The following is a 452,956-nucleotide window of genomic DNA, read 5'->3' on the forward strand; positions in this document are numbered from 1 at the left end:
CTGACGGTGACCGGCCTGACGACTGCGCCCCAGAGCTTCACCGCCAAGGCGTTGTATGCGCCGGGGGCGACCTCGGCCGCGCGGACCTTCAGTGTGGTCATTAAAGCAGCATTCCTAGAAGTCCGTTTAGGCAACCGAAATCCCAACGGGCAGTTGTTAAGTTCAGGTGCCAGGATTTCGTCAACTACAACTATTACTTTTTATTTAAAGGACGTTCCTACTAGTCATAAATATTCTCGGATATGGAGTTCATGGTTTCCCGATGGTAGCAACAATACTGATATTGAGATTAAAGATCGGAACTTGGGGGATCCTCCGGCTAGTCCTCACAGTAGGGGCGTCCCGAGCAATGGCAATCCTTCGTACTACTGGGCTGATACCTCGGACAAATTTAGTGACGATGGCCCTGCTCCAGAGTTTGTTTATGGTGGAGAGTTTGTTATCTACTGGATTTAGAACAAAGAGTAAAAGTAAAGGGAAAAGGGATAGAAATGGGGACGCATTTATTTTCCTGTCCCCCTGAAAAGCCGCCCTCCCTTCAACCGGGAGGGCGGCTTTTGTCGTTTCGGGTCAAGCCAAGGCACTTGTTGAATAGTGTTGAAGGTTATGTCCGCAAAGCCACGCAACCTTGCGCCATTGCCTACGCATCCGCCAGAATCCGCCGGCTTGTGCGCCTTGGGGGCGGGTTCTATTGTTTGGCGGTCGCTGACTTTTCAGTGATCGGGTTTAGCAGCTCGGCAATTCTCAGGGCACGCGGGTCTCGCTATTACGTTATGGCGGCTTTGCGTGGGGCACTTCGGTGCGCCGGGATCCTTGAGCCTGGTCTGCTAACCCGCGTACAGCCGCCACCTCCTCGTTTAGCAGCGATGGTTGACGGCTCCATTTCTCAAGGAGCTTTACCATGATCAAACCAACGCCAAACCCGCCCGAAGTCGATTCGACTTCCCCCTACGAAACCCTCGACTCCAAGAAATTCCACGAAGCCGCCGAGCGCGCCCTCGATCATTACCTCAATCCCCTCCTCCCCCGAAAACCGCTGCTCAAACCCAACACCCGCTACCTCATCGCCCCCGGCATCGACAGCGAAGAACTGCTGGCCGACGCCTGCGAAACCCTGACCTCGGCCAAGGTCATGGCCAATGACTTCGCCGGGCTGGTGGACGGCTCGCAGCGGCATGTGCTTTTGGGGATTGCGCAGTTGATCATGCTGGGGGAACTGGCGGTGAATCGGGTGCTGGATAATCTGGAGTTGAAGGCTGAGGCGTCCGCTGTAGCCTGAGCAAAGAAAAACCCGCCGCCTGATCGTTCCCACGCTCTGCGTGGGAATGCAGCCCGGGACGCTCCGCGTCCCAAAGAGCGGACGCAGAGCGTCCATTGAGGCATTCCCACGCGGACGGTTCGACGCCTCGACGTGGGAACGATCAAGTGTTTCGAGGTGGGGGCGATCGACGCGCAAAAAAACCCGCCGTCCCGTTTGATCGGGGCGGCGGGTTTTGTCGTTTCAGCGTTCAGATCAAACCGTATCCACCTTCAACGAATGATCATTGAGCATGCCGTTGATGATGGTCGCCGTGTCGTGCCCGCTGGCAATCAGACCACCCGCCCCCGGTGTCACCCCGTAGTGGCTGGCCAGGTTGACGCCGGCCAGGTCGATGGTCTGGTTCGGCGTGGCGCCGGCCATGGCGCTGACGTCGATGCTGGTCATGAGCGAGGCGCCGCTGCCGGTGACGGTGAAGTGCAGGTAGTCATCCAGTGACGCCGACGTGCCGTTTTCACCTTGCAGCAGTTGCGACAGGTCGAGCTTGTCGGTGCCGGGGGTGAAGTCGGTGACGAGGTCGTGACCGCTGTTGCCCTTGAGCCACTGGAAGGTGTCAGCGCCCGGCCCGCCGGTGAGGGTGTTGTTGCCCATCCCGCCGATCAGCAGGTCATCGCCCCCGCCGCCATTGAGGATGTCGTTGCCCAGGCCGCCGTTGATCACGTTGTTATTGTTGTCGCCGGTGAGGGTGTCGTTGAAGTTCGAGCCGACGAGGTTTTCGATGCCGGTCAGGGTGTCCGTCCCGGCGCCAAGGGTGTTTTGCGCACCGAGCAGGCCGAGGTTGACCGTCACTCCAGCGGTCGCGTGGGCGTAGCTGGCGGTGTCGATGCCAGTGCCACCGTCGAGCAGGTCGTTGCCCGGGCCGCTGTAGAGCAAGTCGTTGCCAGCGCCGCCGTGCAGTTCGTTGTTGCCGGAGCCTGCGGTCAGCACGTCGTTGCCGTCGCCGGCGTTGATGATGTTGTCGCCGGTGCCGGCCACCAGTACGTCATCGCCCGAGGTGCCGGTGAGGGTGTGGCCGTCCTGATAGCTGATGGTCACGTTCGCCGTGTCGCTGCCGCCGTGGTTGTCGTTGGCGGTGTAGGTGCCGTGGTAGTCCGGGGTGATGTCGTGGGCCCCGGCGTAGTTGAGGGTCATGGTCAGCTGGTAGTTTTCCGCCGCGTTGACGTTGTTGCCCGTGGTGTTGCTGATGTTGGTGATGTGGATCTGGTAGACGCCGTCGGACGTCGCTGTCAGGGTCTGGCCGTCCGCGAGGGCGATGTACGCGCCGCCGTTGATCGAGTACTCCATGGTGATGTGACCGGCCGCCAGGTTGTGGTCCAGGTTGAGGGTTTCGCCCTGGCGCAGGTTGACGGTGATGCGGTCTTCATCGTTGGCGTTGGTGTTGGTCACCGCACCGAGGTAACCGCTGACCACCAGCACGGCGGTCATGGTCGCGGCGTTGGCGCTGAACGAATTACGCACGTTGGCCAGGTTCTGGTTGGCGGCGGTGTTGGCGTTGGTGCCGGTGAAGCTGATCGCGCCGGTGCCGGTGAAGTCTGCCGATCTGGAGATCCAGCCGGTGTTGAACGAGGTCGGCGTGGCGTTGAGGGTGTCGCCGTTCGGGTCGGTGTCGTTGGCCAGCAACAGTTCGCCCGGCACCACGATGTTGCCCGACAGCACGTTGGTGATGATGTGGTCGTCCGCCGCCACCGGAGGCGCGTTGGGGATCACTTTCACGGTAAGGGTCGAACTGGCGAGGTCGCCATCGTTGTCGCTGAGGGTGAAGCCAATGTTCTCGGTGATCACCACAGCGGTGGTTTTCTGCGAGGTGTAGCTGTAGTCACCGGTGTCGAGGTTGACCACCAGGGTGCCGCTATTGTTGGTGGCGATACTCAGAGTGTTGTTCACCGTGTTGAACGTGCCGTGGTTGGCGCCACCGCTGGCGACCAGTGAACCCTGGCCGCCGTTGGCTTTCGGGTCATAGGTGTAGGTGGTGCCGTCGACCACGATGGATTTGATGAACCCGCCATCGGCGCCGAACGTACCGCCCTCGCCGATCATCGAACCGGTGACCGGCGCGCCCTCTACGGTGCCGGACAGCACCGAATTGAGTTGATTAAGGTCGGTGACCACCACCGCGTTGGTGTTGGTGTGCGTGATGCCGTCATACGCCAGCGGATCGAGGTTGGCGTTGCTCACGCCGCTGCCCAGGCCGATCGCGTAGTTCTTGATGTTGTTGGCATCGAGGAACGCCTTGAGCGTCGCTTCGTCGGCGGTGCCGATGTCACCCTCGTTGGGTTTGCCGTCGGAGAAGAAGTAGCCGACGTTTTGCGCCCCGGTGAGTTTGCCCGAGGTGTTGAACGCGTTGTACATGGTCGCCACGGCCGCATCGTAGTTGGTGCCGCCGCCCGCGCTGAGCCCGGCCAGAAGGGTCTTGGCCGTCGCGACATCGACCCACACCGAAGTGCGGTCGGTGGCGTTGCTGCTGAAGGTGACGAGCTGCACTTTCACATCGCCCAGATCGTCGTACTTGTCGAGCAAGGCACCGATCGCCTGCTTGGCCAGCTCCAGCCGCGACAGGCCCGGCACGCCAGAGGCGTCGGCCATGCTGCCGGAGATGTCGAGGACGATGAGGATGTTGGAGTCAATCTCCACCGCCGCCACCGAACGATCCGACGCTACCGCTTTTGGCACGTCGTCGACGATGTTGACCACGATGGTGCTGGTGGTGCTGTTGCCCAGCGCATCGGTGGCTTTGTAGGTAAAGCTTTCGCTCAGGGTGTTCGGTCCGTCGTTGGCGTTCGGCGTGGTTTTCGGCGCCGAGGTCAGGGTGTAGGTGTAGGTGCCGTCGGCGTTGAGCTGGATCTGCCCGTAAGTGCCGGTGGCGCTGCCGACGAGGGTGTAGGTGATCGCCCCGCTGCCGCCGCTGACCGAACCGACCAGCGTGCCGGTCGCGGTTTCGCCGGTGTTGCTTGGGGCGCTGCCGGTGACCGTGCCGGGGGCCAGGTCTTGCCCGTCCTTGGTCAGGTCGAGGGCTTTTTCGTAGACGGTCACGTCCTGATCGGTCGAGGCCACGAGTTTGCTGTCGGCGACGTTGACGGTGATGGTGGTGGTGCTTTCGTCGCCGTCACTGTCGCGGATGGTGTAGGTGAAGGTGTCGGTGGCGCCCGGCGGGCTCACCGAGTTCGGGTTGCTGTGATAGACCGCGTTGCCGGCCGCATCGAGGGTCAGGTAACCGTAGTTGCCGTTGATGTTGCTGTTGAGGCCGCCGATGGCCGAGGTCGCGGTGTTGCCGCCGGCGCGCACGCCGACCACGATCGCCGCGCCATCTGCGCCGCTGATGTCATTGCCCAGCACGCTGATGTTGACCGTGCCGCCCTCCGCCACCGAGCCGGTGTCGGGTTTGGCAGTCGGCAGGTCGTCGATGATGTTGACGTTGATCTGCCCGGTCGCAGTGCTGCCGTCGGTGTCGGTCGCCACCACGTTGAAGTTCTCGGTGATGCTGTTGGCGCCGTTGGCGTTCGGGTGGGTTTCGTTATCCACCAGGGTGTAGCTGTAACTCACCACGCCGGTGGTCGGGTTGTAACCGGTGATGGTCAGCGTGCTGCCCAGCGGGGTGACGGTCGATTGCGGGAAGCCGGCGGCCACGCCGTTGGTCATCACGGCGATGCCGCCCACGGTCAGGGTTTGCAGACCGTCGAGCGCGGTGACGGTGAAGGTGCCGCTCTGGGTCAGCGCCGGGGTGTCGGGACTGGTGCCGTCGCTGAGGTTTTTCTCGTAAACGGTCAGCTCGCCGCCATACACGTCGAGACCGTTGAGGACCACCGGATCGTCGTTATTGTGAATGTTCAGCACCAGGTTGGCGGTGCTGGTGTCGCCATCGGCATCGGTCAGGGTGTAGGTGAAGGTCTCGGTGCCGTTGCCACCGCCGTGCAGATTCTTGAAGTCTGCATCGTTGGTGTTCAGCGTGTAGGTGTAGGTGCCGTTGGCATTGAGCACCAGGGTGCCGTAAGTGCCGGTGAAGGTGCCGGGGGTGATCGGGCCGGCATTCGGACCGGTTGCCACCACGTCGGCGCCCTGCACGTCGTTGGTCAGCACGTTGCCGTTGAGGGTCAACTGGGTTTCCGACGCGGTGCTGGCGTTGCTGTCGTTGATCGCCTTCGGCACGTCATCGACGATGCTGACCACGAGGGTGCTGGTGACGACGTTGCCCAGCGAATCGGTGGCCTGGTAGGTGAAGGTTTCGGTCAGGGTGTTGGCGCCGTCGTCGGCGTGCGGGGTGGTGCTGGCCGGTGAGGTCAGGGTGTAGGTGTACGTGCCGTTGGGGTTGAGCACGATCTGCCCGTAGTTGCCGGTGGCGCTGCCGACCAGCGCATAGCTGATCGCACCGACCGCGCCGGTGACCGAGCCGACCAGCGTGCCGGACGCGGTTTCCCCGGTGCTGGTCGGATCGCTGCCGGTGACCGTGCCAGGAGCCAGATCCTGGCCGTCCTTGGTCAGATCGAGGGCTTTTTCGTAGACGGTGACGTCGGTGTCGCTGACCGCGCACAGTTTGCTGTTGTAGACGTCGATGGTAATGGTGGTGGTGCTTTCGTCACCGTCGGAATCGCGCACGGTGTAGGTGAACACATCCACCGCGCCGGGGCCGCTGACGGCATTCGGGTTGCTGTGATAGACCGCGTTGCCGTTGGCGTCGAGGGTCAGGTAGCCGTAGGTGCCGTTGATGTTGCTGTTGAGGCCGCCGATGGCAGAGGTCGAGGTGTCGGAACCGGCGCGCACGCCCACTACTGCGCCACTGGCTGCCGGGCCGTCGGCGCCGCCGATGTCGTTGTCCAGCACGTTGCCGCTGACGGTGCCGCCCTCCTGCACCGACGTCGCGTCGGGTTTGGCGGTCGGCAGGTCGTCGATGATGTTGACGTTGATTTGCCCGGTGGCGGTGCTGCCGTCGGTGTCCGTCGCCACCACGTTGAAGTTCTCGGTGATGCTGTTGGCGCCGTTGGCGGTCGGATGGGTTTCGTTATCCACCAGGGTGTAGCTGTAGCTGACAACGCCCGTGGCCGGGTTGTAACCGGTGATGGTCAGCGTGCTGCCCAGCGGAGTGACGGTTGATTGCGGAAAGCCGGCCGCGACGCCATTGGTGATCACGGCAATGCCACCCACGGTCAGGGTTTGCAGACCGTCGAGGGCGGTGACGGTGAAGGTGCCGCTCTGGGTCAGCGCCGGGGTGTTGGGGCTGGTGCCGTCGCTGAGGTTTTTTTCGTAGACGGTGAGTTCGCCGCCGTTAACGTCGAGGCCGTTGAGGTACACCTGATCGTCGTTGTTGTGGATGTTCAACACGAGGTTGGCGGTGCTGGTGTCGCCGTCGGCATCGGTGATGGTGTAGGTGAAGGTTTCAGTGCCGTTGCCGCCGCCGTGCAGGTTTTTGAAATCCGCATCGTTGGTGTTCAGCGTGTAGGTGTAAGTGCCGTTGGCGTTCAATACCAGGGTGCCGTAAGTCCCGGTGAAGGTGCCGGCGGTGATCGGGCCGGCATTCGGGCCGGTTGGTACACGGTCAGCACCTTGCACGTCGTTGGTCAGGACGTTGCCGCTCAAGGTGAGGTTGGTTTCCGACGCGGTGCCGGCGTTGCTGTCGTCCACGCCTTTTGGCAGGTCGTCGACGATGTTCACGTCCAGTGTCGCGTTGGCGGTGGTGCCGTTGTCATCGACCACGGTCACGGCGAATTGCTCGTTGAGCACATTCGCGCCGTTGGCATTCGGGTGCGCTTCGTTGTCGACCAGGGTGTAGCTGTAGCTGACGACGCCGGTGGCGGCGTTGAAGCCGGTGATGGTCAGCGTGCTGCCCAGTGGCGTGGTCACCGATTGTGGGAAGCCAGCCGCCACGCCATTGGTGACTACGGCAATGCCGCCGATGGTCAGCGTGGTGACGCCATCCAGCGCGGTGATGGTGAAGGTGCCGCTTTGGGTCAGGGCTGGCGCATCGGGGCTGCTGCCGTCGCCGAGGTTTTTTTCGTAGACGGTGAGTTCACCGCCATTCACGTCGAGGCCGTTGATGATTACCGGGTCGTCGTTGTTGTGGATCTGCAGCACGAGGTTGGCGGTGCTGGTGTCGCCGTCAGCATCGGTGATGGTGTAGGTGAAGGTTTCAGTGCCGTTGCCGCCGCCGTGCAGCGCTTTGAAATCGGCGTCGCTGGTATTCAGCGTGTAGGTGTAAGTGCCGTTGGCGTTCAGCACCAACGTCCCGTAAGTCCCGGTGAAAGTGCCCGCCGTGATCGGGCCGGCGTTGTCGCCGACAGGCACGCGGTCGGCGCCCTGCACGTCGTTGGTCAGGACGTTACCGCTCAACGTGAGGTTGGTTTCCGAAGCGGTGCCGGCGTTGCTGTCGTCCACGCCTTTTGGCAGGTCATCGACGATGTTCACGTCCAGCGTGCCGTTGGCGGTGGTGCCGTTGTCATCGACCACGGTCACGGCGAATTGCTCGTTGAGCACATTCGCGCCGTTGGCATTCGGGTGCGCTTCGTTGTCGACCAGGGTGTAGCTGTAGCTGACGACGCCGGTGGCGGCGTTGAAACCGGTGATGGTCAGTGTGCTGCCCAGTGGCGTAGTCACCGATTGTGGGAAGCCTGCGGCTACACCGTTGGTGACCACGGCAATGCCACCGATGGTCAGCGTGGTGACGCCGTCCAGCGCGGTGATGGTGAAGGTGCCGGTCTGGGTCAGGGCTCCCGAATCCGGGGCGCTACCGTCGCCGAGGTTTTTCTCGTAAACGGTGAGTTCACCACCCTCGACGTTCAACCCGTTGATGACCACAGGATCGTCGTTGTTGTGGATCTGCAGCACGAGGTTGGCGGTGCTGGTGTCGCCGTCGGCATCGGTCAGGGTGTAAGTGAACGTCTCGGTGCCATTGCCACCGCCATGCAGATTCTTGAAGTCCGCATCACTGGTATTCAGCGTGTAGGTGTAGGTGCCGTTGGCATTCAGCACCAACGTGCCGTAAGTGCCGATGAAGGTCCCGGGGGTGATCGGGCCGGCGTTTTCGCCGACAGGTACGCGGTCGGCGCCCTGCACGTCGTTGGTCAGGACGTTGCCGGTCAGGGTCAGTTGGGTCTCTGATGCCGTGCCATTGTTGTCATCGAACGCTTTCGGCACGTCGTCGGTGATGTTGACGTCCAGCGTGCCGGTGGCGGTGTCGCCATTGCTGTCGCCGGCGATCACGGTGAATTGCTCGCTGAGGTTATTGGCACCGTCGCCCGCCGCGTGGGTTTCGTTGCCGTTGAGGGTGTAGCTGTAACTGACCGTGCCGGTGGCCGGGTTGTAGCCGGTGATGGTCAGGGTGTTGCCCAGTTGCGTGGTGATCGATTGCGGGAAACCGATCGGCACGCCTCCGACGATCACATTGATGCCGCCGATGCTCAGGCTGCTCAGACCGTCCGGCGCCGACACCGTGAAGCTGCCGGTCTGGGTCAGCGCGCCAGGGTTGGCGGCGGAACCGTCGGGCAGATTGGCTTCGTTGAGATTCAATTCGCCACCGGCAACAGACAGCCCGGTGAGTGTGACCGGATTGTTGACTGGCGGTGGTGGTGGAGCGATCGGCGCGGTGTCGTCACCGTTGTTGATCACCGCGTTGTGGCGTTCTTCGGGAAACTCGGGAATGCCATTGAAACCGGCGGTGGGGAAACCGATGACCGGATCGACCCGGCCCGCCACTTCAGTCAACAACACGAAACTGTGGCCGCCACCCAGCGCGCCCGGCGCACCACCGGTGGCTCCGGGGCCCGCCGCCGTCGCTTCGGCGGTTTGGGTCGGGTCATCGCCAGCGGCAATGGCTTTCTGGATCTGTTCGACGTCGGTCAGTTGCGACTCGCTCGGGGTCACCGCTTCCGGTGCATTGACGTGGGCCGCCTGATCGGCGAGCAACTGGCCGGTCATGGTCAGGCTGCTGTCGCGGCCGAGGGTCAGTTCCTGGCCGTTTTGCAGATGAACGGCAACCGCCCCCTGCGCCCCGGTGATCAATTGATCCCCTGCAAACAGCCGATCGCCTTCGACCAGTGCGCGACGAGAGCCGTCCGCCGACTGAGCGAAAACCTGACCAATGACTTTAGTGACGATCCCGATGAGCGTTGCCATGTGCATTCCTCCGCTGCCGACCACCGTCGGCGCTGGTTCGCGAAGCAGCCCATGGCTCAAGCGGGTTGTCGGGGCGACGCTCGCACCTCGACAGTTCGTTTCGCAGGTTGCGCAAATCCAGAAATGCCAGCGCCATCAGGCACTTGGAATCTCTGTTCACTGCAGCAGGCCCACTAGCGCTACGTAACGGTGGTGAATCACCCGAGTGACAAAAATCTGTCGCTCATCAGCCGCTACGCGTCCCTCCCCTTTAGCAGTACTTCGCCGTATGTCGCAAAGTGAGTGGAACTTTCCTCAAGCCTTTCTGTGCTCCCTAAAGCGCATAAAACAAAGGCTTTCGAGTGGAACAATGTGCTGGATTTGGCGAAGCGCATAAGTTTTTTTTGGCATAACCCTTATGAAAATTTTTTCTTAGCTACGCTTCAGGATGTTCTTAGCTCTGTTGTTACAGGCATGAAACGCTTTTTACTAAAAATATCGTCAATAAATTGGCGACAGCGAAACACCATCAGGACTCAGGGAGATGCACCCATGCGCGTACTAACCCCCCTCTGCAGCGCGGTTTTGCTGGCCATGGCTTGCACTTCTCAAGCCCAGGCCATGAACCTCACCGAGGCGATTCAGAGCACCATCGCCACCCACCCCGAACTGGCCTCGCGCGTGGATGCGCGCCTGTCGGCTGATGAACAGGTGAAGGTCGCCAAGGGCGGCTTCTATCCGTCGGTGGATCTGAACGCTGCTTACGGGCGCGGCTACAGCGACAACACCAACACCCGGGCCTTCGGTAACCACCACACCGAAATCCTCAATTACACCCAGTCCGAGCTGCGGCTGCGGCAGATGCTGTTCGACGGTTTCAACACCGCCAACGAAGTCGAGCGCACCAAGGGCGTTTCCAACTCGCGCGCCTATTACGCGCAAGGCACCGCCCAGGATCTGGCCCTGCGCACCATCGAGGTCTACCTTGAAGTGCTCAAGCGTCGCGAACTGGTGACCCTGGCCAAGAACAACCTGCAGGCGCACTTGCGGGTCAACGACCAGATCGGCCTGCGCACCGAGCGCGGGGTGGGCAGCACCGCCGACTCCGATCAATCGGTGGCCCGTAAGGCGCTGGCGCAGAACAACCTCGACACCGCCGAAGTCGATCTGGCGGATGCCGAGTCGAACTTCTACAGCGTGGTCGGGCGCATGCCGGATGAGCTGGAAACCCCGGCCTCGACCCGCGGCGAATTGCCCGCCACCTTGCCTGAAGCCCAACAGAGCATGGTCGAGAACAACCCGTACCTGAAATCTGCCCAGGCCGACGTGCAATCGGCCGAGAGCCAGTACGAAGTCGCCAAGTCGCCGTTCTATCCACGCTTCGACGCAGAAGCCGCCGTCGGCGCCAACAACAACGTGCAGGGTGACGAGGGCCACGACAACGAATGGCGGGTCGGTGTGGTGATGAACTACAACCTGTTCCGTGGCGGCAGCGACAAGGCGCGACTGGCCTCCGACGCGCACCAGATCAACCAGGCGATGGACATCCGCAACAACGCCCTGCGCCAGCTCAACGAGAACATTCACCTGGCCTGGAACGCCATGCTCAACGCCAGGAAACAGACCCCGACCGCCCGCGAATACGCCGAGACCACCAAGCGTGTGCGCGCTGCGTATCAGGATCAGTTCGGCCTCGGCCAGCGCACCCTGCTGGACGTGCTCGACAGTGAAAACGAGCTGTACAACGCCAACCGTCGTTACACCGAAATCCGCTACACCGAGGAATACTCGATGTACCGCGTGCTGGCGAACATGGGCCAGTTGTTGAGCAAGCAACGGGTGGTGCTGCCGGCCGATGCGATTGCCGCGACCGAGGTGAAAAACGAAGCGCGCTTGCCCGAGCTGAAATAACCACACTGCCGAAGGCTGTGTTTTTGATCGTTCCCACGCTCTGCGTGGGAATGCAGCCCGTGACGCTCCGCGTCACTGGACGCAGAGCGTCCCTAGAGGCATTCCCACGCAGAGCGTGGGAACGATCAGTACGGTTCGACGCTTCGACGTGGGAACGATCAACACAGGGTTGATGTGGATAGCCGAGCCAGTTCAACGGGAGCGATCAATATGACCAGCATGCAACCCGGTAACACCGGGATCGATCCGCGGCTGAGCTTCGATGACCCGTTGCTCGATGGTCTGTTGATCCTCTGCAAACTGCATGGCGCGACGGTCAGTCGCGCCAGCCTGAGCGCCGGGCTGCCCCTGGACAAACAACGCCTGAGCCTGGACCTGCTGCCCCGCGCCGCAGCCCGGGCCGGGTTGCAGGCGCGTTTGCTGCGCCGGGAACTCAAGGACATTTCACCGCTGAACCTGCCGGTGCTGTTGTTGCTGGGCAACGGTCGCACGGCAGTGCTGCGGCGTTTTAGCGAAGACGGCAAGGCGCTGATCCTACCCAGCGAAGCCGACGGCGGCGAGCAATGGGTCAGCCGTGAAGAGCTCACCGAACACTACAGCGGCCAGGCCTTGTTCGCCCGGCCACGGCATGAACTGGAAGACCTGCGTTCACCGCTGGTGCCACGGGTGCAGGCGTGGTTTCGCGACACCCTGAAGCTGTCGAAATGGCTGTACAGCGACGCAATCCTCGCCAGTTTCCTGATCAACCTGCTGGGCCTGATGGTGCCGCTGTTCGTCATGCAGACCTACGATCGCGTGGTGCCAAACCAGGCCACGTCGACCCTGTGGGTGCTGGCCATCGGGCTGCTGATCGGCACCGGTTTCGAACTGGTGCTGCGGGTGGTGCGCGCGCACCTGCTGGACACCGCCGGCAAGAAAACCGACGTGATCCTTTCTGCGACTTTATTCGAACGCATCACCGGCATGGCGATGAAGGCCCGGCCGGCGACCATCGGCGGCTTCGCCCAGAGCATTCATGATTTTCAGGGCCTGCGCGAATTTCTCACCGCCGTGACCCTGACCAGCCTGATCGACCTGCCCTTCGTGGTGTTGATGCTGGTGGTGATCGGCCTGCTCGGCGGCTGGCTGGTGGTGATTCCACTGCTGGCGTTTCCGATCACGATCGTGTTCGCGATGATCATTCAGGTCCGCCTGCGCGACACCGTGCAGAAAAGCCTGAGCCTCGGCGCCGAGCGTCAGGCGTTGCTGATCGAAACCCTCGGTGGCCTGGAAACCCTCAAGGCGTGCAGCGCCGAAAGCGAGCGCCAGCACAAATGGGAAAGCACCCACGGCGCCCTCACCCGCCTCGACAGCCACGCCCGTAATCTCTCGGCGCTGGCCACCAACGGCACGCTGTTCATCCAGCAGTTTTCGGGGATGGCGACAATTGTGGCCGGGGTTTACAGCATCATCGCCGGCAACCTCAGCGTCGGCGCGCTGGTGGCGACTTACATGCTCGGCAGCCGCGTGCTCGCGCCGCTGGGCCAGATCGCCGGGCTGATCACCCGCTACCAGCAAGCGCAACTGACCATGAAAAGCACCGACGCGCTGATGTCCCTGCCTCAGGAACGCGACGGCAAACAGCGGCCGCTGGAGCGCACGCAACTGCAAGGTGCGCTGGACGCCAACGCGGTGACCTTCCACTACAACGGTCAGAACGCCCCGGCCCTGAGCAACGTCAGTTTCAGCGTCAGACCCGGCGAACGGATCGGCATCATCGGCCGCAGCGGCTCGGGCAAAAGCACCCTGGCGCGACTGGTGATGGGCTTCTACGAACCGGACGAAGGCCAGTTGCTGCTCGACGGCCTCGACCTGCGGCAACTGGATGTCGCCGACCTGCGCCAGCAGATCGGCTACGTCGCCCATGACCTGCCGCTGCTGGCCGGCAGCCTGCGCGACAACCTGACCCTCGGCGCCCGCTACATCAGCGATTCACGGATGCTCGAAGTGGCCGAACTGACCGGCGTCACCGAGCTCGCCCGCCAGCACCCGCAAGGCTTCGACCGGCCTGTGGGCGAGCGCGGGCAATTGCTCTCCGGCGGCCAGCGCCAGGCAGTGTTGCTGGCGCGGGCGCTGTTGCTCGACCCGCCGATCATGCTGCTCGACGAACCCACCAGCGCCATGGACAACAGCAGCGAAGACGTCCTGCGCCAGAAGCTGCACGGCTGGGTGCAGGGCAAAACCTTGTTGCTGGTCACCCACCGCACTTCAATGCTGAGCCTGGTGGACCGGTTGCTGGTGCTGGACAACGGCCGGATCGTCGCCGACGGTCCGAAAGAAGCGGTCATCGATGCGTTGCGCAAGGGCCGGGTCGGCTCGGCAGCGGTCTAGGAGTTACCCCATGTCTGCTTCCTCACCTTCAAAACCCCGCGGTTATTTCGACAGCTTCGGTAAAAGCGCCGAAGCCGAATTCATGCCGGAAACCGCCGGTGCCTCGCTGCAGGATTCGCCACGCTGGTCGCGCATCACCGTGTGGCTGGCGGCGGCGCTGCTGATCAGTGCGCTGGTCTGGGCCAAGTTCGCGGTGTTGCAGGAAGTGACCATGGGCGAAGGCAAGGCGATTCCGTCGAGCAAGGTCCAGGTGATCCAGAACCTGGAGGGCGGGATCGTCACCGAGATCTTCGTGCGCGAAGGACAAATGGTCGACAAGGGCGACAAACTGCTGCGCCTGGACGACACGCGGTTTCTGTCGAACAAGGGTGAGAGCGAGGCCGATCGTTATGCCTTGACCGCGCAGGTCGAACGCTTGTCCGCCGAAGCAGAGGGCCGGCCGTTCAAGCTGTCGGACGAAGTGATCGCCAAGGCGCCGCAAGTGGCCGAGGACGAGCGTTCGCTGTATGAACAACGGCAGCGGCGGCTGGCCAGCGAACAGAGAACCCTCAGCGAACAACTGCGGCAGAAGACTCAGGAACTGGCGGAGTTTCGCTCGAAACAGGGGCAATACAGTTCGAGCCTGGCGCTGGTCAATCAGGAAATGAACATGTCCGAACCGCTGGTCAAGACCGGTGCCGTGTCGCCGGTGGAGATCTTGCGGCTCAAGCGCAGTGCCGTGGAAATCCGCGGTTCCCTGAACGCCACGACCCTGGCCATTCCCCGCGCCGAATCGGCCATCGCCGAGATCCGCAGCAAGATCGACGAATCGGAACAGACCTTCCGCTCCGAAGCGGCCAAGGAGCTCAACGAGAAACGCACCGACCTGTCGAAAATCACCGCGTCGAGCATCGCCATCGACGACCGCGTCAGCCGCACCACCGTGACCTCGCCGGTGCATGGGGTGATCAAGCAGATGAAGGTCAACACCATCGGCGGCGTGGTGCAGCCGGGCAGCGACATGGTGGAAATCGTGCCGTTGGAAGACAACCTGCTGATCGAAGCCAAGGTCCGCCCTCAGGACGTGGCGTTCCTGCATCCGGGCCAGAAAGCCATGGTCAAGTTCAGCGCCTACGACTACACGATCTACGGCGGGCTCAGCGCCAAGCTTGAGCTGATCGGCGCCGACACCATCACTGATGACAAGGGCAACAGCTTCTACCTGATTCAGGTGCGCACCGACAAAAACCATTTGGGCGGGGATGTGAAACCGTTGCTGATCATTCCGGGGATGGTCGCGACGGTGGACATCATTACCGGGGAGAAAAGCGTGCTGGATTACCTGCTGAAACCGGTGCTGAAAGCCCGGACCGAGGCGATGCGCGAGCGGTAGTGATTGATCGCTCTCACGTTGATCGTTCCCACGCTCTGCGTGGGAATGCATCCAGTGACGCTCTGCGTCACCGTCTCGAAGGGACGCGGAGCGTCCCGGGCGGCATTCCCACGCGGAGCGTGGGAACGATCAGGCGATCAGTATCCGTCCGATCAGCCTCCGTGATTCTTCTGGAAAGTCTCCTCCCCCATCGCCGCAATCTGCCCCTCGATCAGCGCCTCAAACGGCTTGAGCAACGGCTCGAAAGACGCCGGCGCTTCCAGCGTCTGCAACGCCTGAACAATCGCCTCGATCGTCGACAACGCTCCCGGCCCCGGTGCCTTGCGCAGTCGATACCGGGAAACCCCGCCTTCGGCCAGCGTCACCCGCGGCAACGCCGCCAGCAACGGATTGAGGTGCAACATCTTGCGCGCCTTGCGCCACGTGCCGTCCGGCACCACCAGCAACAGCGGTTCATCGCAAGCCGCGTAAGCCTGCATCGGCTGCGCATCCTCCGCCGGGAACAACAACCGTGCCCGATACCCCGGCCGATTCAGCAGCGCGGGCAAATCCTCGAATACCTCACCGACGATCAGCTCGGCATTGTTCAACCCGAGCGCCGCCAGCCGTGCGGTGTTGAGCGCGTGATTGACCTCGCTCGGGTGCTGCAACAGCAACACCCGGGTGCGGCTGTCGAGGCTGGGGATCAGCGGACACAGGCAATGGGTTTGTGGGCGCAGGCAGCGCGGGCATTGGGGTCTGGACATGTTCTTATGCCTGATTGAGCTGCGCTTTGAGCAGATCGCGGAAAGTCTGGATCAGCGGCTCGCGGCTGCGGCCACGGCGCATGATCATGGAAAACGGTGCCTGATAACCGAAGGTGGCCGGCAGCAGCACCCGCAGGTCGCCCTTGTCGGCCCAAGCCTGGGCGTAGTGCTCCGGCAGGTAACCGATGTAGGCGCCGGACAGCACCAGAATCAGCTGCGCCTCCATACTTTCCACGGTCGCGGCGCTGTGTTTGAAACCGTGGCGCGCCAGTTCGGCCTGGCTCCAGTAACCGCGCCCGACCATGCGTTGCTGGGTGATGACCTGCTCGGGAATCCGCCGTTCGTTGAACAGCGGGTGCCGGTTGCTGCAATACAGCCAGTGCTGCTCGCGATACAGCGGCATGTACACCAGACCGCTCATGCGCGTGGAAAACGCGCCAATGGCCAGATCGAGACGATTGTCCTGCACGCCGAGTTGCAGCTCATACGGGCTCATCACCGACAAATGCAGATGCACCGCCGGGTGTTCCTGGCTGTAGGCGCCGATGGCTTCGGCGAACGGCAAGGCCTTGTCGCTGACCGTGGAGTCGATCACCCCGAGGTTGAGCGTGCCGCGCAACTCGCCCTTGAGCGCCGCGGCGTATTGCTCGAAACCTTCAAGCTCCGCGAGCAGGCGCAGGGTTTCCTGATGGAACAGCTCGCCCTTGCTGGTCAGGCTGAAACCACCGCGCCCGCGATGGCACAGCACCAGACCCAGCGCGGCTTCGAGCTGACTCATGTAGGTGCTGATCGCCGAGGTCGACAGGTTGAGTTCCTGCTGCGCGTTGGCAAACCCCTGATGACGCACGACGCTGACGAAGATGCGCAAAAGTTTCAGGTCGGGTAAAGCGTTGGCCATGTCTACTCCAAGGATCGTTCCCCATAGATCGTTCCCACGCTCTGCGTGGGAATGCCGCCTTGGACGCTCTGCGTCCGCTTCACGGCTGTGACGCGGAGCGTCACGGGATGCATTCCCACGCCGAGCGTGGGAACGATCAGCGAGAAGTCTATCCATCTCCCTCGCATTAGTTTAGAAATTTCTGAACTAAGTATTTGCCCGTAGCGATTCTTCCGCCTCACTACATTTCGCAGAATCGGCCCACAGCGGTGCCCGTGACCTTGCGAATACGGCGTGCCGACATAAATAAAACAAAGACGATGAGGCCCTACCCGTGGACAAGATTCTTCACCAACCACTGGGCGGCAACGAAATGCCGCGCTTCGGCGGCATCGCCACCATGCTCCGACTCCCCCATGTACCGACCGCTGCCGGTCTGGACGCTGCCTTCGTTGGCGTGCCGCTGGACATCGGTACTTCGCTGCGCCCCGGCACCCGCTTCGGGCCGCGCGACATCCGCACCGAATCGGTGATGATCCGCCCGTACAACATGGCCACCGGCGCTGCGCCGTTCGACTCGCTGTCGGTTGCCGACATCGGTGACGTGGCGATCAACACCTTCAACCTGCTCGACGCCGTGCGCATCATCGAAGAAGCCTACGACAACATCCTCGAGCACAACGTGATCCCGATGACCCTGGGTGGCGACCACACCATCACCCTGCCAATCCTGCGTGCCATCCACAAAAAGCACGGCAAGGTCGGTCTGGTGCATATCGATGCCCACGCTGACGTCAACGATCACATGTTCGGCGAGAAAATCGCCCACGGTACGACCTTCCGTCGTGCGGTCGAAGAAGGTCTTCTGGACTGCGACCGCGTGGTGCAGATCGGTCTGCGGGCGCAGGGTTACACCGCCGACGACTTCAACTGGAGCCGCGATCAGGGCTTCCGCGTCGTTCAGGCCGAAGAGTGCTGGCACAAGTCGCTGGCGCCGCTGATGGCCGAAGTGCGCGAGAAAGTCGGTGGCGGCCCGGTGTACCTGAGCTTTGACATCGACGGCATCGACCCGGCCTGGGCGCCTGGCACCGGCACCCCGGAAATCGGTGGTCTGACGACCATTCAGGCGATTGAAATCGTTCGCGGCTGTCAGGGCCTCGACCTGATCGGCTGCGATCTGGTAGAAGTCTCGCCCGCTTATGACACCACCGGCAACACCTCGCTGCTGGCCGCCAACCTGCTGTACGAAATGCTCTGCGTACTGCCGGGCGTGGTCCACCGCTGAGGGTCGGGTCATGAACGAACGTGATCAGGTTCTGAAAGCGGCCGCCGCTCTGGTGTCCGCCTTCGCCCGCAACGATCGCGAAGCCTACTTCGGCGCGTTCAGCGCCGATGCGAGCTTTGTGTTCTACACCCTCGAACAGCCCCTGCTGTCGCGCGATGCCTATCAGGCGTTGTGGGACAACTGGCGCGCCGAGGATGGCTTCGAGGTGCTGTCCTGCACCTCGAGCAACGCCTTCGTCAGCCTGCAGGGTGACGTGGCGATTTTCATCCATGACGTGGCCACCGAGCTGCGCATGCAAGGGGAGCAACACTTCAGCCAGGAGCGCGAGACGATTGTTTTCAGAAAACAAGCGTCGAGCCTAGAACAACAAGGCCTTTGGCTGGCCTGTCACGAACATTTGTCCGCAATGCCGGAAGGGCTGCCATCCCCTTAGCCAAACAGGTGACGCCTCACACACGATGAGGCGCGCCTTTATGATCGGAGCAGATCATGAATAACAACAACAACGATCAAAGCCTTACGCAGATTGAAACCCACGGGGTCGAACAGATCCCGGACAACGAACGCACCGCCGGTCCCGTGGACTTGTTCCGCATGATCTTCGGCGGCGCGAATACCTTTGCCACCGCCGTGCTCGGCAGTTTCCCGGTGCTGTTCGGCCTGTCCTTTCAGGCGGGCGTCTGGGCGATTGTCTCGGGCGTGCTGCTTGGCTCGCTGATCCTTGCACCGATGGGCCTGTTCGGCCCGCTCAACGGCACCAACAATGCCGTGTCGTCCGGTGCGCACTTCGGCGTGCACGGGCGGATCGTCGGTTCGTTCCTGTCGCTGCTGACCGCCATCGCCTTCTTCTCGCTCTCGGTGTGGAGTTCGGGGGATGCGCTGATCGGTGGTGCAAAACGCCTGATCGGCCTGCCGGAAACCGACCTGACCCTGGGCCTGGCCTACGGTCTGTTCGCGATTCTGGTCCTGACCGTGTGCATCTACGGCTTCCGCTTCCTGCTGTGGGTGAACAAGGTCGCGGTGTGGAGCGCGAGCCTGCTGTTCCTGCTGGGCATCTTCGCTTTCGCCGGCCCGTTCGATTCGCACTACGCCGGCACCGTCAGCCTCGGCCAGCCGGGCTTCTGGGCCGCGTTCATCGGCGCCGCGCTGGTGGCCATGAGCAACCCGATTTCCTTCGGCGCGTTCCTCGGCGACTGGGCCCGCTACATCCCGCGTGAAACTTCGCGTCAGCGGATCATGGCGGCGGTGGTGCTCTCGCAGATCGCCACCTTCATCCCGTTCCTGTTCGGCCTGACCACCGCGACCATTGTGGCGATCCAGGCGCCGGACTACATCGCGGCCAACAACTACGTCGGCGGTCTGCTGGCGGTGTCACCGAGCTGGTTCTTCCTGCCGGTGTGCCTGATTGCGGTGATCGGCGGCATGTCCACCGGCACCACCTCGCTGTATGGCACCGGGCTGGACATGTCGAGCGTGTTCCCGCGTCTGCTTTCACGGGTCAAGGCGACGTTGCTGATCGGCGTGCTGTCGATTGCCTTCATCTTCATCGGGCGCTTTGCGGCGAATCTGGTGCAGAGCGTGTCGACCTTCGCCGTGCTGATCATCACCTGCACCACTCCGTGGATGGTGATCATGATCATCGGCCTGGTGGTGCGTCGCGGCTTCTATTGCCCGGACGACCTGCAAGTGTTCACTCGCGGTGAGCAAGGCGGGCGCTACTGGTTCAGCCACGGCTGGAACTGGCGCGGCCTGGGCGCGTGGATCCCGAGCGCGGCGGTCGGCCTGTGCTTCGTCAACCTGCCGGGGCAGTTCGTGGGTCCGCTGGGTGAGCTGGCCGGCGGCATCGACATCAGCCTGCTGGTGACCCTCGGGCTGGCCTCGGTGATGTACCTGATGCTGCTGAGCCTGTTCCCGGAGCCGGCGCTGGTCTACGGCCCGAAGGATCCCCGCAGCAAAGGCGCGCATGCGCCGGCTGAAGCGGCGCTGCGTCAGGCTGCCTGATCAACCTTGTGGGAGCGGGCTTGCTCCCACAAGGGCAGCCTCATAGAACCAATTTTGTTTCACCATAAAAAAGACAATCGGAGACACGCCATCATGGCTTTGGATTTATTCGTCGTCCTCATCTACGCCGCCGGCATGCTCTTGCTCGGCTACTTTGGCATGCGCAAGGCCAAGACCAACGAGGACTTCCTGGTCGCCGGGCGTAACCTAGGCCCGAGCCTGTACATGGGCACCATGGCTGCGACCGTTCTCGGCGGCGCGTCCACCGTCGGCACCGTGCGCCTGGGCTACGTGCACGGCATCTCCGGTTTCTGGCTGTGCGCGGCACTGGGTTGCGGCATCGTGGCGCTGAACCTGTTCCTCGCCAAGCCGCTGCTGAAACTGAAGATCTACACCGTTACCCAGGTGCTGGAAAAACGCTACAACCCGATGGCCCGCTCGGCGAGCGCGGCAATCATGCTGGCCTACGCGCTGATGATCGGCGTGACCTCGATCCTCGCCATCGGCACCGTGCTGCAAGTGCTGTTCGGGCTGCCGTTCTGGATCTCGGTACTGCTCGGCGGTGGCGTGGTGGTGATCTACTCGGCCATCGGCGGCATGTGGTCGCTGACCCTGACCGACATCGTCCAGTTCATCATCAAGACCGTCGGCCTGATGTTCATCCTCCTGCCAATCTGCCTGTACCGCGTCGGCGGCTGGGACGAACTGGTGCTGAAACTGCCGGCCACCGCCTTCAGCTTCACCACCATCGGCTGGGACACGATCATCACCTACTTCATGATCTACTTCTTCGGCATCCTGATCGGTCAGGACATCTGGCAACGGGTGTTCACCGTCAAGAACGAAAAAGTGGCTCAGTACGCCGGTAGCTTCGCGGGCATCTACTGCATCCTTTACGGTCTGGCCTGTGCTCTGATCGGCATGGCGGCGCACGTGCTGATCCCGGATCTGGACAACGTCAACAACGCCTTCGCCGCCATCGTCAAACTGTCGCTCCCGGATGGCATCCGTGGCCTGGTGATCGCCGCTGCCCTGGCCGCGATGATGTCCACCGCCAGCGCCGGTCTGCTCGCCGCTGCCACCACCCTGACCGAAGACCTGCTGCCGAAACTGCGTGGCGGCAAACAGTCGAGCCTGGGGGTAAACCGCCTGTTCACCCTGCTGACCGGTGTCGTGGTGCTGGGCATCGCGCTGGTGGTCAACGACGTGATCAGCGCCCTGACCCTCGCGTACAACCTGTTGGTGGGCGGCATGCTGATCCCGCTGATCGGTGCGATCTTCTGGAAACGCGCCACCACCGCCGGCGCCATCGCCAGCATGGGCCTGGGCTTCGCCACCGCCCTGCTGTTCATGTTCAAGGATGGTCTGGATGCCAACACGCCGATCTACTACAGCCTGGCTGTGGGGCTGGTGAGTTTTGTGGTGGTCAGCCTGATGTCCCGTCGCCCAAACGTGGTGGCCAGCGCGATCTAAGCTGAAGCGGTAGCAACAACTTTCTTCGGCGGGTGTGGCGTCGGTTGCCACACCCGTTTTTTTCGTCTCAAGGAAAGTGCTTATGAAGATTGTTTCTCGCGATCAGTGGTTCGAAGTGCAGCACCTTAGCGACGGCATTCGGCTGATTCACGAGCCGTTCATCCGCCCGTTCTATCGCTGCAACCTGTGGCACGTTCAGGGCCGGGACAAGGATCTGTTGCTCGACAGCGGTTCCGGGCTGGTCAGCCTGCGCGAACAACTGCCGTGGCTGACCGAACGGCCGCTGGTGGCGGTGGCCAGTCATTGCCATTTCGACCACATCGCCGGGCATCACGAATTTACCGAACGGCTGGTGCACCCGGCCGAGGCGGACATTCTGGCGGCGCCGGATGGCGAGAACGATCTGAGCCGGGCCTTCGTCGGCGACGACATGTTCGACGCGCACCCGGATTGCCCGTTGTGCTACGCCGAATATCGGGTCAAGGCGGCGCCGGCCACTGGTTTTGTCGAGGACGGCGATGTGCTGGACCTGGGCAATCGCACGCTGCAGGTGCTGCACACGCCGGGGCATTCACCGGGCGGGATCAGCCTCTACGAAGCGGCCAGCGAAACCCTGTTCAGCGGCGACATCATTTACGACGGGCCGTTGATCGAGGACGCCTACCATTCCAACCTCGACGACTACGCCGCCAGCCTGCGGCGCTTGCAGGGGTTGAAGATCCGCACGGTGCATGGCGGGCACTTCGGCAGTTTTTCCGGAGAGCACCTGCGCGGGATGATTGACGAATGGTTGCGCCGGCACGCTTGAGGCCTGCTGTACTTCAGTCAGATCAACCACAATAAAAATCTGCCATGAGAAGAGCTGCCGTGCGTGCTGCCGTGCACCGCTTCATCCTGCGCCTGCTGGAAAATCGTGAATTCGACGACCACACCAGCCTTGCGCAACTGGGGCTGGAAAAAGCGGATATCGAGGATCTGATCTTCCATCTGGAAGATGAATTCGGACTGACGGCCTTCACCGCCGAAGAGGACCGGATGCTCAAGACTGCGAAAACCGTGAATGACCTGAGCCGGTTTCTGATGGAAATCGGGCGTCACTGAAAACAAAAGATCGCACCCGGCCGCCACTCCATGGAGCGACGGCCGGATGCGATCTTTTGTTGTTTAAATCCTTTGATCCTTCAAAGCGGGGCATTACCGCCGACGTGGCTGACGCCGACGCTGTTCGTCATCGGTGCGAATCGGGACCGGTTGCAGAGGCGGTTCGATCAAGCCGAGGGCAACACCCAAATCGTGCAGCCAGTTTTGAATTTTCTCTTTCATCGTCATGCCCCCTTCAGGGTGGTGCTGAGCGTCCGGAATTCTGAGGCCGCTTCGCACTGATAATAGTCCGAAGTCCTACGCAATGCTCGGCCAAATCCGCAATGATCTGTTACTGAATTGATCCAAATCCCTGACCGTTCGTTCAAGCCGTTTCCCGCACGTCCTCGCCAGCCACGGGATAGAGCGCCTGCTGCTGTTCAATCCACGCGTTGAGGTTGGCACCGACCATGCCCCGGCGCCACATGAGCCATGTTGTCGCACTGGCAAAAGGTTCGGCCAGCGGATGCACCGCCACGCTTTCGCGCCCCGGCAGGCTGGCGAGCATCGACTCCGACATCAGCGCCACACCGCTGCCGGCAATCACGCAGGCGAGCATGCCCTGATAGGACTCGATTTCCATCGCCCGGCCCATCGCCGCCTGGTAGTGGGCGAACCACGCTTCCAGCCGTGCGCGATAGGCGCAGCCATGACGAAAGGTGAACACTGCGCGCCCTTCGACATCCTTGGCGCTGCGCACCGGCGGGTGATCGGCCTCGCTGATCAGCACCAGTCGCTCGTTGCACAACGGCACACCGTCGATCCCGGCCAGTTGCGGCGGGCCGTCCACCAGCGCGGCGTCGAGGCGCCCGGTGAGCAGGCCTTCGAGCAACTCGCCACTGGGCCCGGACTGCACCTGAAGATTCACCGCCGGATATTGCTTGTGATAGCGCGCCAGCAGCGCCGGCAAATGGATCGCCGCCGTGCTGTACAGCGTACCGAGCACGAAATCCCCCGCCGGCTGCCCGCCCATCACCGCCGCGCAGGCCTGATCGCGCAAGGCGAACAGTTTGCCGGTGTAGTCCAGCAGGACTTTTCCCGCAGGCGACAACTGCAAACGCTGACGCTCACGGACGAACAGTTCGACGCCCAGTTGCTCCTCCAGCTGTTTAAGCCGGGTCGACAGGTTCGACGGCACGCGGTGCAAACGTTCGGCGGCGCGGGTGATCGAGCCCTCTTCCGCAACGGCCTGGAAGATCCGCAATTGGCTGAACTCCACAACCTTTCTCCTGAACAGAACAAGTTTCTCACTATTATTCAATTTTAAAGAAAGTCAATCAGTCCTAGCCTGACGGTCATTGAACCTCCAACGGAATTCAGACCATGTCACCGCTGATTCGCTTATCCGCCTGTTTCATTGCCCTGATGATGGCCATGGGCATCGGGCGTTTCGCCCTCACCCCGCAACTGCCGCACCTGCTCAGTGAAGGGCAGATCGACCTGACCGCCGCCGGTCTGATTGCGGCGGCTAACTACCTCGGCTATCTGCTCGGTGCGGTGGACGCGATGTTTTCCCGCCGGCCCGAGCAGGTGCAGCGGCGCCTGCATGGTGGCTTGTGGTTGTGTGTGTTGCTGACACTGGCGTCGTTCTGGGCCAACGGCTTCTGGTCGCATCTGTTGCTGCGGTTCGGCACCGGAGTGGCCAGCGCCTGGGTGCTGGTGATGATTACTGCATTGAGTCAGCCGCTGGCTGCGGCGGCGGGTCGTCCACGGTTGGGGGCGCTGGTGTTTGCCGGGCCAGGGTTGGGGATTTTTCTGACTGGGCTGTTGGCGCTGTTCTCACATCTGGCGCAGCAGACTTCCGCCACCCTGTGGCTGATCTACGCCGCCGTGGCGCTGGTGACGCTGCTGGGGATCGTGCGGATCCTGCCACAACCGGGTGTCGGCGTGCCGGCCGCGCCGACTGCGGTCGGTTCGTCAAATCGTGGCATTGGACGTTTGGCGGTGGTGTATGCCTTGTACGGCGTGGGCTACATCATTCCGGCCACGTTCCTGTCGCAAATGGCCAACGCGCAGTTTCACGGGCAATGGCAGGCGGATCTGTTCTGGCCGTGCTTCGGCCTTGGCGCTGCGATTGGTGTGCTGCTGGTGAGTTTGCGTCGGCACGATCCGGAAACCACCCGGCACTGGTTGATGGCGACGTTGTGGCTGCAGGCTGTCGGGGTGTTCGCTTGTCTGCTGGGCAGTGGCCTTGGTCTGGCGCTGGGCGTGATCCTGTGCGGCACGCCGTTCCTGGCCTGCATGCAACTGGTGATGCAACGCTCCCGGGAACTGGCGCCCCACGCCACCCAGCGCAACGCCGGCCTGCTCACTGCGTGCTTCGCCGTCGGCCAGCTCAGCGGGCCGTTGCTGGCGGCGGTCAGCAGCCATTTCAGCGGCGGCCTGCAACCGGCGCTGGTGATCGCCGGCAGCGGCCTGCTGATTGCCGGCGGTCTGGCGTGCAAATCCGTTACGGCTGGCCGAGGGCTTTGCGCAAACGCCGACGCACCCACTGTTCCGCGCTGACGAAGGTGATGCCGAGTAACACCAGCACGGCACCGACGATGAAGTTCAGGCTGAGTTCTTCGCCGAGCAGCACCACGCCAAAGGTCACGCCGAACAATGGCGTCATGAAGGAAAACACCGCGAGGTTGGCCGCCAGATAACGGCGCAGCAGCCAGAACCAGGTCAGGTAACTGAAGAACGACACCACCAGCCCCTGAAACAACACGCTGCCCACCGCTACGACGGTCAGGCTGACGTGGGTGATCTGGCCGCTGAGCAACGCGATCAGCAGCAGGCCGATGAAGCCGACGATCAGTTGATAGAACAGGGTCAGGGTCACCGGCGCTTCCGACAGACGCGAGGCGCGCACCACCACGGTGGTCGCGCCCCAACTGGCACCGGCCAGCACGCCGAGGGCATCGCCCATCAACATGCGGCGGTCGAGGTTGTCCCACGACACACCGCCGGCAAACGCCACGGCAATCCCGACGAACGCCATGAAGATCCCCAGCCATTGCACCGGTCTTAGACGCTCGCTCGGCAACAGGAAATGCACACCCAGCGCGGTGAAGATTGGTGCGGTGTAAAGGAACACCGACATGTGCGCCGCCGTGGTCAACTGCAAGCCTTCGGAGATGAACAGGAACTCCAGACCGAACAAGGCACCGGCCAGCAAGCCTCCGCGCCAGGTAGCACCGACCTGATCCCAGCCGCCCTTCCAGCAGATGAGCAGTCCTACCAGCAACGCGGAAATTCCCGACCGCCCCGCCGCCTGCATCACCGGCGCAATGTCGGTCGCCGCCCATTTGATCATCACCTGCTGCACGCCCCAGATCAGGCACAGGCCGATCATCACTTGCAGGGCAAACCCGTCGGCACTGCGCCGACTGACGCTCACCTCGACACCTCGAACACACACGACATGGCAGTTTTTCCAATGGTCAAACAAAGCCCCGGCTCTTTGTCCGGGGCTAAAAAGGATGGCAGGGATTATCAACCAGTCGGACAGAAATTGCCGCCCGGCAAAGACATGCAATTGCCCTGTTGCGTCATGCCCGCCGTCAGCCTCGGCGAGCGGCCCAAAACCCGACCGTACAGGCCAGCGCCGTGGCAAACGTCCCCCAGGCCCAATCAATCAGCGACACCTGCATCGACCAGCCGCGCAAGGTCGCCCAATTGGTCAGGTCATAGGTGCCATAAGCCACCAACCCGAGCAGCGCGCCCATGCGGGCGGCGCGTTGCCAGGTCAGCGACGGCAGCACCACAAACACCACACAGCCGAAAACGTACAGGCAATAAAAAATCGCTGCTGGTACCAGCAACGGTTTTTCGAGCATCAGCGAACCGAGCAGTTCACGATAGGTCGGCGCCATCAGCACGCCGAGCCAGAGCCCGTCGAGCAGAAGAAACGCCAGCAGTGTGGCAACGTAGGCAATCAACGCTTTTTTCATCTGCCGATCTCAAGTAAGCCCATGCAACATGGGCCACGCAAGACTCAGGTTAGTTCAATGCGATCGGCATGAATGACGATCTGACCGTTCTTGTACAACGAACCGATGGCCTTCTTGAAATTGCCCTTGCTGACACCGAACAGGCTGCTGATCAGTGCCGGATCGCTCTTGTCGCTGACGGCCAGGGTGCCATCGTTCTCGCGCAACTTGGCGAGGATCTTCGAGTTCAGGCTGCTGGCCGCTTCCTGCCCCACCGGTTGCAGGCTCAGGCTGATCTTGCCGTCGGCGCGCACTTCCTTGATGAAGCCTTTCTCGCGCATGCCGGCCCGCATGAACTTGAAGATTTCATTCTTGTGAATCAAACCCCAGTGCTTGTTGTTGATGATCGCCTTGAAGCCCATGTCGGTGGCTTCGGCGACCAGCAGATCAACTTCCTGCCCAGCGCTATAGTTGGCCGGGGTCTTGTCCAGATAACGATCCAGGCGCGCGGTGGCGGTGATGCGGCGGGTGTGCTTGTCGAGGTAGACATGCACCACGCAGTACTCGCCGGCGGTCAACTGGCGTTTTTCTTCGGAGTAAGGCAGCAGCAGATCCTTCGGCAGGCCCCAATCAAGGAACACGCCGATGCTGTTGACTTCAACAACTTTCAAACTGGCAAATTCACCGACCTGAACTTTTGGTTTTTCAGTGGTGGCAATAAGTTTGTCATCACTGTCCAGATAAATGAAAACATTGAGCCAGTCTTCATCTTCGCTGGGAATATCTTTGGGGATATAACGGTTGGGCAAAAGGATTTCGCCGTCGGCACCGCCGTCCAGATATAAACCGAAGTTAGTGTGTTTAACCACTTGCAAACTGTTGTAACGCCCGACTAAAGCCATTTCCAATACCCTCATTGCGTGGGCGGCATTCTACCCGGTTTTGCCGTGCTGGTTGGCCGTCCGATCGGCCGGCCGCGCGAAAATCTGTGGGAGGCCTTGATTTTCCTGGATTTCGGGTTGGATGGACGCCGCTCGTCAGGCCAGCGTGACGGCTATCACGCGTTCCCGACAGCGCCGAACATCATGGAATCGCCTAAATGTTGTTATTTAAAACAGCAGGTTAGCGGGATATTTCGAATAATTAATCACGAATAATCCACCTGCACGGTGGGTTATTCCGGGGGATATTTACCAAGCAATTGTCAAGTTATTCCTGTACGATGCCTGGCCGAGTTACTTTTCTACAGGTTAATGGCCGCCATGCGTGTAAAAGCATCCTCCAGCAAAGCAAAGCCAGCTCCAGCCGTTGAAACCAGCGAATCGATCAACGATCAGATCGCGGCATTCCTCAAGTCCGGCGGCGAAATCCAGCAAATTGCCAAGGGCGTCAGCGGCCAGACGTTCGGCCCGTCCAAGCAGATCAGCCTGGGCAAGAAGTAACACCCCGCAGCACACCAGTCCAAAGGCGCTTTGAGCTTCGAAGCGTCTGGACCGGATCCCTCGCAAGACCTCTCTCGCGTTTAATCAAACCTGTAAAACAGCAGAAATCGACGAACGGCCCTCGATGCCGATCATTCGCCGGTATCCTTGCACGCGTCTGGATCAAGCGTTTCAGCAGGCTTTATCGCCCTGCGCTCGCTGCTCAAGGAGTGACGCATGCTCAAATCATCCTGTTTATTGCTTGTAGGCCTGCTGGCGAGCACGGCCGCGCACGCGCAGATTTTCCAGCGTGAACTCGGTGACTTCGACCTCAAGCTCGGCACCACGCCCAGCCGCAGCATGGCTCAAGGGCTGGTCAAACCTTCGGCAGTCGGCTCGTTCCACGGCGGTCTGGATCTTAGCCATGACAGCGGCCTGTATGTCGGCCAGTACGCCCCGAGCATGGGCCTCACGCCGGGGAAGAATCTCGAAATCGACTCCTACGTCGGCTTTAAACAACCTTTCGATCAGACCCTCGGTTACGAAGTCGGGATGATCCATTACAGCTATCCCAAGGTCGACACTCTCGACAGCCAGGAACTGTTCGGAGGCCTGACCCTGCTCGGCAGCCGGATCGGCATCGCCCTGAGCAACGATCCGGACAAACAGAACAACACCCTGTTTGCCGACCTGGGCGGCAATCAGCCGTTCGGTATCGGGATCAGCATGAAATACACCACCCATCAACTCAACACGCCGGTCTCGGTGGACGGGGGTTATGTCAGCAGTTTTACCGATTGGTCGGTGAAACTTTCCCGGCCGTTCATGGGCATCGACCTCGACCTGATCTACAGCAATTCGAGCCTCAGCGGCAGCGATTGCTCGGCCTATTCCGGGCATAACAGTCAGTGCGACGGGCTGGTCACGCTCAAGGCCGAACGCCCGTTCTTTTGATGGGCTGAACTGCCGGGGCCATCCTGTGTTCACATGAGAATCAGACCCTCAAGGCTGGCTTTCGCAAGGACTCGCCCATGTCTAGCTGGTTCAAACGCATCGCAGTTCTAATGATCCTGACCCTCGCCCTCGGCGCCTGCAGCCGTGTTGGCCTGGCCTATCGCAATCTTGACGTGATCATTCCGTGGACGCTCAGCGACTACCTGGACATGAACGGCGAGCAGAAGGACTGGTTCAACGAGCGACTCAGGGAACACTTGAACTGGCATTGCACCACGCAATTGCCGGGTTATCTCGATTGGCTGGATCGCCTGCAAACCATGGTCGAGACCAATCAGGTCACCGACGCAGCGCTCCAGGCCCGCACCGCAGAAGCCAAGCAGGCGATCGCCGAAACCGCCCGGGAAATCACCCCGTCGGCGATTGAATTGCTGCAAGGGCTGGATGATCGGCAGGTCGCTGAAATGAACGACGCGTTTGCCAAGGATCTGCAAAAGCGCCAGCAGGAATACCTCAAGCCACCACTGGCGCAGCAGATTGCCGAACGAGGCGCGCGCATGGACAAGCGTCTCAACGATTGGCTCGGCCCGTTGAGCGCCAAACAGGAACAGCGGGTGATGGCCTGGTCAACCGCCCTGGGCGATCAGAACACCCAGTGGATCGCCAACCGTGCGCATTGGCAGAAGCAGTTCAGCGCGGCGGTGGCGCAACGCAAAAGTCCTGAATTCCCACAACGGATCGAGACACTTCTGGTCAATCGGGAGCGTTTATGGACCCCGGATTACCAAAAGGCCTACGCCAATACCGAGGCGCAGGCTCGTTCGCTGTTCGTCGACCTGATGGCAGAGAGCACGCCGCAGCAAAGGCAGCGCCTGTTGAAAAAAATCGAAGGGGTGCGCAAGGACTTCAATGACTTGAAGTGCCTGAAGGCCGCACAAAAAAGCTGAGATCACTGAAAAACCCATGTGGGAGCGAGCAAAATCGCTCCCACGGTTTTTCGTGCAACGCCTCAGGCAATCTGCGCCTTAGAGGCCACCTCATCGAATGTCAGCTCATCCAGCGCATCTTCCTGCTCATCGAGCACCTGACGCGGATGATCGTTGCCGGGAATGCTGCTGTCGATCAGGCTCAACAGGCTGGAGCCACGCGGGGTCAGGCTGAAGTTGTTGCCGGTACTGCCTTCATCTTCGCCACGGGGCTCGATGTAGCCGCGCTCCAGCAGCAGCTTTTCGTAGTCGCAGGCGAGCGTTTTCAGGTGATCCAGATTCTCGATCGGCTCGCCCGCCGCCGCTTTTTCCGCCGCATAGTCTTCGGCAAAAGACCGTGGCGCAAAGCTGTGGCCCGCGCCGTTCTGCACTTCATGCAGCAGGCGCTCAATCAAATCCCAGTTATAAGTCGTCATCCTGATTCAACCTCCGGTGCGCGTGATTTTTTGGCGCGTTCACAGGTTGTGACCGGAGCGCTGCGTCACCGTTCAGGATTATTCGGCGCCCCGACCGACCGGCGGTCTGTCGATTTCCCGGGTGGTTGAACGACTAGTCTGAGACAGACGGTTTCAACCCCCGCAGGAGAAATCATCATGAACGTTGAGAATCATCCGGTGGTGTCGCGCGAAGCATGGCTCGCCGCCCGCAAGCAGCATCTGGCCGATGAAAAGGCCTTCACCAGGGAACGCGACCGCCTCAGCGCCAAACGCCGCGCCCTGCCCTGGGTGAAGGTCGACAAGGATTACCGCTTCATGGGGCCGAACGGCGAATTGAAACTTGCCGACCTGTTCGGCAAACACAGCCAGCTCGTCGTTTACCACTTCATGTTCGCCAAGGGCTGGGAGGAAGGCTGCCCGGGCTGTTCATTCCTCAGCGACCACATCGACGGCGCCAACCAACACCTGTCCCATCACGACATTGCGCTGGTGGCGGTGTCCCACGCACCGATCGCCGAATTCCAGGCCTTCAAGCGGCGGATGGGCTGGACATTCGACTGGGTGTCGTCGGACGGCTGCGATTTCAACTACGACTTTGGCGTGTGCGCCCGCGCTGAAGATGTCGAGGCAGGCAAGGCTACGTACAACTACGAAAAGACCGACAGCGTCGAGGAAGAAATGCCCGGGCTCAGCGTGTTTTATCGCGCCGACAACGGCGACATTTTCCACACTTACTCAACCTATGCCCGCGGCCTCGACCTGTTGGTCGGCGCCTACAACTACCTCGACCTCACGCCCAAGGGCCGGAACGAGGACGAGATCATGGAATGGGTGCGGCATCATGACCGGTATGAGGGAGAAACGAAATCCAGTTGCTGCCACGCGACCTGATCGCCACTTGATTGCGATGAAGCGAGACAGATTGTTCGACCTTTTGAATCTGTCTCTGCTTCAAATACGGTAAAGCGACGCCAGTCGCTAAGGATGCTTTGCGTCAGTCAGTCTGCAGATAAAGCGTCTCGTCATACCTGAAGTCGATTTTCAACTTGCCGCCCACAATGTCCATGGCAATCTCACAGGCGTTCCACGCGGGTAGTCCGGCCGTAAGGTTTTGCGCTCTGTGCAACTTTCTAAGGGCAACCAGGCTGTTCATGACAATGCGGTCAGCCTCACCACTGCTCGGACTGAACCAGTCCCGCTCGCCTTTTCCGTCGACATAATCAAACAGCAACTGACAGTGATCGTCCTCAGGCGAAAGCTCCACATCAACGATCACTCTCATCGCTGACTCAGGCGCCTCATCGACCAACAGCTGTCCGAGCCTTTGGTAAATCTTATCTTCGGTCATCGCGTGTCCTTCCTGGGTTCACAACGGCAAAGGGGCGGATCACCCAGCACGTCCGCCTTGAATTCGTTACCCGAGAACATCACTCGACCCGCAAGTATTCGTAACCGCGAACCATGGGCTTACCCTCCTCCGGTTTGCGCAACCGGATCAGTTCCATCATGTTTTCCTGCGTGTATTCGACGAAGTACTCTTTGCCCGCCTCGACGGGCAGGTTCAGGAAGACATTGCCGGGGTTCGGGCGCTGCCCTGCGGAAACCTTGTGCAAACCAGGGCTGACATACACCCACGAATAGTTTTTGCTGCCGAGTGCCACGACCGCACTGTCATTGATGCTGAAAATGCTGTCGTAGAAACTGCCCTGAATCACCTGCGAACGCATCATGTAGACCAGCGCCTTGCCCTGCGGTGGCTGGGGCGGCTCGAAGTACGGTTGAGCAGTTTGATGGTGGCTGCACCCGCTCAGCATCAGCAGGAACAACAGGGCCGAGAGACGCTGGATAAACGGGCTCATTGTTTTTGCCCCAACAGCTGGTTGAACACCGGCGCCATTTTTTCCTCGACCGAGGCCAGTTTCGACAAATCGAAACCGCCCTCGTTTGTCAGGTTGTAATGGGCAAAACCGATTTGCTGCTCGCCCTTGTAAAGTCGAACGGTGGCATCGGACAAGTACATGGAGAGATCCCAGGAGCGGATGGCGGTGTAGTTCAAGCGATATTCACAGTTGGCAGGAACCGGAGCGGTATACACCTGGCTGTCGATGCCGTGGCGACGCAACACTGTTTGAACGCCAGCAACGAAGTCGCCCACGACCACTTTCGGATTTTCCTCGATGCACAGTGTCGAGATCTTGTATTGAGGAGCCACCGGCTCGACCTTGACGTTGGTGCAACCGGCCAGCGCCAGCAGCAGGCCCGCGGTGACAACTCTAGAAAGCATGTTCGATCCTTCAGTGCCAGTTGATATCAATATGGTGGCGCATCCTAGTGGAGCCCCCGAAAACGGTCAATTACAGGGCAAACCTTCAATACAGAAACTGAACTTTCGCTCGGCCAAAACCCTCAACCGGTTAACCCGCCTTAACCGGAACTGAGGCCTGCCCCCATGAAAACCCTGCTCAAGCTCACCCTCGCCGCCACGCTTGCCTGCGCCCTGCCCGTCTGGGCCTGTACGCCGGAAGAAGCCACCGCCAAACGCGAGCAACTGGCCAAGGAAGTCGCGAAGCTCACCGAGCAAAACCCGACCAAGGCCAAAGAGATCAACGCCGAGTTGCAGAAAATGGACTTGGGCACTGCCTCCGCCGATCTGCCGGACAAATGCCAGTTGATCGATCAGCGCTTGAAGGAACTGGGTTCGGCCGAGAAGAAAACCGAGGGATAGCACCCGCGCAGACAACGGCAGGCTTTGGTATCGATCCGGCTGGATCGATACCAAGGCCTGCTTTCTTTTGTCCTTAAATTTGCATTGGTGCATTTTGTTATTTGCACAAATGCATATTCACACCTAGGGTTACCCCGAGCCTGATCGGAACCGGCCATCGGAGATGGCAACCCTTTAGCACCGATCGCTCGGCAATAGCGTTATCCCGCAAACGCGGAACGTTTGTTTTCATTCATGGAGGATTGAAAAATGTTAACCACTGAGACAACGGCATTCACTGGCAACACCCTGCCCGAATGTCTGATCAGCCATCTGCTCGACCCGCAACTGGTCGAGGTCGAGGCAGCTGTTCAACAACGCGCCCTCGCGGCCGCCAGCCTGAACTTCATCATGCAGCAACAGACCCAGACCAACTGGTGCTGGGCCGCCGCTTCCGCCTCGGTCGGCAATTATTACGGCACCGGGTCCTGGACCCAATGCGCCGTTGCCAGTGCCGCGCTGGATCGCAATTGCTGCAATCAACCGGGGCCGTGCAACGTGTACGGCTATCTGGACGTAGCGCTGAAGATCACCCGCAGTTTCAACGGCATGAATTCGGGCTCGCTACAGATGTCGGCCATCCAGAACCAGATCAACATGGGTCGCCCGATCGGCCTGCGCTGTGCCTGGTACGGTGGCGGTGCGCACTTCCTGGCGATCTATGGCACCAACGGCAATTACGTGCTGGTCGCGGACTCGATCTACGGCTATTCGACCCGCGCGCTGAGTGCCTTCCCCGGCTCCTACAACGGCGGCGGTAACTGGACCCACACCTACTTCACGGCGAAAAACCAGGGGGCGGCATCATGAAACTGACTTATCCAAAAGCGCCTTCCAACGGCGTCCAGACCTTGCGTCCGGCCCTGCAGGCCGCGTTGCAGACCCAGGGTTTCGGCGTCAATCGCCAGTTCGCCAGCGCCGCGCCCACCGGGATCAGCCTCAGCGAGGCCTATCGCGGCTACTCGCTCAGTCTGGACGACTTGAGCCAGGGCAAAGGCCTGAAAAACGCCCGAGTCGGCGACTGGCATTACCTGGTGTTTTCTGGCGGGGTATCAATTGCCGATGCGCAATTGGCCGAAGTACGCGGTCACGTCGAGTTCGCCTCGCTGAACCACGGCAACCTGGCGGCCGCCACGGTCGGTGCGCTGAAACTGGCGGAGCAATCGCCGCAGCTGAAGGGCAAAACCGTTGAGCTGCGGATGCTGTTTGTGTCGTCGCTGCACTTCGTGGCGATCTGGCTGCATGCGGCGGACGAAGACGTGCTGATCCCGATCGAGCCAACGCCAAAAGAGCTGGCACTGACCGGGCTGTACAGCGAGGCTGCCCTGCTCGCACAGCTCAAACCGGCGGCCGATCAGGCCAAGCGGCGTTTTGACGCCGACACCACTGGCCTGCTGGGCAGTTGATAAACCCAGGCAATAAAAAACCCGGACCGTGTCCGGGTTTTTTATTGGTTGCCTGAAACGGTTTATTCCACCGCTGGCGCTGCCGGCTTGCGGCGTTTCAGCGGGGCCATGCCGTCGCTGCTCACCAGAGCGTCCGGTTTCGGACGGTTGGCGCTCTTGCGCTTGGTCGGGGTCTTGGCGGCGGTTTTCTTCTTGTCGCCCTTGGCGTCGGTCTTTTTCTTCTTCACACCGACGGCCTTGCCCGAGGCCTTGACCTTTTTCGGTCCGCCGTAGGTGCCTTTGACTTCCTTGATGGTACGGCGCTCGAAGCTCTGCTTCAGATAGCGCTCGATGCTCGACATCAGGTTCCAGTCGCCGTGGCAGATCAGCGAGATCGCCAGACCGTCGTTGCCGGCACGGCCGGTACGACCGATGCGGTGCACGTATTCGTCGCCGCTGCGTGGCATGTCGAAGTTGATCACCAGATCCAGGCCGTCAACGTCCAGACCACGGGCCGCCACGTCGGTAGCCACCAGGATTTTCACGCCGCCCTGCTTCAGACGGTCGATCGCCAGTTTGCGATCCTTCTGGTCTTTCTCGCCGTGCAGCACGAACGCCTTGTATTCCTGAGCGACGAGGCGACCGTAGATGCGGTCGGCCATGGCCCGAGTGTTGGTGAAGACGATGGCCTTCTGGTAGGTCTCGTTGGCCAGCAGCCAGTTGACGATCTGTTCTTTGTGCTGGTTGTGGTCGGCGGTGATGATCTGCTGACGGGTGGTGTCGTTCAGTTGGCTGACCGCGTTCAGCTGCAGGTGCTCGGGGTTGTTCAGCACCTTGGCGATCATCTCGCGCAGGCCGGAACCGCCGGTGGTGGCGGAGAACAGCATGGTCTGCTGACGGTTCGGGCATTCGTCGACCAGACGCTGCACGTCTTCGGCGAAACCCATGTCGAGCATGCGGTCGGCTTCGTCGAGCACCAGCACTTCGACTTCTTTCAGGTCGAGGTTGCCGGCGTTCAGTTGCTCGATCATCCGGCCCGGGGTGCCGATCAGGATGTCCGGCACCTTGCGCAACATGGCGGCCTGGACCTTGAAGTCTTCACCGCCGGTGATCAGGCCGGACTTGATGAAAGTGAACTGCGAAAAGCGCTCGACTTCCTTAAGGGTCTGCTGGGCCAGCTCGCGGGTCGGCAGCAGGATCAGGGTCTTGATGCTGACGCGAACCTTGGCCGGGCCGATCAGGCGGTTGAGGATCGGCAGGACAAAAGCGGCGGTCTTGCCGCTACCGGTTTGCGCCGTCACCCGCAGGTCACGCCCCTGAAGCGCCAGCGGAATGGCCGCGGCTTGCACAGGCGTTGGCTCGACAAATTTCAGCTCGGCCACGGCTTTGAGCAGGCGTTCGTGCAGGGCGAATTGGGAAAACACGGGTGCTACCTCGAAGATATGCAAAAAATCAGCTGCATAGGTTACCGGTTTCGAGCGCTCAGGCCGAGTTTCTTTGTGAAATCCACGGTAATCAGTGGCTTTTTTGTTGCTCGATTTGTCTCCAACGGTAATACACAGCGTCTTAAATGCTCTAATCGCCCGTCGCGTCTTACAGAAGAATCGTCTCGCTCATGGATTTCAAACAGCTCTGGCTCAATGCCCAAGACCTCTGGGGTGCCCTCGAACAGCACCCGCTCCTGCACGCCGGCCTGGCGCTGCTCCTGTTGTTGGTGATCGCGCTGGTGCTCGGACGAGTGGCGCGCTACCTGATCCTGCATGCCAGCCGCATGCTCGGTCGCCAGCCCGCCCTGCACTGGATCAACGACTTTCGCCATAACAAGGTGTTTCAGCGTCTGGCGCAGATGACGCCGTCGCTGGTGATCCAGTTCGGCCTGCACCTGGTGCCGGAACTGAGCAAGACCGCCATGGTGTTCCTCGGCAACGTGGCGCTGGCGTTCACCATTCTGTTCCTGCTGCTGTCGGTCAGCGCCCTGCTCAATGCACTGCTGGACATCTACGCCCGCACCGAACACGCTCGCACCCGCTCGATCAAGGGTTATGTGCAACTGGCGAAAATGGTCCTTTACGTGTTCGGCGCGATCATCATCGTCGCCACCCTGATTGACCGTTCGCCGCTGTTGCTGCTGTCGGGTCTGGGTGCGATGTCGGCGGTGATCCTGTTGGTCTACAAGGACACCCTGCTGTCGTTCGTTGCCAGCGTGCAACTGACCAGCAACGACATGCTGCGGGTCGGCGACTGGATCGAGATGCCGCAAGTCGGCGCCGATGGCGACGTGGTCGACATCACCCTGCACACGGTCAAGGTGCAGAACTTCGACAAGACGATCGTCTCGATCCCGACCTGGCGCCTGATGTCCGAGTCGTTCCGCAACTGGCGCGGCATGCAGCAGTCCGGCGGGCGACGGATCAAGCGCAGTCTGTTCATCGACGCCAGCGGAGTGCGCTTCATCCGCGACGATGAAGAGGAGAAACTCTCCCAGGTGCACCTGCTGACCGCCTACATGGGCCGCAAGAAAGCCGAGCTCAAGGCCTGGAACGAGGCGCAGGGCAATGTCGCGGCGATGTCGGCCAACCGTCGGCGCATGACCAACATCGGTACGTTCCGCGCCTATGCCTTGGCTTACTTGAAGAGCCACCCGGAGATCCAGCCGAACATGACCTGCATGGTCCGCCAGATGCAGACCACCGCCCAGGGCATTCCGCTGGAAATCTATTGCTTTACCACGACCACGGTGTGGGCTGATTACGAGCGGATTCAGGGGGATATTTTCGATTACCTGCTGGCGGTGCTGCCGGAGTTTGGGCTGAGCCTGTATCAGCAGCCGAGTGGTGGGGATTTGCGTTCCGGGATATTGCCGGCAGTCCTTGGCGCGAGCCATATTCCGGAAGCCGAAAAACATTTGATGTAACGCTTTCTTCAAACGCAAAAAAAAGACGCAACCCCGGTTGCGTCTTTTTTTGTCCCGCCGATTTATCAAGCCTGCCGCTGCGGCGCCTTGTGCACCATGGTGTAGGCGTAGTCGACGCCCATGCCGTACGCACCGCTGTGTTCCAGCACCAGGTCCATTACCGCCTGATAAGTGTCTTTGTGCGCCCAATCACGCTGGTACTCGAGCAGCACCTGTTGCCAGGTCACCGGCACCGCACCGGCCTGAATCATCCGCTGTACCGACATGTCGTGGGCTTCCTTGGTGGTGCCGCCGGACGCGTCGGTGACGATGTACACCTCGTAACCTTCAGCCAGGGCTTCCAGAGCCGGGAAGGTCAGGCAGACCTCGGTCCACAGCGCGGCGATGATCAACTTCTTGCGCCCGGTGGCCTTCACGGCGTCAACCAGCGCCTTGTCTTCCCAGGAGTTCATCGAGGTGCGCTCGATCGGCTTCTGCTCAGGGTGTACCGCCAGCAGTTCCGGCCAGATGTAGCCGCTGAAGCTTTCGGTTTCGACCGAGGTGTAAATGGTCGGTACGTTGAAGATCTTGGCAGCCTTGGCCAGGCCGACGGTGTTGTTCTTCAGGGTCTGACGGTCGATCGACTGTACGCCGAAAGCCATTTGCGGCTGGTGGTCGATCAGGATCAGGGCGGAGTTGGTTGGGTTCAGCAGTTCACGGATAGACATGGCGCGTTCCTTTTGATGTCGATTCAGAGTTTCGATTGGGTAATGGGTGAGTCGAGTGGCTTGCCGTCTTCGGCGTTGTTGTCTCGGCTTGGATGTCACTTTAGGGGCTAGCCGATAAAGGGACAATTCCCTAAAATCGAGAATCATTGATTCTAAAATAGGGACAATCATGGATCGCATCGAATGCATGCGCGCCTTCGTGGTGACGGTCGGCGAGAACGGCTTCGCAGCCGCCGCCCGGGCCATGGACGTGCCCCGCTCGAAAGTCAGCAAACAGATTCAGGCGCTGGAAGAAGCCATCGGCGTGCAACTGCTGCAACGCACCACCCGCAGCCTGCACCTCACCGAGGCCGGTGCCGAGTATTTCGAAGCGGCGCGGGAAGTGATTGCGGCACTGGACGAGGCCGAGCAGCGGGCGCGAGACGGGGTGGGTGAATTGCGCGGGGTGTTGCGGGTCAACGCACCGATGTCGTTCGGCCTGCGGCGCTTGGGCAAGCTGATTCCGCTGTTCCACGAGCAGCACCCGAACATCGAGCTGCAACTGGTGCTCAGCGACCAGCAGGTCGATCCGGTGCGCGGCGGGTTCGACGTGACCATCCGCATCGCCAGCCTGCCCGACTCGACCATGATCGCCCGGCAACTGGCGCCAGCGCCGCGCATCATGGTCGCCTCCCCCGCTTATCTCGAACGGGCGGGCACGCCGCAGACTCCGCAGGATCTGCGCTCACATCAATGCTTGAACTACGGCTATCTGCAGAGTGGCGTCAGCCTGCAACTGTGCAACGGCAAGGAGACCCAGCGCGTCAACGTCACCGGGCCGTTGCACGCCAACAATGGTGACTTGCTGGCGCAAGCGGCCGAGGCCGGGATGGGCATTGCGCTGCTGCCGGACTTCATCGTCGAAGAGGCGCTGGCGGCCGGGCGGCTGGTGCCGGTGCTGTGCGAATGGCAAGCCCCGGCGATCACCATCAACGCGGTGTATTCGTCAGCGCGGCGGGTGCCGCAGAAGACCCGGGCGTTTATCGCGTTTCTGGTGGAGCAACTGGCGCCGACTGGCGAATCCCCAACCGGCTGATCCACACCGCGGCCAGAATCACGCTGCCACCGAGGAACAACCGCCCGAGCTCTTCATGCTGATTCCAGATCAGCAGGTTCAGCAGCAGGCCCACCGGCACGTGCAGGTTGTTCATCACCGCCAGGGTGCCGCCGTTGACCAGGCACGCGCCTTTGTTCCACCAGTACAAACCGAGTGCGGTGGAGACCAGACCAAGGAACACCAGCACGCCCCATTGCAGCGGTGCTTCGGGCAGGAAATTGGATTTGCCGAACAGCAGGAACGCCGGCAGCGCCACCGCCAGTGCGCCGAGGTAGAAGAAACCAAAGCGCCGGTAGTGCGGCAGATCGCTCGGGTGTTTCGCCACCAGATGCTTGTACAGCACTTGCCCGGCGGCGTAGGTGAAGTTGGCCAGTTGCAGCAGCAAAAAGCCCATGAAGAAATCCGGGTTGATCCGGTCGTAGCGGATCACGGCCGCGCCTGCGACCGCCACCAGTGCGGCGATCAGCGCCCACGGATTGAAGCGTCGGTTGAGTGCGTCTTCGATCAGCGTTACGTGCAATGGTGTGAGGATGGTGAACAGCAGCACTTCCGGCACCGTCAGCACGCGGAAACTCAAGTACAGGCAGACGTAGGTCACGCCGAACTGCAACGCGCCGATCAGCAGCATGCCGCGCATGAACGCCGGTTCCACCGAGCGCCAGCGGGTCAGCGGGATAAACACCAGCCCGGCCAGCACCACCCGCACCAGCACCGCAAAGTAGCTGTCGACATGACCGGCCAGGTATTCGCCGATCAGACTGAAGGAAAACGCCTGGATCAGCGTGACAAAAAGTAGATAGCCCATGCTCGCCTCGATTTCGAATGGCGGCGACGATAGCGGTTTTTGCCAGCCATCGCTAAATCCCGGGCAAAAAAAAGCCCGATCTCGCTAAAGCGTTCAATCGGGCTACAGCACTCAGGAGCAACAAGTGCAAAGGGAGGTTCGATGCGCGTAGAGCCTTGAAGGGGTTGCGCCAGGTCACTAGAACAATCGGCGATTATCTGGCGATTAACATATCAGGCGACCTGGGACAGTTTGGCGTTGGCCTGGTTGAGGCCTTTCTCCTGGAAGTCGCCGCCCAGATTCATGCCTTCAGCGTGGATGAAGGTCACGTCGTTAATGCCGATGAAGCCCATCACCTGACGCAGGTACGGTTCCTGATGATCCGCCGGGCCGCCGGCGTAGATCCCGCCGCGAGCGGTCAGCACGTAGGCACGCTTGCCGCTGAGCAGGCCTTGCGGGCCGGTTTCGGTGTATTTGAAGGTCACGCCGGCACGCAAGACGTGGTCGAGCCAGGCTTTCAGGGTGCTCGGGATGGCGAAGTTGTACATCGGCGCCGCCATCACCAGCACGTCGGCGGCCAGCAATTCATCGGTCAATTCGTTGGAACGGTCCAGCGAGGCCTGCTCGCTGTCGTTGCGCTGCTCGGCGGATTTCATCCAGCCGCCCAGCAGGTTGATGTCCAGATGCGGTACCGGGTTCACGGCGAGGTCACGCACGGTGATCTGATCGGCCGGATGCGCCGCTTTCCACTGACTGATGAAGGTCTGGGTCAGTTGACGGGAAACCGAGTCTTGCTGGCGGGCGCTGCTTTCGATGATCAGAACGCGGGACATGTTGTGTAGCCTCCATCCGAGAATGTTGTAAGTCGATGGAGTGAAGGTTAAACAGTGCCGTATCGATGAAAAAGCGCAAATAATTGCTGCAAAGCATCGAAAAATTCGTTTAGATGCAAGCCGTAGCCTGTGGAAGCCCGCTCCCACAGGCCCGTGACGCTATTTCGGGGTGCAGCTCAGCTTTATGCGCAGCTTGATGATGGTCCGGGTGAACTTGGCCGTGGCGTTTTTATGCTTGCCCGCCGCCACCTCGATATTGCGCGTGCGCGGCGCTTCCGGGCCGTTGGTGAATACCACCTTGCAGGTCGCGTCGACGTCACCGTAGTTGTTGACCTGGATGGAGCCGATGTCGTTATCGGTGTCGAACGCGTTGTAGTCGATCTTCAGGCCGTTGAGGTCCTTTTCCACATCGATCGGGTAGGCGAACGCAGTCAGCGGAAGCAGCGCCAGCAACACACAACAGAATTTTTTCATTCGGCAGTCTCCATGAGGGACCGCCAGCTTAGGACAAGAGGAGCTATTGATGAAAGCGCCCCGCGTGACCCTTGATCAATGGCGAACGTTGCAGGCCGTGGTCGACCACGGCGGATTCGCCCAGGCCGCCGAGGCCCTGCACCGTTCGCAATCGTCGGTGAGCTATACCGTCGCCCGCATGCAGGATCAGCTCGGCGTGCCGCTGTTGCGCATCGACGGCCGCAAGGCCGTGCTGACTGAAGCCGGCGGCGTCCTGCTGCGCCGCTCGCGGCAATTGGTGAAACAGGCCAGCCAGCTGGAAGACCTTGCCCATCACATGGAGCAGGGCTGGGAAGCCGAAGTACGGCTGGTGGTCGACGCCGCCTACCCGAGCGCCCGTATCGTGCGCGCATTGACCGCGTTCATGCCGCAGAGCCGTGGCTGCCGGGTGCGTCTGCGTGAGGAAGTGTTGTCGGGCGTCGAAGAAGTGCTGCTCGAAGGCGTGGCCGACCTGGCCATCACCGGGCTGAGCATCCCCGGTTACCTTGGCGCGGAATTGAGCGATGTCGAATTTGTCGCCGTCGCCCATCCTGATCATGCGCTGCATCGGCTCAACCGCGAGCTGAGCTTTCAAGACCTGGAAACCCAGATGCAAGTGGTCATCCGCGACTCCGGCCGCCAGCAACCTCGGGACGTCGGCTGGCTCGGCGCCGAGCAGCGCTGGACCGTCGGCAGTCTCGCCACGGCTGCGACGTTCGTCAGCAGTGGCCTGGGATTCGCCTGGCTGCCACGCCACATGATCGAGCGGGAACTGAAAGACGGCTCGCTCAAGCTGCTACCGTTGGACAGAGGCGGCAACCGCAACTCCAGTTTCTATCTCTATTCGAACAAGGACAAACCCTTGGGCCCAGCGACGCAAATCCTCATCGAACTGCTGCGCACCTTCGACACCCTGCCGCTGGACGCACCGTTCGCCGCCCCCGAACAAGCCTGACACGGAGTTCACCGATGGCGTATTTCGAGCATGAAGGTTGCAACCTGCACTACGAGGAATATGGCCACGGCGATCCGTTGCTGCTGGTTCACGGTCTGGGCTCCAGCACTCTGGACTGGGAAATGCAGATTCCGGCGCTGGCCGCGCATTACCGGGTGATCGTCCCGGACGTGCGCGGTCACGGCCGCTCCGACAAACCCCGCGAGCGCTACAGCATCGCCGGCTTCAGCGCCGACATCGTCGCCCTGATCGAGCACCTGAAGCTCGGCCCGGTGCACTACGCCGGGCTGTCCATGGGGGGCATGATCGGCTTTCAGCTCGCCGTCGATCAGCCGCGGATGCTCAAGAGCCTGACCATCGTCAACAGCGCGCCCGAGGTCAAGGTGCGTACCCGCGACGATTACTGGCAGTGGTTCAAGCGCTGGAGCCTGATGCGTGTGCTCAGCCTCGCCACCATCGGCAAGGCCCTTGGCGCCAAGCTGTTCCCCAAACCGGAGCAGGCAGATTTGCGTCAGAAGATGGCAGAGCGCTGGGCAAAAAACGACAAACGTGCTTATCTCGCCAGCTTCGATGCGATTGTTGGCTGGGGGGTCCAGGAACGACTTTCCCGGGTCACCTGTCCAACCCTCGTCGTCAGCGCCGACCGGGACTACACCCCCGTTTCGCTGAAAGAAACCTATGTCAGACTGCTGCCCGATGCGCGGCTGGTGGTAATCGCCGATTCGCGCCACGCCACCCCGCTCGACCAGCCCGAACGCTTCAATCAAACGCTGCTGGAGTTCCTCGCCACAGCCGATAATCACCCTCAGGATCACTGACCCATGCTGAAAAAACTCGCCCTCGCCGCCGGCACCCTGCTGTTCGCTGCCAACCTGATGGCTGCCACGCCGGCAAAAGCACCGCACGTGCTGCTGGACACCACCAACGGCCAGATCGAAATCGAGCTGGACCCGGTCAAGGCGCCGATCAGTACCAAGAATTTCCTCGAGTACGTCGACAGCGGCTTTTACAACAACACGATTTTTCACCGCGTGATCCCGGGCTTCATGGCCCAGGGTGGCGGCTTCACCCAGCAGATGCAGCAAAAAGACACCAAGGCCCCGATCAAGAACGAAGCCAGCAACGGCCTGCATAACGTTCGTGGCACCCTGTCGATGGCGCGTACCTCCAATCCGGATTCGGCCACCAGCCAGTTCTTCATCAACGTCGCCGACAACGCCTTCCTCGATCCGGGCCGTGACGCCGGTTACGCGGTGTTCGCCAAAGTGGTCAAGGGCATGGACGTGGTCGACATCATCGTCAACTCCCAGACCACCACCAAACAGGGCATGCAAAACGTGCCGGTCGACCCTGTGATCATCAAGTCGGCCAAGCGCATCGACTAAGCTTTACAGGGCATATCGAGCGGCGCTGACCTGATGTCACGCCGCTCACACTGATAAAAGGAGAGCCCGTGCTCCGGGCGGTTATCTGATGCTCTATCGCCGTTTCGAACAACTGATCGACATATTCCGCGACGCCCCGACGGCGTCTCCGCCGGACCGCGTTCTGCCCTTCTATACCTATTACCTGAAGCAGGTCTGGCCGAGCTTCGTCGCCCTGCTGATCGTCGGCCTGTTCGGTGCACTGATCGAAGTGGCACTGTTCAGCTACCTGAGCCGCATCATCGACCTCGCCCAGGGCACGCCGAACGTCGACTTCTTCAAGGTGCACGGCGTCGAACTGGCGTGGATGGCGGTGGTAGCGTTACTGCTGCGCCCGCTGTTCCTGGCGCTGCACGACATGCTGGTGCACCAGACCCTGAGCCCGAGCATGACCAGCCTGATCCGCTGGCAGAACCACAGTTACGTGCTCAAGCAGAGCCTGAATTTCTTCCAGAACGACTTCGCCGGGCGCATTGCCCAGCGCATCATGCAGACCGGCAACTCGCTGCGCGATTCCGCCGTGCAAGCGGTGGATGCGTTGTGGCACGTGCTGATCTACGCGATCAGTTCGCTGGTGCTGTTCGCCGAGGCCGACTGGCGCCTGATGATCCCGCTGCTGACGTGGATCGCGGCCTACGTCGGCGCACTCTATTACTTCGTGCCACGGGTCAAGGACCGCTCGGTGGAAGCCTCCGATGCGCGCTCGAAGCTGATGGGCCGGATCGTCGACGGCTACACCAACATCGCCACCCTGAAGCTGTTCGCCCACACCAACTTCGAACAGCATTACGCCCGAGAGGCGATCCAGGAGCAGACCGAAAAAGCCCAGCTGGCCGGCCGCGTGGTCACCAGCATGGACGTGGCCATCACCACCATGAACGGCCTGCTGATCGTCGGCACCACGGCGCTGGCGCTGTGGCTGTGGACGCAATCGCTGATCAGTGTCGGCGCGATCGCCCTGGCCACCGGCCTTGTCATCCGCATCGTCAACATGTCCGGCTGGATCATGTGGGTGGTCACCGGCATCTTCGAAAACATCGGCATGGTCCAGGATGGTCTGCAGACCATCTCGCAACCGGTCAGCGTCACCGACCGGGAGCAGGCCAAACCGCTGGCCGTGGCCCGTGGTGAAGTGCGTTTCGAGCACGTGGATTTTCACTACGGCAAGAAGAAAGGCATCATCGGCGACCTCAACCTGACCATCAAACCCGGCGAGAAAATCGGTCTGATCGGCCCGTCCGGCGCCGGCAAATCAACCCTGGTCAACCTGCTGTTGCGCCTGTACGACGTCGAGGGTGGGCGGATTCTGATCGATGGCCAGAACATCGCCGAAGTCGGCCAGGAAAGCCTGCGTGCTCGGATTGGCATGATCACCCAGGACACCTCGCTGCTGCACCGCTCGATCCGCGACAACTTGCTGTACGGCAAGCCCGACGCCACCGACGCCGAACTCTGGGAAGCGGTGCGCAAGGCCCGTGCCGATGAGTTCATTCCGCTGCTGTCGGACGCCGAGGGGCGCACAGGATTCGATGCGCATGTCGGCGAACGCGGGGTGAAGCTGTCCGGTGGTCAGCGTCAGCGGATCGCGATCGCGCGGGTGCTGCTCAAGGACGCGCCAATCCTGATCATGGACGAAGCGACCTCGGCGCTGGACTCGGAAGTGGAAGCGGCGATCCAGGAAAGCCTGGAAACCCTGATGCAGGGCAAGACCGTGATCGCCATCGCCCACCGCCTTTCGACCATTGCCCGCATGGACCGGCTGGTGGTGCTGGAAAACGGCAAGATCGCCGAAAGCGGCAACCATGCCGAACTGCTGGCCCATGGCGGGTTGTATGCGCGGTTGTGGGCGCACCAGACCGGAGGGTTTGTCGGCATCGACTGAACCGCGCTTCTGATCGTTCCCACGCTCCGCGTGGGAATGCAGCCCATGACGCTCTGCGTCACTGGACGCGGAGCGTCCCCTGAGGCATTCCCACGCAGAGTGTGGGAACGATCAACAGGAAGAAAAAAACCGCCAGAGCCCTTTAACTATGGGCTCTGGCGGTTTTTTATCGCCTGCTGGAAATTCGCATGAACCCTGCTGTACTGACCCAAGGCTCCGGAACGGAACCTGTCGTAAATCTGCAAGGAAGCACCACTCGATCCAGTCTCGATAGTACGTCTATCAAGGACACTCTCATGTCTCTGTTCAAACGTTCAGTCACTGAGTTGTTGGGTACGTTCTGGTTGGTGTTGGGCGGTTGCGGCAGTGCGGTCATTGCCGCGTCTTCACCCTTGGGAATCGGTGTGCTGGGGGTGGCCCTGGCCTTTGGTCTGACGGTGCTGACCATGGCGTTTGCCATCGGCCACATCAGCGGCTGTCATCTCAACCCGGCCGTGTCGGTCGGTCTGGTCGTCGGCGGTCGGTTCCCGGCCAAAGAGCTGCCGGCTTATATCATTGCCCAAGTGGTCGGGGCGATCCTCGCGGCGGCGCTGATCGTCTACATCGGCAGCGGCAAGGAAGGCTTCGACATCGCTGCCGGCCTGGCCTCAAACGGTTATGGCGAGCACTCGCCGGGCAAATACTCGATGGCGTCCGGCTTCGTCACCGAGCTGGTGATGACCGCCATGTTCGTGGTGATCATCCTCGGCGCCACCGACAAACGCGCTCCGGCGGGACTGGCACCGATCGCCATCGGCCTGGCCCTGACGCTGATTCACCTGATCTCGATCCCGGTCACCAATACCTCGGTCAACCCCGCCCGCAGCACCGGCCCGGCGCTGATGGTCGGCGGCTGGGCCATCGCCCAGTTGTGGATGTTCTGGGTCGCGCCGTTGCTGGGTGCGGTGGTCGGCGGCGTGCTCTATCGCTGGCTGGGCAAGGAAGACAGCTGAGGGTGTCGGCGAGGATCAGGCTTGCCGATACGGCAAGGCGCTCCTCGCCTCTTCCGCATAAGCCAGTACACCGGCGCGTTCCTGGTGCAGGAAGTCTTTGACCGCGGCTTTCAAACCGGGATGGCGCAGGTAATGCCAGGAATGGGTGATCACCGGTTCAAAGCCACGAATCAGCTTGTGCTCGCCCTGGGCACCGGCATCGAAGCGCTGAAAACCCTGGGCAATCGCATAGTCCATGCCCTGATAGAAACAGGTCTCGAAGTGCAGCCGGTCGAACTCGGCAAGGCATCCCCAATAACGCCCGTAAAAGCTGTCGCCGCCCACCAGACTGAACGCCATCGCCACCGGCCGTGAGCCCTGCCGGGCCAGGACCACGCGGATTGATTCCGGCATGCGCTCGGCCAGCAGGCTGAAGAATTCCCGGGTCAGGTAAGGTGCCTGCCGGCGTACCGCGTAGGTGTTGGCGTAACAGGCGTAGACAAAATCCCACTGCGTCTCGTCCAGTTCGCGGCCTTCCAGCCATTCGAACTCGAAGCCCTGTCCCGCCACTTGCTCGCGCTCCTTGCGCATCTGCTTGCGCTTGCGCGAGGCGAGCACGTCGAGAAAGTCCTGAAAGTCGCGGTAGCCGCGATTCTGCCAGTGGTACTGACAGCCGATGCGTTGCAGCCAGCCCGGCTGCTCGGCCATGGCGGCATCGGTAAACGCGTCGGTGAAGTTGATGTGGGCGCTGGAGAGTTCTTCGATTTCCAGATACCCCGGCAGGCTCTTGAGCAGCTCGAATCCGTCCTCGACATTCGCTGCCAACAACCGTGGGCCGCTGACCGGACTGAATGGCACCGCGCTCAAAAACTTGGGGTAGTAATCAATGCCGGCCCGAGCGCAGGCATCGGCCCAGCCGTGATCGAACACATATTCGCCGTAGGAGTGCCACTTACGATAACCGGGCAACGCGGCGATCACGCGCCCCGCTTCGACGTGCAGCAAATGCTCCGCTTGCCAGCCGGTGTGCGGGCCGACGCTGCCGCTGTCCTCCAGCGAAGCCAGGAAGGCGTGGCGCAGAAACGGCTGGTTTTGCGGGATCAGAACATCCCAGTCGGACGCTGGAATTTCCGACAGTTTATGCAGACGTTGCAGCGGCATTTTCCTCTCCACTTTCGGGCGTGAACGCCCGGCGAGTATCGCTGATCGGCGGGGCGTTGCCCACGTCCGATTACGCGACAGCGCTCTAAATCAATAGTTCACGGCAGCTTTGTATCGTCATCAACCTGCCATCATCGTGCCACTGCTCTGTCATAAACCATCGCGATACTGGCGCCTGTTTTTAGAGCGCCGGGTTCTACCCCCGGACACTGTTTTCCGACCGTCAAACCGTCGGTTGTGCCCAGGATGGTTCAGCCATCCCCTTCATCTTCGGAGATTGCTATGCGTCTTGCTTCCACGAAAACTGCGGCGGCCCTGTGCGGTGGCCTGTTGCTGGCCATGAGTGTTCCGGCCAGTGCCGCAGTCGACGCCAAACTGCTCGACATGCTCAAGGCTAACGGTTCGATTTCCCAGGCGCAGTACGTAGAACTGCAAACCGAACTGGCCAAGGATCAGAAGGCCCAGCAAATCGCGCAGCAGGCGCAGCAGGAGACCAACGAGCAAATCGCGGCGACCGCGAAGAAAACCAACGAACTCAGCAGTTTCGACCAGAAACTGGCCTGGGCCGCCAAGACCCAGTTCAAGGGCGACGTGCGTATCCGTCAGGAAACCATCAAGATCGATGGCGAGCCGAACAACGGCGGCCGCGACAAGAATCGCCAGCGCATCCGTGCCCGTCTGGGTGCGTACACCGAGATCAACCCGCAAGTCGACACCGGCATCCGTATCGCCACCGGCGGCGGCGACGACGCCCGTTCGACCAACCAGGACCAGGACAATTACTTCGACAAGAAGCAAATCTGGCTCGACCTGGGCTACATCGACTACCACCCGGATCAGATCAAGAACCTGCACATCATCGGCGGCAAAATGCTGCAACCGTGGGTGAGCATGGGCGACGTGATCTGGGACAGCGACATCAACCCGGAAGGTCTGGCCGTTACCTACAAGTATCCGTTGGGCAGCAGCGTCGAGCTGTTCGGCAGCCTGGGCAACTACAACCTCAAGGACAACGTCGATGGCGACGGCGTGCAATTCCGTCACGACCTGCGCCTGACCGCCGGCCAGTTGGGCAGCCGCTTCGCCATCACCGACAACCTGAAACTGACCCTGGGCGGCAGCGTCTACGCCTACCAGAACGACGAAGACAGCCGTTGCACCGGCACTTCCACGCCGTGCGCCCTGGCCGTCAACGGTAACTCGGCAGACAACGAATTCCGTCTGTACGAAGGCTTCAGCCAGGTCGACATCGGCGGCCTGCCAATGCCGCTGTCGTTCTACGGTCAGTACGTGAAGAACAACGATGCAGTGACCGATCAGGACACCGCGTGGCTGGTAGGTGCCAAGTCGAAAGTCTTCGGCCTGAACCTCGACTACAACTATCGTGACGTGCAGCGCAACGCGGTGGTCGGTGCCTTCACCGATTCGGACTTCGCCAACGGCACCACCGGTTCCCGTGGCCACAAGTTCAAGGTCGGCTACGACATCGACAAGAACTTCGCCATCGGTGCGACTTACTTCCTGACCAAGGCCGACTTCTCCAGCCGTACCCAGCGTGATGCAGACACCAACACCCTGCAGCTGGACGCGGAAGCGAAGTTCTAAGCAACCCGGCAACAGACTTCAAACGATGGGTTGTACATCCGGTTCCATCGTTTGAAGCGGCTTCAACAGACTGGCGCGGCCGCAGCGATCCCCATCATCCGTTCGCTGCGGTCGCGCCAGGCTGTGTTTTCAGGGACTGTCCTTGCGCCGCAGCGCTGCCAGCTGCTCTGCCAACGCGTCCACGCCCTCTTCAGGCTTTTGCGGCATCGCTCGCAACGTCGCCTGCATCAAACGCATCTGGCGAATGAACCGCCGGCAATTGCGGCAGAACATCAGGTGATGACGCACCATCAACTTCTCGCGAAAGCTCAACTGGCCATCGAGATAATCGCTGGATCGCGCCACTTGCTCCTTGCAGGTCAACATTCTCCCGTCTCCTCAAAATGCTCCACGGTCGCGAAGACCTTCAAGCGTGCCCTGTGCAGCAACACGCGGACATTGGAGAGCGAGATCTCCAGAAGATTACAGATTTCCTCCAGCTCCAGACCCTGACGCTCGCGCAGCGTGAGCACACTGCTCTGAAGTTCGGAGAGACTGAGCAACGTATGCTCCAGACATTCACGCAGCTCGCCTTCGGTCAGCAATGCCTCGGGGGTGTCCTGGTGCCAGGCGAACGGTGCGACCAGCCAGTGGCCGTCGCCGGGAGAAAAGCGATCGTCGTCGATGGTTCCGTGGGGGGACGGCAGATCATCCAGCAACACTTCGCGACGATTGAGTTTGTAGCGGCTCTTGGCCGAGTTGGCGGTGACGGTCAGCAGCCATGTCTTGAGACTGGAGCGCCCCTCGAAACGGCCGATATTGCGCACCACCGACAGCCAGGCATCCTGCACCACTTCCTCGACATGGCGCTGGCCGACAATCGCGTAGGCCACCGCGCGCATGGGGCTTTGATAGGTGCTGACCAGTTCCTTGAAGGCTTTCTGTTCGCCTGCCAACAACCGCTCGAGCAGTTGTGTGTCGTCAACCGCCATCCATCAATCCCCTCTTCCTGACTCCGAAAATGATAGCGGCAGGATCTCTCCTGCCGCCAGTTTCGAAAATTACAGCGTTCGCGCCGATTCGGATGTAGGAAACGTCAGCGCGATTAAGAGGAAATGAACTCGCTCTTAGCGTTTACGCAGAATCACGCTACCAATCGAGTAACCGGCACCGAACGAACTCAGCACCGCCAGCGAACCGGCCGCCAGATCGTCCTGATATTTGTGGAACGCGATCACGGAACCGGCGGAGCTGGTGTTGGCGTAGGTGTCGAGAATCACCGGGGCTTCTTCTTCGGTGGCTTCGCGGCCCAGCAACTTGCGCACGATCAGGTGGTTCATGCTCAGGTTGGCCTGGTGCAGCCAGAAGCGCTTCACGTCACCGACGTTGAGCTTGTTCTCTTCCAGATGTTCGCCGATCAGTTCGGCGACCATCGGGCAGACATCCTTGAACACCTTGCGGCCTTCCTGCACGAACAGTTTGTCGCGGGCGCCGATGCCCTCTTCCGCCGCGCGATTGAGGAAGCCGAAGTTGTTGCGGATGTTGTTGGAAAACTTGGTCAGCAGTTTGGTGCTGACCACGTCGAATTGGTGCTTGGAGGTGGCCAGATCGGCGCGCTCGATAATCACGGCGGTGGCCGCGTCACCGAAGATGAAGTGGCTGTCGCGGTCACGGAAATTCAGGTGACCGGTGCAGACTTCCGGGTTGACCATCAGGATCGCCCGGGCCTGACCCAGTTGTACGGTGTTGGCCGCTTGCTGGATGCCGAAGGTCGCCGACGAGCAGGCCACGTTCATGTCGAAACCGAAACCCTGGATGCCCAGCGCTTCCTGGACTTCGATGGCGATGGCCGGGTAGGCGCGTTGCAGGTTGGAGCAGGCGACGATTACAGCGTCGATGTCGGCGGCAGTCTTGCCGGCACGCTGCAGGGCTTGCTCGGCAGCGCCGATGGCCATCTGGCAGAGCACCGACCATTCGTCGTTGGAACGCTCCGGCAGGCGTGGCGCCATGCGCGCAGGGTCGAGGATGCCGTCCTTGTCCATGACAAAGCGGCTCTTGATGCCGGAAGCTTTTTCGATGAACGCGGCGCTGGACTCGGTCAGGGCCTGGACTTCGCCGTTGGCGATGGCTTCGGCGTTGTCCGCATTGAACTGGGCGACGTAGGTATTGAAAGACTGCACCAGCTCTTCGTTGGAGATGCTGTTGGCCGGGGTGTACAGGCCGGTGCCGCTGATGACGACGTTATGCATGGTCGTTTCTCTAATCTGTTCAGGCAGAAAGTGCTGGCACCGACGTGCCAACACGCAAAGGGTCCATTCCCGTCTAAGGGACGCAAAAACCTGGCATCGCTTTATTCCGACCTCGCCCGCAGTTGAGAAGGCTCAAAACCGCGGGGCCGGCGTTTATAGGCGCGAAGTTTGCCATAAACCTTGGCTTTTGGCGCCTTTTGCTGATCGTTCCCACGCTCCGCGTGGGAATGCAGCCAGGGACGCTCCGCGTCCCAAAAACGGACGCAGAGCGTCCGGGGAAGCGCTACCACGCAGAGCGTGGGAGCGATCAGGCACTCGCTAGGGTTCGACCTGCGTCCATTGCTTGTTGAGCCGCTTGTCGGAGATCGGTACTTTCGTCCCCAACTGCTGGGCGAACAGCGAAACCCGGTACTCCTCCAGCCACCAGCGATACAGCTCGAGCTGCGGATCGCGTTTGCCTTCCTGCGCATGCTTGGCCGCGCGGGTCTGGTATTGCGTCCAGAGGCCGGCGAGTTCGCCGCTCCAGACCCGATCCTTCTGCACCTGCGCGCCCAGCTTCTCGAAACGCTGCTCGACCGCTTTCAGGTAACGCGGCAACTCCTTGAGCCACAGCATCGGCGTTTCCCGGACGAAGCCCGGATACACCAGATGGCTGAGCTGCTGCTTGATGTCGTTGAGCGCCACGGCCTGAGCCAGATCGATCTTGCCCTTGAAGCGTTTTTGCAGACCGTGCCAGAGCTTGAGGATTTCCAGCGTCAGGCGTGCCACGCGCTCGGCGTGTTCGGTCCAGCTGCCGCGCTTGCGCTCGGCCAGTGCCGCCAGACCTGCGCCATCACGCGGCAACGGGTCTTCGCCCTCGAGAATGCAGCTGTCGAGGCTGGCCAACAGAATGTCTTCCACCAGCGCATCGACCCGCCCCAGTTCGCGGTACAGCAGGCCCAGTTCGGTCAGGCCCGGCAACTTGCCGCGCAGGAACTTCGCCGGTTCCGCCAGTTGCTGCATCAGCAGGCGCTGCAAGGCGCGACGGTGCTGGAACTCGGCTTCGGCCGGTGTCGAGAAACGACCTTCCTTGACCGTGCCGCCCTCCTCCACCAGCGCCGGATAGACCGTCATCGACAGCCCGGCAATCTTCTGCTGAGTCTTTTCCGCCACCGGCGCGAAGACCTTGGCCTCCACCGGTTGCTGGCTTTTCGCACTTTGCGGCACCGCTAGTGCGGCCTGGCTGGCTTCGGCGAAACGTGCAGTGAGTTCGGCCAGATCCCGGCCTTCGCCAAGGAACTTGCCCTGGCCGTCGACGATTTCCAGGTTCATCCGCAGGTGGCTTTCGACCTGCTGCGCCGCTTCGGCCCAGGCTTCATCGCTGACCCGCGCGCCGGTCATGCGCAGCAGTTCGCGACCCAGCGCTTGCGGCAACGAACCTTCGGCGAAGGTCATGCGTTGCAGCGCGGCCTTGATGAAGTCCGGCACCGGCACGAAGTTCTTGCGCAAGGCCTTGGGCAGGTTGCGCACCAGCGCGATGCACTTGGCCTCGATCAGTCCCGGCACCAGCCATTCCAGGCGCTCCGGCGGCAGCATCGGCAACAGCGGCGCCGGCACTCGCAGGGTCACACCGTCGCGCGGGTGATTCGGTTCGAAGTGGTAACTCAGGGCCAGTTCCAGATCGCCGATGTGCAGCGTGTCCGGGTAATGCTGCGCGGTGACTTCACTGGCCTCGCGAGCCAGCACGTCTTCCTCGCGCATGATCAGCAGTTGCGGGTCTTTCTGGCTGTTGACGCGGTACCAGCTGTCGAACGTCGCGGTCTGGTGGATCTCCGCCGGCAGTCGCGCGTCGTAGAACGCGTAGAGGGTTTCCTCGTCGGCCAGAATGTCCCGACGACGAGCCTTGGCTTCCAGTTCGTCGAGTTGTTCGAGCAATTGCTTGTTGGCAGTCAGGCATTTGGCCCGGGACTGAATCTCGCCGCGCACCAGGCCTTCGCGGATGAACAGTTCTCGCGAGACCACCGGGTCCACCGGCCCGTAATGCACCGGCCGGCGACCGACCACGATCAGGCCGAACAGGGTGATCTGTTCGAACGCCACAACCTGCCCGCGCTTCTTCTCCCAGTGCGGTTCGAAGTGGTTTTTCTTGATCAGGTGCCCGGCCAGCGGCTCGATCCAGTCGGCGTCGATCTTCGCCACCATCCGCGCATAAAGCTTGGTGGTTTCCACCAGTTCGGCGGTCATCACCCACTGCGGGCGTTTCTTGCCGATGCCCGACGACGGGTGAATCCAGAACCGCCGCTGACGGGCGCCAAGATAGTCGCCGTCCTCGGTTTTCTGGCCGATCTGGCTGAGCAGGCCGACCAGCACCGCTTTGTGCAATTTCGGATAATCCGCCGGTTCTTTGTTCAGGCTCAGCTGCAAGTCGCGGCAGATCAGGCTCAACTGACGGTGGGAATCGCGCCACTCGCGCAGCCGAAGGTAGTTGAGGAAATTCTTGCGGCACCAGTTGCGCAGCGGGCTGGCGGTCAGCGCCTGGCGCTGCTCTTCAAAACCGCGCCACAGATTGACCAGCCCGGCGAAGTCCGAATCGGCGTCCTTCCACTGAGCGTGGGCCTGGTCAGCGGCCTGCTGACGCTCCGGCGGACGCTCGCGCGGATCCTGAATCGACATGGCGCTGGCGACGATCAGCACTTCCTGCAGGCTGCCGAGTTTGGCCGCTTCCAGCAGCATGCGGCCCATGCGCGGGTCCACCGGCAGACGCGCCAGCTGACGGCCGAGCGGGGTCAGCTGACTGTTGCGATCCACCGCCGACAGTTCTTGCAGCAGGTTGAATCCATCGCTGATCGCCTTGCCGTCCGGCGGCTCGATGAACGGGAAATCGGTGATCTCGCCGAGACGCAGATGGAGCATCTGCAGGATTACCGCCGCAAGGTTGGTGCGCAGGATTTCCGGATCGGTAAACTCCGGGCGACCGAGGAAATCCTCTTCGCTGTACAAGCGCACGCAGATACCCGGCTCGACCCGGCCGCAGCGACCTTTACGCTGGTTGGCGCTGGCCTGGGAAATCGCTTCGATCGGCAGCCGCTGGACCTTGGCGCGATAGCTGTAACGGCTGATGCGCGCGGTGCCGCTGTCGATCACGTAACGGATGCCCGGCACGGTCAGCGAGGTTTCCGCGACGTTGGTTGCCAGCACCACACGACGGCCCGGGTGGGACTGGAAAATCCGCTGCTGCTCGGCCGGCGACAGGCGCGCGTACAACGGCAGGATTTCGGTGTGTTTGAGCTGGGCCTTGCGCAGCATGTCGGCGGCGTCGCGGATCTCGCGCTCGCCGGGCAGGAACACCAGCACATCACCGGGACTGCGGCGCTCGCTGCGCTCATAGGCGGCGATTTCGTCGAGGGTGGCGAGGATCGCCTGATCGACAGTCAGGTCGTCCTCGACGCGGTTGCCTTCTTCGTCCTGCTCGAGCGTCAGCGGGCGATACCAGGTTTCAACCGGGAAGGTGCGGCCGGACACTTCGACAATCGGCGCATCGTCGAAATGCTTGGAGAAGCGCTCCAGATCGATGGTCGCCGAAGTGATGATGACTTTCATGTCCGGACGACGCGGCAGCAGGGTTTTCAGGTAACCGAGCAGGAAGTCGATGTTGAGGCTGCGTTCGTGGGCTTCGTCGACGATGATCGTGTCGTAGCGTTCGAGGTAGCGATCGTTCTGGGTTTCCGCCAGCAGGATGCCGTCGGTCATCAGTTTGATCAGGGTGTTGGAATCGCTCTGATCCTCGAAGCGCACCTGATAGCCGACCAGCGCGCCCAGCAGCGTGCCGAGTTCTTCAGCGACCCGGCTGGCCACGCTGCGCGCTGCGATCCGCCGAGGCTGGGTGTGGCCGATCAAACCGTGCTGGCCGCGACCGATTTCCAGGCAGATTTTCGGCAACTGGGTGGTTTTGCCCGAGCCGGTTTCACCGGCGATGATCAGCACCTGATGCTTTTCCAGGGCCTTCTTGATTTCGTCACGCTTGGCCGCAATCGGCAGGCTGTCGTCGTAACGGATCACCGGCAGGCTGGCCTTGCGCGCCAGCACCTGATCGCAGGACGCCTGCATGCGCGCCACCCACTGGGCCAGCTTGGCCTCGTCGGGTTTCTTGCGCAGCTCAAGCAACTGCCGCCGCAGCCGGTGGCGGTCGGCGAGCATGGCGTGATCGAGGTTTTTCAGCAGTTTGTCGATGGAGGGCGATTCGTCGGTCATCGGGTACGCAATTCGGTCGTCTAGTGGCGCAAGGACGCGATTGTCGCAGAAAAGCAGCTACAAGCGGCAAGCTACAAGCCGCAAGTTGAATGCGGTCTTTGACTTGAGGCTTGTAGCTTGCGGCTCGCGGCTGCTTTATTCGTTATCAAGGCCCTTGCGCCGATATGGAAAGACATCGATGACTTTCCCCGCCCGAATCGCCTCCTGCAATCCCTTCCAGTAATCGGCGTTGTACAACTCGCCATGCAACTGATCGAACAGCTTGCGCTGCGCTGCATCGGCAAACAGGAACGGCGGAAATTCCTCGGGAAACACATCCAGAGGCCCGATCGAATACCAAGGCTCGGAGGCCATTTCGTCCTCCGGCGTGCGCGGTGCCGGGATGTGGCGAAAGTTGGCTTCGGTGAGGAAGCAGATCTCGTCATAGTCGTAAAACACCACCCGTCCATGGCGGGTGACGCCGAAGTTCTTCAGCAGCATGTCGCCGGGGAAAATGTTGGCCGCCGCCAGTTGCTTGATCGCCAACCCGTAATCCTCCAGCGCTTCGCGCACCTGGGCCTCGTTGGCGTTATCCAGATAGAGATTGAGCGGGGTCATCCGGCGCTCGGTCCAGCAGTGGCGGATCAGCACGGTTTCACCTTCCAGCGACACCGTGGACGGCGCGACTTCCAGCAGCTCCGCCAGGCACGCCGGCTCGAATTTGCTCAGGGGAAAACGGAAGTCGGCGAATTCCTGGGTATCGGCCATGCGCCCTACCCGGTCGACGCTTTTCACCAATCGATACTTCTCGATCACCGTGGCGCGGTCGACGTTTTTCGACGGCGAGAACCTGTCCTTGATGATCTTGAACACGGTGTTGAAGCCCGGCAGCGTGAACACGCTCATGACCATGCCGCGCACGCCCGGCGCCATGATGAACTGGTCATCGGTGTTGGCCAGGTGGTTGATCAGGGCGCGGTAGAACTCGGATTTGCCGTGCTTGTAGAAACCGATCGAGGTGTACAGCTCGGCGATGTGCTTGCCCGGCAGGATGCGTTTGAGGAAGCCAATGAACTCCGCCGGCACCGGCACATCCACCATGAAATACGAACGGGTGAAGGAGAAGATGATCGACACCTCCGCTTCGTCGGTGATCAATGCGTCGATCTGAATCCCGCGCCCTTCGCGGTGCAGCAGCGGAATCACCAGCGGCCACTGATCGTCGTTGGTGTAGATGCGCCCCACCAGGTACGCGCCCTTGTTGCGGTACAGCACCGAGGAAAACAGCTCGACGCTCAGCTCCGGGTCCTTGCACACCCAGTCCGGCAGGTTTTCGCGCAGCTGCGCTTCCAGACGCAGCAAGTCGCCGGGCAAATCGGCGTAGGCCTCGCTGAAGCGATAATCGGCAAAGATGCTCGCAAGCATGCCCGAGATCTGCCCTTGGGGCTTGTAGGTGCGGGTTTGTGCGGCCCTTGCGCGGCGCAGGCTCGGGCGCGTGGTGTGGATGAACATGCAGCCGTCGCTGATCAGGTCGTGGCTGAACAGGCCGCAGAAAATCGAGTTGTACCAGGTCTCGGACAGTTCATCGTCGAAGCGCAGGTCGATGATGCTGATGTAGGCGCTTTTCACCAGCGGCCAGCAGGTGACGTCCATCAAGGTGTCCGGCTCGAAGTACTCGCGCAGACGGGCGACGGTTTCACCGACCTTTTCTTCGTAGAGGTTGATCCGCGCCGCCGACGCCGTTTGCGTGTCCTGCCAGCGGGCCTGCTCGAAGCGCTCCCGGGCGCCGTCGGTGATCCGCCGGAAATGCTCGCGGTAATCGTCAAAGCCATCGAGGATCAGACGGGCGATGTCGGTGGCTGGCCATTGCTGCGGCATAGATGAGACCTCTGCGGGAATTGGAGAATCTGTGCTCGAAGGCCTGAGCTTAGCCACGGAAGCGGGCGCAGGAGAAGCGCAATTTCTGCCAAATGCTCTTGCGGGTTGTACAGCGACACAGTTTTTATCAAAGTTTTTTTTAATCGACCGTTCGGTCAATAAATACCCACTTCGGTTCCCCCCACCACTGGGCGCCAGCCCGCGTCTTCTCTGGGTTTCGGATCCAATTCAGCGGCGACATCTCTAGCTCGCACTTTTGCCCGGCTTGTTCATGCCTGTCCATTCCCGTCAGCGACTGGCCTTACCAAGATAGTGGCACTTTGATATACAACCCGCCATCACCCGCCTCACAACAAGATCCTCGGCCCACGAGGACGACCTCTCCCCCAATCCCCAAGGAGCACATTGATGTCTATCCGGAATCTGCGCATCGGTTTGCGCGCCAGTTTGTGTTTTGCCGTTCTGGCCTGTCTGCTGCTGGTGGTCGGCCTGTTCGGTCTGGGCCAGATGAAAACCTTGCGCGAGAGCGCGGCGGTGATCGAGGAATCGTGGATGCCCAGCATCGAAAGCATCCATGACGCAGCGGCGAACATTGCCAGTATTCGTCTCGAATCCCTGCGCCTGATCACCAGCACTCAGGCTGCCGTTCGCGAGCGCAGCAAGGGCCTTCTCACGGCGCAACGTCAGGAATTGCTCAAGCGCCTCGACGATCACAAGGCCCTGATTGCCAACGATCAGGAACGGGCGATGCTGGAAGGCTTGGGCGCCGACACCGCCAAGTACCTGAGCATCCTCGACCAGATCATCAAACAGCTTGATGCCGGACAAAACGAACAAGCCTACGCGCGCCTGACCACTGAACTGGCGCCCCAGGGCACGGTGCTCGACAAGACGCTGGAGCAAATGATCAGCCTCAATCAGCAAGGTGCGGATGCCGCCGCCAAGTCCGCGGCGGCGATGTACCAGCAGGCGCTGTGGATCGTCGCCACGATCATCGTTATCGCCCTGATTGCCACGTTGTTGCTGGCCTGGTTGCTGACACGCAGCATCACCACGCCGATCAATCAGGCGCTGAACGTCGCACGGCGGATTGCTTCGGGAGACCTCAGCGGTCGCATCGACAGCGACGGTCGTGATGAAGCGGCGCAGTTGCTCACGGCTCTGGCCGAGATGCAGGGCAATCTGCGTTCGACCATTCGCGGCATCAGCGAGTCGGCCCAGCAACTGGCCTCCGCCGCCGAGGAAATGAGTTCGGTGATGGAACAGAGCACCCGCGGCCTGCAACAGCAAAATGACCAGATCGAGCAGGCCGCCACGGCGGTCACCGAGATGAGCACGGCGGTGGATGAAGTGGCCGCCAATGCGGTGTCCAGTGCCCAGGCCTCCGAAGCGTCGAACGAGGACAGCAAGCACGGGCATGTGCAGGTCAGCGAGACCATCAGCTCGATTCAGGAACTGGTCAGCGCGGTGCTCGGCGCATCCGAACAGGCCGAGGGCCTTGCGACTCAGGCTCAAGACATCAGCAAGGTGCTGGAGGTGATTCGCGGCATCGCCGGGCAGACCAACCTGCTGGCTCTGAACGCTGCGATTGAAGCCGCGCGCGCCGGCGAGGCCGGACGTGGCTTCGCAGTGGTTGCCGATGAAGTCCGTTCGCTGGCCCAGCGCACGCAGAACTCCACCGAAGAAATCGAGCTGATGATCAGCAGCATTCAGCAAGGCACCAGTGCCACCGTCGGCGCCTTGCAAAACAGCGCCGAGCAGGCCAGCCACACCCTGCGCCGGGCCAACAGCGCCGGCCAGGCTCTGGAGAAAATCACCGCGTCGATTTCGCAGATCAACCAGCGCAACCTGGTGATCGCCAGCGCCGCCGAGCAACAGGCGCTGGTGGCCCGGGAAGTCGACGAAAACCTGGTGACCATCCGCGATCTGTCGACCCAGACTGCTGCCGGCGCCACCCAGACGTCTGCCGCCAGTCAGGAACTGTCGCGCCTGGCCGTCGACCTGAACGCACTGGTCACGCGCTTCGTGATCTGATCAGACAATTAAATGCCCGATTAGCGGTTGCCATCGCCGGGGCCCTCGGCAACACTCTCGTCCCGATCAAGGAAGGAGTGGCCCGTGAGCCCTGTCGATATTTTCCGCATGTTGTCGCTGGCTGCCATCTGGGGCGCGAGCTTCCTGTTCATGCGCATCATCGCTCCCGCGATCGGTACGGTTCCGACCGGATTCTTCCGAGTTTCAATCGCCGCCGTCGGCTTGCTGGTCATCCTCGGGCTGATGCGCATCAGCTGGGATTTCAAAGGCAAGCTCAAGACTGTGATGTTGCTCGGCGTGATCAACTCCGGCGTGCCGGCGACGCTGTATTCGGTCGCCGCCCAGGTGCTTCCGGCCGGGTACTCCGCAATCTTCAATGCCACCACGCCGTTGATGGGCGTGTTGATCGGCGGGTTGTTCTTCAGTGAAAAACTCACGCTGGCCAAACTCGCCGGGGTGTTCCTCGGCCTGCTCGGGGTGGGCGTGCTGACCCGCGCCGGCCCGGTCGCGTTCGATCTGCACCTGCTGATGGGCGCGGTCGCCTGCCTGCTCGCGACCACCTGCTACGGCTTCGCCGGGTTTCTCGCCCGACGCTGGCTGGATCAGGCCGGCGGGCTCGACAGTCGTCTGTCGGCGCTGGGCAGCATGCTCGGTGCGACCCTGTTTCTGTTGCCGCTGTTCGGTTACAGCGTCATCACTGCGCCGCCGGTGAGCTGGGGTGGCTGGAATGTCTGGCTGTCGCTGTTGGGCCTTGGGCTGGGCTGCACTGCGTTTGCCTACATCATTTACTTCCGCCTGCTGAGTTCCATCGGGCCGGTGAAATCGATGACCGTGACCTTCATGATTCCGCCATTCGGCGTATTGTGGGGGGCGCTGTTTCTCGATGAGCCGCTGTCGATGGCCCACTTGTATGGCGGGGTATTGATCGCCATTGCGCTGTGGCTGGTGCTGAAACCCGCTGTGGTGAAACCGGCAGAAATCGCCACTCGCTGATTCACAGATGCACAAAGGCCCGGGAGTTTCCTCCCGGGCCTTTTTCATGCGCGGCTATTAGGCCGATTTACGGAACACGAACACCAGACCGACGATGATCAACAGCATCCCCAGCACGCTCAACGCCGCCAGGCGATTGCCGAAGATCAGGTAGTCCATCACCGCCGTCACGGCCGGTACCAGATAGAACAGGCTGGTGACATTCACCAGATTGCCCCGGGCGATCAGTCGATACAGCAGCAACGTCGCCAGCACGGACACCACCAGTCCCATCCACAACACCGGCACGATGAAACCGGCGCTGTGCTCGAAGTGAAACGGCTGGAACGGCACGAAAATCCCGCACAGCAGCAGCCCCGCCAGATACTGCACCGGCAGCGTGCCGAGGGGATTGTCAGTGATGCGCTTCTGCATGATCGAGCCGAAGGTCATGCTCGCCAGCGCCAGCAGCCCGAACAGCATTCCCGCCAGCGACATCCCGGCCAGACCGATGCCCTGGTAAACCACCATGATCAACCCGGCCAATCCCAACGCCAGCCCAAACATCCGGCTCGCCGAGCGCTGCCGCTCCATGATCACCACCGTGAGAATCGGCTGCACGCCCATGATGGTCGCCATCACTCCGGGCGTGACTTTTAGATCCAGCGCCAGCAGATAGAAGATCTGATAAGCCCCCAACAGCACCACCCCGGTGGCCATCGCATACAGCATCGGCTTGCCGCCCTTGGGCAGTTTCAACTTGAGCAACGGTGCCAGCAGCACCAACCCGCACAGTGCAATCACAAAACGGATCAGCAGAAAGGCAAAAGGCGAAGCGTGGGCCAGCCCCCACTTGGAGAAGATCGCCCCGCTGCTCCACAGCAGAACGAACAGGCTCGTGGACGCCGCCGCGAGCGCGGACTTTTTCGAAAGGACAAACATGAATACCACCTGTAGTCAGGCAAATAGCCAACTCAGCCGAAGCTGAAATTCAGTAGGTTTTTTCAGGCGGGCACAGGGGTCAGCAGCAAACGCTGATCAGCCCGAAACACCAACGCCCGGCGGTGATACGACTGCGCACACCGGCGTGCTACTGACAGGTGGAGGGTAATGACTGATCTGCACAGGCTGCTGATTCCCGCACGGCACGACGCCAGCGTTAAGCGCTGAATCGACTACCGCGTTGATGAGGGATGCAGGCATCTGGGCTGATCTTTTTTGAAGGGTTGAAAGGTGAGTCATACGACTCACGAGCGCCGACTATAACCAGCCCGCGACATGGATTGCAACGACTTGGACAAAGGGCCAGTAGCGACAGGCAGGAGGCAGGCGCATAGGCTCGTTTGCAATTGCAACGACCATTGATGGGGGACATGGAATGCGCGAGATCATATGCCAAGGGAACGGAATCATCTGCGGTATCAGTTGTACAAATCGCAAGCCAGGAAGCTTGCCCGCCTTGCCACGACTCAACTCCAGATTGATCTGGAGATGGCCGGTCCCACAACGCTTGACCTTTCGAAAGTACGTTTCGAACCCATCGACTCGTTGGCGCTGAGTGCTTTTGAGTGTTGGGAGAGCCCACATTTTTCATGGGAAGAAGTCATTGGATGGAAAGCGCGCGAACCTCTCGCTCTCGACATCGCAATCTGGTTTGAATCTGAACTGTGCGGACTTTGCTTCGCCAACCCGAATAAAAGTCGACAACGCATCCGAATCGTACGACTGGAGGGGCGGCCAAGAGAAACACATCCATTGAAAAACCGTGTTGCACCGCTATCCGTTCTGGCAATTGAGCAATACGCCCGCATCATTGGCAGTAGCTTGATCGAGGCTCAAGAACCATTCCAGGGAGCAATACCAATTTACGAACAACTCGGCTTCGGTTTGGATAACGAGGGTCGCCTTGTCAAAACAGTAGGGAGCCTAGTATTGTGAAAAACGCTCAAATATTGATCAACCACGGTGTGAATATGCGCAAAGAAATAAAAAAATCCCCCAGAAAGAAAAAAGCGCATGCAATAAGGGGTGAATCTGATCCGGCGGTTCTGACAGCCAGTCAAAGACGGCTCTTACAGATCATTGCAACCGGCACCGCTATCGATGAACCAAGCTTACTTGCTGGCCGTCCCTGATTCCGAAAACAAAAAACCGCTCAAACGAGCGGTTTTTTATGCTTTTAATTCCAGCCTCAACCAAACAGCCAATACCCCAGCAACGTCAGCACCACCACCGCCAGCACCGGCCGCATTACGCGGTAGGCCTTTGGATTGCGGCGTTTCCACTGTTTGACCTTACCGCTGAACTTGTCGCTGAAGTTCTTGCTCCACGCATAAGCCTGGTTGATCCCGCCAACACGCTCGTCGTCGAGGTTCTGCGGTGCCGTGGCACGGCCCAGCCAGGCGCTGATGAAGCGGTTGATGCGGGTCATCAGGCGGCTGCTCAGCGGCCGCTCGATGTCGCAGAACAGGATGACGCGGGTCTGTTCGGTTTCGTTCTTGACCCAATGCACGTAGGTCTCGTCGAACATCACGTCTTCACCGTCGCGCCAGGCGTAGACCTGCCCGTCGACGAAGATTCGGCAATCGTCGGAGTTTGGCGTTGACAGACCAAGGTGATAACGCAGGGAACCGGCGAACGGATCGCGGTGCGGGTTCAAATGGCTGCCGCCCGGCAACAGCGCGAACATCGCGCCTTTGACGTTGGGGATGGCACTGACCAGCGCCACGGTTTTCGGGCACAGGGTTTCGGCCGATGGCAGAGGTTTGTCGTACCACTTGAGGTAGAAACGCTTCCAGCCTTTCTTGAAGAACGAGCCGAAACCGGCGTCGTTGTTCTTCTCGGCGGCGCGAATATAACCCTCGTCGAACAGGTGCATCGCTTCGTCGCGAATGGTTTCCCAGTTATCACGCAACACGTCCAGCTCCGGAAACTTGCTGCGATCCAGATATGGTTTGGACGGCACACCCGAGAACAGATACATCAGGGCGTTATAGGGGGCGAACAGCGCCGAGTGGTTGACGAACTGCCGCAGCACCGGCAAACGCGCCTTGCCGCGCAAATGCACGTAGAGGATGCTGCCCACAAACAGCAGCAACACCGACACCTTGGCGGCTAACGAAAAGGTCATCAACAACTCCTTGAAATAAGACAACGCCACGCCATGTCATTTACCCGAGATGGCGGCCGGCCATGATAAACACTACCGGCTCCGGGAAAAACCCGCCCGACTCAAGATTCAGTGTTAAGAATTGCGCAACAAAGCACTTATTAACATAACGATCCTGAACCCTGGCTGACCTGAATCAACGCACCCCTTACTGCTGGTTCTCCTGATCGGTGAACAGATCACTGAACAGCATGCTCGACAGATAACGCTCACCGGAGTCGGGCAGCACCACCACAATGGTCTTGCCCTGCATTTCCGGAGTTTCCGCCAGGCGCACCGCCACCGACATGGCCGCACCACAGGAAATCCCGCACAGGATCCCTTCCTCCTGCATCAGGCGCAGGGCCATGGCTTTGGACTCGTCATCCGTCACCAGCTCGACCCGGTCAACCATCGACAGATCAAGGTTCTTCGGCACAAAACCGGCGCCGATGCCCTGAATCTTGTGCGGGCTCGGCTTGATTTCTTGACCTGCCAGCGCCTGGGTAATCACCGGCGAAGACACCGGCTCCACCGCCACCGACAGAATCGGTTTGCCTGCCGTATTCTTGATATACCGCGACACGCCGGTGATGGTTCCGCCGGTGCCGACGCCCGCCACCAGCACATCGATGGCGCCGTCGGTGTCATTCCAGATTTCCGGGCCGGTGGTCTTTTCATGAATGGCCGGGTTGGCCGGGTTATCGAACTGGGCCGGCATGAAATATTTGCCCGCGTCACTGGCTACGATCTCGTTGGCCTTTTCGATAGCGCCTTTCATGCCCTTGGCTGGCTCGGTCAGCACCAGCTCTGCGCCCAGCGCCTTGAGCACTTTGCGCCGCTCGATGCTCATCGAGGCCGGCATGGTCAGCAGCAATTTGTAACCGCGCGCGGCCGCCACGAAGGCCAGGCCGATGCCGGTGTTGCCGGAGGTCGGCTCGACGATGGTCATGCCCGGCTTGAGTTTGCCGCTGCTTTCGGCGTCCCAGATCATGTTGGCGCCAATCCGGCACTTGACCGAGTAGCCCGGGTTGCGACCTTCGATCTTGGCCAGAATGGTCACGCCACGGGGCGCGATGCGGTTGATCTGCACCAGCGGCGTGTTGCCGATGGAATGGGCGTTGTCAGCAAAAATACGGCTCATGGCTGGGTCCTTGTGCAGCGTTGAATTCAGCCTTCCAAGGTAAGCCTGTTGCCCGTGTCAGTCCAGTCGGGCCGAACGTCTGCGGCAGGCGGCAGTCAATCGCTTTACATCGTTCGGAATTTGCTGCCATGAAGCGTCGCTACCGTTGGCCATTGTGGATTTTCGCCACTGTTGTGGTGTTGCTGGTCGCCCTGCACATCGCCCTGCCCTACCTCGTGCGCGACTATCTGAATGACAAGCTGGCCAATATGGGCGACTACCGCGGCCAGATCACCGACGTGGACCTGGCGCTCTGGCGCGGGGCCTACAAGATCAATGGCCTGAAAATCGTCAAGGCCGACGGCAAGGTGCCGGTGCCATTCGTCGATGCGCCGGTTATCGACCTGTCTGTCAGTTGGCACTCGCTTTGGTACGACCATGCTGTCGTGGCGCAGGTGAAATTCTTTAAACCTCAGGTGAACTTCGTCGATGGTGGTGCCAACAGGCAGAACTCCCAGACCGGTCAGGGCACCGACTGGCGTGAGCAACTGGGCAAACTGTTGCCTATCACGCTCGACGAAGTGCAGATCAGCGATGGGCGGATCAGCTTTCGCAACTTCAACTCCAAACCACCGGTAAACATGAATGCAACCAACGTCGACGCCAGCATTTACAACCTGACCAACGTGGTCGACAAAGAAGGCAAACGCGATGCTCGCTTCGAAGGCAAGGCTCTGCTGCTGGGGCATGCCCCGCTGGAAACCACAGCCACCTTCGACCCCTTGAGCAATTTCGAAGACTTCGAATTTCGCCTGCGGGCCCGCGACATCGAACTCAAGCGCATGAACGACTTCGCCTCGGCCTACGGCAAATTCGACTTCAACGCCGGCCACGGCGATGTGGTCATCGAAGCCGCCGCCAACAAGGGCCAGCTCAAGGGCTACATCAAACCGCTGCTGCGCGACGTGGACGTGTTCAACTGGCAGCAGGATGTCGAGAACAAGAACAAGGGAATCTTCCGCTCGATCTGGGAAGCACTGGTCGGCGGCACGGAAACCGTGCTGAAAAACCAGGGCAAAAACCAGTTTGCCACCCGAGTCGAACTCAGTGGCAGCGTGCATCAGCAAGATATCAGCGCGTTCGAAGCTTTTTTGCAGATTTTGCGCAACGGATTCATCCAGGCCTTCAATGCCCGGTATGAACGGCCGAAGCCGGATGCGGGCTAAGTTTTACGGTTGACGATGTAGCGCCCGGTATCCTCTGCCGCGATCAGTGCAGGTTTCTCCTGCAACGAATCCCAACCCAGACAGGCCAGGGCCAATGATCGCGGCACCGCTTCCCGACCATTACTGTAGCGACTGATGCTGCGGGCACTGACACCCAACGCTTCGGCTGCCTCATTCAACGGTAAACCGGTGCGAGCGCGCCAATCCATGAAAATCCGTGTGTTTTCGTCCGGCGCATTTTGCGCGAGCGCGTCCCGATACAAGGTATCGGCACCAATCTGGATATCCGGTTCCGGCCACTCCACGCTCCAGCCGTCGTCACCCAACTCAGCGGTTGCGAACACTTCAGCGTCCAGTAGCGGAGCGAGCCCCGGGTAAGTTTGCAGATCGCAGCTCAAGTCCAGGTTCAGCTGTTGGCCGTCAATAAAGGTCAGTGACAGACAAGCATCGCCAAGAGCCTGCACTGCCGCCAACCGTGGCCGCTTCATGGGTAACATCGTTTCCAGTCCTCCAGCAATTGCGTCTGATGGGACAAAACCCACGCCAGCGCTTCCTTGACGATCAGTGGCGGTGCCTTGCCCATCATGACCTCGACGGTTTCCAGGCTCAGCATCACATCCACTCCGCCACCGGTCAGGTGAACATGGGGTGGTGGGTGATCCTTCTCGCGCAACTGAATGCGGTATTTTTCGCGAAATCGGTATTTGGTAGTCATGCCCGAAGGCTATCGCCAAATCGGCGATACCAGGAATACTGGCCTCGTGCCGAAACTGAGTCAACATGTGACGCCCCATTCAGAGACTGAATAAGCCGTCTGCGTTCACAGTCGACCGGGCCGCGCGTTATAGTCGGGCATCCGATTATTTCGCCCCCGCCCTGCCCGTTCAGGTCGGCGTTACCGTTCGAGGATTAGCAGATGAAGTTCGAAGGCACCCAGGCCTACGTCGCCACCGATGACCTGAAGCTGGCGGTCAACGCCGCCATCACCCTGGAGCGGCCGCTGCTGGTCAAGGGCGAACCGGGCACCGGCAAGACCATGCTCGCCGAGCAACTGGCCGAATCGTTCGGCGCCAAGCTGATCACCTGGCACATCAAGTCCACCACCAAGGCCCATCAGGGCCTGTACGAGTACGACGCGGTCAGCCGTTTGCGCGACTCGCAACTGGGCAATGAAAAAGTCCACGACGTACGCAACTACCTGAAGAAGGGCAAACTCTGGGAAGCGTTCGAGTCCGAAGAGCGCGTCATCCTGCTGATCGACGAAATCGACAAGGCCGACATCGAGTTTCCCAACGACCTGCTGCAAGAACTCGACAAGATGGAGTTCTACGTTTACGAGATCGACGAGACCATCAAGGCCAAGAAGCGTCCGATCATCATCATTACCTCCAACAACGAGAAAGAGCTGCCGGACGCGTTCCTGCGCCGCTGCTTCTTCCATTACATCGCCTTCCCCGACCGAACCACCCTGCAGAAAATCGTCGATGTTCACTACCCGGACATCAAGAAGGATCTGGTCAGCGAAGCGCTGGACGTGTTCTTCGACGTGCGCAAGGTGCCGGGCCTGAAGAAGAAGCCGTCGACCTCGGAACTGGTGGACTGGCTGAAACTGCTGATGGCCGACAACATCGGCGAAGCCGTGCTGCGCGAACGCGATCCGACCAAAGCCATCCCGCCGCTGGCCGGTGCGCTGGTGAAGAACGAACAGGACGTGCAACTGCTTGAGCGCCTGGCGTTCATGAGCCGTCGCGGCACCCGCTAAGAGGCTGATGCCATGTTGCTCAACCTGTTCAATGAAATGCGTGCAGCCAAGGTGCCGGTCTCGGTGCGCGAGCTGCTCGACCTGATCAACGCGCTGAAACAGCGCGTCACCTTCGCCGACATGGACGAGTTCTACTACTTGTCGCGGGCGATTCTGGTGAAGGACGAACGGCATTTCGACAAGTTCGACCGTGCGTTCGGCGCCTACTTCAATGGCCTGGAAAAGCTCGACGATCACTTGCAGGCGCTGATCCCCGAAGACTGGTTGCGCAAGGAATTCGAGCGTTCGCTGAGCGACGAGGAACGCGCGCAGATCCAGTCCCTCGGCGGCCTGGACAAGCTGATCGAAGAGTTCAAGAAACGTCTGGAAGAACAGAAGGAACGCCACGCCGGCGGCAACAAATGGATCGGCACCGGCGGCACCAGCCCGTTCGGCTCCGGCGGTTTCAACCCGGAAGGCATCCGGGTCGGCGATGCCGGCAAGCGCCAGGGCAAAGCGGTGAAAGTCTGGGATCAGCGCGAGTACAAGAACCTCGACGATTCCGTGGAACTGGGCACCCGTAACATCAAGGTCGCCCTGCGTCGCCTGCGCAAATTCGCTCGTCAGGGCGCGGCGGAAGAGCTGGACATCGACGGCACCATCGACCACACCGCCAAGGATGCCGGCCTGCTGAACATCCAGATGCGCCCGGAACGGCGCAACACGGTGAAGCTGTTGCTGCTGTTCGACATCGGCGGCTCGATGGACGCCCACGTGAAGATCTGCGAGGAATTGTTCTCGGCCTGCAAGACCGAGTTCAAGCATCTGGAGTACTTCTACTTCCACAACTTCATTTATGAATCGGTGTGGAAGAACAACATGCGCCGCACTTCCGAGCGCACGTCGACCCAGGACCTGCTGCACAAGTACGGCGCCGACTACAAAGTGATCTTCATCGGTGACGCCGCGATGGCGCCTTATGAAATCACCCAGGCTGGCGGCAGCGTCGAGCACTGGAACGAAGAGCCGGGTTACGTGTGGATGCAGCGCTTCATGGAGAAGTACAAGAAGCTCATCTGGATCAATCCGTATCCGAAAGATACGTGGGGCTATACATCGTCGACCAATATCGTGCGGGACTTGATCGAGGATCAGATGTATCCGCTGACGTTGCGCGGGCTGGAAGAAGGGATGCGGTTTCTGTCCAAGTAAGCGGATGGTTCCCATGTCGAGGCGTCGAACCGTCTGCGTGGGAATGCATCAAGTGACGCTCTGCGTCACTGGGACGCGGAGCGTCCCGGGCGGCATTCCCACGCGGAGCGTGGGAACGATCAAACGCAGACGCGTTCGACGTGGGAACGATCAAGTAAAGCGCTGTAGATATTCGAGGTGTTCCCGGTGTGCGACGTCCTGCACCACCGGGCGCAATCTGACCTTCGCCCCCGGCAGACACTGTGCCAGTCGAGCCAGCGCCAGCGGCGTCAAGGCACCCAATCGCGGATAGCCGCCAATGGTCTGCCGATCATTGAGCAACACGATCGGCTGCCCGTCCGGCGGCACCTGCACCGCGCCCAGCGGAATGCCCTCGGAAATCATCGGTTTGCCCTGATACTGCAACGCCGTGCCCAACAGACGAATACCCATGCGATCGGCGCGACTGTCCAGCGTCCAGGCACGGTTGAAGGCATCGAACAGGCTCTGCCCGCTGAACTGACCGATCTGCGCGCCCAGCACCAGATCCAGTGGCGCGTCGAGGCGCAGGTCCGGTCGATGCTCCGCCGGAACCTCACACATCAACAGGGTTTCGCCCTGATAACTCAGCGAAGCGCCCTTGGCCAGCGGCAATCCAAAACCATCAAGACCGCCAAGCTCCTCACGCACCACCGTGGCACTGCTGCCCAGCACTTTCGGCGCACTGAAACCGCCGGGCGCCGCTAGATAGGCCCGAGCCCCCAGCAACGGTTGGGTGAACTTCAAGGTCTGCCCTTTGCGCAGTTTGAAACTGCGCCACGGCGCCAACCCCTCACCGTCGATCTGCGCGCCAAGATCCGCGCCAGCCATTGCCAGCAGACAATCCTCTTGCGCCACCACCGTAAACCCGCCGAGGGTGATTTCGATCACCGGCAAGTCCAGGCCATTGCCCAGCAGCCAGTTGGCCCAGGCCATCGACCGCCAGTCCGCCGCGCCGCCCTGAGTCACGCCCAGATGGCGCACGCCAAACCGCCCGGCATCCTGCAACAGGCACAGCGGCGTACTCGCTTCAATCGTCAGTCGGCTCATGCCAGGGCCTCCAGAGGCGTGTCGTCACCACCGAGGCGGATGAATTCGGCGTGGCTCACCGCTTCAAAACGCACGGTATCCCCGGGCTGCATGAGGCTGTAGCCATCGCGTTCACGGTCGAACAGTTTTGCCGGCGTGCGACCGATCAGGTTCCAGCCACCGGGAGACACCACCGGATACGCGGCCGTCTGCCGCTCGGCGATGCCGACGCTGCCGGCGGCGACTTTCTTGCGTGGGGTATTCAGACGTGGTGCCGCGAGAACTTCTTCCACCAGCCCCATGAACGCGAAACCCGGCGCAAAGCCTAGGGCGAACACCTGATATTCACGAGCACTGTGACGGCGGATCACTTCTTCCACCGCCAAACCGCTGCGTTGTGACAGCAGACTCAATTCCGGTCCGACGCTCAGGTCGTACCACACCGGTAGCACATGACACTGGCCGCCGGTGCGCGCGTTCGGCGACAGGTCGATCAAGGCTTCGGCGATCAATTCGCGAGCCTGACCCGGATTCAATTCGGTCAGGTCGTAATGCACCATCAACGTGGTGTACGACGGCACCAGATCGATCAAATGCTCGCCGAACACCGCGCGCAGCCGCTCACTGGCGGCGAGCATCCACGGCATGTTGGCTTCGGCAATTTCATCGAACAGGCGCAGCATCAGGCAATCCAGCGCCACCACTTCCACCCGCGGATTCATGGCGCGCTCTGCTCGTTCAGGGCCTGACGAATGCGCTGCACGGCAGCCACTGAACTGGCGTTGTCACCGTGCACGCACAGCGTGTTGGCTTGCAGGTGCAGCGCACTGCCGTCGCTGGCGGTGAGGTTGTCGCCACGGGCGATGGTCAGCGCTTGCCCGATGATGGTTTCGGAATCGTGGTGCACCGCGCCCGGCAGTTGTCGCGAGACCAGTCGGCCGACGCTGTCGTAGGCGCGGTCGGCGAAGGCTTCGAACCACAGGGTCACGCCGTATTCGTCGCCGAGCTGTTGCGCGGCCGTGTTATCGCGGGTGGCCATCAGCATCAGTGGCAGGCTGCGATCGTAAGCCGCGACGGCCTGAATCACCGCCCGCAACTGCGCCGGGTTGGCCATCATGTCGTTGTACATCGCGCCGTGGGGTTTGACGTAACTGACTTTGCCACCTTGGGCACGGCAAATGCCGTCGAGGGCGCCGATCTGGTAATGCAGGATGTCTTGCAGTTCCTGGGCGGTGTAGGCCATGGAGCGGCGGCCGAACCCCACCAGATCCTGATAGGCCGGATGCGCACCGATCTGCACGCCGTGGCTCAGGGCCAGGCTGACGGTCTTGCGCATGATGCTCGGGTCGCCGGCGTGAAAGCCGCAGGCAATGTTGGCGCAGTCGATGAAGGGCATGACTTCCGCGTCCAGACCCATGGTCCAGCTGCCGAAGCTCTCGCCGATGTCACAGTTCAATAGCAGGCGGCTCACGGTGAACACTCCTGTAGTTCTTTTCTTTTTTTGCTGTGGGACAGACAGTGTCCCGCAGGTTATCAGTTACTGCGCGTCCAGTTGCTTGCCACGGGTTTCCGGCAGGCTCAACGCCGCGAGAATCACCACCCCGTAGGACACCGCCGCAAAGGCACCGATGCCTACACTCAGCGGCACTTTCTGGCTGAGCAACCCGATCAACAGCGGGAACAACGCCGCCAGTGCCCGGCCGATGTTGTAGCAGAAGCCCTGCCCCGAGCCGCGAATCCGGGTTGGAAACAGCTCGGTGAGAAACGCGCCCATGCCACTGAAAATCCCCGAGGCGAAGAAGCCCAGCGGGAAACCCAACCACAGCATCACGCCATTGCTGACCGGTAATTGGGTGTAGAGCAGAACGATGGTGAACGAGCCGACCGCGAACAGGATGAAGTTCTTCTTGCGGCCCAGCAGGTCGGTCAAATAGGCGCTGATCACATAACCGACGTAGGAACCGATGATCACCATCGCCAGATAACCGCCGGTGCCGAGTACGCTCAAGCCGCGTTCGTTCTTCAGAAAAGTCGGCAGCCAGGAGGTGATCGCGTAATAACCGCCGAGGGCGCCAGTGGTCAGCAATGAGGCGCGAATGGTGGTGAAGAGCATGCCGGGGGCGAAGATCTCGTAGAACTTCGAAGGGCTGTCCAGAGTTTGCTTGGCTTTGGCTTCGCGGTAGATCTCCGGGTCTTTCACCAGACGCCGGACAAAAATCACGAACACCGCCGGCACGATGCCGAGGATGAACAGTGCGCGCCAGGCGTCTTCCGGTGGCAGCACCGAGAACAGCAGCGCGTACAGAATCGCCGTCAGCCCCCAACCCAGCGCCCAGCCGGATTGCACCATGCCCACCGCCTTGCCGCGATCCTTGGCGCGGATCACTTCACCGATCAGCACCGCGCCGGCGGTCCATTCACCGCCGAAACCGAAGCCCATCAGGGTTCGGGCGATCAGCAGTTGTTCGTAGTTTTGGGCGAAGCCGCAAAGGAAAGTGAAGAAGGCGAACCACAGCACCGTCAGTTGCAGGGTGCGCACGCGGCCGATGCGGTCGGAGAGAATCCCCGCCACCCAACCGCCAATGGCCGAAGCGATCAGAGTACTGGTGTGGATCAGCCCGGCCTCGCCAGTGGTGATGCCCCACATCGCGATCAGGGTCGGCACCACGAAGCTGAGCATCTGGGTGTCCATGCCGTCCAGACCGTAGCCGATCTTGCAACTCCAGAAGGTCCGGCGCTCCTGCTGATTGATGTTGCGATACCAGTCGAACGGGCCGGGACGGGCCGCAGTCTTGGGGAGGTCGAGGGTGTCGGGCGCACTCATGGCATGTCTCCGCAGGCTTTTATTAGTCTTGTTCGAAGCTCCGACGACGCCTATCGTGGGAACCGGATGCGTCGATTCTTGGGTGCGTCACCCGGTCGCGTCCAACGAATAAAAACCCGCCCAAGACATAAGAAAAATTTGTTGCCATGAACCTGAAGTTTCTCGAAACCTTCGTCTGGGTCGCCCGGCTGAAAAGTTTTCGCCTGACCGCCGACAAGCTGTTCACCACCCAGGCTTCGATTTCCAGCCGGATTGCAGTACTCGAAGGCGAGCTCGGGGTGAAGCTGTTCCTGCGTGACTCACGCGGCGTTAGTCTGACGCCCGAAGGTTTGAAAGTGCTGGATTATGCCGAGCAGATGCTCGACACGATGCAGGCGCTGAAGCAGTCGATCGAGACCCGATCGAGCAAGGTCGGCCGGGTGCGCATCGGGGTGATGGACACGGTGATCCACACCTGGCTCAGCCCGTTGGTGGCGCAGATGACCGATCTGTACCCTCGAGTGGAAATCGAGCTGGTGGCGGATACCTCGCTGAACCTCTGCGATCAGCTGCAAAAAGGCTTTCTCGACTTGATCCTGCAAACCGATCTGGTACGTCAGGAAAGCGTGCGCAGCCTCGAACTGGCCAGCCACCCGATCGGCTGGATCGTCGCCAGCCAATCAATCTACAACCGCGACTACCAAAACCTCGCCGACCTGGCGCAGGAACGGATCATCACCTACTCGAAAAACTCCCGGCCGCATCAGGACATCCTGGCGCTGATGCAGGCCCAGGGCGTGCTGGCGCCACGGTTGAACTGTGTGAATTCAGTGTCGGCGATCACCCGTCTGTTGCGCGACGGATTCGGTATTGGCGCGTTGCCGCCGGTACTGGTGGCCGAGGAACTGGCGCGAGGGGAATTGACCCTGCTTGACATCGAACAGCGTCCGCCGAACCTGCAGGTGGTGGTGTCGTGGCGGGTCGGTGTGGAATGGGTCGAGGAGATTGTGACGCTGTGTCAGCAGGTGCTGGAGGAATATGCGCGCAAGGTAGGTACGGATTACATCGTTCTAAGTTGATCGTTCCCACGCTCTGCGTGGGAATGCCTAAACGGACGCTCCGCGTTCGGCTTTGGAAGGGACGCGGAGCGTCCCGGGCTGCATTCCCACGCGGAGCGTGGGAACGATCTTCATAAGTCTTACAGCCCGCGCACATCCCGGTCTTCGATCGGCCGGCTCTGGCGCAGGCGCTTGCCGCCCAGCACCACCCAGTCGATCAGACGGAACAGGCATTCAAGGCCGAACGACAGCAACATCGCGCCGCTCATGCCCCAGATCATCGCTTCCGGCGTCAGCAGGATCTGGTAGCTGTAGCCGTTCCAGGTTTCCTTGCGGATGTCCGGGTCGGCGGCCAGCACCACTTGCAGGAAGCGGATGTACCACGGGCCCTGCATCGCCTGGAATTGCTTGTCCAGCGCCAGCTGACGGTTGAGCAAGGTGCTCAGGCTGTCGGCATCGCTGCGAAACACCGGGTCTTCGCTGGCACGGTAATGGGCGACCAGTGCCTGGATATCACCCTTGAAAAACTGCTCGGCGGTGCCCTGGAAGCCGCGTAGACCAGTCTGCGCCTCGATCAGGTGCGCTTCGACCCGCTTGGCGTAATCGTTGATGAAGCCCGGCACCTGGACACCGATCAACAGGCCCGCCGCAAACAACACCAGCCGTAGATAACTGAGCAACATGGGGGTGCAATCCTTATTCGGTCGTGCCCTGGCTGACGCATTCGCCGCGTCGCCACAGGCTCCATTGGCCCGGTTCGTAGCGGGTCCAGGTTTCGTTTTCAGTCAAGGGTTCGGTGGCAATCACCGTGACCACGTCGTTGGGCGTGGTTTCGGCCTGGAAGTCGACAATCACATCGACATCCTTGAGCCGCGCCGGGCCAAACGGTGCGCGTCGGGTGATCTGCGCCAGTTTGGTCGAGCAATAGCAGAACAGCCAGTCGCCGTCGCTGAGCAGGCAGTTGAACACGCCTTTGCTGCGATATTCGGCGCAGGCCGCGACCAGATCCGGCAGCAGCACTTCTATATCGACCGGTTCCGGAAACGCTGCACGTACCCGGTTGAGCAAATCGCAGAACGCCGCTTCGCTGTCGGTATCGCCGACCGGGCGGTAGAAACTCTTGATCGGGGTGAAATCGGCGAGCTGACCGTTGTGCGCGAAGCACCAGTTGCGCCCCCACAGTTCGCGGACGAACGGGTGGGTGTTGGACAGACAGACCTTGCCGACGTTGGCCTGACGGATATGCCCGATGACCACTTCGCTCTTGATCGGATAACGCTGCACCAGATTGGCCACTTCCGACTCGCTGCTGGCCGCCGGATCCTGGAACAGGCGCAGCCCACGACCTTCGTAGAAGGCGATGCCCCAGCCGTCGCGATGTGGCCCGGTGCGACCGCCGCGCTGCATCAGCCCGGTGAAGCTGAACACGATGTCGGTCGGCACGTTGGCACTCATGCCCAGTAATTCACACATGTGCGGACTCTCGTGATTACAGACGCGGCTCGACCCGCATGCGCTGCGGATTGCTCGGCACCGGCGGGCGACCATAGCGGTCATCGCCGGCACCGCCGAACGGTTGATCGGCGTCACGCTCGTCATCGGCACGGGCCGCTGCGCGGGCGGCTTCAGCCTGCTCCCGGCGGGCCTTGGAGGCGCGTTCGATCGGCAGGCGGATCAGCACAAAAATCAGATACAGACCGAACGCGATCATGGCGTACATGAGCAGTTCGGAAATGGCACGCCAGGCGTTATTGCCGACCTTGAACGCCAGATCCAGCACGGTGATGGCGATGGCCGGGGCAAATTTTTCCTTCACCGGGTCAATGATGGTCGGGCTGAACAGCAACACCGCCATCAGCACACGCAGCGGCTCGCGCAGCCAACGCCACATCCAGCGGGTCATGCGCATCCACACCAGCAGGCAGCCCACGGCGGCAAAGGCGTAAAGGCCCCAGGCGATCAGATAGTCGTTCTCGGTCATGGTGTCCATGGCAAGGCAGGCAAAGAGGCGCTTATAGTAACGACTTTTCGCACGTCAGGCTTCCCCGCCGTCCGTGCTGCCCTTATTTGTCATGTCCGAGAGCTTTCCATGCCCGTATCCGCCAACGTCATCAGCGCCCCGATTGCCCACAAGGCCGCCGGTCACGACCCGTACGCCTGGCTGCAGGAACGCGACACCGACGCGGTGCTCGACTACCTCAAGGCTGAAAACGACTATCAGCAGGCACAGACCGCCGATCAGGCTGAGCTGCGCGAAACCCTGTTCGAAGAGATCAAGGGCCGGATCCTCGAAACCGACCTGTCCCTCCCCTCGCCATGGGGCCCGTACCTGTATTACACCCGCACCACCGCAGGCGACGAATACGCCCGCCACTACCGCTGCCCGCGCCCGGTCGATGACAGCCTGACCCTCGACGAAAGCCGCGAACAACTGCTGCTCGATCCGAACGCACTGGCCAACGGCGGCTTTTTCTCCCTCGGCGCCTTCAGCATCAGCCCGGATCACCAGCGTCTGGCCTACAGCGTCGACGCCTCGGGCGATGAGATTTACACGCTGTTCGTGAAGGAATTGTCCAGCGAGCGCGTCAGCGAACTGGAATTCCAGGACTGCGACGGCAGCATGACCTGGGCCAATGACAGCCTCACGCTGTTCTTCGGCGTACTCGACGACACCCATCGCCCGCACAAGCTGTTCCGCTATCGCCTCGACGGCACGGCCGCCGAAGAGGTGTTCCACGAACCGGACGGGCGTTTCTTCCTGCACTGCTACCGCGCCAGCTCCGAGCAGCAATTGCTGTTGTCGCTGAGCAGCAAGACCACCAGCGAAGTCTGGGCGCTGGATGCCCATCAGCCGCAGCAGCCGTTCACCTGCCTGGCGCCACGGGTCGAGGATCACGAATACGACGTCGACCACGGCAAGCTCGATGGTGAGTGGACCTGGTTCATCCGCACCAACCGCGACGGCATCAACTTCGCCCTGTATCAGGCGCCGGACACCGGCATCGCACCGAGCGAAGCCGACTGGCAGAACCTGATCCCGCACAGCGATTCGGTGATGCTCGATGGCGTGACCCTCAACGCCGAAGCCCTGACCCTGAGCCTGCGCGAAGGTGGGCTGCCGATCATCGAAGTTCGCCCACACGGTCTGGCGCCTTATCGCGTGCAATTGCCGGACGCGGCCTACAGCCTCTACGTGCAAAACAGCCTGGAATTCGAAAGCGACCGCATCCGCCTGCGCTACGAGGCGTTGAATCGTCCGGCTCAGGTTCGGCAACTGATCCTCGCCACCGGCGAGCAGACTGTCCTCAAGGAAACCCCGGTGCTCGGCCCGTTCGACGCCGACGCCTACGTCAGCCAGCGCCTGTGGGCGACCGCGCCGGACGGCACCCAGGTGCCGATCAGCCTGGTGATGAAACGGGAAATGGTTGGCAAACCCGTGCCGTTGTACCTGTACGGTTACGGCGCCTACGGTTCAAGCCTCGACCCGTGGTTCTCCCACGCCCGCCTGAGTCTGCTGGATCGCGGCATGGCGTTCGCCATCGCCCACGTGCGCGGCGGCGGTGAGCTGGGCGAAGCGTGGTACCGCGCTGGCAAGCAGGAGCACAAGCACAACACCTTCAGCGACTTCATCGCCTGCGCCGAATTCCTGATCCTCAACGGCATCACCACCGCGCCACAACTGGCGATCAGCGGTGGCAGCGCCGGTGGCCTGCTGATCGGTGCTGTGCTCAACCAGCGTCCGGATCTGTTCGGTGTGGCGATTGCCGAAGTGCCGTTCGTCGACGTGCTCAACACCATGCTCGACCCGGACCTGCCGCTGACCGTCACTGAATACGACGAGTGGGGCAATCCCGAAGAGCCGGACGTTTACGAGCGGATCAAGGCCTATGCGCCGTACGAAAACGTCACTGCACAGGCGTATCCCGCAACACTGGTGATCGCCGGCTATAACGACAGCCGCGTGCAGTATTGGGAAGCGGCCAAGTGGGTGGCGAAATTGCGCGCGACCAAGACCGATGACAATCCATTGCTGCTCAAGACCGAACTGGGTGCCGGCCACGGCGGCATGAGCGGGCGTTATCAGGGATTACGTGACGTAGCGCTCGAATATGCATTTGTTTTCAAGGTTCTGGGCATTGCCTGAGGAACTCCGCCGGTCACTTGGGTCTTAATTCCAGACCCGATAGGCCGATAGCACATCAATCCCCTGTGGGAGCGAGCCTGCTCCGGGCGGCGATCCGACGATAGCAATCTGTCAGTCATGTTGATGTTGGCTGACACTCCGCCATCGCGAGCAGGCTCGCTCCCACAGGAGTTCTGTGCAACGCCTTGAAACAGTGAAAACAAAAAAAGACCGCACGACATGTCAGAACCCACTCTACTGAACAACGAAATCCGCGACTGGCTGATGGACTGCGGCCTGTTCGATCAATTGCAACTGGCGGATTTCGCCGCCGCCTCGGGTTACTTCAGCATCAGCACCGTGGCTGAAGGCGAAGCGATCTTTCGCGAAGGCGATGCCGGCAGTTTCATGTGCATCATCCACACCGGCCAGGTGGCCGTGCAGAAAACCGGTGGCGACGGTCAGGTCGTTACCATGGCTACCCTGCGCAGCGGTCGGGCATTCGGTGAAATGGCCGTGCTCGACGGCGAACGCCGTTCGGCGACTTGTGTGGCGGCGAGCGACTGCCAGTTGCTCAACCTCGGCAAGGACTCGCTGGAAAAAATGCTCAACGACGCGCCGAAGATCGCCGCCAAGATCATCCGCGCCCTCGCCGTCTCCCTGTCCAAACGCCTGCGCATGGCCGACGGCCAGCTCGCCGCCCAGCAGATCTAGCCCCCCGGGGATTTGGGCTTGCTGTCGTTCTGTTCCAGGCCCGGCAATGGCTGATCCTTGGACGGCGGGCTGGGCATTTCGATCGGCACCAGCGGCGGGCCGCCACTGCCGGGGCCGGCCTTGGGAATCGGCACCGGACTGATCTGCGGATACGGGGTTGGCGTCGCCGTGCCGGGCGAGCCCGGTTGCGGTGTCGGGCTGACGGGAATCGTCTGTTGCGCCTGTACGGCAGTTATCGAGAGCGCGGCCAGGGTAATGACCGTTAGAATGGTGCGCTTCATCAAGGGCTCCGTTGGCCTGAAGTCTGCCTTCAGGCTACTCCCAACGCGCCGGCTTGCCTTCCCCCCTGTAGAGATTTCCATGAAACGTTTCGTTCTGCTCGACACCACGCCGATCCCTGACAACGGCGGCGCCCTGTGCCTGCTCGAGTATGGCGAGGACTTCGTCATCAAGATCCAGGGTGGCGACGGCGGCCAATTGATGAACACCCGCATGCACGGCTCCGAAGATGCGCTGGCCGAGATCCCGTGCCGCAAGGTCGCCGGCCGGCCGAACTCGCGGGTGCTGATCGGCGGTCTGGGCATGGGCTTCACCCTTGCCTCCGCGCTCAAGCACCTGGGCAAAGGTGCCGAAGTGGTGGTCGCCGAACTGGTGCCCGGCGTGGTCGAGTGGAACCGTGGCCCGCTCGGTGAAAAGTCCGGGCGCCCGCTGCTCGATCCGCGCACGGTGATCCGTCAGGAAGACGTGGCCAAGGTGCTGCAAAGTGAGCCGAACGGTTTCGACGCAATCATGCTCGACGTCGACAACGGCCCCGAAGGCCTGACCCAGAAGGCCAACAGCTGGCTGTATTCCGCCGCAGGCCTGGCCGCCTGCGCCAAAGCGATGCGGCCCAAAGGCGTGCTGGCGGTGTGGTCGGCCAGCGCCGACCGGCAGTTTTCCGACAAATTGAAGAAGGCCGGTTTCAAGGCCGAGGAAGTCCAGGTCTTCGCCCACGGCAACAAGGGCACGCGCCACACGATCTGGATTGCCGAGAAGCTCAAGGGCTGAGCTAAACTTGCGTCATAACCGTCATTAGTCTTCTGCAAAGGTGAACCCATGAGTTCGTCCACCCCGACCAACACCTCGAAGCTGGATCGCATCCTCGCCGACAACCAGCGCGACAAGGAAATGGGCTACCGCGACAAGGCCCTGAAGATGTACCCGCATGTGTGCGGCCGCTGCGCCCGTGAGTTTTCCGGCAAGCGCCTGAGCGAACTGACCGTGCACCACCGCGACCACAACCACGACAACAACCCGCAGGACGGTTCCAACTGGGAACTGCTGTGCCTGTACTGCCACGACAACGAACACTCGCGCTACACCGATCAGCAGTATTTCGGCGAAGGCTCGCTGAGCACGCCGAAAATCGCCAAGGCCACGCACAATCCGTTTGCGGCACTGGCCGGTCTCATGAAAAAAGAAGACTGAGTTCCCCAACTCTGATGTGATCGTTCCCACGCTCTGCGTGGGAATGCCTCAATGGACGCTCTGCGTCCGCTTTGGGACGCGGAGCGTCCCGGGCTGCATTCCCACGCGGAGCGTGGGAACGATCAACAGCGTGGGAACGATCTGTCCTGAATCTGCCCGCCCTCCCCCAATCCCCGTATAATCGCCCTCTTTTTCCCGAAGGCACCCCGCTCGTGGCAGACAAACGGTACAGCTGCATTGGTTTGTATAACCCCAAATCACCGGAAAACGTCGGTTCGGTGATGCGCGCCGCAGGCTGCTACGGCGTGTCGACCGTGTTCTACACCGGCAAGCGCTATGAGCGCGCCGCCGATTTCGTCACTGATACCAAGCGCGTGCACTACGACATCCCGCTGATCGGCATCGACGACCTGAAAAAGATCCTGCCGCTCAATTGCGTCCCGGTTGCCGTGGAACTGGTTGACGGCGCCCGCCCGCTGCCGGAATACACTCATCCGGATCGCGCCCTGTACATCTTCGGCCCCGAAGACGGCTCGCTGGATCAGGAGATCCGCGACTGGTGCGAAGACGTCGTGTACATCCCGACCACCGGTTGCATGAACCTCGCCGCCACGGTCAACGTCGTGCTCTACGACCGCATGGCCAAAGGCCTGAACACCCGCTCCGGACCGAAATTCCGCTGAAACGCCGCACATCCGATGGAACGAGCTGACCGCCTGCGCAGTCAGCTTGTTTATCCATTACTCATTGCCTGGAGAAAGATCATGACCGAGCTCAAACGCGTCGAACGTATCGAATCCACCCCGTTTCAGAGCCGTCCTGAGCAGAACGTCGAAGGCTGGGAGCGCATCGGCTCGCTGGCCGGCGGCGTGATCATGGTCGGCAAGGGCCTGCGCCGTGGCGGCGTATTCGGGCTGATTCAGGTGGCGATTGGCGGCGTGGCCATGGCCCGCGGCATCACCGGCCACAGTTCGGTGAAAAGCCTGCTGGAGAAAAGCCGTCAGGACATGAACAACGTGCGGGCGAAGATCGAGCGGGCCGGTGAAGAGCTGAGCAAGCTCAAGGCCAATGCCGAGGCGGCGACCAACACCGCCACCGTGACCGGCAATGACTCGGTGAAATCGCCGAAAGCCGGGGTTTGACCACTACCGAAGCAACCCGCTATCAAGGACTTTGGACGACTCGCCGAGAATGCTTTCGGCGAGTTGCACGAACTCTTTGGTGTTCACCGTCCCCAGATGCATCGCCCCGCGCAGCATGTCGTCCAGCGAGCGCTTGTTGCGGGTCTTCAGGCGAATCTCGCCGTCCAGTTCCTGCAACAACAGCACCGCTTTCGACAGCTGCGCGGGGCTGATCTGCTCGCCGCGCAGGGTCGTGACTTTCTGACTGTCCTTCGCGAGTTTCGCCTGCAAGCTCTGATAACGCTCGTCACTCATGCCGCCGGCACGGCGCACCAGTTCGATGGCGTAATACTCGGCAAACCCTTCGCTGATCCAGTCGCTGCGCTGTTCGTCGTTGATCCGCCCGAACACCTGTGCCAGTTCGCGCACCAAAGCACTGCTGCCGCTTTCGCTGACCAGCGGCAAGCGCGTGTTGAGGTAGATCGACTCCCGCGCCGCCAGGCTGCCACGCCACATCGGGTCATTGGCGCCGACGATCAGCAGTTTGCTCGGGTGGCGCGGAAACACCGCCTGCACCTGCGGCCAGACAAACGTCAGCAGCGTCAGCACGTCCATCCGTCGCATGCCCTGCCCTTGGGGCGAGGCCACGGTGACTTCGGTTTCCCCCAACCGCGTGCGGCGGCTGCCGAGGTGGCCGGCGAGCATCCAGCCGGTCGGGCGGTCGAACAGGCGTGACGGATTGTCGATACGGAATTGGTTCTTGCCGATGCGCGGCCAGGCGGTTTCGACGCTTTTCCAGCCGTCGGGCAATTCGAAGTGCAGGCGCGCGACCAGCTCGATGCCATCCTGCTGATCAAGCTTGGCCGGCGGCACCAGTTCATCGCCACGCATCAACGCCCAGGTCGGGGTCATGCGCGTGTCGAAGCTGCCGTTCTTGCGGCCGTGGCTGATGCGCACGCGGTAGGTCAGACTGGCCTTGTCCGCCGTCGGGCGCCAGACCCCGCGCGCCGGTTTGCCCGGCGTCAGTTGCCATAGGCCGTCAGCCTTGAAGTCGCTGTAGTGGCTGCCATCGCCCAGGTCGAAATCCAGACTGCGCACCGCTTCGCCTTTGGCGAGGGTCAGGCGCACTTCGGCCTGATCGCTCTGCAGCAGCAGGCGTACCTGATAATCCAGATCGACTTTCTTCGCCGCCCACACCGGCGCACTCAGCGCCAGCAGCGTGACGATCAGCGCCCGGCGCAATCCCGTCGCCATACCTGCTCCTTGGTCAATCGTCAGCCTGCGCGAAAAATCAGGTGATCTTCCCAGTCGTCTTCCGGCACGCTGCCTTCGGCCAGCATGCGCCCGGACTGGGAAATCCGTTCGTGGTGCACCGCATCGCGATCACCGCAGACCAAGTGATGCCACAGCGGCAGATCCTTGCCTTCGCTGACCAACCGATAACCGCAGGTCGGCGGCAGCCATTTGAATTCTTCGGCCTGGCCCGGGGTGAGCTGGATGCAGTCCGGGACAAACTTCATGCGGTTCGGGTAATCGCTGCACTGGCAGGTTTTCAGGTCCAGCAGTTTGCAGGCGATGCGCGTGTAATAGACGCTGTTGTCTTCTTCATCCTCGAGCTTTTGCAGGCAGCACAGGCCGCAACCGTCGCACAGCGATTCCCACTCCTCGTGATCGAGTTGATCGAGGGTTTTGCGTATCCAGAACGGTTCGACTTTGGCGGCCATGGCTCAAGCATCAACATCAGGTGGTGAAAAGGCCGCCAGTCTAGTGCCCAAGGCCCCGTGGGCCAAGCGCTGGCGACTGCCGGTTGTGCGGGGCTTGTCAGTTTTTGCACGGCCAAGTAGCTTTGCCGGTCACACCAGGCCTTTGCCGGATGCCATTAACACTCGACCGCGTCGCATCCGGTGAACTGCAGGCTTGCGCCACAACCCCATCGTTCAGCCCAACTGATCCCGCCGGGTTTCACTTCCAACCTGTCCTCAAACGTAGCAAGGAATCTTTCGATGAGTGCCAACCCTCGCGTTGCCGAATACGCCATTCACCCGCAGTTCACCGATCGCTGGTCGCCCCGCGCCTTCACCGGCGAAGCGATCCCGGAAGAAACCCTGCTGAGCTTCTTCGAAGCCGCGCGCTGGGCGCCATCGGCGTACAACTCGCAGCCGTGGCGTTTTCTCTACGCCCGTCGCGACACGCCGAACTGGGAGCGTTACCTGGGCCTGCTCAATGAATTCAACCGCAGCTGGGCACAGCACGCTTCGGCGCTGGTGATCGTGATTTCGAAAACCACCTTCACCGCACCGGGCGCCACCGAAGAAACGCCAGCGCTGTGGCACACCTTCGACACTGGTTCCGCGTGGGGCCATCTGGCGCTGCAAGCGAGCCTGAGCGGCTGGCACACCCACGGCATGGCCGGTTTCGATCAGGAGCTGACCCGCAAGGAGCTGAACATTCCGCAAGGTTACGCGCTGCATGCCGCCGTGGCGGTGGGCAAGCTGGGTGACAAGGCAACCCTGGCCGAATACCTGCAAGCACGGGAAGTCCCGAGCCCGCGTCGTCCGCTGAGCGAACTGGCGGCTGAAGGCGATTTCACCCTTTAAAGCTTCACCACATGATCGTTCCCACGCTCTGCGTGGGAATGCCTCAAGGGACGCTCCGCGTCCAGTGACGCGGAGCGTCACGGGCTGCATTCCCACGCGGACGGTTCGACGCCTCGACGTGGGAACGATCTCTAGTCAGTAACCGCGTGCGAAATCCACTTCCCCGCGCAACGCCTCTCCCGCCTGATACGCCCGCAAGTTATCCAGAAACAACTGCACCATCATCGGCGGCGAAGTCGGCGCCGAGCTGTGCCCGGTCAACAACAAGCCCCAGGCGGTCCAGAATGGATGCCGCTGCGGCAGCGGTTCCTGACGGCAAACGTCGATTACCGCGCCGGCCAGATGGCCTTCCTTCAATGCTTCGACCAGATCTGCATCGACTACCGCCACACCGCGTCCGGCGTTGATGAACAAACCGGTCGGCTTGAATTGCTTGAACAGCGCAGCGTCGTAGATATCGTGGGTGTGCTCGGTGTTGGGCAGCAGATTGACCACGTAATCCACCTCGCCGACCAGACGCGGCAAGTCCGCCATCGAACCGACTTCGACAAACGGCGCCTGCTCGCGGGCGCTGCTGGCGATGCCGTACAACTCGACGCCGAACGGCAGCAGGAACTGCGCCACACTCTGGCCGATGTCACCGGTGCCGACGATCAGCACCTTGCGTCCGACCAGACTCTGGCCGGTGCGGTTGTCCCACTTGCGCTCGACCTGGCTGACCAGCCGCGCCAGCACTTCGCGCTCGTGGCCGAGCATGTAGGTCAGCACGTACTCGGCCATCACCTGACCGAAAATGCCGACCGCCCGGGTCAGGCGGTAATCCCGGCGCAAGCCGTCGGCCAGCAGCGGCGTGATGCCGGCCCAGGTCGATTGCAGCCATTGTGGCTGGTGGCCCTGACGCAACAGGGTCGCCAACAGATCCGGCTGGCCCAGCCACACCGGGCAATCAGCAGCCTGGCGGGCCAGTTCGGCGGAGTCGCCACTGGTCAGCACTTCAAGCTCCGGGGCCGCCTGACGCAGCAGTCGGGCGTATATCGCGTGGTCGTGTTCAGCAATCAGAACGCGCATCTTCAAACCTTTCGCAAACCGTGCAGGCGGCCGTCCACTTCGTGGCAGCCGTCGCCGTAAAAACCGTTCCAGGGGTTACCAGAGGCCCAGGACAGGGCCTCGCGGATCAGACCGGGTCGTTGCGTCGCAGCAACTCTTCGGGCAAGTGTTCGATGTACTCTTCCTCGGCCGGTGGCATCTGCAGGTGATAGCCCTGCTTTTCGAGGTTTTCCAGGACCACGGCGATGTCTTCGCTGGCCAGCTTGCGCTCGGGGGTCAGCACCAGATCGAAGGAATGCCTGGCCTTGCCGAACGCCGCCATCAGGCCTTCCGGCACGCGCTCCAGCGCATCGCTCTTGAGCACGTACAGGTACATGCCGCTTTTCTTCGAACTTTGATAAATGGAACAAATACGTTTCAAGGCTGTTCTCCGGCGGTGGCCAGGCTGTCGAGCAGCTTCTGGCCCATCAATTCGCGGCGCCAGCCACGCAGCGAATCAGGCAATTGGTAAGGGCCCTCGGGGAAGCCGCTTTTGACCAGCGCTTCGAGGGTTTTCTTGCGCAGCATCAGTTCCGGCGCGATGCCCAGACGCTCAGCTTCGGCCTGACCGAGCGCCCGCAGCTGTTTGATCAGCGCGGCAGCTTCGATCGGCAGCGGCTCCGGCACGGCTGGCGGCCATTGATCAGGCCCCACACTGCCAGAGCGCTTGATCAGATCAAGCAGAAACTCGCCGTCCTGACGCACGGTACGCGGGTGCATGTCTTCGATCTTGCCCAGCGCGCTGAGGTTGTCCGGTTGGGTCCGGGCCAGTGGCCACAGCGAGTGTTCACGCACGATACGATTGCGCGGCAGATCGCGGGCACGGGCTTCGCGCTCGCGCCAGGCACACAGTTCGCGCAGCACGGCCAGTTGGGCGCGGGACAGTTTCCACGCCAGTTTGGCCTCGCGATACACCTCGTACGGATCGGTCTCGCGGCGCAGGTTGGCAACCAGTTCGGCGCCGTCCTCCAGCACCCAGGCGAATTTGTCGTCAGACAGTTTCGGACGCAGTTGCACGAAAACCTCCGCCAGATGCACGGCGTCTTCGGCGGCATAGCTGATTTGCGTGTCGGACAACGGACGCTGCAGCCAGTCGGAACGGGTTTCGCCCTTCGGCAGTTCGATGCCGAGCACTTCCTGCACCAGACGCGAATAGCCCATCGAGAACCCGAGGTTCAGGTAGGCAGCGGCCAGTTGGGTGTCGAACAGCGGCGCCGGCAGGCTGCCGGTCAGGCGCAGCAGGACTTCGAGGTCTTCGCTGCAGGCATGCAGGACTTTGAGCACCGCCGGGTTTTCCAGCAACGCGGCCAAGGGTTGCCAGGCGTTGATGGTCAGCGGGTCGATCAGGTAGGCGCGTTTGCCGTCGCCGACCTGCAACAGCCCGGCAATCGGGTAGAAGGTGTCGACCCGCATGAATTCGGTGTCGAGGGCAACGAACGGCAGCTGCTGCCACTCGGCGCAAAACTGCGCGAGGCTATCGTTGTCGCGAATCCAGTGAATATCGATGGCCACACGGCTCTCCCTTCAAGAATGGCGCGCAGTATATATCGCCACCGGCGCTTTCCGCGCCTCTACAGGGCAAGAGCTTGATGAAATCTCCTGCCTGAGGGAAAGAATAGTCTTACAGAGTGAGTCTGCCGGCTCAGTCCTTGGCCAACACCCCGTCGATCACCGCGCCCCGGCAACCGGCAAACATGTCGAGATCCTGCTGGTAGACCTTGCTCTGCACCTCCAGCAGCCCGAGCATCGAGTGGAACAGGTTGTCCTGGCTCAGCGGCTTGTCACGGCTCATTTGCAGGCAATGGGTGTCGACCGAGTAGGACTTCTGATAGCTGTCGGAGAACCACGCCAGCATCGCCACGTGTTTCTGTTGCTCCGGCGCCAGCATGTACGGCGTGCCGTGGAGGAACAGGTTGTACTCGCCCAGGGATTCGCCGTGGTCGGACAGGTACAGCATGGCGGTATCGACCTTGTCCTGATTGCTGCGCAGTACGTCGATCAGGCTCGACAGCACATGGTCGGTGTACACCAGCGTATTGTCGTAGCCGTTGACGATGCTCTCGCGGCTGCAATTGTTCAGCGCGTTGCTTTCACATACCGGGGTGAAGTGCTCGTATTCCTTCGGATAGCGCTTGAAATATTCAGGGCCGTGGCTGCCCATCTGATGCAGGACCAGCACGGTGTCCTTGTCCAGGTGGTCGATGAAGCTTTGCAGGCCTTGCAAGAGAATTTCGTCGCGGCATTCGCTGTTGGCGCACAGCGCCGGATCCTTGAGGTTGCTGACGTCCTGCAGGGTGACGCGATCGCAGGTGCCTTTGCAGCCGGACTGGTTGTCGCGCCAGATCACGTCGATCCCGGCCCGTTTCAGCACGTCCAGCAGCCCTTCCTCATTCTTCGCCTTGCTGGCGTCGTAATCCTTGCGGCCCATGTTGGAGAACATGCACGGCACCGACACGGCGGTTTCCGTGCCGCAGGAATGCACGTCGGTGAAGGCGATCAGGCCGGCTTCCTTGTCCAGTTTCGGCGTGGTGTCGCGGTTATAACCGAGGATGCCGAAGTTTTCCGCCCGGGCACTTTCCCCCACCACCAGCACCGTCAGGGATTTGCGCGGATGATTTTGCACGGCGGCATTGCGCTGGGCGTCTTCGCCAATCGTGACGAACGGTTGCTGCGCCGAAGCCACCTGCTCACGCAGATAACCGGCCGAGGCGCCGATGTAGTTGCTCGGCACCAGCATCAAGCGAATTTCGTGGTGATTGCGAAACAGCGACGACAGCCCTTGATAATTGGCCAGCGCAACGCCGCCAATGAGCGCGACCGACGCGACACTAACCACAACTTTGCTTAATAACTCGCGATGCCAGCGACGATAGTTGACTGGAACTTTCCACAACAACCAGGACGGCAAGACACCCAGAAACACGATATAAGCCAGCAACTTCAAAGACAGCAGATCGCGCACTTCAGTGGCATTGGTTTCAGCAAAGTTACGAAACATGCCGGCATCGATCATGACCCCGTATTGGCTCATGAAATAAGCCACGCCGGCACTGACCATAAACAACAACGTCAACACGGGTTTCAACACGGGTCGAAACGCCAGCAACGTCAGCACGATGTTATACGCCGCGAAGATCATCACCCCGAACGCAATGCGCATGGCAATGCCTTTGCCGTCCGCAGCGGTGATATCGAACAGGTGCTGCCAGAGAACGAAATTGAATCCGGCCAAAAGAAAGGCGCTGGCAAACAACGTCACCCATTCCGGGCGCACGGCTTTTAACTTGAACATGGCGAGTGGCGATTTCCTTGGAATAAGTGCCGTCGTCAATTGTGAAAATTTCATTGACTCAGACCACACAAACTTTATGCAGGCAACCATCAATTTTTTGTGAAAAAGAAGCCAACGATTAGTTGGCACATGAAATAACCATGAAACTTGCAGAGTATTTGAGAATGATTCAGCTGTGGTTCAGTCGCGGGCAACGAAAACGCCGTATCGAATTTCTCGATAGCGCTCCTGACTTTCTGATTTGCCGCCCTGCTCGCCTGCCCGCCTAATCGACCGCCTACGGTTCAAAGGTCTGAAGATGGAAAACGTTCGCGCCACTGCCCGCCCCGCTGTCTGGCTGATGCCCGGCATCATCCTGGTCGCCCTCAATCTGCGTCCGTCGATGGCGGCGGTGGGGCCTTTGCTCTCGGCCATTCGCGGCGATGTGCCGCTGAGTTTCAGCCTTGCAGCGTTACTGACCCTGCTGCCGGTGATGGCGATGGGGCTGGCGATGTTTTTCGGCATGGCGGTCAGCCAGCGCCTCGGTGAACAGCGCACGGTGCTGCTGTCGTTGCTGATCATTGGCGTGGCAACGCTGTCGCGGTTGTTCCTCGACTCGGCGGGGGGATTGATCGCCAGCGCCGTGCTGGCCGGGATCGGCATTGCACTGATCCAGGCCTTGATGCCAGCGCTGATCAAATCGCGGTTTCCCGACAACGTGGCGCTGTGCATGGGGCTTTACGTCACTTCGATCATGGGCGGCGCGGCGCTGGCCGCATCGTTCGCACCGTGGGTGATGGTGGAGACCGGCAATTGGCGGGCAGGTCTGGCGGTCTGGGCGGTTTTGGCACTGCTCGCCATTCCTGTGTGGTGGACAACCCGCGCCACGTCACCGGACACCATCCGGACCGTCGTCAGAAAAGAATTTTTCTTCACGAATTCCCGCGCCTGGTTGCTCGCGATCTTCTTCGGTCTGGGCACCGCGTCCTACACCTGCGTGCTCGCCTGGTTGGCGCCGTACTACGTGGAAAAAGGCTGGAGCGAACAAAACGCCGGCCTGATGCTGGGTTTTCTGACGGCCATGGAGGTGATTTCCGGGCTGGTGGTGCCCGCCATCGCCAATCGCAGCCGTGACCGACGCCTGGTGCTTGGCGCCCTGCTCGGCCTGATCATCGCCGGATTCCTGGGTCTGATCCTCAGCCCGCTGCACCTGAGTCTGCTGTGGCCCTGCCTGCTCGGGTTAGGCATCGGCGGACTGTTCCCGATGAGCCTGATCGTGTCCCTAGATCACCTCGACGAACCGCAACGTGCCGGCGGGCTGACCGCATTTGTACAAGGCATCGGTTACCTGATTGCCGCACTGTCGCCGCTGATGGCCGGCGTGGTTCGCGATCGACTGGGCAGCTTCGAGTGGGCGTGGTGGTCACTGACAGCAGTGATGGCGCTCATGCTGCTGATGGTGCTGCGTTTCAATCCACGGCATTACGCACGGCACATGGCTAATCTGACCGACCCGTCTGGATAAAGGCTTCTGGCCATCTTTGCCGGGTTTGATTGGGCACGTCGTGTTACTAAAACTTTCTGTCCCACAACTGACCGTGAAACGTCCTACAGGGCTTTCTCCTGGCACCATCGTTCCGTTACGATCAAGCGCACACGTTTGCGCGGATTCGGCGCAAGGAGCACAGCGAGACAGAACGGATGCTGAACAGTAACTTGCTTAGAAAGCTCGACATGCAGGATCTCATGGTGTTTGTCGCCGTGTATGAGCAAAGCAGCGTCACCGATGTCTCGGAGGCGCTGTTTGTCAGTCAGTCCACCGTCAGTTACTGCCTGAAAAAACTGCGCACCAGCTTCGAAGACGAATTGTTCGTCAACACCCGCACAGGCATGCGTCCGACCTACAAGGCCAGCAGCATGTACGGCCATGTGCAGAAAATCCTCGAAAGCATCAACCTGTGCCACGCCGGCGCCCCGACCTTCGACCCGATGGCGCAACCGGTGACCTTCAACATCTGCGCACCGGAATACTTCGAGCAACTGATCCTGCCGCGAATGTTGAAACGCTTCGACTTCGATGATTTGCCGGTGATGGTCAACATGCACAAGTTCGAGACCGACGTGCCGGTCGAAGAATTGCGCGACGGCAGTCTCGATCTGGTGATCTGTTTCGGTCCGAACTTCCATCGCAGTCACGCCGACCTGAAATCACGCATGCTGCTGGAAGATGACCTGGTCTGCGTCTTCGACAAACGCGCCACGCCGCTGGAACCGCGCCTGAGCCTGCAAGCCTTCACCGAACGCCGGCATGTGTTCCCGACACCGTGGACGTCGACCACCAACATGGTCGATGGCTGGCTGGCACGGCAGGCGCAGAAACGCCAGATCGTCGCCCGTTCCAACAGTTACAGCGCGGCGCTGAAGATGATCACCGGCACCGACTTCATCCTGACCCTGCCCCGGCGCATTCAGCGTTTGCTGACCAACGACGCGGTGTTCCAGCACTGCGAGGCGCCCAATGGTCTGCCGGGCTTCACCCTCGACATGCAGTGGAGCCACAACGTCGATCAGGACAGCGCCAACCTCTGGTTGCGCGAGCAGGTCATCAAGACCTGCGCGGAGCTGGAAGCCGCCTGAGTCCTACACGCCAATGGCGGTCTTGCTGTAGGACCCACGGTCGATGTCGAGCAGTTCCACGCTCAACTGCACCTCGACCCCGACCGGCCATTCGCACAGTTCCTGCAACACCGCCAGCAGGCTCTGCGAAAGTTGCGTCTTGATCTCCGAGGAACGACCGCTGAGCAGCGCCAGCCTTACCGCCACAAAGGCGCGCTCGTTCATGGCGGTGCCGACCTTGAAGGTTTCAACCTTGGTGGCACGACTCTTGATATCGAACTCCGCCGCGAATTGACCGGAACCCACCAGCGTGTTGTTGAGCCGGATCAACGCCACGTCGGCGTTCAGTTGCGGCAGGTTGGCGGTGTATTCCAGGTGCAGATGTGGCATCTCGGTGCTCCAGCGGTTCGGCAGAAAGGTCGTACATATAACACAGCATCGTCTGACTCACTCCAGCGATGACATCACCGGACGCTCACTCATGAACTGCTCCAGCCGCGAGCGCAACCAGCGCTCGGCCGGGTCGCTGTCAACGTGGCTGAGCCAGACCATCGACAGGTCGAGGGTCGGGGTCTTGAACGGGAACGGCTCCTTGAACAGCAGCCCGGATGCGGCCATGGCATCGGCGGTGTAGTCCGGCAGGCTGGCGATCAGATCGGTGCCGGCCAGCAGCGCCGGCAACGAACTGTACTGCGGCACCGACAGCACCACCTGACGGGTGCGGCCGATGTCCGCCAGCCACTCATCGGCGTAGCCGCTGACATTCGCGGTGTGGGAAACCAGCACGTGCGGTCGTGCGCAATATTCATCGAGGGTCAGTGGCGTGTCGGACTTGTCGGCACGCAGGATGCTCGGCTGAATGTGCCGCAACAATTTGCGCTTGGCATTGGCCGGAAGGCCGCGGGTCTGGCTGATGCCGACGGTGATATCGCCCGCGGCCAGCAGATCGGGAATCCGCCAGTAATCGACGTGCTGCACCACGAACACCACGCTCGGCGCCTCTTGGCGCAAGGCGCGCAACAACGGTGGCAGCAGACCGAATTCGACGTCATCCGACAGACCGATGCGAAAGGTCATGGTGCTGACGGCGGGATCGAAATCCCGGGTCAGGCTCAGCGCCACCGACAGCGAGTCGAGCGCAGGCTTGAGATGGCGATAAATGTCTTCGGCACGGGCGGTCGGCTCCATGCGATGGCCGACGCGAATGAACAACGGATCGTTAAGCAGGGTGCGCAGACGGTTGAGCGCCGAACTGATGGTCGGCTGGCCGAGAAACAGTTTCTCGGCGGCCCGGGTCACGTTGCGTTCGAGCATCAAGGTCTCGAACACCACCATCAGGTTGATGTCGGCCTTGCGAAGTTCATTGCGGTTCATCCATTGCCCCCCCGATTCCCAGATGGCGGCAGTGTAGAAAGGCCGTGAGGGCGGCGTCCATCGAAACGCGGCGTCATTGCACCGTCAACGTCTTCAGCCCCAGGCCCATGACCCGTGAATCGTCGTTGATATCCAGTTGTCGGGGACTGATGGCATCCGGCAGCTGCAATTCGATATCGAGCCGGTCATCGCTCCCGAGGCGCTGGCTGAGCTGGGCGCTGATCGGGATTTCCAGGCGATTATCTTGAAACTGCGTCAAACGGGTCTCCAGTACCTGTTGGCCGTTCAGACTGACTATCACCCGCTGGCCGGGGTGCCGGGGCTGGATGAATGCCAATGCGTCGATCACGATCGAGCGTGTCGGAGGGAGCACCCGCAATTGGATTTTCGCCTGTCGCCCTTCCGTCCACGTCCCCCAGCTTTCCGGCGTCGACCAGCCGCTGACCAGTTGTCGGTTTCGATAATTGAAGGTGAGCGTTTGTCCCGGGCGAGTGAGGGGGATCAGTGACATCCGCCGCCCCTCATCCTCCACGGACGGGCACTGCACACAGCGTTTCCAGCCCGGCGCCAGCACCGCAACCCCATCCACGCGCGTCAGCAGATCGGTTTCACTGTTGATGGTTCTGGCGGCATCGACCAGCGCATCGTCGTCCAGCAGGTACAGAGAATCCGCGTCGTATTGCCCCGAGTCAAGCATCGCGCGTGCTTTCTGCTGTGCCCGCGCCAGCGCCGAAGTGCTCATGCGTCCCAGATAGACCGCGTCGGTTTTCATCCCGTGGGTCGCTGCGAAACCGGCAATCATCTGCCAGCGCTCACCCTGATTCCGTGGCATCAGGCTGCGGACATTGGCATAACGCGCTGCGGCACTCGTCCAGAAAGGATCCGTCATCGGGCTGGCCCAGACCGACGAAGGCGCCACCCATTTTCCCTGCCGCAGCCCCATCCAGCCGTTGCGGCTGTCGGCGACCTGGATCAGCAGCGCCACCGCAAGCAGACCAATGGCGATACGCGGTCGATAACCGCGCACCACCAGAAAAATCGCAGCCAGGATGCAGACGTACAGAACCGGCCAGAACATCCGGCCCGAGGCACGAAAGATATTGGCCAGCGCGACAAGACTTTTCGGCAGCGGATAACCGAAGTTCCACGCCCCGATGCCGATCTGATTCGACAGCGCGAACAGCCATAAACCCAACAACGCCATCAACAGCCATGGACGTGCGCGCACCTGATGGTTCAGCGATTGGTGGTTGCGAAACCAGGCCATCAGCGCCAGCGGCATCAACAAGAGAACGCCCAGGCCAAGGTAGTTGAAACCTTCGTAATCCCCGTCAGCCTTTGGCAGGTCAGGCAGGATCAATGACCAGCCAGCCGGGTCGACGGGCGACAACAGATTCATCCTGTACAAACCAAAACCGCCGGAGGCCGCACCATCGGCAATGCTGAAGTAACCGGCCTGCCAGCAACACACGCTCACCAGGGCGAAAAGCATGCCCCCTTCGATCACACTCTGACGCCGGCTCAAAGACTGATTGAATGTCTTGCCCAGCAGATCCGCCACCCAGATCAGCGCAACCATCGCCAGCAGATAGGCGTGCACCCATGCCGTCACCGCCAGCAAGGCTCCCCAGGCGAGGCGCCGTCGGCGCAGATTTGGCAGCAGCGCCAGGTACAGCGAGGCCAGGATCAGGAAATGGCCGGCCAGTGAAAGATGCCCGCCCATGCGCAAGAACATCGCTGGCGAGAACACCAGCAGCCCGGCACCCAGTAGTCGAATCACGGGATTGGCCGTCATCAGCCCCATCAGTTTCCAGCCAAACCAGGCCTGCAGGACACAGCAGGCCAGCAGCCACAATCCGAAATACTGAAAGGTGTCCGGCAACCAGGCATTGAATGGTTTGAACAGCAGCGCCAGCAAAGGATTGGAGTCGGAAAAAATGATCGCACTGCCCAGTTCCAACCCGTAAGAAGGATTGAGCCCGAGCGGAAAAACCCACGGCGAATGCCGGAAAAACGCCCAGCCCAGATAATGCGTTGCAGGATCGCCCTGCTGCAGCCAGGCAATGTTCTGCGGGTTCAGCGCCTGCGGCCCGACTACCAGAAAAAACACCAGAACACCCAATAACACGGGCAATAGAAATAGAGCCGGATGCTCGCGTGAATCCTTCATCGATACGTCCAGAAGTTATGCAGTACAAACGTGAACGCCGGAATCGTCAGCGCCACTGCACCGATACCCGCCAGATAATGCAGCCCGGCCATCTGCGCCGCCCAGGCCACGAACATCGCCAACAGAAAGCCACCCGCCGAAACCATCAGAAAACGCAGCAGGGTCTTGCCGTGCAACCGGGCGGAAAAACTCCAGGTGGTGTTGATGATGTAGGACACCACCGTCGCCACGATAAAGGCCACACCATTGGCCAACGGAGGCAGGGGGCTGACGAAGTTGATGAACAGCACCGCCACCAGCGCGTGCAGCGCCGTGACAAACAGACCGGTCACGGCGAAGCGCAAGCCGCGCTGGATCAAGGCGGATCTTTCAGTGGGTGTCACGGCTTGCGCGCCAGCACGAAGACACTCAGACCAGCGAGGCGATTGATACCCATCAACGGCAGCTCAAGACTGCACAGGGTTTTCAGCAGCATATTGACCAACGGATGGTGTTTTTTCAGCTGTGAACGCGGTGCCGAACCCCGAGTGCCGCCGGGCATCAGGCGCGACGCCAGCGCAAGCGGGAACACCGCTCCGAAATAATAGGCGCCCCGCTCCACCGTCAATCCGGCGTTGCCCGCCAGAGCCTCGAATTGCCCCAGGGTGTAGCGACGCTTGTGTTCGAGGAAATCATCGTGCCCGCTCCACATGAACTGGAACGCCGGCACGGTCATCAGAAAGCGACTGCCGGACGGCACTTTGTCGACGTAGGACTTGAGCAGGCCGAGGTCGTCTTCGACGTGTTCCAGTACATCCATCAGTAACACCAGATCAGCGTCGACGTTGTCGATCGAGCGACGGTAATGCACCGGTTTGCCGGCGGTGGTGGCGCTTGAATCGGCCGGGTAGCTGATGTCCACGCACCACGCTTCGCGCGCCGCCGTGCGGGTCAACAAATGATGGGAGAAGAATCCTGAACCGGCGCCGACGTCGAGAATTCGTTTGATCGGCGCCTCACCCAGCAGGCGGCGGGTGGCGGCCGCTTTGGAGCAGTAATACCAATGCTCGCCGATGCTGTCGCCGAGGATGTCGGTTTCCTTGAGATCCATGCTTCAGTCCTTGGATTCGTAAATGCGGCGCACCAGGAAAACCGGCCGGCGCTTCGCTTCGATATAAGTGCGGCCCAGGTACTCGCCGAGCACGCCGATGCCGATCAACTGCAAGCCGCCGAGAAACGTCACAGCAACCATCAGCGAGGCGTAACCGGGCAAGTCAACGCCATGAATGAGCGTGCGCAGCACAATGAACATCGCAAAGGCGAACGACACCAGAGAGACCAGCGCCCCCAGATACGTCCAGATCCGCAACGGTTCGGTGCTGAAACTGGTGATGCCCTCCAGGGCAAAATTCCACAGCCGCCAGCCATTGAACTTGCTATGCCCCGCCGCCCGCTCCGGGCGTTCGTACTCGACCTGGGTGGTGCGAAATCCGACCCAGGCGAACAGGCCTTTCATGAAGCGCCGGGATTCGGGCAGCGTCAGTAGCGCGTCGACCACGCAGCGATCCATCAGCCGGAAATCACCGACGTTTTCCGGCAATGACTGTTCGGCAATTTTGTTGTGCAGGCGATAGAACCAACTGGCGGAAGTTTGCTTGGCCCAAGTATCGTTGCGCCGGCTAAGGCGATGGCCGAGCACCACCTCGAAGCCTTCACGCCAACGCTCGATCATTTGCAAAATGACCTCGGGCGGATCCTGCAGATCAACGTCGATCGGCACCACGATCTGTCCCGTTGCGACCTGCAATCCGGCGGACAACGCCGCTTCCTTGCCGAAATTGCGGCTCAGATCGACAATTCGGATGCGCGAATCGCTCTGCTGGCAATGCAGCAAGCGTTCCAGCGTCGTATCGGAACTGCCGTCATTGACGAACACCAGTTCCAGCTGGACGAGCGCCTCTTGCTCGAAAACCTGATGAATGCGCAGGAGAAAGCCGTCGAGGCTGTCCTCTTCATTGAATACGGGCACTACCAGCGACAACGTCACCGGGCCCGCGTGCTGCGTTCCATTCGAGTGGGTCAATGGACTGCTCTTTTTTATAGTGATTGTCGGTCGCCGAACGCTGTTCGACGCCATGAGCCGCACCGTATTAAGCAGCAGCCCTGAATGTCATGCAAGGGTGAAACGAGGGCGTTCCGGCCAATCCGGAGGACGATCCCTGCGCTCTGGCCCGTGCCTTTCAGAAACATTCACGAACGATTGGAAACAAATCCTCGATAGCCAAAAAACCGCGCTCCGCTAGGCTTGCGTCGAAGCGACAGGTTGTCGCACAAACGCATCGCATGGAGCGAACTGAATGTATTTCGAGATTTACAGGCAATCCAAAGGCACCCCGAGCACCGGTAAAGGCCAATGGCGCTGGAGATTAAGGGCGGGGAATCACGAGACGGTCGCCAGTGGCGAATCGTATGTGAACAAGGCGGATTGTCTGCATGTGATCGAGTTGATCAAAGGTGTGAAGGGTGAGACACCGGTCAAGGAGATCTGAGGAAAACCCAAGACGCCGAGCTGCCTGTATTGGCAGCTCCGGCGACTTGACGAATGCGGTTTCAGAACCTCTCGGGAATGTGCCTGAACGGATAATCCGACTCTTTGTATCCCCCCGGTTTCTGCCGCTTGGGCAATGTCACCTTCTCTCGCGGCACCTCTTTGTAGGGGATGCGACTGAGCAGGTCGGAGATGATATTGAGCCGCGCCCGACGTTTGTCGTTCGAGTTGGCCACAAGCCACGGTGCGTAATCGGTGTCGGTCGCTTCAATCATGTCGTCCCGCGCCCGGGAGTAGTCATACCAGCGGCTGTAGGACTTGAGGTCCATCGGCGACAGCTTCCAGATCTTGCGACCGTCGACAATGCGCGCCTCCAGGCGCCGGGTCTGTTCTTCCTGACTGACATTCAACCAGTACTTGAGCAGGATCACCCCCGAACCGACAACGGCGCGCTCCACCAGCGGCACGGTCTTGAGAAACTTGTCGACCTGTTTGTCCGTGCAAAAGCCCATCACCCGCTCGACGCCGGCGCGGTTGTACCAACTGCGATCAAAGATCACCACTTCGCCGGCCGCCGGCAAATGTGGCAGATAGCGCTGCATGTACATCTGACTCTTCTCGCGATCGGTCGGGGCCGGTAACGCGATCACGCGAAAGACTCGCGGGCTGACCCGCTCGGTCAGCGCCTTGATGGTGCCGCCCTTGCCTGCACCGTCGCGGCCTTCGAAGATGATGCAGATCTTGATGCCTTCGGCCTTCACCCACTCCTGCATTTTCACCAGTTCGATATGCAGGCGGCGCAACTCGGCAAGGTAGTCCTTGTTCGACAGTTTTGTATGTTCGTCAGGTTTTTCTCGGGGCGAGTCTTTCTTCTTTCCCTTTGCCATGACCAGACCTCTCGGGTTGGAACGACAGCCAGGCTCGTTGGCAATGCATGACCTGGAACCGGAAAGTTTAGTCATTTATCGCAAAACGCAAGGAAACGTGCAGTAAGTCACAGACAACGTGCTTATTTCGAAAAAGCCTGTGCAGTTTTTGACGGAACGCCAATCGCCAACCATCCTCCATCACGGCGCAGCGTCCGATGTTGGCCGTGGATGTCTCGCTGGATGCAAACCTGCCATTTGGATGTGGGGAAGAGGTCATGCACAGTTCGCTCTTGCGTGCCGCGTCGCTCCTGCTCGCCTTGAGCACTGCACCGCTCTTGTTGCAGGCCGCCGATGCGCCTGCGGCCCCGGCAGCTGCCAGCGCTGCGACCAAAGATGCCGTGTTTACCACGGAACAGCTCGATCAGATGCTCGCGTCGATTGCCCTGTATCCCGATCCACTGCTCGCTCAAGTGCTGATGGCCGCCACCTATCCGGGAGAGGTCGCCGAAGCCGTGACCTGGTCCAAGGCCCACCCGGACGCCAAGGGCGATGATGCGGTCAAGCAAGTGGCCAGCCAGACGTGGGATCCGAGCGTGCAGGCCTTGGTGGCGTTTCCGCAGGTTTTGGCGACGCTGGGGCAGGATCCGGTCTGGGTGCAACGTCTGGGGGATGCCTTCCTGGCCCAGCCTGACGAACTCATGGCCGGCGTTCAGCGCTTGCGGCGTCAGGCCCAGACGGCGGGCAATCTACAGAGCAATCAATATCAGAATGTGACGGTGCAGAACGTAACGCCGCCCATCTCTTCCGGGTCAACCAAGCCGGCCGACAACACGACCATCATCATTCAGCCCGCCGATCCGCAGGTGGTCTACGTTCCGACCTATAACCCGACTACTACTTACGGCACCTGGCCTTATCCGGCCTCGCCGCCGGTGTATTACCCGCCGCCGCCCGCTTACTATCCGGGTCAGGCACTGGTGGCCGGGCTGGCCTTCGGTACGGGCGTGGCGGTCGTCGCGTCGTTGTGGGGCGACTGCGACTGGGGCAATAACGACATCGACATCGATGTGAACCGTTACAACAACATCAACGCCAACAACCGGATCACCAACAACCAGAACAAATGGCAGCACAACACCGTGCATCGCGATGGCGTGCCCTACCGTGACAACCGCAGCCGCGCGCAGTATGGCCGGCAGCTGGACGGTGCGGCTCAGCGTGACGTCTATCGCGGCGACAACGCGCAGCGGGCGCAGGCTCGGGAACGGGCCCGCAGTTCGATGGACAGGGCCGGCATCGAACGTCCCGCCACCAGCAATCGCGAAGCCCGCAATCAAGTCCGCGAAGCGCAATCTGCCAATGTCGGCAACCGCATGCAAGGCGGCGCGGACAGGCCCAGAGCCGCCGACCGCGCTCAGGGCAACACGCGGGAGGCGCGCCAGCCGGGCGTCAATCAACGTGACAACCGTGCGTCCCAAGCCCGACCCGCCGCGGGCAGTGCGCGGAACAACGCTTTCGCCGGCGCGCGCTCCCCGTCTCAGACCCGAGTCCAGGCTGATCGCGGCCGGGCCAGCCAGATTTCCGCGCAACGTCCCAATACCTCCCGCGCCGCCGGACATCAGATCAGCCGGCCATCCGGCGGGGGCATGCGTCAGAGAGGAGGTGGCCGTCGATGAACATCCATTCTCTGGTCAAAAACTGCCTGACCCTCGCGGCCGGCCTCGCATTGTCGAGCTTCGCCTCGGCCCAGCAGGTATTTCCAACCCCGGAAAAAGCCGCGGACGCCTTCGTCGAAGCCCTCGGCACGCAACACGCCGACCAAAAACGCCTGACCGAACTGCTGGGCGAGGAATGGCACAGTTTCATCCCCCGTGAAGGCGTGCAGCGCAGCGATGTCGATGCCTTCCTGCAGCAATATCGCGAACAGCACACTCTGGAAAAGACCGGCGACAGCAAGGCGGTGCTTTCCGTAGGGCCCGATCACTGGACGCTGCCCATCCCGCTCATCAAAGACAAAACCGGCTGGCGCTTCGACATGAAAGCCGCGCAGGTCGAAATCCGCGCCCGCCGCATCGGCCGTAACGAACTGGCGGCGGTGCAATCGGCGCTGGCCTATCACGACGCGCAAATGGACTACGCCTCGGAAGACCGCGACGGCGACGGCGCCCTCGAATACGCACAGAAAATCTTCAGCTCCCCCGGCAAACACGACGGCCTCTATTGGCCAGAAGACGACAGCGGCCAGATCAGCCCCCTCGGCCCCGCCTTCGGCCAGGCCATCAACGACGAAGACTGGCACGGCTACCACTTCCGCATCCTCGACGCCCAAGGCCCGTCAGCCCCGGGCGGCGCTTACAGCTATCTGATTGGAGACAAGATGAGTCGCGGGTTCGCCTTGATCGCGTGGCCAGCGAAATACAACGACACCGGGGTGATGAGCTTCATGATCAGCCATGAAGGCCAGGTGTTTCAGAAGGACCTCGGACCGGATGGGGAGAAGGTGGCGAAGGCGATGAAGCGGTTTGATCCGGATGATAGTTGGGAGGTGGTGGATTTGGGGCAGAAGTAGTTGGGGTAACGAATTGCGCTGGATCGGAAACGAAAAAGCCCCGCAGCTTCTCAGCTACGGGGCTTTTTCTATGTATGGCGGAGAGATAGGGATTCGAACCCTAGGTACCGGTGAAGGTACAACGGATTTCGAATCCGTCCCATTCGGCCACTCTGGCATCTCTCCAACGGCGCGCATCATAACAACACTTTCGCTGAATGGGAAACCCCCAGACGAAATTTTTTCCGTGCTATCAGATGCTTGCGTCGATTAAAGCGGTACGCCCAGACGGTTGGCGACTTCTTCGTAGGCTTCGATGACGTCACCGAGGCCCTGGCGGAAGCGGTCCTTGTCCATCTTCTTCTTGGTGTCCTTGTCCCACAGACGGCAGCCGTCCGGGCTGAATTCGTCGCCCAGGACGATGGAGCCGTCGCTGAACACGCCGAATTCCAGCTTGAAGTCCACCAGCAGCAGACCTGCGTCGTCGAACAGTTTGCTCAGGACTTCGTTGACCTTGAGCGACAGTTCTTTCATGCGCGCCAGTTGCTCGGCGGTGCCCCAGCCGAAGGCCACGACGTGGGATTCGTTGATGAACGGGTCGCCCTTGGCGTCGTCCTTCAGGAACAGTTCGAAGGTGTACGGGTTGAGCTTCATGCCCTCCTCGACGCCCAGACGCTTGACCAGGCTGCCGGCGGCGTAGTTACGCACGACGCACTCGACCGGGATCATGTCGAGTTTTTTCACCAGCACTTCGTTGTCGGCCAGCAGTTTGTCGAATTGGGTCGGAATACCGGCCGCTTCGAGTTTCTGCATGATGAAGGCGTTGAACTTGTTGTTCACCATGCCTTTGCGGTCGAGCTGCTCGATGCGCTTGCCGTCGAACGCCGAAGTGTCGTTGCGAAACAGCAGGATCAAGCGGTCAGCGTCGTCGGTCTTGTAAACCGATTTGGCTTTGCCGCGGTAGAGTTCTTCACGTTTTTCCATGATGGGCTCCGCTTGCTAAGTAGATGGGCTAGGCGATGTGGCGCCAGTCGAGCCCTGAATCTTGATCGGCCAGTTGCAGCCAGTCCGGGTCGCACCCGAGGGTGTCGACAAAACATTGCCGGGCCAGCTGCGGCAGGTTGTTCTTGCTGCTCAGATGGGCCAGGACCAGGTGTTGCAAGCCTTGCCAGCCCAACTCGGCCACCAGGAATGCCGCCTGATGGTTGTTCAAATGTCCCAGCTCGCCACCCACCCGCTGCTTGAGAAAGTACGGGTAATGACCACGGGCCAGCATGTCGCGACAATGGTTGGACTCGATCATCAACGCATCGAGGTCCCGATAGCCGTCCAGCACCCGCTCACAGTATGAACCCAGGTCGGTCAGCAGGCCGAAGCGCCGCTGCTCTTGATCGCTGAATACGTACTGGGTCGGTTCCTGCGCATCATGGGCCACGGCAATGACCCCGATGTTCAGAGCACCGATCTGCAGTTGCTCGCCACCGGTCACGAAACCGGCAGGTTCAATCGGTTTGCGCATCCCGCGCAGTGTGCCGCGACTGAGGTAGACAGGCAGATTGTAGCGCCGAGACAGCAAACCCACGCCATGCACGTGGTCGGCATGTTCGTGGGTTACGAGTATCGCGCTCAGTTGCGCCGGGTTCACACCCAGGCGCAACAGGCGTTTTTCGGTTTCCCGCAGGGAAAAACCACAATCCACCAGCACATACGTATCAGCACTGGCGATCAGCGTGCCGTTCCCTTGGCTACCGCTGCCGAGAACGGCAAAACGCATTGGATCAGCCCAGGTTGTCCTGAATCACGCTCAACACTTTGCGGGCCACATCGGCCGGCGCAACGGTGTTGATGTTTTTCTCGACGGTCACCTGAACGTTCTCGCCGACCTTGCTCAGGCGAACCTGATAACGCTCGGCGCGGGCTTCAACTTCTTCCTTGGTCGGCGCGCTGCCGAACAGGCTGCTGAAGAAACCAGGCTTCTCGTCTTTCTTCTCGGCCTTTTCGGACAAGTTGATGTAGTAGAGACCGAGGCTACGGTTGATGTCTTCAACGCGCCACTCGCCCTGTTCCAGCGCACGACCGACGCTCGACCAGGCACGATCCAGGTCCGTACCGACGTTGAGTACCGGGTTGCCGCTGCCGTCTTCGCTCAGGCTGACACGGCTCGGGGTATCGAAATCACGCGAAGCCAGCATCGACACCGAACCACCCTTCTCGGAGGTTCGGCTCATGCTCGCGAGCATGTCGTCGACCAGCGCAGCGTCGAGGCCGGTGTTGACCGAACGGTTGGTGAAATCGACACTGGCGGTGCTGCCGGCAGGACGCTCGGCGCTGACCACATAGACTTCACTGGTGTTGCGCTGCACGCCCGGTTCGATGCGCACCCGCACGCGGGTTTCGCTGTCGGTGCTGACGCCGGCGGCGCTCAGGCGCTTGGCCATGGCGGCGGACAGTTCGTCGGAATGCTGCCAGGTGGTGGTGAATTCGCCGGTTTGCGGGCGCTGTTCATCCAGACGGAAACCGTTGTCCTGAAAGTACTGCACCGCCACTGGCCAGACTTCGGCCGGTGGATGCTGGGCCATGACCCAACGCGAATCACCGCTCTTCTGCAGCGAGTAGTCGCTAGCGTCGGCCACGGTCGACAGTGGTTGAGGGCGCGGAACGATGTACTCACCCTTGGCGGTGTCGTCGGCCACGTTGCGCGGGATCGGCAGCAGCGGATCCAGACGCTTGGAGGTGCTGACGTCCGGTGGCAGTTGCATCGGTGCAGTCTGTTGCGCTTCCAGGTAATCGCTACCACGGTCACGGAAATAACCTTCCGGGCCCCAGATCCATCCGCAGCCACTGGTGCTGGAGATAATCAAGGCAAGTGCGGAAAGTCCGGCCATTCGCTTCATGCGTTGTACTTCCTCAATTAAACCAGGACGTTGCACTGGCGCAGGGCCGAGCGCAGCGTTTCATGACAAGGAGCGCTCAGCCAGGTCAGCGGCAGGCGGATGCCTTGGTGCATCAGGCCCATTTCGACCAAAGCCCACTTCACCGGAATCGGGTTGGCTTCGATGAACAGGTCCTTGTGCAGCGGCATCAGTTTTTCGTTGATGGCCCGTGCGGTCTCGGCGTCGCCCTTGAGCGCGGCCTCGCACAGGTCGGCCATTTCGCGCGGGGCGACGTTGGCGGTGACGGAGATGTTGCCCTTGCCGCCCAGCAGGATCAGCTCGACTGCGGTCGGATCATCGCCGGACAGCACGATGAAGTCCTTGCTCACGCCGTCGATGATCGCCTTGGCGCGTTTCAGGTCGCCGGTCGCTTCCTTGATGCCGATGATGTTCGGCACGGTGGACAGGCGGATCACGGTCTCGGCCTGCATGTCGCAGGAGGTGCGGCCAGGAACGTTGTAGAGAATCTGTGGGATGTCGACCGCTTCGGCGATGTGTTTGAAGTGCTGGTACAGGCCTTCCTGAGTCGGCTTGTTGTAGTACGGGACGACCAGCAGGCAGGCATCGGCGCCGGCTTCTTTGGCGTTGCGGGTCAGCTCGACCGCTTCGCGGGTCGAGTTGGCGCCAGTACCGGCGATCACCGGAATACGACCGGCAACCTGTTTGACCACGGCTTTGATGACGGCGATGTGTTCTTCTACATCAAGGGTTGCCGACTCGCCGGTGGTGCCGACCGCGACAATGGCATGGGTGCCGTTCTTGAGATGGAAGTCCACGAGTTTGCTGAGGCTGTCCCAGTCAAGACGCCCTTGTGCATCCATGGGTGTGACCAGTGCCACCATACTGCCCGCAATCATGAAACCGCTCCTGCCGGAAAAAGAGAGCGGTAATGGTACTGGCGCCAAGATGCTTGCACAAGCGAAGTACTGTGCCGCCATTCCCCTTGGCGCCGCTTTTCGCTACCCTTCAGACTTTGATCGGTACTGATCAGCTTGTACGCCGGGTTCCAGTCTCCCGTTTCGGCCTCCCAGGCCCCGTTCCAGTGTCGTTGCCGTACGCTTGCTTGTTCATGGAGCCGTAGCGCCACACGAATCGGGTCTTCCGGACAGGCATTGCCCCGGCAATCAACGCCCTCTCGCTACCGACCGCTCATCGCTTTAGGAATGCTGCATGTCCACCCCCACAGTTCGCGAACAATTCCTTGTCATCAGTGCCCTCGGCGCCAATCCCATGGAGCTGACCAACGTCCTGTGCCGCGCCAGCCATGAAAACCGCTGCGCGGTCGTCACCTCGCGCCTGACCCGTCACGGCGAGTGCAGCGCGCTGGTGCTCGAAGTCTCCGGCAGCTGGGACGCCCTGGCACGCCTTGAAGGCAGCCTGCCGGTGCTGGCCAAGCGTCATGCGTTCACCGTCAACGTGGTGCGCAGCGCCGCCCTGGAAAACCGTCCGCAAGCCCTGCCGTACGTGGCTTACGTGTCTTCGGCGTACCGTCCGGACATCATCAACGAGCTGTGCCAGTTCTTCATGGATCACAACGTCGAGCTGGAAAACCTGACCTGCGATACCTATCAGGCACCGCAGACCGGCGGCACCATGCTCAACGCCACGTTCACCGTGACCCTGCCCGCCGGCACCCAGATCAGTTGGCTGCGCGACCAGTTCCTGGATTTCGCCGACGCCATGAACCTGGATGCACTGATCGAACCGTGGCGCCCACAGAACCCAATGTAAGGAAGCTTTCATGGCCGTTGTCATCGACCAACCGGTTACGGATTTCGAAGCACCTGCCACCAGCGGGCAGACTGTCAGCCTGTCGGCCCTCAAGGGCAAGCAAGTGGTGATCTACTTCTATCCGAAGGACAGCACCCCGGGCTGCACCACCGAAGGCCAGGGCTTTCGCGATCAATACGCGGCATTCAAGGCTGCCAACACGGAAATCTTCGGGATTTCCCGCGACAGCCTGAAGTCCCACGAGAACTTCAAGTGCAAGCAGGAGTTTCCGTTCGAGCTGATCAGCGACAAGGACGAAGCCGTCTGCCAGCTGTTTGACGTGATCAAGCTGAAGAAACTCTACGGCAAGGAATACCTGGGTGTTGATCGCAGCACCTTCCTGATCGACAAGAACGGCGTACTGCGTCAGGAATGGCGCGGCGTGAAAGTGCCAGGACACGTGGATGCAGTACTGGCTGCTGCTCAGGCGCTGAACAAGGCCTGATGCTGTCGGCGCCCTTGCGGGCGCCGCTTCATTTTCAAAGCAGCGGAGCTACAACTGGCTCCTTGCGCGGCCAGGCATCCAGCACAGCCTTGAACAACGTCGCCAGCGGAATCGCGAAGAACACGCCCCAGAATCCCCACAACCCGCCGAACAACAGCACCGCGCAGATGATTGCCACCGGGTGCAGGTTGACCGCCTCGGAAAACAGCAACGGCACCAGCACGTTGCCGTCCAGCGTCTGAATGATTCCGTAGACCGCCATCAAGTAGATGAACTGATCGCTCCATCCCCACTGGAACAGCGCAATCAGCAGCACCGGCACGGTCACCACCACGGCCCCGACATACGGCACCACCACCGACACGCCGACCAACAGGGCCAGCAGCGCCGCGTAGTTGAGGCCCAGTGCGACGAAAGCGATATAGGTCACGCCGCCACAGATCACGATTTCGATAACCTTGCCGCGAATGTAGTTGGCGATCTGCCGGTTCATTTCCTCGGCGACCCGGGTGATCAGTGCCCGCTCACGCGGCAAATAGCCGCGCACCCACTCGCCGATCATCGCCCGGTCCTTGAGGAAGAAGAACACCAGGATCGGCACCAGCACCAGATAGATCATGATGTTCACCAGCAGCGGCAGGCTCGACAACGAGAACGTCAGCGCCCACTGGCCAAACTTGCCGATCTCGCCTCGCGCCGCTTCGATGGCTTGCAGCACCTGCTCATCGGAGACCAGATGCGGATAGCGCTCGGGCAGCAACAACAGCAGCGATTGCCACTTGGCGAGCATCCCCGGCAATTCGTTGAACAGCGTGATCAACTGATGCCAGAGCAGCGGCAGCACCACGACGATGAACACCATCAGCACGCCCATGAACAGCGCAAATACCAGACCGACCGCCGCCCCACCGGGCACGCGCAGACGTTCGAGCGTGAGTACCAGCCCCTGCATCAGATACGCCAGCACCATCCCGGCCAGCACCGGCGCAAGCATTCCGCCAAGCGTCAGCACCGCGGTGAAGGCGAGAAACAGCAAAACCGCCAGCACCACGGCTTCTTCATCGGAGAAGTAGCGCTGAATCCAGTCGCGCAACACTTTGAACATCAATTTTCCTTAGGTCATTTACGCGGTCGGTTTCAGGCTTTTTTCAGCCAGTAACGGTAGACACCCGCCTCGTCCTCTTCACGCAGCAGCGTATGACCGGCCAATTTGGCAAAGGTGCGAAAGTCGCGTTGCGAGCCAGCATCCGTGGCAATCACCTTGAGTACTGCGCCACTGGGCAGCTTGTTCAGCTCCATTTTGGCCTTGAGCAACGGCAACGGACAATTCAGGCCACTGGCGTCCAGTTCACAGTCATGGGCTACAGCGTCGGTCATGCGTCACTCCGGATCAGGTAGTCAGGCTGCCTAGAATATCTGGTCGCAAGCCCGGTGTCCGGCTACAGTAAGGTCTTTGTCGACTAAGGCTTTGTGCATGACATTTCTGCGCCCTACCCTGCTGACGCTCGCTTGCCTGCTCGCCTCACCGGGCTTCGCCGACGACCTGCCGTCACTCGGTGACGCCAGCTCTGCCATCGTCTCACCACAACAGGAATATCAACTGGGTCGCGCCTGGCTGGCATTGCTGCGCAGCCAGGTTTCGCAGCTCAACGATCCACAACTCAAGGACTACGTCGAGTCCAGTGTCTATAAGCTGGTGGAAACCAGCCAGGTCAATGACCGACGCCTGGAATTCATCCTGATCAACAGCCCGCAGCTCAACGCCTTTGCGGCACCGGGCGGGATTGTCGGGGTCAACGGCGGCCTGTTCCTCAATGCCCAGACCGAGGGCGAATATGCCTCGGTACTGGCTCACGAACTGGCTCACTTGTCCCAACGCCACTTCGCTCGTGGCGTCGAGGCCTCGCAGCGGATGCAGGTGCCGATGATGGCGGCGCTGCTGGCCGGCATCGTGATCGCCGCTGCCGGCGCGGGCGACGCTGGCATCGCGGCGATTGCCGGCACCCAAGCGGCGGCGATCCAGGAACAACGGCGTTTCTCGCGCCAGAACGAACAGGAAGCCGACCGCATCGGCATTCTCAACCTGGAAAAGGCCGGCTACGATCCGCGCTCGATGCCGACCATGTTCGAGCGTTTGATGCGCCAGTATCGCTTTGATGCCAAACCGCCGGAGTTCCTGCTGACGCACCCGGTCACCGAATCGCGGATCGCCGACACCCGCAACCGCGCCGAGCAGGCAAAACCCGGCGGTATCGAAGACAGCAAGCGCTATCAACTGATCCGCGCGCGGGTGCAGTTGACCTACGAAGAAACGCCGGGCCTTGGTGCCAAGCGCTTTCGCGCGCAACTGGACGATAATCCGAATAACGATGTGGCCCGTTACGGATTGGCGATCGCCCAGATCAAGGGCGGTCAGCTGAACGAGGCACGAGAGAATCTCAAGCAACTGCTGGCCAAATCGCCGAACGAGATCATCTACAACCTGGCGCAGATCGATCTGGACATCACCAACAACAAGCTGGCCGATGCCCAGTCCCGGGTTGACCGGATGCTCAGTCAGTACCCGGGCAACTATCCGCTGAACCAGGTACGCGTCGATCTGCTGCTGAAACAAAACCGTACCGCCGATGCGGAGAAGGCGCTGGAAGGTTTGTTGAAATCGCGTCCGGACGATCCGGACGTGTGGTATCAGGTCGCCGAGACTCGTGGTCTGTCCGGCAACATCATTGGCCTGCATCAGGCGCGTGCCGAATATTTCGCCTTGGTCGGCGATTATCGTCAGGCCATCCAGCAACTGGACTTCGCCAAGCGCAAGGCCGGCAGCAACTTCCCGCTGTCGTCGCGTATCGATGCCCGCCAGCGCGAGCTGATGGAACAGGAGCGCATGGTCAAGGACATGATGGGTTAAACCCGCGCCAAGACAAATTCCGGACACAAAAAAACCGCCTCTTTCGAGGCGGTTTCTTTTACTTCTTCGATAACTGGATCATTCAGCCAGTTTGAAGGTGATGAAGCTGGCACGACCCTGACGCAGAACGCGCATCGACACCGAACGGTTTTTCGGCAGCGCCTTGGCGATCTCGGCGAACTCCTTCGAAGAGCCAATGGCCTGGTTGTTCAGGTGCGTGATGATGTCGCCCGGTTGCAGACCGATCAGCGCCGCAGGACCGTCCTGCACTTCCTTGATCACCACACCGCCCTTCAGGTCATAGGTTTTCTTCTGCTCGGCGCTCAGTTCGGCAACCGAAACACCCAGACGATTGCTGTTGGTCTCGGCACCGGATTTCGGCAGGGCATCCAGTTCCTTGTCTTCATCAGGAATGGCGCCGACAGTCAGCTCGATATTCTTGCGTTTGCCGTCACGAATCACTTCGAGATTGGCTTTGGCGCCGGCCTTCAACGCACCCACCAGATGTGGCAGGTCAGCGGACATGACGATCGGTTGACCGTTCATGCTCAGGATCACGTCACCCACTTGCAGGCCGCCCTTGGCAGCCGGGCCGTCATCCTGAATCTGTGCAACCAGCGCACCGGCCGGTTTGTCCAGACCGAACGACTCGGCCAGATCCTTGTTCACTTCCTGGATGACGACGCCCAACCAGCCACGACTGACCTTGCCACCGCTTTTCAGCTGGTTGGAAACGTCCATGGCCACGTCGATCGGAATGGCGAACGACACGCCCATGAAGCCACCGGAACGGGTGTAGATCTGCGAGTTGATCCCGACCACTTCACCGTTCAGGTTGAACAGCGGGCCACCGGAGTTACCCGGGTTGATCGGCACGTCGGTCTGGATGAAAGGCACGTAGTTTTCATTCGGCAGGCTGCGGCCGACGGCACTGACGATGCCCTGGGTTACGGTGTGGTCAAAGCCGAATGGCGAACCGATTGCCACGACCCACTGGCCCGCCTTCAGGTCCTGGGATTTGCCAAGCTTCAGCACTGGCAGATCCTTGCCTTCGATCTTCAGCAGCGCGACGTCGGAACGTGGGTCGGTGCCGATCAGCTTGGCTTTCATTTCACTGCGATCAGCCAGACGCACGAGGATTTCGTCGGCATCGGCGATCACGTGGTTGTTGGTCAGAATGTAGCCATCCGGCGAAATGATGAAGCCCGAACCCAACGATTGCGCCTCACGCTGGCGATCACCACGCGGAGAACGCTGTTGTGGCGGCATGCCGCGTTCGAAGAACTCGCGCAGCATCGGTGGCAAGCCTTCAAGGTCAGGCATCTGCTGGTTAACTTTGCGATCCGGCAGCTTTTGTGTGGTACTGATGTTCACCACCGCAGGCGAGGCCTGTTCGACCAGTTGGGTGAAATCAGGCAGGCTGGCCGGGCTGACCGCTTCAGCCGCCATGGCTGCAGGAACAGCCTGACCGAGCACCAGCACCGTGGCGAAAATGGAGAGATAAGACTTCAAGCTTGGTATCGACATACAGCTCCCGTTACGACGAGCAGGGTTAAGCGATATGGAGCAAGGAACACCGGAAACCACAGGCCGGCATTTTTGTTCCGGGAACAACAAACAAGGCCAGAGCCGAGAGGCTCTGACCTATAAAAAATTTTCGGGTGTTTTGCAAATGAAAATGCTCAGCAAACATTTCACGTCTCGACGACGAAGTGGAGATAGCTGGAATCAGCTCACTGCTTGCTGGTTGCAGCGCCATCATTGCGCATCGACAGGGCAATCCGTTCGGCGGTTCCGATTGGAATCTCGCCAACCACCGTCACCATCATTTCGCCTTGAGGCGTTGTCAGACGGCGGGATACGGCAACGGTCGGGCCCAGTTGAGTCCGGGTATCGGTGACGGTTGCGCCGTTCAGCGGCTCCAGGAAGACAGAAAATCGTGCAAGACCATCGTCATACATCAGGCTGTTGACCTGGGTCTTGGTTTCCGGATCCTTGTGCGAGGAGCTGCTGGTAAGTTCGAAGCCAGGAGGCAACCAGTCGGAACGCCATACCTGAGCGGTCTTGACCGCAGAAGCCTTGTCGCTGTCGAGGGTGACTGTCTTGCAATCGGAATTGGCTTGCAGATCTTTGTCGGATGGAATTTCAGAGGTATCCAGTCGCGTAAACTGGAATCTCTCGAGTAACTGCCCCTTGTCGTTCAACAGCAGCGACTTGAGCGGCAGACCCGTTTCCTTGTCCAAGTGCAGTTCGAAACCGTAGCGGTGCTGATCACGCGGCGTCAGCGATACGATCACCGCTTCACGCCCGGCCACACGCGACTTGCCAATGACGGCAAGCTCATACCAGTTCTTCAGCTTCTGAGGATCGAGAGGGCGAGCGGCGGAATTGGGAGAATCTCCCAGACCCGCAATCAGGGTGCCGCTAACGCATTGAGTATGCCCATCAATGCGCACGACTTCCTGAGCCGAACCGTCGAGCTGAAGCAAACGCTCGCGAACCTGACCATTCTGGACTCGATGCCAGATGTTGTGGGTAGAAAAGCTACCGTTACGCTCGTAAACGAATGTGCCGTGAAAGCTTTGCTGCTGCTCGGCCTGGCCCAGGCGGGTCAACCAGTCCTGAGCCTCGTCGGCGTGGGCTGGAACAATGAACCAGCCGCTGAGCAGAAGCGAAAGTAGAGGTATGGCGCGCATGATCCCCCTTAACGGTTTTCCAGGCTTGCTGCACGTGCATAAGGCAGCGCGCTCTCGGTGCCTTTCAAGGCAGCCTGTTGAGCGTGTTGACGCAGGTAACCTGGCAGACGCTGATCGTGCCAGCCTGGCTGACCTTGCAATACGCCATTGGCCATTGGGCCAGTAGCTTCCGAACTCTCACTATAACCTGCCAATACCGCCGGGCCTTTGACCTGAGGAGTGGCCAACACTGGCTGATTGGATTGCTGAGCGAGTTCGACGCCGGCGATTTCGTCCTGGTTGTACAGGCGAACACCCGCCAGAACGGCAACAGTCACCGAAGCGGCTACGGCCAGACGACCGAGGCTGCGCCATGGGCCACGAGACACTTTGGCAGGAGTCGCTTCATCTTCCAGTGCAGCAGAAACCGCCGCAGCGAGATCCAGACGTGGAAGCAACAGATCCTTGTGCATGGCTGCCCGAGCGATCTGGTAACGAGCCCAGGTTTCACGGGTTTCAACATCGTCCAGCGCATTGAGCACTCGACGCAGTTCCAGTTCGTCCGCTTCGTTATCCATCACTGCGGACAGCGATTCCTGCAGGGCTTCACGACTCATGGCGTTCCTCTCTTGGCTGTCGCCGCTGTCTTTAGTTTTCCTGCAGCAACGGCTGCAGGGCTTTATCGATGGCCTCCCGGGCGCGGAAAATCCGGGAGCGCACGGTACCAACCGGACATTGCATGACGCTCGCGATGTCCTCGTAACTCAGACCATCGAATTCGCGCAAAGTTAACGCCGTGCGCAAATCCTCTGGCAATTGCTGAATGGTTCGATGGACGGTGCCTTCGATCTCATCCCGCAGCAATGCCCGCTCTGGAGACTCGAGATCTTTCAGGCCGTGATCGCCATCATAGAACTCTGCGTCCTCGGAACTTACATCGCTATCCGGCGGCCGACGGCCGCGTGAAACCAGATAGTTCTTCGCCGTGTTAATGGCGATGCGGTACAGCCACGTATAAAACGCACTGTCGCCGCGGAAATTTCCAAGCGCTCGATACGCCTTGATAAAGGCTTCTTGTGCGACGTCCTGGGCTTCATGGGTGTCGTGCACAAAACGCACGATCAACCCGAGAATTTTGTGCTGATACTTCAGCACCAGCAGATCGAAAGCTCGCTTGTCGCCACGCTGAACGCGTTCGACCAGCTGCTGATCCTCTTCCTGGGTTAGCATGAACACTCCTCGATAAACTCGAAGGAGGCTTGCATGACCAAACGACCGGACTTGCAAACATAGACTCGGGCTTTTCGCAAAAGTTCTCCCCCTCCAAGCAAGTTTCCTGCGGGCTCTGATTTGGCACGCACGAAAAACGCAGCGCGGGATGAACCGGCTGCGCGAATAATCTTGTCATCGGCTCGCCGGCAAGAACCCAACCGCAGGTTCCGCATTGAAGCCGACACTGTCCCTTGTTTCGGGCAACTGTCTATTGATCTTGGGCCTTTGGCAAAAGTTCCAAATATTTATAGACGTGCCGCGCCGACATTGTGCAACCGTGAGCTGAAAAAGCGTGTTTCATCTGCGATACAGTCGCTTTTTCCTAAAACCGATGAAAAAACTTCCCGACAAAGCGTCCGTATTTTTTCGTCACGGTAGTTTCACAATGCCATATCGGCCCGACTATTGTGCCGCCCAACCCCTCTATATACTAGTGGGCTGTGTGGCTGTCTCGACTCGCCCATCCGCCTGTCCTGCGCCAACCCCGACCCGGGTCGCTTTGAGCGGAATCCTGAAATGAGCCAACAGTTTCAACACGATGTTCTGGTGATTGGCAGCGGCGCTGCCGGTCTGAGTCTGGCGCTGACCCTGCCCGGTCATTTGCGCATCGCCGTATTGAGCAAAGGCGACCTCGCCAACGGCTCGACCTATTGGGCCCAGGGTGGCGTCGCGGCCGTACTGGACGACACCGACACCATCGAATCCCATGTCGATGACACCCTGAATGCCGGCGGCGGCCTCTGCCATGAAGACGCGGTGCGTTTCACCGTGGAGCACAGTAAAGAAGCGATCCAGTGGCTGATCTATCAGGGCGTACCCTTCACTCGCGACGATCAGTCCGGGACTGAAGACGGCGGCTTCGAATTTCACCTCACCCGCGAAGGCGGCCACAGCCATCGCCGCATCATCCACGCCGCCGACGCCACCGGCGCCGCGATTTTCACGACCCTGCTGGCCCAGGCCAAAGAACGCCCGAACATCGAGTTGCTCGAACAGCGCGTAGCAGTCGATCTGATTACCGAGCGCCGGCTGGGGCTGGAGGGCGAACGTTGCCTGGGCGCCTACGTGCTCAACCGCAAAACCGGCGAAGTCGATACCTTCGGCGCACGCTTCGTGATCCTGGCGTCCGGCGGCGCCGCCAAAGTCTATCTATATACAAGCAACCCCGACGGAGCCTGCGGTGATGGCATCGCCATGGCCTGGCGTTCGGGTTGCCGGGTGGCGAACCTGGAGTTCAACCAGTTCCACCCCACCTGCCTCTATCATCCGCAAGCCAAGAGTTTCCTGGTAACCGAGGCCCTGCGCGGCGAAGGGGCTCATTTGAAGTTGCCGAACGGCGAGCGCTTCATGCAGCGCTTCGACTCACGTGCAGAACTGGCGCCACGGGACATCGTCGCCCGCGCCATTGACCACGAGATGAAGCGCCTGGGTGTCGATTGCGTCTACCTCGACATCAGCCACAAGCCGGAAGCTTTCATCAAATCGCACTTCCCGACCGTCTACGAGCGCTGCCTCGGCTTCGGCATCGACATCACCAAACAACCGATCCCGGTCGTGCCGGCGGCGCATTACACCTGCGGCGGCGTGATGGTCGATCAACAGGGCCGCACCGACGTCCCCGGTCTGTACGCCATCGGCGAAACCAGCTTCACCGGCCTGCACGGCGCCAACCGCATGGCCAGCAACTCGCTGCTCGAATGCTTCGTCTACGCCCGATCGGCAGCGGCGGACATTCTCGAGCAACTGCCCGACGTCGCCATCCCGCACGCCCTGCCCGCCTGGGACGCCAGCCAGGTGACCGACTCCGACGAAGACGTGATCATCGCCCACAACTGGGACGAATTGCGGCGCTTCATGTGGGACTACGTGGGCATCGTGCGTACCAACAAGCGCTTGCAACGGGCTCAGCATCGGGTGCGTCTGCTGCTGGACGAAATCGACGAGTTCTACAGCAACTATAAAGTCAGTCGCGATCTGATCGAGCTGCGCAACCTGGCGCAAGTGGCGGAACTGATGATCCGTTCCGCCATGGAACGCAAGGAAAGCCGAGGCCTGCATTACACCCTCGACTATCCGGACCTGCTGCCCGAAGCACTCGACACTATTCTGGTGCCGCCCACCTACGCCGGCTGAACTTCAGGCGAACCCGCAGGCGCCGGTGCAGATCCGCCGCCTGCGCATCCCGCGGCACGCAGATCGATCTGACTCGCCGCTCACCACGCAATCGAAAGCGCAGCACCACGATCAGCGGCAGCGCCAGGCTGTCCGGGCGCAATTGCACCGCCTGCCAGCCATCGGCCCGATTCCACAATTGCCAGCCATCGACGTCACGACGCAATCCGCAAAATGCCTTGGGATGACTCAGCAGAATCTGCCGCGGCAACACCCGCGCAGCATGGCCGAGACACGCGAAAGCCCCGAGCAACCCAGCCCAGAATGGAATCGATAACAGAAACAGAGAACCCAGCGCGAATGCCTGGGCCAACAGATACGCCGCCAGCAACTGCCGTGAGGCATGCCAGCGGCATTCAAACGTGTTACTTGGGCTGGACACGATCCAGAATCATGCGAACCATGCGTTGCAGCTCGGGATCTTCCGATTCGCTGCGCTCCATGAACCAGCCGAACATGTCCTGATCCTCGCACTCGAGCAGGCGGACATACAGCGCGCGATCCACCTCGTTCAGATTGGCGTAGACCTCTTTCACGAACGGCACCAGCAACACGTCGAGTTCCAGCATGCCGCGACGGCTGTGCCAAAAGAGGCGATTCAGTTCAACTTGTTCGACCATGGAGCCCTCCTCAAATAGGCCGCAAGTATACAGGCCCGAAGCGGCCCGAACAGTCGGCTTTGGTCGGGCACCATCGATCCTTTATGAACTACCCATTTCAACACCGCCCCCTTATGATGTGCCCCAGTCTATTTACCCTGCGATGACCCATGGCCGATTCTGCTTTTTTCTGCACCCTGTCTCATGAAGGCGTTCTCGCGGTTCGCGGCGCGGATGCCGGCAAATTCCTGCAAGGCCAGCTGACCTGCAACATCAATTATCTGAGCGAAACCCAGGCCAGCCTCGGCGCCCGCTGCACGCAGAAAGGCCGGATGCAGTCGAGTTTCCGCATCGTGCTGGAAGGCGACGGCGTGCTGCTGGCGATGGCCGGCGAGCTGCTGGAGCCGCAACTGGCGGACCTGAAAAAGTACGCAGTGTTCTCCAAATCGAAACTGACCGACGAAAGCGCCTCCTGGGTGCGCTTCGGCCTCGATGATGGCGATGCGGTCCTGAGCAGTCTGGGCCTGGAACTGCCGGCAGACACCGACAGCGTGGCCCGCAACGAAGGGCTGATCGCTATTCGCGTCTCCCCTAATCGTGCCGAACTCTGGGTGCCCGCCGATCAGGCCGACACCATCAAAGGCAAGCTGTCCGCGCAATTGACCGAAGCCGAACTCAATCAATGGCTGCTGGGCCAGATCCGTGCCGGGATCGGCCAGGTCATGCCGAGCACCCGCGAGTTGTTCATCCCGCAGATGCTCAATCTGCAAGCCGTCGGCGGCGTGAGTTTCAAGAAAGGCTGCTACACCGGCCAGGAAATCGTCGCGCGCATGCAGTACCTGGGCAAACTCAAGCGTCGCCTGTACCGCGTGCAACTGGACGCCGCTGAGCTGCCGGAGCCCGGCACCCCGCTGTTCGCCCCGAGCCACGGCAGTTCGATCGGCGAAGTGGTGCTGGCCGCCCGTACCGAAAAGAATATTGAACTGCTGGCGGTGTTGCAGGCCGAAGCTGCCGAAGCGGGCGACTTGCATCTGGGCTCGGCCGAAGGTCCGGCGCTGCACTTGCTCGACCTGCCATACGAACTGGATCGCGACCGCGAAATCCAGCGTTGATCGCAGCATTTGTTGCAACACCCTAGAGAAACGACATGAGTGAGCTGGCGGATAAGGTCCAACAGGATTTGGTTGAGGCCATCGATAACGATGACCTGGTTCTGCCAACGTTACCGGAAGTGGCCCTGCAGATTCGCAAGGCCGCCGAAGACCCGGACATCAGCGTCAGCGACCTGAGCAAAGTGATTGGCCGCGACACGGCGCTGTCGGCGCGTCTGATCAAAGTGGTCAATAGCCCGCTGCTGCGCGCCACCCAGGAAGTGACCGACCTGCACACCGCCATCACCCGGCTCGGCGTCAACTACAGCAGCAACCTGGCGATCGGTCTGGTGATGGAGCAGATCTTCCACGCCCGCTCCGACGTGGTCGAACAGAAGATGCGCGAAGTCTGGCGCAAGAGCCTGGAAATCGCCGGCGTCAGCTACGCCCTGTGCCGCCGTTATACCCAGCTCAAGCCCGACCAGGCCGCGCTCGGTGGACTGGTTCATCAGATCGGCGTGCTGCCGATCCTGACGTATGCCGAAGACCACTACGAATTGCTGTCCGATCCGGTCAGCCTCAACCATGTGATCGATCACATTCACCCGTTGCTCGGCGACAAATTGCTGCGGGTCTGGGAGTTTCCGGAGCGCCTGGTGGAGCTGCCGGGGCTGTATCAGGACCTCAAGCGCGAATCGCAGCAGATCGATTACGTCGACATCGTGCAAGTGGCCAGCCTGTATTGCCACAAGGACACCGACCATCCGCTGGCCCGCATCGATCCGTTCAGCGTGCCGGCATTCCGCAAGCTTGGCATCGATCCGGAAAACAAGGCGCTGTGCGCCGATCTGGAAGAATCGCGGTCGATGTTCTACTGATCAACCGGCGACAAAACTCACCCGCACTTTCAAACCTGCCTGCTCGCCATCGTGCAGACTGATCTGCGCCAGATGCGCGCGGCAGATTTCCCCGACAATCGCCAACCCCAGCCCGGAACCGGCCACCTGCTGGTTGCGCCGGTAAAAACGTTCGAACACCCGGTCCCGCTCTTCCAGCGGAATGCCCGGCCCATCGTCTTCAACCTCCAGCACCGCCGGCGCCGTGACCCGCAGAATCACGTTGCCGCCCGGCGGCGTGTGCGCCAGCGCGTTATCCACCAGATTGCTCAGCAACTCGTTGAGCAATGTCGGCTCGCCGCGCAGCCACACCGGCTCGTCCGCTTCCAGCGCCAAGGCAACGCCGCGAGCATGGGCCAGCGGCGCCATGGCCATGCCCAGTTCCCGCGCCAACTGACTCAGATCGAGCAACTGCGCACCGCCCTCGGCAATCGCCCGGGCGCCGTTTTCCACCCGAGCCAGCGACAGCAACTGATTGGCCAGATGGGTCAGGCGATCTGTGCTTTGCGCCGATGATTCCAGCGTTTCGCGCCAGGTCTGCGGCTCGTTCGAGCGCAAGCCCAGTTCAAGCCGCGCTTTGAGAGCCGCCAGTGGCGTGCGCAGTTCATGGGCCGCATCGGCGATGAATTGCGCTTGGCGCTCGAACTGCCCGCGCAGGCGTTCGGTAAAGTGATTGAGCGCCCGCACCAGCGGCCACAATTCGTGCTGCACTTCTACCAACGGCAACGGCCGCAAGTCATCGGGCTGGCGCTCTTCCACTGCCGTACGCAAACGTTCGATCGGCCGCAGCGCCGCACTCACCGCAAACCACACCAGCAACAACGCGCCAATCGCCAGCATCCCGAGCCGAAGCAAGGTATCGGCCGCAAGACTGCGGGCCATGCTGACGCGCGCTTCGTCGGTTTCGGCAACGCGGATTTCCGCCATACCGTTCATATTCGGCTCGCTGACCGCTTTGAGCAGGCTGACCACACGTACGTTCTGCCCCTGATATTTCGCGTCGTAAAAACGCGCGAGGGCGGGATAGCTGTCGGTTCTCGGGGTGCCCGGTGGTGGGCCGGGCAGATTTTCATAGCCGGAAATCAACTTCTGGTTGATGTCGTTGACCTGGTAATAGATGCGACCCGCACTGTCGTAGGCAAAGGTATCGAGCGCCACATACGGCACGTCGGCACTGAGACTGCCATCACGCTGCGACAGACCGGCAGCAATGGTCCGCGCCGAGGCCAGCAGCGTGCGGTCGTAGGCGGTGTCGGCAGCTTCGCGACCGTTCCAGTACGCACTCAATCCGCTGGCGAGCATCAACACCACCAGCAGCAGTGCGAGGTTCCACAGCAACCGCCAGCGCAGGCTGCTGGGCTTATGCATCGCGGCTTTCCAGCAAATAGCCCAGACCGCGGAAGGTCACGATGGCCACCGAATGGCCGTCGAGCTTCTTGCGCAGGCGGTGCACGTAGATTTCGATGGCATCGGGGCTGGCCTCTTCGTCGAGACCGAACACCTGCGCAGCCAGTTGCTCCTTGCTCATCACCCGACCCGGACGGGCAATCAGCGCTTCGAGCACTGCCTGTTCGCGGGAGGTCAGCGTCAGCAATTCATCGCCGAGGGTGAAGCGCCGAGTGTCGAGGTCATAGGCCAGCACACCGCAGCGCTGCTGGCGTTCGCCGCCAAGCACACTGCGGCGCAGCAACGCCTTGACCCGTGCTTCGAGCTCGGTGAGTTCGAACGGCTTGGCCAGGTAGTCATCGGCGCCGAGATTGAGCCCATGGACCCGATCCTTGACGTCACTACGGGCCGTCAGCATCAGCACCGGCAGGTTCTTGCCCCGGGCCCGCAGGCGCGCCAGCACCTCAAAACCGTCCATGCGCGGCAGGCCGACATCAAGGATCGCCACCGCGTATTCCTCGCTGCCCAGGGCCAGGTCAGCGGCCACGCCATCGTGCAAGACATCCACGGTCAGACCGGTGCTCTTGAGCGCCTGGGCAACGCTTTCGGCCAGCGGCAAATGGTCTTCGACGAGCAGGACACGCATGGATCTCTACCTCATTCAGGGATGGCGACGCCATTCTTTGCGGCGGAGTTTACAGCCGCAACCGCCACTGTGAAGCCTGAAAACACGCGAAAGAATACTGAAAGGTTAGCGAAAGGTTGGGCCGTTAGAGTCGCTTTACCGAAGGTCCCGACTGCCGACCTTCGCCGTTTTGCCTGTTCATACACCGTAGCTTCAAACCGTAGCTCTCGAAAAACGCCTCGATGCGTTTTCGCCAATAAGAACAATAACGAGGTACTGCACCATGCTGTCCACACAGCTTCAGGTTGACCCGTTTCATTCTTCCTCTCGAATTTCCCCGTTTTCGCTTGTCAGCGCCGTCGTCGGCTGCGCGGCGTTCAACCCGTCCGGGTCTGAGCCTGTTAGCCTGCGCGCGCGAAACCGCCGCACCTGAAACATCCCCAAAAACAACAACTCCCGTGGAGACACTCATGAACCGATCCCTGCGCCGTTTCGCCCTCGCTGCCGGTTGCGTGCTGTTCGCCGGCCAACTGATGGCCGAACCGAAACGCCCCGAATGCATTGCCCCCGCCTCCCCCGGCGGCGGTTTCGACCTGACCTGCAAACTGGCGCAAAGCGCGCTGGTCAACGAAAAACTGCTGACCAAACCGATGCGCGTGACTTACATGCCCGGCGGCGTCGGCGCGGTGGCGTACAACGCCGTTGTGGCGCAGCGTCCGGCCGATGCCGGCACGCTGGTGGCGTGGTCCAGCGGATCGCTGTTGAACCTGGCCCAGGGCAAGTTTGGTCGGTTCGATGAAACCAACGTGCGCTGGCTGGCGGCGGTCGGCACCAGCTACGGCGCCATCGCGGTGAAAAGCGATTCGCCCTACAAAACCCTCGATGATCTCGTGCAGGCGCTGAAGAAAGATCCGAGTTCCGTGGTCATTGGCTCCGGCGGTACCGTCGGCAGCCAGGACTGGATGCAGACCGCACTGATCGCAAAAGCCGCCGGGATCAACCCGCGCGACCTGCGTTACGTCGCCCTCGAAGGGGGCGGCGAGATCGCCACCGCCCTGCTTGGCGGTCATATCCAGGTCGGCAGTACCGACATTTCCGACTCCATGCCGCACATTCAGAGCGGTGACATGCGCCTGCTGGCCGTGTTTGCCGAGAAACGCCTGGACGAGCCGGAAATGAAGGACATTCCTACCGCGCGCGAACAAGGCTACGACATCGTCTGGCCGGTGGTGCGCGGTTTCTACCTCGGGCCGAAAGTCAGCGATGAAGACTACGCCTGGTGGAAAGACTCCTTCGACAAACTGCTGGCCTCCGACGACTTCGCCAAGCTGCGCGATCAGCGTGAACTGTTCCCGTTCGCCATGACCGGTCCCGAGCTGGACACCTACGTCAAGAAGCAAGTGGCGGACTACAAGGTGCTGGCCAAAGAGTTCGGCCTGATTCAGTGATCGTCTCTGTCTAGCGTCCATGGCCCTCTCACCGGGGCCATGGCAGGAGTTCCCTCATGCTTATTCAACGCATTTTTGCCTCGGTGCTGTTGCTGGCCTGTGCCGGCCTGGCACTGATGGCGTGGCCGTATCAGGCGGCTTTTTCCTACGAACCGGTCGGTCCTCGGGCATTCCCTCTGTTGATGCTGGGTCTGATGAGCCTGGCGCTGCTGTACATGGTGTTCCGCCCGGCGCCGATCAAACACAGCGAGGACGAACCGCCGCTGGATCGCGAAACCCTGACCAAGATCGCGATCTGCGTCGCCCTGCTGCTGGTGTTCGCCGGTTTGTTCGAACCGCTGGGCTTCATCCTCAGCAGCATTCTGATCGGCATCCCGATGGCGCGCCTGTATGGCGGGCGCTGGGTGCCCAGCGTCATTGTCACGACGCTGATGGCGATTGGTTTGTACGTGTTGTTCGACCGCGTGATGGACGTACCGCTGCCCCTCGGCCTGCTCGACGTTCTGGAGAACTGATATGGATACTCTCGGTTATTTGGGTCAGGGCTTCGGCGTCGCGCTGAGTCCATACAACCTGGTCACGGCCCTGACCGGCACGTTGATCGGCACCGTGGTCGGCTTGTTGCCGGGCCTGGGCCCGATCAATGGCGTGGCGTTGCTGATCCCGATTGCATTCGCCCTCGGGCTGCCGCCGGAATCGGCACTGATCCTGCTGGCAGCGGTTTATCTGGGTTGCGAATACGGCGGCCGGATCAGCTCGATCCTGCTGAACATTCCGGGCGAAGCCTCCACCGTAATGACTACCCTCGACGGTTACCCGATGGCCCGCAAAGGCCTGGCTGGCGTGGCGCTGTCGTTGTCGGCATGGAGTTCGTTCATCGGCGCCTTCATCGCCACCTGCGGCATGGTGCTGTTCGCCCCGCTGCTGGCGAAATGGGCGATTGCCTTCGGTCCGGCGGAATACTTCGTGTTGATGGTGTTCGCGATTGTCTGTCTCGGCGGCATGGCCGGTGACCGACCGCTGAAGACTTTCATTGCGGCGTTGATCGGCCTGTTCCTGTCCAGCGTCGGCATCGACGCCAACAGCGGCGTTTACCGTTTCACCGGCGACAACATTCACCTGACTGACGGCATTCAGTTCGTGGTGCTGGTACTGGGCCTGTTCTCGGTCAGCGAAATCCTCCTGCTGCTGGAAAAAACCCATCGCGGCCAGGAAGCGGTGAAAGCCACCGGGCGGATGATGTTCAACTTCAAGGAAGCGGCGTCGGTGTTCGTGGTGAACATCCGTTGCGGCCTGCTCGGTTTCATCATGGGCGTGTTGCCGGGTGCCGGTGCGACCCTCGCCAGCGCCGTGGCCTACATGACCGAGAAACGCATCGCCGGCGCCAGCGGCAAGTTTGGCCAGGGCGACGCCCGCGGCCTCGCCGCACCGGAAACCGCCATCGGTGCCTCCGCTTGCGGCGCGCTGGTGCCGATGCTGACCCTCGGCGTTCCGGGTTCGGGCACCACGGCGGTGATGATCGGCGCCCTGTCGCTGTACAACATCACTCCCGGCCCGCTGCTGTTCCAGCAACAACCGGACATCGTCTGGGGCCTGATCGCCTCGCTGTTCATCGCCAACATCATGCTGGTGATCCTGAACATCCCGATGATCCGCATCTTCACCCGTATCCTCGCCGTGCCGAACTGGGCTCTGGTGCCGGTGATCGCGATCATCACCGGGATCGGTGTGTACGCCGTACACGCGACCACATTCGACCTGTTCCTGATGGTCGGCATCGGCATCTTCGGCTACATCCTGCGCAAACTGGACTTCCCGCTGTCGCCAGTGCTGCTGGGGTTCATCCTCGGCGGGCTGATGGAGCAGAACCTGCGCCGGGCGCTGTCGATTTCCAACGGTGCGCTGGAAATCCTCTGGTCGAGCCCGATCACCTTCGGCGTCTGGGTGTTGACTGCCATCATGTTGCTGATGCCGCTGCTGCGCATCTGGCGCAAACGCTCGGCCGCGCAACGCGCCGTTGCCGATGTCTGATCGGCTCTCCCTCAAAACCTGGTGGGGAACCCCGCTGGTCGGTCTGCTTGGCGGTTACATCGCCAGCCAGATCGGCTGGCCGCTGCCGTGGATGGTCGGCTCGTTGCTGGCGATCATCCTGGTGCGCTGCCTGACCCCGTGGCAATTGACCGAAATCCCTGGCGGCCGCAAGTGCGGCCAGTGGATCGTCGGGATCGGCATCGGCCTGCATTTCACCCCGCTGGTGATGGAACAGGTGCTCGGCCACTTCGGCCTGATCTTCTTCGGCGCGCTGGTCACCAGCCTCTCGGCGGTGGTCGGCGTGTGGCTGATGCGCCGCACCGGCGAGGATCGCGCCACAGCGTTTTTCTCCAGCATGCCCGGCGGCTCCGGGGAGATGGTCAACCTCGGCGCCCGCAACGGCGCGCTGCTCAGCCATGTCGCGGCCGGGCAGAGTCTGCGGGTGTTGGTGGTAGTGTTGTGTGTTCCGGCGGCGTTCAAGTATCTGCTGGGTGACGGCAATCCGATTTCACACGCCGGCAGCGTCGATTGGCGCTGGCTGGCGATTCTTTTTCCGGCGGGCGGCCTGCTCGCCTGGCTCTGGCAACGTCTGCGTCAACCCAACCCTTGGTTGTTCGGCCCGCTGCTGGTCAGTGCGGCAGTGAGCATCGGCTGGGATCTGCACATCGGCCTGCCCAATGGCGGCAGCCAGATCGGCCAGTGGTTGATCGGCAGTGGGCTGGGTTGCCACTTCAACCGCCAGTTCTTCCGCCGCGCGCCATCGTTCATGGGGCGCACGTTGATCGGCACGGCACTCACCATGTTGATCGCGACACTGGCGGCGTTGGGATTGAGTGCGCTGACCCATCTGGATCTACGATCGCTGACCCTGGGCATGATGCCCGGCGGGATCGCCGAGATGAGCCTGACGGCAGAAACCCTGCAACTGTCGGTGCCGCTGGTGACCGCAATGCAGGTGATGCGGCTGCTGTTCGTGTTGTTTCTGGCGGAACCGTTGTTCAAATACTGGAACCGTAATCCCGAAGCCTGAGCCGGTTTTTGATCGTTCCCACGCTCTGCGTGGGAATGCAGCCCGGGACGCTCCGCGTCCCAAAGCGGACGCAGAGCGTCCATTGAGGCATTCCCACGCGGACGGTTCGACGCCTCGACGTGGGAACGAAATTAGCCGCCAGCCCCTGAGCATCAGACCACCGACGGCAGGCGCCACTCGATCGGCGCTTCGCCATTCTGCTCCAGGAATTTATTGGTGCGGCTGAAATGCCCGCAACCGAGGAAGCCGCGATAGGCCGACAGCGGCGACGGGTGCACCGAGGTCAGTACCAGATGTTTGGTGGCATCGATCAGCTTCTGCTTGCTCTGCGCATGGGCGCCCCAGAGCATGAACACCAGATGCGGCTGTTTCTGGCTGACCACTTCAATGATCCGATCCGTGAAGAACTGCCAGCCCTTGTCCTTGTGCGCATTGGCGTTGGCGCGCTCGACGGTCATGGTGGTGTTGAGCATCAGCACACCCTGATCGGCCCAGCTCTGCAGATAGCCGTGGTTGGGGATGTCGATGTTCAGGTCGCGCTTCAACTCTTTATAGATGTTGACCAGCGATGGCGGCGCCGGCACGCCCGGTTGCACCGAAAAGCACAAGCCGTGGGCCTGGCCCGGGCCGTGGTACGGATCCTGGCCGAGGATGACCACTTTCACCTTGTCCAGCGGCGTCGAGTTCAGCGCGTTGAAGATCATCGGGCCCGGCGGATAGATTTCCTTGCCGGCCGCCCGCTCCTGCTGCAGAAAAGTGCGCAACTCTGCCATGTAGGGCTGGTCGAATTCGGCACGCAGTGCCTCCTTCCAGCTCGGTTCGAGTTTGATACGGTCGTCAGCAGTCATGGTCATACCCGGCAAAAACAATGGGGCGAACCCTAGGAAAGCCGACCACGCTTGTCAATTGATCTGACGCAGATCCGGCACTTTCCCACACAGCGATCATACTGATCGTTCAAATTCCCGATCGAGGTCACGATGAATCTGCACTTCGAAGAACTCACCGGCACCGACGGCGCGCGCATCGGCGTGGCCACGCTGGATGCCGAAAAGTCGCTCAATGCGCTGTCCCTGCCGATGATCCACGCCCTGAGCGACAGACTGAACGCCTGGGCAAAGGATCCGCAAATCGTCTGCGTGCTAATGCGCGGCAACGGCGCCAAGGCGTTCTGCGCCGGCGGCGAAGTCCGCAGCCTGGTGGAAGCCTGCCGGGCCCATCCCGGTGAGGTGCCGCCGCTGGCCGCCCAGTTTTTCAACGCTGAATACCACCTGGACTACAGCCTGCATACCTATCCGAAACCGGTGATCTGCTGGGGACACGGATATGTGCTGGGCGGTGGCATGGGCCTCTTGCAAGGCGCGAGCATCCGGATCGTCACGCCGAGCAGTCGTCTGGCAATGCCGGAAATCAGCATCGGCCTGTACCCGGATGTCGGCGCCAGTTGGTTTCTGTCGCGGCTGCCGGGCAAGCTCGGTTTGTTCCTTGGCTTGACCGGCGCGCACATGAACGGTCGCGATGCGATCGATCTGGATCTGGCCGACCGTTTCCTGCTCGACGAACAGCAGCAGGAACTGATCGACGGTTTGTTGCAGTTGAACTGGCAGGAACAGACCGCCATGCAACTCAACAGCCTGCTCAAGGCGTTACAGCAGGAAGCCGTGGCGCAGATGCCTGAGGCGCAATGGCTGCCGCGTCGACAGCAGATCGATGAATGGCTGGATGTCAGCGACGTGGTCTGTGCCTGGAAAGCCATCAGCCTGCATCGCGACAGCAACGACCTGTTGATTGCCCGTGCGGCGAAAACCATGAGTGAAGGTTCGCCGCTTACCGCGCATCTGGTCTGGGAACAGATCATCCGCGCCCGCCACATGTCGCTGGCCGAAGTCTTTCAGATGGAATACACCCTGAGCCTCAATTGCTGCCGGCATCCGGAATTCAGCGAAGGTGTCCGGGCGCGACTGATCGACAAGGATCACAAACCGCACTGGCACTGGCCGGACATCGCCCGGGTGCCGGACGCGGTGGTCGAGGCGCACTTTCATAAGGTGTGGGAGGGGCGGCATCCGCTGGCGGATCTGTCGCAATACTAAAACCGATCATTGCCCGCGATGGCAGTCTCCTAAGCTCTGTCGCGGGAAGTTTGAGCCCGTTGCGAAACTATCTGCGATCAAACATTCAACTCGTAAAACGCGATTATTTCCTTCATTGCCCGCAACGCCTCCTCATCATTTCTCGGCAAGATGTCCTCTACGTCCCGTAACGGAGGTAGAGGGTGCAAAAGCTCAGCGAGTTGGTTCGCCGTGTAACTTTTAACAGCGCCCTCTTCTCCTTGAACGCTGATGAAGCTGATAGCGGCATCGTCTCCTGAAAAGTGTTCGGAGACACGTATCTTTGGAGACATGCCATAACTCACTACGATGACGAGATCATCCCGTTCACGGTGAAACTTGAGTTGATCAATCGACAGTCCGACCTCCGAAAAGTCTATACCGTCGGTTCCGCCACCGGCATTGACTACCAGATCTCGTCCGAGACCATCATATTTATAAACATCATTGCCCCCGCCACCGGACAAGGTGTCATTGCCCGGCCCACCGTAAAGCACGTCATCGCCTGAACCACCGCCGAGCAGATCATCTCCTTGCATCCCTCTTATTTCACCAGCGCCGCTGAGGGTGTCATTACCGCGACCGCCCACGAGCGGTAGAAAACGGTTGTCTCGAAAAGACTTAACCTGAGTAGCGTACTGAACGGTGATGCCATGATGATAAGTATCGGGGGCAATGCCTAAGCGGCTAACGACGTCTTTAAAATTGATGCTCGAGCCATCAGCAAACCTCACCCTTTCAATTCCGGAACCACTGAGATCGTTCGGATTGGGCAAAACGATTCGTACTTTTTGAGTTCCGCCCCATTCAATATCGAGTGTGGTGTACAGCATCTTGGCTCGAGGCGGTTGACGATGAGCGCCACGCAGTGGGGCCGGTGAGAGTTCAATATTTACCGTCTCAACCAACACAGCGCCCCAGGTTAGCTTCAACTTATCTGGTTTCGCCTCTTCCGGAAGAACGACTGTATCAACATCAAGCCCCGCAAACTCTTCATGCCACCCAGAGACTCCAACCTCGGGACGCAAAAAAACAGGGTTAAGCACGTCGGCAATAATGGTGGTTGCGCCATCATGCGCTTCAACTATGTAAGTGTCGGGACCGTTTTCACCGTAAAGCCAATCTTCTCCCGGTCCACTGATCAAATAATCGGCACCCTGTTTGCCCGAAGCCAAATCCGAATAGGAAAAGGTCTGGACAGTATTTCGACCGAACGATCCATTGGTTCGGGCAATCAGCCGGGCCAGCATTTCCGAGCGATCAGCAAGCCACTGCTCAGTGATGAAACCCTCCCCCGTTTCGGGATCGTAAAGCTCCAGTTCGCGTCCGGAAAAACCGTCGGCCCGCTCAATCACGATTTCGCTTAGTTGCTTGAGGGAATTGCGTAACGCGGCGCCGATTGGCGTTGCCTGACTGGCCAACGTTGCCCAGTCCTTGGCACTGCCATACTCGCCAATGGTTCTGGTAACGATGCTTTGCGATTGAGACGGAGAAAGTGCGGAGAAAAATGTGTAGGCATTGGAGGCGAAGGTTTCGTCGGTGGTAGGCGTGGCGGCCGAGTTTCCGTCGTAGGTTCGCCTGAGCATGTCAAAGAAATCATTCAGGTTATATCGCAATATCAGGCTGACAATAGGTGAGATGGGCGTACCTTTCACCACATGCTGAATCAGCGGATTGATGTTGCCACTGGCAAGAGCGATGTTTATCTGTTCGGGCAGGACTGAAAACAGGCTTTCAACCATATTCGACCCGAAGTTTTTAATCACTGCCTGCAATGCAGCACTGTGTGAGTCCACGGCAAACAGAATATTCTTTAGATCGTCCAGCCTATTGAACTTGGCGAGGTCATGATTACCTTTGATGTGGGAGTCCGGATCACCCGCGGAGATCAATCGCCAGGTTTCATAGGGTCTTTCTCCACCCAGCAGACTAAAGCCGATTGTTCCAGACCATCCCGCATTACGACTGGTAGCTGTATCAATGTCACCAACATCTTCACGAAATAATACTTTACCAATAGCGCTCGCATCGATTGCTGCAATTTGGCTTATGGAGGGCACAGCCCATGGCGCCAAATCATGTTCAACGGACCCTTTTATCAGCGCATTCATGAAATTGACAGCCACCTGATTAGATGACTCTTGCATCTTGAAATCGCTAAACTTTTTATTTAGCCTCAACTCCCCCTGCCGCAGGGTGTAGGCTCGGATCAATGTAGAGTAAGCGCCCACCCCGCCATTCGCATCAATTGCTACATCGAGCCAGAGTTTGGCATTTTTAAAAATACCCATTACGTTCTCATCGAACGCAGAACAATCTAAAAATTTTTCACCCAAAATATTTGACAATACGCGGTAAAGTACAGCACAGCTTCGCCCCTCTACCGCCACAGCACGATACTCTTGCCGCTCGACATTGAACTCCATCCCATCACAAACATTTGCAGCCTGCAAAATTGCCGTCTTTTCCAAATCGCTGAATATATAAGTCATATTTACTTCCCTGTAATAATTGAACGTGAAAGATAGTCACTAACAGACTTAAGCGCTTCAGGAGCGCCCCGTAATCCTTCTGTACCCAAATGTATACGGCCATCCCCACCTGTAAAGTCAAAACTATGCAACTCGACCGTACAGTACGCACGCAAACTACCAAACTCCAAATTCTCCAGCTGCTCCTTACTCATTTTCAGAAGATATGCTTTACTCAAACCACTGGCCGAAGCTTTAGATTCTGGCGAATTCAAACCATCACAATTTATCGTCCGTGGTGCTCCATCACGCCGGCGCCAGTCGTGCATAACAAACGTTCGAACAGAGAATTCATTTTTGATACTGGGTGGTGATGCGGTAAGCCAAAGTTCCAGGCCTGGATAATTTTTCAGCTTAACAATCAGTTCATCCGGCCAATTCACATGCCGCCCGCCCATGTTGTGCGGTGCCGTGGTATCCCTTCTTGTGAAAAGCCTGGCGGTAACGTGGAAATGCGTCCAGCTGGTGGGTGGTTCTACCCCAAGAGTTTCATACACAGGAACCAGTTCTTTTCCCGTCCACCAGAATGCCCCATCAAGAAGATCTGCAATACAGGACCCGTCGCTCCTTAATGTCGATCCAAAATGGAACCCGGGAATCCTTGTCCGATCCAGCAGGCTGCCGCCCAGTATCGGGACCTGCTCCATACCCGCCAGCTTCCTGCTGCATTCCCCTTGTTTCTTCTGATAAATCTCCCGCGCTTCTGCGGCCTCCTCCCATCGGATACAGAAATCAACGACCCAATAACAGATCGCTAGTAACACTCCATATTTAATTCCCCTTCTGCACTGGCGGAAAACTTCCTTGCGAGACATCTTAAGCATTTCAAATCTCCATTTTAAAATGACCAATCACATCACTCGAAACAACTCACCCCATCAACTCCTTAAATACTTCAAAGTAACCGCTTACTCCTTTAACCACATCGAATTCGCTTGCCTTCAACCTCGCCGCATCCTTCATAGACTCAAAACCACCGAAAGACTTTAAAACCCTGCACACTGCCGTGGCGATTTCTTCAGCGTCAAAAAAATCAACAAGTATCCCGCTGATTCCATCTTCGATAACTTCCTGCACGGGAGCGGTATTTGAACCTACGACAACACAGCCAGATGCCATTGCTTCCAACAAAGACCAAGACAAAACAAACGGATATGTCAAATACACGTGAGCCTTTGAAAGACTCAGAACCGACCTGTATGTTTGATAAGGCAACTTCCCAACAAAGTGAACATTGGAAATATCAACATCCACCTCGGCGACCATCTTGCTTCGCCAGTTCGGGTATCCAATGGGCATCCGCCCATAACTGACATCATCCCCACCCACTACAATGACCTGCGCGCTCGGGCACTTTTCCTGAATATAGGGAATGGATCTCATAAAACTATGAAAGCCTCGGTAAGGTTCCAGGTTTCTGGCGACATAAGTCAAGATAGGCTGACCTGCTCTTATCACGCGCCCACTCGGCAGCGTTACAGATTCGACCTTTTCTGATTCGGCAAATTGAACAATGCCTTCGTGAATGACGCGGATTTTAGACTGATATGTATTAGGAAAAAGACCGCGCTGCCATTGTGTAGGTGCAATCCCGGCATCACACTGTTCAACATTCAGGAGATGCATCGAATTCAAGACTCTAAGCCTTGAAGTCGCGTCCATCGCACAGGGAAATTCAGGATCAAAACCAGAGTCGGCCCCGTGCGCTCGGTAATAGTACTCACAGAAATGAACCAGAGGCACGTCGGGGTACACATCTTTGACGAATAGCGATTCACCCCACCCAGGATGAGCGAGAACTACATCAGGCCGAAAGCCTGCATGGCTGAGCTTCTTCAATATTCGTTGAACTTGTTGCCCGTCCGAAACAGCCTCTTGATATCTATGCAAATAGTCGTGAGCGCCATTGGTCATCTTCCTTGATGGTCGATATCGAAATAACTTTACCCCGGCAATACCTGGCGCTGTATCGCGTCCAATTGCAATGACGCCCAGACGCCTGCGCAATGCTTCCAACGCCACATGACGAAATTGACCGGGAAAATTCTGATGAATGATAAGAAGATTCATATCCGAGCAATATCCCGCGCTTATACACCTCCATGAAATTGAAGTTTTTCAACATCAACATGTGCATACAAACGCTAACAAATGCCCAGAAATAAAACTGTAGGAGGGTTCCGAGAACCTCCTAGGAGATGGTGCGATACACGCATTGCAAAAAAACAGGCACAAAAAAAGCGGCGCTCAATGCGCCGCTTTTTTGCGGGGGGTTACCAGCGGTTGCCGTGTCGGTTGTAGTCGCCACGTCCACTGTGACGGTCGTAGTTGCCACGACCCCGGCGGTCATCCCAGCCACCGCGACGGTGGTCGTCCCAGCGTCCGCGATCATGACCGTGCCAGCGACGGTTCTCGTAGTAGCGCGGGGCCGGTTGGTAGTAACGAGGCGCCGAGTAATAGCGTGGAGCCGGTTGGTAATAGCGCGGTGCTGGCTGGTAGTAGCGCGGCGCCGAGTAGTACGTGCTGCCGCCGCTGTAATAAGTGCCACCGCTGTAATACGAAGGTGCCTGCGATGTGTAGACCTCTGAGCTGTAGTAGCCATCTCCGTAGGAATAAGGGACGCATCCGCCAAGGGAAAAAAGCATCACGGTAAACAGAAGAATTCGGCGATACATGGCGGCCTCCTGGACCGCGGGTAGCCACACCAGCGACGCTGGCAGGCGTCAGTCTTTCATTCGGCGACTGACGAAATATCTGACAGCGATTTCGGCATCCGGTGCGTTTCTGCAACAACTTGAAACAAGTGATTGATGAAACCTTGTTCATACAGAAACGCCGTCATTCAGCCGCTGATTAGTGGTGCCCACCGTGGTATCCGCCGCCGTGATAACCCCGTCCGTAGCCGCCGCGATAGCCATGGCCGCCGTAGTAATAGCGAGCGCCACCGTAGTAACGCGGACCGTAATATCCACCGTAGTAATAGGGCGAGTAATAGCCGGGATAGTAGTAGGGCGTGGAGTAAACATCGTAACCGCCGGCGTAGTAGTAACAGCCGGACAGCCCTAGACCGAGCACTGCTCCCAGCAGCACCCGACGCAGCAATTTTGAAATACGCATGGCGGCCTCCTGAAAGACCTGTGACAGCAGTCGGCACAGACCGGCTGACACCAGATTTGACTGGCTGACCGGCAGCGAGTGCCCAACCCTCTCGGGCATCGGATCAGCGGCTATCGCGCTGCATCACGGTGCAAGCGCGCACCAACACAAAGCGTCGCCCGCATCTGCGAACTGAGCCCCTCCACCCACAACCCACATAGCAGACGGCTCGCCGCAACTTGGCACGCCTCTCGCTTTAGCAAACCCGTGCAGGAGTCATCACAGGTTCGCGGCACCACAATTTGCAATGGCTGACTAGGGTTCCGGCTCGCATCTGCGAGTGACTGGTCCGAGAGTTGGCGACCTCCAGTTGAGGTTACACGGCGGGACAAAAGCCCGGGAGACAAGCCACCGTTCGCGGTGCCGCGTTGCCTTCCTGTCCGCCCTCGATCAACTGGAGAAGCCACCATGTCCCGACTACGTTTGCCCGCCCTGCTCGCCGCCGCGTTCGCCGCGTTCATCAGCACTCAATCCCCCGCCGCGCAGAAAGACCACTTCAGCGTCTGCTGGACGATCTACGCCGGCTGGATGCCATGGGAATACGCCGGCAGCCAGGGCATCGTCGACAAATGGGCGAAGAAGTACGGGATCAAGATTGATGTCGTGCAACTCAACGATTACGTCGAGTCGATCAATCAATACACCGCCGGCCAGTTCGATGGCTGCACCATGACCAACATGGATGCCCTCACCATTCCGGCCGCTGGCGGCGTCGACAGCACCGCGCTGATCGTCAGCGATTTTTCCAACGGCAACGACGGCATCGTCCTCAAGGGTGACGGCAAGAAAGTCGCCGACCTCAAGGGCATGGACGTCAACCTGGTCGAACTGTCGGTCTCGCATTACCTGCTGGCCCGCGCACTGGACTCGGTCGATCTGACCGAAAAAGACCTGAAAGTGGTCAACACCTCCGACGCCGACATTTCCGCCGCCTTCAACACCGAACAGGTCAACGCCGTCACCACCTGGAACCCGATGCTTTCGGACATCAAGGCCAAACCGGGCGTGACCGAAGTCTTCAACTCCAGCCAGATCCCCGGCGAAATCATGGACATGATGGTGGTCAACAGCGCCACCCTCAAAGACAACCCGGCGCTGGGCAAGGCACTGACCGGTGCCTGGTTCGAAGTGGTCGAGTTGATGAACGCGAAAAACGCTGCGAGCAAAGCCGCGCTGGAGCACATGGCCAAGGCCTCGGGCACCGACCTGGCCGGATTCCAGGCGCAACTGGACACCACCAAACTGTTCGCCACACCGAAAGAAGCCCTGGCGTTTGCCACCAGCAAGCAACTGCCGGAAACCATGCGCAGGGTCGCCGAGTTCTCGTTCCAGCACGGTTTGCTCGGTGAAGGCGCGAAAGACACCAGCGCGGTCGGCATGGCGTTCGCCAACGGCGTGACCAGCGGCGACACCGGCAACCTCAAGCTGCGTTTCGATCCGACCTACGTGCAGATGGCCGCTGACGCCAAGCTGTAAGCCACGGAGGATTTGGCCATGCGCCTGATCAATCGCCACCCGGATCGCCCGAGTCGCCTGTTGCTGGTGATCCTGCCGTTCGCCCTGGTGCTGTTCGCCTATTTCATGGGCTCGGCCGAGCGCCTGGCGGACAATCCCAACGACAAGCTGCTGCCCAGTGCGGTGCAGATGACCGACGCGGTGAAACGCCTGGCCTTCAACGCCGACAGCCGTACCGGTGAATACCTGCTCTGGCAAGACACCGCGTCGAGCCTGCGACGCCTGGCCATCGGCCTCGGCATCGCGGCACTGGCCGGGTTATGCCTGGGCATGGCCGCCGGCACCCTGCCGCTGTTCGGCGCACCGCTCTCGCCATTGCTGACGGTGCTGTCGATGGTGCCACCGCTGGCGATTCTGCCGATTCTGTTCATCGTCTTCGGCCTCGGCGAGCTGTCGAAAGTGATGCTGATCGTGATCGGAATTACCCCGGCCCTCGCCCGTGATCTGGAACAGCGCGCCCGGGACATCCCCGTCGAACTGCTGATCAAGGCCCAGACCCTCGGCGCCTCGACCTGGACATTGATGCTGCGTGTGGTGCTGCCGCAACTGTTGCCGCGTCTGCTGATCTCGCTGCGGCTGATGCTCGGTTCGGCGTGGCTGTTCCTGATCGCCGCCGAAGCCATCGCCTCCACCGACGGTCTGGGCTACCGGATTTTCCTGGTGCGCCGTTACCTGGCGATGGACGTGATTCTGCCGTACGTGGTGTGGATCACCCTGCTCGCCTGGCTGATGGATTGGGGCCTCAAATACCTGACCCGTCGGGCATTCCCCTGGTATGAGGGGGCGGCCAAATGAGCTTCATCACGGTGAAAAACGTCTGGCAGCAATACGCCGACCAAGTGGTGCTCGAAGGCTTGAACCTCAACGTCAATGAGGGCGAGTTCTGCACGCTGGTGGGTGCTTCGGGCTGCGGCAAGTCGACCTTCCTGCGCCTGCTGCTCGGTCAGGAAACCGCCAGTCGCGGCGAGATTCTGCTCGACGGCCAGCCACTGGCGCGCGAGCCGGATGCGAGCCGTGGCGTGGTGTTCCAGCGCTACTCGGTGTTCCCGCATCTGAGCGTGCTGGACAACGTTGCGATCGGCCTGGAATTGCCGCGCGCGCCGCTGCTCGGACGCTTGTTCGGCAGCGCGAAAAAAGACGCCCGCGAGCAGGCTTCGGCGCTGCTGCACAAAGTCGGCCTCGGCCATGCGCTGGACAAGTACCCCGCGCAGCTCTCCGGCGGCATGCAACAGCGGCTGGCGATCGCCCAGGCGCTGATCATGAAACCGCGGGTTTTGCTGCTCGACGAACCGTTCGGCGCGCTCGATCCGGGCATTCGCAAGGACATGCACGCGCTGCTGCTGGAGCTGTGGCGCGAAACGCAACTGACCGTGTTCATGGTCACCCACGACCTGTCCGAAGGCTTCAGCCTCGGCACTCGCCTGCTGGTGTTCGACAAGGTCCGCCTCGACCCGCACGCCCCCGGCGCCTATGGCGCCCGCATCACCTACGACATCCCTTTGAACAGCGACCGTCGCGCCCAACGCGCCGCCGTCGACGCCCTGCCCGCCGCGTTGGCCGGCACGCTTCGTATTGCCTGAGAGGACTGCTCCCATGACTGATTCGACCCAACTGTTTCCACCCTTCGCCGAAGAAACCCTGCCCGGCGGCGGCCACCGCTCCTTCGTCTTGAAGCGCGGGCAACTGCTGCGTCTGACCGACCTGCGCGGTGGGGCCAACGTCAGCCTGACCTTGCTCAACGCCAACGAAAAAACCGAACGCCTGAACCTGCCCGACAGCCTCAAATGCCAACACACCGCCAAGCTGACCACCGGCCATTGCCTGTACTCGGACATGGGCCGCGTGCTGGCCGCAATCACCGCCGACACCTGCGGCTGGAGCGACAGCCTCGGCGGTGTGCTGTGCGCTGAAGAGGTCGCGGAAAAATACGGCCAGGGCCGCTATCAGGAACTGCGCAACGGCTTCTTTCGCAACGGCACCGACAACCTGCTGGTGGAACTGGGCAAGTGGGGCCTGGGCCTGTCCGACCTGCTGATGACCCTCAACCTGTTCAGCCGGGTCAACGTCGATGAAGCCGGGCGCTTCCATTTCGTCGAAGGCCATTCGAAGGCCGGCGATTACATCGAGCTGTATGCACCGATGGACACCCTCGTCGTCCTCACTGCCCTGCAACACCCGATGGACCCGTCGCCCGACTACGCGCCAAAACCACTGAAGCTGAGCTGGATGAACGCCGACGCCAGCGTCGCCGAGCACTGCCGTACCTCGCGCCCGGAGAACGAGCGCGGCTTTATCAACACCGACCGTTTGTTCGCCTGAGGATCATCGCCATGTCAGTTGCTATCGCCACTTCGCAAAAACAACCCGACGCTGCGGTGTACCGCGCCACCATCCCGGCCGGCGAACCCTGGCTGATGGAGGTCAAGGCCGGCCAGACCCTGCGCATCCTCGACCTTGAGGGCAACCAGGCGGTCGATACGCTGTTCTACAGCCTCGCCAATCCCCGCGAGCGCTACGACGTGCAACGCACTTTGCGCCGGCAGAACAGCGTGTACCTGAGTACCGGCAGCGTTTTGTATTCCAACCTTGGCAAACCGATGCTGACCATCATCGCCGACACCTGCGGCCGCCACGACACCCTCGGCGGCGCCTGCGCGCAAGAGAGCAACACCGTGCGTTACGCCCTGGAAAAACGCTACATGCACAGCTGCCGCGACAACTACCTGCGCGCCTGCGCCCATGACGGTCGGCTGGGCAAAGGTGACATCGGGCCGAACATCAATTTCTTCATGAACGTGCCCGTGACCGCCGACGGCGGCCTGACCTTCGAGGACGGCATTTCCGCGCCGGGCAAGTACGTCGACCTGCGCGCCGAGATGGACGTGATCGTGCTGATCTCCAACTGCCCGCAACTGAACAACCCGTGCAACGCCTACAACCCGACGCCTGCGGAGCTGCTGGTATGGAACTGACATTCGCCCGTCTGCGCCGTTGGCTTTTCGCCCTGTGCCAGGCGCGCTCGGGCCAGTGCCTGAAAAAGTGAAGTGATTTCGCCGTCGGGGACGACCCTGGCGCCTGAACAAAAACGGCGGGACGGCCCGCCTCCCAGTCGAGCCCGCACCCAGCGCGGACTCCGGGGGTTTTGCCATGTTCGAAAAAGTCCTGATTGCCAACCGTGGCGCGATTGCCTGCCGCATTCTGCGCACCTTGCGTGAACTGCACGTCGAAGGCGTCGCGGTGTACTCCGAAGCCGATGCCGCCAGCCTGCACATCCTGCAAGCGGACGAAGCCCACAGCCTCGGTGAAGGCGCAGCGGCCGGCACTTATCTGGCCGTCGAAAAGATCCTCGCCATCGCCAAAGCCACTGGTGCCACAGCGATCCATCCCGGCTACGGCTTCCTCTCGGAAAACGCCGCATTCGCCGAAGCCTGCGCCAACCAGGGCATTGCCTTCATCGGCCCGACTCCGGAACAGCTGCGGGTGTTTGGCCTCAAGCACACCGCCCGCGCGCTGGCCAAACAGCACGGCGTGCCGATGCTCGAAGGCACCGAACTGCTCGACAGCCTCGACGCCGCGCTGATTGCCGGCGCAGAGGTCGGTTATCCGGTGATGCTCAAAAGCACCGCTGGCGGTGGCGGCATCGGCATGCGCGTGTGCCGCAACGCCAGCGAACTGAGCGAGTCGTTCGAGGCGGTGAAGCGCCTCGGCCAGAACAACTTCAGCGATGCCGGAGTGTTCATCGAGAAGTACATCCAGCGTGCACGGCATCTGGAAGTCCAGGTGTTCGGCGATGGCCATGGCGAAGTGATCGCCCTTGGCGTGCGCGACTGCTCGGTGCAGCGGCGCAACCAGAAAGTCCTCGAGGAAACCCCGGCACCGAACCTGCCCGACGGCATGGCGGATGAGTTGTGCGCGGCGGCGATCAAACTGGCCAAAGCGGTGAATTACCGCAGCGCCGGCACCGTCGAATTCGTTTTCGACAGCGATGCGCAGCGCTTCTATTTTCTGGAAGTGAACACCCGGTTGCAGGTCGAACACGGCGTCACCGAACAGGTGTGGGGCGTTGATCTGGTGCGCTGGATGGTCGAGTTGGCGGCCGGTGACTTGCCGCCGCTGGCCGAGTTATTTGAAGGCCTGAAACCGCAAGGCCACGCGATTCAGGCACGGCTGTATGCGGAGGATCCGGGGCGAGATTTCCAGCCGAGTCCGGGGCTGTTGACCGCTGTGGAGTTTCCTGCGGCCAACGGCATTCAACTGCGCATCGACACCTGGGTCGAGGCCGGTTGCGAGATCCCGCCCTACTTCGATCCGATGATCGCCAAAGTCATCAGCTGGGCGCCAACCCGCGAACAGGCCCGCGCCGATCTGCATCAGGCCCTCGGCGACAGCCTGCTGTACGGCGTGGAAACCAACCGCGACTACTTGCGGCAGATTCTGCTCGATACACCGTTCGCCAGCGGTCAGCCCTGGACCCGTTGCCTGGAAGGTCTGGTGTACCAGGCCAACACCTTCGAAGTGCTGAGCGCCGGCACCCAGACCAGCGTCCAGGACTACCCCGGTCGCCTCGGTTACTGGGCGGTCGGCGTGCCACCTTCGGGGCCGATGGACAGCCGCGCGTTGCGCCTGGGCAATCGCTTGCTGGGCAATGACGAAGGCGCGGCGGCACTGGAAATCACCATGAACGGGCCGCTGCTGCGCTTCAATTGCGACGCGGTGGTGGCGGTGACCGGGGCACCGTTGGCGCTGGCCCTCGACGGCGAAGCGGTGCCGATGAACACCGTGCTGTTGATTGAAGCAGGCAGCCAGTTACATCTCGGCGGTTTGCTCGACGCTGGCGCCCGCAGCTACCTGTGCCTGCGCGGCGGCCTGCAGGTGCCGGATTATCTGGGCAGCAAAAGCACCTTCACCCTCGGTCAGTTCGGCGGTCATGGCGGGCGCGCTCTGCGCGCCGGGGACGTGTTGCACCTGGCCCCACTGAGCGACCGCAGCGTCGGGCAGACCCTGGCACCCCATCACGTCAGCGAATTGCCCGCCGTGCGCCGGATCCGGGTGATCTACGGCCCCCACGGCGCGCCGGAATATTTCACCGAACACTACATCGACACGTTCTTCGCCACGCAATGGGAAGTGCATTTCAACTCCAGCCGCACCGGCGTGCGCCTGATCGGGCCGAAACCAGAGTGGGTGCGCGCCGACGGCGGTGAAGCCGGGCTGCATCCATCGAACATTCACGACAACCCCTATGCCATCGGTGCGGTGGACTTCACCGGCGACATGCCAGTGATCCTCGGTCCGGACGGCCCGAGCCTTGGCGGTTTCGTGTGCCCGGTGACCGTGATCGAAGCGGATCTCTGGCAGCTCGGGCAACTGAAGGCCGGGGACAAGGTGCAGTTTGAGCCGGTCGATCTCAAGACTGCCCGCGATCTCGCCCTGAAATGGGATGCCTCCGGGAGCTGGCCTGCCAGCGATGAAGTTGACGCGGTGTCTGCTCGGGCCCCATCGCTGGCAAGCCAGTTCCCACAGGGTCTGGTTTCGCCTGTGGTTCTGGAGTTGGGTCAGGACGACAAGCGGCTGGTGGGGCGTGTATCCGGCGATACCCATCTGCTGCTGGAAATCGGCGCGCCGGAACTGGATCTGGTTCTGCGCTTTCGCGCCCATGCCCTGATGCAGGCGCTGGAAGGCAAAAACCTGCACGGCGTGATCGACCTGACACCGGGCATTCGTTCGCTGCAGATCCACTACCAGCCCGAACAATTGCCGCTGGCCGATCTGCTCGGCATCGTCGCCGGTGAATGGGATGCGGTGTGCGCCGCCCAGGACTTGCAAGTACCGTCGCGCATCGTCCATCTGCCGCTGTCCTGGGACGATCCGGCCTGCCAGTTGGCGATTGAGAAATACATGACCACCGTGCGCAAGGACGCGCCGTGGTGCCCGAGCAACCTGGAGTTCATTCGCCGCATCAACGACCTGCCGAACCTCGATGAAGTGCAGCGCACGGTGTTCGACGCGAGCTATCTGGTGATGGGCCTCGGTGATGTCTACCTTGGTGCGCCGGTCGCCACGCCGCTCGACCCGCGCCATCGGCTGGTGACCACCAAGTACAACCCGGCACGCACCTGGACCGCCGAGAACTCGGTGGGCATCGGCGGCGCCTACATGTGCGTGTACGGCATGGAAGGGCCCGGCGGTTACCAGTTTGTCGGGCGCACCTTGCAGATGTGGAACCGCTATCGCGAAGTCGCCGCGTTCGACGGCAAACCGTGGCTGCTGCGGTTTTTCGATCAGATCCGTTTCTACCCGGTCAGCGCCGAAGAACTGCTGCGCATCCGCCGCGACTTTCCCCTCGGGCGCTTCGATCTCGACATCGAACATAGCCAGCTCAACCTCGCCGACTACCAGGCCTTTCTGCAACGCGAAGCCGAGAGCATCGACGCTTTCCGGATGCAGCAACAGGGCGCCTTCCAGGCGGAGCGCGAACGTTGGATCGCCAGTGGCCAGGCGCACTTCGACAGCGAAGAAGCCGTGCCGGACAGCAGCGAAGACACACCGCTGACCAGCGGCCAGCAAAGTATCGACAGCCACATTGCCGGCAACCTCTGGCAGGTGCAGGTCGAGGTCGGCAGCCGCGTGGCGGCCGGTGATGTGCTGGTGATTCTGGAGTCGATGAAGATGGAAATCCCCGTGCTCGCGCCCATGGCCGGGGTGGTGCAGGACATTCGCGTGCAGCCGGGATCGGCGGTGCGTGCCGGACAACGGGTCGTGGTGCTGGAACTCGACTGAAACCATTTGCCAAAGGATCAACCCATGAATCTGCAACTCGATGCCCTGCGCCAGGCCTACCGCAATGGCGACACCACACCGCGGCAATTGCTGCTGGCGCTGCGGGACAAAGCGGCGGCGCTGAACCCGGACTACCACCTGTTCATCCACTTGCTCAGCGTCGAAGAACTGGAACCGTATCTGGCCGCCCTCGACGGTCGCGACCTCGACAGCCTGCCGTTGTATGGCGTGCCGTTCGCGATCAAGGACAACATCGACCTCGCCGGCATTCCCACCACCGCCGCGTGCCCGGCGTTCGCCTATGTGCCGGAGCGTTCGGCGACCATCGTCGAGCAACTGCTGGCGCTGGGGGCGATCCCGCTGGGCAAGACCAATCTCGACCAGTTCGCCACCGGCCTCAACGGCAGCCGTTCGCCCTATGGCGCTTGCCCGAACAGCGTGTTGCCGGAGTATCCGTCGGGCGGCTCCAGCGCCGGTTCGTCACTGGCCGTGGCGCTCGGTGTAGCCAGTTTCGCGTTGGGCACCGACACCGCCGGCTCCGGCCGGGTGCCGGCGGCGTTGAACAATCTGGTTGGACTGAAGGCCAGCAAAGGCCTGATCTCCACCGCCGGCGTGCTGCCGGCCTGTCGCACGCTCGATTGCGTCACCACGTTCACCGCAACGGCGCGGGAAGCCAGTCAGCTACTGGCGCTGACCGCGCGCCTCGATCCACGGGACGAATACAGCCGCAGCAATCCGTCATGGAACGACGGCTCCGCGTTCGGTGTGCCACGGCCGTTTCGCTTCGGTGTACCGCGTGCGCAAGACCTGGAATTTTTCGGCTGTGAGGAAGGCCCGCGGCTGTTCGGCGATGCCATCGACCGTCTGAAAGCTCTGGGCGGTGAAGCGGTCGAGCTGGACTTGTCGCCGTTCCTCGAAGCGGCGCGGTTACTTTATGAAGGGCCCTGGGTGGCCGAGCGCTACAGCGTGGCCGGCGAGTTGATGGAAGAAAATCCCGAAGCAGTGCTGCCGGTGATCCGCGCGGTGCTGGCCAAAGCACCGGCCGTCAGCGGCGTGCAGACGTTCCGTGCGCAATACCGCCTGCAAGCGCTGAAAGCCGTTTGCGATAAAGCGCTGGAAGGACTCGACTGCGTGCTCACGCCCACTATCGGTCGTCCGGTGACGCTGGCGGAACTCGACGCCGAACCGGTGCTGCGCAATTCCGAACTGGGCTACTACACCAACTTCATGAACCTGCTCGATTACGCCGCCGTCGCCGTGCCCAGCGGTTTCATGGCCAACGGGCTGCCGTGGGGTGTGACGCTGTTTGGCCGGGCGTTCACCGATCAGTACTTGCTGGGTGTCGCCGATGCCCTGCAGCGCCAGCAGAATCCCGGGCTGCCGACGCCAACCAACCCGGCGCGCCATGACCGTGCACGATTGGTGGTCTGCGGTGCGCATCTGGACGGTTTGGCCCTGAACTGGCAGTTGCGGCAACGCGGCGCACGCCTGATCGAGGCCACTTACAGCTCGAAGGACTACAAACTCTATGCCCTGGCCGGTGGCCCGCCGTTGCGCCCCGGCATGCTGCGCGTGGCCGAAGGTGGCGTGGCCATCGAGGTGGAAGTCTGGGAATTGCCGAGCCGTGAGCTGGGCTCGTTCCTGACCGGCATCCCGGCGCCGCTGGGCCTGGGCAAGGTGCAACTGGCGGATGGCCGCTGGGAGAGCGGTTTCATCTGCGAACCCTACGGCCTGGAAGGTGCAATCGATATCAGCCACTTGGGTGGGTGGCGCGCGTATCTGCAAACCGGAAACTGATTCGAAAACCGGCCTCCTTTCGTTCCGGGAGGGGGCTGGATGAGCGAGCCATTCTCCAGACACCCCTGCCCGGCTGATCCCCCCGCATTTCAGGCACAAATCCCGCAGTCTTTTCCCCGCCGTGCCACTAGAATGCTGCCCATCGGGTCACTGTCAACGGAATTGCCAATGCCGCTCAGATCTGCGTTTCACTCCCAACGTTCGCTGGTCCTGACCCTGGTCGCCCTGCTCGGCGCAGGTTTCCTCGCCACCTCGCTGCTCAGCTACTACGCCTCACGGGCGTCGATCCGCGACAACATCGTCAACACCGAACTGCCGCTGACATCCGACACGGTGTACTCGGAAATCCAGAAAGACCTCGTCAGACCGATCCTGATTTCCTCGATGATGTCCCGCGACACCTTCATGCGCGACTGGGTGGTGAACGGCGAGAAAGACAGCGACCAGATGACCCGCTACCTCGACGAGGTCATGACCCACTACGGCGCCTACACCGCGTTCTTCGTGTCCAACAGCACCCACACTTACTACCACGCCAAGGGCGTGCTCAAGCAGGTGAAAATCGACGAGCCGCGCGACGCCTGGTACTTCCGGGTGCGCGACATGAAGGATCCGTACGAGATCAACGTCGACCCGGACCTGGCCAACAAAGACAACATGACCTTCTTCATCAACTACAAGGTCTACGACTACAACAATCGCTTCATCGGCGCCGCTGGCGTGGGGCTGACGGTGGATGCGGTGATCAAGCTGATCGACAAGTACCAGCAGCGCTATCAACGCAGTGTGTACTTCGTCGACACCTTCGGCCGACTGGTGCTGACCGGCGCCGAGGGCGGGCCGGAAAGTGCGCGGGTCGGGAAAAGCCTGACCGACCTCGACAGCATGAAAGGCCTGGTCAGCCAATTGCCCAAACCCCACAGCGGCAGCTATGAATATTCCACCCATGGCCAGGGGCATTTCCTCAACGTGCGGTTCATTCCGGAGCTGAACTGGTACCTGTTTGTCGATAAACGCGAAGACGGCGCGCTGAGCGAAATCCGCCAGTCGCTGTACCTCAACCTGCTGATCTGCCTGCTGGTGACGTTGATCGTGCTGGCCCTGGTCAACCGCTTGATCCGCCGCTATCAGGAAAAAATCCACGCCCAGGCCACCCTCGACAGCCTCACCGAACTGCCCAACCGCCGCGGCTTCGACCTGCTCGCCGTGCAAGCGCTGCACGAAGCGCACCGTGAGCCGAAACCGCTGACCGCGCTGCTGCTGGATCTGGACCACTTCAAGGTTTTGAACGACACCTACGGGCACATGGCCGGCGATCAGGTGCTGATCGGGTTCGCCCGGGACCTGCAAAGTTGCCTGCGGCATTCCGACATCGTCTGCCGTTGGGGCGGTGAGGAATTTATCGTTCTGTTGAAAGACACCGACGGCGAGACCGGTCAGAAGATTGCCGAGAAGATCCGCCAGCACGTCGAACAGCATGAATATGCCTACAACGGTCACAGCCTGAATCTGACGGTCAGCATCGGCGCCACCACCCTGCAACCGGATGACACCTTGCACAGTCTGCTGTCCCGGGCCGATCATGCGATGTACCGGGCCAAACAGACCGGCCGTAACCGCACCTGCGTGGAAATGCCTCACTCGACCTATGCCTGACACTCATGAACAAACCTGACCTCTGCCCGGCCTGCGGCGCGCGCAACGACTGCACCCTGGCCGACCCGCGCACCGCCGACCGCGCCTGCTGGTGCTACGGCGTTTCCATCGATCCGGCAGTGCTCGAAGCCCTGCCGGCGGAACTGCGCGACCAATCCTGCCTGTGCCCGCGTTGCGCCCAGGTCGAGGCGCAACTGCAAGCGGCCAAGCCGTCGATCCCGTAAGATGCGCGCCCCGCTTCCTGCCGATTCCTGATCATGCGCGTCGACCGTTTCCTCAGTAACCTGCCCCGCTACAACCGTAAGCAGGTTCGCCTGTTGCTGGTGGAAAAGCGCGTGCGCATTGACGGAAAAGTCGTCAGCGATCCCCACAGCGAAGTCCTTGAGTTCAGCCGCGTGGAGGTCGACGACGAAGTGCTGCAACCCGGCAAACCGGCGCGCTACTTCATGCTGTACAAACCGCAGGGCTGCGTCAGCGCCACCCGCGATCCCGAGCATCCGACCGTGCTCGACCTGATCCACGAGCCGGACAAAGACGACCTGCACATCGCCGGGCGTCTGGATTTCAACACCACCGGGCTGATGCTGATCACCAACGACGGCAGCTGGTCGCGGCGCCTGACCCAGCCACAGACCAAACTGCCGAAGGTCTATTACGTCGAGACCGAACAGGAGATCGGCCCGGAATATGCGATCAAGTTCGCCGAGGGGATCTACTTCGCCTTTGAGGACCTGACCACCCAACCGGCGCAGCTGCAAGTGCTCGGCCCGCGAACCGCGCGGTTGAGCATCGTCGAAGGTCGTTACCATCAGGTGAAGCGCATGTTCGGCCACTTCAATAACAAAGTGCTGCGCCTGCACCGCGAATCCATGGGCCCGCTGGCGCTGGACAACGCGCTAAAACCGGGCGAGTACCGCGCTTTGCGCACCGAAGAGATTCATTTGTTCTAAGCAGCCGACCGCTCAGCAGAAGTTGTCGAACAATTTACCAACGGCACTTGCGCGATCCGGATCCCCCTGCTTGAATCAGGTCGTCGGCCAAATTGTGACCGATGAGTCACACATAACATCCAAGAAACTTTTTGTCGGTAGACAGCCCTCAAGGGCTGCGCCTCAGCCGACAGACTGCCCGCCAATAACAACACCCGTCGACCTGCCGTACCGGATCGACATGGGCCACAAAATTCCAGGCATATGCCTACCTGTCACAAAGCTCGTGCAATCTCATTTGCGCGCATACCCGCTTGCTTGCCAGGAGTCTTATGACATGAGGCCAGAAATCGCTGTGCTGGATATACAGGGTCAGTATCGGGTTTACACGGAGTTCTATCGCGCAGACGCCGCAGAAAAGACCATCATCCTGGTCAACGGCTCGATGGCCACGACTGCGTCGTTTGCACAAACCGTGAAAAATCTGCACCCGCAATTCAACGTGGTCTGCTACGACCAGCCCTACGCGGGCAAGTCGAAAGTCCACAACCGCCACGAGAAACATCTGACGAAAGAAGTCGAAGGTCTGATCCTGCTGGAGCTGATCGATCACTTCGCGGCCGAACACGTGCTGTCGTTCTCCTGGGGCGGCGCTGCGACCATGGTCGCCCTCGCGCATCAGCCTCGGCGCATTGAAAAAGCCGTGATCAGCTCGTTCTCGCCAGTAATCAACGCGCACATGCTTGATTACCTCGAACGCGGCGTCGAATGCCTCGGCAAACGCGACGGCGACCGAGTCGGGCACCTCGTCAACGACACCATCGGCAAACACCTGCCGTCGCTGTTCAAGCGCTTCAACTATCGCCACGTCAGCAGCCTGGCCGAGCACGAATACGGGCAGATGCATTTCCACATCAACGACGTGCTGCACAGCGACCGTCAGTGCTATTTGAACGCGGCGAAGAAAATCAACGTACCGGTGCTGTTCCTGAACGGCGAATGGGACGAATACACCGCCGCCGAAGACGCCCGACTGTTCGGCAACCATGTCGCGCAGAGCACCTTCACTACCCTGCAGGCCACCGGGCACTTCCTCGACATGGAACACAAATCCGCCTGCCGGGACAGCCAGAACGCCCTGCTCGGTTTCCTGAAACCGGCGCAACAGGCCAGCCGAACGCGTTACCAGTTTGTCCAGGATCACCATGCATTGGCCATTTGAAACAGTGTCGTCGCGAGCAAGCCTGCGAGGCTGAGATTCAGCCGTCCTCCAGCCCGCAGCGCTTGCCCGCGATTGACCGATTTCGGCTCTGTTTCAAGACTTTCCGTAGTTCGCGTGCAAAGAAAACTTCAAATCCGTGGCCGAGTCTGGTACAAAGTCAGCCGCTCTGAGCGGGTGTCGTATAATGGCATTACTCCAGCTTCCCAAGCTGATAACGAGGGTTCGATTCCCTTCACCCGCTCCAATCGAATTTATGTCCTGCGTCGTGGTTTGACGGGGGATGAAAAAAAACCGGCCTTGATGGCCGGTTTTTTTGTGTCTGGGATTTGAGTTTTCAGTGGCAAATCCAAAGATCACTACCGTCGAAACAACCCTGCCCCCTACTGCTCCATCGTGATCAGCTTATCGCTGCAAATTCCCCATACGTATGATCCTTCTCCGACGGCGAAGTCAGGATTAAACCCTCATAAGCAACGTTCCGTATTCAGGCCAAAGAACCTGGTAACCAACCGGCACAGGGATCGACAATGAACGACACCGCTATTCCCGAGGGCTTCACTCCGCTGACCCGCAGCAGTCCGCTGCTTGACTTGCTTGGCCCGATCTATACCAGAGGCAGTGGCCTGCAACTTGAAATCGGTCTGCGGACAGACTCACGACATGCCAATGGACGTGGCACGTTGCATGGCGGTGTATTGGCGACTTTGGCGGATGTCGGCATGGGTTACGCCATGGCATTCTCCAGCGACCCTCCCCTGCCATTGATCACGGCGAGTATGACCCTGGACTATCTCAGCGCGGTGCAGATCAATGAGTGGCTTGAGGTACGCGTTGAGCACTCCAAAAAAGGACGGCAGCTGGCGTTTGCCACTGTTGGGTTGCATGTCGGTGATCGAATGGTAGCCCGTGCCAGTGCGGTGTTCGCGGTGCCGCAGTAGTATCCCCCCTGCATCCAACCGGTCTTGATGACCGGTTTTTTGTGTCTGGGATCTGGAGCAAGCCGAATGAATCAGAACACACTCAACAATGGTGCACGCGTAACCTCAACTGCAGCTAACTCCATTTAATTGTGAGTTATCCCGACTAAACCGAGATAAGCCCCAAACTGTTGGAGTTAGAAGCAGCCAGCGGTTTCCACTTTCACGCGGGATCAGTCGCGCATTCTGGTCTCAGTCTCGCGTCTGAGACCGGTTCATCCTTGTCGACGCATATATTCCGCAAAAAGTGGGACGGTGAAATTCAAGTAGCCGTGATCTGTGCTGTAGATCATTCCTTTAGAGATTATGTTGGCACGAGTCGGACCAAGCGATGACTGTGTACGCCCCATCGCTTTCGCAATATCGGCCATTGCATAGGGGCCATCCCCGAGCTCCGACATCGTCTTCACGAACTGCACTTCCGACTTTGTCAGTCGATCAATGCGCACCCTGAAAAAGCCCGCATCAAGAGAAGCCAACGTCTCCGCGTATGAATGGTCCACATCTTCGACTGTGATTTCAGGTCCTTCAGCGTTGTTCCAAGCAGTGGATGCCCACTCTTGAAGGAAGAAAGGATACCCTCTCGTCCGATCAACAATATTGCCAAGTGCTGCGAGTTCGATCGAAGCCTCCTCATCCGCGATTGGCTTCTGAACTGCTTGAATTGCAGATACTTGATCAAGCGCATCAACCGCAGGGTATAGAAAAAGCCGCTCTGCGTAGGATTTTGCTTCGCCTGCCAAACGAGCAACCTGGGGAAGACCAGCACCGACGAGAAGTACCGGCAGCCCTTCTTGAGACATGTGATGGATCGACACAATAAGCGCAGATAAATCTGCTTCGGAAAGGTACTGAACTTCATCAATCAGAAGAATCCAGCCTTTGCCTGCAGCTTGCGCAGCTTGACCTATCACGGCAAAAAGGTCTGGAAGATCGTATTGAAGATCCCCGCTGTCAGCGAATCCTGGCTCCGGTTCGACACCAATCTCCACGCCTGCGATATCGATCTTGAAAATAGAGGCGAAACCGCGCAAACCATTCAGTCCACGGGTCGCAATTTGCTTGGCAGCTTCTACTGCAGAAAGTGAGCGCATGACTTTCCGCATTTCAGGAAAGAGAAGGCGTGCAAGACTTTCACGCTCCGGAGCCTCTACTTTTGAAACGAGAAGTCCCTCTTCCCTCGCAATTTTTCCAATCTCGTTCAGCAGTACCGTTTTACCCGTGCCTCTCAATCCAAGAAGCATGATGGATCGGGCGCTTCGTCCGTTGATGGCTCGCCCACATGAAATCCTGGCTGCCTCAAGGATTGTGTCGCGTCCTGCCAACTCAGGCGGTCTGCTGCCTGCGCCTGGAGCGAATGGATTACGGTATGGATCCATGAAAGCCTCACAAATGCTTGTCTCTACACGAATATATCGTTGTATAGCAGATATCCCTATACACCCTTAGATTTCACTATATTTTGCTATTTATTGGGCTGAACTCTGTCACCCACACAAGCATTGCGTCTGAAATACTGACTCGAATACTCGCCCGATACGGACTTCGACAACACTCGACGCTTTGCAGCCAGGTTGAAATGAAACTAAAAACCGGTCGCGTGACCGGTTTTTTATGCCTGCCAAAACAGCTGCAATTCAGTCCTTCACCTCAACATGATCCAGCGCCTGATTCACCGCCAATTCCCCCAGCATCACAAACTGCGCAATGCCTATCGCGGTTCTGCGGTAGGCGGGGTCGAGGGTGGCGGCGAAGTTGTTGAGCATCTCGGATGCCGAGCCCAGTGATTCGCTGGCGTTGGCCAGCAGGGATTCGGTGTCGTAGGCCGGGTTGGCGAAGTACATCGGGTCGGGTTGGTTGTTCGTGCCCATGACATGGGCGCCGGGGCAGAGGTAATGATCGAGGGCGCGGTTGGCGGCGTCGTGGAGTTTTCTGCAGTCGATCGAGACGTACGGGGACGTTGGGTCGGTTTCGACTTCGGGGGGATTCGGGGTTGGCTTCTTCATAATGGCTTCTTTCTGGTCGATAGGTGGAGCTGACCTACTCGGTTCCAATCGAAGAGGTGGCAGCTGTACGCGAGTTGGAACCCGGGCGAAAAAAGCCAAAAGCCCGACAGACTCGAAGTCTCTCGCGCACAGCCGCCATAACAGAGTGCACACCATGAAGGCGGGCAAGCATACGTCATGAAAGCTGCTTTTGCTTTTTTGGGAAGTCGCCGGGGTTCCAATCCCGATCGCCGATTCATCAGCGACCCTCACAGGCTAGAGCCCGCACTTCCGACGGACAACCTGAAAACCTTGTGGGAAGGTTCAGTAAACAGGGCCAACTCTTTAAACATCCTGAATCGAAAAACCACATTTACAGATCCCCAACACTCCCCCGGTTCTCACACTCGCCACGACCCGCTAGCATTTCCCCATCACCCACCACCCTCCCCCTGCGCGGCCATCGACGAATACGCGCCATCACGTTTCGAGGGATTCAAAACCGTGGCCTGCGAGCCACCCAAATCAAATTCAAAAGAGCAGCAAATCCATGACCCAGAACATCTACGACGACCCCGAATTTTTCCACGGCTACAGCCAGATGAACCGCTCCATCGGCGGCCTCGATGCTGCGCCGGAATGGCCGGCGCTGAAAGCCTTGTTGCCCTCCCTGCACGGTTTACAGGTGGTGGATCTGGGCTGCGGCTACGGCTGGTTCTGCCGCTGGGCCAGCGAACACGGCGCTGCCCAAGTGCTGGGGCTGGATGTCTCGGAGAAAATGCTCGAGCGGGCGAAGGAAACTACTTCGGCCGCGAACATCCGCTACGAACGTGCCGACCTGGAACACCTCGATTTGCCTGCGTGCACTTACGATCTGGCCTACAGCTCACTGGCCCTGCACTACATCAAGGATCTCTCTGGGCTGTTTGCCAAACTGCATACGGCACTTAAACCCGGCGCGCATTTTGTGTTTTCCATCGAGCACCCGATCTTCATGGCGCCGCGCAATCCGGGCTGGCTGATCGACAGCGAGGGCAACAAGCGCTGGCCGCTGGACAGTTATCAGATGGAAGGCGAGCGGGTGACCAACTGGCTGGCCGACGGGGTGATCAAGCAGCACCGCACGGTCGGGACGCTGCTTAATGCATTGATCGACGCCGGGTTCACGATTCAACACGTCAATGAATGGGGCCCGAGCGATGAGGAAGTGGCTGCGCAACCGGCCCTCGCTGAAGAGCGCGAGCGGCCGATGATGATGCTGGTCGCTGTACAGCGCTGACCGTAAAGAAAGGGCCGATCAAATCGGCCCTATTTCGTATCAACGTGTGGCGACAATGAACAACCGCGGAAACGGCAACAACACCGAACCGTCCGCCAGCGCCGGATACGCCTTCGCGACCTCCGCCAGATAGTGCGCCAGATAGTCCGCCCGCTCCGCTTCCGTCAGCGGACTGAGGAACGGAATCAAACCGCTGCCCTTGAACCACTCGACAACGCCTGAAGCCCCGCCCGCCAGCTGATGGTGATACGTGGTGCGCCACACATCGACCCGTGCGCAATGCGGCCGCAGCATCGAGAAATAGGCACTGGCATCCGCCATCTCGGTCCGCTGCCCCGCCGCGCCCGCCAGTTTGCTGGCCCACGACCCGTTGGCAGCCACTTCGCGCATCAACCGATGGGACGGCTCGTTGAGGTTGTCCGGCATCTGAATCGCCAGGCTGCCACCCTGCGCCAACTTGCCCGCCAGCGCCGGCAGCAACGTCGCGTGATCCGGCACCCACTGCAAAACGGCGTTGGCAAAGATCACATCGAATGGCCCTGCATCCGCCCATTTATCGATGTCCGCCACCGCGAACTGCAACTGCGGCAGACGCTTGCGCGCGGCATCGATCATGTCCGGCGAACTGTCGAGCCCCTGCACCTTCGCGCCCGGAAAACGCTCCACCAACAACTCGGTCGAGTTGCCCGGACCACACCCGATATCCACCACGGAACGCGCCTCGGGCGTGGGAATTGCCGCCAGCAAGTCGCGGGCCGGGCGGGTGCGTTCATCTTCGAAAGTGACGTATTGCTTGGCGGACCAGGTCATTGCGTTCTCCTATCAGGACTTTTGCAGTGGTTCGCTACGATACATTGACTCCCTGCGCATTCCCTATCCGACTTAAGACGTGACGGCAGCACGCGACTTTTTTCGCGGACTTCGCTTGCATAAAAAAACCGGCCGATGGCCGGTTTTTTGGAAAGTCCCGCACTAGTCGTAATAGCCCACGGTCTTTTTCAACTGATCTGAATACTCGTAGATATCATCCACGGAGTTAATGGGATGGCGGGTTTCGTTTTTCTCCTCGTCGAAAATGCCGATGTACTTCTGCGAACGGTTGAAATGCAGGCGGCAAATCGGCTTTCGGTTGTTATCGTCCAGCAGGATGCCAAAGTAGCTCTGTGTATCGCGCTGAACGATTCGTTTGGCATCGACCACAGATCGAACCAATGCACGAACAATGTGATACCCCTCCAGTTCCTCCAGAGTGGTCAAAACCTTATCGTCGGACTCGTCACGGGGATCCACCGGATCCGTCCCTCCAGACGCGGCCGGAATAGACGCTAGCGCCGGCTGGATCGCACCACTCATGGCCGACTTGAGGCGGTCATTGATCTGGTCATTGAGAAATTGAACGACCGCTTTTCTCGTCAGTTCGTGAAACTGATCCCGCACCTTCTGCGTGATGACTCCGTCGTAGACTCGCGAAGCAAACACTTTGACGAAATCGTCATCCGGCTTGCTGACTTGCGAGGCGATAACTTTTTTGATCTGGCTTACGTACTTCAGCTCACCCGCCGCGTTGATGATCGAATCAACGTCGAACGCAGACTTGGTGAGCTTTATAAGTTCTGGCACCGAATATTCATCAATGTCCAGAAGGTCCAGTTCAAGGAAGGGTTTTTCATCCATCTTGTTCGGCGCATCCAGGTCAGTGAAGAACTTGTAGACCTGGCCGTTGGTGAGGATGGAGATTCGAGCGCTGGTTACGTGGAAATAACGGAACAGCTGCGAGGCGTGATTGATGTGCAGTGGCTCGCCGATTTTCTTGCACTCGATGAGGATCTGCACTTCGCCCTCTTTCATGATGGCGTAATCGATTTTTTCGCCCTTCTTCGTGCCGATATCGCAAACAAATTCCGGCGTCACCTCTGTCGGGTCGAACACGTCGTAACCCAGAACAGTACTGATGAAAGGCATGACAAACGCATTTTTTGTCGCTTCTTCCGTCTGGATTGCAGCGCTCTGCAACCGGACTTTGGCGGCAAGACTGGCTAACTTTTCGAAGAATTCCATGAGCGTCCTCTGACTGGGTTTCTATCCGTGCACTCGCATGCTGGCAAATTGACTGCCATTTCATCCTAGACGCAAACCCATACAAAGAAAGTTCCCACTTCCAAAAGTGTTCAAAACCGGGACCTGGAACAGTCAAGTTTCAAAGACAGCACGTCTCTGTAAGTAGAATTTTCCGCCCCCCTCCGATGTCTGAATTTCAAGCGCCCCCCACAAGGAACACAACCATGAAATTCGCAAAGATCTCCCAGCAGCTCGCACTCTGGGCCGGCAGCCCCAAGACGTTCATGGGGGCGTTGATTCTGATCGGGCTCTGGGGGTTGAGCGGGCCGATTTTCGATTACAACGACACCTGGCAACTGATCATCAACACCTCGACCACGATCATCACGTTCCTGATGGTGTTCCTGATCCAGAACACCCAGAACCGCGATACCGACATCCTGCATTTGAAACTCGATGAACTGCTGCGGGTGAACAAGGAAGCGCAGAACGCGATGCTCGGGCTGGAGTCGCTGGATCTCAAGCAGCTGGAGGCACTGCGTCGGCATTACCGGGCGATGGGTGAGAATGAGGTGTTTGACCTGGAAGGTCTGGGGGACAAGAGCAAGCCGAAGCAGGATCTGAATGAATGCTGAAAGGCAAAAAAAACGGCGCTAAAAAAGCGCCGTTTTCATTGCTGCGGATTCAGCGACTAGCCTGAAGGGCTCGGGCCATTTCCAGATGACTCTGCAGTTTTGGCAGGGTCTCGTCGGCAAACGCCTTGATCTCCGGCACGTCGGTGGTCTGGGCTTCCTGCTGGATCTGCTGAATGGCCTCTTCCGTGGCTTTGACCTGGCTGGCGGCGTAGGCCTGATCGAAGCTGGCGCCTTCTTTGACTTCGGGCATCAGCGCTTTGGCCTTGTCGGCAACTTCTTCGCGGGGCGCCACCGGCAGGTCCAGTTTCTTGGCGATTTTCGCCAGATGCTGGTTGGCGGTGGTGCGGTCGTTGATGACGACGATGGTGTAATCCTTGACCTCTTTGGACTCGGCCTTGCTGTGCGCCAGACGACTGGCCTCGATGTCGGCCATGCCTTTGGCCGAGGCCTCATTGATGAAGTCGGCAGGCGACTGGGCAAACGCGCTGCTGGCGAACAACCCCAGCAGGCTGACAAAACTGATGTGGCGTACTCGGGTGGCCATCCGGCTCATGGTCGCGCCCTCCTTCTTTGCAGATTCAAGCGGGAGCTTGCGCCCCCGCCTCTCAATCAAAACAACCTTCACCGACTACTTCGACTTTTGAGCAGGCTTGCGGCCCATCTCGGTTTTAGGCTCTTTGTCGACCGTCGTGGTGGTGGTTTTCCCACCTTTGCGACCGGCTTCAGACGCCTTGGTCTTATCGTTGGCGAAGTTTCCCGAGTTCGAGTTTCTTGAATTAGGCATGATTCTCTACCCCTTGGTATTTGATCGCGGCGAGCAGGTGCCCGCCTAGATTGAGAATTTCCTGACCGCCAAAGGTTTAGAAAAGTTGCCGTCGCCGCGACGAACGGTGAGCTGCCAGTCAGTGGTCCAGCGCCCGATGATTCAAACGTTTGGCGGCGTACATGGCCTGGTCGGCGTGGCGGAACAGTTGCTGTTCCTCACGTCCGTGCTCGGGATACCGCGCCACACCGATGCTCGGTTCGATACTCAGGTTGTGCCCGTCCAGGCGCAGGGGTTGCACCAATACCTGTCGGATTTTTTCCGCCACGCTGTCGGCATCGTCGGCGGCGTGGACGCTGTGCAGCAGCACCACAAACTCGTCGCCACCGATCCGCGCCACGGTGTCGGTCTCGCGCACGCAGCCCTTGAGCCGGTTGGCCACCGCCTGCAAGAGCATGTCGCCCACCGCATGGCCAAAGGTGTCGTTGACTTGTTTGAAGCGATCCAGATCGACGTACAGCAGCGCCATGTGCCCGGACTGTTCCCGCGCATGGTTCAGAGCAGCCTTGAGGCGTTCGCGCAGCAGTTCGCGGTTGGGCAACTGGGTCAATTGATCGTATTGCGCCATGCGCCGCAGGCGGGCGTGCAGTTGTTGGCGTTCAATGGCGGTGGCGACCTGGGCACAGACGTATTGCAGCAGTTCCTTGTCGCGTTCGGTGTAGCGCTCGCCACCGGGCAGGCTTTTGACGATCAGCGCGCCGATGGTGCGGTCTTTCGAGCTCAGCGGTACGCCGAGCCAGCACGGCGATTGCTGCCCGGCCACCAGCGCGGCGAACTCCGGTGGCGCGTGGGGGCAATCCGGGGTCAAAAGGATTGGCTGGCGGCTGCGGATCACCTCCGCGCACAGACGCCCGGTGACGGTGCCGGGTTGTTCCGGTTGCAACTCGTCATCGTCGACGTGATAGGGAAAATTCAGTTGCGCACAGTGTTCGTCGTACAGCGCCACGGAGAAATTCAGCGCCGGCAGCCACTCGCCGATGATCAGGTGGATGCGCTTGAACAGCGCCAGCAGATCCTCCGCCGCATGGGCCGCTTCGGAAATGGCGTACAGCGCCGCCTGCCGAGATTCGGCGAGTTTGCGCTCGGTGATGTCCCGGGCCACGGCGATGCGCAATTGGTCGACCTCCGACCAACGCGCCGACCACAGGATATGCACGACGCTGCCGTCCTTGCGCACATAACGGTTTTCAAAATTGTGCTTGGGCTCGCCGCCCATGATGTCGCTCGCGGCAGCCAGGGTGCGCTCACGGTCGGCCGGGTAGACGTAGTCGATCATCGACTGGCCGATCAGCTCGTCAGGCGTGTAGCCGAGAATCCGCTCGCAGGCTGCGCTGACAAAAACGAAACGGCCCTGCTTGTCCACGGCACAGACGGCGTCCAGCAACAGATCGATGTAACTCGCCAACGGCGCGGAATTTCGGCTTTCCATGGTTCAGAAAAGGTGTCCGGACAATGCAGCGCTGATCCACCGTCCCTGACCCCGACCTCGCATCCTGCGATCGATTTCAAGCCTTGTTCGGCATCAACCCCGGCAGTGCATGCACCAGCGCGTTGATGGCAAAACCGATGAACATGATCCCGCACAACCGGGTGATCGCCAGTTCATGACGCTGGTACAACGTACGCACCTGCCGCGCCCCGACGATGCCAATGAGGATAGCGTAGGCGAGCAATCCGCCGAGGAAGCTCAAGGCGATCAGCATCGGCAGCATCGACCAGTTGAGCAGTTCGGCGCGGCTCGACAGCAGCGCGGTGAAGGTTGCCACCGCCACCGGGTAGGCCTTGGGGTTGGTCAGGCCGAACAGGATGCCGTGCCAGAACGGCTGACGCGCCGCGCCCTGCGGTTGATCGCCGTTGCTGCGCTTGGCCCGTACCGCACGCCAGCCGAGCCAGAACAGGTACAGGCCGCTGAGTACGCCGAGTACATCGAACGCGGTGCTGCCGATTTCCCGGGCGCCGACAATCGCGATCAGCGCGGTGCTGCACCAGATCACGTCGCCCAGCAGATGCCCGCACAAGAACCCCGCCCCAGCCCGCCGCCCACGTGCGGCGCCGATACCGAACACCGCCAGCACACCCGGCCCCGGCGTGATGCCGTAAATGAAACCCGAAGCCAGCACGGCCATTAGCAACGATGGAGTCATGGAAAACCTGCAAGTCCCGGAAAACGTGGCCGCCAGTCTATCCCAGCAGTTTGTGAATATTCACGACTCGTTGAAAAAACCCATGCCCGCGTAGGGCTTTTGCCGACACGCGGCCAGTCGCGAGGCCAGGTCGCCGACGTGGGCTTCGAGTTTGTGCCCGTCCGGGTCGAGGAAGTAGAACGACGCGCCTTCGCTGCGGTTGTCGCGCCATTCCCCCACGTTGGCGGCGCGAAGCTGCTGTACGAACAGCGGGAAATCCGCAGTGCCAATGCTGAAAGCGTAGTGGGTGTAGTCGGCGGCGGGTTCGGGATGGCGCTTCGGATCGAGGGACAGGCATAACCACAGGCCCGGGAGCGACAGATAGGCACCGGCGTCCCAAGTGGCCTCGACTTGCAGCTTCAGCACGTCACGGTAGAACGCGAGGCTGCGGTCCAGGTCGGTGACGGCGAGGGTCAGGTGGTTGAGGCCGGTGAGCATCGGTCAGTAACCTCTGAGGTCTTCGGGGATGGTGTATTGCTTGCCGTCGTAGGTCAGGGTGATTTGGGTTTTCTTCAGTGGGGAATCCTGGGAAACGCACTCCTTGCCGGCCTTGACGGTTTTCATCGCCGTGCCGCTTGAGGTGACGATCAGGTCGGAATAACCATTGTGGCTGGTCGGGCCGATTTCCACGGTTCGGCGAATTTGCTGACCTTCACCCACACAGTTTTCCAGCCACTCACCGTTGTTCTTGTAGACCACCAGGCCATCAAGTACCGGGCGCAGTTTATTACCCTCGCGCACATAAAGTGTCAGGTCGGTTTTTTCGTAGGGAATGGCGCTTGAATTGTGCGAGAACTTTGACCGCAGCCCGAACGCGCGAACATCCGGGGCCAGCCGATAGCGAGCGGTATCGACCAGCAGATCGGTGAAACGAATGGCATCGGAATTGTAGGCACCGGGTTTCGCATACGTCGCCAGCGTCTTCCAGTTGCTGGTGTCGATGATCGCCAGATCCAGATCAAAGACACCGGCATCGTCACTACCAGCATCCGGCACGTAGGTGGATTTGAGGGCAATCGCCTGATCCTTGAACGCCGGCCATGCCTTGCAGCGGGCCAATGACTGGTCGTCGTAATCCTTGGTGACGCAGGAAACCTGGGCCTGGGCTGGAGCGGTGATGGCCAGCAAGCCGAGGGCGATGAAAAGTCGGGTTGGGGTGAGCATTGTTCTTCCTTGAATTAAGTCGCGTTGGCTCTGTATCACTCGGTGGCTTTGAAACCTTTAGGCAAAACGTATGATTTTCCGTCGTAGCGAAGGGTTGTCAGTTCAGGGCTGCTGACACTGATCTTATCTTCACAAGTGTCGCCTTCGACGACATTGGTCGTCCCTGTCGTCTTGGTTTTGATGATCAGATCGGCATAACCATGGGAGCTGGTCTTGGCGATTTCTACCGTTCTGGTCGTCTCATATCGCTCGCCGGCGCAATCACCGTCCCATTCACCGCCGTACTCATAAACCACTAATTGACTTAGCACGGGACGTAACTTATCGCCCTCTCTCACATAAAGAGAGAGGTGCGTTTCTTCAAGCGGGTTGAGGCGAGAGGCATTGGTGAATTGCACGCGAACGCCAAACGCCCGTACTTCTGGGGTTAGTTTGTAGCGTGCGGTATCAAGCGAGATATCTCGCAATGCCACCCCACCCGAGAAGAAAGCGGAGGCCTGGTGATAAGTGGCAACCGGTTTCGTTTGGTCGCTTTTCAAGACCGATAAATTGAAATCATAGGTGCCGCTCGTGTCGGTGCTCTCCGGCACGGAGCTGCGCTCAAATTTCGCATTCGCGCTGATGATCAACCCCGGATACGCCGGCCACTCCTTGCACACGGAGAAATCCAGATCACCCGCCACCGGCGCAGGCACACAATCAGCCAACACCTGCCCCGCCATCAGCGCCCCACAAAGCGCCAGCCCCACAACAACCCCAGACTTCACTGTCACGCCCCGCTCCTTGATGTTTTTCAGCCGCGCACTATCCCCTGCTCAATCCGTCGATTCAACCAGTTCAACGCCTGATCCCCACCCCGCCGCTTGTGCCATGCCGATACAAACGTGAACGGCGCAATTTCGAACGGAGGCGGCACGACGATCAGCGATTCTTCATCCACCTCATTCAACGCCCGCGAAGCCACGGTCAGGATCAGATCCGTGCCGCTGATAAACCGCGGCGCGGCGCTCCAGTGCGGCAGGCTGATGGCGACGCGGCGGCGTTCGCGCAGGGCGGTCAGGGTGCGTTCGATTTCCGGGGTGCCGCTGCCGCGCATTTCCAGCAGTACGTGCGGGCGTGACAGGTAGGTGGGCAGGTCGAGCTGGCCGTCGGCCGGCAGGCTGTGGCGATCGAGCAAACACACGTAGCGTTCCTCGAACAGCGGCGTGCTGCGCAGTTCGCCGGGCAATTCGGGGAGTACGCCGGCGGCGAGGTCGATGTCGCCGTTGAGCAGGCCTTCGACCATGCCTTCGCGGCTGGCATGGCTGATTTGCAGGTCAATGCCCGGCGCTTCAGCGCGCAGAGTGCGAATCAGCCCGGGCAGGATGAGCGCCGCGCCGTAGTCCGACATCGCGAGGCGAAAGGTCCGGCGCGCGCTGGCCGGATCAAAGGTGTTCGGAGCCAGCAGCGATTGCACCTGAGCCAAGGTTTCCGCCAGCGGCGCCGCCAGCTCCAGCGCCCGCGCGGTGGGCATCAGCCCCGAACCGGCACGCACCAACAATGGATCACCGAGCAAGTCGCGCAGACGCGCCAATGCGTGGCTGACCGCCGGTTGACTCAGGTGCAGACGCTCGGCGGCGCGGGTCACGTGTTGCTCGCCGAGCAAGGCGTCAAGGATTACCAGCAGGTTGAGGTCGATGCGGCGCAGATCATTCATTCGATGCATGTTCCGGATACCAAAACAGAATTTAAATCTGCGCGACGAATACCCTAGAGTCCAGCAAAACCTTGCCGGAGAACGATCATGGGAACGATGCAGTGGGTCGGATTGCTGCTGTTGGCGGTATTCGCCGGGGCGGTGGTGCCGTTTCAGAGTGCGATCAATATCAATCTGGCGCGGGGGTTGGGGCATCCGCTGTGGGCGACTTTCACCTCGCTGGTGGTGAGCGTGCTGGTGTTGTTGCCGGTGATTGTCGTCCTGCGCTTGCCACTGCCGTCGTTGGCCCCGCTCGGCAAGCTGCCGCTGTGGATGTGGACCGGCGGGGCGTTCGGGGTGTGCTTCGTCGCACTGGCGGTGGTGTTGCTGCCAAAGCTGGGGGCCTCGGGATTTCTGGCGCTGGCCCTGGCCGGGCAAATGATCACGTCAATCGTGCTGGATCACTTCGGCCTGTTCGGGCTGGTGGAGAAGCACCTGACATTGCCGCGCCTGTTCGGCGCGCTGTTGTTGGTGGCGGGAGTATTGTTGATTCAGTTCTCCCCAGTGCTGGAAAAGAGCGCCACAGCCGTTGGATAAGGGTTCGGGCGTAGGCACTGACGCGCCGGGTTTGTCGTTTTTTTCATCGTCTCACAGCCCGGCAAGGCTTCGCCCTACAAGCAAATCTCCAACAGCCGTCAATGCTATCGGACGCGGCCGATTCTGACCCTGCATAGCTCTCTGTAAAGTCTGGCAACACACACAATTTGCAACACCCCATGGATTGCCCTGCTCAAGGAGAGCTGCCTATGAATCACCTGTCGGAATCCGCCAACACTTTCTCCAATTACCGCAAGGTCATCGCTTTGGCAGACCACGATTGGGAGGCTGCGGAAGCTGGAAAAATCGCCGCCCTCAACGTCGAGGTCAAAGGCTGTAATCACTTGCTCGATCAGCACGGGCGCCAGTTCCATCATTTCTGCACCACCTCCTATCTGGGTCTCGATCACCACCCCGCGCTGCTTGAGGGGGCCATCACGGCGCTGCGTGAAACCGGTACGTTGCGCGTTGCCAACTCGAAAAACCGCTGCAAACTGGCGCTGCTCGAGCAATACGAAAGCGAGTTGTCGCAATTGTTTGGCGCGGTGTGTCTGACCACTCTGTCCTGCAGCGCCGCGAGCGCCGGTATCCTGCCGCTGCTGGCCAGTGGCGTGTTCACCCAGAACCGCCCGCCGGTGATGGTGTTTGATCGCCTGGCCCATTACTCGATGAATCACCTGAAGGCCAGTTGCGCCGACGAGACCCAGGTATTGACCAGCCCCCACAACGACATGGATTTTCTCGAATCGGTGTGCCAGCGCCATTCCACCGTCGCCTACATCGCCGACGGCGCCTACAGCATGGGGGGCGTCGCCAATCTGGACGGTCTGTTGTATCTGAAGGAGCGTTACGGCCTGTTTCTTTATCTCGATGACTCCCACGCGTTGTCGGCAGTCGGCAGCAACGGTGCCGGTCTGGTACGGCCGAGAATGCCGGCGCTGGAAGAGGACTGTCTGATCGTCGCATCTCTGGCCAAATCATTCGGGGCCAGCGGCGGCCTGGTGATGCTCGGGAATGATCGGCAGAAGAAATTGATCCAGCGTTACGGCGGGCCGAGCAACTGGTCGCAGAGCCTCAATTGCGCGGCCATTGGTGCGGGCCTCGCGTCGATCGAGCTGCATCGCAGTGCAGAACTGAGGGCCTTGCAGGTTCGGCTCCAGGCCAATATTCGCCTGTTCGACAGCCTCTTGAGCACCGAACAGCACGGCAGCTCCATGGCCATCCGCTTGATCAACTGTGGCGACGCCGCCCTGGCCAATCGAATCGCCATTGAACTGGCCGAACACGGCTTTTTCACCAGCGCCGTGTTTTTCCCGGTAGTGGCCCGAGGTAAAGCCGCGATCCGCGTGACCCTGCGCGCCGACATGGAATCGACCCTGATCCACCGCTTTTGTGATTTGATCACCGGTCTGTTAATGACGCGCGGTCACCCTCGCCACCGCTGAACCTTCACGGACGACTTATGAACCCCAGCCTCATCCTGCTCATCACCTGTTCCACCGTGTTCCTCGCCCAACTGGGCATGAGCATTTATCTGCCGGCGCTGCCACAGATCGCCGGGCATTTGCAGGTCGATGCACCGCAGGTGGCCTGGGGCTTGTCGCTGTACCTGGTCGGCATGGCGCTGCCGATGCTGCTGTGGGGCAGTCTGGCCCAGCGCATCGGCCGCAAACCGGTGCTGCTCGCGGCGCTGGGGATTTATGGGCTGGCGAACCTGGCGTTGCCGCTGGGTGCGACGCTGGAATCGTTCCTGTTGCTGCGACTGCTTCAGGGGATCGGCGCCAGCGGCATTTCGGTGATGGCGCGGGTGCTGATTCGAGACAGCTTTCGGGGGGATCTGCTGGCGAAGGCGTTGTCGTGGATTTCGATTTCGTTCGTTGTCGCGCTCGGCATCGGGCAATACGCCGGCTCGCTCATTCAGGTGACGCTGGGCTGGCAGGCGATCTTTTATCTGCTGGGCGCGGTCAGTCTGTTGATGGCCGCGATAGTCTCGCGCCTGAACTTTCCAACACTTGTCGAAGCGCCCGCAACCGCTTCGCCGTGGGCGGTCTATCGAACGATCCTGATCCATCGGGCGTTTCTGCTGCCGGCGCTTGCGGGCGGTCTGGGTTATGGCGTGATCATCGCGTTCAACAGCGCTGCGCCAGTGATTCTGCAAGGCCCGTTCAATTGGTCGGCGACGGAATACGGGTTGCTGGGCTGGCCGATCAGCGCCGCATATTTTCTGGGGGCGCTGGCGGTCAATCGCTTTGTGCTGCGTACCGGTCAGCACCGACTGATGACACTGGGGGTCAGCCTGGTGATGGCCGGCACTGGCGTGATGCTGGCTGGCAGTCTGTTGGCCAGCTCGATGGCCTGGTTGCTTTGGCTGCCCTATTGCGTCGCCGTGTTCGGCCAGTCGCTGAACTATCCGATCAGCCTGTCACGGGCCAACGATGGCGCGCCGATTGCCGGCGCTTACGCGATGGCCCTGAGCGGTTTCATCCACCAATTGATGGCTGCACTGATCGGCGCGGTGGCCAGCCTGTTCGCTAGTCCGCAGGCGTGGCCGCTATCGATGCTGTGCTGCGTTCTGGCATTTGGCGCGGTGCTCTGCACGAGGTTAACGCCCGATCGTCAGCCCGCTTAAAACGCGCTGCGGAAAATCTCCTCGATCTGCCGCTGATCCGCCGCCCGCGGATTGGTGAAGCCGCAGGCGTCTTTCAGGGCGTTGGCGGCGAGCACCGGGATGTCGGTGCATTTGGCGCCCAGATCACGCAGGCCACCGGGAATCTCCACGTCCCTGGCCAGGCAACGAATCGCATCGATCGCGGCTTTTGCGCCCTCTTCAGGACTGAAACCACGAATGTCGGCGCCCATGGCGTGGGCCACGTCGGTCAGACGATCGGCGCAGACCTGCGCGTTGAATGTCTGCACATGCGGCAGCAATACCGCGTTGCACACCCCGTGAGGCAGATCATAGAAACCGCCCAACTGGTGCGCCATCGCATGCACGTAGCCGAGGGACGCATTGTTGAACGCCATGCCCGCGAGGAACTGCGCGTAGGCCATGTTTTCCCGCGCGGCCAGGTCGCTGCCGTCGCGCACGGCCAGGCGCAGGTTGTTGCTGATCAGGGTCATCGCCTTCAGCGCGCAGGCGTCGGTGATCGGGTTGGCAGCGGTGGAGACGTAGGCTTCGATCGCGTGGGTCAGTGCGTCCATGCCGGTGGCGGCGGTCAGGCTTTTCGGCATGGCGACCATCAGCGCCGGGTCGTTGACCGACAGCAGCGGCGTGACGTTGCGGTCGACGATGGCCATTTTCACGTGGCGGGTTTCGTCGGTGATGATGCAGAACCGGGTCATCTCGCTGGCGGTGCCGGCGGTGGTGTTGATGGCGATCAGCGGCAGTTGTGGCTTGGTCGATTGATCGACGCCTTCGTAGTCGCGGATCTGCCCGCCGTTGGTGGCACACAACGCAATGCCCTTGGCGCAGTCGTGGGGCGAACCGCCGCCCAACGACACCACGAAGTCGCAGCGACTCTCCTTGAGCAGCGCCAGTCCTGACTCAACGTTGGCGATGCTCGGGTTGGGCTTGGCGCCGTCGAAGATCACCGAGTCGATGTCCTGCATCGCCAGTTTTTCGGCAATCATCGTCGCAACGCCGGCCTTGGCCAGCCCGGCGTCGGTGACGATCAGCGCTTTGCGAAAACCGTAGTTGCGGATCGCGTTCATGGCGTCGTCAAGGCAGCCGCTGCCCATGATGTTTACGGCGGGAATGAAAAAGGTGCTGCTCATGGCGCGTCTCCTGACTGGGGCCGAATCGACTCGTGCAATTCGGCAGATGCACACAGGATCGACCGATCGGTCACGGCGGATGTTGATCTGGCTCAATGCCCGCTCGTGATAAAGTCGCCGTCCATCTGCCCTTTGTTTTGAGACGTGCCCTGCAATGACCGATTTTCTGGATGTCGACGCCACCCTCGAAGACTGGAACGCGTTGCGCGCCACCACCGACTTCAGCGGCCTGCTGCTGGGCAACGGCGCCAGTCGCGCGGTGTGGGACGATTTCGGCTACGACTCGCTGTTCGAAAACGCACGCACGGTGGAAGAAAAACCGTTGACCCCGTCGGAACTGAGCGTGTTCGACGCCCTGCAAACGCGCAGCTTCGAGCAGGTGCTCGGCGCGCTGAAAACCACCAGCCGGGTCAACAAGGCGCTGGCCGTCAGTTCGGCCGCACCGCGCAACCGCTACTACGCGATCAAGGAAGCGCTGATCAACACGGTGCACGCGGTGCACATCCCGTGGCGGCTGATCGAAGCCTCAACCCTGACGACCCTGAACAGCGAACTGGCGCGTTATCGCACGGTGTTCACCACCAATTACGATTTGCTCAATTACTGGGCTCTGCAACATCAGGGCGAGGCGATCGACGACCTGTTCAACGGCCCGGATGCGAGTTTCGATCTGTGCGACAGCAACACTGAAAAACCGCGTCTGCTGTACCTGCACGGTGGCCTGCATCTGGTGCGCAACCAGGACGGCACCGCGCGCAAACTGACCGCGACCGAGGGCACGCTGCTCGGCAGTTTCGCGATCAACAACACGATCAAGACGCTGGACGACGTGCCGCTGTTCGTCAATGAAGGGCCGAGCGCGGACAAGCTCAAGACCATCCGCAGTTCCGATTACCTGTCGTTCTGCTACGACCAGTTACTCAAACACGGCGACAATCTGTGCATCTTCGGCCACGCCCTCGGCGAGCAGGACAGCCACCTCGTGCGCGCCCTGCGTCTGGCGAAACCGAAGACCGTGGCGATCTCGATCTACCCGCGCAGCGCGGCGTTCATCCAGCATCAGAAGCGTCACTACGCCAAGGTGTTCGAGGGCACGGGTGTCGAGTTGCGCTTCTTTGATTCCAAGAGCCATACGCTGGGCCATCCGAAGCTGTCGGTGCCGGTCGAGGTCTGATCACTCCTCGCTGCTGTGCACCACCACCAGCAACTGCGCCTGCACCTCGCCCACTGAGCGGATGCGGTGGGGTTTCTGCGCATTGAAGTGCAGCGCATCGCCCCGCTCCAGCAGCACCCGTTCGTTCACGAAGTCCACTTCGACCTGGCCTTCGTGGACGAACAGAAATTCCTCGCCCAAGTGCTCCTTGAAAGTCTTGTCGGTGAATTCGCTCGGCGGATAAATGATGAACGGCAACAGGCTGCGCTCGCTGACCTGATGGGCCAGCACTGCGTAGCCGGGGCTGTGGTCGTTGGCCGCCAGCGACTGGCGCTCATGGCTGCGCACCAGGCTGTAGCTGTCGAGGCTGACGTTGTCTTCGGAGAACAGCTCCTCGACTTTCACGTTCAGCGCCTTGGCCAGTTTCAGCGCAGCGGCAATCGACGGCGTGTTCAATCCGCGCTCGACCTTCGACAGGTAACTCTTGGTCATGCCGGATTTCTCGGCCAGCGCCTCAAGGGTTACGCCAAGTTTTTTTCTCAATAATTTCAAACGGATAGACATGCGAAGCGATTAATCCAGCAAAGGAAAGACGATTTGTCCTTGCCAATGACACAAAGTGTCATATAGCCTCGTAAGTGTCATACATGGCAACCACCACAGGACACGGATATGGCGAAGACATTAGCACTACCCAAAGACGAACTGGTCAAGCAAGCGCTGACCCAGATGCAAAAAACCCTGGCGGATAATACGTGGACAGACCGGCAAAAGCTGGCCCTGACCTGCCGGATCCTGTTCGAAAACGGCCACGATTCGGGCCTCGCCGGGCAGATCACCGCCCGTGGCCCGCAACCGGGCACTTACTACACTCAGCAACTGGGCCTGGGTTTCGATGAAATCACCGCGAGCAATCTGCTGCTGGTCAACGAAGACCTCGAAGTACTCGAAGGCCACGGCATGGCCAACCCGGCCAACCGTTTCCACAGCTGGGTGTACCGCGCCCGACCGGACGTGAACTGCATCATCCACACCCACCCGACACACATTGCCGCACTGTCGATGCTGGAAGTGCCGCTGCAGATTTCCCACATGGACCTGTGCCCGCTGTACGACGATTGCGCGTTCCTTGAAGGCTGGCCGGGTGTGCCGGTGGGTAACGAAGAAGGCGAACTGATTGCCGGCGCGTTGGGCGACAAACGGGCGATCCTGCTTTCCCACCACGGGCAACTGTCGACCGGCACGACCATCGAGGAAGCCTGTGTCATCGCGCAATTGATCGAGCGCGCCGCCAAACTGCAATTGCTGGCGATGGCCGCCGGGACGATCAAGCCGATCATTCCCGAGCTCGGCCGCGAGGCCCATGACTGGGTCTCGAAACCCAAACGCCACGCCGCGGCCTTCAACTACTACGCCCGGCAGAACCTGCGGCAGCACGCCGATTGCCTGAACTGAACACCTCATCCTTGCGGAGCACTCTCATGTCCAACATTCACGGCATCATCGGCTACACCATCACCCCGTTCGGCGCCAATGGCGAAGGCGTCGACCTGCCGGCCCTCGGCCGCTCCATCGACCGGCTGATCGCCGGCGGCGTCCACGCCATCGCGCCATTGGGCAGCACCGGCGAAGGTGCCTACCTGAGCGATGCGGAGTGGGACCAGGTCGCCGAATTCAGCATCAAGCACGTCGCCAAACGCGTGCCGACCGTGGTCAGCGTGTCCGACCTGACCACCGCCAAAGCGGTGCGCCGCGCACGCTTCGCCGAAGCCCATGGCGCCGACGTGGTGATGGTGCTGCCGACGTCCTACTGGAAACTCACCGAGGCGGAAATCCTCGCCCACTACCGCGCCATCGGCGACAGCATCGGCGTGCCGATCATGCTCTACAACAACCCGGCCACCAGCGGCACCGACATGTCGGTGGAGCTGATCCTGCGCATCGTCAACGGCGTGGAAAACGTGACCATGGTCAAGGAGAGCACCGGCGACATCCAGCGCATGCACAAGCTGCAACTGCTGGGCGAAGGCCGGGTGCCGTTCTACAACGGCTGCAACCCGCTGGCGCTGGAAGCCTTCGCTGCAGGGGCCAAAGGCTGGTGCACGGCGGCACCGAACCTGATCCCGCAGCTCAACCTGGATTTGTACGAAGCCACACTGGCAGGGGATCTCGGCAAGGCGCGAGAGCTGTTCTACCGCCAGTTGCCGCTGCTGGACTTCATCCTCAAGGGCGGCCTGCCGGCGACGATCAAGGCCGGTCTGCGCCTGAACGGTCTGGAAGTCGGCGATCCGCGTTTGCCGGTGTTCCCGCTGGCTGAGGCCGGGCGTACGCAATTGCAGGCCTTGCTGAACACCTTGCGCTGAACGAAAAAAATCCCGCCCGGTTTACGCCGGGCGGGATTTTTTGTGGCCGTCGATCAGAGGCTGGCGGCGCGTTTCATGGCTTCGCGGTGGAACGGCTGATCCTTGAGAATCTGCGCGATGAACGTGTCGCTGATCAAGCGCATGTGTTCGAACTGACCGCCCGAGGCGTTGAATGCGCCGCGCCAGGATTCGGTGTGGTTGTTCACGGTGTAGACGCCCAGTATCTGCTTGCCATGGCTGAGGCTGAACACCACCGTGCTGTCGAAACTCACTGGCACCGGCACCAGAAACAGGGTGAAGGCGCTCAGAAGCATCTGCGGCTGAATCCCGCCGACATCGCTGTTGGCAATCACCAAAACGTTGTAGCCGTCTTCGCTGCGGCCGGCCTTCACTTCTTCAAAGGTGCCACGCCGACGCAATTCGTCACGCAGCATCCAGCTCGGCATGCCGATCACACTGACGTTGATGGCCGGCAATTGCTGGCTGCTGTAATCGACATCCGGCGCTTTCAGCGAATGAGTGGCCTGGCAGCCACCGAGCAGCAGAAGCAAGCCCAGAAGCAGACGTTTGATGAGCATTAGAATTTCCCCGAGAGCATGGCTTTGTAGACGGAGGCGCTGGTGCCGTTCTCTTCACGAATAAACGGTGTGGCGGTGTACAGGTTCGGCATGTCCAGTCGTTGCAGGCCGGGTACTTGCGGATACCTGGCGCGGACCAGCGCGGCGTCGCGTTCGAGATGATCGCTGTGCAGAAACAGGCAGGTGCTGTCGCTGGGGGACACGCAGCCGGCACGGAAGTCACCGATGTAGTAAGCCTTGCCCGCTTCAAGCTGCATGCCGATGGTGAAGTCCTCACGGCTCCAGGACACCGATCTGCCGCGATCGAATCGCACGTTGTAGATCTCGTAGCGACCGGGTTTGAGCGGCATCACGAACAGCGTGCCGATACCACGACCGGTCTCGCGCACGTCTCGTGCGGTACGAGCATAGAACTCGTTGTGCAGGCGCGCGCTGGCGAATTCGTCACTGCCACGTTTGCGGATCAGCAGCATCTGTTCCTGGGCCGCATAGGATGCTTTTGGCCAGATGCCGACCACGCCCACCAGATACGCGGTGCCGGAATCGGCACTCGGTGCGAGTTCATCATCGATTTGGGTCGGGGACAGGCTATAGCAGCCGCTCAAGCCGAGCAGCAGGGTCAGGACAGCGAAAAGGCGGATCATCAGTGGGAAAACTCTGGCGGCAGTTGTTCAAAAATTCCGCGAAAGAGTCATCTCGGCGCCCCTTCCATGGATTGGCGGCGGAGGATAAGCGAAATGATGGCACATAGCCAGAATTCAGTCGCCAAGGATTTGGCGACTGAACGTCATGGGTGGTTCAAAGCACCGGCAGGGTTTTGTCCTTGATCACCTTGGACGGCCCGTTGGCCTTGACGCTGGCGATGCCTTTGGCACACGCCGCGTCCGATGAATAGGATTCGCTGCTGCCGATGATCTGGTGATTGGCCGCCTTGAGGTTGAAGTAGGGGTGACCGTCCTTCGTCGATTTTTTCTCGTAGCGTTCGTCCAGCGGGCTGTTGGCCTGCACCGAGGCGATGCCGTTTTCGGCGGCCGTGCGGCTGGTGTACAGCTCGCTGGTCAGAATGGTTTCGGCGTTCGCCGCTTTCAGTACGAACCTGTACTGGCCGTTGCTGCTTTTGCTCAACTCATACCATCCGGACATGGTGTTTCTCCTTTTCGATGTGTCACAGGGTGATTTTGGTTCCAAGCAACCCGAGGAACCCGGCCAGCCATTTCGGGTGCGCCGGCCAGGCAGGCGCAGTGGCCAGGTTGCCCTGGACATGGCCGTCCGTGACCGGGATGTCGATGTAGGTGCCGCCGGCCAGGCGCACTTCCGGGGCACAGGCCGGATAAGCACTGCACTCGCGACCTTCGAGAATCCCCGCCGCCGCCAGCAGTTGCGCGCCGTGACAGACGGCGGCAATCGGCTTGCCGGCCTTGTCGAAAGCACGCACCAGTTCGAGGACTTTTTCGTTCAGCCGCAGGTATTCCGGCGCACGCCCGCCGGGCACCAGCAAGGCGTCGTAATCCTTGGCATCGACCTTGGCGAAATCGAAGTTCAGGGCGAACTGGTGACCGGGTTTCTCGCTGTAGGTCTGGTCGCCTTCAAAGTCATGGATCGCGGTGCGCACGGTCTTGCCGGCGGCCTTGTCCGGGCACACGGCATGCACGGTGTGACCGACCATTTGCAGGGCCTGGAACGGCACCATCACTTCGTAGTCTTCGACGTAATCGCCGACCAGCATCAGTATCTTTTTCGCGGCCATGGGCAGGACTCCTCTGGTGAATGCGCAGGAATATTCACAGTAGCCCAAGGACCGCGATGGCGTTCGCAAACTGTATGGATAACTCTGCGCTCAGCTGTAACAGCCCGATTGCCGTGGTTTGTGGCTAGATGAAGACACCTTCCCGTTACCTTCGAATCGAGTTGCCCTCAATGTCTTCGCGCGAAAACACCGGCATGGCCCTCGGCCTGCTCGGCGTGGTGATTTTCAGCCTTACCCTGCCCTTCACCCGCATCGTGGTGCAGGAACTGCATCCGCTGCTCAACGGCCTCGGCCGCGCGTTGTTCGCGGCAATGCCGGCAGCAGCGCTGTTGATGTGGCGACGGGAAAAGTGGCCGACCTGGAAGCAGGTCAAAGGCCTGAGCCTGGTGATCGCCGGGGTGATTCTCGGTTTCCCGGTGCTGTCGGCGTGGGCCATGCAGACCTTGCCGGCCTCCCATGGCGCGCTGGTCAACGGTTTGCAGCCGTTGTGCGTGGCGCTTTATGCCGCGTGGTTGTCCCATGAACGTCCTTCAAAAGCCTTCTGGGCCTGCGCCGCACTGGGCAGTGCGCTGGTGCTGGGATACGCGTTGTACACCGGTGCCGGCAGCATTCAGGCCGGGGATTTGTTGATGTTGGGTGCGATTGCGGTGGGTGGTCTGGGTTATGCCGAGGGCGGGCGCCTGGCCCGGGAGATGGGCGGCTGGCAGGTGATCTGCTGGGCGCTGGTGCTGTCCACGCCGTTGCTGATCGGCCCGGTGCTCTATCTGGCTTTCCAGCATCAGGGCGCGGTGTCGGCGAAAACCTGGTGGGCCTTCGGCTACGTCGCGCTGTTTTCGCAGTTCCTGGGTTTCTTCGCCTGGTACGCCGGGCTGGCCATGGGGGGCATTGCCCGGGTCAGTCAGATCCAGTTGTTGCAGATCTTCTTCACCATCGCGTTTTCCGCGCTGTTCTTTGGGGAACACGTGGAGCCGATCACCTGGTTGTTCGCCTGCGGGGTGATCGCGACGGTGATGCTCGGGCGCAAGACCGCGGTGCGCCCGGCTCAACCGGGCACATTACCGGCCGGGGTTCAGCTCAAGCCTTGAGCTTCAGCAGGCCGTCAGCGAGCAGCAGGGTTTCGAGGCAGTGCTCGCTGATCTGGTAGAACGCCTTCAACTCCTGAATCTTCACCAGCAACTGAGTCGGGTCCACCGGCTCGGCGCGCTTCACGGCGAGGATCATCTTGTTCTTGTTGGTGTGGTCCAGCGAGATGAACTCGAACACCTTGGTCTCGTAACCGCAGGCTTCAAGGAACAGCGCACGCAAGCTGTCGGTGACCATTTCCGCCTGCTGGCCCAGGTGCAGGCCGTATTGCAGCATCGGCTTGAGCAGCGCCGGGCTCTGGATCTGCAAGCGGATCTGTTTGTGGCAGCACGGCGAACACATGATGATCGAGGCGCCGGAGCGGATGCCGGTGTGGATCGCGTAGTCGGTGGCGATGTCGCAGGCATGCAGGGCGATCATCACGTCCAGCTCGCTCGGCGCCACGCTGCGCACATCACCGCATTTGAACACCAGCCCCGGGTGTTCGAGTTTCTGCGCGGCGCTGTTGCACAGGTTGACCATTTCTTCACGCAACTCGACGCCGGTGACTTCGCCTTCGGCCTTCAGGGTGTTGCGCAAATAGTCATGAATGGCGAACGTCAGATACCCCTTGCCCGAACCGAAATCCGCCACCCGCACCGGTTTGTCCATGGCCAGCGGCGACGAGGTCAGCGCGTGGCTGAAGACTTCGATGAACTTGTTGATCTGCTTCCACTTGCGCGACATCGCCGGGATCAGCTCATGCTGGGCGTTGGTCACGCCCAGATCCTTGAGGAACGGTCGGTTCAGATCGAGGAAGCGGTTTTTCTCGCGGTTGTGCTCGGCGGACGGCACTTCACGCAATTGCTGAGGTTTGCTCATGAACAGCGAGCTCTTGCCCTTTTTGCTGTATTCGAGCTGGGCTTCGTCAGTCAGGGCCAGCAAATGCGCATTTTTGAACGCCGCCGGCAGCAGCCCGGCAATCGTCGCCACCGCTTCGTCCAGCGGCAGGTTCTTGGTGATGTCGCGGGTCTTGTAGCGGTAAACGAACGACAGGCACGGCTGCGCCTTGACCGTCACCGGTTTGATGATGATCCGCTGCAGATCCGCTTCTTCACCGACGTACTTGGCCAGCACCAGTTTGATGAAGCCGTTCTGTTCGAGGCTGGTTTGCAGCAGCTCGATGAACCGGGTGTGGTGATCGGGCGCCGGTTTGGCGGATGCGGAGGGAGCGGTAACGGACATGGGAAAAAGCGGCCTCGGACGGGCAAATCGGGAATGGGCGCTAGTTTAGGGGGGATGGCGTTCGAGGGCACGGCTAATTTCCCGAACGGCTTATCCCAACACCACCAACCGATTCGGCAACTCATTCCTGACCTGCGTCACCGGCACATGCACCTTCAGCAACTCGCCGCACGCCTCGATACAAGTGACGAAGCCCTGCAGCGTCTGCCCCTGCCTTACCTGCTCGGTAAACGCCGCGACAATCGAGTCCCAGCTCTTGTTATCCAGCTTTTTGGAAATCCCTTCATCCACCAGAATTTCCACGTACCGCTCCGCCTCGCAGACAAAAATCAGCATGCCGGTGCTGCCCACCGTGTGATGCAGGTTCTGTTCGAGAAACTGCCGCCGCGCCAGGTTCGAGGCGCGCCAGTGCCGGACGTGGCGCGGGATCAGATGAGTGGTGACCCTGGGCAGGCGAAACACCAGGCACAGCACGACAAAACTGACCCACTGCACCAGCAACAGACTGTGCATGGTCAGCCAGCCGGTCAGGTAATGCACGATCCCCGGCACCACCAGCGCCAGCAGGCTGGCCCACAGCAGCGGGATGTACGCGTAGTCGTCGGCGCGGGCTGCGAGCACCGTCACCAGTTCGGCGTCGGTGTCGCGCTCGACTCGGGCGATGGCCTCGGCGACCTTGCGTTGTTCGTGTTCAGTCAGTAATGCCATGTCGTGAAGTGCCTGCTCATTATTGTTATCACCAGCCGCCGGAGGAACCGCCCCCGCCGAAACTGCCACCGCCGCCGCTGAAGCCCCCGCCTCCACCGCCGCCGCCAAAACCACCGCCACCGAAGCCGCCCCCTCCTCCGGAGCCGCCCCGGCCGGCGGGAAGGATACCGAGCATCTGGCAGACAAAAACAGTCAGGATGAACAACATCACCAGAAATACGAACAATGCCGGGTGCCGCGAGACAAAATCATCCGCAGGATCGCCGGCCGATTCATACACCGTGGACGGCTCGTCCAGCGGATTGCCGCCGAGCACCACCAGCATCGCCGCCACACCGTCGCTGATGCCCTTGCTGAAATTGCCGGCCTTGAACGACGGCGTGATCACCTGATGGATGATCACCGAGCTCTGGGCGTCGGTCAGCCGGTCCTCCAGCCCGTAGCCGACTTCGATGCGCAATTTGCGCTCGTCCCGGGCGACGATCAACAGGGCGCCGTTGTTCTTGTCCTTCTGGCCGATGCCCCAATGCCGGCCGAGTTCGACGCCATAGTCCTCAATGGTGGCGCCTTGCAGATTCGGTAACGTCACCACCACCAACTGTTCGCCGGTCGCCTGCTCGTGGGCCTGCAACTGCTGGCTCAGTTGCGTGCGCACCGACGGCTCGATCATCTGCGCCTCGTCCACCACCCGCCCGGTCAGCGCCGGAAAGGTCAACTCGGCCCGGGCGCTGACGGCAAACAGCCACAGCATCAGCACCAGGCCCATCTTCAACACACGCATGGGCATCCCCGGCTCAGAACTTCACTTCCGGGGCCTTGTCCGCGCCGGGGCTGGTGGCTTCGAAGGTCTCGCGGATCGGCAAATTGCTGTACATCACGCTGTGCCACAGACGACCGGGAAAGGTGCGGATCTCGGTGTTGTATTTCTGCACCGCCAGAATGAAATCCCGACGCGCCACGGCGATGCGGTTTTCCGTGCCCTCAAGTTGCGATTGCAGGGCGAGGAAGTTCTGGTTGGCTTTCAGGTCCGGATAGCGTTCGGACACCACCATCAACCGGCTCAAGGCACCGGTCAGCTGATCCTGGGCCTGCTGGAACTGCTTGAGTTTTTCCGGATTGTCGAGAGTGCTGGCATCGACCTGGATCGACGTCGCCTTGGCCCGCGCCTCGATAACCGCCGTCAGGGTTGCTTCCTCGTGTTTGGCATAGCCCTTCACGGTTTCCACCAGATTGGGGATCAGGTCGGCGCGCCGCTGGTACTGGTTCTGCACCTGGCCCCAGGCAGCCTTGGCCTGTTCGTCGAGGGTGGGGATGTTGTTGATGCCGCAGGCGGTCAACAACGTGGCCAGCACCAGCAGGGTGACGACCTGCAAACGCGAGCGGTAGACAGGACTGACATTCATCGGACGGGTGCTCCCTTGCACATTTCATGAATAATGAATCGCGAAACATTCTCAGCCGACGGTTGGGGCATAATCGCCCCCGCCACTGGATTGCGGCGGGCCGATGGGCTAAAAAGAGGCCCTGCGCGATCACGTCGCCGAAACGTTCGACGTACATTCGGCTGTCGTTTTCTGAATCAGCACCCGAACAACAATAGTCGCTCCCTACATTTTGGCTGGCCGGTGTTGTAACGCCGTTTAGGCCCTTGAGAAAACTATTCATGAAGAAGCTGTGTTTGCTGGGCCTGTTCGTCAGCCTGGCCAGTCATCAAGTACTGGCCGCCACGACCCCGGTCCCCCTGGAAAACAAGGATGCGTTCATCAGTAATCTGATGAAACAGATGACCCTCGACGAGAAAATCGGCCAGTTGCGCCTGATCAGCATCGGCCCGGAAATGCCCCGCGAGCTGATTCGTAAAGAGATCGCCGCCGGCAACATCGGCGGCACGTTCAACTCGATCACCCGCCCGGAAAACCGTCCGATGCAGGACGCTGCCATGCGTAGCCGTCTTAAGATCCCGATGTTTTTCGCGTACGACGTGATCCACGGTCACCGTACGATTTTCCCGATTCCGCTGGCCCTGGCGTCGAGCTGGGACATGGACGCCATCGGCCAGTCCGGGCGCGTTGCCGCCAAGGAAGCCGCCGCCGACAGCCTCGACATCACCTTCGCGCCAATGGTCGACATCTCCCGCGACCCGCGCTGGGGCCGCAGCTCCGAAGGTTTCGGTGAAGACACCTACCTGACCTCACGCATCGCCAAAGTCATGGTCAAGGCCTATCAGGGCGAGACCCCGAGCGCGGCCGACAGCATCATGGCCAGCGTCAAGCACTTCGCCCTGTACGGCGCGGTCGAGGGCGGTCGCGACTACAACACCGTCGACATGAGCCCGGTGAAGATGTACCAGGACTATCTGCCACCGTACCGCGCAGCCATCGACGCTGGCGCCGGCGGCGTGATGGTGGCGTTGAACTCGATCAACGGCATCCCGGCCACCGCCAACACCTGGCTGATGAACGACTTGCTGCGCAAGGACTGGGGCTTCAAGGGCCTGGCGGTCAGCGACCACGGCGCGATCTTCGAGCTGATCAAGCACGGCGTGGCCCGCGACGGTCGTGAAGCGGCGAAGCTGGCGATAAAGGCCGGCATCGACATGAGCATGAACGACACCCTGTACGGCAAAGAGCTGCCGGGGCTGCTCAAGTCCGGCGAGATCGAACAGAAAGACATCGACAACGCGGTGCGTGAAGTGCTCGCCGCCAAGTACGACATGGGCCTGTTCAAGGATCCGTACCTGCGCATCGGCAAGGCTGAAGACGATCCGGCCGACACCTACGCCGAAAGTCGCCTGCACCGCGCCGACGCCCGTGAAGTGGCGCGTCGCAGCCTGGTGCTGCTGAAAAACCAGAACGAAACCCTGCCGCTGAAGAAAACCGCCAAAGTTGCGCTGGTCGGCCCGCTGGCCAAGGCCCCGATCGACATGATGGGCAGTTGGGCCGCCGCCGGTCGTCCGGCGCAATCGGTGACCCTGTTCGACGGCATGAGCAATGTGATCGGCGACAAGGCGAACCTGATCTACGCCCGTGGCGCCAACATCACCAGCGACAAGAAGGTGCTCGACTACCTGAACTTCCTCAACTTCGACGCCCCGGAAGTGGTCGATGACCCACGCCCGGCCAACGTGTTGATCGACGAGGCGGTGAAAGCCGCCAAGAATGCTGACGTGGTGGTCGCGGCCGTGGGCGAGTCCCGTGGCATGTCCCACGAATCGTCGAGCCGCACCGACCTGAACATCCCGGAAAACCAGCGCGAGCTGATCCGTGCCCTGAAAGCCACCGGCAAGCCGTTGGTGCTGGTGCTGATGAACGGCCGTCCGCTGACCATCCTCGAGGAGAAGGAACAGGCCGACGCGATTCTGGAAACCTGGTTCAGCGGCACCGAGGGCGGCAACGCCATCGCCGACGTGCTGTTCGGCGACTACAACCCGTCGGGCAAACTGCCGGTGACCTTCCCGCGCTCCGTGGGCCAGATCCCGACCTACTACAACCACCTGAGCATTGGCCGGCCGTTCACGCCGGGCAAACCGGGCAACTACACCTCGCAGTATTTCGATGACACCACCGGGCCGCTGTTCCCGTTCGGTTTCGGCCTGAGCTACACCAACTTCAGTCTGACTGACATGGCGCTGTCCTCGACCACCCTGAACGCCACTGGCAAGCTCGACGCCAGTGTCATGGTCAAGAACACCGGCAAGCGTGACGGCGAAACCGTGGTGCAGCTGTATATCCAGGACGTCACCGGGTCGATGATCCGTCCGGTCAAGGAGCTGAAGAACTTCCAGAAAATCATGCTTAAGGCCGGCGAGCAGAAAGTCGTGCACTTCACCATCACCGAAGATGACCTGAAGTTCTACAACGCCCAGCTCAAGTACGCGGCCGAGCCTGGCAAGTTCAACGTGCAGATCGGCCTGGATTCCCAGGACGTGACGCAGCAGAGCTTTGAACTGCTGTAATTAGCCAAGCGCTGCAAAACCTGTAACCGATCGTTCCCACGCTCCGCGTGGGAATGCCTCAATGGACGCTCTGCGTCCGCTTTGGGACGCGGAGCGTCCCGGGCTGCATTCCCACGCGGAGCGTGGGAACGATCAACGCTCTGCGTGGGAACGATCAATTGCGCTTAGCCGCGTCTGTCGAGCAAGTTGACCACCACCCGATCCACCCAGCCCCAGATCCGCTGCTTCACCCGCCGCCACAGTGGCCGTTTCCGCCATTCCTCCAGGCTCACCTGCTGACTCAGGCCGAAGTCCTTCTCGAAACTCGCCGCCACCGCTGCCGTCAGTGACGGGTCCAGCGCTTCCAGATTTGCCTCAAGATTGAAGCGCAGATTCCAGTGATCGAAATTGCACGAGCCGATGCTGACCCAGTCGTCCACCAGCACCATTTTCAGGTGCAGGAAACACGGCTGGTACTCGTAGATTTTCACCCCGGCCTTGAGCAGGCGCGGGTAGTAGCGATGCCCCGCATAACGCACCGACGGATGATCGGTACGCGGCCCGGTCAGCAGCAGACGTACATCGAGGCCACGGGCGGCAGCCTTGCGCAGGGAGCGGCGGATTTTCCAGGTCGGCAGAAAGTACGGTGTGGCCAGCCAGATCCGCTGCTGGCCGCTGTTCAGCGCGCGGAACAGCGATTGCAGAATGTCGCGATGCTGGCGGGCGTCGGCGTAGGCCACGCGGCCCATGCCCTCGCCCGTGTCCGGCACGCGGGGCAGCCGTGGCAGGCCGAAATGCGCGTTGGGCCTCCAGGCCCGGCGATGGCGGTTGGCGATCCATTGACGGTCGAACAGCAGTTGCCAGTCGAGCACCAGCGGGCCGGTGATCTGCACCATGACCTCGTGCCATTCGCTGGTGTCGTGGCCCGGCGTCCAGAACTCGTCGGTGACCCCGGTGCCACCGACCACCGCCAGACGCTGGTCGACCAACAACAGCTTGCGGTGATCGCGATAGAAATTGCCGACCCAGCGCCGCCAGTTCAGCCGATTGTAAAAACGCAGCTCGACCCCGGCCCCGGTCAGCCGCCGGCGCAGCGTGAGAGTGAAGGCGAGGCTGCCGTAATCATCGAACAGGCAACGCACCCGCACGCCCCGCTCCGCCGCCAGTACCAGCGCCTGCACGATGGTTTCGGCACAGGCACCGGCCTCCACCAGATACAGCTCCAGTTCGACCTGCTCGCGGGCGCGGGCAATCTCGTCGAGCATGCGCGGGAAGAATTGCGGGCCGTCGATCAACAGCTCGAAGCGGTTGCCATTACGCCACGGAAACACCGCGCCGCGCATGTCAGCGCGCCGTGAAGATCAGCACCGCACCCACCGGCACCGACAGACTGATGGCCGACAGGCCGGCCATGTTGCGCAGGCTTTCCAGGCCCGGCAGCAGATCGAAATCCTCGGCGCTGATCACCAGCGGCTCCAGGGTCACCACCTGAAAGCGTCGGTCATCGAGGCGCGTGGCGAGCAGCTCGGCGGGGTATTCATGCTGTTTGCCGTGCAGGTTGACGGTCAGCGGCAGGCGCAATTCAAGCTGCGCGCCGGGGGCCAGATCGTTGATCGGGCGCAGGTCGATCTGGGTGGTGATGGTCGCTTCGGGGAATTGTTCGATCTGGAACAACTCCTTGCGCATGCGCTCGTCGCGCAGGGGGATGCCGCTGTTGATCGAGTCCAGCTCGACCTCGACCACGGCGCGCCCGTCGGGATCGACCTTGCCGTGCAGCACCAGAAAGCGCTGCACTTCGGATACGTTGGCGTTTTTCGTGCTGACGAACGACAGCCGCGACGACTCGCCGTCCAGATACCAATTGGCCTGGGCCGGCAGCACAGCTGCGCCCAGCAGCAGGCCGGCGAAGGCGTTGCACAGAGAACGGTTGAACATTGAAAACTCGTGGGGCCGATAAACGTGCACGAACCTTAACTGGCCTTGGCGTTATTGCAAACTGTCAGTCTGTGCAAACACTCAGGCCAATGCCTGCTGCACCTCGCCGATGGTCGACGCGAGGCTGTTGAGGTGCAGGCTCAGCACCCGTTCCACCGGCGCCTGATCCATCGGCCAGTGCAGCGCCATGCTGCCGACCAGCCGCCCTTGCGCACAAATCGGCAACGCCACCGCGCGAATCAGGAACGGCAGGCGCACCGGGTATTCCCAATAACCTTCGGTGCGCTGGCCGAAACCCTGATGCAAGGCTTGTTCGGTGGCCTGCAACACTCCGTCATCCGCTAACTGTTCGCGTTCGGCCAAGCGCTTTACGTCCTGGCTGTCGAGCTCGCCAAGGCAGGCGCGGCCCATCGCCGAATGAAACAGGCTGGCGTGATGGCCGACGATCTGGCAGTTGGTTGGATAGCGCTTGCGCAACACCTGCGGGATCGCACTTTCCATCACTTCAACCCGTTCGCCGTCGAAGCACGACAGATCCGCCACCAGCCCGGTGCGCTCGCTGAGCTCCAGCAGCATCGGCGCGGCGCTTTCCACCAGGTGGCGTTTGAAACGTTGCTGACGATCACCGAACAGCCGTTTGGCGCACAACCGGTAGCGGCGGTCGCTGAGGCCGCGATAGATCCAGCCCTGCTCCTGCAAGGTCGCGAGCATCCGCGACACCGTGGCCTTGGGCAGGGTTGTCAGGTAGTGCAACTCTTCCAGCCCCAACGCCTGATGCTCGCCAAGCAACTCGACGATGGCCAGCGCCCGTTCGACCGAGCGCACGCTGCCGGTGTCTGCCTTGCTGCCCATGTGTTCGACCTCCATGGATACGGATGAAAGATCACTTCGTGCAGCAAGATGCGGGCCGCTCAGGCCGATTGCAGGCATGCCGGCGGTCGCCGTTCGACCCAGCGGGTCAGTTGTTCATGAGCGTAGGCCAGTTGCAGCACCGCCCGATCCGCCTGGGCCGGGCCGATGATTTGCAGGCCCATCGGCAACCCGGCCGGGTTGAAACCCACCGGCACGCTGATGCTCGGCAACCCCGCCAACGTCGGGCCTATTACCACTTCCATCCAGCGGTGATAGGTGTCCATGGTCTGCCCGCCGACGACTCGCGGCCACGCTTGCTGTGCATCAAAAGGGAACACCTGGGCGGTGGGCAGCAGCAGGAAATCGTAACGCTCGAACAACTCGCTCAACGCGCGATACCACTCGCTGCGCGCGACCGACGCCTGATAGACCTCGGCAGCGGTCAGACGCAGACCGCCCTCGATTTCCCATTGCGCTTCGGGTTTGAGCAATGACCGTTTTTGCGGATCGGCATACGCCGCGCCGAGGCTGCCCTGCACCAGAAAATGCCGGTGGGTGAGCCAGGTCTGCCACAGGCGCTCCATGGAAAAGTCCGGCTGGCAGGCCTCGACCTGACAGCCCAGCGCACTGAAATCCGCCAGCGCCGACTCGCACAGGCTCAACACGCCATCGTCCATCGGCAGATAGCCGTTGTAATCGCCGAGCCAGCCGAGGCGCAGGCCGTTGCAGTCCTGTTGCAGATCCAGGCTGAAGTCCCGTGGTTCATCGGCCAGCGATAGCGGCACGCGCGGATCGTAGCCGGCCTGGGTCGAGAGCAATCGCGCGACGTCGGTGACCGTGCGCCCCATCGGCCCTTCGGTGGCCAGTTGCTGGACGAACACTTCCGGCATCGGCCCATGGGGCACACGCCCTTGGGACGGGCGGAAGCCGAACACGTTGTTGAACGCCGCCGGGTTACGCAGCGAGCCCATCATGTCACTGCCGTCGGCCACCGGCAGCAGGCGCAGGGCCAGTGCCACCGCTGCCCCGCCGCTGCTGCCGCCGGCGATCAGGCCCGGATCGTAGGCGTTGGTGGTGGTGCCGAACACGCTGTTGTAGGTCTGCGAACCGAGACCGAACTCCGGGACGTTGCTTTTGCCGATGATGATCGCGCCACAGTCGCGCACCCGCGCCACACTGATCGCATCGTGCTGCGGCACTTGCTCGGCGAACAGCGGCGAGCCGAGGGTCGTGCGCAATCCGGCGGTGGCCGCCAGATCCTTGATCGCCTGGGGCATGCCGTGCATCCAGCCTCGGGACTCGCCGCGATCCAGTTGCCGGTCACACTCATCGGCCTCGCTTAACAACACGTCCTGAGGGCGCAGCGAGACCAGCGCGTTGACCGCCGGATTGAAACGGTCGATGTGCGTCAGATACGCCTGCATCACCTCGCGGCACGACACCTTGCGGGCATGGATCGCCCGGGACAGCGCATCGGCGTCGAGGGCGACAATCGGATCAATGGCCAACGGACTCACGGCTTCACTCCCAGGTTGAGCGCAACGGATTTCTTCGCGCGTGGAGCCTCCTGCAAACAGTAAGTACCGAGCAGGGTCAGCAGGCAAGCGAACAAGACATAGAACGACGGCGCCACCGGGGTGTTCAGAACTTTACTCAGCCAGGTGACGATCAGCGGCGCAAAACCACCGAACACCATCACCGCCACGTTGTAGGCCACCGACACGCCGGTGGAGCGCACCTCAATCGGAAACTGCTCGGCCAGCGCCGTCGGAGCCGGGCCGAAGAACCCGCCAATCGCTGCGCACAGCAGCAGTTGCATCACCAGCAAGCGCTCGATCGAAGGCGCTGCCGCGACCCACACATACAGCGGATAAACCATGACGAAGAACGCCAGGGTGAAGGCCATCAGCACCGGCCGCCGACCGAGGCGATCCGACAGCGCGCCGGACAATGGAATCACCACGGTCATCAACCCCACCGCCAGCATCTGCACCAGCAACACCTGATCCAACGGCAGGCCGAGGTTCTTGTGGGCGAAGGTCGGCATGTTCACCAGCACTACGTAAAACGATACCGTCGCGCCGCACGCCAGGCCCATCGACACCAACAGGCTGCGGCGATGTTCGCGCAGCACCTGCCACAGGCCCGGTGCTGCGCCTTTGGCTTTCTTGCGCGCTTCGAGAAATTCTTCCGGTTCTTCCATGTGCTTGCGAATCCACAAGCCCACCGGGCCGATCAACAGGCCGAGCACGAACGGAATCCGCCAGCCCCAACTGTCCAGCGCCTCGGGGGAAAACAGGTGCGTGACCAGCGCCACCATCGCCGCGCCGCTGAACACCGCCAGGCATTGCCCGACCAGTTGCCACGAGCCGTACAAACCCTTGCGATGGGCCGGTGCGCTCTCCACCAGAAACGCCGTGGCGCTCGCATATTCACCGCCCGTGGCAAAGCCCTGAAGCATTCGCGCCACCACGATCAGCAGCGGCGCGCCCATGCCGATGGCGGCGTAGTTCGGCGCGAACGCGATCAGGGCGATGGACACGGTCATCAGGCGGATGATCATCTGCATCGCGGCTTTGCGACCTTTGCGGTCGGAATAGATGCCGAGCAGGATGCCGCCCACCGGGCGCATGAAAAAGCCGACGCCGAAAGTCGCCAGCGCCATCAGCAGCGAGGCGTAGTCGTCGTCGGACGGGAAAAACTGCCGGGCGATGATGCTCGCCAGAAAGCCGTAAACGATGAAGTCGTACCATTCCAGGGCGTTGCCGATGACGGCGGCGACCACTTGCCGGGTGCGCGAAACGCCTGCGTTCGAAGTCTGCATGGGGATTCTCCAGAAGCTGTGGGTTGACCACGCAGGCACGTGCGCACCTGCGTTCCAGCGGCAGCAAAAAGTGAAGAAATCAGGCCGGCTCGAGCCAGCTCTCGGTGAGCGCGCCCCAATACGCCGCGCCGGTCAGCAGAATGTCATCGTTAAAATCGTACGCCGGGTTATGCACCATCGGCCGCGCCACGCCGTTGCCGATGAACAGGTACGCGCCGGGGCAGCGCTGGAGCATCCAGGCGAAGTCTTCGCTGCCCATCAGTTTCGGAGTGTTGCCATCGACGGCATCGGCGCCCACCAGTTCGACGCCGACCTGACGAGCGAACTCGGTTTCGGCGGCGTGGTTGACCAGCACCGGGTAGGCCGGGCGGTGTTCGATGGTCGAGGTGCAGCCGAAGCTTTCGGCCTGGGACTCGATGATCGAGCGCACGCGGTCCAGTGTCTGAACGCGGACTTCGGCGTTCAGTGCACGCAGGCTCAGGCGCAGGATCGCCTGTTGCGGAATCACGTTCGCCGCCTCGCCGGCTTGCAACGCACCGACCGTCACCACCGCCGCCTGCTGCGCATCGATGTTGCGCGCGACCACGGTTTGCAAAGCCATCACCACACTGGCTGCGGCCACCAACGGATCCACCGCCAGATGCGGCATCGAACCGTGGCCGCCGACGCCTTCGATGGTCACGGTGAGCAAGTCCTGCGAAGCCATCATCGGCCCTTCGCGAAAGCCCAGATGCCCCGCCGGCAGGCCCGGCATGTTGTGCATGCCGAACAGCGCATCGCACGGGAAGCGTTCGAGCAGGCCATCGGCGAGCATCGCTTCGGCGCCGCCCTGGCCCTCTTCAGCCGGCTGAAAAATCAGCGTCAGGGTGCCGTCGAACTGGCGGGTCGCCGCCAGATAACGCGCCGCACCGAGCAACATCGCGGTGTGCCCGTCGTGGCCGCAGGCGTGCATGCAGCCTTGATGCCGGCTGCTGTAGGCGACGCCGGTGTTCTCGATGATCGGCAGCGCATCCATGTCGGCCCGCAGCCCGAGCTTGCGTGTGCTGCTGCCGTTGCGCAGCACGCCGACCACGCCGGTCTTGCCGACCCCGGTGTGAACTTCATATCCCCACTCTTCCAGCGACCTGGCGACCAGCGCCGAGGTGCGGCTTTCTTCGAAACCGAGTTCAGGGTGGGCGTGAATGTCCTGGCGGGTGGCGTGCAGGTCGCCGGCCACGTCGTTGAGCCAGGCCAGAATGTGCTGATGTCGGGGCATGACGGATCTCCTCGCGCGGGTGTTCCCGGTCTTTTTGTTCGGTGTTGTTTCACGACACGTGAACGGCAGGTCGTGCTCACCGCCAGATAACCGCGAGACACGCGAGAGGACAATCGAATGTGGTTCCACAGGGTGGAACCGGATCAGGGTTTCAGGCGACAGCCCTGGCGTTCGCCTTGCCATTGGGCGCTGTTGCTGCGTCCCAGGCCGCTGGCGGTGACGATCTTTTGTGTGCGGTCATCGGTCAGTTCACTGGGCAGCCACTGCTTCACGTAGCCCCGGCAATATTCGGCGTCGTTGTTCATCACGTAGCGGCACGAACAATATTCCTTGGCGGTGTAGGCGCTGATGATGTCCGGGAAGGCCCACAGGTTTTCGCGCTCGTGCCAGCCCCAGCCCAGCAGCACGATTAACAGAACCAGCAGAACACGTCTGAACAGTTTCATGGCCGCACCGCCCCGAGCACGCGCTTGAGCAATTCGTTGTGGCGATAGCTGCCGTCGCGGTCATCGGCGTAGCGCACGATCAGCAGTTTTTCGCTCGGAATCACGTACAGCGCCTGGCCCCAGTGGCCGAGGGCGGCGAAGGTGTCGGGCGGTGCGTCGGGCCATGGCGTCGGCGCGCCGTCTGCCGGGCGATTGAGCCACCACTGGCCGCCGGGCACGGCTTCATCCTGATGGGCCTTGTAGCCGGCGAAGGGTTGGCGGTTGAAGGCGACCCAATCCTTGGGCAACAACTGCCGGTCGTTCCAGCGTCCGTCCCGTTCCATCAGCAGGCCGATTCGCGCCAGATCCCGGGCGGTCATATAAGCGTAGGAAGAGGCGACGAAGGTGCCGGTGGCGTCGGTTTCCCACGTGGCATGGCGGATGCCCAAGGGATCGAAAAGCGCTGTCCACGGATAGTCGGGATAACGCTGTGGGCCGACGATGGTTTTCAGCGCCGCCGCCAACAGATTGCTGTCGCCGCTGGAATAACGGAACGCCTGGCCCGCTGGCGCGTAGCTGTCGTGATCGGCGGTGAAGGCGGCCATGTCGCGGTGGCCACGGGTGTAGAGCATCGCCACCACCGAGGATTTCAGCGGGGCGTATTCGTAGTCTTCCTGCCAGTCGATACCCGAGGCCCAGTGCAGCAGATCCTTGAGGGTGATGGCCGGGTGTTTTTCCAGCGTCGGGTAGAACTTCGCGACGGGATCATCGAGCTTGAACAGGCCTTCGCCGTACGCCACGCCGAGCACCGTGGCCATCAGGCTTTTGCTGATCGACCAGGTCAGGTGCGGGGTGTCGGCGGTGGTCGCGGCGGCGTAGCGTTCGTAGATGAGCTGACCGTCGCGGATCACCAGCAAGGCGTCGGTGCGGATGCCTTGGCGGGTGTTGTCATCGCGGGTCGGGAAGGCATAGGCCTCCAGTGCCTCGACGGCTGGGCCGGTGAGTTTCGCGCCGGTCGGCCATTGCTCGCCCGGCCATTGTTCGGCCTGAACCGTGAAGCTGATCAGCAGCAGAAACAGGGACAGGCCTTTGAACATGGTGAGGGCTCTGGGGATGAACCTGAGAAGACTAGCCGGCGTTCATGACAGATGTGTTTTGGTTTGCCGCCAACGCCTTGGCCAGACGCTTGGCCCGCGCGCCTGCCGCCAGTTGCATGACTGATTGATCGCGCTGCCACATCGCCGCCCATTCGGGATTGCCGTCGCGCAGTGCCTGATCAACCTCCGGTTTGAGCCCGTCGAACTGCGCAAACAATCCGCCGAGCAACACATGCCCCGCCGGATTGTTCGGCGGCTGCCGACTGACTTCCGCACATCCGGCCAACAGCGCCAGCAAGCGCAATTGCAGCGGCTGCGGCCAGCCGCTGTCCTGACCGACGCCGCACAACCACGCGGTCATTGCACTCAACACGTAAACGTCTTCAAGGGTGCGGAACGGTTTGACATAAGCATCCCAACCGTCCCCGGCGAGCAACTCGCACAACGCATCGTCGAGATGCAACCGGCCATGGCTGATATCCGGCATCAACGGCAGCGCCGGGAGTTTTTCCACCCGCACGCCGGGTTCGCCGGGGTACACCACCGCCAGGCTCAGGCGCGGTGATTCGCCGGGTTGTTCACTGCGCGCGGCGATCAGCAGCCAGTCCGCCGCATCGCCGGCGGTGACGAAATCCTTTTGCCCGGTGAGGCGCAGATCCGTGAGCCGGGTCTGCATGTCCGCCGGGCGCAGGCTGCGCTGCTCGGTCGCGCACATCGCACCGAGGCTCGGCGGCGCGCTCGGCCAGAGCATGCGCAGCGCCGCCTGATAACCCACCAGAAACGCCAGCCCCGGCGTCGCCATCCGCCGCCCTCCCGCCACCGCCAGTTCGAACGGCGTCACGCTGCCCAGTTGATGCAGCAACGTGGCGAAACCCTCCGCCAGGTCGGCAACGGCGGGCAGGCGTTCGCGGCATTCCAGCAGGGTCGACCAGGTCATCAGAGGCTCCTTGTGGGCTGTCATATAAGCATCACCAAACATTCATGGCGATGACACCGGGGCTACATAGCCTGACTTTGCACAACACGGCTGCATAAAGAAAGTCGATCGGCTGCAACCCATGACGGGTTCAAGGCCCGTACGGAGATTCACATGACTCAGATCGCCCGCATCAGCGACACCGGCAATGAACGCCGCCTGCAAGCCGAACGCCTGATCGGCGCCGAGGCTTTGCAGCAAGCCCAGGCCTTGCGCTTCAACGTGTTCAGCGGCGAGTTCAACGCCAAGCTGAATGGCGCGGAGCTAGGTCTGGACATGGATGACTATGATGTTCACTGCAGCCACATCGGCGTGCGTGACCTGAACACCGGCCGCCTGGTGGCGACCACCCGTTTGCTCGATCACACCGCCGCCAGCAGCCTGGGCAAGTTCTACAGCGAAGAAGAATTCAGCCTGCACGGCCTCGCCGGTCTGCAAGGCCCGATCCTGGAAATCGGCCGCACCTGCGTCGACCCGGCCTACCGCAACGGCGGCACCATCGCTGTGCTTTGGGGCGAACTGGCCGAAGTCCTCAATCAGGGCGGCTACAGCTACCTGATGGGTTGCGCGAGCATCCCGATGCAGGACGGCGGCGTGCAGGCCCACGCGATCATGCAGCGCCTGCGCGAGCGTTATCTGTGCACCGAACACCTGCGCGCCGAACCGAAGAATCCGCTGCCAAGCCTCGACATTCCGTCGAACGTGATCGCCGAAATGCCGCCGCTGCTCAAGGCCTACATGCGCCTGGGTGCGAAGATCTGCGGCGAGCCGTGCTGGGACGAAGACTTCCAGGTCGCCGACGTGTTCATCCTGCTCAAGCGCGACGAACTCTGCCCGCGCTACGCCAAGCACTTCAAGGCGGCCGTGTAATGAGCCGGCTGCGGGTGTACGCGCGGATCGCGCGAGTGCTGCTGGTGGTGACACTGGGGTTGAGCATGGCCAGTGTCTTCGGATTATTCGAACGTCTGGGGCTGGCCCATTCGATGGAGCGTCGGCAGCGCTGGTCGCGGTTTTTCATGGCGCGTTTGAGCAATGCCCTGCCCTTTCGCGTGACCGTGCATGGTGAGCTGCCGAAGCAGCCGATGCTGTGGGTCAGCAACCATGTTTCGTGGACCGACATTCCGCTGCTCGGGATGCTCACGCCGCTGTCGTTTCTGTCCAAGGCCGAAGTACGCACCTGGCCGGTGGCCGGTTGGCTCGCGGCGAAGGCCGGCAGCCTGTTCATCCGTCGCGGATCGGGCGACAGCCAGTTGATCCGCAAGCAGATGACCCGTCACCTGCAAACCGCTCATCCGCTGCTGATGTTCCCGGAAGGCACCACCACCGATGGCCGTTCGCTGCGCACCTTTCATGGTCGCCTGTTGTCGGCGGCGATTGATTCCGAGGTGATGCTGCAACCAGTGGCGATCCGTTACCTGCGCGACGGCAAGATCGATTCGCTGGCGCCGTTCATTGGTGACGATGATCTGCTGTCGCACCTGATGCGCCTGTTCAGCAACGACTGCGGCGATGTCGAAATCCATCTGCTCAAGCCGATTGCCTGCCACGGTCGGGAGCGCGCGGCATTGGCGTACGAGGCCCAGCAAGCGGTGCAGAAAGCCTTGTTCGGTGATGTGCTCAAACCGGTCGAAGCACAACATGCCCGCGATCTGATAGCGGCCTGATCGGCGACATCTATCTACAGCTGCCGGCCGGCAAAGTCCTGCAGCTGTGGGTAGAACAAACGAAAGTCCTCGCTCAACGGCTCATACAACCGCCGCAACTCCTCCATCGCCCCCGCCAGCTCTTCGGGTCGGGTCAGGCGCCGGGAGATTCCACGCAACACCTGCTCCAGCACTTCGAACTCCTGATACGAGCCCAACCAGTCATTGGCGACCATGTGCGGGGCGATCTTCGCCAGGCGCTCGGGCAATTGCCGCTCGCTGGACAGCACGCGGTAAACGTCGGTGGTGAATTGGCCCAACGGACGGTCGGCGTACTGCGTCCAGTCCCGCGCCAGGCAATGGTCGAAAAACACGTCGAGAACGATGCCCGCGTAACGGCGGCGAGTCGTCGAAAACCGCGCCAGTGAAGCGTCCACCAATGGATGGCGATCAGTGAACACGTCGATCTGTCGATGCAGGGCAATCGCCGCTTCGATCTCCGGCTCGAACTGCCCTTGCAGCCGCCCTTTGACGAAATCGCCATACAGACTGCCGAGCAGTTGACCGGGGCGCTGGCCACCGAGGTGTAAATGTGCGAGATAGTTCATGGGCGCAGCTTAGCACCGCGCCCGCAATTGTTTACACCTCACATATCGTTATAACCCGATATACCGATTTATGCGGTCATCAGATCAAATTCATATTGGTGTATCGCGAAGTACCGATATAAAGTTCGCCTCATCGCGATATAGCGCTACACACATCACGAGCACCCAGCCATGAACATTGACCTCGACGAAATAATAAAAGCCCTGGCACACCCAGTACGGCGAGACATCCTCAACTGGCTGAAAGACCCGAAAGCCCAGTTTCCGGAACAGATCCACAACCACGAGTACGGCATCTGCGCCGGGCAGATCGATCAACGCTGCGGCCTGTCGCAGTCGACCGTCTCCGCCCACCTGGCCACCCTGCAACGGGCCGGGCTGATCAGCAGCCAGAAGGCCGGCCAGTGGCACTTTTTCAAACGCAACGAGGACGTGATCCAGGCGTTCCTCAGCACCCTCAGCAAAGAGCTCTGACCCTTAACGTCAGCCAGCCAAAAGGATTAAACGATGCCCCTCTCGCTACTCATACTCGCCTTGAGCGCCTTCGCCATCGGCACCACCGAGTTCGTCATCATGGGCCTGCTGCCCAATGTGGCGGCTGACCTCGGCGTGTCGATTCCCGGTGCCGGCTGGCTGGTGACCGGCTACGCCCTGGGCGTGGCGATTGGTGCACCGTTCATGGCAATGGCCACTGCAAAACTGCCGCGCAAGGCTGCACTGGTAACGCTGATGGGCATCTTCATTATCGGCAACCTGCTCTGCGCCATCGCCACTGATTACAACGTGCTGATGTTCGCCCGAGTGGTTACCGCCCTCTGCCACGGTGCGTTCTTCGGCATCGGCTCGGTGGTGGCGGCCAACCTGGTGGCACCGAACAAGCGCGCCTCGGCCGTGGCCCTGATGTTCACCGGCCTGACCCTGGCCAACGTGCTGGGTGTACCGCTGGGCACCGCCCTCGGTCAGGAAGCCGGCTGGCGCTCAACCTTCTGGGCAGTGACCGTGATCGGGGTGATCGCGCTGATCGGCCTGATCCGCTTCCTGCCGGCCAAGCGTGACGAAGAAAAACTCGACATGCGTGCCGAACTGGCCGCCCTCAAGGGCGCCGGCATCTGGCTGTCGCTGAGCATGACCGCGCTGTTCGCCGCCTCGGTATTCACCCTGTTCACTTACGTCGCTCCATTGCTGGGCGATGTCACCGGCGTCTCGCCCCGTGGCGTGACCTGGACCCTGATGCTCATCGGCCTGGGCCTGACCGTCGGCAACATCATCGGCGGCAAACTGGCCGACAAGGGCCTCGCCGCGACGCTGATCGGCGTGTTCATCGCCATGGCCGTGACCTCCACCGTCCTGACCTGGACCAGCATCGCCCTGATCCCCACCGAAATCACCCTGTTCCTCTGGGCTACCGCGTGTTTCGCCGCCGTGCCGGCTCTGCAAGTGAACGTCGTGACCTACGGCCAGGCCGCACCGAACCTGGTGTCGACCCTGAACATCGGCGCCTTCAACGTCGGCAACGCCCTCGGTGCCTGGGTCGGCGGCAGCGTCATCGCCCACGGCTACGGCCTGACCAGCGTGCCTCTCGCCGCTGCTGCGCTGGCGGTCCTCGCGCTGCTGGTGACCCTGATCACATTCCGCCAGAACGGCAATCCCGAGCTGGCCACCGCTAACTGATTCACTCACTTACCTCACGAGGGTTGTATCTCATGGCAACAATTTTCGATCCGATCAAACTGGGCGACCTCGAGCTGTCCAACCGCATCATCATGGCGCCGCTGACCCGCTGCCGCGCCGACGAAGGCCGCGTACCGAACGCGCTGATGGCCGAGTATTACGTACAACGCGCCTCGGCCGGCCTGATCCTCAGCGAAGCCACTTCGGTGACCCCGATGGGCGTCGGCTACCCGGACACCCCGGGCATCTGGTCCAACGACCAGGTGCGCGGCTGGACCAACGTGACCAAGGCCGTTCACGCCGCCGGCGGCAAGATCGTCCTGCAACTGTGGCACGTCGGCCGGATCTCCCACCCGTCGTACCTGAACGGCGAAACACCGGTTGCACCGAGCGCCATCCAGCCTAAAGGCCATGTAAGTCTGGTTCGCCCTCTGGCCGATTACCCAACCCCGCGTGCGCTGGAAACCGCTGAAATCGCCGACATCGTCGACGCCTACCGCGTCGGCGCGGAAAACGCCAAGGCGGCGGGTTTCGACGGCGTGGAAATCCACGGCGCCAACGGCTACCTGCTCGACCAGTTCCTGCAAAGCAGCACCAACCAGCGCACCGACAACTACGGCGGCTCCCTGGAAAACCGTGCCCGCCTGCTACTGGAAGTGACCGACGCGGCGATCGAAGTCTGGGGCGCCGGTCGTGTCGGCGTACACCTGGCACCGCGTGCCGACTCCCATGACATGGGCGACGACAACCTGGCCGAGACCTTCACCTACGTCGCTCGCGAACTGGGCAAGCGTGGCATCGCCTTCATCTGCTCCCGCGAGAAAGAAGGTGCCGACAGCCTCGGCCCACAACTGAAGGAAGCCTTCGGCGGCGCCTACATTGCCAATGAGCGCTTCACCAAGGACAGCGCCAACGCATGGCTGGCCGAGGGCAAGGCTGACGCCGTGGCATTCGGCATCCCGTTCATTGCCAACCCGGATCTGCCGGCCCGTCTGAAGGCCGATGCTCCGCTGAACGAACCGCGGCCAGAGCTGTTCTACGGCAAGGGCCCGGTCGGCTACATCGACTACCCAACGTTGTAATCACTACGCCTTGCAATTTAAAAGCCCCGGACTCGCAAGAGCCGGGGCTTTTTGTTTATCAGGAGGGCGACTACTTGCGAAATAAACCATTACATAGATCGCATGCACTTCGACTTTGGTACTGTTATTTTCGCATCCTCCAACTAAACAAAAAGAGAAACCGTCATGAATGACACAACAAACGACACCATTTCAAAAGACGAAAACAACCATGAAGAAACTCAAATCAAAACATTTGAAAACACTATTTTAACTTCCATTTTATCAAGCTCAACCTATTTAATTAATCCAGTCGCCGCCAGTATTTTAAGCACTGTACTTTCCAACATCACCGACGACGAACACAACAAGACTACTACTCACTTAGAACTTGAAGACGAATTTCAAACCGTTATCAAAAAAGCTCAACAACAGGAAGAAAAAACCTGGAATACGATTAAACACGAAGGCAATAACAGTATTCTAATCAATATTTACAATGGAACTTCGGAAACATTTTCACTCACTCAATGCAGCTGGGATACCAGTGGACTCCAAGGAGAGGATCTGGTCATCCACCCTTGGCAATACATGCAGTTCATACTACGCAGTACGCCTCCAGCGCTTTCTGGTGGGGCGAAACGGCGAAGATCAACTCCCGTCGGACATGCGTTTACTTGCTCCGGTGAAAAGCAAGCCTTTCATTTCACAACCTCAGTAAAGTTAACGGCTCCCTATGAACCGTTCGCCTTTGACACGAAAATAATCCCCAACCGCGAACATAACGTTCGTTCTATTGGTAAAGAACCACTCACCGTCAAATCTCATATAACCCGGCACCAGTCCGCTCGTCCTTACAGCTATGCCATAGTGATCAACTTAGGTTAAGCACGACCGCCCGTATAACCAATTATTGGGCTGTTGTGAACCGAGATTACTTAGTTCGCAACCATTCAAGTAAAAAGATCCCTTTGATCGTAAAGCGGTATGCACTCAAGGATGCTCCACGGTCGGCCACATCGACTACCGACAGTATTCGTCAATTACAGAAATACGAAAAAAGCCCTGGACTCAAAAGAGTCGGGGCTTTTTTGTTTATCGTAGGCCTGACGCAGCTCCAATAGGGGATCACGTCAGGATTGATTGTCTGGCACTTACCCTCTCTCACATTCCAGACACAAAATTCCTACAAAATACTGAGCTAGCAATCTGTCAATCAAGTGAACGTGCGTATATAAAAGCAGCCCATTACCGCACCGTGCGTGAAGCACCGTTCATTTTCAACATCACGGTTGACACCCACGGACCAATAACGAATTTTGTTTCATTTGCGCAGGCTGGGGCTCCAGCGCAGCATGTCCAGCCCGGTATCGACCCAACGCTCCGCCTCGGCGTACAGATCGAAGCTGTCCGGCGCCAGGAGCCATCCATAAAGGAGGCCGTCGATATAGGCGTGAATGCTGATGGCTGCCCGGGCGGTGTCGAGGTCCGCCGGCAACTGCCCACGATTGACCGCATTACTCAATGTCAGCGCGATCCGCACATTGCAATCGAGGCTGGCGGTCCGGCGCTGCTGACGCAGATCGCACATTTCATCGGTGAACTCGCACTTATGAAACAGAATTTCGTTGATACGCCGGGTCTTCGGATCCAGTGCAACTTTATGAAACAAATGAATCAGCAATTGGCGCATGCAGCCCAGTGGATCAGGTTCGTCCTCGCTTTCGCTGGCCTTGGCCAGTTCGTCCAGCGGCTCATGCAGAGTATCGAGCATGGCTTGCAACAGATCTGCCTTGTTGCTGAAGTGCCAGTAGATGGCACCTCGCGTCACCCCCGCCAGGGTCGCGATATCCGACAACGTCGTGCGCGCCACGCCCCGCTCATAGAAGGCTTTCTCGGCCGCTTCGAGAATCTGGCTGCGCGTTTCCTGAGCTTCCTCTTTGGTACGACGGACCATGGCAGTAAAACCTCAAACAGGATGTTTCAGGGATGGCTGAATATCCGCTGAATAAAAAAGGGTCGATCTCTCGCGGATCGGCTCCCCGGCCTACAATTTCAGACCTTGCGACGACTTTTGTAACAGGGTGGATACGACGCCAAGGTGTTTACAAACAACCATGAACGTAAGTATATTCATTAGCAAGCTACTTATCCACCCGGTAACCCTTTTTTACCCTTCCACACTTCTTGTGCGCTTTTCGCGCGCCTGACCCGAGGATCTTCATGCAATTCAAGCCAGCTGTTACCGCTCTGGTCACTGCCGTCGCCCTGGCATCGCTGCTCAGCGGATGTAAAAAGGAAGAGGCGGCTCCCGCCGCACCACCTCCTCAGGTCGGCGTCGTCACCCTGCAACCACAAGCCTTTACCCTGACTTCCGAACTGCCGGGCCGCACCAGCGCGTTCCGAATTGCCGAAGTTCGTCCACAGGTAAACGGCATCATTCTCAAGCGTCTGTTCAAGGAAGGCGGCGATGTCAAAGCCGGCCAGCAGCTGTATCAGATCGATCCGTCGGTCTATGAAGCGACCCTGAAAAGCGCCGAAGCCAACCTGCGTTCGACCAAGTCGATCTCCGACCGCTACAAGCAACTGGTCGACGAACAGGCTGTCAGCCGTCAGGAATACGACACCGCCGTGGCCAACCGCCTGCAATCGGAAGCGTCGCTGCAGAGCGCGCAGATCAACGTGCGTTACACCAAGGTCTACGCACCGATCTCCGGTCGTATCGGCCGCTCTTCGGTGACCGAAGGCGCGCTGGTCAGCAGCGGCCAGACCGATGCGATGGCCGTGATCCAGCAACTGGATCCGATCTACGTCGACGTCACCCAGTCCTCGGTGGAACTACTGGAACTGCGCCGCGAACTGGAAAGCGGTCGTCTGCAGAAGGCCGGCGACAACGCCGCTGCGGTCAAGCTGACCCTCGAAGACGGCAGCCAGTACAAACTCGACGGTAAGCTTGAATTCTCCGAAGTGTCGGTCGACCAGACCACCGGTTCCGTGACCCTGCGCGCCGTGTTCCCGAACCCCGACCACACTTTGCTGCCGGGCATGTTCGTCCACGCGCAGTTGCAGGCCGGTGTGAACAGCGCCGCGATCCTCGCACCGCAGCAAGGCGTGACCCGCGACCTCAAGGGCACCCCGACTGCGCTGGTCGTCGGTCCGGACAACAAGGTCGAGCTGCGTCAGCTCAAGGCCAGCCGCACCGTCGGCAGCCAGTGGCTGATCGAAGACGGCCTGAAGGCCGGAGATCGTCTGATCACCGAAGGGCTGCAATTCGTCAAACCGGGTGTTGAGGTCAAACCGACCGAAGCGACCAACGTCGGCAAGAAGAACCCGGCCCCCGCTCAGGCAGCTGACAAAGCCGCCGGCGGCAAAGGGGAGTAATCCATGTCAAAATTTTTCATCGACCGTCCGATTTTCGCCTGGGTAATTGCCCTGGTGATCATGCTGGTCGGGGCACTTTCGATCCTGAAACTGCCAATCAACCAGTACCCGAGCATTGCGCCACCGGCCATTGCAATCTCCGTGACCTACCCGGGTGCTTCGGCACAGACGGTTCAGGACACCGTGGTGCAAGTGATCGAGCAGCAGCTCAACGGTATCGACAACCTGCGTTATGTGTCCTCGGAAAGTAACTCCGACGGCAGCATGACCATCACCGCGACCTTCGAGCAAGGCACCAACTCCGACACCGCGCAGGTCCAGGTCCAGAACAAGCTGAACCTGGCCACCCCGCTGCTGCCGCAAGAAGTGCAGCAACAGGGTATCCGCGTGACCAAGGCAGTGAAGAACTTCCTGCTGGTGATCGGCGTGGTGTCGCGTGACGGCAGCATGACCAAGGACGACCTGTCCAACTACATCGTGTCGAACATGCAGGACCCGATCTCGCGGACCGCCGGTGTCGGTGACTTCCAGGTCTTCGGTGCCCAGTACGCAATGCGCATCTGGCTCGACCCGGCCAAGTTGAACAACTTCAACCTGACCCCGGTCGACGTGAAAACCGCGATTGCGGCGCAGAACGTCCAGGTGTCGTCCGGTCAGCTCGGTGGCTTGCCTGCCGTGCAGGGCCAGCAGCTGAACGCCACGATCATCGGCAAGACCCGTCTGCAGACCGCCGAGCAGTTCAAAGAGATTCTGCTCAAGGTCAACAAGGATGGCTCTCAGGTCCGTCTGAAAGACGTCGCCGACGTCGGCCTGGGTGGCGAGAACTATGCGATCAGCGCCCAGTTCAACGGCAGCCCGGCGTCCGGTCTGGCGGTAAAACTGGCCAACGGCGCCAACGCCCTCGACACCGCCAAGGCACTGCGCAAGACGATTGACGACCTCAAGCCGTTCTTCCCGCAAGGCATGGAAGTGGTGTTCCCGTACGACACCACCCCGGTGGTGACCGAGTCGATCAAAGGCGTGGTTCACACCCTGGTCGAAGCGATTGCGCTGGTGTTCCTGGTGATGTTCCTGTTCCTGCAGAACTTCCGCGCCACCGTCATCACCACGATGACCGTGCCGGTGGTATTGCTCGGTACGTTCGGCATCCTCGCAGCGGCCGGTTTCAGCATCAACACCCTGACCATGTTCGGCATGGTGCTGGCCATCGGCTTGCTGGTGGACGACGCCATTGTCGTGGTGGAAAACGTCGAGCGGGTGATGAGCGAAGAAGGCTTGTCACCGAAGGAAGCGACCAAAAAATCCATGGGCCAGATCCAGGGCGCCCTGGTCGGTATCGCCCTGGTGCTGTCGGCGGTGTTGCTGCCGATGGCATTCTTCAGCGGCTCCACCGGTGTGATCTACAAGCAGTTCTCGATCACCATCGTGTCGGCCATGGCGCTGTCGGTACTGGTCGCGCTGATCTTCACCCCGGCGCTGTGCGCCACCATGCTCAAGGCGATTCCGCACGGTGAGCACGGCACGCCGAAAAAAGGTTTCTTCGGCTGGTTCAACCGCAACTTCGACCGTGGCGTCAACAGCTACGAGCGCGGTGTTGGCAACATGTTGTCGCGCAAGGCGCCGTATCTGCTGGCGTACCTGCTGATCGTGGTCGGCATGATCTGGCTGTTCACCCGCATCCCGACCGCGTTCCTGCCGGAAGAAGACCAAGGCGTTCTGTTCGCCCAGGTGCAGACACCAGCCGGTTCCAGTGCCCAGCGTACTCAGGTGGTGGTGGATGAAATGCGTGAATTCCTGCTGCGTCCGACCAAGGACGGCGGTGAAGGCGACGCAGTAGCCTCGGTGTTCACCGTGACCGGCTTCAACTTCGCCGGCCGTGGCCAGAGCTCGGGTATGGCGTTCATCATGCTCAAGCCGTGGGACGAACGTAACGCCGACAACAGCGTGTTCAAACTCGCCGCCCGCGCCCAGCAGCACTTCTTCAGCTTCCGCGATGCGATGGTGTTCGCCTTCGCCCCGCCGGCAGTACTGGAGCTGGGTAACGCCACCGGTTTCGACGTGTTCCTGCAGGACCGCGCCGGTATCGGTCACGAGAAGTTGATGGCTGCACGCAACCAGTTCCTCGGCATGGCCGCGCAGAGCAAGGTGCTCACGCAGGTCCGTCCGAACGGTCTGAACGATGAACCGCAGTTCCAGCTGGAAATCGATGACGAGAAGGCCAGTGCCCTGGGCATCACCATCTCCGACATCAACAACACCCTGTCGATTGCGCTGGGCAGTAGCTACGTCAACGACTTCATCGACCGCGGTCGGGTGAAGAAGGTGTACGTGCAGGGCCGGCCAGACTCGCGAATGAGCCCGGAAGACCTGAAGAAGTGGTACGTACGCAACGCCGCCGGCACCATGGTTCCGTTCTCCGCGTTCGCCAAGGGCGAGTGGATCTACGGTTCGCCGAAGCTGGCGCGTTACAACGGCGTTGAAGCGGTCGAGATCCTCGGTGCCCCGGCGCCGGGTTACTCCACCGGTGAAGCGATGGCCGAAGTCGAGGCGATTGCCAAGAAACTGCCGGCCGGTGTGGGTATCTCGTGGACCGGTCTGTCGTACGAAGAACGACTGTCCGGTTCGCAGGCTCCGGCGCTGTACGCCCTGTCGCTGCTGATGGTGTTCCTGTGTCTGGCGGCGCTGTATGAAAGCTGGTCGATTCCGATCGCGGTCATGCTCGTGGTTCCGCTGGGGATCATCGGTGCGCTGATGGCCACCAGCCTGCGCGGTCTGTCGAACGACGTGTACTTCCAGGTGGGTCTGTTGACGACCATCGGTCTGGCGGCTAAAAACGCCATTCTGATCGTCGAGTTCGCCAAGGAATTGCACGAGCAGGGACGCAGTCTGCGCGATGCGGCGATTGAAGCCTGCCGCATGCGTCTGCGACCGATCATCATGACGTCGCTGGCCTTCGTCCTCGGTGTTGTACCGTTGGCTATCTCCACCGGCGCAGGCTCGGGCAGTCAACACGCGATCGGTACCGGCGTGATTGGCGGTATGCTCACCGCGACGATCCTGGCGATATTCTGGGTTCCACTGTTCTTCGTCACTGTGTCGTCCATGGGTCAGCGCAAAAACGCCGGCAAGGATGACGCCATAGAAACTCCTAAAGAGGCTGGCCAATGAGCAAGTCGCTACTCTCCATCGCAGTCGCCGCCTTCGTGCTGAGCGGTTGCTCGCTGATACCGGATTATCAGCAGCCGCAAGCACCGGTGGCGGGCCAATACCCGCAGGGCCCGGCGTACTCGCCGGCCCAGGCACCGGCGCAGGCCGCTGCCGAACAGGGTTGGAAGCAGTTTTTCCATGACCCGGCCCTGCAGCAGCTGATCCAGGTCGCCCTGGAAAACAACCGCGACCTGCGTGTCGCGGCGCTGAACATCGACGCCTACGCGGCTCAATACCGCATCCAGCGCGCCGACCTGTTCCCGGCCGTGTCGGCCAACGCCAGCGGCAGTCGTCAGCGGGTTCCGGCCCGTGCGTCGCAGACTGGTGAAGCGGCCATCAGCAGTTCCTACTCCGCTACCGTCGGCATCAGCGCCTACGAACTCGACCTGTTCGGTCGGGTTCGCAGCTTGAGCGAACAAGCGCTGCAACAATACTTCGCCACCGAAGAAGCGCGCCGCAGCACCCAGATCAGCCTGGTGGCCAGCGTGGCCAACGCCTACCTGACCTGGCAGGCCGACAAGGAACTGCTGAAGCTGACGCAGGACACCCTCGGTGCCTTCGAGGAAAGCTACAAGCTGACCAGTCGCAGCAACGAAGTCGGTGTGGCCTCGGCGCTGGACCTGGCGCAGTCACGCACCTCGGTGGAAAACGCCCGGGCACAACTGGCGCGTTACACCCGCCAGGTCGCCCAGGACGAAAACAGCCTGACCCTGCTGCTCGGCACCGGCATACCGGCCAACCTGCAAGCGGCCAAGCCGCTGTCGGATGACCTGCTGGCCGACGTACCGGCCGGTCTGCCGTCGGATCTGCTGCAACGTCGTCCGGACATCCTGCAGGCCGAGTACAACCTGAAGGCCGCCAACGCCAACATCGGCGCGGCCCGTGCAGCGTTCTTCCCGAGCATCAGCCTGACCGCCAACGCGGGCAGCCTGAGCCCGGACCTGTCCGGCCTGTTCAAGGGTGGTTCGGGCACGTGGCTGTTCCAGCCGCAGATCAACCTGCCGATCTTCAACGCCGGCAGCCTGCGCGCCAGCCTCGACTACGCCAAGATCCAGAAGGACATTGGCGTGGCGAACTACGAGAAGTCCATTCAAACGGCCTTCCAGGAAGTCGCCGACGGCCTGGCCGCGCGCCAGACCTACACCGAGCAGTTGCAGGCCCAGCGGGACTTCGTTCAGGCGAACCAGGATTACTACCGCCTCGCCGAGCGTCGCTATCGTATTGGCGTCGACAGCAACCTGACCTTCCTCGATGCCCAGCGTCAGCTGTTCAGCGCGCAACAATCGCTGATCACCGACCGCCTCGCGCAGCTGACCAGTGCGGTCAACCTGTACAAGGCCTTGGGCGGTGGCTGGAATGCGCAGACCGCGCAGAACGAGCCGCTCAAAGAAGAAGCGCCGAAGATGAAGTTGTTCTGATCATCTGCTGAATACAAAAAGCCCACCGTTTGGTGGGCTTTTTGTTGCCCGCAAATCTTGCGTTCGATAATCGCCCAAATTTCACTTTCGCCGATTGAATCGCCTCGCCCGCGCCCCGCACCATTCGAGCCACAAAACCAATAACAACAGGTTCGACACCATGCTCCCGCGCCCTGCTCCTCCCGGCTGATCGCCGCCGCTTCGCCTCTGAATCCATCGAATGTCTGCGCCTTGAAAAACGGCCGCAGCGCCCCCGTTTGCCCCAAAAAAACAAGAGAGACCCGAGCCCATGACAACCTCCCCTGCGCCCTACGCACTTCCCGGTCTGATCGCCCTCGCCCTGGCCGGCATCGCGCTGCCCGCTGCGGCTGAAGAAGCCGGTTTTATCGACGGGGCCAAGGTCAACCTGAACCTGCGCAACTTCTACATCAACCGCAACTTCACCAACCCGACCAAGGCTCAGGGCAAGGCTGAAGAGTGGACGCAGAACTTCATCCTCGACGCCAAATCCGGTTTCACCCAGGGCACCGTCGGGTTCGGTCTGGATGTGCTGGGGTTGTACTCGGTGAAGCTCGATGGCGGCAAAGGCACCGGCGGCACGCAACTGTTGCCGCTGGATCATGACGGACGCCCGGCGGACAACTTCGGCCGCACCAACGTCGCGTTCAAAGCCAAGCTGTCGCAAACCGAAGTGAAGGTCGGCGAGTGGATGCCGGTGCTGCCGATCCTGCGTTCGGACGACGGCCGCTCGCTGCCGCAGACCTTTCGCGGCGGCCAGATCACCTCGAAGGAAATCGACGGCCTGACCCTCTACGGCGGCCAGTTCCGCGCCAACAGCCCGCGCGACGACAGCAGCATGAGCGACATGTCGATGACCGGCAAAGCCGCGTTCACTTCCGATCGCTTCAACTTTCAGGGCGGCGAATACGTGTTCAACGACAAGCGCACCCAGATCGGCCTGTGGAACGCTGAACTCAAAGACATCTACAGCCAGCAATACGTCAACTTGATCCACAGCCAGCCGCTCGGCGACTGGACCCTGGGGGCCAACCTCGGTTTCTTCTATGGCAAGGACGACGGCAGTGCCCGCGCCGGCGAACTCGACAACAAGACCTGGTCAGGCCTGTTCTCCGCAAAATACGGTGGCCACACCTTCTACGTCGGCCTGCAGAAACTCACCGGCGACAGCGCCTGGATGCGCGTCAACGGCACCAGCGGCGGCACCCTGGCCAACGACAGCTACAACGCCAGCTACGACAACGCTCAGGAACGCTCCTGGCAGGTCCGCCACGACTACAACTTCGTTGCCCTGGGCATCCCTGGCCTGACCCTGATGAACCGTTACATCAGCGGCGACAACGTGCACACAGGAACCATTACCGACGGCAAGGAATGGGGCCGCGAATCGGAACTGGGCTACACCGTGCAGAGCGGCGCGCTGAAGAACCTGAACGTCAGATGGCGCAACTCGACCATGCGCCGCGACTTCAGCAACAACGAGTTCGACGAGAACCGCCTGATTATCAGTTATCCGATCAGTTTGCTGTGACTGTGAAAACGGCGCTCCCGACGAGCGCCGTCTTTGACCGCTGGTCATTTGAGTCTGGCAAGCCACCAAGACCCGGTTACATTTAAGCGGTACTTTTTATTCTCCAGCCTGCAGTAGGAGTCATTTACCTTCCGTTATCTCCGGATGCCGTACGCGAAGCACACCTTGACCATGGAGGTCAGGTATGAAAAAGCGAATAGTGATCGTCGGTGGCGGTGTAGGCGGAACCATGCTGGCCAATCAACTGGTCGGCAAGCTGTATCCCGAAATCCTGCGCGACGAAGTCTCGATCATCCTCCTGTCGGAATCCCCCGATCATTACTACAAACCTGCGTTCATGTACGTGGCGTTCAACCTGTTCTTCAAAGAAGAACTCAAACGCCCGGAACGCTCGTTGTTGCGACCTGAAATCGACTTTCAGGTTGAAAAGGTCATACGGTTCGACTTCAACAACCAACGCCTCAAAACCCATAGCGGCAAGTTTTTTGCCTACGACTTTCTGGTCATCGCCACCGGTTGTGTGCCCGCTCCGGAACGCATCGAAGGGTTGAAAGAGGCCGGCGACCATTTCTATCAATACGAACCGGCGCGCCAACTGGCGCAACGTCTGAGCACGATTGAAAAAGGTCGGATTTTCATTACCGTGTCTTTTCCGCAGACTCCCAATGTGCCGCACCAATGCGGTATTGCTCCGGTAGAAACGACACTCATGCTGCATGATTTTCTGTGCCGTCGTGGTGTTCGCAAGAACGTGGAGATCATCTACACCTACCCGACTACCGCCCAGCTGTTGCGCAACTGTCTGTTCCTGCAACGCCCGACCGGAGAGATCCTGCCGGGCATTTTCGACAAAGCGGGCATCCAGTATCGGCGCGGTTTCACTCTGAGCAAAGTCGATCCCGACGCAAAAATCGCCTACTCCCATGAAGGCGCGGACGAACCGTTCGACATCCTGATGGCAACCCCGCCGATCCGCGCCGTGGATGCGGTGCTGGAGTCCGGAATTTCCCAGGCACCCAACAACGAAGGCTGGTTGCCGACCAACCACGAAACCCTGCAAGTCTATGGACTGAAAGGGGTCTACGTGATCGGCGACACCGTTGACCTGCCGGTGAGCAAGGCCGGTGGAGCCTGCCATAACCAGGCACCGGTGATCGCCAACAACATCGCCGCCGAAATCCGTCTGGGGCACCCCATCAGTGCCTATGACGGTCGCGTTCAGGCCGTTGCGCAAATGGGCCTGAATGCCGGAATGCCGCTTTGGTACGACTACAGCCGTGACGTACTGCCGACGCCACCGACCAAACTCGGGGGTCTGCTGCGCAACAGCTTCAATCGCGGTCTGTACTGGGCGGTGGCCCGTGGAATGCTTTGACCCTGCACAGGGAGGAGTGATTGCTGATGAAAGAGTCTGAAGCCCTGTCGGCCACACCCGGCTACACCGCCCTGATGGCCAGACTGGAACCGTTGATCGACGGTGGACGGCTGGAAAACATTGTCGACCTGCTGTCCCTGCTGTCGGATCTGGTCGACCTGTTGGACGAAGCCATGGTGGAGAAGCTGTCCTTGCTGGTCGAACAGGCGGCAGCCGGCAGTTGGGAGATGGCCAATGCTCTGCGTCTGGCGAAGGCTGAAGTCGCGGCGCACCACCAGGCACCAAGCGCCGTTGCACTGCTCAAACTGTTGAACGACAGCGATACACGCAAAGGAGTAGCCGTTGTCCTGAAAGCGCTCAACGTCATCGGAAGACAACTTTAACTCGCCAGAGAGGATCACCTCATGAGCGTAAAACTCGAAACGCCGGGCAAGCCCTGCTCTGACTGGGATGCCCGGGCGTACCAGCAGTTTTCCCGTCTCAGGCAACAACCGGTCGATGAATTGCTCGGCCGCGTAGACCTGGACAATCCTCAGCGCATTTATGACCTCGGTTGCGGCACCGGGATTGCCACCAAGGTTCTGGCCGATCGCTGGCCGCAGGCAGATATCAAAGGCATCGACAGTTCGAAAGACATGCTTGAGGTCGCCCGTTGCCTGCCGATCAAGGCGCGCTGGCAACACGCCGAACTGCAGCACTGGAAACCCCGCAAGCCGGCCGACCTGTTGTTCGCCGCCGCCGTGCTGCATTTCATCGATGACCATCAAACGCTGTTGCCGGGACTGCTTCGCCACCTCAACCCCGGCGGTTGTCTGGCCGCGCACATGCCGGACTGGCGTGATGCGCTGTGGTATCAGCTGATGCTCGACACTCTCAACGACGCCGGTCCCTGCGGTCGCCCCATCGGCACTGCACAATTGCGCCAGCGCATGGCCGCGCGGCCGTTGTTGTCGCTGGAGGATTACTACCGGTTGCTGGCCCCGCTGACCCAGTCACTGGATATTTGGGAAACCGAGCAGTTGCAGGTGGTCGACGGTAAATCGCCGGTTTATGACTGGGTGAAGGTGTCGGCGCTGCGGCCGGTGATGCAGGGGCTGACGTCAGAGGAACAGGCGCGCTTCATTTATCACTACCTGATGCGGGTGCATACGCACTATCCGCAGGAGGAAAATGGCCATACGTTGTTTGCGTTCAAGCGGATTTTCATTGTCGCCAAGGTGTGATTTTCAAAGGATCGCAGCCAGTTGAAGACTGCGATCCCTTGAGTTCAACGATCACTCGCGGGATTCGGTACCCAGCTCATCCCACACCGACTCGGCCAGATGAAAGGTCGCATTCGCCGCCGGAATCCCGCAGTAGATCGCGCTCTGCATGATCACTTCCTTGATCTCGCCGCGACTTACGCCATTGTTTGCCGCCGCCCGCAGATGCAACTTCAGTTCACCTTCGCGGTTCATGCCGATCAGCATGGCGATGGTGATCAGGCTGCGGGTGTGGCGTGGCAGGCCCGGGCGGGTCCAGATGTCGCCCCAGGCGTGACGGGTGATCATCTCCTGGAACTCCGAGTTGAACTCGGTCAGCGTGGTCAGGCTGCGATCGACATGAGCGTCGCCAAGCACCGCGCGGCGCACTTGCATGCCGTCGTCGTAACGTTGTTTCTCGTCCACGAAAATCCTCCTTCAGTCAGCCAGCAGGAATGTCAGCACACGGTCGCTGAACGCGTCGCCGGCCTGAACGTTGGAAAGGTGCGCCGCATAAAACTCGGCGTACTCGGCATCGCGCACATGCTCCTGGATGAAGTGCCCGCCGGACGGTGGCGTCACCGCATCTTCGGTACCGGCGATTACCAGCAGCGGCACCGTGATCGACGCCAACTGCTCGCGGAAATCCGCATCGCGCACCGCTGCGCAGTTGGCGGCGTAACCTTCAGGATGGGTCGCGGCCAGCATGTCGGTGATCTGCTTCGCGGCTGCCGGGTTGGCTGCCGAAAAGTCCGGAGTAAACCAGCGGGCAATCGATGCATCACGCAACGCGACCATCGCCGCCGGGCCGTCACGCAGCACGGTTTCGATGCGCGGGTTCCACACCGACGGATCGCCGATTTTTGCCGCGGTGTTGCAAACGATCAGTTTGTTCAGCCGCTGGCCGGCGTTGATCCCCAGCCACTGGCCGATCAGGCCGCCCATCGACAGACCGCAGAAATGCGCGCGTTCAATGTGCAGCGCATCCAGCAACGCCAGCACGTCGCGGCCCAGTTGCTCGATGCTGTAAGGGCCCGGCGTCACCAGCGACTGGCCGTGCCCGCGAGTATCGAAACGCAGCACGCGAAAATGTTCGGTGAAGGCCGGCATCTGCACGTCCCACATGTGCAGGTCGGTGCCCAGCGAGTTCGAGAGCACCAGCACCGGCGCATCGACCGGGCCTTCCAATGTGTAATGCAGTTCGCCATTGGCGAGTTGAACGAAAGCCACAGCCCTCTCCTTTCAGTCAGACAATGCGTTGTGTTCGGCCACTGCCCGCTCGACCCAGACTTGCGCCTGACCGAGGTAATGGGCGGGATCGAGCAGATGATCCAGTTCGGTTGCGCTCAGTTCGGCGGTCACCTGCGGTTCGTCACCGAGGACCGCTCGCAGATGGCGCTGTTCGGCCACCGCTCGTTTGCAGCATTGTTCGATCAGATGATGCGCAGTGTCGCGGCCGACCCGTTGCGCGAGCACGATGCTCACCGCTTCGGCCAGCACCAGGCCTTGAGTCAGTTCCAGGTTGCGGGCCATGCGCGCGGCATCGACCTCCAGACCGTCGGCCAGCAGCCGCGCCTGTTGCAGCGCGCCCGACACCAGGCAGCAGATTTCCGGCAGGGTTTCCCATTCGGCGTGCCACAAACCGAGGCTGCGTTCGTGTTCCTGGGGCATGGCGCTGAACAGCGTCGAGACCAGCCCCGGCACGCGGGTCGCCGCACCGATCAACACCGCCGCGCCCACCGGATTACGTTTGTGCGGCATGGTCGAGGAACCGCCCTTGCCCGGCGCCGACGGCTCAAACACTTCCGCCGCTTCGGTCTGCATCAACAGGCTGATGTCGCGGCCGAATTTGCCGAGGCTGCCGGCGATCAGACCGAGCACCGCGCCGAACTCGACGATGCGATCGCGCTGGGTGTGCCAGGGTTGTTCCGGCAGGGTCAGATTCAGTTCTTCGGCCAGCGCCCGGGCGATCGGCAACGCCTGTTCGCCGAGCGCCGCGAGGGTGCCGGACGCGCCGCCGAATTGCAGCACCAGCAGTCGCGGTTTGAGCTCGCGCAGACGCTGACGGCTGCGCGTGATCGCACCGAGCCAACCGGCGATCTTCATGCCGAGCGTCACCGGCGTCGCATGTTGCAGCCAGGTACGTCCGGCCAGCGGCGTCGCGGCGTGGCGCGGCGCCTGAGTGGCGAGGGAGTCAGCCAGTTGCGCCAGCTCCCTTTCAATCAATTCCAGCGCCTGACGCAATTGCAGCACCAACCCGGAATCCATCACGTCCTGGCTGGTGGCGCCCAGATGCACGTAGCGCTCGGCTTCGGCATCGGTCGCGGCGATCTGTTTGCCCAAGGCCTTGACCAGCGGAATCGCCGAATTGCCGGCCGTGGCAATCGCCTCGCCCAGTGCTGCGAAATCAAACAGCCCGGCGCGGCAGGCGTTTTCGATCGACGCGACAGCACCCGCCGGAATCAACCCGACGCGTGCTTCGGCCCGGGCCAGTGCCGCTTCGAAGTCGAGCATCGCCTGCACCCGGCCCTGATCGCAGAACACGTCGCGCATATCGCGGGCAGTAAAGTAGGCATCGAACAACTGATTGCCCGGTCGCTGAGTCATAAACAGTCCTTGCCGGCGCGGGCCGTTATGGCCCGCGCGCATCGGTTTAAAGATCGTGGTGCAAATACTTCGCTTCTTTGGGCAGGCGCAGGCTGAACAGGAACGCCACGGCCATCATGATCGTGACATACCAGTAGAACGCGTTTTCCATTCCGCCAGCCTTGAGGCTCAGGGCCACGTATTCTGCCGAACCGCCGAAAATCGCGTTGGCCACCGCATAGGCCAGGCCGACGCCGAGGGCGCGGACTTCCGGCGGGAACATCTCGGCTTTCACCAGACCGCTGATCGAGGTGTAGAAACTGACGATCGCCAGCGCCACGGTAATCAGCACAAAGGCCAGGAACGGGCTGCCGACACTTTTCAGGCTGAGCAGGATCGGCACTGTGAACAACGTGCCGAGGCCGCCGAACCAGAGCATTGAGTTACGCCGGCCGATCTTGTCGGCGAGCATGCCGAACAGCGGCTGCATGCACATGTACAGGAACAGCGCGCCGGTCATGATGTAGCTGGCGGTCTTGGCGTGCATGCCGGCGGTGTTCACCAGGTACTTCTGCATGTACGTGGTGAAGGTGTAGAAAATCAGCGAGCCGCCAGCGGTGTAGCCGAGCACGGTGATGAACGCAGCCTTGTGGTCGCGGAACAGTGCACGGATGCTGCCGGCGTCCTTGTTCTCGCGCATTTCCTTGCTGGTGGTTTCTTTCAGGGAGCGGCGCAGGAACAGCGAAATCAGCGCGGCGGCCGCACCGACCACGAACGGAATCCGCCAGCCGTAGGCACGCAACTCTTCTTCGGACAGAAACTGTTGCAGGATCACCACCAGCAGCACCGCCAGCAGTTGCCCGCCGATCAGGGTCACGTACTGGAACGAGGCGAAGAATCCGCGCTGGCCCTTGAGCGCGACTTCGCTCATGTAGGTCGCGGTGGTGCCGTACTCACCGCCCACCGACAGGCCTTGCAACAGACGCGCGAACAACAGCAGCAGCGGCGCCCAGACGCCGATGTCCTTGTAGGTCGGCAGACAGGCGATCAGCAACGAGCCGAAGCACATCATCAGGATCGAGATCAGCATCGAGTTCTTGCGCCCGTGCTTGTCCGCGACCCGGCCGAAAATCCAGCCGCCGATCGGTCGCATCAGGAACCCGGCGGCGAATACGCCTGCCGTGTTGACCAACTGCACCGTGGGGTTGTCGGAGGGGAAAAACGCCGGGGCGAAATAGATCGCGCAGAAGGCGTAGACGTAGAAGTCGAACCATTCGACGAGGTTGCCGGACGACGCGCCGACAATGGCAAAGATGCGCTTGCTGCGCTCTTCACCGGTGTAATGGGAGGTGAGGGTTGTCATTGTTTTTCACTCGATAGGGACAGTGAGAGTCTAGACACACTTCGCAACAGTCCCGTTCCGCATTGGATCACCAACCAGACCCGATCTCTGATCGTTCCCACGCTCCGCGTGGGAACGATCAGTATCCGGTTCAGTAATCGAAGAACACCGTCTCGGCATCAGTGCCCTGCAGGATCACATTCCACTGATAGACACCCGCCGCGTCCGGCTTCGCCAGCAACGTATCGCGGCGTTCGGCCGGTACGCATTCGAGCAGCGGATCATTGACGTTCGCCGGATCGCCCTCGAAGTAAATCCGCGTCAGCAAGTGCTTCACCAACCCGCGCGCAAACACCAACACCACCAGATGCGGCGCCTGGGTCGAGCCTTTCAGGCCTTCGACCGTGCCCGGCTTGATGGTGGTGAAACGAAAGCGCCCTTCCGCATCCACCGGCACCCGGCCGAAGCCTTCGAAATTCGGGTCGAGCGGTTTGGCCTGCTCGTCTTCCGGGTGGTCATATTTGCCGGCGGCGTTGGCCTGCCAGACTTCGAGCATGGCGTCGTTGACGACATCGCCGTTGCCGTCCACCACTTGCCCGGTGATCGCCACGCGCTGGCCGAGGGTCAGTTCGTTGGCGAGGTTTTCACGGTTCAGCCAGGTCAGGCCGATGTGGTAATACGGCCCGACGGTGTGGGACGTGGTCGCAGTCAGGGTCATCTCATTTCTCCATCGGCGTGGCTTCGCGGCCGCGCAGCACGATGTCCCAGCGATAAGCGAGGGCGTAGGACGGAATGGTTTTTTCCAGATCGAAAGCGGCGATCAGGCGTTCCTTGGCCGAGGTGTCCGGCACGCAGTTGTAAATCGGGTCGTAGGCCAGCAGCGGGTCGCCGGGGAAATACATTTGCGTGACCAGGCGCGTCAGGATGCTCGGCCCGAACAGCGAGAAATGCACATGGGCCGGACGCCAGGCATTGTGGTGGTTGCCCCACGGATAGGCGCCGGGCTTGATGGTCTGGAACTGATACCAGCCGTCGGCGTCGGTCACGGTGCGGCCGGTGCCGGTGAAGTTCGGATCCAGCGGTGCGTCGTGCAGGTCACGGGCATGGTTGTAGCGACCGGCGGCGTTGGCCTGCCAGATCTCCACCAGAATCCCCGGCACCGGCAGACCGTCTTCGTCGAGCACACGCCCGTGAATGATGATCCGCTCACCGAGCGGTTCGCCCTGATGCTGGGCGGTCAAATCGTTGTCGGTATCGGCCACACGCTCGGCGCCGATGGTCGGGCCGGTGATTTCCGACAGCGAATGCGGCAGAAACACCAACGGCTTGGACGGCGAGCGCAGATTGGTGGATTGATAGGTCGGGTGCAGGTACGGCGGCTGGGTGCCTTCCTGCGGGCGGCGGTAACCAGGCTTGTCAGTCATTTCGCTTTCCTCTGTTCTTTTTCGTCACGGCTTGCGTCAGACGCGTTCGATGGCCAGGGCCAGACCCTGGCCGACACCGACGCACATGGTCGCCAGACCTTTCTTGCCACCGGTCTTTTCCAGCTGATGCAGGGCGGTCAGCACCAGACGCGCGCCGCTCATGCCCAACGGGTGGCCCAAGGCAATCGCGCCACCGTTCGGGTTGACCTGGGCCGCGTCGTCCGCCAGCCCCAGTTCGCGCAGCACCACCAGACCCTGGCTGGCAAACGCTTCGTTGAGTTCGATCACATCGAAATCGCTGACCGCCACGCCGAGGCGTTCGGTGAGTTTGCGCACCGCCGGCACCGGGCCGATGCCCATCACCCGTGGCGCGACTCCGGCACTGGCCATGCCCAGCACTTTGGCGCGGGCGGTCAGGCCGTGTTTTTTCACCGCTTCGGCCGAGGCCAGAATCAGCGCGGCGGCACCATCGTTGACGCCTGAAGCGTTGCCGGCGGTGACGGTCTTGTCCGGGCCGTTGACCGGTTTCAGTTTAGTCAGGGCTTCAAGCGTGGTGTCGGCGCGAGGGTGTTCGTCCTGGCTGACCACGGTTTCGCCCTTCTTGTGGGCGATCCGCACTTCAACGATTTCCTCGGCGAAGTAGCCGGCAGCCTGGGCCGCGGCAGTACGTTGCTGACTGCGCAGGGCGAAAGCGTCCTGATCCTCGCGGGAAACTTCGTAGTCGTCGGCGACGTTGTCGGCGGTCTGCGGCATCGCATCAACGCCATACTGGGCCTTCATCAACGGGTTGATGAAACGCCAGCCGATGGTGGTGTCTTCCAGCTTCATATTGCGCGAGAACGCCGCATCAGCCTTGCCCATCACGAACGGTGCGCGGGACATCGACTCGACGCCACCGGCAATCGCCAGCTCCATTTCACCGCTGGCAATGGCGCGGAACGCCGTGCCGATGGCATCCATGCCCGACGCGCAAAGGCGATTGAGGGTGACGCCCGGAACGCTGTCCGGCAGACCGGCCAGCAACAGCGCCATGCGCGCCACGTTGCGGTTGTCTTCGCCGGCCTGGTTGGCGCAGCCGAGGAATACTTCGTCGATGGCGCTCCAGTCCACCGACGGATTGCGTTCCATCAGGGCCTTGATCGGCACGGCGGCCAGGTCGTCGGCGCGAACCGCCGCCAGACCGCCACCGAAACGGCCGATGGGGGTACGAATCGCATCGCAGATATAAACGTCGCGCATCATGCTTCTCCCGGTGCCTGGCCGTGGGCAGCGGCCGTGCGCGCTTCGAGATCGCGCAGCGCAGTCAGTTCGACTTCTGTCGGTTCAGCGGTGGTTGCCACGCTGTCGGCAAAACGGATCGGCCAACCGGTGGCGGCGACCACTTGCTCGCGAGTCACGCCCGGGTGCAGCGCGGTGACCACGAATTCGTGGGTGCCCTCTTCCGGCTCCATGATGCACAGGTCGGTGATGATACCGACCGGGCCGGCGCCCGGCAGGCCCAGACGTTTGCGCGAATCACCACCCTCACCATGGCCGACCGAGGTGATGAAATCGAGCTTGTCGACAAACGAACGCGCCGACTGCTTGAGGATGATCAGCACGCTTTTGGCAGAGCCGGCGATCTCCGGTGCGCCACCGGCACCCGGCAGACGCACTTTCGGCTGGTGATAATCGCCGACCACGGTGGTGTTGATGTTGCCGAAACGGTCGACCTGGGCTGCGCCGAGGAAACCGACGTCGATGCGCCCGCCCTGCAGCCAGTAGCGAAAAATCTCACCGGTCGGCACAACAGTGTCGGCGGTTTCTGCCAGTTCGCCGTCACCGATCGATAGTGGCAATACGCTGGGTTTGGCGCCAATCGGACCGGATTCGTAGATCAACACCACGTCCGGCGACGAGGTCAGGCGCGCCAGGTTGGCGGCTTTCGACGGCAGGCCGATGCCGACGAAGCACACCGAGCCGTTCTTCAGGCGACGGGCTGCGGCGACAGTCATCATTTCATTGGTGGTGTAAGTCATTACTTGGCCTCCGAAGCAGCGGCCAACTTGGCCTGGAACTCGCTGAAGTCAGCGCAGCCATGGATGTATTCGTTGATCCACGCGGTAAACGTCTCACGGTCGCGGGCGATCGGATCCCACGCCTGATAGAAGCGGTTGTCACGTTCGGTGTAACCGTGGGCGTAGGACGGATGCGCGCCACCGGGTACATGGCAGACCGCGCTCAAGGCCCAGGTCGGCAGCACGCAGGCGTTCATCGGGGCGTTGAGGTTGTCGACGATTTCTTCGACCGTGACGATGCAACGCTTGGCGGCCAGTGCGGCTTCTTTCTGCACACCGAGAATGCCCCACAGCAGCACGTTGCCCTGACGGTCGGCTTTCTGGGCGTGGATCACGGTCACGTCCGGACGCACCGACGGCACCGCCGCCAGCACTTCGCCGGTGAACGGGCAAGTCACGGATTTGATCAGCGGGTTGACCTTCGGCAGGTCGGAACCGGCGTAGGCCCGCAGTACCGCGAACGGTAGGCCGGAAGCGCCGGCGACGTAGGCATTGGCCAGGTCGGCGTGGCTGTGTTCTTCGATTTCCAGCGCGTGCGGCCATTGCTTCTCGACCGCGTCGCGCAGACGGTGCAGCGAACCCACGCCAGGGTTGCCGCCCCAGGAGAAGATCAGCTTGCGTGCACAGCCGGCGCCGATCAGTTGGTCGTAGATCAGGTCAGGCGTCATCCGCACCAGGGTCAGATCTTTCTTGCCCTGACGAATGATTTCATGACCCGCCGCCGTAGGGATCAGGTGAGTGAAGCCTTCGAGCGCGACGGTATCGCCGTCGTTGACGAATTGCTTCACCGCGTCGTGCAGCGAAAGGATCTCAGCCATGGAGCGGGCTCCCGTTTTTGTAATGAATCGCCAGTGAATAAAAAGGCGCGAGGTTCTGCGCCGGAGTCACTGAAGATTAAGCCGCTGATTTTCGCCAAACAATCCGATAATCGACTGAGTGTTCGTTTATCGAACAGATTGTTATCTGCCTATCATTCCGTCACTGATCGTTCCCACGCTCTGCGTGGGAATGCAGCCCGGGACGCTCCGCGTCCCTTCCGAAACCGAACGCGGAGCATTCTCTGCGGCCAATTCGACGCGGGAACGATCCTGCAATGAAACTCAGGTCGCGTCCGCGTGACTGACCAGCCCCTTGATCACCACCGCTGCCGTGGCCAGGCCCGCCGGAATCACCAGCGCCGTCAGCACTTGCTCGAAATTCCAGCCCAGGCCCAATAGGGTCGCGCCCATCCACGCCCCGAGAATCGCGCCGAAGCGGCCGATCCCGAGCATCCACGACACACCGGTCGCCCGGCCCTGCGTCGGATAAAACCGCGCCGCGAGCGACGGCATCGCCGACTGCGCGCCGTTGACGCACATGCCCGCCACCAGCACCAGCGTCGCCAGCAGCGTGATGTTGCCCAGACTCTGCCCGACCGCGTAGGCAAACACCCCGGCCAGCAGGTAGAAAATGCCGATCACCTTGTGCGGATTGAACCGGTCCATCGCCCAGCCTACGCCCACCGCACTCAGCACCCCACCGAACTGGAACAACGCGCCGATGAAGGCAGCCTGCTCCATGCTCGCGCCGCTGTCGCGCATCAGGGTCGGCAGCCAACTGGTCAGCAGGTACACGATCACCAGACCCATGAAATAGGTCAGCCACAGCAGCAACGTGCCAACGCTGTAGGTGCCGGAAAAAATCACCGCAAACACGTTGCGCGCTTTCACGGTTTTCTGTTCCGGCACGCTGAAACTCGCGGCCTGAGCGACGATGGCCGGATCAATGGGTGCGAGGGTCTTGCGCACCTTGTCGGTGCCACGATTGCGCACCACCAGATAGCGCGCCGATTCCGGCAGCCAGAGCAGCAACACCACGGTGAGGATCAGCGGCAGGATCCCGCCGATCAGCAACAGACTGTGCCAGCCAAACGCAGGAATCAGCTTGGCCGAGATGAATCCACCGCCGGCCATGCCCAGGTTGAAGCCGCAGAACATGCTGGTCACCAACAGGGACTTCTTGCGCTCCGGGGTGTATTCCGACAATAGCGTGGTGGCGTTCGGCATTCCGGCGCCCAGTCCCAGACCAGTGAGGAAACGCAGCACCAGCAACTGATCGACATTGGTGGCGTAGGCCGACGCCAGGCTGAAAGCACCGAACAGAAAAACCGCGCCGACCAGTACGACTTTTCGCCCGAAGCGGTCAGCCAGCGGCCCGGAGCCCAGCGCACCGAAGACCATTCCGATCAGCGCGGCACTCATCACCGGGCCGAGGCTGGCGCGGTCGATGCCCCAGTCCTGGGACAGGGCCGGCGCGATAAAACCCATGGCCGCGGTGTCGAGGCCATCGAGGAATACAATCAGGAAACACAGGATCACGACGCGCCACTGATAGCGCGAGATCGGTTGGGCATTGATGAAGGACTGCACGTCGAGGCAGTGACCTACAGCGGACTGAGGCTGGTTCATTATTTTTATTCCACGCAAGAAAACGCAGTCGAACGGCGGCCGGCCAGAGAGCGGCACGGTCACAACTATATAAGGAAGAAATCAGGCGTTGCGCTAATACCGGCAACAGGAACGGGGGCGGCGACAGTCGGGGAACGTGCGCATGGGAGGTTGCCTCTTGTCATTATTATGGGAGTCGACGATCCGGCGGGCTCATTCACATTCGCGCCGGATGACGCTGCCGCGACATTAATGATCCGGGGGTTTTAGCGTCAATTCGATAAACGCAACTCTGTGCGTTTATCGAACAGCTTCATCAGGCAAACAATTGCGCACTGAGGTCGCGGCTGGCGCTCAACAAGCCCGGCAGAAAGCGCTGCTCGAGCTCGGTACGACTGACCCGACCGGCGTGGGTGCTGACATTGAGCGCGGCCACCACCTGGCCGGAAGCGTCATACACCGGCACGGCAATCGAACGCAGACCTTGTTCCAGTTCCTGATCGACGATGCACCAGCCCTGCTGCCGGACTTCCTGCAGACATTCGAGCAAGGCGTCGGGGGTGTGAATCGTGCGGCTGGTTTTGGCCACCAGTTCGGCGTGGTCGAGATATTCGCGCAGCGAGGTGTCGTCCAGCGCCGCCAGCAGGATTCGCCCCATAGACGTGCAGTACGCCGGCAAGCGCCCGCCCACCGACAGGTCCACCGAAATCAGACGCTGGGTGGTGGCCGAACGGGCAATGTAGAGAATGTCGTCGCCTTCCAGCGTGGCCATGTTGCAGGCCTCGTGCAGTTGCTCGCTCATGCGGTCGAGATACGGCTGGGCCGAGACCGCCAGCGGCGTCGACGACAGATAGGCGTGACCGAGGGTCAGCACTTTCGGCAGAAGCGAATAAGTGCGCCCATCGGTGGTGGCGTAGCCGAGCTTGATCAGTGTGTGCAGGCAACGGCGCACGGCGGCGCGGGGAATTTCCGTGCGATGGCTGATCTGGGCGATGGTCAGGTGGCGCTTGCGCTCCTGAAACGCCTGCACCACCGCCAGGCCACGGGCCAGGGAGGTCATGAAATCCGGGTCGCCGGTCAGGGCCTGGATACGCTTGGCCGGCGAAGCGACGATCGGCGGCGCTACCGAGGTGAAGGAATTGCGCATTTGATCGTTCATGTCGGGTCCTTTTTTCTTGTTCGGATCAACGGCTATACAAGCGGCTCGCTGGCAGATACACAAGCGACAGACCGCCAACACCGGGCGATTATCGAACCGTCGACCGATAATCGCAATCGCCCTCACCTACTCGTTTGGGTTGTGCGGAACAGATTTGAACTTGGAACGCCGGTGTGGTTTAAGCGCCTTAGTTGTCCGACTAAATGGCGCCAGAAATCAAACACTGCGCAACGGCGATGCAACTATTGATGAAAGTTGCACGTCACAAAACAATCACACATCCAGAACCGTTTTTAACTTGGCAAAGATAGGCAATCCCGATTCGCCCGCTATAATGCACCTCAGTGGCACCGCGCTCTTATTTGCCGACGGTGCCACCCGCTGGCGCGATGTCCATCGCTGCCGGCCCCGGCCAGCGCCTGACGCTCATTACTCATGCACCGCCAGCGCGCTCGCTGAAACAGGAAACTGATGCTGCGTCAGTTTTAATCTGGTGCCGTAGCCGCCTGCAACATGGAAGTCCTGACCGTCTTCCCGACAACACCGCTGCCTGTCCGGGCAAGCGCTTGTTGATGAACCGGTTAAATGATTCGTTGCAGTGCGTTTCACCAGACATTTATCTCAACTCATACAGGTAGCACTGTGACGAAAGACGAACTGCGCGCGGAACTTGAGCGCCAGGAACAACGTTACAAGGAAGTTTACGGCGGGGAAGTCACCACCTACGCCGCCCAGCCCGAACCAGAACGCAAAGCCTGGCGTAAACGCCCTACCGTTCAGGATCAGGTCTTTCAGCAAGAACTGAAAAAAATGGAAGAGGAACTCAAAGCCGAAGAGCCTTGAAGCCGTCCTTTGCACCTTCCGAAGGTAAGCGTACTCACCGGGCTACAAGCACGGTGGACTGACGATGCCTTGCGCGCCCGCTACCCGCGGGCAGCGGCCAACTCCCCTGTATTGCACAGGTCTGGAGCATGTCAGACGCATTTCTCAGATATTTCACACAAGTTTCAGTCCCCTCCCGACAACTGGCGAATCCGCCGGCGTCTCAAATTTTTATCAACCAAATCAACACCTTGCAAAACCCTGCAAAAAGCTTGGGTAATGCCCCCTGACACAAATTAATTCGTTGAAGAATGTTACCGATGAGCAGGTAGGGGATCGATTTCCAGTCTTTTCTGGCATAATCGCGCCCCCTTATGACCGGGTCAGAAAACCTTCATGATCGATTTATTCAGCGGACTGGATGCCTGGGTGCTTGTGAGCCTCCTGCTCGCCCTGACATTTGTCCTCGCCTTCGAGTTCATCAATGGATTTCATGACACCGCTAACGCGGTAGCCACTGTTATCTACACCAAAGCGATGCCGCCTCATCTGGCGGTGTTCTTCTCGGGCGTGTTCAACTTCCTCGGCGTACTGCTGGGCGGCGTTGGCGTGGCGTATGCCATCGTGCACCTGCTGCCGGTAGAACTGCTGATCAACGTGAACACCGGCCATGGTCTGGCAATGGTGTTCTCGCTGCTCGCCGCCGCGATCGCCTGGAACCTGGGCACCTGGTACTTCGGTATCCCGGCCTCCAGTTCGCACACGCTGATCGGTTCGATCCTCGGTGTCGGCCTGGCCAACGCCCTGATCAACGAAATTCCACTGGCTGACGGCGTCAACTGGCAGAAAGCGATCGATATCGGCGCCTCGCTGGTGTTCTCGCCGATGGCCGGCTTCCTGATCGCCGCGCTGGTGCTGATCGGCCTGAAGTGGTGGCGTCCGCTGTCGAAGATGCACAAGACGCCGGAACAGCGCCGCAAGATCGACGACAAGAAGCACCCACCGTTCTGGAACCGCCTGGTCCTGGTGATCTCGGCCATGGCCGTGAGCTTCGTGCACGGTTCCAACGACGGCCAGAAAGGCATCGGCCTGATCATGCTGGTACTGATCGGTATCGTGCCTGCGCAGTTCGTACTCGACCTGAACAGCACCACCTACCAGATCGAACGCACTCGCGATGCGACCCTGCACCTGAGCCAGTTCTACAAGCGCAACGCCGACACCCTGGGTGAATTCCTGGCCCTGGGCAAAAGCGTGGAAGGCGACCTGCCGGAGAAATTCCGTTGCAACCCGCAACAGACCGAACCGACCATCGCCGCCCTGCTCGACACCCTCAAAGGCGTAGCCGACTACCACTCGCTGTCCGCGGAGAGCCGCATCGAAGTGCGTCGTTACCTGCTCTGCCTGGACGACACCGCGAAGAAAGTCAGCAAACTGCCAGGCCTCGCCCCGCGTGAAAAGGCTGACCTGGACAAACTGCGCAAAGACCTGACCACCACCACCGAATACGCCCCGTTCTGGGTAATTCTGGCGGTCGCCCTGGCCTTGGGCCTGGGCACCATGGTCGGCTGGAAACGCGTGGTACTGACCATCGGCGAGAAGATCGGCAAGCAAGGCATGACCTACTCGCAAGGCATGTCGGCCCAGATCACCACCGCCAGCCTGATCGGCATGGCCAACATCTTCAGCCTGCCGGTGTCCACCACCCACGTCCTCTCCTCGGGCGTGGCCGGCACCATGGTCGCCAACAAAAGCGGCCTGCAAGGCGGCACGGTGAAAACCATCCTGCTGGCCTGGGTCCTGACCCTGCCAGCCACCGTGGCCCTGTCGGCCGGCCTGTTCTGGCTGGCATCGAAGGCGCTGGGCAGCTGATAGACCGCTGTAATGAAAAAGGCGTGATTCGAGAGGATCACGCCTTTTTTGTTGCTTCCAGAAATGGGACGCAGAGCGTCCCGGGCTGCATTCCCACGCGGAGCGTGGGAACGATCAAAGCAAAAGCAAAAGCAGTCGCTTTTCGCCTCTAACCACTCAACACGATGAGCGTTAGCTCGAGTACCGCTCTTGACGTGCCGGCCCCATCGGAAGGCTGAGTGGAGGGATTTATCCGGGGGTGGGAGCGCAGCGACCGTTTGGCGGAGCCAAACACATCGAGAGGAGGTGCAGCGAAGCAAACCGTAGGCGATGCCCCCGGATGAATCCCGGAACGAAGGAACGCCGAGCCTCAGCGAGGCGCCGAACGCAGGGGCCCAGCCTTTTGCTTACTTTTCGGCGTTTGGAAAAGTGAGCCGCTGTAAGAGCGGAACCGCCAGCGGCAACACCCACAAAAACGGATATTCACAAAAAACACCCAAAGCATGGTCGGCCCAAAGGCCGCCAAGACACAAAAAAAAGGGCAACCGAAGTTGCCCAAAATGCCTTGCGTGCTCATCAAACCCGGAAGAATCAAGGCTTCTTGCGCTTGTTCGCATCCTTCCAGATAAAAAATCCAAACCCTGCAAAAAACAGAACCATCAGCCCCACAGTCAGGACCCCGGCAAACACCACGTTATCGAAAAACATGACTGGCCTCCTGGCCCCTGCTTTGCTGCGATGGAACTAAGTTAACCAATCAGGCAGGCGCAGGAATTGACCGGGATCAATGCCGGTCACAGAGAGGAGGAAAGGAAGGGAAATAACTGACCTGCATCAACGGATGCAGGGGAGATCAACGCTTTTTCGGTTTGTTTTTCGGCTTTTTCTTGGGTTTACCCAACGGCATGGCCTGCTCGAAAGCCTGGCGCACTTCATTCAGGCGCTTCTCGTTGAGGTCATGAACCCGCTTGGCGCGTTCGGTGTTGAGGTCGATCAGCTTGTCGTCTTGGCTCATGGCGTTCGGTGCATCGCTTGGACTGAATCACAACTGCCGCTTCAACGGCAGGACTGCGCCAATAATGCGGCCTGGCGCGAACGCTGACCAGCCACTCACCTGAACCCTCTACAACATTTCATGTACCGCCCACCGGATTTGCTTGCACAATCGGCGCCTCGCCCTGAACCCGAAGGATCTGCGCCGTGCCCCTGCATCAGGACCTGCCACCGCTGATGGCCTTGCGTGCCTTTGAGGCCGTGGCCCGTCATTTGAGTTTCATCAAGGCTGCCGATGAGCTGTCGGTGACCCAAAGCGCGATCAGCCATCAGGTACACAAACTCGAAGAATTCCTCGATCAGCGACTGTTCGTGCGCCGCACCCGGGCGATCGATCTGACGGCCGCCGGCGAACATTACTATCGGCAGATCGAGCCGGCCCTCGCCGCGATTGCCGCCGCCACCCACGACCTGCGCGGCGAGCGCCCCACCACCTTGCGCATCGGCCTGCTCGCCTCCTTCGCCACCTTGTGGCTGGCGCCGCGTCTGGCGGACTTCAACGCGAAATACCCGAACATCCATGTCGAACTGCTGCCCGCCGTGCAACTGGCCGACGTCGATGCCGGCGAGGTGGATCTGGCGATCCGCTACGGCAAGGGCGGTTGGCCGAAAGTCCAGGCGCACCGGTTCATGGGCGAGACCCTGACGCCGGTGTGCAGCCCGGCTTTCAAAGCCAGGGGCGTGAGCAACGGGCCGTTGCTGATGGCCAAGTCGCACCAGCCGTTCGAATGGATCGACTGGCAGCAACACAGCGGCATCGATCTGGCTCATGTGCCCAGCGTCATGCTCCACGATTACAACATCGTCGTCGAAGCGGCGGTTGCCGGCCAGGGCATTGCCATGGGCCGCCAGCGAATGATCGAACGGCGGATCAAGGAAGGCGCGCTGGTACCGGCCTTCGACACCCCGCCGATGCTCGGCGAGATCGGTTATTGGCTGGTCACGCCGCAACGCCCGCCCACGCCGGCGGCGCAGAGTTTCTGCGAATGGCTGGAGGAAACCGCGAACGCATGAGTTTTTTGGATGCGTCGGATTAAATCTATCCGTTTGTCGCCCTTCGCTCGCCCCAACATGCTGAAGCCCTCACTCAGGAGGACTTCCCATGACCGATTCCCTCAGCCAACGCGTGCAACAACTCGGCCTGCGCCTGCCCGAGCCGAGCCAGCCGATCGCCAATTACGTCAACCACGTGGTCAGCCAGAACCAGTTGTTCATCTCCGGGCAGATTCCATTGCTCGACGGCAAACCTGCGTTCATCGGACGACTGGGCGAAGCGATCTCCGACGAAGAAGGCGCCAACGCCGCTGAACTGGCTGCCTTGGGCCTGCTCGCCCAGTTGAGCCATGCGCTGGGCGATGACCTGTCGAAGCTGGTGCGCATCCTGCGCCTCGGGGTTTTCGTGGCCGCCACGCCGGACTTCAAGGCTCAGGGCGTGGTCGCCAACGGCGCCTCGAATCTGCTGGTCAACGCCCTCGGCGACAAGGGCCGACACGTGCGCACCGCGGTCGGCGTGGCGAGCCTGCCGGCCGGCGTCGCGGTGGAAATCGACGCGATCTTCGAGCTCAAGCCGTGAACATCGACGACATCTTGCGTCTGCGCGCCGCCACGCCCGGCTGCGCCCAGGTGATCCACTTCAACCACGCCGGCGCCTCGCTGCCAAGCCAGGCCACCCTCGATGCGGTGATCGAACAGCTGCAACGCGAAGCACTCGGCGGGCCGATGGAGTCGGCGGACAACCGGGTCCAGGAACGCGCGCGCAATGCGGCCGCCGCCCTGCTCAACGCCCAGCCCGAAGACATCGCCTTCGCCAGCAGCGGCTCGGCGGCCTGGAGCCAGGCGTTCAACGCGCTGGGGCCGTGGCAGCCCGGCGAACGGATTCTGGTGGGTCGCCATGAATGGGCCGGCAACCTGGCGTGCATGGCCGAAGCGGTGAAGGCCGGCGCGCGGCTCGAAGTGATTCCTTGTGACGCCCACGGCGCGGTCGACCCGCAAGCCCTGGCGCAGATGATCGACGGCCAGGTACGCCTGATCGCCCTGACCTGGCTGCCGGCCAACGGCGGTCTGATCAACCCCGCCGCGCAGATCGGCAATGTCGCGCGGCGCCACGGCATCCCTTATTTCGTCGACGCCGGCCAGGCACTGGGACAGTTGCCCTGCGATGTCCAGGCCTTGCAGTGCGACGTGCTCAAGGGTGCCGGACGCAAGTTCCTGCGCGGGCCGCGCGGCACGGCGTTGATGTACATTCGGCCGCAATTTCTGCAACGGCTGCTCCCCGTGCAACGCGATGTATTGTCGGCGCCGTGGGACGGCAAGCGATTTACCCTGCGTGACGACGCGCGCCGCTTTGAAACCAGCGAGGTGTCGCTGGCCCTGCTGGCGGGGTTGACCAATGCGCTGGAGGAGCACAACCGCCTCGGCGCGATCGCCATCCGCCAACGCATCGAACAGCTGAGCAGTGAATTGCGCCAACGCCTGAAGGCGATTCCCGGACTGACGCTACGGGACCTCGGCGCGGCCAATCAACAATCCGGGCTGATCGCCTTCACGCTCGAAGGCTGGGACAGCGTGGTGCTGAAACAGACGTTGGCCGAACGACGAATCAACATCGGCGCCAATGGCGTGGCCTACACGCCGCTGGACATGCAGGCGCGCGGGCTGACAAATATTGCGCGGGTGGCGGTGAGCTACTTGAACACACAAGAAGAGATCGACGTGTTGCTGGAAAACCTGACGGAGCTGGCCGCCCGGCCTCAGATTTCGATATCGACCCAAAGCCCCTGACGCGGCTGATCGTCCATCAGCGGCGCCACCGGCACAGTGTTGTCGGCATTGAGTTCGGTGCCGGGAACGGCGAGGTGCGCTTCGGGGTCGTCGTCGGCTTCGCGGCGGCGGCGATCGCGTTCCTGCTGGCGGCGCTGCTCTTCGCGCAGCAGATAGCCGTCCTCTTCCGGGTCGCGCTTTTGCAGGTCGATGGTGCTTTCGTTGGAGCTTTCCTGCACCGGCACCACAGGGGGAATATCCGGTCGCTGGCGGATCGGATCCTGCTGGGAGGTGATCGGCACGGCGCTCAGGGGGAGCATCGGTGGCAGCATATGAAGGGTCTCCTGTCAGCAAGCTATCGGCTGGGGCGAGGTTGCCTTGAACCATCTGTCGCAAACTTGTGACCGGGTTGGCACTCACAGGTGCCCCGGCCCTGCGTAAAACTGACAGATGACCACATTTGCCTTACTTGCAGCGTGCAGCCAAAAGCTCGTTACCGCTCCTTATCCTTTGGCCTCAGGCCCTCATTCCGTTAAGATAGCCCGCTTTTTCAAGGTGGGAGTCAGGCAGCATGGCGCAGCAGTATCAACCGGGGCAACGCTGGATCAGTGACAGCGAAGCAGAGCTTGGTTTAGGCACCGTTCTGGCACAGGACGGCCGCTTGTTGACCGTGCTTTACCCGGCCACTGGCGAGACTCGCCAGTACGCGCTACGGAATGCGCCCCTCACCCGCGTTCGGTTCTCGCCCGGCGATTCGATCACGCACTTCGAAGGCTGGAAGATGACCGTCCAGCAAGTCGACGACGTCGACGGCCTGATGGTCTACCACGGCCTCAACGCACAGAACGAAGCGGTCACCCTGCCGGAAACCCAGCTGTCGAACTTCATTCAGTTCCGCCTGGCCAGCGACCGTCTGTTCGCCGGGCAGATCGATCCGCTGGCGTGGTTCTCCCTGCGTTATCACACTCTGGAACACACCAGCCGCCAGTTGCAGTCTTCGCTCTGGGGCCTGGGCGGCGTGCGTGCGCAACCGATCGCCCACCAGCTGCACATTGCCCGTGAAGTCGCCGACCGCATCGCGCCGCGCGTACTGCTGGCGGACGAAGTGGGTCTGGGCAAGACCATCGAAGCCGGTCTGGTGATCCATCGCCAGTTGCTGTCGGGCCGCGCCAACCGCGTGCTGATCCTGGTGCCGGAAAACCTCCAGCACCAATGGCTGGTGGAAATGCGCCGCCGCTTCAACCTGCAGGTCGCGCTGTTCGACGAAGAACGCTTCATCGAAAGCGATGCCACCAACCCGTTCGAAGACACCCAGTTGGCCCTGGTGGCACTGGAGTGGCTGGTCGACGATGAAAAGGCGCAGGACGCCCTGTTCGCTGCCGGCTGGGACCTGATGGTGGTCGACGAAGCCCACCACCTGGTGTGGCACGAAGAGAAAGTCAGCCCGGAATACTCGCTGGTTGAACAGCTGGCCGAAGTCATTCCCGGCGTGCTGCTGCTCACCGCTACCCCGGAACAACTCGGTCAGGACAGCCACTTCGCCCGTCTGCGCCTGCTCGACCCGAACCGTTTCCATGACCTGGCCGCCTTCCGCGCCGAGAGCGAAAACTATCGCCCGGTGGCCGAAGCCGTTCAGGAGCTGCTGGACAAGGGGCGCCTGTCGCCAGCCGCGCACAAGACCATCCACGGTTTCCTCGGCAACGAAGGTGAAGCCCTGCTCACCGCCGTCAACGATGGCGACACCGAAGCCAGCGCCCGCCTCGTGCGTGAACTGCTCGACCGCCACGGCACCGGCCGCGTGCTGTTCCGTAACACCCGCGCCGCCGTGCAGGGTTTCCCGGAGCGCAAACTGCACCCGTACCCGCTGCCATGCCCGGACGAATACCTCGAACTGCCGCTGGGCGAACACGCCGAGCTGTACCCGGAAGTCAGCTTCCAGGCCCAGCCGGACGCCAGCGAAGAAGAACGCTGGTGGAAATTCGACCCGCGCGTCGAGTGGCTGATCGACCAGCTGAAGATGCTCAAGCGCACCAAAGTGCTGGTGATCTGCGCCCACGCCGAAACCGCGATGGACCTGGAAGACGCCCTGCGCGTGCGCTCCGGCATCCCGGCCACGGTGTTCCACGAAGGCATGAACATCCTCGAGCGTGACCGCGCCGCCGCCTACTTCGCCGACGAAGAGTTCGGCGCGCAGGTGCTGATCTGCTCGGAAATCGGCAGCGAAGGTCGCAACTTCCAGTTCGCCCACCACCTGGTGCTGTTCGATCTGCCGTCGCACCCGGACCTGCTGGAACAGCGGATCGGTCGTCTCGACCGGATCGGCCAGAAGCACATCATCGAACTGCACGTGCCGTACCTGGAAACCAGCCCGCAAGAGCGCCTGTTCCAGTGGTATCACGAAGCACTGAACGCATTCCTCAACACCTGCCCGACCGGCAACGCCTTGCAGCATCAGTTCGGCTCGCGCCTGCTGCCGCTGCTCGAAGAGGCCGACGACGGCGAGTGGCAAGCGCTGATCGACGAGGCGCGCACCGAGCGCGAGCGCCTGGAAGCCGAGCTGCACACCGGTCGCGACCGCCTGCTGGAACTCAACTCCGGCGGCGCCGGCGAAGGTGAAGCGCTGGTCGAGGCCATCCTCGAACAGGACGACCAGTTCGCCCTGCCGATCTATATGGAAACCCTGTTCGACGCGTTCGGCATCGACAGCGAAGACCATTCGGAAAACGCCCTGATCCTCAAGCCGAGCGAGAAGATGCTCGACGCCAGTTTCCCGCTGGGCGACGACGAAGGCGTGACCATCACCTACGACCGCAACCAGGCGCTGTCACGCGAAGACATGCAGTTCATCACCTGGGAACACCCGATGGTGCAGGGCGGCATGGATCTGGTGCTGTCCGGTTCGATGGGCAACACCGCCGTTGCGCTGATCAAGAACAAGGCGCTCAAGCCAGGCACCGTGCTGCTGGAACTGCTGTACGTCAGCGAAGTGGTTGCCCCACGCTCGCTGCAACTGGGCCGTTACCTGCCGCCGGCCGCCCTGCGCTGCCTGCTCGATGCCAACGGCAACGACCTGTCGTCGCGCGTGGCGTTCGAAACCCTGAACGATCAACTGGAAAGCGTGCCGCGCGCCAGCGCCAACAAGTTCATCCAGGCCCAGCGCGATCAGCTGACGCCACGGATCAACGCCGGTGAAGACAAGGTCACCCCGCGCCACGCCGAGCGCGTCGCCGAGGCCCGCCGCCGTCTGGCAGCCGACACCGACGAAGAACTGGCACGCCTGACCGCATTGCAAGCGGTCAACCCGACCGTGCGCGACAGCGAACTGGATGCCCTGCGCAAGCAGCGTGAACAAGGTCTGGCGATGCTCGACAAGGCCGCGCTGCGACTGGAAGCGATCCGGGTGCTGGTGGCGGGCTAAACTGCCCTGCTCCATCGCCAAAAACGAAAAGGCCCGCAGCGATGCGGGCCTTTTTTTGTCTGCCCCCCTCACTGATCGTTCCCACGCTCCGCGTGGGAATGCCTCAAGGGACGCTCCGCGTTCCAGTTCTCGAATCGGACGCAGAGCGTCCCGGGCTGCATTCCCACGCAGAGCGTGGGAACGATCAGGCGATGCAGGTCATCAAGCGGTAACGGCCTGACTCTGCGGCTCAACCACCGCCACCATCCCGTCCTTCATCCGCTTCGCATCCCGCACAAAACAGCGCGAGGCGAGGAACAGGAACACCATGGTCAGGAACAGCGCCACCGGAATCAGGTACATCGCATCATGCAGGCCGACGGCCTTGAAGGCTTCGGTCATCTGCTCGGCGCCCGCCGAGGCCATCGCCGACTTGGCGAAGTGATCCGACAAACCACCGACCACCACCGGGCCCAAGCCGCCACCGAGCAAATACAACCCGGCAAAGAACAGCGCCATCGCCGTGGCCCGCAGACGCGGTTCAACCACGTCCTGAATCGCCGTGTACACACAGGTGTAGAAGTTGTAGGCGAACAGCCAGCCAACGCTGAACACAGCGACAAACACCCCGATCTCGATGCGCCCGGCATGCAGCGCCCACGCCGTGCACAGGGTCGAGATGATCAGGCTGAACGCGGCAAACAGCAGTCGCCCGTTAGCCACCCGCTGGTGAATCTTGTCGGCGATCCAGCCACCGAGGGTCAGGCCGATCAATCCGGTCACACCGACGATCACCCCGGTCGCCACCGCCGCGTCCTGCAACGGCATCAGGAAATAACGCTGGAGCATCGGCACCAGGAACGAGTTGCAGGCGTAGGTCGCGAAGTTGAAGCACAGCCCGGCCATCACCAGCCACAGGAAGGTCGGCACGGCGAGGACTCGGCGGATCGGTTTGTCGACTTTCTCTTGCGACACCTGCACGGTTTCCGCCGCACCGCGCTTGGGTTCCTTGATGAAGAACATGAACACCGCCAGTACCAGCCCCGGCACGGCGGCGATGAAGAACGGCGCGCGCCAGCTGTCGAACGCCTTGACCATCCAGCCGATGGTGAAGAAGGCCAGCAGCAGCCCCAGCGGCAGGCCGAGCATGAAAATGCCCATGGCCCGGGCCCGGCGATGGGCCGGGAACAGATCGCCGATCAGCGAGTTGGCGGCGGGCGCGTAACTGGCTTCACCAATGCCGATGCCCATGCGCACCAGCAGGAAGCTCCAGAAACTGCCGACCAGACCGTTGACCGCCGTCAGCGCGCTCCAGGTCGCCAGGCCCCAGCCCATCAGTTTGCTGCGCGAACCGGTGTCGGCCAGGCGGCCCAGTGGTAATCCGGCAATCGCGTAAACCAGAGTGAACGCGGTGCCGACGATCCCCAGCTGGAAGTCGCTGAGGTGCCACTCCATGCGGATCGGCTCGATGATGATCGCCGGGATGGTGCGATCGAAGAAGTTGAACAGGTTGGCAAGGAACAGCAGGAACAGAATGCGCCAGGCATTCGCCGCTTGGGTCGAGTTCTGCATGGGTCCGTCTCTTTATTGTTATTAGGGCTTCACTGCCAACGCATCGAGCCCGGAACCTGCAATCTAGTCACGCTCGTCGGGGCTGTCTGTGATCATTCGCAAGCCTGATGACGGGCCATGGCCGTGTAACGAAACGTAAGCCCTTGAAATGCTTCGAATCCCCCGAAAACCGGGGGTTTTGCAGAAAAATCCGGCAATGAAAAAATACTTTCACGCCCCCCTTCCCAACGCCGTGGCGAAGCCTAGAATGGCCGCCGGATCCGTCCGGATCCTGCCGATCAACCCCTTTGATATCCCGCCCATGTCCGAAGTCAGTCCGTGTCTGAATTGCGGTGCCTGCTGTTCCCATTTTCGTGTGTCATTTTTCTGGGGTGAATGCGCATCCTCCGGCGGGACCGTGCCCGATGAACTGGTCACCCAGATCACGCCCAGCCGGGTCGCGATGATCGGCACCGACCGCAAGGCGCCGCGCTGCACCGCGCTGGAGGGCGAAGTCGGAACAGCCGTGAGTTGCACGATCTACGACAAGCGTTCCAGCCCCTGCCGGGAGTTCGAAGCGTCGTGGGAAAACGGCGAACAGAATACCGACTGCGACAAGGCACGTGCCCGTTTCGGCCTGCCACCGCTGCAACCGCACTGGAACGAAGTCGCCTGAATTCAGGCGCTTCAACGCTTAGAGCCAAACGCTATGACGCTAATGCCGAAATCGTTAGCGCCAATGTGCCACTACCGCTTGCACGGCAAAAACCGCCTCTATACTGCAAACATTCGCCTGCGTTGATGACGCAGTAAGGACGTATTCAGAGACGGGGCATGCTATGGAGTGGCTTGGTTTGCAATTTGTTGCCGAGCAGCCGGAGAGCGGGCAGCTCATCCTCAATTGCACACACAATCCCCTGTTGGTGCTGGTGGCCTATCTGGTTGCCTGCGCCGCGAGTTTTGCCACCCTCGACATGGCCGAACGGGTCGTCCACGCTGAAGAGCCCGGTTCGCAACGCCTGTGGCGCTGGATCGGCGCAACCTGCCTGGCCGGCGGCATCTGGGCCATGCACTTCATCAGCATGCTGGCGTTCCAGGCGCCGATCGACATTCAGTACGACCTGCCCGTGACCCTGTTTTCTCTGGTGATCGCGTTATTGGCGTCCTGGCTGGCGATGCACACCCTCAGCCATCCGCAGCCGAGTCTGCTGCAATACCTCAAGACCGCCATCGTCATCGGCCTCGGCATCGCCGGCATGCACTACGTCGGCATGGCCGCCATCGAATCCGCCGCCACGGCCTACTACGAGCCCACCCTGTTCCTGTCGTCGATCGTGATCGCCATCGGCGCCAGCTTCGCGGCGTTGTGGGTCGCCGGCAACTTGCGCGAAGGCAGTGGCCTGCACATCCAGATGCTCAAATACCTGGCCGCGCTGATTCTCGGCGCCGGCATCCTCAGCATGCATTTCACCGGCATGGCGGCGCTGCAACTGGTGCTGCCCGAGGGGCAATTGCCGACCCTGGCGTCGCAATCCAGTCACTTGCAGTTGGGCCTCACCGTCGCCCTGATCACATTGCTGATCCTGGGCAGCGCAATCAGCGCCGCGCTGGCCGACAAGAAGCTGCAGAACAAGGAACACGATCTGCGCCGGGTCAACGCCCTGCTCAGCCAGCTCGATCAGGCGCGCATGTCGCTGCAGCACGTGGCCAACTACGACGCCCTGACCAACCTGATCAACCGGCGCGGCTTCAATCAGATCTTCGCTGAAAAACTCAGCCAGAAAACCAGCGAAGGCGGGATGCTGGCGGTGATGTTTCTCGACATCGACCACTTCAAACGCATCAACGACAGCCTCGGCCATGACGCCGGCGACGAACTGCTCAAGGTCATCGCCCAGCACATCAAGGGCTCGGTGCGCAGCCATGAAGACGTGGTGGCGCGATTCGGCGGCGACGAGTTCTGCATCCTCATCGGCCTGCGCGACCGCGAAGAAGCGCGCAATCTGGCCCAGCGCATCATGCTCAAGATGAAAGAACCGATCGAACTGGCCGGACGACGCATGGTGATGACCACCAGCATCGGCATCAGCCTGTTTCCCGAGGACGGCTCGACCTGCGATGAACTGCTCAAGCATGCGGATCTGGCGCTGTACCAGTCCAAAGGCGCCGGGCGCAACGGCGTGCACTTTTTCGATTCCAACCTGAAAAACCGCGCCAGCCTCGAACTGCAACTGGAGGAAGAACTGCGCCACGCGCTGCGTCAGGAGAACGGTCTGTTGCTGTATTACCAGCCGATCTTCGAACTCAAGACCGGCAAGGTCACCAAGCTCGAAGCGCTGATCCGCTGGCAGCATCCGGTACACGGCCTGCTCACCCCGGATCGCTTCATTGCCATCGCCGAAAACAACGGCCTGATTGCCGAGCTCGACAACTGGGTCCTGCGCAAAGCCTGTGAAGATCTCGGCGAGCTGTCGCGCCATGGCTGTGAAGAGCTGAAGATCGCCTGGAACTGCTCACCGCTGAATCTGGCCCGGGAAGAACTGGCCAATGAAATCGAGCACGCCTTGCGCAGCGCCGGGGTCGCCCCGGAACGGCTGGAACTGGAGGTCACCGAAAACGCCTTGATGGGCAACATCGCCAATACCCTGGTGCTGCTGCGGCAGATCCGCGCCCTCGGCGTGTCATTGTCGATCGACGACTTCGGCACCGGCTATTCGTCGCTGGCCTATCTCAAGCGCCTGCCGCTCAACACCCTGAAGGTCGACCGCTCGTTCATCCTCGACATTCCCAAGGCCACCGCCGACATGGAAATCGTCCAGGCGATCATCGTCATGGCGCACACTCTGCATTTGCAGGTGGTCACCGAAGGCGTCGAAAGCCTGGAGCAATACGAGTTTCTTGAGCGCTCGGGCTGCGACTTCATTCAGGGCTACCTGCTCAGCCGCCCGGTGCCACTGGCCGAACTGCGCCCGGTGCTGGAGGAAATCAACCAGCGCAAACACGCGCACGTGCTCAATCCGCTGAGTCTGGCGCGCGGTACATTTGCACCAGTGTCGCTGGATCCTTCTGCAAAAAACCTTGTGCCCCATGCAGGCGCATCAGTTGTGCGGCCAATCCGCTGATCGGTGTGGCCGAGCCGGTTTCCCGGGAAAATTTCACCGCGGTATCCAGATCCTTGAGCAGCGTGCGCACGTGCCACTTCACCGGTTCGAAAAGGCTTTCGGCCATTTGCGGGGCGAGGATCTGCAACGGTTTCGAATCGGCAAAACCACCGGCCAGCGCTTCGGCAATCAGGCTGGCATCGACCCCGGCCTGCTCGGCCAGCGCCACCACTTCGGCGATCACCAAAGCGTTGCAGGCGACGATCATCTGATTGCAGGCCTTGGTTACCTGACCGGCGCCGACGCCACCCATGTGCGTGACGCGCTGCCCGAGTTCGAGCAGTACCGGTCGTACGCGATCAAGATCCGCTGCATCACCGCCCACCATGATCGCCAGGCTGCCGGCCTCGGCCCCGACCACCCCGCCGGACACCGGCGAATCGAGCCAGGCCATGCCTGCCTTGTCGGCCAGTTCGGCGGCCATTTCACGGGTGGCCGTCGGTTCAAGGCTGGAAAAATCCACCAGCAACTGACCGGGTTTCGCCCCCTCAGCCACGCCGGCCGGACCGAACACCACTTCGCGCACCACCGCCGTGTCGGCCAGGCACAGCATCACCACGTCAGCCTGTGCACAGAGTTCAGCGGGGGTCGCCACCTGCCGGGCGCCGGCCTCAACCAACGGCGCGCATTTGGCCGGGTTGCGGTTCCACACGGTCAGCGAATAACCGGCGGCCAGCAGACGGCGGCACATCGGCAGGCCCATCAGGCCGATTCCGGCAAATCCCAACGAAGGTCGCGTTGACATCATTTAGCCTCCTTTTGATTAAAGATCGCCGAATAATGGCCGATCCATCATCAATCAGGAAAGGATTCCCCCGCGCGACACTCAGGCCATAACCCTGACGCACGGGCCAAATACGCGCAGAAAAAAGACGCGAGATTCCCATTCCGTGAGGCTCGACGACAGCGGTCGTTGATCCAACCAGTCCAGGTATATGGCGCACAATGACTTCTAAAAACAATCCGGCCACTGCGGTATCCGATCTGACTCTGAGCCCTGCGGCGAACAGCCCTGCCCCGATGAAGCCATTGCCACCCTCGCGCCCGCTGGGTACCCAGCAATACCTGTACTTCACCGAAACCAACACAGACCGCATCCTCGACAACCTCGATGGCCTGCGTGACCTGGTGTTCCCGCGCCCGCCGCACCTGGAAGGCGACAACGAACAGCACAACGATCAGGAATTCCCGTCGGTGTGCCTGATCGGCCTCGGTCGCTGCGGCTCCAACATCGCCCTCGATGTGGCGGAGCTGGTGTACAACGCGCGCAAGTTCTACCTCAACGAATTCAACAACGAGGATCGCCCTTCGAGCGATCGTCGCTTGGCCGACAAGGGCTACAGCCCGGCCCAGTGGATCAAGACCAACCTGCGGATCGGCCCGAACAAGGGCAGCAAACCGGTGTTCCTGGTGGAACCGCTGGTGATGCTCGGCGACCTCGACAAGGACATCGCCGGACGCATCCGTTTCTCGCGCAAGGGCGAAAAAAGCGGTTTCCTGCGCGACTACAGCAAGATGAAGATCATGGACTTGTCGGAAGTCCACGCCGGTGGCGCCGGTAACGCGCCGATCCTCGGCCAGTACCTGGCGAAGATCATCCTCAACAAGGACACCCAGCGTTTCTCCAGCCCCGACTGGAAAATGATCCACTCGTACCTGATCGACAGCTGCGGCATCAAGGCCAACCAGTCGCGCCTGTATTTCTCGATCTTCAGTGCCGGCGGTGGTACCGGTTCGGGCATGGCCTCGGAATTCGGCCTGGCCCAGCAGCACTCGTACATGAACAAGACGTTCGACACCAAGCCGATGGACGAGCATGACGGCAAGAGCGGTCATTCCTTCGTGTTCGAACCGATCTTCACCAGCGGCATCTGCGTGCTGCCGAACATTTCCGATCACCGCAGCGAAATGTCCGAGGCGCTGCACATCAACGCCGGTCGTCTGCTGTGCAAATACCTCTCGGAAGAATGGGATTTCTCGTACAACTTCGCCAACGAAGACAGCAGCGAAGCCAGCGTCATGGGCCGTATCCGCCCATGGAACGCGATGATGCTGATTTCCAACGACATCATGCGTTACGCCGAAGAGAGCGATGACGGCAACATCCAGAACATTGATGTCAATGCGATGGAGAAGCACGCCAACCAATACATCTCGCAGCAGATCTTCAACATTCTGACGGCCCAGGCGGTCACGACCGACTACGACCAGAACTATTTCCGTCGCGCCGGCATCGACATCGGCGAGACCATTCGCCTGGACGCCAACGACCTGTTCATGAGTCTGGCCGGCCCGGTGGCGATTGCCTACGCCGAATCCGTGGTGCCGGAAACCCCGCCGCCGAGCAGCGACAAGTTCAAGGTGTTCGACAAAGAGCCGCAGCGCCTGAACATCGACGACCTGTTCTTCCGCTCGATCGACCTGCCGCACTTCAATAAAGTGACCCAGGCCATCGAAGGCATCAGCCTGTTGCCGATCGAGTCCAAGCGTTATCGCGCCTCGCTTGAGCAGTACAAGAATTCCGGTTACGACGCGGCCGCGCTGCACGACCTGCACTTCTTCAAGAACTGCTCGTCGGTGGTCTCGATCGTTTCGCTGCCGAAAGACTACAAGCTGTCGTACATGGACCTGAACCGGTTGAAGACTCACCTCAACAGCCTGTTCCCCAACACCACGCTCAAGCGTTATGCGCTGGTGATCGGTGCGTCCGCCAACTTGTCGCTGACCACCCTTATCGCCAAGAGTCCGTGCCTGTCGGACGACTTCCTGACGCTGATCGTGGCGTTCATCAAGCGTTGCTTCGCCAAGACCCCGTACCGATTCGACGAGACCTTGGACAATTCGATCCTCGATTTCATCATTCAGGAAGAGTTCGATGAGGACCGCATCGACGACCTGCTCAACGAATTCGAGAACCCGGCGAAGATCCTCGATACCAACTGGTACGCGATCAAGCCGATGTATGAGAAGAAGTACCGCGAACTGATCAACGACAAAGAGAAGTTTGTCTCGATCAATGACATTCGCCTGTCGCGCGATTGCGTGAAGAAGTCGATCAAGTACCTGCGCGAGATCTACCGTCACCGGATCGGCAAGACCAAGGTTATTTCCCTTAATAACCATACTGGCAAGTCTTACTCGGTCTGACACCAGATCGAGGCGCCCCCATCGCGAGCAGGCTCGCTCCCACAATGGAATGCATTTCCTGTGGGAGCGAGCCTGCTCGCGATAAGGCGCTCAAATTCCCGGTTTATTCAGTTTTTCCAACATCCCGAAACAATTAAGCAGCCGTCAGGCTGCTCACTGAACTGTGCCCGTTACGTTTACGTCACCGTTATGCCACCCCCGCCTGTGGCATTTCTCTACGGCAATCGGCCATCACGCTACTCCGCTACACACTTTTTGCCGTTCAGCGCTCGCACCAACAAGGTGCAACCCGTCAGGTCGCTGCCCTTTCCTGGATCAGGATCCACGGCCGGACTACCACCGCCCACATCTCGGGATCACGCTCGAAGATATCCAGCGCCCGCGTTTCAGACAGCTTGGCGACCTTGTCTTCGGCCAGCCAGGCAGCGACTTTCTCGCCCTGATCCGACGCCACGGCCTCGGCGACCGCGATCAAATCCAGGCCGGCGTCGACCCACAATAGGGCACCCTGGGCATAGAAGCGCTCCAACTCTTTCCAGGTAATAGATGCGGTTTCACCAAGCAGCTTGGCATAGAGGGTGCTAGGTTCTTGATTCATGGGACTGTCCGGAAAAGAAATCGGCGCGAATGATAACGTCGGTGGTCCGGCAGAAAAACCCGGTTGCAAAAGGCCGTACCGAACGAAAAGAGCAGGAACGCCAAGGAATGCTGATGATTGGGGCATAAGCCCTCTGAACGTCCCGCCGCAATTCTGTCTTTTTCTTTCATTAAAGCGACACCCTCAGGTTTTGCCCCCTGGCGCCAGCTTCCCAGGCCAACAACCGGCGCTCTACACTGTACCGGTACAGTTGCCGGGGGCTTTTCCGGAGGGTATCGCCCAGATATCTGTCCCGGTTCTGCTGCTACGGCGTCAGGACTCTAAAAAAATACAACAGTAAGAGTGGAGCACTATGACTAAGGCTACTAAGCAGATTTCCAAACTGTTTGCCGCTATGGTTCTGGCCGGGGTTGCCAGCCATTCGTTCGCAGCTGACACCATCAAGATCGGTATCGCCGGCCCTAAAACCGGTCCAGTAGCCCAGTACGGCGACATGCAGTTCAGTGGCGCGAAAATGGCCATCGAACAGATCAACGCCAAGGGCGGCGTCGACGGCAAGAAGCTCGAAGCCGTTGAATACGATGACGCCTGCGATCCCAAACAAGCGGTAGCGGTCGCGAACAAGGTCGTCAACGACGGCGTCAAATTCGTGGTCGGTCACCTGTGCTCCAGCTCCACCCAGCCTGCTTCGGACATCTACGAAGACGAAGGCGTGATCATGATCACTCCGGCTGCCACCAGCCCGGACATCACCAACCGTGGTTACAAAATGGTCTTCCGCACCATCGGTCTGGACAGCGCCCAGGGCCCTGCCGCCGGTAACTACATTGCCGATCACGTGAAGCCGAAAATCGTCGGCGTGCTGCACGACAAGCAGCAGTACGGTGAAGGCATCGCCACCGCCGTCAAATCCACCCTCGAGAAGAAAGGCACCAAGGTTGCCGTGTTCGAAGGCGTCAACGCCGGCGACAAGGACTTCTCCGCGATCATCGCCAAGCTCAAGCAAGCCAACGTCGACTTCGTCTACTACGGCGGCTACCACCCGGAGCTGGGCCTGATCCTGCGTCAAGCCCAGGAAAAAGGCCTGAAAGCCAAATTCATGGGTCCGGAAGGCGTGGGTAACGACTCGATCACCCAGATCGCCAAGGACGCCTCCGAAGGCCTGCTGGTGACCCTGCCGAAGTCCTTCGACCAGGATCCGGCCAACGTGGCCCTGGCCGATGCATTCAAGGCCAAGAAAGAAGACCCGAGCGGTCCGTTCGTGTTCCCGTCCTACTCGGCCGTTGAAGTGATTGCCGAAGGTATCAAGGCTGCCAAGTCCGAAGATGCTGCCAAGGTGGCTGAAGCCATCCACAAAGGCACCTTCAAGACACCTACCGGCGACCTGAGCTTCGACGACAAGGGCGACCTGAAGGACTTCAAATTCGTGGTTTACGAGTGGCACAACGGCAAACCTAAAACCGAAGTGTCGCCTCAGTAAGGCGCTGCCTGACTGACTGCCAATAAAGCCCACGGCGTGCCGTGGGCTTTGTTTTACGAATGTATTGGGCCGCGCTGGCGTGATCCGCCAGTCTCCCACCTGAAAATCTCAAAACCGTCATCAGCGGTTCGCTGGCAAAACCCGGATTCGAAGTGGATAAAGATCCACGGGACCGGGCGGGAAAATGACTCCACCAGTGAAATGCGTATCAGGTTTTTAGGAGCGCTGTAATGCCTGACATCTATCACTTCTTCCAACAGCTGGTTAACGGCTTGAACGTTGGCAGCATGTATGCCCTGATCGCCATCGGCTACACGATGGTCTACGGCATCATTGGAATGATCAACTTCGCCCACGGCGAGGTGTACATGATCGGTTCCTACGTGGCGTTCATCGCCATCGCCGGGCTGACCATGATGGGACTCGAAAGCGTCCCGCTGCTGATGACCGTGGCGTTCATCGCCAGCATCGTCGTCACCAGTTCCTACGGTTACAGCATCGAACGCATTGCCTACCGCCCGTTGCGCGGCAGCAACCGTCTGATCCCGCTGATTTCCGCGATCGGTATGTCGATCTTCCTGCAGAACACGGTTCTGCTGGCGCAAGACTCCAAGGACAAAGCAATCCCCAACCTGATTCCGGGCAACTTCGCCTTCGGCCCGGGTGGCGCACATGAAGTGCTGATTTCCTACATGCAAATCGTGGTGTTCGTGGTGACCCTGATCGCCATGCTCGGCCTCACGCTGTTCATCTCCCGCTCTCGCCTGGGCCGCGCCTGCCGCGCCTGCGCCGAAGACATCAAGATGGCCAACCTGCTGGGCATCAACACCAACAACATCATCGCCCTGACCTTCGTCATCGGTGCTGCGCTGGCGGCCGTCGCGGCCGTGCTGCTGAGCATGCAATACGGCGTGATCAACCCGAACGCCGGTTTCCTCGTCGGCCTCAAGGCCTTCACCGCCGCAGTACTGGGCGGGATCGGCAGCATCCCCGGCGCCATGCTCGGCGGGCTGGTGCTCGGGGTGGCGGAAGCCTTTGGCGCCGATATCTTCGGTGACCAGTACAAGGACGTCGTGGCTTTCGGCTTGTTGGTTCTGGTGCTGTTGTTCCGTCCGACCGGCATTCTGGGCCGTCCGGAGGTTGAGAAAGTATGACTAGGAATCTTAAACAGGCGCTGTTCAGCGCCTTGCTGGTCTGGGCCGTGGCCTATCCGGTACTGGGTCTGAAACTGACCATCGTCGGCATCAACCTGGAAGTGCACAACACCAGCCCGGCCATTCTGGCGACCATCGCCATCTGCTCGGTGCTGATGTTCCTGCGAGTGCTGTTCAACCAGCAGATCAGCAAGGCGTGGCGTTCTTCGCCTGGCATGCCGCTGATCCCGGCCAAGGCCAGCAACTTCCTGACCCTGCCTTCCACCCAGCGCTACTTCATCATCGCGCTGATCATCGGTGCGCTGGTGTGGCCGTTCTTCGGCTCCCGCGGCGCAGTGGATATCGCGACGCTGATCCTGATCTACGTGATGCTCGGCCTGGGCCTGAACATCGTGGTCGGTCTGGCCGGTCTGCTCGACCTGGGTTACGTCGGTTTCTACGCCGTCGGCGCCTACAGCTACGCGTTGCTGTCGCACTACTACGGCCTGAGCTTCTGGATCTGCCTGCCGATTGCCGGTCTGATGGCGGCGACGTTCGGCTTCCTGCTCGGCTTCCCGGTGTTGCGTCTGCGCGGCGACTACCTGGCGATCGTGACCCTCGGTTTCGGGGAAATCATCCGCCTGTTCCTGCGTAACCTGACCGACATCACCGGCGGCCCGAACGGCATCAGCAACATCGAGAAACCGACGTTCTTCGGCCTGACCTTCGAACGCAAGGCTGCGGAAGGCCTGCAAACCTTCCACGAGTATTTCGGCCTGCAATACAACTCGATCAACAAGGTGATCTTCCTCTACCTGGTTGCCCTGCTGCTGGCGCTGGCGGCGCTGTTCATCATCAACCGCCTGCTGCGCATGCCGATCGGCCGTGCGTGGGAAGCACTGCGTGAAGATGAAATCGCCTGCCGCGCGCTGGGTCTCAACCCGACCGTGATCAAGCTCTCGGCGTTCACCCTGGGCGCGAGCTTCGCCGGTTTCGCCGGCAGCTTCTTCGCCGCCCGTCAGGGTCTGGTGACGCCGGAATCGTTCACCTTCATCGAGTCCGCCATCATCCTCGCCATCGTGGTGCTGGGTGGCATGGGCTCGCAGTTGGGCGTGATTCTCGCGGCCGTGGTGATGATCCTGCTGCCGGAAATGATGCGTGAGTTCAGTGAGTACCGCATGTTGATGTTCGGCGCCCTGATGGTGCTGATGATGATCTGGCGACCTCAAGGTCTGCTGCCCATGCAACGTCCTCACATGGAGCTGCGCAAATGAGCCGCGAGATCCTGAAAGTCGAAAATCTGAGCATGCGCTTCGGCGGCCTGCTGGCGGTCAACGGCGTGGCCCTGACCGTGAAGGAAAAACAGGTGGTGGCACTGATCGGGCCGAACGGCGCCGGCAAGACCACCGTGTTCAACTGCCTGACCGGTTTCTACCAGCCATCGGGCGGCAGCATCCTGCTGGACGGCGAGCCGATCCACGGCCTGCCGGGCCACAAGATCGCCCTCAAAGGCGTGGTGCGCACCTTCCAGAACGTGCGCCTGTTCAAGGACATGACGGCGGTCGAGAATCTGTTGATCGCCCAGCACCGTCACCTGAACACCAACTTCCTGTCCGGCCTGTTCAAGACCCCGGCGTTTCGCAAGAGCGAGCGCGAGGCCATGGAGTTCGCCGAGTACTGGCTGGAAAAGGTCAACCTGAAAGAGTTCGCCAACCGCCCCGCCGGCACCCTGGCCTACGGTCAGCAGCGTCGTCTGGAAATCGCCCGCTGCATGATGACCCGTCCGCGGATCCTCATGCTCGACGAACCGGCCGCCGGCCTGAACCCGAAGGAAACCGAAGACCTCAAGGCGCTGATCAGCGTGCTGCGTGAAGAGCACAACGTGACCGTGCTGCTGATCGAACACGACATGAAACTGGTCATGAGCATTTCCGACCACATCGTCGTAATCAACCAGGGCACGCCCCTGGCCGACGGCACGCCGGAACAGATCCGCGACAATCCTGAAGTGATCAAAGCCTACCTGGGGGAAGCGTAAATGCTGCAGTTCGAAAACGTTTCCACCTTCTACGGCAAGATCCAGGCGCTGCACAGCGTCAACGTCGAAGTCCGCCAGGGCGAGATCGTGACCCTGATCGGCGCCAACGGTGCCGGCAAGTCCACGCTGCTGATGACGCTGTGCGGTTCGCCGCAGGCCCACAGCGGCAGCATCCGCTACATGGGTGAGGAACTGGTCGGCCAGGACTCGTCGCAAATCATGCGCAAGAGCATCGCCGTGGTGCCGGAAGGTCGTCGGGTGTTTGCCCGTCTGACCGTCGAAGAAAACCTGTCCATGGGCGGATTCTTCACCGACAAGGGCGACTATCAGGAACAGATGGACAAGGTTCTCGGACTTTTCCCACGCCTGAAAGAACGCTTCAACCAGCGCGGCGGCACCATGTCCGGCGGCGAACAGCAAATGCTCGCCATCGGCCGTGCGCTGATGAGCAAGCCGAAACTGCTGTTGCTCGACGAACCGTCGCTGGGCCTGGCCCCGATCATCATCCAGCAGATCTTCGACATCATCGAACAGCTGCGCAAGGACGGTGTGACGGTGTTCCTGGTCGAACAGAACGCCAACCAGGCGCTGAAAATCGCTGACCGTGCGTACGTTCTGGAGAACGGCCGGGTGGTGATGCAAGGCACCGGAGAAGCGCTGCTGACCGACCCGAAAGTACGCGAGGCGTACCTCGGCGGTTGATGGATCGCTTCAAACAGAAAACGGCCTTCGGGCCGTTTTTTTTGTGCCCGGCAAAAAACTTTTACCGATCGCTGTAACGCATCGCCGAGTCGTTTCTCTAGTGGGGCAAGCAAGCGCAATCGCTTGTTCAAACCCAAGTTCAAACCGGAGAAACATCATGACTGCTACCACCCGCACCCTGTCCGCCACCGCCCTGGTTCTGGCCCTCGGTTCCGCCCTGAGCATCGCTGCCGTCTCCACCGCCCACGCCGCTGACGACAACATGGAAAAATGCTTCGGCGTGGCCATGAAAGGCAAGAACGATTGCGCCGCAGGCGCGGGCACCACCTGTGCCGGCACCGCGAAAATGGATCATCAGGCCAACGCCTGGAAGCTGGTTCCGAAAGGCACCTGCACCACCACCGAAAGCAAAACCTCGCCGACCGGTTTCGGTCAGCTCGAAGCGTTCAAAGCCAAGTCCTGATCCGGGAGCCGCCCGAGTGTCGATCATGATCACATCCCGCGACCATGCCTTGCGCCGCACTCGGGCAGCCCTCACCGGGCTCCCGTCCCGTGCCGGGCTGGGGCTCAAGAGCGAGCACTTCAGCGAAGTGCTCGATTCACGTCCGGACATCGGATTCTTTGAAGTCCACGCCGAAAACTACATGGTGGCCGGCGGCCCGTTTCACCATTTTCTGGGTTTGATCCGCGACGCGTATCCGCTGTCGTTGCATGGGGTCGGGCTGTCCATCGGGGCCGAAGGCCCGCTGGATGTCCAGCACCTCAAACGCCTGGCCGCGCTGATCGAGCGCTATCAACCCCACTCCTTTTCCGAACACCTGGCCTGGTCGAGCCATGGCCCGGTGTTCCTTAATGACCTGCTGCCCCTGGCTTACGACACGCCGACGCTGAACCGCGTCTGCGACCACATCGACCAGGTACAAAGCACCCTCAAACGTCCGATGCTGCTGGAAAACCCGGCGACCTACCTGGCATTCGAGCGCTCGACAATCGACGAAGCGGACTTCATCCGCGAAGTCATCCGGCGTACTGGCTGCGGGCTGTTGCTGGACGTGAACAATGTCTACGTCTCGTGCATCAACCATCAACGCGATCCCCTGGCTTACCTCGATGCACTGCCGCTGCACGCGGTGGGCGAGATACATCTGGCCGGGTTTGCCGAAGATGCCGACAGCCTCGGTGATCGTTTGCTGATCGACGATCACGGCGCGCCAATCGATCAAGCGGTCTGGTCGTTGTACCGGCAAGCGCTGGAACGTGTCGGCCCGGTGGCGACGCTGATCGAACGGGACAATCAGGTGCCGGCCCTCAACGTGCTGTTGGCCGAAGCGCATCAGGCCGATGAGCTGTTGCTGTGCGCGGGAGGTCGGCCATGAGCACTCAAGCCGCATTCAGCGCAGCGTTGCTCGATATCGACCTGCCCTGCCCCGAGGGTTTGTGCAGTGCCAACGGCGCCGATCCGGCCAGCCGTTTCGCGGTGTACCGCAACAACGTGCAGGGTTCGTTGATCAATGCACTGGCCGACAGTTATCCCGTGGTGATGCAGCTGGTGGGGGACGAATTCTTCCGGGCCATGGCCGGAATTTTCGTGCAAAGCCATCCGCCACACAGTCCGTTGATGAGTGACTACGGCAGTGAGCTGGCGGATTTCATCAGCGGCTTCGAACCAGCCTCGAGCGTTCCCTATCTGGCCGACGTCGCAAGGCTGGAACGCCTGCGTACGCTGGCCTATCACGCGGCCGATGCGTTGCCTCTGAGTCAGGAGCGGATCGCTGCCGTATTCGCAGATGCCGATGCGCTGAATGAACTGCGCATTGGCCTGCACCCTTCGCTGTATCTGCTCGATTCAAACTTCGCCGTGGTGGACATCTGGGCCGCGCATCAGCACGACGCGACCCTGGCCGGGATCGATCTCAATCACGCCCAACACGCGCTGATCCTGCGCAACGGACTGGAGGTCGAGGTGTTCGCCGTGGAGCTCGGCGCCAGCCAGTTCATTCGCCAGCTCAAGGCCGGTCTGTCACTGACCCGGGCACTGGAATCCGCCGAGGCCTTCGACCTCAGCCAGACCCTCGCCCTGCTGATCAGTCGCCAAGTCATCACTCATTTCCATCCAAAGGTGTCGTCATGAACAGCCTCATTGTCCGCGCCATCGCGCTGCTGGAAAAAATCCCCCACAGTCTGATCGCTTTCATCGCGCGTTTTTCCATCGCGGCGGTGTTCTGGAAATCCGGGCAGACCAAGGTCGAAGGGCTGGCCGTCGACCTGATCGATGGCACCTTCGAGTTCGGCTGGCCGCGTCTGGCCGACTCGACGATTCCACTGTTCAAGAGCGAATACCATGTGCCGCTGCTGTCGCCGGAAATCGCCGCGCATCTGGCAGCGTTCGCCGAACACTTTTTCCCGATCCTGATCCTCATCGGCTTCGCCACGCGCTTTTCGGCGTTGGCATTGCTGGGCATGACCCTGACCATTCAGCTGTTCGTGTATCCGGATGCCTACCCGACCCACGGCACCTGGATGGCGGTGTTGCTGTACCTGATGGCGACCGGACCGGGCAAAGTGTCGATCGATCACCTGATCGCCCGGCACTACAACCGGTCCAGCGCCTCGCCGCTGAGCTTGAACCAGCCGATCAGATAATCCGCCAGCACCTGAGTGCGTTTCGGTAACCCGCCCTGATACGGGTGCACCAGGTACATCGGCATGCGTCGAGTCTGAAAATCGCGCAGGAGCCAGTGCAATCGGCCGTCAGCCAATTCCGCCTGCAGCAGATAGGAAGGCAGGCGGGCAATACCGGCGCCAGCCAGAGCGGCTTTCTTCAACAGGTTGTAGTGATTGCTGGCGAACGGCCCCGACACCCGCACCCGCAGCAGTTCGTGCTGCTGGTGATAAAGCCATTCCTCGCGACCGCTGTAGTGACTGTTGAGCAGGCAACGGTGTTCGGCCAGCGCCTGCGGCGTCAGCGGCTCACCAAAGCGCTCCAGATATTCAGGGCTGGCGCAGGTCATTTCCTGCCAGGCCAGCAACGGCCTGGCCACCAGTCGCTCGTCATTGGCCACTTCGGTGCGGATCGCCAGATCGAAACCTTCGCGGGACAGGTCTCGGTAGCTGTTGCTCAGCTCCAGTTCGATCTGCACTTCAGGGTATTTCCGGGAAAACTCCAGCAGCAGACCGTCGAAGAAGGTTTCCCCCAGCGACACCGGAACCGTCATACGCACCGGGCCGGCCATGTCGTCCTTCAATCGCGCCAAAGCCTGACGCGCCCGCTCCACCTGGACTACAAGTGCCTGAGCCTGTGGCAATAACGCCGCGCCGGCCGCTGTCAGGCTCAGCCGACGCGTGGTGCGTTGCAGCAACACCACGGAAAACCGCGCCTCCAGCTGACTGATGCGCTTGGACAACTGTCCCTTGCTGCATCCCAGTTGCTGCGCCGCCAGGGTAAAACTGCCGGCTTCGATCAACACTGCGAACGCCGCCAGATCATCCATCTCGCTCATGGATTGTTTCCATTTGAAAACCAAAGGTTGCCCATTAGTGCGCTTATCCGCAGAAAAAACCACTCTAGACTGAAACCTCGTTCAATCACTTGAGGCAATCACGATGAAAATTCTGTTGATCGGCGCGGGCGGCACCATCGGTTCGGCCGTGGACAAAGAGCTGTCGCAGCGTCATGAAGTCATTCGCATCGGTCGCAGCAGCGGCGATTTGCAGGTGGATATCAGCGACAGCGCATCGATCCGCAAGCTGTTCGAACAGACCGGCAAGTTCGACGCGCTGGTCTGCGCCGCCGGCAACGTGACCTTCGCCCCGCTGGGTGACATGACCGAAGACAGCTTCACCCTCGGCCTGAAGGACAAGTTGATGGGCCAGGTCAATCTGCTGCTGATCGGCCGCGAATTCGCCAACGACGGCGCCTCGTTCACCTTCACCACCGGCGTACTCAGTCACGATCCGATCCGCAGCGGCGCGTCGGCTGCACTGGTAAACGGCGCGCTGGACAGCTTCGTGCGGGCCGCCGCCATCGAACTGCCACGCGGTCTGCGCGTGAACTCGATCAGCCCGACCGTGCTGGTCGAAGCCATGGGCAGCTACGCCCCGTACTTCCGTGGCTACAAGCCGGTTCCTGCGGCGGATGTGGCATTGGCCTACGCCAAAAGTGTCGAAGGCTTGCAGACAGGTCAGACATTTCACGTGGGCTAAACCCTTGTGATGAACGGTCAGCCTGCGTAACGTGGCGGCACTTGTCTGGAGAGCCGAAGATGCGTGTTGCCCGTTCCCTGATCGTTGTTGCCCTGCTCCCGTTGTTTGCCGCGTGCCAGTTGTTCGATGGGGCGCGGGAAAGCGCCTCCCACGTCGGCCAGACGCGGATGCAGGGGCAACTGACCGCTGCCGACGGCAAACTGGTGTTCCAGGCCTGCGGCGAGCAGCGCCAATACGTAGTCAATGACATCGGCGACACCAGCGTCCTGCAAGAGGCCGCCACGCTGGCCGATGAGCAGGGCAAACTGTTCGCCGACGTACGCGGAAAGATCGCCGGCGACCGCCTCGACCTGACCCAGCTTTATCGCGTCGAACGCTCCGGCACTGCCTGCGATGATCCCAACTTCAAACAGCTGATCCTGCGCGCCGCCGGCCATGGCCCGGAATGGAACGTCAAGGTCAGCGGCAAGGGCCTGGTCATCGACCGCGAAGGCCAGCCACCGCTCGCCGTGCCTTACGTCGAAGAACAATTGGGCGATGGCCGCTTCAACCTCAGCAGCGAAGCCAACAACCAGCGCATCGAACTGTGGGTGGCGCCGCAGCGCTGTGTCGACAGCAGCACCGGCAGCGTGCAGCACATGAGCGCCGAGCTGCGTATCGACGGCAAGGTGCAGCGTGGTTGCGGGTATTTCGGCGGTTCGCGTAACGACTGATCGTTTTACCCTCACGGGATCCGGCCGATGCGGCTTATAATCGCCGCCTTCAAACGCCCTGGCGCAGTTGTGCGCCCCGCGAACCGGATCCTGTCATGTTACGAATCACCGAACTCAAGCTGCCGATCGACCATCCCGACGAAGACCTGCGCGCTGCCATCGTGCAACGCCTGGGCATTGCCAGCGATGACCTGCTCGATTTCACCTTGTTCAAGCGCAGCTACGATGCGCGCAAAAAGTCCTCCGAACTGTGCTTCATCTACACCATCGACCTCGAAGTGCGCGACGAGGCCAAAGTGTTGGGCAAGTTCGCCGACGACCGTAACGTCAACGTGGCGCCGGATGTCAGCTACAAATTCGTCGGCCAGGCGCCGAGCGACCTGAGCCAGCGCCCGATCGTGGTCGGTTTCGGTCCGTGCGGGATCTTCGCCGGCCTGCTGCTGGCGCAGATGGGCTTCAAGCCGATCATCCTCGAACGCGGCACCGAAGTGCGCCAGCGCACCAAGGACACCTGGGGCCTGTGGCGCAAAAGCGTGCTCAACCCCGAGTCCAATGTGCAGTTCGGCGAAGGCGGCGCGGGCACGTTCTCCGACGGCAAGCTGTACAGCCAGATCAAGGATCCGAAATTCCTCGGCCGTAAAGTCCTGCACGAGTTCGTCAAGGCCGGCGCGCCGGAAGAAATCCTCTACGTCAGCAAACCGCACATCGGAACGTTCCGTCTGACCGGCATGGTCGAGACCATGCGCGAAGAAATCCGCGCCCTCGGCGGTGAAGTGCGCTTCCAGGAACGCGTCACCGACGTGCTGATCGAAGACGGCCAACTGGTCGGCGTCGAGCTGGCCAGCGGCGAAATCCTGCATTCGAAACACGTGGTCCTGGCCCTCGGCCACAGTGCCCGCGACACCTTCCGCATGCTCCACAGCCGTGGCGTGTTCATGGAAGCCAAGCCGTTCTCGGTGGGTTTTCGCATCGAACACCCGCAGTCGCTGATCGACCGTGCGCGCCTCGGCAAGTACGCCGGCCACCCCAAGTTGGGCGCCGCCGACTACAAACTGGTGCACCACGCCAGGAACGGCCGTTCGGTCTACAGCTTCTGCATGTGCCCGGGCGGCACCGTGGTGGCGGCGACCTCCGAGCCGAACCGCGTGGTCACCAACGGCATGAGCCAGTACTCGCGTAATGAGCGCAACGCAAACTCCGGCATCGTCGTCGGCATCACTCCTGAAGTCGATTATCCGGGCGGCCCGCTGGCCGGGATCGAGTTGCAGGAACGTCTGGAGTCCCACGCCTTCATCCTCGGCGGCAGCGACTACAAGGCGCCGGCGCAACTGGTCGGCGACTTCATCAACGACATTCCTTCGACCGAACTGGGCGAAGTTGAGCCGTCGTACAAACCGGGCGTTGCCTTGGGCGATCTGGCCCTTGCCCTGCCGGACTTCGCCATCGAAGCGATCCGCGAAGCACTGCCAGCGTTCGAGAAGCAGATACGCGGTTATTCGCTGCACGATGCGGTGCTGACCGGGATCGAGACGCGTACCTCGTCGCCGCTGCGCATCACGCGAAACGAGACGCTGCAGAGCATGAACGTCAAAGGTCTGTTCCCGGCCGGTGAAGGCGCGGGTTATGCGGGCGGGATTCTGTCGGCGGGTGTTGACGGGATTCGGATTGCGGAAGCCGTGGCGCGTGACATTCTCGGTCTGAAAGACTGATCCGCACCACCTGAAACACTGTAAAAACCTGTGGGAGCAAATTCGCTCCCACAGTCGTTTTCAGCGTCAGATATTGGCACGCAGAACCGAGGCCGGCAGCGCCTCACCCTGCTCGGCACTCGCCGCCACGGCCGCCATCAATCCATCCAGTTCATAGCCTTGCGCCTTGAGCCACGCCTGATCGTAATACGTATCCGCATAGCGCTCGCCGCCATCGCACAGGATCGCCACGATCGAGCCCGACTCCCCCGCTGCTTTCATCTGCTGCGCCGCCATCAGCGCGCCGATCAGGTTGGTGCCGCTCGACCCGCCCACATGGCGGCCCAGACGCTGCGCCAGGTAATGCATGGCCGCCAGCGACAAGGCGTCCGGCACCTTGACCATCGCATCGATCACCTTCGGCAGGAACGACGCTTCTACCCGCGGCCGGCCGATCCCTTCGATCCGCGAACCGTGGTCCAGACGCAGGCTGGCATCACCGCTCTGGTAAAAGTCGAAGAACACCGAACGCTCGGCATCGGCGCACAGCACGCGGGTGCAGTGCTGGCGATAACGTACGTAACGCCCGAGGGTCGCGGTGGTGCCGCCGGTGCCGGGGCTGGAAATCAGCCAGGCCGGGCACGGGTGCTGCTCGTAGCGCATCTGCTGGAAGATCGACTCGGCGATGTTGTTGTTCGCCCGCCAGTCGGTGGCGCGTTCGGCGTAGGTGAACTGGTCGATGAAGTGCCCGTCGTGTTCGCGGGCCAGGCGTTCGGATTCGGCGTAGATCTGGGTCGGATCGTCCACCAGATGACTCTGGCCACCGTAGAAGGCGATCTGCGCAATCTTTTCCTTGGAAGTGGTCGCCGGCATCACCGCAATGAACGGCAGGCCGAGCATCCGTGCGAAGTATGCTTCGGAAATCGCCGTCGAACCGCTGGAGGCCTCGATCACCGGCGCGCCGGGCTTGAGCCAGCCGTTACACAAGGCGTAGAGAAACAGCGAACGGGCCAGCCGATGCTTGAGGCTGCCGGTCGGGTGGCTGGACTCGTCCTTGAAATACAACTCGATGCCCGGAAAACCCGGCAGCGGCAAGGGGATCAGGTGGGTGTCGGCGCTGCGCTGGAAGTCCGCTTCGATGATCCGGATGGCTTCGCGGGCCCACTGTCGGTTGTCGCTCATGGCTGTCGTTCTCGTTGAATCGGGCAGAAGTGCCTTTACAGGCTCAGCCCCCAAGCTTAGGAAAAAACCTACGGCACCGACAGATACAGCTGAACTTCAATCCCTTGGGCAACTGCTAGGCTCTCCTGCACGTGGGGGCCGATGCCTGTAACCATATATAACAAAAAAGAATATAACTTTTGTTTTAACAACTAACGGTACGGGTTAGGGTGTGCCACCTTTTGACTTTATCGATGGAGAGCGACCTTGCCTCTGCGTAGCACTTTCACGCGTTTCTTTCAGTTGGAAGCTGCCAGCGGTCTGTTATTGATCGCCGCGGCCATCCTGGCTCTGATCATCAACAACTCGCCGCTGTCGTGGTTGTACAACGGCCTGCTCGACACCCCGGTGGTGGCGCAGATCGGCGCATTAAAAATCGCCAAGCCTCTGCTGCTGTGGATCAACGACGGCCTGATGGCGCTGTTCTTCCTGCTGATCGGCCTGGAAGTGAAGCGCGAAGTCCTCGACGGTCAGTTGTCCAAGCCGTCGCAGATCGTCCTGCCCGGCGCGGCGGCCATCGGCGGCATGCTGGTGCCGGCGCTGATCTACTGGTTTCTCAACCGTGACAATCCCGCAGCCCTGGATGGCTGGGCGATTCCGACCGCCACCGACATCGCCTTCGCCCTTGGCGTACTGGCCTTGCTCGGCAAGCGCGTGCCGGTGTCGCTGAAGCTGTTCCTGATGACCCTGGCAATCATCGATGACCTCGGTGCCATCGTGATCATTGCGATCTTCTACTCCGGTGAGCTCTCGACCCTGTCGCTGGGCCTGGCGGCCGCCTGCATCGCGGCGCTGGTGGCGATGAACCGGCTCGGCGTGGTCAAGCTCGGGCCGTACATGATCATCGGTCTGATCCTCTGGGTCTGCGTGCTCAAGAGCGGTGTCCATGCGACGCTGGCCGGTGTGACCCTGGCGTTCTGCATCCCGCTGCGCACCAAGAATGCCGAGCCTTCGCCGCTGCTGACCCTCGAACACGCGCTGCACCCGTGGGTCGCCTACGGCATTCTGCCGCTGTTCGCCTTCGCCAACGCCGGCCTGTCGCTGACCGGCGTGACCGCCGAAAGCTTCACCCACCACGTCCCGATGGGCATCGCCGTCGGCCTGCTGCTGGGCAAGACTCTCGGCGTGTTCGGCCTGACCTGGCTCGCCGTAAAAATCGGCATCGCCGCCCTGCCCCACGGCGCCAACTGGGGCCAGGTGCTGGGCGTGGCGATCCTCTGCGGGATCGGCTTCACCATGAGCCTGTTTGTCGGCTCCCTCGCCTTCGTGCCGGGCGCCAGTGAATACGCCGGGATGGACCGGATGGGCATTCTCACCGGGTCGGTGTTTGCGGCATTGATCGGTTATGCGGTGACATTGGCGGCGAGCAGAAAGAACAGCGCGCTGCGATAGCCGTAGCGAACAATCCCCACGTCTTTAGAGATACGTCCTACAGCCACGATTTTCCTGCTTCGTTAACGTCGTGCAGCCCCTTGCGAGGGGTTGCCGATGCATGAACGAAAGGACAATTAGTGGCTGGTCAAAAGGACATTCCCCGGGTTCCCAACCCACCGGCAGGCGACGGGCATCACGTTACCTACCGCTACATGACGGCCACCGAACTAGCCGATCAGCAAGAACGACAAGACAAGTACGACGCCATGCTAGCGAGGCAGGACGCCTTCGAGCGTAGCCGTGAGGTGGCGGCGAACAAGCCTGAGCCGGTGCGCGGGCTGCGTATTTGCCAAGTCCTGCAAGTTGCCGGACGCGATCATCGATTACTCGAATCCTTCGGGGATGGTGCCGACTGACAGCCTGAAGGATTACGGCGAGCTGATTTTGCTCGGTGGCCGGGAAGCCGATGGCAGCGGCGGGGTTGAGCTCAAGAAAATCAGCGGCACCGCCATTCCTGCGGGGCTGGGCACTTTTTCCCTTGCCGGTGAGGCGTTCAAGGCATTGCCCGCGATGGCCTCCGCCGCTGTCATCAGTCCGTTGCTCGGGCTGGTGGCGATGTTCGTGCCCTCGAACCTGGGCGACAGCGCGCTCTATACCGAAGACCAGTTGCTCGCCCTCAAACAGGCCCGAACCCGTGTGCGCTTGCGCGTTGAACAGCAGGCCGATGGCAGCCTTAAGGGCTACGGCTTCTACACCGGCAAGAATCGCGATTGGGAGATGGTTGATGTTGTGCAGTTCGCTGCACGCGATAGCCGGTTTGTCGCAGACCTTGGTGAAGGTGTTGAGCTGGTCTGGACGCCTGCCGTGGATGGTTCCGACATTCTTGGTATTCCGGAACTGGAGGCTGCTCCGCAGGCGCCGCATATCTGGGTGTACCCGCCGACGAAAGCGGCGGACGGGATTCTGGTGAATCCGGTTTATCCGCCGGAGTATCGGGATTTCATATTGGTGTTTCCGGCGGAGTCCGGGGTTAAGCCGCTGTACATTGTTGTCAGCAAACCTGGAGACCATAAGTACTACGATGATCCCGAAACACTTCCTGCGTTCCCCGACACTCAAAGGGTGAAGTCAAAGGCCTCAGTACGAGGTGGTGGGAAAAAGAGAGCCCGCTGGCTTGATGGAAAAGGCCGGATATATGAATGGGACTCCAAAACCGGCGCTATTGAGCTGTACGACAAGCTGGGAATTCATTTGGGAGAATTCAATCATTTGACCGGAGAGCGAACAAAAAAAGCAAAGCCAGGCAGAACGACTCCCAAATAACTCACTAAAGAGAAAGAGATGCGCTATTTATCGATCACCGGATTTTTCCCCGATGAGAAACAGGATGACTCGTTGCAATTCGAGCTTAAGGTCAAAGACTACGGATTGAGCCAAGCGTTAGCGCAAATCACTGAATCCAAACCACTTGAGGAAATAGAACCAGGAGAGCTGGAGATGACAGAGAGTCAGGTCAGACAGGCAGCTGAGCTACTTAAAGTCGACTTTCCGCAAGGCTTGGAATACTTCATTGGTACTCGTGCGAGCTCGTGAACATATAAAGAAAAACCCCGACCAGTCACCTGATCGGGGTTTTCTTTTACCGCTCGTTTGCGATTAGTGCGAAACGCGGCTGGTCCCGCCAACGGTCGAAATCCGTACCCGCTCACCCACGCGGAACACTTCATTCTCCTGCACTTGCTGCACATAGGCGCGCATGCTGCCGTCGTCTTCACGTACGGTGATTTCAACACCTTGGGTGCGGGTCAGGCCTTCTTCGGTGGCCGAACCGATCAGGCCGCCGGCCACGGCACCGATAACGGCTGCAACGATGCTGCCTTTGCCGCCGCCGATCGCGCTGCCACCGACGCCGCCAACCACTGCACCGGCAGCGCCGCCGATCGGGGTCTTGGTGCCTTCAATTTTCACCGGACGCAGGGATTCGATGGTGCCCATGCGAATCGTCTGCACGCGACGCGCTTCGTCACGGGAGTAGGAGTCACCGGTCAGGCTCGACTGGCAGCCGGTCAGCAACATCGCCATCGTGGAAAAGGAAGCAACCAGCAGAACAGACTTACGCATAGCATCAACTCCAAAGGACAGGTATTCATTAAACTCCGCAGCTTGACGCCTGTCACGGCGTCGCCCGGATTAAGTTGCTTTCATTCAGGCCCGGTACAGGCGCCCGCGAACTCACCCAACAGTAGCGCCAAATTCCATTTCCTGCGCCGCCGACCCAAGGATTTCCATGGATTACTTCATCATTGTCGTCACCACAGCCGCCGGCCTGTACTTTCATTGGTGGCTGTATGTGCGGATCAAACGCTGGATGGATCGCGATCTGGCATTGTCACTGGCCGGCAAGGATGAAGGCAAACGCGCCTTCATGCTCGAACGGCTGAAGCAGGCTCAGGCGCAGAAGATCAAGCGCCGGGACCTGCCGAAGTGGCTTGAGGCCGCTGCGGCAGGCTATCCCGCTCGGTAGACTGCTCAGGGTGCCAGACGTTCAAGAATCCAGTCGGCGCCCTGCACACGGTAGTTGAGGCGATCGTGCAGACGGCTCGCGCGGCCCTGCCAGAACTCGATGCGCTCGGGGAGCAGGCGGTAACCGCCCCAGTGTTCCGGGCAGTGAGGCTGAGTGTCGGTGAAGCGTTGCTCGGTCGCCTTGAGCAAGTCTTCCAGTTCACCCCGGCCGTTGATCACCCGGCTCTGCGGTGACGCCCAGGCGCCGAGTCGGCTCCCCAGCGGTCGCACCTGATAGTACGCATCCGACTCTTCGGGCGTGACCTTCACCACCCGCCCTTCGATCCGCACCTGGCGCTCCAGGGTCGGCCAGAAGAATGTCATGGCAGCAAACGGGTTCGCCGCCAGATGCTGGCCCTTGGCGCTTTCGTAGTTGGTGAAGAAGGTGAAGCCCTGCTCGTCCAGCCCCTTGAGCAGCAGAATGCGGCAATGCGGACGGCCGTCCGCATCCACCGTGGCCAGGGTCATCGCGTTGGCTTCCACTGGCGCCTGTTCGGTTTTCACCGCTTCGGCAAACCACTGGTGAAACAACGCAAAGGGCTCGGCCGGGGCTTGCGCCTCGGTCAGGCCGTCCCGGGTGTAATCACGACGCATATCTGCCAGAGACTGGGTCACGGCGCATTCCTTTTCGTTAGCGGATCACTTTTTGGTGGTATCGGTCGCAGCGACTTTCTTGTCGGTTGCAGCGGCTTTGGCGGGTGCGGTCTTTTTCGCCGGAGCCTTGGCCGGGGCCTTCTTCGCTGGAGCCTTGGCAGCAGCTTTTTTGGCCGGAGCCTTTTTGGTGGCCGGTACAGCGGCTTTCTTCGCCGCCGGCGCCGGGGTCACCGGTTTGGCGGCAGGCTTGACGTCCTGGGCAGCAACCATGGTCACTGGCTTCGGTGCTGGCATGTTGTACTTGCTCAGCAGCGCGACCATGGTGTTCTGCGGGGTCACCAGCAGTTCGACACGGCGGTTCAGGGCACGGCCTTCAACGCTGTCGTTGGCGGCACGCGGTGCTTCGGAACCCATGCCGCGCAACATCAGGCGATCACGCTGCAGGCCGCTGAGGCGGAAGATCGCCGCCACAGCCTGGGCGCGTTCCTGGCTCAACTTGACGTTGGCCGGAGCGGCACCGGTGGTGTCACTGTGACCGAGCACCAGTACGGCGGTTTTCGGGTCGGCTTCGAGGATTTTCGCCACGCGGGTGAACGGGCCGAGAGTCACTGGCAGCAGCATGGCCGGGCGATCCGGGTTGAACGAGCCTTCCACCGGCGCCGTCACGACCAGCACGTTCTCACGGCGTTCGAGTTGCAGGTTGCTGTCCTTGATTGCGGTGCGCAGGCGCGGTTCGTAGTCATCCAGCCAGGCTTGAGTGACTTTCGGATCGGGCATCGGCACGACTTTGGCCGTGTCCTGCTCCTTGCCGCCGAACGGCCACCACCATTTGCCGCCCTTGTCGGCTTCAGCCTTGGCGACTTCGACCGGTTTTGCTTCGGGCTTGGCTTCAGCTTTCACTTCTGGCTTGGCTGCCGCCGAGTCGTCCGAGCCAAACGGCCAGTACCACGGACTGCTGCTCTCAGCCTTGGCCACCGGCGCGGTGGCGGCCGGTTTCAACGGCGCAGGCGCCGGAGCCGGCTCCTTGGCTGCGACTTTGTCGGAAGAACCGAACGGCCACCAGCTGCCGCCATCGGCGTCGTTCTTCGGAGTCTGTGCACAACCGGTGATTGCGAAACACAGGGCCAGGGCGAGAGTTTGTTTGGACGACATTGGAAACCCACAAAAAGAATTAGTGAACAATCAGAGGACTTTCGCCCGGATAAACAGACGCTTTGAAACGAAATTCGCCATGAGGTTCCGGCCCTGGAACCTCGGACGATGCTTTACAGACAAGTGGCAAGTACCCGCGCCAGCTTCTGCGCGCGCGGATCCATCAAGACGTACGGCCCCAGGGTATTTGTCACAAATCCGAAGGCCACATCGTGCTCCGGATCAGCAAAACCGATGGAACCACCCGCACCCGGATGCCCGAATGCACGCGGGCCGAGGCCGTAAGTGGCATTCGGCACGTCGGGTTGATCAAGCATGCAACCGAGACCGAAACGGGTGCGGGTCAGCAAGGTCTTGTCCTCGCCGAGGCTGTGTTCGCGGGTCAGTTCTTCGAGCATTTCGCTTTCCAGGAGGCTGCCGTCGAGCAGACCGGCGTAGAACCCGGCCAGACTGCGCGCATTGCCGTGGCCGTTGGCCGCCGGTTGCTGCATGCGGCGCCATTCCGGTTTGTTGGTGCTGGTGAGCACCGACGGCGGATTGGTGAAGGCCCGGGTGGTCATCGCTGTTGGTTCGCGCATGGTCACTTGCAGCAGGCGCTGGGCGGCGGCGTCGCCAGTGTTGCCCTTGCCCCGGGCAATGTGCGCCACGCGATGGAATTCTGCGTCGGCCAGACCGACATGAAAATCCAGCCCCAAAGGTTTGGCGACCCGCGCCACGATCGATTCCCCCGGCCCGCGACCGTCGGCACGCCGCAGCAATTCGCCGATCAGCCAGCCGTAGGTGATCGCGGCATAGCCGTGACCGGTGCCCGGCGTCCACCACGGTGCTTCGGCCGCGAGGGCGTCGACCATGGTCTGCCAGTCGTACAGTGCTTCAGGCGCGAGCAATTCGCGCAGGGCCGGCAGACCGGCCTGATGGCTAAGCAGTTGGCGCAGGGTGACGGATTCCTTGCCGGCGGCGGCGAATTCCGGCCAGTAACGGGCAACCTGCGCATCGAGCTGCAACTTGCCTTCGGCAACCAGTTGCAGCGCGGTGACGGCGGTGAAAGTCTTGGTGCAGGAGAACAGGTTGGCGATGGTGTCGCTGTGCCAGGCCTCGGCGCCGTCCTTGTCGGCGGTGCCGGACCAGAGGTCGAGGACGGTTTCCCCGCCGACCCGGATGCACAACGCGGCGCCGCGTTCCTGGGGATCGTCGAACAGTGCAGCGAAGGCTTCGCGCACCGCTTCGAATTGAAGCTCGTAATGTCCCTGAATCTGCACCCGCAACTCCCCCGCGAAAACGCTCTACAAAGTGGCCCGCATTGTTCCAGCCCGTGAGGCTTTTGGGAACCGCTGCGGGCCGGGCGGTCTTCAGGTTTCGTATTGATCAGTGGCCGTTGCCGGAATGCCCGCCGGTGTGGCCTGCGCCCTGCCCCGGGCCTTTGCCGGCGTCCGCTTTACGGCCGCCTTCGGCTTCGTGGCCGGCCTTGTCCGCTGCGGCAGCCGCCTTCTGCGCCTCTTTGCTCAACTGATCGACGGTCGCCAGGTTGCTCTTGCGCACGGCTTCGACAAAACCCTGGAACGGCAGATCGGTGACGCCAACCAGACCGAAGTGGCCGTTCTCGCCATCGAGCAGGCGCCCGGTCACCGGTTGGTCCAGATACTGGAACCAGTGCACGCCGACAATCGACGGTTCGCTCAGCGCCTGTTTGAGGAAGTTGGCGTAGGCCGGGCCACGGTCTTCTTCCTTGCTCAACGGGGTCACACCGCCCCAGAACGGGCCTCGGTCGGTGGAGCCGAAGTTGAATTCGGTAATCAGCACCGGTTTGTCGAGGCTGCGCAGCGCGGCGAAGTCATAACCGTCCTGCGGTTGCAGGGTGTACATGTTGAAGCTCAGCACGTCGCAATACTGGGCGCAGGACGCCACGGCTTCCGGGGTGCTGGTGGCGAAACGGCCGCCGAGCAGCAACTGGTTCGGCGCGTGCCATTTCAGCGAGTCGGAAATGGTCTTGAAGTAGGTGTCGGCGAAGACCTTCTGGAAGTATTTGAAGTCGGCCTCGATTTCCGGATGCTCCGGGTTCGGCAGCGGCGCCTCGAAACCCGGGTCTTCCATCAATTCCCATGCCGGCAGATCAATGCCCCAGGCCTTCGACAGCCCCGCCTGATTGCGGTACTTGTCGCGCAACTGCTTGAGGAACGCGCGTTTGGCCGGAACGTCGGTGGTCATTTTCAGGGTGCCGTAGGCCAGCGCGTAACGGGATTTCGGATCATCGCCGGGGCCGGCCCAGGCCAGTTCGTTGTCGGCGAAATAGCCGATCAACCACGGATCATCGCGATGGTCACGGGCGGCAATCGCCACGGCGCGTTCGGTGGCCATGGCGAAACGCGGATCGAACGGGTCAGGCATGCCGCCCCACCAGTCGGTCCCGGTGCTGATGCTGGTGTAATCGCCGACGATCGACAGCGGCAAGGTGTACGGCATGCGCTCGGCGTCACTGAGGGCGGGGGCGCTCCAGTTACCGATGGTGTTGAAGCCCCAGGCTTGCAGGCGATCAAGGGTGTGGCTGGCCCACTTTTGTTCGTCGACCGTGTTTTTGCACGGTGTCGCGACATTTTGCCCGGTTGTCGCGGCCGACTCGGCAACCCCGGATTTCGGCTGTTCGGAGGCGGCTACCGGTGCACTGGCGTTGGTTGCCGCCTCTTCGGCGGCGCCAGCCTTGGCGGCTTCGGCGACACCGGCCTTGTTGCCGCTATCCGGGATGCATGGCTCGCCATAAAGGCGCTGAAGGTTGGCGCCGTAGAAGTCGTACCAGCGCCCGAAGTTGTAGCCACGGCCTTGATCGACACCGTTGCCGCCACGGTTGTCGCCTTCGCCGAAGTGGCTGGCCAGCGGCTCTTCAGGTTTTGGCAGGGATTCGAACATGTATTCGCGGCCGGCCACGTAGGTCTGGTTGACCTCCGGGCTGACGGTGTTCACGCCCAGGGAATAAAACGGATGGCCCTCTGGCGTCACCAGATACCAGCGGCCGTCACGTTTTTCGGTGCGGAAGAAACCGCTGGCCTTGAACGCCGGGCCTTTGCTCCAGCCGCCGAACTTGTCCAGCGACGACTTTTCGCGCTCGGCCAGCCAGGTGTTCAGTTGTTGCTGTTCTTTGGCGGCGGCGGATTTCAGTTGCTCGTCATTGGCGACTTTTTCCGGCCACTTGCCGCGAGTCGACTGGCCATAGGCATCCACCAGATTGCCGTAGGCGGATTTGATCACCTCGCCTTCGTCCTGCACGCCAAAGCGCTCGAGCAACAGACTTTGCGCGGCTTTCGGCTGATCCATCGACAGGCTGACCGACACCACCTGGCTGCGATCCAGCTCACCGCTACTGCTCGCCAACAGGATGCGCTGCCCGTCGATCGTCATCGGCATCACCGGCCCGGCTTTCATGCCCTGGCTGAGTGGCGAGGTCGCGGTCAACGGCACGAGCAAGGTCTGCGCCGGGCCCGCCGGCAGGTCAACGCGGCTGACCAGAGTCTTGCCGTCGTTGCTCTGGATTTGTACGTAGACGGTCACGGCCCAGTTCATCGCGCTCTGGATGCGCAGGCTCATCATGCCGGACTGCGACCAGTCCCAGGCACCGGTCTGCGGCGACAGACGCAAGGTCGGGCGGGCCGTCGGGTTGAACGTCACCCGGCGCAGCACTTCACCCTCGGGAGTCTGCTCGGCGTTGGCTTGCGGCAGGTCGGCGTTTTCGGTCGCCACTTTCACCACATCGGCGGGGCGAACAAAGTTGAACAGGGTCTGCTGGCCGGCAGGTGCCGCGAATAAAGGCGCAGCGAAAACCAGGGCAAAAACGGCAGGCAACGAACGACGAATCATGAGAACGGAATTCTCCCTAACGACCCGCAAGGGCCAATGGAAAAGCAGTGACAGAGAGATAGACAGCGCGGCGGGCAAAACTGCCCACCGATGTCTCAGGATATTTCACGACGGAAAGGAGGCAACGCATTGAGGATCGCCTTGCCGTAGCGCTGGGTGACCAGCCGCCGATCCAGCAAGGTGATGGTGCCGCGGTCTTCTTCGGTACGCAGCAGTCGGCCGCAGGCCTGGACCAGCTTCAGCGAGGCATCGGGCACCGAGATTTCCATGAACGGATTGCCGCCACGGGCCTCGATCCACTCCGACAGCGCCGCCTCGACCGGGTCGTCCGGCACCGAGAACGGGATCTTGGCGATCACCACGTGCTCGCAGTAGGCGCCGGGCAAGTCCACGCCCTCGGCAAAACTGGCGAGGCCGAACAGCACGCTGGAATCGCCGCCATCGACACGCGCCTTGTGCTTGTTCAGGGTTTCCTGTTTCGACAGGTTGCCTTGAATGAACACTTGCTTGCGCCAGTCACGGTCGAGGCCGTCGAACACGTCCTGCATCTGTTTGCGCGACGAGAACAGCACCAGACTGCCGCGCGAGCCTTCGACCAGTTCCGGCAGGTCGCGGATGATCGCGGCGGTGTGGGCAGCGGCATCCCGCGGGTCGGCCTTCAGGTCCGGCACCCGCAACACACCGGCGTCGGCGTGATGGAACGGGCTCGGCACCACGGCGGTGACGGCTTTTTTCGGCAGGCCGGCACGCATGCGGAAGCGGTCGAAGGTGCCGAGGGCGGTCAAGGTCGCCGAGGTCACCAGACAGCCGTAGGCCACGTTCCACAGGCTGCGGCGCAGGGTTTCGGCGGCGAGGATCGGGCTGGCGTTGACCTCGATGTCGAACAGCGAACCGCTTTCGGCCAGGGTCAGCCAGCGGGCCATCGGCGGGTTGTCTTCGGGGTCTTCGGCGGTGAACGCGGTCCACAGTTCCCAGTTGCCGGAGGCACGGGACAACAGGCTGCCGAACAGTGGATACCATTCCTCGGCCTGATTGCTGGCGATGCCGATGTTGACCTCGCCGTCCATGCCTTCCTTGAGCAGATCCGTCAGGCGGGTGAACAGGTCGTTGAGGCGGGCGAAGCCTTTTTTCAGCTCGATGCCCATCTCGCGCATGTGCTCGGGAATCACCCCACCGATGAAGCGGTGACGCGGACGTTCGCGGCCTTCGACATCTTCACCGGGCTTGAAGTCGGCGATCTGTTCGCAGGCGGTGAACATGAACTGCTGCTGGGTCTTGATCTCCCGCGCCAGCTCCGGCACCTGCTCGATCAGCTTGCCGAGATCGCCCGGCAGCGGGTGCTGGGCCAGCAGTTTGGTGAGGTTCTTGGCGGTGGTTTCCAGCCAGTCGGCGGTGGAACGCAGGCGCGTGTAGTGAGCGAAGTGGCCGATGGCCTTGTCCGGCAGGTGGTGGCCTTCGTCGAATACATAAATGGTGTCGCGCGGGTCTGGCAACACGGCCCCGCCACCCAGTGCGAGGTCAGCCAGCACCATATCGTGGTTGGTGACGATCACGTCGACCTTGCCCATGCCTTCGCGGGCCTTGTAGAAGGCGCACTGGCCGAAGTTCGGGCAATGACGGTTGGTGCACTGGCTGTGATCGGTGGTCAGGCGCGCCCAGTCGGCGTCTTCCAGCGCGTTGGGCCAGCTGTCGCGGTCGCCGTCCCATTTATTGCCGGCGAGCTTTTCGATCATGCTGGTGAACAGCTTCTGGCTGGCCTCATCGACCTCGATCTTGAAGCCTTCTTCTTCGAACAACTGGGCGGTGGCGGTCTGTGCGTGGCCTTCCTGCAACAGCATGTCGAGCTTGGACAGGCACATGTAGCGGCCACGGCCCTTGGCCAGGGCGAAGCTGAAGTTCAGCCCGCTGTTGCGCATCAGGTCGGGCAAATCCTTGTAGACGATCTGCTCTTGCAGGGCCACGGTGGCGGTGGCGATCACCAGGCGCTTGCCGGCCAGTTTGGCGGTCGGGATCGCCGCCAGGCTGTAAGCCACGGTCTTGCCGGTACCGGTGCCGGCTTCCACCGCGACAATCGCGGGGTCGCCACTGCGCCGGCCTTCGTCGTCGGTGTCGATATCCCCGAGGACTTTGGCGACTTCAGCGATCATCAGGCGCTGGCCGTAACGCGGTTTGAGGCTCTTGGCCTCTAGAAAACGCGAGTAGGCGCCCTGGATCGTGGTTTTGAGTTCAGTGCTGATCATTGAGTGTCGGGCGCAAAAAACGCTGGATAAATTTTCAGTGGTTCGGTTCGGCGGCTATCATACCCCGCGAATCGATCCCGCGCAGAACGGAGTACCCCAATGACACCTTTTAGCCTCGTTTACCCCATCCATGTACTGGCCGCGCTGGTGTGGGTCGGCGGTATGTTTTTCGCCTGGATGGTGCTGCGCCCTGCGGCGATGAAGGCCCTGGACGGTCCCGGGCGCCTGACGCTCTGGGTGGAAGTGTTTCAAGGTTTTTTTCGTTGGGTGTGGGGAGCGGTGATTCTGCTGCCGGTGACCGGGGTGGGCATGCTGCACCTGCAACACATCGCCTTCGACAACGCACCGCGCTATGTGCAGGTGATGATGGGGTTGTATGTGGTGATGACCGCGTTGTTCATCCGGATTCAGGCATTGATGCTGCCGGAACTGCGCACGGCGGTGCAGGCGAAGGACTGGCCGGCGGGTGCGGCAGTGCTGGGGCGGATTCGCAAGGTGGTCGGGTTCAACCTGCTGATCGGGGTGCTGCTGGTGGCCGTGGCTGCTGCGCGCCCCTCGTTCTGACAAGCGCGTTTTACCTGATCGTTCCCACGCTCTGCGTGGGAATGCAGCCCGTGACGCTCCGCGTCACTGGACGCGGAGCGTCCCTAAAGGCATTCCCACGCAGAGCGTGGGAACGATCAACGTAGAGGGTGGGAGCAATCGATTACAGGCGCTGTACGGTGACAGACCCCGCCGCACCCGCAGGCCCCGGCTGCCCGTCAGCCCCCGGCTTGCCGCTCTTGCCGCCGTCGGCGCGATACACCAGGCAGCCCTTGGATTTGCCACCCGCCCCCGGTTTACCGCCAGGACCGGCCGGGCCACCGGCACCGCCGGCGACTTCGACCTTGATCAGCTCGGCCGGAAACTCGCGCGGTACTTCAAGTCGCACCAGCGCGCCCGGTGCACCCGGCTGGCCATCGCTGCCGTTGCTGCCATCAAAACCGTGTCCCGCCTGACCCCAGGTGCAACCCGGCTCCTGACCGTTGGCGCCATCAAGCCCGACAAATCCCGGCGCACCGGTGCCGCCACGGGCATCGACCACCAGTTTCGGCGCGTTCAACGCCTTGAACTGCAGATTCAGATTGCGCCCGGCGCGGGCAGCTTTTTCGTAGGTGCCCGGTGCGCCACGGGCGGTGATCTGGCTGCCTTCGGCGAGTTCGGCGCGGCTGACTTTCATCTCCAGCGCCTGTTCGCTCGGCACGATGGCAATGCGCGCTTCATGGCCCAGCTGCAATTCGCCGACACTCAGTTCGGTCACGTTCGAGGGAATCAGCAAAGTGCCGTAATCGGCGACCACCAGTTTCTCCAGTTGCAGAGTGCTGGCGGTGTTCGGCAGACGCATCAGCGAGTTGGTTTCGACGCTGACCACTTGGGCGCAGGCCAGGGGACTGATGAATGCAGCAAGCAGGCAGAGTTTACGCATGGGAAGCCTCCGGAGCGGCCGGGGCCGGGATGGTTTGCAGGTGGAATACGCCGAACAACAGGATGCGGCCACGATCACGCCAAGGGTGCGGACGCCCCTTGAGGCTGCGGTTGCACAGCAGCACTTCGAGCACGTGGATCGCCAGCAGCAGACCGCCGGCCAGATTGACCAGCAGGTGCAGCGGATGAACAAACGGCACCAGCTGATTGGCCAGCACCACGCAGCAGAACAGCAGGGTCAACAATCGCCCCAGCCCACAGAACACCTTCATACGCTCCCCCGTGTTGCGAATTATTCTTTGGGCGCACAGTAACGGCTTCTGCAGGGGATAAGCCAGAGGGGAAAATGAAAAAATGCGGACTGCCGCCGGATGGCTGCCGGTTCGATGACGTTCATCGACCGACAGCTCTAGCCTGCGGACTACAGACTCATCCTAACGATTGATGTGCAGTTCCACCCGACGGTTCTGCGCACGCCCTTCGTCCGTATTGTTATCGGCGACCGGTTCACTCTCGCCGCGCCCTTCACTGGTGAGTTTGTTCGGCGCCAGGCCCTGACTCAGCAAATATTCCGCCACGCTGCTGGCGCGACGTTCCGAAAGCGCCTGGTTGTAGGCATCCGAACCCTTGCTGTCGGTGTGGCCGATGACCTTGATGCTCACCACATCGGCATTGCGCAGTTTGTCCATCAGCGTGTCGAGCTGGCTTTTTGCGGCCGGTTTCAAATCCGACTTGTCGAAGTCGAACAGCACGTTGCCGGCATCGTTGAGGGTGATGACTTCGGTTTGCGGGGCCGGTTCGGCCGGTTTCTCGGTGACCGGATATTGCGGCAGCGGACAGCCACGGTGGTCAACCGGTGTGTTGGCCGGGGTATCGGGGCAACGGTCGCGGCGATCGAACACGCCGTCGTCGTCTTCATCGCCATCCTGGGCATAGCAGATCAATCCGCCGGTGAGGATCCCCAGCGCAGCGCCACCGCCGGCCCAACCGCTGCTTTCGAGCGCGCCGAGACCGCCGCCGACCAGCCCGCCAATAAGGCTGCAGATCGGCCAGGTACGTTGATTGAGGGGAGCGGTGCCATCGCTGTGGGTGGCGCAACCGGTCAACAGGCTGCCCAGCAGCAGAACCGGCAAGACGGACCTTGTAAGAACACTCATCGTTAAAGCTCCTGTGTCACCGGCCCATACCGGTTACACAGGAGTAAAGACCCGCATCCGCGACTGCACAAGCCGCGGATGCGAGGGGGCTAGCGGTTGATTTTGATTTCGGTACGACGGTTCAGCGCGCGACCGTCAGCAGTTTTGTTGTCTGCCACCGGCTGGCTTTCACCGGCACCGGTCACCGACACGAAGCTGCTTTGCGGTACGCCGCTTTCAACCAGGTACTTGACCACCGAGTGCGCGCGGCGATCCGACAGTTTCTGGTTGTAGGCATCGCTGCCGACGCTGTCGGTGTGGCCGGTCACGGTCAGTTGCGCCGTGCTGGATTCCTGTTTCAGGCGCGAAGCGACCTTATCCAGGACCAGTTTGTCGGACGGGGTCAGCGTGGCCTTGTCGAACTGGAAGTGAACATCGCGGATGACAATGGTTTCTTCCTTGACCACTACAGCTTCTTCGACCACTGGTGCAGGGGCTGGTGGAGGGCAGCCGTCGGCATCGACCTGTACGCCTTTAGGCGTGCCCGGGCACTTGTCGCGACTGTCCGGCACACCATCGCCGTCTTCATCGCCGTCACCGTGAACCCAGCAATAGGCCGCTGCCGTACCGCCGACGAGTAACGCGCCATACCCCGCCCATGCGGAGCTTTCGGTCGCACCGAGCCCCGCACCGACGACACCACCGACTGCCGCACAGGTCGGCCAGTCGGTTTTCTGCAAACCTGCGCAACCAGTCAACACACTGGTTAGCAGAACCAAGGGTAATGCTGTCCGAACTATGCTCATCTAGTTTTCTCCTGAGGGATCGGCTTAGAACCGATTCAGGGAGTAAAGACCGGAGTTTTAATCTCCGCCAGCAATAGGCCATTGCTGTTTGTGCGCCTGTTCACGGGACTTCGACGAATTTGCCGCAAACCCGCAGGACAGAGATCTAGGCCTTGGCGCCCGGGCAGGCTAGTCTTGGCGCTCTGATTGAGGAGCTTCGATGAACGTCGCCATTTCTTCCCGCACGCCGCAGCAGGCATTGGCCGCCCTGCTCGACCGCTACGCCCCTGCACGTCTGCTGCTGATCGGCGCCAGCGAGTTCCCGGCGCTGGCTGCCTTCAAGGAAGCGCACCCGGACACCTGCGTCGCGCACGCCGCGCCCGGTGCGCTGCCGGCGGAATTGGCGGCCCGCCGTTTCGACCTGGCGCTGGTGGTCGATTGCCTGGAACATTTGCCCAAGCGCGACGGCCTGAATCTGTTGGGCGGGATCCGCAACCTCAACGCCAGCCGCATCGCCGTGCTGGCGGATCTGCCGGCCAGCGGCTGGCAGGAAACCGATTTTTACTCTCTGGCCCTGCAAGCCAGCGAACGCTTCGCCCGTGACGAGCAGGTACTGACACTCTTCACCTACGATCTGCTTGACTACAAACAAGTCCCCGACTGGCTCAACTCGCGGTTCTGGGCCAATCCGGAAAACTTCGGGAAATACTGGTGGTAATGCAATGAGTACAGCCATTTGCCCTTGCGGCAGCGGCAACCTGCTGGATGCCTGCTGCGGTCACTATCACGCCGGCCACCCGGCCCCGTGCGCCGAAGCCCTGATGCGCTCGCGCTACAGCGCCTACGTGCTGGGCCTGATCGATTATCTGGTGGCGACCACCCTGCCCGCCCAGCAAGCGGGGCTGGATCGCCAGTCGATCAGCAACTGGAGCGCCCAGAGCACCTGGCTCGGTCTGGACGTGGAAAGCTCGGAAGTGCTCGGCGGCCAGCCGGAGCACGCGTTCGTCACCTTCACCGCGCGCTGGCATGACGGTCAGGGCGAACACAGCCACCGCGAGCGCTCGTCATTCGTGCAGAACAGCGGGCGCTGGTACTTCATCGACCCGACCGTGCAACTGAAGCTGGGCCGCAACGACGCCTGCCCGTGCGCCAGCGGCCAGAAGTTCAAGAAATGCTGTGCGGGGTATTTCAGCAGCTGAGGCTAGACTGGGCAGCAAAGGGAGTTAAACCATGCTCGGTCATTGGCGCACAATCCAGGTCTTCTCACTGCTCATGTTTCTGGGGCTCGGCGGCTGCGCGTCCTGGTTTACCGACGACGCCCGCGACCCCGCCGTGCACCTGGTGAAAGTCGAAGTGGTGCGCGCCAAGTTGCTGGAACAGAAATTCATCCTGCACTTTCGCATCGACAACCCCAATGACAGCGACCTGACCGTGCGCGGCCTGGAATACCGCATACACCTGGCCGATATGCTGCTGGCCGAAGGCGAGCACGAACACTGGATCACGGTGAACCCCAAAAGCAGCGCGTTTTACAAGGTGCCGATCCGTACCAACCTGTGGCCAAAGGTCAAAGAGGTGATGAAAATGCTGAAAAACCCGAACCAGCAGATTCCCTATCGACTGGAGGGCGAGATGGAAACCGGTTTATTCATCGCTCACTACGTGCACCTGGCGCGCAATGGCGTGATAATCCCCGCCGATTTGATTACGGAGTGACCCCGATGACCCAGCAACCTCATGTCCATGGCCCAGACTGCAACCACGATCATGACCATCACCACCATGATCACGACCATGGCCATGTCCACGGCCCGAACTGCGGCCACGCTCACCAGGAACCGGTGCGCAACGCCCTGAAAGACGTTGGCCGCAATGACCCTTGCCCCTGCGGCAATGGCAAGAAATTCAAGAAGTGCCACGGCGCTTGATGTTTCAGGCAATTATCCTCTTCGCCTGACACACCGCCATCGCGAGCAAGCTCGCTCCCACGGGGATCGCGCTCCATCAGGAGCAACTCGGTCGAATGTGGGAGCTGGCTTGCCAGCGATGAGGCCCGCGCACTCCCCGATCAGTATCAGGCTGCCCCGAGAATCTCGGCACTGCCGACCACCGTCGCATACTCCCCGTGCAGATTCCCCAGCGACATCGCATGTACCTCTTGCGCCGAACGCAAAGTGCCGAAATAGTCGGCCTTGTCGAAGGTAAAGCACGCATCCTCCGCCACCCACGCGTCAAACCCCAGATTGCCTGCCGTGCGTGCCGTGGATTCCACCGAGTTGTTCGTCGCCACGCCGACAATGATCAACTGCCCGATCCCCGCCTCACGCAACTTCGCCTCAAGCCCCGTCGCACAAAACGCATCCGGCACCTGTTTCTGGATCAGCCACTCGCCTTCCTGCGGTAAAAACCTTTCCTGAAAATCCACGCCTGATTGCTCGGGCCAGAACACCGAATTCGGCGAGCGCGACAGGTGCTGCACGTGGATCACCGGCCGTCCGCTGCGCCGCCAGAAGTTCAGCAAGTCGAGGATTCGTTCTTCGGCCAACGGATTATTCCGTCGACCCAGACGCGGTTCCAGAATGCCTTTTTGCTGGTCGATGATGATCAGTGCAGCGTTGGCCTTGAGTTCCATGGCGATTTTTCTCACGCGGGGTCATTGAATTTCCCGTACTTGAGCATCACCTCCTGTGACTAAGCAAGCTATCGAACGCACACAGGACAACCTGAAGCCGGCGTTTGCTGTCCGCACGTAAGCCATTTTCCTGATTTGGAGCTTTCCATGATCGACCTGTATTACTGGACCACGCCCAACGGCCACAAGATTTCCCTGTTCCTCGAAGAAGCGGGCCTGCGCTACGACGTGCACCCGATCAACATCAGCCAGGGCGAGCAGTTCCAGCCGCACTTTCTGAAAATCGCCCCGAACAACCGCATCCCGGCAATCGTCGATCATGAACCGGCTGACGGCGGCGAACCGTTGTCGCTGTTCGAGTCCGGGGCGATCCTGCTGTACCTCGCGGAAAAGACCGGCAAGTTCCTGCCCAAGGATCTGCGTGGCCGCCAGGTGGCGTTGCAATGGCTGTTCTGGCAAATGGGCGGGCTGGGGCCGATGGCCGGGCAGAACCATCATTTCAGCCAGTTCGCCCCGGAAAAAATCCCCTACGCGATAAAGCGCTACATCGATGAAACCGCCCGCCTGTACGGAGTGCTGGACAAGCAACTGGCCAACAACGAGTTCGTCGCCGGCAGTGAATACAGCATTGCCGACATGGCGATCTACCCGTGGATCGTCTCCCACAAATGGCAGAGCCAGAACCTGGAAGACTTCCCGAACGTGCAGCGCTGGTTCAACCACATAAAGGATCGCCCGGCGACCGTGAAGGCCTACGCGCTGGTGCAGAAGATCAATCCGCCGAAGTCCTGACCTGCCTTGATCGTTCCCATGTAGAGGCGTCGAACCGCCCGCGTAGAAATGGGCCGCGGAGCGACCCGGGCTGCATTCCCACGCAGAGCGTGGGAACGATCTGCGTGAGCGGGAAGAAATAACCGCTCGCCCCGCTTGCGCGGCCCCCTCCTGCTCACTAACGTAGCGGCTTTATTGCGCCCCCAGCCTCTACCCCCCCGCAGGAGCTTTGCCATGGCCTCGCCAGCCCTTTCACATTTTCTTCCCCGGTTCGGCGTTGCCGCAGCAGTGGCCGGTGTTCTGAGCCTGACCGGTTGTCAGACCTGGAACGCCCAGGACACCCTCCCGCCGACCTCCGGTGTGCAGCCGCTCAAGGGCCTGGCGCAGAACGTTTCGGTCCGCCGCAATGCCATGGGCATGCCGCTGATCGAAAGCAACAGCTTCCACGACGCACTGTTCGCCCTCGGTTACGTGCATGCCAGCGACCGGATCAATCAGATGGTCACCCTGCGCCTGCTGGCCCAGGGCCGTCTGGCGGAAATGTCCGGTTCGTCGATGCTCGACGCCGACCGCTATATGCGCGCCGTTAACCTGAAGAAAAGCGCCGGCGAGCTGTACAAGGCTTCGTCGCCACGGCTCAAGCGCTTCTTCGAAGTCTATGCCCGGGGCGTCAACGCCTACCTGTTCCGCTACGCCGACAAGTTGCCGGGGGATCTGGCTTCCAGCGGCTACAAGCCTGAATACTGGAAACCCGAAGATTCGGCGCTGATCTTCTGCCTGCTGAACTTCAGCCAGTCGGCCAACCTGCCGGAAGAAATCGCCTCGCTGGTGCTGGCGCAGACCGTGACCAACGACAAACTGGCGTGGCTGACCCCGTCCGCCCCCGACGAAAACCTGCCGCTGGCCGAAGCCGACAAGCTGCAAGGCATCAAGCTCAACGGGCAGATTCCGGGGCTGACGGAGCTGAGCAACGCCAGCGAACAACTGGCCGCCATCAACCTGCTGGGCACTCAGTCGTCGAACAACTGGGCCATCGCCCCACAACGCAGCCGCAGCGGCAAGAGCCTGCTGGCCAGCGACAGCCATGGCCCGCTGGCCGCGCCGTCGCTGTGGAGTTTCGTGCAGATCCGCGCGCCGAAATACCAGGCCGCCGGCGTGACCGTGGCCGGTCTGCCGATGGTGCTCGGCGGTTTCAACGGCAAGGTGGCGTGGAGCCTGACCAGCGTGCTCGGCGATAACCAGGACCTGTTCCTGGAAAAAATCCGTCGTCAGGGCAGCACGTTGTCCTACGAGGTCAACGGCAAGTGGCAACCGGTTGCGGTGCGCAACGAAACCTACTTCGTCAAAGGCCAGCGGCCGATTCGCGAAGCGGTGTACGAAACCCGCCATGGCGCACTGCTCAACAGCACCCAGGCCGCCGCTCAGGGCGCAGGCTTCGGCCTGGCCTTGCAGACGCCGAGCTTCACCGATGACAAATCCCTCGATGCGTTTTTCGATCTGAGCCGCGCCCAGAACGTGGAACGCGCTTCGGACGCCAGCCGGGAAATCCGCGCCATCGCGCTGAACCTGGTGTTTGCTGACGCCAGCAACATCGGCTGGCAAGTTACCGGGCGCTTCCCCAACCGCCGCGAAGGCGAGGGCCTGCTGCCGTCGCCGGGCTGGGAAGGTCGCTACGACTGGGACGGTTACGCCGACCCGATGCTGCACCCGTACGATCAGGATCCGGCCCAGGGCTGGCTCGGCACCGCCAACCAGCGGGTCATTCCCCACGGCTACGGCATGCAACTGTCCAATTCCTGGGCCGCGCCGGAGCGTGGCGAGCGCCTGGCCGAACTGGCCGGCAGCGGCAAGCATGACAGTCGCAGCGTGATTGCCATGCAGTACGACCAGACCACCACCTTCGCCGCCAAACTGAAGAAAATGTTTGAAGCACCGGGCATGGCGCAGCCGCTGAAACAGGCGATCGACGCACTGCCGGAAGCCGAGCGCAGTAAGGCGCGCGAAGCCTATACCCGCTTGATGGCCTTCGACGGCAAGCTCAGCCCGACTTCCGCCGACGCGGCGATCTACGAGCTGTTCCTGCAGGAAAGCATGAAGCAGATATTCCTCGACGAGCTCGGCCCGCAAGGCAGCCCGGCGTGGAAAGCCTTTGTCGCCAATGGCGATCTGTCCTACGCCGCCCAGGCCGATCATTTGCTGGGCCGCGAAGACAGTCCGTTCTGGGACGACGCCCGCACCCCGCAAAAAGAAGACAAACCGGCGATCCTCGCCCGCAGCCTGGCGGCAGCGATCAGCGCCGGCGACAGTCAGTTGGGCGGCGACCGCCGGGCCTGGCAGTGGGGCAAACTGCACCGCTACGAGTGGAAGAATGCCAACGGCCAGACCGTCCGCGGCCCGCTCGCGGCAGGCGGCGACCACACCACCCTCAACACCGCGGCGTTTGCCTGGGGCCAGGATTTCAACACCACGCGTGCGCCGTCGATGCGTTTCATCGTCGATTTCGGTCAGAGCGAGCCGTTGATGGGGCAGAACGGGACGGGGCAATCCGGAAACCCGGTGAGCCCGAACTACCTGAACGGCATCGACCCGTGGCTCAAAGGCCAGTACATCGGCTTGCCGATGCAGCCGCAGAACTTTGACCGGGTGTATGGCAAGACGCGGTTGACCCTGACTCCCGGCAAGTAACCCCCCATGATCGTTCCCACGTCGAGGCGTCGAACCGTCCGCGTGGGAATGCAGCCCGTGACGCTCCGCGTCACTGGACGCAGAGCGTCCCCTGAGGCATTCCCACGCAGAGCGTGGGAACGATCATGCGACAGTTCAGAAAATCAATAGAACTTCTGACTTCGCGCCAACCTCATAGCTAACAAGTCCCTCCATTCCGGTAACGCCATGGACCTTGTTATCGCCCGCCCCGAAGGCCTCTACTGCCCCGCCGGGGACTTCTACATTGACCCGTGGCGGCCCGTCGAGCGTTCGGTGATCACCCATGCCCACGGCGACCACGCCCGTGGCGGCAATCAGCATTACCTGGCCGCCAGCGCCGGCGAAGGGATTTTGCGTGCGCGTCTGGGCGCGGACATCAACCTGCAAACCCTCGACTACGGCCAGCGCCTGACCCACCACGGCGTCACCCTGAGCTTTCATCCCGCCGGTCATGTGCTCGGCTCGGCCCAGGTGCGGCTGGAATACGGCGGCGAAGTCTGGGTCGCGTCAGGCGATTACAAGATCGAACCCGACGGCACCTGCGCGCCGTTCGAACCGGTGCGCTGCCACACCTTTATCACCGAATCGACGTTCGGCCTGCCGATCTACCGCTGGCAGCCGCAGGCGCAGGTGTTCGCCGAAATCAATCAGTGGTGGCAGGCCAACATCGAGGCCGGCAAGGCCAGCGTGCTGTTCTGCTATTCGTTCGGCAAAGCCCAGCGGATTCTCCACGGCATCGACGAAACCCTCGGGCCGATCCTCAGCCACGGTGCGGTCGAGCCGTTGAACCGCGTGTACCGCGAGGCCGGCGTCTACCTGCCGCCAACGATCTACGCCGGCGAGGTGAAAAAGAACGACCCGATGATGCGCCAGGCGCTGGTCATCGCCCCGCCCTCGGCCGGCGGCAGCAGCTGGATGCGCCGTTTCGGCGATTACAGCGACAGCTTCGCCAGCGGCTGGATGCGCCTGCGCGGCACCCGTCGGCGGCGCGGGGTCGATCGCGGTTTCGTGCTCTCGGATCACGCCGACTGGCCCGGCCTGTTGTGGGCCATCGAACAGACCGGCGCCGAGCGGGTGATGGTCACCCACGGCTCGATTGGCGTGCTGGTGCGGCATCTGCGCGAAAAAGGGCTCGACGCACAAGGTTTCAACACCGAATACGGTGACGATGAAGAAGAGCTTTCCACCGCCACGCCTGCGGTTGCCGAGGTGCAACCATGAAAGACTTCGCCGGGTTATACGCCGAACTCGACGCCACCACCTCCAGCAACGCCAAACTGGCGGCGATGCAAACCTACTTCGCCCAGGCGCAACCACAAGATGCCGCCTGGGCCGTGTACTTTTTGTCCGGCGGGCGGCCACGGCAACTGGTTCCGGTGAGAGTTCTGCGCGAACTCGCTGTTGAAACGTCCGGGCTTGAGCCATGGCTGTTCGAGGAGAGCTATCAAGCGGTCGGCGATCTGGCGGAAACCATTTCGCTGGTGCTGCCGGAACACCCGCACACCTCCGAGGCCGGGCTGGCCGAATGGATCGAAGACAAACTGCTGCCCCTGCGTGGTGAAACCCCGGAATACCTCGCCCACCAATTGCCCGCTCTGTGGGCGCAGCTGGATCGGCCGAGCCTGATGTTGTGCATCAAGTTGATCACCGGCAGCTTCCGGGTCGGCGTGTCCAAATTGCTGGTGACCCGCGCTCTGGCTTCCATGGCCGGGCTCGACAGCAAACGCGTGGCGCAACGGCTGGTGGGTTACACCGACCTGTCCAACCGGCCGAACGCCGCCGCTTACCTGAAACTGATCGCCCCCGAATCCAGCGACGAGCACGCCCAGCGCGGCGGCCAGCCCTACCCGTTCTTCCTTGCCCATGCGCTGGCGCAACCGGTTGAAACCTTCGAGGCCCTGCTCGGGCCGCCGAGCAACTGGCAGGTGGAATGGAAGTGGGACGGCATTCGGGCGCAGGTGGTCAAGCGTGATGGAAAATTGTGGGTCTGGTCGCGCGGCGAGGAGTTGGTCACCGAGCGTTTTCCCGAATTCGACACGCTGCTGCACGGTTTACCCGACGGCACGGTGATCGACGGCGAGATCGTGGTCTGGAAGAACAACCGCCCGGTCACCGAAGACGCGTTCGATCCGCAGTCGACAGAAGCCCCGGCGGTGCAACCCTTCGCACTGTTGCAACAACGGATCGGCCGCAAGTCACTGGACCGCAAAATCCTCGAAGACGCGCCGGTGGTGATACTCGCCTACGACCTGCTCGAATGGCAGGGCGAAGACTGGCGCAACCAGCCCCAGGCCAGGCGTCGTGAACAACTGGAACAAGTTATCGCCCACTGCAACAACCCGGTACTGCTGCCTTCGCCGACCCTGACCGGTGACGACTGGTTCGATCTCGCCCGCCAACGTGAAGCCTCCCGGCGCCTGGGGGTCGAAGGCATGATGCTCAAGGCCCGGGACGCGATGTACGGCGTCGGCCGGACCAAGGACATGGGCGTGTGGTGGAAATGGAAGGTCGATCCGTTCAGCGTCGACGCGGTGCTGATTTACGCCCAGCGCGGTCACGGTCGCCGCGCCAGCCTTTACAGCGATTACACCTTTGCGGTGTGGGATGGCCCGCCCGGTTCCAGTGCGCGGGCGCTGGTGCCGTTCGCCAAGGCCTATTCCGGGCTGACCGATGCGGAAATGCGCGAAGTCGACAGCATCGTGCGCAAGACCACCGTGGAAAAATTCGGACCGGTCAGCAGCGTCAAGCCGAGTCTGGTGTTCGAACTGGGCTTCGAAGGCATCGCCCTCTCCCGCCGGCACAAGAGCGGCATCGCCGTGCGCTTCCCGCGCATGTTGCGCTGGCGGCAGGACAAGACCGTGGACGAGGCCGACAGCCTGGCGACCTTGCAGAACCTGTTGGTCTGATTCCCTTCCCCCGATACTCCCCCCTCACCCCGATCGTTCCCACGCTCCGCGTGGGAATGCCTCAATGGACGCTCTGCGTCCGCTTTGGGACGCGGAGCGTCCCGGGCTGCATTCCCACGCAGAGCATGGGAACGATCCCCTGAACCATCCTGGTGCAGCTTTTGCGTCGCGCCCGTTTTCGTGCACTGACCCACCCCGGCATGCACTTGCTACACCTTTTAAAACACTTGTTCGGGACTCTGGTTCGGAAATTGCTACTTTCTATAAGTCGTAAGCGCTCCAGTAACAATCATTCCGCGCCACAAGCGCTCATATTGGTTCTTAGGGATTGAATAATGAAAAAAGCATTGCTGACCCTTTCTGCACTGGCGTTGTGCATGGCCGCCGGCTCCGCGCTGGCCAAGGAATACAAAGAACTGCGGTTTGGCGTTGACCCTTCCTACGCACCGTTCGAGTCGAAAGCGGCAGACGGCAGCCTGGTTGGCTTCGACATCGATCTGGGCAACGCGATCTGCGCCGAGCTGAAGGTCAAGTGCAAATGGGTCGAAAGTGACTTCGACGGTATGATTCCGGGCCTCAAGGCCAATAAATTCGACGGCGTGATCTCGTCGATGACCGTTACCGAAGCCCGTGAAAAAGTCATCGACTTCTCCAGCGAGCTGTTCTCCGGCCCGACGGCCTACGTGTCGAAAAAAGGTTCGGGCATCACCGACGACGTCGCCTCCCTGAAAGGCAAAACCGTCGGCTACGAGCAAGGCACCATCCAGGAAGCCTATGCCAAAGCCGTACTGGACAAGGCAGGCGTGAAAACCCAGGCCTATCAGAACCAGGACCAGGTGTATTCCGACCTGACTTCCGGCCGTCTCGATGCGGGCATTCAGGACATGTTGCAGGCCGAACTGGGCTTTCTGAAGTCGCCGCAGGGTGCCGATTATGAAGTCAGCAAGCCGGTCGACAACCACTTGCTGCCAGCCAAGACCGCTGTCGGTATTAAGAAAGGTAACACCGAGCTGAAAGCGCTTTTGGATAAAGGTATCAAAGCGTTACACGATGATGGCAAATACGCCGAGATTCAAAAGAAACACTTTGGCGATCTGAATCTGTACAGCGGCAAATAATGCCCCGGCGCCCATCCTCGATGGGCGCCTTTTTCATTCAGTCAGGTTGCTGATTTATGTTCGAAAACCTCCTGCAAAATCTGGGGCTCTCCGCCTTCAGCCTCAAGGGTTTTGGCCCTTTGCTGTTGGAAGGCACCTGGATGACCATCAAATTGTCGGCGTTGTCGCTGCTGGTGGCCGTGTTGCTCGGCCTGCTCGGCGCCAGTGCCAAGCTGTCAAAAGTCAAACTGCTTCGCCTGCCCGCCCAGCTCTACACCACGCTGATTCGCGGGGTGCCGGACCTGGTGCTGATGCTGCTGATCTTCTACAGCCTGCAAACCTGGCTGACGACGCTCACCGATTACCTGGAATGGGAATACATCGAGATCGACCCGTTCAGCGCCGGGGTCCTGACCCTGGGCTTCATTTATGGCGCGTACTTCACTGAAACCTTTCGCGGGGCGATTCTCGCCGTGCCGCGCGGTCAGGTCGAAGCCGCCACCGCCTATGGCCTCAAGCGCGGCCAGCGCTTTCGTTTCGTGGTGTTCCCGCAAATGATGCGCTTCGCCCTGCCGGGCATCGGCAACAACTGGATGGTGATGCTCAAGGCCACCGCGCTGGTTTCGATCATCGGCCTGGCCGATCTGGTCAAGGCCGCGCAGGACGCCGGCAAGAGCACCTATCAACTGTTTTACTTCCTGGTCCTCGCCGCGTTGATTTACCTGCTGATCACCAGTGCCTCGAACTTCATTCTGCGCTGGCTCGAACGCCGCTACGCCGCCGGTGCCCGGGAGGCCGTACGATGATCGAACTCCTGCAGGAATACTGGAAAGCCTTCCTTTATACCGACGGCCAGAACATCACCGGGCTGGCGATGACGATGTGGCTGCTCAGCGCCTCGATCTTCTTCGGTTTCATCGTGTCGATTCCGCTGTCGATCGCCCGGGTCTCGCCGCACTTCTACATTCGCTGGCCGGTGCAGTTCTACACCTACCTGTTCCGTGGCACGCCGCTCTATATCCAATTGCTGATCTGCTACACCGGGATCTACAGCCTGGCCGCCGTGCGCGCGCAACCGCTGCTCGACAGTTTCTTTCGCGATGCGATGAACTGCACGATCCTGGCCTTCGCCCTCAACACCTGCGCCTACACCACGGAGATTTTCGCCGGGGCGATCCGCAGCATGAACCACGGCGAAGTCGAAGCGGCGAAGGCCTACGGGCTGACCGGCTGGAAGTTGTATGCCTACGTGATCATGCCGTCGGCGCTGCGCCGTTCGTTGCCGTATTACAGCAACGAAGTGATCCTGATGCTGCATTCGACCACCGTGGCCTTCACCGCGACCATCCCCGACATCCTGAAAGTCGCGCGGGACGCCAACTCGGCGACCTTCCTGACCTTCCAGTCGTTCGGCATCGCCGCGCTGATCTACCTGACCATCACCTTTGCGCTGGTCGGCCTGTTCCGCCTTGCCGAACGCCGATGGCTGGCCTTCCTCGGCCCGACCCACTAGGACCCTTTAGAGATGCGTCATCAGATACACGACCTGCTGGCCCCGCTGCCGGGGACCGCACGACAGATCCACAGCTTTCATTTCGGCCCGGACAAGGCCCAGGGCAAGATCTACATCCAGTCTTCGCTGCATGCCGACGAACTGCCCGGAATGCTCGTGGCCTGGCACCTCAAGCAGCGTCTGGCGGAGCTGGAAGCCGCCGGCCGCCTGCGCAGCGAAATCGTGCTGGTGCCGGTGGCCAACCCGGTCGGCCTCGAACAGGTGCTGATGGATGTGCCGCTGGGCCGCTACGAGCTGGAGAGCGGACAGAATTTCAACCGCTGGTTCGTCGACCTCAGCGAAGAAATCGGCAACGAAATCGAAGCGCAACTGAGCGACGACCCGCAGCGCAACCTTGAGCTGATCCGTTCCAGCCTGCGCAACGCCCTCGCCCGCCACACCGCCACGACTCAGCTGCAATCCCAGCGCCTGACCCTGCAACGGCTGGCCTGCGATGCGGACATGGTTTTGGACCTGCACTGCGATTTCGAATCCGTGGTTCACCTCTACACCACGCCCGAGGCCTGGCCGCAGGTCGAGCCGCTGGCGCGCTATATCGAATCCCAGGCGAGCCTGTTGGCCACCGACTCCGGCGGCCAGTCGTTCGACGAGTGCTTCACCCTGCTGTGGTGGCAATTGAAGGAGCGCTTCGGCGACCACTTCGAGATTCCACTGGGCAGTTTCTCGGTCACCGTCGAGTTGCGCGGTCAGGGGGATGTCACCCATCCGCTGGCCAGTCGCGATTGCCAGGCGCTGATCGATTACCTGATCCATTTCGGCGCCATCGTCGGCGAACCCAAAGCCTTGCCGGCCCTGGCACATCCCGCCACACCGCTGGCCGGTGTGGAACCGGTGGCCACTCCTGTCGGCGGGCTGCTGGTGTACAGCGCCACGCCCGGCCAGTGGCTGGAAGCCGGGCAGAAAATCGCCGAAATCATCGACCCGATCAGTGACCGGGTCACGCCAGTCCATTGCACCGCTTCCGGTCTGCTCTATGCCCGCTCGCTGCGGCGCATGGCCACCGCCGGGATGGTGATCGCCCACGTCGCGGGCGCCGAAGCCTATCGCAGCGGCTATCTACTTTCGCCTTGAGGATGTCTGTCCCATGTACAAATTGACCGTTGAAGGCCTGCACAAAAGCTATGGCGACCATCAGGTGCTCAAAGGCGTCTCGCTCAAGGCCAGGACCGGCGACGTGATCAGCCTGATCGGCGCCAGCGGCTCGGGCAAAAGCACCTTTTTGCGCTGCATCAACTTTCTCGAACAACCCAACGACGGCGCGATGAGCCTCGATGGCCAGGCGATCCGCATGGTCACCGACCGCCACGGCATGCACGTCGCCGACGCCGATGAACTGCAACGCCTGCGCACACGGCTGGCGATGGTGTTCCAGCACTTCAACCTGTGGAGCCACATGACCGTGCTGGAAAACATCACCATGGCCCCGCGCCGGGTGCTGGGCTGCAGCAAACAGGAAGCCGACGACCGCGCCCGGCGTTATCTGGAAAAGGTCGGTCTGCCGGCACGGGTGGCCGATCAGTATCCGGCGTTCCTCTCCGGCGGCCAGCAGCAACGGGTGGCGATTGCCCGAGCCTTGGCGATGGAGCCGGAAGTCATGCTGTTCGACGAACCGACCTCGGCGCTCGATCCGGAGCTGGTCGGCGAAGTGCTCAAGGTGATTCAGGGCCTGGCCGAAGAAGGTCGGACCATGATCATGGTCACCCACGAAATGAGCTTTGCCCGCAAGGTCTCGAGCCAGGTGCTGTTCCTGCATCAAGGGCTGGTGGAGGAAGAAGGCGCGCCGGAAGAAGTGCTGGGCAATCCGAAGAGCGAACGCCTGAAGCAATTTCTCAGCGGCAATCTCAAGTAAAACTATTGCCCGGTCGGCGCGGTCATTGAAGGAACATCTTCAGAGCACACGTCGCCGGCATGGGCACTTCCACCGACTTCGCCAAACACTGGTTCAGCGCCCGCGACTGGAAGCCGTTCGCCTTTCAGAAACAGGTGTGGGCCGCGGTCAAACGTGGCGAATCCGGCCTGCTGCATGCCAGCACCGGCGCCGGTAAAACCTACGCGGTGTGGTTTGCCGCGCTCAATCGCTTTGCCCGCTCCGGGCCTGTTGCTGAAACCACCCGTAAACGCAAACCGCCCGCCGAACCGCTGACTGTCTTGTGGATCACCCCGATGCGGGCGCTGGCCGCCGACACCGCGCGCGCCCTGCAAGCGCCGCTGGACGATCTGCAGATCCCCTGGAGCGTCGGCCTGCGCACCGGCGACACCGGCAGCAGCGAACGCGCCCGGCAGAACCGGCGCCTGCCCACCACGTTGATCACCACCCCGGAAAGCCTGACCCTGATGCTCGCCCGTGCCGACGCGCAAACGGCGCTGTCGACGCTACGCATGGTCGTGGTGGACGAGTGGCACGAATTGCTCGGCAACAAGCGCGGCGTGCAATTGCAACTGGCCCTCGCCCGCCTGCGCCGCTGGCAGCCGGGGCTGATCGTCTGGGGCGTTTCCGCGACGCTCGGCAATCAGTCCCACGCCGAACAAGTGCTGATCCCACTGGGCGGTGGCGTGAGTATTCAGGGGCAAAGCGAAAAGTCGCTCAAGGTCGATACCTTGCTCCCACCGGCCATCGAGCGTTTTCCCTGGGCCGGGCATATCGGCTTGAAGATGTTGCCGCAGGTGGTCGCCGAACTGGACGTCTGCGCCAGCAGCCTGGTGTTCACCAACACCCGGGCGCAGTCGGAAATCTGGTACCAGGCCTTGCTGGAAGCGCGGCCGGACTGGGCCGGATTGATCGCGCTACATCACAGCTCGCTATCCCGCGACACTCGCGACTGGGTCGAGCAAGCGCTGAAGAATGGCCAGCTCAAAGCCGTGGTCTGCACTTCAAGTCTGGATCTGGGGGTGGATTTCCTGCCCGTGGAGCGGGTGCTGCAGATTGGCTCGGCCAAAGGCGTGGCGCGGCTGATGCAGCGTGCCGGACGTTCGGGGCATGCGCCCGGTCGAACGTCGCGGGTCACCCTGGTGCCGACCCACAGCCTGGAGCTGATCGAAGCTGCGGCCGCTGGCGATGCCGTGGCACAGCGGCGGATCGAACCGCGACTGTCACCGCACAAACCGCTGGATGTGCTGGTGCAACATCTGGTCAGCATGGCCCTGGGCGGTGGCTTTGCTCCCGATGAGCTGTACGAAGAAGTCCGTGGCGCCTGGGCCTATCGCGACCTGACACCCGCCGACTGGGCCTGGGCGCTGGCGTTCGTGCGTCACGGCGGGATGTCGCTGACGGCGTATCCGGATTACCGCCGGGTCGAGCCGGATGAACACGGGATCTGGCGCGTCCCCGATGCCCGCCTGGCGCGCCGCCATCGGATGAGCATCGGCACCATCGTCAGCGATGCCAGCATTCATCTGAAGTTCTGGAGCAAGGGCGGTGGCGGCAAACAACTGGGCAGTGTTGAAGAAGGTTTTATCGCACGCCTCAAACCCGGCGATGGTTTTCTGTTCGCCGGGCGCCTGCTGGAGCTGGTGCGGGTGGAAAACATGACCGCCTACGTCAAACGCAGCAAGGCGAAAAAAGCTGCCGTACCGCGCTGGAATGGCGGGCGCATGCCGCTCTCCAATGAATTGGCCGAAGCGGTGGTCAACCGGTTCAGCGCGGCGGCACAAGGCGAGTTTGCCGGCCCGGAAATGCAGGCCTTGCGACCGCTGCTGGAAACCCAGATGCGCTGGTCAGGCCTGCCGACAGTCAACAATCTGCTGGCCGAAGTGCTGAAATCCCGAGAAGGCTGGCACCTTTTCCTCTATCCGTTTGCCGGACGTCAGGTGCATCTGGGGCTGGCCAGCCTGCTGGCGTGGCGGGTGAGCCAGCGCCTGCCGGTGACCTTCTCGATTGCGGTCAACGATTACGGACTGGAATTGCTCAGCGCCACGCCCGTTGACTGGTCTGTGCAACTGGATGGCGCCCTGCTCGGTCCCGAGGGTTTGTTGAGGGATGTGCTGGCCAGCCTCAACGCGGGCGAACTGGCGCTGCGCAGGTTTCGGGAAATCGCGCGGATTGCAGGACTGGTGTTCGCCGGTTACCCCGGCGCGCCGAAAAGTACCCGTCAGGTCCAGGCCTCCAGCGGGCTGTTCTTCGAAGTGTTCAAACAATACGACGCCGACAATCTGCTGCTGGCGCAGGCCGGGGAAGAAGTCCTGCGGGAAGAACTGGATATTCGTCGGCTGGAGCAGACACTGGAGCGAATCAACCGGATGGAACTCGATATGCACTTGATCAAACGTCCGACACCGCTCGGCTTTCCATTGCTGGTGGAACGCATGCGCGAAAGCATGAGCTCGGAAAAACTCGCTGACCGCATCCGTCGAATGGTTGGCGATCTGGAACAAACTGCCGACAAGGGCCAATCCTGATGAACGCGCCCTACCCCGTGCGCCTGGCGGGCGAAGACCTCTGGTTGCTGCCGGAAAAGGCGCTGTACTGGCCGGCGCAGCAGACGCTGCTGATTGCCGATGTGCATTTCGGCAAAGCGGCCGCTTATCGTCGTCTGGGGCAGCCGGTGCCGCAGGGCACTACGACGAGCAATATCGCCGTGATCGAGCAGTTGCTGGCAAAGCTGCCATGTCGGCAACTGATTTTTCTGGGGGATTTCCTGCACGGACCCGGCTCCCATGCACCCGGCACCTTGCAGGCACTGGCGCAGTGGCGGGCGCGTCATGCCGATCTGCCGATGACACTGATTCGCGGCAATCACGACAAGCGCGCGGGCGATCCACCGGTAGCGCTGAACATCCGTGTGGTGCCGGAGCCGTTGCTGCTCGGCCCCTTCGCCTTGCAGCACGAACCCGATCCGCACCCTGAGCGTCACGTCCTCGCAGGGCACGTACACCCGGTTTATCGATTGATCGGCAAGGGGCGCCAGCGTTTGCGGCTGGCGTGTTTCAGGCTGGGGGAACGCATCAGCCTGTTGCCGGCCTTCGGCGCCTTCACCGGCGGTTATCCGGTAGAGAAGGAAGACAGCTGTCGGATCTTCGTCATTGGCGACAACGAAATATGGCCCGTCGGCTGACGTCCTGTTCAGGATTCAGCCGACGGGCCATACGTTCAATCAGGCGACGGGCGCGGGTGGCGGTTTGTCCGGCAACGTAGGTTCGCCGGGCTCGGTCGGTTCTTCGTTGGGGGTATCGGGATCGGGCTGGTGAGGGATTCCGCCGGCCGTGGTGATGGGGGGGTGTGCCAACAACGACCAGGCCATTACGCCAACCTGATTGGGCTCGAGCCTTGCCAGTTCGGCAGTGATTTGCGGATCGATCTTCATGGAGCACTCCTCGGCGAAGGCCCGTCCCGCTGTTCGCGAAACGGGCAGTACACCTCATAGAGTGTCTACCCGCCGAAGAATTCCCGGTAACTGCCGGATGGACGGATCAGGTGCGCGGCAGGGTCACGCCACGCTGGCCCTGGTACTTGCCGGCACGGTCCTTGTACGAAACTTCGCATTCCTCGTCGGATTCGAGGAACAGCATCTGCGCCACACCTTCGTTGGCGTAGATCTTCGCCGGCAGGTTGGTGGTGTTGGAGAATTCCAGGGTCACCTGGCCTTCCCACTCCGGCTCGAGCGGGGTGACGTTGACGATGATGCCGCAACGGGCGTAGGTGCTCTTGCCCAGGCAGATGGTCAGGACGTTGCGTGGAATACGGAAGTATTCAACGGTCGTGGCCAGGGCGAAGGAGTTTGGCGGGATGATGCAGACGTCGCTGTGGACGTCGACAAAGCTGCCGGCGTCGAAATTCTTCGGATCGACGATGGCCGAATTGATGTTGGTGAACACCTTGAAATGATTGGTGCAACGCACATCGTAGCCGTAGCTCGACACACCGTAGGAGATCACACGGCTGTCGTCGCTGCCACGTACCTGGCGCTCGACGAACGGCTCGATCATGCCGTGTTCCTGCGCCATGCGGCGAATCCACTTGTCCGATTTGATGCTCATGGCGGGTGTCCTGAATAGCGAGGTGGAAAAAATCTGTCCGGCATCTTACCGGGCGCGCCGCCGGGTTCAAAGTGCGGGGTGCAATTCTCGCCGAACGTGCGGGATTTACGCGGCTTCGCGACGAACCGTCACACCGTCGATCCCTAAAACAGAGAAACCTTCGCAAGAAGCATTGGCACGTTCCGGAAAAAGGGTTAAGGTGGCGCCACTGTGCTGCTTGTGTCACTGAGAATCTCTACACGATATGTTGAATTTCGATCCAACCATCTACAAGAATTTTTCCTGCTCTTTGCACTCAGTCTCGGCCAGGGTTCTTCCTGAGTCGCAGTTATCTTTGTTCAAGGAGTTACACCATGTCTAATCGCCAAACCGGTACCGTTAAGTGGTTCAACGATGAAAAAGGCTTCGGCTTCATCACTCCACAATCCGGTGACGACCTGTTCGTTCACTTCAAAGCTATCCAATCCGACGGCTTCAAAAGCCTGAAAGAAGGCCAACAGGTTTCTTTCATCGCTACCCGCGGTCAGAAAGGCATGCAAGCTGAAGAAGTACAAGTTATCTAACTTGTAGCTTCTTTAGAAAAAGGCCCCGCCCTCAAAAGCGGGGCTTTTTTGTGGGCGTCTGTTTTTCCGGGCGCAAAAAAGATCGCAGCCCGTGAAGGCTGCGATCTTTTGCGTTGCTTACCAGGCCACGCCGAAGCCGGCGGTGTAGCGGGTCTTGCTCAGATCCGCGTCCTCGGTGCCGCTGATGATGTCGCGTTCGGCCTTGAGGTTGAGGGACGCCCACTCGGTGACTTTGTAACGCAGGCCCATTTCCGCATCCAGCGCGTAGTCGGCCACGCCGGAGAGTGGCTTGCCGACTTCGCCATTGGTGAAGAACTCGACCTTCTTCCCGATCAGGTAGCGGTTGTAGTCCCACTTCATGGCGACCGAATAGAAGTTGTCCTTGCTGCCATCGCGGTACTCGTAATCGGTTCGGTTGAGCAGCGAACCGAGGGAGAACGCTCCCAGCTCGTCATCCCAGAACTGGTAACCCGGGCCGGTACCCACCACGCGCTGGCGCGCCAGCTCTTCGATGTGATCGCGCTTGTAGTTCAACCGCCCCTGCCAGAACCATTGATCAGTGAGGAAGCGGTCGAGCGAGTACTCGGCGCGCCAGTTATCGGTGGTGGTCACGTCGTCTTGCACTTCGCGGTTGTATTCGCCCTCGGCGATATGGCGCCAGCGGCCGTGACGAGCAGTGGTCTTGAAGCCGACATCGTAGTCGTCGGTATCTTTCTCGGCGCGCTGGTAGTCGAGCGCCAGATCGACGTTGCCCTTCCACACCAGATCCTCGACCACCGGTTTCGGCTTGAGAATCTGCTGAATGCTCGCCAGCTCCACGGTTTTCGGCGCCTCGCCGTTGGCCAGGGTGACCTTGCCCTCTTCGGCAGCACTCAGGGACTTGGCCTTCTCGCCGTTGTAGGCGTCCTGCTTGACCAGCAGTTCCTGATCGCTCTCCAGGGTCTTGACCTGCTTCCAGTCGATGGTAACGGCCCCGGCGTACTGGGTCTGGACCAGCAACTTGCCGCCGTCGAACAGCGTGATTTTACCGCTCAGCTTGTCACCGTTCTTCAACCAGACGGTGTCGGCAAGCAAAGGTGTGGACGCACTGAAGACAGCAAGGCACAGCAGGGTTCTGGACAACATAAGCGAATCGAAGACTCAAGGTTGCGAAAAAAGGGTCGGCATTATCCGTAGGAATAATTCCCTGACAAGGAGTGACCCGGCTAATTCTGTTGAGTTCATTTCTCAATTGCCCATCCACCGATTACGCTTAAGCACATAACGCGATCAAGTTCAGGAACCGCGCACGTGACAGACCCGATGCATGCCTGCGAAAACGATCCGCAAATCCGACGCACGGCACTCTATTCCACCCTCGCCCAAGTGCCTGAGGGCAAAGTCGTCAGCTATGGTCAGTTGGCCGAACTGGCGGGGTTGGGGCGCGCCGCCCGTTGGGTCGGTCGGACCCTGAGCCAATTGCCCGGCGACACCAAACTGCCCTGGCACCGCGTGCTCGGCGCCGGCGGTCGGATCAGCCTGCCGGCGGGCAGCCCGTCCGGGGACGAACAGCGGGCGCGATTGCGCATGGAAGGCATCACCGTCCTGAACAATCGTGTGGATATTCGGCGCCATGGCTGGCGTCCGGTAGAGCACAGCGGTTAGAGTGCGCGCTTTGTTTTCGCAATCTTGAGGCAGACTTCAGCCCATGCCCCGTAAAACCTGGCGCGCCGCGCTCGCCGCCTATGCCAGTCCTTCGACGCTCGTGCTGTTGTTGCTGGGTTTCGCCGCCGGCCTGCCGTACATGCTGGTGTTCTCGACACTTTCGGTCTGGCTGCGTGAAGCCGGTGTGGCCCGTGAGACGATCGGCTACGCCAGCCTGATTGGTCTGGCTTATGCCTTCAAATGGGTCTGGTCGCCCCTGCTCGACCAGTGGCGCCTGCCGCTGCTGGGCAAGCTGGGTCGTCGCCGTTCGTGGCTGGTGCTCTCACAGACGCTGGTAATCCTCGGCCTGATCGGTATGGGTTTTTGCGACCCGCAGAAACACCTGTCCTGGCTGATCGCCATCGCCGTGGTCGTGGCGTTCGCTTCCGCCACCCAGGATATCGCGGTCGACGCCTATCGCCTGGAAATCGCCGAAGACAGCCGTCAGGCCGCGCTGGCCGCCAGCTATATGTCCGGCTATCGGATCGCCGCCCTGCTCGCGACCGCGGGTGCGCTGTTCTTCGCCGAGGGCTTCGGCTCTACAGGCTTCAAGTACCAGCATTCGGCCTGGACCGGCACCTACGTGCTGTTCGGTGCCCTGATGGTGCCTGCCCTGCTCACCACCCTGCTGATGCGCGAGCCGCCGGTGCCGTTGCGCACCCAGTTGCAGGCGGGGCGTTACACCTTCATGCATCAGTTGATGTCGGTGTTCGTGCTGATCATTTTGCTGGTCTCCGTACCGGCCATGTTCACCCAGCTCTACAACACCGATTTCGCCAGCGTGCTGTTTGGCGACATGAGCCCGCTGGACCTGCTGCTGGAAGACCGGGCGTTCCTGCGCGCGATTCTCTACACCACGCTGACCTGCCTGTGCCTCTCGGCCATGGGGCGCCGTGGTCTGGCGCCGGTTCTGACACCGGTCAACGACTTCATCCTGCGCTACCGCTGGCAGGCGTTGCTGCTGCTCGGCCTGATCGCCACCTATCGGATGTCCGACACGGTGATGGGCGTGATGGCCAACGTGTTCTACATCGACCAGGGTTTCACCAAGGACCAGATCGCCAGCGTCAGCAAGATCTTCGGCCTGATCATGACCCTCGTCGGCGCCGGCATGGGCGGTCTGCTGATCGTGCGCTTCGGTATCCTGCCGATCCTGTTCATCGGCGGTGCCGCGTCGGCGGGCACCAACCTGCTGTTCCTGATGCTCGCCGACATGGGCCCGAACCTGCAGATGCTGGTGGTGACGATCTCCCTCGACAACTTCAGCTCCGGCCTGGCCACCTCAGCGTTCGTCGCCTACCTGTCGAGCCTGACCAACCTGAAGTTCTCCGCCACCCAGTACGCCCTGCTCAGCTCGATCATGCTCCTGCTGCCACGCCTGATCGGCGGCTACTCCGGGGTGATGGTGGAGAAGTTCGGTTATCACAACTTCTTCCTGATCACCGCGCTGCTCGGCGTTCCGACCCTGGTGCTGATCGCCCTGCACTGGTTCCAGGAAAGCCGCCGCGAAGGCCCGACGCCGACGCCGGAACCTGCACCGACCTCCGTCGTGGAAGAATCGTAAGACATCTCGCACCCGGCGAGAGGGTTTGCGCCGGGGCTGCACTTCTGTACGTCGGCGGATCTCGCCGTTACACTGCTCCGTCATTTCCAGTCATAGCAACCGACAACGGCCAACCATGCGCACCAGTCAATTTTTGCTCGCCACACAGAAAGAAACGCCTTCCGACGCGGTCGTGATCAGCCATCAGCTGATGCTGCGCGCCGGCATGATCCGCAAACTCGCCTCGGGCCTGTACACCTGGCTGCCGATGGGCTTGCGAGTGATGCGCAAGGTGGAAGCCATCGTTCGTGAAGAAATGGACGCCGCCGGCTCTCTGGAAGTGTTGATGCCGAGCACCCAACCGGCCGAGCTGTGGCAGGAATCGGGGCGCTGGGAAGAATACGGCCCTGAGCTGCTGCGCATCAAAGACCGCCACGGTCGTGATTTCTGCGCGGGGCCGACCCACGAAGAAGTGATCACCGATCTGATGCGCAACGAGTTGAGCAGCTACAAACAGCTGCCGATCAACCTGTACCAGATCCAGACCAAATTCCGTGACGAGATCCGTCCACGCTTCGGCCTGATGCGCGGTCGCGAATTCATCATGAAGGACTCCTACTCGTTCCATGCGGATCAGGCGTCGCTGCAGATCACCTATGACCGCATGCACGAAGCGTACTGCAACATCTTCACCCGCCTGGGCCTGAAATTCCGTCCGGTGGAAGCCGACAACGGTTCGATCGGTGGCGCCGGTTCCCACGAATTCCACGTGCTGGCCGAGTCCGGCGAAGACGATATCGTCTTCAGCAACGGTTCCGACTACGCGGCGAACATCGAGAAAGCCGAAGCCGTGCCGCGTGAGACCTCGCGCGCCGCGCCAAGCGAAGAGCTGCGTCTGGTCGATACGCCAGACACCAAGACCATCGCGGCCCTGGTGGAGAAATTCGGTCTGCCGATCGAAAAGACCATCAAGACCCTGATCGTGCACGCCGAAGAAGAAGGCAAGCTGATCGCCCTGATCATTCGCGGCGACCACGAGCTGAACGAAATCAAGGCTGCCAACCAGCCAGGCGTTGCCAGCCCGCTGGTCATGGCCTCCGATGCCGAACTGCGTGACGCCATTGGCGCCGGCGCCGGTTCCCTCGGCCCGCTGAACCTGCCGCTGCCGATCATCATCGACCGTTCGGTGGAGCTGATGAGCGACTTCGCCATCGGTGCCAACATCGACGACAAGCACTACTTCGGCGTGAACTGGGAGCGTGATCTGCCGGTTCCGACCGTGGCCGACCTGCGCAACGTCGTGGCCGGCGACCCGAGCCCGGACGGCAAGGGCACCCTGGAAATCAAGCGCGGCATCGAAGTCGGGCACATCTTCCAGCTGGGCAACAAGTACAGCAAGGCGATGAAGTGCGAAGTGCTGGGAGAGAACGGCAAGCCGGTGACCCTGGAAATGGGTTGCTACGGTATCGGCGTGTCCCGCGTGGTGGCTGCCGCCATCGAGCAGAACAACGACGAAAACGGCATCATCTGGAGCGACGCCCTGGCACCGTTCCAGATCGCTTTGGTGCCACTGCGCTATGAAACCGAGCTGGTACGCGAAGCCACCGACAAGCTGTACGCGGAACTGACCGCGGCCGGCTTCGAAGTGCTGCTGGACGACCGCGACAAGAAAACCAGCCCGGGCATCAAGTTCGCGGACATGGAGCTGATCGGCATTCCGCACCGGATCGTGGTCAGCGACCGCGGCCTCGCCGAAGGCAACCTGGAATACAAGAGCCGTACCGAAGGCCAGGCGCAAGCGCTGCCGGTTGCCGACGTGCTGTCCTTCCTTCAGGCCCGTATCCGCCGCTGAAACCAGATAGAGACGTCATGTTCAAGCGAAACACCTTAGGCCTCGGTGGTGCCGCCCTGTGCGGCACCCTGCTGGTCAGCGGCTGTGCCAATCACATGTCACAACGCAGCGAGCACGAGGAACGTGTCGAGCGCAAACTGCTCGATCACAGCCTGCAGATCGATGTCGGCGAGCCCAAGGTGCTTGAGCTGCCGCAACGGCGCGTGAAGATCAACGAACAGAAGACTTTCGAAGTCACCGAGTTCGAGGTTACCCGCCATTACGACCGTTACACGCCTTACCAGCCATGGCGGGAGATCTACGAGATCCCGCTGGGCGCGGTCGCGGTGGTCGGCGGCGTCGGCGCGAACGTGGTCAACGTGTTTGCCCTCGGCAATCTGCCCGACAGCGTGACACGGGACTGGCTCAGCTACGGTTTCGCCGGGCTCAACCCGTTCATGAACGTGCAATCCAACGGTCGCGCGCAACAGAACCTGGCCGGTATCGACGAAGTCCAGCGCGACAAGCGCACGGAATATTCGAGCCTGCCGTGGAGCGAGCGCCCGGTTCAGGTCAAGGCCGGCAAGCAGACCTTCGACATGACCACCGATCGCAACGGCGTGCTGCGTCTGAACCTGCTGGACAGCCCGTTCGCCGAAAACGACCTCAATCATGTAGACAAACTGCAGATCAGCGTCGAAGACGGCAAGGATGACGTGCATTCCGACTCGTCTTTGGCGATCAGCAGTCACCTGCGCGGCAAGCTGCTGGAAGCTCACGGGCTGATCTACGACGATCTGGAAGACGACGAAGTGAGCCAATGGGTGCACCGGGTCAAGCGTCTGTCGGAACTGGGTCTGGAAGAAGAAGCCAGTGAACTGGAACAAAGCCTGATCGAACTGACCCGCAACGATCCCGAGTTGCAAGCTGAATTCCTCAAGTCCCTGACCCGGGATGCGGGGCGTCTGGTGGCGGATCCGGGGCCGAACTGAATCCCCTGAAAAATTGCCCGAACCTGCTTCGGGCATTTTTTTGTCCGTCTATCGCTCGAACAACTCCATTTGTTCGAACCCGCCGCGTAAATCCTCCAGCCGCACGCCCACTCCCAATAGCCGCACCGGTTTGCCACCGCGGTTGAACGCCTGCGTCAGCATCAACTGGTAACTGCCCAGATCCCGCCCTGCCCCGGCCTGCTCAAGTGTGGTCTGGGTGAAATCGTGAAACTTCACTTTGACGAACGGCTTGCCCGGCCGGTAGCTGCTGTCGATCCGCGCCATGCGGGTTTTCAGGGTTTCCAACAGTTCCGGAAGTTTGTCGAGGCAACTGCGCAGATCCGGCAGATCGACATCGTAGGTGTTTTCGACACTGATCGACTGACGGCGGCTGTCGTTGTGCACCAGCCGCTCATCGATCCCACGGGCCAGACTCCACAAACGCTCGCCGAAACTGCCGAATTCCCGCACCAGCGCCAGCTTGTCCCACTCGCGCAATTGCAGGCAGTCACTGATACCGAGCTTGCCCAGCTTGTCGGCCGTGACCTTGCCCACCCCGTGCAACTTGCTCACCGGCAGGCCACTGACGAAGTCTTCGACCTGATCCGGGGTGATCACGAACAAGCCGTTGGGCTTTTTCCAGTCGCTGGCGATCTTGGCCAAAAACTTGTTCGGCGCCACGCCGGCGGAGACGGTGATGTGCAATTGATTGGAAACCCGGCGGCGAATGTCCTGGGCGATCCGCGTGGCGCTGCCGCCGAAGTGCGCGCTGTCCGAGACGTCGAGATAGGCTTCGTCCAGGGAAAGCGGCTCGATCAGGTCGGTGTAATCGCTGAAGATCGTGTGAATTTCCTTCGATGCCTCGCGATAGGCGTCCATCCGCGGCTTGACGATGGTCAGGTCCGGGCACAGTTTCAGGGCGTGCCCGGACGACATCGCCGAGCGAACGCCGTAAGCCCGCGCCTCATAGTTGCAGGTGGCGATCACTCCGCGCCGGTCCGCCGAACCACCGACCGCCAACGGCTTGCCGGCGAGGCTCGGGTCATCCCGCATCTCGATGGCGGCGTAGAAACAGTCACAGTCGACGTGGATGATTTTTCGCTGAGTCATGACAGAAAAGGAAACATGGCGAGCCGGACCGGCAGTATCTCACTGACACCTGTATATAGCACCAGTGGTATGAATGTTCCTTTCAGTTTGTAGGAAACGGACTTTGAATTTATTTTCTCAATCGAAAACCAACCTCCAATAGAGCTGAAACCCTTGCCCTGCCTGACCTGCAGCCCCCGAAAAGACCGTCCGTCAGCGCTAACCGATTGAAGCTGAAGAGGTTTTATCCAAATTGAAGGTTGACACCCCGGCGTTCCTCTGTAGAATGCCGCCACACAGACGCGGGATGGAGCAGTCTGGTAGCTCGTCGGGCTCATAACCCGAAGGTCGTCGGTTCAAATCCGGCTCCCGCAACCAAACATCAAAAAAGGCCAATCGAAAGATTGGCCTTTTTTGTGCGCGTCGGTTTTTCGGATCCAGTCGCGCAAAGCGGAAATCGTTCCGATTCCGAAACTTAGCGCTTCCCCTGCGACCGTTTGCCGCGATTGCACACTTATTTGACCCATCACGGGATTATCGGTTGACACCTCGCCGTTCGCCTGTAGAATGCCGCCACACAGACGCGGGATGGAGCAGTCTGGTAGCTCGTCGGGCTCATAACCCGAAGGTCGTCGGTTCAAATCCGGCTCCCGCAACCAAACATCAAAAAAGGCTACTCGAAAGAGTGGCCTTTTTTGTATCTGTGGAAAAAGTCCTTTCGCAACAATGATCTGTCACTGTGCAGTGAACCGTTCAGGATCTTCAGACCCGCCGAGATGCGACTATGCTTGAGTCGCGGACAAGGCATCTGCAATCCAGGAGCTGCCCTCGCCGATACCCGGTGAGAGGCGTAGTATTTTGTGATTATTTTTTTCTACAGGGATTGGTTACTTGGCTGGATACCTCCATCCTGTCGCGCACAATCCAAGAGGTGATTGATGCGCGCCAACTCGTCTGATTCACAAGACACCGTCACAGCGACCCCACCGATCAAGCCTGAGCGTCTGCGCCTGCTGGATCGGATCAGCAAATACCGGCAGCCGATCGGTCTGGCGGTCACTTTGCTGCTGTTCGCCATCGCGCTGATTGCCTGTCGCCATCTGCTCAGCGAACTCGATCTCGACGCCCTGCACGACTCGATTCTCGACGTGCCGAAACCGGCCCTGCTCGGCGCCCTCGGTGCGACGGTCGTCGGCTTCATTATTCTGCTCGGCTATGAATGGTCGGCCAGTCGTTATGCCCGCGTGACGCTGGCACCGAAAGTTCTGGCCCTTGGCGGCTTCACCGCGTTTGCCATCGGCAACGCCATCGGCCTGTCGATGCTGTCCGGTGGTTCGGTGCGTTACCGTTTATATGCACGGCATGGCCTGGGCGCTTCCGAAGTCGCGCACATGACCCTGTTCGCCAGCCTGTCGCTGGGCTGCGCCCTGCCGCCGCTGGCTGCTCTTGCGACCCTGAGCAACCTGCCTGCTGCATCGCAGGCACTGGGGTTGTCCGAGACCTTGTTGGGGACGATTGCCGGCGTGGTGCTGCTGCTCGGCGCGATCCTGGCCATCGGCATCTATCGCCGTCGCCTGCCGGAACAACCTTATCCGGACAACCTGCTGGTCCGGGCCGGTCGTCGCACCCTGCGCCTGCCGGGTCGTCGCCTGACGTTCCTGCAACTGGTCATCACCGCCCTCGACGTCGCCGCCGCTGCGACCGTCCTTTATCTGCTGCTGCCGGAAGCGCCGCCCTTCGGTGCGTTCCTGCTGGTTTATCTGCTGGCGCTGGCGGCGGGCGTACTCAGTCACGTTCCGGGTGGCGTGGGGGTCTTCGAAGCGATTCTGCTCGCGGCGTTCGCCGACAAGCTCGGCGCCGCTCCACTGGCTGCCGCTCTGCTGCTATATCGCCTGATCTATGTGGTGCTGCCGTTGCTGGTGGCGTGCGTGCTGTTGCTGCTCAACGAAGGCCAGCGCCTGTTTCAGTCGCAGACCATGCGTGCGGCTTCCGGTCTGGCGGCACCGATTCTCGCGGTGCTGGTGTTCCTGTCCGGCGTGGTGCTGCTGTTTTCCGGCGCGACGCCAGAGATCGACACCCGTCTGGAACACATCGGCTTTCTGATTCCTCACCGCCTGGTCGACGCCTCGCACTTTGGCGCCAGCCTGATCGGCGTGCTGTGCCTGATGCTCGCCCAGGGCTTGCGTCGCCGGTTGTCGGCGGCGTGGATGCTGACCACCATTCTGTTGCTGGTGGGCGCCCTGCTCTCGCTGCTCAAGGGTTTCGACTGGGAAGAAGCGACCCTGATGACCCTCACCGCCGCGCTGCTGGGGGTGTTCCGTCGCTCGTTCTACCGCCCGAGCCGTCTGACCGAACTGCCGTTCTCGCCGCTGTATCTGGTGGCCAGCCTGTGCGTACTCGGTGCTTCGACCTGGCTGCTGCTGTTCGCTTATCAGGACGTTCCGTACAGCCATCAACTGTGGTGGCAGTTCACCCTCGACGCCGACGCCCCGCGCGGCCTGCGCTCGCTGCTCGGCGCCGCCGTATTGCTACTGGTGATCGCCCTGACCTGGCTGCTGCGCACCGCTCGCCCGGTGATCCATCTGCCGACACCCGATGAGCTGGAACGCGCCTCGAAGATTCTGATGGCCTCCTCGCAACCGGACGGCGGCCTGGCCCTGACCGGTGACAAGGCGCTGCTGTTTCATCCCAACGACGAAGCCTTCCTGATGTACGCCCGCCGCGGTCGCAGTCTGGTGGCCCTGTACGACCCGATCGGCCCCGGCCAGCAACGGGCCGAGATGATCTGGCAATTCCGCGACCTGTGCGACATCCACCACGCCCGCCCGGTGTTCTATCAGGTGCGCGCCGAGAACCTGCCGTACTACATGGACATCGGCCTGACCGCGATCAAGCTGGGCGAGGAAGCCCGGGTCGATCTGCATCGCTTTGACCTGGAAGCCAAGGGCAAGGAGATGAAGGACCTGCGCTACACCTGGAACCGTGGCACTCGCGATGGCCTGTCACTGGAAATCCATGAGCCGGGCCAGGCGCCAATGGATGAGCTCAAGGTGATTTCCGATGCCTGGCTGACCGGCAAGAACGTGCGCGAGAAAGGCTTCTCCCTTGGCCGTTTCAGCGACGATTACCTGAAGCATTTCCGCATCGCGGTGATTCGCTTCGAAGGGCGTCCGGTAGCGTTCGCCAACCTGCTCGAGACCTACAGCCACGACCTGGCCAGTCTCGACCTGATGCGCGCGCACCCGGACGCCCCCAAGCTGACCATGGAATTCATGATGGTCGGTCTGATTCAACACTATAAGAGTCACGGATACGCGCGCTTCAGCCTGGGCATGGTGCCGCTGTCGGGGTTGCAACCCCGGCGCGGGGCACCGCTGACCCAGCGTCTGGGCTCGATGGTTTTCCGCCGTGGTGAGCAGCTGTACAACTTCCAAGGCTTGCGCCGCTTCAAAGACAAGTTCCAGCCTGACTGGGAACCCCGTTATATGGCCGTGCCCGCCGGACTGGATCCGCTGGTGGCGCTGGCCGACACTGCTGCCCTGATCGCGGGCGGCTTGACTGGATTGGTGAAACGCTGATGATTCAACGCTCCCTGAAGTACATCCTGGTCGCACTGCTGGTGCTGGCCGCGATTGCCGGTGGCGGTTTCTGGTACCTCAAACGCCCGGCACCGGAACCGACCCTCGAACAGCTCACCCCGGCCGACGGTGCTGCCATGACCCGGGTCATCCCTGGCACCAAGCCCAAGGCTCAGGTGCTGGTGGCGGTCAACGACGACCAGAAGCTCAGTGACAAGCAACTGACCACCCTGAGCCGCAGCGCCTCGGCGCAGATCGTCCAGGTGATCCTGCCCAAGGACTGCCTGCTGCAAAGCCGTGCCCTGCAAGCCGGCTTGCGTGAACTGAACGGCCCGGCGACCCTGGTCAGCGGCATCGGCCCCGGCGCCGTCTTGGCGTGGCGCTGGCTGTCCGAACAGAAAGACGACAAGGCCCAGGCCGTCTCCGTCGACCTGGCCCTGGAAAAACCCGGCTGCACCCACCTGCTGCCGAAAGCCGCCGCCCACGGCCACTGGCTGGTGGCGTGGAACGACAACCCGGACGACACCAGCGCCGGTTTCGTGCGCGACCAACCGAACGCCGAAACCAGCATCAGCGACTACGACATCAACCTGCCGCAAGTGCTGAACAACGAACTGCGCAAGATCCTCGTCGGCGGCGACAAGGCCAACGGTGGTCTGCAGATCCCGGTGGTGGAAGTCCCGGCCGGCCAGGCCAAGGACACCGTGACCCTGTTCCTGTCCGGTGACGGCGGCTGGCGCGATCTGGACCGCGACGTGGCCGGAGAAATGGCCAAGATCGGCTACCCGGTCGTCGGCATCGACACCCTGCGCTACTACTGGCAGCACAAGAGCCCGGAACAGAGCGCGCTGGACCTGACCGAACTGATGCAGCACTACCGCCAGAAATGGGGCACCAAGCGCTTCATCCTGACCGGCTACTCGTTCGGCGCCGACGTCCTCCCGGCCATCTACAACCGCCTGCCGGAAACCGAGCAGCAACGCGTCGACGCAATCATCCTGCTGGCCTTCGCCCGCACCGGCAGCTTCGAAATCGAAGTCGAAGGCTGGCTCGGCAACGCCGGCAAAGAAGCCGCCACCGGCCCGGAAATGGCCAAGCTGCCACCGGCCAAGGTCGTGTGCATCTACGGTGAAGAAGAAACCGATGAAAGCGGCTGCACCGACAAAACCGCGGTGGGCGAAGCAGTGAAACTGCCTGGCGGCCATCACTTCGACGAGAACTACCCGGCGCTGGCCAAGCGTCTTGTGGACTTGATCGAGAAGCGCCAGAACACGGCGCAGGTGGCGGAAGAGTGATCTGAAGCGCACCACCAAAAAGCCCCCGCAGCCTTATGGTTGCGGGGGCTTTTTCATTCAATGCTTGACTCTTCATGAAACTGAAAACGCCAGGTGTCCACATTCCATAAAACGTGGACACCTGCTTCATTGGCCTTTTCGAGTCGTCAACTCCACATTCATCTGCCGCACCAAAGCCGCGCAAAACCGCCATCAACGTTTAGTTTCGTTTACGTCTGGTGTCGCAATATCAGATGACGTCCGCATACCTTGTAGGCAAACTCCTAATCTCGTGTTTGGGCACTTTGCCGCCCTATTGCACTGTTTTTCGACGGGATACTCTCCAGAGGTCGCTGACTATTTCAGTGATCGGGTGTGGTAACCCGGCAAGGCAAAGTGCAACAGCATTCCAAACACGGCTCAGGTGTTTTTATGCCTGCAATTCGAGTCATGGCGGCTGTGCGTGGGAGACCTTCGGGTCTGCCGGTTTCTTTGCTCCCCCGGTTTACCACCCTGCGTACAGCTGCCACCCATTCGTGTGGTAACGAATGCGGCAGCTCCTCGTTTTATGGAGCGAAACAATGAGCAAACAAAGTCCTTCATCACCTTCAGACCTGACGACCATCGGTTTCACCTCTTTCCTCTACAGCTCGGATCAGGCGTTACTCAACGTTCGCTCCGGCGTCCCCATCGTCGAAGCACTGTCCCAGGCTTCAGACCTGTTGTTCCTCGCCAAATCCTTCGCCGAGGAAGCCGCCTACGACAAGGAAAGCGACCGCCACGCCTGGGCCGCGCATTACCTGACGATAATCGGCAAGGCCTTGGTCGACGACGTGATGAAGGCCCTGATGCCGCGACCTGCGCGAACGAAGACCGAATCTGAGGCAGAACTGCCAGAAAGCATGTAACGGCACAAAAACGAAAAAGCCCCCGCCAGCCACAAGGCTGACGGGGGCTTTTTGATGACGCCGGTTTACATCTCCACCTGCGTCCCCAACTCAATCACCCTATTCAGCGGCAGATTGAAGAACCGCAGGTTCCCATTGGCATTCTTCAACATGAACGCAAACAACGCTTCACGCCAACGGGCCATGCCTTCGAGTTTCGAGGCGATGACCGTTTCGCGGCTGAGGAAGTAGGTGGTGCGCATCGGGCTGAAATCGAGGTCGTCCAGATGGCACAGTTTCAGCGCCTGCGGCACGTCCGGTTCGTCGGTGAAGCCGAAGTGCAGGATCACCCGGAAGAAGCCTTCGCCGTGGGCTTCGACTTCGAAACGTCGGGATGGTGGGACGCGCGGGATGTCTTCGTAGACCACCGTCAGCAGCACCACTTGCTCATGCAGCACCTGGTTGTGCAGCAGGTTGTGCAACAGCGCGTGCGGCACGGCGTCGGAGCGGGCGGTGAGGAACACGGCTGTGCCCTGCACACGGTGCGGTGGCTGCACGCGGATGCTGCTGATGAAGATCGGCAGCGGCAGCGCGCCTTCGTCGAGGCGCTCGACCAGCAGTTGCTTGCCGCGCTTCCAGGTGGTCATCAGCACGAACAGCGCGATACCGGCGATCACCGGGAAGGCACCGCCCTGGACGATTTTCGGCACGTTGGCGGCGAAGTACAGACCGTCCACCAGCAGGAAGCCGATCAGCACCGGCACCGCCAGAATCGGTGGCCATTTCCACAGCAGCAACATGACTGCCGAGACCAGAATCGTGGTCATCAGCATCGTGCCAGTCACTGCCACGCCGTAGGCCGAGGCCAGTGCGCCGGAGGATTCGAAGCCGATCACCAGCAACACGACGCCGACCATCAGCGACCAGTTCACCGCACCGATGTAGATCTGGCCCTGCTCGTCGCTGGAGGTGTGCTGGATGTACATGCGCGGGATGTAACCGAGCTGGATCGCCTGACGGGTCAGGGAGAACGCGCCGGAAATCACCGCCTGGGAGGCGATCACCGTGGCCAGGGTCGACAGACCGACCAGCGGAATCAGCGCCCAGCTCGGCGCCAGCAGGTAGAACGGGTTGCGCGCGGCGTCCGGGTTCTCCAGCAACAAGGCGCCCTGACCGAAGTAGTTCAGCACCAGCGCCGGCAGCACCAGCAGGAACCACGCACGGGCAATCGGCTTGCGACCGAAGTGGCCCATGTCGGCGTACAGCGCTTCGGCACCGGTCAGCGCCAGCACCACGGCGCCGAGGATCGCCACGCCCATGCCGGTATGAACCATGAAAAAGCGCACGGCCCAGACCGGGTTCATCGCGTGCAGCACTTCCGGGTAGTGGCTGATACCGTAGACGCCGAGGGCGCCGAGCACCAGGAACCAGGTGACCATGATCGGCCCGAACAGAATGCCGATCCGCGCCGTGCCGTGCTTCTGGATCAGAAACAGCGCCACCAGCACCACCAGCGACAGCGGCACGACCCAGTGGTCGATGCCGTCGAAGGCCAGGCCCAGACCTTCAATGGCCGAGAGCACGGAAATCGCCGGGGTGATCATGCTGTCGCCATAGAACAGCGCCGCGCCGATCAGCCCGCAAACCACCAGCAACGTGCGCAATCGCTTGCGCCCCGCCGCTGCCCGCCGGGCCAGCGCGGTGAGCGCCATGATCCCGCCCTCGCCCTGGTTGTCGGCGCGCAGGACGAACATCATGTACTTGATTGAAACGACCCAGATCAGCGACCAGAAAATCAGCGACAGAATGCCGAGCACTCCGTCGTGATTGACGGGCACACCGTAAGCGCCGGAAAACACTTCTTTGAGGGTGTACAACGGGCTCGTGCCGATGTCGCCGTAAACTACCCCGACCGCCGCGACCAGCATGCTCAGCGGCTTGGTGGCCGAACCTTCGGCGCCCGCCGCGTGACTACTTGCCTGACCCATCCAACACTCCTGATTCCCAGACCGGCTTCTTATATGAAGCACTATGCTTTGTGTGCAGCATGCGCGTTTTTACGCCCTGTAACAGACGTTTTCTTGACTGTAAAAATTCAGTAAAGCGCAACGGCGCGAAGCATAGCGCAGCACTCGTCGTATTTCCCTGCATAAAGCTGGTCAAGTGCGCTGCTCGTCGCTAGAATTGCGCACTTTTTGATCAGAGGCGCAGTTCAAGCGCCCGTCCGTCGATTCCTGAACAAGGTAATCGATGTCACAAAACACCGAGGTTAGACATGTCCACCACTCCTGCGCCGGCCAATCCAAAGGTTGGCTTCGTTTCTCTGGGTTGCCCGAAAGCACTGGTCGACTCCGAGCGCATCCTGACCCAGCTGCGCATGGAAGGCTATGACGTGGTGTCCACCTATCAGGACGCCGACGTGGTCGTGGTCAACACCTGCGGCTTCATCGACTCGGCCAAGGCCGAATCGCTGGAAGTCATCGGCGAAGCGATCAAGGAAAACGGCAAGGTCATCGTGACCGGCTGCATGGGCGTGGAAGAAGGCAACATCCGTGACGTGCACCCGAGCGTGCTGGCCGTCACCGGTCCGCAGCAGTACGAGCAAGTGGTCAACGCCGTGCACGAAGTCGTGCCGCCGAAGCAGGATCACAACCCGCTGATCGACCTGGTGCCGCCGCAAGGCATCAAGCTGACCCCGCGTCACTACGCATACCTGAAGATTTCCGAAGGCTGCAACCACAGCTGCAGCTTCTGCATCATCCCGTCGATGCGCGGCAAACTGGTCAGCCGTCCGGTGGGCGACGTGCTCGACGAAGCCCAGCGTCTGGTCAAATCCGGCGTGAAGGAACTGCTGGTGATTTCCCAGGACACCAGCGCCTACGGCGTTGACGTCAAATACCGCACCGCTTTCTGGAACGGCGCGCCGGTGAAAACCCGCATGACCGAACTGTGCGAAGCGCTGAGCACCCTCGGCGTCTGGGTCCGTCTGCACTACGTTTACCCGTACCCGCACGTCGACGAACTGATCCCGCTGATGGCCGCCGGCAAGATCCTGCCGTACCTGGACATCCCGTTCCAGCACGCCAGCCCGAAAGTCCTGAAGTCGATGAAACGCCCGGCGTTCGAAGACAAGACTCTGGCGCGGATCAAGAACTGGCGCGAAATCTGCCCGGACCTGATCATCCGTTCGACCTTCATCGTCGGCTTCCCGGGCGAAACCGAAGAAGACTTCCAGTACCTGCTGAACTGGCTGACCGAAGCCCAGCTCGACCGCGTCGGCTGCTTCCAGTACTCGCCGGTCGAAGGCGCGCCGGCCAATGACCTGAACCTCGACATCGTTCCGGACGACGTCAAGCAGGATCGCTGGGAGCGCTTCATGGCGCACCAGCAGGCCATCAGCTCGGCGCGCCTGCAAATGCGCATCGGCCGTGAAATCGAAGTGCTGGTGGACGAAGTCGACGAGCAAGGCGCGGTCGGCCGCTGCTTCTTCGATGCCCCGGAAATCGACGGCAACGTGTTCATCGACAACGGCAGCAACCTCAAGCCGGGCGACAAGGTCTGGTGCAAGGTGACCGACGCCGACGAATACGACCTCTGGGCCGAACAGATCTAAGCGCGAAAAATACAGAAAGCCCCGCTCTCTTTTACGAGATGCGGGGCTTTTTTACGGCTAGAGTTTGTGAGGGGAAGGACTCCCTCATCCATGACAAAGAGGCTATCGGGCATGCGTCAGCATTCGGTCATCCACACGCCGAAACTCAGCGATTACCAGGAACTGACCCGGGTCTGGGAGGCCTCGGTCCGTGCGACTCATGATTTCCTGCCGGAATCCTACATCGAGCTGCTGAAGAATCTGGTGCTGACCCGCTACCTCGATGCGGTGATGCTGATCTGCACCCGGGACAGCCACCAGCGCATCACCGGGTTTGCCGGTGTCGCGGCGGGCAAGATCGAAATGCTGTTCATCGACCCGGCTCATCGTGGCCAGGGCCTTGGCAAGAAACTGTTGAAGTACGCGATGGAACACCTGAACGCCGACGAACTGGACGTCAACGAGCAGAATCCGCAGGCCCTGGGGTTTTACTTCAAGCAAGGGTTCGAGGTGATTGGCCGCTCGGAGGTCGATGGCATGGGCCAGCCGTATCCACTGCTGCATATGCGTCTGAAACAACCGGAGCAGCGCGCGGTACGCGGCTAAAAGCCACACGGCGCAAATGCAATCGGGCTTAACCGGCCCCAGGCAGGTACAATGCCCCCCCCTTTTTTGTTACGGCCCCTGTCATGACTGACCCGATTCGCCTCTCCAAACGCCTCATCGAGCTGGTCGGTTGCTCCCGCCGGGAGGCCGAGCTGTTCATCGAGGGCGGCTGGGTCACCGTGGACGGCGAAGTCATCGACGAGCCGCAGTTCAAGGTCGGCGACCAGAAAGTCGAGCTCGACAAGGACGCCAAGGCCACCGCGCCAGAGCCGGTGACTATCCTGCTCAACGTGCCGGCGGGCATGGATGTCGATAGCGCCATGCAGTCGCTGAACGCCGAGACCCTCAGCGAAGAACACCGCTACGGCAAGCGTCCGCTGCGCGGGCATTTCCTGCGCCTGACCGCCAGCGCCGACCTGCAACCCAAGGCCAGCGGCCTGCTGGTGTTCACCCAGGACTGGAAGGTGCTGCGCAAGCTCACCGCCGACGCGGCCAAGATCGAGCAGGAATACGTGGTCGAAGTCGAAGGCGACATGGTTGCCCACGGCCTCAACCGACTGCAGCACGGCCTCACCCACAAGGGCAAGGAGCTGCCGCCGGTCAAGGCCAGCTGGCAGAACGAAAACCGTCTGCGCTTCGCCATGAAGAACCCGCAGCCGGGGATCATCGCCCAGTTCTGCGAAGCGGTCGGCCTGAAGGTCATCGGCATCCGCCGCATCCGCATCGGCGGCGTGTCCATCGGCAAGGTGCCGGTCGGCCAGTGGCGCTACCTGTCCGGCAAAGAGAAATTCTAAGGCTCGCAAGCCACCCTACATTTCCGGCATCGCGCCCGCGTGATGCCCACAGCGAAAAGATCAGGATTGCACACATGGTTCACAACGACGTTCTGCGCAGCGTGCGCTACATGCTCGACATCAGCGACAAGAAAGTGGTCGAGATCATCAAACTTGGCGGCCTGGACGTCACGCTGGCTGATGTCGTGACGTACCTCGACAAAAAAGAAGAAGACGAAGAAGGCTTCGTGCGCTGCCCGGACGAAGTCATCGCGCACTTCCTCGACGGTCTGGTGATCTTCAAGCGCGGCAAGGACGAAAGCCGTCCGCCGCTGCCGATCGAAGTGCCGGTGACCAATAACATCATCCTGAAAAAGCTGCGCGTGGCCTTCGAACTGAAGGAAGACGACATGCACGCAATCCTCAAGGCCGCCGAATTCCCGGTATCCAAGCCTGAACTGAGCGCTTTGTTCCGCAAGGTAGGCCACACCAACTACCGCCCGTGTGGCGATCAGTTGCTGCGCAATTTCCTCAAGGGGCTCACGCTCCGCGTGAGAGCGTAGAAAGCAGCTACAAGTTTCGAGCTGCAAGCTGCAAGCATTTGACTTTGCTTGCAGCTTGAAACTTGTAGCTCGAAGCTGGCCGCATGGCCTAGGGTGTACTGAACCCTAGCCCTCAGGATTCGCCATGCACCCGTATTTCTCCCTGCAAGGCCGCACCGCCCTGGTGACCGGCGGCACCCGCGGTATCGGCAAAATGATCGCCAAGGCCTTTGTCGAGGCCGGCGCCCGCGTGTACGTCTGCTCCCGCGACGCTGAAGCCTGTCATCAAACCGCTGAAGAACTCAGTGCCCTGGGCACGTGTCATGGCATGGCGGCGAATCTGGCGACCGAAGAAGGCGTGAAAGAGCTGGCCGCGCGACTGGGCGAGCAGATCACTCATCTGGACATTCTGGTGAACAACGCCGGCACCACCTGGGGCGCGCCGCTGGAAAGCTACCCGGTCAAGGGCTGGGAGAAAGTCATGCAGCTCAACGTGACCTCGGTGTTCAGTTGCATCCAGCAGTTTCTGCCGTTGTTGCGTAAATCCGGGTCGGCGGCCAATCCGGCGCGGATCATCAACATCGGCTCGGTGGCGGGGATTTCTTCCTTTGGTGAACAGGCCTACGCCTACGGGCCGAGCAAGGCTGCCCTGCATCAGCTGTCGCGGATTCTCGCTAGGGAACTGGTGAGCCAGCACATCAACGTCAACGTCATCGCACCGGGGCGTTTCCCGAGCAAGATGACCCAGCACATCGGCAACGACCAGCAGGCACTTGCCGAAGACACCGCGCTGATTCCGATGAAACGTTGGGGCCGCGAGGAAGAAATGGCAGCACTGGCGATCAGCCTGGCGAGTACTGCCGGGGCCTACATGACCGGGAATATCATTCCGCTGGATGGCGGGTTCAGCCTCTGACATCGGCGGTGAAGCTATCGCTGCGATGCGGCGATAGCGCCAGATCTGTCAGCACCAGACTTGAAGCCTGCCGGGTTATCATGCCCGCCCTGCTCCGCTTCGAATGCACACCATGACTTACAGCGTCTCCCCCATCGGCTTCGTCCGCTCCTGCTTCAAGGAGAAGTTCGCCATCCCGCGCCAGCCGCAACTGGCCCCCGCCGCCCGTGGCGTGCTGGAACTGGTGGCACCGTTCGATCAGGGCGACGCGGTGCAGGGGCTGGAGCAGGTCAGTCATGTCTGGCTGCTGTTCCTGTTCCATCAGGCGCTGGAAGACAAGCCGCGACTCAAAGTCCGCCCTCCGCGTCTCGGTGGCAACAAGTCCATGGGCGTGTTCGCCACCCGCGCCACGCACCGGCCGAATGGCATCGGCCAGTCGGTGGTGAAGCTGGACAAGGTCGAGGCCAATCGCCTGTTTATCTCCGGCATCGACCTGCTGGACGGCACGCCGATTCTCGACATCAAACCCTACGTGCCGTACGCCGACATCATTACTGACGCCTCCAACAGCATCGCCAGTGCCGCGCCGCACCTGATCGACGTGCAGTGGACGGACGCGGCGCTGCAACAGGCGCACACGCACGCTCAGCGCCTGGCCGAGCCGCTGGTCGAGTTGATCGAGCAATGCCTGGCCCAGGATCCGCGCCCGGCCTATCAGACGCCCGCGCCCGAACGCGAATACGGCGCGCAGTTCTGGGATCTGGATGTGCGCTGGCATTACCCAGTGCCTGAGCAGATCCGCGTCCTGGAAGTCATCCCCGCCGAGGCGTGAACTCCGGAAACGAAAAAGCCCGCGCTGCCTTCTCAGGCAACACGGGCTGATCGTTCCCACGTCGAGGCGTCGAACCGTCTGCGTGGGAATGCATCCAGTGACGCTCTGCGTCACCTATAAACAGCTTACTTCTCGACGAATGCGCGCTCGATCAGGTAGTCACCCGGCTCGCGCATACGCGCCGAGATCTTCAGGCCGAAGCTGTCGAGCACTTCGCTGGTCTCGTCGAGCATGCTCGGGCTGCCGCAGATCATCGCGCGGTCGTCCTGCGGGTTGATCGGTGGCAGGCCGATGTCGCTGAACAGCTTGCCGCTGCGCATCAGATCGGTCAGACGGCCCTGATTCTCGAACGGCTCGCGAGTCACGGTCGGGTAATAGATCAGCTTGTCACGCAGCGCCTCGCCGAAGAACTCGTTCTGCGGCAGGTGCTCGGTGATGAATTCGCGGTAGGCGACTTCGTTGACGTAACGAACACCGTGAACCAGGATCACTTTCTCGAAGCGCTCGTAGGTTTCCGGGTCCTGGATCACGCTCATGAACGGCGCCAGACCGGTGCCGGTGCTCAGCAGGTACAGGTGCTTGCCCGGGTTCAGGTCGTCCAGCACCAGGGTGCCGGTCGGTTTTTTCGAGATGATGATCTCGTCGCCTTCCTTCAGGTGCTGCAGCTGGGAGGTCAGCGGACCGTCCTGCACCTTGATGCTGAAGAACTCGAGATGCTCTTCCCAGTTCGGGCTGGCGATCGAGTAAGCGCGCATAAGCGGGCGGCCGTTTGGCTGTTGCAGGCCGATCATCACGAACTGACCGTTCTCGAAGCGCAGGCCCGGATCGCGGGTGCACTTGAAGCTGAACAGAGTGTCGTTCCAGTGATGAACACTGAGGACACGCTCGTGGTTCATGTTGCTCATGTACGTGGGACTCCTGGAGATTGATCTGCGCCTGCCCGGCTCGTATTGAAGAATGCCGACGGTGCGCAATTGCATCGCATTCTAATAGCGCCGACAATATCTGTTAACTGGATTATTAAGATAAGGGTTATCGGTTATATCGATATGCGATTTACTCTTCGTCAACTGCAAGTCTTCGTCGCCGTCGCCCAGCAGGAAAGCGTGTCCCGTGCTGCGGGTCTGCTCAACCTGTCGCAATCGGCCGCCAGCACATCCATCACCGAACTGGAGCGCCAGTCCAGCTGCCAGCTGTTCGACCGCGCCGGTAAACGCCTGAGCCTCAACGCCCTCGGCAAACAGTTGCTGCCGCAAGCGGTGGCCATGCTCGATCAGGCCAAGGAAATCGAAGACCTGCTTAACGGCAAATCCGGTTTCGGCTCGCTGTCGGTGGGCGCGACCCTGACCATCGGCAATTACCTGGCGACCCTGCTGATCGGCGGTTTCATGCAGCGCCACCCCGAAAGCCAGGTGAAACTGCACGTACAGAACACTGCCAATATCGTGCAACAAGTGGCTCATTACGAAATTGATCTGGGTCTAATCGAGGGCGATTGCAGCCACCCGGACATCGAAGTGCAGAGTTGGGTCGAGGATGAACTGGTGGTGTTCTGCGCCCCACAGCATCCGTTGGCCAAACGCGGCAGCGCGACCATGGAGGAACTGACCCATGAAGCGTGGATTTTGCGGGAACAGGGTTCGGGGACGCGCCTGACCTTCGATCAGGCGATGCGGCATCACCGCAGCGCGCTGAACATCCGGCTCGAGCTGGAACATACCGAAGCGATCAAACGCGCGGTGGAATCAGGTCTGGGGATTGGCTGCATTTCGCGTCTGGCGCTGCGTGACGCCTTCCGCCGCGGCAGCCTGGTGCCGGTGGAGACGCCGGATCTGGATCTGGCCCGACAGTTCTACTTCATCTGGCACAAGCAGAAGTACCAGACCTCCGCCATGCGCGAATTCCTCGATCTGTGCCGCGCCTTCACCGCCGGGGTGCAGCGCAGCGACGAGATCGTTCTGCCGAGCATCGCTTAAAGCAGAATCACCGCCCACACCAGGGCGATCATGCTCAGTGCCACGAATTGCGCGGCACTGCCCATGTCCTTGGCGTTCTTGGACAGCGGGTGCAACTCCAGCGAGATGCGGTCGATGGCCGCCTCCACCGCCGAATTCAACAGCTCGACGATCAGCGCCAGCAGGCACACGGCGATCAGCAGCGCCTGCTCGACCCGGCTGACATCAAGGAAAAACGTCAGCGGAATCAGCACCACGTTGAGCAGCACCAGTTGCCGGAAAGCCGCTTCGCCGGTGAAGGCGGCGCGCAAGCCGTCCAGCGAGTAACCGGAAGCGTTGAGGATGCGTTTCAGGCCCGTCTGGCCCTTGAAAGGTGACATAAAGTAGATAACCGACCGAAATGAAGTGGGGAAGCTAGAGCAACGAAAGTCAAAAAAGCGTGAAGACGCCAGTGCTTACTGGCTCGGAATTGACTCAAGTTGTTGCAGCAGTAAAGCTGCCTGGGTCCGGGTCCGCACGTTCAACTTGCGAAAAATCGCCGTGACGTGGGCCTTGATGGTCGCTTCCGACACACTCAGCTCGTAGGCGATCTGCTTGTTCAGCAAGCCTTCGCAGACCATGGTCAACACCCGGAACTGCTGCGGTGTCAGGCTTGCAAGGCCATCGCTGGCGGCCTTGGCTTCATCCGAAACGCTGACCGCCTCGAACGCCTGGGGCGGCCAGAACACGTCGCCGTCCAGCACTTTGCGCACCGCTTCCTGAATCACGCTCAGGTCGCTGGACTTGGGAATGAAGCCACTGGCGCCGAATTCCCGGGACTTGACCATCACCGAGGCTTCTTCCTGGGCCGAAACCATCACCACCGGAATCTGCGGGTACTGACCGCGCAGCATCACCAGCCCGGAAAACCCGAAAGCACCCGGCATGTTCAGGTCCAGCAGCACCAGATCCCAGTCAGCCTTTTCGGTCAGGCGGGTTTCCAGCTCCGCGATGCTCGCCACCTCTACCATGCGTACATCCGGGCCAAGGCCCATCGTCACCGCTTGATGCAGTGCGCTACGAAAAAGAGGGTGATCATCGGCAATCAGGATGTCGTATGTGGCCATTTTTCAAATGATCCTGTTTTTGATGGCAGGCCCGCGCATTCGGGTCGTGCCAAAGCAAATCCAGATACCGCCCGGCAGCGGCATCCACAGGGGCACGTTCAACGCCAATCACGAACAAAAGCGGCGTTTCAAACCTTGGCCGCACCCCAATCGGCGCCAAGCATGACCAGCGAAGCCGGGGTGGTCAAGCCGCACGGCCACTGCTTTAGCAGTATGGGCCAGGATCAGGCCGGTACTGGCGCCGCGTTTCGGATATAGGGCAGCAATTCGGCGTGGGCCGGCGTCAACACATTGACCTCCAGTTGCTGCTTGGCCCCCAGGTAATGCTGGCTGAACACATCGAAATAGGCATCCAGCGCCGACGCCGCGTCTGAATCGCCGGCCAGCTCCAGGCACAGCGCCGCCACTTCGGCGGTGCACAGGTGCTCGCTGCGGGTCGAGCGGCGCAGGCGATAGCGCGAGAGTTTGTCGGGTAACAGGCTCAGGATCGGCAAACGGTCGAAATACGGGCTCTTGCGGAATATCTTCCGGGCTTCGGTCCAGGTTGCGTCCAGCAGAATGAACAGCGGGCGCTTGCTGCTATCGAGATCCACGGTGTTGGTCACCCGCGAAGGTTCGACGTACTCGCCGGGAAACACCAGATACGGCTGCCATTGCGGGTCGTTCAGCAGCGCCAGCAGTTGCTCGTCGGGCTCGGTCCGCGACCAGATGAAGGCATGGTTGTCGCGCACGATGTCGGCGATCAACCAGCCGGTATTGCTCGGCTTGAACACTTCCTTGCCGGTCATGATCAGGCAAACGCCAGAGCGCGCATCAACCGTCGGCCGCCAGGCACACAGGCAATGGCTGATGATCACCCGGCAATCGCGGCAGCGCGGGGAACGAAAGCCACGGGCCTGGATCGGCTTGATGCCTTCGTCCTCGCGCTGATCGCGCAGGCGGGCCACGGCGTTGGGGGCATGATTCATCGCAGGCGGCACCGGCAGACAGGAAAACTCGACACGAACGACACTCGGCAGGGCAATAAAGGGCGGCAGTTTACCAGAGCGACGGGGACAAGCCTGTACCCTCCCGACCGGCTCCCCTATAATTCGCCGCCACTGAACGCACAGTCACGTGGCTGGTCGAACCACCAGTCACTGAACCAGGAGAGTTTCATGCTGCGCCTTATCGTTCCCACCGCTGCCATTCTGCTGGCTTCGTCCTTCAGCGCTCAGGCTGCATCCCTGAGTGAGCAGAATCTGAACCGAGAGCTGCGCAATGTCGCCGCACAAAGCAGCGTCGGCACGCCACGGGCGATCAACGAAGACATTCTTGATCAGGGCTACACCGTCGAAGGCACCACGCTGGTCAATCACCTGAGCGTGCAAAAGAGCCACGCCGACAAAATGCGCGCCGATCCCAAAGCCGTGTATTTCCAGCTGGGCGCTTCGGTCTGCAACAACCCGTCGTACCGCAAGCTGATGGCCAAGGGCGCGATCATGCGTTACGACTTCACCGAAGTGAAAACCAACAAGGCGATCGGCTCCGCCAGCTACCAGGAATCGGATTGCCCGAAAGCGGCTCCAGCGAAGAAGAAGTAATCATCTCGACGTGGCGCGCCGCTGTTCATCCTCGGCGCGCAGCTCGGCCAACAAGGCCTGCAAGTAACGCGAGCGGCGCTCCCCTCCCGCCAGGCGTCGGCAGCACTCCTCTTCGAGACTCACATGGTTGGTCTCGGCCGATGCTTTCAACAATCGATACAGCTGCGCATCGATCTCCAGAATGACTCTGGCCATGTGTCCCGCCTCCTTGCCACCCGCAAATCCTTGAATAGCGTGCACCTTGCGTACGCTCGTTGACGCAAAGTTGTCGTAAGGCGCCTTTAACTTAGTAAATCAGAGCATTCAGCCCTCGACGCTGCATCGGACGAGCGGTGAAAACACCTCGCAAAGCGGCAATAAGCAGTTGCCAGCAAAGACTTTGCGGCGCGATGCTCAGTGAGCGAAAAATGCATTGAGGGTCTAGATTCAACGTATTCCCGATCTTTTATTAACGGCAGGAAAGGAGCTGCCGGCTGTTTGTTTTCTTGCAGCGCGGCACTGACGTCGCACGTCAGGGCCGGAAGCTCTGTGCAGAAGGAGAAGTTGCATGCCTTACCAACCGAATGACCTGCTCAGCCGTCATTTTCAGGAAAGCGGCCACGACCTCATCAGCAAGGTCGAAGAACAACTCAACCTGGTGTCACCCAACAGCCCGAATTCCCCCATCTACCGCGACATGATCCTGACCGTGCTGCGCATGGCCCAGGAAGACCACAACCGCTGGAACGCCAAGATCACCCTGCAAGCCCTGCGCGAACTGGAACAGGCCTTTCGCACGCTCGAACAGTTCAAGGGACGACGCAAGGTCACGGTGTTCGGCTCGGCTCGTACACCGGTCGAACATCCCCTTTACGCCATGGCTCGGGAACTCGGGGCATCGCTGGCTCGCTCGAACATGATGGTCATCACCGGTGCCGGCGGCGGAATCATGGCCGCCGCTCATGAAGGTGCCGGCCGCGATCACAGCCTGGGCTTCAACATCACCCTGCCCTTCGAGCAACATGCCAACCCCACGGTGGACGGTACCAACAACCTGCTGCCGTTCCATTTCTTCTTCACCCGCAAGCTGTTCTTCGTCAAGGAAGCCGACGCGCTGGTGTTGTGCCCCGGTGGGTTTGGCACCCTGGACGAAGCGCTGGAAGTGCTCACGCTGATCCAGACCGGCAAAAGTCCCCTGGTGCCGGTGGTTCTGCTGGACGCACCGGGCGGGACGTTCTGGCAAGGCGCGCTGGATTTCATCCGTCAGCAATTGGAGGAAAACCGCTACATCCTGCCGACCGACCTGAAGCTGATGCGCCTGGTCTACAACGTTGAAGAGGCGGTGGAGCAGATCAACCAGTTCTACGGCAACTTCCATTCCAGCCGCTGGCTCAAGCGCCAGTTTGTCATTCGCATGAATCACAAACTTAGCGATCAGGCCCTCGACCATATGCAGGAGGCTTTTGCCGATCTGTGCCTGAGCGATCAGTTCCATCAACACGCCTACGCTGGCGAAAAACACGACGAGGCTCAATTCAGCCACCTGACGCGCCTGGCATTTGCCTTCAATGCGCGAAATCACGGGCGTCTGCGGGAACTGGTGGACTACATCAACCTGCCGGAAAACTGGGCCCAGTCAAAACCCCAGACCGCGCAACGCACCCGCGAACCGTCGAAGGTTACGTGAAGGCAAAAAAAAACGGCCCGCTATCGAAATAGCGGGCCGTTTTTATTTTTTAGATGAAGCTGAGCTGAAGCTGGAGCGATTTAATCGTCCATCCCTCTGCCGCTGAACAAACGGTTGATCATCTCCATCGAGAATCCCCGATACGCCAGGAATCGACCTTGTCTGGCGCGTTCCTTGGCATCGCCGGGAAGCTGTCCGGAGAACTTCCGTTGCCACGTGTCCGTTAGCTGCTCCTGCCAGTTGATACCGCTCTCACGCAAGGCGAGTTCGATATCGGCGCGTTGCAAACCGCGTTGGCTCAGTTCTTCGCGAATCCGCAGTGGGCCGTAACCGGAGCGGGCGCGATAGGAAACAAAGCTTTCAAGATAACGGGCTTCGGAAAGCAGCCCTTCTTCCGTCAAACGGTCGAGGGCTGTTTCGATCATCTCGGGGGGAGCGCCACGCTGACGCAGTTTACGCGTCAGCTCGACTCGACCATGCTCGCGGCGTGCGAGCAGGTCCATGGCGGTTCGCCGCACCGCGACGAGGGTATCGAGTACGGCGGTTGTCATCGGTGCAATCAGATGTCAGCGTCAGCCAGGTCGTCTTCGGTCTCTTTGACCGCAGAAGCCTTGGAGTCGGCGATCACGGCTGGCGACAGCAGCTTGTCACGCAGTTGCTTCTCGAGCTTGGCCGCGACTTCCGGGTTGTCCGCCAGGAACTTGGCCGAGTTGGCCTTGCCCTGACCGATCTTGGTGCCTTCATAGGCATACCAGGCGCCGGACTTCTCGACGAAACCGTGCAGTACGCCCAGGTCGATCATCTCGCCGTTCAGGTAAATACCCTTGCCGTAGAGAATCTGGAACTCGGCCTGACGGAACGGCGAAGCCACCTTGTTCTTCACAACCTTGACGCGGGTTTCGCTGCCGACCACTTCGTCGCCTTCCTTCACCGCGCCAGTACGGCGGATGTCGAGACGAACCGAGGCGTAGAACTTCAGCGCGTTACCACCGGTGGTGGTTTCCGGGCTGCCGAACATCACGCCGATCTTCATGCGGATCTGGTTGATGAAGATCACCAGGCAGTTGGCGTTCTTGATGTTACCGGTGATTTTACGCAGCGCCTGGGACATCAGACGGGCTTGCAGGCCCACGTGCATGTCACCCATTTCGCCTTCGATTTCAGCCTTTGGCACCAGAGCGGCCACGGAGTCGACGATGATCACGTCAACGGCGTTGGAGCGCACCAGCATGTCGGTGATTTCCAGGGCCTGTTCGCCGGTGTCCGGCTGGGAAACCAGCAGGTCGTCGACGTTGACGCCCAACTTGCCGGCGTACTCAGGGTCGAGGGCGTGTTCGGCGTCGACGAAGGCGCAGGTCGCGCCAGCTTTTTGAGCCTGGGCGATCACGGACAGCGTCAGTGTGGTTTTACCGGAAGATTCAGGACCGTAGATTTCAACGATACGGCCTTTTGGCAGGCCGCCGATGCCGAGTGCGATGTCCAGACCCAGAGAGCCGGTGGAAATGGCCGGGATCGCCTGACGGTCCTGATCGCCCATACGCATTACGGCACCCTTGCCGAATTGACGTTCGATCTGACCCAGGGCCGCAGCCAAGGCTTTCTTCTTGTTGTCGTCCATTAAAGTCCTCACGTAATCAATAAGGCCTGACGGCCAACACCTGTATAAGTAGCCAGTATTATTCCACAGCGTTCACGGATCGCCTACCCCTGATTTTCGATTTCTCGTGCCGCTAGTCGCAGCAAGCCCTCTAGCGCGGCCTTCACCGTTTGTCGGCGAACTTCGTCGCGGTTGCCGGAGAAGTGCTGGACCTCACTGGAAATCTGGTCGCCCACGCCCCACGCCAGCCATACGGTGCCCACCGGTTTGTTCGGCGAACCACCGTCCGGCCCGGCCACACCGCTGACCGCCACGGCAAACCGCGCCAGGCTTTTTTCCTGGGCGCCCCGCACCATGGCCTCGACCACCTCGCGACTGACCGCACCCACGGTGCCGAACAGCTCCGTCGGCACATTCAATTGCTGAGTTTTCTGGCGGTTGGAGTAGGTCACGTAACCCGCCTCGAACCACGCCGAACTCCCAGGAATGCGGGTGATGGCTTCGGCAATCCCGCCACCGGTACAGGACTCGGCCGTAGTGACGTGGGCATTGAGCAATTGCAGACGTCGGCCAAGTTCGGCCGCCAGTTGAGTGATTTCTTTCACGGCGCGCTCCGGATCGGATGGAATGGGTACCACCGTACACGAGCCGGTTGCGCTTTCAATACACAAGCTTATTCAAAATGTGCAGGAGCCAGCGCTCTGATATAGGCCTGACAGGCCTGCAAGGCGATCAGTCCGCGGTCGCCTTCGCCGGTGATGGCGACAATTCGTCGAGCATACGCCGGGTCAAGTCGGGCGCGTATGGCTGCATGATCCACGCCGCTGGCGCCGGAGGCGGCTGGCACACCACAGCCTTGGGCAGCGTCGCCTGCGTCGATGAGGACTGACAGGCGCAGATCAGCAGTGGCAAGGCGATCGCGCAGGCGATCCTGATCACGTTGGGCATCGTTCAGTGCTCGGTAATGGGTTTGTTCGCTGGCCGCGAGCCGTTGCTCCAGGGCCAGACGCTTGTCCTGCTCGGCCTGTTGCGCGGTGGCAGCGGCCGAAGTCAGCTGATTGAGGGTTTCGGCATGCAACCGCGCCTGCTCGGCCAGTTGGCGACCGTAGCGCCAGTCCTGAAACTGCCAGGCCAGCGCTGCCGATACTGCGGCCAGCAGCACCAGACCGAGCAGCCGCCAGACGCTCAAACCGAAGGCTGGCATAACACCGCCCTCGCCCGCCCCCAAAGCTCCAGTCGATCCTGCAAGCCGTTCAACCCGCCGTTGATCCGCCGGGTGATGCTGTTGAACTGGTCCTGATCCGCCAGTTCGTTCAGGCCGTTCTGCGCCCAGAACCACGCGGCGGACTCGGCCGCCCATAGCGGTTGCTCCAGCAGTTCCGGCAGCGCCAGCAAGCGCTCGTCACCAAACAGCCCGAGGCTGCACTGGCGATAGTTGGTGCGGCCGGTGATCTGGATCAGCCCGCGCCCGCGATACTTCTGCCCGTCGCCATCGGCCTCGGGCGTGTTGCCCAGACGCAAGGCCAGCGTACCGGTGTCGTATTTACTCAGGTATTGGTTGTTGCCCAGTTCACGCACGTACTGCAATTGCCCGGACTCGTGGCCGATTTGTGCCAGAAACGCAGCAACTCGCTTGGGCGTGTCGATGCGATGGCGAGCCATGGCGTCGTTGAGCGGTGAAACAAAAACGCCCGCTTGGCGGCGGGCGTTGGGCATGATGTTGAGTAGGTTGTCTTCAGTGATTTGCATAATGCTCGATCCTCCCTGGATGCGCCGATTGAATCACGGATGGCGACCAAAGCTGATCAGCCATTGTTTACCTCAGTTTTCAGCGTGCTGTCCGGGGACACCTGGATCATTCGCTTGAACAAACCCAGCATGCCCTGATTGGCCGTCGCACTCTCTAGCGGCGGATCCAGTGGCAGTACCTGTCCCCCGGAAACCAGCCACTCCTGGTACTCGAGCCAGTCACGGTTGGTCGGATCCTGTGGAATGAACGCTGAATCACCCAGGCGCAGAACGCCAGACGATGTGAGCTGATAGCTCATGGACTTGCCTCCTAGATTTCCGCGTCCGCGGTCCATTCGATCTGCAAAATCTGCCCGGGAACACTGCCGACAGGAGTCACAGTGGCAATGGCAAAGCTTCTCTCGGTCACGCTTTGCAAAACGGTTCCCGTACACGCCTTCATCAGGCCCTGATGCCAGACTTGATTGCTCGCATCTCCCGGGCAATACAGCACGATGGTAGGTTGTACGCGCTTGAGCACCTGCATATCGATGCTCATACCGTACTGACCGGTATTGGCTGCCGCGGCCTGGGTGAAGTTACCAATGCAGGTTGCGGCACCATTGTTCGAACGGATCTGCAGACGGTTAGCAAAAGACTTCTCAAAATAACGCTGGCAAAGGCTCAGCTCTTCCGCCGCCGGACGGTATTCAAACGCTGTCGCAACCGGCCCCTCCTCCAATTGCATCTGTGCCAGATCGACGGTCTGCAACACGTTGAGCGGCAGATCGAACGACAAGGTCAGGCAGTCATTCACGCCCAGCATTTTCCCGGCGATGATTGGCACCTGAAACGTTGCGCTGTATTTCTTCCACGACGTACTCAGTTGAAAGACGTCGACAACCTTCACTACACCCTCCGAACCGCCCGTTCCGAACTGCTGAGCAATCGTGACGCGCAAAGGACGCGTCGCATCGGATCGCGCCCAGAAGCTGACCGTAGCCGTTCGCCCGGCCAGAGTTCTGACCGATTCAATGCTCTGGGCGACTTTATGCACCGTTGCTCCCGTGCCTGCGGTGGCCTGCTGCCAGCGCAGGAAATAAGCGGGTTCACCCACGACTTCCGTTTGACCGAGGGGAAAATCCTGGCGCGAAATGCTGACACCTGCGTTGCCGTTCCAGTCGCATCGAAAACGATCCGCCACATAGCCACCGATGTTCGGCCCTTGATTGGTCGTGCCGCGTTGCCAGATATTGAATCCACCATTGATCAACAGATTCTTGCGATACACCTGCACAGGAAACTGCTGCAGCGGATCGGGCTTGGCCAGTTGCCGAATGGCCTGTGCCAGTTGATCGGTCTGCTCCTCATCCGGCGTCAGACCGGCGGCCGTGATCGCGTTGAGAATTTCCTGGGTCACACTGTTGCCCCAACTGGCCGGGATCAACGATCCCGGTTTTCCGGCAATCGGGTCCTCATCGACGAACCGGCCATTCTCCAGGCCTGAGCCGGGAACGCTTTTCGGATAATCCATTTCAGTTTCCTTGATTCACTAGAGCGCCGAGGCCAACCAGCGTGGCGCTACCGGCCGATGCTCACTGAACGGGAAAAGCGACGCCTGGGGCCAATCCCGCAGAGCCCGCCGAAATGATTGCAGTTCGGCGTATTGCTCGGTAGTCAGGGTGGTGCCGCCGCCGTCCTCCAGCTCATCGCGATCACGCGCTACCAGACCATCGGTCGCGGCCAGTTGCGCCGTACGCCACTGGCGTTCGATATCGGCTGCTTCTTCGGGACTCGGCGGCGGCGGATCCACCAGAATCGGAAACCCGTTACCGTTATTGACGCCAATCACCTTTGGCGAGACGGCCAATTGCTGTAACAGGGAGATCCAGTACGCCTGAGGAATTTCGATCACATCCTCGGGAATGTCCGAGGTGTTGATACCGGGTACATAAACGGCCCGGGTAGTTGCGCTGAAAAACACATTGAACGGGTTCATTCAGTAGCCCTTTGCAAAATAATAGATACCCCAGTTTGCCGAGACGGCCCCGTTATAACTGCGGACCTTCAAACGGCATCCGGTTTTGCTTTCCGATCCCGCGTACTGAACGACCATGGCTCCGTCGCCGCCCGAATGGATGGCGACGATCGATGAAAAGGCAGTTGGGAATGCAATCGGAAAGGTCACATAGACATCGCCGTTGGCATCGGTCGTCCCTACTCCCCATTGATCGATGTTGCCGCTGGGAAAGCGCTGGTAACCGACATTGCCGTAGACGCCGGAATGGGCCGTCGCATACCGGTCGCTGACCGAGCCGCCGTACAGTCGCCACTGTCCGGTCAACTTGACCAGTTGCGCCGAATCACCGAGGCCAAGCTTGAGTGCGCCGATGGTGCCGTTGCAGGTTTCAATGGCTTCATTGCCGGTGGGACTGATCGTCAGAACGCCATTCCCGGCGTTGAGGATATGCAGGGTCCCGGCATGAGGAATATTGGCAACGGAAGGCAGGGTCGCCGTAATCGGCGTGGCGCTGGAAAAACTCGCCACGCCGCCCACGCTGGCCGCTGTCAAAGTCGTACTCGTCGGATAGGAGGCGAAACCGGAAAACTGCAGACCGCTGCGGCTCACGAAAGCGGTAGTGGCGACCGACTGACTGTTGTCGAACTGCGGCGCGGTCGCAAACAGTTTGTTGCTGCGCAATGCCGTCAGTACTTGATCGGTTCGAGTCTCGGACGGGGTGAGGCCAGCGGTCTGGATCACGGTCAGCAGCTCCTGAGTGATGCCGTTGCCCCAGCTGGCCGGGATCAAGGATCCCGGCTTGCCGGTGACCGGGTCTTCATCGACAAACTTGCCGTTCACCAGACCTGCGCTGGGAACACTATTGGGGTAGTCCACGGTTTATCTCCTTATCTGAATTCATGGGTTGTGTGAGGGCTTCAGCCAATGTCCGTGGCCAGCCATTGGGGCGCTGACGGCCGTAAAACGGAGGACGGAAATGCGCCGGCACCTGGCCAGTCGCGCAACGCCTGGCGGTATTCGAGCAACTCCAGATACTGCTGGGCCTTGAGCGTTGTTCCGCGTCCCAGTTCCTGCTCGTCGCGGTGGCGGGTGACTTGCCATTCGGTGGCTGCGAGCGCGGACTGGCGCCAGACTCGCTCTGCCGCCAGAGGCTCCTTGTCCTCGACCATTGGGGGTTGAGCGATGACAGGACTTTGCGGTTCCCGCAAAGGCTCGATAGCGCGAGCCGCCTCGGGCATCGGCGCGCCGATTTCGACGCTCACACCCTCGGGCACCTGCACCATCGCCGCGACGAAAGCAGGCGCGAACAGTTGCTCGATCGCGTAGTCACCGGTGTCGATCACTTCGATCGCAACACCGTTTTCAATACGTGCATAACGGGCCATTACTCGTACTCCCAGATTTCACAGAAGGCATTGCCGCCGGCGCCGCTCACGATTGACGCAGAAGCGTGAACCGAGCAGGAACCACTGCCGCCCGAACCTCGAACACCTGCATTGCCAACGGTGTTTGACCCGCTGAAAGGGCCACCACCATCGAACGGACTCGGAGCTCCGAAACCCGACAGCAACCCCCAATTGGCGTTGCTCATTCCGAAACCTCCGGTGATACCGCGAGCACTGCAGAGATTGCCTCCAGCCAGTAATCCACCTACCCCGCCCTGAATGAATCCTGACGAAGTGCCCGTGACCACGATCCCCAGTTTCTGCCCGCCACCACCTCCCGAAACACTCATGTAGCTACCAAAGGAAGCGCCGCCGCCCGCAAGGCCCGTGGTGTTGCTGACAGCGCCCCCGGCGCCCAGCGAAACCGGTACGCCGGCGAGCATTTGCGCGGTGACGTCATACAGGCTTTCCGCATACGCGCCGGACCCGCCACCACCGCCGAGAATTTGAGTGCCTGTCGGAACAGGTTCGCATCCGCCCCCCGATCCACCCGCCCCGACCAATCGAACGCGAATCCGTTTCGCCCTCGGGTTCGGCTTGTAAACCGTGATCCCGACTGCATCAATCTGCCTTACCGCCAGCAACCTTCCCACTGCATCGGTGATGCCGTAGCCCGCCAGCGTGGTCGGGGTGTTTTTCAATTTGGTGAAGTCGACGAGAGCGCCAATGGCCGTTGCCAACTGATTGGTTTTGCTCTCGTCCGGCGTCAGTCCGGCGGCCTTGATGGCGTTGAGAATTTCTTGCGTGACACTGTTGCCCCAGGCGGCGGGGATCAATGATCCGGGCGTGCCGGCAACCGGGTTTTCATCGACAAAACCGCCATTGACCAGGCCGACGCCGGGGATGCTGTTTGGATAATCCATTACACGGTTCCCTGTGCTGCAGTCAGTTGGTTACGGTTGTGCCGGGCACCGCCGGCCATATGACTTCGCCGGGAAATCCGGCCTGTTTTTCGATGCGATTCAGCTCCACGCTGTAAAGCTTCCACTCGAGCAATTGCAGTTGCTCTTCATGGCTGGCGTCGCCGATGTCTTCGGCGTATTGCAGGGGGGCGATGCGCAGGACGGCGTCGCGCAGCAACGTGTCGCGCTGCTCAAGCATCTGCTGGCTGATGCTGAGCAATCGGGCCTGTTCATCCACTTGCCAGGCGTCGCCGCGCCACACATGAAATTCCCCCGGCCAGGGCTGCGTTGTGAGGGTATCGGGCAACTCCCCCAACTCACTCCAGATCTGCTGCCCGCCGCCATCCTTGCGGAAAACCGGACCGCGCCGGTCAATCACCTCTCGCGGTACACCGTTGATCAGGGCCCAGGTACGACCGGCTTCTGGCGCGGGCAACTCGAAGGACAACTCCACCGCATTGCTGGGCAGTTGAATACCGATGCCCGGGGTCACAAAAAACTCGACAGGCCCGGACAAGGCGCCCGAGCCGTCAAACAGATAATTGAACATAGGCACCTCAGATGAGCTTGATACGGCCGGGATAGGCGATGTTGCGAGGGCGGGACTTGAATGCCAGCAGCAGGGCATTGGCGGCATCCCGCTGATAACTCGTACCGGCAGGGAAGACCGGGCCACCGTTGTACAGCCCGGACACGTATTGCGGTTCTTCACGAGTATCGGCACCAAAACTCGTCAGGCTGTCCGACCACCACGCGCCGACCGCTCCGGCACCATTGGCGCCCATGGCATACGAATGCGTCGAGCCCACCTGAAAAGAACCCATCGCACGTGCCGCATCCACACCCCGCCCCTCGTCCAGCACTCGCAAAAACTCGCCGCGCCCTTCAGGGCCACGGAAGGTTGCGGCACCATCACCCGACGTCCATTTACCTTCGTTGCCCGCGCGCGCGGCCTCGGTGCCCAACATTCCGGAAAGCTGGGCGTGGTCCCACAACCAGGGCCACTCGGCACGTTTCATGACCGTGCCATTGAGCGCACCGTAACCACCGGGACTGAGCAAGGTGGTTGTCTCGAAAAACGGCCGGCCAAGTGGAGTGTTGTCAAACCGGCCGACCGGCCACCAGCTACCGGCGGCATCGCTGCGCAACTGCCACCAGTCACCGCCGCCCATCAACACCAAAAACGGATAACCGCTGGGTGAAAGATGCGTGTGAAAACGGATGCGGTCGGTACCCGACGCCTGAACGATCAATCGGTTGCCACTGTTGTCCATGCGCCGAACAATCACATCGCGCACACCCAGCGCCGCGTTTGCCGGCGGCAACGTCACCGTCACGGCACTGGATCCGCCATCGATCAGCACCAGCCCCAGCTCCGGATCGGTCAGCGCCTTGGATGCAGTCAGCCGCGTTACTACCGAACGCATCGGACTGCCATTTCCGACAATCGATTGAATGGCTTTGAGCAGCTGACCGGTATCGGCCTCGGCGGCTGTCAGCCCGGCGCCGGTAATCACGTTGAGAATTTCTTGTGTAACGCTGTTGCCCCACACCGCCGGAATCAAGGAACCGGGCGTTCCGGCCACCGGGTTTTCATCGACGAACCGGCCATCGACCAGGCCGACGCTGGGGACACTTTTTGGGTAATCCATATTTCAATCCTTTACCTGAAGCGCTGATTGCAAATGTCGAGAACGCGGCAGGCGTTCAGTCGAGAGCCATCCATGCCGGCTTCTTTGGCCGAGAGCGTTTGGAGGGAAACTTCTTGGCCTGCGGCCATTTGCGCAGGGCCTGCAGATAGACGAGCAGGGTCTGATAGTCGGCATCGGAAAGTGTCGTGGCCTTCATCAATTCCAATTCATCCCGATGCCGGTCGCGCAGCCAGACCACTCGTTCGAACTCTTTGTCGCGCCAGGCCTTGGCGTCCCTGGCAGCCTGTTCATCCGAAACCGGAGCGAACTCCACCAGAGTCGGCAAGCCATGCTCATCGTGGGATCGATCCATGCCCGCTGCCGGATTGGCGATCACCGCCTCGTAGCGTTCATCGTCAATTTCGACGGCGTCGTCAGGCAGGCTTGTGTGATAACCCGCCAGGTAGGTATTGCCGGTAGTACGGCTGTAGAAACGTTTCATGTCAGTTCCCCACACTCAGGACACTGACATAACCCGTACCGCCGGAATTACTCAGTATCTGAACCTGGCTTGCGTCGAAGTAGGTCACCAGCGGAGGTGTGGTGATATCAAAAAAGGGGGCGTTTCCGCTGTGCGAGTAGCTTGCCCATGCCCCGCGACATTGGTTCCTGAACGCCAGCGGCCAGGGCTTGGATTCATAGGTCTTATCGACGCTGACCGTGATGAGCACCCACTGGATCGTGAAGCCACCCAGCCAGCTCGGTAAAACGACGTAGCCGTTTTCGCCAAAGCTGTAGGCCACGCCCAGACCCAGCTTTTTCGGCGTCACAATCGTGGCGTCATCCGCGATGGCATTGACCTGCGCCTGCGAAGCGATGCGCGCCCAGCCAAAAAGCGTTTCCGTCGCTTGCACCAGTTTCTTTTCAATCGCCTGAAACACTCGCAGCGGCGACATCAGCCGATTGCTGCTGGTACCCGACTCGGCTTCTTCCTTACTGGCAAAAGATTCGTTTCTGTTCTTTTCGACAAGCGTCGAAATCGCCGCTTTCAGTTGGGTGTTGTCACTTTCATTCGGCGTAAGACCCGCAGCGCTGATCACATTGACGATCTCATCGGTCACGCCATTGCCCCAATCTGCCGGAATCAGCGATCCCGGTTTGCCGGTCAGCGGGTTTTCATCGATAAATTTCCCGTTCACCAGACCGGCGCTGGGCACACTCTTCGGATAATCCATCCCGTCACTCCTTCCTAGTCATAGTTGATGTGCACCTTGGTGTGCGCCGGTGCCGCCCGGTGGATCAGGCATTCCAGCGCCGAGCCCGGATTGACGCCGAAGCGCTCGCCCCAGTAACTCGCGCCATAACGCCGCCCGAGCAACAGCCGGCCGCCAGTGTTGAGCGTCCACATGAACTGCGCTTCCCAGGTGCCCCAATGCGCTGCGCCGAAGCGCGAACGGCCCATGCGCGGGGCTTCGAGTTCGGTGATGGTGGCGTTGGGGTAACCCTGGCTTTTGGCGATTTCCAGGTAGTAGCCGACGGCCTGGCTGCCGACCGCCAGCAAGCGGCGGCGCACGGCGAGGCGACGGTCGTCGAACAGCGGCGTGGCGCCGAGGCACGGGTCGGGCAGGTTCATCACCTGTTCCCAGTCCGGCACCAGTTCGCTGACGCCGGCCGGGTCCATCTCGTTGAGCAGATCGGCGGCGCGGGCGTCGAGGCGGGCGAGCTCGACGGCGACGCCTTCCAGCACCTCCTCAAGCTCCGGCACGCGCTCCGGATCCCATGCCGGGCCGCTCGGCAGCAAGGCACGCAATTGCGCCTGGTATTGCGCGGCGGTTCTTATGGCAGCCATACGCAACCCCCGAAGGTGAGCAGTTCGCTGTCACCCGCGGCCACGTTCGCCACCGGCGCCGACAGCACGTGATCGGTTTCACCCGCCGCGCTGCTGATCGCTTCGCGGATATGGCTGATCAACAGATCCTCGCCCAGGTCGGCTTCACGGTTATGCAGGTCGCGCAACTGGGTTTCGACGGCGGCGCGCACGGCGGTGGTGTCGGGGGTCAGCTTCAGTTGATAGGTCACCGGTTTCTGCACCGGCGGACGTACATGCACTTCGGCAGTCACCGGGCGCAACGGCTCGATATAAGCCTGCACTTCGGCCAGTTGATCGGCATTCGGCACCGGTTGCGGATCGTCGTCGCGCATGATGTACACGCCGACGGTGCCCGGCCCGAGGAAGCCGCCTCGGCACCAGGCACGAGTCACGCCCGGCACTTCCAGCGCCCAGGTCTCGTAGTCGCTGGCCGAACCGCCGTGGGGGATCACGCGATAGGAACGAATGACCCGCGAGCGCAACGACTCCAGGCTTTCCCGCGCCACGCCGCCGTTCAGTCCCGGCGCCAGCACCACAAAACTGTTGCCGACTACGCCGGTGATCGGCTGCACCGGCGTCAGCGCCAGCCCGGCCTCGGCATTGCCCAGGCTGCCGGCCTCCAGCGCGGCGATGCTGGTGCTGTTGACGCCATTGACGGTGGTGCGGGTGGCGGTGACTTTGAAGGTGCGACCGTCACTCGACTGCAGCAACGTATCGGCGTCCAGCACCGCGCCCGCCGTCGCGTTGAAGCTGACGTTGCCGGTGGCGACCTGCGCCGGTTTGCGCGGCTGGTTCAGGCGCAGTGCGGCGATGCGTTCCAGGGTCGATTCATCGGCGGTGTCGGGCAGGATCTGCTCGGCAATCCAGTCGAGGTAGCCGTACAGACCATAAGCGGCGCCGCCGAGTGTGCGGGCCAGGACTTGCGCATCGGACTGGCGCAGCGAATCGCCGGCCAGGTCGCTTTGGGTGCGCTTGATCAGCACCGGCAGCGAAGGGGTTTCAAACGGCATAGATCACCTGCCAACTGTTATCGGGGTTGATGTCCAGGCGCTCGCCGTCGGCCAGGGTCAGGACCGTGCGCAGGTTCAGGCGCTGGGCGTCGAGGCGTTCGCTGATGATGTCGATGGCGCTGCAATGGCCGTCGTCGATCAGCCATTGCAAGGCTTCGCGGGCATAGAACTCGGCGTCCATCTGGGTCTGGCGGGTCAGCTTGACCCGGCGCAACAGCCACAGCCGTGAGCCGATGCGATCGTCAGCCACGGTGGGAAAGGTGTCGCCCCACCAGCCGAAACGCTCCTCGTCGTCGAGGGCATCGTCGTCGGCGGCACGGCGCCAGGTGAACAGGCTGATCAGCACCGCACGGGTCAGCGCGGCGTGGAGGTTCTGACTGAAAAGCATCACTGACCTCCCGCCGGCGCGCCGGTCTGGCCATTGCCGGCCTGCACGCCAACGTGCACGTGCTTGATCTGACTGATGCCGCCGGCCACTTGATCGCCTTTGGAAACGATCTTGCCGGTCTGGTTGATCACTGGCGTCTCGAAGTTCACGGCGGTGCTGGCGCGGATGTTGAGCGTGGCGGTTTCGATGTCGATGATCCGCCCCCGCTTGAAGTGAATTTTGTCGCCCTCGTCGGTGTAGATCGCCACCTCGCCGGCCGCCAGCGATTGCAGGCGGTAACGGCGGTCGGCGACCACCAGGGCGATGGCGTGGGAACGGTCGCCGCCGAGAAACGTGACGACGCCTTCGGCACCGGCCAGCGGGTGGCTGGTGAAGCCGTAGGGTTCGAAGTGCTCCAGGTCGTCGTTCACTTCACCGGCGGTGAGGCGCATTTGCAGCGATTGCAGCTTGGATGCCGAATTGGCGAGCACGACAGTGCCGCGCGCCAGCAGGCGTGTCAGTAGGCTCATAGGGTTTCCTTGGAATGTCAGCCCACCGCCCACCTGTGGGAGCGAGCCTGCTCGCGATGGCGATCTGGCAGACACTTCTGCACTGACAGGTCTACCGCTATCGCGAGCAGGCTCGCTCCCACAAGGTAATGTCAGGCTGGTGGCTATTTCGGTGGAGTCGGATTGGCGTCGAAGGTATGCGGCGGCGCCACTTGCAGCGTGGTCACCGAGCCTTGTGCCGACAGCGAATACGTCACCTTGGAGATCAGCATGTCGCCATCGAAACCGAGTACCGGATCCTTGACCTTCACCAGCGTGTTGTGGCGCCACAGATCGCCGTTGGACTGGCGCCAGCCCTGCACCTGATACGTGGTGGTCAGCGCCCGGCCCATGCGCGTGGCGCTTTCCCACTGGGCCCGCTGCTGGGCCAGTTCGAACGTCAGTTGCGAGCCTTCGTTGATGATCGTGGTGCGCCGACGCTTGAAGCTCAGGTCGGTGGCGCTGGATTCAACCTCGCTGACCGCCGCCCCGCTCTTCTTGTCGTTGCCCTTCTGCTGGCCGATCACCTTGTATTCGGAGAACACCTGGCTGTGATCCATCGGCGCATTGGCCGAGAGAATGTTCTTGCCCAGCTCCAGCGCATCGCTCGCGCGGCCGCCGCTGCCCGGTTTGGCCAGCACCAGCCGACCTTCGGCGTCATCGGTGGAAAACACCCGGTACAGCGAGAGCAGACGGTCGATCGACTGAAACACGGTTTCACCCGGGACGATGGTGTGTTTGCTCAGGCGCGCGGTCTCGGGAATTTCGTTGACCACAAACTGCGAGTATTCCCCGGCCAGGGCCTGGACGATGTTCAACAGCGGCTGTTCCTGCCATTGGCCGGGGATGTTTCGCGCCGCACAATCGACCAGATCCTGGGTCTTGGAACTGCCTTCGATGCTCAGGCTGATCTGCCGCCCGTCATAGCTGATCGGGGCCTTGAACACATAACCGGTGAGCACCAGATCCTGGCCGATCCGCACTTCGCACGGGTCGCCGGCCTTGATCCGCTGATCCACGGTCTGCCCCGGCCATTGCCAGGTGATGTCGAGTTTGAAGGTGCGGAACTGGCGCTCCAGGTCCGCGGTGATCTGCACGCTTTTCCAGCCGCCGTATTCCATGTTGTTGACGGTCAGCGTGACGCGGTTGTCCATCTCACTCATGGCTCACTCCCTGGAAACTTTGACTTCGTTGGGTGGGAAGCTCGGATGAGACAGACCGTTGCGCTGAATGACCTCGGTCACACGGGTGGCGTCGCCAAACTGTTTGTAGGCCACGACCACTGCCGGAAAGGTTTCCTGAAAGGTTTTGCTGACCAGTCGCACACCGGATGAAGCCACGGCCTTGAGGTGCGCGATCAGCGCTTCCTTCACATCGGCGATGGCCTGGTAGTGCGCGGGGTCGGCCTTGTCCTGGGCCTTTTGCAGCGCTTCGTTCAACTCTTTTTGCAGCGTTTGCAGATCGTCGGTGACCGGCACTTCCTGACGCGTGACCGGCTGCTTCGATTGCTGGTCCAGCGAAGGTGTCGAGGTCAGTTTCACCGGCGTCGACGCCACCGGCATCGAGGCCACCCATTGCGCCACTTTGACGATCAGGGTGTCCTGCACCAGGTTGGCCATCGCCTGCGCGGCGGCGTTGGTGTCCTTGCCGGTGGTGATTTTCGGCGCGTCGGCCTTGCGGATGGCTTCGATCTGTTGGGACACGTCGGCAATCACGCCACGGTAGCCCTCCTTCGCGAATGCTTTCAGCTCCTTGATATCGCCGAGCAACCCCTTGAACTCCGCCGCCACTTCCTTGGGCAGCTCCTTCACGGCCCTGACCAGCTCGGTGATCTGCTTGTACTGCGCGATCAGCGGCTTCAACTGCTCCTTGATCACGTCGTACACGCCGGTGAGGCTGTTGCGCAGATTGGCGATGCCGATCCGCGCCGCCTTGATCAGGGTCATCGCCTGTTCGAAGCGCGCCACCGCCGAGCCGAGTAAACCTTCGGCCTTGATCAGCAGGACTTTTTGCGTGCTGACCGTCGCCGTCGGAAACGGCAGAGGTCGGTCCGGGTAGAACTTCAGACTGAACGTCACCATCCCGCCGTCCTGGCGGGTATGGGTCATGTCGCACTCGCCTACCTTGACCTGCAAGCGCCCCAGCCACGGATGCACCAGTTCGCCGCTGCCCTGTTCCAGGGCCTGGAGCAGCTTGTCGCGCTGCTCCAGGCAATCGGCACCGATGATGAACGCCGTCAGGTCGTGGGTCTTGGCCTGCTGGCCGAGGTCCTCGAAAAACGGCAGGTCGCGTTGCGGGTATTCGTGCAACTGCCCCTTGCGACCGACCGGGGTTTTCGCCTGGTCGATCCAGAAGCCGACACCGCGAAAGGATGCCGGCAACAAACGGTCACGCCAGTTCATTGGAACCTCCCATGGACAGCGAGCGATAGCCGATGCGCGAATTGAGCGCCAGCCCCGGTTGATTGGTTTGCGGTTGATCGGTGCGCAGCCCCGCCGGTGCGTTTTCGAAGCGCACCGTCAGGCCGCCTTCGAGTTGCGTACGGTTGTTGGCGGCGCTTTGCTGGATCAGTGCGCTGGAAGATTGCGGCAACGAGCCGCCCTGCAACGCACTGCCGCCCTCGGGTTTCGAGCTGGCACCGAAAAATGCCGGCGCCAGTTCCCCCTTGCCTTCGGCATTGGTCTGGCGTTGCGCTTCGGTCAGGGTTTCGACCTTGCCGGTGACCTTGGCGATCAGCCCGGCGAAGCCACCGTCGAACAGTTCCTTGATCGGTGCGATGACGGTTTGCAGCTTTTGCCACAGCTCGCCGAACCACCCGACAATCGGCCCCCAGCTCTCAATGATCTGATCCAGGGGTTTCCATTCAAACAGGCCGTGCAAAAAATCCACGACCGGCGCGGACAGCGCCAGCACAACACCCCACAGCGCCGAGAAAACCTCACCGATGGGCTGCCAGTACTGCGCAATCTGCTCCAGCGGCGACCACTCGAACAGACCGGTGAAAAAGCCTTTGACCTGTTGCACTGACGTTTGCAGTGCCGTCCAGATCGGTTCGAAGAATCCGACAACACCACCCCAGGCGCTGGTGATCATTTCCATCGGGAAAAAATCGAACAGTGCCCGCAACGTATCCCGGGTGCTTTGCACGGCCGATTGCAGCGTCGTCCACACCGGCTGGAAGTACGCAACAACACCGCCCCAAGCGCTGGTGATCATCTGCATCGGCGAGAAGTCGAACAACGACACCAGGAATTCTTTGGCCGGTTGCGCGGCTTTTCGCAGGCTGCTGAACATCGGTTCGAAGAACCGGACCACACCACCCCATGCACTGTCGATCATCTGCATTGGCGAGAAGTCAAACAGGTTTCTGAGGAACGCCATCACCGGCACACTCAAGGCCTTGAGCAGTTCCCAGATCGCCGAAAACAGTCCCGTCAGCGGTCCCCAGTTTTCCAGGATCATGCCGGCGGGCGACCACGAGAAAACCGACTTGAAGAAGTCGATCACCGGCGCGGTCACGACCTTGACCTTGTCCCAGATTCCCGAGAAGAACCCCGTGACCGGTTCCCACAGCGCCGCCAGTGCATCCAGCGGCCGCCAGTCGAGCACTGAGCGCAATGTCGCCATTGCACTGGCCCCGGCATTTTTCACGCCCTCCCACAATCCGGTGAAGAACGCGGAAATTGGTGTCCAGTTGGCCACGATCAAACCGGCCGCCAGCGCAACGCCCATGGCGATCAGCATGATCGGGTTGGTCTTGAGCACCATGCTCATGACGTCCATCACCTGAGTCATACCGGTGACGGCGGTCTGCATGGCGGAAAACGCAATCGCCCCCGCCGCCAGCCCTTCGACCAGTTTCGGATTGTCGGCCAGCAGGCTGCCGACCTGGGTCAGCATCGGCTCCAGCCCGACCACCAATGCGCCCACCGCCGGCACCAGTGCGGCGTCCACCGCAGCGGATACCTTCTCCATGGATGCGCTGAACACGTTCATGTTCTGCGCGGCGGCTTTGGGCGTGTCCGGCAGGTCGACGGTTTTCGCCGTCTCGCTGACCTCGGCAAGCTTGCCCTGAAAGGCTGCGGCGGATTTGATGCCGTCCACGAACGGCGTAATCACGCTGCCGCCCTTGAACAGACCGCTGATGTCGAGTTTGCCGAGGCCAGTCTGTTCGAGGTTTTTCTTGAAGTCATCGACCTTCACTCGCAGGGCGCCGAGTTTGGGTGACAGTTCGTCGATGCCTGTAAGCAGCACCGACGCTTTAGCTTTGGTTTCTTCTGCCATCACTGCACCTGCTGCATCGCATTGATCCGTTGCGCGTGCTCCAGCGATTCGCGAAGCACATCCAGTGGCCTGGCCATCATCTGTTCGGGGTCAACCTTCCAGAACCAGGCCAGGTCATAGGCGACCGAAATCAGGTCGGTGATGGCTCCGACGCCGCACTCATGAAAAAACTCGCAACGGCCCAGCTCAGCGCGTTGAGGTCAGCCAGATCCAGCTGGTTGACCGACGACGGCGGAATGCCGGCGCACACGGCGATGTATTTGGCCGCCACGTCCATGTCGAGGCTGACCTCTTCGCTCTTGTCGATCTTGTACGGCAGCGCCTTGATCGCTCGCACCTCCTGCACCGTCGGACGGCGCAGGACGAGTTCGGTCAGGGGCTCGCCGTGAGCTTCGATCGCAACCTGAAGCTTCACGGCGCCGCTCATTGCCAGGTCCCCTTGATGCCTTCGAATTTCAGTTCGATGGTGGCGTCATCGCCTTTGGAGACGGGCTCTTCGACCAGGTAGGCACCGGCCAGTACATAGACTTTGCCGTTGCTGAATTCACAGGTGACGGTGATGTCGGTGCCTTCGATCAGCTTCTTCAGCGGGAAGTCGGCGGTGTGCAGCGCGGTCACCTTGAACGATGGCGCGATGTCGGTTTCCTTGTAGAAACCCGGTACGACGGTTTCGCGTTTGACGGCCATCAGCGGGGCTTCGCAGCCGCCGTTGATAGTCAGTTGTGCACCGTCGACCTTGACGTAGCAGGTGCCTGCAATCAGTTGACCCATGGTGTTACTCCCTTCAAATAAAAAGCCCACGCAAGGTGGGCTGAAATCACAGTGTCAGACGCGCCGATCAGGCGACGTCGTCGTACTGCAGGCGGAACTGGTTGAGCAGTGCGAACACGCGCAGACCGTTGATGTAATCCGGCGGGAACAGCACGTTCACGCGGCTCGGGTCCTGCACGTCGCGCTCGACGATCAGGTGCTCGGCGAACAGCTCGGCGTTTTCCACGTGGCCTTCGAGTTCGAGCTTGGCGTACTGGGCGATCAGCTCACCGCGAATGGTCGCCGGGGTGACGATCGGCTGGCCGGCGCCAAAACGGGTGCCGTCGGAAGCCAGTTTGTGGCGACCGTACTTGCTGGTGATCACGCTTTGCAGACGACGCACGATGAACGCCGACTGGTGCATGGTTTCGCTGTCCAGGTACGAGTTGTCAGCCTGGCCGTAGGCGTTTTTCTGGTAGGTGGTAATCGAGCGCTGGATGCGCACGTAGCCGCCTTCGTAGTACGCGGTGGCGATGCCGTAGTTGAGCAGCGACTGACGCTCGGTCAGGGTGAAGCGCTCGCTCGCCGGCGCCGGATCGACACCCGGCAGGCTGCCGCTCTGGGTCGGACGGCTGGCGTCAGCCGAGATGAACACCGCCGTGCGCGCGGTCAGTGCTGCAGCTTGTACCCACACCGGTTGCGGAACGCCCGGTTCCAGCGCCTGAATGGTCATGTGCTGGTCGTTGCGAGCCTGACCGGCTGCCACCAGCGTGCCGACGGTGCCGCGCTTGGCGCTGTAAACGTGACCGAACAGTTGCTTGGCCCACGACCAGCGGCCGGTGCTGTCGTCCATGACCGCTTGCCAGGTGTTGAGGGTGGCCAGGTCGGACCATGGCAGTGTGATGAACTCGAACGGCTCATCACCCAGTGCAGCAACCGCTTCAACCTGGTCAGGCACACCGACGCCGCCGGTCATGGCGGTGATTGCGGTGGTCAGGCCGGCCGGGGTTTCTTCACCGTTGCTCTTGCCCAGGCGATTGAATTGCAGGCTGATGTCGTTGCCGCTCTCGCCGGTCCATTTGGCGTTCAGAGTGACGACGCCTTCGGCCGCTGCTGCGCTCACCGGCAGATCGGCGGTGGCGTTGATTTTCTGTGCCAGGGCAATCGCCGCTTGTGCCGCAGTGGCACCGTTGACCACAGTGGCCTGGACGCGGACGCCGCCGACATACAGGTTGAGCACGCCAGCCTGGGTCGCGGTGCCGGTCAGGGTCAGCACGCCTTTGGCGATGGCGCCGGTGGCGTTGTGCAGCGGCAGGCACCAGATCTCACCGATCGGGTCGGCCTTGCGGAAGGTCTCGTACATCGAGGCGAGCATCGAGCCCTGGCCGCCAATGCTCTTGGCCAGCGCCACGCTGGAGACCAGCACCAGTTTGCCGACTTCGCTCGGGGCGATGTTGTCGTTGACCTGCGCCACGATCAGGCGACGCATGGACGAGGACGCGCTATTGGCGGCCGAGTTGTCCATTTCGGCATAGAACAGCGGTACACGAATGTCCGCAGGGATGTTACTGAATCCGATCGCCATTATTTGGCTCCCTTTTGTTTGGCTGTTGCGGTTTTGAGGGTGATATCGCCGTCGGCCAGACGCCGGCGCCACCAGGCGCTGTCCAGCACTTCACGGCCTTCCAGTGGCAGCAGGTCGCCGGCTTCCGGGTCCGGCACGGCACGGCCAGGGGCCGGCACTACGGTGATGCGGTTGCTCATGGGGTTACGTCTCCAGAGAAAGTCATTTCCACGCGCCCGTCAGGGCCCGGGCGTTTCAGGTTGGGGTCGGCCGGGTCGATCGCATCGACCCGCACGGTGGCCCCGGTAAAGGACGACAAACCGTCCAGTTCGCGTTCGTGCCAACTCTCCGCAGGCTGACTTGGCAGATTGCGGCCCAGCTGGAACTCGGCAAAAAAGCGCAGCCGGTAGAACGCGCGGCTGCTGTTGATCGAGACCGTTTCGCCGCCGTCATAAACGATGGCGCTGTAGTTGGAATCGGGTTTGAAACCCACCAGTGCACGCCACAGTTCGGCGCGCAGGTCGTGCAACAGATCCAGCGCTTTTGTGGCGTCCGTGGCATCGAGTGCCAGGATGATTTCGAAGCGGTCGCGGATCGGTTGGCTGAGGGAGTTCTGTGAAGAGCTGGCGCTAGCTACGTCCGACAGCGGTAAAACATGGGCCGAGGGCATCGGCAGATTCGGGTCGCCTTGCAGCAGCGCCAGGTCGACACCTGTCGCGATATGGCCGGCAAGGCTTGGGCATTGCGCACGCAGCTGCGTGAGGATCGGAGAGATCTTCATGGGGAGCGTTCCAGGATGTGGGAGTGGCCACAGTGATGCGTGTGGCGGTGAGATCGGAGGATCAGTCCTTGGCTTTTGCCTCGGGATCCCGGCCGGTCGCTTCGATCAGGCAGCGATAGCTTTCCTCGCGCTTGCCGCTGGCAGTGACTTTCTCGATCGACCAGCGACCGCGCATGAAGTCCGGCCAGGTATCGTCGAGTACCAGCAGACCTTCGGCTGCCAGCAGGGGATCGCCCGGGCAGGTGACCTTCAGCTTGTATTTCTCGCGCAGCATCTTGCGCACTTCGGCCTCGCCGATGGCTTTGGCTTCTTCTTCGCTGGCCAGTTTCTGGCGAATGACCTTGTAGGGTTCGGAACCGGTGATCACCTCCCGCAGCTTGCCGAGAGCACCGTCCCAGAATGAGGTTTTGCAACCCTGATTCTGGGTGCGGGCGGTTTCTTCCAGCGTGGCGCTGATGAAGGCGTGATCGCCCGGCCGATTGTTTTGGGTCACCGACAGCCTGACGTCCGGTATCACCTGGCCCGACAGGTTTTTGAGCTGTGCCGGATTCGCCAGTACGTAAAGGTCGTTGAACGGTTTGGCCACCGCGTCGTACTTTTTCGCCAGGCGTGTGATGAAGCTCATGTCGGTTTCGTTCGACTGGTCGACATGGGCGATCCTGATCAGCGCCAGTTCGGGATCCACACGCGGCGAGAATCCGTGTCTCGAGACCAGCTCGCGAAACAGTCCGCCAAGGGTTATAGGGCCATGACTGGCCGTGCGCCGTTCCTTGAATCCGGTGTCGTCCTTGCCGCTGAAAGGCGCGGCGGTCGCGACAAGCGTCAGGCGCAGCGGGAACAGCGTGGGTGTCAGTCGAGTGACCTTGAACTGGCCTTTTTCGACCAGCCCGGTCTCCAGATACCCCACCCGCAACCCGATGGTTCCGCCCAGGGTCGGCAAGCCTTCAAGGCCTTCCAGATCGAGCACCAGCGTCAGTTGATCGGACTCCATCCCGGCGGCATCGATGTGTTCCCAACTGATCAGACGCTGGTTGAGCAAAGCCGCGTTGGAGCCGTAGATTTCGATCGCCGGCGTAAATCCCTGTGCCATGCAGCCTCCTTAATCCCAGGCCAGAACCGGTTTGATTGCAGCCGGTTTCGAGTCGAGCTCCGGCAGCGTCACCCAGACACCTGCCGGCAGGATCGGGCCGTGCTCGGCCAGGGTCGGGTTGAGTGTCCACAGGGCTTCTTCGGCGCTGTCATCGCTGCGACCGGTTTCGCGGTAGAGCAACATATTCACCGAGTCACCGGCCACGCTTCGTACCTTACGCATTGTTGAACTCCGACAATCCGATGACCCACTTGATCACCATCGCGGTGCCGTCATCGATGACCTCGCTCTGGTTTTCGTCGATGCTGTTGATCCGCCACAAACCCCAGTTGCGACCGATGCCGTCAATCAACGGCAACGGTACACGCAGTGCTTGCAGCGCACGCAATTCATCGAGCCGTTCCATCCCCACGGCGTACATCGAGGTGCCGGAGATGGTCAGGGTTTCAGGCTTCTGCCCTGTCTGATGGGATCTGGGTTTGCTGTTGAGGATCTGCAACTCGGTCCAGCCACCCTCGGATTTTCGCGACAGCGTGCTGTACGCAAAATCCCGAGACAGACCGAAGATGAAACTGCCCAGTGCCATTTGTTGTTTCATGTACCGGCTCCGTCAGTCAGGGCTGCATCGCGGCGCGTGCCCAAGGGGTTGGTGGTCAGCAGCGACATGAAAGGTCCGTGGAACTGGCCGGACAGCTGTTGCTCGATAATCGAATGAATTTGCTGAGCCGTGTCGGGTGCAGGACAGGTGACCTGGATCGTCGGAGCGAAGGAAACTTGCTGGTTCTGCGTCTGTGCGCCCGCCAGATCTTTGGCGACCTCGGCCGGCGGGGCGAGTTTGTCCGGCGCGGTGGTCGTCAGTTTCTCACCCAAAAAACCTCCTCCTTCAGCGCCCAGCCATCCCCCGACCAATCCACCGATCAGACCGCCAAGTGCCATGCCCGGCGCCAACCCCACACTTCCTATGGAGGCACCGATCGAGCTGCCGGCGACTGCGCCGGCCCACGCACCACCGGCGGCACCGAGTCCTTTGCCAATCTGTTGTTTGTCACCGCTGGCAATACCTTCGGCGACAAGCGAAGCGCCAATCGCCGCCTTCGCCTGCCAAGGCATCCAGCGCGAGACCGGCTGCACCGATGCGAGCACAGGCTCCAGCCGCGGAGCAGCAACCCTTGCAGTCTGTTCCAGTATCTTCAGACCGTTGCCAGAGCTGGCACTGCGACCGGTCAGAGCCAGGCCCTGAGATTCAGCCACGGCAGTCGCAGAGGTTGCTGCAGACAAGCCGAGCTTTGAACGACCGGGAAGGTAACTGGCAGCTTTATCAACGATCCATTTGCCTCCCCGGTCTTTCAGCTCACCGACAACCGCATCGGTCACGGCGTCGAACACCGGTTTGATCCAGGCCGTCGCCGTCAGAACTGCACCCGCGGTTTTCGGGTAGGTTTCGGCCAGATCGCTCAGCCTGTCTATCGAATGGCTCTCACCGGGAGTTTCGATATCCGGCGCCAGTGCATTGCCTTTGGCGACCGCCAAACGTTCCTCACGGGCATTCTTGATGTTCCACTGCCCCTGCTGAGTGTTGGCAAGTGCCAGTGCAGACTCTTTCACCGAGCTTTTATCACCCAGCTTCGATGTCGCGTATCGGCTTTTGTCGCTGACCAGGTAAAAGGCTTCGTTCACCTTGCCGAGGTCCTGAGACAGCGACAACGCGGCGTCTCCACTGTCCGCGAACAATGTCCGGGCCAATGTCGAGCGCTGCTCCACCGGTCTGGTATTCAAGGCCGCAAGCACCGACAAAACAGCGCCTTGGGCATTCTGTTTGTCAGGATCACGCATGGCTTCGGCCACTTCCTTGGGATCCAGGCCCAACTGCTTCCAGGCACCTTTCTCGGCCATGGAGGCTTGATCGCCCTTGCCCAGCGCACTGGAAATATTCTTCAGCGCATTGCCGGCATCGTCTTTTTTCGTGCCGCTGTTGAGCAACGCTGCCGTCAATGCCGCAGCCTGTTCCGGTTGCAAGCCTGCGCTGATTGCCGCCTCGCCCGACTGCTGCAAGACAGAACCGATGTCCGCTGTCTGCACATCTCCGGGCATTTTGCCGAGATGGTTGGCCGCGTCCGCCAGATCAAGGGCTTGATCACGCGAGAGCTTCATCGAGGTGCGCCAGACCTTCAACATTTCGCCGGCTTCCAGCCCTGTAACCTTGAATGCCGATGCGGTGATCGCCGCATCGCTGGCAAAGTTCAGCAACTCGAGTTTCTTCGCCTCGGCGTTTACCGCTTCGTTGCCGATTCCCGCCTTGGCCGCCAGCGTTTCAATCCTGACCAGCTCGACCCCGGTAGTGCCTCCGGCAGCCACCAGGGTGGCACTGGCCATTTTCAAGCTCGTGAGTGCCATGTCTTTCCCGTCATCGCGGGAGAGCTGCGCCACACTCGCAAGCGTGGCCGCCGCCGAATCCATGGCCATCGCGGCCCTGCGCGTCTCGGGAGGCTCAGCCCCCGCAGAGGATTTTTCCGGCGTTTTCTGCCCTCCGCCAGACTCACCCTTCGCTCCGGTACTCACTGCCTGCGGCAACCCACGCAAGGCGGTCAGGGTCACGCTCAATGCATCGATTGCCGTCGTCAGCAGCACGATTTTTCCGCTGACTGTCAGCAGAGCCTGGCGCAAGCTGTTGGTCTGCTCCACCGCAAGTTGCCCGACACCTGCGTTCAGCGCGGCAGTGCTCAGGGAGACACTGCCAAATCCTGCGCCGGCGCTTTCACCGGCATTCATGAGCACAAACTTGCTCTCTGCCATGCCGCTCTACTCCTGTTTCACGCCAAGGCGAGTGATCGCTATGTCGTAGCGGCGCAACGCCTTTTCGGCGTCCCACTCCAGAATTTCCGCCTCACTTACCGGGTAAATGAGCGGCACGATATCGAGGATTACTTCGATGTCGCGTTCTGAAAGAAGGCCGCCGGCTGGTTTAAAAAATCGTCGATGCGCACCTGCAATTGCGTCCAGTCCGGCACGCTCAACAGGGCCAGATCGGGGATCATCAGGCCGGTGCAATGGGCGGTGATGAATTCGGCGCGTTCCTTGGCCGTTTTCAGTTTCTTCATCACTTTGGTGGCTCGCAGCGCCGGCATTTCCAGGCTCAGCGAAGTCACGGTGCGGCCGGTGACGGCGAGCGGTTGCAGCAATTGCACTTGGTCGGGATCGTCGGACTGTTCCGCGTCTTCGACCTGTTCGAGAAAGTACGACGCCGGACGGGTCGACATCTCGTGCACGTATTGCGCGATGGTCACGTAGTCCGGACGCTTGAGCTGGTCGAGTTCCTTGACCGACAAGCCGGTGGCCAGCAGCGCCAGCTCGAAGAACTGGTCGTCCTCATCGTCGCCAGCGCGTTCCAGCGCTTCTTTCTGGGCGGCGTAGAACAGCGGCTTGAGCTGGATCGATTCGATCTGCGAGCCGTCGTCACCGGTGATCGGCGACAGCAGGTCATGCTTGGGTGGCATCCACGACATGAAAGGAATTCCTTGGGTGTTCTTGAAGATTCCTGTGGGCATGAACGCCCACAGGTTTTGTGCCTGATCTGCCGAAAGGCTTACGGCATCAGCACCGCACGACGGGCATCACCGAGGATATCGACGCCGTTGAGCACGAACTTCTGGGTGCGCACGTCGATGTCGATCACCGGCACGCCGTTTTCCAGGCGGTTGTAGGTGCGGCAGGAGAACTCAAGCGTCGTCAGGGCTTTGCTACCCATTTTGATTGCTTCTTCACCCATGGTTTTGAGCTTGCCGCCGATGGTGTGATAGGTGAACCAGGTGTTGCCGTCCTGGTCCTGACCGGCTTCACGCACGTTCAGCAGAATGTCGTCGCCCAGTTTCACTCCCATCGCCAGCAGCACTTCAGCGCCGGTGCCTTGCAGCTTGAGCGTGGCATTCAGCGCCTTGGCGCTCTTGGCCATTTCCTCAACGATGAAGCGACCGCCCGTCATACTTTCCATGTCGAAATCGATTTTCGGCGGAGTGAATTCCTCCACGGTCGCCGACAACGGCAGGCCTTGCAGGGTGGCCGCGATGGCCTGTCTTACGCGGTTGGTAAACATTAGAGAACGTCCTCCAGGAACTGCTCGATGATTTCATCGCGGGCGTTGAGTTGATAAACCATGTGTTCGTTCGGCGCGTAGCGGCCGTAGTCGATGACCACGTACCAGGTGCCGTTCTTGTACTTCTCGACGCTGTTGAGTTCCGGGTGCAGGTACACGCTGCCGCCGGGAATGGTTTCGTCGGCGACCAGGGTTTGCAGCCAGTCGTTGATGCGTTTGACTTCCTGATCCATGAACGACTTGGTCAGGTTCTTGGCCATGGCTTTCTGGCCGGCCTTCACCAGCTTGCGGCTGATGGCGTCTTCCAGACCGACGTAGCTGATGAACTTGCCGGTGATCGAGCGGTTGCCCAGCAGCGAGAAGCCGCCAAGGATGGTGCGGGCGTAGTAGCTGACGCCGTAGCGGTTGAGCAGATCGCCTTCGGTGGAGGTGTCGAGGATGTTGTATTCAACGACCCGCGACACGTCCTCGGCGTAGGTCACCTGGTTGCCCGGGCTTTCCCATTGCTTGACCTTGGCCAGCGCGGCAATCGCCAGACTGGATGGCGCGAGGAACACGTTTTTCTTCGCGGCTTTCGAGTAGACGGCCGGCATGTTGTGCACCACCAGGCAACGGTCGAAACCGAGGTCGGCACCGCCCAGTTCCTGGCTGTACAGCACCTGATCGGCGACCGAGGCGTCCTTGCCGTCCAGCACCACACGGGCCTTGATGCGCTTGCCGAACGAGGCGAACTCGCTGGCCACCGCCTTGGTGCCGGTGAAGCCCGGCGCGCCGATGATGGTCAGGTCTTCCGGGACGCTGCCCAGTGCCGCCAGACCGAGCTTGCGGCCGGTGGCCGGTTCAACACCGCCGATCACGGCGTTGACGGTATCGGCCGGGGTCGCGCCCGCTTCGACGATCACCACGTACACCGGCACCTTGACCACTTTGAGGATCTGGTAAACGGCGTGGTACAGGGTGCCCTCTTCCGAACCTGTCGGATCGAGCAGTGCGTGGGTGGTGAAGCTGTTGATGCGAAACGGTGCGTTACGCGGAATCAGCGGATCGGCTTTCGGCGCGGTGCCGACCAGACCGATGACGTTGTCGCCCAGGCCACCCATGGCCTCGGGGGATTCGGTGGCATTGACGGTAATGCCGTTGTGCTCGAAGTTCAGAACCTCAGCCATAGTCAGTCAGCCTTCTTCGCAGCGGCCTTCACGGCCTTGGTGGTAGTTGTTTTCAGCTCCAGTCGACCGGCGCTGTGCAGGGCACTGGCCTCGACATCGAGCAGATCGAGTTCCTGGCCGACGCTCGACCAGTGCCCACCGCCGGTGGGGAATGGAACGAGCACGGTGTAGGTTTGGCGGGTTGCCATTTTTCGTTTCTCCATAAACGGGAAAGCCCCTCGTTGGGAGGGGCTTGGCGGGTGTTGAAAGTTTTAGGGGTGAAAGAAAACGCCCCGGGGATGCGGGGCGTTTATTTGAGATCTGCGGTATCGGGCGACAATGAGTCTGGCCAACCCTCGGTCAGCATTTCGTCGTGGTACTCGCCTGCCTCGATTGCGCGTAACAACGTCAGCTCGCGGTCAAAGCAGGCCTGCACGTGCGCCCGCACGGCTTTCGCAATTTCGATGATTTGCGCGGCGCCAATCTCGACGAATCCCTTCACTGTTTTGAAGTTGCAGCGATATTCAGGATCGAGTACGGCTGAAAGACCGGTGCTTGCAATCAGCGCCTGGCTGTCGCGTGTCGTTTCGATTTGCAGGCCGCCGACGACAATGCCGACGCCCTCCCGAGCGAAGCGCTCAGCCGCCACAGCGGCCTTGAGTTCATCCAGCGAGACCACCGGAACGCCTTCTGGCGCAAAACGCTCGCCGTCGTACAGCCAACCCTCTTCGACCTCGCCGGGGCATTCGATCCAATTCATATCCGGGTGAAACATCGTCTTTATGTCGCCGTCGGTTTCGAACAACTGAACGGCCTTACCCATGTAAAGAAGGGCGTATTTTTTCATCAGGCGTATTCCTCGAAAATAGCAACACCGCCAGCGCCCGGTGCGCCGTTGCGCGCTGCCAAAGATGGGCCGACGGCCACACCGCCACCCCCACCCCCATACCCTAAACCGGGCGGAAGCGCTCCGTTGGTGCCAGCTCCATTCCCACCCGAACCCAGTGGGCCGCTACCACCATGGCCGGCCAGCGTCGACGCACTCACGGTAATGCCGGGGGTCCCCGGAGCGCCTGCCATGTTGACAATATTGCCTCCATAGGCTGACGCACCCGGATAACCGCCCACCATCAGTCCAAACGCTGTAGTAGTTATCCCGATAGCGTAGATTGACCCCAAACCACCCGGCGCAGACAGCAACGCTCCTACCGAACTTGCCCCCCCTGCGCCGCCGCCAGTTCCGTTGGTTCCCGAAGCCGTGCCCGCGATTCCGCCAGCACCTACAATGACCGCTTGGCTAGCGCCAATATCTGCCGCCGTTATTAGCGTTTCCGCATAGCTTCCTGCCGCACCACCGCCAGACGCAGAAGTCTGGGAAGCGGTTGTAGCCGACGCGCCGCCAGATCCCCCCCCTCCCCCCACAATACGAATCCGAACCTTCTTCATTCCCGGCGTCGGAATGTAGGTGCCGTTTTCCGTGAATTTCTGAATATTCAGAAGGCGCCCAAACTCCTGTTTAATCACCCGCTGCTCAAGCGCGGCGATATCAATCGTTCCCTGGTTAACCGGTGTGTTCCAGGCCTTGATGCACCACATCACCGCCAAGTTGCGCGGGCGCGTTTCAGCGCCGCCATACGGAGCAACTGCGCCGCTCGGCAGCGAGCTCCCTACGCCCGTATTGGCGAAAGCCACCAACGCATTGCTGCCAGAGCCCGTAATACCCAACCCAGCGCGCGCGCCGTGTTCGTGCGCCTCAACCTGACCCAGCTGATAACTCCCAATTGCACGGCCTGGATCGACACCGCGGTTGTGATCCCAGCCACGAAAAAACTCGCCGCGAGTGTCCGGCAGTCGCGTATAGCTCGCGTCGTCACCGACGATGTTGAATTTCTTGTTCAGGTACGTCGCAAGATGCGGATAGAGCGCGTCCTGAAAAAGACTGCCGTTCGCTTCCAGATAGCCAGGCGGCACTACACCAGCCGGGAACGGCATCAAGGCGCCCACCGGTACCGCCGATTTCATTTTTTCCAGCTCGGCGGTCAGTGCGGAAACGTCTATCTGCCCCTGATTGACCGGCGCGTTCCAGGCTTTGATGCACCACATGACAGCGACGTTGCGTGGCCTCACAACACCGCCATCGACCAATACCGGCGAAGATACAGCACCTGCTGTACTGTACGATCTGGCCACACCTGGATAATCAGCGGGTATGAACACATCTGCCTGAGCATCCGCCACCGTTGCCTGAACAACTTCGACCGTAAGGTTCGGATTCGGGTTGCTGTCAAAGGTTGTCACTGTCCCCTTTTGAAATGATCCAATCGCTCGACCAGCATCCACACCCCGTCCATGATCCCAACCCCGCAGGAATTCGCCGCGCGATTCCGGCAGGCGGAAGTTACCCGTACCCTCATCCCCCTTGTTGTAAGTGGTGCCGAGATACGCCGCCAAATCCGGATAAGTCGAAGTGCTTTGCACACTGCCATTCAGCTCAAGAAAGCCGGGCGGCACGATACCTGTCGGGAATGCCATGACGGCACCCACCGGAACGGCAGATCCGAGCCGGGAGACTTCCTTGACCAATGCCGCTACGTCAATGCTTCCCTGATTGACCGGCGCGTTCCAGGCTTTGATGCACCACATGACTGCGACGTTGCGGGGGCGGGTCTCTGCTCCTCCGGTCGATTTCGTTCGCACGTCATCCGTCGAGCCATAGGATTGGACAAAATTTCGTATAGCGGGCCCGGCTGCAAATGTATCGGTAATGAGCTCGTAGTCGGTCGCATGAGCATGCGCTTTTAGTTCATCGGCCTGCGAAGTACCAAGACCGCGTCCAGTATCAACTCCCCGCCCATGATCCCAACCCCGCAAAAACTCCCCGCGCGCCTCAGGCAAGCGGAAATTCCCGACGCCCTCATCCCCCTTGTTGAACTTGCCACCCAGATAGGCGCTCAAGTCCGGGTAAGTCGCGCTGCTCTTGACGCTGTTGTCCAGCTCCAGGAAACCCGGCGGTGGCGAGTCAACCGGAAACGCAACAATCGACCCCACCGGCAACGCCGATGCCTTGGCAATCAGCGCCTCGACTTCAGCCTTGGTGTACGAATCCTTGATGCCGAAACCGGCCAGCGTGTCCGGATTCGAGCCGGCCGTCGCGCGGCCGTATTCGTCGACGCTCAGACTCTTGTAAGTCCCGGCGGCAATCCCGGTGCGCCCTGCCAGCATCTTGAATGTCAGCGCTGTTGTGCCAAGGGTAATCGGCGCATTGGTGGTCAGGTGCCACAGCGAATCGCCGTTGAGCGTCCCCTCCTCCACCATCACCGTCAGGCCCGGGGTGACCTTGGCGCTGACGTTGGCATCGTTGGCCCGAACCCAGTCGCCGTTGGCGACGATCCACAGGCCGTTGTCTTTCGCCAAGGTCTGGTTCGGCAACAGCACACGGTCACCGGCAACCACCGCCACACCGTCGATCTGCTGCGCACCGTTCAACACCACGTTGGCGGTGGCGGCGACGCGCACCGATTGTTTGCCATCAAGCTTGCCGAGTTCTTCGGCGAGGTAGCTCATGACCCACGCCCGAGTGGCCTTGACCACCGTGTCATCGATCAGCAGCGTCACCAGCGCGGCATTGCTGGTCTCGAAAATCGAGCGGATGTAGAACTCTTTGCCCGAGCCCGACGTGGCCAGCACCGGTTTGAACGACTCCGGGTATTTGACGATCGCGTAGAGAATGCCGGTGTCGGTCCACAGACCGGCTTCACGCACGTACCAGCCACCGACGTCCGGCGGGATGGTGACTTCGGCGAGCAGCCAGCTCGGGTTTTTCTCGTCCTGGAACAGCGCGTTGAGCGGTCCGCGCCAGACTTCGCGTTTCAGCGCAGTAGCCGTCGCGGCCGGGTTGTAGACCGCGCCGCCGCCGTCGCCGACGGAAATCTGCGTCAACTTGATCGGTACGCCCGCGGCCTTGCACGCCGTTTCGTAGGCAATCCCTGCGTTGGTGAGCAGGGTGTAATAGTCAGCCATTCAGGCCCCCTGAGGATAAATAGTGGATGTTTCGACGGTGTACAGCGCAGCCGCCATGAAGGCCTCGCCAGATGTCTCGAGCCCTTCGAGGAACACCGGATAGACCGTGGTCAGCTCACCGCAGAAAGTCGCGGCGCCGATGACGTGATTGCCGAAGGCGCTGAGGCCGACCGACACCGACAGCACGTCCCGTTCGCTCTTGGCATCCGCCAGGCGCCGGTCGAGACGGGCGTCGATTTCTTCGCTGTAGGGTTGTTCGGTGAAGGCGCGTACTGTGAAGCTGTAAGGCTCGCCGGGCGGTGTCTGTTCGTACCAGGCGCGGATTTCCGGCCTGAGCTGCAAACCCTTGGCGGCGTTCTCCAGCGCCTTGCGAGTGCCGGCCTGGCGCGCGGTGGGCCAGGCCAGTTCAACGGTCAGGCGCTTTTCCGCTTCCGGTGCGTCGGTGCTCCACTCGGCAACCCCACGATCTGCTGCGAGATACGGCAGGAAGGCGACGGGGGTTGAGGCCGGGTTCATCAGTTCTGGAAACGGCGGCGCAACGCGATCAAGTAGTGCGCCGAAGCCGATGTCGAGTGCCCGTTCCAGCGCCGAGCTGTTGGCCGGCAGCAGGGTCGGACGCGGTGTCTGATCGGTCATAGCGTCTGCACCTCGACTTCTACCGCCGTGCAGTACGGTGCTTGAAACGCCGAGCACACAACGGAATCCAGAGGTTCAAGAATCTGCAATTGCACGGCGCCGACGCTGTGCAGCGTGTAGTCGATCCAGCTCGGGTCGACCCGGCCTTCCAGGCGATGGCAGCTGTCGGCGTAGGCTTGCAGATGCTGCTCGGCGGCGACTTTGGTCAGGCCCGAATCCGGGCCGGAATTAATCTTCGCCACGACGCGGATTTTGTAGCGCTGAATCTCGGCGCCTTTGACTGTGACCTTGTCTGTCTCCGGACAAACATCGGGCCGGGCAAAGTGTTGGCGTACACCTTCGAGCAGCGTCGTGGACGGCGTCCCGTCACCCTCGCGGGCAAGCACGGTGACTTGCACTTCGCCGGGCGCGGTGCGACGACCGTTACCGTCCTTGACCTGTGCGGCGAGGCCGTCCGGGTCGAAGGTGTAAGTGACGTTCACAACCCCCGCATCGGTGGATTCGACTTTCACCGTCGGCCGTTCGCCGAGGGTGAACACCTCGCGGCGATACTGCATCCGCGAACCTGCTGCCGGCGCATGGGGCGCCAGGTAATAGCGCAGCCGGGCATCGTCGTCGCTCTCGTAAATCGCCGGCACCGGCGGGAATGCCGCCGGATCGCCCGGGTCGAGCAACTGGCGCTCCAGGCCCATGTCCGCGAGCCGCGCATCAAGGTTGCTGCCGGTGGCCCACCACGCCAGCATCTGCTTGATGCGGGCGTTGTATTTGCGTTCGTGGGTTTGCAGGCGAACGCAAAAGGCCTCCAGAGCCAGGGTCAGCAGTTCGCTTTCGTTTTCCAGGCTGGTCTTGAGCTTTTCCGCGCTCTGCGGCGAACGTGCGCCGACGTACTCGACCACGAAGGTCTTGAACTCGGCGAGCAGATCCTCGAAGGCATCGACCTTGATCAAGGAGGGTTCGGCCAACTGATTCTGGCCGGGGATCAACATGCTCATGTCACGACCTCGAAAGTCTGTTGGCGGTTTTTCCAGGTACCGGCAAACCGCAGCAGCAAACCGGCGCCCTGTCGGGTGGCGACGATCACGCCGGGCTGGAAATCGCCGATGCCGTTTTGCGGGTTGTAGAACGCCTGGGCCGCGTGGCTCTGGGCGAGCAACAGGATGTCGTCGCCCAGGTTCTGCCCCAGCAGCGTGGGGATCAGCGAACCGTACAAGGGCCGTTTTTGCCGGGTGCCCAGCGGCGTGGTCAGGGCCCGAGTCGCGCGCTGCACGAATTGCAGCCAGTCGTCGACCGTGGCCCCGCTGTCTCTTTCGATTCCGATCATGGGAAGCTCTTGATTCAGGGGCTGATGACGCGGCCCTGGTGATCCACCAACGGGCCGCTGAAGTGCACGCCCGAGGCGTCGATGGTCAGCCCGACCGCGCCCAGTTGCAGGTTGATCGCTTGCGGGGTCATCGCCAGCCGTGCCGGCCCGATGCTCAGCTCAAGCGACTCGCGAGAACCGTTGAAGGCGGCCGGGCCGTTTTGCCAATGCAGCGTGTGCGTGGCGTCGTCGTAGCCGCTTTCGCTGCCGTCCTGATGGACGCGACGAGTCAACGTCGGCACCGTCGAGGTCGGTGGAAAACGGTCACTGTTGAGGCCGAACAACGCCACGCTCTGCGCGCCGCTTTCGCCGCTGCCGTAGTTGAACAGCAGACACTGCTCACCCACCGTCGGGATCCGCGACTCGCTCTGCGCACCGGCGCTGGGGTTGAAGAACTTGATGGCCGGTGTCAGCAATCCGCCATGGCTGACTCTGCAGGTGTTACTGGCGGCATCGACTTCCTGACAGATGCCGATGCGGCAATAACTTTCGGCACGCCGGTGCAGGTCTTCGATTTCCGCTTCCATCTCGGCCAGGCGTTCGATGATCGGGCCCAGCTGCATTCGCAGTAACGCGTCGAACATCGGTCAGGCCTCCAGCGTGGTGTATTGGTCGGGATCGTCGATGTCGCTGACTTCCCAGGTGCGGGCGAATTTCGGTGTACCGAGCGGGTCGTCCAGCAGGGTCGGGCCCAAGTAGAGGGTCTGGTTGAAAGACAATGTCCAGGCTTTGTTCGGCTGGTCGGCGCGGATGAGCAATGACGGCAATCCATCGATGTTCATCGGCAGATCGCATTGATCGCCGGACAGGCCCCAGCGGTTGTCGGTGACCAGATTCTTCAGGGCGGCGATCAGGTCACAGGCGGCAAACGCCGTGGCGGACAGCGCCGGAATGACTTGCAACGACAGCGTCAGCACATGGGCGATGCGCCCATTGGCGGCGCGCTCTCCCGGTGCATTTCGCTCGATGTCGATCAGCACCCAGGCCTTGTCGCCGGGGGCCGTGAAGTCATCGTGACTGCCGACCTGCACGTTCAGCTCGGAGCTGTTGCGCAAGGCTGTCGCCATCGCCATGAACAGTTGCGAAGGCTGCTGGATCGGTGCGGGCATGCTTGACCTCCTTTTTCTGATGTCCACGCGAAGTCCCGCCGCACGGCGTGCAGCGAGACAGGAAAGTGAGGGGTTATTGCGGATCGCGCGGCGGAACTTCGCAGACGCCGATGCGCTTGGCGGCCCAGCGTTCGTAAAGACCGATGGCCACGTCGGCACCGGCCATTGCGGTGAGACAACCAAATGCCCCAGCGGCCCAGATCGACAGCCCGGCGGCATACAGCAGCATGATCGCCGAGACACCGCAGATCATGCAGGCGCCGGAGCGCAAGGCCAGGCGCCGCAACAGTGACCAGCCGCGAGCGCCCTCCTTGTCGGCACGCCACATTTCGCCGGACACCCCGCCCACGACGGCCAGGAGGATGACCAGCCAGATCGGCATGTCCGCCAACGCTTGTTGCTCGTTTGTCATGTCACGCCTCCGTGGGTGATTGATGAGTGGTGTGTGTGTGTTGGTTTCAATCGTTTTCTCTTGAGGCAGGCATTCCAAAAAGCCCGGCGCATTGGCCGGGCTTTTCAGTAATGCACGCTCAGTTTTGCACTGCCGCTCATGACGGAATCAGAAGGGGATCACTGGCCAGTTGATCGAGGCTGGGTAGCCCGGTTGACTGTTCACCTCGCCAAGAGCAACGAAGTACTGTTTGTAAGCGAGCAACTTCGCCTCTTCTTCAGACGTGGCAATACCCAGATCGTGCTTGTAATGCAGAGGGTGGAAATTCAGCCATTCGACGGCGTCATCCATTTCCTTGCGAAGACGGGCACGTGCGAGCGCGAGGTGGTCTTCGTCGGTCAGCTCAACAAAAACAAATATGACAGTGCCATTAGGTTGCCAGGACTGAAAAGCCTTCCAGCCGACTTGAACTGTCGTATTGCCTGTCGCATCAACCCATACGCCCGATACTCCCTCGATCGGCGCAGTCGGCAGGCCCTCCTCCGTATCCAGAATCTGGATAACCATCGCAAAGCCGGTGGGATAGGCACTGCCAACGTAGACATAACGATTCATTTTCATCTCCTTATAAAGTTCAGGCACTGCATTGTTCTGTGCAAACCTGACGATCCATGGCGCGATGGGTGCGCCAGGCGGGCATTCCAAAAAGCCCGGCAAATGGCCGGGCTTTTCAGTACTGATCTCTGGCGACCTACGGCAACTCTGGCCAAACGATGGTCACCGGAAAGTCCGGCTGCTTATTGACCTGAGTGAAGGCCACGCAGTACTCCTTGAACGCGCTCAGGTACAGTTGCTCCGCAGTAGTAGCAATGCCCAGATCAACTTTGTATTGCAGCCCGGCGGAGGCAACACGGGTGATTACGTTGTCGAACCGACGCGTTTTTTCATTGCGCAGTTGTTCACTCAACGCCGATTGGCCCCAAGGAAACTCGGGGGCGAAAGACCAGACACCGTCGGTGTTGATCGCGTTGTGGCCGTAGTCAACCTGGCCAGCTATAGCGGTAACGTCGACCCACACCTGATCACCGGGAAACTCTTCGGTGATCGGATTGACCGTTTCGAAAATGTTGTCGACCTTGCCATTCACTACGCGTGCATATTTTTTCAAACTCATTGCTGACATCCTTATTTGATCGCCTGTATCGCGGCTTGGGTTTATCTGTCTGCATCGGGCAGGCATTCCAAAAAGCCCGGCAACTCGCCGGGCTTTTCAGTAATGCGCTCCTTCGCCTTCCTTCAATCCTGTGTACGAGAAGGAAGCTGACTTTTCGGCGCTACTGGCGCGGTACGAGTCCATTCAAATTGTTTTTCCGACCGCGGTCCCTGCCCGCCGGATAACTGCTTCTGGTGCTTTACGCTGCACACCCGGGTCAGTTGCCAACCCTCTGAACCGTTGAGGCCGGTTCATCGCTGCCTGTTCTTGTGGAACTAAAGAGCTGTTGTTGCCAGCCGCTTTGTCGAGCGGCTTGGTGGCAAGAATATGCATGGATGCATATACAGTCAATGCGTAAATGCATTTATTTATGCACAAGAAATGCGCGAATGCATGAAAGCCCCGCGATTCAAGGGTTAGCCGGTTTTCTACAGGCGAAAAAAAACCCGCCGAGGCGGGTTTTGTCAGCGAGGAATCCGGTTACCGGGCGTACATGCCCCACCAGAAGACGTGACCGAGGATGACGATCTGCTCTTCCTGCATGTCCTGGAAGCTGTAGTCCTCGTCCGGGTGTTCATCGCGATTGAAGCTGCGCAGACGGATACCGGTAGGCAGGCGATAGAGCTGCTTCACCCGCAATTGACCATTGTGGTTGATCGCATAAAGGTCGCCATCGATGATGTCGCCGATCCCGCATTTTCCCGCGTTGACCCCGACCGTGGCACCGTCGCGCAGCACCGGTAACATGCTGTTGCCCCGTACCGTCACGCATTTGGCCTGATCGAACTGCACACCGTTATGGCGCAGGCTGCGCTTGCCGAAGCGCAGGCTGGAGCGTTCGCTCTCTTCGATGACGAATCTTCCTGATCCAGCAGCCAATTCAACCTCGCGAAGAAAGGGCACCGACACCTCGTCGTCATCGACTGGCGTGTCGTCGTCCCACAGGCTTATGTCCTTGAGTTCGGAATGCAACTCGTCGCGTCCGGCGTTGGCGGCGGGCGCAACATCTGCGCGCCCGCGCAACTGATCGGTGCTCACGGCAAAGTATTCGGCGATCTTCGAGATGTGTTTATCCGAAGGATCGACGATCTTCCCGCTGAGAATCCGCGAGAGCGTGGATTGAGGCACGCCGGTGCGACGGTGGAGCTCCGTGGGGGAGATCCCGTGCTGGTCGAGCAGTGCTCTTAAGACGGTAGATACGTTGCGTTTTTGCATAACGCGCATAGTGCTTGAAGTTTTTCGCGAAGACAAATGCTGATTTGCATAAATCGTGCATAGTCGACCTTTTCAAGCCAGATAGCTGTCACCCTGCCGCGATGCCTGCGTCCGACAGACTGCCCATGGTAACCTTGCGCCCATCGCGGAAATGCCCGGCCACTGCCGCGCTTTTGCCCCACACCTTTGAACGAGTTGCCTGACAATCCGATGAATAAAGCCGTCTCCGACCTGTCCTCCCACACTCCGATGATGCAGCAGTACTGGCGCCTGAAGAATCAGCACCCGGACCAGCTGATGTTCTACCGCATGGGCGACTTCTACGAGATCTTCTACGAAGACGCGAAGAAGGCGGCCAAGTTGCTGGACATCACCCTGACCGCGCGCGGGCAGTCGGCGGGGCAGGCGATTCCGATGTGCGGGATTCCGTATCACGCGGCGGAAGGCTACCTGGCGAAACTGGTCAAGCTCGGCGAATCGGTGGTGATCTGCGAACAGGTCGGCGACCCGGCGACCAGTAAAGGTCCGGTCGAGCGCCAAGTGGTGCGCATCATCACCCCGGGCACGGTCAGCGACGAGGCGTTGCTGGATGAGCGTCGCGACAACCTGATCGCGGCGGTGCTGGGCGACGAGCGGCTGTTCGGCCTCGCCGTGCTGGACATCACCAGCGGCAATTTCACCGTGCTTGAGATCAAGGGCTGGGAAAACCTGCTGGCGGAGCTTGAGCGTGTCAACCCGGTCGAGTTGCTGATCCCGGATGATTGGCCAAAGGATCTGCCGGCGGAAAAACGCCGTGGGGTACGTCGCCGTGCACCGTGGGATTTCGAGCGCGACTCGGCGCTGAAAAGTCTCTGCCAGCAATTCTCCACCCAGGATCTGAAAGGCTTCGGTTGCGAAACCCTGACCCTGGCGATCGGCGCCGCCGGTTGCCTGCTGGCATATGCCAAGGAAACCCAGCGCACCGCCCTGCCCCATCTGCGCAGCCTGCGCCATGAGCGGCTGGACGACACCGTGGTGCTGGACGGCGCCAGCCGCCGCAACCTGGAACTCGACACCAACCTGGCGGGTGGCCGCGACAACACCCTGCAATCGGTGGTCGACCGTTGCCAGACCGCCATGGGCAGCCGTTTGCTGACTCGCTGGCTCAACCGTCCGCTGCGCGACCTGACCGTGTTGCTTGCTCGTCAGACCTCGATCACTTGCCTGCTCGACCGCTATCGCTTTGAAAACCTGCAGCCGCAGCTCAAGGAAATCGGCGACATCGAGCGGATTCTGGCGCGGATCGGCCTGCGCAATGCCCGCCCTCGCGACCTCGCCCGCCTGCGTGATGCACTCGGCGCGTTGCCTCAACTGCAAGTGGCAATGGCTGACCTGGAAGCGCCGCACCTGCAACGCCTGGCGGCCACCACCAGCACTTACCCGGAACTGGCGGCGCTGCTGGAAAAAGCCATCATCGACAACCCGCCGGCGGTGATCCGCGACGGCGGCGTGCTGAAAACCGGTTACGACAGCGAACTCGACGAGCTGCAATCGCTGAGCGAGAACGCCGGTCAGTTCCTGATCGATCTGGAAGCCCGGGAAAAGGCCCGCACAGGCCTCGCCAACCTGAAAGTCGGCTACAACCGTATCCACGGTTACTTCATCGAGTTGCCGAGCAAACAGGCTGAATCGGCGCCGGCAGATTACATCCGCCGCCAGACCCTCAAAGGCGCCGAGCGCTTTATCACCCCGGAGCTGAAAGAATTCGAAGACAAGGCACTGTCGGCCAAAAGCCGCGCCCTGGCCCGCGAGAAGATGCTCTACGAGACGTTGCTGGAAGACCTGATCAGCCAGTTGCCGCCGTTGCAGGACACCGCTGGCGCGCTGGCCGAACTGGACGTACTGAGCAACCTCGCCGAACGTGCGCTGAATCTCGACCTGAATTGCCCGACGTTCGTCAGCGAGCCGTGCATGCGCATCTCCCAGGGCCGTCATCCGGTGGTCGAGCAAGTGCTGACCACGCCGTTCGTGGCCAACGATCTGAGCCTGGACGACAACACTCGCATGCTGGTGATCACCGGCCCGAACATGGGCGGTAAATCCACCTATATGCGCCAGACTGCACTGATTGTGCTGCTGGCGCACATCGGCAGCTTCGTGCCGGCGGCCAGTTGCGAACTGTCGCTGGTGGACCGGATTTTCACCCGGATCGGTTCCAGCGACGACCTCGCCGGCGGGCGCTCGACCTTCATGGTGGAAATGAGCGAAACCGCGAACATCCTGCACAATGCCACCGAGCGCAGCCTGGTGCTGATGGACGAAGTCGGTCGCGGCACCAGCACCTTTGACGGTCTGTCCCTGGCGTGGGCGGCGGCGGAGCGTCTGGCGCAATTGCGGGCCTATACTCTGTTTGCGACGCACTATTTCGAACTGACCGTACTGCCGGAAGCCGAACCGCTGGTGGCCAACGTGCACCTCAACGCCACCGAGCACAACGAACGCATCGTGTTCCTGCACCACGTGTTGCCGGGGCCGGCAAGCCAGAGTTATGGCCTTGCGGTTGCGCAGCTGGCCGGTGTGCCAAGCGAAGTGATTGTGCGTGCTCGTGAGCACCTGAGCCGCCTGGAAGATACCGCGCTGCCGCATGAGGCGCCAAAACCGGCCGCCAAGGGCAAACCGGCGACACCGCAGCAGAGCGACATGTTTGCCAGCCTCCCGCATCCGGTGCTGGATGAATTGGCCAAACTGGATCTGGATGACGTCACACCGCGTCGTGCACTCGAAATGCTCTATGCACTAAAGAACCGGATCTAAGCACCGACGAACCGGATATAACGCAAACGGCTTCAAGCTGTTAGAATCTCGCGCGGTTTGGGATGCTGCTGGCTAATAGCCTGGCTGGCAGACATCGCTCCCGAACCTGGCGACCCCAACCGTGAAGGGGCAACGCTGCCGCCGCCTGAGGAGAAAATTAGAAATGACCTTCGTCGTCACCGACAACTGCATCAAGTGCAAGTACACCGACTGCGTAGAAGTCTGTCCGGTGGACTGCTTTTACGAAGGCCCGAACTTCCTGGTGATTCACCCGGACGAGTGCATCGACTGCGCCCTGTGCGAACCGGAATGCCCGGCCGTGGCCATTTTCTCCGAGGACGAAGTTCCGGAAGAAATGCAGGAATTCATTCAGCTGAACGTCGAGCTGGCCGAAATCTGGCCGAACATCACCGAGAAGAAAGAATCGCTGCCGGATGCCGAAGAGTGGGATGGCGTCAAAGGCAAGATCAAAGACCTCGAACGCTGATCTGTCCCGCGTTCGAATGAAAAGGCCCCTCGCGGGCCTTTTTGTTTTTGCGGGTTTGGCTTTTCTTCAGGCAAAAAAAGGGGCGGTTTGACCCGCCCACATTTTTCCCTATTCCCTGTGTTCCTTTTCATCGTCCTGATGAATCGCGTCCTGCGATGTCCATTCCCCTCTTCCTTGAAGGGCGTGTCTATCCGTCGACACAACCCAGATACTAAAGAGTTCCCCGATACGGGCAACCGGTCGGATCCAGTAAAACCTCGTGTCATAAGCATTTAATAATTAAAAATATTCATATAAATCAAAATCTTATAAATGACTCAACAGACCAATGGATGTCTTCCGCAGTGTAAAAATAACGAACACTTACGAAAGAGTAAGCCAGGGCTTACACCGCGAGACTACAAAACCGGGAAATGACGACCGGTCGTCAGATCCCAGGCCGTACTCCAGAGCCGGGCAACAAAAAGCCCCGAACGGGTCGGGGCTTTTTATTGGTTGGCATGCAGAACGCTTACTGGAACAGCGACTCGCTCGACAGACCGTTTTTCTCGAGGATTTCCCGAAGGCGCTTGAGGCCCTCCACCTGGATCTGTCTCACCCGTTCCCGGGTCAGGCCGATCTCCAGACCTACATCTTCCAGCGTGCTGCTCTCGTGACCGCGCAGGCCGAAGCGACGTACTACCACTTCGCGTTGCTTGTCAGTCAGCTCCGAGAGCCACTGATCGATGCTCTGCGACAGGTCGTCATCCTGCAGCAGTTCGCACGGATCGGTCGGACGGTCATCCGTCAGAGTGTCCAGCAGGGTTTTATCCGAATCCGGACCCAGCGAGACGTCGACCGAAGAAACCCGCTCGTTCAGGCCCAGCATGCGCTTGACCTCGCCCACCGGTTTTTCCAGCAGGTTGGCGATTTCTTCGGGTGAAGGTTCGTGGTCGAGCTTTTGCGTCAGCTCCCGTGCAGCCCGCAGGTACACGTTGAGTTCCTTGACCACATGAATCGGCAACCGGATGGTCCGGGTCTGGTTCATGATCGCGCGTTCGATGGTCTGACGGATCCACCAGGTCGCGTAGGTCGAGAAGCGGAAGCCGCGCTCGGGATCGAACTTTTCCACCGCGCGGATCAGTCCGAGGTTGCCCTCTTCGATCAGATCCAGCAGCGACAGCCCCCGATTGACGTAACGCCGGGCGATTTTGACCACCAGCCGCAGGTTACTTTCGATCATGCGCTTGCGCCCGGCAGGATCGCCACTTTGCGACAAGCGCGCAAAATGAACTTCTTCTTCCGGGGAGAGCAGAGGGGAAAAGCCGATTTCGTTGAGGTACAGCTGCGTGGCATCGAGTGCCCGAGTGTAATCGATGTACTTATGTTGTTTAAGTGAAGCGGAGTGTTTGGATTTGGCACGAACGGAAGGTGGAGCAGCCCCTTCATCATTCGACATCGAATCCGAATCGATGCCGGTCTCCATCAGGAGAACCTCATCGTCGATGTCAAACTCCGGCACTTCTTTACTGAGAGCCATTGTTATAGTCCTTTGGTGAGTTCGACCCCAAGCTCAAGCGACGCCTTTATCCTTGGCAACGCTGGAGCCTGTCCCCTCTACGTGACGGAACAGGCTGGTCTGCAAATCAACGTCTTGGCAGGAACTGCAGCGGATCTACAGGTTTACCTTGTCGGCGAATCTCAAAATGCAGTTTCACCCGGTCTGTACCCGTTGACCCCATTTCGGCAATTGTCTGTCCGACCTTGACCTGCTGCCCCTCCCGTACCAACAGCCGACGGTTGTGTCCGTAAGCACTGACGTAGGTTTCGCTGTGTTTGATGATGACCAATTCGCCGTAGCCCCTTAAGCCACTCCCGGCGTATACCACCGTCCCATCAGACGCAGCTAAAACAGGCTGTCCCAAATCTCCGGCGATATCAATTCCTTTATTCAAACTACCGTTTGAAGAGAATTTTCCAATGAGAATGCCATTAGATGGCCATCCCCAGCCGGTCGGGGCCGGGCCCGCTGGAGGCAGTGGAGCGGGTGTTGGCTTGTTGGCGACGGACGGTACAACCGTCGTCGAAGCCGCACCGGAACCCGTGGTTGTGGTGGTGGTCGTGCCATTTGCCTGGCGCCGGATAACCGTGGTTTTGCTGGACGAAGACGCTGAAGATCCGGCGCTGCTGACGACCGCCGTCGACGTTGAACCGGTACGTCCGTCGAAGCGAATCGTCTGACCCGGATGTATCGTGTATGGCGTAGGAATATTGTTCCGGGCGGCGAGGGCTTTGTAGTCCCAGCCGTAGCGAAAAGCGATGGAAAACAGGGTATCGCCCGGACGGACTACATACTGCCCGGTCGTCACGACCGGACGCTGGGCCACCGTATTGTTGCGATCGACGACCCGAACGTTGCTCGATTTTGTGCTGGAGCAACCGACCAGCAAGGTGCTCAAGACAAGGCCAGTCACCAGGCGCTGAAAGCTCGTGTTACCCATACGCTGCGCAATGACTGTGAGACTCACCCGCCGCTCCCTTTGTGGTGGCTGAAAAATGTGGAATACCGATTCCGGCATGAAACTTCGCAAGTATAACGGGCGCAACCGGCTTTACCTTTATAGAAGCGCTATCGCTCGGCGCACACGTTTGCTTGTAGACGATCCATCCTGTTTAAACACTCGCTGCCGCTGTAAGACAGGCACGCGCGAAAGGAATTCAGCGGCCTCGAACAAATGCTCAGGCCAGCGGGCCATTAAGCAATGGCACGAAACGCACCGCCCCCAGAACGTGTCGGGAGAAGCCGTTTTCTTCACGCACGATCAGCATCAATTGCTGCACTTCGCCCGAACCGACCGGGATCACCATCCGCCCGCCCGGTGCCAGTTGATCAAGCAAAGCCTGAGGCACATCGGTGGCCACGGCGGTAACGATAATGCCGTTGTACGGCGCCAGCGCCGGCCAGCCTTCCCAGCCATCGCCCCAGCGAAACACCACATTGCGCAGGTTGAGCTCGACCAGGCGTTCCTTGGCCCGATCCTGAAGCACCTTGATGCGCTCGACCGAGAACACCCGCTCGACCAGTTGCGATAGCACCGCTGTCTGGTAACCGGAACCCGTGCCGATCTCCAGCACTTTATCCAGCGGCCCGGCCTCCAGCAGCAGCTCGCTCATGCGCGCCACCATATAAGGCTGGGAAATGGTCTGGTTGTTGCCGATCGGCAGCGCGGTGTCCTCATAGGCCCGGTGCGCCAGCGCTTCATCGACGAACAGGTGCCGCGGGGTGCGACGGATCACTTCCAGCACGCTGGCGTTGGAAACGCCCTCTTCATACAGACGCTGGATCAGGCGCTCACGGGTTCGCTGGGACGTCATCCCGATGCCGCTGCGCAGCCTGTCGTCTTGTTCACGAGCCATTAATTGAGCCCCTCCAGCCAGCCGTCGAGACTTCTGAAGGCATCATTGAAGGTGCGATCGAGCTGCAACGGAGTGATGGATACGTAACCCTGCATCACCGCGTGGAAATCGGTGCCCGGCCCGCCGTCTTCCGCATCACCTGCAGCAGCGATCCAGTAACCGGCCTTGCCGCGCGGATCCACGACCTTCATCGGTGCCGCCGCACGGGCGCGATGGCCGAGACGGGTCAATTGAATGCCGCGAATGTGATCGATCGGCAGATTGGGAATGTTCACGTTCAGCACCGTGCGCGGTGGCAGGTCGAGCCCGGAATGGGCTTCGACCAGTTTGCGCGCAAAGTAGGCGGCCGTAGGCAAGTTGTCGACCTGCCGCGAAGCCAGCGAGAAGGCAAACGACGGGCGCTCAAGAAAGCGGCCCTCGAGGGCGGCTGCCACCGTCCCGGAATACAGCACGTCATCACCCAGGTTGGCGCCCAGGTTGATCCCCGACACCACCATGTCCGGCTCGCGTTCAAGCAAACCGTTGAGGCCCAGATGAACGCAGTCGGTCGGCGTGCCATTGAGGCTGATAAAGCCGTTGGCCAGGTATTGCGGGTGCAATGGACGGTCGAGTGTCAGCGAACTGCTGGCACCACTCTTGTCCTGTTCCGGGGCGATAACCACGCACTCGGTGTAATCCGCCAGCGCAGCATAAAGCGCGGCAAGACCGGGCGCAGTCACCCCATCGTCGTTAGAAATCAGAATACGCATGGGCTGTCCGTCTGCCCCACCGGCACCAGATCAACGAGTTCGCGCACCAATACGGTGGCGAAGCATCCGGCCGGGAGGACGAATTCCAGTTGCAGAATGTCAGGCTCGGGATAATGCCACGTCAACCCGCCAATGGGCAGCCGCAGGATGCGACGTTCGTGGCTCATACCGGCATTAATCAACCAATCGCGCAGATCCGCCTCGCGTGCGGCAATCCCCTGCTCCAGATCATGGACAACCCCGGCCGCCGGCGAGTCACCTTCGCCCCACTGCGGACCGGTCGGGTGCAGGTCGAGAATCGCCAGACGCGGATCACTGCATTCGGCTTCCCCGGCCGGGAAAAAGCTGCGGCTATCGGTGAACGCCAGCAGATCGCCGACCTGGGCACGCTGCCAGGTGCCATCGGCGACCCGTGCTGCGAGCACCTGATTGAACAGAAAACTGCGCGCGGTCGACAGCAGTCGCGAACGCACATTGCGCTGCTCCGGCAGCGCCTTGCGCGCAGCCCACGAACGGGCATCGACCACGTTGCCACCGTCATGGCCAAAACGCTGGGCGCCGAAGTAATTCGGAATACCTTGTTTGGCGATCAGTTGCAGGCGCTCATCGATGGCAGCCTTGTCGCCTTTGAACTGGGTCAGGCGCAACGTGAAACCGTTGGCCGAATGCGCGCCACGTTGCAGCTTGCGCTTGTGGCGGGTGGTCTTGAGGATTTTCAGCGTGTCGTTTTCCGCCGCCGACAGATCCGGATCGGCCTTGCCCGGCAATTGCACGCTGAACCACTGGCGGGTCAGCGCCTGACGGTCTTTCAGACCGGCATAACTAACTGTGCGCAGCGGCACGCCGGCAGCCTTGGCTATACGGCGCGCTGCCTCTTCGGTGTTCAGGCCGCGTTTTTCCACCCAGATCCACAAATGCTCTCCGTCTCCGCTGAACGGAATGTCGAGCACTTCATCGACCTGAAAATCTTCGGCGATAGCTTTCAGTACCGCGGTGCCGAGGGCGTCACCATAGGCCCGCGGGCCGAGCAGTTGCAGTTCGTTCATGCGCGCAGCAACAAGGCAACGGAATGCACGGCGATGCCTTCTTCGCGACCGACGAAGCCGAGCTTCTCGGTGGTGGTGGCTTTCACGTTCACTTGATCCAGCTCTACTTGCAGATCCGCGGCAATCAGCGCGCGCATCGATTCGATATGGGGGGCCATTTTCGGGGACTGGGCAACGATGGTGTTGTCGACATTGCCGACCTTCCAGCCCTTGGCGTGGATCAGACTGACCACATGACGCAGCAGCACACGGCTGTCAGCGCCCTTGAATTGCGGGTCGGTGTCCGGGAAATGCTTGCCGATATCACCCAGCGCAGCCGCGCCGAGCAAGGCATCGCTCAAGGCGTGCAGCAGGACGTCACCGTCGGAGTGAGCGAGCAGCCCGAAGCCGTGTGCGATTCGCACGCCGCCCAGAGTAATGAAATCGCCTTCAGCGAAACGGTGCACATCATAGCCGTGGCCAATACGCATAAAAAAACGCCCCGAATTTTGTCAGGGCGTGATTCTACCTGCATTAACCCGGGGGGTGTTCTCAATTAGTTTCCCCTCCGCGTTGTCGCCTTAAAGCGTGCCAGGCAAGGCGCAGGCCGCTGGGAATGGTTGTTCCCTTCCCAAGGCATGCAACGCAGCATGGCACGCTTTAAGGCACAACCCGAAGGGCCGGGCCTGCTGTTTTGCAGGGCTGCGTTGCTCGAAGCTTATTTGGAACAACCAAACCACGCTTCTCGCGCCTTGCCCTGCAAAACAGCAGACCCGGCGCGGAGTGGAAACTAACTGAGAACACCCCCCAGAGCGCGTGCGTGATGCTGCAAGTGGTCGTCAATGAAGCTCGCGATGAAGAAATAGCTGTGGTCGTAGCCCGGTTGCAGACGCAACGTCAACGGATGACCCGCTTGTTTTGCCGCTTGTTGCAGGGCTTCGGGTTTTAGTTGGGTGGCGAGGAAGTCGTCGCGATCACCCTGATCGACCAGCAGTGGCAGTTTCTCGTCCGCTTCGGCGATCAGTGCACAGGCATCCCACTCGCGCCACTTCGAACGGTCTTCGCCCAGATAGCGGGAGAACGCTTTCTGGCCCCACGGACAATCCATTGGATTGTTGATCGGCGAAAACGCCGACACCGACTGATAACGCCCCGGATTGCGCAACGCACAGACCAGCGCACCGTGACCGCCCATCGAGTGGCCGCTGATACTGCGTTTGTCCGACGCCGGGAAATGCGCTTCAACCAGTGAAGGCAATTCCTGCACAACGTAGTCATGCATCCGATAGTGCCGCGACCAGGGTTCCTGCGTGGCATTCAGATAAAACCCGGCACCGAGACCGAAATCCCAGGCCCCGTCGGGATCACCCGGTACATCCGGGCCGCGCGGACTGGTGTCAGGTGCAACGATGATCAGCCCCAGTTCAGCCGCCATGCGCATGGCACCGGCCTTCTGCATGAAGTTCTCGTCCGTGCAGGTCAGGCCCGACAGCCAGTACAGCACCGGCAGCTTGCCGCCCTGCTCTGCCTGCGGCGGCAGGTACACGGCGAACACCATGTCGCAGCCCAGCACTTCGGAGCGATGGCGATAGCGCTTGTGCCAACCGCCGAAACTTTTCTGACAGGAGATGTTTTCCAGACTCATGTAGGACTCCTACGCAACCACGGCCGCGCGGTGGCGGCCATGGCATCGGGATTGATCAGAAATGAATGACGGTACGGATGCTCTTGCCTTCATGCATCAGATCGAAGGCCTTGTTGATGTCTTCCAGGCCCATGGTGTGGGTGATAAAGGTATCCAGCGGGATTTCGCCGCTTTGCGCCATGTCGACATAGCTTGGCAGCTCGGTACGACCACGCACGCCACCGAACGCCGAACCGCGCCAGACGCGACCGGTCACCAGTTGGAACGGACGGGTGGCGATCTCCTGGCCGGCGCCGGCAACACCGATGATCACCGACTCACCCCAGCCCTTGTGGCAGCACTCGAGGGCTGCGCGCATCAGCTGCACGTTGCCGATGCATTCGAAGGAGAAGTCGACGCCGCCATCGGTCATGTCGACGATCACTTCCTGGATCGGACGATCGAAATCTTTCGGGTTCACGCAGTCGGTGGCACCCAGTTGCTTGGCGATTTCGAACTTGGCCGGGTTGATGTCAATGGCGATGATGCGCGAGGCCTTGGCCTTTACCGCACCAATCACCGCCGACAGGCCAATGCCGCCGAGGCCGAAAATGGCCACGGTGTCACCCGGTTTGACCTTGGCGGTGTTGATCACCGCGCCGATACCGGTAGTCACGCCGCAACCGAGCAGGCAGACCTTTTCCAGCGGCGCGTCCTTGGAGATCTTGGCCACGGAGATTTCCGGCAGCACGGTGTACTCGGAGAATGTCGAGGTCCCCATGTAGTGGAAAATCGTTTGGCCCTTGTAGGAAAAACGCGAAGTGCCGTCCGGCATCAGGCCCTTGCCCTGGGTGGCGCGGATCGCCTGACACAGGTTGGTCTTGCCCGACTTACAGAATTTGCACTGACCGCATTCCGGGGTGTACAGCGGAATGACGTGGTCGCCGACGGCCACGGAGGTCACGCCTTCGCCGATTGCTTCAACGATTGCACCACCTTCGTGGCCGAGGATCGACGGGAAAATACCTTCCGGGTCTGCACCGGACAGTGTGTAGGCGTCAGTGTGGCACACCCCGGAAGCCACCACGCGCAGCAACACTTCACCGGCCTTGGGCATGGCGACATCGACTTCTACGATTTCCAGCGGCTTCTTGGCCTCGAAGGCAACGGCGGCGCGCGACTTGATCATGCTGACTCTCCAGTGAATCCATTGAATAAAAAACCAGACGGTGAGTGTAGCCCAGCGCTGTTTGATGAATAATCCGGACAAAAGCAAAACATTATTGCCATATAGGGATAATCCCCATGTCCGAAAACCGCTGGGAAGGTATCGACGAGTTCGTCGCTGTTGCCGAATGCAGCCAGTTCACCGCGGCTGCCGAACGCCTCGGCGTTTCTTCCTCGCACATCAGTCGACAAATCGTACGACTGGAAGAGCGTTTGCAGACGCGACTGCTGTATCGCAGTACCCGACGCGTCACGCTGACCGAGGCCGGCCAGACCTTTCTGCAACATTGCCAGCGCCTGCAGGACGGTCGCGAAGAAGCGTTGCGTGCGGTCGGCGACCTGACCAGCGAACCCAAAGGCATGCTGCGCATGACCTGCGCCGTGGCCTATGGCGAGCGCTTCATCGTGCCGCTGGTGACGCGGTTCATGGGGCACTACCCGCAACTGCGCATCGACATTGAACTGACCAACCGCCAACTCGATCTGGTGCATGAAGGCCTGGACCTGGCGATCCGTCTTGGTCGGCTTCAGGATTCACGGCTCGTAGCGACTCGCCTGGCACCGCGGCGCATGTATCTGTGTGCGTCGCCGTCCTACCTGGAACGATACGGGCGCCCACACAGCTTGTCGGAACTGGGTCGGCACAATTGCCTGATCGGCAGCTCGGACATCTGGCAGCTTGAACAAAACGGGCGGGAATTTTCCCAGCGAGTACAAGGAAACTGGCGCTGCAACAGTGGGCAAGCGGTGCTGGATGCCGCACTGCAAGGCGTCGGGCTGTGTCAGTTGCCGGACTATTACGTGCTGGAGCACCTGCACAGCGGTGCGTTGATTTCTTTGCTGGAGGCGCATCAACCGCCGAATACGGCGGTGTGGGCGCTGTATCCGCAGCAGCGGCACTTGTCGCCGAAGGTGCGCAAACTGGTGGATTTTCTCAAGGAAGGTTTGGCCGAACGGCCGGAGTACCGGATTTAACGACGATTGGCCCAGCGCTGGCGCAACCATTCGAGGTCTTCGGGGCGGGTGACTTTTAGATTGTCCGCGCGGCCTTCGATCAGGCGCGGCGCCATGCCGGACCACTCCATTGCCGAGGCTTCATCGGTGATCACAGCATCAGCCACCAGACTGTCCGCCAGTGCGCGGTGCAAGGCACCGAGGCGGAACATCTGCGGCGTGTAGGCCTGCCAGATCACGCTGCGATCCACGGTTTCCACCACACGACCGTGTTTGTCGACCCGCTTCAGAGTGTCCTTCGCCGGTACGGCCAACAGGCCACCGACCGGATCGTTCGCCAGCTCAGCGAGCAATTTGTCGAGATCGTCACGGCTCAGATTGGGCCGCGCCGCATCGTGCACCAGCACCCAGTCCTCGTCGTCCGCGCCTTGGGCGTGCAGATGAAGCAAGGCGTTGAGCACCGAGCCGGAACGCTCGGCACCACCGTCAACCCGTTGAATTCGCGGATCGCTGGCGCTGGCCAGGTTCGGCCAATAAGGATCATCGACAGCAAGACTGACCACCAGGCCCTTGAGGCTCGGGTGATCGAGGAAACAGCCGAGGCTGTGTTCGAGAATTGTGCGCCCGCCCAGTTGCAGATATTGCTTGGGACGGTCCGCGGCCATTCGGGCACCGACGCCCGCGGCAGGAATCACGGCCCAGAAGGCCGGCAGGGAATCGATCATTGGGCCAACTGGTAAAGGGTTTCGCCGTCCTTGACCATGCCCAGTTCGTGACGAGCCCGCTCTTCAACGGTCTCCATGCCCTTCTTCAACTCGCTGACTTCAGCGTCCATCACCCGGTTGCGCTCCAACAAGGCTTCGTTCTCGGCGTGTTGATCAGCAATCTGCTGATTCAGTTCGGCGACTTGCGCCAGACTGCCATTGCCCACCCACAGGCGGTACTGCAGACCGGCCAGCAGCAAGAGCAAAACGAGAAACAACCAGTAAGGACTGCGCATCGAATATCAGGTATCCAGTGAAAAAAGACAGCCACGCCAAAACTTTGAAGCATCTGATAGCACGAAGCCTGGAATATCCAGGCTTGTGCATATAAGGCATCAGATTAGTGGCAAATCCATCGCTGTCACGACTTTTCCGACACAATCCGGTGTCTTTCTATCATTTACTGCTCAGCCGCGAAACTCGCTGCGACCGTTGTACTTGGCCTTGCCATTCAACTGCTCTTCGATACGCAGCAGTTGGTTGTACTTGGAAACGCGGTCGGAACGGCACAGCGAACCGGTCTTGATCTGGCCAGCCGAAGTACCCACGGCCAGGTCGGCAATGGTCGAATCTTCGGTTTCGCCGGAGCGGTGCGAGATCACAGCGGTGTAACCGGCTGCCTTGGCCATCTGGATGGCTTCCAGGGTTTCGGTCAGGGTGCCGATCTGGTTGAACTTGATCAGGATCGAGTTGGCGATCTTTTTATCGATGCCTTCTTTCAGGATCTTGGTGTTGGTCACGAACAGGTCGTCACCGACCAGTTGGGTCTTCTCGCCGATCTTGTCGGTGAGGATCTTCCAGCCAGCCCAGTCGGACTCGTCCAGACCGTCTTCGATCGAGATGATCGGGTAACGCTCGGTCAGACCTTTGAGGTAGTCGGCGAAACCTTCAGCGGTGAACACCTGGCCTTCGCCGGACAGGTTGTACTTGCCGTCTTCGAAGAATTCGCTGGCCGCGCAGTCCAGAGCCAGGGTCACGTCGGTGCCCAGCTTGTAACCGGCGTTGGCGACTGCTTCGGAGATCACTTTCAGTGCGTCTTCGTTGGAAGCCAGGTTCGGCGCGAAACCGCCTTCGTCACCGACGGCAGTGCTCAGGCCACGGGCCTTCAGCACGGCTTTGAGGTGATGGAAAATCTCGGTGCCCATGCGCAGACCTTCCGAGAAGGACTTGGCGCCAACCGGCTGAACCATGAATTCCTGGATGTCGACGTTGTTGTCGGCGTGTTCGCCACCGTTGATGATGTTCATCATCGGAACCGGCATCGAGTACACACCCGGGGTGCCGTTCAGGTTGGCGATGTGTGCGTACAGCGGCAGGTCCTGATCCTGTGCAGCCGCCTTGGCCGCAGCCAGGGATACGGCGAGGATGGCGTTGGCGCCCAGGGTCGCTTTGTTTTCAGTACCGTCCAGCTTGATCATCGCGTGATCCAGGGCTTTCTGGTCGCTTGGGTCGGTGCCCAGCAGCAGATCGCGGATCGGACCGTTGATGTTGGCTACCGCCTTGAGCACGCCCTTGCCCAGGTAACGGCTCTTGTCGCCATCACGCAGCTCGAGCGCTTCACGCGAGCCAGTGGATGCACCGGACGGCGCGCAGGCGCTGCCGATGATGCCGTTGTCGAGAAGCACGTCCGCTTCCACGGTGGGATTGCCACGGGAGTCGAGAACTTCACGACCTTTGATGTCGACGATTTTTGCCATTGTTGTAAACACTCCAAAGTTGACGAAAACGACGCAGCTAGAGGAAATCTTTTTACCGTCGGCAAGTGGTGTGCAGCGGGCAGCTTGCAGACGACAACGCTCATACCCGAGGGCATGAGCGACAAATCGTGCGGTACTTTACCGGAGAATTGAGGTTTACGCGGTTTCTACCGTCGGAAAACTCTTCACCAGTTCGTCCAGGGCTTTGAGCTGGGCCAGGAATGGCTCCAGTTTGTCCAGACGCAAGGCGCAAGGGCCGTCGCATTTGGCGTTGTCCGGATCCGGGTGCGCTTCGAGGAACAGGCCCGCCAGCGACTGGCTCATGCCAGCCTTGGCCAGGTCGGTGACCTGGGCGCGGCGACCGCCGGCAGAGTCGGAACGACCGCCAGGCATTTGCAGCGAATGGGTCACGTCGAAGAATACCGGGTACTCGAACTGCTTCATGATGCCGAAGCCGAGCATGTCGACCACGAGGTTGTTGTAGCCGAAGCTCGAACCGCGCTCGCAGAGGATCAACTGATCGTTACCCGCTTCCACGCACTTGTTCAGGATGTGTTTCATTTCCTGAGGCGCGAGGAACTGGGCTTTCTTGATGTTGATCACAGCGTTGGTCTTGGCCATCGCGACGACCAGATCGGTCTGGCGCGACAGGAAGGCCGGCAGCTGGATGATGTCGCAGACCTCGGCGACGACCGCGGCCTGGTCAGGCTCGTGGACGTCAGTGATGATCGGCACGCCGAAGGCTTGTTTGATGTCCTGGAAGATGCGCATGCCCTCTTCCAGGCCAGGACCGCGATAGGAGGTCACAGAAGAACGGTTGGCCTTGTCGAAGCTGGCCTTGAACACGTAAGGGATACCGAGTTTTTCGGTGACCTTCACGTACTCTTCGCAAACCTGCATGGCCATGTCACGGCTTTCCAGCACGTTCATGCCGCCGAACAGCACCATGGGTTTGTCGTTGGCAATCTCGATGTCGCCGACGCGGATGATCTTCTGTGCCATCGGGGTTACGCCTTCTTCTGGTGTTGAGCCAATGCCGCTTTGACGAAGCCGCTGAACAGCGGATGGCCATCGCGTGGCGTCGAGGTGAACTCTGGGTGGAACTGGCAAGCGACGAACCATGGATGATCAGGTGCTTCGACCACTTCAACCAGCGCTGCATCGGAAGAACGACCGGAAATCTTCAGGCCGGCCTCGATGATTTGCGGGAGCAGGTTGTTGTTCACTTCGTAACGGTGACGGTGACGCTCGACAATCACATCCTTGCCGTAGCAGTCGTGCACCTTGGAGCCGGCTTCGAGCAGGCATTCCTGAGCGCCGAGACGCATGGTGCCACCCAGATCGGACGCTTCGGTACGCACTTCAACGGCACCGGTAGCGTCTTCCCACTCGGTAATCAGGCCGACAACCGGATGGCCGCTGGCACGATCGAACTCGGTGGAGTTGGCGTCTTTCCAGCCCAGCACGTTACGGGCGAACTCGATGACCGCCACTTGCATGCCCAGGCAGATACCCAGGTACGGAACCTTGTTTTCGCGAGCGTATTGAACGGCGGTGATCTTGCCTTCCACGCCACGCAGACCGAAGCCGCCCGGTACGAGGATCGCGTCGACGCCTTCCAGTAGCGCGGTGCCCTGATTCTCGATGTCTTCGGAATCGATGTAGCGCAGGTTGACCTTGGTGCGGTTGGTGATGCCGGCGTGACTCATCGCTTCGATCAGCGACTTGTAGGCGTCCAGCAGTTCCATGTACTTGCCGACCATCGCGATGGTGACTTCGTGCTCTGGATTCAGTTTGGCATCGACGACCTTTTCCCACTCGGAGAGGTCGGCGCCATTGCATTGCAGGCCGAAACGCTCGACGACGAAATCGTCCAGACCCTGGGCGTGCAGTACGGCCGGGATCTTGTAGATGGTGTCGACGTCTTCCAGGGAGATCACCGCACGTTCTTCAACGTTGGTGAACAGCGCGATCTTGCGACGCGACGACACATCCACCGGATGGTCGGAGCGGCAGATCAGCACGTCTGGCTGCAGGCCGATCGAACGCAGTTCCTTCACGGAGTGCTGGGTCGGCTTGGTCTTGGTCTCGCCAGCGGTGGCGATGTACGGAACCAGGGTCAGGTGCATCAGCATCGCGCGCTTGGAGCCGACTTCCACACGCAGCTGGCGGATGGCTTCGAGGAACGGTTGCGATTCGATGTCACCAACGGTACCGCCGATTTCCACCAGCGCCACGTCGGCATCGCCAGCGCCCTTGATGATGCGACGCTTGATTTCGTCGGTGATGTGCGGAATCACCTGGATGGTTGCACCCAGGTAGTCACCACGGCGCTCTTTGCGCAGCACGTGCTCGTAGACACGGCCGGTGGTGAAGTTGTTGTTCTGGGTCATGGTCGTGCGGATGAACCGCTCGTAGTGGCCCAGGTCCAGGTCGGTCTCGGCGCCGTCGTGGGTGACGAACACTTCACCGTGCTGGAACGGGCTCATGGTGCCCGGGTCGACGTTGATGTACGGATCCAGCTTCAGCATGGTGACCTTAAGCCCCCGCGCCTCCAGGATGGCCGCCAATGAAGCCGATGCAATGCCTTTCCCCAAAGAAGAAACAACACCGCCCGTGACGAATATGTAGCGCGTCATGAAAAACCCTAGAAGTCTGCGTTAAAGCGGTCCGAGCCGCCGGGGAAAGCGAAGGAAGGCCGAAGCCCCCGATCACCTGCATTAATCACAGTGCACCTTTCAAAAAAACCGCCGCGTTGGGACAGACCGGAAGTGAAAACACCGGTACGTTGCTCGCTACACATTTTTTGGAATCGCCCAGCAAAGACTGCTTGGTAATCGGCAACTCCTGCAATTCAGGCGAATCCACAGAAGTTGTATCAAGAAGGGAGCGTAGTCTACCGGAATGCCCCCTTCATCTCAAACCTTGATCTTCGTCCAAAGGCTGCCAATGCAATCGCCAGCCTTCCAGCGCATGGCCGTCGAGCCCCGGCAGGTTCGCCACGGCGAGCAATTCTTCACCGCGAAACAGCAGCGGCAATCTGCCACGCACAAAGCCCGGCACCGCGCGCTCATTGAGCAGGCGCTTGAGATCGCGATGGCCGCGACCCGCCAGTTCCATCACCTCGCCGCCCTGCCGGTAGCGGATGTGCAGCGGCCCGGCGGGAGTCTGACCGCTGAACATGACACGTCCGTTATCGGGCAAGCGTAGCGCCAGCGACGGCTCGTGCCAGTCGCCGCTGACCACCGGCGTTCGCAACCATTGTCCGCTGAGCCACCACAAGCGGCCGGCACTTCGGTGCAGCTCGCCATCCGCCAGACGCCAGATCGGCGAGGCATCGTTGCCGGCGTCACGCACATCGACCCAACCCGACCAATGGTCGGTATCCGGCAGTCGGGTCAAAGGTTCAAGCCAGTGGCTGAGTGCATTTCGCTGACGGGCATCGGACAACCCCGCAACGGCCGCAAACTCCAACGATGGCAATCCCGCCCACTCGAACTCAGCGGGCAAGCTCGCTTGAGCCAGGTCGATTTGCGCCAGTTCATCAAGCAAGCACTGCGCCTCACGCAGATGCGCCGCACTGCGGGCCATGCTGGCGTGTGCCTGGGGCCAGCGGCCGGTCAGTAGCGGCAGGACCTGATGGCGCAGATAGTTGCGCGAGAACTGCAGATCCTGATTCGACGGGTCCTCGATCCAACGCAGACCATGATCCTGCGCATAGGCTTCCAGCTCGGCACGTGTGACGTCGAGCAACGGCCGAACCAGACTGCCCTGCCCCAGCGCTCGCGTGGCCGGCATTCCGGACAACCCACGCACGCCGGCGCCACGCAGCAGACGGAACAACAGCGTTTCAGCCTGATCGTCGCGATGCTGCCCGGTCAGCAACACATCATTGGCCTGAGTCGCCGCACTGAACGCCGCATAGCGCGCATCCCGTGCCGCGCGCTCTACACTCGCCCCCGGCTGCACCTGCACACGCACCACTTGCAACGACACCGCCAGTTCATCGCAAACAGCCTGACAATGCGCAGGCCATGCGTCGGCCGCAGCCTGAAGGCCGTGATGAACATGAATGGCGCTTAGCGCCGGAAGGGATTCGGTTTTGGCGAGATTGGCCAGGAGGTGCAGCAGAACGGTGGAGTCAAGGCCGCCGGAGAAGGCGATGCGCCAATGGGAAGCACCGAGCCAGGGCTTGAGATTGCGCAGAAGCCTGGAAGGCAAATCAATCGTCGACTGATCCATTTCTTTCCCTTGGCACAAATCAAATGTGGGAGCGAGCCTGCTCGCGATAGCGGTGCAACAGCCAACTCAATGGTTGAATGCTACCCCTCATCGCGAGCAGGCTCGCTCCCACATCGGGTATTGCGCGGTCGACTTAGAGACCGTAGCTCATCAGACGATCATAACGACGCTTGAGCAGCGCTTCGTTGTCGAACTTCTTCAGCATCGCGAGTTGCGAGCTCAGCTCGGCGCGGATCGAGGCAGCGGCAGCGGCCGGATCACGGTGGGCGCCGCCCAGAGGCTCGCTGATCACCTTGTCGACGATGCCCAGGCCTTTCAGACGCTCGGCGGTGATGCCCATCGCTTCAGCAGCATCCGGCGCCTTCTCTGCGGTTTTCCATAGAATCGAAGCGCAGCCTTCCGGCGAGATCACCGCGTAGGTCGAGTACTGCAGCATGTTCAACTGGTCGCACACGCCGATCGCCAGTGCACCGCCGGAACCACCTTCACCAATCACGGTGGCGATGATCGGGGTTTTCAGGCGGGCCATGACGCGCAGGTTCCAGGCAATCGCTTCGCTCTGGTTGCGCTCTTCAGCATCGATACCAGGGTACGCGCCCGGGGTGTCGATAAAGGTCAGGATCGGCATCTTGAAACGCTCGGCCATTTCCATCAGGCGGCAGGCCTTGCGGTAGCCTTCCGGACGCGGCATGCCGAAGTTGCGGCGTACCTTTTCACGCACTTCACGGCCCTTCTGGTGACCGATCACCATCACTGGCTGGTCTTCCAGACGTGCCACGCCGCCCACAATGGCCGCGTCGTCGGAGAAGTGACGATCACCGTGCAGTTCGTCGAACTCGGTGAAGATGTGCTCGATGTAGTCCAGGGTGTAAGGACGTTTCGGGTGACGCGCCAGACGTGCGATCTGCCAGCTGGTCAGCTTGCCGAAGATGTCTTCGGTGAGCGTCTTGCTCTTGTCCTGCAGGCGGGAGATCTCATCGCCGATATTCAGCGAATTGTCATTACCGACCAAGCGCAACTCTTCGATCTTGGCTTGCAGGTCGGCGATCGGCTGTTCGAAATCTAGAAAATTCGGGTTCATAGGCGTCCGTCTTGGGTCGTGTCCCAAATGAGCTTGGGCCGGCCGGTTGTCTATTCGCGCCCTACCTTAAGGGAGAGGCGCGCTGAGGTCGAGATTAAAAATTCAGGTTGTGGGCAGGCGCTTTGATGGCACCTCCCGGTCAACGGTATTGGAGGAAGACGTTGTCTCGCCCGAACTGGTCACGCAGGGCTTGAATCAAGGCATCCGCCGGGTCAATCCGCCAGGTCTCGCCAAACTGCAGCAAGGTCTTCGCATCGGGACTGGTGTATTCCATGGTGATCGGGCACGCACCGCGATGACGCTTGAGCAAATCACCCAACCAGCGTAGCTGATCGCCTTTCAGATCCTGTGTCTGCAACTTCAGGCGCAGGCTCTCGGCGAGGTTGGTGCGCGCATCTTCCATGCTCATCACCCGCTTGACCCGCAGGCGCAGGCCGCCGGAGAAGTCATCGTTGCTGACCTCGCCTTCGACCACCACCATTGCGTCGGTCTGCAGCAGCGACTGCGCGGAGTGGAACGCATCGGCGAACAGCGACGCCTCGATCCGCCCGGATCGGTCGTCGAGGGTGATGAAGCCCATCTTGTCGCCCTTTTTGTTCTTCATCACCCGCAGGGCGATGATCATCCCCGCCACGGTCTGGGTGTCCCGTGCCGGTTTCAGGTCGATGATGCGCTGGCGGGCGAAACGGCGGATTTCGCCTTCGTATTCGTCGATCGGGTGGCCGGTCAGGTACAGGCCCAAGGTGTCTTTTTCACCTTTGAGCCGCTCTTTGAGCGTCAGCTCTTTCGCCTTGCGGTGAATCGCGTAAACGTCCGCGTCCTCCTCAACGAACAGCCCGCCGAACAGGTCGGCGTGGCCGCTGTCACGGGTGCGCGCGGTCTGCTCGGCCGACTTGATCGCCTCTTCCATCGCCGCCAGCAGCACGGCGCGGTTGCGGTCGATGTTGGCCTGATAGGCCTTCTGCTCGTCATGGAAGTACGGACCGAGGCGATCCAGCGCACCGCTGCGGATCAGACCGTCCAGCGTGCGTTTGTTGATGCGTTTGAGGTCGACCCGGGCGCAGAAGTCGAACAGATCCTTGAACGGACCGGCCTGACGGGCCTCGGTGATCGCTTCCACCGGACCTTCACCGACACCTTTGATCGCGCCCAGGCCGTATACGATGCGGCCTTCGTCGTTCACCGTGAACTTGAACTCCGAAGTGTTCACGTCCGGCGCGTCGAGGCGCAGCTTCATCGTGCGCACTTCCTCGATCAAGGTCACGACCTTGTCGGTGTTGTGCATGTCCGCCGACAGTACCGCGGCCATGAACGGCGCCGGGTAGTGGGCTTTCAGCCAGGCGGTCTGGTACGACACCAGGCCGTAGGCGGCGGAGTGGGATTTGTTGAAGCCGTAGCCGGCGAATTTTTCCACCAGGTCGAAAATGTTACCGGCCAGATCCGCGTCGATATTGTTCGACGCACAACCCTCAATGAAACCGCCGCGCTGCTTGGCCATTTCCTCGGGTTTCTTCTTGCCCATCGCCCGACGCAGCATGTCCGCACCACCGAGGGTGTAACCGGCCATGACTTGGGCGATCTGCATCACCTGTTCCTGATACAGGATGATGCCGTACGTCGGCGCCAGTACCGGTTGCAAACCTTCGTACTGGTAATCCGGGTGCGGATACGCAAGTTCAGCGCGACCGTGTTTACGGTTGATGAAGTCATCCACCATGCCCGACTGCAGCGGGCCCGGACGGAACAGGGCCACCAGTGCGATCAGGTCTTCGAGGCAGTCGGGCTTGAGCTTTTTGATCAGCTCTTTCATGCCGCGGGATTCGAGCTGGAACACCGCGGTGGTTTCAGCTTTTTGCAGCAGCTGATAAGTCGGCTTGTCATCCAGCGGGATGAACGCGATGTCCAGCGGCGGTTCGTTGACCTTGGCGCGGTCACGGTTGATGGTCTTCAGCGCCCAGTCGATGATCGTCAGGGTCCGCAGGCCGAGGAAGTCGAACTTCACCAGACCGGCCGCCTCGACGTCGTCCTTGTCGAACTGGGTCACCAGACCGTCGCCGGCCTCGTCGCAATAGATCGGCGAGAAGTCGGTCAGCTTGGTCGGCGCGATTACCACACCACCGGCGTGTTTACCGACGTTCCGCACCACGCCTTCGAGCTTGCGCGCCATCTCCCAGATTTCCGCCGCTTCTTCATCGACCTTGATGAAGTCACGCAGGATTTCTTCCTGCTCGTAGGCTTTTTCCAGGGTCATGCCGACTTCGAACGGAATCATCTTCGACAGGCGATCGGCCAGGCCGAACGACTTGCCCTGGGCCCGCGCCACGTCACGAACCACAGCCTTCGCAGCCATGGAACCGAAGGTGATGATCTGGCTTACGGCATTGCGGCCGTACTTTTCGGCCACGTAATCGATCACCCGGTCGCGACCATCCATGCAGAAGTCGACGTCGAAGTCGGGCATCGATACCCGTTCCGGGTTGAGGAAACGTTCGAACAGCAGGTCATATTCCAGCGGGTCGAGGTCGGTGATCTTTTGCACATAGGCCACCAGCGATCCGGCACCCGACCCCCGGCCCGGGCCCACCGGCACGCCGTTGTTCTTGGCCCACTGGATAAAGTCCATCACGATCAGGAAGTAACCGGGGAACCCCATCTGGATGATGATATCCAGTTCGAAATTCAGCCGGTCAACGTAGACCTGACGCTTGGCCTCGTAGTCCTCGGTGGTGTCCTTGGGCAGCAGCACGCTGAGGCGCTCTTCCAGGCCATCGAAAGAGACCTTGCGGAAATACTCGTCGATGGTCATGCCATCGGGAATCGGGTAATCCGGCAGGAAGTGCTTGCCCAGCTTCACATCAATGTTGCAACGCTTGGCGATCTCGACGGTGTTCTCGATCGCATCCGGCAGGTCGCTGAACAGCTCGGCCATTTCCTCGGCGCTTTTCAGATACTGCTGGTCGCTGTAGTTCTTCGAACGCCGCGGATCGTCGAGGGCCCGGCCCTCACCGATGCAGACGCGGGTTTCGTGAGCGGCGAAGTCTTCCTGCTTGATGAAGCGCACGTCGTTGGTGGCTACCAGCGGCGCACCAAGCTTGTCGGCCAGGGCCACGGCACCGTGCAACTGTTCTTCGTCGTTCGGACGATTGGTACGCTGAATTTCCAGATAGAAGCGATCCGGGAACACTGCCATCCATTCGCGGGCAAGCGCCTCGGCTTCGGCGGGGTTGCCGCCGATCATGGCCATGCCGATCTCGCCTTCCTTCGCGGCGGACAGCATGATCAGGCCTTCGTTGGCCTCGGCGACCCACTCGCGCTCGACGATGACCATGCCGTTGCGCTGACCGTCGATGAAGCCACGGGAAATTAGCTCGGTCAGGTTGCGATAGCCCTGGGCATTCATGACCAGCAGGCTGATGCGGCTCAGCGGACCATCCGGGTCCTTGTTCGACAGCCACAGGTCGGCGCCGCAGATCGGCTTGATCCCGGCACCCATGGTGTTTTTATAGAATTTGACCAGCGAACACATGTTGTTCTGGTCGGTCACCGCAACGGCCGGCATGCCCATGCCGGTCAGGGCCTTGACCAGCGGCTTGATCCGCACGAGCCCATCGACCAGGGAGTATTCAGTGTGCAGGCGTAGATGAACGAATGAAGCCGGCATAGTGATCCTGTCCAGTTACATAGAGACAACAAGGCCCGGATTGTACCGGGCCCCGAACAAAACATCAGCCTTGCCGCTAAACCTGCGTCAGGCCTTGCAGCGCTTCGTAAGCCTGACGCACCGGGGCAAACGAACGCCGGTGAATCGGCGTCGGCCCGAGGCGTGACAGCGCTTCCAGATGAACGGGGGTCGGATAGCCTTTATGGCCGCCGATGCCGTAACCCGGGTAGATCAATTCAAACGCCGCCATCTCGCGGTCGCGGCTGACCTTGGCCAGAATCGATGCCGCTGCAATCGCCGGCACCTTGCCGTCGCCCTGCACCACCGCTTCGGAACGCATCGGCAGTTTCGGGCAGCGGTTGCCGTCGATCATCGCCAGTTTCGGCTGGATGTGCAGGCCAGCGACTGCGCGTTGCATCGCCAGCATGGTGGCGTGAAGGATGTTCAGCTCGTCGATTTCTTCGACCTCGGCGCGGGCGATGCACCAGCTGAGCGCCTTCTCGCAGATTTCGTCGTAGAGCTTTTCGCGCTTGGCTTCGGTGAGTTTCTTCGAGTCGTTGAGACCGAGAATCGGCCGGTTCGGATCGAGGATCACCGCTGCGGTGACGACCGCGCCGCACAACGGGCCGCGACCGACTTCATCCACGCCGGCCACCAGTTCTTCGACTTCGGCGACCAGGGTGAAATCCAGGCCCATCTGCATGCTTGTCTTGCTCATCGTGTTTGCCCGATCAGGTTCAGAACGGCGTCAGCCGCCTGATTGGAAGCGTCCAGGCGCAGGGTGCGATGGATCTCGTCGAAGCCACGGGTCTGCTCTTCGCCACCGTCGATCAATGGCGACAGGGTCTGGGCAAGCGCCTCGACCGTCGCATCATCCTGCAACAATTCCGGCACCAGCAGTCGCTGGGCCAGCAGGTTCGGCAGGGAGACGTACGGACTCTTGACCATACGTTTGAGAATCCAGAACGTCAGCGGCGCAAGACGGTACGCCACGACCATCGGGCGCTTGTACAGCAGCGCTTCGAGGGTCGCTGTACCCGACGCGATCAGGACCGCATTGCACGCCGCCAGGGCCAGGTGGGATTTGCCATCGAGCAGGGTCACTGGCAGATCGCGGCCAGCCAGCAATTCTTCAAGCTGGGCACGACGCTCGGGGCTGGCGCACGGGATGACGAAACGCACACCCGGGCGCATGGCCCGCAAGCGTTCGGCGGTATCAAGGAACAACGCACCCAGACGGCTGACTTCGCCGCCCCGGCTGCCAGGCATCAATGCCACCAGCGGACCGTCCGGCAGACCGAGTTCGGCCCGCGCAGCAGAGCGATCGGCCTCCAGTGGAATGGTGTCGGCCAGTGTATGGCCGACGAACCGCACCGGTACGCCCTTCTCTTCGTAGAATCTGGCTTCGAACGGCAGCAGCGTGAGCATCAGGTCGCAGCCTTCGCGGATCTTCAGCACCCGCTTCTGCCGCCACGCCCACACCGACGGGCTGACGTAGTGCACGGTCTTGATTCCGGCCTGACGCAGCTTGAGTTCGATATTGAGGTTGAAATCCGGTGCGTCGATGCCGATGAACACATCCGGCTTTTCAGCGATAAGCGTGGCGATCAGGTCTTTGCGGCGCTTGAGCAGTTCACGCAAGCGTCCCAGGACCTCCACCAGGCCCATGACCGACAGACGCTCCATCGGAAAATAGGAAGTCAGGCCTTCGGCCTGCATCAGCGGGCCACCGACACCGATGAACTCCACCGCAGGGTGCTGTGCCTTGAGGGCCCGCATGAGGCCTGCGCCCAGAATGTCACCGGAAGCCTCCCCCGCCACCAGCGCAATACGCAGATTGGCCATGGTCAGCGGGTGATGCCGCGGGTCGACGACTGGATGGAGTCACGAAACATCGCGACCTCCGGGAACTGGGCGGACGGCTCGGCCAGTTCGGCCAGCGCCTGCTCGACGGTCAGTCCCTGGCGATACACCGTTTTGTACGCACGGCGCAGCGCGTGAATGGCGTCTTCGCTGAAACCGCGACGACGCATGCCCTCGAAGTTCATGCTGCGCGCTTCGGCCGGGTTGCCGAATACGGTGACGAACGCCGGGACGTCCTTGCCGATCGCCGTACCCATGCCGGAAAAGCTGTGGGCACCAATGTGGCAGTACTGATGAACCAGGGTGAAACCGGACAGGATCGCCCAGTCATCAACGTGCACATGGCCGGCCAGCGCGGTGTTGTTGACCAGAATGCAGTGGTTGCCGATGACGCTGTCATGTCCAATGTGGGCATAGGCCATGATCAGGTTGTGATCACCCAGGGTCGTTTCGGAACGATCCTGAACGGTACCACGGTGGATTGTCACACCTTCACGGATGACGTTGTGGTCACCGATCACCAGACGGGTTTCTTCGCCCTTGTATTTCAGGTCCGGCGTGTCTTCGCCTACCGAGGAAAACTGGTAGATGCGGTTGTGCTTGCCAATACGGGTCGGACCTTTGAGGATCACGTGTGGCCCGATGACCGTACCCTCGCCGATTTCCACACCTGCACCGATGATCGACCACGGGCCGACCTCGACGCCTTCAGCCAGGACGGCCGACGGATCGATGATTGCGCGAGGGTCAATCAAACTCATAGCTTGCGTTCCGCACAGATGATTTCAGCAGAGCAGACCGGCTTGCCGTCGACCGAAGCCTGGCATTCGAACTTCCAGATCTGACGCTTGCAGCTGATGAACTTGGCTTCGAGGATCAACTGATCACCCGGCAGCACTGGCTGGCGGAAACGCAGTTTGTCGGAGCCGACGAAGTAATAAAGGGTGCCGTCGGCCGGTTTCACGTCAAGCATCTTGAAACCGAGGATCCCGGCAGCCTGAGCCATGGCTTCGATGATCAGCACGCCCGGCATGATCGGGTGCGCAGGGAAGTGACCATTGAAGAACGGTTCGTTGATGCTGACATTCTTGTAGGCGCGAATGCGCTTGCCTTCCGTATCCAGCTCCACTACCCGGTCCACCAGCAGGAACGGGTAACGGTGAGGCAGGTATTCGCGAATCTCGTTGATGTCCATCATTTCGGGGGGAAGCCTATGTAAAGATTGGGAGCGCGACTGACGCGCACTCCTCTAGCAAATCAAGGAGGCAGTCCAGAGGCTGTGCACACTTGATATGGAAATGGTATCAGCCTTCAGATGAAGCATTACCGTCGGGGGTCACTTCCCCGGACCGCTTTTCCAGCTGTTTCAAACGTCGCGCGATGTCATCGAGCTGACGAATACGGGCCGCGCTTTTGCGCCATTCGGCCGCGGGTTGCATAGCTGTGCCGGAAGAATAGGCACCCGGCTCGGTAATCGAGTGGGTCACCATGGTCATCCCGGTCAGGAATACGTTGTCGCAAATATCGATATGCCCTACCAGGCCAACACCCCCGGCGAGCATGCAGTGCTTGCCGATTTTGGTGCTGCCGGAAATCCCCACGCACGCGGCCATGGCGGTGTGGTCACCGACCTGCACGTTGTGGGCGATCTGAATCTGGTTGTCGAGCTTCACGCCATTGCCGATCACGGTATCGGCCAACGCACCGCGGTCGATGGCGGTATTCACGCCGATCTCCACATCGTCACCGATGGTCACGCCGCCGATCTGGGCGATCTTCTGCCAGACACCCTTCTCGTTGGCAAAACCGAAGCCTTCACCACCAAGTACGGCGCCGGACTGGATCACCACCCGCTTGCCGATCCGCACATCGTGATACAGCGTGACTCGCGGGGCCAGCCAGCCGCCCTCGCCGATTTCACTGCGCGCACCGACGACGCAATGCGCGCCGAGTGTCACGCCAGCACCGATTCGCGCACCCGCTTCGATCACCACGAAGGGACCAACACTGGCGCTCGGATCGACCACGGCGTCCTCGGCGATCACGGCAGTCGGATGAACGCCGGCAACAGCCTTGGGTTTCGGATCGAACAGATGGGAAATGCGTGCGTAAGCCAGGTAAGGATCCGGCACCACCAGCGCATTACCGGCATAACCTTCCGCGTCGGCAGCCTTGAGCAACAGGGCTGCGGCCTGCGAGCCAGCCAGGTATTTACGGTATTGGGGGTTTGCCAGAAAGCTCAACTGAGCTGGGCCAGCCTCCTGCAAGGTGGCTAGCCCAGTAATTTGCTTCTCGGGGTCGCCACTCAAGGTGGCGCCGAGGAACTCGGCCAACTGGCCGAGCTTGATAGTCACGGTCATGGGTTACTTCAGCTGATTCATGCGCTCGATAACCTGGCGCGTGATGTCGTACTGAGGTTTGACATCGATCACTGCGCCACGCTCGAACACCAGGTCAAAACCACCTTTCTTGATGACTTCTTCCACTGCGCTATCCAGTTTCGGCTTCAGTTGCTTGAGCATTTCACGGTCGGCAACAGCCTTGGCTTCGTTCAGCTCCTTGGACTGGAACTGGAAGTCACGAGCCTTTTGCTTGAACTCAAGCTCCAGACGCTCGCGCTCGCCCTGCTGCATCTTGTCGCCACCGGCCATCAGACGATCCTGAATGCCCTTGGCGCTGCTTTCCAGGGTCTTGAGTTTGGTCAGTTGCGGGCCGAACTTCTTCTCGGCGTCCACGGCGTATTTCTTGGCTGCGTCGGATTCCAGCAGGGCCATCTGATAGTTCAGAACGGCGATTTTCATGTCGGCAAATGCCGGGCCTGCCACCAGTACGGAGGCCAGGAGAACCAATTGAGTCAACTTACGCACGATGCACTCCTACAAAATCCATTGTCGTTGTCTTGGGTCAGACGCTTAGAACGTCTGGCCCAGGGAGAATTGGAACACTTGAGTTTCAGCTTCATCCGGTTTCTTGATCGGCATCGCCAGTGCAAAGCTCAGCGGGCCCAGTGCGGTGACCCAGGTCACACCGACACCGACGGAGCTGGCCATGTTGCTGAGGCTGATGTCGTTGCACTGAGTGGAAGAAGTCGAACCGACAGTCGCGTTGGTAGTCTTCTCGCACTTGGAGTCAAATACGTTACCCACGTCCCAGAATACCGAAGTACGCAGCGAACGCTGATCCTTGACGAATGGCAGCGGGAACAACACCTCGACACCACCCTGGATCAACACGTTGCCACCGAACGGCAGCGGATCCTGATCCGGGTCACGCAACGTACCGGCGTTACCGGTCACACCGGCGCCACGACTAGGGGTACTGCGTGGACCCAGCGTGCTGTCTTTAAAGCCGCGAACCGAGTTGAAACCACCAGCATAGTAGTTTTCATAGAACGGCAAGCCATCGGTCGAACCGTAACCGTCGCCATAGCCCAGCTCGGTGTGCAGGCGCATGGTGTAGTTTTCGCTCAGTGGCTGGAACAACTGACCACGGTAGTCGAGCTTGAAGAACGACAGGTCGCTGCCCGGAATGGTAGTTTCCAGGGTCAGGCTCTGGGAACGACCACGGGTTGGCAGCACCCCCTTGTTCAGGGTCGACTCGGACCAGCCGGCCGAAGCCTTGAAGTTCAGGTAGTTGTCGCCTTCACGCTTAACGAAGTCGAAAATCTCGTCAACGGTGTACTGGCCGGTCTTGATCTTGTCCTGCTGAGCGGACAGGCCGAAGGTCAGACGCGAAGTCTCGCTGATCGGGTAGCCCACGTTCACGCCGGCACCCAGGCTGTCTACCGCATAGCTCGCTACGTCGACGTCGAGGTCTTTGTAGTCGGTGGTGCGGTAGAACGCGTTGTAACCCAGGCTCACGCCATCGGCGGTCCAGTAGGGGTCAACGTAGCCGAAGTTGTAGCGGCTCTGGTATTCGCTGCGGGTCAGGCCGACGCTGACGCGGTTACCGGTACCGAGGAAGTTGTTCTGGGTGATCGAACCACCGAGGATCAGACCAGCACTCTGGGCGAAACCGACGCTGGCGGTGATCGAACCGGAAGCCTGCTCTTCAACGCTGTAGTTCACGTCAACCTGGTCATCGACACCTGGCACAGCCGGGGTCTCGACGTTGACTTCTTTAAAGAAGCCCAGACGCTCCAGACGGGTCTTGGACTGGTCGATCAGGTAGGTCGAAGCCCAGCCACCTTCCATCTGACGCATTTCACGACGCAGCACTTCGTCCTCGGACTTGGTGTTGCCACGGAAGTTGATGCGGTTGACGTAGGCACGCTTGCCCGGATCGACAGCGAACAGGATATCGACGGTGTGATCTTCGTCGTGCGGTTGTGGCACGCCGTTGACGTTGGCGAAGGTGTAACCCTCGTTACCCAGACGACGGGTGATCAGTTCGGAAGTGGTGGTCATCAGCTTGCGCGAGAACACCTGCCCCTTCTGCACCAGCAACAGCGACTTGACCTGGTCCTCAGGGACTTTCAGGTCACCGCTGAGCTTGACGTCACGAACGGTGTACTTCTCGCCTTCATTGACGTTGACGGTGATGTAGACGTGCTTCTTGTCCGGGGTGATGGACACCTGGGTCGAAGCGATATCCATGTTGATATAGCCACGGTCCAGGTAGTAGGAACGCAGACGCTCCAGGTCACCGGACAGTTTTTCACGGGCATACTTGTCGTCGTTCTTGAAGAACGACAGCCAGTTGGTGGTTTTCAGTTCGAACAGGTCGGTCAGGTCTTCCTCGGGGAAAACCGTGTTGCCCACCACGTTGATGTGCTGAATGGCGGCGACGGTGCCTTCGTTGATCTTCACTTTCAGGCCGACGCGGTTGCGCGGCTGCGAGACCACTTCGGTATCGACGGTGGCCGAGTAACGACCTTGTGCAACGTATTGACGTTGCAGCTCGTTACGCACGCCTTCGAGGGTCGCACGCTGGAAGATCTCGCCTTCGGCCAGACCGGATTGCTTGAGGCCTTTCATCAGGTCCTCGGTGGAGATCGCCTTGTTGCCTTCGATCTCGATGCTGGCGACCGAGGGACGCTCGACGACAGTGATCACCAGAACGTTGCCTTCGCGGCCCAGCTGGATATCTTGAAAGAAACCGGTTTTGAACAGCGCACGAGTGGATTCCACCAGGCGACGGTCATCCGCCTGCTCGCCGACGTTCAACGGCAAGGCACCAAAGACGCTACCCGCGGAGACCCGCTGGAGGCCATTGACGCGAATATCAGAGATAGTGAAGGACTCGGCGTGAACTTCGGCGATCATCAATACGGTGAGAACCGCAGTTAGCAGCAGACGTTTCATGAAGTCCTTTCTTATTCCAACTGGCAATAAACAAACTGCCGCAAAATGCGGCAGATTCGCAATTCAGCGAAGCGTTACAGACGACCCAGATCGTTGACCAGAGCAAGCAACATCACCCCGACCACCAAGCTGATACCGATCTGTATCCCCCAACCTTGCACCCGATCCGACAAGGGACGACCACGCGCCCACTCGATCAGATAAAACAACAAATGCCCCCCATCCAGTACAGGAATGGGCAGCAAATTCAGAACCCCCAGGCTAATACTCAGATAAGCAAGGAAATTCAGGAAATCAGCGACGCCCGACTGGGCAGAAGCGCCCGCCACTTTAGCAATGGTTATCGGTCCACTCAAGTTTTTTACCGAGAGCTCGCCGAAGAGCATTTTCTTCAGTGAATCCAGCGTCAGTACGCTCATGGTCCAGGTACGACGGGCACCCTCGCCAATCGCCGCCAAAGGCCCGTAGCTGACCTCGCGGATCATTTCCGGCGGCCAGTCGACAGCCTTGACACCTGCCCCCAGGTAACCGCTTGGCGACTTCTTATCGCCACGCGCGGCCAGCGTCACAGGGACGTCGATTTGAACACCGTCGCGCTCGACGCGCAGCACGATTTTGGTATCAGGACGCGTACGAACGGTATCGACCACCTGCTGCCAGTCATCCAGCGCCTTGCCATCCAGTGTCAGCAGGCGATCGCCGGTTTTCAGCCCGGCTGTCTGGGCCGGGCCTTTCGGATCAAGTTCGGCCAGCACCGGCGGCAATGCCGGGCGCCAAGGGCGAATGCCGAGGGAGCGAATCGGATCGGGCTCGTCGGCCCCCTTGAGCCATTTATCGAGTGCCAGTTCACGAGGCGTATCAGCCGTAGAGCCCTGCTCGCGCACCAGTACCTGCAAGGAACCGCTTTCGCCGAGACGTCGCACCAGCTGGAGGTTGACTGCAGCCCAGCCCGAGGTCGGCTCGCCGTCGATCGCGACAATTTCCTGACCAGCGCTCAGCCCCGCTGTCGCAGCGATGCTGCCGGACTCCACCGAACCGATAACCGGACGAATCTGCTCGCTGCCGAGCATCGCCAGCACCCAGAAGAACACCAGCGCCAGCAGAAAGTTAGCCACAGGGCCGGCCGCGACGATGGCGATCCGCTGACGAACAGACTTGCGATTGAATGACTGATGAAGCTGATCGGCCGGCACTTCGCCTTCGCGCTCGTCGAGCATCTTGACGTAGCCACCCAGCGGAATCGCGGCGACTACGAACTCGGTACCCTGCTTGTCATGCCAGCGCAGCAGCGGCATGCCGAAGCCCACGGAGAAACGCAGAACCTTGACGCCACAGCGACGCGCGACCCAGAAGTGGCCGAATTCGTGAAAGGTGACCAGCACACCCAGAGCGATCAGGGTGCCGGCAATCATATAGAGCGCGCTCATCTACTTTCTCCGCAATCCTGTCCAGTGCCGCGTGAAGCCATGTGTTGCAAGACCTATCGGCCGTGACGACTCAACCATTGCCCGGCCAATGTCCGGGCGGTTGCATCAGCGGCGAACACCGCATCGAGATCATCCAGCGTCACCACAGGCTCGAGATTCAAGACTTCCTCGATGATACTCGCGATTTCCAGGTAGCGAACCCGTCCGTCGAGAAACGCGGCAACCGCCACTTCATTCGCCGCGTTGAGCATGGCCGGGGCACTGTTTCCCGCCTCGGCGGCCTGCCGCGCCAGGCGCAGGCACGGGAAACGCTCTTCGTCGGGAGCTTCGAAATCCAGGCGCGCCACAGCGAACAGATCCAGCGGCGCCACGCCCGAGTCAATGCGCTCTGGCCAGGCCAGGGCGTTGGCAATCGGCGTGCGCATATCGGGATTGCCCAACTGCGCCAGCACCGAACCATCCACGTAATCGACCAGCGAATGGATCACACTCTGTGGATGAATCACCACTTCGACTTGCGATGGCATGGCATCGAACAACCAGCAGGCCTCGATCAATTCGAGCCCCTTGTTCATCATGCTGGCCGAATCCACCGAAATCTTGCGCCCCATGGACCAGTTCGGGTGTGCACAGGCCTGATCCGGTGAAACATGCGCCAGTTCGGCCATCGGCGTCTGCCGGAAAGGGCCACCAGAGGCTGTCAGCAAAATCCGACGGACCCCAACGTTACTCAGCCCGCGAGCAAAGTCCTGCGGCATGCACTGAAAAATCGCGTTGTGTTCGCTGTCGATCGGCAACAGGACCGAACCGCTCTTGCGCACCGCCTGCATGAACAAGGCGCCGGACATGACCAGCGCTTCCTTGTTGGCCAGAAGAATCTTCTTGCCCGCCTCGACAGCCGCGAGAGTCGGGCGCAGGCCCGCGGCGCCGACGATGGCAGCCATGACAGCATCCACCTCGGGCGCAGCAGCGACCTGACACAAACCTTGCTCACCGACCAGCACCTGCGTCGACAGGCCCGCCGCACGCAAATCGTCCTGCAGGTTGCGAGCAGCGCCGGCTTCCGGCACTACCGCAAATTTCGGGTGATGACGAACGCACAGGGCAAACAGCTCGCTCAGACGGGTAAAACCGCTCAGGGCGAAAGTCTGATAACGCTCCGGATGCCGGGCGATGACATCCAGGGTGCTCAGGCCGATCGAACCGGTCGCACCCAGGACGGTAATCTGCTGCGGGCGACTCACGATGCCGCCATCCACAGCAGCACCGCGAACACCGGGATCGCCGCTGTCAGGCTGTCGATGCGATCCAGCACGCCACCGTGGCCGGGCAGCAGATTACTGCTGTCCTTGATGCCGGACTGGCGCTTGAACATGCTTTCGGTGAGGTCGCCCACCACCGAGATGAAGACGATCACCGCAGCACCGATCAGGCCCTTGAACAGCTGCGCCACCGTCCAGTCACGGAACAGCGCGACCAGGGTGGTGATGACCAGGCTCAGCGCCAGACCGCCATACACGCCCTCCCAGCTTTTTCCGGGACTGACTTGCGGCGCCAGCTTGCGCTTGCCGAACGCACGACCGGAGAAGTACGCCCCGATATCAGCCCCCCAGACCAGCACCATCACCGCCATGATCAACCAGTTACCGAGCGGGTATTGCTTGATCAGCACCAGCCCTTGCCAGGCAGGCAACAGAATCAGCAAACCGATTACCAGCTTGGCGGCGGCGCTGGACCAATGCTCACTGGAGCGCGGATACGTCAGCACCAGCCAGGTCGCCAGCACCCACCAGATCACCGACGCGCCCAGCACCCATGGCGCCAGCCCCGGCAGGATGTACATGACGAACAGCATCAGCGCGACCACCGCCGCGTAGCCAACACGGAATGCCTGCGCGGTGAAGCCGGCCAGGCGTGCCCACTCCCAGGCACCCAGACTCACGACCAGCCCGATGAACAGGGCAAAACCGGACCCTTCGAGCAGGAAAAAACCGCCCAGGGCGATCGGCAACAGAATCAGTGCAGTGATGATGCGTTGTTTAAGCATTAAACCCGGGCTCCAGCTTCGACCTGCTCGCTCGTTTTACCGAAGCGACGCTGGCGCAAAGCGAAATCGGCCAGCGCATTGCGCATGGCTTCGTGTTTGAAGTCCGGCCAGAACAGGTCGGAGAAGTACAACTCGGCGTACGCCAGCTGCCACAAGAGGAAGTTGCTGATGCGATGCTCGCCGCCGGTGCGGATGCACAAGTCGGGCAACGGCAGATCACCAGTGACCAGACAGGTCTGCAGCAGATCCGGGGTGATATCTTCCGGGCGCAAATGCCCGGCCTGAACCTCACGCGCCAGACGCTGCGCCGCTTGCGCAATGTCCCACTGACCGCCGTAGTTGGCAGCGATCTGCAGGATGAAACGGTTGGCACCGGCGGTCATCGCCTCAGCTTCACGCATCGCTGCCTGAAGCTCGGGATGAAACCGCGTGCGATCACCGATGATGCGCAGACTGATGTTGTTGTCGTTAAGGCGCTTTGCCTCACGACGCAACGCCTTGAAGAACAGATCCATCAAGGCACTGACCTCATCGGCCGGGCGCTGCCAGTTTTCACTGGAAAAAGCGAACAGGGTGAGCACCTCGACCTTGGCCTCGGCACACACCTCGATCACCGCCCGCACAGCGTCCACGCCCGCTTTATGCCCGGCAACACCTGGCATGAAGCGTTTTTTCGCCCAGCGATTGTTGCCATCCATGATGATCGCGACATGGCGCGGCACCGCGGACGGCGCAGTCTGCTTGGTCTTGTCCATTTAAAGCTCGACCCTTATACGGCCATCAGGTCTTTTTCTTTCTCGGCCAGCTTGGCGTCGATTTCAGCCACGAACTTCTTGGTCAGATCGTCGATCTCGCCGGCTGCGCGACGCTCTTCGTCTTCACTGATTTCCTTTTCCTTGACCAGATCCTTCAGGGAGCTGTTGGCATCGCGACGGATGTTGCGCACGGCAACACGAGCGTCTTCAGCCACATCACGCGCCTGCTTGGTGAAACCGCGACGGGTTTCTTCAGTCAGAGCCGGCATGCTGATCAGCAGCAACTCACCCAGGTTGGTCGGGTTCAGGTTCAGACCTGCACTGCCGATGGCCTTGTCCACGGCGCCCAGCATGTTGCGCTCGAACGCAACGACTTGCAGGGTACGGGCATCCTTGACGGTGATATTGGCCACTTGCTTGATCGGGGTATCAGCGCCGTAGTAAGGCACCATCACGCCTTCCAGGATGCTCGGGTGCGCCTGACCGGTGCGGATACGGCCGAAGTTGTGAGCCAGGGACTCAACGGACTTCGTCATGCGCTCTTTAGCGTCTTTCTTGATTTCGTTGATCATTGTTGGACTTCCTCGATCAGAGTGCCTTCGGCGCCACCATGCACGATGTTCAGCAGGGCGCCCGGCTTGTTCATGTTAAATACGCGCAGCGGCATCTTGTGATCGCGGCACAGGCAGATAGCCGTCAGATCCATTACACCCAGCTTGCGATCCAGTACTTCATCGTATGTCAGATGATCGAACTTCTCGGCATGCGGGTCTTTGAACGGGTCAGCGGTGTAGACGCCATCGACCTTGGTCGCCTTGAGCACGACATCGGCGTCGATTTCAATGGCGCGCAGGCAGGCTGCCGAATCCGTGGTAAAGAACGGATTGCCGGTACCGGCCGCGAAAATCACCACGTCCTTGGAGTTCAGGTGGCGCATGGCCTTGCGACGGTCATAGTGATCGGTCACACCGACCATGGAGATGGCCGACATCACGATGGCGGAGATATTGGCACGTTCCAGCGCGTCGCGCATGGCCAAGGCGTTCATCACAGTGGCCAGCATGCCCATGTGGTCGCCCGTGACCCGATCCATGCCGGCCTTGCTCAGCGCTTCACCGCGGAACAGGTTGCCACCGCCGATCACCAGACCGACCTGAACGCCGATGCCGACCAACTGGCCGACTTCCAGCGCCATGCGATCCAGCACTTTCGGATCGATCCCGAACTCTTCCGAGCCCATCAGGGCCTCGCCGCTAAGCTTGAGTAGAATGCGTTTATAGCGAGCCTGATAACCACTGCCCTGCTGAGCCATTGCGAATCTCTCCTGCGGCGTATTTTAAAAATTCTTTGCGAGCTGTTTACAGCTGGCGTTCACTCTAGCTTGGCGCTGCTTCAGCGCCATCGGAACATGGCTTTGTAAGTCAGTTCCAAGGGGAAACCAATTAAAAATTGGTAACCCTATCTGAAAAGAGGCTGCGCGCGTGAGCGGGCAGCCTCTTTCGGGCGACAGTTGAAAACCGTCTTATTGCTTGGCGGCAGCCAGCTGGGCAGCAACTTCTTCAGCGAAGTTGTCGACCGGCTTCTCGATGCCCTCGCCTACTTTGAAGTAGGTGAAGGAAACGATTTCAGCGCCGCCTTTCTTGGCCAGCTCACCAACCTTGATTTCAGGGTTCTTGACGAACGCCTGCTCAACCAGGCTCGCTTCTGCCAGGAACTTGCTGATACGGCCCTTGACCATGTTCTCAACAATGTTTTCTGGCTTGCCTTTGATTTTTTCTTCGTTCAGCTGCAGGAACACAGCCTTTTCACGCTCGATCGCTTCGTCGGAGACTTGCGAAGGCAGCAGGAACTCAGGGTTGCTTGCAGCAACGTGCATCGCGATGTCTTTGGCCAGCTCGACGTCGCCGCCTTTCAGGACAACAGCAACACCGATCTTGTTGCCGTGCAGGTAGGTACCGACTACGTCGCCCTCTACGCGCACCAGGCGACGGATGTTGACGTTCTCGCCTACTTTGGCAACCAGTGCTTCGCGAGCGGCTTCTTGAGAAGCGATCAGCGGAGCTGCATCGGTCAGCTTGTCAGCGAATGCTTTGTCAACGCTGGCAGCAACGAAGTTTTTGAAGTCGTCCTGCAGAGCCAGGAAGTCGGTCTGCGAGTTGACTTCGATCAGAACGGCAGCCTTGCCGTCGTCCTTGATGGCGATAGCGCCTTCAGCGGCAACGTTGCCAGCTTTCTTGGCAGCCTTGATGGCGCCCGAAGCGCGCATGTCATCAATGGCTTTTTCGATGTCGCCGCCAGCCTTTTCCAGGGCTTTCTTGCAATCCATCATGCCTTCGCCGGTACGCTCGCGCAGTTCTTTGACCAACGCTGCAGTAATTGCTGCCATTTTCAAATTCCTCTTGGATAGGTTTTCAACCATTCCACCCGATCGAACGGGCGTTCAATTCTTCCCGAACCTGTTTGTAGCTGCTGCACGTTACAGATGCTGTAGCTGCGCTGCCGACAGATGGTTTTCGAGGTGGCAAAAAGGGGGCCAAGCCCCCTTTTTGCTTACTGAGTCAACGCCAGGGCGTCGATTACTCAGCTGCAGCCTGAGTTTCTTCAGCTGCGAATTCTACAGTGCCGCCAGCAACGTTGTTGCGACCGCGGATCACTGCGTCAGCCATCGAACCCATGTACAGCTGGATAGCGCGGATTGCGTCATCGTTGCCTGGGATGATGTAGTCAACGCCTTCCGGGCTGCTGTTGGTATCGACAACGCCGATGACCGGGATGCCCAGCTTGTTGGCTTCGGTGATCGCGATGCGCTCGTGGTCAACGTCGATCACGAACAGTGCGTCTGGCAGACCGCCCATGTCCTTGATGCCGCCCAGGGAGCGATCCAGCTTCTCAAGATCACGAGTGCGCATCAGCGCTTCTTTCTTGGTCAGCTTGGCGAAAGTACCGTCTTCGGCTTGAACTTCAAGGTCACGCAGACGCTTGATGGAAGCACGGATGGTCTTGAAGTTGGTCAGCATGCCGCCCAACCAGCGGTGATCGACGTACGGCGAACCGCAACGTGCTGCTTCTTCAGCAACGATCTTGCCAGCGGAACGCTTGGTGCCGACGAACAGAATCTTGTTTTTGCCCTGGGCCAGACGCTCTACGAAAGTCAGAGCTTCGTTGAACATTGGCAGGGTTTTTTCAAGGTTGATGATGTGAATCTTGTTACGCGCGCCGAAAATGTATTTACCCATTTTCGGATTCCAGTAACGGGTTTGGTGACCGAAGTGCACACCGGCCTTCAGCATATCGCGCATGTTGACTTGGGACATGATAGTTCCTTGATAAGTCGGGTTGGGCCTCCACGTATCCCAATGACCAACCATTGATCCGAGGATCAAAGGCACCCAGGCCATCGTGTCGACACGTGTGTGGGTTAATGCTCCCGGAGCTATCCCCTGAAAGCGGCGCATTTTATACCACAGGGGCGACGCAAACGGAACCCGGAATCTGCAATCGCGTCAGGGACATGCGCGCCAGCCCCTTGGAATCGGGACAATGCGCCGCATTGTATAGACAGAAGCGATACACGCAGGCGCGGATTTGCGCCTTTGGTCTGTTAGAATCGCGTTTTTCGGGGCCGCCAAATCAACAGCCGCGCCCCTGTTCGTATCAGCAAGCGCCGTCGAGCGCAGAGAGAGCCTGTATGACCGTCACCCTCAAAACCCCCGAGGACATCGCTGGCATGCGTGTCGCCGGCAAACTGGCCGCCGATGTGCTGGAAATGATTGCCGAGCACGTCAAGCCTGGCGTGACCACCGATGAGCTGAACCAGATCTGCCACGACTACATCGTCAACGTGCAGCAGGCCATCCCTGCCCCGCTCAACTACAAGGGCTACCCGAAGTCGATTTGCACCTCGATCAACCACGTGGTCTGCCACGGCATCCCGAACGACAAGCCGCTGAAAAATGGCGACACCCTGAACATCGACGTCACGGTGATCAAGGACGGCTACCACGGCGACACCAGCCGCATGTTCCACGTCGGCACCGTGCCGGTCTGGGCAGAGCGCCTGTCGCAGGTCACCCAGGAATGCATGTACAAGGCGATCGAAATCGTCAAACCCGGCTGCCGCCTCGGTGACATTGGCGAAATCATCCAGAAGCACGCGGAAAAGAACGGTTTCTCGGTCGTACGCGAGTTCTGCGGCCACGGCATCGGCAAGGTGTTCCACGAAGAACCGCAGATTCTGCACTATGGCCGCGCCGGCACCGGCATGGAACTGAAGGCAGGCATGACCTTCACCATCGAGCCGATGATCAACCAGGGCAAGGCCGACACCAAAGTACTGGGCGACGGCTGGACCGCGATCACCAAGGATCGCAAGCTGTCGGCGCAGTGGGAACACACCTTGCTTGTCACCGACACCGGCTACGAGATCTTCACCCTGCGCAGCGACGACACGATCCCGCGCATCTCGGCCTGACCCAGACACCGTTCCCAGCCTATAGAAGGAAAGCCAATCGATGCCGCAGGTGGATCCCGAACTCTTCGACCGCGGTCAGTTCCAGGCTGAACTGGCCCTGAAAGCGAGTCCTATCGCGGCGTTCAAGAAGGCGATCCGCCAGGCCCGCGAGGTGCTCGATGCACGTTTTCGGGCCGGTCGCGATATACGCAGGCTGATCGAAGATCGGGCGTGGTTCGTCGATAACATCCTGCAAAAGGCCTGGGACCAGTTCGACTGGAGCGAAGACGCCGACATCGCGCTGGTCGCGGTCGGCGGCTACGGTCGCGGTGAATTGCACCCCTATTCCGACATCGACCTGCTGATCCTGCTGGACAGCGCCGACCACGAAATTTTCCGCGATTCCATCGAGCGCTTTCTGACGCTGCTGTGGGACATTGGCCTGGAAGTCGGTCAGAGCGTTCGCTCGGTCGACGAGTGCGCCGAAGAGGCGCGCGCCGACCTGACGGTGGTCACCAACCTGATGGAAAGCCGCACCATCTGCGGCCCCGAGCGCCTGCGCCAGCGCATGCTCGACGTCACCAGCACTGCACACATGTGGCCGAGCAAGGATTTCTTCCTGGCCAAGCGCGCCGAGCAGAAGGCTCGCCACCACAAGTACAACGACACCGAATACAATCTGGAGCCCAACGTCAAAGGCTCGCCCGGCGGACTACGGGATATCCAGACCATTCTGTGGGTGGCCCGCCGTCAGTACGGCACCCTGAACCTGCGCGCCCTGGCCGGCGAAGGCTTTCTGGTCGAGAGTGAAAACGCCCTGCTGGCGTCCTCTCAGGAATTCCTCTGGAAAGTGCGTTACGCCCTGCACATGCTCGCCGGTCGCTCCGAAGACCGCCTGCTGTTCGATCATCAGCGCACCATTGCCGGGCTGCTGGGTTTTGAAGGCGACGACGCCAAACAGGCCGTCGAAAACTTCATGCAGCAGTATTTCCGGGTGGTGATGAGCATTGCCCAGCTCAGCGACCTGATCATCCAGCACTTCGAGGAAGTCATCCTCGCCCCGGAAGACGAAGCGCCACCACAGCCGATCAACTCGCGCTTCCAGCTGCACGACGGCTACATCGAGGCACGCAACGACAACGTGTTCCGCCGTACGCCGTTCGCCATGCTCGAGATCTTCGTGCTGATGGCCCAGCAGCCGGAAATCAAAGGCGTACGCGCCGACACCATTCGTCTGCTGCGGGAAAACCGTCACCTGATCGACGACAACTTCCGCAACGACATCCGCAACACCAGCCTGTTCATCGAGCTGTTCAAGTGCAAGATAGGCATTCACCGCAACCTGCGGCGGATGAACCGCTACGGCATTCTCGGACGCTATCTGCCGGAATTCGGCTTCATTGTCGGGCAGATGCAGCACGACCTGTTTCACATCTATACGGTCGATGCGCACACGCTGAACCTGATCAAGCACCTGCGCAAATTGCAGTACACCCAGGTGTCGGAAAAATTCCCGCTGGCCGCCAAGCTCATGGCCAAACTGCCCAAGCCTGAACTCATTTATATGGCCGGCCTGTACCATGACATCGGCAAGGGCCGGCATGGCGATCACTCGGAGATTGGCGCGGTGGATGCCGAGGCGTTCTGCCAGCGTCACCAACTGCCGGTCTGGGACAGCCGCCTGATCGTCTGGCTGGTGCAGAACCACCTGGTGATGTCGACCACCGCCCAGCGCAAAGACTTGTCCGACCCGCAGGTAATCCATGACTTCGCGCTGGCGGTCGGTGACGAAACCCGTCTCGACTACCTGTACGTGCTGACCGTGGCCGACATCAACGCGACCAACCCGACGCTGTGGAACTCGTGGCGTGCCAGCCTGTTGCGCCAGCTCTACACCGAGACCAAGCGCGCCCTGCGCCGCGGCCTGGAGAACCCGGTGGATCGCGAAGAACAGATCCGCCAGACCCAGAGCGCAGCACTGGACATTCTGGTGCGCGGCGGCACCGATCCGGATGACGTCGAGCAATTGTGGGCGCAACTGGGCGATGACTACTTCCTGCGCCACACCGCCGGCGACGTGGCCTGGCACACCGACGCGATCCTTCAGCAACCGGCTGACGGCGGTCCGCTGGTGCTGATCAAGGAAACCACCCAGCGCGAATTCGAGGGTGGCACGCAGATCTTCATCTATGCGCCGGACCAACACGACTTCTTCGCCGTGACCGTGGCCGCGATGGACCAGCTCAACCTGAACATTCACGACGCCCGGGTCATCACGTCCAGCAGCCAGTTCACCCTCGACACCTACATCGTGCTCGACACCGATGGCGATTCGATCGGCGACAATCCGGTCCGGGTCAAGCAGATTCGCGACGGCCTGACCGAAGCCCTGCGCAACCCGGCCGATTACCCGACGATCATCCAGCGTCGGGTGCCGCGCCAGCTCAAGCATTTTGCGTTCGCCCCGCAGGTGACGATCCACAACGACGCCCAGCGTCCGGTAACCGTACTGGAACTCACTGCGCCGGATCGGCCGGGCCTGCTGGCACGGGTCGGCGGGATTTTCCTCGAGTTCGACCTGTCGCTGCAGAACGCCAAGATCGCCACCCTGGGCGAGCGGGTGGAAGACGTGTTCTTCATCACCGACGCCCACAATCAACCGCTGTCCGACCCGCTGCTGTGCAGCCGTTTGCAGGATGCCATCGTCGAACAGTTGAGCGTCAATCAGGAACCCGATATCAAACTGTCGCGCATCAGCATTTGATTGCGCGCCCGGATTCAACCGCTTTGCACGAGATCCCGCACCGATGAACAACGCTCTGTCCCAGCTTCAGCCCTACCCGTTCGAAAAGCTCCGCGCCCTGCTCGGCAGCGTTACGCCAAACCCGGACAAGCGCCCGATCGCGCTGTCCATCGGCGAACCGAAGCATCGCTCGCCAAGCTTTGTCGCCGAGGCGCTGGCCAACAATCTGGATCAGATGGCGGTGTACCCGACCACCCTCGGCATTCCGGCCCTGCGCGAAGCCATCGCGGCTTGGTGCGAACGTCGTTTCAACGTACCGAGCGGCTGGATCGACCCGGCGCGCAACGTACTGCCGGTCAACGGCACCCGTGAAGCGCTGTTCGCCTTCACCCAGACCGTGGTCAACCGTGGCGACGACGCACTGGTGGTCAGCCCGAACCCGTTCTATCAGATCTACGAAGGCGCGGCGTTCCTCGCCGGCGCCAAGCCGCACTACCTGCCATGCCTGGACGAGAACGGCTTCAACCCGGACTTCGACGCGGTATCGCCTGACATCTGGAAACGCTGCCAGATCCTGTTCCTGTGCTCGCCGGGCAACCCGACCGGTGCGCTGATTCCGGTCAATGTGCTGAAAAAACTGATCGCCCTGGCCGACGAATACGACTTCGTGATCGCCGCCGACGAGTGCTACAGCGAACTGTACTTCGACGAACAAACCCCGCCGCCAGGCCTGCTCAGCGCCTGCGCCGAACTGGGTCGCCAGGACTTCAAGCGCTGCGTGGTGTTCCACAGCCTGTCCAAGCGCTCGAACCTGCCGGGCCTGCGCTCCGGTTTTGTCGCCGGCGATGCCGACATCCTCAAGGGCTTCCTGCTGTACCGCACCTACCACGGCTGCGCGATGCCGGTTCAGACCCAACTGGCCAGCGTCGCTGCGTGGAATGACGAAGTGCATGTACGCGCCAACCGTGCGCTGTATCGCGAAAAGTTCGACGCCGTGCTGGCGATTCTCAGCCCGGTGATGGACGTGCAGCGCCCGGATGGCAGCTTCTACCTGTGGCCGAATGTGCAAGGTGACGATGCCGCGTTCTGCCGGGATCTGTTTGCCGAAGAGCACGTGACCGTGGTGCCGGGTTCGTACCTGTCCCGTGACGTCGATGGCGTCAATCCGGGCGCCGGGCGCGTGCGCATGGCGCTGGTTGCGCCGCTGGCCGAGTGCGTCGAGGCTGCCGAGCGCATCCGCGATTTCGTCCTGCGCCACAAGTAATGTCTGAACGCCCGTGCCGGGCAATCCGGCACGGGCAATCAAATATCACGTAACAGTTGCCCTCCTGTTTCTACCTCACTCTCCTATTGGCCAGACGTTAGTCTTGGGCGGCGCCGCTCGCTGCGCACCACCAAAAACCGACCTTTGACTTCATGGAAGAAGTGAAAAAAATGACAGAACTGCTCGATTGCCAACTTCATCAATGGCCCGACGATCAGGCGGCCTACACAGCCGCCATCAATGAAAACCCGGCCAACGCCGGCAACGCGACCGGCACTCGCCGCAAGCGCTCCGTCGTCAACTATTCAAAGCTGTGGGCCAACGGCCGCACACTGAAAATCGCCTTCATGGACGCGCCCGATGCCGAGCACAGGACCAAGATCATCGACGCCGCCAGCCAGTGGTTGCCGTACATCAACCTCACGTTCGAATTCGTCGATGACCGGCAAGGCGATATCCGCATTGCCACTAACAACAATGACAACAGCTCAATGCTGGGCACCGATGCGCTGTTGATTCATCCGGACTATCCGACCATGAATCTGGGCGTGAAGCCGGACCACCAGGACTTTGAAGTGATCGTGATTCATGAGTTCGGGCATGCGCTGGGCGCGCTGCATGAACACCAACACCCACAGGCAAAAATTCCGTGGGATAAACCCAAGGTGTATGAGTTCTACAAAAATCGCGAGATGAACCCGCTGACCGAGGCGCAGGTCGACCGAAACCTGTTCGCCTCCTTCGACACGCTGGATGCGATCTACACCTCCTACGACCGCAGGTCGATCATGCACCACCCCGTGGCCAACACCTTGACGGTGGGCAACTGGGAGGTGCCGATCAACCGCAAGATCAGCAAGAAAGACAAACGCCTGATGAGGTTGCTTTATCCCAAGTAACGTTTTGCCTATTTGACCTGGCCCAGGTTGGCCTCACTCAAGTCGAGTTCGCCCAACACCTCGCGCAGCACGTCATCACCGATCTGGTGCTGACGACTGAGGCTGTACAACTCGAGGCGCTGCGCGCGCAGCGCCTTGAGGCGCAAGCGGCGTTCCAGCAGATCCATCTGGAACGCCAGCGCCTGGGCTTCGGCCGAATCGTTGAACACCTCCAGTTGGTGGCGGTACTCGGACATGATGCGCGCCTTGAGCTCGGCCGCCAGTGCGGCTTGCGCGGCGTCCTGCGGGCTGACCTCTTCGATCTCCAGCGCGTGAATCGCCGCTTCCGCCGTCTTGCGCCAGGCGTCGCGCACTTCCTGACGACGCTTGTCGTCCGGACTTTTTTCGATGCCGCGCAACAGCAACGGCAGCGCAATACAGGCCGCCACCAGCGACAACAGGATCACCCCGGCGGCGATGAAGATCAGCAAATCACGCTCGGGGAACGCCTCGCTGCCCATCAGCATCGGCACCGACATCACACCCGCCAGGGTCACCGCACCGCGTACGCCACCAACGGTCAGCAGCCAGCAGGAACGGGCAGTCGGCACTTGCGTCAGATCCCCCTTGCCGCGCAGACGGCGCAGCAGCACCGACAGACGCCAGATGCTCTGCACCCAGATGAAACGCAACAGCACCAGCGCCAGGAAAATCGCCACCACGTCGAGACAGCGGTAGAACAGAGTCGGCCATAACGACGTCTCGTGGCTGACCACCGCTTTAATGATGTCCGGCAGTTGCAGACCGAGCAGCAGGAAGATCAGGCCGTTGAAGGCGAATTCCAGCAACGACCACACACTGCGGTTGAGCAACCGGGTGCTGGTCTGGCGCGGCAGCAGATCGAGCCAGCTCTGCATCATCCCCGCCGCCACTGCCGAAAGAATGCCCGACGCGCCAAGCCGTTCGGCCAGCACGTAAGCGGCAAACGGCAGCAGCAACATGAACACCACGTGGGTCGCCGGATCGTCCCAGCCCCGGGCGATCATCCAGGCGCGCAACCGGCCGACCAGCCAGCTCAGTGCCACCCCCACCGCCAGACCGCCGACCGCGACCAGTACGAAGGTCAGGCTGGCGTTGGCCAGGGAAAACGCACCGGTCACCGCGGCAACCAAGGCGAATTTGAATGTCACCAGGCCCGAGGCATCGTTCATCAACGCCTCGCCCTGCAACATATGCATCAGCGGCGTCGGCAAACGGTTTTGCGCGATGGCCGAGACCGCCACGGCGTCGGTCGGCGACAGCACCGCCGCCAGCGCAAAGGCCACCGGCAATGGAATTGTCGGCAGCAACCAATGAATGAAGTAACCGGCGCCGACCACGGTAAACAGCACCAAACCAACGGCGAGCGTCAGCACCGGCCCGCGCAGGCGCCACAATTCGCGCTTGGGCATGCGCCAGCCATCGGAAAACAGCAGCGGTGGCAGGAACAGAAACAGGAACAGCTCCGGATCAAGAGCCACGTGCAGGCCAAGGGTCGGCCAGGCCAGCAAGGCACCGGCAGCAATCTGTACCAGTGGCAGCGGCAGCGGAATCACCCGTCCAATCAGGCGCGAGACACTGACCAGCATCAGCAGGATCAGGACGGTATAAGCAGTTTGCATAAAGCGGAAATCCCGGACAATCGACAGCGTTGAACTGCCATATTAGCCGCTTAGGCTGTGCGTGACCGTTGCACCTATGTCGCAGCCCCCTCAGCAAAAGCAACCTCGGCGCCGCGAAACCGTCTGGTCATGGCATAATCCGACACCATTTTTTTCCAGCACCTGTAAAGGGGGCAATTCCTTGACCGTTTCAAGCAAAACGTTGCACCTTTTCGGCATCAAAGCCTGCGACACCATGAAAAAGGCGCGCACCTGGCTCGATGAACACGCTGTCAGCTATGACTTCCACGATTACAAGACCGCCGGCATTGACCGTGAACACCTGACCCAATGGTGCGACGAGCATGGCTGGCAAACGGTGTTGAACCGCGCAGGCACGACCTTTCGCAAACTCGACGACGAACGCAAAGCCGATCTCGACCAGTCGAAAGCCATCGAACTGATGCTCGCTCAACCCTCGATGATCAAGCGCCCGGTGCTCGATCTCGGTGACCGAACCCTGATTGGCTTCAAGCCAGACATCTACGCGGCCGCGCTCAAGTAAGCAGCCCGTCACTTTTTGTAGAGGTATTCACATGTCCAACTCCCTGTTCAGTATTGCCTTCGGTGTCGGCACCCAGAACCGTCAAGGCGCATGGCTGGAAGTGTTCTACGCCCAGCCGCTGTTGAACCCTTCGGCTGAGCTGGTCGCCGCTGTTGCACCTATCCTCGGCTACACCGAAGGCAACCAGGCCATCACCTTCACCACCGCACAAGCTGCGCAACTGGCTGAAGCCGTGAAAGGCATCGACGCGGTGCAAGGCAAGCTGCTGACCCGCCTGGCCGAAAGCCACAAGCCGCTGGTCGCGACCCTGCTGGCCGAAGACGCGCAACTGACTTCGACTCCTGAGGCATATCTGAAGCTGCACCTGCTGTCCCATCGCCTGGTCAAGCCGCACGGCGTGAGCCTGGCCGGGATCTTCCCGCTGCTGCCGAACGTGGCCTGGACCAGCCAGGGCGCGATCGACCTGAGCGAACTGGCCGAGCTGCAACTCGAAGCCCGTCTGCGTGGCGAGCTGCTGGAAGTGTTCTCGGTGGACAAGTTCCCGAAAATGACCGACTACGTGGTACCGGCCGGCGTGCGTATCGCTGACGCCGCACGTCTGCGTCTGGGCGCCTACGTGGGCGAAGGCACCACCGTGATGCACGAAGGTTTCATCAACTTTAACGCCGGCACCGAAGGCCCGGGCATGATCGAAGGCCGCGTCTCCGCTGGCGTCTTCGTCGGCAAGGGTTCGGACCTGGGCGGCGGCTGCTCGACCATGGGCACCCTGTCGGGCGGCGGCAACATCGTGATCAAGGTCGGCGAAGGCTGCCTGATCGGCGCCAACGCCGGTATCGGTATCCCCCTGGGCGACCGCAACACCGTCGAGTCAGGCCTGTACGTGACCGCCGGCACCAAGGTGGCGCTGCTGGATGAACACAACAACCTGGTCAAAGTGGTCAAGGCTCGTGAACTGGCCGGTCAGACCGACCTGCTGTTCCGTCGCAATTCGGAAACCGGCGCTGTGGAATGCAAGACCCACAAATCGGCGATCGAACTGAACGAAGCGCTGCACGCTCACAACTAAGCGCCAGAAGCTCACCTGAGGGAGCCGGCCCGTTTGCCATGGCGTTCGAACGATCGCCATCGCGGGCAAGCCCGCTCCCACAGGGTTCGGCGTTAACCCGCCCATCTTCACCAGGGCTTGAAACCGTGATGATTCCCTCCCCCTGGCGTGCCGATTTCCCGGCCATCGCCGCCCTGCAACGGCAAGACCAGACTTACCTGGACAACGCCGCCACCACGCAAAAACCCCAGGCCCTGCTCGACGCGCTGGCACATTACTACGCCAATGGCGCGGCCAATGTGCATCGTGCCCAGCACTTGCCCGGTGCCCACGCCACGCAGGCGTTCGAGGACAGCCGCCTGAAGGTTGCCCAGTGGCTGAATGCCGGTGACAGCGGGCAGATCATCTTCACCCACGGCGCCACCAGCGCGCTGAATCTCCTGGCTTACGGCCTGGAACATCTTTTCCTTCCAGGCGATGAAATTGTCATCAGCGCCCTGGAGCATCACGCCAATCTGCTGCCGTGGCAGCAACTGGCGCAACGTCGCGATTTGAAACTGGTGATCCTGCCGCTGGACGATGACGGCGTGATCGACCTCGCTGCTGCCGTTCACCTGATCGGTCCGCGCACTCGCTTGCTGGCGGTCAGCCAGTTGTCCAACGTACTCGGCGCCTGGCAACCGTTGCCGGCATTGCTGGCAATGGCCAAGGCGCATAACGCCCTGACCGTGGTCGATGGCGCTCAAGGCGTGGTTCATGGCCGGCATGACGTGCAGGCGCTGGGTTGCGACTTTTACGTGTTTTCCAGCCACAAGCTGTACGGCCCCGATGGCCTTGGCGTGCTGTTCGGAAGCAACGCAGCGCTCGAACAACTGCGCCCGTGGCAGTTCGGCGGCGAAATGGTGCTGGAAGCCAATTACCACGACGCGCGCTTCCGCCCTGCCCCATTGGGCTTCGAGGCGGGAACACCGCCGATTGCCAGTGTGATCGGCCTCGGTGCGACCCTCGACTACCTCGCGGGTCTGGATCAGGACGCCGTGTCCGCCCACGAAGCCGCGCTGCACGATTACCTTTTGCGAGGCCTCGCCGCCCGCAATGGCATCCGTCTGCTGGGCAAGCCGCAACTGGCGCTGGCCAGTTTTGTCGTCGAAGGCGTGCACAACGCCGATCTGGCGCACTTGTTGACCGAACAGGGCATCGCCGTGCGTGCCGGGCATCACTGCGCGATGCCGCTGCTCAAGCGTTTCGAACTGGCCGGGGCGATTCGCGTGTCGCTGGCGCTGTACAACGATTCCGAAGATCTGGAGCGGTTCTTTGAAGCGCTGGATCAGGCGCTGGAGCTGTTGCGATGAGCCTGCCGATCGAGGCCGCCGAAGCGCTGCAAACGTTTCAGAACGCCGCCGGCTGGGAACAGCGGGCGCGATTGTTGATGCAGTTCGGGGATCGCCTGCCGCCGTTGAGCGATGCGGACAAGTGCGACGCCAATCGGGTACACGGCTGTGAAAGTCAGGTGTGGCTGGTTGGCGAATTGCGCGACGGCCACTGGCAGTTCGCGGCGAGCAGCGATGCACGGATGATTCGCGGGTTGGTGGCGTTGCTGCTGTTGCGGGTCAACGGCTTGACCGCGGGTGAGCTGCAGCAGGTGGATCTGCCGGACTGGTTCAATCAGTTGGGACTGTCGCGGCAGTTGTCGCCGTCGCGCAGCAATGGCTTGAATGCTGTTTTACAGCGAATGCGCGAACTCGCCCCGAACTGATCGTTCCCACGCTCCGCGTGGGAATGCAGCCCGGGACGCTCTGCGTCCCATGCCGAAGCGGACGCAGAGCGTCCAATGAGGCATTCCCACGCAGACGGTTCGACGCCTCGACGTGGGAACGATCGGCGACGTAGAGCGTGGGAACGATCGGTCACTGGTCAGGCCTGAGGCTTGACCCGATCCGCCGGGCGCCGCACGCCCGCCACAATCTTGTCCACAGCCTTGGTCGCCGCGACCATGCCGAACGTCGCCGTCACCATCATCACCGCGCCAAACCCGCCGGCGCAGTCCAGCTTCACGCCGTCGCCGACAAAACTCTTCTGCAGGCAAATGCTGCCGTCCGGCTTCGGATAGCGCAGCTGTTCGGTGGAGAACACGCACGGCACGCTGTAATGGCGGGTCACGGTGCGCGAAAAACCATAATCGCGGCGCAACGTTGAACGCACTTTCGAGGCCAGTGGGTCGTTGAAGGTGCGGTTGAGGTCGCAGACCTGAATCAGCGTCGGATCGATCTGCCCGCCAGCTCCACCGGTGGTGATGATCTGAATCTTGCGGCGCTTGCACCAGGCAATCAGCGCAGCCTTGGCGTTGACCGCGTCGATGCAGTCGATCACGCAGTCGATGTTCGGCGTGATGTATTCGGCCATGGTGTCGCGGGTGACGAAATCCGCCACGGCGTGCACCTTGCAGTCCGGGTTGATCCCGCGCAGACGCTCGGCCATCACCTCGACCTTGGGTTTGCCGACGGTGCTGTCGAGCGCGTGCAACTGGCGGTTGGCGTTGCTGACGCAGACGTCATCGAGGTCGAACAGCGAAATCTCGCCCACCCCGCAACGGGCCATGGCTTCCGCCGCCCAGGAACCGACGCCGCCAACGCCGACAATCGCCACGTGGGCTGCACGCAGGCGCTCGAGGCCCTCGATGCCATACAAACGGGCGATGCCTGCAAACCGCGGATCTTCTGTACTCATGACCATTACCCTGAAAACCGGCGCGCATTATAGGACTACGCAGCGACAAGTTTTAAGCTTCAAGCTACAAGTGTAAGAACTTAAGTCAAAGTCGATTGCCCAACATCCGGCATTTTCCTGTCTCTTGTAGGACTCAGCGAACTGCCGGTGTAGGATGCGCGCCCTCTTGGCGTCAACCAGCCGACCCTTCGTTCCACAGCCTTTGGAACCCGACACAGCTATGTCATCGCGTAAATTTGGACTCAACCTGGTGGTGGTTCTGGCAATCGCCGCCCTGTTCACCGGTTTCTGGGCGCTGATCAACCGCCCCGTCTCCGCGCCGAACTGGCCGGAGCAGATCTCCGGTTTCTCCTATTCACCGTTCCAGCAAGGACAGTTCCCACAGAAGGATCAGTATCCGTCCGACGATGAAATGCGCCGCGACCTGGAGATCATGAGCAAGCTGACGGACAACATCCGCATCTACTCGGTCGACGGTTCCCTGCAGGACATCCCGAAACTGGCGGAAGAGTTCGGTCTGCGCGTGACCCTGGGGATCTGGATCAGCCCCGACCAGGAGCGCAACGAGCGGGAAATCACCCGCGCCATCGAACTGGCCAACACTTCGCGCAGCGTTGTTCGCGTAGTGGTCGGCAACGAAGCGATCTTCCGCAAGGAAATCACCGCCGAACAACTCAGCGTGCTGCTCGACCGCGTGCGCGCAGCGGTGAAAGTGCCGGTGACCACCTCCGAACAGTGGCACGTCTGGGAAGAACACCCGGAACTGGCCAAGCACGTCGACCTGATCGCCGCCCACGTTCTGCCCTACTGGGAATTCATTCCGGTGGACAAGGCCGGGCAGTTTGTTTTCGACCGCGCCCGCGACCTGAAAAAGATGTTCCCGAAAAAGCCGCTGCTGCTGTCCGAAGTGGGCTGGCCGAGCAACGGCCGCATGCGCGGTGGCGCCGATGCGTCGCCGGCGGATCAGGCGATCTACCTGCGCACGCTGGTCAACAAACTCAACCGCCAGGGCTTCAACTACTTCGTGATCGAAGCGTTTGACCAGCCGTGGAAGGCCAGCGACGAAGGTTCGGTCGGCGCCTACTGGGGCGTGTTCAACGCCGCGCGCCAGCAGAAATTCAACTTCGAAGGCCCGGTGGTGGCGATCCCGCAATGGCGCGTGCTGGCCATCGGCTCGGTGGTGCTGGCGCTGTTGTCGCTGACCCTGCTGATGATCGACGGCTCGGCCCTGCGTCAGCGCGGCCGTACCTTCCTGACCTTTATCGCGTTTCTGTGCGGTTCGGTGCTGGTGTGGATCGGTTACGACTACAGCCAGCAATACAGCACGTGGTTCAGCCTGACGGTGGGTTTCCTGCTGGCGCTCGGTGCGCTCGGGGTGTTCATCGTGTTGCTGACCGAGGCCCACGAACTGGCCGAAGCGGTGTGGATTCACAAACGCCGGCGTGAATTCCTGCCGGTAGTCGGCGATTCGGATTACCGTCCGAAAGTCTCGATCCACGTGCCCTGCTACAACGAGCCGCCGGAGATGGTCAAACAGACCCTCAACGCCCTGGCCAACCTCGACTACCCGGACTTCGAAGTCCTGATCATCGACAACAACACCAAGGACCCGGCGGTCTGGGAACCGGTGCGCGACTATTGCGAAACGCTCGGCCCGCGCTTCAAGTTCTTCCACGTCTCGCCCCTGGCCGGCTTCAAGGGCGGCGCGCTGAACTACCTGATCCCGCATACCGCCAAGGACGCCGAAGTGATCGCGGTGATCGACTCCGACTACTGCGTGCACCCGAACTGGCTCAAGCACATGGTGCCGCACTTCGCCGACCCGAAAATCGCCGTGGTGCAGTCGCCGCAGGATTACCGCGACCAGAACGAGAGCACCTTCAAGAAGCTCTGCTACGCCGAATACAAAGGCTTCTTCCACATCGGCATGGTCACCCGCAACGACCGCGACGCGATCATCCAGCACGGCACCATGACCATGACCCGTCGTTCGGTTCTGGAAGAACTGGGCTGGGCCGACTGGTGCATCTGTGAAGACGCCGAACTCGGTCTGCGGGTATTCGAGAAAGGCCTGTCGGCGGCGTACTACCACGACAGTTACGGCAAGGGCCTGATGCCGGACACCTTCATCGACTTCAAGAAGCAGCGTTTCCGCTGGGCCTACGGTGCGATCCAGATCATCAAGCGCCACACCCGCAGCCTGCTGCGCGGCAAGGACACCGAACTGACGCGCGGCCAGCGTTACCACTTCCTCGCGGGCTGGTTGCCGTGGGTGGCGGACGGCATGAACATTTTCTTCACCGTCGGCGCGCTGTTGTGGTCGGCGGCGATGATCATCGTGCCGCAACGGGTCGATCCGCCGCTGCTGATCTTCGCGATCCCGCCGCTGGCGCTGTTCGTGTTCAAGGTCGGCAAGATCATCTTCCTCTACCGTCGCGCCGTGGGCGTGAACCTCAAGGATGCGTTCTGCGCCGCACTGGCCGGTCTGGCGTTGTCGCACACCATCGCCAAAGCGGTGCTGTACGGCTTCTTCACCAGCAGCATTCCGTTCTTCCGCACCCCGAAAAACGCCGACAACCATGGTTTCTGGGTGGCGATTTCCGAGGCCCGGGAAGAGCTGTTCATCATGCTGCTGTTGTGGGGCGCGGCACTGGGGATCTTCCTGGTGCAGGGCATTCCGAGCAACGACATGCGCTTCTGGGTGGCCATGCTGCTGGTGCAGTCGCTGCCGTACGTGGCGGCGCTGATCATGGCGTTCCTGTCGTCGCTGCCAAAACCTTCGGCGGCGCCTGAACCGGCACCGGTGGTCTAAATCCTCACCGATGCACTAAACGGCGGCCAATGGTCGCCGTTTTGCTTTAAGATAACCGCCATTTTGCGCGCCTTGCCCCCCAGCTTTCGGAGTTTTCCATGACGGCCCATGCCGACCTTTCGCCGACCCTCCAACTCGCCATCGACCTGATCCGCCGTCCGTCCGTGACGCCGGTCGACGCCGATTGCCAGAAGCAGATGATGCAGCGCCTGGGCGATGCCGGTTTCCAGCTGGAACCGATGCGCATCGAAGATGTGGATAACTTCTGGGCGACTCACGGCAAAGACGACGGCCCGGTGCTGTGCTTCGCCGGCCACACCGACGTGGTGCCAACCGGCCCGGTGACGGCCTGGCAGATCGACCCGTTCAACGCGGTGATCGACGAGCACGGCATGCTCTGCGGCCGTGGCGCAGCGGACATGAAAGGCAGCCTGGCCTCGATGACTGTGGCAGCCGAGCGTTTTGTCGCCGACTACCCGGATCACAAGGGCAAGGTTGCATTCCTGATCACCAGCGACGAAGAAGGCCCGGCGCATCACGGCACCAAGGCCGTGGTCGAGCGTCTGGCCGCCCGTAACGAGCGTCTGGACTGGTGCATCGTCGGTGAACCGTCGAGCACCACGCTGGTGGGCGACGTGGTGAAGAACGGTCGTCGCGGCTCCCTCGGCGCCAAACTGACCGTACGCGGTGTGCAGGGCCACGTGGCCTATCCGCATCTGGCGAAGAACCCGATCCACCTCGCTGCCCCGGCTCTGGCCGAGCTGGCAGCCGAGCATTGGGATCACGGCAACGACTTCTTCCCGCCGACCAGTTTTCAGATTTCCAACGTCAACTCCGGCACCGGCGCGACCAACGTGATTCCGGGCGATCTGGTGGCGGTGTTCAACTTCCGCTTCTCCACCGAATCGACGGTCGAAGGCCTGCAGAAACGCGTCGCCGACATCCTCGACAAGCACGGCCTGGACTGGCACATCGACTGGGCGCTGTCCGGTCTGCCATTCCTCACCGAGCCGGGTGCGCTGCTCGACGCGGTGTCGTCGAGCATCAAGGACATCACCGGCCGCGAGACCAAGGCGTCCACCAGCGGCGGCACCTCCGACGGTCGTTTCATCGCGACCATGGGTACGCAGGTTGTTGAACTGGGCCCGGTCAACGCAACCATCCACCAGGTCAACGAGCGCGTGCTGGCGGCCGATCTCGACGTGCTGACCGAGATCTACTACCAGACCCTGATCAAGTTGCTCGCCTGATGCTCGCGTGCCCGATCTGCAGTGAACCGCTGAACGCGGTGGACAACGGCGTGGTCTGCCCCGCCGGCCACCGCTTCGACCGCGCGCGCCAGGGTTACCTGAACCTGCTGCCGGTGCAACACAAGAACAGCCGCGATCCCGGCGACAATCAGGCGATGGTCGAGGCCCGCCGCGACTTTCTGAACGCCGGGCATTACGCGCCGGTGGCCAAGCGTCTGGCGGAGCTGGCGGCGAGTTATGCGCCGGCGCGCTGGGTCGATATCGGTTGTGGCGAGGGTTACTACACCGCGCAGATCGCCCAGGCTTTGCCCGATGCTGACGGCTACGCGCTGGATATCTCGAAGGAAGCGGTCAAACGCGCCTGCAAACGCAATCCGGCGCTGACCTGGTTGATCGCCAGCATGGCCCGGGTGCCACTGGCCGCCGGCAGTTGCCAGTTTCTGGCCAGCGTCTTCAGTCCACTGGACTGGGAAGAAGCCAAACGCCTGCTCAGCGTCGGCGGCGGTCTGATGAAAGTCGGCCCGACCAGCGGCCACCTGATGGAACTGCGCGAACGCCTGTACGACGAAGTGCGCGAATACACCGACGACAAGCACCTGGCCCTGGTACCGGAAGGCATGGCGCTGGCGCACAGTGAAACCCTGGAATTCAAACTGACGCTGGACAAGCCCGAGGATCGCGCCAACCTGCTGGCGATGACGCCCCACGGCTGGCGCGCCAGTGCCGAGCGCCGCGCGGCGGTGATCGAACAGCCCGAGCCGTTCGTGACCACGGTCTCGATGCGCTACGATTATTTCGTTCTTCAATAACTTTTGGTCTCGGGCAACGACCCGGGGCCGGCTAAATCCGCGAATGGATTTTTCAGACCCGCAGTGAGGATATCCATGCGCCAACCGGACATCGAGATTTACCTGAAAGACGCCGACGTCGACCACAAGGCCATTTCCGCCTGGCTGGGCGCCGCTCTCGGCCCGTGCAGCGACTGGGTACAGAAAGGCCAGACTTACAAGTGCAAGGCCGGCAACATCCCGGTGACCTGGCTGCCGAAAGCCGTGGGCAAGTGGAACAGCCTGTACCTGGAAAGCGATGCGACCCCATGGGACGACGACATCGCCTGCGCCCGCGCCGCGTTCGCTGCGCTGAACGTCGAAGTGCGCTGCGCACCGGGGACGTGGGTCGAGGAAGAAGGTGAAGAGACGGCGGATCGCTGGATCCGGATCAGCGCCGATGGTGAAGAAGAGATCACCTGGAAAACTGCATAAAAGCAGCTTCGAGCTGCAAGCCTCAAGCTGCAAGCCTGACCGCTTGAAGCTTGTAGCTCGAGACTGGCCGCAGGTCCTCCCTTACAGGCCTACAACGTCTTCAGCCTGCAACCCCTTCTGCCCTTCCACCACCGCGTATTCAACCTGCTGACCCTCGGTCAGCGAACGGTGGCCTTCGCCGCGGATCGCGCGGTAGTGCACGAACACGTCCACCCCGTCTTCGCGCTGAATGAAGCCGTAGCCCTTGGCGTCGTTGAACCACTTCACGTTGCCGGTTTCACGTGTTGCCATCTGTTCATACTCCTTTTTTATTATTGAACAGGCTTTTCGCAGGAAAGCCTTCGAGGAACGTCAGCCTGCGTCCGACGTCCATAAAAGGGCCCCGGCGACAGATCGCCGAGTATATGACAGGCGGCAAAACTCTCAACAGGAGATTACTTCGCCGCTTTTTTGCCGATTTTCGCCCAATACGGCAAACTGTCGACCGCCCGAGCAAACGCTCGGTTTATCCACTCACGCAGAAGCCGTATGACCCGTTCCCCGTTCCGCCGTCTTGTGTTTGGCACCTTGCGCCGACTGTTGTATCTCTGGGTTCGCTCCGAGACGATCAATCAGTCGTCGTTCACCCTCAACCTCGACCGCAGTCGTCCGGTGTTCTACGTCCTGCAAAATCCATCGCTGACCGATCTGGCGGTGGTCGACACCGAGTGCACCAAGGCCGGCCTGCCGCGCCCGGTGCTGCCGGTGTCCGTGGGTTCGCTGATCGAACCGGCGGCGTTTTTCTACCTGACGCCGGATCCCGACTGGCTCGGCCGCCAGGACAAGCGCGGTGCGCCGCCGACCCTGACCCGACTGGTCAGCGCCCTCAGCCAGAATGCTACCGAAGACGCGCAGATCATTCCGGTCAGCGTGTTCTGGGGCCAGTCACCGGACAGCGAAAACAGCCCGTGGAAACTGCTGTTCGCCGACAGCTGGGCCGTCACCGGGCGTCTGCGTCGCCTTCTGAGCATCATGATTCTGGGGCGCAAGACCCGCGTGCAATTCTCCGCACCGATCCACCTGCGCGAACTGATCGAACACAACAAGGGCCACGAGCGCACGGTGCGCATGGCCCAGCGGATCCTGCGGGTGCACTTCCGCAACCTCAAGGCTGCAGTGATCGGTCCGGACATTTCCCACCGCCGCAACCTGGTCAAAGGCCTGCTCAACCAGCCGCTGGTCAAGCAAGCGATCCTCGACGAAGCCGAGCGCGAGAACATCTCCCCGGAAAAAGCCAAGGCCCAAGCCCTGCGCTACGGCAACGAGATCGCCTCGGACTACACCTACACCGCGATCCGTTTTCTGGAAGTGGTGCTGAGCTGGTTCTGGAACAAGATCTACGACGGGATCAAGGTCAACCACATCGAAGGCGTGCAGAAGGTCGCCCAGGGTCACGAAGTGATCTACGTGCCGTGCCACCGCAGCCACATTGACTACCTGCTGCTGTCGTACTTGCTGTTCCGCAATGGCCTGACCCCGCCGCACATCGCCGCCGGCATCAACCTCAACATGCCGGTGATCGGCAGCCTGCTGCGCCGTGGCGGCGCGTTCTTCATGCGCCGCACGTTCAAGGGCAATCCGCTGTACACCTCGGTGTTCAACGAATACCTGCACACCCTGTTCACCAAAGGCTTCCCGGTCGAATACTTCGTCGAGGGCGGTCGCTCGCGTACCGGGCGCATGCTGCAACCGAAAACCGGGATGCTGGCGATCACCATGCGCAGCTTCCTGCGTTCGTCGCGGATGCCGATCGTGTTCGTGCCGGTGTACATCGGTTATGAGCGCGTGCTCGAAGGCCGCACCTACCTCGGTGAATTGCGTGGCGCGAGCAAGAAGAAAGAATCGATCTTCGACATCTTCAAAGTCATCGGCGCACTCAAGCAGCGCTTCGGCCAAGTGGCGGTGAACTTCGGCGAGCCGATCAAACTGGCGGAATTCCTCGACAGCGAACAGCCGGACTGGCGTCAGCAGGAACTCGGCCCGCAGTACAAGCCGGCGTGGCTCAACGAAACCACCAACCGCCTCGGCGAGAAAGTCGCACAGCACCTGAACGAAGCGGCGGCGATCAACCCGGTCAACCTGGTGGCGCTGGCGCTGCTCTCGACCACCCGCCTGGCGCTGGATGATCGGGCCATGGCGCGGGTGCTGGATCTGTATCTGGCGCTGCTGCGCAAGGTCCCTTACTCGCCGCACACCACGTTGCCGGAAGGCGATGGCCGCGCGCTGATCGAACACGTGAAGGACATGGATCTGCTGTCCGAGCAGAACGATGCGCTGGGCAAGATCCTTTATCTGGACGAGCAGAACGCCGTCCTGATGACGTACTACCGCAACAACGTGCTGCACATCTTCGCCCTGCCGGCGCTACTGGCGAGCTTCTTCCAGAGCACCTCGCGCATGAGCCGCGAACAGATCCTGCGCTACACCCGCGCGTTGTATCCGTACCTGCAATCGGAGCTGTTCATCCGCTGGACCCTGGACGAACTGGATGCAGTCATCGATCAGTGGCTGGAAGCGTTCGTCGAACAGGGCCTGCTGCGTTTCGAAAAAGACGTGTACCTGCGCCCGGCACCGAGCTCGCGGCATTTCGTGCTGCTGACCCTGCTGTCGAAGAGCATTGCCCAGACCCTGCAACGCTTCTACATGACCGTTTCCCTGCTGCTCAACAGCGGCCAGAACAGCATCAGCGCCGAAGAACTGGAAGACCTGTGCACGGTCATGGCCCAGCGCCTGTCGATCCTGCATGGCCTGAACGCACCGGAGTTCTTCGACAAGAGCCTGTTCCGCCACTTCATCCAGACCCTGCTCGACCTCGACGTACTGCGTCGCGACGAAGCCGGCAAGTTGAGCTACCACGAACTGCTCGGCGAACTGGCCGAAGGCGCAGCCAAACGGGTGCTGCCGGCGGAGATTCGCTTGTCGATCCGTCAGGTGGCACTGCACCGCAGTGAAGATGCGGCCGATCAGCCCGCCGCCCCTGTGCAAAGCGACTAAATTCCTACAGGCGCCAGGCTTCTTCTGGCGCCGTCGATACGGAGATCTCCGATGAAAAAACTTTCCCTGCTTGCCGCCGCCACGCTGCTCAGCGCCTGCCAGTCGACCTCACCGGCCGGCAAGGTCAGCCTCGACGGCGAAGTGTTCTACCTGCAACGCATCGCCCTGCCACCCAGTGCGACCTTGAGCGTAAGCCTGCAGGACGTTTCGCTGGCCGACGCTCCGGCCGTGGTACTCGACGAACAGAAAGGCCCGGTCAAAGGCCAGGTGCCGCTGCCGTTCCACTTGAGCTACGATCCGGCCCAGGTCAAACCCGGCCACCGCTACTCGGTCAGCGCGCGCATCGAAGTCAACGGCGAGCTGATGTTCATAACCACTGAAAACCATACCGTGCAGCTCGATGGCAAGGATCCGCAGCCGCTGAAGATCCGCGTCGACGCCGCACGCTAACCCTCTCCGAACAAGGAAGCCGCCATGCTCCGCCCTACCCTTCGCTTCGCCGGCCTGTGCGCGGGCCTGATGATCTCCGCCAACGCACTGGCCCTGTCCCTAAGCGACCTGTCGCAAGGCGACGCCACCGGCGGCCTCAAGGACGCCCTGACCCAGGGCGCGCAACTGGCCGTCAAACAACTCGGCACCCCGGGCGGTTTCAGCAACAACCCGGACGTGAAGATCGAACTGCCGGGCAAACTCGGCAAAGTCGCCGGCAAGATGAAAGCCTTCGGCATGGGCGCTCAAGTTGAAGAACTGGAAACCGCCATGAACAAGGCCGCGGAAACCGCTGTCACCCAGGCCCAGCCGATCCTCGTCGACGCCGTGAAGAAAATGAGCGTGGAAGACGCCAAAGGCATCCTCAGCGGCGGCAACGACTCCGCCACCCAATACCTGGACAAATCCAGCCGCGAACAGATCCGCACCAAGTTCCTGCCGATCGTCAAACAGGCAACCGACAAAGTCGGCGTAGCCCAGAAATACAACGCCTTCGCCGGCCAGGCCGCGACCTTCGGGGTGGTGGATGCGAAAAGCGCCAACATCGAAAGCTACGTGACCGAACAAGCGCTCAACGGCCTGTTCGAAATGATCGGCAAACAGGAAGAAACCATCCGCAAGAACCCGGCCGCTGCGGCGACGAGTCTGGCGAAGAAAGTGTTTGGTACGCTCTAAACCGACACGACACGGGAGTGAGCTGTCTCACTCCTGTTGTTCAATCCGCCACCAGCGGAAACACGTAAAAAGTACACCCACTCGCGCCCCATTTTCTTCTTCTCGAAAACCTGCAGCTCAACCAACCCGCTCAACGTCGACACCGCTGTGTTGTAGGCACAACCAAGATGCTCCTTGACGTTCCCCGCCGTGAACTCCTTCGCCACCCCGCTCCTGGCCACCTGATAAATGGCCCGCTGCCGCTCTGTCAGCCGATCAAAAAAGCCCGAACAGGTCAGCCAGCGCTCGAAGTCTTCGCTGTACGCCACACTCTTGCGGTACACATCGGTAAACCCCTCCACCGCCCGCAGAATCACCGAACACTGAAACTCGATGAAGTACGTCAGGTCGAGCTCATCAGCCTCGCTGTGCAAATACGACCGCCCGTACTTTACCGGCGCGTTGCGCAGTAAAAGACTGATCGCGATATAGCGGAACGCCGAAAACTCGTGCTTGAACATGAACCAGTAAAACAGCGCCCTGGCGACCCGCCCGTTGCCATCGCGAAAGGGATGTTCATAGCCCAGGGCAAAGTGCAGCGTGATCGCCTTGATCAGCGGATGCAGGTAGTTTTTTTGCTGAGGTGAACCCTGTGGTTGATTGATCCACTGCGAGAGCAAATCCAGTCGCCTCACTAATCCGGCGGCAGGCGGTGGCGAGTGGACGGTATTCCCTTCGCCGTCCTGCACCACCACTTCATCGTTGGTCCTGAAAAGCCCGGGGTCGTACTGCTCGTCATCAATACCCTCGACACCGACCCGATGCATCGACGCAATCAACTCCACGCTCAAAGGCTCGTAACGTTTTTCCCAAGCGAAATTCATCATCCGGAAATTACCCATGACCATCCGCTCATCCGGCGTCCGGGGCTGGCGCCGTTGCTTGAGCATGTCCTTGGCAACACGGGTAGTAGTCGCGGCGCCTTCCAGCTGACTGCTGCTGATCGCCTCATCCTCGATCAAATCGTTAAGCAAATAACTGAAATGCGCCCGCTCGCCTATCTGGCTGGTCATGTACTCCAGCGACGCCGTCGTGGTTTGCCGATCAACCACTGAAAGGGCCTTCTGCGCGGTGGGCGTCGGCACAAACTTTCCCCACTGGGCCGGCTCCCCCAAAGGCAGAAGATGAATGTACTGAGCGGCCCGCGCCTTCTTGACCAACGCCCAACACAATCGCGAATCCAGCCCGCTGGCCCAGCGATACCGCAGATCCTCAAAAGGCAGATACCGCCCCTGATCATCCAGCGGCTTGAGCAACGCAAGATAGTCCGCCAGACGCTGCTTGTGAGGCGCGCGCATCAACAACTCAAAGACCGGATCGGCCCGACCTTTCAATACCGGCGGTTTCTTCATCAACGCTGCTCAACCAAGGCTGAAAAACAGCCTCGAGTACAGCACTGCAAACACAGCGACTCAATATCGGAGGCGTCTGAAAAACATGTAGGAGAGAACACCCCCTCCTACAACGAGCAAATAAAGGCGTAAACCACAATGAGCGTTAGCTCGAGTACCGCTCTTGACGTGCCGGCCCCTTCGGCCGGCTGAGTGGAGGGATTTATCCGGGGGGGAGGCGCGTAGCGCCGTTCGACGAAGTCGAACACATCGAGAGGAGGTGCAGCGAAGCAAACCGGAGGCGATGCCCCCGGATGAATCCCGGAACGAAGGAACCCCGAGCCCCAGCGAGGGGCCGAACGCCGGGGCGCAGCGTTTTGGTTCCTTTTGGGCGTTTGCAAAAGGGACTCGCCGTAAGGGCGAAACCGCCAGTCGCAACACCCGCAGAAACGGATATTCACCCAAAACCCCAAGAGTCTGGTCGGCCCAAAGGCCGCCAAGCTCACCAAACCAAATCAAGACTCCTTGCGAACCCTGAACCAAGCCGCATACAACGCCGGCAAAAACAAAAGCGTCAGAGCAGTAGCAACAATCAACCCCCCCATAATCGCCACCGCCATCGGCCCGAAAAACACACTGCGAGAAAGCGGAATCATCGCCAACACCGCCGCCAAAGCCGTCAACACAATCGGCCGGAACCGCCGCACGGTCGCCTCGATAATCGCCTGCCACGGCTTGAGCCCGGCGGCGATGTCCTGCTCGATCTGATCCACCAGAATCACCGAGTTACGCATGATCATCCCCGACAGCGCGATCGTCCCGAGCATCGCCACAAACCCGAACGGCTGACGGAACACCAGCAGAAACAGCGTTACCCCGATCAACCCCAGCGGCGCGGTCAGAAACACCATCGCCGTGCGCGAAAAACTGCGCAATTGCACCATCAGCAACGTCAGCACCACGACAATGAACATCGGCACCCCGGCGTTCACCGACTTCTGCCCACGCTCGGAATCCTCAACCGTGCCGCCCACATCAAGCAGATAGCCGTCCGGCAATTCGGCACGGATCGGATCAAGCGTCGGCATGATCTGCTTCACCAGCGTTGCCGGTTGTTCCTTGCCATAGATGTCCGCCCGCACGGTCACGTTCGGCAGACGATTGCGGTGCCAGATGATGCCTTCCTCGAAGCCATATTCCAGCGTGGCAATCTGCGACAGCGCGACGCTGCGACCGTTGTCGGTCGGCACCGCCAGACTCGGCAGCAACGACAGTTCGGTGCGCTCGTGCACGGTGCCGCGCAGGAGGATTTCGATCAATTCGTTGTCCTCGCGGTACTGGCTGACGCTGGAGCCGGTCAGCGAACTCTGGAGGAATTTCGCCAGATTCGCCGTGCTCACACCCAGTGCCCGGGCGCGATCCTGATCAATGTTCAGGTACACGACCTTGCTCGGCTCTTCCCAGTCCAGATGCACATTCACCACATGCGGGTTCTCGCGCACCTTGGCCGCCACCTTGCGCGCCAAAGCACGGACTTCCTCGATGTGCTCGCCGGTGACACGGAACTGCACCGGATAGCCAACCGGAGGACCGTTTTCCAGGCGCGTGACCCGCGAACGCAAGGCCGGGAACTGCTCGTTCAACGTGTCGATCAGCCAAGTGCGCAGCGCTTCACGCTCCTCGATGGTTTTCGCCAGAACGACAAACTGGGCGAAGCTCGCCGCCGGCAGTTGTTGATCCAGCGGCAGGTAGAAACGTGGCGAACCGGTGCCGACGTAAGCGACATAGTTGTCGATGCCGGCGTGATCCTTGAGCATCGCTTCCAGCCGTTTGACCTCGGCGGTGGTGTTGGCCAGCGAAGCGCCTTCGGCAAGCTTCAGATCGACCATCAGCTCCAGTCGCCCGGAAGCCGGAAAGAACTGCTGCGGCACGAACCGGAACAACGCCAGCGACGCAACAAATAGCAGCACGGTGAGCACGATCACGGTTTTGCGCCGACGTACGCACCACTCCACCAGACGCCGTACCCGTTGGTAGAACGGCGTGCCATAGGGATCGGTTTGGCCGTCAGCCGTACCGTGTTTGGCCGCATGAATTTTCGCCAGATCCGGCAGGAGCTTTTCCCCCAGATACGGCACGAACACCACCGCCGCTACCCAGGATGCGAGCAAGGCGATGGTCACCACCTGGAAGATCGAGCGGGTGTATTCGCCGGTGCCGGACTGCGCCGTGGCAATCGGCAGGAAGCCTGCGGCCGTAATCAGCGTACCGGTGAGCATCGGGAACGCGGTGCTGGTCCAGGCATAACTGGCAGCCTTGATCCGGTCGAAACCCTGCTCCATTTTGATCGCCATCATTTCCACGGCGATGATCGCGTCGTCCACCAGCAAGCCCAGCGCCAGCACCAGCGCACCGAGGGAAATCTTGTGCAGGCCGATGCCGAAGTAATACATGCAGGCGAAGGTCATCGCCAGCACCAGCGGAATGGTCAGCGCCACCACCATGCCGGTGCGTACGCCGAGGGAGAAGAAACTCACCAGCAACACGATGGCCAGTGCCTCGACAAGCACCTGGACGAACTCGCCGACACCGGTTTTCACGGCGGCGGGCTGGTCGGAGACCTTGCGCAACTGCATGCCGGCCGGCAGGTTTTTCTGGATGCGGGCGAACTCGATTTCCAGGGCCTTGCCCAGCACCAGAATGTCGCCGCCATCCTTCATCGCCACCGCCAGGCCGATCGCATCCTCGCCCATGAAGCGCATGCGCGGTGCCGGAGGATCGTTGAAACCGCGCCGCACGTCAGCGACATCGGAGATGCGGAACGTACGATCACCGACCCGGATCGGGAAGTTCTTGATCTCGTCGACTGTCTGAAAATTCCCCGACACCCGCAGCTGCAAACGCTCGCTGCCGGTTTCGAAAAACCCTGCGGTGGACACCGCGTTCTGTTCCTCCAGCGCCTGCTGCACGACTGCCAGCGGCAAGCCGAGGGTGGCGAGCTTAACGTTGGACAATTCGACCCAGACCTTCTCGTCCTGTAAACCGAGCAGATCGACCTTGCCCACGTCCTTGACCCGTTGCAGCTGGATCTGGATGCGGTCGGCGTAATCCTTGAGCACCGCGTAGTCGAAACCGTCGCCGGTCAGCGCATAGATATTGCCGAAGGTGGTGCCGAACTCATCGTTGAAAAACGGCCCCTGAATGCCCGGCGGCAGGGTCTGGCGAATGTCGCTGACTTTCTTGCGCACCTGATACCAGAGATCCGGAATCTCCACCGAATGCATCGAGTCGCGGGCAATGAACGTGACTTGGGATTCACCGGGGCGCGAGAACGAAACAATCCGCTCGTACTCGCCGGTTTCCATCAGTTTCTTTTCGATGCGTTCGGTAACCTGGCGCGAGACTTCCTGAGCCGTTGCGCCGGGCCAGCGGGTCTGGATGACCATCGCCTTGAAGGTGAACGGCGGGTCTTCGCTCTGGCCGAGCTTGGTGTAGGACAAGGCACCGACAATCGCCAGCAAAAGCATCAGGAACAGTACGATCTGGCGATTGCGCAGCGCCCAGGCGGAAAGATTGAAACCCATCGGGGATTACTCCTTGTCCGCCAGATTGACCACACGGTTGGAGCGATCCACCGGACGCACCTGCTGCCCTTCCAGCAATACGTGAACGCCAGCGGCAACCACCCAGTCGCTGGCGTTCAAGCCTTCGAGCACCGGCACGGTTTTCTCACCGAACGGGCCGACGCGCACCGGGGTCTTTTTCAGGGTGTTGTTGGCGCTGACGACCCAGACGTAGGTCGCGCCGTTTTCGGCGGTCAGTGCCGAGAGCGGCACCGACAGCGGGATGACATCGGCGGTCTGCACGAAGACCCGGGCGCTCTGGCCCAGTTCCGCCGGGACTTTGCCGGCGGTGAATGCAATGCGTGCGGCGAAGGTGCGGGATTTCGGATCGGCGGCCGGCGACAGCTCGCGGATCTGCCCGGCGAAGCGCTGGTTCTGTTGCGTCCACAACTCCACCGAGACGGGCTGGCCGACCTTGAAGCGGCCGAAGCTCTGCTCCGGCAGGCTGATCAGCACTTCCCGTTCGCCGTCAGTGGCGAGAGTGAAAACGGTCTGCCCGGCGGCGACCACCTGCCCGACCTCCACCGAACGCTTGGCCACCACGCCATCCTGGGGCGCGCGCAGCACGGCGTAACTGGCCTGATTGGTCGAGACGTTGAATTCGGCCTTGATCTGTTTGAGGCGGGCTTCGCCGGAGCGGTAGAGGTTCTCGGCATTGTCGTAGGCCGAGCGGCTGACCATCTGCCGTTCCATCAGGGTCTTGTAGCGGTCACGCTCGGCACGCACCAGGTTCAGGTTGGCTTCGGCCGCCGCGACCTGGGCTCGGGTGGCTTCCAGTTGCAGGCGTACATCCTGCGGATCGAGCTCGGCGAGTGGCTGATCGGCCTTCACGCGCTGGCCTTCCTCGACCAGTCGTCGGCTGACTTTGCCGCCGATGCGGAACGCCAGATCGGGTTCGTAGCGGGCGCGAACCTCGCCCGGATAACTTTCCATCGCCTGCGCCGAAGGCTCTGGCTGCACCACCATGGCCGGTCGCACGTTGACTTGCGTCACCTCTTCCTTGCCACACGCCGACAATAAAAAAGCCAGACTGACTGGCACCGCAAAGGACAACGCATGGCGGAACATGGTGAAGGACCTTTCGCTAAGGAGGCTTGGAATAATTATACTGGCCGGTATGTTATTAATAGCAAACTCACCAGTCCAGTATTAAAAGCGAAGAATGTCGAACAATCTTTCCACTCCAAACGGCCCGGGCCGACCGAAGGATCCGGCCAAGCGCCAGGCGATTCTCGAGGCGGCGAAAATCCTGTTTCTGAGTCACGGCTATGCCAACACCAGCATGGACGCGGTGGCCGCCGAGGCCGGGGTGTCGAAGCTGACGGTCTACAGCCATTTCAACGACAAGGAGACGCTGTTCTCTGCCGCTGTAGTGGCCAAATGCGAGGAGCAATTGCCGCCGCTGTTCTTCGAATTGCCGGACGGCATCGCCGTGGAAAATGTGTTGCTGAACATTGCGCGAGGTTTTCATCACCTGATCAACAGCGATGAATCGGTGAACCTGCATCGCCTGATCATGGCCTTGGGCAGTCAGGATCCCAACCTGTCACTGATCTTCTTCGAGGCCGGCCCTCAGCGCATGGTGCAGGGCATGGAACGTTTGCTGCGGCGGATCCACGAAACCGGCGTGCTGAGCATCGACAACCCGCACAACGCCGCCGAACACTTCTTTTGCCTGATCAAGGGCGCCGGGAATTTCCGTCTGTTGTACGGCTGCGGTGAGCCGCTGACCGGCGAGGCGGCGGAAAATCATGTGCAGGAAGTGGTCGGGCTGTTCATGCGGGCCTTTCGACCCTGAAAACAAAAATCCCACGCCATGCGTGGGATTTTCTTAAGCGACGGCTCAGGCCTTGAGCGCTTTCTTCGGGTAGATGTCATAGCGGCTGGATTTGCCATCCAGCGCATGGCTCGGCTTCGGCCCTTCGATGCACGGCGCCTTGCGCGGGCGCTTGACCACCACCCGGTGCGTGGCCAGCGCCAACGCCGCTTCCAGCAACGCCGGTGCATCCGGATCATCGCCTACCAACGGGCGGAACAGGCGCATTTCCTTCTTCACCAGCGCGGTTTTCTCACGGTGCGGGAACATCGGGTCGAGGTAGATCACCTGCGGCGGCTCGCCCTCCCAATTGCGCATCACGTCGATGGAGTTGCCCTTGAGCAGCTTCATCCGCGCCACGATCGGCGCCACCTCGAAGTCTTCAGCCGCACGGGCCAGACCATCTTCCAGCAACGCGCCGATCAATGGCTGGCGCTCGATCAGGCTCATCTCGCAACCGAGACTGGCCAGCACGAACGCATCCTTGCCCAGCCCTGCCGTGGCATCCAGCACCCGAGGACGCACGCCTTGAGCGATGCCGACCGCCTTGGCGATCATCTGCCCGCTGCCACCGCCGTACAACCGGCGATGGGCCGCACCGCCCTCGACAAAGTCCACCCGCACCGGCCCCGGGGCATCCGGCCCCAGCTGTTGCAGCTGCAAACCCTGCTCGCCGACCTGCAAGGCGAACTCGCCGTCAGCCACCTGCAACGGCAGATCCAGGCGCTGCGCCCACTGCTCGGCCTGCGCTTCGAACGTCGGGCCGAGGGCCTCGACATGGATGCGGCAGGCCGCGGGTTGCTCAATCATGGAAAACACGCTCAAAAAAGTTAAGGATCGGCAAAAACCGCCGATAACCCAATCAACGCGCATTTTGCCAGAGCTGAGCGTCAACCGAAAAAAATGTCAGGCATTCTTCCCACATCGATTGGCTACCTTTCGCCCACAGGCGATTTCAGCCGTCATAACACTCAAGCATTGGGCGGCGTCAGCCACCTGTGGCAGGATTTTTTTGCCCAGGCACTGGCCGAGCAATCGAGTGATGTGGTGCCGGCGTGCGGCACGTTTCCACCGGTTGACCTGGAAAGCCCTGAAGAACCGACTGTCGGCAGCGAACTGTATGCGCACATCGTCAGCCAGCGCGAATGCGATGTGGTGGAAACCGAGGTGCGTCCGCCGGAGCCGCTGTTCCTGCCGATCGCCGAAATCGACATGACACTGGCCGAGCCGTACCCTCCGTTCCCGCCAGAAGAAATCAAGACTCAGCAAAAGCAGCAGGATTTCGACAGCAGTTGGGTTCGCCCGGTAGTGATCAACAACGGCCAGCCGATTCCGGAGCCGGGCCCTGCCCCGCAGAAAAAACCGCTGTACCTGCCGATTGCCGAGTTCGACCTGGATCTGCTGCAGCCTTACCCGCCGTTCCCGCCGGAAGCCATCGTCGAGCAGCAGAAAGCCCTGGACTTCGATAACGGCTGGGTGCGCCCGATCGTTCAGCAGAATCTGCGCATCGCCGCCTGATCCCTCAGCGACACACGCTCCAGCGCCCGACATCGACATGAAAGTGATTGCGATGAGCGGCGTTGTAATCCGGACTCAACACCACACTGAACGCCTCGCAGGCGCCATCGCGCACCTGACGTAGAAACTGCGCGTCCCGGTTTTGCTTCGGCCAGTCCTTGAGCACGCTGATCGCACGACCATCCGCCAGCCGGAAGCCGGCGATGTCCAGCGCATCGGCACTGGCATGGCGGCTGAGCGCGCCGCTATCGCGGTTGTAGACGTTGCGGCAGGCGAAGCTGCCGAGGTGATCGACCCGCGCCACAGGCTGACCGTAGGCCTGCTGCGCCGCCGGTTGCAACGTGTGGCGCTCGAACATCGCAAACGCCACGGCCAACGGGCAACTGGCGAGAAAGCTGCTGCTGAGCCCCACCCCGCCGCCCTGCACGCGCAAAGCGCTGATCAGCGGGCATTTGGCATCGGGACTGTCGGCCTGTGGCGAAACCCGCAGGCCGGAGCTGCCCAATGCCTGCTGGCACAACAGCGGATCGCTGCGCAGGCGCATCAACTTGTAGCCCGTGAGCCAGTTGGGCGCGGCTTGCACATCCAGCGGCGCCCACGGGTTCCACTGCGGCGGCACATCGAGCCAGCCGCGCCAGACGCCGATCAGCCCGCCACCAATGATCAGCAGCCCTGCCAACACCAGCCAGCGCCCCATGCTCATCCCTTGAAGAATTGATTGGCCTTGGCGTACGGCATCGAACGGGAGGTGAAGGTGAAAGTGCCGGACTGCTGGATTTCTTCCGCCGCGCGGAAAAACTCGCCGAACGCCGCCAGTGCCAGCGCCGAGCCGGTGCTGATCCGCTTCACGCCCATTTCTTCCAGCTGTTGCACCGTCAGCTTCAAGCCGCCGGACATCAACACATTGACCGGTTTCGGCGCCACCGCGCGCACCACCGCCAGAACTTCTTCGGCGGTGCGCAGGCCCGGCGCGTACAACACGTCAGCGCCGGCTTCGGCAAAGGCCTGCAAGCGGCGGATGGTGTCGTTGAGATCGGGATTGCCGTGCAGATAGTTTTCCGCACGGGCGGTCAGGGTGAAGGGAAACGGCAAGGTGCGCACGGCAGCGACGGCGGCTTCGATCCGTGCCACCGCGTGTTCGAAGCAGTAGATCGGCGAGTCTTCCCGGCCGGTGGCATCTTCGATCGAGCCACCCACGGCGCCCGCCTCGGCTGCGCGGATCAGACTTTGTGCCGATTCGGCCGGGGCGTCGGCGAAGCCGTTTTCCAGATCCACTGCCACCGGCAAATCCGTGGCCGCGACAATCGCCCGGACATTGGCCAGCGTATCGTCAAGACTCAGGCCAACATCGGGCTTGCCTTGGGAAAACGCATAACCGGCGCTGGTGGTCGCCAGCGCCTGATAGCCGAGACTGGCGAGCATCTTCGCGGAACCGGCATCCCACGGATTGGGAATCACGAAAATCCCGGGGCGTTCGTGCAGGGCTTTGAAGGCTTCGGCTTTACGGGCTTGTTGTTGAGGGGCTTGGGCATCCATCGGCAGGCTCCTGGGCAGGAAAAAATCCGCCTCAGAGCAGGCCAAGTTGCTCGGCGGCGGGTTCTCTGTATAGCTCAGGCAAAGGTCGCAGGCCAGGCAAACGTTGCATCAGTTGTGCGTGAAAACGTTGCGCCAGCTTCGCCGCAAGAATGTTATCGGCGGTGTGCAGGAAGATGTACGGCGTGCGGCCCTCTTCGATCCACTCGGCAATCTTCGCCACCCACGGCACCAGGAACGGGTCGTTGGCCTCAAGTTCCGGATGGCCGATGAAGCGCACCTGCGGGAACTGGGTGAACGCCGCCGGACGCGTCGGAACGCGGGGCTTTTTCGATTGAGCGTGGATCACCGACGACTCGGTTGACAGGCAACTGAACAGTGCGCGCGGATCAAGACAGATGCGCTCCACACCGCGATCCAGCAACAGCCGGTTGAGCAGTCGCTCACTCTCACCCTTGGCGAAGAACTGCTCGTGGCGCACCTCCACCGCCAGCGGACAATCCAGCGCGTCGATGAACGCGGCGAGCTCCGGCAAGCGGTGCGGCGTGAAGCTTTTCGACAGTTGCAGCCACATTGGCGAGACACGCTCACCGAGTGGCTTGAGCAACTGGAGGAAGGTTTCGGCGGCGGTCAGTTGATCGCGCAGGTCGCCGCTGTGGCTGATGTCACCGGGAAACTTGGCGGTGAAGCGAAAGTGCTCCGGCATGACCTCGGCCCAACGCTGCACGGTGGCCGGCGACGGGCTGGCGTAGAAGGTCGTGTTGCCTTCCACGGCGTTGAACACTTGCGAATAGAGTCCGAGGAAATCGGAGGTCTTGGCGTCTACCGGATACAGATACTCGCGCCAGGCGTTTTCGCTCCAGGACGGGCAACCGAGGTAGTAAGGCAGATCCATCAGATGTACAGATCGAGGCCCAGCACGTCTGCATCCCAATCGACAAAACCGGCGGTGCTCAGGTAGCTGGCCAGGGCCATGGCCACGCTTTTCTTCATCGCGCGGTGATAAATCATGTCTTGTTGGCGGGCGGGCAGATTGCTCAGGCGTTGCGCGGTGGCTTTGGCGGCACGGGCAGCCAGTTGCTCTTCGGTCGGGAATTCCAGCTCGCCGTCGATATCGTCGACGGACTCATCCAGCGCCGGATTGCCTTTGCGAGGCTTGCGCTTGATGGGGTAGGAATGAGTGGAAACGCCGTCTATACGCATAAAGTCATGCTCGGTATCGATGATGGCAATTTAGCGGCACCTGACCGACTTAGCAAATCGCCGAGTGATAACTAGAACACATAAAAGGCAAAAGGTTTAAAGCGCGGGGTTAGAAACGGACGATTGGCAGATCGGGTGGGACCCTGCGGCGAATGCCACAGGGTGAATGGCCTCAGCGGGCTTTCGGGGTGGCCACTTTGTCGCGCAGGTAAACCGGCTGGGCGTCGTCTGCCGGAATCGCTTCACCGCGCTCCCAGGCAAATCGCGCCAGGGTCAGCAGGTCTTCGGCGTGGGGCAGCATGCCAGCGTCAGATCCAGTGAGGTTTACAGCGATGCGCTCACCATAACCCCAGCCAGTGCCGGCTCCGAACCAGTCACCCGAAGCATCGTCCGGCAGCGCAGCGACTTCCGGCGGCAGCACCGCTTCGGTGCCGACCAGACGCATCTCCCCGGCCGTCTCGCGATAGCAGCCCCAATACACCTCATCCATCCGCGCATCGATGGCGGCCGCGACCTGGCTCACGCCGTGCTCGCGATAAGCCCGTTGCGCCAGCACGGCCAGGTTCGACACCGGCAACACCGGGCGATCCAGCGCATAGGCCAGGCCTTGCACCACGCCAATGGCAATCCGCACACCGGTGAATGCGCCCGGGCCACGTCCGAAGGCGATGGCGTCCACCGCTTGCAGGGTGGTGCCGGCGTCGGCCAGCAGTTGCTGGATCATCGGCAGCAGTTTCTGCGCGTGCAGGCGCGGGATCACCTCGTAATGGCTCGTGACCTTGCCGTCATGCAGCAAGGCAACGGAGCAAGCTTCAGTCGCGGTGTCCAGGGCCAGCAAGGTGCTCATCGATGTGTCCGTAAATCAGGTGGGGGAAAAAGTGCGCCAGTATAAACAACTACGGCCCGCAAGCGGGCCGTGGATGATGCAGCGGATCAGGTTTTTCAGCTCAGGGCTTCAAGCACCTTGGCGGTGATCGCTTCAACCGAACCGACGCCAGGGATATGGCTGTACTTCGGCTTGCCACCGTTCTTGGCGGACAGGTTCTGGTAGAACTCCACCAGCGGCTTGGTCTGCGAGTGGTAGACCGACAGGCGATGACGCACGGTTTCTTCGGTGTCGTCCTTGCGCTGCACCAGCTCTTCGCCGGTGATGTCGTCTTTGCCGGCCAGTTTCGGCGGGTTGTAGACGATGTGGTAAACGCGGCCGCTGGCCTCGTGAACGCGACGACCGGCGATACGCTGAACGATTTCTTCGTCTTCAACGGCGATTTCGACCACGGCGTCCAGCTCGACACCGGCAGTCACCAGCGCTTCAGCCTGAGGAATGGTGCGCGGGAAGCCATCGAACAGGAAACCCTTGGCGCAATCGGCTTGAGCGATACGGTCCTTGACCAGCGCGATGATCAGGTCATCCGACACCAGGCCGCCGGCATCCATGATGCTCTTGGCCTTGATGCCCAGCTCGGTGCCGGCCTTGACCGCGGCACGCAGCATGTCGCCGGTGGAGATTTGCGGAATGCCGAATTTCTCGGTGATGAACTTAGCCTGAGTACCTTTACCGGCCCCGGGAGCTCCCAGCAGAATGACGCGCATCGATGTGCTCCTCAATTTTTTATATAAAAAACAATGGATTCGCCTCGTGGGGCCAATCTCATAGAACGGGTCGTGGCCGCCCAAACGGCCAAAGGCTGATCAAGATACACAGCAGGCTGCGCCCACACAAGACGCCAAAAGTCGGAGAAACCGGCGCCCGCCGCGACCTTGCGACGCGGTTCCCCAAGTCGCAACCCCATCATTAACTGTCGCCTGACCGCATTTTTCCCACGGCCAATAAACGGCACCCGAGGTTCGCCTCGGGTGCCCCGCCCCACGCAGAAAACCTTAGCCGGTATTTCGCAAACCGGCGGCAATCCCCGCCACAGACACCAATAACGCCTGTTCCACCGGGCTGCCCTGCTCGACATTCTGCTGCCGTGAACGCGCCAGCAACTCGGCCTGCAATAGATGCAGCGGGTCGAGGTAGGTGTTGCGCAGACGGATGAATTCCAGGGTATCCGGGCTATGTGCCAGTAGCTGCGACTGACCGGTCAGGCCGAGGACAACGGAACACGCCTGCGACAATAGGTCGCGTAAGTGCGCACCCAACGGCAGCAACTCCGGCTCCACCAGACGCTCGTCGTAGGACAGCGCGATATCGGCGTCGGCCTTGGCCAGCACCATTTCCAGCATGTCGATGCGGGTGCGGAAGAACGGCCACTGCTCGCGCATCTGCCCCAGCAATTCGCCTTCGCCGCGCTCCAATGCTTTGCTCAATGCGGTTTCCCAGCCGAGCCAGGCCGGCAGCATCAGGCGAGTCTGGGTCCAGCCGAAGATCCACGGAATCGCCCGCAGGCTTTCGATGCCACCAGCGCGGCGCTTGGCCGGACGGCTGCCCAATGGCAAGCGGCCCAACTCCTGCTCCGGTGTGGATTGACGGAAATACTCAACGAATTGCGGGTTCTCCCGCACTACCGCACGGTAAGCAGCGACGCCGTCAGCGGCCAGTTCGTCCATCAGATGCCGCCATTCGGGGGTTGGTGGCGGCGGAGGCAACAGGGTCGCTTCGAGCACCGCCGCCAGATACAGATTGAGGTTTTGCTCGGCGATGTCCGGCAGGCCGAATTTGAATCGAATCATTTCCCCCTGCTCGGTGGTGCGGAAACGTCCGGCCACCGAACCCGGCGGCTGCGACAGAATCGCCGCGTGCGCCGGGCCGCCGCCACGGCCCACGGTGCCACCGCGACCGTGGAACAGCAGCAGTTCGACTTGCTGCTCACGGCAGATTTCCACCAGCCGCTCCTGCGCCCGGTACTGCGCCCAGGCTGCCGCAGTGGTGCCGGCGTCCTTGGCCGAGTCGGAATAGCCGATCATCACTTCCTGCGGGCCTTGCAGCCGCGCGCGGTAACCGGGCAGCAGCAACAGGCGTTCGATCACAGGTCCTGCGTTGTCGAGGTCGGCAAGGGTTTCGAACAGCGGCACCACGCGCATCGGCCGCAGTACGCCGGACTCCTTGAGCAGCAGTTGCACCGCCAGCACATCGGAAGCGGCACCGGCCATGGAGATCACGTAGGAGCCCAGCGAAGCGCCCGGCGCGGCGGCGATTTCCTTGCAGGTGGCGAGCACTTCGGCGGTGTCGGCCGAGGGTTTGAAATGCGCCGGCAGCAGCGGCCGACGGTTTTGCAGTTCGCGGGTCAGGAAGCTGATGCGCTGTTCTTCATCCCACTCCTCGTATTTGCCGAGGCCGAGGTAATCGGTGATTTCAGTCATGGCCGCGCTGTGGCGCGACGAATCCTGACGCACATCGAGTCGCACCAGGAACAGACCGAAGGTCACGGCCCGGCGCAGGCAATCGAGCAACGGCCCGTCGGCGATCACGCCCATGCCGCATTCGTGCAGCGAGTTAAAACACAGCTCCAGCGGATCGAGCAGGTCGCGGTTGTTGTGCAGCACGTCGGCCGGTGCCGGGGTGGTTGCGGTCAGCGATGCATGGGCCCAGTTACGTGTGGCGCGCAGCCGTTCACGCAATTGTTTGAGCACTGCCCGATACGGCTCGGCACTGTCGCCGGCCCGGGCCTTGAGCGCATCGCTGGCCTGCTGCATCGACAATTCGGCGGCCAGGTGATCGACGTCACGCAGGTACAGATCCGCCGCCATCCAGCGTGCCAGCAACAGCACTTCGCGGGTCACGGCAGCGGTCACGTTCGGGTTACCGTCGCGGTCGCCGCCCATCCACGAAGCGAAGCGGATCGGCGCAGCTTCCAGCGGCAAGCGCAAACCGGTAGCGGCGAACAGCGCCTGATCGGCCTTGCGCATATGGTGGGGAATCGCCTGCCACAGCGAATGTTCGATCACCGCAAAACCCCACTTCGCTTCGTCCACCGGAGTCGGGCGGGTGCGGCGGATTTCTTCGGTGTGCCAGGCTTCGGCGATCAGGCGTTGCAGGGTGTTGTGGATCTGCTCGCGTTCGGCCGTGGTCAGGTCACGGTGATCCTGCGCCGCCAGTTGCGCGGCAATCGCGTCGTACTTCTGGATCAGCGTGCGCCGGGCCACTTCGGTCGGGTGCGCGGTGAGCACCAGTTCGATTTCCAGCCGCGCCAGTTGCCGGGCCAGGGATTCGGCACTGTGCCCTTCCTTGCGCAGGCGGGCGAGCAGTTCCGGCAGCACGCGGGACTCGAACGGCGCGGCCTGGGTCTCTTCGCGGCGATGGATGAGCTGGTACTGCTCGGCGATGTTCGCCAGGTTGAGAAACTGGTTGAAGGCTCGCGCCACCGGCAGCAGTTCGTCTTCGCTCAATTGATTGAGGCTGGCGCTGAGTTCGGCGTCCATCGAGCCGCGCCGGTCGGCCTTGGCGCCCTTGCGGATCTGCTCGATCTTGTCGAGAAACGCCTCGCCGTACTGGTCACGAATGGTGTTGCCCAACAGCTCACCGAGCAGGTGAACGTCTTCGCGCAAGCGTGCATCAATATCGGTCATCAGCATCTCTCCAGCAGTAATCGGTGACGGATCGCAAGTGAGTGGATGAACAGAGAGTGCCGCTCCGGGACGCTTCTTACAAGCAGACGACGAAGGGACTTTAAACCTTGAGGGTTGAAGCTAGTCTCAAGGGTAAGCCCCACAACGGCTTGCCGCCGGCTGACGCCGGACACTCACCAAGACCTGCCATGAGCAGGTGCGACATGAGGTTTTTATGAAAATCCGTGAACTCGCCCAGCATTGGGAAGAAACCGCCAAGGGTCGCCTGACCGATACCGGCTACACGATTCATCTGGATGTGGAAGCTGCCGCACGGCTGGCGGCGATCGCCGAGATGTACCCCAAACGTCACGCCGAAGAACTGCTCGGTGAGTTGATCGGCGCCGCCCTCGAAGAGTTCGAAGCGAGCCTGCCGTATGTGAAAGGCTCGACCGTGGTCGCCACCGACGAGGAAGGCGATCCGCTGTATGAGGATGTCGGCCCGACCCCGCGTTTTCTCGCGTTGTCGCGGCGTCATCTGCATGACTTGTCGGCTGCTGCCGGGAAGCAGAAACACTGATTCCTGACCCTTCAGAACGGTGGGAATGGTTTGCCCTCGATGGCGTCAGTTCAGCAGCACATGTGCTGTATTTGATGGCCTCATCGCTGGCAAGCCAGCTCCCACAGGGACTGTGTCCCCCCTCCGCTTTTGCGCCGTTTCTCGCCCGCGCGTACCTCTGCCCACCGCCAAAGTTCCCGGTTTAGAGCCCTGTCCGTTCGGTCAAAGTTTTTTTTGGCGATGGGCCATCTTTTCTGAACTTTTGAAAAATGCCTTCGGTCGGAACAGGTAACCACGCCTGGAACGAGCGTTTCAAAACGCGCTGACACATGACGGTTGTCACTCCTCGACCAGGATGGATTTCGAAGCTTCCAAGGAGTTAACCAATGGAGTTGAAGACCATGAAGACCCAAACCTCGTTCTCCCACCTGCGCGGTCTGAAACTGGCTGCTCTGGCCATCGGCACCAGCTTCGTGCTGGCCGGTTGTGCCGGCAATCCACCGACCGAGCAATACGCCGTCACTCAATCGGCAGTCAACAGCGCGGTCAGCGCTGGCGGTACCGAGTTCGCCGCCGTGGAGATGAAGCAGGCTCAGGACAAGCTGAAGCAAGCCGAAATCGCCATGCACGACAAGAAGTATGACGAAGCCCGTCGCTTGTCCGAGCAGGCCGAGTGGGATGCCCGCGTTGCCGAACGCAAGGCTCAGGCAGCCAAGGCCGAACTGGCTGTGAAGGACTCCCAGAAAGGTGTTCAGGAATTGCGTCAGGAAAGTCAGCGCCCAGTGCAGTAAGCGCGCATCCCGACCGCAAGGCTGAAACTCTTATCGATATAAAGGACGAACGATTATGCGTAAACAACTGATGATCCCCGCTCTCCTGGCTGCAAGCGTTGCCCTGGCTGCCTGCTCCACGCCACCCAACCCGAACCTGGAACAGGCACGCACCAACTACGCCGGCCTGCAGGCCAACCCGCAGGCAAGCAAGGTCGCTGCGCTGGAAACCAAGGACGCCAGCGACTATCTGGACAAGGCCGACAAGGCTTATCTGGATAAAGAAGACGCCGCCAAGGTCGATCAACTGGCTTATCTGACCAACCAGCGCGTGGAAGTGGCCAAGCAGACCATCGCTCTGCGCACCGCTGAAAACAACCTGAAGAACGCCGCCGCCCAACGTGCCCAGGCCCGTCTGGATGCCCGCGATCAGCAGATCAAACAGCTGCAGGACAGTCTCAACGCCAAGCAGACCGACCGCGGCACGCTGGTGACTTTCGGTGACGTGCTGTTCGCCACCAACAAGGCCGACCTGAAATCCAGCGGTCTGGTGAACATCAACAAACTGGCGCAATTCCTCCAGGAAAACCCTGATCGCAAAGTGATCGTCGAGGGCTACACCGACAGCACCGGTACCGCGAGCTACAACCAGTCGCTGTCCGAGCGTCGCGCGACTTCGGTGCAGGTTGCGCTGATCAAGATGGGTGTAGACCCGTCGCGTATCGTCGTACAGGGTTATGGCAAGGAATACCCGGTGGCGGACAACACCTCGGTCTCGGGCCGTGCGATGAACCGTCGCGTGGAAGTGACCATTTCCAACGACAACCAGCCAGTGATGCCGCGTTCGGCCGTGAGCTCGACCTCGCACTGATTCGCTGAGCGGTAAATGAAAAGCCCCGCCTGAGTGATCAGGCGGGGCTTTTTTGTCTGACGCAGATTTACTCTTCGAGCTTCTGCGGCGTCTCCTGGCCCATGCAGCGCACGGCCCTTTTCTGGCTGTTGACCAGCACCCCGGTCAGGCCTTTCTGTTCGGTGTCGAACAGCACCAGCACGCCATCGATGCATTGCGCCACTTGCGGCGCCGGGGTCAGGGAGACCTTGTAGTCTTCGCCGGGAACGGTCTTGAGCATGGTGAAGTCGTTGAGCAGCAACGCATCCTCGGGTTTGGCGAAGTGCAGGTAGCCGTAGTACCACAGGGCGCCGACGGTGCCGAGGATGCTGCAGATGCCGGTGATGATCAGCGGGATGGCGTTACGTTCTTCACTCATTGCGGACTCTCTGGTGGTTCGTCTTCAGAATTCGGGGGTGTTGGATAATTCGGGATCTCGCCGAGGCGGCGCAGGCCGTTGAAGTGTTCGGGATCGTCGAGGTAGCGCAGCATCACCTGACGCCAGACCGGGTCGCCGAAGGTCTGCACATGCCCGCCCCGGGTCAGCTGCAGCACGCGCGGTGGCGGCGCAGCTTGATACAGACGGATGCCGTTGGAAAGGGGCACCAGCGGATCATCGAGGCTGTGGAAGATCAGTTTCGGCACGCCGTTGAGCTGCGGCATCGCGTTGATCGCACTGTCGCCGTCCGGCACCAGCCACGACAGCGGCACCTGAAACGGCCAGGTCAGCCAGGAGGTGCTGAGGGCGTATTGGCCGACGCTGCGGTAACTGGCGGGCACGCCGTCGAGTACCAGGGCCTTGAGCTGTTTTTGCCTTTGCGGATGTTGCACCAGCCAATGCACCGCCATCGCCCCGCCGAGACTCTGGCCCAGCAGCACCAGCGGTTTGCCTTTGACCTCAGGCGCCTTGTCCAGCCAGGCGAAGGCGGCATCGATGTCCTGATAGATCGCCGGCAGGCTCGGTTCGCCCTCGGACAAACCGTAACCGCGATAGTCCACCAGCAGCACCTGATAGCCGTTCTTCGGCAACCACCAGCTCCCGCCCAAGTGCATCGGCAAATTGCCGCCGTTGCCGTGCAGGTGCAGCACCGTGCCCTTGACCTCAACCCCGGGTTTTGCCGGCAGCCACCAGGCATTCAGCTTGAGGCCGTCGGCGGTGGTCAGGGTGACGGTGCGGTATTCGAGCTTGGCCTTTTCCGGCGTGAAAAGCTGACCCGGCTCTGGGTAGAACAGCAAGGAACTGCAACCGCCGAGGGTCAGGAGCAGGCAAAGGATGCCGAGGATTCTCATCCGGTGAAACCTCGCAAAATTTTGAGTTGGAATTAGATCGTTCCCACGTCGAGGCGTCGAACCGTCCGCGTGGGAATGCCGCCATGGACGCTCCGCGTCCACTGTGACGCGGAGCGTCACGGGATGCATTCCCACGCAGAGCGTGGGAACGATCAATCGGTGTGGTTACAGGATATTGGAGTAATCCGCTTCGATCCGGTCCAGGCTCAGGTGATTGAGGAAGTTGGAGAAGCACATCCACGCCGACAACGCGTTCATGTCGCGGAACTGGTCCGGCAGGTACTTCGGCGGCACCACCAGGCCTTCGTCCACCAGCTGACGCAGGGTTCGCATGTCTTCCAACGTGGTCTTGCCACAGAACAACAACGGGATCTGCTCGAGCTTGCCCTTGCGCACGGCCAACTGAATGTAGTTGTAAACCATGATGAAGCCCTTGAGGTAGGACAAGTCTTTGGTGAATGGCAGACCGGTCGGCGTCGAGCCACGGAAAACCCGACTGGCGTTGCCGTAGCTTTCCGCCATCTCGAAGCCCTGCTCGCGGAAGAACTCGAAAATCTGCAGGAAGTCCGCGCCCTCCTCGACCATGTGAATGGCGCGGGTGCGGTTGGTCAGTTTGCGCAGGCGGCTTGGGTAGGAAGCGAACGCGATGATTTCCATCAGGATCGCCAGGCCTTCCTGAGTCACGGTCGACGAGGGCGGGCCCTTGGACAGGAAGGTGCAGATCGGCTGGTTCAGACCGTTGAGCGTGGTGCCGACGTGCACCAGGCCTTCGTGAACTTCCAGCGCGCGCACGTCGCGGTCGTTGAACATCGCGTCGGTGCGGATCTTGATGTAGTCGGCGCCCGCCGCCGCGTCGGCGACGATACCGTCGGACTCGAACACGCGGATGGTTTCCTCGGCCTCGCCGAACACCTTGTTCAGGCGAGTTTGCAGCAGGTGCACGGCGTCTTTGGCGGTGAGGATCTTCGGTTCGTCCTTCAGGTCGCCACGGCCGTCGATGTTGTTCAGATAGTCCGACATCATCAGGCCGAGGTCGGCCAGGGTCGGGTCACCGGCGTGGAACGCATCGGACGCGGCGCCGTACAGTTCCTGGGAAATCAGGCCGAAATCCTCGGTGCCGCGCGCTTCGAGCATGCGCACCACCATCCGGTATTCCTTGCACATGCGACGCATGATCTGGCCGACCGGGTTGAACTGGCCGAGCTGACGGGTGATGTCGCGCTCGATGTTCTGGAATTCCAGTTTGACCTTGCTCGAATCGAAGGACAGCGGCCGGTTGAGGTAGTAGTCACGATCCACCGCCGGCAATTCCTTGCCCTTGGCCTTGAGGAAGCCCTTGCGGATGTTCTCGTCCCACTTGACCGCGTCGAGCACGCGGATCGGCGTCTGCGCCAGCACTATGCGATCGGACAGAATGCGTATCGTCTGCTGGTAATCGTCCACCCGAAACTCCTGTAGAAAACGTGACGAACTGAATTATTTGGCCTTGGCCTGATGCTGATAGCGCGCCGCTTCGACGAAGACGTCGGAATTGGCCGGGTCGTCGAGGTAAGCAAAGACCTTTTCAAGCGGGCTGTCGACCTGCACGCCCTCGCCGTCATCGGTCTGGAAGCCCTGGCCGTCGAGGGCTTTCTGGGCGATGGCCTGGTTGATCTGTTCGAGGTCGAGGTTGTAGATCACCAGCTCGCGCTTGTCGGTGATCTCGAAGCCGGCGATGGTGAAGTGCCCGCCGTATTGCGCCGGCACCTTCGCCGACAGGTACCAGCGGTTGCCGTGGCGCGACACCGTGAACGGATAGGCTTCACGCTCCCGGGGTTTGGCTTTGAAATACGCAACCGCCTGATAGCGGTCGTTGCCCAGGCGCGTCAGCTCCAGATTCATCGGCTCGCCCCAGGCATTGGTGCTCGACCATTTGCCGAGCAGGCCCTTGGGCGCCGGTTCACTGGCAGGCAGCGGCTCCTTGAAGGTCACCAGACATCCGCTGAGCAGCAGGAACGACAAGGCGATCATCACGCCACGCCAGGCTTTCATTCGACACTCCCTTGAACACCCGTTTCTTCTGATCGTTCCGACGCTCCGCGTGGGAACGATCAGGGTCGAGAATTACACCGACGCGAGTACCAGGTGCATATAGCGCGTCAGAATGCCGAGCATGTCCTCTTCGGCCAAAGGCTCGGCGTCGTTGAGCAGGCCCTGATATTCCATCCGTCCGATAATCGCCGTCAACACCTTGGCATCCTGCTGCGGCTCGCGCGAGCCCAATACCTGGAACAACTGGCAGGTGCCCTGCAACAGAATCTGCTGATGGGAACGCACCAGTTCCGCCAGACGCGGGTTGAGCAGCGCTTCCTGGCGGAATGCCTGTTCAGCCATCAAATGCTCGCGACGGTTGACCAGTTGCCGATGCACGTAATCAGCCATCAAACGCGCGATATCGTCGGCCAGTTGCGAACGGGACTCCGGGCTGCCGTCACCGCTGACCACCATTTCGCGCAGCAGGCCTTCGTTGTTGATCCACAGCTTGGCCATATAGGCCGCGCTGCGTTCGACGTACTGGGCGAAGGTATCGGTGAGCAGGTCATCGATGTCCTTGAAGTAATACGTGGTGGCCGACAGCGGCACACCGGCCTCGGCGGCCACCGCCCGATGACGCACGGCCCGCACACCGTCGCGCACGACAATGCGCATCGCCGCATCGAGAATGTCCTGTCGACGCTGTTCACTGCCCTGCCGGCTGGCCTTGCGGCCCTGGTACTGAACACTTTCAGCGACCGCAGTGGCGATTCCCGCTGCACCCTCTTGAGCCATTGCACCGATCACGACAGGCATACCTCTGTTGTTTTCTTCAAAATTAACCATTTGATACGTTTGTACCAGACAGGCAATAAAAAGCCGCCCATTTCAGGCGGCTTTTTTATTGAAACACTTACGCTTGTGGCCGCATGTGCGGGAACAGGATCACGTCGCGGATCGACGGGGAGTTGGTCAGCAGCATCACCAGACGGTCGATGCCGATACCTTCACCGGCCGTCGGCGGCATGCCGTACTCCAGCGCGCGAACGAAGTCGGCGTCGTAGTGCATGGCTTCGTCGTCGCCGGCGTCCTTGTCGGCCACCTGCGCCATGAAACGCTCGGCCTGGTCTTCCGCGTCGTTCAGCTCGGAGTAGGCGTTGGCGATTTCACGGCCGCCGATGAACAGCTCAAAGCGGTCGGTGACGTTCGGGTTGTCATCGTTGCGACGGGCCAGCGGCGACACTTCGAACGGGTACTGGGTGATGAAGTGCGGCTGTTCCAGCTTGTGCTCGACCAGCTCTTCGAAAATCATCACCTGCAGCTTGCCCAGACCTTCGAAGCCCAGCACCTTGGCGCCGGCCTTCTTGGCGATTTCGCGAGCCTTGTCGATGTCGTTCAGGTCATCGGCGGTCAGCTCAGGGTTGTACTTGAGGATCGAGTCGAACACCGACAGGCGCACGAACGGCTCGCCGAAGTGGAACACCTTGTCGCCGTACGGCACGTCGGTGCTGCCCAGAACCAGCTGCGCCAGTTCACGGAACAGTTCTTCGGTCAGGTCCATGTTGTCTTCGTAGTCGGCGTAAGCCTGGTAGAACTCCAACATGGTGAATTCTGGGTTGTGACGAGTCGAAACGCCTTCGTTACGGAAGTTGCGGTTGATCTCGAACACTTTTTCGAAGCCGCCAACCACCAGGCGCTTGAGGTACAGCTCCGGCGCGATACGCAGGAACATTTCCATGTCCAGCGCGTTGTGGTGGGTTTCGAACGGCTTGGCCGCGGCACCGCCAGGAATGGTCTGCAGCATCGGCGTTTCGACTTCGAGGAAGTCGCGCTTCATCAGGAAGCTGCGGATGTGCGCGATCACTTGCGAACGGACGCGGAAGGTCTGGCGCACGTCTTCGTTGACGATCAGGTCAACGTAGCGCTGACGGTAGCGCTGTTCGGTGTCGGTCAGGCCGTGGTGCTTGTCCGGCAGCGGGCGCAGGGATTTGGTCAGCAGGCGCACGCTGGTCATTTCGACGTACAGGTCGCCCTTGCCGGAACGGGCCAGGGTGCCTTCGGCGGCGATGATGTCGCCCATGTCCCAGGTTTTCACCGCGGCCAGGGTTTCTTCGGACAGGGTCTTGCGGTTGACGTAGACCTGGATGCGACCGGTCATGTCCTGGATCACCATGAACGAGCCACGGTTGAGCATGATGCGACCTGCAACCTTGACCGGGATCGCAGCCTCTGCCAGCTCTTCCTTGGTCTTGTCCGCGTACTGTTTCTGCAACGCATCGCAGTAGTTGTCGCGGCGGAAGTCGTTCGGGAAGGCGTTGCCCTTGGCGCGCTCGGCAGCAAGCTTTTCCTTGCGCAGAGCGATCAGGGAGTTTTCTTCCTGTTGCAGGGCTTGCGGATCGAGTTGTAGGTCGCTCATGTCTTTAAATTTTCCATCACAGGTTCGTTGCCCCCGCCGGCGACGGGGGACTTGAGGTCGGTTGAAAGCTTACAGCCCCGATTTCAGGCTGGCTTCCAGGTATTCGTCGATGTCGCCGTCGAGTACCTTGTCGCAGTCACTGCGTTCGATGTTGGTGCGCAGATCCTTGATCCGCGACGCATCGAGCACGTACGAACGGATCTGGTGCCCCCAGCCGATATCCGACTTGGTGTCTTCCAGCGCCTGGGACGCCGCGTTGCGCTTCTGCATTTCCTGCTCGTACAACTTGGCCCGCAGCATTTTCATGGCGGTGTCCTTGTTGGCGTGCTGGGAACGTTCGTTCTGGCAGCTCACCACGGTGTTGGTCGGTACGTGGGTGATACGTACGGCCGAGTCGGTGGTGTTTACGTGCTGACCACCGGCACCGGAGGAACGATAGGTGTCGATCCGCAGGTCTGCCGGGTTGATTTCGATTTCCACCTTGTCATCGATCTCTGGCGAGACGAAAACCGCGGAGAACGAGGTGTGGCGACGGTTGCCGGAGTCGAACGGGCTCTTGCGCACCAGACGGTGCACGCCGATCTCGGTACGCAGCCAGCCAAAGGCGTATTCGCCCTTGATGTGCACGGTCGCACCCTTGATCCCGGCGACTTCACCGGCCGACAGCTCCATGATGGTCGCGTCGAAACCGCGTTTGTCGGCCCAGCGCAGGTACATGCGCAGCAGGATGTTGGCCCAGTCCTGGGCTTCGGTGCCGCCGGAACCGGCCTGGATGTCCAGGTAGGCGTTGTTCGGGTCCATCTCGTGGCTGAACATACGGCGGAATTCGAGCTTGGACAGGGACTCTTCGAGACCTTGAAGGACTTCGACGACGTCGTTGACCGCGCCCTCGTCGTTCTCTTCAACGGCCATGTCCAGCAGCTCGCGGCAATCGGCCAGGCCACCGTTCAGTTCGTCGAGGGTATCGACGATCTGCGCCAGCGCAGCGCGCTCGCGGCCCAGTTCCTGGGCGTATTCAGGTTTGTTCCAGACGGCAGGATCTTCAAGCTCGCGATTGACTTCGATCAGACGCTCATGCTTTTGATCGTAGTCAAAGATACCCCCGAATAGTTTCGGAGCGCTCGGACAGGTCCTTGATGGTGTTCAGGATCGGGTTGATTTCCATGACGGGCAGCACTCGTTGGCGAACTTTTGAAAGCCGGCGAGTATAACGTAATCAAGCTGTCACGGCAGCCCGTCTGGCGGCTCTTGAGGCGAATGAACCCAATGGTTCATTCGATCCCCACCTGATTGCGCCCGTTGTTCTTGGCCAGGTACAGGCCACGGTCCGCCGCCGAGATCAGCAACCGGCAGTCGCTGCCCGACTCCGGCACCATGGTCGCCAGGCCGATGCTGATGGTCAGGCTCGAGCCTTCGGCCGGGGCATTGTGCGGAATCTTCAGCGCCGCGACCGTCTGGCGCAGCTTTTCCGCCACCAGTCGGGCCCCGCCCGGCGAGGTGTTGGGCAGCACCAGCGCAAATTCTTCGCCGCCATAACGCGCCGGCAGATCGGACGGCCGGGCACTGGCCTCGCGGATTGCCGTGGCGACCTTGCGCAAGGCCTCGTCGCCTTCGACGTGGCCGAAGGTGTCGTTGTAGGACTTGAAGTAATCGACGTCGATCATCAGCAACGACAACTGGCTCTGGTCGCGCAACGAGCGGCGCCATTCCAGTTCCAGGTATTCGTCGAAGTGCCGGCGGTTGGACAGCCCGGTCAGGCCGTCGGAGTTCATCAGGCGTTGCAACACCAGGTTGGTATCGAGCAATTGCTGCTGGCTGACCCGCAACGCGCGGTAGGCCGCGTCCCGTTGCAGCAGGGTCATGTAGGAGCGCGAGTGATAGCGGATGCGCGCCACCAGCTCGATGTTGTCCGGCAGTTTGACCAGATAATCGTTGGCCCCGGCGGAGAACGCCGCGCTCTTGATCAGCGGGTCTTCCTTGGTCGACAGGACAATGATCGGAATGTCTTTGGTCGCCGGGTGATTGCGGTATTCGCGCACCAGGCTCAGACCGTCGAGGCCCGGCATCACCAGATCCTGCAGGATCACGGTCGGTTTGATCCGCACCGCATGGGCCACGGCCTGATGCGGGTCGGAGCAGAAGTGGAAGTCGATGTTCTCTTCATTCGACAGCCCACGGCGCACGGCCTCGCCGATCATCGCCTGATCGTCCACCAACAACACCATGGCGGCGTTCTCGTCGGTTTTGATGTCATCGATCTGTAAGTCATTCATGGGCGGTCACCTGAGTGCTGCGGGGGCCAGGATTGCCGATGGACGTATTCATTTTGGGAAAATCTCCAGCAACCGTGGCGCTATCTTTTCCAGTGGACGGATTTCTACGGCCGCATCGATGGCCGCTGCGGCCTTGGGCATGCCGTACACCGCACTGCTCTGCTGATCCTGCGCGATGGTCAGGTAACCCTGTTGGCGCATGAGCTTAAGCCCTTGCGCCCCGTCGCGTCCCATCCCTGTCAATAAAACCCCTACTGCGTCACCGTTCCAGTAATTGGCGACGCTTTCGAAAAACACGTCGATCGAGGGGCGGTAGATCTCGTTGACCGGCTCGGCGGTGTAGGCCAGCGTGCCGTTCTTGAGCAAACGAATGTGGTGGTTGGTGCCGGCCAGCAGCACTGCGCCGGCCTGCGGCGGTTCGCCTTCGCGGGCCAGACGCACATCCAGGCCGCTGGCGCTGGCCAGCCATTCAGCCATGCCAGCGGCAAACACCTGGTCGACATGCTGCACCAGCACGATGGCCGCCGAAAAGTGGCGCGGCAGGCCTTTGAGCAAGACTTCCAGCGCCGCCGGACCACCGGCCGAAGAGCCGATCGCCACCAGTCGCTGGCGCGAGGCGGTACTGCGCGGTGTCGCAGGTGCCGGACGTGAGCGGGCGGTTTTCTCGCCGATCAGCCAGCCGATGTTGAGGATCTTGCGCAGCAGCGGCGCCGCCGCTTCCTGTGCATTGCCGGCGCCGATGGCCGGGGTGTCGACCACGTCCAGCGCGCCGTGGCCCATGGCTTCGAACACCCGGTGCACGTTCTGCTGGCGGTCCACGGTGACGATGACGATCGCACACGGGCTCTCGGCCATGATCCGGCGGGTGGCCTCGACGCCATCCATCACCGGCATGATCAGGTCCATCAGGATCAGGTCCGGGGTGTTCTCCGCGCACAGCCGTACCGCTTCGGCGCCGTTGTTGGCGACCCACAGCACCTGATGCGCCGGCTCGAAGGCCAGCGCGCGGCGCAGGGCCTCCACCGCCAGAGGCATGTCGTTGACGATTGCGATCTTCATGCCCGCGCTCCTCCGATGAGCTCAACCACTGCGTCGAGCAGGGCGTCGTCATGAAAACTGGCCTTGGCCAGATAATAGTCGGCCCCGGCGTCCAGTCCACGGCGGCGATCTTCCTCGCGATCCTTGTAGGACACCACCATCACCGGCAGCGATTGCAGACGGTTGTCGCGGCGCAGCAGCGAAACCAGCTCGATGCCGTCCATGCGCGGCATGTCGATGTCGGTGATCAGCAGATCGAAATCCTCGGAGCGCAGGGCGTTCCAGCCGTCCATGCCATCCACCGCAACGGCCACGTCGTAACCGCGATTGAGCAGCAGCTTGCGTTGCAGCTCGCGCACTGTCAGCGAGTCGTCGACCACCAGAATCCGTTTGCGCGCGGCTTCTGCGGCCTGATGGCCGTGACGCGCAATGCGCTCCAGACGCCCGGTATTGAGCAGTTTGTCCACCGAACGCAGCATATCTTCGACGTCGACGATCAGCACCACCGAGCCATCGTCGAGCAAGGCCCCGGCGGAAATGTCCTGCACCTTGCCCAGCCGCTCGTCCAGCGGCAGCACCACCAGCGTGCGCTCGCCAATGAAGCGCTCGACCGCCACGCCGTAGATCGCATCGCGCTCGCGGATGACCACGACTTTCAGCGTATCGCCGCTGTTCTGACTGGCCGGACGTTGCAATAACTGACTGGCCGCGACGAGCCCGACATGTCGGCCCTCGTGCCAGAAATGCTGGCGCCCTTCGACCTGCACGATGTCCTCCGGCGCCAGGTCGCACATGCGCTCGATGTGCGCCAGCGGGAAGGCGTAGGCCTCGTCACCGACTTCCACCACCAGGCTGCGCACCACCGACAGGGTCAGCGGCACCTCCAGATGGAAACGGCTGCCCTCGCCCGCCGTCTGTTCCAGCACCACCGCGCCGCGCAGCTGGCGAACCATGTGCTGCACGGCATCGAGGCCGACGCCACGACCGGAGACCTCGGTGACCTTGTCCCGCAGGCTGAAACCCGGCAGAAACAGGAAGGTCAGCAGTTCTTCTTCACTCAACTGGGCGGCGGTTTCGGCCGGCGACAACTGGCGTTCGACGATGCTGCGCCGGACCTTTTCCAGATCCACGCCGTTGCCGTCGTCGCTCAGTTCGAGCACCAGCAGACCAGCCTGATGCGAGGCGCGCAGACGGATCAGGCCTTCCTCGGACTTGCCCTTGAGCAGGCGTTCCTGTGGGGTTTCAATGCCGTGATCGACCGCATTGCGCAGCAGGTGCGTCAGCGGCGCTTCAAGTTTTTCCAGCACATCGCGGTCGACCTGGGTCTTCTCGCCCTCGATCTCCAGCCGCACCTGTTTGCCGAGGCTGCGACCGAGGTCGCGCACCATCCGCACCTGCCCGGACAGCACATCGGCGAACGGCCGCATGCGGCAGGCCAGTGCGGTGTCGTAAAGCACTTGCGCGCGCTGGCTCGCTTGCCAGGCAAACTCGTCGAGTTCGGCGTTTTTTTCTGCCAGCAGTTGCTGGGATTCGGCGAGCAAACGCCGCGCATCCTCCAGCGCTTCCTGAGCTTCAAGGCTCAGGGCATGTTCCTTGAGGTGCACATTGAGACTCTCCAGTGCCCGCAGACCATTGCTCTGCATGCGCTTGAGGCGCTGCATCGTGGCCAGGTGCGGCTTGAGGCGCTGGGTTTCCACCAGGGATTTGCTCGACAGGTCGAGCAGGCTGTTCAGACGTTCGGCGGTGACCCGCAGCACCCGCTCGCCACCTTCGGTGGCGCGTTTGCTCTTGCGCGGCGCGGGTTCCGGCTCGGCAACCTCGACAGGAATTTCAACCGGAGTTGGTTCAACCACCGGCGGCTGAAGCTGCAACTCCGCCATCACTGGAGCACTCGGTGCGGCGGGCACCACAGCCGGTGCCGTCGGGTCGAGCAAACCGCCCATCAACGCCACGTAAGCCTCGATGTCCGCCGGTTGCGGGCCATTGGCCGGAGTGGCGATGCGCATCAGCAAGTCGGTGCCCTGCAACAACGCATCGATATGTTCCGGGCGCAGGAACAACCGGCCTTCCTGCGCACTGACCAGACAATCTTCCATCACGTGGGCGACGCTGACGCCGCTGTCGATACCGACGATCCGCGCCGCGCCTTTCAAGGAGTGCGCCGCACGCATGCACGACTCGAGCTGATCGGCCTGGGTCGGGTTGCGCTCCAACGCCAGCAGCCCGGCGCTGAGCACCTGGGTCTGGGCTTCGGCTTCGAGGCTGAACAGCTCGAGCAAGGAGGCGTCGCGCATTTGCTCGGGGGTCATGTGAGGCTCCGGGACACGGCGGACAGCAACTGTTCTTCATCCAGCCAACGCAGGCTGCGACCTTTGAAAGGCAACACGCCTCGGGTGTATTTGGCGCTGGCCTGTGCACCGGAGCGCGACGCGGCGTCGAGGATTCGCTCGTCGATGGCGTGAATCCCGTCGACCTCGTCCACCGGCACCACCACTGGCCCGCCCTGGGCCGAGATGATCAGCATGCGCGGCATGATCCGCGCGCCGGTCGCCGGGGCCGCGTTACTGTCGAGGTCGAGCAGTTCGACCAGCGACAGGCACGCCACCAACGCCCCACGCACGTTCGCCACGCCTAGCAAGGCCCGGGAGCGCTGGTGCGGCAGCGAATGAATCGCCTGCAACGGCGCGACCTCCACCAGGCTGCGGGTGGCCAGGCCGAGCCATTCTTCGCCGAGGCGGAACATCAGCAACGACCGGGTTTTCAGCTCGGTTTCGACCTGGGTCGCCACCGGATCGCGCTCGTCCTGCTGCAACGCATAGCGGTCGAGCAGGCGCGTGGCCGCGGCGGAATACACCGAGCAATTGCGGCAATGGATGTGCTCGTCCAGCAGCGGACAGGACTTGTCGCCGTGGATGCCGATGCGGTTCCAGCAATCGTCGATGGCCCGGGCGTCTTCGTGGGTGACGTTCAAGGTGTCGGACGGGATCATCGTTTACGCTCACTGTCGGCGGTGCGGTCGCTGCGGGCGGCGCGCTCCTGCAATCGTCTGGCGCCGGCCGTGTCGCCCTGGGCCTGCAGCAGCGCAGCCAGGTGCATCAAGGCTTCGGGGTGTTGCGGTTCGAGGTACAACGCTTTGCGGTAAAAGCCCTGGGCTTCGAAGGCGCTGCCGGCGACATCGCTGAGCAGGCCGAGCCAGTAAAACACCTGGGCCACCGGCTCATGGCTGCGCAAATACTGCTCGCACGCGGCCCGGGCCTCGGCGCTTTTGCCTTCGTTGGCCAGGGCGGCGATGTTGGCCAGCAAGGTCGCCGCTTCGGGGTTGGTGCTTTTAGCCGTCACCGGCAAAGGCGTCACGCCAGCAAACGGACGATTGCGCACCGGCGGCGGTGGCGTGCTGCGCAGCGGTTGGCGCACAGGCAACGGCAGCGCAATCGCGGTCGGCATCGGTAACGGTTCGGGTTGTGGATCGCTGTGACGGCTGAAGGCGAAAGACTGTGGAATCCCGATCGAACGCATGCCGAGCCGCCCAAGCAGACTGCCCTCGGCCGGGCCGATAAACAGCACGCCATCGACATGGGTCAGGCGCTTGAGCACGGCGAACACCTGCTGCTGGGTCGGCTGATCGAAATAGATCAGCAGGTTGCGGCAGAACACGAAATCGAACGGCGGCTCGTTGACCAGCAATGCCGGATCGAGCACGTTGCCGACCTGCAGGCGCACCTGCTCGCGGACGATTTCATTCACCCGATAGCCTTCGTTCTCGGCGAAAAAATGCCGCTCGCGAAAGTCCAGCTCCTGGCCGCGAAATGAGTTCTTGCCGTACAGCGCCCGCCGCGCCTTGTCCACTGACAAGGGGCTGACGTCCATGCCATCCACCTTGAATTGATGGGGCTTGAGGCCGGCATCGAGCAAGGCCATGGCAATCGAATAGGGTTCTTCGCCAGTGGAACACGGCAGGCTGAGGATGCGCAGCGCGCGCATGTTATTCAATTCGCCCAGGCGTTTGCGCGCCAGTTTGCCCAGCGTGGCGAAGGATTCCGGGTAACGGAAAAACCAGGTCTCGGGGACGATCACCGCTTCGATCAGCGCCTGCTGTTCATCCCGCGAGCCTTGCAGGGTCTGCCAGTACTCATCGGCATTCACCGTTTGCGACAGGGTGATGCGCTGGCGCACGGCCCGTTCGATGATCGCCGGCCCGACCGAAGCGACGTCGAGGCCGATGCGTTCCTTGAGGAAATCGAAGAAGCGCTGGTCGCTGCTCATGGCTGCTCCTCAAGCCGCGCCGGATCCAGCGGCGGTGTCGGGAACAGCAACGTGCGCACCGACTCGTCGAGCAAGTCGTTGACCCGCACCCACTGCACCAACCCCTGCGCATCCTCACGCACCGGGCCCAGGTACGGCGCCTGACGATTGTCGAGGCCGTACGGCTGGAAATCAGCCGGGTTGCAGCGCAGGGTATCGGTGGCCTGTTCGAGGATCAGGCCCAGCCATTGCGAGGGTTGCGAGTCATCCACGCGATAATGCACCAGCACCAGTCGCGTGCTGGTACGCGCTTGCGCAGGATGGCCGAAGGTCAGGGCACTGAGGTCGATCACCGGCACCACTGTGCCACGGTAGGCGAACACCCCCGCCACCCAGTGCGGCGCCCGGGCAATCGGTTTCAACGGCAGGCGCGGCAGCACTTCGGCCACTTCCGTGGCGCGCAAGGCGTAGCGTTCGCTGCCGATGCGAAACAGCAGGAACAACGCCTGCTTCGCCACCGGTGCAGCGCTGCGTTTGGCGGTGATTTCGCTCATCAGACTTTGAATCGCGAAACGCCGCTGCGCAGGCCCACGGCCACCTGGCTCAGTTCGTCGATGGCGAAACTGGCCTGACGCAACGACTCGACCGTCTGGCTGCTGGCATCACCCAGTTGCACCAGCGCGTGGTTGATCTGCTCGGCGCCGGTGGCCTGGGCCTGCATGCCTTCGTTGACCATCAACACCCGCGGCGCCAGCGCCTGCACCTGATGGATGATCTGCGACAGCTGCTCGCCGACTTGCTGCACCTCAGCCATGCCGCGCCGCACTTCCTCGGAGAACTTGTCCATGCCCATCACCCCGGCGGACACCGCCGACTGGATCTCGCGGACCATCTGTTCGATGTCGTAAGTCGCGACAGCGGTCTGATCCGCCAGACGCCGCACTTCAGTGGCGACCACGGCGAAACCGCGACCGTATTCGCCGGCCTTCTCCGCTTCGATCGCGGCGTTCAGGGACAGCAGGTTGGTCTGGTCGGCGACCTTGACGATGGTCACGACCACCTGATTGATGTTGCCGGCCTTCTCGTTGAGGATCGCCAGTTTGGCGTTCACCAGATCCGCTGCGCCCATCACCGAGTGCATGGTGTCTTCCATCCGCGCCAAACCTTGCTGCCCGGAACCGGCCAGCACCGAGGCCTGATCGGCGGCGGTGGAGACTTCGGTCATGGTGCGCACCAGGTCGCGGGAGGTCGCGGCGATTTCTCGGGATGTCGCGCCGATTTCAGTCGTGGTCGCAGCGGTTTCTGTGGCGGTGGCCTGCTGTTGTTTGGAGGTGGCGGCGATCTCGGTCACCGAGGTGGTGACCTGTACCGACGAGCGCTGGGCCTGGGACACCAGCGAGGTGAGCTCGGTCATCATGTCGTTGAAGCCGGTTTCCACGGCACCGAACTCGTCCTTGCGGTCGAGGTTCAAGCGGCTGCTCAGATCGCCGGTGCGCATGATGTCGAGGATCTGCACGATGCGGTTCATCGGCGCCATGATCGCGCGCATCAGCAGCAGACCGCAGAAACCGGCCGCCAGCACGGCCACCAGCAGCGAGACAAACATGCTGACCTTGGCCGCCGCCACGGCCTCATCAATGTTGGCCATGGCCTTGTCGGCGACTTTCTTGTTCTCGCCAATGATGTCGTTGAGCTTCATCCGGCCCGAGTACCAGGTCGGAGTCAATTGCTCGTGGAACAGCTTGACCGCATCGGCTTCCAGATTGCGCTTGTGCAGATCGAGCACCGCATCCTGAATTTTCAGGTAGGCGTCGTGATATTTCTCGAACGCCGCGAACTCGAGCTTGTCCTCGTCCGTGACTACCGTGCCACGGTAATTGGCCATCTGTTCCTGAAGCCGGGATTCGAAAGCCTTGTAATCGGCCGCATCTTCACTGCTGATGCCCTGCCCTTCCTTGAGCCCCAGCAGTTCCTGGGTCTGCAGGTAGCTGTCGACCCACGCGCCACGAATCATCGAGCTGTAATAGACGCCGGGAATCGCGTCGTCACGGACGCTGTTTTCACTGGCTTCGATCTTCAGCAGCCGCGAATACGAGACGACCACCATCAGCAGCATGATGGCGATAATCACCGCAAAGCTCGCCAAAATGCGTTGGCGCAACGTCCAGTTCTTCACAGTCAGTCCTCGGGGCGGGTCGAAATGCGGGGGAGTATAGCTGAGGGCGGTGTTTCATTTATAAGACGGTTTGCCGCGCTCAGGCCTTCCGGTCATAAAACACGACGGGCTCTGGACTGGGACTTTCAAGGAATCGGAGGGTGGCGTGCCAGTGACGCAATGGCAAAAAGGGGAGATGGATTGGTCATTTCAGCTGCTGCAACGAAAGAACCCGCCATCCTGTGCGGGATTGCGGGTTCTGATATCGCTGACAACAGTTTTACTGGGTAGCTACACGAACCTGCTTCTCAAGCTCCACCTTCAACCCCGGCTCCAGCTTCAACTGCCGCGCCAGTTCATCCAGATAGCTCTTCTCCATGAAGTTCTCCTCATCCACCATCATCACGCTCGCCACGTACATCTCGGCGGCCATCTCCGGCGTGCTCGCCGCGCGGGCCACGTCGGTGGGGTCGAGGGGTTTGTTGAGTTCGGCGTGGAGCCAGTGTTTGAGTTCCTGATCGTTGTCGAGCTTGGTGAATTCGCCTTCGATCAGTTGGCGTTCGCGGTCGTCGATGTGGCCGTCGGCCTTGGCGGCGGCGACCAAGGCTTTGAGGATGGCCTGGCTGTGTTGTTCGACTTGCGCCGGTGGCAGGCGATCGAGGGTTTGCGGTTCGCTTTGTGGGGCAGTGCCCTTCTGGGCGTTCCAGTTGCCGTAGGCTTTGTAGGCAATCACGCCCAGTGCGGCGAGGCCGCCGTAGAGGGCGACTTTACCGCCGACCTTGCGGGCCTTTTTACTGCCCAGCAGCAAACCCATGGCGCCGGCCGCCAGGGCACCGCCGCCTGCGCCTGACAGCAAGCCGCCGAGTGCGCCGTTACTGGAAGATCCGCCCAGCAAGCCGCCCAAACCACCGGCAGCCGGTTTGTTCTGCGCCCCGCCCGCCTTGTTCTGCAACAGATCCTGGCCGGACTTGAGGAGTTGATCGAGCAATCCACGGGTGTTCATGTTCCGTCTCCAAACTGGGGTTATCCGGATCAATAAGGCCCTCAGCCTAGTTCGAAAGTGCCCGTGACTTGGGTGCGAGTGTGCTTCCAGATGTTGCTTGGCCCACCGCAGCCCTTCGCGAAAATAGATATACACTCGAGGCAATCTATAAAAACCGCCCACCGGGTAAACCTTCCATGATGACCTTGCGTCAGATCCGCCATTTCATCGCCGTGGCCGAGACCGGCTCGATCTCTGCCGCTGCGCAAACCGCGTTCATTTCCCAATCGACCCTGACCCTGGCCATCCAGCAACTGGAGGAAGAAATCGGCGTCAGCCTGTTCAATCGCCACGCCAAGGGCATGACCCTTACCCATCAGGGGCATCAATTCCTGCGCCAGGCACACCTGATTCTGGCCACCGTGGACAACGCCAAACGCAGCCTGCAACAAAGCACCGATCAGGTCGCCGGGCAGTTGATCGTCGGGGTGACCAGTCTGGTGGCCGGTTATTACCTGGCGGATTTGCTCACCCGTTTCCAGCGCGCCTACCCCAATGTCGAGATCCGGGTGATGGAGGACGAGCGACCGTACATCGAGCATTTGCTGGTCAGTGGCGAGATCGATGTCGGTGTGCTGATCCTCTCCAACCTCGAAGACCGCCACGCCTTGCAGACCGAAGTGCTGACCCACTCGCCGCACCGTTTGTGGCTGCCGGCCCAGCATCCGCTGCTGGAACACGACAGCATCAACCTCGCCGACGTCGCCCGGGAGCCGTTGATTCAGCTGAACGTCGACGAGATGGATCGCAACGCCCAACGTCTGTGGCGTGGCGCCGGACTGCAACCAAAAATCACCCTCAGAACCGCGTCCACCGAGGCAGTGCGAAGCCTGGTTGCGGCGGGCCTCGGCGTTTCGATCCAGCCGGACATGACGTATCGCCCATGGTCGCTCGAAGGCGACATCATCGAAGCGCGGCCGATTGCCGATCTCAACCAGACCCTTGACGTCGGTCTGGCCTGGCGTCGTGGCACCGCCCGCCCCGCGCTGGTCGATCCTTTCCTGACCGTGGCCCGCGAGCAGCCCCACGGCGGACGCAAGCCATCTATTTAATCGAATGCCACCTTCAGTATTTAGAATTTGTCGACCCCGGAGCCGCGCACTAGTCTTGCTGCATCGATAAGACGGTCGGCTCCCGGAACAGGGAGCAACATGGCCACACAAGAAAAGAGAGCCCGGAAAATGGCTGGCGCGCAGACCCCCATGCACACCGCGTTGCTGATCGACGGCGAACTGGTCGCTGGCCAGGGTTTTGTCGAACCGATCCTCAACCCGGCCACCGGCGAAGTCCTGACCCAGATCGCCGAAGCCAGTACCGAACAAGTCGAAGCCGCCATCCTCGCCGCCCACCGTGCCTTTGCCGAGTGGTCGCGGACCACTCCGCAACAACGCTCGAACCTGCTGCTGGAAATCGCCAACGCCGTCGAAAAGCACGCCGATCACCTCGCCCGCCTCGAAGCCTTGAACTGCGGCAAGCCTTTGCATCTGGCGCGGCAAGACGACTTGACCGCCACCGTCGATGTATTCCGCTTCTTCGCCGGCGCCGTGCGCTGCCAGACCGGGCAGCTCAGCGGCGAATACGTGCCGGGCTACACCAGCATGGTGCGCCGCGATCCGATCGGTGTTGTCGCCTCGATTGCACCGTGGAACTACCCGATCATGATGGCCGCGTGGAAGATCGCCCCGGCTCTCGCCGCCGGCAATACGCTGGTGTTCAAGCCGTCCGAGCACACGCCGCTGTCGATTCTGGCGCTGGCGCCAGCGCTGGCCGAAATCCTGCCGCGTGGGGTGATCAACATCGTCTGCGGTGGCGGCGAAGGGGTTGGCAGTCATCTGGTCGGCCACCCGAAAGTACGCATGGTGTCGCTGACCGGCGATATCGTCACCGGCCAGAAAATCCTCCAGGCCGCCGCCAAAACCCTGAAACGCACCCACCTCGAACTCGGTGGCAAGGCGCCGGTGATCGTTTGTAACGACGCGGATCTGAAAGCGGTGGTCGAAGGCGTGCGCACTTATGGCTATTACAACGCCGGGCAGGACTGCACGGCGGCTTGCCGGATCTACGCCCAGGCCGGGATTCACGACAAGTTGGTGGCCGAACTCGGCGCGGCGGTCAGCAGCCTGCGCTTCGCTGGCAAACGCGATGCCGACAACGAAATCGGCCCGCTGATCAGCACTCGTCAGCGCGACCGCGTGGCCAGTTTCGTCGAGCGCGCCCTCGGTCAGCCACACATCGAGCGGGTAACCGGCGCGGCAGTGCATTCCGGCGCCGGGTTCTTCTATCAGCCAACCCTGCTGGCCGGTTGCAAACAGAGCGATGAAATCGTCCAGCGCGAAGTGTTCGGCCCGGTGGTGACCGTGACCCGCTTCGACGAACTGGCGCAAGCGGTGGACTGGGCCAACGACTCGGAATACGGCCTCGCCTCATCGGTCTGGACCCAGAACCTGGACAAGGCGATGCAGGTCGCCGCGCGGCTGCAATACGGCTGCACCTGGATCAACAGCCATTTCATGCTGGTCAGCGAAATGCCCCACGGCGGGTTGAAACGCTCCGGTTACGGCAAAGACTTATCCAGCGATTCGCTACAGGACTACAGCGTGGTGCGGCACGTAATGGCCCGGCACAGCCGGGAGCTTTAAGCGGCGAGCTACAAGCCGCAAGCCCAAAGCAGATCGCTGTTTCTTGCAGCTTGAAGCTCGTCGCTTGCGACTACTCTTAACAAAAACCTAAAAAACAAAGAGGTGTGTCTCATGTTCGTGCACAAGACCGCACTGCTCAGTGCAATCACCACGGCCCTGCTGGCCAGCGCCAGCCTGCAGGCCGCCGAGCCGCTGAAAGCCGTCGGCGCCGGCGAAGGCCAGCTGGATATCGTCGCCTGGCCCGGCTACATCGAACGCGGTGAAAGCGACAAGGCCTACGACTGGGTGACCGGTTTCGAGAAGGAAACCGGCTGCAAGGTCAATGTGAAAACCGCCGCCACCTCTGACGAAATGGTCAGCCTGATGGCCAAGGGCGGTTACGACCTGGTGACCGCGTCGGGCGATGCCTCGTTGCGGTTGATCGTCGGCAAGCGTGTGCAGCCGATCAACACCGCGTTGATCCCGAACTGGAAGTCCCTCGACCCACGCCTGAAAGACGCGCCGTGGTACGTGGTCAACAGCCAGACCTACGGCACCCCGTACCAGTGGGGCCCGAACGTGCTGATGTACAACACCAACGTCTTCAAGACCGCGCCGACCAGCTGGAACGTGGTGTTCGACGCGCAGAACCTGCCCGATGGCAAGCCGAACAAGGGCCGCGTGCAGGCTTACGACGGCCCGATCTACATCGCCGATGCGGCGCTTTACCTGAAATCCACCAAGCCTGAGCTGGGGATCAAGGATCCGTACCAGCTCACCGAAGATCAGTACAAGGCTGTGCTGGAACTGTTGCGCGCCCAGCAGAAGCTGATCCACCGCTACTGGCACGACACCACCGTGCAGATGAGCGACTTCAAGAACGAAGGCGTGGTCGCGTCCAGCGCCTGGCCGTACCAGGTCAACGGGCTGATCAACGAGAAACAGCCGATCGCTTCGACCGTGCCGAAAGAAGGCGCCACCGGTTGGGCCGACACCACCATGCTGCACGCCGAGGCCAAGCACCCGAACTGCGCGTACAAGTGGATGGACTGGTCGCTGCAGCCGAAAGTCCAGGGTGATGTGGCGGCATGGTTCGGTTCGTTGCCGGCGGTTCCGGCGGCGTGTCAGGGCAGTGAGTTGCTCGGGGCTGAAGGCTGCAAGACCAACGGGTTCGATCAGTTCGACAAGATCGCTTTCTGGAAAACACCGCAGGCTGAGGGTGGGAAGTTTGTGCCGTATAGCCGGTGGACGCAGGACTACATTTCGATTATGGGCGGTAGGTAATACCCACACACCGATCGTTCCCACGTCGAGGCGTCGAACCGTCCGCGTGGGAATGCATCACCGGACGCTCCGCGTCCATTCGCAAGAGCTGACGCAGAGCGTCACGGGCTGCATTCCCACGCAGAGCGTGGGAACGATCAACTCGAACACTGTTTTTCAGAAGTCCAGGCAGGGCCGCTGCGACGGCCCTCGCCTTTTCGGAGCACCGCACCATGACGCTTGCAGTCCAGTTCACCAACGTTTCCCGGCAGTTCGGCGAAGTGAAAGCCGTTGACCGGGTTTCCATCGATATCCAGGACGGCGAGTTCTTTTCCATGCTCGGCCCCTCCGGTTCGGGCAAGACCACGTGCCTGCGCCTGATCGCCGGGTTCGAGCAACCGAGCGCGGGCTCGATCCGCATTCACGGCGCCGAAGCCGCCGGTCTGCCGCCCTATCAACGCGACGTCAACACGGTGTTTCAGGATTACGCGCTGTTCCCGCACATGAACGTGTTGGACAACGTCGCCTACGGTTTGAAAGTCAAAGGCGTAAACAAAACCGAGCGCCACAAACGCGCCGAAGAAGCCTTGGACATGGTCGCCCTCGGCGGCTACGGTGCCCGTAAACCGGTGCAGTTGTCCGGTGGTCAGCGCCAGCGTGTTGCCCTCGCCCGCGCGCTGGTCAATCGCCCGCGAGTGCTGTTGCTCGACGAACCGTTGGGCGCTCTCGACCTGAAGCTGCGCGAACAGATGCAGAGCGAACTGAAGAAGCTGCAACGCCAACTCGGCATCACTTTCATCTTCGTCACTCACGATCAGACCGAAGCGCTGTCGATGTCCGACCGCGTGGCCGTGTTCAACAAGGGCCGCATCGAGCAGGTCGACACGCCGCGCAATCTGTACATGAAACCCACCACGACTTTCGTCGCCGAATTCGTCGGCACCTCGAACGTGATTCGTGGCGATCTGGCGCGCCAGCTCAGTGGTCATCCGCAGCCGTTTTCGATCCGTCCGGAACACGTGCGATTCGCCGAAGGCCCATTGGCCAGCCACGAGATTGAAGTCAGCGGTCTGCTCCACGACATCCAGTATCAGGGCAGCGCCACGCGCTATGAACTGACCCTGGAAAACGGTCAGACCCTGAGCATCAGCCAGGCCAACAATCAGTGGATCGACAGCAGCGCGCAGCACCAGACCGGTCAGCGCATCAGCGCACGCTGGGCGCGGGAAGCGATGATTCCGTTGCACGACACCGTTGCGAGCGGGGTGTGACATGACCGCCCTCGCCCTCCCTCAATCGGCGCCGTTGCGCAGGTTTTCCAACCTGCTCTATCGCAAGCCGAACCTGTACCTGTCGATGCTGCTGGTGCCGCCGCTTTTGTGGTTTGGCGCGATCTATCTGGGCTCGCTGCTGATGTTGTTGTGGCAAGGTTTCTACACCTTCGACGACTTCACCATGGCAGTCACTCCGGACCTGACCCTGGCCAACTTCGCCGCGCTGTTTCAGCCATCGAATTTCGACATCATCCTGCGCACCCTGAGCATGGCGGTCGTGGTGTCGATCGCCAGCGCCATCGTCGCGTTCCCGATTGCCTACTACATGGCGCGCTACACCACCGGCAAGACCAAGGCATTTTTCTACATCGCCGTAATGATGCCGATGTGGGCCAGTTACATCGTCAAGGCTTACGCCTGGACGCTGCTGCTGGCCAAGGGCGGCGTGGCGCAGTGGTTCGTTCAGCACTTGGGGCTGGAGCCGGTGCTGCAGTTCATTCTGGGGATTCCCGGTGTTGGTGGCAGCACCCTGTCGACCTCGCATCTGGGCCGGTTCATGGTGTTCGTCTACATCTGGCTGCCGTTCATGATCCTGCCGATCCAGGCCTCGCTGGAACGCCTGCCGCCGTCGTTGCTGCAAGCCTCCGCCGACCTCGGGGCCAAGCCGCGCCAGACCTTCATGCAGGTGATTCTGCCGCTGTCGGTGCCGGGCATCGCGGCCGGTTCGATCTTCACCTTTTCGCTGACCTTGGGCGACTTCATCGTGCCGCAACTGGTGGGCCCGCCGGGCTACTTCGTCGGCAGCATGGTCTACGCGCAACAGGGTGCAATCGGCAACATGCCGATGGCTGCGGCGTTCACGCTGGTGCCGATCGTGCTGATCGCCATTTACCTGTCCATCGTCAAACGTCTGGGGGCCTTCGATGCACTCTGAAAAGGCTTCAATAGGCTTGCGCATTGCAGCCTGGGGCGGGCTGGTGTTTCTGCACTTCCCGATCCTGATCATCTTCCTCTACGCCTTCAACACCGAAGACGCGGCGTTCAGCTTTCCACCGAAAGGCTTCACGCTGCACTGGTTCAGTGTGGCGTTTTCCCGGCCGGATGTGCTGGAAGCGATCAAGCTGTCGTTGCAGATCGCGGCCATCGCCACGCTGATCGCGATGGTGCTCGGCACCCTCGCTTCCGCTGCGTTGTACCGCCGGGACTTCTTCGGCAAACAGGGTATTTCGCTGATGCTGATCCTGCCGATTGCACTGCCAGGGATCATCACCGGGATTGCGCTGCTGGCGACCTTCAAGACGCTGGGGATCGAGCCGGGGATGTTCACCATCGTCGTCGGCCACGCGACCTTCTGCGTGGTGATCGTCTACAACAACGTCATCGCCCGTTTGCGCCGTACCTCGCACAGCCTGATCGAGGCGTCGATGGACCTCGGCGCCGACGGCTGGCAGACCTTCCGCTACATCATCCTGCCGAATCTCGGCTCGGCGTTGCTCGCCGGCGGCATGCTCGCGTTCGCGCTGTCGTTCGACGAAATCATCGTCACCACCTTCACCGCCGGCCATGAACGCACCTTGCCACTGTGGTTGCTCAACCAGTTGAGCCGCCCACGGGACGTGCCGGTGACCAACGTCGTGGCGATGCTGGTGATGCTGGTGACCATGCTGCCGATCCTCGGCGCCTACTACCTGACCCGGGGTGGCGAGAGCGTGGCCGGCAGCGGCGGCAAATGATTTCCCTGACTTTTCCCACCCTGAATTTGCAGTAGAAAGAGGACAACAACATGCAAACCAAACTCTTGATCAACGGCCAACTGGTCAACGGCGAAGGCCCGGCGCAACCGGTGCTCAACCCGGCACGCGGTGAAGTGCTGGTGGAAATCAACGAGGCCACCGAAGCCCAGGTCGATGCCGCCGTGCGCGCCGCCGACAGTGCTTTCGCCGAATGGTCGCAGACCACGCCGAAAGACCGTTCGCTGTTGCTGCTCAAACTCGCCGACGCCATCGAAGCCCACGGCGAAGAGCTGGCGAAACTGGAATCGGACAACTGCGGCAAACCCTACAGCGCCGCGCTGAACGACGAGATCCCGGCGATTGCCGACGTGTTCCGTTTCTTCGCCGGCGCCAGTCGCTGCATGAGTGGTTCGGCCGGCGGCGAATACCTGCCCGGCCACACCTCGATGATCCGCCGCGACCCGGTGGGCGTGATCGCCTCCATCGCGCCGTGGAACTACCCGCTGATGATGGTTGCCTGGAAAATCGCCCCGGCCCTCGCCGCCGGTAATACCGTGGTGCTCAAGCCGTCGGAACAAACCCCGCTGACCGCGCTGCGTCTGGCCGAACTGGCGTCGGAAATTTTCCCGGCGGGTGTACTCAATCTGGTATTCGGTCGCGGGCCGAGCGTGGGCAGCCCGCTGGTGACCCATCCGAAAGTGCGCATGGTGTCGCTGACCGGCTCCATCGCCACCGGTTCGAACATCATTTCCAGCACCGCCGACAGCGTCAAACGCATGCACATGGAACTGGGTGGCAAGGCTCCGGTGATCATCTTCGACGACGCCGACATCGACGCGGCGGTCGAAGGTATTCGCACCTTCGGCTTCTACAACGCCGGCCAGGACTGCACCGCGGCGTGCCGGATCTACGCCCAGCAAGGCATCTACGACAAATTCGTCGAGAAGCTCGGTGCAGCGGTCAGCAGCATCAAGTACGGCTTGCAGGATGATCCGTCGACCGAGCTCGGGCCGTTGATCACCGCCCAGCATCGCGACCGCGTGGCCGGGTTTGTCGAACGCGCCGTGGCGCAACCGCACATTCGCTTGATCACTGGCGGCAAGGCTGTCGAAGGCAGTGGTTTCTTCTTCGAGCCGACGGTGCTGGCCGACGCCCAGCAGGACGACGAAATCGTCCGCCGCGAAGTGTTCGGGCCGGTGGTGTCGGTGACCAAATTCACCGATGAAGCGCAGGCGCTGGAGTGGGCCAACGATTCGGACTACGGCCTGGCGTCCTCGGTGTGGACAGCGGATGTCGGACGTGCGCATCGACTGTCTGCGCGGTTGCAGTACGGCTGCACCTGGGTGAATACACACTTCATGCTCGTCAGCGAAATGCCTCACGGCGGTCAGAAACTGTCCGGCTACGGCAAGGACATGTCCATGTACGGGCTGGAGGACTACACCACGGTTCGGCATGTGATGTTCAAGCACTAAAGGCATCGCCAGCAGGCTGGCTTCCACAGGTTCAATACAGTCCTTGTGGAAGCCCGCCTGCTGGCGATGGCGTCACCTCGGTTCCAGGAAGGAAACCGGCATTACGCACCACCAGGCATTCAAAACAATAACTACCGATCCGGGCGGCGCTCACCAGGCACCGCCACGGTTTCGGCCATCCGAAATCTGCCGATTTCACGGAGCAAACACACATGAGTGCATCACCCGATCTCTCAGCCGCCGTTGCCGACAGCGATGCCGAACAACTGCGCCAACTGGGCTACACCTCCAACTTCAACCGCAGCATGAGCCTGTGGGAAAACTTCGCGTTGGGCTTCACTTATCTGTCACCGGTCGTAGGGGTTTATACCCTGTTCGGCCTGTGCCTGGCCGCTGGCGGGCCACCGATGTTCTGGGCTTACTTGCTGGTCGGTTGCGGGCAACTGCTGGTGTGCCTGATCTTCGGCGAAGTGGTGTCGCAGTTCCCGATTTCCGGCGGCGTTTATCCTTGGGCACGTCGCCTGGTGGGCAAGAAATGGGCGTGGATGGTCGGCTGGATCTACTCCATCGCCCTGTGCGTGACCATCGCCGCCGTGGCGGTCGGCGCCGGCCCGTACCTCGCGGCCATGCTGGGTTTTGAGCCGAGCAACAACACCAACATCGTCATCGCCCTGGTACTGACCCTGTTCGCCACCCTGGTGAACCTCAGCGGCACCAAAGTGCTGGCGCGGATCGCCATGTTCGGCTTCCTCTGCGAACTGGTCGGCGCGGTGATCGTCGGCGTGTACCTGCTGATTTTCGAGCGTCACCAGCCGATCAGCGTGCTGTTCAACACTTTCGATATCAGCGTCGAGGGCTCCTATCTGCCGGCCTTCCTCACCGCGTCGCTGGCGGGGATGTTCCTCTACTACGGCTTCGAGGCCTGCGGTGATGTAGCCGAAGAAACCCCGAACCCGAGCAAGAAAATCCCGGTGGCCATGCGCATGACCATCTACATCGGCGGTATCGCGGCGATGTTCGCTTGCCTGGCATTGATCCTCGCCGTGCCGGACATGCAAGCGGTGATCAACGGCACCGACAAGGACCCGGTCACCACCATCCTCAACAACGCCTTCGGCCCGATCGGTTCGAAAGTGGTGATGGGCGTGGTAATGATTTCCTTCATCTCCTGCGTCATCAGCCTGCAAGCGGCGGCAAGTCGTCTGCTGTATTCCTACGCTCGCGATGAAATGGTCATCGGCAGCCGACTGCTCAAAAAGATTTCTCCTACGACCCAGGTTCCGGTTGCCGCACTGTTCGTGTCCGGCGTCCTGCCCGGCCTGATCATCGCCCTCGGCTTCTTCCTGCAAGACGCCGTGGCCACCATCGTCAGCTTCGCCGCCATCGGCATCTACCTCGCGTTCCAGATGATCGTCCTCGCCGCCCTGTACGCCCGCAGCAAAGGCTGGAAACCCAGCGGCAAATTCACCCTCGGCGCCTGGGGCTGGCCGGTGAACATCGGCGCGCTGGTCTACGGCGTCGGCGCAATCATCAACATGGCCTGGCCCCGCACACCGGATGCAGCGTGGTACATCAACTACGCGATGGTGCTGAGTACGGCGATCGTGATTGGGCTGGGGCTGGTTTACATGTGGATTGGCAAGCCGTATGACCATGGGAAGGCGCCGGCTGGGGATGCCTGGAAGGTGAGTCGCTAAAAAATTTTGGCCCCGGCACCGATAGAGTGCCGGGGTTCAAGAAAGCCGACGCAAAACATCAAAAGAAAAGCTCGGACTGATCGTATTTCAGCGAGGAAATACGATCGAACAGTTTGATTTTTTCGTTGGCTTTTTGCTTGGCGTGGTCAGACATGAATGCAATCAACTCTTCGAGCTGATTGACGTCTCCCACCACTTTGAATTCCTTCTCCTTGTTGACGAAGACAAGGGACTTCTTCTTTCTCGACAACAGTTCTATGACGTTGCTGAGCGTACCGGTGCTCTTCGCATCCCATATCATCAAGCCGTAGTCAGCGGCTTCGGCCATCACCACGTCTTTCTCAGTGAAGAAGGCCCTCGATCCTTTGGAGTGTTTGGAGTCCACTGTTCTGGCGGGCCACTGTCCGAGGTTGTTCCGCGGTGCGGGACCACTACAGAACACTGTAGTTTTGGATCGCTCAAGACTCAGCAGATATTCCTGAATGGAGGTATCGGCACCACCTGCATCACCAACGACCACATCGAATTCAGACGCAACGATATTACTGATACGCTCCTTAACCTTCGGATCAAGGTTCTTGATATTGATAGAGCCAGCAATAAATACAGTCGTCATTGAATTCACTTCCAGGTTAGCGCCGCTACGTAGATCTTCCCCACCTTCGGATATTCACGCAAGACAGCACAAGCCGCGTCCATCGACGCTCCGCTGTCAAACAAATCATCTACGACCAAAACATTCCAGCATCCCTCTGTCGTAATTTCGTCATTGACGCTGAAACTGTTTCCAATCGCAGCAACCTTTTCTGCTTTGGAGTGCAGATCCTTCAGCGACTTTCCCGTAGTCGCCTTTCGAAGCAAATCCGAAAAAACCGGCCGCCCGACAATTCGTCCCAACTCCAGAGCGACCTCAGTTACCGGTTGTCGCTGACGGATATTTGAAGCAGGCATGGGCAGCACAAATCCTACTTGATCCAACATAGGGAACACATTTGTCGCTACCGCTTGGGCCAGTGGGCCGACCTGAGTCCAATCCTTCTGGTATTTGAGCTGGTAGGTCGCCTGACCAATCTCTGTGCGCTGATTATCGAAACAAGGGTTTCCGCGATCATCGTTGCCGAGAAAGGTACTACTTACCATGTGCTTGTCCAACACCCATCCCTGATCCCATGGGCCGTTGATCTGTTTGAGGGACACCTTCATTGAATTCTCCATTATTCACAAAAATCCTTTAAGCCCTGAGACCAAGGGCCGAGCACCTGGGGGATGCCTTAGATTCAAATAAATAAAGGAAAAATCACGCTTCAGGTGCAGTCTGGCTGACCGCCATACAAAAACAGGAAATTCCTACAGATGCAGGCTTCAAGAAGAAGCCACATTTCCTACGCTACGCGTCCACAGCGTAGACTTGGCGCCGCTAGCGCCTGACCGATAGGCTTTATCCCGTCGCTGCCCAATCAGCGGCCCGGGGTCGAAGCCGGAAATCTGTCAAAACGGTGCTTGCGTGCCCCCATTGAACTGCGGCTGCTTTGCAACTTCAGTTCTGCGTTATGGCGGGCCGTGTGGCGCGGGCCTTCCGGCTTTTCCGTTTCGACAGGAAGTAACCCGACTTCGAACGCCACTCGGTTCGCCACCCAATTTTTCGAAGAGTTGGTGGCGACTTTCCTACTCGAAACGGAAGTCATCTCATGCCAGCACCTACTCACAATCCGAATACTGAATATTTCACTCCCACCGTCTTCACCCGCCACAACCGCTTCCTCCACGTCCTCCTGCTCGATCATCAAGCCTGGTTCTGCGCACAGGATCTCGGCCGCATGATGGGCCATCCCTTGAACCTACGCGTCACGCTCAAACTCGACCCCGACCAACGCCGCACCGTCCGGCTGCGCAAGTACGGCAAAGTTGTCGAGACACCAATGGTCAGCGAATCCGGCATGTACGCGCTGCTCGTCCATCATTTCATCCCGGAAAACCGCAACCTGCGGCAATGGCTGAGTAATGAGGTGATCCCCATCCTGCGGGAAACCAACTCAGTAACAGCGGAAAACTGCCCGAGCCTGAGCTCGGTGCATTGGGCAGGCGTCACCGTGCCGCTGTTGCATTGGCAACAACAGGCTTGGGTGAAATGGCGTGATATGCCTGAATTGGTGCAAGTACAGCAGCCGTATCCAGCGCCGCGCTCTTGCGGCTGACTCTGAAAGTCAGTGGCTTTGACCCGGCGGCGATTAGGTCACCGGGGTATTATCCAAGCATTTCGCAACACATCCCGTCTTCCAGCGGCGTTCAAGTCCACTAGAGTTTTCCTCAACCTCGCACTCTGACTGGTTGACGCCGATGTTATTGCGGCCTAGGGTGTCTACGTCGTTTACAGCGTATACACACGCAGGAGATCTTCCATGGCCTCGCCCGTTTTATCCTTCCGCGTCGAAGAATTGCTCGCTCAACAATTGGATCAATTGGCCGCGGCCACTGACCGAGACCGCCAGTACCATCTCAAGCGTGCGTTGGTTAGATATGTGGAAGCGGAGTCTTGGCATCTGCAAGCCATCAGCGAGGGGATTGCTGATGCCGATGCTGGAAATCTTACCGATCTGGATGCCGTGAAGGCTAAGTGGGCAAAACGTGCCGAACGTAGTACTGACTGAACGAGCTGAAAACGATCTCGAAACAATTTTTGAGTATTACCAAGGCATCTTGGGTGCCAATCCAGCGTTTGGTGTCGTGAACTCCATTCTTGGAGCGTTTGATCAATTGAAGCAATTTCCGGGTTCAGGCCGGCCTTCAGTCGTACCGGATATACGCGAACTGGTGCTGACCCGTTATCCGTTCATTGCGCCATATCGCCTGGAGGATGGCCAGATCCAGGTCTTGAGAATTCTGCACCAGCGCGCAGAACAACCAGAAAATTGGTAAACCAGCCGTAGCAAGTACGGCTGGCTGTTCACCTCCCTAGAACCGCGAAACACTCCTCATCGCATCCACCAGATACCGCATCGCAATCCGGTCGCTTTCCGACAACTCCCGGTAACGCTCCACCAGTTTCAGTTCGTCAGGACTGAGCCGGCGTCTTCGCCGGACGTTGGTGAGGCAGGGAAAGATGCCTAACATTTCGGTGATGCCTTGTCCTTTTGCCATGGACGATGTCCTTTTCCAGTACGTCAGAAATTTTCGAAAACCGCATCGCCCTGCTCCTTTAAGCAGCGATTTGAGCCCTGCCGGTCGGATGAGTCGTGACCGGCGATGCCCATAGAATAGAAATTAAATCGGCGCTGAAAAGTGGTTTTTAGAGTAATTAGTCGAAAAAAGCAGATATGCCCTATAAATCAGAAAAGACTGTGGGATAAGTAACCGTAACGTCTTGTTTCATTGAGACGCTGTCGCCGTGATATCAATGAATTTTGCAAAATCGGCGAACCGATTAAGCTAGCGGGCATCTGTTACTAGTCCGTAGCGTTTGGCCGAAGGCTTGTCCGAACCGTAATTTCTGATCCAGTACGTGCCAGGAACGGCGCGGGATTGTCCACGACAGGTTGTATTTATGCACCGCAGGAATTTGCTCAAAGCGTCCATGGCCATTGCGGCTTACACCGGCCTTTCCGCCTCCGGCCTGCTCGCCGCACGCGCCTGGGCCGCCTCTGGCGGTGCCGCCGACGGTGAAGCACAGGCTTTCGACTTCGAAACGCTGAAGCGTCAGGCCAAACAACTGGCCGGCAACGCCTATCAGGACACCAAACAGGTGCTGCCGCCGACCCTGGCGACCATGACCCCGCAGAACTTCAACGCGATCCGCTACGACGGCGAGCATTCGCTGTGGAAGGAGAACAAGGGTCAGCTCGATGTGCAGTTTTTCCACGTCGGCATGGGTTTCCGTCAGCCGGTGCGCATGTACAGCGTCGATCCAAAGACCCGCACGGCCCGCGAGGTGCATTTCCGCCCTCAGTTGTTCAACTATGAAAACACTTCGGTCGACACCCAGCAGCTCAAGGGCGACCTGGGTTTTGCCGGCTTCAAGCTGTTCAAGGCGCCGGAACTGGATCGGCATGACGTGGTGTCGTTCCTCGGCGCCAGCTACTTCCGCGCGGTGGATGCCACTGGCCAATATGGCCTCTCCGCCCGTGGCCTGGCCGTCGACACCTACGCCAAGAAACGCGAAGAATTCCCCGACTTCACCAAGTTCTGGTTCGAAACCCCGGATCAGAACGCGACCCGCTTTGTGGTCTACGCCCTGCTCGACTCGCCGAGCGCGACCGGCGCCTATCGCTTCGACATCGACTGCCAGGCCGAGCGCGTGGTGATGGAAGTCGACGCCCACATCAATGCCCGTACCGCCATCGAGCAACTGGGCATCGCCCCGATGACCAGCATGTTCAGCTGCGGCACCCACGAGCGCCGGATGTGCGACACCATTCACCCGCAAATCCATGACTCGGATCGTCTGGCCATGTGGCGCGGCAACGGCGAGTGGATCTGCCGCCCGCTGAACAACCCGGCGACCCTGCAATTCAACGCCTTCGCCGACACCGATCCGAAAGGGTTCGGTCTGGTGCAGACCGACCACGAATTCGCCAACTATCAGGACACCGTCGACTGGTACAGCAAGCGTCCGAGTCTGTGGGTAGAACCTACAACGGCGTGGGGCGAAGGCTCTATCGATCTGCTGGAAATTCCTACAACCGGCGAAACCCTGGACAACATCGTTGCGTTCTGGACGCCGAAGAAACCGGTAGCCGCCGGGGATTCGCTGAACTACGGCTACAAGCTCTACTGGAGCGCCCTGCCGCCGGTCGGCACGCCGCTGGCGCGGGTGCATGCGACCCGTTCGGGTATGGGAGGCTTCGTCGAAGGCTGGGCTCCGGGCGAGCATTACCCGCCGGTCTGGGCCCGTCGCTTTGCTGTGGACTTCACCGGTGGCGGCCTGGATCGCCTGCCGCAGGGCACCGGGATCGAACCGGTGGTGACTTGCTCCAACGGCAAGGTGCAGGACTTCAGCGTGCTGGTGCTGGATGACATCAAGGGTTACAGGATTCTGTTCGACTGGTACCCGACCAATGACAGCGTGGAGCCGGTTGAGCTGCGGCTGTTTATCCGTACCAACGATCGCACACTGAGCGAGACCTGGTTGTACCAGTACTTCCCACCGGCGCCGGACAAGCGCAAGTACCCTTGATGCGTTGAGCCGTCAGGCCAACGGGCAGTACATGTGGATATCGTGGGGTTCCAGATCAAACAGCTCGGGATCCGGTTGCGCCAGTAACCGGCAGCCCTGGCGCTGATAAAACTCCACGGTATTGCGCGACTCGGTCGCCGAGACGTACAACGCCTCGGCGCCGACCTCTCGGCCATGCTCGCAAGCCAGTGCAAACAATCGCCCGCCCAATCCCTGCCCGCGCCAGGCACGGCTGATGTGCAGAAACTTCAACTGCCGCATCTTCAGGCCCTGATTGTGAATAACCCGGTTATCCACAACCACCGCTGCCACCAGTGTCTCCCCATCGAAAATCCCGTGTAGCCAACCGCCGCTGCGCCAGCATTTTTCCAATACCCGCGCATTCTCCTCCGCCTCCCCTTCGGGCCAGCCGCGCATGTCGAAACGCGCCGGATACAGAATCAGCTCACCGTTCTCTACGCGATAGCACTCCTCAACCAACTCACTGCGGTCGATCAGTGCCAACAATGGCAAGTCCGATTCAGTCAGCTCACGTTCGATCAACATTGCGTTCCATTCCTTTGCAATTCCGGACGGCAGGCAAGAAAAAACCCGCCGGTTCAATGGCGGGCTTTATAGGCTTTGCGACCGGTCGGAATCAATCCCGCAGGTCAGACTCATGAATCGGCTGATCCCGATGGGTCGCACGTTGATACTGCGCCGGCCACACCGCTTTGCGCCCGCCCAGGTCATCGTCGGCATGCAGCGGCCAGTACGGATCACGCAACAGCTCACGGGCGAGGAAGATGATGTCGGCCTGACAGGTCCGCAGGATGTGCTCGGCCTGGGCCGGCTCGGTAATCATTCCCACGGTGCCGGTGGCGATGCCTGACTCCTTGCGCACCCGCTCGGCGAAGCGCGTCTGATATCCCGGACCCACGGGGATTTCCGCGTTGGCTGCCGTGCCGCCCGATGACACATCGATCAAATCAGCGCCCAAGGCTTTCAGGCGTCGCGCCAGCTCCACTGTTTCATCCGGATTCCAGCCGTCCTCGACCCAGTCGGTAGCCGAAAGGCGCACAAACACCGGCAATTCTTCCGGCCACACCGCGCGCACCGCCTCGGTCACTTGCAGCACCAGACGAATGCGGTTTTCGAACGAACCGCCGTATTGATCACGGCGTTGGTTGCTCAGCGGTGACAGAAACTGGTGCAACAGATAACCGTGCGCCGCATGCACCTCGACCACACTGAAACCGGCGGTCAGCGCGCGTTTGGCTGCGGCCACGAAGTCCTGAATGACCTGGGCGATCTGCCCTTCATCCAGTTGTTTCGGCTGGGTGTGTTGCGGGTCAAAGGCAATCGGCGAAGGCCCGACCGGCGTCCAGCCACCGTCCTCCGGTTTGACGCTTCCGTGCTTGCCGATCCACGGCCGGTGGGTGCTGGCCTTGCGCCCGGCGTGGGCCAGTTGAATGCCGGCCACTGCGCCTTGGGCGGTGATGAAACGGGTGATGCGTTGCAGTGGTGCGATCTGTTCGTCGTTCCACAGGCCCAGGTCTTCGGCGGTGATCCGCCCGTCGGCCGTGATTGCCGTGGCTTCGGTGAATACCAGGCCAGCGCCGCCCACGGCACGGCTGCCGAGGTGCACCAGATGCCAGTCGTTGGCCAGGCCATCGACGCTGGAGTACTGGCACATGGGCGACACGGCGATGCGGTTGGGCAGGGTCAGTTGGCGAAGGGTAAAGGGTTCAAGCAGCAGACTCATGGGGCACCTCTCAAATCAGTGGGCAGGCTCCAGGGTTCTGTTTGAAAAGTCGACGAGTGACAGGAAAAAGGTGCAGCACCCGCCCCCGCGGGCAAAAAATTCGACAAGACGTCACAAGGCCAATCAAGCAGTGCTTAGAGCCTAGTCGACATCCGGGGATGAGGGAGGGTTCAGAGTAATTCTGTGTATGTAAGTCCGCCTGCGCGAGCTTGCTCGCGAAGGCGTCAACGCGGTTCGATGTGGGCAATCATCAGTTGCACGGTCTCATTGCCGCGAAACTCGTTCAGATCGAGCTTGTACGCCAGTTCGACCCATTTGATTGTCGGGTTCGGCCAGATATCACGATCGATGCCGAAGGCGATGCCATCCAGCTTCACCGAGCCGCATTCGGTTTTCAGCACTACTTTCAGGTGTCGTTCGCCGACCACCCGCTGCTCGACCAACTGGAACACACCATGAAACAGCGGCTCCGGAAAATGCTGGCCCCACGGCCCGGCGTGACGCAGGGCCCGAGCCAGTTCCAGATGAAACTCCTCGACCGCCAGCGTGCCGTCCGACAGCAGGCGCCCGGTCAGGTCTTCTTCGCGAAGCTGCCTGCGCACCTCGGCGTCAAATGCCTCGGCGAACAACGGAAAATTCTCCTGCGGCAAAGTCAGGCCAGCCGCCATCGCGTGGCCGCCATACTTGCTGATCAGGTCCGGATGCTGCGCTGCCACCACACTCAGCGCATCACGAATATGAAAGCCCTGAACCGAACGCCCAGAGCCCTTGAGCAGACCGTCACCGGCATCGGCGAAGGCGATGGTCGGGCGGAAATAACGCTCCTTCATCCGCGACGCCAGAATACCGATGACACCCTGATGCCATTCCGGATCGAAC

Annotated in this window: 439 protein-coding genes, 4 tRNA genes, 1 pseudogene and 1 riboswitch (1 of these 445 cut by a window edge); of the genes and pseudogenes, 189 read left to right on the forward strand and 255 right to left on the reverse strand. The window is 61.0% G+C overall.

Annotated features, from left to right (window positions below; all coding sequences use genetic code 11):
• Positions 1-456 (forward strand): hypothetical protein (locus BMZ46_RS29450; protein WP_218190430.1); only part of this gene is annotated, 456 nt, incomplete at its 5' end.
• A gap of 445 nt (positions 457-901) precedes the next feature.
• Positions 902-1,279, forward strand: a complete 378-nt coding sequence (locus BMZ46_RS04340) for a DUF6124 family protein (RefSeq protein ID WP_039772519.1) — start codon at positions 902-904, stop codon at positions 1,277-1,279.
• A gap of 234 nt (positions 1,280-1,513) precedes the next feature.
• On the opposite strand, the gene BMZ46_RS04345 is transcribed toward BMZ46_RS04340, so the two are convergent.
• Positions 1,514-9,418: a retention module-containing protein gene (locus BMZ46_RS04345; protein ID WP_092163855.1), complete on the reverse strand. Its 7,905-nt coding sequence runs from the start codon at positions 9,416-9,418 to the stop codon at positions 1,514-1,516.
• A gap of 531 nt (positions 9,419-9,949) precedes the next feature.
• Between BMZ46_RS04345 and BMZ46_RS04350 the strand changes: the two genes are divergently transcribed.
• The 3 genes from BMZ46_RS04350 to BMZ46_RS04360 all read left to right on the forward strand — a co-directional run bounded on the left by BMZ46_RS04350 (position 9,950) and on the right by BMZ46_RS04360 (position 15,050).
• Positions 9,950-11,308 (forward strand): TolC family outer membrane protein, encoded by a 1,359-nt coding sequence (locus tag BMZ46_RS04350; RefSeq protein WP_074691154.1) that lies wholly within the window; start codon positions 9,950-9,952, stop codon positions 11,306-11,308.
• 210 nt (positions 11,309-11,518) lie between these two features.
• On the forward strand, positions 11,519-13,678 hold the full coding sequence (locus tag BMZ46_RS04355; protein ID WP_074691152.1) for a type I secretion system permease/ATPase: 2,160 nt from the start codon (positions 11,519-11,521) through the stop codon (positions 13,676-13,678).
• Positions 13,679-13,688: 10 nt separating this feature from the next.
• Positions 13,689-15,050 (forward strand): HlyD family type I secretion periplasmic adaptor subunit, encoded by a 1,362-nt coding sequence (locus tag BMZ46_RS04360; RefSeq protein ID WP_039772526.1) that lies wholly within the window; start codon positions 13,689-13,691, stop codon positions 15,048-15,050.
• Positions 15,051-15,202: 152 nt separating this feature from the next.
• Here BMZ46_RS04360 and BMZ46_RS04365 read toward each other — a convergent pair whose 3' ends face one another.
• Together BMZ46_RS04365 and BMZ46_RS04370 are read right to left on the reverse strand one after the other, a co-directional pair.
• Positions 15,203-15,796, reverse strand: coding sequence for a tRNA-uridine aminocarboxypropyltransferase (locus BMZ46_RS04365; RefSeq protein ID WP_074691150.1), 594 nt, complete (start codon positions 15,794-15,796; stop codon positions 15,203-15,205).
• 4 nt (positions 15,797-15,800) lie between these two features.
• Positions 15,801-16,694, reverse strand: a complete 894-nt coding sequence (locus BMZ46_RS04370; RefSeq protein ID WP_039772530.1) for a LysR family transcriptional regulator — start codon at positions 16,692-16,694, stop codon at positions 15,801-15,803.
• 313 nt (positions 16,695-17,007) lie between these two features.
• Here BMZ46_RS04370 and speB point away from each other — a divergent pair, with 313 nt between their 5' ends.
• The 6 genes from speB to BMZ46_RS04400 all read left to right on the forward strand — a co-directional run bounded on the left by speB (position 17,008) and on the right by BMZ46_RS04400 (position 22,533).
• Positions 17,008-17,958 (forward strand): agmatinase, encoded by a 951-nt coding sequence (gene speB / locus BMZ46_RS04375; RefSeq protein ID WP_003222717.1) that lies wholly within the window; start codon positions 17,008-17,010, stop codon positions 17,956-17,958.
• A 10-nt stretch (positions 17,959-17,968) separates the two neighbouring features.
• A complete protein-coding gene (locus tag BMZ46_RS04380; protein ID WP_074691148.1) occupies positions 17,969-18,391 on the forward strand; it encodes a YybH family protein in 423 nt (140 codons plus the stop codon).
• 56 nt (positions 18,392-18,447) lie between these two features.
• Positions 18,448-19,959: a purine-cytosine permease family protein gene (locus BMZ46_RS04385; protein ID WP_064594245.1), complete on the forward strand. Its 1,512-nt coding sequence runs from the start codon at positions 18,448-18,450 to the stop codon at positions 19,957-19,959.
• Between the two features lie 93 nt (positions 19,960-20,052).
• Positions 20,053-21,432, forward strand: coding sequence for a sodium:solute symporter family protein (locus BMZ46_RS04390; protein ID WP_039772536.1), 1,380 nt, complete (start codon positions 20,053-20,055; stop codon positions 21,430-21,432).
• Positions 21,433-21,514: 82 nt separating this feature from the next.
• Positions 21,515-22,240: an MBL fold metallo-hydrolase gene (locus BMZ46_RS04395; protein ID WP_039772538.1), complete on the forward strand. Its 726-nt coding sequence runs from the start codon at positions 21,515-21,517 to the stop codon at positions 22,238-22,240.
• A gap of 44 nt (positions 22,241-22,284) precedes the next feature.
• Positions 22,285-22,533, forward strand: a complete 249-nt coding sequence (locus tag BMZ46_RS04400; RefSeq protein WP_039772540.1) for a phosphopantetheine-containing protein — start codon at positions 22,285-22,287, stop codon at positions 22,531-22,533.
• Between the two features lie 93 nt (positions 22,534-22,626).
• On the opposite strand, the gene BMZ46_RS29485 is transcribed toward BMZ46_RS04400, so the two are convergent.
• The gene (locus BMZ46_RS29485; protein ID WP_003184145.1) at positions 22,627-22,755 is read right to left on the reverse strand and encodes a PA1414 family protein; all 129 of its coding nucleotides are present in this window, start codon (positions 22,753-22,755) and stop codon (positions 22,627-22,629) included.
• Positions 22,756-22,897: 142 nt separating this feature from the next.
• Entirely contained in the window at positions 22,898-23,791 is an 894-nt protein-coding gene (locus BMZ46_RS04405) for a putrescine utilization regulator PtrR (RefSeq protein WP_074691146.1), read from the reverse strand.
• 104 nt (positions 23,792-23,895) lie between these two features.
• Here BMZ46_RS04405 and BMZ46_RS04410 point away from each other — a divergent pair, with 104 nt between their 5' ends.
• Positions 23,896-25,077 carry an MFS transporter gene (locus BMZ46_RS04410; RefSeq protein WP_074691144.1) on the forward strand — a complete coding sequence of 394 codons (1,182 nt, stop codon included), beginning with the start codon at positions 23,896-23,898 and terminating at the stop codon, positions 25,075-25,077.
• On the opposite strand, the gene BMZ46_RS04415 is transcribed toward BMZ46_RS04410, so the two are convergent.
• The 3 genes from BMZ46_RS04415 to BMZ46_RS04425 form a co-directional block, all read right to left on the reverse strand.
• Positions 25,022-25,954: a DMT family transporter gene (locus BMZ46_RS04415; protein ID WP_074691142.1), complete on the reverse strand. Its 933-nt coding sequence runs from the start codon at positions 25,952-25,954 to the stop codon at positions 25,022-25,024. The two genes, BMZ46_RS04410 and BMZ46_RS04415, sit on opposite strands and share 56 nt — an antisense overlap.
• A gap of 163 nt (positions 25,955-26,117) precedes the next feature.
• Positions 26,118-26,507, reverse strand: a complete 390-nt coding sequence (locus tag BMZ46_RS04420; RefSeq protein WP_074691140.1) for a DUF2177 family protein — start codon at positions 26,505-26,507, stop codon at positions 26,118-26,120.
• Between the two features lie 44 nt (positions 26,508-26,551).
• Complete coding sequence (locus BMZ46_RS04425; protein ID WP_074691138.1) at positions 26,552-27,388, reverse strand: CvfB family protein; 837 nt, start codon at positions 27,386-27,388, stop codon at positions 26,552-26,554.
• A 351-nt stretch (positions 27,389-27,739) separates the two neighbouring features.
• Between BMZ46_RS04425 and BMZ46_RS04430 the strand changes: the two genes are divergently transcribed.
• The 3 genes from BMZ46_RS04430 (at position 27,740) to BMZ46_RS04440 (ending at position 29,808) form a co-directional block, all read left to right on the forward strand.
• Complete coding sequence (locus BMZ46_RS04430) at positions 27,740-27,928, forward strand: hypothetical protein (protein ID WP_170844885.1); 189 nt, start codon at positions 27,740-27,742, stop codon at positions 27,926-27,928.
• Between the two features lie 216 nt (positions 27,929-28,144).
• A complete protein-coding gene (locus BMZ46_RS04435) occupies positions 28,145-28,861 on the forward strand; it encodes a TorF family putative porin (protein WP_039772546.1) in 717 nt (238 codons plus the stop codon).
• 77 nt (positions 28,862-28,938) lie between these two features.
• Positions 28,939-29,808 (forward strand): DUF6279 family lipoprotein, encoded by an 870-nt coding sequence (locus tag BMZ46_RS04440; RefSeq protein ID WP_074691136.1) that lies wholly within the window; start codon positions 28,939-28,941, stop codon positions 29,806-29,808.
• 62 nt (positions 29,809-29,870) lie between these two features.
• Here BMZ46_RS04440 and BMZ46_RS04445 read toward each other — a convergent pair whose 3' ends face one another.
• Entirely contained in the window at positions 29,871-30,263 is a 393-nt protein-coding gene (locus tag BMZ46_RS04445) for a hypothetical protein (protein WP_039772548.1), read from the reverse strand.
• Between the two features lie 177 nt (positions 30,264-30,440).
• Between BMZ46_RS04445 and BMZ46_RS04450 the strand changes: the two genes are divergently transcribed.
• Positions 30,441-31,175, forward strand: a complete 735-nt coding sequence (locus tag BMZ46_RS04450) for a DUF899 domain-containing protein (protein ID WP_074691134.1) — start codon at positions 30,441-30,443, stop codon at positions 31,173-31,175.
• Between the two features lie 103 nt (positions 31,176-31,278).
• Here BMZ46_RS04450 and BMZ46_RS04455 read toward each other — a convergent pair whose 3' ends face one another.
• The 3 genes from BMZ46_RS04455 to BMZ46_RS04465 all read right to left on the reverse strand — a co-directional run bounded on the left by BMZ46_RS04455 (position 31,279) and on the right by BMZ46_RS04465 (position 32,568).
• Positions 31,279-31,632 (reverse strand): hypothetical protein, encoded by a 354-nt coding sequence (locus BMZ46_RS04455; protein WP_074691133.1) that lies wholly within the window; start codon positions 31,630-31,632, stop codon positions 31,279-31,281.
• A gap of 79 nt (positions 31,633-31,711) precedes the next feature.
• The gene (locus BMZ46_RS04460) at positions 31,712-32,143 is read right to left on the reverse strand and encodes a DUF2846 domain-containing protein (protein WP_219736955.1); all 432 of its coding nucleotides are present in this window, start codon (positions 32,141-32,143) and stop codon (positions 31,712-31,714) included.
• Complete coding sequence (locus BMZ46_RS04465) at positions 32,140-32,568, reverse strand: Sbal_3080 family lipoprotein (protein ID WP_074691131.1); 429 nt, start codon at positions 32,566-32,568, stop codon at positions 32,140-32,142. The genes BMZ46_RS04460 and BMZ46_RS04465 overlap by 4 nt, the downstream gene beginning before the upstream one ends.
• A 165-nt stretch (positions 32,569-32,733) precedes the next feature.
• On the opposite strand from BMZ46_RS04465, the gene BMZ46_RS04470 reads away from it, so the two are divergent.
• The 3 genes from BMZ46_RS04470 to BMZ46_RS04480 all read left to right on the forward strand — a co-directional run bounded on the left by BMZ46_RS04470 (position 32,734) and on the right by BMZ46_RS04480 (position 34,454).
• On the forward strand, positions 32,734-33,009 hold the full coding sequence (locus BMZ46_RS04470) for a hypothetical protein (protein WP_007956561.1): 276 nt from the start codon (positions 32,734-32,736) through the stop codon (positions 33,007-33,009).
• Between the two features lie 249 nt (positions 33,010-33,258).
• Positions 33,259-33,858, forward strand: coding sequence for a papain-like cysteine protease family protein (locus tag BMZ46_RS04475; protein ID WP_074691129.1), 600 nt, complete (start codon positions 33,259-33,261; stop codon positions 33,856-33,858).
• A complete protein-coding gene (locus BMZ46_RS04480) occupies positions 33,855-34,454 on the forward strand; it encodes a hypothetical protein (RefSeq protein WP_039772551.1) in 600 nt (199 codons plus the stop codon). The genes BMZ46_RS04475 and BMZ46_RS04480 overlap by 4 nt, the downstream gene beginning before the upstream one ends.
• Positions 34,455-34,516: 62 nt before the next feature.
• Here BMZ46_RS04480 and BMZ46_RS04485 read toward each other — a convergent pair whose 3' ends face one another.
• A complete protein-coding gene (locus BMZ46_RS04485; RefSeq protein ID WP_074691127.1) occupies positions 34,517-35,857 on the reverse strand; it encodes a DEAD/DEAH box helicase in 1,341 nt (446 codons plus the stop codon).
• Positions 35,858-36,048: 191 nt separating this feature from the next.
• Between BMZ46_RS04485 and BMZ46_RS04490 the strand changes: the two genes are divergently transcribed.
• Positions 36,049-37,347 carry a mechanosensitive ion channel family protein gene (locus tag BMZ46_RS04490; protein WP_074691125.1) on the forward strand — a complete coding sequence of 433 codons (1,299 nt, stop codon included), beginning with the start codon at positions 36,049-36,051 and terminating at the stop codon, positions 37,345-37,347.
• Between the two features lie 65 nt (positions 37,348-37,412).
• Here the strand turns inward: BMZ46_RS04490 and BMZ46_RS04495 are convergent, their stop codons facing one another.
• Complete coding sequence (locus tag BMZ46_RS04495) at positions 37,413-38,054, reverse strand: hydrolase (protein ID WP_007956548.1); 642 nt, start codon at positions 38,052-38,054, stop codon at positions 37,413-37,415.
• Positions 38,055-38,223: 169 nt separating this feature from the next.
• On the opposite strand from BMZ46_RS04495, the gene BMZ46_RS04500 reads away from it, so the two are divergent.
• Positions 38,224-39,129 carry a LysR family transcriptional regulator gene (locus BMZ46_RS04500; RefSeq protein WP_011332964.1) on the forward strand — a complete coding sequence of 302 codons (906 nt, stop codon included), beginning with the start codon at positions 38,224-38,226 and terminating at the stop codon, positions 39,127-39,129.
• Here the strand turns inward: BMZ46_RS04500 and BMZ46_RS04505 are convergent.
• From BMZ46_RS04505 to BMZ46_RS04515, 3 genes are all read right to left on the reverse strand, one after another.
• Positions 39,074-39,955 (reverse strand): carboxylate/amino acid/amine transporter, encoded by an 882-nt coding sequence (locus tag BMZ46_RS04505; RefSeq protein WP_039772587.1) that lies wholly within the window; start codon positions 39,953-39,955, stop codon positions 39,074-39,076. The genes BMZ46_RS04500 and BMZ46_RS04505 overlap by 56 nt on opposite strands.
• 212 nt (positions 39,956-40,167) lie before the next feature.
• The gene (locus BMZ46_RS04510) at positions 40,168-40,767 is read right to left on the reverse strand and encodes an FMN-dependent NADH-azoreductase (protein WP_011332962.1); all 600 of its coding nucleotides are present in this window, start codon (positions 40,765-40,767) and stop codon (positions 40,168-40,170) included.
• A gap of 159 nt (positions 40,768-40,926) precedes the next feature.
• Positions 40,927-41,241 carry a hypothetical protein gene (locus BMZ46_RS04515; protein ID WP_011332961.1) on the reverse strand — a complete coding sequence of 105 codons (315 nt, stop codon included), beginning with the start codon at positions 41,239-41,241 and terminating at the stop codon, positions 40,927-40,929.
• Positions 41,242-41,290: 49 nt separating this feature from the next.
• Here BMZ46_RS04515 and BMZ46_RS04520 point away from each other — a divergent pair, with 49 nt between their 5' ends.
• The 5 genes from BMZ46_RS04520 (at position 41,291) to aqpZ (ending at position 46,512) form a co-directional block, all read left to right on the forward strand.
• A complete protein-coding gene (locus BMZ46_RS04520; protein WP_011332960.1) occupies positions 41,291-42,214 on the forward strand; it encodes a PA3225 family LysR-type transcriptional regulator in 924 nt (307 codons plus the stop codon).
• A 14-nt stretch (positions 42,215-42,228) separates the two neighbouring features.
• On the forward strand, positions 42,229-43,032 hold the full coding sequence (locus BMZ46_RS04525; RefSeq protein ID WP_074691123.1) for an alpha/beta fold hydrolase: 804 nt from the start codon (positions 42,229-42,231) through the stop codon (positions 43,030-43,032).
• A 3-nt stretch (positions 43,033-43,035) separates the two neighbouring features.
• On the forward strand, positions 43,036-43,599 hold the full coding sequence (locus BMZ46_RS04530; protein ID WP_039772590.1) for a peptidylprolyl isomerase: 564 nt from the start codon (positions 43,036-43,038) through the stop codon (positions 43,597-43,599).
• Between the two features lie 88 nt (positions 43,600-43,687).
• Positions 43,688-45,520: an ABC transporter ATP-binding protein gene (locus BMZ46_RS04535; protein WP_039772592.1), complete on the forward strand. Its 1,833-nt coding sequence runs from the start codon at positions 43,688-43,690 to the stop codon at positions 45,518-45,520.
• Positions 45,521-45,816: 296 nt separating this feature from the next.
• Positions 45,817-46,512, forward strand: a complete 696-nt coding sequence (aqpZ, locus tag BMZ46_RS04540; RefSeq protein WP_074691121.1) for an aquaporin Z — start codon at positions 45,817-45,819, stop codon at positions 46,510-46,512.
• 15 nt (positions 46,513-46,527) lie between these two features.
• Here aqpZ and BMZ46_RS04545 read toward each other — a convergent pair whose 3' ends face one another.
• Positions 46,528-47,652: a GNAT family N-acetyltransferase gene (locus BMZ46_RS04545; protein WP_074691119.1), complete on the reverse strand. Its 1,125-nt coding sequence runs from the start codon at positions 47,650-47,652 to the stop codon at positions 46,528-46,530.
• A 282-nt stretch (positions 47,653-47,934) separates the two neighbouring features.
• Here BMZ46_RS04545 and BMZ46_RS04550 point away from each other — a divergent pair, with 282 nt between their 5' ends.
• On the forward strand, positions 47,935-49,257 hold the full coding sequence (locus BMZ46_RS04550) for a putative porin (RefSeq protein WP_074691118.1): 1,323 nt from the start codon (positions 47,935-47,937) through the stop codon (positions 49,255-49,257).
• 129 nt (positions 49,258-49,386) lie between these two features.
• On the opposite strand, the gene BMZ46_RS04555 is transcribed toward BMZ46_RS04550, so the two are convergent.
• From BMZ46_RS04555 to aceK, 5 genes are all read right to left on the reverse strand, one after another.
• Complete coding sequence (locus tag BMZ46_RS04555) at positions 49,387-49,623, reverse strand: anti-sigma factor family protein (protein ID WP_039772598.1); 237 nt, start codon at positions 49,621-49,623, stop codon at positions 49,387-49,389.
• Positions 49,617-50,228 (reverse strand): RNA polymerase sigma factor, encoded by a 612-nt coding sequence (locus tag BMZ46_RS04560; protein WP_074691117.1) that lies wholly within the window; start codon positions 50,226-50,228, stop codon positions 49,617-49,619. The genes BMZ46_RS04555 and BMZ46_RS04560 overlap by 7 nt, the downstream gene beginning before the upstream one ends.
• Before the next feature lie 135 nt (positions 50,229-50,363).
• Positions 50,364-51,485 (reverse strand): beta-ketoacyl-ACP synthase III, encoded by a 1,122-nt coding sequence (locus BMZ46_RS04565; protein ID WP_074691116.1) that lies wholly within the window; start codon positions 51,483-51,485, stop codon positions 50,364-50,366.
• Positions 51,486-51,803: 318 nt separating this feature from the next.
• Positions 51,804-55,715, reverse strand: a complete 3,912-nt coding sequence (hrpA, locus tag BMZ46_RS04575; RefSeq protein ID WP_074691115.1) for an ATP-dependent RNA helicase HrpA — start codon at positions 55,713-55,715, stop codon at positions 51,804-51,806.
• A 135-nt stretch (positions 55,716-55,850) separates the two neighbouring features.
• Positions 55,851-57,572 (reverse strand): bifunctional isocitrate dehydrogenase kinase/phosphatase, encoded by a 1,722-nt coding sequence (aceK, locus tag BMZ46_RS04580; protein ID WP_074691114.1) that lies wholly within the window; start codon positions 57,570-57,572, stop codon positions 55,851-55,853.
• Positions 57,573-57,980: 408 nt separating this feature from the next.
• On the opposite strand from aceK, the gene BMZ46_RS04585 reads away from it, so the two are divergent.
• A complete protein-coding gene (locus BMZ46_RS04585; protein WP_074691113.1) occupies positions 57,981-59,606 on the forward strand; it encodes a methyl-accepting chemotaxis protein in 1,626 nt (541 codons plus the stop codon).
• A gap of 84 nt (positions 59,607-59,690) precedes the next feature.
• Positions 59,691-60,599 carry a DMT family transporter gene (locus BMZ46_RS04590; protein WP_074691112.1) on the forward strand — a complete coding sequence of 303 codons (909 nt, stop codon included), beginning with the start codon at positions 59,691-59,693 and terminating at the stop codon, positions 60,597-60,599.
• Between the two features lie 57 nt (positions 60,600-60,656).
• On the opposite strand, the gene BMZ46_RS04595 is transcribed toward BMZ46_RS04590, so the two are convergent.
• The gene (locus BMZ46_RS04595; protein WP_039772606.1) at positions 60,657-61,520 is read right to left on the reverse strand and encodes a DMT family transporter; all 864 of its coding nucleotides are present in this window, start codon (positions 61,518-61,520) and stop codon (positions 60,657-60,659) included.
• 450 nt (positions 61,521-61,970) lie between these two features.
• Here BMZ46_RS04595 and BMZ46_RS04600 point away from each other — a divergent pair, with 450 nt between their 5' ends.
• Together BMZ46_RS04600 and BMZ46_RS04605 are read left to right on the forward strand one after the other, a co-directional pair.
• Entirely contained in the window at positions 61,971-62,516 is a 546-nt protein-coding gene (locus BMZ46_RS04600; RefSeq protein WP_039772608.1) for a hypothetical protein, read from the forward strand.
• Positions 62,513-62,713 (forward strand): hypothetical protein, encoded by a 201-nt coding sequence (locus tag BMZ46_RS04605; RefSeq protein ID WP_074691111.1) that lies wholly within the window; start codon positions 62,513-62,515, stop codon positions 62,711-62,713. Before BMZ46_RS04600 ends, BMZ46_RS04605 begins: the two co-directional genes overlap by 4 nt.
• Positions 62,714-62,769: 56 nt before the next feature.
• Here BMZ46_RS04605 and BMZ46_RS04610 read toward each other — a convergent pair whose 3' ends face one another.
• Positions 62,770-63,708 (reverse strand): aspartyl/asparaginyl beta-hydroxylase domain-containing protein, encoded by a 939-nt coding sequence (locus tag BMZ46_RS04610; RefSeq protein WP_039772609.1) that lies wholly within the window; start codon positions 63,706-63,708, stop codon positions 62,770-62,772.
• A 187-nt stretch (positions 63,709-63,895) separates the two neighbouring features.
• Entirely contained in the window at positions 63,896-64,870 is a 975-nt protein-coding gene (gene cysK / locus BMZ46_RS04615; RefSeq protein ID WP_011332943.1) for a cysteine synthase A, read from the reverse strand.
• 128 nt (positions 64,871-64,998) lie between these two features.
• Between cysK and BMZ46_RS04620 the strand changes: the two genes are divergently transcribed.
• Positions 64,999-66,075 (forward strand): DUF748 domain-containing protein, encoded by a 1,077-nt coding sequence (locus BMZ46_RS04620; RefSeq protein ID WP_039772612.1) that lies wholly within the window; start codon positions 64,999-65,001, stop codon positions 66,073-66,075.
• Here the strand turns inward: BMZ46_RS04620 and BMZ46_RS04625 are convergent.
• Both BMZ46_RS04625 and BMZ46_RS04630 read right to left on the reverse strand, forming a co-directional pair.
• Entirely contained in the window at positions 66,072-66,572 is a 501-nt protein-coding gene (locus BMZ46_RS04625) for a DUF2442 domain-containing protein (RefSeq protein ID WP_074691110.1), read from the reverse strand. The genes BMZ46_RS04620 and BMZ46_RS04625 overlap by 4 nt on opposite strands.
• The gene (locus BMZ46_RS04630; RefSeq protein WP_039772616.1) at positions 66,560-66,790 is read right to left on the reverse strand and encodes a DUF4160 domain-containing protein; all 231 of its coding nucleotides are present in this window, start codon (positions 66,788-66,790) and stop codon (positions 66,560-66,562) included. The genes BMZ46_RS04625 and BMZ46_RS04630 overlap by 13 nt, the downstream gene beginning before the upstream one ends.
• Positions 66,791-66,991: 201 nt before the next feature.
• On the opposite strand from BMZ46_RS04630, the gene BMZ46_RS04635 reads away from it, so the two are divergent.
• Both BMZ46_RS04635 and BMZ46_RS04640 read left to right on the forward strand, forming a co-directional pair.
• Entirely contained in the window at positions 66,992-67,837 is an 846-nt protein-coding gene (locus BMZ46_RS04635; protein WP_007911294.1) for an AAA family ATPase, read from the forward strand.
• 12 nt (positions 67,838-67,849) lie between these two features.
• The gene (locus tag BMZ46_RS04640) at positions 67,850-69,028 is read left to right on the forward strand and encodes a vWA domain-containing protein (RefSeq protein ID WP_016771218.1); all 1,179 of its coding nucleotides are present in this window, start codon (positions 67,850-67,852) and stop codon (positions 69,026-69,028) included.
• 150 nt (positions 69,029-69,178) lie between these two features.
• On the opposite strand, the gene BMZ46_RS04645 is transcribed toward BMZ46_RS04640, so the two are convergent.
• The 4 genes from BMZ46_RS04645 to BMZ46_RS04660 form a co-directional block, all read right to left on the reverse strand.
• Positions 69,179-70,096: a 5-oxoprolinase subunit C family protein gene (locus tag BMZ46_RS04645; protein WP_074691109.1), complete on the reverse strand. Its 918-nt coding sequence runs from the start codon at positions 70,094-70,096 to the stop codon at positions 69,179-69,181.
• Positions 70,093-70,797: a 5-oxoprolinase subunit B family protein gene (locus BMZ46_RS04650; protein WP_074691108.1), complete on the reverse strand. Its 705-nt coding sequence runs from the start codon at positions 70,795-70,797 to the stop codon at positions 70,093-70,095. The genes BMZ46_RS04645 and BMZ46_RS04650 overlap by 4 nt, the downstream gene beginning before the upstream one ends.
• The gene (locus BMZ46_RS04655) at positions 70,794-71,546 is read right to left on the reverse strand and encodes a 5-oxoprolinase subunit PxpA (RefSeq protein ID WP_039772754.1); all 753 of its coding nucleotides are present in this window, start codon (positions 71,544-71,546) and stop codon (positions 70,794-70,796) included. The genes BMZ46_RS04650 and BMZ46_RS04655 overlap by 4 nt, the downstream gene beginning before the upstream one ends.
• Before the next feature lie 66 nt (positions 71,547-71,612).
• Positions 71,613-72,899 carry an MFS transporter gene (locus tag BMZ46_RS04660; RefSeq protein WP_074691107.1) on the reverse strand — a complete coding sequence of 429 codons (1,287 nt, stop codon included), beginning with the start codon at positions 72,897-72,899 and terminating at the stop codon, positions 71,613-71,615.
• 146 nt (positions 72,900-73,045) lie between these two features.
• Between BMZ46_RS04660 and BMZ46_RS04665 the strand changes: the two genes are divergently transcribed.
• On the forward strand, positions 73,046-73,957 hold the full coding sequence (locus BMZ46_RS04665; protein ID WP_039772623.1) for a LysR family transcriptional regulator: 912 nt from the start codon (positions 73,046-73,048) through the stop codon (positions 73,955-73,957).
• A 119-nt stretch (positions 73,958-74,076) separates the two neighbouring features.
• Here BMZ46_RS04665 and BMZ46_RS04670 read toward each other — a convergent pair whose 3' ends face one another.
• From BMZ46_RS04670 to BMZ46_RS04680, 3 genes are read right to left on the reverse strand one after another with little or no spacing between them, the layout of a single operon-like run.
• The gene (locus tag BMZ46_RS04670; protein WP_011332934.1) at positions 74,077-74,619 is read right to left on the reverse strand and encodes a DUF2937 family protein; all 543 of its coding nucleotides are present in this window, start codon (positions 74,617-74,619) and stop codon (positions 74,077-74,079) included.
• 13 nt (positions 74,620-74,632) lie between these two features.
• Positions 74,633-75,409 (reverse strand): class II glutamine amidotransferase, encoded by a 777-nt coding sequence (locus BMZ46_RS04675; RefSeq protein ID WP_025110635.1) that lies wholly within the window; start codon positions 75,407-75,409, stop codon positions 74,633-74,635.
• A 16-nt stretch (positions 75,410-75,425) separates the two neighbouring features.
• Positions 75,426-75,926 carry an MFS transporter gene (locus BMZ46_RS04680; RefSeq protein WP_074691106.1) on the reverse strand — a complete coding sequence of 167 codons (501 nt, stop codon included), beginning with the start codon at positions 75,924-75,926 and terminating at the stop codon, positions 75,426-75,428.
• Positions 75,927-76,025: 99 nt separating this feature from the next.
• Here BMZ46_RS04680 and BMZ46_RS04685 point away from each other — a divergent pair, with 99 nt between their 5' ends.
• Complete coding sequence (locus tag BMZ46_RS04685; RefSeq protein ID WP_074691105.1) at positions 76,026-78,080, forward strand: S9 family peptidase; 2,055 nt, start codon at positions 76,026-76,028, stop codon at positions 78,078-78,080.
• Between the two features lie 219 nt (positions 78,081-78,299).
• A complete protein-coding gene (locus BMZ46_RS04690; RefSeq protein WP_074691104.1) occupies positions 78,300-78,773 on the forward strand; it encodes a cyclic nucleotide-binding domain-containing protein in 474 nt (157 codons plus the stop codon).
• Here BMZ46_RS04690 and BMZ46_RS04695 read toward each other — a convergent pair.
• Entirely contained in the window at positions 78,770-79,054 is a 285-nt protein-coding gene (locus BMZ46_RS04695; protein WP_074691103.1) for a hypothetical protein, read from the reverse strand. The genes BMZ46_RS04690 and BMZ46_RS04695 overlap by 4 nt on opposite strands.
• 79 nt (positions 79,055-79,133) lie before the next feature.
• Between BMZ46_RS04695 and BMZ46_RS04700 the strand changes: the two genes are divergently transcribed.
• From BMZ46_RS04700 to BMZ46_RS04715, 4 genes are all read left to right on the forward strand, one after another.
• On the forward strand, positions 79,134-79,820 hold the full coding sequence (locus BMZ46_RS04700; RefSeq protein ID WP_074691102.1) for a spermine/spermidine synthase domain-containing protein: 687 nt from the start codon (positions 79,134-79,136) through the stop codon (positions 79,818-79,820).
• Between the two features lie 48 nt (positions 79,821-79,868).
• Positions 79,869-80,240 carry a YajD family HNH nuclease gene (locus BMZ46_RS04705; RefSeq protein ID WP_007944009.1) on the forward strand — a complete coding sequence of 124 codons (372 nt, stop codon included), beginning with the start codon at positions 79,869-79,871 and terminating at the stop codon, positions 80,238-80,240.
• Between the two features lie 212 nt (positions 80,241-80,452).
• Positions 80,453-80,923 (forward strand): RNA methyltransferase, encoded by a 471-nt coding sequence (locus BMZ46_RS04710; RefSeq protein ID WP_007958066.1) that lies wholly within the window; start codon positions 80,453-80,455, stop codon positions 80,921-80,923.
• A gap of 81 nt (positions 80,924-81,004) precedes the next feature.
• Positions 81,005-81,382 carry a YgaP family membrane protein gene (locus BMZ46_RS04715; RefSeq protein WP_039772634.1) on the forward strand — a complete coding sequence of 126 codons (378 nt, stop codon included), beginning with the start codon at positions 81,005-81,007 and terminating at the stop codon, positions 81,380-81,382.
• A 3-nt stretch (positions 81,383-81,385) separates the two neighbouring features.
• On the opposite strand, the gene BMZ46_RS04720 is transcribed toward BMZ46_RS04715, so the two are convergent.
• Both BMZ46_RS04720 and BMZ46_RS04725 read right to left on the reverse strand, forming a co-directional pair.
• The gene (locus BMZ46_RS04720; protein WP_039772636.1) at positions 81,386-82,615 is read right to left on the reverse strand and encodes a hypothetical protein; all 1,230 of its coding nucleotides are present in this window, start codon (positions 82,613-82,615) and stop codon (positions 81,386-81,388) included.
• Between the two features lie 20 nt (positions 82,616-82,635).
• Positions 82,636-83,085: a YcgN family cysteine cluster protein gene (locus BMZ46_RS04725; RefSeq protein WP_007958058.1), complete on the reverse strand. Its 450-nt coding sequence runs from the start codon at positions 83,083-83,085 to the stop codon at positions 82,636-82,638.
• 279 nt (positions 83,086-83,364) lie between these two features.
• On the opposite strand from BMZ46_RS04725, the gene BMZ46_RS04730 reads away from it, so the two are divergent.
• The gene (locus BMZ46_RS04730) at positions 83,365-83,958 is read left to right on the forward strand and encodes a nitroreductase family protein (protein ID WP_039772638.1); all 594 of its coding nucleotides are present in this window, start codon (positions 83,365-83,367) and stop codon (positions 83,956-83,958) included.
• A 135-nt stretch (positions 83,959-84,093) separates the two neighbouring features.
• On the opposite strand, the gene BMZ46_RS04735 is transcribed toward BMZ46_RS04730, so the two are convergent.
• From BMZ46_RS04735 to BMZ46_RS04750, 4 genes are all read right to left on the reverse strand, one after another.
• Entirely contained in the window at positions 84,094-85,026 is a 933-nt protein-coding gene (locus tag BMZ46_RS04735) for a D-2-hydroxyacid dehydrogenase (RefSeq protein ID WP_039772640.1), read from the reverse strand.
• A 106-nt stretch (positions 85,027-85,132) separates the two neighbouring features.
• Positions 85,133-85,426 carry a YcgL domain-containing protein gene (locus BMZ46_RS04740; protein ID WP_039772642.1) on the reverse strand — a complete coding sequence of 98 codons (294 nt, stop codon included), beginning with the start codon at positions 85,424-85,426 and terminating at the stop codon, positions 85,133-85,135.
• A complete protein-coding gene (gene rnd, locus BMZ46_RS04745) occupies positions 85,423-86,556 on the reverse strand; it encodes a ribonuclease D (protein WP_007958043.1) in 1,134 nt (377 codons plus the stop codon). The genes BMZ46_RS04740 and rnd overlap by 4 nt, the downstream gene beginning before the upstream one ends.
• Before the next feature lie 130 nt (positions 86,557-86,686).
• Positions 86,687-88,336, reverse strand: a complete 1,650-nt coding sequence (locus BMZ46_RS04750; protein WP_074691101.1) for a phosphoethanolamine transferase — start codon at positions 88,334-88,336, stop codon at positions 86,687-86,689.
• A gap of 298 nt (positions 88,337-88,634) precedes the next feature.
• On the opposite strand from BMZ46_RS04750, the gene BMZ46_RS04755 reads away from it, so the two are divergent.
• Positions 88,635-89,840 (forward strand): cyanate transporter, encoded by a 1,206-nt coding sequence (locus BMZ46_RS04755; protein WP_074691100.1) that lies wholly within the window; start codon positions 88,635-88,637, stop codon positions 89,838-89,840.
• A 176-nt stretch (positions 89,841-90,016) separates the two neighbouring features.
• Entirely contained in the window at positions 90,017-90,952 is a 936-nt protein-coding gene (locus BMZ46_RS04760; protein ID WP_064383125.1) for a LysR family transcriptional regulator, read from the forward strand.
• Between the two features lie 3 nt (positions 90,953-90,955).
• Here the strand turns inward: BMZ46_RS04760 and BMZ46_RS04765 are convergent, their stop codons facing one another.
• From BMZ46_RS04765 to BMZ46_RS04790, 6 genes are all read right to left on the reverse strand, one after another.
• A complete protein-coding gene (locus BMZ46_RS04765) occupies positions 90,956-91,321 on the reverse strand; it encodes a 5-carboxymethyl-2-hydroxymuconate Delta-isomerase (RefSeq protein ID WP_074691099.1) in 366 nt (121 codons plus the stop codon).
• Between the two features lie 57 nt (positions 91,322-91,378).
• On the reverse strand, positions 91,379-92,305 hold the full coding sequence (locus BMZ46_RS04770; protein ID WP_039772651.1) for a LysR substrate-binding domain-containing protein: 927 nt from the start codon (positions 92,303-92,305) through the stop codon (positions 91,379-91,381).
• Between the two features lie 73 nt (positions 92,306-92,378).
• Entirely contained in the window at positions 92,379-94,475 is a 2,097-nt protein-coding gene (locus BMZ46_RS04775; protein WP_074691098.1) for a DUF6311 domain-containing protein, read from the reverse strand.
• Entirely contained in the window at positions 94,472-94,858 is a 387-nt protein-coding gene (locus tag BMZ46_RS04780; protein WP_039772655.1) for a GtrA family protein, read from the reverse strand. Before BMZ46_RS04780 ends, BMZ46_RS04775 begins: the two co-directional genes overlap by 4 nt.
• On the reverse strand, positions 94,855-95,565 hold the full coding sequence (locus BMZ46_RS04785; RefSeq protein WP_074691097.1) for a class I SAM-dependent methyltransferase: 711 nt from the start codon (positions 95,563-95,565) through the stop codon (positions 94,855-94,857). Before BMZ46_RS04785 ends, BMZ46_RS04780 begins: the two co-directional genes overlap by 4 nt.
• A gap of 3 nt (positions 95,566-95,568) precedes the next feature.
• Complete coding sequence (locus BMZ46_RS04790) at positions 95,569-96,537, reverse strand: glycosyltransferase family 2 protein (protein WP_039772658.1); 969 nt, start codon at positions 96,535-96,537, stop codon at positions 95,569-95,571.
• Positions 96,538-96,811: 274 nt separating this feature from the next.
• Here BMZ46_RS04790 and BMZ46_RS04795 point away from each other — a divergent pair, with 274 nt between their 5' ends.
• Positions 96,812-97,003 carry a YegP family protein gene (locus tag BMZ46_RS04795; RefSeq protein ID WP_039772660.1) on the forward strand — a complete coding sequence of 64 codons (192 nt, stop codon included), beginning with the start codon at positions 96,812-96,814 and terminating at the stop codon, positions 97,001-97,003.
• A gap of 61 nt (positions 97,004-97,064) precedes the next feature.
• Here the strand turns inward: BMZ46_RS04795 and ppk2 are convergent, their stop codons facing one another.
• Positions 97,065-97,889, reverse strand: coding sequence for a polyphosphate kinase 2 (gene ppk2, locus BMZ46_RS04800; RefSeq protein ID WP_039772662.1), 825 nt, complete (start codon positions 97,887-97,889; stop codon positions 97,065-97,067).
• 257 nt (positions 97,890-98,146) lie between these two features.
• Here ppk2 and BMZ46_RS04805 point away from each other — a divergent pair, with 257 nt between their 5' ends.
• Both BMZ46_RS04805 and BMZ46_RS04810 read left to right on the forward strand, forming a co-directional pair.
• The gene (locus tag BMZ46_RS04805; protein ID WP_074691096.1) at positions 98,147-99,547 is read left to right on the forward strand and encodes a DUF3300 domain-containing protein; all 1,401 of its coding nucleotides are present in this window, start codon (positions 98,147-98,149) and stop codon (positions 99,545-99,547) included.
• A complete protein-coding gene (locus BMZ46_RS04810; protein ID WP_074691095.1) occupies positions 99,544-100,440 on the forward strand; it encodes a DUF2950 domain-containing protein in 897 nt (298 codons plus the stop codon). Before BMZ46_RS04805 ends, BMZ46_RS04810 begins: the two co-directional genes overlap by 4 nt.
• Positions 100,441-100,515: 75 nt before the next feature.
• Here BMZ46_RS04810 and BMZ46_RS04815 read toward each other — a convergent pair.
• The 5 genes from BMZ46_RS04815 to dapA all read right to left on the reverse strand — a co-directional run bounded on the left by BMZ46_RS04815 (position 100,516) and on the right by dapA (position 104,209).
• A tRNA-Ser gene (locus BMZ46_RS04815) sits at positions 100,516-100,605 on the reverse strand.
• Positions 100,606-100,689: 84 nt separating this feature from the next.
• Entirely contained in the window at positions 100,690-101,403 is a 714-nt protein-coding gene (gene purC / locus BMZ46_RS04820; protein ID WP_007958019.1) for a phosphoribosylaminoimidazolesuccinocarboxamide synthase, read from the reverse strand.
• Positions 101,404-101,431: 28 nt separating this feature from the next.
• Complete coding sequence (locus tag BMZ46_RS04825) at positions 101,432-102,193, reverse strand: MBL fold metallo-hydrolase (protein ID WP_011332911.1); 762 nt, start codon at positions 102,191-102,193, stop codon at positions 101,432-101,434.
• Between the two features lie 4 nt (positions 102,194-102,197).
• Entirely contained in the window at positions 102,198-103,313 is a 1,116-nt protein-coding gene (gene bamC, locus BMZ46_RS04830) for an outer membrane protein assembly factor BamC (RefSeq protein ID WP_074691094.1), read from the reverse strand.
• A 17-nt stretch (positions 103,314-103,330) separates the two neighbouring features.
• Positions 103,331-104,209 (reverse strand): 4-hydroxy-tetrahydrodipicolinate synthase, encoded by an 879-nt coding sequence (gene dapA, locus BMZ46_RS04835; RefSeq protein WP_007958015.1) that lies wholly within the window; start codon positions 104,207-104,209, stop codon positions 103,331-103,333.
• Positions 104,210-104,522: 313 nt separating this feature from the next.
• Here dapA and BMZ46_RS04845 point away from each other — a divergent pair, with 313 nt between their 5' ends.
• The gene (locus BMZ46_RS04845; protein ID WP_007958014.1) at positions 104,523-105,083 is read left to right on the forward strand and encodes a glycine cleavage system transcriptional repressor; all 561 of its coding nucleotides are present in this window, start codon (positions 104,523-104,525) and stop codon (positions 105,081-105,083) included.
• 10 nt (positions 105,084-105,093) lie between these two features.
• Entirely contained in the window at positions 105,094-105,567 is a 474-nt protein-coding gene (locus BMZ46_RS04850) for a peroxiredoxin (protein WP_064594118.1), read from the forward strand.
• A 34-nt stretch (positions 105,568-105,601) separates the two neighbouring features.
• Here the strand turns inward: BMZ46_RS04850 and BMZ46_RS04855 are convergent, their stop codons facing one another.
• Both BMZ46_RS04855 and BMZ46_RS04860 read right to left on the reverse strand, forming a co-directional pair.
• Positions 105,602-106,672, reverse strand: a complete 1,071-nt coding sequence (locus BMZ46_RS04855) for an AI-2E family transporter (protein WP_039772670.1) — start codon at positions 106,670-106,672, stop codon at positions 105,602-105,604.
• Positions 106,673-106,704: 32 nt separating this feature from the next.
• A complete protein-coding gene (locus BMZ46_RS04860; protein WP_007958011.1) occupies positions 106,705-106,944 on the reverse strand; it encodes a sulfurtransferase TusA family protein in 240 nt (79 codons plus the stop codon).
• 97 nt (positions 106,945-107,041) lie between these two features.
• Between BMZ46_RS04860 and BMZ46_RS04865 the strand changes: the two genes are divergently transcribed.
• Positions 107,042-108,475: a M48 family metalloprotease gene (locus BMZ46_RS04865; protein WP_074691092.1), complete on the forward strand. Its 1,434-nt coding sequence runs from the start codon at positions 107,042-107,044 to the stop codon at positions 108,473-108,475.
• Between the two features lie 78 nt (positions 108,476-108,553).
• Here BMZ46_RS04865 and BMZ46_RS04870 read toward each other — a convergent pair whose 3' ends face one another.
• From BMZ46_RS04870 to rpoE, 4 genes are all read right to left on the reverse strand, one after another.
• Positions 108,554-109,924: a DegQ family serine endoprotease gene (locus tag BMZ46_RS04870; protein WP_254778452.1), complete on the reverse strand. Its 1,371-nt coding sequence runs from the start codon at positions 109,922-109,924 to the stop codon at positions 108,554-108,556.
• Positions 109,925-110,208: 284 nt separating this feature from the next.
• Positions 110,209-111,171, reverse strand: coding sequence for a MucB/RseB C-terminal domain-containing protein (locus tag BMZ46_RS04875; protein ID WP_011332904.1), 963 nt, complete (start codon positions 111,169-111,171; stop codon positions 110,209-110,211).
• Positions 111,172-111,179: 8 nt separating this feature from the next.
• The gene (locus BMZ46_RS04880; RefSeq protein WP_039772679.1) at positions 111,180-111,767 is read right to left on the reverse strand and encodes a sigma-E factor negative regulatory protein; all 588 of its coding nucleotides are present in this window, start codon (positions 111,765-111,767) and stop codon (positions 111,180-111,182) included.
• A gap of 31 nt (positions 111,768-111,798) precedes the next feature.
• The gene (gene rpoE, locus BMZ46_RS04885) at positions 111,799-112,380 is read right to left on the reverse strand and encodes an RNA polymerase sigma factor RpoE/AlgU (RefSeq protein ID WP_003172477.1); all 582 of its coding nucleotides are present in this window, start codon (positions 112,378-112,380) and stop codon (positions 111,799-111,801) included.
• Positions 112,381-112,938: 558 nt separating this feature from the next.
• Between rpoE and nadB the strand changes: the two genes are divergently transcribed.
• Positions 112,939-114,555, forward strand: a complete 1,617-nt coding sequence (gene nadB / locus BMZ46_RS04890) for an L-aspartate oxidase (protein WP_074691090.1) — start codon at positions 112,939-112,941, stop codon at positions 114,553-114,555.
• Here the strand turns inward: nadB and BMZ46_RS04895 are convergent.
• Both BMZ46_RS04895 and BMZ46_RS04900 read right to left on the reverse strand, forming a co-directional pair.
• Positions 114,524-114,976: a protein YgfX gene (locus tag BMZ46_RS04895; RefSeq protein WP_074691089.1), complete on the reverse strand. Its 453-nt coding sequence runs from the start codon at positions 114,974-114,976 to the stop codon at positions 114,524-114,526. The genes nadB and BMZ46_RS04895 overlap by 32 nt on opposite strands.
• Positions 114,960-115,214, reverse strand: coding sequence for an FAD assembly factor SdhE (locus tag BMZ46_RS04900; RefSeq protein WP_007957989.1), 255 nt, complete (start codon positions 115,212-115,214; stop codon positions 114,960-114,962). Before BMZ46_RS04900 ends, BMZ46_RS04895 begins: the two co-directional genes overlap by 17 nt.
• Before the next feature lie 149 nt (positions 115,215-115,363).
• Here BMZ46_RS04900 and BMZ46_RS04905 point away from each other — a divergent pair, with 149 nt between their 5' ends.
• Both BMZ46_RS04905 and BMZ46_RS04910 read left to right on the forward strand, forming a co-directional pair.
• Positions 115,364-116,305, forward strand: a complete 942-nt coding sequence (locus tag BMZ46_RS04905; protein ID WP_074691088.1) for a CAF17-like 4Fe-4S cluster assembly/insertion protein YgfZ — start codon at positions 115,364-115,366, stop codon at positions 116,303-116,305.
• A 35-nt stretch (positions 116,306-116,340) separates the two neighbouring features.
• Positions 116,341-117,162: an HDOD domain-containing protein gene (locus BMZ46_RS04910; protein WP_039772686.1), complete on the forward strand. Its 822-nt coding sequence runs from the start codon at positions 116,341-116,343 to the stop codon at positions 117,160-117,162.
• Here BMZ46_RS04910 and BMZ46_RS04915 read toward each other — a convergent pair whose 3' ends face one another.
• Together BMZ46_RS04915 and BMZ46_RS04920 are read right to left on the reverse strand one after the other, a co-directional pair.
• Positions 117,163-118,548, reverse strand: coding sequence for a sensor histidine kinase (locus tag BMZ46_RS04915; RefSeq protein ID WP_074691087.1), 1,386 nt, complete (start codon positions 118,546-118,548; stop codon positions 117,163-117,165). It lies immediately after the preceding gene.
• Complete coding sequence (locus BMZ46_RS04920; protein ID WP_007957980.1) at positions 118,541-119,212, reverse strand: response regulator; 672 nt, start codon at positions 119,210-119,212, stop codon at positions 118,541-118,543. The genes BMZ46_RS04915 and BMZ46_RS04920 overlap by 8 nt, the downstream gene beginning before the upstream one ends.
• A 449-nt stretch (positions 119,213-119,661) precedes the next feature.
• Between BMZ46_RS04920 and BMZ46_RS04925 the strand changes: the two genes are divergently transcribed.
• The 4 genes from BMZ46_RS04925 to BMZ46_RS04940 are packed head-to-tail and all read left to right on the forward strand — an operon-like array spanning position 119,662 to position 123,700.
• Positions 119,662-120,639 (forward strand): Bug family tripartite tricarboxylate transporter substrate binding protein, encoded by a 978-nt coding sequence (locus BMZ46_RS04925; protein WP_039772690.1) that lies wholly within the window; start codon positions 119,662-119,664, stop codon positions 120,637-120,639.
• Positions 120,640-120,695: 56 nt separating this feature from the next.
• Positions 120,696-121,154 (forward strand): tripartite tricarboxylate transporter TctB family protein, encoded by a 459-nt coding sequence (locus tag BMZ46_RS04930; protein ID WP_074691086.1) that lies wholly within the window; start codon positions 120,696-120,698, stop codon positions 121,152-121,154.
• Between the two features lies 1 nt (position 121,155).
• Positions 121,156-122,670 carry a tripartite tricarboxylate transporter permease gene (locus BMZ46_RS04935; RefSeq protein WP_039772694.1) on the forward strand — a complete coding sequence of 505 codons (1,515 nt, stop codon included), beginning with the start codon at positions 121,156-121,158 and terminating at the stop codon, positions 122,668-122,670.
• The gene (locus BMZ46_RS04940) at positions 122,663-123,700 is read left to right on the forward strand and encodes an AbrB family transcriptional regulator (RefSeq protein WP_074691085.1); all 1,038 of its coding nucleotides are present in this window, start codon (positions 122,663-122,665) and stop codon (positions 123,698-123,700) included. The genes BMZ46_RS04935 and BMZ46_RS04940 overlap by 8 nt, the downstream gene beginning before the upstream one ends.
• Before the next feature lie 152 nt (positions 123,701-123,852).
• On the opposite strand, the gene ung is transcribed toward BMZ46_RS04940, so the two are convergent.
• Positions 123,853-124,548, reverse strand: coding sequence for a uracil-DNA glycosylase (ung, locus tag BMZ46_RS04945; protein WP_064384152.1), 696 nt, complete (start codon positions 124,546-124,548; stop codon positions 123,853-123,855).
• Positions 124,549-124,680: 132 nt separating this feature from the next.
• Here ung and BMZ46_RS04950 point away from each other — a divergent pair, with 132 nt between their 5' ends.
• A complete protein-coding gene (locus tag BMZ46_RS04950; protein ID WP_074691084.1) occupies positions 124,681-125,793 on the forward strand; it encodes an enoyl-CoA hydratase/isomerase family protein in 1,113 nt (370 codons plus the stop codon).
• A gap of 77 nt (positions 125,794-125,870) precedes the next feature.
• Here BMZ46_RS04950 and BMZ46_RS04955 read toward each other — a convergent pair whose 3' ends face one another.
• The 5 genes from BMZ46_RS04955 to BMZ46_RS04975 form a co-directional block, all read right to left on the reverse strand.
• Positions 125,871-128,303: a calcium-binding protein gene (locus BMZ46_RS04955; protein ID WP_074691083.1), complete on the reverse strand. Its 2,433-nt coding sequence runs from the start codon at positions 128,301-128,303 to the stop codon at positions 125,871-125,873.
• Positions 128,304-128,305: 2 nt separating this feature from the next.
• Positions 128,306-129,166 (reverse strand): hypothetical protein, encoded by an 861-nt coding sequence (locus BMZ46_RS04960; RefSeq protein WP_074691082.1) that lies wholly within the window; start codon positions 129,164-129,166, stop codon positions 128,306-128,308.
• A 46-nt stretch (positions 129,167-129,212) separates the two neighbouring features.
• Positions 129,213-130,412, reverse strand: coding sequence for a glycosyltransferase family 4 protein (locus BMZ46_RS04965; RefSeq protein ID WP_074691081.1), 1,200 nt, complete (start codon positions 130,410-130,412; stop codon positions 129,213-129,215).
• Positions 130,413-130,615: 203 nt separating this feature from the next.
• Complete coding sequence (locus BMZ46_RS04970; RefSeq protein WP_074691080.1) at positions 130,616-131,017, reverse strand: hypothetical protein; 402 nt, start codon at positions 131,015-131,017, stop codon at positions 130,616-130,618.
• 178 nt (positions 131,018-131,195) lie between these two features.
• Positions 131,196-131,459, reverse strand: coding sequence for a hypothetical protein (locus BMZ46_RS04975; protein ID WP_064383076.1), 264 nt, complete (start codon positions 131,457-131,459; stop codon positions 131,196-131,198).
• Between the two features lie 283 nt (positions 131,460-131,742).
• Positions 131,743-131,843, forward strand: a riboswitch (guanidine-I (ykkC/yxkD leader).
• Between the two features lie 63 nt (positions 131,844-131,906).
• On the opposite strand from BMZ46_RS04975, the gene BMZ46_RS04980 reads away from it, so the two are divergent.
• The 13 genes from BMZ46_RS04980 to BMZ46_RS05040 all read left to right on the forward strand — a co-directional run bounded on the left by BMZ46_RS04980 (position 131,907) and on the right by BMZ46_RS05040 (position 146,335).
• The gene (locus BMZ46_RS04980) at positions 131,907-132,974 is read left to right on the forward strand and encodes a putative urea ABC transporter substrate-binding protein (RefSeq protein ID WP_074691079.1); all 1,068 of its coding nucleotides are present in this window, start codon (positions 131,907-131,909) and stop codon (positions 132,972-132,974) included.
• Between the two features lie 18 nt (positions 132,975-132,992).
• On the forward strand, positions 132,993-133,808 hold the full coding sequence (locus BMZ46_RS04985; RefSeq protein ID WP_039772710.1) for an ABC transporter permease: 816 nt from the start codon (positions 132,993-132,995) through the stop codon (positions 133,806-133,808).
• The gene (locus tag BMZ46_RS04990) at positions 133,805-134,593 is read left to right on the forward strand and encodes an ABC transporter ATP-binding protein (RefSeq protein WP_064594089.1); all 789 of its coding nucleotides are present in this window, start codon (positions 133,805-133,807) and stop codon (positions 134,591-134,593) included. The genes BMZ46_RS04985 and BMZ46_RS04990 overlap by 4 nt, the downstream gene beginning before the upstream one ends.
• Positions 134,594-134,606: 13 nt before the next feature.
• Positions 134,607-135,332 carry an urea amidolyase associated protein UAAP1 gene (locus BMZ46_RS04995; RefSeq protein ID WP_074691078.1) on the forward strand — a complete coding sequence of 242 codons (726 nt, stop codon included), beginning with the start codon at positions 134,607-134,609 and terminating at the stop codon, positions 135,330-135,332.
• Between the two features lie 11 nt (positions 135,333-135,343).
• On the forward strand, positions 135,344-135,985 hold the full coding sequence (locus BMZ46_RS05000) for an urea amidolyase associated protein UAAP2 (RefSeq protein ID WP_064594080.1): 642 nt from the start codon (positions 135,344-135,346) through the stop codon (positions 135,983-135,985).
• Between the two features lie 175 nt (positions 135,986-136,160).
• Positions 136,161-139,793 (forward strand): urea carboxylase, encoded by a 3,633-nt coding sequence (uca, locus tag BMZ46_RS05005; RefSeq protein ID WP_074691077.1) that lies wholly within the window; start codon positions 136,161-136,163, stop codon positions 139,791-139,793.
• Positions 139,794-139,817: 24 nt separating this feature from the next.
• Positions 139,818-141,590, forward strand: coding sequence for an allophanate hydrolase (atzF, locus tag BMZ46_RS05010; protein WP_074691076.1), 1,773 nt, complete (start codon positions 139,818-139,820; stop codon positions 141,588-141,590).
• 168 nt (positions 141,591-141,758) lie between these two features.
• Positions 141,759-143,246 carry a sensor domain-containing diguanylate cyclase gene (locus BMZ46_RS05015; RefSeq protein ID WP_074691075.1) on the forward strand — a complete coding sequence of 496 codons (1,488 nt, stop codon included), beginning with the start codon at positions 141,759-141,761 and terminating at the stop codon, positions 143,244-143,246.
• A 5-nt stretch (positions 143,247-143,251) separates the two neighbouring features.
• Positions 143,252-143,470 (forward strand): cysteine-rich CWC family protein, encoded by a 219-nt coding sequence (locus BMZ46_RS05020; RefSeq protein WP_074691074.1) that lies wholly within the window; start codon positions 143,252-143,254, stop codon positions 143,468-143,470.
• 33 nt (positions 143,471-143,503) lie between these two features.
• A complete protein-coding gene (locus tag BMZ46_RS05025) occupies positions 143,504-144,196 on the forward strand; it encodes a pseudouridine synthase (protein WP_074691073.1) in 693 nt (230 codons plus the stop codon).
• Between the two features lie 316 nt (positions 144,197-144,512).
• The gene (locus BMZ46_RS05030; protein WP_011332879.1) at positions 144,513-145,397 is read left to right on the forward strand and encodes an alpha/beta fold hydrolase; all 885 of its coding nucleotides are present in this window, start codon (positions 144,513-144,515) and stop codon (positions 145,395-145,397) included.
• A gap of 170 nt (positions 145,398-145,567) precedes the next feature.
• Positions 145,568-145,641 (forward strand) — tRNA-Gly (locus BMZ46_RS05035).
• Positions 145,642-145,924: 283 nt separating this feature from the next.
• Positions 145,925-146,335 (forward strand): PaaI family thioesterase, encoded by a 411-nt coding sequence (locus BMZ46_RS05040; protein ID WP_039772722.1) that lies wholly within the window; start codon positions 145,925-145,927, stop codon positions 146,333-146,335.
• Between the two features lie 254 nt (positions 146,336-146,589).
• Here BMZ46_RS05040 and BMZ46_RS05045 read toward each other — a convergent pair whose 3' ends face one another.
• Both BMZ46_RS05045 and BMZ46_RS05050 read right to left on the reverse strand, forming a co-directional pair.
• Positions 146,590-147,753, reverse strand: a complete 1,164-nt coding sequence (locus tag BMZ46_RS05045; protein WP_074691072.1) for an ATP-binding protein — start codon at positions 147,751-147,753, stop codon at positions 146,590-146,592.
• Between the two features lie 258 nt (positions 147,754-148,011).
• Positions 148,012-148,380 carry a DUF6124 family protein gene (locus tag BMZ46_RS05050; protein WP_074691071.1) on the reverse strand — a complete coding sequence of 123 codons (369 nt, stop codon included), beginning with the start codon at positions 148,378-148,380 and terminating at the stop codon, positions 148,012-148,014.
• Between the two features lie 529 nt (positions 148,381-148,909).
• Here BMZ46_RS05050 and BMZ46_RS05055 point away from each other — a divergent pair.
• On the forward strand, positions 148,910-149,638 hold the full coding sequence (locus BMZ46_RS05055) for a class I SAM-dependent methyltransferase (RefSeq protein WP_039772725.1): 729 nt from the start codon (positions 148,910-148,912) through the stop codon (positions 149,636-149,638).
• Positions 149,639-149,677: 39 nt separating this feature from the next.
• Here the strand turns inward: BMZ46_RS05055 and tam are convergent, their stop codons facing one another.
• Positions 149,678-150,448 (reverse strand): trans-aconitate 2-methyltransferase, encoded by a 771-nt coding sequence (tam, locus tag BMZ46_RS05060; RefSeq protein WP_074691070.1) that lies wholly within the window; start codon positions 150,446-150,448, stop codon positions 149,678-149,680.
• 162 nt (positions 150,449-150,610) lie between these two features.
• On the reverse strand, positions 150,611-151,696 hold the full coding sequence (locus BMZ46_RS05065) for a type I restriction endonuclease (RefSeq protein WP_074691069.1): 1,086 nt from the start codon (positions 151,694-151,696) through the stop codon (positions 150,611-150,613).
• A 224-nt stretch (positions 151,697-151,920) separates the two neighbouring features.
• Between BMZ46_RS05065 and BMZ46_RS05070 the strand changes: the two genes are divergently transcribed.
• On the forward strand, positions 151,921-152,331 hold the full coding sequence (locus BMZ46_RS05070) for a low affinity iron permease family protein (protein ID WP_074691068.1): 411 nt from the start codon (positions 151,921-151,923) through the stop codon (positions 152,329-152,331).
• Positions 152,332-152,380: 49 nt separating this feature from the next.
• Here the strand turns inward: BMZ46_RS05070 and BMZ46_RS05075 are convergent, their stop codons facing one another.
• From BMZ46_RS05075 to BMZ46_RS05110, 8 genes are all read right to left on the reverse strand, one after another.
• Positions 152,381-152,884 (reverse strand): DUF4142 domain-containing protein, encoded by a 504-nt coding sequence (locus tag BMZ46_RS05075; protein WP_064594055.1) that lies wholly within the window; start codon positions 152,882-152,884, stop codon positions 152,381-152,383.
• A 75-nt stretch (positions 152,885-152,959) separates the two neighbouring features.
• Entirely contained in the window at positions 152,960-153,115 is a 156-nt protein-coding gene (locus BMZ46_RS05080) for a KGG domain-containing protein (protein ID WP_074691067.1), read from the reverse strand.
• A gap of 118 nt (positions 153,116-153,233) precedes the next feature.
• Entirely contained in the window at positions 153,234-154,583 is a 1,350-nt protein-coding gene (locus BMZ46_RS05085; protein WP_074691066.1) for a sensor domain-containing protein, read from the reverse strand.
• A 76-nt stretch (positions 154,584-154,659) separates the two neighbouring features.
• Entirely contained in the window at positions 154,660-155,298 is a 639-nt protein-coding gene (locus BMZ46_RS05090) for a LysE family translocator (protein ID WP_039772730.1), read from the reverse strand.
• Between the two features lie 60 nt (positions 155,299-155,358).
• On the reverse strand, positions 155,359-155,775 hold the full coding sequence (gene fos, locus BMZ46_RS05095; protein WP_074691065.1) for a fosfomycin resistance glutathione transferase: 417 nt from the start codon (positions 155,773-155,775) through the stop codon (positions 155,359-155,361).
• Between the two features lie 3 nt (positions 155,776-155,778).
• Positions 155,779-156,501, reverse strand: a complete 723-nt coding sequence (locus tag BMZ46_RS05100) for a PA3715 family protein (RefSeq protein ID WP_074691064.1) — start codon at positions 156,499-156,501, stop codon at positions 155,779-155,781.
• A 35-nt stretch (positions 156,502-156,536) separates the two neighbouring features.
• Positions 156,537-157,274, reverse strand: coding sequence for a PA3715 family protein (locus BMZ46_RS05105; RefSeq protein WP_081353139.1), 738 nt, complete (start codon positions 157,272-157,274; stop codon positions 156,537-156,539).
• A gap of 20 nt (positions 157,275-157,294) precedes the next feature.
• Positions 157,295-158,206, reverse strand: coding sequence for a LysR family transcriptional regulator (locus BMZ46_RS05110; protein WP_170844886.1), 912 nt, complete (start codon positions 158,204-158,206; stop codon positions 157,295-157,297).
• Between the two features lie 78 nt (positions 158,207-158,284).
• Here BMZ46_RS05110 and BMZ46_RS05115 point away from each other — a divergent pair, with 78 nt between their 5' ends.
• From BMZ46_RS05115 to BMZ46_RS05125, 3 genes are all read left to right on the forward strand, one after another.
• Positions 158,285-158,773 carry a DMT family transporter gene (locus BMZ46_RS05115; protein ID WP_074691062.1) on the forward strand — a complete coding sequence of 163 codons (489 nt, stop codon included), beginning with the start codon at positions 158,285-158,287 and terminating at the stop codon, positions 158,771-158,773.
• A 209-nt stretch (positions 158,774-158,982) separates the two neighbouring features.
• Positions 158,983-160,218 carry an aminotransferase class I/II-fold pyridoxal phosphate-dependent enzyme gene (locus BMZ46_RS05120; protein ID WP_074691061.1) on the forward strand — a complete coding sequence of 412 codons (1,236 nt, stop codon included), beginning with the start codon at positions 158,983-158,985 and terminating at the stop codon, positions 160,216-160,218.
• Positions 160,219-160,235: 17 nt separating this feature from the next.
• On the forward strand, positions 160,236-161,402 hold the full coding sequence (locus BMZ46_RS05125) for an MFS transporter (RefSeq protein WP_074691060.1): 1,167 nt from the start codon (positions 160,236-160,238) through the stop codon (positions 161,400-161,402).
• Here BMZ46_RS05125 and yiaY read toward each other — a convergent pair.
• On the reverse strand, positions 161,399-162,547 hold the full coding sequence (yiaY, locus tag BMZ46_RS05130) for an L-threonine dehydrogenase (RefSeq protein WP_074691059.1): 1,149 nt from the start codon (positions 162,545-162,547) through the stop codon (positions 161,399-161,401). The genes BMZ46_RS05125 and yiaY overlap by 4 nt on opposite strands.
• A 154-nt stretch (positions 162,548-162,701) precedes the next feature.
• Here yiaY and BMZ46_RS05135 point away from each other — a divergent pair, with 154 nt between their 5' ends.
• A complete protein-coding gene (locus tag BMZ46_RS05135) occupies positions 162,702-163,721 on the forward strand; it encodes a DUF4917 family protein (protein WP_074691058.1) in 1,020 nt (339 codons plus the stop codon).
• Here the strand turns inward: BMZ46_RS05135 and BMZ46_RS05140 are convergent, their stop codons facing one another.
• Positions 163,722-164,264 carry a helix-turn-helix domain-containing protein gene (locus tag BMZ46_RS05140; RefSeq protein WP_007957913.1) on the reverse strand — a complete coding sequence of 181 codons (543 nt, stop codon included), beginning with the start codon at positions 164,262-164,264 and terminating at the stop codon, positions 163,722-163,724.
• 108 nt (positions 164,265-164,372) lie between these two features.
• Here BMZ46_RS05140 and BMZ46_RS05145 point away from each other — a divergent pair, with 108 nt between their 5' ends.
• Positions 164,373-165,155, forward strand: coding sequence for an aldolase (locus tag BMZ46_RS05145; RefSeq protein WP_064594034.1), 783 nt, complete (start codon positions 164,373-164,375; stop codon positions 165,153-165,155).
• A gap of 26 nt (positions 165,156-165,181) precedes the next feature.
• Complete coding sequence (locus tag BMZ46_RS05150; protein ID WP_074691057.1) at positions 165,182-166,063, forward strand: dihydrodipicolinate synthase family protein; 882 nt, start codon at positions 165,182-165,184, stop codon at positions 166,061-166,063.
• Between the two features lie 53 nt (positions 166,064-166,116).
• On the opposite strand, the gene BMZ46_RS05155 is transcribed toward BMZ46_RS05150, so the two are convergent.
• The 4 genes from BMZ46_RS05155 to BMZ46_RS05170 all read right to left on the reverse strand — a co-directional run bounded on the left by BMZ46_RS05155 (position 166,117) and on the right by BMZ46_RS05170 (position 168,388).
• A complete protein-coding gene (locus BMZ46_RS05155) occupies positions 166,117-166,641 on the reverse strand; it encodes a hypothetical protein (RefSeq protein ID WP_039772742.1) in 525 nt (174 codons plus the stop codon).
• Positions 166,641-167,285, reverse strand: coding sequence for a hypothetical protein (locus BMZ46_RS05160; RefSeq protein WP_039772743.1), 645 nt, complete (start codon positions 167,283-167,285; stop codon positions 166,641-166,643). Before BMZ46_RS05160 ends, BMZ46_RS05155 begins: the two co-directional genes overlap by 1 nt.
• 154 nt (positions 167,286-167,439) lie before the next feature.
• Positions 167,440-167,784 (reverse strand): YegP family protein, encoded by a 345-nt coding sequence (locus tag BMZ46_RS05165; RefSeq protein ID WP_074691056.1) that lies wholly within the window; start codon positions 167,782-167,784, stop codon positions 167,440-167,442.
• A 22-nt stretch (positions 167,785-167,806) separates the two neighbouring features.
• Complete coding sequence (locus BMZ46_RS05170; protein ID WP_007957909.1) at positions 167,807-168,388, reverse strand: DJ-1/PfpI family protein; 582 nt, start codon at positions 168,386-168,388, stop codon at positions 167,807-167,809.
• A gap of 170 nt (positions 168,389-168,558) precedes the next feature.
• Here BMZ46_RS05170 and BMZ46_RS05175 point away from each other — a divergent pair, with 170 nt between their 5' ends.
• A complete protein-coding gene (locus BMZ46_RS05175) occupies positions 168,559-169,473 on the forward strand; it encodes a DMT family transporter (RefSeq protein WP_074691055.1) in 915 nt (304 codons plus the stop codon).
• Here BMZ46_RS05175 and BMZ46_RS05180 read toward each other — a convergent pair.
• The 4 genes from BMZ46_RS05180 to BMZ46_RS05195 form a co-directional block, all read right to left on the reverse strand.
• Complete coding sequence (locus BMZ46_RS05180; protein WP_039772746.1) at positions 169,463-170,695, reverse strand: class I SAM-dependent methyltransferase; 1,233 nt, start codon at positions 170,693-170,695, stop codon at positions 169,463-169,465. The two genes, BMZ46_RS05175 and BMZ46_RS05180, sit on opposite strands and share 11 nt — an antisense overlap.
• 90 nt (positions 170,696-170,785) lie before the next feature.
• Positions 170,786-171,403, reverse strand: a complete 618-nt coding sequence (locus BMZ46_RS05185) for a TPM domain-containing protein (protein ID WP_039772747.1) — start codon at positions 171,401-171,403, stop codon at positions 170,786-170,788.
• A gap of 28 nt (positions 171,404-171,431) precedes the next feature.
• Positions 171,432-172,184 carry a TPM domain-containing protein gene (locus tag BMZ46_RS05190; protein ID WP_039771483.1) on the reverse strand — a complete coding sequence of 251 codons (753 nt, stop codon included), beginning with the start codon at positions 172,182-172,184 and terminating at the stop codon, positions 171,432-171,434.
• A 13-nt stretch (positions 172,185-172,197) separates the two neighbouring features.
• Entirely contained in the window at positions 172,198-172,806 is a 609-nt protein-coding gene (locus tag BMZ46_RS05195; protein ID WP_074691054.1) for a LemA family protein, read from the reverse strand.
• A 260-nt stretch (positions 172,807-173,066) separates the two neighbouring features.
• Between BMZ46_RS05195 and bglX the strand changes: the two genes are divergently transcribed.
• Positions 173,067-175,358: a beta-glucosidase BglX gene (gene bglX, locus BMZ46_RS05200; RefSeq protein WP_074691053.1), complete on the forward strand. Its 2,292-nt coding sequence runs from the start codon at positions 173,067-173,069 to the stop codon at positions 175,356-175,358.
• A gap of 164 nt (positions 175,359-175,522) precedes the next feature.
• Here the strand turns inward: bglX and BMZ46_RS05205 are convergent, their stop codons facing one another.
• The 9 genes from BMZ46_RS05205 to BMZ46_RS05245 all read right to left on the reverse strand — a co-directional run bounded on the left by BMZ46_RS05205 (position 175,523) and on the right by BMZ46_RS05245 (position 184,662).
• Positions 175,523-176,680, reverse strand: a complete 1,158-nt coding sequence (locus tag BMZ46_RS05205; RefSeq protein WP_074691052.1) for a phospholipase D-like domain-containing protein — start codon at positions 176,678-176,680, stop codon at positions 175,523-175,525.
• Position 176,681: 1 nt separating this feature from the next.
• Positions 176,682-177,272 carry a YceI family protein gene (locus tag BMZ46_RS05210; protein ID WP_039771474.1) on the reverse strand — a complete coding sequence of 197 codons (591 nt, stop codon included), beginning with the start codon at positions 177,270-177,272 and terminating at the stop codon, positions 176,682-176,684.
• 81 nt (positions 177,273-177,353) lie between these two features.
• Positions 177,354-178,124 carry an IclR family transcriptional regulator gene (locus tag BMZ46_RS05215; RefSeq protein ID WP_039771471.1) on the reverse strand — a complete coding sequence of 257 codons (771 nt, stop codon included), beginning with the start codon at positions 178,122-178,124 and terminating at the stop codon, positions 177,354-177,356.
• A 59-nt stretch (positions 178,125-178,183) separates the two neighbouring features.
• Positions 178,184-179,641 carry an amidase gene (locus BMZ46_RS05220; RefSeq protein ID WP_074691051.1) on the reverse strand — a complete coding sequence of 486 codons (1,458 nt, stop codon included), beginning with the start codon at positions 179,639-179,641 and terminating at the stop codon, positions 178,184-178,186.
• A complete protein-coding gene (locus tag BMZ46_RS05225) occupies positions 179,638-180,948 on the reverse strand; it encodes a citrate-proton symporter (protein WP_064594013.1) in 1,311 nt (436 codons plus the stop codon). Before BMZ46_RS05225 ends, BMZ46_RS05220 begins: the two co-directional genes overlap by 4 nt.
• A gap of 79 nt (positions 180,949-181,027) precedes the next feature.
• The gene (locus BMZ46_RS05230; protein WP_074691050.1) at positions 181,028-182,203 is read right to left on the reverse strand and encodes a M20 aminoacylase family protein; all 1,176 of its coding nucleotides are present in this window, start codon (positions 182,201-182,203) and stop codon (positions 181,028-181,030) included.
• A gap of 143 nt (positions 182,204-182,346) precedes the next feature.
• Positions 182,347-182,649, reverse strand: coding sequence for an amidase (locus BMZ46_RS05235; protein ID WP_074691049.1), 303 nt, complete (start codon positions 182,647-182,649; stop codon positions 182,347-182,349).
• On the reverse strand, positions 182,646-183,725 hold the full coding sequence (locus tag BMZ46_RS05240; protein WP_074691048.1) for a serine hydrolase domain-containing protein: 1,080 nt from the start codon (positions 183,723-183,725) through the stop codon (positions 182,646-182,648). The genes BMZ46_RS05235 and BMZ46_RS05240 overlap by 4 nt, the downstream gene beginning before the upstream one ends.
• A gap of 31 nt (positions 183,726-183,756) precedes the next feature.
• Entirely contained in the window at positions 183,757-184,662 is a 906-nt protein-coding gene (locus BMZ46_RS05245; protein WP_074691047.1) for an acyl-CoA dehydrogenase middle domain-containing protein, read from the reverse strand.
• Between the two features lie 153 nt (positions 184,663-184,815).
• Here BMZ46_RS05245 and olsB point away from each other — a divergent pair, with 153 nt between their 5' ends.
• Both olsB and BMZ46_RS05255 read left to right on the forward strand, forming a co-directional pair.
• Positions 184,816-185,571, forward strand: a complete 756-nt coding sequence (gene olsB, locus BMZ46_RS05250) for an L-ornithine N(alpha)-acyltransferase (RefSeq protein WP_007957877.1) — start codon at positions 184,816-184,818, stop codon at positions 185,569-185,571.
• Positions 185,571-186,365 (forward strand): lysophospholipid acyltransferase family protein, encoded by a 795-nt coding sequence (locus BMZ46_RS05255; protein WP_074691046.1) that lies wholly within the window; start codon positions 185,571-185,573, stop codon positions 186,363-186,365. Before olsB ends, BMZ46_RS05255 begins: the two co-directional genes overlap by 1 nt.
• Positions 186,366-186,379: 14 nt before the next feature.
• Here the strand turns inward: BMZ46_RS05255 and BMZ46_RS05260 are convergent, their stop codons facing one another.
• Entirely contained in the window at positions 186,380-186,952 is a 573-nt protein-coding gene (locus tag BMZ46_RS05260; RefSeq protein ID WP_039771450.1) for an acyl carrier protein phosphodiesterase, read from the reverse strand.
• A 171-nt stretch (positions 186,953-187,123) separates the two neighbouring features.
• On the opposite strand from BMZ46_RS05260, the gene BMZ46_RS05265 reads away from it, so the two are divergent.
• The 4 genes from BMZ46_RS05265 to BMZ46_RS28970 all read left to right on the forward strand — a co-directional run bounded on the left by BMZ46_RS05265 (position 187,124) and on the right by BMZ46_RS28970 (position 190,572).
• The gene (locus tag BMZ46_RS05265) at positions 187,124-187,426 is read left to right on the forward strand and encodes an ArsR/SmtB family transcription factor (protein WP_007957866.1); all 303 of its coding nucleotides are present in this window, start codon (positions 187,124-187,126) and stop codon (positions 187,424-187,426) included.
• A 33-nt stretch (positions 187,427-187,459) separates the two neighbouring features.
• On the forward strand, positions 187,460-188,623 hold the full coding sequence (locus tag BMZ46_RS05270) for an MFS transporter (protein WP_011332833.1): 1,164 nt from the start codon (positions 187,460-187,462) through the stop codon (positions 188,621-188,623).
• Between the two features lie 32 nt (positions 188,624-188,655).
• Complete coding sequence (locus BMZ46_RS05275; protein WP_074691045.1) at positions 188,656-189,705, forward strand: alkene reductase; 1,050 nt, start codon at positions 188,656-188,658, stop codon at positions 189,703-189,705.
• Between the two features lie 165 nt (positions 189,706-189,870).
• The gene (locus BMZ46_RS28970) at positions 189,871-190,572 is read left to right on the forward strand and encodes a hypothetical protein (protein WP_139184856.1); all 702 of its coding nucleotides are present in this window, start codon (positions 189,871-189,873) and stop codon (positions 190,570-190,572) included.
• 436 nt (positions 190,573-191,008) lie between these two features.
• Here the strand turns inward: BMZ46_RS28970 and BMZ46_RS05280 are convergent, their stop codons facing one another.
• A complete protein-coding gene (locus tag BMZ46_RS05280; protein WP_039771446.1) occupies positions 191,009-191,641 on the reverse strand; it encodes a TetR family transcriptional regulator in 633 nt (210 codons plus the stop codon).
• A gap of 266 nt (positions 191,642-191,907) precedes the next feature.
• Here BMZ46_RS05280 and emhA point away from each other — a divergent pair, with 266 nt between their 5' ends.
• From emhA to BMZ46_RS05315, 7 genes are all read left to right on the forward strand, one after another.
• On the forward strand, positions 191,908-193,065 hold the full coding sequence (gene emhA, locus BMZ46_RS05285; RefSeq protein ID WP_039771445.1) for an efflux RND transporter periplasmic adaptor subunit EmhA: 1,158 nt from the start codon (positions 191,908-191,910) through the stop codon (positions 193,063-193,065).
• Between the two features lie 3 nt (positions 193,066-193,068).
• On the forward strand, positions 193,069-196,233 hold the full coding sequence (gene emhB / locus BMZ46_RS05290; protein ID WP_039771443.1) for an efflux RND transporter permease subunit EmhB: 3,165 nt from the start codon (positions 193,069-193,071) through the stop codon (positions 196,231-196,233).
• Positions 196,230-197,690 carry an efflux RND transporter outer membrane subunit EmhC gene (emhC, locus tag BMZ46_RS05295; RefSeq protein WP_064593991.1) on the forward strand — a complete coding sequence of 487 codons (1,461 nt, stop codon included), beginning with the start codon at positions 196,230-196,232 and terminating at the stop codon, positions 197,688-197,690. Before emhB ends, emhC begins: the two co-directional genes overlap by 4 nt.
• A 289-nt stretch (positions 197,691-197,979) precedes the next feature.
• Positions 197,980-199,239: an OprD family porin gene (locus BMZ46_RS05300; protein ID WP_074691044.1), complete on the forward strand. Its 1,260-nt coding sequence runs from the start codon at positions 197,980-197,982 to the stop codon at positions 199,237-199,239.
• A 184-nt stretch (positions 199,240-199,423) separates the two neighbouring features.
• Positions 199,424-200,614 carry an NAD(P)/FAD-dependent oxidoreductase gene (locus tag BMZ46_RS05305; protein ID WP_074691043.1) on the forward strand — a complete coding sequence of 397 codons (1,191 nt, stop codon included), beginning with the start codon at positions 199,424-199,426 and terminating at the stop codon, positions 200,612-200,614.
• Between the two features lie 26 nt (positions 200,615-200,640).
• Positions 200,641-200,997: a DUF1641 domain-containing protein gene (locus BMZ46_RS05310; RefSeq protein WP_074691042.1), complete on the forward strand. Its 357-nt coding sequence runs from the start codon at positions 200,641-200,643 to the stop codon at positions 200,995-200,997.
• Positions 200,998-201,018: 21 nt separating this feature from the next.
• Positions 201,019-201,837, forward strand: coding sequence for a methyltransferase domain-containing protein (locus BMZ46_RS05315; protein ID WP_074691041.1), 819 nt, complete (start codon positions 201,019-201,021; stop codon positions 201,835-201,837).
• A gap of 51 nt (positions 201,838-201,888) precedes the next feature.
• Here BMZ46_RS05315 and pcaC read toward each other — a convergent pair whose 3' ends face one another.
• The 11 genes from pcaC to pcaR form a co-directional block, all read right to left on the reverse strand.
• Positions 201,889-202,281, reverse strand: coding sequence for a 4-carboxymuconolactone decarboxylase (gene pcaC / locus BMZ46_RS05320; protein WP_011332825.1), 393 nt, complete (start codon positions 202,279-202,281; stop codon positions 201,889-201,891).
• A gap of 12 nt (positions 202,282-202,293) precedes the next feature.
• On the reverse strand, positions 202,294-203,085 hold the full coding sequence (pcaD, locus tag BMZ46_RS05325; protein WP_074691040.1) for a 3-oxoadipate enol-lactonase: 792 nt from the start codon (positions 203,083-203,085) through the stop codon (positions 202,294-202,296).
• A gap of 12 nt (positions 203,086-203,097) precedes the next feature.
• Positions 203,098-204,462: a 3-carboxy-cis,cis-muconate cycloisomerase gene (locus tag BMZ46_RS05330; RefSeq protein WP_074691039.1), complete on the reverse strand. Its 1,365-nt coding sequence runs from the start codon at positions 204,460-204,462 to the stop codon at positions 203,098-203,100.
• Positions 204,463-204,508: 46 nt separating this feature from the next.
• Positions 204,509-205,804, reverse strand: coding sequence for an MFS family transporter (locus BMZ46_RS05335; protein WP_039771430.1), 1,296 nt, complete (start codon positions 205,802-205,804; stop codon positions 204,509-204,511).
• 130 nt (positions 205,805-205,934) lie between these two features.
• Positions 205,935-206,501: a protocatechuate 3,4-dioxygenase subunit alpha gene (gene pcaG, locus BMZ46_RS05340; RefSeq protein WP_039771428.1), complete on the reverse strand. Its 567-nt coding sequence runs from the start codon at positions 206,499-206,501 to the stop codon at positions 205,935-205,937.
• Position 206,502: 1 nt separating this feature from the next.
• Entirely contained in the window at positions 206,503-207,207 is a 705-nt protein-coding gene (pcaH, locus tag BMZ46_RS05345; protein WP_011332820.1) for a protocatechuate 3,4-dioxygenase subunit beta, read from the reverse strand.
• A 36-nt stretch (positions 207,208-207,243) separates the two neighbouring features.
• Positions 207,244-208,449: a 3-oxoadipyl-CoA thiolase gene (gene pcaF, locus BMZ46_RS05350; protein WP_170844887.1), complete on the reverse strand. Its 1,206-nt coding sequence runs from the start codon at positions 208,447-208,449 to the stop codon at positions 207,244-207,246.
• Positions 208,446-209,225 (reverse strand): CoA-transferase subunit beta, encoded by a 780-nt coding sequence (locus BMZ46_RS05355; protein WP_039771422.1) that lies wholly within the window; start codon positions 209,223-209,225, stop codon positions 208,446-208,448. The genes pcaF and BMZ46_RS05355 overlap by 4 nt, the downstream gene beginning before the upstream one ends.
• A complete protein-coding gene (locus tag BMZ46_RS05360; protein ID WP_003222404.1) occupies positions 209,225-210,082 on the reverse strand; it encodes a CoA transferase subunit A in 858 nt (285 codons plus the stop codon). Before BMZ46_RS05360 ends, BMZ46_RS05355 begins: the two co-directional genes overlap by 1 nt.
• Before the next feature lie 282 nt (positions 210,083-210,364).
• Positions 210,365-211,711 (reverse strand): 4-hydroxybenzoate transporter PcaK, encoded by a 1,347-nt coding sequence (locus tag BMZ46_RS05365; protein WP_011332817.1) that lies wholly within the window; start codon positions 211,709-211,711, stop codon positions 210,365-210,367.
• 295 nt (positions 211,712-212,006) lie between these two features.
• On the reverse strand, positions 212,007-212,849 hold the full coding sequence (gene pcaR / locus BMZ46_RS05370) for a pca regulon transcriptional regulator PcaR (protein ID WP_007917109.1): 843 nt from the start codon (positions 212,847-212,849) through the stop codon (positions 212,007-212,009).
• A gap of 642 nt (positions 212,850-213,491) precedes the next feature.
• On the opposite strand from pcaR, the gene BMZ46_RS05375 reads away from it, so the two are divergent.
• Both BMZ46_RS05375 and BMZ46_RS05380 read left to right on the forward strand, forming a co-directional pair.
• Positions 213,492-213,692, forward strand: coding sequence for a hypothetical protein (locus BMZ46_RS05375; RefSeq protein WP_007957826.1), 201 nt, complete (start codon positions 213,492-213,494; stop codon positions 213,690-213,692).
• A gap of 375 nt (positions 213,693-214,067) precedes the next feature.
• Positions 214,068-215,543 carry an inorganic phosphate transporter gene (locus tag BMZ46_RS05380; protein ID WP_039771417.1) on the forward strand — a complete coding sequence of 492 codons (1,476 nt, stop codon included), beginning with the start codon at positions 214,068-214,070 and terminating at the stop codon, positions 215,541-215,543.
• Between the two features lie 570 nt (positions 215,544-216,113).
• On the opposite strand, the gene ccoM is transcribed toward BMZ46_RS05380, so the two are convergent.
• On the reverse strand, positions 216,114-216,230 hold the full coding sequence (gene ccoM, locus BMZ46_RS29670; RefSeq protein ID WP_007959205.1) for a cytochrome c oxidase subunit CcoM: 117 nt from the start codon (positions 216,228-216,230) through the stop codon (positions 216,114-216,116).
• Positions 216,231-216,375: 145 nt separating this feature from the next.
• A complete protein-coding gene (locus BMZ46_RS29300; protein WP_007959203.1) occupies positions 216,376-216,537 on the reverse strand; it encodes a hypothetical protein in 162 nt (53 codons plus the stop codon).
• Positions 216,538-216,722: 185 nt separating this feature from the next.
• Between BMZ46_RS29300 and BMZ46_RS05390 the strand changes: the two genes are divergently transcribed.
• The 3 genes from BMZ46_RS05390 (at position 216,723) to BMZ46_RS05400 (ending at position 219,356) form a co-directional block, all read left to right on the forward strand.
• Positions 216,723-217,589, forward strand: coding sequence for a LysR substrate-binding domain-containing protein (locus BMZ46_RS05390; protein WP_074691429.1), 867 nt, complete (start codon positions 216,723-216,725; stop codon positions 217,587-217,589).
• 88 nt (positions 217,590-217,677) lie between these two features.
• Positions 217,678-218,148 (forward strand): RidA family protein, encoded by a 471-nt coding sequence (locus BMZ46_RS05395; protein ID WP_074691428.1) that lies wholly within the window; start codon positions 217,678-217,680, stop codon positions 218,146-218,148.
• Positions 218,145-219,356, forward strand: coding sequence for an aminotransferase class V-fold PLP-dependent enzyme (locus tag BMZ46_RS05400; protein ID WP_074691427.1), 1,212 nt, complete (start codon positions 218,145-218,147; stop codon positions 219,354-219,356). Before BMZ46_RS05395 ends, BMZ46_RS05400 begins: the two co-directional genes overlap by 4 nt.
• Here BMZ46_RS05400 and BMZ46_RS05405 read toward each other — a convergent pair.
• Positions 219,326-219,667, reverse strand: a complete 342-nt coding sequence (locus BMZ46_RS05405; protein ID WP_074691426.1) for an aspartate-semialdehyde dehydrogenase — start codon at positions 219,665-219,667, stop codon at positions 219,326-219,328. The two genes, BMZ46_RS05400 and BMZ46_RS05405, sit on opposite strands and share 31 nt — an antisense overlap.
• A 239-nt stretch (positions 219,668-219,906) precedes the next feature.
• On the opposite strand from BMZ46_RS05405, the gene rapA reads away from it, so the two are divergent.
• On the forward strand, positions 219,907-222,753 hold the full coding sequence (rapA, locus tag BMZ46_RS05410; RefSeq protein ID WP_039771405.1) for an RNA polymerase-associated protein RapA: 2,847 nt from the start codon (positions 219,907-219,909) through the stop codon (positions 222,751-222,753).
• Between the two features lie 201 nt (positions 222,754-222,954).
• On the opposite strand, the gene BMZ46_RS05415 is transcribed toward rapA, so the two are convergent.
• A complete protein-coding gene (locus BMZ46_RS05415) occupies positions 222,955-224,304 on the reverse strand; it encodes a spinster family MFS transporter (RefSeq protein ID WP_039771403.1) in 1,350 nt (449 codons plus the stop codon).
• A 301-nt stretch (positions 224,305-224,605) separates the two neighbouring features.
• On the opposite strand from BMZ46_RS05415, the gene BMZ46_RS05420 reads away from it, so the two are divergent.
• Positions 224,606-224,959 carry a YkgJ family cysteine cluster protein gene (locus BMZ46_RS05420; RefSeq protein ID WP_039771496.1) on the forward strand — a complete coding sequence of 118 codons (354 nt, stop codon included), beginning with the start codon at positions 224,606-224,608 and terminating at the stop codon, positions 224,957-224,959.
• A 163-nt stretch (positions 224,960-225,122) separates the two neighbouring features.
• A complete protein-coding gene (locus BMZ46_RS05425; protein ID WP_074691425.1) occupies positions 225,123-227,405 on the forward strand; it encodes a putative bifunctional diguanylate cyclase/phosphodiesterase in 2,283 nt (760 codons plus the stop codon).
• On the opposite strand, the gene BMZ46_RS05430 is transcribed toward BMZ46_RS05425, so the two are convergent.
• Entirely contained in the window at positions 227,296-228,192 is an 897-nt protein-coding gene (locus BMZ46_RS05430) for an NAD(P)-dependent oxidoreductase (protein ID WP_170844888.1), read from the reverse strand. The two genes, BMZ46_RS05425 and BMZ46_RS05430, sit on opposite strands and share 110 nt — an antisense overlap.
• A gap of 197 nt (positions 228,193-228,389) precedes the next feature.
• Here BMZ46_RS05430 and BMZ46_RS05435 point away from each other — a divergent pair, with 197 nt between their 5' ends.
• A complete protein-coding gene (locus tag BMZ46_RS05435; protein WP_074691419.1) occupies positions 228,390-230,591 on the forward strand; it encodes a hypothetical protein in 2,202 nt (733 codons plus the stop codon).
• Between the two features lie 292 nt (positions 230,592-230,883).
• On the opposite strand, the gene BMZ46_RS05440 is transcribed toward BMZ46_RS05435, so the two are convergent.
• Entirely contained in the window at positions 230,884-231,189 is a 306-nt protein-coding gene (locus BMZ46_RS05440; protein WP_039771396.1) for a DUF2288 domain-containing protein, read from the reverse strand.
• Positions 231,190-231,541: 352 nt separating this feature from the next.
• Here BMZ46_RS05440 and BMZ46_RS05450 point away from each other — a divergent pair, with 352 nt between their 5' ends.
• The 9 genes from BMZ46_RS05450 to BMZ46_RS05490 all read left to right on the forward strand — a co-directional run bounded on the left by BMZ46_RS05450 (position 231,542) and on the right by BMZ46_RS05490 (position 239,185).
• Complete coding sequence (locus tag BMZ46_RS05450) at positions 231,542-232,669, forward strand: branched-chain amino acid ABC transporter substrate-binding protein (RefSeq protein ID WP_039771394.1); 1,128 nt, start codon at positions 231,542-231,544, stop codon at positions 232,667-232,669.
• 230 nt (positions 232,670-232,899) lie between these two features.
• Positions 232,900-233,823 carry a high-affinity branched-chain amino acid ABC transporter permease LivH gene (gene livH / locus BMZ46_RS05455; protein WP_007959165.1) on the forward strand — a complete coding sequence of 308 codons (924 nt, stop codon included), beginning with the start codon at positions 232,900-232,902 and terminating at the stop codon, positions 233,821-233,823.
• Positions 233,820-235,076, forward strand: coding sequence for a high-affinity branched-chain amino acid ABC transporter permease LivM (locus tag BMZ46_RS05460; RefSeq protein WP_039771392.1), 1,257 nt, complete (start codon positions 233,820-233,822; stop codon positions 235,074-235,076). Before livH ends, BMZ46_RS05460 begins: the two co-directional genes overlap by 4 nt.
• Complete coding sequence (gene livG, locus BMZ46_RS05465) at positions 235,073-235,840, forward strand: high-affinity branched-chain amino acid ABC transporter ATP-binding protein LivG (RefSeq protein ID WP_007959160.1); 768 nt, start codon at positions 235,073-235,075, stop codon at positions 235,838-235,840. The genes BMZ46_RS05460 and livG overlap by 4 nt, the downstream gene beginning before the upstream one ends.
• Complete coding sequence (locus tag BMZ46_RS05470) at positions 235,841-236,542, forward strand: ABC transporter ATP-binding protein (protein WP_003222380.1); 702 nt, start codon at positions 235,841-235,843, stop codon at positions 236,540-236,542. It begins immediately after the preceding gene.
• Between the two features lie 157 nt (positions 236,543-236,699).
• Complete coding sequence (locus BMZ46_RS05475; protein WP_011332799.1) at positions 236,700-237,005, forward strand: BufA1 family periplasmic bufferin-type metallophore; 306 nt, start codon at positions 236,700-236,702, stop codon at positions 237,003-237,005.
• 25 nt (positions 237,006-237,030) lie between these two features.
• Complete coding sequence (locus tag BMZ46_RS05480; RefSeq protein ID WP_074691439.1) at positions 237,031-237,918, forward strand: MNIO family bufferin maturase; 888 nt, start codon at positions 237,031-237,033, stop codon at positions 237,916-237,918.
• A complete protein-coding gene (locus tag BMZ46_RS05485) occupies positions 237,915-238,673 on the forward strand; it encodes an HvfC/BufC N-terminal domain-containing protein (RefSeq protein ID WP_074691418.1) in 759 nt (252 codons plus the stop codon). The genes BMZ46_RS05480 and BMZ46_RS05485 overlap by 4 nt, the downstream gene beginning before the upstream one ends.
• Positions 238,670-239,185, forward strand: a complete 516-nt coding sequence (locus BMZ46_RS05490) for a DoxX family protein (RefSeq protein WP_064593953.1) — start codon at positions 238,670-238,672, stop codon at positions 239,183-239,185. The genes BMZ46_RS05485 and BMZ46_RS05490 overlap by 4 nt, the downstream gene beginning before the upstream one ends.
• On the opposite strand, the gene BMZ46_RS05495 is transcribed toward BMZ46_RS05490, so the two are convergent.
• Entirely contained in the window at positions 239,134-240,042 is a 909-nt protein-coding gene (locus tag BMZ46_RS05495) for a LysR family transcriptional regulator (RefSeq protein ID WP_074691417.1), read from the reverse strand. The genes BMZ46_RS05490 and BMZ46_RS05495 overlap by 52 nt on opposite strands.
• A 103-nt stretch (positions 240,043-240,145) precedes the next feature.
• Here BMZ46_RS05495 and BMZ46_RS05500 point away from each other — a divergent pair, with 103 nt between their 5' ends.
• From BMZ46_RS05500 to BMZ46_RS05510, 3 genes are all read left to right on the forward strand, one after another.
• The gene (locus BMZ46_RS05500; RefSeq protein WP_074691416.1) at positions 240,146-240,745 is read left to right on the forward strand and encodes a short chain dehydrogenase; all 600 of its coding nucleotides are present in this window, start codon (positions 240,146-240,148) and stop codon (positions 240,743-240,745) included.
• A 59-nt stretch (positions 240,746-240,804) separates the two neighbouring features.
• Positions 240,805-241,458, forward strand: a complete 654-nt coding sequence (locus BMZ46_RS05505) for a COG3650 family protein (protein WP_074691415.1) — start codon at positions 240,805-240,807, stop codon at positions 241,456-241,458.
• A gap of 95 nt (positions 241,459-241,553) precedes the next feature.
• Positions 241,554-243,167 carry an NAD(P)/FAD-dependent oxidoreductase gene (locus BMZ46_RS05510; protein ID WP_074691414.1) on the forward strand — a complete coding sequence of 538 codons (1,614 nt, stop codon included), beginning with the start codon at positions 241,554-241,556 and terminating at the stop codon, positions 243,165-243,167.
• 66 nt (positions 243,168-243,233) lie between these two features.
• Here BMZ46_RS05510 and BMZ46_RS05515 read toward each other — a convergent pair whose 3' ends face one another.
• Positions 243,234-244,328: a PLP-dependent cysteine synthase family protein gene (locus BMZ46_RS05515; RefSeq protein WP_074691413.1), complete on the reverse strand. Its 1,095-nt coding sequence runs from the start codon at positions 244,326-244,328 to the stop codon at positions 243,234-243,236.
• A gap of 246 nt (positions 244,329-244,574) precedes the next feature.
• Here BMZ46_RS05515 and nhaA point away from each other — a divergent pair, with 246 nt between their 5' ends.
• The 3 genes and pseudogenes from nhaA to BMZ46_RS05530 all read left to right on the forward strand — a co-directional run bounded on the left by nhaA (position 244,575) and on the right by BMZ46_RS05530 (position 247,334).
• The gene (nhaA, locus tag BMZ46_RS05520) at positions 244,575-245,759 is read left to right on the forward strand and encodes a Na+/H+ antiporter NhaA (RefSeq protein WP_074691409.1); all 1,185 of its coding nucleotides are present in this window, start codon (positions 244,575-244,577) and stop codon (positions 245,757-245,759) included.
• A gap of 119 nt (positions 245,760-245,878) precedes the next feature.
• Positions 245,879-247,064 (forward strand): annotated as a pseudogene (locus BMZ46_RS05525) (S-type pyocin domain-containing protein).
• A gap of 18 nt (positions 247,065-247,082) precedes the next feature.
• Positions 247,083-247,334, forward strand: a complete 252-nt coding sequence (locus BMZ46_RS05530) for a pyocin S6 family toxin immunity protein (protein ID WP_039771372.1) — start codon at positions 247,083-247,085, stop codon at positions 247,332-247,334.
• Between the two features lie 63 nt (positions 247,335-247,397).
• On the opposite strand, the gene BMZ46_RS05535 is transcribed toward BMZ46_RS05530, so the two are convergent.
• A complete protein-coding gene (locus BMZ46_RS05535) occupies positions 247,398-247,862 on the reverse strand; it encodes an outer membrane lipoprotein (RefSeq protein WP_007969461.1) in 465 nt (154 codons plus the stop codon).
• A 166-nt stretch (positions 247,863-248,028) separates the two neighbouring features.
• Between BMZ46_RS05535 and BMZ46_RS05540 the strand changes: the two genes are divergently transcribed.
• Positions 248,029-248,265: a hypothetical protein gene (locus tag BMZ46_RS05540; RefSeq protein ID WP_007959143.1), complete on the forward strand. Its 237-nt coding sequence runs from the start codon at positions 248,029-248,031 to the stop codon at positions 248,263-248,265.
• A gap of 5 nt (positions 248,266-248,270) precedes the next feature.
• Here the strand turns inward: BMZ46_RS05540 and pdxH are convergent, their stop codons facing one another.
• From pdxH to dinG, 5 genes are all read right to left on the reverse strand, one after another.
• On the reverse strand, positions 248,271-248,918 hold the full coding sequence (gene pdxH, locus BMZ46_RS05545) for a pyridoxamine 5'-phosphate oxidase (protein WP_074691408.1): 648 nt from the start codon (positions 248,916-248,918) through the stop codon (positions 248,271-248,273).
• A 24-nt stretch (positions 248,919-248,942) separates the two neighbouring features.
• Positions 248,943-250,049 carry an OmpA family protein gene (locus tag BMZ46_RS05550; RefSeq protein ID WP_074691400.1) on the reverse strand — a complete coding sequence of 369 codons (1,107 nt, stop codon included), beginning with the start codon at positions 250,047-250,049 and terminating at the stop codon, positions 248,943-248,945.
• Between the two features lie 113 nt (positions 250,050-250,162).
• Positions 250,163-251,308, reverse strand: coding sequence for a serine hydrolase domain-containing protein (locus BMZ46_RS05555; protein WP_074691394.1), 1,146 nt, complete (start codon positions 251,306-251,308; stop codon positions 250,163-250,165).
• A gap of 106 nt (positions 251,309-251,414) precedes the next feature.
• The gene (locus BMZ46_RS05560; RefSeq protein WP_074691392.1) at positions 251,415-253,895 is read right to left on the reverse strand and encodes a beta-galactosidase; all 2,481 of its coding nucleotides are present in this window, start codon (positions 253,893-253,895) and stop codon (positions 251,415-251,417) included.
• Between the two features lie 95 nt (positions 253,896-253,990).
• Complete coding sequence (gene dinG, locus BMZ46_RS05565; RefSeq protein WP_007952008.1) at positions 253,991-256,135, reverse strand: ATP-dependent DNA helicase DinG; 2,145 nt, start codon at positions 256,133-256,135, stop codon at positions 253,991-253,993.
• A 99-nt stretch (positions 256,136-256,234) separates the two neighbouring features.
• Between dinG and BMZ46_RS05570 the strand changes: the two genes are divergently transcribed.
• Entirely contained in the window at positions 256,235-256,699 is a 465-nt protein-coding gene (locus BMZ46_RS05570; RefSeq protein ID WP_074691390.1) for a CopD family protein, read from the forward strand.
• Between the two features lie 142 nt (positions 256,700-256,841).
• Here the strand turns inward: BMZ46_RS05570 and BMZ46_RS05575 are convergent, their stop codons facing one another.
• From BMZ46_RS05575 to BMZ46_RS05590, 4 genes are all read right to left on the reverse strand, one after another.
• Complete coding sequence (locus BMZ46_RS05575; RefSeq protein ID WP_039771355.1) at positions 256,842-257,600, reverse strand: collagen-like triple helix repeat-containing protein; 759 nt, start codon at positions 257,598-257,600, stop codon at positions 256,842-256,844.
• Entirely contained in the window at positions 257,593-257,871 is a 279-nt protein-coding gene (locus BMZ46_RS05580; RefSeq protein WP_039771353.1) for a DUF1145 domain-containing protein, read from the reverse strand. The genes BMZ46_RS05575 and BMZ46_RS05580 overlap by 8 nt, the downstream gene beginning before the upstream one ends.
• A 162-nt stretch (positions 257,872-258,033) precedes the next feature.
• Positions 258,034-258,756 carry a PA1041 family peptidoglycan-binding anchor lipoprotein gene (locus tag BMZ46_RS05585; protein WP_039771352.1) on the reverse strand — a complete coding sequence of 241 codons (723 nt, stop codon included), beginning with the start codon at positions 258,754-258,756 and terminating at the stop codon, positions 258,034-258,036.
• A gap of 89 nt (positions 258,757-258,845) precedes the next feature.
• Positions 258,846-259,541 (reverse strand): PA1041 family peptidoglycan-binding anchor lipoprotein, encoded by a 696-nt coding sequence (locus BMZ46_RS05590; RefSeq protein WP_064593923.1) that lies wholly within the window; start codon positions 259,539-259,541, stop codon positions 258,846-258,848.
• Between the two features lie 199 nt (positions 259,542-259,740).
• On the opposite strand from BMZ46_RS05590, the gene BMZ46_RS05595 reads away from it, so the two are divergent.
• From BMZ46_RS05595 to BMZ46_RS05610, 4 genes are read left to right on the forward strand one after another with little or no spacing between them, the layout of a single operon-like run.
• Positions 259,741-260,238 (forward strand): DUF6231 family protein, encoded by a 498-nt coding sequence (locus BMZ46_RS05595; protein ID WP_011332778.1) that lies wholly within the window; start codon positions 259,741-259,743, stop codon positions 260,236-260,238.
• A 4-nt stretch (positions 260,239-260,242) separates the two neighbouring features.
• Complete coding sequence (locus BMZ46_RS05600; RefSeq protein ID WP_039771349.1) at positions 260,243-260,719, forward strand: YchJ family protein; 477 nt, start codon at positions 260,243-260,245, stop codon at positions 260,717-260,719.
• A gap of 31 nt (positions 260,720-260,750) precedes the next feature.
• Positions 260,751-261,236 carry an LEA/WHy family protein gene (locus BMZ46_RS05605; RefSeq protein ID WP_074691388.1) on the forward strand — a complete coding sequence of 162 codons (486 nt, stop codon included), beginning with the start codon at positions 260,751-260,753 and terminating at the stop codon, positions 261,234-261,236.
• Between the two features lie 5 nt (positions 261,237-261,241).
• Positions 261,242-261,448, forward strand: coding sequence for an SEC-C metal-binding domain-containing protein (locus BMZ46_RS05610; protein WP_007955014.1), 207 nt, complete (start codon positions 261,242-261,244; stop codon positions 261,446-261,448).
• 146 nt (positions 261,449-261,594) lie between these two features.
• Here the strand turns inward: BMZ46_RS05610 and BMZ46_RS05615 are convergent, their stop codons facing one another.
• A complete protein-coding gene (locus BMZ46_RS05615) occupies positions 261,595-262,152 on the reverse strand; it encodes a cysteine hydrolase family protein (protein ID WP_039771348.1) in 558 nt (185 codons plus the stop codon).
• A gap of 147 nt (positions 262,153-262,299) precedes the next feature.
• Between BMZ46_RS05615 and BMZ46_RS05620 the strand changes: the two genes are divergently transcribed.
• The 11 genes from BMZ46_RS05620 (at position 262,300) to pdeM (ending at position 276,256) form a co-directional block, all read left to right on the forward strand.
• Positions 262,300-262,944 carry a glutathione binding-like protein gene (locus BMZ46_RS05620; RefSeq protein WP_039771345.1) on the forward strand — a complete coding sequence of 215 codons (645 nt, stop codon included), beginning with the start codon at positions 262,300-262,302 and terminating at the stop codon, positions 262,942-262,944.
• A gap of 213 nt (positions 262,945-263,157) precedes the next feature.
• Positions 263,158-265,608: a penicillin acylase family protein gene (locus BMZ46_RS05625; RefSeq protein WP_074691387.1), complete on the forward strand. Its 2,451-nt coding sequence runs from the start codon at positions 263,158-263,160 to the stop codon at positions 265,606-265,608.
• A 207-nt stretch (positions 265,609-265,815) separates the two neighbouring features.
• Complete coding sequence (locus tag BMZ46_RS05630) at positions 265,816-266,850, forward strand: ligase-associated DNA damage response exonuclease (protein ID WP_074691386.1); 1,035 nt, start codon at positions 265,816-265,818, stop codon at positions 266,848-266,850.
• The gene (locus tag BMZ46_RS05635; protein ID WP_074691385.1) at positions 266,847-268,535 is read left to right on the forward strand and encodes an ATP-dependent DNA ligase; all 1,689 of its coding nucleotides are present in this window, start codon (positions 266,847-266,849) and stop codon (positions 268,533-268,535) included. The genes BMZ46_RS05630 and BMZ46_RS05635 overlap by 4 nt, the downstream gene beginning before the upstream one ends.
• A gap of 335 nt (positions 268,536-268,870) precedes the next feature.
• Positions 268,871-269,653: a transporter substrate-binding domain-containing protein gene (locus tag BMZ46_RS05640; protein WP_011332769.1), complete on the forward strand. Its 783-nt coding sequence runs from the start codon at positions 268,871-268,873 to the stop codon at positions 269,651-269,653.
• A 56-nt stretch (positions 269,654-269,709) separates the two neighbouring features.
• The gene (locus BMZ46_RS05645; RefSeq protein ID WP_064593908.1) at positions 269,710-270,438 is read left to right on the forward strand and encodes an ABC transporter permease; all 729 of its coding nucleotides are present in this window, start codon (positions 269,710-269,712) and stop codon (positions 270,436-270,438) included.
• On the forward strand, positions 270,435-271,145 hold the full coding sequence (locus tag BMZ46_RS05650; RefSeq protein WP_011332767.1) for an ABC transporter permease: 711 nt from the start codon (positions 270,435-270,437) through the stop codon (positions 271,143-271,145). The genes BMZ46_RS05645 and BMZ46_RS05650 overlap by 4 nt, the downstream gene beginning before the upstream one ends.
• Positions 271,146-271,157: 12 nt before the next feature.
• A complete protein-coding gene (locus BMZ46_RS05655) occupies positions 271,158-272,276 on the forward strand; it encodes a succinylglutamate desuccinylase/aspartoacylase family protein (protein WP_074691383.1) in 1,119 nt (372 codons plus the stop codon).
• 13 nt (positions 272,277-272,289) lie between these two features.
• Positions 272,290-273,054, forward strand: a complete 765-nt coding sequence (locus tag BMZ46_RS05660) for an ABC transporter ATP-binding protein (RefSeq protein ID WP_039771333.1) — start codon at positions 272,290-272,292, stop codon at positions 273,052-273,054.
• A gap of 59 nt (positions 273,055-273,113) precedes the next feature.
• Entirely contained in the window at positions 273,114-275,600 is a 2,487-nt protein-coding gene (locus BMZ46_RS05665; protein WP_074691377.1) for a ligase-associated DNA damage response DEXH box helicase, read from the forward strand.
• Positions 275,600-276,256 (forward strand): ligase-associated DNA damage response endonuclease PdeM, encoded by a 657-nt coding sequence (pdeM, locus tag BMZ46_RS05670; protein WP_074691376.1) that lies wholly within the window; start codon positions 275,600-275,602, stop codon positions 276,254-276,256. Before BMZ46_RS05665 ends, pdeM begins: the two co-directional genes overlap by 1 nt.
• 39 nt (positions 276,257-276,295) lie before the next feature.
• Here the strand turns inward: pdeM and BMZ46_RS05675 are convergent, their stop codons facing one another.
• Both BMZ46_RS05675 and dcd read right to left on the reverse strand, forming a co-directional pair.
• Positions 276,296-276,505, reverse strand: a complete 210-nt coding sequence (locus tag BMZ46_RS05675) for a hypothetical protein (RefSeq protein WP_011332763.1) — start codon at positions 276,503-276,505, stop codon at positions 276,296-276,298.
• A 106-nt stretch (positions 276,506-276,611) separates the two neighbouring features.
• Positions 276,612-277,178 (reverse strand): dCTP deaminase, encoded by a 567-nt coding sequence (gene dcd / locus BMZ46_RS05680; protein WP_007954988.1) that lies wholly within the window; start codon positions 277,176-277,178, stop codon positions 276,612-276,614.
• A gap of 353 nt (positions 277,179-277,531) precedes the next feature.
• On the opposite strand from dcd, the gene BMZ46_RS05685 reads away from it, so the two are divergent.
• The gene (locus BMZ46_RS05685; protein WP_002554837.1) at positions 277,532-277,741 is read left to right on the forward strand and encodes a cold-shock protein; all 210 of its coding nucleotides are present in this window, start codon (positions 277,532-277,534) and stop codon (positions 277,739-277,741) included.
• A gap of 117 nt (positions 277,742-277,858) precedes the next feature.
• Here BMZ46_RS05685 and BMZ46_RS05690 read toward each other — a convergent pair whose 3' ends face one another.
• Positions 277,859-278,866, reverse strand: coding sequence for a DUF481 domain-containing protein (locus BMZ46_RS05690; protein ID WP_074691375.1), 1,008 nt, complete (start codon positions 278,864-278,866; stop codon positions 277,859-277,861).
• Positions 278,867-279,043: 177 nt separating this feature from the next.
• Here BMZ46_RS05690 and BMZ46_RS05695 point away from each other — a divergent pair, with 177 nt between their 5' ends.
• The 4 genes from BMZ46_RS05695 to BMZ46_RS05710 all read left to right on the forward strand — a co-directional run bounded on the left by BMZ46_RS05695 (position 279,044) and on the right by BMZ46_RS05710 (position 283,790).
• Positions 279,044-279,385 (forward strand): MGMT family protein, encoded by a 342-nt coding sequence (locus tag BMZ46_RS05695; protein ID WP_011332761.1) that lies wholly within the window; start codon positions 279,044-279,046, stop codon positions 279,383-279,385.
• Between the two features lie 43 nt (positions 279,386-279,428).
• The gene (locus BMZ46_RS05700; RefSeq protein ID WP_011332760.1) at positions 279,429-280,988 is read left to right on the forward strand and encodes an AmpG family muropeptide MFS transporter; all 1,560 of its coding nucleotides are present in this window, start codon (positions 279,429-279,431) and stop codon (positions 280,986-280,988) included.
• A gap of 115 nt (positions 280,989-281,103) precedes the next feature.
• On the forward strand, positions 281,104-282,819 hold the full coding sequence (locus BMZ46_RS05705) for a proline--tRNA ligase (protein WP_064593895.1): 1,716 nt from the start codon (positions 281,104-281,106) through the stop codon (positions 282,817-282,819).
• Between the two features lie 17 nt (positions 282,820-282,836).
• On the forward strand, positions 282,837-283,790 hold the full coding sequence (locus BMZ46_RS05710; protein WP_074691374.1) for a hypothetical protein: 954 nt from the start codon (positions 282,837-282,839) through the stop codon (positions 283,788-283,790).
• Positions 283,791-283,838: 48 nt separating this feature from the next.
• Here the strand turns inward: BMZ46_RS05710 and dinB are convergent, their stop codons facing one another.
• Complete coding sequence (gene dinB / locus BMZ46_RS05715) at positions 283,839-284,900, reverse strand: DNA polymerase IV (RefSeq protein WP_039771321.1); 1,062 nt, start codon at positions 284,898-284,900, stop codon at positions 283,839-283,841.
• A 280-nt stretch (positions 284,901-285,180) separates the two neighbouring features.
• Between dinB and BMZ46_RS05720 the strand changes: the two genes are divergently transcribed.
• From BMZ46_RS05720 to BMZ46_RS05740, 5 genes are all read left to right on the forward strand, one after another.
• A tRNA-Met gene (locus BMZ46_RS05720) sits at positions 285,181-285,257 on the forward strand.
• Between the two features lie 204 nt (positions 285,258-285,461).
• Positions 285,462-285,538, forward strand: a tRNA-Met gene (locus BMZ46_RS05725).
• 279 nt (positions 285,539-285,817) lie between these two features.
• Complete coding sequence (mprF, locus tag BMZ46_RS05730; RefSeq protein ID WP_074691373.1) at positions 285,818-288,457, forward strand: bifunctional lysylphosphatidylglycerol flippase/synthetase MprF; 2,640 nt, start codon at positions 285,818-285,820, stop codon at positions 288,455-288,457.
• Positions 288,457-289,752, forward strand: a complete 1,296-nt coding sequence (locus tag BMZ46_RS05735) for a virulence factor family protein (RefSeq protein ID WP_074691372.1) — start codon at positions 288,457-288,459, stop codon at positions 289,750-289,752. Before mprF ends, BMZ46_RS05735 begins: the two co-directional genes overlap by 1 nt.
• A gap of 560 nt (positions 289,753-290,312) precedes the next feature.
• Positions 290,313-290,639: a DUF3077 domain-containing protein gene (locus BMZ46_RS05740; protein WP_039771318.1), complete on the forward strand. Its 327-nt coding sequence runs from the start codon at positions 290,313-290,315 to the stop codon at positions 290,637-290,639.
• 65 nt (positions 290,640-290,704) lie between these two features.
• On the opposite strand, the gene BMZ46_RS05745 is transcribed toward BMZ46_RS05740, so the two are convergent.
• The gene (locus BMZ46_RS05745; RefSeq protein WP_371855251.1) at positions 290,705-292,546 is read right to left on the reverse strand and encodes a potassium transporter Kup; all 1,842 of its coding nucleotides are present in this window, start codon (positions 292,544-292,546) and stop codon (positions 290,705-290,707) included.
• Between the two features lie 347 nt (positions 292,547-292,893).
• Here BMZ46_RS05745 and rimO point away from each other — a divergent pair, with 347 nt between their 5' ends.
• From rimO to tsaA, 6 genes are all read left to right on the forward strand, one after another.
• A complete protein-coding gene (rimO, locus tag BMZ46_RS05750) occupies positions 292,894-294,231 on the forward strand; it encodes a 30S ribosomal protein S12 methylthiotransferase RimO (RefSeq protein WP_074691369.1) in 1,338 nt (445 codons plus the stop codon).
• A 111-nt stretch (positions 294,232-294,342) separates the two neighbouring features.
• Positions 294,343-294,816 carry a GNAT family N-acetyltransferase gene (locus BMZ46_RS05755; protein WP_064593881.1) on the forward strand — a complete coding sequence of 158 codons (474 nt, stop codon included), beginning with the start codon at positions 294,343-294,345 and terminating at the stop codon, positions 294,814-294,816.
• Between the two features lie 83 nt (positions 294,817-294,899).
• The gene (locus BMZ46_RS05760; RefSeq protein WP_011332751.1) at positions 294,900-295,610 is read left to right on the forward strand and encodes an rRNA pseudouridine synthase; all 711 of its coding nucleotides are present in this window, start codon (positions 294,900-294,902) and stop codon (positions 295,608-295,610) included.
• Positions 295,611-295,684: 74 nt separating this feature from the next.
• A complete protein-coding gene (locus tag BMZ46_RS05765; RefSeq protein ID WP_039771308.1) occupies positions 295,685-296,152 on the forward strand; it encodes a YehS family protein in 468 nt (155 codons plus the stop codon).
• 124 nt (positions 296,153-296,276) lie between these two features.
• Positions 296,277-297,047 carry an SDR family oxidoreductase gene (locus tag BMZ46_RS05770; RefSeq protein ID WP_074691367.1) on the forward strand — a complete coding sequence of 257 codons (771 nt, stop codon included), beginning with the start codon at positions 296,277-296,279 and terminating at the stop codon, positions 297,045-297,047.
• A 112-nt stretch (positions 297,048-297,159) separates the two neighbouring features.
• Positions 297,160-297,858 carry a tRNA (N6-threonylcarbamoyladenosine(37)-N6)-methyltransferase TrmO gene (gene tsaA / locus BMZ46_RS05775; protein ID WP_170844889.1) on the forward strand — a complete coding sequence of 233 codons (699 nt, stop codon included), beginning with the start codon at positions 297,160-297,162 and terminating at the stop codon, positions 297,856-297,858.
• Between the two features lie 125 nt (positions 297,859-297,983).
• On the opposite strand, the gene fpr is transcribed toward tsaA, so the two are convergent.
• Positions 297,984-298,763: a ferredoxin-NADP reductase gene (gene fpr, locus BMZ46_RS05780; RefSeq protein WP_007908723.1), complete on the reverse strand. Its 780-nt coding sequence runs from the start codon at positions 298,761-298,763 to the stop codon at positions 297,984-297,986.
• A 144-nt stretch (positions 298,764-298,907) separates the two neighbouring features.
• Between fpr and BMZ46_RS05785 the strand changes: the two genes are divergently transcribed.
• Positions 298,908-299,834: a LysR family transcriptional regulator gene (locus BMZ46_RS05785; RefSeq protein WP_007954941.1), complete on the forward strand. Its 927-nt coding sequence runs from the start codon at positions 298,908-298,910 to the stop codon at positions 299,832-299,834.
• On the opposite strand, the gene BMZ46_RS05790 is transcribed toward BMZ46_RS05785, so the two are convergent.
• From BMZ46_RS05790 to BMZ46_RS05800, 3 genes are all read right to left on the reverse strand, one after another.
• On the reverse strand, positions 299,831-300,193 hold the full coding sequence (locus BMZ46_RS05790) for a diacylglycerol kinase (RefSeq protein WP_039771303.1): 363 nt from the start codon (positions 300,191-300,193) through the stop codon (positions 299,831-299,833). The genes BMZ46_RS05785 and BMZ46_RS05790 overlap by 4 nt on opposite strands.
• Before the next feature lie 75 nt (positions 300,194-300,268).
• Entirely contained in the window at positions 300,269-300,919 is a 651-nt protein-coding gene (erdR, locus tag BMZ46_RS05795) for a response regulator transcription factor ErdR (RefSeq protein ID WP_007954938.1), read from the reverse strand.
• Positions 300,920-301,143: 224 nt separating this feature from the next.
• Positions 301,144-301,887 (reverse strand): tRNA-uridine aminocarboxypropyltransferase, encoded by a 744-nt coding sequence (locus BMZ46_RS05800; protein ID WP_074691363.1) that lies wholly within the window; start codon positions 301,885-301,887, stop codon positions 301,144-301,146.
• A 189-nt stretch (positions 301,888-302,076) separates the two neighbouring features.
• On the opposite strand from BMZ46_RS05800, the gene BMZ46_RS05805 reads away from it, so the two are divergent.
• Positions 302,077-302,502, forward strand: a complete 426-nt coding sequence (locus tag BMZ46_RS05805) for a PA3611 family quorum-sensing-regulated virulence factor (protein WP_011332746.1) — start codon at positions 302,077-302,079, stop codon at positions 302,500-302,502.
• Here BMZ46_RS05805 and BMZ46_RS05810 read toward each other — a convergent pair whose 3' ends face one another.
• Positions 302,503-302,697, reverse strand: coding sequence for a hypothetical protein (locus tag BMZ46_RS05810; protein WP_074691361.1), 195 nt, complete (start codon positions 302,695-302,697; stop codon positions 302,503-302,505). It lies immediately after the preceding gene.
• A 352-nt stretch (positions 302,698-303,049) separates the two neighbouring features.
• Between BMZ46_RS05810 and BMZ46_RS05815 the strand changes: the two genes are divergently transcribed.
• The gene (locus BMZ46_RS05815) at positions 303,050-304,168 is read left to right on the forward strand and encodes an LOG family protein (protein WP_074691359.1); all 1,119 of its coding nucleotides are present in this window, start codon (positions 303,050-303,052) and stop codon (positions 304,166-304,168) included.
• An 80-nt stretch (positions 304,169-304,248) separates the two neighbouring features.
• Here the strand turns inward: BMZ46_RS05815 and recX are convergent, their stop codons facing one another.
• From recX to BMZ46_RS06045, 46 genes are all read right to left on the reverse strand, one after another.
• Positions 304,249-304,719 (reverse strand): recombination regulator RecX, encoded by a 471-nt coding sequence (gene recX, locus BMZ46_RS05820; RefSeq protein WP_039771298.1) that lies wholly within the window; start codon positions 304,717-304,719, stop codon positions 304,249-304,251.
• 8 nt (positions 304,720-304,727) lie between these two features.
• Positions 304,728-305,786: a recombinase RecA gene (gene recA, locus BMZ46_RS05825; RefSeq protein ID WP_003222269.1), complete on the reverse strand. Its 1,059-nt coding sequence runs from the start codon at positions 305,784-305,786 to the stop codon at positions 304,728-304,730.
• An 83-nt stretch (positions 305,787-305,869) separates the two neighbouring features.
• The gene (locus tag BMZ46_RS05830; RefSeq protein ID WP_074691357.1) at positions 305,870-306,370 is read right to left on the reverse strand and encodes a CinA family protein; all 501 of its coding nucleotides are present in this window, start codon (positions 306,368-306,370) and stop codon (positions 305,870-305,872) included.
• Positions 306,371-306,438: 68 nt separating this feature from the next.
• Positions 306,439-306,969, reverse strand: a complete 531-nt coding sequence (locus tag BMZ46_RS05835) for a lysis system i-spanin subunit Rz (RefSeq protein WP_074691355.1) — start codon at positions 306,967-306,969, stop codon at positions 306,439-306,441.
• A complete protein-coding gene (locus BMZ46_RS05840) occupies positions 306,951-307,514 on the reverse strand; it encodes a glycoside hydrolase family 19 protein (protein WP_074691352.1) in 564 nt (187 codons plus the stop codon). The genes BMZ46_RS05835 and BMZ46_RS05840 overlap by 19 nt, the downstream gene beginning before the upstream one ends.
• Positions 307,515-307,570: 56 nt before the next feature.
• Entirely contained in the window at positions 307,571-307,813 is a 243-nt protein-coding gene (locus BMZ46_RS05845; protein ID WP_039771290.1) for a hypothetical protein, read from the reverse strand.
• An 11-nt stretch (positions 307,814-307,824) separates the two neighbouring features.
• Positions 307,825-309,027 carry a carbohydrate binding domain-containing protein gene (locus tag BMZ46_RS05850; protein ID WP_074691350.1) on the reverse strand — a complete coding sequence of 401 codons (1,203 nt, stop codon included), beginning with the start codon at positions 309,025-309,027 and terminating at the stop codon, positions 307,825-307,827.
• Between the two features lie 18 nt (positions 309,028-309,045).
• On the reverse strand, positions 309,046-309,492 hold the full coding sequence (locus BMZ46_RS05855; RefSeq protein WP_074691348.1) for a tail fiber assembly protein: 447 nt from the start codon (positions 309,490-309,492) through the stop codon (positions 309,046-309,048).
• Positions 309,493-310,389: a gp53-like domain-containing protein gene (locus BMZ46_RS05860; protein WP_074691346.1), complete on the reverse strand. Its 897-nt coding sequence runs from the start codon at positions 310,387-310,389 to the stop codon at positions 309,493-309,495.
• A 41-nt stretch (positions 310,390-310,430) separates the two neighbouring features.
• Entirely contained in the window at positions 310,431-310,898 is a 468-nt protein-coding gene (locus BMZ46_RS05865) for a phage tail assembly chaperone (protein WP_074691344.1), read from the reverse strand.
• The gene (locus BMZ46_RS05870) at positions 310,898-311,821 is read right to left on the reverse strand and encodes a hypothetical protein (protein WP_039771280.1); all 924 of its coding nucleotides are present in this window, start codon (positions 311,819-311,821) and stop codon (positions 310,898-310,900) included. The genes BMZ46_RS05865 and BMZ46_RS05870 overlap by 1 nt, the downstream gene beginning before the upstream one ends.
• 22 nt (positions 311,822-311,843) lie before the next feature.
• Positions 311,844-312,410, reverse strand: coding sequence for a tail fiber assembly protein (locus BMZ46_RS05875; protein ID WP_074691341.1), 567 nt, complete (start codon positions 312,408-312,410; stop codon positions 311,844-311,846).
• A 7-nt stretch (positions 312,411-312,417) separates the two neighbouring features.
• Positions 312,418-313,512 carry a phage tail protein gene (locus BMZ46_RS05880; protein WP_074691339.1) on the reverse strand — a complete coding sequence of 365 codons (1,095 nt, stop codon included), beginning with the start codon at positions 313,510-313,512 and terminating at the stop codon, positions 312,418-312,420.
• Positions 313,513-313,567: 55 nt separating this feature from the next.
• Positions 313,568-313,993, reverse strand: coding sequence for a phage tail assembly chaperone (locus tag BMZ46_RS05885; protein WP_039771274.1), 426 nt, complete (start codon positions 313,991-313,993; stop codon positions 313,568-313,570).
• A 1-nt stretch (position 313,994) separates the two neighbouring features.
• Positions 313,995-314,726 (reverse strand): hypothetical protein, encoded by a 732-nt coding sequence (locus BMZ46_RS29755; RefSeq protein ID WP_039771272.1) that lies wholly within the window; start codon positions 314,724-314,726, stop codon positions 313,995-313,997.
• A 14-nt stretch (positions 314,727-314,740) separates the two neighbouring features.
• A complete protein-coding gene (locus BMZ46_RS05895; RefSeq protein WP_039771270.1) occupies positions 314,741-315,340 on the reverse strand; it encodes a YmfQ family protein in 600 nt (199 codons plus the stop codon).
• Positions 315,328-316,371, reverse strand: coding sequence for a baseplate J/gp47 family protein (locus BMZ46_RS05900; protein ID WP_074691337.1), 1,044 nt, complete (start codon positions 316,369-316,371; stop codon positions 315,328-315,330). Before BMZ46_RS05900 ends, BMZ46_RS05895 begins: the two co-directional genes overlap by 13 nt.
• Entirely contained in the window at positions 316,361-316,759 is a 399-nt protein-coding gene (locus BMZ46_RS05905; RefSeq protein ID WP_007954906.1) for a phage GP46 family protein, read from the reverse strand. Before BMZ46_RS05905 ends, BMZ46_RS05900 begins: the two co-directional genes overlap by 11 nt.
• The gene (locus BMZ46_RS05910; RefSeq protein ID WP_074691335.1) at positions 316,759-317,268 is read right to left on the reverse strand and encodes a phage baseplate assembly protein V; all 510 of its coding nucleotides are present in this window, start codon (positions 317,266-317,268) and stop codon (positions 316,759-316,761) included. Before BMZ46_RS05910 ends, BMZ46_RS05905 begins: the two co-directional genes overlap by 1 nt.
• Positions 317,269-317,411: 143 nt before the next feature.
• Entirely contained in the window at positions 317,412-318,449 is a 1,038-nt protein-coding gene (locus BMZ46_RS05915; RefSeq protein WP_074691334.1) for a phage baseplate assembly protein, read from the reverse strand.
• A gap of 3 nt (positions 318,450-318,452) precedes the next feature.
• Complete coding sequence (locus BMZ46_RS05920) at positions 318,453-319,688, reverse strand: DNA circularization protein (RefSeq protein WP_039771262.1); 1,236 nt, start codon at positions 319,686-319,688, stop codon at positions 318,453-318,455.
• Positions 319,675-321,570, reverse strand: coding sequence for a phage tail family protein (locus BMZ46_RS05925; RefSeq protein WP_074691333.1), 1,896 nt, complete (start codon positions 321,568-321,570; stop codon positions 319,675-319,677). Before BMZ46_RS05925 ends, BMZ46_RS05920 begins: the two co-directional genes overlap by 14 nt.
• Before the next feature lie 130 nt (positions 321,571-321,700).
• Positions 321,701-321,997: a phage tail assembly protein gene (locus BMZ46_RS05930; RefSeq protein ID WP_003222226.1), complete on the reverse strand. Its 297-nt coding sequence runs from the start codon at positions 321,995-321,997 to the stop codon at positions 321,701-321,703.
• Positions 321,994-322,341: a phage tail tube protein gene (locus BMZ46_RS05935; RefSeq protein ID WP_007908779.1), complete on the reverse strand. Its 348-nt coding sequence runs from the start codon at positions 322,339-322,341 to the stop codon at positions 321,994-321,996. The genes BMZ46_RS05930 and BMZ46_RS05935 overlap by 4 nt, the downstream gene beginning before the upstream one ends.
• A gap of 67 nt (positions 322,342-322,408) precedes the next feature.
• Positions 322,409-323,905 (reverse strand): phage tail sheath subtilisin-like domain-containing protein, encoded by a 1,497-nt coding sequence (locus tag BMZ46_RS05940; RefSeq protein WP_039771256.1) that lies wholly within the window; start codon positions 323,903-323,905, stop codon positions 322,409-322,411.
• Positions 323,905-324,084 carry a DUF2635 domain-containing protein gene (locus BMZ46_RS05945; RefSeq protein WP_039771254.1) on the reverse strand — a complete coding sequence of 60 codons (180 nt, stop codon included), beginning with the start codon at positions 324,082-324,084 and terminating at the stop codon, positions 323,905-323,907. Before BMZ46_RS05945 ends, BMZ46_RS05940 begins: the two co-directional genes overlap by 1 nt.
• On the reverse strand, positions 324,081-324,665 hold the full coding sequence (locus BMZ46_RS05950) for a phage tail terminator protein (protein WP_074691331.1): 585 nt from the start codon (positions 324,663-324,665) through the stop codon (positions 324,081-324,083). Before BMZ46_RS05950 ends, BMZ46_RS05945 begins: the two co-directional genes overlap by 4 nt.
• A 61-nt stretch (positions 324,666-324,726) precedes the next feature.
• Positions 324,727-325,755, reverse strand: a complete 1,029-nt coding sequence (locus BMZ46_RS05955; protein ID WP_074691329.1) for a phage tail protein — start codon at positions 325,753-325,755, stop codon at positions 324,727-324,729.
• Positions 325,756-325,764: 9 nt separating this feature from the next.
• A complete protein-coding gene (locus BMZ46_RS05960; protein WP_039771248.1) occupies positions 325,765-325,977 on the reverse strand; it encodes a tail protein X in 213 nt (70 codons plus the stop codon).
• Entirely contained in the window at positions 325,970-326,353 is a 384-nt protein-coding gene (locus tag BMZ46_RS05965; protein WP_007954886.1) for a phage tail protein, read from the reverse strand. Before BMZ46_RS05965 ends, BMZ46_RS05960 begins: the two co-directional genes overlap by 8 nt.
• On the reverse strand, positions 326,350-328,548 hold the full coding sequence (locus BMZ46_RS05970) for a phage tail tape measure protein (protein ID WP_074691327.1): 2,199 nt from the start codon (positions 328,546-328,548) through the stop codon (positions 326,350-326,352). Before BMZ46_RS05970 ends, BMZ46_RS05965 begins: the two co-directional genes overlap by 4 nt.
• A gap of 128 nt (positions 328,549-328,676) precedes the next feature.
• Positions 328,677-329,258, reverse strand: coding sequence for a phage tail assembly protein (locus tag BMZ46_RS05975; protein ID WP_074691325.1), 582 nt, complete (start codon positions 329,256-329,258; stop codon positions 328,677-328,679).
• A gap of 80 nt (positions 329,259-329,338) precedes the next feature.
• Complete coding sequence (locus BMZ46_RS05980) at positions 329,339-329,845, reverse strand: phage major tail tube protein (RefSeq protein WP_074691323.1); 507 nt, start codon at positions 329,843-329,845, stop codon at positions 329,339-329,341.
• The gene (locus BMZ46_RS05985) at positions 329,845-331,011 is read right to left on the reverse strand and encodes a phage tail sheath protein (RefSeq protein WP_074691321.1); all 1,167 of its coding nucleotides are present in this window, start codon (positions 331,009-331,011) and stop codon (positions 329,845-329,847) included. The genes BMZ46_RS05980 and BMZ46_RS05985 overlap by 1 nt, the downstream gene beginning before the upstream one ends.
• A 2-nt stretch (positions 331,012-331,013) precedes the next feature.
• Complete coding sequence (locus BMZ46_RS05990; RefSeq protein ID WP_064593825.1) at positions 331,014-331,199, reverse strand: hypothetical protein; 186 nt, start codon at positions 331,197-331,199, stop codon at positions 331,014-331,016.
• Positions 331,200-331,300: 101 nt separating this feature from the next.
• A complete protein-coding gene (locus BMZ46_RS05995) occupies positions 331,301-331,837 on the reverse strand; it encodes a DUF4376 domain-containing protein (protein WP_081353140.1) in 537 nt (178 codons plus the stop codon).
• Entirely contained in the window at positions 331,837-335,010 is a 3,174-nt protein-coding gene (locus BMZ46_RS06000) for a phage tail protein (protein WP_092163857.1), read from the reverse strand. Before BMZ46_RS06000 ends, BMZ46_RS05995 begins: the two co-directional genes overlap by 1 nt.
• Positions 335,011-335,646 (reverse strand): phage tail protein I, encoded by a 636-nt coding sequence (locus BMZ46_RS06005; RefSeq protein WP_074691319.1) that lies wholly within the window; start codon positions 335,644-335,646, stop codon positions 335,011-335,013.
• Positions 335,643-336,638 carry a baseplate J/gp47 family protein gene (locus tag BMZ46_RS06010; RefSeq protein WP_074691317.1) on the reverse strand — a complete coding sequence of 332 codons (996 nt, stop codon included), beginning with the start codon at positions 336,636-336,638 and terminating at the stop codon, positions 335,643-335,645. Before BMZ46_RS06010 ends, BMZ46_RS06005 begins: the two co-directional genes overlap by 4 nt.
• Entirely contained in the window at positions 336,635-336,967 is a 333-nt protein-coding gene (locus tag BMZ46_RS06015; RefSeq protein ID WP_074691315.1) for a phage baseplate protein, read from the reverse strand. Before BMZ46_RS06015 ends, BMZ46_RS06010 begins: the two co-directional genes overlap by 4 nt.
• A gap of 14 nt (positions 336,968-336,981) precedes the next feature.
• Entirely contained in the window at positions 336,982-337,590 is a 609-nt protein-coding gene (locus BMZ46_RS06020) for a phage baseplate assembly protein V (protein ID WP_039771230.1), read from the reverse strand.
• A 3-nt stretch (positions 337,591-337,593) separates the two neighbouring features.
• Positions 337,594-338,115, reverse strand: a complete 522-nt coding sequence (locus BMZ46_RS06025; protein WP_039771228.1) for a hypothetical protein — start codon at positions 338,113-338,115, stop codon at positions 337,594-337,596.
• Between the two features lie 73 nt (positions 338,116-338,188).
• Entirely contained in the window at positions 338,189-338,527 is a 339-nt protein-coding gene (locus BMZ46_RS06030) for a phage holin family protein (RefSeq protein ID WP_039771226.1), read from the reverse strand.
• Positions 338,528-338,674: 147 nt separating this feature from the next.
• A complete protein-coding gene (locus BMZ46_RS06035; RefSeq protein ID WP_052266599.1) occupies positions 338,675-339,121 on the reverse strand; it encodes a tail fiber assembly protein in 447 nt (148 codons plus the stop codon).
• A gap of 136 nt (positions 339,122-339,257) precedes the next feature.
• Positions 339,258-339,680 carry a tail fiber assembly protein gene (locus BMZ46_RS06040; protein ID WP_235375918.1) on the reverse strand — a complete coding sequence of 141 codons (423 nt, stop codon included), beginning with the start codon at positions 339,678-339,680 and terminating at the stop codon, positions 339,258-339,260.
• Positions 339,681-340,199: 519 nt separating this feature from the next.
• Positions 340,200-340,934 carry an XRE family transcriptional regulator gene (locus tag BMZ46_RS06045; protein ID WP_041475154.1) on the reverse strand — a complete coding sequence of 245 codons (735 nt, stop codon included), beginning with the start codon at positions 340,932-340,934 and terminating at the stop codon, positions 340,200-340,202.
• Positions 340,935-341,144: 210 nt separating this feature from the next.
• On the opposite strand from BMZ46_RS06045, the gene mutS reads away from it, so the two are divergent.
• Together mutS and fdxA are read left to right on the forward strand one after the other, a co-directional pair.
• Complete coding sequence (gene mutS / locus BMZ46_RS06050) at positions 341,145-343,727, forward strand: DNA mismatch repair protein MutS (RefSeq protein WP_074691313.1); 2,583 nt, start codon at positions 341,145-341,147, stop codon at positions 343,725-343,727.
• Positions 343,728-343,890: 163 nt separating this feature from the next.
• Positions 343,891-344,214 (forward strand): ferredoxin FdxA, encoded by a 324-nt coding sequence (gene fdxA, locus BMZ46_RS06055; protein ID WP_007908827.1) that lies wholly within the window; start codon positions 343,891-343,893, stop codon positions 344,212-344,214.
• 511 nt (positions 344,215-344,725) lie between these two features.
• Here fdxA and rpoS read toward each other — a convergent pair.
• The 8 genes from rpoS to BMZ46_RS06095 all read right to left on the reverse strand — a co-directional run bounded on the left by rpoS (position 344,726) and on the right by BMZ46_RS06095 (position 352,197).
• The gene (gene rpoS, locus BMZ46_RS06060; protein ID WP_007954831.1) at positions 344,726-345,733 is read right to left on the reverse strand and encodes an RNA polymerase sigma factor RpoS; all 1,008 of its coding nucleotides are present in this window, start codon (positions 345,731-345,733) and stop codon (positions 344,726-344,728) included.
• Between the two features lie 106 nt (positions 345,734-345,839).
• Positions 345,840-346,721, reverse strand: a complete 882-nt coding sequence (locus BMZ46_RS06065) for a peptidoglycan DD-metalloendopeptidase family protein (RefSeq protein WP_074691311.1) — start codon at positions 346,719-346,721, stop codon at positions 345,840-345,842.
• 211 nt (positions 346,722-346,932) lie between these two features.
• The gene (locus BMZ46_RS06070) at positions 346,933-347,568 is read right to left on the reverse strand and encodes a protein-L-isoaspartate(D-aspartate) O-methyltransferase (protein ID WP_170844894.1); all 636 of its coding nucleotides are present in this window, start codon (positions 347,566-347,568) and stop codon (positions 346,933-346,935) included.
• Positions 347,569-347,609: 41 nt separating this feature from the next.
• Positions 347,610-348,359, reverse strand: coding sequence for a 5'/3'-nucleotidase SurE (surE, locus tag BMZ46_RS06075; RefSeq protein WP_039769691.1), 750 nt, complete (start codon positions 348,357-348,359; stop codon positions 347,610-347,612).
• Positions 348,347-349,405, reverse strand: coding sequence for a tRNA pseudouridine(13) synthase TruD (gene truD / locus BMZ46_RS06080; protein WP_039769690.1), 1,059 nt, complete (start codon positions 349,403-349,405; stop codon positions 348,347-348,349). The genes surE and truD overlap by 13 nt, the downstream gene beginning before the upstream one ends.
• A complete protein-coding gene (ispF, locus tag BMZ46_RS06085) occupies positions 349,402-349,875 on the reverse strand; it encodes a 2-C-methyl-D-erythritol 2,4-cyclodiphosphate synthase (protein ID WP_074691309.1) in 474 nt (157 codons plus the stop codon). Before ispF ends, truD begins: the two co-directional genes overlap by 4 nt.
• Positions 349,876-350,174: 299 nt before the next feature.
• Positions 350,175-351,029 carry an S-formylglutathione hydrolase gene (gene fghA / locus BMZ46_RS06090; protein ID WP_039769689.1) on the reverse strand — a complete coding sequence of 285 codons (855 nt, stop codon included), beginning with the start codon at positions 351,027-351,029 and terminating at the stop codon, positions 350,175-350,177.
• A 55-nt stretch (positions 351,030-351,084) separates the two neighbouring features.
• A complete protein-coding gene (locus BMZ46_RS06095) occupies positions 351,085-352,197 on the reverse strand; it encodes an S-(hydroxymethyl)glutathione dehydrogenase/class III alcohol dehydrogenase (protein ID WP_007954819.1) in 1,113 nt (370 codons plus the stop codon).
• A 116-nt stretch (positions 352,198-352,313) separates the two neighbouring features.
• Between BMZ46_RS06095 and BMZ46_RS06100 the strand changes: the two genes are divergently transcribed.
• The gene (locus tag BMZ46_RS06100; RefSeq protein WP_007954817.1) at positions 352,314-353,210 is read left to right on the forward strand and encodes a LysR family transcriptional regulator; all 897 of its coding nucleotides are present in this window, start codon (positions 352,314-352,316) and stop codon (positions 353,208-353,210) included.
• Here BMZ46_RS06100 and ispD read toward each other — a convergent pair.
• The 23 genes from ispD to rpsB form a co-directional block, all read right to left on the reverse strand.
• Positions 353,207-353,914: a 2-C-methyl-D-erythritol 4-phosphate cytidylyltransferase gene (gene ispD / locus BMZ46_RS06105; RefSeq protein ID WP_074691307.1), complete on the reverse strand. Its 708-nt coding sequence runs from the start codon at positions 353,912-353,914 to the stop codon at positions 353,207-353,209. The genes BMZ46_RS06100 and ispD overlap by 4 nt on opposite strands.
• The gene (ftsB, locus tag BMZ46_RS06110; RefSeq protein WP_003222158.1) at positions 353,911-354,189 is read right to left on the reverse strand and encodes a cell division protein FtsB; all 279 of its coding nucleotides are present in this window, start codon (positions 354,187-354,189) and stop codon (positions 353,911-353,913) included. The genes ispD and ftsB overlap by 4 nt, the downstream gene beginning before the upstream one ends.
• A 171-nt stretch (positions 354,190-354,360) precedes the next feature.
• The gene (gene eno, locus BMZ46_RS06115) at positions 354,361-355,650 is read right to left on the reverse strand and encodes a phosphopyruvate hydratase (RefSeq protein WP_007954808.1); all 1,290 of its coding nucleotides are present in this window, start codon (positions 355,648-355,650) and stop codon (positions 354,361-354,363) included.
• Between the two features lie 156 nt (positions 355,651-355,806).
• Positions 355,807-356,652, reverse strand: coding sequence for a 3-deoxy-8-phosphooctulonate synthase (gene kdsA / locus BMZ46_RS06120; RefSeq protein WP_007954807.1), 846 nt, complete (start codon positions 356,650-356,652; stop codon positions 355,807-355,809).
• A 5-nt stretch (positions 356,653-356,657) separates the two neighbouring features.
• Positions 356,658-358,289: a CTP synthase gene (locus tag BMZ46_RS06125; protein ID WP_011332696.1), complete on the reverse strand. Its 1,632-nt coding sequence runs from the start codon at positions 358,287-358,289 to the stop codon at positions 356,658-356,660.
• A 274-nt stretch (positions 358,290-358,563) separates the two neighbouring features.
• Positions 358,564-359,892, reverse strand: a complete 1,329-nt coding sequence (tilS, locus tag BMZ46_RS06130) for a tRNA lysidine(34) synthetase TilS (protein ID WP_074691305.1) — start codon at positions 359,890-359,892, stop codon at positions 358,564-358,566.
• A 133-nt stretch (positions 359,893-360,025) separates the two neighbouring features.
• Positions 360,026-360,973 carry an acetyl-CoA carboxylase carboxyltransferase subunit alpha gene (locus BMZ46_RS06135; protein WP_011332694.1) on the reverse strand — a complete coding sequence of 316 codons (948 nt, stop codon included), beginning with the start codon at positions 360,971-360,973 and terminating at the stop codon, positions 360,026-360,028.
• 139 nt (positions 360,974-361,112) lie between these two features.
• Entirely contained in the window at positions 361,113-364,634 is a 3,522-nt protein-coding gene (dnaE, locus tag BMZ46_RS06140; protein ID WP_074691303.1) for a DNA polymerase III subunit alpha, read from the reverse strand.
• A gap of 76 nt (positions 364,635-364,710) precedes the next feature.
• Positions 364,711-365,337: a ribonuclease HII gene (gene rnhB / locus BMZ46_RS06145; RefSeq protein WP_039769682.1), complete on the reverse strand. Its 627-nt coding sequence runs from the start codon at positions 365,335-365,337 to the stop codon at positions 364,711-364,713.
• Positions 365,338-365,348: 11 nt separating this feature from the next.
• The gene (gene lpxB, locus BMZ46_RS06150; RefSeq protein WP_039769681.1) at positions 365,349-366,479 is read right to left on the reverse strand and encodes a lipid-A-disaccharide synthase; all 1,131 of its coding nucleotides are present in this window, start codon (positions 366,477-366,479) and stop codon (positions 365,349-365,351) included.
• 2 nt (positions 366,480-366,481) lie between these two features.
• The gene (gene lpxA, locus BMZ46_RS06155; protein ID WP_039769679.1) at positions 366,482-367,258 is read right to left on the reverse strand and encodes an acyl-ACP--UDP-N-acetylglucosamine O-acyltransferase; all 777 of its coding nucleotides are present in this window, start codon (positions 367,256-367,258) and stop codon (positions 366,482-366,484) included.
• Positions 367,255-367,695: a 3-hydroxyacyl-ACP dehydratase FabZ gene (gene fabZ / locus BMZ46_RS06160; protein ID WP_003222142.1), complete on the reverse strand. Its 441-nt coding sequence runs from the start codon at positions 367,693-367,695 to the stop codon at positions 367,255-367,257. The genes lpxA and fabZ overlap by 4 nt, the downstream gene beginning before the upstream one ends.
• A gap of 106 nt (positions 367,696-367,801) precedes the next feature.
• Positions 367,802-368,857 carry a UDP-3-O-(3-hydroxymyristoyl)glucosamine N-acyltransferase gene (lpxD, locus tag BMZ46_RS06165; protein ID WP_039769677.1) on the reverse strand — a complete coding sequence of 352 codons (1,056 nt, stop codon included), beginning with the start codon at positions 368,855-368,857 and terminating at the stop codon, positions 367,802-367,804.
• Positions 368,858-368,860: 3 nt separating this feature from the next.
• Positions 368,861-369,364, reverse strand: a complete 504-nt coding sequence (locus BMZ46_RS06170; protein WP_003222140.1) for an OmpH/Skp family outer membrane protein — start codon at positions 369,362-369,364, stop codon at positions 368,861-368,863.
• A 45-nt stretch (positions 369,365-369,409) separates the two neighbouring features.
• Complete coding sequence (gene bamA, locus BMZ46_RS06175) at positions 369,410-371,800, reverse strand: outer membrane protein assembly factor BamA (protein WP_074691300.1); 2,391 nt, start codon at positions 371,798-371,800, stop codon at positions 369,410-369,412.
• Between the two features lie 74 nt (positions 371,801-371,874).
• A complete protein-coding gene (gene rseP / locus BMZ46_RS06180) occupies positions 371,875-373,227 on the reverse strand; it encodes a sigma E protease regulator RseP (protein ID WP_039769673.1) in 1,353 nt (450 codons plus the stop codon).
• Positions 373,228-373,280: 53 nt separating this feature from the next.
• Positions 373,281-374,471, reverse strand: a complete 1,191-nt coding sequence (ispC, locus tag BMZ46_RS06185) for a 1-deoxy-D-xylulose-5-phosphate reductoisomerase (RefSeq protein ID WP_074691298.1) — start codon at positions 374,469-374,471, stop codon at positions 373,281-373,283.
• The gene (locus tag BMZ46_RS06190; RefSeq protein ID WP_039769669.1) at positions 374,468-375,274 is read right to left on the reverse strand and encodes a phosphatidate cytidylyltransferase; all 807 of its coding nucleotides are present in this window, start codon (positions 375,272-375,274) and stop codon (positions 374,468-374,470) included. Before BMZ46_RS06190 ends, ispC begins: the two co-directional genes overlap by 4 nt.
• On the reverse strand, positions 375,274-376,029 hold the full coding sequence (gene uppS, locus BMZ46_RS06195) for a polyprenyl diphosphate synthase (protein WP_007954779.1): 756 nt from the start codon (positions 376,027-376,029) through the stop codon (positions 375,274-375,276). The genes BMZ46_RS06190 and uppS overlap by 1 nt, the downstream gene beginning before the upstream one ends.
• A 14-nt stretch (positions 376,030-376,043) precedes the next feature.
• Entirely contained in the window at positions 376,044-376,601 is a 558-nt protein-coding gene (frr, locus tag BMZ46_RS06200) for a ribosome recycling factor (protein WP_011332684.1), read from the reverse strand.
• Positions 376,598-377,341: a UMP kinase gene (gene pyrH / locus BMZ46_RS06205; RefSeq protein ID WP_011332683.1), complete on the reverse strand. Its 744-nt coding sequence runs from the start codon at positions 377,339-377,341 to the stop codon at positions 376,598-376,600. Before pyrH ends, frr begins: the two co-directional genes overlap by 4 nt.
• A 210-nt stretch (positions 377,342-377,551) precedes the next feature.
• Positions 377,552-378,415, reverse strand: coding sequence for a translation elongation factor Ts (gene tsf, locus BMZ46_RS06210; RefSeq protein ID WP_064593783.1), 864 nt, complete (start codon positions 378,413-378,415; stop codon positions 377,552-377,554).
• 190 nt (positions 378,416-378,605) lie between these two features.
• Positions 378,606-379,343 carry a 30S ribosomal protein S2 gene (rpsB, locus tag BMZ46_RS06215; protein WP_008052780.1) on the reverse strand — a complete coding sequence of 246 codons (738 nt, stop codon included), beginning with the start codon at positions 379,341-379,343 and terminating at the stop codon, positions 378,606-378,608.
• A 374-nt stretch (positions 379,344-379,717) separates the two neighbouring features.
• On the opposite strand from rpsB, the gene map reads away from it, so the two are divergent.
• From map to BMZ46_RS06235, 4 genes are all read left to right on the forward strand, one after another.
• A complete protein-coding gene (gene map / locus BMZ46_RS06220) occupies positions 379,718-380,500 on the forward strand; it encodes a type I methionyl aminopeptidase (protein WP_039769663.1) in 783 nt (260 codons plus the stop codon).
• 40 nt (positions 380,501-380,540) lie between these two features.
• Positions 380,541-383,243, forward strand: a complete 2,703-nt coding sequence (locus BMZ46_RS06225; RefSeq protein ID WP_007954768.1) for a [protein-PII] uridylyltransferase — start codon at positions 380,541-380,543, stop codon at positions 383,241-383,243.
• Positions 383,244-383,286: 43 nt separating this feature from the next.
• The gene (gene dapC / locus BMZ46_RS06230; protein WP_074691296.1) at positions 383,287-384,486 is read left to right on the forward strand and encodes a succinyldiaminopimelate transaminase; all 1,200 of its coding nucleotides are present in this window, start codon (positions 383,287-383,289) and stop codon (positions 384,484-384,486) included.
• A gap of 170 nt (positions 384,487-384,656) precedes the next feature.
• Complete coding sequence (locus BMZ46_RS06235) at positions 384,657-385,385, forward strand: M12 family metallopeptidase (protein ID WP_074691435.1); 729 nt, start codon at positions 384,657-384,659, stop codon at positions 385,383-385,385.
• An 8-nt stretch (positions 385,386-385,393) separates the two neighbouring features.
• On the opposite strand, the gene BMZ46_RS06240 is transcribed toward BMZ46_RS06235, so the two are convergent.
• Positions 385,394-387,025, reverse strand: coding sequence for a Na+/H+ antiporter (locus tag BMZ46_RS06240; RefSeq protein WP_074691294.1), 1,632 nt, complete (start codon positions 387,023-387,025; stop codon positions 385,394-385,396).
• A 181-nt stretch (positions 387,026-387,206) separates the two neighbouring features.
• On the opposite strand from BMZ46_RS06240, the gene BMZ46_RS06245 reads away from it, so the two are divergent.
• The 4 genes from BMZ46_RS06245 (at position 387,207) to BMZ46_RS06260 (ending at position 390,370) form a co-directional block, all read left to right on the forward strand.
• A complete protein-coding gene (locus tag BMZ46_RS06245) occupies positions 387,207-387,569 on the forward strand; it encodes an ArsC family reductase (RefSeq protein WP_003222107.1) in 363 nt (120 codons plus the stop codon).
• 31 nt (positions 387,570-387,600) lie between these two features.
• Complete coding sequence (dapD, locus tag BMZ46_RS06250; RefSeq protein WP_007954762.1) at positions 387,601-388,635, forward strand: 2,3,4,5-tetrahydropyridine-2,6-dicarboxylate N-succinyltransferase; 1,035 nt, start codon at positions 387,601-387,603, stop codon at positions 388,633-388,635.
• Positions 388,636-388,760: 125 nt separating this feature from the next.
• Positions 388,761-389,966, forward strand: a complete 1,206-nt coding sequence (locus BMZ46_RS06255) for an aminotransferase class V-fold PLP-dependent enzyme (RefSeq protein ID WP_074691292.1) — start codon at positions 388,761-388,763, stop codon at positions 389,964-389,966.
• Positions 389,963-390,370, forward strand: coding sequence for a SufE family protein (locus BMZ46_RS06260; protein WP_074691290.1), 408 nt, complete (start codon positions 389,963-389,965; stop codon positions 390,368-390,370). The genes BMZ46_RS06255 and BMZ46_RS06260 overlap by 4 nt, the downstream gene beginning before the upstream one ends.
• Before the next feature lie 158 nt (positions 390,371-390,528).
• Here BMZ46_RS06260 and tcdA read toward each other — a convergent pair whose 3' ends face one another.
• A complete protein-coding gene (gene tcdA, locus BMZ46_RS06265; protein ID WP_039769652.1) occupies positions 390,529-391,347 on the reverse strand; it encodes a tRNA cyclic N6-threonylcarbamoyladenosine(37) synthase TcdA in 819 nt (272 codons plus the stop codon).
• A gap of 214 nt (positions 391,348-391,561) precedes the next feature.
• Between tcdA and BMZ46_RS06270 the strand changes: the two genes are divergently transcribed.
• From BMZ46_RS06270 to BMZ46_RS06285, 4 genes are all read left to right on the forward strand, one after another.
• Positions 391,562-394,153, forward strand: coding sequence for a glycosyltransferase (locus BMZ46_RS06270; RefSeq protein ID WP_074691288.1), 2,592 nt, complete (start codon positions 391,562-391,564; stop codon positions 394,151-394,153).
• 98 nt (positions 394,154-394,251) lie between these two features.
• Entirely contained in the window at positions 394,252-395,403 is a 1,152-nt protein-coding gene (gene dapE / locus BMZ46_RS06275; RefSeq protein WP_074691286.1) for a succinyl-diaminopimelate desuccinylase, read from the forward strand.
• A complete protein-coding gene (locus BMZ46_RS06280; protein WP_074691284.1) occupies positions 395,403-396,212 on the forward strand; it encodes a putative RNA methyltransferase in 810 nt (269 codons plus the stop codon). Before dapE ends, BMZ46_RS06280 begins: the two co-directional genes overlap by 1 nt.
• A gap of 75 nt (positions 396,213-396,287) precedes the next feature.
• Entirely contained in the window at positions 396,288-396,665 is a 378-nt protein-coding gene (locus tag BMZ46_RS06285) for a hypothetical protein (RefSeq protein WP_039769649.1), read from the forward strand.
• Positions 396,666-396,746: 81 nt separating this feature from the next.
• Here the strand turns inward: BMZ46_RS06285 and BMZ46_RS06290 are convergent, their stop codons facing one another.
• Positions 396,747-396,956, reverse strand: a complete 210-nt coding sequence (locus BMZ46_RS06290; protein WP_007954750.1) for a cold shock domain-containing protein — start codon at positions 396,954-396,956, stop codon at positions 396,747-396,749.
• 237 nt (positions 396,957-397,193) lie between these two features.
• Here BMZ46_RS06290 and plsB point away from each other — a divergent pair, with 237 nt between their 5' ends.
• From plsB to BMZ46_RS06305, 3 genes are read left to right on the forward strand one after another with little or no spacing between them, the layout of a single operon-like run.
• Positions 397,194-399,698 carry a glycerol-3-phosphate 1-O-acyltransferase PlsB gene (plsB, locus tag BMZ46_RS06295; RefSeq protein ID WP_039769647.1) on the forward strand — a complete coding sequence of 835 codons (2,505 nt, stop codon included), beginning with the start codon at positions 397,194-397,196 and terminating at the stop codon, positions 399,696-399,698.
• A gap of 51 nt (positions 399,699-399,749) precedes the next feature.
• Positions 399,750-400,148 carry a YbaY family lipoprotein gene (locus tag BMZ46_RS06300; RefSeq protein ID WP_039769644.1) on the forward strand — a complete coding sequence of 133 codons (399 nt, stop codon included), beginning with the start codon at positions 399,750-399,752 and terminating at the stop codon, positions 400,146-400,148.
• Positions 400,149-400,172: 24 nt separating this feature from the next.
• Positions 400,173-400,862 (forward strand): DUF4197 domain-containing protein, encoded by a 690-nt coding sequence (locus BMZ46_RS06305; RefSeq protein ID WP_011332665.1) that lies wholly within the window; start codon positions 400,173-400,175, stop codon positions 400,860-400,862.
• Here BMZ46_RS06305 and BMZ46_RS06310 read toward each other — a convergent pair.
• The 3 genes from BMZ46_RS06310 to BMZ46_RS06320 all read right to left on the reverse strand — a co-directional run bounded on the left by BMZ46_RS06310 (position 400,859) and on the right by BMZ46_RS06320 (position 406,923).
• The gene (locus BMZ46_RS06310; RefSeq protein ID WP_074691282.1) at positions 400,859-402,253 is read right to left on the reverse strand and encodes a Fic family protein; all 1,395 of its coding nucleotides are present in this window, start codon (positions 402,251-402,253) and stop codon (positions 400,859-400,861) included. The two genes, BMZ46_RS06305 and BMZ46_RS06310, sit on opposite strands and share 4 nt — an antisense overlap.
• A 494-nt stretch (positions 402,254-402,747) precedes the next feature.
• On the reverse strand, positions 402,748-405,816 hold the full coding sequence (locus BMZ46_RS06315; RefSeq protein ID WP_074691280.1) for an efflux RND transporter permease subunit: 3,069 nt from the start codon (positions 405,814-405,816) through the stop codon (positions 402,748-402,750).
• Between the two features lie 6 nt (positions 405,817-405,822).
• A complete protein-coding gene (locus BMZ46_RS06320) occupies positions 405,823-406,923 on the reverse strand; it encodes an efflux RND transporter periplasmic adaptor subunit (protein ID WP_074691278.1) in 1,101 nt (366 codons plus the stop codon).
• Positions 406,924-407,017: 94 nt separating this feature from the next.
• On the opposite strand from BMZ46_RS06320, the gene BMZ46_RS06325 reads away from it, so the two are divergent.
• Positions 407,018-407,653, forward strand: a complete 636-nt coding sequence (locus tag BMZ46_RS06325; protein ID WP_074691276.1) for a TetR/AcrR family transcriptional regulator — start codon at positions 407,018-407,020, stop codon at positions 407,651-407,653.
• A gap of 45 nt (positions 407,654-407,698) precedes the next feature.
• Here the strand turns inward: BMZ46_RS06325 and BMZ46_RS06330 are convergent, their stop codons facing one another.
• The gene (locus BMZ46_RS06330; RefSeq protein WP_074691274.1) at positions 407,699-408,481 is read right to left on the reverse strand and encodes a class I SAM-dependent methyltransferase; all 783 of its coding nucleotides are present in this window, start codon (positions 408,479-408,481) and stop codon (positions 407,699-407,701) included.
• Positions 408,482-408,574: 93 nt separating this feature from the next.
• Here BMZ46_RS06330 and BMZ46_RS06335 point away from each other — a divergent pair, with 93 nt between their 5' ends.
• The gene (locus BMZ46_RS06335; RefSeq protein ID WP_074691272.1) at positions 408,575-409,189 is read left to right on the forward strand and encodes an energy transducer TonB; all 615 of its coding nucleotides are present in this window, start codon (positions 408,575-408,577) and stop codon (positions 409,187-409,189) included.
• A 4-nt stretch (positions 409,190-409,193) separates the two neighbouring features.
• On the opposite strand, the gene BMZ46_RS06340 is transcribed toward BMZ46_RS06335, so the two are convergent.
• From BMZ46_RS06340 to ppc, 7 genes are all read right to left on the reverse strand, one after another.
• Positions 409,194-409,886: an extensin-like domain-containing protein gene (locus BMZ46_RS06340; protein ID WP_074691270.1), complete on the reverse strand. Its 693-nt coding sequence runs from the start codon at positions 409,884-409,886 to the stop codon at positions 409,194-409,196.
• A gap of 2 nt (positions 409,887-409,888) precedes the next feature.
• Positions 409,889-410,725, reverse strand: a complete 837-nt coding sequence (locus tag BMZ46_RS06345; RefSeq protein ID WP_074691268.1) for an isocitrate lyase/PEP mutase family protein — start codon at positions 410,723-410,725, stop codon at positions 409,889-409,891.
• A 31-nt stretch (positions 410,726-410,756) separates the two neighbouring features.
• Entirely contained in the window at positions 410,757-411,617 is an 861-nt protein-coding gene (locus BMZ46_RS06350; protein ID WP_039769627.1) for a DUF72 domain-containing protein, read from the reverse strand.
• Entirely contained in the window at positions 411,617-411,925 is a 309-nt protein-coding gene (locus BMZ46_RS06355) for a hypothetical protein (RefSeq protein WP_007954720.1), read from the reverse strand. Before BMZ46_RS06355 ends, BMZ46_RS06350 begins: the two co-directional genes overlap by 1 nt.
• 172 nt (positions 411,926-412,097) lie before the next feature.
• Complete coding sequence (gene tsaB / locus BMZ46_RS06360; protein ID WP_074691266.1) at positions 412,098-412,772, reverse strand: tRNA (adenosine(37)-N6)-threonylcarbamoyltransferase complex dimerization subunit type 1 TsaB; 675 nt, start codon at positions 412,770-412,772, stop codon at positions 412,098-412,100.
• A 95-nt stretch (positions 412,773-412,867) separates the two neighbouring features.
• Positions 412,868-413,518, reverse strand: a complete 651-nt coding sequence (gene adk / locus BMZ46_RS06365) for an adenylate kinase (protein WP_064593717.1) — start codon at positions 413,516-413,518, stop codon at positions 412,868-412,870.
• Between the two features lie 288 nt (positions 413,519-413,806).
• Positions 413,807-416,437, reverse strand: coding sequence for a phosphoenolpyruvate carboxylase (gene ppc, locus BMZ46_RS06370; protein WP_074691433.1), 2,631 nt, complete (start codon positions 416,435-416,437; stop codon positions 413,807-413,809).
• A gap of 214 nt (positions 416,438-416,651) precedes the next feature.
• Here ppc and BMZ46_RS06375 point away from each other — a divergent pair, with 214 nt between their 5' ends.
• The 3 genes from BMZ46_RS06375 to BMZ46_RS06385 all read left to right on the forward strand — a co-directional run bounded on the left by BMZ46_RS06375 (position 416,652) and on the right by BMZ46_RS06385 (position 418,616).
• A complete protein-coding gene (locus BMZ46_RS06375) occupies positions 416,652-416,996 on the forward strand; it encodes a hypothetical protein (RefSeq protein ID WP_011332654.1) in 345 nt (114 codons plus the stop codon).
• 365 nt (positions 416,997-417,361) lie between these two features.
• Positions 417,362-417,766, forward strand: coding sequence for a DUF4398 domain-containing protein (locus tag BMZ46_RS06380; RefSeq protein ID WP_011332653.1), 405 nt, complete (start codon positions 417,362-417,364; stop codon positions 417,764-417,766).
• A gap of 55 nt (positions 417,767-417,821) precedes the next feature.
• On the forward strand, positions 417,822-418,616 hold the full coding sequence (locus BMZ46_RS06385) for a lipotoxin F family OmpA-related lipoprotein LptF (RefSeq protein WP_074691263.1): 795 nt from the start codon (positions 417,822-417,824) through the stop codon (positions 418,614-418,616).
• Positions 418,617-418,683: 67 nt separating this feature from the next.
• Here BMZ46_RS06385 and BMZ46_RS06390 read toward each other — a convergent pair whose 3' ends face one another.
• From BMZ46_RS06390 to BMZ46_RS06460, 15 genes are all read right to left on the reverse strand, one after another.
• On the reverse strand, positions 418,684-419,013 hold the full coding sequence (locus BMZ46_RS06390; RefSeq protein WP_074691261.1) for a PA3694 family proteiin: 330 nt from the start codon (positions 419,011-419,013) through the stop codon (positions 418,684-418,686).
• Positions 419,010-419,924: an alpha/beta hydrolase gene (locus tag BMZ46_RS06395; RefSeq protein WP_074691259.1), complete on the reverse strand. Its 915-nt coding sequence runs from the start codon at positions 419,922-419,924 to the stop codon at positions 419,010-419,012. Before BMZ46_RS06395 ends, BMZ46_RS06390 begins: the two co-directional genes overlap by 4 nt.
• Before the next feature lie 165 nt (positions 419,925-420,089).
• Entirely contained in the window at positions 420,090-421,367 is a 1,278-nt protein-coding gene (locus BMZ46_RS06400; RefSeq protein WP_039769617.1) for a flavohemoglobin expression-modulating QEGLA motif protein, read from the reverse strand.
• Between the two features lie 33 nt (positions 421,368-421,400).
• On the reverse strand, positions 421,401-421,955 hold the full coding sequence (locus tag BMZ46_RS06405; RefSeq protein ID WP_039769616.1) for a hypothetical protein: 555 nt from the start codon (positions 421,953-421,955) through the stop codon (positions 421,401-421,403).
• Between the two features lie 72 nt (positions 421,956-422,027).
• The gene (locus BMZ46_RS06410) at positions 422,028-422,732 is read right to left on the reverse strand and encodes a TetR/AcrR family transcriptional regulator (protein ID WP_011332647.1); all 705 of its coding nucleotides are present in this window, start codon (positions 422,730-422,732) and stop codon (positions 422,028-422,030) included.
• A 118-nt stretch (positions 422,733-422,850) separates the two neighbouring features.
• Entirely contained in the window at positions 422,851-424,353 is a 1,503-nt protein-coding gene (lysS, locus tag BMZ46_RS06415; protein WP_074691257.1) for a lysine--tRNA ligase, read from the reverse strand.
• Positions 424,354-424,422: 69 nt separating this feature from the next.
• Positions 424,423-425,518, reverse strand: a protein-coding gene (prfB, locus tag BMZ46_RS06420) for a peptide chain release factor 2 (RefSeq protein ID WP_102621447.1) whose coding sequence is annotated in 2 segments (ribosomal slippage) — positions 424,423-425,445 and positions 425,447-425,518 — 1,095 coding nt in all. Because the reading frame shifts where the segments join, the coding sequence is not laid out codon by codon here.
• Positions 425,519-425,624: 106 nt separating this feature from the next.
• The gene (locus BMZ46_RS06425; RefSeq protein ID WP_039769610.1) at positions 425,625-426,626 is read right to left on the reverse strand and encodes a response regulator; all 1,002 of its coding nucleotides are present in this window, start codon (positions 426,624-426,626) and stop codon (positions 425,625-425,627) included.
• Positions 426,627-426,674: 48 nt separating this feature from the next.
• The gene (locus BMZ46_RS06430; RefSeq protein ID WP_074691255.1) at positions 426,675-427,685 is read right to left on the reverse strand and encodes a chemotaxis response regulator protein-glutamate methylesterase; all 1,011 of its coding nucleotides are present in this window, start codon (positions 427,683-427,685) and stop codon (positions 426,675-426,677) included.
• On the reverse strand, positions 427,682-429,973 hold the full coding sequence (locus tag BMZ46_RS06435; protein ID WP_074691253.1) for a hybrid sensor histidine kinase/response regulator: 2,292 nt from the start codon (positions 429,971-429,973) through the stop codon (positions 427,682-427,684). The genes BMZ46_RS06430 and BMZ46_RS06435 overlap by 4 nt, the downstream gene beginning before the upstream one ends.
• Positions 429,970-430,653, reverse strand: a complete 684-nt coding sequence (locus tag BMZ46_RS06440; protein ID WP_007954679.1) for a chemotaxis protein CheW — start codon at positions 430,651-430,653, stop codon at positions 429,970-429,972. Before BMZ46_RS06440 ends, BMZ46_RS06435 begins: the two co-directional genes overlap by 4 nt.
• Positions 430,650-431,927: a CheR family methyltransferase gene (locus BMZ46_RS06445; RefSeq protein ID WP_074691251.1), complete on the reverse strand. Its 1,278-nt coding sequence runs from the start codon at positions 431,925-431,927 to the stop codon at positions 430,650-430,652. Before BMZ46_RS06445 ends, BMZ46_RS06440 begins: the two co-directional genes overlap by 4 nt.
• Positions 431,924-432,460, reverse strand: coding sequence for a chemotaxis protein CheW (locus BMZ46_RS06450; RefSeq protein ID WP_074691249.1), 537 nt, complete (start codon positions 432,458-432,460; stop codon positions 431,924-431,926). Before BMZ46_RS06450 ends, BMZ46_RS06445 begins: the two co-directional genes overlap by 4 nt.
• On the reverse strand, positions 432,460-434,082 hold the full coding sequence (locus tag BMZ46_RS06455) for a methyl-accepting chemotaxis protein (protein WP_074691247.1): 1,623 nt from the start codon (positions 434,080-434,082) through the stop codon (positions 432,460-432,462). Before BMZ46_RS06455 ends, BMZ46_RS06450 begins: the two co-directional genes overlap by 1 nt.
• Positions 434,083-434,341: 259 nt before the next feature.
• On the reverse strand, positions 434,342-435,064 hold the full coding sequence (locus BMZ46_RS06460) for a tellurite resistance TerB family protein (RefSeq protein WP_074691245.1): 723 nt from the start codon (positions 435,062-435,064) through the stop codon (positions 434,342-434,344).
• 176 nt (positions 435,065-435,240) lie between these two features.
• On the opposite strand from BMZ46_RS06460, the gene BMZ46_RS06465 reads away from it, so the two are divergent.
• From BMZ46_RS06465 to BMZ46_RS06500, 8 genes are all read left to right on the forward strand, one after another.
• Positions 435,241-436,155, forward strand: a complete 915-nt coding sequence (locus tag BMZ46_RS06465; protein ID WP_007954670.1) for a LysR family transcriptional regulator — start codon at positions 435,241-435,243, stop codon at positions 436,153-436,155.
• Positions 436,156-436,254: 99 nt separating this feature from the next.
• Entirely contained in the window at positions 436,255-437,742 is a 1,488-nt protein-coding gene (locus BMZ46_RS06470; protein WP_074691243.1) for a gamma-aminobutyraldehyde dehydrogenase, read from the forward strand.
• 111 nt (positions 437,743-437,853) lie between these two features.
• Positions 437,854-439,005 carry a putative ABC transporter substrate-binding protein YdcS gene (gene ydcS / locus BMZ46_RS06475; RefSeq protein ID WP_074691241.1) on the forward strand — a complete coding sequence of 384 codons (1,152 nt, stop codon included), beginning with the start codon at positions 437,854-437,856 and terminating at the stop codon, positions 439,003-439,005.
• 212 nt (positions 439,006-439,217) lie between these two features.
• A complete protein-coding gene (locus tag BMZ46_RS06480) occupies positions 439,218-440,255 on the forward strand; it encodes an ABC transporter ATP-binding protein (protein ID WP_074691239.1) in 1,038 nt (345 codons plus the stop codon).
• Position 440,256: 1 nt separating this feature from the next.
• On the forward strand, positions 440,257-441,192 hold the full coding sequence (locus BMZ46_RS06485; RefSeq protein WP_039769593.1) for an ABC transporter permease: 936 nt from the start codon (positions 440,257-440,259) through the stop codon (positions 441,190-441,192).
• The gene (locus BMZ46_RS06490) at positions 441,182-441,991 is read left to right on the forward strand and encodes an ABC transporter permease (protein ID WP_074691237.1); all 810 of its coding nucleotides are present in this window, start codon (positions 441,182-441,184) and stop codon (positions 441,989-441,991) included. The genes BMZ46_RS06485 and BMZ46_RS06490 overlap by 11 nt, the downstream gene beginning before the upstream one ends.
• A 50-nt stretch (positions 441,992-442,041) precedes the next feature.
• Positions 442,042-443,466 (forward strand): gamma-aminobutyraldehyde dehydrogenase, encoded by a 1,425-nt coding sequence (locus tag BMZ46_RS06495; protein ID WP_074691235.1) that lies wholly within the window; start codon positions 442,042-442,044, stop codon positions 443,464-443,466.
• Positions 443,467-443,678: 212 nt separating this feature from the next.
• Positions 443,679-445,163, forward strand: a complete 1,485-nt coding sequence (locus tag BMZ46_RS06500) for an APC family permease (RefSeq protein ID WP_039769589.1) — start codon at positions 443,679-443,681, stop codon at positions 445,161-445,163.
• A 58-nt stretch (positions 445,164-445,221) separates the two neighbouring features.
• Here BMZ46_RS06500 and BMZ46_RS06505 read toward each other — a convergent pair whose 3' ends face one another.
• Together BMZ46_RS06505 and BMZ46_RS06510 are read right to left on the reverse strand one after the other, a co-directional pair.
• On the reverse strand, positions 445,222-445,779 hold the full coding sequence (locus BMZ46_RS06505) for a hypothetical protein (RefSeq protein WP_039769587.1): 558 nt from the start codon (positions 445,777-445,779) through the stop codon (positions 445,222-445,224).
• A 5-nt stretch (positions 445,780-445,784) separates the two neighbouring features.
• On the reverse strand, positions 445,785-446,366 hold the full coding sequence (locus BMZ46_RS06510) for a ComF family protein (RefSeq protein ID WP_039769584.1): 582 nt from the start codon (positions 446,364-446,366) through the stop codon (positions 445,785-445,787).
• A gap of 485 nt (positions 446,367-446,851) precedes the next feature.
• On the opposite strand from BMZ46_RS06510, the gene BMZ46_RS06515 reads away from it, so the two are divergent.
• From BMZ46_RS06515 to BMZ46_RS06525, 3 genes are all read left to right on the forward strand, one after another.
• Positions 446,852-447,358, forward strand: a complete 507-nt coding sequence (locus BMZ46_RS06515) for a BRO-N domain-containing protein (protein WP_039769582.1) — start codon at positions 446,852-446,854, stop codon at positions 447,356-447,358.
• Between the two features lie 204 nt (positions 447,359-447,562).
• Positions 447,563-447,811, forward strand: a complete 249-nt coding sequence (locus BMZ46_RS06520; protein ID WP_039769579.1) for a CopG family ribbon-helix-helix protein — start codon at positions 447,563-447,565, stop codon at positions 447,809-447,811.
• Positions 447,789-448,079, forward strand: coding sequence for a type II toxin-antitoxin system RelE/ParE family toxin (locus BMZ46_RS06525; RefSeq protein ID WP_074691233.1), 291 nt, complete (start codon positions 447,789-447,791; stop codon positions 448,077-448,079). The genes BMZ46_RS06520 and BMZ46_RS06525 overlap by 23 nt, the downstream gene beginning before the upstream one ends.
• Before the next feature lie 36 nt (positions 448,080-448,115).
• On the opposite strand, the gene BMZ46_RS06530 is transcribed toward BMZ46_RS06525, so the two are convergent.
• Complete coding sequence (locus BMZ46_RS06530) at positions 448,116-448,301, reverse strand: hypothetical protein (RefSeq protein ID WP_039769577.1); 186 nt, start codon at positions 448,299-448,301, stop codon at positions 448,116-448,118.
• Between the two features lie 403 nt (positions 448,302-448,704).
• Between BMZ46_RS06530 and BMZ46_RS06535 the strand changes: the two genes are divergently transcribed.
• Positions 448,705-450,333, forward strand: coding sequence for a glucan biosynthesis protein D (locus tag BMZ46_RS06535; protein WP_064593655.1), 1,629 nt, complete (start codon positions 448,705-448,707; stop codon positions 450,331-450,333).
• Between the two features lie 12 nt (positions 450,334-450,345).
• Here the strand turns inward: BMZ46_RS06535 and BMZ46_RS06540 are convergent, their stop codons facing one another.
• From BMZ46_RS06540 to recJ, 3 genes are all read right to left on the reverse strand, one after another.
• Positions 450,346-450,879 carry a GNAT family N-acetyltransferase gene (locus BMZ46_RS06540; protein ID WP_074691231.1) on the reverse strand — a complete coding sequence of 178 codons (534 nt, stop codon included), beginning with the start codon at positions 450,877-450,879 and terminating at the stop codon, positions 450,346-450,348.
• 91 nt (positions 450,880-450,970) lie between these two features.
• Positions 450,971-452,077, reverse strand: a complete 1,107-nt coding sequence (locus BMZ46_RS06545; protein ID WP_039769573.1) for an NADH:flavin oxidoreductase/NADH oxidase — start codon at positions 452,075-452,077, stop codon at positions 450,971-450,973.
• Positions 452,078-452,301: 224 nt separating this feature from the next.
• Positions 452,302-452,956, reverse strand: partial view of a single-stranded-DNA-specific exonuclease RecJ gene (gene recJ / locus BMZ46_RS06550; protein WP_039769572.1) — the 3' end only. The gene runs 1,055 nt beyond the window's last position; only the last 655 of its 1,710 coding nucleotides appear in the window; its start codon lies off the right edge, out of view — the gene reads right to left on this strand; the stop codon is at positions 452,302-452,304.

This window comes from Pseudomonas sp. NFIX49, assembly GCF_900115915.1.
GTDB classification, from domain to species: domain Bacteria; phylum Pseudomonadota; class Gammaproteobacteria; order Pseudomonadales; family Pseudomonadaceae; genus Aquipseudomonas; species Aquipseudomonas pharyngis.

Coding starts and splice junctions, on each gene's coding strand:
- BMZ46_RS04340 (WP_039772519.1), top strand. CDS start 902: ATGATCAAACCAACGCCAAACCCGCCCGAAGTCGATTCGACTTCCCCC.
- BMZ46_RS04345 (WP_092163855.1), bottom strand. CDS start 9,418: ATGGCAACGCTCATCGGGATCGTCACTAAAGTCATTGGTCAGGTTTTC.
- BMZ46_RS04350 (WP_074691154.1), top strand. CDS start 9,950: ATGCGCGTACTAACCCCCCTCTGCAGCGCGGTTTTGCTGGCCATGGCT.
- BMZ46_RS04355 (WP_074691152.1), top strand. CDS start 11,519: ATGACCAGCATGCAACCCGGTAACACCGGGATCGATCCGCGGCTGAGC.
- BMZ46_RS04360 (WP_039772526.1), top strand. CDS start 13,689: ATGTCTGCTTCCTCACCTTCAAAACCCCGCGGTTATTTCGACAGCTTC.
- BMZ46_RS04365 (WP_074691150.1), bottom strand. CDS start 15,796: ATGTCCAGACCCCAATGCCCGCGCTGCCTGCGCCCACAAACCCATTGC.
- BMZ46_RS04370 (WP_039772530.1), bottom strand. CDS start 16,694: ATGGCCAACGCTTTACCCGACCTGAAACTTTTGCGCATCTTCGTCAGC.
- BMZ46_RS04380 (WP_074691148.1), top strand. CDS start 17,969: ATGAACGAACGTGATCAGGTTCTGAAAGCGGCCGCCGCTCTGGTGTCC.
- BMZ46_RS04385 (WP_064594245.1), top strand. CDS start 18,448: ATGAATAACAACAACAACGATCAAAGCCTTACGCAGATTGAAACCCAC.
- BMZ46_RS04390 (WP_039772536.1), top strand. CDS start 20,053: ATGGCTTTGGATTTATTCGTCGTCCTCATCTACGCCGCCGGCATGCTC.
- BMZ46_RS04395 (WP_039772538.1), top strand. CDS start 21,515: ATGAAGATTGTTTCTCGCGATCAGTGGTTCGAAGTGCAGCACCTTAGC.
- BMZ46_RS04400 (WP_039772540.1), top strand. CDS start 22,285: ATGAGAAGAGCTGCCGTGCGTGCTGCCGTGCACCGCTTCATCCTGCGC.
- BMZ46_RS29485 (WP_003184145.1), bottom strand. CDS start 22,755: ATGAAAGAGAAAATTCAAAACTGGCTGCACGATTTGGGTGTTGCCCTC.
- BMZ46_RS04410 (WP_074691144.1), top strand. CDS start 23,896: ATGTCACCGCTGATTCGCTTATCCGCCTGTTTCATTGCCCTGATGATG.
- BMZ46_RS04420 (WP_074691140.1), bottom strand. CDS start 26,507: ATGAAAAAAGCGTTGATTGCCTACGTTGCCACACTGCTGGCGTTTCTT.
- BMZ46_RS04425 (WP_074691138.1), bottom strand. CDS start 27,388: ATGGCTTTAGTCGGGCGTTACAACAGTTTGCAAGTGGTTAAACACACT.
- BMZ46_RS04430 (WP_170844885.1), top strand. CDS start 27,740: ATGGCCGCCATGCGTGTAAAAGCATCCTCCAGCAAAGCAAAGCCAGCT.
- BMZ46_RS04435 (WP_039772546.1), top strand. CDS start 28,145: ATGCTCAAATCATCCTGTTTATTGCTTGTAGGCCTGCTGGCGAGCACG.
- BMZ46_RS04440 (WP_074691136.1), top strand. CDS start 28,939: ATGTCTAGCTGGTTCAAACGCATCGCAGTTCTAATGATCCTGACCCTC.
- BMZ46_RS04445 (WP_039772548.1), bottom strand. CDS start 30,263: ATGACGACTTATAACTGGGATTTGATTGAGCGCCTGCTGCATGAAGTG.
- BMZ46_RS04450 (WP_074691134.1), top strand. CDS start 30,441: ATGAACGTTGAGAATCATCCGGTGGTGTCGCGCGAAGCATGGCTCGCC.
- BMZ46_RS04455 (WP_074691133.1), bottom strand. CDS start 31,632: ATGACCGAAGATAAGATTTACCAAAGGCTCGGACAGCTGTTGGTCGAT.
- BMZ46_RS04460 (WP_219736955.1), bottom strand. CDS start 32,143: ATGAGCCCGTTTATCCAGCGTCTCTCGGCCCTGTTGTTCCTGCTGATG.
- BMZ46_RS04465 (WP_074691131.1), bottom strand. CDS start 32,568: ATGCTTTCTAGAGTTGTCACCGCGGGCCTGCTGCTGGCGCTGGCCGGT.
- BMZ46_RS04470 (WP_007956561.1), top strand. CDS start 32,734: ATGAAAACCCTGCTCAAGCTCACCCTCGCCGCCACGCTTGCCTGCGCC.
- BMZ46_RS04475 (WP_074691129.1), top strand. CDS start 33,259: ATGTTAACCACTGAGACAACGGCATTCACTGGCAACACCCTGCCCGAA.
- BMZ46_RS04480 (WP_039772551.1), top strand. CDS start 33,855: ATGAAACTGACTTATCCAAAAGCGCCTTCCAACGGCGTCCAGACCTTG.
- BMZ46_RS04490 (WP_074691125.1), top strand. CDS start 36,049: ATGGATTTCAAACAGCTCTGGCTCAATGCCCAAGACCTCTGGGGTGCC.
- BMZ46_RS04495 (WP_007956548.1), bottom strand. CDS start 38,054: ATGTCTATCCGTGAACTGCTGAACCCAACCAACTCCGCCCTGATCCTG.
- BMZ46_RS04500 (WP_011332964.1), top strand. CDS start 38,224: ATGGATCGCATCGAATGCATGCGCGCCTTCGTGGTGACGGTCGGCGAG.
- BMZ46_RS04505 (WP_039772587.1), bottom strand. CDS start 39,955: ATGGGCTATCTACTTTTTGTCACGCTGATCCAGGCGTTTTCCTTCAGT.
- BMZ46_RS04510 (WP_011332962.1), bottom strand. CDS start 40,767: ATGTCCCGCGTTCTGATCATCGAAAGCAGCGCCCGCCAGCAAGACTCG.
- BMZ46_RS04515 (WP_011332961.1), bottom strand. CDS start 41,241: ATGAAAAAATTCTGTTGTGTGTTGCTGGCGCTGCTTCCGCTGACTGCG.
- BMZ46_RS04520 (WP_011332960.1), top strand. CDS start 41,291: ATGAAAGCGCCCCGCGTGACCCTTGATCAATGGCGAACGTTGCAGGCC.
- BMZ46_RS04525 (WP_074691123.1), top strand. CDS start 42,229: ATGGCGTATTTCGAGCATGAAGGTTGCAACCTGCACTACGAGGAATAT.
- BMZ46_RS04530 (WP_039772590.1), top strand. CDS start 43,036: ATGCTGAAAAAACTCGCCCTCGCCGCCGGCACCCTGCTGTTCGCTGCC.
- BMZ46_RS04535 (WP_039772592.1), top strand. CDS start 43,688: ATGCTCTATCGCCGTTTCGAACAACTGATCGACATATTCCGCGACGCC.
- aqpZ (WP_074691121.1), top strand. CDS start 45,817: ATGTCTCTGTTCAAACGTTCAGTCACTGAGTTGTTGGGTACGTTCTGG.
- BMZ46_RS04545 (WP_074691119.1), bottom strand. CDS start 47,652: ATGCCGCTGCAACGTCTGCATAAACTGTCGGAAATTCCAGCGTCCGAC.
- BMZ46_RS04550 (WP_074691118.1), top strand. CDS start 47,935: ATGCGTCTTGCTTCCACGAAAACTGCGGCGGCCCTGTGCGGTGGCCTG.
- BMZ46_RS04555 (WP_039772598.1), bottom strand. CDS start 49,623: ATGTTGACCTGCAAGGAGCAAGTGGCGCGATCCAGCGATTATCTCGAT.
- BMZ46_RS04560 (WP_074691117.1), bottom strand. CDS start 50,228: ATGGCGGTTGACGACACACAACTGCTCGAGCGGTTGTTGGCAGGCGAA.
- BMZ46_RS04565 (WP_074691116.1), bottom strand. CDS start 51,485: ATGCATAACGTCGTCATCAGCGGCACCGGCCTGTACACCCCGGCCAAC.
- hrpA (WP_074691115.1), bottom strand. CDS start 55,715: ATGACCGACGAATCGCCCTCCATCGACAAACTGCTGAAAAACCTCGAT.
- aceK (WP_074691114.1), bottom strand. CDS start 57,572: ATGCCGCAGCAATGGCCAGCCACCGACATCGCCCGTCTGATCCTCGAT.
- BMZ46_RS04585 (WP_074691113.1), top strand. CDS start 57,981: ATGTCTATCCGGAATCTGCGCATCGGTTTGCGCGCCAGTTTGTGTTTT.
- BMZ46_RS04595 (WP_039772606.1), bottom strand. CDS start 61,520: ATGTTTGTCCTTTCGAAAAAGTCCGCGCTCGCGGCGGCGTCCACGAGC.
- BMZ46_RS04600 (WP_039772608.1), top strand. CDS start 61,971: ATGCCAAGGGAACGGAATCATCTGCGGTATCAGTTGTACAAATCGCAA.
- BMZ46_RS04610 (WP_039772609.1), bottom strand. CDS start 63,708: ATGACCTTTTCGTTAGCCGCCAAGGTGTCGGTGTTGCTGCTGTTTGTG.
- cysK (WP_011332943.1), bottom strand. CDS start 64,870: ATGAGCCGTATTTTTGCTGACAACGCCCATTCCATCGGCAACACGCCG.
- BMZ46_RS04620 (WP_039772612.1), top strand. CDS start 64,999: ATGAAGCGTCGCTACCGTTGGCCATTGTGGATTTTCGCCACTGTTGTG.
- BMZ46_RS04625 (WP_074691110.1), bottom strand. CDS start 66,572: ATGTTACCCATGAAGCGGCCACGGTTGGCGGCAGTGCAGGCTCTTGGC.
- BMZ46_RS04630 (WP_039772616.1), bottom strand. CDS start 66,790: ATGACTACCAAATACCGATTTCGCGAAAAATACCGCATTCAGTTGCGC.
- BMZ46_RS04635 (WP_007911294.1), top strand. CDS start 66,992: ATGAAGTTCGAAGGCACCCAGGCCTACGTCGCCACCGATGACCTGAAG.
- BMZ46_RS04640 (WP_016771218.1), top strand. CDS start 67,850: ATGTTGCTCAACCTGTTCAATGAAATGCGTGCAGCCAAGGTGCCGGTC.
- BMZ46_RS04645 (WP_074691109.1), bottom strand. CDS start 70,096: ATGAGCCGACTGACGATTGAAGCGAGTACGCCGCTGTGCCTGTTGCAG.
- BMZ46_RS04650 (WP_074691108.1), bottom strand. CDS start 70,797: ATGAATCCGCGGGTGGAAGTGGTGGCGCTGGATTGCCTGATGCTGCGC.
- BMZ46_RS04660 (WP_074691107.1), bottom strand. CDS start 72,899: ATGAGTGCGCCCGACACCCTCGACCTCCCCAAGACTGCGGCCCGTCCC.
- BMZ46_RS04665 (WP_039772623.1), top strand. CDS start 73,046: ATGAACCTGAAGTTTCTCGAAACCTTCGTCTGGGTCGCCCGGCTGAAA.
- BMZ46_RS04670 (WP_011332934.1), bottom strand. CDS start 74,619: ATGTTGCTCAGTTATCTACGGCTGGTGTTGTTTGCGGCGGGCCTGTTG.
- BMZ46_RS04675 (WP_025110635.1), bottom strand. CDS start 75,409: ATGTGTGAATTACTGGGCATGAGTGCCAACGTGCCGACCGACATCGTG.
- BMZ46_RS04680 (WP_074691106.1), bottom strand. CDS start 75,926: ATGGACACCATGACCGAGAACGACTATCTGATCGCCTGGGGCCTTTAC.
- BMZ46_RS04685 (WP_074691105.1), top strand. CDS start 76,026: ATGCCCGTATCCGCCAACGTCATCAGCGCCCCGATTGCCCACAAGGCC.
- BMZ46_RS04690 (WP_074691104.1), top strand. CDS start 78,300: ATGTCAGAACCCACTCTACTGAACAACGAAATCCGCGACTGGCTGATG.
- BMZ46_RS04695 (WP_074691103.1), bottom strand. CDS start 79,054: ATGAAGCGCACCATTCTAACGGTCATTACCCTGGCCGCGCTCTCGATA.
- BMZ46_RS04700 (WP_074691102.1), top strand. CDS start 79,134: ATGAAACGTTTCGTTCTGCTCGACACCACGCCGATCCCTGACAACGGC.
- BMZ46_RS04705 (WP_007944009.1), top strand. CDS start 79,869: ATGAGTTCGTCCACCCCGACCAACACCTCGAAGCTGGATCGCATCCTC.
- BMZ46_RS04715 (WP_039772634.1), top strand. CDS start 81,005: ATGACCGAGCTCAAACGCGTCGAACGTATCGAATCCACCCCGTTTCAG.
- BMZ46_RS04720 (WP_039772636.1), bottom strand. CDS start 82,615: ATGGCGACGGGATTGCGCCGGGCGCTGATCGTCACGCTGCTGGCGCTG.
- BMZ46_RS04725 (WP_007958058.1), bottom strand. CDS start 83,085: ATGGCCGCCAAAGTCGAACCGTTCTGGATACGCAAAACCCTCGATCAA.
- BMZ46_RS04730 (WP_039772638.1), top strand. CDS start 83,365: ATGAGTGCCAACCCTCGCGTTGCCGAATACGCCATTCACCCGCAGTTC.
- BMZ46_RS04735 (WP_039772640.1), bottom strand. CDS start 85,026: ATGCGCGTTCTGATTGCTGAACACGACCACGCGATATACGCCCGACTG.
- BMZ46_RS04750 (WP_074691101.1), bottom strand. CDS start 88,336: ATGTTCAAGTTAAAAGCCGTGCGCCCGGAATGGGTGACGTTGTTTGCC.
- BMZ46_RS04755 (WP_074691100.1), top strand. CDS start 88,635: ATGGAAAACGTTCGCGCCACTGCCCGCCCCGCTGTCTGGCTGATGCCC.
- BMZ46_RS04760 (WP_064383125.1), top strand. CDS start 90,017: ATGCTGAACAGTAACTTGCTTAGAAAGCTCGACATGCAGGATCTCATG.
- BMZ46_RS04765 (WP_074691099.1), bottom strand. CDS start 91,321: ATGCCACATCTGCACCTGGAATACACCGCCAACCTGCCGCAACTGAAC.
- BMZ46_RS04770 (WP_039772651.1), bottom strand. CDS start 92,305: ATGAACCGCAATGAACTTCGCAAGGCCGACATCAACCTGATGGTGGTG.
- BMZ46_RS04775 (WP_074691098.1), bottom strand. CDS start 94,475: ATGAAGGATTCACGCGAGCATCCGGCTCTATTTCTATTGCCCGTGTTA.
- BMZ46_RS04785 (WP_074691097.1), bottom strand. CDS start 95,565: ATGGATCTCAAGGAAACCGACATCCTCGGCGACAGCATCGGCGAGCAT.
- BMZ46_RS04795 (WP_039772660.1), top strand. CDS start 96,812: ATGTATTTCGAGATTTACAGGCAATCCAAAGGCACCCCGAGCACCGGT.
- ppk2 (WP_039772662.1), bottom strand. CDS start 97,889: ATGGCAAAGGGAAAGAAGAAAGACTCGCCCCGAGAAAAACCTGACGAA.
- BMZ46_RS04805 (WP_074691096.1), top strand. CDS start 98,147: ATGCACAGTTCGCTCTTGCGTGCCGCGTCGCTCCTGCTCGCCTTGAGC.
- BMZ46_RS04810 (WP_074691095.1), top strand. CDS start 99,544: ATGAACATCCATTCTCTGGTCAAAAACTGCCTGACCCTCGCGGCCGGC.
- purC (WP_007958019.1), bottom strand. CDS start 101,403: ATGGAAAAACGTGAAGAACTCTACCGCGGCAAAGCCAAATCGGTTTAC.
- BMZ46_RS04825 (WP_011332911.1), bottom strand. CDS start 102,193: ATGCGTTTTGCCGTTCTCGGCAGCGGTAGCCAAGGGAACGGCACGCTG.
- bamC (WP_074691094.1), bottom strand. CDS start 103,313: ATGAAGCGAATGGCCGGACTTTCCGCACTTGCCTTGATTATCTCCAGC.
- dapA (WP_007958015.1), bottom strand. CDS start 104,209: ATGATTGCGGGCAGTATGGTGGCACTGGTCACACCCATGGATGCACAA.
- BMZ46_RS04845 (WP_007958014.1), top strand. CDS start 104,523: ATGTCCACCCCCACAGTTCGCGAACAATTCCTTGTCATCAGTGCCCTC.
- BMZ46_RS04850 (WP_064594118.1), top strand. CDS start 105,094: ATGGCCGTTGTCATCGACCAACCGGTTACGGATTTCGAAGCACCTGCC.
- BMZ46_RS04855 (WP_039772670.1), bottom strand. CDS start 106,672: ATGTTCAAAGTGTTGCGCGACTGGATTCAGCGCTACTTCTCCGATGAA.
- BMZ46_RS04860 (WP_007958011.1), bottom strand. CDS start 106,944: ATGACCGACGCTGTAGCCCATGACTGTGAACTGGACGCCAGTGGCCTG.
- BMZ46_RS04865 (WP_074691092.1), top strand. CDS start 107,042: ATGACATTTCTGCGCCCTACCCTGCTGACGCTCGCTTGCCTGCTCGCC.
- BMZ46_RS04870 (WP_254778452.1), bottom strand. CDS start 109,924: ATGGCGGCTGAAGCGGTCAGCCCGGCCAGCCTGCCTGATTTCACCCAA.
- BMZ46_RS04875 (WP_011332904.1), bottom strand. CDS start 111,171: ATGCGCGCCATACCTCTACTTTCGCTTCTGCTCAGCGGCTGGTTCATT.
- BMZ46_RS04880 (WP_039772679.1), bottom strand. CDS start 111,767: ATGAGTCGTGAAGCCCTGCAGGAATCGCTGTCCGCAGTGATGGATAAC.
- rpoE (WP_003172477.1), bottom strand. CDS start 112,380: ATGCTAACCCAGGAAGAGGATCAGCAGCTGGTCGAACGCGTTCAGCGT.
- nadB (WP_074691090.1), top strand. CDS start 112,939: ATGAGCCAACAGTTTCAACACGATGTTCTGGTGATTGGCAGCGGCGCT.
- BMZ46_RS04900 (WP_007957989.1), bottom strand. CDS start 115,214: ATGGTCGAACAAGTTGAACTGAATCGCCTCTTTTGGCACAGCCGTCGC.
- BMZ46_RS04905 (WP_074691088.1), top strand. CDS start 115,364: ATGGCCGATTCTGCTTTTTTCTGCACCCTGTCTCATGAAGGCGTTCTC.
- BMZ46_RS04910 (WP_039772686.1), top strand. CDS start 116,341: ATGAGTGAGCTGGCGGATAAGGTCCAACAGGATTTGGTTGAGGCCATC.
- BMZ46_RS04915 (WP_074691087.1), bottom strand. CDS start 118,548: ATGCATAAGCCCAGCAGCCTGCGCTGGCGGTTGCTGTGGAACCTCGCA.
- BMZ46_RS04920 (WP_007957980.1), bottom strand. CDS start 119,212: ATGCGTGTCCTGCTCGTCGAAGACCATTTGCCGCTGGCCGAAAGCGTT.
- BMZ46_RS04925 (WP_039772690.1), top strand. CDS start 119,662: ATGAACCGATCCCTGCGCCGTTTCGCCCTCGCTGCCGGTTGCGTGCTG.
- BMZ46_RS04930 (WP_074691086.1), top strand. CDS start 120,696: ATGCTTATTCAACGCATTTTTGCCTCGGTGCTGTTGCTGGCCTGTGCC.
- BMZ46_RS04935 (WP_039772694.1), top strand. CDS start 121,156: ATGGATACTCTCGGTTATTTGGGTCAGGGCTTCGGCGTCGCGCTGAGT.
- BMZ46_RS04940 (WP_074691085.1), top strand. CDS start 122,663: ATGTCTGATCGGCTCTCCCTCAAAACCTGGTGGGGAACCCCGCTGGTC.
- ung (WP_064384152.1), bottom strand. CDS start 124,548: ATGACTGCTGACGACCGTATCAAACTCGAACCGAGCTGGAAGGAGGCA.
- BMZ46_RS04950 (WP_074691084.1), top strand. CDS start 124,681: ATGAATCTGCACTTCGAAGAACTCACCGGCACCGACGGCGCGCGCATC.
- BMZ46_RS04955 (WP_074691083.1), bottom strand. CDS start 128,303: ATGACTTATATATTCAGCGATTTGGAAAAGACGGCAATTTTGCAGGCT.
- BMZ46_RS04960 (WP_074691082.1), bottom strand. CDS start 129,166: ATGCTTAAGATGTCTCGCAAGGAAGTTTTCCGCCAGTGCAGAAGGGGA.
- BMZ46_RS04965 (WP_074691081.1), bottom strand. CDS start 130,412: ATGAATCTTCTTATCATTCATCAGAATTTTCCCGGTCAATTTCGTCAT.
- BMZ46_RS04970 (WP_074691080.1), bottom strand. CDS start 131,017: ATGTATCGCCGAATTCTTCTGTTTACCGTGATGCTTTTTTCCCTTGGC.
- BMZ46_RS04975 (WP_064383076.1), bottom strand. CDS start 131,459: ATGCGTATTTCAAAATTGCTGCGTCGGGTGCTGCTGGGAGCAGTGCTC.
- BMZ46_RS04980 (WP_074691079.1), top strand. CDS start 131,907: ATGTCCCGACTACGTTTGCCCGCCCTGCTCGCCGCCGCGTTCGCCGCG.
- BMZ46_RS04985 (WP_039772710.1), top strand. CDS start 132,993: ATGCGCCTGATCAATCGCCACCCGGATCGCCCGAGTCGCCTGTTGCTG.
- BMZ46_RS04990 (WP_064594089.1), top strand. CDS start 133,805: ATGAGCTTCATCACGGTGAAAAACGTCTGGCAGCAATACGCCGACCAA.
- BMZ46_RS04995 (WP_074691078.1), top strand. CDS start 134,607: ATGACTGATTCGACCCAACTGTTTCCACCCTTCGCCGAAGAAACCCTG.
- BMZ46_RS05000 (WP_064594080.1), top strand. CDS start 135,344: ATGTCAGTTGCTATCGCCACTTCGCAAAAACAACCCGACGCTGCGGTG.
- uca (WP_074691077.1), top strand. CDS start 136,161: ATGTTCGAAAAAGTCCTGATTGCCAACCGTGGCGCGATTGCCTGCCGC.
- atzF (WP_074691076.1), top strand. CDS start 139,818: ATGAATCTGCAACTCGATGCCCTGCGCCAGGCCTACCGCAATGGCGAC.
- BMZ46_RS05015 (WP_074691075.1), top strand. CDS start 141,759: ATGCCGCTCAGATCTGCGTTTCACTCCCAACGTTCGCTGGTCCTGACC.
- BMZ46_RS05020 (WP_074691074.1), top strand. CDS start 143,252: ATGAACAAACCTGACCTCTGCCCGGCCTGCGGCGCGCGCAACGACTGC.
- BMZ46_RS05025 (WP_074691073.1), top strand. CDS start 143,504: ATGCGCGTCGACCGTTTCCTCAGTAACCTGCCCCGCTACAACCGTAAG.
- BMZ46_RS05030 (WP_011332879.1), top strand. CDS start 144,513: ATGAGGCCAGAAATCGCTGTGCTGGATATACAGGGTCAGTATCGGGTT.
- BMZ46_RS05040 (WP_039772722.1), top strand. CDS start 145,925: ATGAACGACACCGCTATTCCCGAGGGCTTCACTCCGCTGACCCGCAGC.
- BMZ46_RS05045 (WP_074691072.1), bottom strand. CDS start 147,753: ATGGATCCATACCGTAATCCATTCGCTCCAGGCGCAGGCAGCAGACCG.
- BMZ46_RS05050 (WP_074691071.1), bottom strand. CDS start 148,380: ATGAAGAAGCCAACCCCGAATCCCCCCGAAGTCGAAACCGACCCAACG.
- BMZ46_RS05055 (WP_039772725.1), top strand. CDS start 148,910: ATGACCCAGAACATCTACGACGACCCCGAATTTTTCCACGGCTACAGC.
- tam (WP_074691070.1), bottom strand. CDS start 150,448: ATGACCTGGTCCGCCAAGCAATACGTCACTTTCGAAGATGAACGCACC.
- BMZ46_RS05065 (WP_074691069.1), bottom strand. CDS start 151,696: ATGGAATTCTTCGAAAAGTTAGCCAGTCTTGCCGCCAAAGTCCGGTTG.
- BMZ46_RS05070 (WP_074691068.1), top strand. CDS start 151,921: ATGAAATTCGCAAAGATCTCCCAGCAGCTCGCACTCTGGGCCGGCAGC.
- BMZ46_RS05075 (WP_064594055.1), bottom strand. CDS start 152,884: ATGAGCCGGATGGCCACCCGAGTACGCCACATCAGTTTTGTCAGCCTG.
- BMZ46_RS05080 (WP_074691067.1), bottom strand. CDS start 153,115: ATGCCTAATTCAAGAAACTCGAACTCGGGAAACTTCGCCAACGATAAG.
- BMZ46_RS05085 (WP_074691066.1), bottom strand. CDS start 154,583: ATGGAAAGCCGAAATTCCGCGCCGTTGGCGAGTTACATCGATCTGTTG.
- BMZ46_RS05090 (WP_039772730.1), bottom strand. CDS start 155,298: ATGACTCCATCGTTGCTAATGGCCGTGCTGGCTTCGGGTTTCATTTAC.
- fos (WP_074691065.1), bottom strand. CDS start 155,775: ATGCTCACCGGCCTCAACCACCTGACCCTCGCCGTCACCGACCTGGAC.
- BMZ46_RS05100 (WP_074691064.1), bottom strand. CDS start 156,501: ATGCTCACCCCAACCCGACTTTTCATCGCCCTCGGCTTGCTGGCCATC.
- BMZ46_RS05110 (WP_170844886.1), bottom strand. CDS start 158,206: ATGCATCGAATGAATGATCTGCGCCGCATCGACCTCAACCTGCTGGTA.
- BMZ46_RS05115 (WP_074691062.1), top strand. CDS start 158,285: ATGGGAACGATGCAGTGGGTCGGATTGCTGCTGTTGGCGGTATTCGCC.
- BMZ46_RS05120 (WP_074691061.1), top strand. CDS start 158,983: ATGAATCACCTGTCGGAATCCGCCAACACTTTCTCCAATTACCGCAAG.
- BMZ46_RS05125 (WP_074691060.1), top strand. CDS start 160,236: ATGAACCCCAGCCTCATCCTGCTCATCACCTGTTCCACCGTGTTCCTC.
- yiaY (WP_074691059.1), bottom strand. CDS start 162,547: ATGAGCAGCACCTTTTTCATTCCCGCCGTAAACATCATGGGCAGCGGC.
- BMZ46_RS05135 (WP_074691058.1), top strand. CDS start 162,702: ATGACCGATTTTCTGGATGTCGACGCCACCCTCGAAGACTGGAACGCG.
- BMZ46_RS05140 (WP_007957913.1), bottom strand. CDS start 164,264: ATGTCTATCCGTTTGAAATTATTGAGAAAAAAACTTGGCGTAACCCTT.
- BMZ46_RS05145 (WP_064594034.1), top strand. CDS start 164,373: ATGGCGAAGACATTAGCACTACCCAAAGACGAACTGGTCAAGCAAGCG.
- BMZ46_RS05150 (WP_074691057.1), top strand. CDS start 165,182: ATGTCCAACATTCACGGCATCATCGGCTACACCATCACCCCGTTCGGC.
- BMZ46_RS05155 (WP_039772742.1), bottom strand. CDS start 166,641: ATGCTCATCAAACGTCTGCTTCTGGGCTTGCTTCTGCTGCTCGGTGGC.
- BMZ46_RS05160 (WP_039772743.1), bottom strand. CDS start 167,285: ATGATCCGCCTTTTCGCTGTCCTGACCCTGCTGCTCGGCTTGAGCGGC.
- BMZ46_RS05165 (WP_074691056.1), bottom strand. CDS start 167,784: ATGTCCGGATGGTATGAGTTGAGCAAAAGCAGCAACGGCCAGTACAGG.
- BMZ46_RS05170 (WP_007957909.1), bottom strand. CDS start 168,388: ATGGCCGCGAAAAAGATACTGATGCTGGTCGGCGATTACGTCGAAGAC.
- BMZ46_RS05175 (WP_074691055.1), top strand. CDS start 168,559: ATGTCTTCGCGCGAAAACACCGGCATGGCCCTCGGCCTGCTCGGCGTG.
- BMZ46_RS05180 (WP_039772746.1), bottom strand. CDS start 170,695: ATGTCCGTTACCGCTCCCTCCGCATCCGCCAAACCGGCGCCCGATCAC.
- BMZ46_RS05185 (WP_039772747.1), bottom strand. CDS start 171,403: ATGGCATTACTGACTGAACACGAACAACGCAAGGTCGCCGAGGCCATC.
- BMZ46_RS05190 (WP_039771483.1), bottom strand. CDS start 172,184: ATGCGTGTGTTGAAGATGGGCCTGGTGCTGATGCTGTGGCTGTTTGCC.
- BMZ46_RS05195 (WP_074691054.1), bottom strand. CDS start 172,806: ATGAATGTCAGTCCTGTCTACCGCTCGCGTTTGCAGGTCGTCACCCTG.
- bglX (WP_074691053.1), top strand. CDS start 173,067: ATGAAGAAGCTGTGTTTGCTGGGCCTGTTCGTCAGCCTGGCCAGTCAT.
- BMZ46_RS05205 (WP_074691052.1), bottom strand. CDS start 176,680: ATGCGCGGCGCGGTGTTTCCGTGGCGTAATGGCAACCGCTTCGAGCTG.
- BMZ46_RS05210 (WP_039771474.1), bottom strand. CDS start 177,272: ATGTTCAACCGTTCTCTGTGCAACGCCTTCGCCGGCCTGCTGCTGGGC.
- BMZ46_RS05215 (WP_039771471.1), bottom strand. CDS start 178,124: ATGGGCAGCAAGGCAGACACCGGCAGCGTGCGCTCGGTCGAACGGGCG.
- BMZ46_RS05225 (WP_064594013.1), bottom strand. CDS start 180,948: ATGCAGACTTCGAACGCAGGCGTTTCGCGCACCCGGCAAGTGGTCGCC.
- BMZ46_RS05230 (WP_074691050.1), bottom strand. CDS start 182,203: ATGCCCCGACATCAGCACATTCTGGCCTGGCTCAACGACGTGGCCGGC.
- BMZ46_RS05235 (WP_074691049.1), bottom strand. CDS start 182,649: ATGAAACTGTTCAGACGTGTTCTGCTGGTTCTGTTAATCGTGCTGCTG.
- BMZ46_RS05240 (WP_074691048.1), bottom strand. CDS start 183,725: ATGTTCAAAGGCCTGTCCCTGTTTCTGCTGCTGATCAGCTTCACGGTT.
- BMZ46_RS05245 (WP_074691047.1), bottom strand. CDS start 184,662: ATGACCTGGTCGACCCTGCTGGAATGCCGCGAACGCCTGCCCGCCGTT.
- olsB (WP_007957877.1), top strand. CDS start 184,816: ATGACTCAGATCGCCCGCATCAGCGACACCGGCAATGAACGCCGCCTG.
- BMZ46_RS05255 (WP_074691046.1), top strand. CDS start 185,571: ATGAGCCGGCTGCGGGTGTACGCGCGGATCGCGCGAGTGCTGCTGGTG.
- BMZ46_RS05260 (WP_039771450.1), bottom strand. CDS start 186,952: ATGAACTATCTCGCACATTTACACCTCGGTGGCCAGCGCCCCGGTCAA.
- BMZ46_RS05265 (WP_007957866.1), top strand. CDS start 187,124: ATGAACATTGACCTCGACGAAATAATAAAAGCCCTGGCACACCCAGTA.
- BMZ46_RS05270 (WP_011332833.1), top strand. CDS start 187,460: ATGCCCCTCTCGCTACTCATACTCGCCTTGAGCGCCTTCGCCATCGGC.
- BMZ46_RS05275 (WP_074691045.1), top strand. CDS start 188,656: ATGGCAACAATTTTCGATCCGATCAAACTGGGCGACCTCGAGCTGTCC.
- BMZ46_RS28970 (WP_139184856.1), top strand. CDS start 189,871: ATGAATGACACAACAAACGACACCATTTCAAAAGACGAAAACAACCAT.
- BMZ46_RS05280 (WP_039771446.1), bottom strand. CDS start 191,641: ATGGTCCGTCGTACCAAAGAGGAAGCTCAGGAAACGCGCAGCCAGATT.
- emhA (WP_039771445.1), top strand. CDS start 191,908: ATGCAATTCAAGCCAGCTGTTACCGCTCTGGTCACTGCCGTCGCCCTG.
- emhB (WP_039771443.1), top strand. CDS start 193,069: ATGTCAAAATTTTTCATCGACCGTCCGATTTTCGCCTGGGTAATTGCC.
- emhC (WP_064593991.1), top strand. CDS start 196,230: ATGAGCAAGTCGCTACTCTCCATCGCAGTCGCCGCCTTCGTGCTGAGC.
- BMZ46_RS05300 (WP_074691044.1), top strand. CDS start 197,980: ATGACAACCTCCCCTGCGCCCTACGCACTTCCCGGTCTGATCGCCCTC.
- BMZ46_RS05305 (WP_074691043.1), top strand. CDS start 199,424: ATGAAAAAGCGAATAGTGATCGTCGGTGGCGGTGTAGGCGGAACCATG.
- BMZ46_RS05310 (WP_074691042.1), top strand. CDS start 200,641: ATGAAAGAGTCTGAAGCCCTGTCGGCCACACCCGGCTACACCGCCCTG.
- BMZ46_RS05315 (WP_074691041.1), top strand. CDS start 201,019: ATGAGCGTAAAACTCGAAACGCCGGGCAAGCCCTGCTCTGACTGGGAT.
- BMZ46_RS05330 (WP_074691039.1), bottom strand. CDS start 204,462: ATGACTCAGCGACCGGGCAATCAGTTGTTCGATGCCTACTTTACTGCC.
- BMZ46_RS05335 (WP_039771430.1), bottom strand. CDS start 205,804: ATGACAACCCTCACCTCCCATTACACCGGTGAAGAGCGCAGCAAGCGC.
- pcaG (WP_039771428.1), bottom strand. CDS start 206,501: ATGACCCTGACTGCGACCACGTCCCACACCGTCGGGCCGTATTACCAC.
- pcaH (WP_011332820.1), bottom strand. CDS start 207,207: ATGACTGACAAGCCTGGTTACCGCCGCCCGCAGGAAGGCACCCAGCCG.
- pcaF (WP_170844887.1), bottom strand. CDS start 208,449: ATGATGCGCGACGTTTATATCTGCGATGCGATTCGTACCCCCATCGGC.
- BMZ46_RS05355 (WP_039771422.1), bottom strand. CDS start 209,225: ATGACTTACACCACCAATGAAATGATGACTGTCGCCGCAGCCCGTCGC.
- BMZ46_RS05360 (WP_003222404.1), bottom strand. CDS start 210,082: ATGGCTGAGATCCTTTCGCTGCACGACGCGGTGAAGCAATTCGTCAAC.
- BMZ46_RS05365 (WP_011332817.1), bottom strand. CDS start 211,711: ATGAACCAGCCTCAGTCCGCTGTAGGTCACTGCCTCGACGTGCAGTCC.
- pcaR (WP_007917109.1), bottom strand. CDS start 212,849: ATGAACGATCAAATGCGCAATTCCTTCACCTCGGTAGCGCCGCCGATC.
- BMZ46_RS05380 (WP_039771417.1), top strand. CDS start 214,068: ATGATCGATTTATTCAGCGGACTGGATGCCTGGGTGCTTGTGAGCCTC.
- ccoM (WP_007959205.1), bottom strand. CDS start 216,230: ATGTTTTTCGATAACGTGGTGTTTGCCGGGGTCCTGACTGTGGGGCTG.
- BMZ46_RS29300 (WP_007959203.1), bottom strand. CDS start 216,537: ATGAGCCAAGACGACAAGCTGATCGACCTCAACACCGAACGCGCCAAG.
- BMZ46_RS05395 (WP_074691428.1), top strand. CDS start 217,678: ATGACCGATTCCCTCAGCCAACGCGTGCAACAACTCGGCCTGCGCCTG.
- BMZ46_RS05405 (WP_074691426.1), bottom strand. CDS start 219,667: ATGCTGCCACCGATGCTCCCCCTGAGCGCCGTGCCGATCACCTCCCAG.
- rapA (WP_039771405.1), top strand. CDS start 219,907: ATGGCGCAGCAGTATCAACCGGGGCAACGCTGGATCAGTGACAGCGAA.
- BMZ46_RS05415 (WP_039771403.1), bottom strand. CDS start 224,304: ATGCAGAACTCGACCCAAGCGGCGAATGCCTGGCGCATTCTGTTCCTG.
- BMZ46_RS05420 (WP_039771496.1), top strand. CDS start 224,606: ATGTCCGAAGTCAGTCCGTGTCTGAATTGCGGTGCCTGCTGTTCCCAT.
- BMZ46_RS05425 (WP_074691425.1), top strand. CDS start 225,123: ATGGAGTGGCTTGGTTTGCAATTTGTTGCCGAGCAGCCGGAGAGCGGG.
- BMZ46_RS05430 (WP_170844888.1), bottom strand. CDS start 228,192: ATGATGTCAACGCGACCTTCGTTGGGATTTGCCGGAATCGGCCTGATG.
- BMZ46_RS05435 (WP_074691419.1), top strand. CDS start 228,390: ATGACTTCTAAAAACAATCCGGCCACTGCGGTATCCGATCTGACTCTG.
- BMZ46_RS05440 (WP_039771396.1), bottom strand. CDS start 231,189: ATGAATCAAGAACCTAGCACCCTCTATGCCAAGCTGCTTGGTGAAACC.
- BMZ46_RS05450 (WP_039771394.1), top strand. CDS start 231,542: ATGACTAAGGCTACTAAGCAGATTTCCAAACTGTTTGCCGCTATGGTT.
- livH (WP_007959165.1), top strand. CDS start 232,900: ATGCCTGACATCTATCACTTCTTCCAACAGCTGGTTAACGGCTTGAAC.
- BMZ46_RS05460 (WP_039771392.1), top strand. CDS start 233,820: ATGACTAGGAATCTTAAACAGGCGCTGTTCAGCGCCTTGCTGGTCTGG.
- livG (WP_007959160.1), top strand. CDS start 235,073: ATGAGCCGCGAGATCCTGAAAGTCGAAAATCTGAGCATGCGCTTCGGC.
- BMZ46_RS05470 (WP_003222380.1), top strand. CDS start 235,841: ATGCTGCAGTTCGAAAACGTTTCCACCTTCTACGGCAAGATCCAGGCG.
- BMZ46_RS05475 (WP_011332799.1), top strand. CDS start 236,700: ATGACTGCTACCACCCGCACCCTGTCCGCCACCGCCCTGGTTCTGGCC.
- BMZ46_RS05480 (WP_074691439.1), top strand. CDS start 237,031: ATGATCACATCCCGCGACCATGCCTTGCGCCGCACTCGGGCAGCCCTC.
- BMZ46_RS05485 (WP_074691418.1), top strand. CDS start 237,915: ATGAGCACTCAAGCCGCATTCAGCGCAGCGTTGCTCGATATCGACCTG.
- BMZ46_RS05490 (WP_064593953.1), top strand. CDS start 238,670: ATGAACAGCCTCATTGTCCGCGCCATCGCGCTGCTGGAAAAAATCCCC.
- BMZ46_RS05495 (WP_074691417.1), bottom strand. CDS start 240,042: ATGAGCGAGATGGATGATCTGGCGGCGTTCGCAGTGTTGATCGAAGCC.
- BMZ46_RS05500 (WP_074691416.1), top strand. CDS start 240,146: ATGAAAATTCTGTTGATCGGCGCGGGCGGCACCATCGGTTCGGCCGTG.
- BMZ46_RS05505 (WP_074691415.1), top strand. CDS start 240,805: ATGCGTGTTGCCCGTTCCCTGATCGTTGTTGCCCTGCTCCCGTTGTTT.
- BMZ46_RS05510 (WP_074691414.1), top strand. CDS start 241,554: ATGTTACGAATCACCGAACTCAAGCTGCCGATCGACCATCCCGACGAA.
- BMZ46_RS05515 (WP_074691413.1), bottom strand. CDS start 244,328: ATGAGCGACAACCGACAGTGGGCCCGCGAAGCCATCCGGATCATCGAA.
- BMZ46_RS05530 (WP_039771372.1), top strand. CDS start 247,083: ATGCGCTATTTATCGATCACCGGATTTTTCCCCGATGAGAAACAGGAT.
- BMZ46_RS05535 (WP_007969461.1), bottom strand. CDS start 247,862: ATGCGTAAGTCTGTTCTGCTGGTTGCTTCCTTTTCCACGATGGCGATG.
- BMZ46_RS05540 (WP_007959143.1), top strand. CDS start 248,029: ATGGATTACTTCATCATTGTCGTCACCACAGCCGCCGGCCTGTACTTT.
- BMZ46_RS05550 (WP_074691400.1), bottom strand. CDS start 250,049: ATGTCGTCCAAACAAACTCTCGCCCTGGCCCTGTGTTTCGCAATCACC.
- BMZ46_RS05560 (WP_074691392.1), bottom strand. CDS start 253,895: ATGATTCGTCGTTCGTTGCCTGCCGTTTTTGCCCTGGTTTTCGCTGCG.
- dinG (WP_007952008.1), bottom strand. CDS start 256,135: ATGATCAGCACTGAACTCAAAACCACGATCCAGGGCGCCTACTCGCGT.
- BMZ46_RS05570 (WP_074691390.1), top strand. CDS start 256,235: ATGACACCTTTTAGCCTCGTTTACCCCATCCATGTACTGGCCGCGCTG.
- BMZ46_RS05575 (WP_039771355.1), bottom strand. CDS start 257,600: ATGCGTAAACTCTGCCTGCTTGCTGCATTCATCAGTCCCCTGGCCTGC.
- BMZ46_RS05580 (WP_039771353.1), bottom strand. CDS start 257,871: ATGAAGGTGTTCTGTGGGCTGGGGCGATTGTTGACCCTGCTGTTCTGC.
- BMZ46_RS05585 (WP_039771352.1), bottom strand. CDS start 258,756: ATGAGTGTTCTTACAAGGTCCGTCTTGCCGGTTCTGCTGCTGGGCAGC.
- BMZ46_RS05590 (WP_064593923.1), bottom strand. CDS start 259,541: ATGAGCATAGTTCGGACAGCATTACCCTTGGTTCTGCTAACCAGTGTG.
- BMZ46_RS05595 (WP_011332778.1), top strand. CDS start 259,741: ATGAACGTCGCCATTTCTTCCCGCACGCCGCAGCAGGCATTGGCCGCC.
- BMZ46_RS05600 (WP_039771349.1), top strand. CDS start 260,243: ATGAGTACAGCCATTTGCCCTTGCGGCAGCGGCAACCTGCTGGATGCC.
- BMZ46_RS05605 (WP_074691388.1), top strand. CDS start 260,751: ATGCTCGGTCATTGGCGCACAATCCAGGTCTTCTCACTGCTCATGTTT.
- BMZ46_RS05610 (WP_007955014.1), top strand. CDS start 261,242: ATGACCCAGCAACCTCATGTCCATGGCCCAGACTGCAACCACGATCAT.
- BMZ46_RS05615 (WP_039771348.1), bottom strand. CDS start 262,152: ATGGAACTCAAGGCCAACGCTGCACTGATCATCATCGACCAGCAAAAA.
- BMZ46_RS05620 (WP_039771345.1), top strand. CDS start 262,300: ATGATCGACCTGTATTACTGGACCACGCCCAACGGCCACAAGATTTCC.
- BMZ46_RS05625 (WP_074691387.1), top strand. CDS start 263,158: ATGGCCTCGCCAGCCCTTTCACATTTTCTTCCCCGGTTCGGCGTTGCC.
- BMZ46_RS05630 (WP_074691386.1), top strand. CDS start 265,816: ATGGACCTTGTTATCGCCCGCCCCGAAGGCCTCTACTGCCCCGCCGGG.
- BMZ46_RS05635 (WP_074691385.1), top strand. CDS start 266,847: ATGAAAGACTTCGCCGGGTTATACGCCGAACTCGACGCCACCACCTCC.
- BMZ46_RS05640 (WP_011332769.1), top strand. CDS start 268,871: ATGAAAAAAGCATTGCTGACCCTTTCTGCACTGGCGTTGTGCATGGCC.
- BMZ46_RS05645 (WP_064593908.1), top strand. CDS start 269,710: ATGTTCGAAAACCTCCTGCAAAATCTGGGGCTCTCCGCCTTCAGCCTC.
- BMZ46_RS05650 (WP_011332767.1), top strand. CDS start 270,435: ATGATCGAACTCCTGCAGGAATACTGGAAAGCCTTCCTTTATACCGAC.
- BMZ46_RS05655 (WP_074691383.1), top strand. CDS start 271,158: ATGCGTCATCAGATACACGACCTGCTGGCCCCGCTGCCGGGGACCGCA.
- BMZ46_RS05660 (WP_039771333.1), top strand. CDS start 272,290: ATGTACAAATTGACCGTTGAAGGCCTGCACAAAAGCTATGGCGACCAT.
- BMZ46_RS05665 (WP_074691377.1), top strand. CDS start 273,114: ATGGGCACTTCCACCGACTTCGCCAAACACTGGTTCAGCGCCCGCGAC.
- pdeM (WP_074691376.1), top strand. CDS start 275,600: ATGAACGCGCCCTACCCCGTGCGCCTGGCGGGCGAAGACCTCTGGTTG.
- BMZ46_RS05675 (WP_011332763.1), bottom strand. CDS start 276,505: ATGAAGATCGATCCGCAAATCACTGCCGAACTGGCAAGGCTCGAGCCC.
- dcd (WP_007954988.1), bottom strand. CDS start 277,178: ATGAGCATCAAATCGGACAAGTGGATTCGCCGCATGGCGCAGGAACAC.
- BMZ46_RS05685 (WP_002554837.1), top strand. CDS start 277,532: ATGTCTAATCGCCAAACCGGTACCGTTAAGTGGTTCAACGATGAAAAA.
- BMZ46_RS05690 (WP_074691375.1), bottom strand. CDS start 278,866: ATGTTGTCCAGAACCCTGCTGTGCCTTGCTGTCTTCAGTGCGTCCACA.
- BMZ46_RS05695 (WP_011332761.1), top strand. CDS start 279,044: ATGCATGCCTGCGAAAACGATCCGCAAATCCGACGCACGGCACTCTAT.
- BMZ46_RS05700 (WP_011332760.1), top strand. CDS start 279,429: ATGCCCCGTAAAACCTGGCGCGCCGCGCTCGCCGCCTATGCCAGTCCT.
- BMZ46_RS05705 (WP_064593895.1), top strand. CDS start 281,104: ATGCGCACCAGTCAATTTTTGCTCGCCACACAGAAAGAAACGCCTTCC.
- BMZ46_RS05710 (WP_074691374.1), top strand. CDS start 282,837: ATGTTCAAGCGAAACACCTTAGGCCTCGGTGGTGCCGCCCTGTGCGGC.
- dinB (WP_039771321.1), bottom strand. CDS start 284,900: ATGACTCAGCGAAAAATCATCCACGTCGACTGTGACTGTTTCTACGCC.
- mprF (WP_074691373.1), top strand. CDS start 285,818: ATGCGCGCCAACTCGTCTGATTCACAAGACACCGTCACAGCGACCCCA.
- BMZ46_RS05735 (WP_074691372.1), top strand. CDS start 288,457: ATGATTCAACGCTCCCTGAAGTACATCCTGGTCGCACTGCTGGTGCTG.
- BMZ46_RS05740 (WP_039771318.1), top strand. CDS start 290,313: ATGAGCAAACAAAGTCCTTCATCACCTTCAGACCTGACGACCATCGGT.
- BMZ46_RS05745 (WP_371855251.1), bottom strand. CDS start 292,546: ATGCTGGTCGCGGCGGTCGGGGTAGTTTACGGCGACATCGGCACGAGC.
- rimO (WP_074691369.1), top strand. CDS start 292,894: ATGTCCACCACTCCTGCGCCGGCCAATCCAAAGGTTGGCTTCGTTTCT.
- BMZ46_RS05755 (WP_064593881.1), top strand. CDS start 294,343: ATGCGTCAGCATTCGGTCATCCACACGCCGAAACTCAGCGATTACCAG.
- BMZ46_RS05760 (WP_011332751.1), top strand. CDS start 294,900: ATGACTGACCCGATTCGCCTCTCCAAACGCCTCATCGAGCTGGTCGGT.
- BMZ46_RS05765 (WP_039771308.1), top strand. CDS start 295,685: ATGGTTCACAACGACGTTCTGCGCAGCGTGCGCTACATGCTCGACATC.
- BMZ46_RS05770 (WP_074691367.1), top strand. CDS start 296,277: ATGCACCCGTATTTCTCCCTGCAAGGCCGCACCGCCCTGGTGACCGGC.
- tsaA (WP_170844889.1), top strand. CDS start 297,160: ATGACTTACAGCGTCTCCCCCATCGGCTTCGTCCGCTCCTGCTTCAAG.
- fpr (WP_007908723.1), bottom strand. CDS start 298,763: ATGAGCAACATGAACCACGAGCGTGTCCTCAGTGTTCATCACTGGAAC.
- BMZ46_RS05785 (WP_007954941.1), top strand. CDS start 298,908: ATGCGATTTACTCTTCGTCAACTGCAAGTCTTCGTCGCCGTCGCCCAG.
- BMZ46_RS05790 (WP_039771303.1), bottom strand. CDS start 300,193: ATGTCACCTTTCAAGGGCCAGACGGGCCTGAAACGCATCCTCAACGCT.
- erdR (WP_007954938.1), bottom strand. CDS start 300,919: ATGGCCACATACGACATCCTGATTGCCGATGATCACCCTCTTTTTCGT.
- BMZ46_RS05800 (WP_074691363.1), bottom strand. CDS start 301,887: ATGAATCATGCCCCCAACGCCGTGGCCCGCCTGCGCGATCAGCGCGAG.
- BMZ46_RS05805 (WP_011332746.1), top strand. CDS start 302,077: ATGCTGCGCCTTATCGTTCCCACCGCTGCCATTCTGCTGGCTTCGTCC.
- BMZ46_RS05810 (WP_074691361.1), bottom strand. CDS start 302,697: ATGGCCAGAGTCATTCTGGAGATCGATGCGCAGCTGTATCGATTGTTG.
- BMZ46_RS05815 (WP_074691359.1), top strand. CDS start 303,050: ATGCCTTACCAACCGAATGACCTGCTCAGCCGTCATTTTCAGGAAAGC.
- recX (WP_039771298.1), bottom strand. CDS start 304,719: ATGACAACCGCCGTACTCGATACCCTCGTCGCGGTGCGGCGAACCGCC.
- recA (WP_003222269.1), bottom strand. CDS start 305,786: ATGGACGACAACAAGAAGAAAGCCTTGGCTGCGGCCCTGGGTCAGATC.
- BMZ46_RS05835 (WP_074691355.1), bottom strand. CDS start 306,969: ATGCCAGCCTTCGGTTTGAGCGTCTGGCGGCTGCTCGGTCTGGTGCTG.
- BMZ46_RS05840 (WP_074691352.1), bottom strand. CDS start 307,514: ATGCAAATCACTGAAGACAACCTACTCAACATCATGCCCAACGCCCGC.
- BMZ46_RS05845 (WP_039771290.1), bottom strand. CDS start 307,813: ATGAGCTATCAGCTCACATCGTCTGGCGTTCTGCGCCTGGGTGATTCA.
- BMZ46_RS05850 (WP_074691350.1), bottom strand. CDS start 309,027: ATGGATTATCCGAAAAGCGTTCCCGGCTCAGGCCTGGAGAATGGCCGG.
- BMZ46_RS05855 (WP_074691348.1), bottom strand. CDS start 309,492: ATGAACCCGTTCAATGTGTTTTTCAGCGCAACTACCCGGGCCGTTTAT.
- BMZ46_RS05865 (WP_074691344.1), bottom strand. CDS start 310,898: ATGGCCCGTTATGCACGTATTGAAAACGGTGTTGCGATCGAAGTGATC.
- BMZ46_RS05870 (WP_039771280.1), bottom strand. CDS start 311,821: ATGGATTATCCAAACAGCATCCCCGGCGTCGGCCTGGTCAATGGCGGT.
- BMZ46_RS05875 (WP_074691341.1), bottom strand. CDS start 312,410: ATGTTCAATTATCTGTTTGACGGCTCGGGCGCCTTGTCCGGGCCTGTC.
- BMZ46_RS05880 (WP_074691339.1), bottom strand. CDS start 313,512: ATGGATTACCCAAAAAGTGTCCCCAGCGTCGGCCTGGTCGATGGCCGG.
- BMZ46_RS05885 (WP_039771274.1), bottom strand. CDS start 313,993: ATGAAACGTTTCTACAGCCGTACTACCGGCAATACCTACCTGGCGGGT.
- BMZ46_RS29755 (WP_039771272.1), bottom strand. CDS start 314,726: ATGGATTATCCGAAGAGTGTGCCCAGCGCCGGTCTGGTGAACGGGAAA.
- BMZ46_RS05895 (WP_039771270.1), bottom strand. CDS start 315,340: ATGGCTGCCATAAGAACCGCCGCGCAATACCAGGCGCAATTGCGTGCC.
- BMZ46_RS05900 (WP_074691337.1), bottom strand. CDS start 316,371: ATGCCGTTTGAAACCCCTTCGCTGCCGGTGCTGATCAAGCGCACCCAA.
- BMZ46_RS05905 (WP_007954906.1), bottom strand. CDS start 316,759: ATGCTTTTCAGTCAGAACCTCCACGCCGCGCTGACCCGTGCGGTGCTG.
- BMZ46_RS05910 (WP_074691335.1), bottom strand. CDS start 317,268: ATGAGCCTACTGACACGCCTGCTGGCGCGCGGCACTGTCGTGCTCGCC.
- BMZ46_RS05915 (WP_074691334.1), bottom strand. CDS start 318,449: ATGAGTGAGATGGACAACCGCGTCACGCTGACCGTCAACAACATGGAA.
- BMZ46_RS05920 (WP_039771262.1), bottom strand. CDS start 319,688: ATGAACTGGCGTGACCGTTTGTTGCCGGCATCCTTTCGCGGTGTCGGC.
- BMZ46_RS05925 (WP_074691333.1), bottom strand. CDS start 321,570: ATGGCAGAAGAAACCAAAGCTAAAGCGTCGGTGCTGCTTACAGGCATC.
- BMZ46_RS05930 (WP_003222226.1), bottom strand. CDS start 321,997: ATGAGCGGCGCCGTGAAGCTTCAGGTTGCGATCGAAGCTCACGGCGAG.
- BMZ46_RS05935 (WP_007908779.1), bottom strand. CDS start 322,341: ATGGGTCAACTGATTGCAGGCACCTGCTACGTCAAGGTCGACGGTGCA.
- BMZ46_RS05940 (WP_039771256.1), bottom strand. CDS start 323,905: ATGGCGATCGGATTCAGTAACATCCCTGCGGACATTCGTGTACCGCTG.
- BMZ46_RS05945 (WP_039771254.1), bottom strand. CDS start 324,084: ATGAGCAACCGCATCACCGTAGTGCCGGCCCCTGGCCGTGCCGTGCCG.
- BMZ46_RS05950 (WP_074691331.1), bottom strand. CDS start 324,665: ATGAAGATCTCTCCGATCCTCACGCAGCTGCGTGCGCAATGCCCAAGC.
- BMZ46_RS05955 (WP_074691329.1), bottom strand. CDS start 325,755: ATGGCACAGGGATTTACGCCGGCGATCGAAATCTACGGCTCCAACGCG.
- BMZ46_RS05960 (WP_039771248.1), bottom strand. CDS start 325,977: ATGCGTAAGGTACGAAGCGTGGCCGGTGACTCGGTGAATATGTTGCTC.
- BMZ46_RS05965 (WP_007954886.1), bottom strand. CDS start 326,353: ATGAAACAACAAATGGCACTGGGCAGTTTCATCTTCGGTCTGTCTCGG.
- BMZ46_RS05970 (WP_074691327.1), bottom strand. CDS start 328,548: ATGGCAGAGAGCAAGTTTGTGCTCATGAATGCCGGTGAAAGCGCCGGC.
- BMZ46_RS05975 (WP_074691325.1), bottom strand. CDS start 329,258: ATGTCGTGGATGCCACCCAAGCATGACCTGCTGTCGCCGATCACCGGT.
- BMZ46_RS05980 (WP_074691323.1), bottom strand. CDS start 329,845: ATGTTTACCAACCGCGTAAGACAGGCCATCGCGGCCACCCTGCAAGGC.
- BMZ46_RS05985 (WP_074691321.1), bottom strand. CDS start 331,011: ATGGCTGAGGTTCTGAACTTCGAGCACAACGGCATTACCGTCAATGCC.
- BMZ46_RS05990 (WP_064593825.1), bottom strand. CDS start 331,199: ATGGCAACCCGCCAAACCTACACCGTGCTCGTTCCATTCCCCACCGGC.
- BMZ46_RS05995 (WP_081353140.1), bottom strand. CDS start 331,837: ATGAAAAAATACGCCCTTCTTTACATGGGTAAGGCCGTTCAGTTGTTC.
- BMZ46_RS06000 (WP_092163857.1), bottom strand. CDS start 335,010: ATGGCTGACTATTACACCCTGCTCACCAACGCAGGGATTGCCTACGAA.
- BMZ46_RS06005 (WP_074691319.1), bottom strand. CDS start 335,646: ATGACCGATCAGACACCGCGTCCGACCCTGCTGCCGGCCAACAGCTCG.
- BMZ46_RS06010 (WP_074691317.1), bottom strand. CDS start 336,638: ATGAGCATGTTGATCCCCGGCCAGAATCAGTTGGCCGAACCCTCCTTG.
- BMZ46_RS06015 (WP_074691315.1), bottom strand. CDS start 336,967: ATGATCGGAATCGAAAGAGACAGCGGGGCCACGGTCGACGACTGGCTG.
- BMZ46_RS06020 (WP_039771230.1), bottom strand. CDS start 337,590: ATGTTCGACGCGTTACTGCGAATGCAGCTGGGCCCGATCATCGAACGC.
- BMZ46_RS06025 (WP_039771228.1), bottom strand. CDS start 338,115: ATGCCCGCACCGATCCAGCAGCCTTCGCAACTGTTCATGGCGATGGCG.
- BMZ46_RS06030 (WP_039771226.1), bottom strand. CDS start 338,527: ATGACAAACGAGCAACAAGCGTTGGCGGACATGCCGATCTGGCTGGTC.
- BMZ46_RS06035 (WP_052266599.1), bottom strand. CDS start 339,121: ATGAATCGTTATGTCTACGTTGGCAGTGCCTATCCCACCGGCTTTGCG.
- BMZ46_RS06040 (WP_235375918.1), bottom strand. CDS start 339,680: ATGAGTTTGAAAAAATATGCACGCGTAGTGAATGGCAAGGTCGACAAC.
- BMZ46_RS06045 (WP_041475154.1), bottom strand. CDS start 340,934: ATGCAAAAACGCAACGTATCTACCGTCTTAAGAGCACTGCTCGACCAG.
- mutS (WP_074691313.1), top strand. CDS start 341,145: ATGAATAAAGCCGTCTCCGACCTGTCCTCCCACACTCCGATGATGCAG.
- fdxA (WP_007908827.1), top strand. CDS start 343,891: ATGACCTTCGTCGTCACCGACAACTGCATCAAGTGCAAGTACACCGAC.
- rpoS (WP_007954831.1), bottom strand. CDS start 345,733: ATGGCTCTCAGTAAAGAAGTGCCGGAGTTTGACATCGACGATGAGGTT.
- BMZ46_RS06070 (WP_170844894.1), bottom strand. CDS start 347,568: ATGACGTCCCAGCGAACCCGTGAGCGCCTGATCCAGCGTCTGTATGAA.
- surE (WP_039769691.1), bottom strand. CDS start 348,359: ATGCGTATTCTGATTTCTAACGACGATGGGGTGACTGCGCCCGGTCTT.
- truD (WP_039769690.1), bottom strand. CDS start 349,405: ATGAACGAACTGCAACTGCTCGGCCCGCGGGCCTATGGTGACGCCCTC.
- ispF (WP_074691309.1), bottom strand. CDS start 349,875: ATGCGTATTGGCCACGGCTATGATGTGCACCGTTTCGCTGAAGGCGAT.
- fghA (WP_039769689.1), bottom strand. CDS start 351,029: ATGAGTCTGGAAAACATCTCCTGTCAGAAAAGTTTCGGCGGTTGGCAC.
- BMZ46_RS06095 (WP_007954819.1), bottom strand. CDS start 352,197: ATGATCAAGTCGCGCGCCGCCGTTGCCTTCGAGGCCAAGAAGCCGCTG.
- BMZ46_RS06100 (WP_007954817.1), top strand. CDS start 352,314: ATGTCCGAAAACCGCTGGGAAGGTATCGACGAGTTCGTCGCTGTTGCC.
- ispD (WP_074691307.1), bottom strand. CDS start 353,914: ATGATCGATTCCCTGCCGGCCTTCTGGGCCGTGATTCCTGCCGCGGGC.
- ftsB (WP_003222158.1), bottom strand. CDS start 354,189: ATGCGCAGTCCTTACTGGTTGTTTCTCGTTTTGCTCTTGCTGCTGGCC.
- eno (WP_007954808.1), bottom strand. CDS start 355,650: ATGGCAAAAATCGTCGACATCAAAGGTCGTGAAGTTCTCGACTCCCGT.
- kdsA (WP_007954807.1), bottom strand. CDS start 356,652: ATGGCACAGAAGATCATCCGCGTCGGCGACATCGAGATTGCCAACGAC.
- BMZ46_RS06125 (WP_011332696.1), bottom strand. CDS start 358,289: ATGACGCGCTACATATTCGTCACGGGCGGTGTTGTTTCTTCTTTGGGG.
- tilS (WP_074691305.1), bottom strand. CDS start 359,892: ATGGATCAGTCGACGATTGATTTGCCTTCCAGGCTTCTGCGCAATCTC.
- BMZ46_RS06135 (WP_011332694.1), bottom strand. CDS start 360,973: ATGAACCCGAATTTTCTAGATTTCGAACAGCCGATCGCCGACCTGCAA.
- dnaE (WP_074691303.1), bottom strand. CDS start 364,634: ATGCCGGCTTCATTCGTTCATCTACGCCTGCACACTGAATACTCCCTG.
- rnhB (WP_039769682.1), bottom strand. CDS start 365,337: ATGCAGATGGGCCTGGATTTCACCCTGGTCGCCGAAGTCGAAGAACTG.
- lpxB (WP_039769681.1), bottom strand. CDS start 366,479: ATGGCCAATCTGCGTATTGCGCTGGTGGCGGGGGAGGCTTCCGGTGAC.
- lpxA (WP_039769679.1), bottom strand. CDS start 367,258: ATGAGTTTGATTGACCCTCGCGCAATCATCGATCCGTCGGCCGTCCTG.
- fabZ (WP_003222142.1), bottom strand. CDS start 367,695: ATGATGGACATCAACGAGATTCGCGAATACCTGCCTCACCGTTACCCG.
- lpxD (WP_039769677.1), bottom strand. CDS start 368,857: ATGACCGTGACTATCAAGCTCGGCCAGTTGGCCGAGTTCCTCGGCGCC.
- bamA (WP_074691300.1), bottom strand. CDS start 371,800: ATGAAACGTCTGCTGCTAACTGCGGTTCTCACCGTATTGATGATCGCC.
- rseP (WP_039769673.1), bottom strand. CDS start 373,227: ATGAGCGCGCTCTATATGATTGCCGGCACCCTGATCGCTCTGGGTGTG.
- BMZ46_RS06190 (WP_039769669.1), bottom strand. CDS start 375,274: ATGCTTAAACAACGCATCATCACTGCACTGATTCTGTTGCCGATCGCC.
- uppS (WP_007954779.1), bottom strand. CDS start 376,029: ATGGACAAGACCAAGCAGACTGCGCCGTCCGCGGTGCCGCGCCATGTC.
- frr (WP_011332684.1), bottom strand. CDS start 376,601: ATGATCAACGAAATCAAGAAAGACGCTAAAGAGCGCATGACGAAGTCC.
- pyrH (WP_011332683.1), bottom strand. CDS start 377,341: ATGGCTCAGCAGGGCAGTGGTTATCAGGCTCGCTATAAACGCATTCTA.
- tsf (WP_064593783.1), bottom strand. CDS start 378,415: ATGGCAGCAATTACTGCAGCGTTGGTCAAAGAACTGCGCGAGCGTACC.
- rpsB (WP_008052780.1), bottom strand. CDS start 379,343: ATGTCCCAAGTCAACATGCGCGATATGCTGAAGGCCGGTGTGCACTTC.
- map (WP_039769663.1), top strand. CDS start 379,718: ATGACCGTCACCCTCAAAACCCCCGAGGACATCGCTGGCATGCGTGTC.
- BMZ46_RS06225 (WP_007954768.1), top strand. CDS start 380,541: ATGCCGCAGGTGGATCCCGAACTCTTCGACCGCGGTCAGTTCCAGGCT.
- dapC (WP_074691296.1), top strand. CDS start 383,287: ATGAACAACGCTCTGTCCCAGCTTCAGCCCTACCCGTTCGAAAAGCTC.
- BMZ46_RS06235 (WP_074691435.1), top strand. CDS start 384,657: ATGACAGAACTGCTCGATTGCCAACTTCATCAATGGCCCGACGATCAG.
- BMZ46_RS06240 (WP_074691294.1), bottom strand. CDS start 387,025: ATGCAAACTGCTTATACCGTCCTGATCCTGCTGATGCTGGTCAGTGTC.
- dapD (WP_007954762.1), top strand. CDS start 387,601: ATGTCCAACTCCCTGTTCAGTATTGCCTTCGGTGTCGGCACCCAGAAC.
- BMZ46_RS06260 (WP_074691290.1), top strand. CDS start 389,963: ATGAGCCTGCCGATCGAGGCCGCCGAAGCGCTGCAAACGTTTCAGAAC.
- tcdA (WP_039769652.1), bottom strand. CDS start 391,347: ATGGTCATGAGTACAGAAGATCCGCGGTTTGCAGGCATCGCCCGTTTG.
- BMZ46_RS06270 (WP_074691288.1), top strand. CDS start 391,562: ATGTCATCGCGTAAATTTGGACTCAACCTGGTGGTGGTTCTGGCAATC.
- dapE (WP_074691286.1), top strand. CDS start 394,252: ATGACGGCCCATGCCGACCTTTCGCCGACCCTCCAACTCGCCATCGAC.
- BMZ46_RS06280 (WP_074691284.1), top strand. CDS start 395,403: ATGCTCGCGTGCCCGATCTGCAGTGAACCGCTGAACGCGGTGGACAAC.
- BMZ46_RS06285 (WP_039769649.1), top strand. CDS start 396,288: ATGCGCCAACCGGACATCGAGATTTACCTGAAAGACGCCGACGTCGAC.
- BMZ46_RS06290 (WP_007954750.1), bottom strand. CDS start 396,956: ATGGCAACACGTGAAACCGGCAACGTGAAGTGGTTCAACGACGCCAAG.
- plsB (WP_039769647.1), top strand. CDS start 397,194: ATGACCCGTTCCCCGTTCCGCCGTCTTGTGTTTGGCACCTTGCGCCGA.
- BMZ46_RS06300 (WP_039769644.1), top strand. CDS start 399,750: ATGAAAAAACTTTCCCTGCTTGCCGCCGCCACGCTGCTCAGCGCCTGC.
- BMZ46_RS06305 (WP_011332665.1), top strand. CDS start 400,173: ATGCTCCGCCCTACCCTTCGCTTCGCCGGCCTGTGCGCGGGCCTGATG.
- BMZ46_RS06310 (WP_074691282.1), bottom strand. CDS start 402,253: ATGAAGAAACCGCCGGTATTGAAAGGTCGGGCCGATCCGGTCTTTGAG.
- BMZ46_RS06315 (WP_074691280.1), bottom strand. CDS start 405,816: ATGGGTTTCAATCTTTCCGCCTGGGCGCTGCGCAATCGCCAGATCGTA.
- BMZ46_RS06320 (WP_074691278.1), bottom strand. CDS start 406,923: ATGTTCCGCCATGCGTTGTCCTTTGCGGTGCCAGTCAGTCTGGCTTTT.
- BMZ46_RS06325 (WP_074691276.1), top strand. CDS start 407,018: ATGTCGAACAATCTTTCCACTCCAAACGGCCCGGGCCGACCGAAGGAT.
- BMZ46_RS06330 (WP_074691274.1), bottom strand. CDS start 408,481: ATGATTGAGCAACCCGCGGCCTGCCGCATCCATGTCGAGGCCCTCGGC.
- BMZ46_RS06335 (WP_074691272.1), top strand. CDS start 408,575: ATGTCAGGCATTCTTCCCACATCGATTGGCTACCTTTCGCCCACAGGC.
- BMZ46_RS06340 (WP_074691270.1), bottom strand. CDS start 409,886: ATGGGGCGCTGGCTGGTGTTGGCAGGGCTGCTGATCATTGGTGGCGGG.
- BMZ46_RS06345 (WP_074691268.1), bottom strand. CDS start 410,725: ATGGATGCCCAAGCCCCTCAACAACAAGCCCGTAAAGCCGAAGCCTTC.
- BMZ46_RS06350 (WP_039769627.1), bottom strand. CDS start 411,617: ATGGATCTGCCTTACTACCTCGGTTGCCCGTCCTGGAGCGAAAACGCC.
- BMZ46_RS06355 (WP_007954720.1), bottom strand. CDS start 411,925: ATGCGTATAGACGGCGTTTCCACTCATTCCTACCCCATCAAGCGCAAG.
- tsaB (WP_074691266.1), bottom strand. CDS start 412,772: ATGAGCACCTTGCTGGCCCTGGACACCGCGACTGAAGCTTGCTCCGTT.
- adk (WP_064593717.1), bottom strand. CDS start 413,518: ATGCGCGTCATTCTGCTGGGAGCTCCCGGGGCCGGTAAAGGTACTCAG.
- ppc (WP_074691433.1), bottom strand. CDS start 416,437: ATGACCGATATTGATGCACGCTTGCGCGAAGACGTTCACCTGCTCGGT.
- BMZ46_RS06375 (WP_011332654.1), top strand. CDS start 416,652: ATGAAAATCCGTGAACTCGCCCAGCATTGGGAAGAAACCGCCAAGGGT.
- BMZ46_RS06380 (WP_011332653.1), top strand. CDS start 417,362: ATGGAGTTGAAGACCATGAAGACCCAAACCTCGTTCTCCCACCTGCGC.
- BMZ46_RS06385 (WP_074691263.1), top strand. CDS start 417,822: ATGCGTAAACAACTGATGATCCCCGCTCTCCTGGCTGCAAGCGTTGCC.
- BMZ46_RS06390 (WP_074691261.1), bottom strand. CDS start 419,013: ATGAGTGAAGAACGTAACGCCATCCCGCTGATCATCACCGGCATCTGC.
- BMZ46_RS06395 (WP_074691259.1), bottom strand. CDS start 419,924: ATGAGAATCCTCGGCATCCTTTGCCTGCTCCTGACCCTCGGCGGTTGC.
- BMZ46_RS06405 (WP_039769616.1), bottom strand. CDS start 421,955: ATGAAAGCCTGGCGTGGCGTGATGATCGCCTTGTCGTTCCTGCTGCTC.
- BMZ46_RS06410 (WP_011332647.1), bottom strand. CDS start 422,732: ATGGCTCAAGAGGGTGCAGCGGGAATCGCCACTGCGGTCGCTGAAAGT.
- lysS (WP_074691257.1), bottom strand. CDS start 424,353: ATGAGCGACCTACAACTCGATCCGCAAGCCCTGCAACAGGAAGAAAAC.
- BMZ46_RS06425 (WP_039769610.1), bottom strand. CDS start 426,626: ATGAATGACTTACAGATCGATGACATCAAAACCGACGAGAACGCCGCC.
- BMZ46_RS06430 (WP_074691255.1), bottom strand. CDS start 427,685: ATGAAGATCGCAATCGTCAACGACATGCCTCTGGCGGTGGAGGCCCTG.
- BMZ46_RS06435 (WP_074691253.1), bottom strand. CDS start 429,973: ATGACCCCCGAGCAAATGCGCGACGCCTCCTTGCTCGAGCTGTTCAGC.
- BMZ46_RS06440 (WP_007954679.1), bottom strand. CDS start 430,653: ATGATCCCGTCCGACACCTTGAACGTCACCCACGAAGACGCCCGGGCC.
- BMZ46_RS06445 (WP_074691251.1), bottom strand. CDS start 431,927: ATGAGCAGCGACCAGCGCTTCTTCGATTTCCTCAAGGAACGCATCGGC.
- BMZ46_RS06450 (WP_074691249.1), bottom strand. CDS start 432,460: ATGAGCGAAATCACCGCCAAACGCAGCGCTGCACCGGTGGCGAAGCAG.
- BMZ46_RS06460 (WP_074691245.1), bottom strand. CDS start 435,064: ATGAACACCCGTGGATTGCTCGATCAACTCCTCAAGTCCGGCCAGGAT.
- BMZ46_RS06465 (WP_007954670.1), top strand. CDS start 435,241: ATGATGACCTTGCGTCAGATCCGCCATTTCATCGCCGTGGCCGAGACC.
- BMZ46_RS06470 (WP_074691243.1), top strand. CDS start 436,255: ATGGCCACACAAGAAAAGAGAGCCCGGAAAATGGCTGGCGCGCAGACC.
- ydcS (WP_074691241.1), top strand. CDS start 437,854: ATGTTCGTGCACAAGACCGCACTGCTCAGTGCAATCACCACGGCCCTG.
- BMZ46_RS06480 (WP_074691239.1), top strand. CDS start 439,218: ATGACGCTTGCAGTCCAGTTCACCAACGTTTCCCGGCAGTTCGGCGAA.
- BMZ46_RS06485 (WP_039769593.1), top strand. CDS start 440,257: ATGACCGCCCTCGCCCTCCCTCAATCGGCGCCGTTGCGCAGGTTTTCC.
- BMZ46_RS06490 (WP_074691237.1), top strand. CDS start 441,182: ATGCACTCTGAAAAGGCTTCAATAGGCTTGCGCATTGCAGCCTGGGGC.
- BMZ46_RS06495 (WP_074691235.1), top strand. CDS start 442,042: ATGCAAACCAAACTCTTGATCAACGGCCAACTGGTCAACGGCGAAGGC.
- BMZ46_RS06500 (WP_039769589.1), top strand. CDS start 443,679: ATGAGTGCATCACCCGATCTCTCAGCCGCCGTTGCCGACAGCGATGCC.
- BMZ46_RS06505 (WP_039769587.1), bottom strand. CDS start 445,779: ATGACGACTGTATTTATTGCTGGCTCTATCAATATCAAGAACCTTGAT.
- BMZ46_RS06510 (WP_039769584.1), bottom strand. CDS start 446,366: ATGAAGGTGTCCCTCAAACAGATCAACGGCCCATGGGATCAGGGATGG.
- BMZ46_RS06515 (WP_039769582.1), top strand. CDS start 446,852: ATGCCAGCACCTACTCACAATCCGAATACTGAATATTTCACTCCCACC.
- BMZ46_RS06520 (WP_039769579.1), top strand. CDS start 447,563: ATGGCCTCGCCCGTTTTATCCTTCCGCGTCGAAGAATTGCTCGCTCAA.
- BMZ46_RS06530 (WP_039769577.1), bottom strand. CDS start 448,301: ATGGCAAAAGGACAAGGCATCACCGAAATGTTAGGCATCTTTCCCTGC.
- BMZ46_RS06535 (WP_064593655.1), top strand. CDS start 448,705: ATGCACCGCAGGAATTTGCTCAAAGCGTCCATGGCCATTGCGGCTTAC.
- BMZ46_RS06540 (WP_074691231.1), bottom strand. CDS start 450,879: ATGTTGATCGAACGTGAGCTGACTGAATCGGACTTGCCATTGTTGGCA.
- BMZ46_RS06545 (WP_039769573.1), bottom strand. CDS start 452,077: ATGAGTCTGCTGCTTGAACCCTTTACCCTTCGCCAACTGACCCTGCCC.